Annotated in this window: 375 protein-coding genes, 5 tRNA genes and 1 pseudogene; 204 read left to right on the top strand and 177 right to left on the bottom strand. The window is 61.0% G+C overall.

The genetic code is table 11. The features are described from left to right. Positions 1-132: 132 nt before the first annotated feature. The 9 genes from HBN54_RS01915 to ispF all read right to left on the bottom strand — a co-directional run bounded on the left by HBN54_RS01915 (position 133) and on the right by ispF (position 8,848). Entirely contained in the window at positions 133-1,188 is a 1,056-nt protein-coding gene (locus HBN54_RS01915; RefSeq protein WP_168671450.1) for a hypothetical protein, read from the bottom strand. Between the two features lie 32 nt (positions 1,189-1,220). Then, complete coding sequence (locus HBN54_RS01910; protein WP_168671449.1) at positions 1,221-2,156, bottom strand: HipA domain-containing protein; 936 nt, start codon at positions 2,154-2,156, stop codon at positions 1,221-1,223. A gap of 89 nt (positions 2,157-2,245) precedes the next feature. Continuing rightward, entirely contained in the window at positions 2,246-2,581 is a 336-nt protein-coding gene (locus HBN54_RS01905; protein ID WP_168671448.1) for a HipA N-terminal domain-containing protein, read from the bottom strand. Then, positions 2,578-2,775 carry a helix-turn-helix domain-containing protein gene (locus HBN54_RS23775; RefSeq protein ID WP_317170163.1) on the bottom strand — a complete coding sequence of 66 codons (198 nt, stop codon included), beginning with the start codon at positions 2,773-2,775 and terminating at the stop codon, positions 2,578-2,580. Before HBN54_RS23775 ends, HBN54_RS01905 begins: the two co-directional genes overlap by 4 nt. A gap of 113 nt (positions 2,776-2,888) precedes the next feature. Beyond that, positions 2,889-4,259 (bottom strand): LutB/LldF family L-lactate oxidation iron-sulfur protein, encoded by a 1,371-nt coding sequence (locus HBN54_RS01895; RefSeq protein ID WP_168671447.1) that lies wholly within the window; start codon positions 4,257-4,259, stop codon positions 2,889-2,891. Between the two features lie 42 nt (positions 4,260-4,301). Beyond that, a complete protein-coding gene (locus HBN54_RS01890; RefSeq protein ID WP_168671446.1) occupies positions 4,302-4,673 on the bottom strand; it encodes a GxxExxY protein in 372 nt (123 codons plus the stop codon). A gap of 55 nt (positions 4,674-4,728) precedes the next feature. Beyond that, positions 4,729-6,405, bottom strand: coding sequence for a M28 family peptidase (locus tag HBN54_RS01885; protein ID WP_168671445.1), 1,677 nt, complete (start codon positions 6,403-6,405; stop codon positions 4,729-4,731). 159 nt (positions 6,406-6,564) lie between these two features. Then, complete coding sequence (locus HBN54_RS01880) at positions 6,565-8,229, bottom strand: M28 family peptidase (RefSeq protein WP_168671444.1); 1,665 nt, start codon at positions 8,227-8,229, stop codon at positions 6,565-6,567. Positions 8,230-8,368: 139 nt separating this feature from the next. Then, a complete protein-coding gene (gene ispF / locus HBN54_RS01875) occupies positions 8,369-8,848 on the bottom strand; it encodes a 2-C-methyl-D-erythritol 2,4-cyclodiphosphate synthase (protein WP_168671443.1) in 480 nt (159 codons plus the stop codon). Positions 8,849-9,176: 328 nt separating this feature from the next. On the opposite strand from ispF, the gene HBN54_RS01870 reads away from it, so the two are divergent. The 5 genes from HBN54_RS01870 to HBN54_RS01850 all read left to right on the top strand — a co-directional run bounded on the left by HBN54_RS01870 (position 9,177) and on the right by HBN54_RS01850 (position 16,841). Then, on the top strand, positions 9,177-9,791 hold the full coding sequence (locus HBN54_RS01870; protein ID WP_168671442.1) for a TetR/AcrR family transcriptional regulator: 615 nt from the start codon (positions 9,177-9,179) through the stop codon (positions 9,789-9,791). 40 nt (positions 9,792-9,831) lie between these two features. Next, positions 9,832-11,496, top strand: a complete 1,665-nt coding sequence (locus HBN54_RS01865) for a TolC family protein (protein WP_168671441.1) — start codon at positions 9,832-9,834, stop codon at positions 11,494-11,496. 113 nt (positions 11,497-11,609) lie between these two features. Further along, a complete protein-coding gene (locus tag HBN54_RS01860) occupies positions 11,610-12,743 on the top strand; it encodes an efflux RND transporter periplasmic adaptor subunit (protein ID WP_168671440.1) in 1,134 nt (377 codons plus the stop codon). Between the two features lie 249 nt (positions 12,744-12,992). Then, positions 12,993-16,430 (top strand): efflux RND transporter permease subunit, encoded by a 3,438-nt coding sequence (locus HBN54_RS01855; protein ID WP_168671439.1) that lies wholly within the window; start codon positions 12,993-12,995, stop codon positions 16,428-16,430. A 141-nt stretch (positions 16,431-16,571) separates the two neighbouring features. Beyond that, a complete protein-coding gene (locus HBN54_RS01850) occupies positions 16,572-16,841 on the top strand; it encodes an acyl carrier protein (RefSeq protein ID WP_168671438.1) in 270 nt (89 codons plus the stop codon). A 682-nt stretch (positions 16,842-17,523) separates the two neighbouring features. On the opposite strand, the pseudogene HBN54_RS23325 reads toward HBN54_RS01850, so the two are convergent. The 3 genes and pseudogenes from HBN54_RS23325 to HBN54_RS01835 form a co-directional block, all read right to left on the bottom strand. After that, a pseudogene (locus tag HBN54_RS23325) lies at positions 17,524-17,661 on the bottom strand (YkvA family protein); the annotation flags it as partial. 477 nt (positions 17,662-18,138) lie between these two features. Beyond that, positions 18,139-19,299, bottom strand: a complete 1,161-nt coding sequence (locus HBN54_RS01840) for a S1 family peptidase (RefSeq protein WP_168671437.1) — start codon at positions 19,297-19,299, stop codon at positions 18,139-18,141. A gap of 77 nt (positions 19,300-19,376) precedes the next feature. Further along, entirely contained in the window at positions 19,377-19,985 is a 609-nt protein-coding gene (locus HBN54_RS01835) for an RNA polymerase sigma factor (RefSeq protein ID WP_168671436.1), read from the bottom strand. Between the two features lie 136 nt (positions 19,986-20,121). On the opposite strand from HBN54_RS01835, the gene HBN54_RS01830 reads away from it, so the two are divergent. Further along, a complete protein-coding gene (locus HBN54_RS01830) occupies positions 20,122-20,352 on the top strand; it encodes a hypothetical protein (RefSeq protein ID WP_168671435.1) in 231 nt (76 codons plus the stop codon). Positions 20,353-20,457: 105 nt separating this feature from the next. Here HBN54_RS01830 and HBN54_RS01825 read toward each other — a convergent pair whose 3' ends face one another. The 4 genes from HBN54_RS01825 to HBN54_RS01805 all read right to left on the bottom strand — a co-directional run bounded on the left by HBN54_RS01825 (position 20,458) and on the right by HBN54_RS01805 (position 24,349). Beyond that, positions 20,458-21,498, bottom strand: coding sequence for a 5-methylcytosine restriction system specificity protein McrC (locus tag HBN54_RS01825; RefSeq protein ID WP_168671434.1), 1,041 nt, complete (start codon positions 21,496-21,498; stop codon positions 20,458-20,460). Positions 21,499-21,559: 61 nt separating this feature from the next. Then, positions 21,560-22,084 carry a hypothetical protein gene (locus HBN54_RS01820; RefSeq protein ID WP_168671433.1) on the bottom strand — a complete coding sequence of 175 codons (525 nt, stop codon included), beginning with the start codon at positions 22,082-22,084 and terminating at the stop codon, positions 21,560-21,562. A 23-nt stretch (positions 22,085-22,107) separates the two neighbouring features. Next, positions 22,108-23,388, bottom strand: coding sequence for an AAA family ATPase (locus tag HBN54_RS23770; RefSeq protein ID WP_262888240.1), 1,281 nt, complete (start codon positions 23,386-23,388; stop codon positions 22,108-22,110). Positions 23,389-23,500: 112 nt separating this feature from the next. Continuing rightward, positions 23,501-24,349, bottom strand: a complete 849-nt coding sequence (locus HBN54_RS01805; RefSeq protein WP_168671432.1) for a hypothetical protein — start codon at positions 24,347-24,349, stop codon at positions 23,501-23,503. A gap of 154 nt (positions 24,350-24,503) precedes the next feature. On the opposite strand from HBN54_RS01805, the gene HBN54_RS01800 reads away from it, so the two are divergent. Together HBN54_RS01800 and chrA are read left to right on the top strand one after the other, a co-directional pair. Further along, positions 24,504-25,478, top strand: a complete 975-nt coding sequence (locus tag HBN54_RS01800; RefSeq protein ID WP_168671431.1) for an isopenicillin N synthase family dioxygenase — start codon at positions 24,504-24,506, stop codon at positions 25,476-25,478. A 107-nt stretch (positions 25,479-25,585) separates the two neighbouring features. Then, a complete protein-coding gene (gene chrA / locus HBN54_RS01795; RefSeq protein WP_168671430.1) occupies positions 25,586-26,899 on the top strand; it encodes a chromate efflux transporter in 1,314 nt (437 codons plus the stop codon). A 1-nt stretch (position 26,900) separates the two neighbouring features. Here chrA and HBN54_RS01790 read toward each other — a convergent pair whose 3' ends face one another. Both HBN54_RS01790 and HBN54_RS01785 read right to left on the bottom strand, forming a co-directional pair. Beyond that, positions 26,901-28,265, bottom strand: a complete 1,365-nt coding sequence (locus HBN54_RS01790) for a lysophospholipid acyltransferase family protein (RefSeq protein ID WP_168671429.1) — start codon at positions 28,263-28,265, stop codon at positions 26,901-26,903. Positions 28,266-28,388: 123 nt separating this feature from the next. Beyond that, positions 28,389-28,892, bottom strand: a complete 504-nt coding sequence (locus tag HBN54_RS01785; protein WP_168671428.1) for a DUF6799 domain-containing protein — start codon at positions 28,890-28,892, stop codon at positions 28,389-28,391. 390 nt (positions 28,893-29,282) lie between these two features. On the opposite strand from HBN54_RS01785, the gene HBN54_RS01780 reads away from it, so the two are divergent. Both HBN54_RS01780 and HBN54_RS01775 read left to right on the top strand, forming a co-directional pair. Further along, on the top strand, positions 29,283-30,230 hold the full coding sequence (locus HBN54_RS01780; RefSeq protein WP_168671427.1) for a DnaJ C-terminal domain-containing protein: 948 nt from the start codon (positions 29,283-29,285) through the stop codon (positions 30,228-30,230). 33 nt (positions 30,231-30,263) lie between these two features. After that, positions 30,264-30,593, top strand: a complete 330-nt coding sequence (locus HBN54_RS01775; RefSeq protein ID WP_168671426.1) for a hypothetical protein — start codon at positions 30,264-30,266, stop codon at positions 30,591-30,593. A 604-nt stretch (positions 30,594-31,197) separates the two neighbouring features. On the opposite strand, the gene HBN54_RS01770 is transcribed toward HBN54_RS01775, so the two are convergent. From HBN54_RS01770 to HBN54_RS01750, 5 genes are all read right to left on the bottom strand, one after another. Continuing rightward, complete coding sequence (locus HBN54_RS01770) at positions 31,198-31,944, bottom strand: ZIP family metal transporter (protein WP_168671425.1); 747 nt, start codon at positions 31,942-31,944, stop codon at positions 31,198-31,200. A gap of 183 nt (positions 31,945-32,127) precedes the next feature. Next, a complete protein-coding gene (locus HBN54_RS01765) occupies positions 32,128-32,493 on the bottom strand; it encodes a hypothetical protein (RefSeq protein WP_168671424.1) in 366 nt (121 codons plus the stop codon). A 27-nt stretch (positions 32,494-32,520) separates the two neighbouring features. Beyond that, positions 32,521-33,153 (bottom strand): hypothetical protein, encoded by a 633-nt coding sequence (locus HBN54_RS01760; protein ID WP_168671423.1) that lies wholly within the window; start codon positions 33,151-33,153, stop codon positions 32,521-32,523. Between the two features lie 117 nt (positions 33,154-33,270). Continuing rightward, positions 33,271-34,143, bottom strand: a complete 873-nt coding sequence (gene nadC / locus HBN54_RS01755; RefSeq protein ID WP_382212737.1) for a carboxylating nicotinate-nucleotide diphosphorylase — start codon at positions 34,141-34,143, stop codon at positions 33,271-33,273. Positions 34,144-34,218: 75 nt separating this feature from the next. Next, complete coding sequence (locus tag HBN54_RS01750; protein WP_168671422.1) at positions 34,219-34,620, bottom strand: DUF4783 domain-containing protein; 402 nt, start codon at positions 34,618-34,620, stop codon at positions 34,219-34,221. A gap of 171 nt (positions 34,621-34,791) precedes the next feature. Here HBN54_RS01750 and gpmI point away from each other — a divergent pair, with 171 nt between their 5' ends. Together gpmI and HBN54_RS01740 are read left to right on the top strand one after the other, a co-directional pair. Continuing rightward, complete coding sequence (gene gpmI / locus HBN54_RS01745) at positions 34,792-36,336, top strand: 2,3-bisphosphoglycerate-independent phosphoglycerate mutase (RefSeq protein ID WP_168671421.1); 1,545 nt, start codon at positions 34,792-34,794, stop codon at positions 36,334-36,336. Beyond that, positions 36,329-36,910, top strand: coding sequence for a hypothetical protein (locus tag HBN54_RS01740; RefSeq protein ID WP_168671420.1), 582 nt, complete (start codon positions 36,329-36,331; stop codon positions 36,908-36,910). Before gpmI ends, HBN54_RS01740 begins: the two co-directional genes overlap by 8 nt. Before the next feature lie 275 nt (positions 36,911-37,185). On the opposite strand, the gene HBN54_RS01735 is transcribed toward HBN54_RS01740, so the two are convergent. Together HBN54_RS01735 and prfA are read right to left on the bottom strand one after the other, a co-directional pair. Beyond that, positions 37,186-38,742, bottom strand: coding sequence for a hypothetical protein (locus HBN54_RS01735; protein ID WP_168671419.1), 1,557 nt, complete (start codon positions 38,740-38,742; stop codon positions 37,186-37,188). A gap of 250 nt (positions 38,743-38,992) precedes the next feature. Continuing rightward, positions 38,993-40,066 (bottom strand): peptide chain release factor 1, encoded by a 1,074-nt coding sequence (gene prfA, locus HBN54_RS01730; RefSeq protein WP_168671418.1) that lies wholly within the window; start codon positions 40,064-40,066, stop codon positions 38,993-38,995. 346 nt (positions 40,067-40,412) lie between these two features. On the opposite strand from prfA, the gene thrA reads away from it, so the two are divergent. The 5 genes from thrA (at position 40,413) to HBN54_RS01705 (ending at position 47,741) form a co-directional block, all read left to right on the top strand. Next, complete coding sequence (gene thrA, locus HBN54_RS01725) at positions 40,413-42,854, top strand: bifunctional aspartate kinase/homoserine dehydrogenase I (protein WP_168671417.1); 2,442 nt, start codon at positions 40,413-40,415, stop codon at positions 42,852-42,854. Between the two features lie 94 nt (positions 42,855-42,948). Next, on the top strand, positions 42,949-43,881 hold the full coding sequence (locus HBN54_RS01720; protein ID WP_168671416.1) for a homoserine kinase: 933 nt from the start codon (positions 42,949-42,951) through the stop codon (positions 43,879-43,881). A 147-nt stretch (positions 43,882-44,028) separates the two neighbouring features. After that, complete coding sequence (thrC, locus tag HBN54_RS01715) at positions 44,029-45,324, top strand: threonine synthase (protein WP_168671415.1); 1,296 nt, start codon at positions 44,029-44,031, stop codon at positions 45,322-45,324. Between the two features lie 174 nt (positions 45,325-45,498). Then, a complete protein-coding gene (locus HBN54_RS01710) occupies positions 45,499-46,188 on the top strand; it encodes a c-type heme family protein (protein WP_168671414.1) in 690 nt (229 codons plus the stop codon). Between the two features lie 248 nt (positions 46,189-46,436). After that, positions 46,437-47,741, top strand: coding sequence for a protoporphyrinogen/coproporphyrinogen oxidase (locus HBN54_RS01705; protein WP_168671413.1), 1,305 nt, complete (start codon positions 46,437-46,439; stop codon positions 47,739-47,741). A 77-nt stretch (positions 47,742-47,818) separates the two neighbouring features. Here the strand turns inward: HBN54_RS01705 and HBN54_RS01700 are convergent, their stop codons facing one another. From HBN54_RS01700 to HBN54_RS01675, 6 genes are all read right to left on the bottom strand, one after another. After that, on the bottom strand, positions 47,819-49,234 hold the full coding sequence (locus tag HBN54_RS01700; protein WP_168671412.1) for an MFS transporter: 1,416 nt from the start codon (positions 49,232-49,234) through the stop codon (positions 47,819-47,821). A gap of 93 nt (positions 49,235-49,327) precedes the next feature. After that, complete coding sequence (locus HBN54_RS01695; RefSeq protein ID WP_168671411.1) at positions 49,328-51,151, bottom strand: alpha-amylase family protein; 1,824 nt, start codon at positions 51,149-51,151, stop codon at positions 49,328-49,330. A gap of 115 nt (positions 51,152-51,266) precedes the next feature. Then, positions 51,267-51,974 carry an SDR family oxidoreductase gene (locus HBN54_RS01690; protein ID WP_168671410.1) on the bottom strand — a complete coding sequence of 236 codons (708 nt, stop codon included), beginning with the start codon at positions 51,972-51,974 and terminating at the stop codon, positions 51,267-51,269. A 14-nt stretch (positions 51,975-51,988) separates the two neighbouring features. After that, a complete protein-coding gene (locus HBN54_RS01685; RefSeq protein ID WP_168671409.1) occupies positions 51,989-52,423 on the bottom strand; it encodes a GxxExxY protein in 435 nt (144 codons plus the stop codon). A gap of 47 nt (positions 52,424-52,470) precedes the next feature. After that, positions 52,471-54,360 carry an alpha-amylase family glycosyl hydrolase gene (locus HBN54_RS01680; protein WP_168671408.1) on the bottom strand — a complete coding sequence of 630 codons (1,890 nt, stop codon included), beginning with the start codon at positions 54,358-54,360 and terminating at the stop codon, positions 52,471-52,473. A gap of 177 nt (positions 54,361-54,537) precedes the next feature. Then, complete coding sequence (locus HBN54_RS01675; RefSeq protein ID WP_168671407.1) at positions 54,538-55,980, bottom strand: hydrolase; 1,443 nt, start codon at positions 55,978-55,980, stop codon at positions 54,538-54,540. A gap of 514 nt (positions 55,981-56,494) precedes the next feature. Between HBN54_RS01675 and glgP the strand changes: the two genes are divergently transcribed. From glgP to HBN54_RS01660, 3 genes are all read left to right on the top strand, one after another. Further along, a complete protein-coding gene (gene glgP / locus HBN54_RS01670) occupies positions 56,495-58,147 on the top strand; it encodes an alpha-glucan family phosphorylase (protein ID WP_168671406.1) in 1,653 nt (550 codons plus the stop codon). A 170-nt stretch (positions 58,148-58,317) separates the two neighbouring features. Next, the gene (locus HBN54_RS01665) at positions 58,318-58,980 is read left to right on the top strand and encodes an SOS response-associated peptidase (protein WP_168671405.1); all 663 of its coding nucleotides are present in this window, start codon (positions 58,318-58,320) and stop codon (positions 58,978-58,980) included. A 175-nt stretch (positions 58,981-59,155) separates the two neighbouring features. Next, positions 59,156-59,533 (top strand): hypothetical protein, encoded by a 378-nt coding sequence (locus HBN54_RS01660; RefSeq protein WP_168671404.1) that lies wholly within the window; start codon positions 59,156-59,158, stop codon positions 59,531-59,533. 13 nt (positions 59,534-59,546) lie between these two features. On the opposite strand, the gene HBN54_RS01655 is transcribed toward HBN54_RS01660, so the two are convergent. The 3 genes from HBN54_RS01655 to HBN54_RS01645 form a co-directional block, all read right to left on the bottom strand. Next, positions 59,547-60,773 carry a serine aminopeptidase domain-containing protein gene (locus tag HBN54_RS01655; protein WP_168671403.1) on the bottom strand — a complete coding sequence of 409 codons (1,227 nt, stop codon included), beginning with the start codon at positions 60,771-60,773 and terminating at the stop codon, positions 59,547-59,549. 276 nt (positions 60,774-61,049) lie between these two features. Continuing rightward, a complete protein-coding gene (locus HBN54_RS01650) occupies positions 61,050-61,247 on the bottom strand; it encodes a hypothetical protein (RefSeq protein ID WP_168671402.1) in 198 nt (65 codons plus the stop codon). A gap of 57 nt (positions 61,248-61,304) precedes the next feature. Then, positions 61,305-61,691 carry a septal ring lytic transglycosylase RlpA family protein gene (locus HBN54_RS01645; RefSeq protein WP_235955338.1) on the bottom strand — a complete coding sequence of 129 codons (387 nt, stop codon included), beginning with the start codon at positions 61,689-61,691 and terminating at the stop codon, positions 61,305-61,307. A gap of 120 nt (positions 61,692-61,811) precedes the next feature. On the opposite strand from HBN54_RS01645, the gene HBN54_RS01640 reads away from it, so the two are divergent. Beyond that, complete coding sequence (locus tag HBN54_RS01640; protein WP_168671400.1) at positions 61,812-62,042, top strand: hypothetical protein; 231 nt, start codon at positions 61,812-61,814, stop codon at positions 62,040-62,042. A 67-nt stretch (positions 62,043-62,109) separates the two neighbouring features. Here the strand turns inward: HBN54_RS01640 and HBN54_RS01635 are convergent, their stop codons facing one another. Further along, a complete protein-coding gene (locus tag HBN54_RS01635) occupies positions 62,110-62,967 on the bottom strand; it encodes a glycoside hydrolase family 25 protein (protein WP_168671399.1) in 858 nt (285 codons plus the stop codon). Between the two features lie 97 nt (positions 62,968-63,064). Here HBN54_RS01635 and HBN54_RS01630 point away from each other — a divergent pair, with 97 nt between their 5' ends. Both HBN54_RS01630 and HBN54_RS01625 read left to right on the top strand, forming a co-directional pair. Further along, on the top strand, positions 63,065-63,340 hold the full coding sequence (locus HBN54_RS01630) for a VF530 family protein (protein ID WP_168671398.1): 276 nt from the start codon (positions 63,065-63,067) through the stop codon (positions 63,338-63,340). Positions 63,341-63,345: 5 nt separating this feature from the next. Continuing rightward, on the top strand, positions 63,346-63,678 hold the full coding sequence (locus tag HBN54_RS01625; protein WP_168671397.1) for a hypothetical protein: 333 nt from the start codon (positions 63,346-63,348) through the stop codon (positions 63,676-63,678). A 352-nt stretch (positions 63,679-64,030) separates the two neighbouring features. Here HBN54_RS01625 and HBN54_RS01620 read toward each other — a convergent pair whose 3' ends face one another. Then, entirely contained in the window at positions 64,031-64,417 is a 387-nt protein-coding gene (locus tag HBN54_RS01620; RefSeq protein WP_168671396.1) for an Hsp20/alpha crystallin family protein, read from the bottom strand. 211 nt (positions 64,418-64,628) lie between these two features. Next, positions 64,629-66,485 (bottom strand): BamA/TamA family outer membrane protein, encoded by a 1,857-nt coding sequence (locus HBN54_RS01615; RefSeq protein ID WP_168671395.1) that lies wholly within the window; start codon positions 66,483-66,485, stop codon positions 64,629-64,631. 295 nt (positions 66,486-66,780) lie between these two features. Here HBN54_RS01615 and hemW point away from each other — a divergent pair, with 295 nt between their 5' ends. From hemW to HBN54_RS01590, 5 genes are all read left to right on the top strand, one after another. Further along, a complete protein-coding gene (gene hemW, locus HBN54_RS01610; protein WP_168671394.1) occupies positions 66,781-67,932 on the top strand; it encodes a radical SAM family heme chaperone HemW in 1,152 nt (383 codons plus the stop codon). Between the two features lie 132 nt (positions 67,933-68,064). After that, positions 68,065-68,499 (top strand): hypothetical protein, encoded by a 435-nt coding sequence (locus HBN54_RS01605; protein ID WP_168671393.1) that lies wholly within the window; start codon positions 68,065-68,067, stop codon positions 68,497-68,499. 8 nt (positions 68,500-68,507) lie between these two features. Beyond that, the gene (locus HBN54_RS01600; protein ID WP_168671392.1) at positions 68,508-69,170 is read left to right on the top strand and encodes an alpha/beta hydrolase; all 663 of its coding nucleotides are present in this window, start codon (positions 68,508-68,510) and stop codon (positions 69,168-69,170) included. A gap of 143 nt (positions 69,171-69,313) precedes the next feature. After that, a complete protein-coding gene (locus tag HBN54_RS01595) occupies positions 69,314-70,087 on the top strand; it encodes a cyclase family protein (protein ID WP_168671391.1) in 774 nt (257 codons plus the stop codon). A gap of 202 nt (positions 70,088-70,289) precedes the next feature. Further along, the gene (locus tag HBN54_RS01590) at positions 70,290-70,991 is read left to right on the top strand and encodes a hypothetical protein (protein WP_168671390.1); all 702 of its coding nucleotides are present in this window, start codon (positions 70,290-70,292) and stop codon (positions 70,989-70,991) included. Between the two features lie 228 nt (positions 70,992-71,219). Here the strand turns inward: HBN54_RS01590 and rpmA are convergent, their stop codons facing one another. The 3 genes from rpmA to HBN54_RS01575 all read right to left on the bottom strand — a co-directional run bounded on the left by rpmA (position 71,220) and on the right by HBN54_RS01575 (position 72,403). Further along, positions 71,220-71,495 (bottom strand): 50S ribosomal protein L27, encoded by a 276-nt coding sequence (rpmA, locus tag HBN54_RS01585; RefSeq protein ID WP_168671389.1) that lies wholly within the window; start codon positions 71,493-71,495, stop codon positions 71,220-71,222. A 110-nt stretch (positions 71,496-71,605) separates the two neighbouring features. Beyond that, positions 71,606-71,911: a 50S ribosomal protein L21 gene (rplU, locus tag HBN54_RS01580; RefSeq protein WP_168671388.1), complete on the bottom strand. Its 306-nt coding sequence runs from the start codon at positions 71,909-71,911 to the stop codon at positions 71,606-71,608. Between the two features lie 204 nt (positions 71,912-72,115). Further along, positions 72,116-72,403: a hypothetical protein gene (locus HBN54_RS01575; protein WP_210427901.1), complete on the bottom strand. Its 288-nt coding sequence runs from the start codon at positions 72,401-72,403 to the stop codon at positions 72,116-72,118. A 17-nt stretch (positions 72,404-72,420) separates the two neighbouring features. On the opposite strand from HBN54_RS01575, the gene HBN54_RS01570 reads away from it, so the two are divergent. The 7 genes from HBN54_RS01570 to HBN54_RS01540 all read left to right on the top strand — a co-directional run bounded on the left by HBN54_RS01570 (position 72,421) and on the right by HBN54_RS01540 (position 80,652). Continuing rightward, positions 72,421-73,380: a ribonucleoside-diphosphate reductase small subunit gene (locus tag HBN54_RS01570; RefSeq protein WP_168671386.1), complete on the top strand. Its 960-nt coding sequence runs from the start codon at positions 72,421-72,423 to the stop codon at positions 73,378-73,380. 259 nt (positions 73,381-73,639) lie between these two features. Continuing rightward, positions 73,640-73,924, top strand: a complete 285-nt coding sequence (locus HBN54_RS01565) for a GIY-YIG nuclease family protein (RefSeq protein WP_168671385.1) — start codon at positions 73,640-73,642, stop codon at positions 73,922-73,924. Positions 73,925-74,372: 448 nt separating this feature from the next. Next, positions 74,373-76,754: a ribonucleoside-diphosphate reductase subunit alpha gene (locus tag HBN54_RS01560; RefSeq protein WP_168671384.1), complete on the top strand. Its 2,382-nt coding sequence runs from the start codon at positions 74,373-74,375 to the stop codon at positions 76,752-76,754. 84 nt (positions 76,755-76,838) lie between these two features. Further along, the gene (locus tag HBN54_RS01555) at positions 76,839-78,698 is read left to right on the top strand and encodes an ATP-binding protein (protein WP_168671383.1); all 1,860 of its coding nucleotides are present in this window, start codon (positions 76,839-76,841) and stop codon (positions 78,696-78,698) included. A gap of 435 nt (positions 78,699-79,133) precedes the next feature. Then, the gene (locus HBN54_RS01550) at positions 79,134-79,379 is read left to right on the top strand and encodes a DUF433 domain-containing protein (protein ID WP_168671382.1); all 246 of its coding nucleotides are present in this window, start codon (positions 79,134-79,136) and stop codon (positions 79,377-79,379) included. Continuing rightward, positions 79,376-79,750: a DUF5615 family PIN-like protein gene (locus HBN54_RS01545; protein ID WP_210427900.1), complete on the top strand. Its 375-nt coding sequence runs from the start codon at positions 79,376-79,378 to the stop codon at positions 79,748-79,750. The genes HBN54_RS01550 and HBN54_RS01545 overlap by 4 nt, the downstream gene beginning before the upstream one ends. Before the next feature lie 371 nt (positions 79,751-80,121). Beyond that, a complete protein-coding gene (locus tag HBN54_RS01540) occupies positions 80,122-80,652 on the top strand; it encodes an REP-associated tyrosine transposase (RefSeq protein ID WP_168671381.1) in 531 nt (176 codons plus the stop codon). A 165-nt stretch (positions 80,653-80,817) separates the two neighbouring features. On the opposite strand, the gene HBN54_RS01535 is transcribed toward HBN54_RS01540, so the two are convergent. Then, complete coding sequence (locus HBN54_RS01535) at positions 80,818-81,726, bottom strand: helix-turn-helix domain-containing protein (protein ID WP_168671380.1); 909 nt, start codon at positions 81,724-81,726, stop codon at positions 80,818-80,820. Next, complete coding sequence (locus HBN54_RS01530) at positions 81,723-82,697, bottom strand: NADP-dependent oxidoreductase (protein ID WP_168671379.1); 975 nt, start codon at positions 82,695-82,697, stop codon at positions 81,723-81,725. The genes HBN54_RS01535 and HBN54_RS01530 overlap by 4 nt, the downstream gene beginning before the upstream one ends. 306 nt (positions 82,698-83,003) lie before the next feature. Here HBN54_RS01530 and HBN54_RS01525 point away from each other — a divergent pair, with 306 nt between their 5' ends. The 6 genes from HBN54_RS01525 (at position 83,004) to HBN54_RS01500 (ending at position 87,173) form a co-directional block, all read left to right on the top strand. Then, positions 83,004-83,354 (top strand): YbbC/YhhH family protein, encoded by a 351-nt coding sequence (locus HBN54_RS01525; RefSeq protein WP_168671378.1) that lies wholly within the window; start codon positions 83,004-83,006, stop codon positions 83,352-83,354. A gap of 263 nt (positions 83,355-83,617) precedes the next feature. Then, entirely contained in the window at positions 83,618-84,529 is a 912-nt protein-coding gene (locus HBN54_RS01520) for a DUF5694 domain-containing protein (protein WP_168671377.1), read from the top strand. 337 nt (positions 84,530-84,866) lie between these two features. Next, complete coding sequence (locus HBN54_RS01515) at positions 84,867-85,313, top strand: hypothetical protein (RefSeq protein WP_168671376.1); 447 nt, start codon at positions 84,867-84,869, stop codon at positions 85,311-85,313. 4 nt (positions 85,314-85,317) lie between these two features. Next, entirely contained in the window at positions 85,318-85,728 is a 411-nt protein-coding gene (locus HBN54_RS01510; protein WP_168671375.1) for an STAS/SEC14 domain-containing protein, read from the top strand. A 121-nt stretch (positions 85,729-85,849) separates the two neighbouring features. Beyond that, positions 85,850-86,152: a hypothetical protein gene (locus HBN54_RS01505; RefSeq protein WP_168671374.1), complete on the top strand. Its 303-nt coding sequence runs from the start codon at positions 85,850-85,852 to the stop codon at positions 86,150-86,152. Between the two features lie 100 nt (positions 86,153-86,252). Further along, positions 86,253-87,173, top strand: coding sequence for a bestrophin family protein (locus HBN54_RS01500; protein WP_168671373.1), 921 nt, complete (start codon positions 86,253-86,255; stop codon positions 87,171-87,173). On the opposite strand, the gene HBN54_RS01495 is transcribed toward HBN54_RS01500, so the two are convergent. Next, on the bottom strand, positions 87,158-87,304 hold the full coding sequence (locus HBN54_RS01495) for a hypothetical protein (RefSeq protein ID WP_168671372.1): 147 nt from the start codon (positions 87,302-87,304) through the stop codon (positions 87,158-87,160). The genes HBN54_RS01500 and HBN54_RS01495 overlap by 16 nt on opposite strands. Positions 87,305-87,362: 58 nt before the next feature. Then, the gene (locus tag HBN54_RS01490) at positions 87,363-89,426 is read right to left on the bottom strand and encodes an ExeM/NucH family extracellular endonuclease (protein ID WP_168671371.1); all 2,064 of its coding nucleotides are present in this window, start codon (positions 89,424-89,426) and stop codon (positions 87,363-87,365) included. A 178-nt stretch (positions 89,427-89,604) separates the two neighbouring features. On the opposite strand from HBN54_RS01490, the gene HBN54_RS01485 reads away from it, so the two are divergent. The 8 genes from HBN54_RS01485 to HBN54_RS01450 all read left to right on the top strand — a co-directional run bounded on the left by HBN54_RS01485 (position 89,605) and on the right by HBN54_RS01450 (position 95,213). Further along, positions 89,605-90,156, top strand: coding sequence for a GNAT family N-acetyltransferase (locus HBN54_RS01485; RefSeq protein ID WP_210427899.1), 552 nt, complete (start codon positions 89,605-89,607; stop codon positions 90,154-90,156). Positions 90,157-90,225: 69 nt separating this feature from the next. After that, on the top strand, positions 90,226-90,849 hold the full coding sequence (locus tag HBN54_RS01480) for a YhcH/YjgK/YiaL family protein (RefSeq protein WP_168671369.1): 624 nt from the start codon (positions 90,226-90,228) through the stop codon (positions 90,847-90,849). Between the two features lie 72 nt (positions 90,850-90,921). After that, a complete protein-coding gene (locus HBN54_RS01475; protein WP_168671368.1) occupies positions 90,922-92,157 on the top strand; it encodes a TPM domain-containing protein in 1,236 nt (411 codons plus the stop codon). Between the two features lie 76 nt (positions 92,158-92,233). Then, entirely contained in the window at positions 92,234-92,785 is a 552-nt protein-coding gene (locus tag HBN54_RS01470; RefSeq protein ID WP_168671367.1) for a GNAT family N-acetyltransferase, read from the top strand. A gap of 30 nt (positions 92,786-92,815) precedes the next feature. After that, complete coding sequence (locus HBN54_RS01465) at positions 92,816-93,583, top strand: creatininase family protein (RefSeq protein WP_168671366.1); 768 nt, start codon at positions 92,816-92,818, stop codon at positions 93,581-93,583. 53 nt (positions 93,584-93,636) lie between these two features. Then, complete coding sequence (locus tag HBN54_RS01460) at positions 93,637-94,275, top strand: HAD family hydrolase (protein ID WP_168671365.1); 639 nt, start codon at positions 93,637-93,639, stop codon at positions 94,273-94,275. A gap of 45 nt (positions 94,276-94,320) precedes the next feature. Beyond that, entirely contained in the window at positions 94,321-94,665 is a 345-nt protein-coding gene (locus tag HBN54_RS23910; protein WP_168671364.1) for a DUF433 domain-containing protein, read from the top strand. A gap of 116 nt (positions 94,666-94,781) precedes the next feature. Next, on the top strand, positions 94,782-95,213 hold the full coding sequence (locus HBN54_RS01450; RefSeq protein WP_168671363.1) for a hypothetical protein: 432 nt from the start codon (positions 94,782-94,784) through the stop codon (positions 95,211-95,213). Positions 95,214-95,236: 23 nt separating this feature from the next. On the opposite strand, the gene HBN54_RS01445 is transcribed toward HBN54_RS01450, so the two are convergent. From HBN54_RS01445 to HBN54_RS01430, 4 genes are all read right to left on the bottom strand, one after another. Next, the gene (locus HBN54_RS01445; protein ID WP_168671362.1) at positions 95,237-96,898 is read right to left on the bottom strand and encodes an MFS transporter; all 1,662 of its coding nucleotides are present in this window, start codon (positions 96,896-96,898) and stop codon (positions 95,237-95,239) included. A gap of 210 nt (positions 96,899-97,108) precedes the next feature. Then, a complete protein-coding gene (locus HBN54_RS01440; protein ID WP_168671361.1) occupies positions 97,109-98,146 on the bottom strand; it encodes a LacI family DNA-binding transcriptional regulator in 1,038 nt (345 codons plus the stop codon). 300 nt (positions 98,147-98,446) lie between these two features. After that, the gene (locus HBN54_RS01435) at positions 98,447-99,055 is read right to left on the bottom strand and encodes a pentapeptide repeat-containing protein (RefSeq protein ID WP_168671360.1); all 609 of its coding nucleotides are present in this window, start codon (positions 99,053-99,055) and stop codon (positions 98,447-98,449) included. Positions 99,056-99,219: 164 nt separating this feature from the next. Next, entirely contained in the window at positions 99,220-101,310 is a 2,091-nt protein-coding gene (locus tag HBN54_RS01430; RefSeq protein ID WP_168671359.1) for an ExeM/NucH family extracellular endonuclease, read from the bottom strand. A 190-nt stretch (positions 101,311-101,500) separates the two neighbouring features. On the opposite strand from HBN54_RS01430, the gene HBN54_RS01425 reads away from it, so the two are divergent. The 3 genes from HBN54_RS01425 (at position 101,501) to HBN54_RS01415 (ending at position 104,396) form a co-directional block, all read left to right on the top strand. After that, the gene (locus HBN54_RS01425) at positions 101,501-102,844 is read left to right on the top strand and encodes a Gfo/Idh/MocA family protein (protein WP_168671358.1); all 1,344 of its coding nucleotides are present in this window, start codon (positions 101,501-101,503) and stop codon (positions 102,842-102,844) included. Between the two features lie 158 nt (positions 102,845-103,002). Continuing rightward, a complete protein-coding gene (locus HBN54_RS01420) occupies positions 103,003-103,854 on the top strand; it encodes a pirin family protein (RefSeq protein ID WP_168671357.1) in 852 nt (283 codons plus the stop codon). Positions 103,855-103,979: 125 nt separating this feature from the next. Further along, a complete protein-coding gene (locus tag HBN54_RS01415) occupies positions 103,980-104,396 on the top strand; it encodes a hypothetical protein (RefSeq protein WP_168671356.1) in 417 nt (138 codons plus the stop codon). A gap of 287 nt (positions 104,397-104,683) precedes the next feature. Here HBN54_RS01415 and HBN54_RS01410 read toward each other — a convergent pair whose 3' ends face one another. Both HBN54_RS01410 and HBN54_RS01405 read right to left on the bottom strand, forming a co-directional pair. After that, positions 104,684-105,760 (bottom strand): acyltransferase family protein, encoded by a 1,077-nt coding sequence (locus tag HBN54_RS01410; RefSeq protein WP_168671355.1) that lies wholly within the window; start codon positions 105,758-105,760, stop codon positions 104,684-104,686. 170 nt (positions 105,761-105,930) lie between these two features. Beyond that, complete coding sequence (locus tag HBN54_RS01405; RefSeq protein ID WP_168671354.1) at positions 105,931-106,965, bottom strand: putative sugar O-methyltransferase; 1,035 nt, start codon at positions 106,963-106,965, stop codon at positions 105,931-105,933. Between the two features lie 305 nt (positions 106,966-107,270). Here HBN54_RS01405 and HBN54_RS01400 point away from each other — a divergent pair, with 305 nt between their 5' ends. Then, positions 107,271-110,009 carry an FG-GAP-like repeat-containing protein gene (locus tag HBN54_RS01400; RefSeq protein WP_168671353.1) on the top strand — a complete coding sequence of 913 codons (2,739 nt, stop codon included), beginning with the start codon at positions 107,271-107,273 and terminating at the stop codon, positions 110,007-110,009. Between the two features lie 103 nt (positions 110,010-110,112). Here the strand turns inward: HBN54_RS01400 and lysA are convergent, their stop codons facing one another. Further along, a complete protein-coding gene (gene lysA, locus HBN54_RS01395) occupies positions 110,113-111,351 on the bottom strand; it encodes a diaminopimelate decarboxylase (protein WP_168671352.1) in 1,239 nt (412 codons plus the stop codon). Between the two features lie 48 nt (positions 111,352-111,399). Here lysA and HBN54_RS01390 point away from each other — a divergent pair, with 48 nt between their 5' ends. Next, positions 111,400-111,939 carry a DinB family protein gene (locus HBN54_RS01390; protein WP_168671351.1) on the top strand — a complete coding sequence of 180 codons (540 nt, stop codon included), beginning with the start codon at positions 111,400-111,402 and terminating at the stop codon, positions 111,937-111,939. A gap of 26 nt (positions 111,940-111,965) precedes the next feature. Here the strand turns inward: HBN54_RS01390 and HBN54_RS01385 are convergent, their stop codons facing one another. Then, entirely contained in the window at positions 111,966-113,057 is a 1,092-nt protein-coding gene (locus tag HBN54_RS01385) for an NADH:flavin oxidoreductase/NADH oxidase (protein ID WP_168671350.1), read from the bottom strand. Positions 113,058-113,694: 637 nt separating this feature from the next. Here HBN54_RS01385 and HBN54_RS01380 point away from each other — a divergent pair. The 4 genes from HBN54_RS01380 to HBN54_RS01365 all read left to right on the top strand — a co-directional run bounded on the left by HBN54_RS01380 (position 113,695) and on the right by HBN54_RS01365 (position 118,187). Further along, complete coding sequence (locus HBN54_RS01380) at positions 113,695-114,606, top strand: prephenate dehydratase (protein WP_168671349.1); 912 nt, start codon at positions 113,695-113,697, stop codon at positions 114,604-114,606. Between the two features lie 150 nt (positions 114,607-114,756). Next, positions 114,757-115,965, top strand: coding sequence for a pyridoxal phosphate-dependent aminotransferase (locus tag HBN54_RS01375; protein ID WP_168671348.1), 1,209 nt, complete (start codon positions 114,757-114,759; stop codon positions 115,963-115,965). A gap of 99 nt (positions 115,966-116,064) precedes the next feature. Next, positions 116,065-116,910 (top strand): prephenate dehydrogenase, encoded by an 846-nt coding sequence (locus HBN54_RS01370; protein WP_168671347.1) that lies wholly within the window; start codon positions 116,065-116,067, stop codon positions 116,908-116,910. Positions 116,911-117,116: 206 nt separating this feature from the next. Then, entirely contained in the window at positions 117,117-118,187 is a 1,071-nt protein-coding gene (locus HBN54_RS01365) for a chorismate mutase (RefSeq protein ID WP_168671346.1), read from the top strand. Positions 118,188-118,341: 154 nt separating this feature from the next. On the opposite strand, the gene HBN54_RS01360 is transcribed toward HBN54_RS01365, so the two are convergent. The 7 genes from HBN54_RS01360 to HBN54_RS01330 form a co-directional block, all read right to left on the bottom strand. After that, positions 118,342-120,108 carry a T9SS type A sorting domain-containing protein gene (locus tag HBN54_RS01360; protein ID WP_168671345.1) on the bottom strand — a complete coding sequence of 589 codons (1,767 nt, stop codon included), beginning with the start codon at positions 120,106-120,108 and terminating at the stop codon, positions 118,342-118,344. Between the two features lie 225 nt (positions 120,109-120,333). Next, positions 120,334-122,067, bottom strand: a complete 1,734-nt coding sequence (locus HBN54_RS01355) for a T9SS type A sorting domain-containing protein (RefSeq protein WP_168671344.1) — start codon at positions 122,065-122,067, stop codon at positions 120,334-120,336. A gap of 252 nt (positions 122,068-122,319) precedes the next feature. Continuing rightward, positions 122,320-124,413 (bottom strand): M13 family metallopeptidase, encoded by a 2,094-nt coding sequence (locus tag HBN54_RS01350; protein WP_168671343.1) that lies wholly within the window; start codon positions 124,411-124,413, stop codon positions 122,320-122,322. Between the two features lie 134 nt (positions 124,414-124,547). Then, positions 124,548-125,906: a M56 family metallopeptidase gene (locus tag HBN54_RS01345; protein WP_168671342.1), complete on the bottom strand. Its 1,359-nt coding sequence runs from the start codon at positions 125,904-125,906 to the stop codon at positions 124,548-124,550. Positions 125,907-125,908: 2 nt separating this feature from the next. After that, complete coding sequence (locus HBN54_RS01340) at positions 125,909-126,289, bottom strand: BlaI/MecI/CopY family transcriptional regulator (RefSeq protein WP_168671341.1); 381 nt, start codon at positions 126,287-126,289, stop codon at positions 125,909-125,911. Positions 126,290-126,423: 134 nt separating this feature from the next. Further along, on the bottom strand, positions 126,424-126,849 hold the full coding sequence (locus tag HBN54_RS01335; RefSeq protein ID WP_168671340.1) for a hypothetical protein: 426 nt from the start codon (positions 126,847-126,849) through the stop codon (positions 126,424-126,426). 62 nt (positions 126,850-126,911) lie between these two features. Then, the gene (locus HBN54_RS01330; RefSeq protein WP_168671339.1) at positions 126,912-128,168 is read right to left on the bottom strand and encodes a TCR/Tet family MFS transporter; all 1,257 of its coding nucleotides are present in this window, start codon (positions 128,166-128,168) and stop codon (positions 126,912-126,914) included. A 448-nt stretch (positions 128,169-128,616) separates the two neighbouring features. On the opposite strand from HBN54_RS01330, the gene HBN54_RS01325 reads away from it, so the two are divergent. Next, positions 128,617-128,689: transfer RNA gene (locus HBN54_RS01325), tRNA-Met, on the top strand. 59 nt (positions 128,690-128,748) lie between these two features. Here HBN54_RS01325 and HBN54_RS01320 read toward each other — a convergent pair. From HBN54_RS01320 to uvrA (HBN54_RS01310), 3 genes are all read right to left on the bottom strand, one after another. After that, positions 128,749-129,396, bottom strand: a complete 648-nt coding sequence (locus HBN54_RS01320) for a class I SAM-dependent methyltransferase (protein ID WP_168671338.1) — start codon at positions 129,394-129,396, stop codon at positions 128,749-128,751. Positions 129,397-129,449: 53 nt separating this feature from the next. Beyond that, positions 129,450-130,184 carry a beta propeller repeat protein gene (locus HBN54_RS01315; protein ID WP_168671337.1) on the bottom strand — a complete coding sequence of 245 codons (735 nt, stop codon included), beginning with the start codon at positions 130,182-130,184 and terminating at the stop codon, positions 129,450-129,452. 81 nt (positions 130,185-130,265) lie between these two features. Then, positions 130,266-132,821 (bottom strand): excinuclease ABC subunit UvrA, encoded by a 2,556-nt coding sequence (uvrA, locus tag HBN54_RS01310; RefSeq protein ID WP_168671336.1) that lies wholly within the window; start codon positions 132,819-132,821, stop codon positions 130,266-130,268. A 166-nt stretch (positions 132,822-132,987) separates the two neighbouring features. On the opposite strand from uvrA (HBN54_RS01310), the gene HBN54_RS01305 reads away from it, so the two are divergent. Both HBN54_RS01305 and HBN54_RS01300 read left to right on the top strand, forming a co-directional pair. Further along, positions 132,988-133,899: a hypothetical protein gene (locus HBN54_RS01305; protein ID WP_168671335.1), complete on the top strand. Its 912-nt coding sequence runs from the start codon at positions 132,988-132,990 to the stop codon at positions 133,897-133,899. Between the two features lie 92 nt (positions 133,900-133,991). Beyond that, positions 133,992-135,413 carry a hypothetical protein gene (locus HBN54_RS01300; RefSeq protein WP_168671334.1) on the top strand — a complete coding sequence of 474 codons (1,422 nt, stop codon included), beginning with the start codon at positions 133,992-133,994 and terminating at the stop codon, positions 135,411-135,413. A gap of 10 nt (positions 135,414-135,423) precedes the next feature. Here the strand turns inward: HBN54_RS01300 and HBN54_RS01295 are convergent, their stop codons facing one another. From HBN54_RS01295 to pxpB, 7 genes are all read right to left on the bottom strand, one after another. Beyond that, the gene (locus HBN54_RS01295; protein WP_168671333.1) at positions 135,424-135,780 is read right to left on the bottom strand and encodes a hypothetical protein; all 357 of its coding nucleotides are present in this window, start codon (positions 135,778-135,780) and stop codon (positions 135,424-135,426) included. Positions 135,781-135,791: 11 nt separating this feature from the next. Beyond that, positions 135,792-137,309: an NCS1 family nucleobase:cation symporter-1 gene (locus HBN54_RS01290; protein WP_168671332.1), complete on the bottom strand. Its 1,518-nt coding sequence runs from the start codon at positions 137,307-137,309 to the stop codon at positions 135,792-135,794. 342 nt (positions 137,310-137,651) lie between these two features. After that, entirely contained in the window at positions 137,652-139,241 is a 1,590-nt protein-coding gene (locus HBN54_RS01285; RefSeq protein WP_235955337.1) for a glycerol-3-phosphate dehydrogenase/oxidase, read from the bottom strand. 185 nt (positions 139,242-139,426) lie between these two features. Then, complete coding sequence (locus tag HBN54_RS01280; protein WP_168671331.1) at positions 139,427-140,623, bottom strand: NRAMP family divalent metal transporter; 1,197 nt, start codon at positions 140,621-140,623, stop codon at positions 139,427-139,429. Beyond that, on the bottom strand, positions 140,620-141,402 hold the full coding sequence (locus tag HBN54_RS01275; protein WP_168671330.1) for a LamB/YcsF family protein: 783 nt from the start codon (positions 141,400-141,402) through the stop codon (positions 140,620-140,622). The genes HBN54_RS01280 and HBN54_RS01275 overlap by 4 nt, the downstream gene beginning before the upstream one ends. Positions 141,403-141,518: 116 nt before the next feature. Then, on the bottom strand, positions 141,519-142,523 hold the full coding sequence (locus HBN54_RS01270) for a 5-oxoprolinase subunit C family protein (RefSeq protein WP_168671329.1): 1,005 nt from the start codon (positions 142,521-142,523) through the stop codon (positions 141,519-141,521). Continuing rightward, positions 142,520-143,263: a 5-oxoprolinase subunit PxpB gene (gene pxpB, locus HBN54_RS01265; protein ID WP_317170078.1), complete on the bottom strand. Its 744-nt coding sequence runs from the start codon at positions 143,261-143,263 to the stop codon at positions 142,520-142,522. Before pxpB ends, HBN54_RS01270 begins: the two co-directional genes overlap by 4 nt. 140 nt (positions 143,264-143,403) lie before the next feature. On the opposite strand from pxpB, the gene HBN54_RS01260 reads away from it, so the two are divergent. From HBN54_RS01260 to HBN54_RS01245, 4 genes are all read left to right on the top strand, one after another. Next, on the top strand, positions 143,404-145,962 hold the full coding sequence (locus HBN54_RS01260) for a M1 family aminopeptidase (RefSeq protein WP_317170077.1): 2,559 nt from the start codon (positions 143,404-143,406) through the stop codon (positions 145,960-145,962). 119 nt (positions 145,963-146,081) lie between these two features. After that, positions 146,082-147,521: an amidohydrolase gene (locus HBN54_RS01255; protein WP_168671327.1), complete on the top strand. Its 1,440-nt coding sequence runs from the start codon at positions 146,082-146,084 to the stop codon at positions 147,519-147,521. A gap of 266 nt (positions 147,522-147,787) precedes the next feature. Continuing rightward, positions 147,788-149,854, top strand: a complete 2,067-nt coding sequence (locus HBN54_RS01250) for a S9 family peptidase (RefSeq protein ID WP_168671326.1) — start codon at positions 147,788-147,790, stop codon at positions 149,852-149,854. 190 nt (positions 149,855-150,044) lie between these two features. After that, on the top strand, positions 150,045-150,533 hold the full coding sequence (locus tag HBN54_RS01245) for a peptide deformylase (protein ID WP_168671325.1): 489 nt from the start codon (positions 150,045-150,047) through the stop codon (positions 150,531-150,533). 8 nt (positions 150,534-150,541) lie between these two features. Here HBN54_RS01245 and HBN54_RS01240 read toward each other — a convergent pair whose 3' ends face one another. From HBN54_RS01240 to HBN54_RS01230, 3 genes are all read right to left on the bottom strand, one after another. Then, positions 150,542-151,054, bottom strand: coding sequence for a GNAT family N-acetyltransferase (locus HBN54_RS01240; protein ID WP_168671324.1), 513 nt, complete (start codon positions 151,052-151,054; stop codon positions 150,542-150,544). Between the two features lie 101 nt (positions 151,055-151,155). Beyond that, positions 151,156-152,727, bottom strand: coding sequence for an ABC transporter permease/substrate-binding protein (locus tag HBN54_RS01235; protein WP_168671323.1), 1,572 nt, complete (start codon positions 152,725-152,727; stop codon positions 151,156-151,158). A gap of 49 nt (positions 152,728-152,776) precedes the next feature. Continuing rightward, entirely contained in the window at positions 152,777-153,733 is a 957-nt protein-coding gene (locus tag HBN54_RS01230) for an ABC transporter ATP-binding protein (protein WP_168671322.1), read from the bottom strand. Between the two features lie 90 nt (positions 153,734-153,823). Here HBN54_RS01230 and HBN54_RS01225 point away from each other — a divergent pair, with 90 nt between their 5' ends. Next, positions 153,824-154,951 carry an alpha/beta fold hydrolase gene (locus tag HBN54_RS01225; protein WP_168671321.1) on the top strand — a complete coding sequence of 376 codons (1,128 nt, stop codon included), beginning with the start codon at positions 153,824-153,826 and terminating at the stop codon, positions 154,949-154,951. Positions 154,952-155,097: 146 nt separating this feature from the next. On the opposite strand, the gene HBN54_RS01220 is transcribed toward HBN54_RS01225, so the two are convergent. Then, a complete protein-coding gene (locus HBN54_RS01220; RefSeq protein ID WP_210427896.1) occupies positions 155,098-155,454 on the bottom strand; it encodes an ASCH/PUA domain-containing protein in 357 nt (118 codons plus the stop codon). A 323-nt stretch (positions 155,455-155,777) separates the two neighbouring features. Between HBN54_RS01220 and HBN54_RS01215 the strand changes: the two genes are divergently transcribed. The 3 genes from HBN54_RS01215 (at position 155,778) to HBN54_RS01205 (ending at position 159,011) form a co-directional block, all read left to right on the top strand. Then, positions 155,778-156,773: a DUF1028 domain-containing protein gene (locus tag HBN54_RS01215; protein ID WP_168671320.1), complete on the top strand. Its 996-nt coding sequence runs from the start codon at positions 155,778-155,780 to the stop codon at positions 156,771-156,773. 69 nt (positions 156,774-156,842) lie between these two features. Next, positions 156,843-158,489, top strand: coding sequence for a M28 family peptidase (locus HBN54_RS01210; protein ID WP_168671319.1), 1,647 nt, complete (start codon positions 156,843-156,845; stop codon positions 158,487-158,489). A 99-nt stretch (positions 158,490-158,588) separates the two neighbouring features. Then, entirely contained in the window at positions 158,589-159,011 is a 423-nt protein-coding gene (locus HBN54_RS01205) for a BrxA/BrxB family bacilliredoxin (RefSeq protein WP_068189753.1), read from the top strand. 109 nt (positions 159,012-159,120) lie between these two features. Here the strand turns inward: HBN54_RS01205 and HBN54_RS01200 are convergent, their stop codons facing one another. Both HBN54_RS01200 and recQ read right to left on the bottom strand, forming a co-directional pair. Then, on the bottom strand, positions 159,121-159,549 hold the full coding sequence (locus tag HBN54_RS01200) for a GxxExxY protein (RefSeq protein ID WP_235955336.1): 429 nt from the start codon (positions 159,547-159,549) through the stop codon (positions 159,121-159,123). 76 nt (positions 159,550-159,625) lie between these two features. Further along, positions 159,626-161,830: a DNA helicase RecQ gene (recQ, locus tag HBN54_RS01195; protein ID WP_235955335.1), complete on the bottom strand. Its 2,205-nt coding sequence runs from the start codon at positions 161,828-161,830 to the stop codon at positions 159,626-159,628. Positions 161,831-162,180: 350 nt separating this feature from the next. Between recQ and HBN54_RS01190 the strand changes: the two genes are divergently transcribed. Both HBN54_RS01190 and HBN54_RS01185 read left to right on the top strand, forming a co-directional pair. Beyond that, positions 162,181-163,197, top strand: a complete 1,017-nt coding sequence (locus HBN54_RS01190; protein WP_168671318.1) for a KpsF/GutQ family sugar-phosphate isomerase — start codon at positions 162,181-162,183, stop codon at positions 163,195-163,197. 87 nt (positions 163,198-163,284) lie between these two features. Next, positions 163,285-164,367: a mannose-1-phosphate guanylyltransferase gene (locus HBN54_RS01185; RefSeq protein WP_168671317.1), complete on the top strand. Its 1,083-nt coding sequence runs from the start codon at positions 163,285-163,287 to the stop codon at positions 164,365-164,367. 202 nt (positions 164,368-164,569) lie between these two features. Here the strand turns inward: HBN54_RS01185 and rlmB are convergent, their stop codons facing one another. From rlmB to HBN54_RS01160, 5 genes are all read right to left on the bottom strand, one after another. Continuing rightward, positions 164,570-165,652: a 23S rRNA (guanosine(2251)-2'-O)-methyltransferase RlmB gene (gene rlmB, locus HBN54_RS01180; RefSeq protein WP_235955334.1), complete on the bottom strand. Its 1,083-nt coding sequence runs from the start codon at positions 165,650-165,652 to the stop codon at positions 164,570-164,572. Next, on the bottom strand, positions 165,589-166,860 hold the full coding sequence (locus HBN54_RS01175) for a GWxTD domain-containing protein (RefSeq protein ID WP_168671316.1): 1,272 nt from the start codon (positions 166,858-166,860) through the stop codon (positions 165,589-165,591). Before HBN54_RS01175 ends, rlmB begins: the two co-directional genes overlap by 64 nt. 193 nt (positions 166,861-167,053) lie before the next feature. Beyond that, positions 167,054-170,065, bottom strand: a complete 3,012-nt coding sequence (locus HBN54_RS01170) for a protein O-mannosyl-transferase family (protein WP_168671315.1) — start codon at positions 170,063-170,065, stop codon at positions 167,054-167,056. A 232-nt stretch (positions 170,066-170,297) separates the two neighbouring features. Next, positions 170,298-170,915, bottom strand: a complete 618-nt coding sequence (locus tag HBN54_RS01165; RefSeq protein ID WP_168671314.1) for a T9SS type A sorting domain-containing protein — start codon at positions 170,913-170,915, stop codon at positions 170,298-170,300. Between the two features lie 253 nt (positions 170,916-171,168). Then, a complete protein-coding gene (locus HBN54_RS01160) occupies positions 171,169-171,927 on the bottom strand; it encodes a biotin--[acetyl-CoA-carboxylase] ligase (protein ID WP_168671313.1) in 759 nt (252 codons plus the stop codon). A gap of 67 nt (positions 171,928-171,994) precedes the next feature. Between HBN54_RS01160 and rsfS the strand changes: the two genes are divergently transcribed. From rsfS to HBN54_RS01125, 7 genes are all read left to right on the top strand, one after another. Beyond that, positions 171,995-172,375: a ribosome silencing factor gene (gene rsfS / locus HBN54_RS01155; protein WP_168671312.1), complete on the top strand. Its 381-nt coding sequence runs from the start codon at positions 171,995-171,997 to the stop codon at positions 172,373-172,375. A gap of 238 nt (positions 172,376-172,613) precedes the next feature. Further along, on the top strand, positions 172,614-174,731 hold the full coding sequence (ftsH, locus tag HBN54_RS01150; RefSeq protein ID WP_168671311.1) for an ATP-dependent zinc metalloprotease FtsH: 2,118 nt from the start codon (positions 172,614-172,616) through the stop codon (positions 174,729-174,731). Between the two features lie 90 nt (positions 174,732-174,821). Further along, the gene (locus HBN54_RS01145; protein WP_168671310.1) at positions 174,822-175,475 is read left to right on the top strand and encodes a LutC/YkgG family protein; all 654 of its coding nucleotides are present in this window, start codon (positions 174,822-174,824) and stop codon (positions 175,473-175,475) included. Positions 175,476-175,612: 137 nt separating this feature from the next. After that, on the top strand, positions 175,613-176,395 hold the full coding sequence (locus tag HBN54_RS01140; RefSeq protein WP_168671309.1) for a UDP-2,3-diacylglucosamine diphosphatase: 783 nt from the start codon (positions 175,613-175,615) through the stop codon (positions 176,393-176,395). 160 nt (positions 176,396-176,555) lie between these two features. Next, a complete protein-coding gene (locus HBN54_RS01135) occupies positions 176,556-177,449 on the top strand; it encodes a hypothetical protein (RefSeq protein WP_168671308.1) in 894 nt (297 codons plus the stop codon). A gap of 115 nt (positions 177,450-177,564) precedes the next feature. Then, positions 177,565-178,731, top strand: coding sequence for a zinc-dependent alcohol dehydrogenase (locus tag HBN54_RS01130; RefSeq protein ID WP_168671307.1), 1,167 nt, complete (start codon positions 177,565-177,567; stop codon positions 178,729-178,731). A gap of 145 nt (positions 178,732-178,876) precedes the next feature. Then, positions 178,877-181,537, top strand: a complete 2,661-nt coding sequence (locus HBN54_RS01125; protein WP_210427895.1) for a S8 family peptidase — start codon at positions 178,877-178,879, stop codon at positions 181,535-181,537. Positions 181,538-181,666: 129 nt separating this feature from the next. On the opposite strand, the gene HBN54_RS01120 is transcribed toward HBN54_RS01125, so the two are convergent. Then, positions 181,667-182,482 (bottom strand): M57 family metalloprotease, encoded by an 816-nt coding sequence (locus HBN54_RS01120; protein WP_168671305.1) that lies wholly within the window; start codon positions 182,480-182,482, stop codon positions 181,667-181,669. 161 nt (positions 182,483-182,643) lie between these two features. Continuing rightward, positions 182,644-183,453 carry a M57 family metalloprotease gene (locus tag HBN54_RS01115; RefSeq protein ID WP_168671304.1) on the bottom strand — a complete coding sequence of 270 codons (810 nt, stop codon included), beginning with the start codon at positions 183,451-183,453 and terminating at the stop codon, positions 182,644-182,646. 478 nt (positions 183,454-183,931) lie between these two features. Here HBN54_RS01115 and ricT point away from each other — a divergent pair, with 478 nt between their 5' ends. Together ricT and HBN54_RS01105 are read left to right on the top strand one after the other, a co-directional pair. Next, complete coding sequence (gene ricT, locus HBN54_RS01110) at positions 183,932-185,608, top strand: regulatory iron-sulfur-containing complex subunit RicT (RefSeq protein ID WP_168671303.1); 1,677 nt, start codon at positions 183,932-183,934, stop codon at positions 185,606-185,608. A gap of 36 nt (positions 185,609-185,644) precedes the next feature. Beyond that, the gene (locus tag HBN54_RS01105) at positions 185,645-186,136 is read left to right on the top strand and encodes a gliding motility lipoprotein GldH (RefSeq protein ID WP_168671302.1); all 492 of its coding nucleotides are present in this window, start codon (positions 185,645-185,647) and stop codon (positions 186,134-186,136) included. 190 nt (positions 186,137-186,326) lie between these two features. Here the strand turns inward: HBN54_RS01105 and HBN54_RS01100 are convergent, their stop codons facing one another. Further along, positions 186,327-186,521 (bottom strand): cold-shock protein, encoded by a 195-nt coding sequence (locus HBN54_RS01100; protein WP_168671301.1) that lies wholly within the window; start codon positions 186,519-186,521, stop codon positions 186,327-186,329. A gap of 225 nt (positions 186,522-186,746) precedes the next feature. Between HBN54_RS01100 and HBN54_RS01095 the strand changes: the two genes are divergently transcribed. Then, positions 186,747-187,925: a hypothetical protein gene (locus HBN54_RS01095; RefSeq protein ID WP_168671300.1), complete on the top strand. Its 1,179-nt coding sequence runs from the start codon at positions 186,747-186,749 to the stop codon at positions 187,923-187,925. A gap of 83 nt (positions 187,926-188,008) precedes the next feature. Here the strand turns inward: HBN54_RS01095 and HBN54_RS01090 are convergent, their stop codons facing one another. Beyond that, complete coding sequence (locus HBN54_RS01090) at positions 188,009-188,986, bottom strand: hypothetical protein (RefSeq protein ID WP_168671299.1); 978 nt, start codon at positions 188,984-188,986, stop codon at positions 188,009-188,011. A 117-nt stretch (positions 188,987-189,103) separates the two neighbouring features. Between HBN54_RS01090 and HBN54_RS01085 the strand changes: the two genes are divergently transcribed. After that, entirely contained in the window at positions 189,104-189,700 is a 597-nt protein-coding gene (locus tag HBN54_RS01085) for a DinB family protein (protein WP_168671298.1), read from the top strand. A gap of 168 nt (positions 189,701-189,868) precedes the next feature. Here HBN54_RS01085 and HBN54_RS01080 read toward each other — a convergent pair whose 3' ends face one another. Continuing rightward, on the bottom strand, positions 189,869-190,642 hold the full coding sequence (locus tag HBN54_RS01080; RefSeq protein ID WP_168671297.1) for an outer membrane beta-barrel protein: 774 nt from the start codon (positions 190,640-190,642) through the stop codon (positions 189,869-189,871). Positions 190,643-190,794: 152 nt separating this feature from the next. Here HBN54_RS01080 and HBN54_RS01075 point away from each other — a divergent pair, with 152 nt between their 5' ends. Together HBN54_RS01075 and HBN54_RS01070 are read left to right on the top strand one after the other, a co-directional pair. Then, positions 190,795-196,992, top strand: coding sequence for an alpha-2-macroglobulin family protein (locus tag HBN54_RS01075; RefSeq protein WP_168671296.1), 6,198 nt, complete (start codon positions 190,795-190,797; stop codon positions 196,990-196,992). Between the two features lie 129 nt (positions 196,993-197,121). Continuing rightward, entirely contained in the window at positions 197,122-197,802 is a 681-nt protein-coding gene (locus HBN54_RS01070; protein WP_168671295.1) for a hypothetical protein, read from the top strand. A gap of 394 nt (positions 197,803-198,196) precedes the next feature. Here the strand turns inward: HBN54_RS01070 and HBN54_RS01065 are convergent, their stop codons facing one another. The 4 genes from HBN54_RS01065 to msrA form a co-directional block, all read right to left on the bottom strand. Further along, the gene (locus HBN54_RS01065; RefSeq protein ID WP_317170063.1) at positions 198,197-199,723 is read right to left on the bottom strand and encodes a family 43 glycosylhydrolase; all 1,527 of its coding nucleotides are present in this window, start codon (positions 199,721-199,723) and stop codon (positions 198,197-198,199) included. 678 nt (positions 199,724-200,401) lie between these two features. Beyond that, positions 200,402-201,556: a methionine aminotransferase gene (locus tag HBN54_RS01060; RefSeq protein WP_168671294.1), complete on the bottom strand. Its 1,155-nt coding sequence runs from the start codon at positions 201,554-201,556 to the stop codon at positions 200,402-200,404. Between the two features lie 169 nt (positions 201,557-201,725). Then, positions 201,726-205,979, bottom strand: coding sequence for a PAS domain-containing sensor histidine kinase (locus HBN54_RS01055; RefSeq protein ID WP_168671293.1), 4,254 nt, complete (start codon positions 205,977-205,979; stop codon positions 201,726-201,728). A 139-nt stretch (positions 205,980-206,118) separates the two neighbouring features. Beyond that, positions 206,119-206,793 (bottom strand): peptide-methionine (S)-S-oxide reductase MsrA, encoded by a 675-nt coding sequence (msrA, locus tag HBN54_RS01050; protein ID WP_168671292.1) that lies wholly within the window; start codon positions 206,791-206,793, stop codon positions 206,119-206,121. Positions 206,794-207,177: 384 nt separating this feature from the next. On the opposite strand from msrA, the gene HBN54_RS01045 reads away from it, so the two are divergent. From HBN54_RS01045 to HBN54_RS01035, 3 genes are all read left to right on the top strand, one after another. Then, the gene (locus HBN54_RS01045) at positions 207,178-207,576 is read left to right on the top strand and encodes a hypothetical protein (RefSeq protein ID WP_168671291.1); all 399 of its coding nucleotides are present in this window, start codon (positions 207,178-207,180) and stop codon (positions 207,574-207,576) included. An 87-nt stretch (positions 207,577-207,663) separates the two neighbouring features. Further along, positions 207,664-208,668, top strand: coding sequence for a fatty acid desaturase (locus HBN54_RS01040; protein WP_168671290.1), 1,005 nt, complete (start codon positions 207,664-207,666; stop codon positions 208,666-208,668). A gap of 139 nt (positions 208,669-208,807) precedes the next feature. Beyond that, entirely contained in the window at positions 208,808-211,312 is a 2,505-nt protein-coding gene (locus HBN54_RS01035) for a TonB-dependent receptor plug domain-containing protein (RefSeq protein WP_168671289.1), read from the top strand. Between the two features lie 227 nt (positions 211,313-211,539). Here HBN54_RS01035 and HBN54_RS01030 read toward each other — a convergent pair whose 3' ends face one another. Then, positions 211,540-212,088 carry a YceI family protein gene (locus HBN54_RS01030; RefSeq protein WP_168671288.1) on the bottom strand — a complete coding sequence of 183 codons (549 nt, stop codon included), beginning with the start codon at positions 212,086-212,088 and terminating at the stop codon, positions 211,540-211,542. A gap of 358 nt (positions 212,089-212,446) precedes the next feature. Here HBN54_RS01030 and HBN54_RS01025 point away from each other — a divergent pair, with 358 nt between their 5' ends. Then, entirely contained in the window at positions 212,447-215,317 is a 2,871-nt protein-coding gene (locus HBN54_RS01025; RefSeq protein WP_168671287.1) for a TolB family protein, read from the top strand. Here the strand turns inward: HBN54_RS01025 and HBN54_RS01020 are convergent. The 3 genes from HBN54_RS01020 to HBN54_RS01010 form a co-directional block, all read right to left on the bottom strand. Next, entirely contained in the window at positions 215,301-216,185 is an 885-nt protein-coding gene (locus tag HBN54_RS01020) for an alpha/beta fold hydrolase (protein ID WP_168671286.1), read from the bottom strand. The two genes, HBN54_RS01025 and HBN54_RS01020, sit on opposite strands and share 17 nt — an antisense overlap. Positions 216,186-216,639: 454 nt before the next feature. Further along, complete coding sequence (locus tag HBN54_RS01015) at positions 216,640-217,476, bottom strand: alpha/beta fold hydrolase (RefSeq protein WP_168671285.1); 837 nt, start codon at positions 217,474-217,476, stop codon at positions 216,640-216,642. Positions 217,477-217,936: 460 nt separating this feature from the next. Then, the gene (locus HBN54_RS01010) at positions 217,937-218,659 is read right to left on the bottom strand and encodes a GAF domain-containing protein (protein WP_168671284.1); all 723 of its coding nucleotides are present in this window, start codon (positions 218,657-218,659) and stop codon (positions 217,937-217,939) included. Positions 218,660-218,880: 221 nt separating this feature from the next. Between HBN54_RS01010 and HBN54_RS01005 the strand changes: the two genes are divergently transcribed. After that, positions 218,881-219,384 (top strand): HNH endonuclease signature motif containing protein, encoded by a 504-nt coding sequence (locus HBN54_RS01005; protein WP_168671283.1) that lies wholly within the window; start codon positions 218,881-218,883, stop codon positions 219,382-219,384. A 59-nt stretch (positions 219,385-219,443) separates the two neighbouring features. Here HBN54_RS01005 and HBN54_RS01000 read toward each other — a convergent pair. Both HBN54_RS01000 and HBN54_RS00995 read right to left on the bottom strand, forming a co-directional pair. Continuing rightward, positions 219,444-219,515 (bottom strand) — tRNA-Arg (locus HBN54_RS01000). Positions 219,516-219,557: 42 nt separating this feature from the next. Continuing rightward, entirely contained in the window at positions 219,558-220,913 is a 1,356-nt protein-coding gene (locus HBN54_RS00995) for a Pycsar system effector family protein (protein WP_235955331.1), read from the bottom strand. Positions 220,914-221,122: 209 nt separating this feature from the next. On the opposite strand from HBN54_RS00995, the gene HBN54_RS23315 reads away from it, so the two are divergent. From HBN54_RS23315 to ppk1, 5 genes are all read left to right on the top strand, one after another. Then, the gene (locus tag HBN54_RS23315; RefSeq protein WP_235955330.1) at positions 221,123-225,250 is read left to right on the top strand and encodes a metallophosphoesterase; all 4,128 of its coding nucleotides are present in this window, start codon (positions 221,123-221,125) and stop codon (positions 225,248-225,250) included. 270 nt (positions 225,251-225,520) lie between these two features. Continuing rightward, positions 225,521-226,819 (top strand): M43 family zinc metalloprotease, encoded by a 1,299-nt coding sequence (locus tag HBN54_RS00980; protein WP_168671282.1) that lies wholly within the window; start codon positions 225,521-225,523, stop codon positions 226,817-226,819. A gap of 289 nt (positions 226,820-227,108) precedes the next feature. Further along, a complete protein-coding gene (locus HBN54_RS00975; protein WP_168671281.1) occupies positions 227,109-228,875 on the top strand; it encodes a GEVED domain-containing protein in 1,767 nt (588 codons plus the stop codon). A gap of 201 nt (positions 228,876-229,076) precedes the next feature. Further along, complete coding sequence (locus HBN54_RS00970; RefSeq protein WP_168671280.1) at positions 229,077-229,571, top strand: SixA phosphatase family protein; 495 nt, start codon at positions 229,077-229,079, stop codon at positions 229,569-229,571. 156 nt (positions 229,572-229,727) lie between these two features. Continuing rightward, the gene (ppk1, locus tag HBN54_RS00965) at positions 229,728-231,803 is read left to right on the top strand and encodes a polyphosphate kinase 1 (protein ID WP_210427894.1); all 2,076 of its coding nucleotides are present in this window, start codon (positions 229,728-229,730) and stop codon (positions 231,801-231,803) included. A gap of 118 nt (positions 231,804-231,921) precedes the next feature. Here the strand turns inward: ppk1 and HBN54_RS00960 are convergent, their stop codons facing one another. After that, positions 231,922-232,359: a CHRD domain-containing protein gene (locus HBN54_RS00960; RefSeq protein WP_168671279.1), complete on the bottom strand. Its 438-nt coding sequence runs from the start codon at positions 232,357-232,359 to the stop codon at positions 231,922-231,924. A gap of 360 nt (positions 232,360-232,719) precedes the next feature. Here HBN54_RS00960 and HBN54_RS00955 point away from each other — a divergent pair, with 360 nt between their 5' ends. Then, entirely contained in the window at positions 232,720-235,575 is a 2,856-nt protein-coding gene (locus tag HBN54_RS00955) for a TonB-dependent receptor (RefSeq protein ID WP_168671278.1), read from the top strand. 114 nt (positions 235,576-235,689) lie between these two features. Here HBN54_RS00955 and HBN54_RS00950 read toward each other — a convergent pair whose 3' ends face one another. The 3 genes from HBN54_RS00950 to HBN54_RS00940 form a co-directional block, all read right to left on the bottom strand. Beyond that, positions 235,690-236,778, bottom strand: coding sequence for a hypothetical protein (locus HBN54_RS00950; protein WP_168671277.1), 1,089 nt, complete (start codon positions 236,776-236,778; stop codon positions 235,690-235,692). A gap of 124 nt (positions 236,779-236,902) precedes the next feature. After that, positions 236,903-238,234 (bottom strand): GTPase HflX, encoded by a 1,332-nt coding sequence (gene hflX, locus HBN54_RS00945; RefSeq protein WP_168671276.1) that lies wholly within the window; start codon positions 238,232-238,234, stop codon positions 236,903-236,905. A gap of 106 nt (positions 238,235-238,340) precedes the next feature. Continuing rightward, complete coding sequence (locus HBN54_RS00940) at positions 238,341-238,637, bottom strand: c-type cytochrome (RefSeq protein ID WP_168671275.1); 297 nt, start codon at positions 238,635-238,637, stop codon at positions 238,341-238,343. Positions 238,638-238,809: 172 nt separating this feature from the next. Between HBN54_RS00940 and HBN54_RS00935 the strand changes: the two genes are divergently transcribed. Both HBN54_RS00935 and rfbC read left to right on the top strand, forming a co-directional pair. Next, entirely contained in the window at positions 238,810-239,925 is a 1,116-nt protein-coding gene (locus tag HBN54_RS00935; protein WP_168671274.1) for a glycosyltransferase family 4 protein, read from the top strand. A gap of 180 nt (positions 239,926-240,105) precedes the next feature. Beyond that, positions 240,106-240,651, top strand: a complete 546-nt coding sequence (gene rfbC / locus HBN54_RS00930; RefSeq protein WP_168671273.1) for a dTDP-4-dehydrorhamnose 3,5-epimerase — start codon at positions 240,106-240,108, stop codon at positions 240,649-240,651. A gap of 101 nt (positions 240,652-240,752) precedes the next feature. Here rfbC and HBN54_RS00925 read toward each other — a convergent pair whose 3' ends face one another. Next, entirely contained in the window at positions 240,753-242,054 is a 1,302-nt protein-coding gene (locus HBN54_RS00925; protein WP_168671272.1) for a UDP-N-acetylmuramoyl-tripeptide--D-alanyl-D-alanine ligase, read from the bottom strand. Between the two features lie 96 nt (positions 242,055-242,150). Here HBN54_RS00925 and HBN54_RS00920 point away from each other — a divergent pair, with 96 nt between their 5' ends. Next, entirely contained in the window at positions 242,151-244,457 is a 2,307-nt protein-coding gene (locus HBN54_RS00920; RefSeq protein WP_168671271.1) for a T9SS type A sorting domain-containing protein, read from the top strand. Positions 244,458-244,562: 105 nt separating this feature from the next. Here the strand turns inward: HBN54_RS00920 and HBN54_RS00915 are convergent, their stop codons facing one another. Beyond that, the gene (locus HBN54_RS00915; protein ID WP_168671270.1) at positions 244,563-245,390 is read right to left on the bottom strand and encodes an amidohydrolase; all 828 of its coding nucleotides are present in this window, start codon (positions 245,388-245,390) and stop codon (positions 244,563-244,565) included. A 195-nt stretch (positions 245,391-245,585) separates the two neighbouring features. On the opposite strand from HBN54_RS00915, the gene HBN54_RS00910 reads away from it, so the two are divergent. Genes HBN54_RS00910 through HBN54_RS00900 form a run of 3 tightly spaced genes read left to right on the top strand, consistent with a single transcriptional unit; the run spans position 245,586 to position 248,162 of the window. Further along, on the top strand, positions 245,586-246,182 hold the full coding sequence (locus tag HBN54_RS00910; RefSeq protein ID WP_168671269.1) for a DUF4136 domain-containing protein: 597 nt from the start codon (positions 245,586-245,588) through the stop codon (positions 246,180-246,182). 4 nt (positions 246,183-246,186) lie between these two features. Next, complete coding sequence (locus HBN54_RS00905; RefSeq protein ID WP_317170062.1) at positions 246,187-247,548, top strand: AAA family ATPase; 1,362 nt, start codon at positions 246,187-246,189, stop codon at positions 247,546-247,548. Positions 247,549-247,553: 5 nt separating this feature from the next. Then, positions 247,554-248,162: a DUF4276 family protein gene (locus HBN54_RS00900; protein WP_168671267.1), complete on the top strand. Its 609-nt coding sequence runs from the start codon at positions 247,554-247,556 to the stop codon at positions 248,160-248,162. Between the two features lie 174 nt (positions 248,163-248,336). On the opposite strand, the gene HBN54_RS00895 is transcribed toward HBN54_RS00900, so the two are convergent. Both HBN54_RS00895 and HBN54_RS00890 read right to left on the bottom strand, forming a co-directional pair. Continuing rightward, complete coding sequence (locus tag HBN54_RS00895; RefSeq protein WP_168671266.1) at positions 248,337-249,668, bottom strand: NAD(P)/FAD-dependent oxidoreductase; 1,332 nt, start codon at positions 249,666-249,668, stop codon at positions 248,337-248,339. Positions 249,669-249,743: 75 nt separating this feature from the next. Next, a complete protein-coding gene (locus HBN54_RS00890) occupies positions 249,744-250,196 on the bottom strand; it encodes an META domain-containing protein (protein WP_168671265.1) in 453 nt (150 codons plus the stop codon). Between the two features lie 196 nt (positions 250,197-250,392). Here HBN54_RS00890 and HBN54_RS00885 point away from each other — a divergent pair, with 196 nt between their 5' ends. Next, on the top strand, positions 250,393-250,839 hold the full coding sequence (locus tag HBN54_RS00885; RefSeq protein ID WP_168671264.1) for a DUF2141 domain-containing protein: 447 nt from the start codon (positions 250,393-250,395) through the stop codon (positions 250,837-250,839). A gap of 222 nt (positions 250,840-251,061) precedes the next feature. Continuing rightward, entirely contained in the window at positions 251,062-252,906 is a 1,845-nt protein-coding gene (locus HBN54_RS00880) for a T9SS type A sorting domain-containing protein (RefSeq protein WP_168671263.1), read from the top strand. Positions 252,907-252,909: 3 nt separating this feature from the next. On the opposite strand, the gene HBN54_RS00875 is transcribed toward HBN54_RS00880, so the two are convergent. The 4 genes from HBN54_RS00875 to HBN54_RS00860 all read right to left on the bottom strand — a co-directional run bounded on the left by HBN54_RS00875 (position 252,910) and on the right by HBN54_RS00860 (position 257,176). Then, positions 252,910-253,395 (bottom strand): YdeI/OmpD-associated family protein, encoded by a 486-nt coding sequence (locus tag HBN54_RS00875; protein WP_168671262.1) that lies wholly within the window; start codon positions 253,393-253,395, stop codon positions 252,910-252,912. A 143-nt stretch (positions 253,396-253,538) separates the two neighbouring features. After that, positions 253,539-254,789 carry a glutamate-5-semialdehyde dehydrogenase gene (locus tag HBN54_RS00870; protein ID WP_168671261.1) on the bottom strand — a complete coding sequence of 417 codons (1,251 nt, stop codon included), beginning with the start codon at positions 254,787-254,789 and terminating at the stop codon, positions 253,539-253,541. A gap of 92 nt (positions 254,790-254,881) precedes the next feature. Further along, a complete protein-coding gene (gene proB, locus HBN54_RS00865) occupies positions 254,882-255,973 on the bottom strand; it encodes a glutamate 5-kinase (RefSeq protein ID WP_168671260.1) in 1,092 nt (363 codons plus the stop codon). 201 nt (positions 255,974-256,174) lie between these two features. Continuing rightward, the gene (locus HBN54_RS00860) at positions 256,175-257,176 is read right to left on the bottom strand and encodes an aldo/keto reductase (RefSeq protein WP_168671259.1); all 1,002 of its coding nucleotides are present in this window, start codon (positions 257,174-257,176) and stop codon (positions 256,175-256,177) included. A gap of 312 nt (positions 257,177-257,488) precedes the next feature. On the opposite strand from HBN54_RS00860, the gene HBN54_RS00855 reads away from it, so the two are divergent. Next, entirely contained in the window at positions 257,489-258,193 is a 705-nt protein-coding gene (locus HBN54_RS00855) for a DsbA family oxidoreductase (RefSeq protein ID WP_168671258.1), read from the top strand. A gap of 53 nt (positions 258,194-258,246) precedes the next feature. Here HBN54_RS00855 and HBN54_RS00850 read toward each other — a convergent pair whose 3' ends face one another. From HBN54_RS00850 to mfd, 3 genes are all read right to left on the bottom strand, one after another. Continuing rightward, the gene (locus HBN54_RS00850) at positions 258,247-258,660 is read right to left on the bottom strand and encodes a GNAT family N-acetyltransferase (RefSeq protein ID WP_235955329.1); all 414 of its coding nucleotides are present in this window, start codon (positions 258,658-258,660) and stop codon (positions 258,247-258,249) included. A 45-nt stretch (positions 258,661-258,705) separates the two neighbouring features. Then, positions 258,706-259,398 carry a DUF6624 domain-containing protein gene (locus tag HBN54_RS00845; RefSeq protein WP_168671256.1) on the bottom strand — a complete coding sequence of 231 codons (693 nt, stop codon included), beginning with the start codon at positions 259,396-259,398 and terminating at the stop codon, positions 258,706-258,708. Positions 259,399-259,550: 152 nt separating this feature from the next. Continuing rightward, positions 259,551-262,964: a transcription-repair coupling factor gene (mfd, locus tag HBN54_RS00840; protein ID WP_168671255.1), complete on the bottom strand. Its 3,414-nt coding sequence runs from the start codon at positions 262,962-262,964 to the stop codon at positions 259,551-259,553. A gap of 276 nt (positions 262,965-263,240) precedes the next feature. Here mfd and HBN54_RS00835 point away from each other — a divergent pair, with 276 nt between their 5' ends. Together HBN54_RS00835 and HBN54_RS00830 are read left to right on the top strand one after the other, a co-directional pair. Further along, the gene (locus tag HBN54_RS00835) at positions 263,241-263,981 is read left to right on the top strand and encodes a metal-dependent hydrolase (protein ID WP_168671254.1); all 741 of its coding nucleotides are present in this window, start codon (positions 263,241-263,243) and stop codon (positions 263,979-263,981) included. A gap of 383 nt (positions 263,982-264,364) precedes the next feature. Then, on the top strand, positions 264,365-265,372 hold the full coding sequence (locus tag HBN54_RS00830; RefSeq protein ID WP_168671253.1) for an NYN domain-containing protein: 1,008 nt from the start codon (positions 264,365-264,367) through the stop codon (positions 265,370-265,372). An 88-nt stretch (positions 265,373-265,460) separates the two neighbouring features. On the opposite strand, the gene HBN54_RS00825 is transcribed toward HBN54_RS00830, so the two are convergent. Next, entirely contained in the window at positions 265,461-265,940 is a 480-nt protein-coding gene (locus HBN54_RS00825) for a PaaI family thioesterase (protein ID WP_168671252.1), read from the bottom strand. 113 nt (positions 265,941-266,053) lie between these two features. Between HBN54_RS00825 and HBN54_RS00820 the strand changes: the two genes are divergently transcribed. After that, complete coding sequence (locus tag HBN54_RS00820) at positions 266,054-266,362, top strand: DUF962 domain-containing protein (RefSeq protein ID WP_168671251.1); 309 nt, start codon at positions 266,054-266,056, stop codon at positions 266,360-266,362. Between the two features lie 76 nt (positions 266,363-266,438). Here the strand turns inward: HBN54_RS00820 and HBN54_RS00815 are convergent, their stop codons facing one another. Beyond that, positions 266,439-266,897 carry a GNAT family N-acetyltransferase gene (locus tag HBN54_RS00815; RefSeq protein ID WP_168671250.1) on the bottom strand — a complete coding sequence of 153 codons (459 nt, stop codon included), beginning with the start codon at positions 266,895-266,897 and terminating at the stop codon, positions 266,439-266,441. Positions 266,898-267,001: 104 nt separating this feature from the next. Here HBN54_RS00815 and HBN54_RS00810 point away from each other — a divergent pair, with 104 nt between their 5' ends. Both HBN54_RS00810 and HBN54_RS00805 read left to right on the top strand, forming a co-directional pair. Further along, positions 267,002-267,493 carry a YajQ family cyclic di-GMP-binding protein gene (locus HBN54_RS00810; RefSeq protein WP_168671249.1) on the top strand — a complete coding sequence of 164 codons (492 nt, stop codon included), beginning with the start codon at positions 267,002-267,004 and terminating at the stop codon, positions 267,491-267,493. A 110-nt stretch (positions 267,494-267,603) separates the two neighbouring features. Continuing rightward, the gene (locus HBN54_RS00805) at positions 267,604-268,371 is read left to right on the top strand and encodes a TerC family protein (RefSeq protein WP_317170061.1); all 768 of its coding nucleotides are present in this window, start codon (positions 267,604-267,606) and stop codon (positions 268,369-268,371) included. An 80-nt stretch (positions 268,372-268,451) separates the two neighbouring features. Here the strand turns inward: HBN54_RS00805 and HBN54_RS00800 are convergent, their stop codons facing one another. Further along, positions 268,452-268,853 (bottom strand): hypothetical protein, encoded by a 402-nt coding sequence (locus HBN54_RS00800; RefSeq protein ID WP_168671248.1) that lies wholly within the window; start codon positions 268,851-268,853, stop codon positions 268,452-268,454. A gap of 46 nt (positions 268,854-268,899) precedes the next feature. After that, positions 268,900-269,433, bottom strand: coding sequence for an RNA methyltransferase (locus tag HBN54_RS00795; protein ID WP_168671247.1), 534 nt, complete (start codon positions 269,431-269,433; stop codon positions 268,900-268,902). 249 nt (positions 269,434-269,682) lie between these two features. Here HBN54_RS00795 and mutS point away from each other — a divergent pair, with 249 nt between their 5' ends. From mutS to HBN54_RS00775, 4 genes are all read left to right on the top strand, one after another. After that, a complete protein-coding gene (gene mutS / locus HBN54_RS00790; protein WP_168671743.1) occupies positions 269,683-272,367 on the top strand; it encodes a DNA mismatch repair protein MutS in 2,685 nt (894 codons plus the stop codon). A 131-nt stretch (positions 272,368-272,498) separates the two neighbouring features. Continuing rightward, positions 272,499-272,574: transfer RNA gene (locus HBN54_RS00785), tRNA-Gly, on the top strand. Positions 272,575-272,636: 62 nt separating this feature from the next. Next, positions 272,637-273,131 (top strand): HNH endonuclease, encoded by a 495-nt coding sequence (locus HBN54_RS00780; RefSeq protein ID WP_168671246.1) that lies wholly within the window; start codon positions 272,637-272,639, stop codon positions 273,129-273,131. 4 nt (positions 273,132-273,135) lie between these two features. Next, positions 273,136-273,218, top strand: a tRNA-Leu gene (locus tag HBN54_RS00775). Positions 273,219-273,293: 75 nt separating this feature from the next. On the opposite strand, the gene HBN54_RS00770 is transcribed toward HBN54_RS00775, so the two are convergent. From HBN54_RS00770 to HBN54_RS00760, 3 genes are all read right to left on the bottom strand, one after another. Further along, the gene (locus tag HBN54_RS00770; protein WP_168671245.1) at positions 273,294-275,522 is read right to left on the bottom strand and encodes a T9SS type A sorting domain-containing protein; all 2,229 of its coding nucleotides are present in this window, start codon (positions 275,520-275,522) and stop codon (positions 273,294-273,296) included. A 288-nt stretch (positions 275,523-275,810) separates the two neighbouring features. Beyond that, a complete protein-coding gene (locus tag HBN54_RS00765) occupies positions 275,811-275,975 on the bottom strand; it encodes a hypothetical protein (protein WP_168671244.1) in 165 nt (54 codons plus the stop codon). A gap of 6 nt (positions 275,976-275,981) precedes the next feature. Then, positions 275,982-276,197, bottom strand: a complete 216-nt coding sequence (locus HBN54_RS00760) for a hypothetical protein (protein WP_168671243.1) — start codon at positions 276,195-276,197, stop codon at positions 275,982-275,984. A 116-nt stretch (positions 276,198-276,313) separates the two neighbouring features. On the opposite strand from HBN54_RS00760, the gene HBN54_RS00755 reads away from it, so the two are divergent. Beyond that, complete coding sequence (locus HBN54_RS00755; protein ID WP_168671242.1) at positions 276,314-277,309, top strand: AAA family ATPase; 996 nt, start codon at positions 276,314-276,316, stop codon at positions 277,307-277,309. A gap of 73 nt (positions 277,310-277,382) precedes the next feature. Here HBN54_RS00755 and HBN54_RS00750 read toward each other — a convergent pair whose 3' ends face one another. The 3 genes from HBN54_RS00750 to HBN54_RS00740 all read right to left on the bottom strand — a co-directional run bounded on the left by HBN54_RS00750 (position 277,383) and on the right by HBN54_RS00740 (position 281,281). Then, the gene (locus HBN54_RS00750; protein WP_168671241.1) at positions 277,383-279,281 is read right to left on the bottom strand and encodes a T9SS type A sorting domain-containing protein; all 1,899 of its coding nucleotides are present in this window, start codon (positions 279,279-279,281) and stop codon (positions 277,383-277,385) included. Positions 279,282-279,458: 177 nt separating this feature from the next. Continuing rightward, positions 279,459-280,481, bottom strand: a complete 1,023-nt coding sequence (gene mnmH / locus HBN54_RS00745; RefSeq protein WP_168671240.1) for a tRNA 2-selenouridine(34) synthase MnmH — start codon at positions 280,479-280,481, stop codon at positions 279,459-279,461. A gap of 83 nt (positions 280,482-280,564) precedes the next feature. Beyond that, entirely contained in the window at positions 280,565-281,281 is a 717-nt protein-coding gene (locus tag HBN54_RS00740; RefSeq protein ID WP_168671239.1) for a pyridoxine 5'-phosphate synthase, read from the bottom strand. A 273-nt stretch (positions 281,282-281,554) separates the two neighbouring features. On the opposite strand from HBN54_RS00740, the gene HBN54_RS00735 reads away from it, so the two are divergent. The 15 genes from HBN54_RS00735 (at position 281,555) to HBN54_RS00665 (ending at position 296,267) form a co-directional block, all read left to right on the top strand. Further along, positions 281,555-282,583, top strand: coding sequence for a hypothetical protein (locus tag HBN54_RS00735; RefSeq protein ID WP_168671238.1), 1,029 nt, complete (start codon positions 281,555-281,557; stop codon positions 282,581-282,583). Positions 282,584-282,621: 38 nt separating this feature from the next. Next, positions 282,622-283,083, top strand: coding sequence for a GatB/YqeY domain-containing protein (locus tag HBN54_RS00730; RefSeq protein WP_168671237.1), 462 nt, complete (start codon positions 282,622-282,624; stop codon positions 283,081-283,083). A 121-nt stretch (positions 283,084-283,204) separates the two neighbouring features. Continuing rightward, complete coding sequence (locus HBN54_RS00725) at positions 283,205-283,735, top strand: CvpA family protein (protein WP_168671236.1); 531 nt, start codon at positions 283,205-283,207, stop codon at positions 283,733-283,735. An 87-nt stretch (positions 283,736-283,822) separates the two neighbouring features. Beyond that, the gene (locus tag HBN54_RS00720; protein WP_168671235.1) at positions 283,823-284,419 is read left to right on the top strand and encodes an anthranilate synthase component II; all 597 of its coding nucleotides are present in this window, start codon (positions 283,823-283,825) and stop codon (positions 284,417-284,419) included. Positions 284,420-284,430: 11 nt separating this feature from the next. After that, positions 284,431-285,213, top strand: a complete 783-nt coding sequence (locus HBN54_RS00715; protein WP_168671742.1) for an alpha/beta fold hydrolase — start codon at positions 284,431-284,433, stop codon at positions 285,211-285,213. Between the two features lie 160 nt (positions 285,214-285,373). Then, a complete protein-coding gene (locus HBN54_RS00710) occupies positions 285,374-286,051 on the top strand; it encodes a CBS domain-containing protein (RefSeq protein WP_168671234.1) in 678 nt (225 codons plus the stop codon). Between the two features lie 36 nt (positions 286,052-286,087). Beyond that, entirely contained in the window at positions 286,088-287,512 is a 1,425-nt protein-coding gene (locus tag HBN54_RS00705) for a BamA/TamA family outer membrane protein (RefSeq protein ID WP_235955358.1), read from the top strand. A gap of 80 nt (positions 287,513-287,592) precedes the next feature. After that, positions 287,593-288,486, top strand: a complete 894-nt coding sequence (locus HBN54_RS00700; protein ID WP_168671232.1) for an NAD kinase — start codon at positions 287,593-287,595, stop codon at positions 288,484-288,486. A gap of 138 nt (positions 288,487-288,624) precedes the next feature. After that, positions 288,625-289,518, top strand: a complete 894-nt coding sequence (locus HBN54_RS00695) for a DUF6089 family protein (RefSeq protein WP_168671231.1) — start codon at positions 288,625-288,627, stop codon at positions 289,516-289,518. Positions 289,519-289,566: 48 nt separating this feature from the next. Beyond that, entirely contained in the window at positions 289,567-290,322 is a 756-nt protein-coding gene (gene porG, locus HBN54_RS00690; RefSeq protein WP_168671230.1) for a type IX secretion system protein PorG, read from the top strand. A gap of 132 nt (positions 290,323-290,454) precedes the next feature. After that, complete coding sequence (locus tag HBN54_RS00685) at positions 290,455-291,201, top strand: isoprenyl transferase (RefSeq protein ID WP_168671228.1); 747 nt, start codon at positions 290,455-290,457, stop codon at positions 291,199-291,201. Between the two features lie 51 nt (positions 291,202-291,252). Continuing rightward, positions 291,253-293,742 carry an outer membrane protein assembly factor BamA gene (gene bamA / locus HBN54_RS00680; RefSeq protein ID WP_235955357.1) on the top strand — a complete coding sequence of 830 codons (2,490 nt, stop codon included), beginning with the start codon at positions 291,253-291,255 and terminating at the stop codon, positions 293,740-293,742. A 38-nt stretch (positions 293,743-293,780) separates the two neighbouring features. Next, positions 293,781-294,458 carry an OmpH family outer membrane protein gene (locus tag HBN54_RS00675; RefSeq protein WP_168671226.1) on the top strand — a complete coding sequence of 226 codons (678 nt, stop codon included), beginning with the start codon at positions 293,781-293,783 and terminating at the stop codon, positions 294,456-294,458. 41 nt (positions 294,459-294,499) lie between these two features. Continuing rightward, positions 294,500-295,138 carry an OmpH family outer membrane protein gene (locus tag HBN54_RS00670; RefSeq protein WP_168671225.1) on the top strand — a complete coding sequence of 213 codons (639 nt, stop codon included), beginning with the start codon at positions 294,500-294,502 and terminating at the stop codon, positions 295,136-295,138. 73 nt (positions 295,139-295,211) lie between these two features. After that, positions 295,212-296,267, top strand: coding sequence for an RluA family pseudouridine synthase (locus tag HBN54_RS00665; RefSeq protein ID WP_168671224.1), 1,056 nt, complete (start codon positions 295,212-295,214; stop codon positions 296,265-296,267). 79 nt (positions 296,268-296,346) lie between these two features. Here HBN54_RS00665 and HBN54_RS00660 read toward each other — a convergent pair whose 3' ends face one another. From HBN54_RS00660 to mazG, 7 genes are all read right to left on the bottom strand, one after another. Continuing rightward, on the bottom strand, positions 296,347-297,969 hold the full coding sequence (locus tag HBN54_RS00660; RefSeq protein ID WP_168671223.1) for a tetratricopeptide repeat protein: 1,623 nt from the start codon (positions 297,967-297,969) through the stop codon (positions 296,347-296,349). Between the two features lie 54 nt (positions 297,970-298,023). Further along, positions 298,024-299,082 carry a PstS family phosphate ABC transporter substrate-binding protein gene (locus HBN54_RS00655; RefSeq protein ID WP_235955328.1) on the bottom strand — a complete coding sequence of 353 codons (1,059 nt, stop codon included), beginning with the start codon at positions 299,080-299,082 and terminating at the stop codon, positions 298,024-298,026. A 557-nt stretch (positions 299,083-299,639) separates the two neighbouring features. Continuing rightward, the gene (locus tag HBN54_RS00650) at positions 299,640-300,467 is read right to left on the bottom strand and encodes an energy transducer TonB (protein ID WP_235955327.1); all 828 of its coding nucleotides are present in this window, start codon (positions 300,465-300,467) and stop codon (positions 299,640-299,642) included. Next, complete coding sequence (locus HBN54_RS00645) at positions 300,464-301,000, bottom strand: ExbD/TolR family protein (RefSeq protein ID WP_168671221.1); 537 nt, start codon at positions 300,998-301,000, stop codon at positions 300,464-300,466. Before HBN54_RS00645 ends, HBN54_RS00650 begins: the two co-directional genes overlap by 4 nt. A 55-nt stretch (positions 301,001-301,055) precedes the next feature. Beyond that, positions 301,056-301,688: an ExbD/TolR family protein gene (locus tag HBN54_RS00640; protein WP_168671220.1), complete on the bottom strand. Its 633-nt coding sequence runs from the start codon at positions 301,686-301,688 to the stop codon at positions 301,056-301,058. Between the two features lie 88 nt (positions 301,689-301,776). Next, positions 301,777-302,640: a MotA/TolQ/ExbB proton channel family protein gene (locus HBN54_RS00635; protein WP_168671219.1), complete on the bottom strand. Its 864-nt coding sequence runs from the start codon at positions 302,638-302,640 to the stop codon at positions 301,777-301,779. A gap of 287 nt (positions 302,641-302,927) precedes the next feature. Beyond that, positions 302,928-303,785 carry a nucleoside triphosphate pyrophosphohydrolase gene (gene mazG / locus HBN54_RS00630; RefSeq protein ID WP_168671217.1) on the bottom strand — a complete coding sequence of 286 codons (858 nt, stop codon included), beginning with the start codon at positions 303,783-303,785 and terminating at the stop codon, positions 302,928-302,930. 75 nt (positions 303,786-303,860) lie between these two features. Here mazG and glmM point away from each other — a divergent pair, with 75 nt between their 5' ends. Beyond that, positions 303,861-305,258, top strand: a complete 1,398-nt coding sequence (gene glmM, locus HBN54_RS00625; RefSeq protein ID WP_168671216.1) for a phosphoglucosamine mutase — start codon at positions 303,861-303,863, stop codon at positions 305,256-305,258. A 141-nt stretch (positions 305,259-305,399) separates the two neighbouring features. After that, positions 305,400-306,569 carry a cysteine desulfurase family protein gene (locus HBN54_RS00620; protein ID WP_168671215.1) on the top strand — a complete coding sequence of 390 codons (1,170 nt, stop codon included), beginning with the start codon at positions 305,400-305,402 and terminating at the stop codon, positions 306,567-306,569. 76 nt (positions 306,570-306,645) lie between these two features. Here the strand turns inward: HBN54_RS00620 and HBN54_RS00615 are convergent, their stop codons facing one another. After that, complete coding sequence (locus HBN54_RS00615) at positions 306,646-307,842, bottom strand: hypothetical protein (RefSeq protein WP_168671214.1); 1,197 nt, start codon at positions 307,840-307,842, stop codon at positions 306,646-306,648. After that, positions 307,839-308,885: a DUF2157 domain-containing protein gene (locus HBN54_RS00610; RefSeq protein ID WP_168671213.1), complete on the bottom strand. Its 1,047-nt coding sequence runs from the start codon at positions 308,883-308,885 to the stop codon at positions 307,839-307,841. The genes HBN54_RS00615 and HBN54_RS00610 overlap by 4 nt, the downstream gene beginning before the upstream one ends. A gap of 116 nt (positions 308,886-309,001) precedes the next feature. On the opposite strand from HBN54_RS00610, the gene HBN54_RS00605 reads away from it, so the two are divergent. After that, positions 309,002-309,694: a hypothetical protein gene (locus HBN54_RS00605; protein WP_168671212.1), complete on the top strand. Its 693-nt coding sequence runs from the start codon at positions 309,002-309,004 to the stop codon at positions 309,692-309,694. An 89-nt stretch (positions 309,695-309,783) separates the two neighbouring features. After that, positions 309,784-310,236 (top strand): PRC-barrel domain-containing protein, encoded by a 453-nt coding sequence (locus HBN54_RS00600; protein WP_168671211.1) that lies wholly within the window; start codon positions 309,784-309,786, stop codon positions 310,234-310,236. Positions 310,237-310,339: 103 nt separating this feature from the next. Here HBN54_RS00600 and hemH read toward each other — a convergent pair whose 3' ends face one another. Then, positions 310,340-311,383, bottom strand: coding sequence for a ferrochelatase (gene hemH / locus HBN54_RS00595; RefSeq protein WP_168671210.1), 1,044 nt, complete (start codon positions 311,381-311,383; stop codon positions 310,340-310,342). Between the two features lie 118 nt (positions 311,384-311,501). Here hemH and HBN54_RS00590 point away from each other — a divergent pair, with 118 nt between their 5' ends. Then, positions 311,502-312,521: an AraC family transcriptional regulator gene (locus HBN54_RS00590; RefSeq protein ID WP_168671209.1), complete on the top strand. Its 1,020-nt coding sequence runs from the start codon at positions 311,502-311,504 to the stop codon at positions 312,519-312,521. Here HBN54_RS00590 and HBN54_RS00585 read toward each other — a convergent pair. Continuing rightward, positions 312,478-313,164 carry a hypothetical protein gene (locus HBN54_RS00585; protein WP_168671208.1) on the bottom strand — a complete coding sequence of 229 codons (687 nt, stop codon included), beginning with the start codon at positions 313,162-313,164 and terminating at the stop codon, positions 312,478-312,480. The genes HBN54_RS00590 and HBN54_RS00585 overlap by 44 nt on opposite strands. Before the next feature lie 341 nt (positions 313,165-313,505). On the opposite strand from HBN54_RS00585, the gene era reads away from it, so the two are divergent. The 3 genes from era to HBN54_RS00570 all read left to right on the top strand — a co-directional run bounded on the left by era (position 313,506) and on the right by HBN54_RS00570 (position 316,304). Then, the gene (gene era, locus HBN54_RS00580) at positions 313,506-314,402 is read left to right on the top strand and encodes a GTPase Era (RefSeq protein WP_168671207.1); all 897 of its coding nucleotides are present in this window, start codon (positions 313,506-313,508) and stop codon (positions 314,400-314,402) included. 185 nt (positions 314,403-314,587) lie between these two features. Further along, a complete protein-coding gene (der, locus tag HBN54_RS00575) occupies positions 314,588-315,916 on the top strand; it encodes a ribosome biogenesis GTPase Der (RefSeq protein WP_168671206.1) in 1,329 nt (442 codons plus the stop codon). A 157-nt stretch (positions 315,917-316,073) separates the two neighbouring features. Next, on the top strand, positions 316,074-316,304 hold the full coding sequence (locus HBN54_RS00570; RefSeq protein ID WP_168671205.1) for a hypothetical protein: 231 nt from the start codon (positions 316,074-316,076) through the stop codon (positions 316,302-316,304). A 72-nt stretch (positions 316,305-316,376) separates the two neighbouring features. Here the strand turns inward: HBN54_RS00570 and HBN54_RS00565 are convergent, their stop codons facing one another. The 4 genes from HBN54_RS00565 to HBN54_RS00550 form a co-directional block, all read right to left on the bottom strand. Further along, positions 316,377-316,961, bottom strand: a complete 585-nt coding sequence (locus tag HBN54_RS00565) for a hypothetical protein (protein ID WP_168671204.1) — start codon at positions 316,959-316,961, stop codon at positions 316,377-316,379. A 106-nt stretch (positions 316,962-317,067) separates the two neighbouring features. Further along, positions 317,068-317,892 (bottom strand): N-acetylmuramic acid 6-phosphate etherase, encoded by an 825-nt coding sequence (murQ, locus tag HBN54_RS00560; RefSeq protein WP_262888244.1) that lies wholly within the window; start codon positions 317,890-317,892, stop codon positions 317,068-317,070. Positions 317,893-317,944: 52 nt separating this feature from the next. Next, a complete protein-coding gene (locus HBN54_RS00555; protein WP_168671202.1) occupies positions 317,945-318,202 on the bottom strand; it encodes a cytochrome b5 domain-containing protein in 258 nt (85 codons plus the stop codon). 110 nt (positions 318,203-318,312) lie between these two features. Continuing rightward, complete coding sequence (locus tag HBN54_RS00550) at positions 318,313-319,470, bottom strand: formimidoylglutamase (protein WP_168671201.1); 1,158 nt, start codon at positions 319,468-319,470, stop codon at positions 318,313-318,315. A 197-nt stretch (positions 319,471-319,667) separates the two neighbouring features. Between HBN54_RS00550 and HBN54_RS00545 the strand changes: the two genes are divergently transcribed. From HBN54_RS00545 to HBN54_RS00525, 5 genes are all read left to right on the top strand, one after another. Continuing rightward, positions 319,668-321,446 (top strand): AMP-dependent synthetase/ligase, encoded by a 1,779-nt coding sequence (locus HBN54_RS00545; protein WP_168671200.1) that lies wholly within the window; start codon positions 319,668-319,670, stop codon positions 321,444-321,446. A 201-nt stretch (positions 321,447-321,647) separates the two neighbouring features. Further along, positions 321,648-322,133, top strand: a complete 486-nt coding sequence (locus HBN54_RS00540; protein WP_168671199.1) for a MarR family winged helix-turn-helix transcriptional regulator — start codon at positions 321,648-321,650, stop codon at positions 322,131-322,133. Positions 322,134-322,253: 120 nt separating this feature from the next. Next, positions 322,254-324,662 (top strand): 3-hydroxyacyl-CoA dehydrogenase/enoyl-CoA hydratase family protein, encoded by a 2,409-nt coding sequence (locus HBN54_RS00535; protein WP_168671198.1) that lies wholly within the window; start codon positions 322,254-322,256, stop codon positions 324,660-324,662. A gap of 196 nt (positions 324,663-324,858) precedes the next feature. Beyond that, entirely contained in the window at positions 324,859-326,046 is a 1,188-nt protein-coding gene (locus HBN54_RS00530) for an acetyl-CoA C-acyltransferase (RefSeq protein WP_168671197.1), read from the top strand. 261 nt (positions 326,047-326,307) lie between these two features. Next, the gene (locus HBN54_RS00525; protein ID WP_168671196.1) at positions 326,308-328,098 is read left to right on the top strand and encodes an acyl-CoA dehydrogenase family protein; all 1,791 of its coding nucleotides are present in this window, start codon (positions 326,308-326,310) and stop codon (positions 328,096-328,098) included. A gap of 97 nt (positions 328,099-328,195) precedes the next feature. Here the strand turns inward: HBN54_RS00525 and HBN54_RS00520 are convergent, their stop codons facing one another. After that, entirely contained in the window at positions 328,196-332,737 is a 4,542-nt protein-coding gene (locus HBN54_RS00520) for a beta strand repeat-containing protein (RefSeq protein WP_168671195.1), read from the bottom strand. A 269-nt stretch (positions 332,738-333,006) separates the two neighbouring features. Further along, positions 333,007-334,461 (bottom strand): hypothetical protein, encoded by a 1,455-nt coding sequence (locus tag HBN54_RS00515; protein WP_168671194.1) that lies wholly within the window; start codon positions 334,459-334,461, stop codon positions 333,007-333,009. A 361-nt stretch (positions 334,462-334,822) separates the two neighbouring features. Between HBN54_RS00515 and HBN54_RS00510 the strand changes: the two genes are divergently transcribed. After that, positions 334,823-335,050, top strand: coding sequence for a hypothetical protein (locus tag HBN54_RS00510; protein WP_168671193.1), 228 nt, complete (start codon positions 334,823-334,825; stop codon positions 335,048-335,050). Between the two features lie 63 nt (positions 335,051-335,113). On the opposite strand, the gene recG is transcribed toward HBN54_RS00510, so the two are convergent. The 4 genes from recG to mutY form a co-directional block, all read right to left on the bottom strand. Further along, positions 335,114-337,210: an ATP-dependent DNA helicase RecG gene (gene recG / locus HBN54_RS00505; RefSeq protein WP_168671192.1), complete on the bottom strand. Its 2,097-nt coding sequence runs from the start codon at positions 337,208-337,210 to the stop codon at positions 335,114-335,116. A gap of 114 nt (positions 337,211-337,324) precedes the next feature. Next, positions 337,325-337,909 carry a gliding motility lipoprotein GldD gene (gene gldD, locus HBN54_RS00500; protein ID WP_168671191.1) on the bottom strand — a complete coding sequence of 195 codons (585 nt, stop codon included), beginning with the start codon at positions 337,907-337,909 and terminating at the stop codon, positions 337,325-337,327. Positions 337,910-338,066: 157 nt separating this feature from the next. Further along, positions 338,067-338,501, bottom strand: a complete 435-nt coding sequence (locus HBN54_RS00495; RefSeq protein ID WP_168671190.1) for a single-stranded DNA-binding protein — start codon at positions 338,499-338,501, stop codon at positions 338,067-338,069. Positions 338,502-338,641: 140 nt separating this feature from the next. After that, positions 338,642-339,724: an A/G-specific adenine glycosylase gene (gene mutY, locus HBN54_RS00490; protein ID WP_210427893.1), complete on the bottom strand. Its 1,083-nt coding sequence runs from the start codon at positions 339,722-339,724 to the stop codon at positions 338,642-338,644. Between the two features lie 157 nt (positions 339,725-339,881). On the opposite strand from mutY, the gene HBN54_RS00485 reads away from it, so the two are divergent. The 3 genes from HBN54_RS00485 (at position 339,882) to HBN54_RS00475 (ending at position 343,229) form a co-directional block, all read left to right on the top strand. Then, positions 339,882-340,223 (top strand): HU family DNA-binding protein, encoded by a 342-nt coding sequence (locus tag HBN54_RS00485; protein ID WP_317170162.1) that lies wholly within the window; start codon positions 339,882-339,884, stop codon positions 340,221-340,223. A 134-nt stretch (positions 340,224-340,357) separates the two neighbouring features. Further along, positions 340,358-341,278: a tetratricopeptide repeat protein gene (locus tag HBN54_RS00480; protein WP_168671189.1), complete on the top strand. Its 921-nt coding sequence runs from the start codon at positions 340,358-340,360 to the stop codon at positions 341,276-341,278. Positions 341,279-341,621: 343 nt separating this feature from the next. After that, the gene (locus tag HBN54_RS00475) at positions 341,622-343,229 is read left to right on the top strand and encodes an Rne/Rng family ribonuclease (RefSeq protein WP_168671188.1); all 1,608 of its coding nucleotides are present in this window, start codon (positions 341,622-341,624) and stop codon (positions 343,227-343,229) included. Between the two features lie 186 nt (positions 343,230-343,415). On the opposite strand, the gene HBN54_RS00470 is transcribed toward HBN54_RS00475, so the two are convergent. Then, on the bottom strand, positions 343,416-344,090 hold the full coding sequence (locus tag HBN54_RS00470) for a porin family protein (protein ID WP_168671187.1): 675 nt from the start codon (positions 344,088-344,090) through the stop codon (positions 343,416-343,418). A 79-nt stretch (positions 344,091-344,169) separates the two neighbouring features. Here HBN54_RS00470 and gldB point away from each other — a divergent pair, with 79 nt between their 5' ends. Both gldB and HBN54_RS00460 read left to right on the top strand, forming a co-directional pair. Then, positions 344,170-345,192, top strand: a complete 1,023-nt coding sequence (gene gldB, locus HBN54_RS00465; RefSeq protein WP_168671186.1) for a gliding motility lipoprotein GldB — start codon at positions 344,170-344,172, stop codon at positions 345,190-345,192. A 93-nt stretch (positions 345,193-345,285) separates the two neighbouring features. Then, positions 345,286-346,488, top strand: a complete 1,203-nt coding sequence (locus HBN54_RS00460; protein WP_168671185.1) for a glycosyltransferase family 4 protein — start codon at positions 345,286-345,288, stop codon at positions 346,486-346,488. Positions 346,489-346,587: 99 nt separating this feature from the next. On the opposite strand, the gene nth is transcribed toward HBN54_RS00460, so the two are convergent. The 3 genes from nth to HBN54_RS00445 all read right to left on the bottom strand — a co-directional run bounded on the left by nth (position 346,588) and on the right by HBN54_RS00445 (position 348,987). After that, positions 346,588-347,265 (bottom strand): endonuclease III, encoded by a 678-nt coding sequence (gene nth, locus HBN54_RS00455; RefSeq protein WP_168671184.1) that lies wholly within the window; start codon positions 347,263-347,265, stop codon positions 346,588-346,590. Positions 347,266-347,644: 379 nt separating this feature from the next. Continuing rightward, positions 347,645-348,283 (bottom strand): RNA polymerase sigma factor, encoded by a 639-nt coding sequence (locus tag HBN54_RS00450; RefSeq protein WP_168671183.1) that lies wholly within the window; start codon positions 348,281-348,283, stop codon positions 347,645-347,647. 299 nt (positions 348,284-348,582) lie between these two features. Continuing rightward, positions 348,583-348,987: a hypothetical protein gene (locus tag HBN54_RS00445; RefSeq protein ID WP_168671182.1), complete on the bottom strand. Its 405-nt coding sequence runs from the start codon at positions 348,985-348,987 to the stop codon at positions 348,583-348,585. A gap of 130 nt (positions 348,988-349,117) precedes the next feature. Here HBN54_RS00445 and HBN54_RS00440 point away from each other — a divergent pair, with 130 nt between their 5' ends. Continuing rightward, positions 349,118-350,392 (top strand): MFS transporter, encoded by a 1,275-nt coding sequence (locus HBN54_RS00440; protein WP_168671181.1) that lies wholly within the window; start codon positions 349,118-349,120, stop codon positions 350,390-350,392. 4 nt (positions 350,393-350,396) lie between these two features. Here HBN54_RS00440 and HBN54_RS00435 read toward each other — a convergent pair whose 3' ends face one another. The 8 genes from HBN54_RS00435 to HBN54_RS00400 all read right to left on the bottom strand — a co-directional run bounded on the left by HBN54_RS00435 (position 350,397) and on the right by HBN54_RS00400 (position 360,933). Then, entirely contained in the window at positions 350,397-351,038 is a 642-nt protein-coding gene (locus tag HBN54_RS00435) for a nucleotidyltransferase family protein (RefSeq protein ID WP_168671180.1), read from the bottom strand. A gap of 137 nt (positions 351,039-351,175) precedes the next feature. Further along, complete coding sequence (locus tag HBN54_RS00430) at positions 351,176-353,509, bottom strand: xanthine dehydrogenase family protein molybdopterin-binding subunit (protein WP_168671179.1); 2,334 nt, start codon at positions 353,507-353,509, stop codon at positions 351,176-351,178. Positions 353,510-353,625: 116 nt separating this feature from the next. Next, positions 353,626-354,609, bottom strand: coding sequence for an FAD binding domain-containing protein (locus HBN54_RS00425; RefSeq protein ID WP_168671178.1), 984 nt, complete (start codon positions 354,607-354,609; stop codon positions 353,626-353,628). A gap of 120 nt (positions 354,610-354,729) precedes the next feature. Then, positions 354,730-355,371, bottom strand: a complete 642-nt coding sequence (locus HBN54_RS00420; protein ID WP_168671177.1) for a (2Fe-2S)-binding protein — start codon at positions 355,369-355,371, stop codon at positions 354,730-354,732. 164 nt (positions 355,372-355,535) lie between these two features. Next, on the bottom strand, positions 355,536-356,588 hold the full coding sequence (locus HBN54_RS00415; protein WP_168671176.1) for a helix-hairpin-helix domain-containing protein: 1,053 nt from the start codon (positions 356,586-356,588) through the stop codon (positions 355,536-355,538). A 196-nt stretch (positions 356,589-356,784) separates the two neighbouring features. Then, positions 356,785-358,269: an alpha/beta hydrolase family protein gene (locus tag HBN54_RS00410; protein ID WP_168671175.1), complete on the bottom strand. Its 1,485-nt coding sequence runs from the start codon at positions 358,267-358,269 to the stop codon at positions 356,785-356,787. 180 nt (positions 358,270-358,449) lie between these two features. Further along, entirely contained in the window at positions 358,450-359,844 is a 1,395-nt protein-coding gene (locus tag HBN54_RS00405; RefSeq protein WP_168671174.1) for an alpha/beta hydrolase family protein, read from the bottom strand. A gap of 96 nt (positions 359,845-359,940) precedes the next feature. Next, a complete protein-coding gene (locus tag HBN54_RS00400) occupies positions 359,941-360,933 on the bottom strand; it encodes a hypothetical protein (RefSeq protein ID WP_168671173.1) in 993 nt (330 codons plus the stop codon). Positions 360,934-361,074: 141 nt separating this feature from the next. Here HBN54_RS00400 and uvrA (HBN54_RS00395) point away from each other — a divergent pair, with 141 nt between their 5' ends. From uvrA (HBN54_RS00395) to HBN54_RS00340, 12 genes are all read left to right on the top strand, one after another. Further along, complete coding sequence (gene uvrA, locus HBN54_RS00395; RefSeq protein WP_168671172.1) at positions 361,075-363,963, top strand: excinuclease ABC subunit UvrA; 2,889 nt, start codon at positions 361,075-361,077, stop codon at positions 363,961-363,963. Positions 363,964-363,974: 11 nt separating this feature from the next. Beyond that, complete coding sequence (locus HBN54_RS00390; RefSeq protein ID WP_168671171.1) at positions 363,975-364,373, top strand: DUF2251 domain-containing protein; 399 nt, start codon at positions 363,975-363,977, stop codon at positions 364,371-364,373. Between the two features lie 176 nt (positions 364,374-364,549). Then, positions 364,550-365,428 (top strand): tryptophan-rich sensory protein, encoded by an 879-nt coding sequence (locus tag HBN54_RS00385; RefSeq protein ID WP_168671170.1) that lies wholly within the window; start codon positions 364,550-364,552, stop codon positions 365,426-365,428. Positions 365,429-365,501: 73 nt separating this feature from the next. Further along, positions 365,502-366,266: a triose-phosphate isomerase gene (tpiA, locus tag HBN54_RS00380; protein WP_168671169.1), complete on the top strand. Its 765-nt coding sequence runs from the start codon at positions 365,502-365,504 to the stop codon at positions 366,264-366,266. Between the two features lie 103 nt (positions 366,267-366,369). Next, positions 366,370-366,720, top strand: coding sequence for a hypothetical protein (locus HBN54_RS00375; RefSeq protein ID WP_168671168.1), 351 nt, complete (start codon positions 366,370-366,372; stop codon positions 366,718-366,720). A 124-nt stretch (positions 366,721-366,844) separates the two neighbouring features. After that, positions 366,845-367,675 carry a 50S ribosomal protein L11 methyltransferase gene (prmA, locus tag HBN54_RS00370; protein WP_168671167.1) on the top strand — a complete coding sequence of 277 codons (831 nt, stop codon included), beginning with the start codon at positions 366,845-366,847 and terminating at the stop codon, positions 367,673-367,675. 257 nt (positions 367,676-367,932) lie between these two features. After that, positions 367,933-369,705: a T9SS type A sorting domain-containing protein gene (locus tag HBN54_RS00365; RefSeq protein ID WP_168671166.1), complete on the top strand. Its 1,773-nt coding sequence runs from the start codon at positions 367,933-367,935 to the stop codon at positions 369,703-369,705. Positions 369,706-369,999: 294 nt separating this feature from the next. Next, entirely contained in the window at positions 370,000-370,743 is a 744-nt protein-coding gene (fabG, locus tag HBN54_RS00360; RefSeq protein ID WP_168671165.1) for a 3-oxoacyl-ACP reductase FabG, read from the top strand. A 2-nt stretch (positions 370,744-370,745) separates the two neighbouring features. After that, complete coding sequence (locus HBN54_RS00355; RefSeq protein WP_168671164.1) at positions 370,746-371,750, top strand: 3-oxoacyl-ACP synthase III family protein; 1,005 nt, start codon at positions 370,746-370,748, stop codon at positions 371,748-371,750. Between the two features lie 145 nt (positions 371,751-371,895). Further along, the gene (locus tag HBN54_RS00350; protein WP_168671163.1) at positions 371,896-373,455 is read left to right on the top strand and encodes a sodium:solute symporter family transporter; all 1,560 of its coding nucleotides are present in this window, start codon (positions 371,896-371,898) and stop codon (positions 373,453-373,455) included. 248 nt (positions 373,456-373,703) lie between these two features. Further along, positions 373,704-375,203: an acyl-CoA synthetase gene (locus HBN54_RS00345; protein ID WP_168671162.1), complete on the top strand. Its 1,500-nt coding sequence runs from the start codon at positions 373,704-373,706 to the stop codon at positions 375,201-375,203. A gap of 264 nt (positions 375,204-375,467) precedes the next feature. Further along, positions 375,468-376,361 (top strand): alpha/beta fold hydrolase, encoded by an 894-nt coding sequence (locus tag HBN54_RS00340; protein WP_168671161.1) that lies wholly within the window; start codon positions 375,468-375,470, stop codon positions 376,359-376,361. Between the two features lie 223 nt (positions 376,362-376,584). Here the strand turns inward: HBN54_RS00340 and HBN54_RS00335 are convergent, their stop codons facing one another. The 3 genes from HBN54_RS00335 to HBN54_RS00325 all read right to left on the bottom strand — a co-directional run bounded on the left by HBN54_RS00335 (position 376,585) and on the right by HBN54_RS00325 (position 380,463). Further along, positions 376,585-377,862, bottom strand: coding sequence for a dihydroorotase (locus tag HBN54_RS00335; RefSeq protein ID WP_168671160.1), 1,278 nt, complete (start codon positions 377,860-377,862; stop codon positions 376,585-376,587). A gap of 95 nt (positions 377,863-377,957) precedes the next feature. Then, positions 377,958-378,938: an aspartate carbamoyltransferase catalytic subunit gene (locus tag HBN54_RS00330; protein WP_168671159.1), complete on the bottom strand. Its 981-nt coding sequence runs from the start codon at positions 378,936-378,938 to the stop codon at positions 377,958-377,960. Positions 378,939-379,428: 490 nt separating this feature from the next. After that, positions 379,429-380,463, bottom strand: coding sequence for a quinone-dependent dihydroorotate dehydrogenase (locus tag HBN54_RS00325; RefSeq protein WP_168671158.1), 1,035 nt, complete (start codon positions 380,461-380,463; stop codon positions 379,429-379,431). Between the two features lie 300 nt (positions 380,464-380,763). Here HBN54_RS00325 and HBN54_RS00320 point away from each other — a divergent pair, with 300 nt between their 5' ends. Continuing rightward, positions 380,764-380,976 carry an alpha/beta fold hydrolase gene (locus tag HBN54_RS00320; RefSeq protein ID WP_168671157.1) on the top strand — a complete coding sequence of 71 codons (213 nt, stop codon included), beginning with the start codon at positions 380,764-380,766 and terminating at the stop codon, positions 380,974-380,976. A gap of 11 nt (positions 380,977-380,987) precedes the next feature. On the opposite strand, the gene HBN54_RS00315 is transcribed toward HBN54_RS00320, so the two are convergent. Further along, a complete protein-coding gene (locus HBN54_RS00315) occupies positions 380,988-381,734 on the bottom strand; it encodes a hypothetical protein (RefSeq protein WP_168671156.1) in 747 nt (248 codons plus the stop codon). 135 nt (positions 381,735-381,869) lie between these two features. Here HBN54_RS00315 and HBN54_RS00310 point away from each other — a divergent pair, with 135 nt between their 5' ends. After that, the gene (locus HBN54_RS00310) at positions 381,870-383,306 is read left to right on the top strand and encodes a hypothetical protein (protein ID WP_168671155.1); all 1,437 of its coding nucleotides are present in this window, start codon (positions 381,870-381,872) and stop codon (positions 383,304-383,306) included. A 158-nt stretch (positions 383,307-383,464) separates the two neighbouring features. Beyond that, positions 383,465-385,984: a TonB-dependent receptor gene (locus HBN54_RS00305; protein WP_168671154.1), complete on the top strand. Its 2,520-nt coding sequence runs from the start codon at positions 383,465-383,467 to the stop codon at positions 385,982-385,984. 150 nt (positions 385,985-386,134) lie between these two features. Here the strand turns inward: HBN54_RS00305 and HBN54_RS00300 are convergent, their stop codons facing one another. Continuing rightward, positions 386,135-387,166, bottom strand: coding sequence for a LacI family DNA-binding transcriptional regulator (locus HBN54_RS00300; RefSeq protein ID WP_168671153.1), 1,032 nt, complete (start codon positions 387,164-387,166; stop codon positions 386,135-386,137). A 373-nt stretch (positions 387,167-387,539) separates the two neighbouring features. Here HBN54_RS00300 and HBN54_RS00295 point away from each other — a divergent pair, with 373 nt between their 5' ends. Next, complete coding sequence (locus HBN54_RS00295) at positions 387,540-390,056, top strand: MG2 domain-containing protein (protein WP_168671152.1); 2,517 nt, start codon at positions 387,540-387,542, stop codon at positions 390,054-390,056. A 335-nt stretch (positions 390,057-390,391) separates the two neighbouring features. On the opposite strand, the gene HBN54_RS00290 is transcribed toward HBN54_RS00295, so the two are convergent. Further along, positions 390,392-391,435, bottom strand: coding sequence for a T9SS type A sorting domain-containing protein (locus tag HBN54_RS00290; protein WP_168671151.1), 1,044 nt, complete (start codon positions 391,433-391,435; stop codon positions 390,392-390,394). A 445-nt stretch (positions 391,436-391,880) separates the two neighbouring features. On the opposite strand from HBN54_RS00290, the gene HBN54_RS00285 reads away from it, so the two are divergent. The 17 genes from HBN54_RS00285 (at position 391,881) to HBN54_RS00205 (ending at position 418,982) form a co-directional block, all read left to right on the top strand. Beyond that, positions 391,881-394,244 carry a glycosyl hydrolase family 28 protein gene (locus HBN54_RS00285; protein ID WP_168671150.1) on the top strand — a complete coding sequence of 788 codons (2,364 nt, stop codon included), beginning with the start codon at positions 391,881-391,883 and terminating at the stop codon, positions 394,242-394,244. A gap of 142 nt (positions 394,245-394,386) precedes the next feature. Further along, a complete protein-coding gene (locus HBN54_RS00280) occupies positions 394,387-396,315 on the top strand; it encodes a glycoside hydrolase family 88/105 protein (protein ID WP_168671149.1) in 1,929 nt (642 codons plus the stop codon). Between the two features lie 254 nt (positions 396,316-396,569). Next, positions 396,570-398,261, top strand: a complete 1,692-nt coding sequence (locus tag HBN54_RS00275) for a sodium/sugar symporter (RefSeq protein ID WP_168671148.1) — start codon at positions 396,570-396,572, stop codon at positions 398,259-398,261. 547 nt (positions 398,262-398,808) lie between these two features. Then, positions 398,809-399,579, top strand: coding sequence for an SDR family oxidoreductase (locus tag HBN54_RS00270; RefSeq protein WP_168671147.1), 771 nt, complete (start codon positions 398,809-398,811; stop codon positions 399,577-399,579). A 100-nt stretch (positions 399,580-399,679) separates the two neighbouring features. Further along, positions 399,680-400,510, top strand: a complete 831-nt coding sequence (kduI, locus tag HBN54_RS00265) for a 5-dehydro-4-deoxy-D-glucuronate isomerase (protein ID WP_168671146.1) — start codon at positions 399,680-399,682, stop codon at positions 400,508-400,510. A gap of 42 nt (positions 400,511-400,552) precedes the next feature. Next, positions 400,553-403,876: a SusC/RagA family TonB-linked outer membrane protein gene (locus HBN54_RS00260; RefSeq protein WP_168671145.1), complete on the top strand. Its 3,324-nt coding sequence runs from the start codon at positions 400,553-400,555 to the stop codon at positions 403,874-403,876. An 11-nt stretch (positions 403,877-403,887) separates the two neighbouring features. After that, positions 403,888-405,687 carry a RagB/SusD family nutrient uptake outer membrane protein gene (locus HBN54_RS00255; RefSeq protein ID WP_168671144.1) on the top strand — a complete coding sequence of 600 codons (1,800 nt, stop codon included), beginning with the start codon at positions 403,888-403,890 and terminating at the stop codon, positions 405,685-405,687. Between the two features lie 181 nt (positions 405,688-405,868). Beyond that, on the top strand, positions 405,869-406,984 hold the full coding sequence (gene pelA, locus HBN54_RS00250; protein ID WP_235955326.1) for a pectate lyase: 1,116 nt from the start codon (positions 405,869-405,871) through the stop codon (positions 406,982-406,984). 58 nt (positions 406,985-407,042) lie between these two features. Further along, on the top strand, positions 407,043-408,578 hold the full coding sequence (locus tag HBN54_RS00245) for a tagaturonate reductase (RefSeq protein ID WP_168671143.1): 1,536 nt from the start codon (positions 407,043-407,045) through the stop codon (positions 408,576-408,578). Between the two features lie 144 nt (positions 408,579-408,722). After that, on the top strand, positions 408,723-410,375 hold the full coding sequence (locus HBN54_RS00240) for a UxaA family hydrolase (RefSeq protein ID WP_168671142.1): 1,653 nt from the start codon (positions 408,723-408,725) through the stop codon (positions 410,373-410,375). Between the two features lie 147 nt (positions 410,376-410,522). Next, positions 410,523-411,956: a glucuronate isomerase gene (gene uxaC, locus HBN54_RS00235; protein WP_168671141.1), complete on the top strand. Its 1,434-nt coding sequence runs from the start codon at positions 410,523-410,525 to the stop codon at positions 411,954-411,956. 150 nt (positions 411,957-412,106) lie between these two features. Further along, a complete protein-coding gene (locus HBN54_RS00230) occupies positions 412,107-413,117 on the top strand; it encodes a sugar kinase (RefSeq protein ID WP_168671140.1) in 1,011 nt (336 codons plus the stop codon). 88 nt (positions 413,118-413,205) lie between these two features. Beyond that, positions 413,206-413,862, top strand: a complete 657-nt coding sequence (locus tag HBN54_RS00225; RefSeq protein WP_168671139.1) for a beta/alpha barrel domain-containing protein — start codon at positions 413,206-413,208, stop codon at positions 413,860-413,862. A 71-nt stretch (positions 413,863-413,933) separates the two neighbouring features. Further along, positions 413,934-415,298 carry an MFS transporter gene (locus tag HBN54_RS00220; RefSeq protein ID WP_317170058.1) on the top strand — a complete coding sequence of 455 codons (1,365 nt, stop codon included), beginning with the start codon at positions 413,934-413,936 and terminating at the stop codon, positions 415,296-415,298. Between the two features lie 173 nt (positions 415,299-415,471). Then, positions 415,472-415,855 carry a nuclear transport factor 2 family protein gene (locus HBN54_RS00215; RefSeq protein WP_235955325.1) on the top strand — a complete coding sequence of 128 codons (384 nt, stop codon included), beginning with the start codon at positions 415,472-415,474 and terminating at the stop codon, positions 415,853-415,855. 95 nt (positions 415,856-415,950) lie between these two features. Beyond that, entirely contained in the window at positions 415,951-416,961 is a 1,011-nt protein-coding gene (gene fbp / locus HBN54_RS00210; protein ID WP_168671137.1) for a class 1 fructose-bisphosphatase, read from the top strand. A gap of 5 nt (positions 416,962-416,966) precedes the next feature. Next, the gene (locus HBN54_RS00205; protein ID WP_168671136.1) at positions 416,967-418,982 is read left to right on the top strand and encodes an alpha/beta hydrolase family protein; all 2,016 of its coding nucleotides are present in this window, start codon (positions 416,967-416,969) and stop codon (positions 418,980-418,982) included. A 79-nt stretch (positions 418,983-419,061) separates the two neighbouring features. Here the strand turns inward: HBN54_RS00205 and HBN54_RS00200 are convergent, their stop codons facing one another. After that, positions 419,062-420,093, bottom strand: a complete 1,032-nt coding sequence (locus HBN54_RS00200) for a Gfo/Idh/MocA family protein (protein ID WP_168671135.1) — start codon at positions 420,091-420,093, stop codon at positions 419,062-419,064. A gap of 329 nt (positions 420,094-420,422) precedes the next feature. Here HBN54_RS00200 and HBN54_RS00195 point away from each other — a divergent pair, with 329 nt between their 5' ends. The 6 genes from HBN54_RS00195 to HBN54_RS00170 all read left to right on the top strand — a co-directional run bounded on the left by HBN54_RS00195 (position 420,423) and on the right by HBN54_RS00170 (position 430,001). Then, the gene (locus HBN54_RS00195; RefSeq protein ID WP_168671098.1) at positions 420,423-425,966 is read left to right on the top strand and encodes a hypothetical protein; all 5,544 of its coding nucleotides are present in this window, start codon (positions 420,423-420,425) and stop codon (positions 425,964-425,966) included. A 98-nt stretch (positions 425,967-426,064) separates the two neighbouring features. Continuing rightward, positions 426,065-426,709 carry a glycerol-3-phosphate 1-O-acyltransferase PlsY gene (plsY, locus tag HBN54_RS00190; RefSeq protein WP_168671134.1) on the top strand — a complete coding sequence of 215 codons (645 nt, stop codon included), beginning with the start codon at positions 426,065-426,067 and terminating at the stop codon, positions 426,707-426,709. 36 nt (positions 426,710-426,745) lie between these two features. Further along, the gene (locus tag HBN54_RS00185) at positions 426,746-427,231 is read left to right on the top strand and encodes a DUF2199 domain-containing protein (protein ID WP_168671133.1); all 486 of its coding nucleotides are present in this window, start codon (positions 426,746-426,748) and stop codon (positions 427,229-427,231) included. 96 nt (positions 427,232-427,327) lie between these two features. After that, entirely contained in the window at positions 427,328-427,921 is a 594-nt protein-coding gene (locus tag HBN54_RS00180) for a hypothetical protein (RefSeq protein ID WP_168671132.1), read from the top strand. A gap of 156 nt (positions 427,922-428,077) precedes the next feature. Next, positions 428,078-428,527 (top strand): QcrA and Rieske domain-containing protein, encoded by a 450-nt coding sequence (locus tag HBN54_RS00175; RefSeq protein WP_168671131.1) that lies wholly within the window; start codon positions 428,078-428,080, stop codon positions 428,525-428,527. Positions 428,528-428,636: 109 nt separating this feature from the next. After that, the gene (locus HBN54_RS00170) at positions 428,637-430,001 is read left to right on the top strand and encodes a dipeptidase (RefSeq protein WP_168671130.1); all 1,365 of its coding nucleotides are present in this window, start codon (positions 428,637-428,639) and stop codon (positions 429,999-430,001) included. A gap of 81 nt (positions 430,002-430,082) precedes the next feature. Here HBN54_RS00170 and HBN54_RS00165 read toward each other — a convergent pair whose 3' ends face one another. The 4 genes from HBN54_RS00165 to HBN54_RS00150 form a co-directional block, all read right to left on the bottom strand. Next, positions 430,083-430,676 (bottom strand): porin family protein, encoded by a 594-nt coding sequence (locus HBN54_RS00165; RefSeq protein WP_168671129.1) that lies wholly within the window; start codon positions 430,674-430,676, stop codon positions 430,083-430,085. Between the two features lie 150 nt (positions 430,677-430,826). Beyond that, entirely contained in the window at positions 430,827-431,429 is a 603-nt protein-coding gene (locus tag HBN54_RS00160; RefSeq protein ID WP_168671128.1) for a porin family protein, read from the bottom strand. Between the two features lie 168 nt (positions 431,430-431,597). Continuing rightward, positions 431,598-432,182 (bottom strand): porin family protein, encoded by a 585-nt coding sequence (locus tag HBN54_RS00155; protein WP_168671127.1) that lies wholly within the window; start codon positions 432,180-432,182, stop codon positions 431,598-431,600. Between the two features lie 154 nt (positions 432,183-432,336). Further along, complete coding sequence (locus HBN54_RS00150) at positions 432,337-433,011, bottom strand: porin family protein (RefSeq protein ID WP_168671126.1); 675 nt, start codon at positions 433,009-433,011, stop codon at positions 432,337-432,339. Between the two features lie 312 nt (positions 433,012-433,323). Here HBN54_RS00150 and HBN54_RS00145 point away from each other — a divergent pair, with 312 nt between their 5' ends. Beyond that, positions 433,324-434,328 carry an acyloxyacyl hydrolase gene (locus tag HBN54_RS00145; protein ID WP_168671125.1) on the top strand — a complete coding sequence of 335 codons (1,005 nt, stop codon included), beginning with the start codon at positions 433,324-433,326 and terminating at the stop codon, positions 434,326-434,328. 134 nt (positions 434,329-434,462) lie between these two features. Next, complete coding sequence (locus tag HBN54_RS00140; protein WP_168671124.1) at positions 434,463-435,149, top strand: DUF2306 domain-containing protein; 687 nt, start codon at positions 434,463-434,465, stop codon at positions 435,147-435,149. Here HBN54_RS00140 and HBN54_RS00135 read toward each other — a convergent pair. From HBN54_RS00135 to HBN54_RS00090, 10 genes are all read right to left on the bottom strand, one after another. After that, a complete protein-coding gene (locus tag HBN54_RS00135) occupies positions 435,091-436,125 on the bottom strand; it encodes a quinone-dependent dihydroorotate dehydrogenase (RefSeq protein WP_168671736.1) in 1,035 nt (344 codons plus the stop codon). The two genes, HBN54_RS00140 and HBN54_RS00135, sit on opposite strands and share 59 nt — an antisense overlap. Then, a complete protein-coding gene (locus HBN54_RS00130) occupies positions 436,118-436,453 on the bottom strand; it encodes a HepT-like ribonuclease domain-containing protein (protein WP_168671123.1) in 336 nt (111 codons plus the stop codon). The genes HBN54_RS00135 and HBN54_RS00130 overlap by 8 nt, the downstream gene beginning before the upstream one ends. Positions 436,454-436,472: 19 nt before the next feature. Next, on the bottom strand, positions 436,473-436,784 hold the full coding sequence (locus HBN54_RS00125) for a nucleotidyltransferase family protein (protein ID WP_168671122.1): 312 nt from the start codon (positions 436,782-436,784) through the stop codon (positions 436,473-436,475). A 48-nt stretch (positions 436,785-436,832) separates the two neighbouring features. Next, positions 436,833-438,368, bottom strand: coding sequence for a YifB family Mg chelatase-like AAA ATPase (locus HBN54_RS00120; protein WP_168671121.1), 1,536 nt, complete (start codon positions 438,366-438,368; stop codon positions 436,833-436,835). 15 nt (positions 438,369-438,383) lie between these two features. Beyond that, entirely contained in the window at positions 438,384-438,809 is a 426-nt protein-coding gene (locus tag HBN54_RS00115; RefSeq protein ID WP_168671120.1) for a hypothetical protein, read from the bottom strand. A gap of 29 nt (positions 438,810-438,838) precedes the next feature. Beyond that, positions 438,839-439,432, bottom strand: coding sequence for a D-sedoheptulose 7-phosphate isomerase (gene lpcA, locus HBN54_RS00110; RefSeq protein WP_168671119.1), 594 nt, complete (start codon positions 439,430-439,432; stop codon positions 438,839-438,841). 24 nt (positions 439,433-439,456) lie between these two features. Then, on the bottom strand, positions 439,457-439,930 hold the full coding sequence (locus HBN54_RS00105) for a hypothetical protein (RefSeq protein ID WP_168671118.1): 474 nt from the start codon (positions 439,928-439,930) through the stop codon (positions 439,457-439,459). 119 nt (positions 439,931-440,049) lie between these two features. Further along, the gene (locus HBN54_RS00100; protein ID WP_168671117.1) at positions 440,050-441,894 is read right to left on the bottom strand and encodes an ABC transporter ATP-binding protein; all 1,845 of its coding nucleotides are present in this window, start codon (positions 441,892-441,894) and stop codon (positions 440,050-440,052) included. A gap of 18 nt (positions 441,895-441,912) precedes the next feature. Next, entirely contained in the window at positions 441,913-442,263 is a 351-nt protein-coding gene (locus HBN54_RS00095; RefSeq protein WP_168671116.1) for a hypothetical protein, read from the bottom strand. A gap of 103 nt (positions 442,264-442,366) precedes the next feature. Continuing rightward, entirely contained in the window at positions 442,367-444,382 is a 2,016-nt protein-coding gene (locus HBN54_RS00090) for a capsule assembly Wzi family protein (RefSeq protein ID WP_168671115.1), read from the bottom strand. Positions 444,383-444,650: 268 nt separating this feature from the next. Between HBN54_RS00090 and upp the strand changes: the two genes are divergently transcribed. Beyond that, a complete protein-coding gene (gene upp, locus HBN54_RS00085) occupies positions 444,651-445,361 on the top strand; it encodes a uracil phosphoribosyltransferase (RefSeq protein ID WP_168671114.1) in 711 nt (236 codons plus the stop codon). 167 nt (positions 445,362-445,528) lie between these two features. Further along, complete coding sequence (locus HBN54_RS00080) at positions 445,529-445,951, top strand: hypothetical protein (RefSeq protein WP_168671113.1); 423 nt, start codon at positions 445,529-445,531, stop codon at positions 445,949-445,951. An 85-nt stretch (positions 445,952-446,036) separates the two neighbouring features. Here the strand turns inward: HBN54_RS00080 and HBN54_RS00075 are convergent, their stop codons facing one another. Beyond that, positions 446,037-447,446, bottom strand: coding sequence for a DEAD/DEAH box helicase (locus HBN54_RS00075; RefSeq protein WP_168671112.1), 1,410 nt, complete (start codon positions 447,444-447,446; stop codon positions 446,037-446,039). Positions 447,447-447,603: 157 nt separating this feature from the next. Here HBN54_RS00075 and HBN54_RS00070 point away from each other — a divergent pair. The 3 genes from HBN54_RS00070 (at position 447,604) to HBN54_RS00060 (ending at position 449,078) form a co-directional block, all read left to right on the top strand. Then, positions 447,604-447,679, top strand: a tRNA-His gene (locus tag HBN54_RS00070). 106 nt (positions 447,680-447,785) lie between these two features. After that, positions 447,786-448,724 carry a PfkB family carbohydrate kinase gene (locus HBN54_RS00065; RefSeq protein ID WP_168671111.1) on the top strand — a complete coding sequence of 313 codons (939 nt, stop codon included), beginning with the start codon at positions 447,786-447,788 and terminating at the stop codon, positions 448,722-448,724. A gap of 99 nt (positions 448,725-448,823) precedes the next feature. Then, a complete protein-coding gene (locus HBN54_RS00060) occupies positions 448,824-449,078 on the top strand; it encodes a hypothetical protein (RefSeq protein WP_168671110.1) in 255 nt (84 codons plus the stop codon). A gap of 110 nt (positions 449,079-449,188) precedes the next feature. Here the strand turns inward: HBN54_RS00060 and HBN54_RS00055 are convergent, their stop codons facing one another. Beyond that, positions 449,189-450,919: a M61 family metallopeptidase gene (locus tag HBN54_RS00055; protein ID WP_168671109.1), complete on the bottom strand. Its 1,731-nt coding sequence runs from the start codon at positions 450,917-450,919 to the stop codon at positions 449,189-449,191. Between the two features lie 101 nt (positions 450,920-451,020). Here HBN54_RS00055 and HBN54_RS00050 point away from each other — a divergent pair, with 101 nt between their 5' ends. The 4 genes from HBN54_RS00050 (at position 451,021) to HBN54_RS00035 (ending at position 454,278) form a co-directional block, all read left to right on the top strand. Beyond that, entirely contained in the window at positions 451,021-451,638 is a 618-nt protein-coding gene (locus HBN54_RS00050; protein WP_168671108.1) for a transposase, read from the top strand. Positions 451,639-451,786: 148 nt separating this feature from the next. Continuing rightward, the gene (gene rpmH / locus HBN54_RS00045; RefSeq protein ID WP_035563087.1) at positions 451,787-451,945 is read left to right on the top strand and encodes a 50S ribosomal protein L34; all 159 of its coding nucleotides are present in this window, start codon (positions 451,787-451,789) and stop codon (positions 451,943-451,945) included. A gap of 155 nt (positions 451,946-452,100) precedes the next feature. Continuing rightward, positions 452,101-452,553 carry a ribonuclease P protein component gene (locus HBN54_RS00040; RefSeq protein ID WP_168671107.1) on the top strand — a complete coding sequence of 151 codons (453 nt, stop codon included), beginning with the start codon at positions 452,101-452,103 and terminating at the stop codon, positions 452,551-452,553. 30 nt (positions 452,554-452,583) lie between these two features. Continuing rightward, positions 452,584-454,278: a S41 family peptidase gene (locus HBN54_RS00035; protein WP_168671106.1), complete on the top strand. Its 1,695-nt coding sequence runs from the start codon at positions 452,584-452,586 to the stop codon at positions 454,276-454,278. Positions 454,279-454,329: 51 nt separating this feature from the next. Here HBN54_RS00035 and HBN54_RS00030 read toward each other — a convergent pair whose 3' ends face one another. Next, positions 454,330-454,872 carry a suppressor of fused domain protein gene (locus tag HBN54_RS00030; protein WP_168671105.1) on the bottom strand — a complete coding sequence of 181 codons (543 nt, stop codon included), beginning with the start codon at positions 454,870-454,872 and terminating at the stop codon, positions 454,330-454,332. A gap of 45 nt (positions 454,873-454,917) precedes the next feature. Here HBN54_RS00030 and tsaB point away from each other — a divergent pair, with 45 nt between their 5' ends. The 5 genes from tsaB to HBN54_RS23765 all read left to right on the top strand — a co-directional run bounded on the left by tsaB (position 454,918) and on the right by HBN54_RS23765 (position 460,778). Then, entirely contained in the window at positions 454,918-455,637 is a 720-nt protein-coding gene (gene tsaB, locus HBN54_RS00025) for a tRNA (adenosine(37)-N6)-threonylcarbamoyltransferase complex dimerization subunit type 1 TsaB (protein WP_168671104.1), read from the top strand. Between the two features lie 243 nt (positions 455,638-455,880). Continuing rightward, a complete protein-coding gene (locus tag HBN54_RS00020) occupies positions 455,881-456,414 on the top strand; it encodes a DUF2480 family protein (RefSeq protein ID WP_168671103.1) in 534 nt (177 codons plus the stop codon). Between the two features lie 133 nt (positions 456,415-456,547). Next, positions 456,548-457,879, top strand: a complete 1,332-nt coding sequence (locus tag HBN54_RS00015) for an APC family permease (RefSeq protein WP_210427891.1) — start codon at positions 456,548-456,550, stop codon at positions 457,877-457,879. 143 nt (positions 457,880-458,022) lie between these two features. Next, a complete protein-coding gene (locus HBN54_RS00010) occupies positions 458,023-459,288 on the top strand; it encodes a hypothetical protein (protein WP_168671101.1) in 1,266 nt (421 codons plus the stop codon). Between the two features lie 287 nt (positions 459,289-459,575). Then, positions 459,576-460,778, top strand: a complete 1,203-nt coding sequence (locus HBN54_RS23765; RefSeq protein ID WP_168671100.1) for a serine hydrolase — start codon at positions 459,576-459,578, stop codon at positions 460,776-460,778. Positions 460,779-461,373: the final 595 nt, after the last annotated feature.

The following is a 461,373-nucleotide window of genomic DNA, read 5'->3' as shown; positions in this document are numbered from 1 at the left end:
CTACGGCTGCTTCAGGCGGGTTTATCTGCGCAAAATATATTCAAACCAAGCCGTTAGGAGGCATATGGTTGTCCTTGGCGCCCTGGCTGAGCGGGCACCGGGTTGCGACCCGAAATTGCCCTCCGGCGGGCGTCAGGTGCCGCTTCTGGCTCCCGGTGCCATGGTGAGCTTGGCCAGGAAACGAAGGGCCGTGGTATAGCGGCTGCGCAGCTCGCAGTAGCGCCGCCAGGCATCCGCCCGGTCTTCACAGATTTTCAGTCCGTGCCCGGTCAGCTCCGCGCAGGTCAGGTCGAAGTCGGCCCGGTTCGGCGCGTCTTCTTCGGCGGATAGGAGGCTGCTGGGCTCAGCCCCGGCCTTGTTGTCGAAAAAGCGGTACACCCGGTTTAGGGCCAGGCAGCCGGCCTTGAAGGTAATCTGGGCCTGCCGGGGCTGGGGGCCGTCCACGGCGGCAAAGAGCAGGGCGGCCGTGTCCAGAATCAGCCCGCCGGCCGTGACCCAGGAGCGGCCCGGCTGCGGCGAGCGGAAGAACGAGAGAACGGGCAGCGAGGTGTGGCTTTCCTCAATCTCCACAAACCAGCGCTCCCATTCGGCCCACTGCTGGTCGTCGTTCTGCACCGAGCCGTCGTGGTTGAGCCAGGTGAGCAGGCAGGCGGCCGTGGGTGGCGTACCGGCCCGCAACTCCAGCAGCGCCACCGTGGCCTCGCGCCGCGAAAACGCCTGGTAGATGGTGGGCAGGTAGGAGATGAGCAGCGTGAGCAGCAGCAGGCCCAGCGTAGCCTCGGAATAGCTGAGGGCCGAAATGAGCAGGTGGTGGCTATCGGTGGTGCCCAGCGTGAGCAGCGAGCTGCTGCTCAGCTCGTAGCACTGCTTCCAGGTGCCCTCGCCCAGCGCCCAGTACAGGCTGGTGTAGCCCAGGCTCACAAGGCCTTCCCAGAATACGGGCAGCGCCACCAGCGCCACCGGGGCGTAGTGAGCCATAATTTTGTCGCGCCGCTCGTACGAATTGGCCAGCCGGGCCGCCGCGTCAAAAATGGTGCGGATGCCCATGAAGGCCCACACGTTCATCCGCACCACTTCGTTGCGGGGCAGAATGAACGAGCGAATGGCCGCCGACAGCGTGGTAATGACCAATACCACGCCACCCATTCCGGTAATAATGCGCAGCGTGAGCAGGAGGTAATAGTGCATGATGCCCCTAAACGCATATTCGGGCAAAACGACTACGCCGCCCCGGCCAGCGAGTAGCGCAGGCGCTGCCGACGGCTGGCCAGGGCATCGGCGTAGCGGGCGCGCAGCTCTGGCGGGAGGAATGATTTTCCCAGCAGGGCCTGCGTGGCTGCTTCATGCCCTACGATGTCGGCCAGCAGGCGGCGCACCCGGCTGGGCGGCAGCCCAATGCGAATGCCGAGCTCCAGAAAATCATCGAACGCCAGAAAGCCGTTGGCCGCGAAGCTGGGCGTTTCGTCGTCGTTGGCCAGCAAGCCCAGAGCCAGGCCGTTGCCGTCCTGCACGTGCAGGCTGGTGTTCAGCAGGTCGTAAGCGGGCGTGAGGCGGTACTCCCCGGTTTCGGAGCGGCGATATAGTGAAAAGTTTTTGAGGTGTGCGTCGCCGTTTGAAACAAGGTAGTTGAAGAGGATGAGGCGGAAGAAAAGCGTTGCCTCGGGCAGGTAATGGGTAGGCAGGTATTTCTTCAGAAGCCGGCCAATTTCTTCGTAGCTGAAATCGTACTTGTAGTTGTGGCCGTGTTCCTGCTCGGTCCGCTGGCTTAGCTGGGCGAAGTCTTCCTGGGCCAGTCGCAATCCATCGGGCCGCACGTCGAACCGGCGGGTGAGGTAGGCAGGGCTGCCGTCGGCCATTTGCAGCAGGGCACACGCCGCCGTGGGCAGCTTAAATACCTGCCGCGCCAGCTGCATGGTAAAATGCTCGTTGGCAGGCACGCTTTGGACAGCCCCAAAATTGGCCGGTGGCACGGGTTTCAGTAGGTAGGTGCCACCGCGTACTACCAGTTCGAGGCGGCCGGGCTCGTCGGCGCTGAGGGCCAGCGAGAATTTTTCCTGCACGCCCGAAATGGAGATTTGCCGGGTGAGCCGTTGGAAGTTTTCAATTTCTGCCGCCGTTGCCTGGGCTGGCGAGGCAAAAGCCAGGCGGCTGCTCACGGGCGCACCGTCGAATAGCTCCGTCCGGCAAGGGAGACAAAAGTCCCCGTCAGACTTTCGCAGCCTGCGCAGGCAGCTGGCACAGTAGCTCATATCAGGTCTTCGGGAATGGCGCGCACCGTAACCGCGCCGATTGTTTCGGAATGGGCCGTCAGCAGAAGTCGGGTGAAATAGTCTTTTTCGTCCAGATGCAGGGTGCGGCATTGTAGGTCCTTGGCCGTGCCTTCGGCCAGCAAACCAGCAAAAAAAGCAAACAGCACCGGCGCTACGAAAGCCGCCGGTTGCTTCGGCAGCGTGAGGCTGATGGGCGGATGCGCCGACAGCAAGTAATCTGAATGGTAGCGAAAAACAAAGCCAGCACCGGTTTGACGCAGGTTTCCGGCCACAACACCGTTGTATAAGACTTCCCCAACGGTCCTTTTCATACGGTGGGCTTTATTTCGATTGTGAGGCCTAAAACCTGCGTCAGCTGGCTCAACGGCCGAATACCAATGTTGCCCCGGCCACTTTCCAGGTCGCGGATAGTCCGGACCGAAACCTGTCCTAATTCAGCCAACTCTTCCTGGGTAAGGCCCGCCCTTTCGCGACTGACACGAATTGTACTGCCGATTATTTGCACTGTTTTCAGGGAATTGATACGGCAATATATTGCCTGTATTAGACAAAAACAAGTCAAAACGTATAGCTTTTCAACCAAACCGGCAATATATTGCCGCTGATATTCTTTAAAGGCTATTGCCGTGCCCGCCACAGCGCCCGGAACGAGGGCCCGGCAATGTGCAGGCTTTCGCGGCGCTTGCTCCAGCCCACTTGGCCCAGCAGGCGGCCCAGGCTCCAGTCCTTCAGCTTCACGGGCAGCAGGTCGAGGGCCCAGCGGTGCTGCATGCTCCACTTCCACAGCCCGATGGCGAGCTTCTCCTCGGTGGGCGCGTAGCCTTCCGCCACGCTTTGCTGGCGGTTGAGCAATAGCAGACTGTGCAGCGGAATGCGAACCGGGCACACCGTGGTGCAGGCCCCGCACAGGCTGCTGGCGTAGCTCAGGTGCTTGTGCTCGGGCAGGCCGCTCAGGTGCGGGCTGATAACCGAGCCGATGGGGCCGGAGTACGTGGTTTCGTAGGTGTGGCCGCCGATGTTCTTGTACACCGGGCACACGTTCAGGCAGGCCCCGCAGCGAATGCAGCGCAGGGCGGCGCGCTTGTCTGGCTGGGCCAGCAGGTTGGTGCGGCCGTTGTCGAGCAGAATCACCACCATTTCCTCCGGGCCATCCACTTCGCCGGGCTGGCGCGGGCCGAAGTACACCGTGTTGTATACCGTGACCTGCTGGCCCGTGCCGCTAGTGCTCAGCAGCGGCCAGAACAGGTCCAAATCCGTGAGCTGCGGAATAATTTTCTCAATGCCCACCACCGCGATGTGCAGCTTGGGGAAGGTGGCCGAGAGGCGGGCGTTGCCCTCGTTCTCGGTCACGGCCACGGCGCCTTCTTTGGCAATGAGAAAGTTGCCACCGGTCACACCCACCTCGGCGCTGGTGTACTTGCCGCGCAGCAGGTGGCGGGCCGTGAGCACGAGCTCCTGGGCATCGTCGGTCGATTTCGTGCCCAGGTGCTTCACGAAAATGTCGTTGATGTCGGCCTTGCTCAGGTGCATGGCGGGCGTCACAATGTGGTAGGGGCGCTCGCCGTTTAGCTGCACGATGTACTCGCCCAGGTCCGTCTCCACCGACTCAATGCCCTGGGTGCCGAGGTAGTGGTTGAGGTGGATTTCCTCGGTGGTCATGCTCTTGGCCTTCACCACCGTTTTGGTGTTGCGGGCCTTGGTGAGCTTGCCGATTTTAGCCAGCGCCTCGGCCGCGTCGCGGGCCCAAATCACGCGGCCGCCACGCGCCGTGAAAGCGGCTTCGAACTGCAGCAGGTACTCGTCGAGCTTCTCCAGCACGGTGGCTTTGAGGTAGGCGCCGCGGTCGCGGGCCAGCTCGTGCTGGTCGTAGAGCTTGAGGCCGGTGCTCACGGCCGCATCGTACTTGCCGATGTTAAAGCGGATTTTGCGGCGATGCTCGCGGTCGAAGGCTTTGCGCTCGGCGTCGATTTGAAACTGTTCGGCTTTCATTTTCGCACAGAGTTAAAGGGAGGTAAAAGGAGTTTCACCGAGTCAGTTGGAGAGCCGAATGAGTTGGTCTTTGAGGGAGATGGTGTTGAAGTTAATCAGTAGGCCGGTTTTTAAGCCAGAAAGCCTCAGATAGTTTAACAGCTGCTTGGAATGAACAGGGGCCAGATATTCAACCGATTTCAACTCCAGAATAACCTTGCTCTCCACAATCATATCCGCCCGAAATGCCAGGTCCAGTCGAATACCATCGTACACTACTGGCATTTCAACCTGGGTAGCCACCAACAGGCCCGCTTTCCGCAACTCGTGGGCCAACGCAACCTCATACACGGATTCCAGCAGCCCCGGACCCAATACAGTGTGCACGCGGAAAGCAATGCCCAAAATTCGCCCTGTCAGTTCATCTCTCTCCATAACAAACCTCTGTGAAACTCCTTTTACCTCCCTTTAACTCTGTGCGAAAACTACATCAGGGCTTATTAGAATCCACCACAATCCGCCCCTCCCGGTTGGCCAGCTCCCAGGCCGTGTAGAAAACCAGCTGGGCCCGTTCCGCTAATTTATCGAATTCTATCTTCTCCACATCATCCGTGGCCCGATGATAGTTGGCGTGCTCGCCGGTCGTATAGAAGATGACCGGGATTTTGCGCCGCGCAAAGTTGTAGTGGTCTGAGCGGTAGTAGATGTGCTCCGGCTCGTCGGGCACGTTGAAATGGTAGTCCAGCTCCAGGTGCGTGTAGTCGCGGTTGGCCGCTTCGTTGATGGCGTGCAGCTCCGACGAGAGCTTATCCGAACCCACGATGCACACAAAATGCCGCTTCGCGCTGTGCTTGCGGTCGGTGCGGCCCACCATGTCAATGTTCAGGTCGGCGATGGTGCTGGCCAGCGGCAGCACCGGGTGCGCCGTGTAGTATTCCGAGCCAAACAGGCCCTCTTCCTCCGCCGTCATCAGCACAAACAGGATGCTGCGGCGCGGGCCGTACCCATCCTTTTTGGCCTGGGCAAACGCCTTGGCCAGCGCCAGCACCGCCACCGTGCCCGAGCCGTCATCGTCGGCCCCGTTATAAATCGTGTCGTGCTTCACGCCCAAATGGTCGTAGTGGGCCGAAACCACCAGCACCTCGTCTTTCTTATCCGAGCCTTCCAGAAAGCCCAGTACGTTCTCCGTGGTGAGCGGCAGCTGCGTCTGGGGTAGATATATTGCCGCCGCCGGAGCCTGAAAGCCCGCCGGTACCGGCCGGCCGGCCCGGCCCAGCGCCCGCACGTAGCTGAGCAGCCCGTTCAGGGTAGTGCCGGCCATGGCCAGTCCCAAATCCTGCGAGGTGAAGTACACGCCGATGCCCGGCGGGATGTTCTCGGCCACCGTGTCGATGATTTCCGGGCCGGGGTCGGGCAGCGAAAACGCGGGCTCGCGCAACGACTCGCCCAGCTCGGTTGTCTGCTTCCGGAAATCGGCCGTCGGGGCAAACGTCATCAGGAAAATGCTGCGGGCGCCGTGGGCCTTGGCCAGCGCCGCCTTGCGCAGGCCCGACTCCCAGTAGTCGGCCTTGCGGCCTATGGGTTTCAGTAGCTTGCGGCCGCGCTCGTCCTGCGGCTCGCCCATCATAACGACTACATCGCGGTCCTTCACATCCAGCCCCGCATAGTCCGAATACGCGCCCTGCTCCACCCCAAAGCCCGCAAATACCGGCTGCGAAGCTGTTTCGGTGAGGAAGGGCGACGGCATGGGCCCGTAGCTGAACCAGTCCTTCAGGTAGTCGTAGCGCTGCGCCCCGATTTTTATATACCCGCCCGGCGCATAGGTGCTGTGCGTGAGTTGGAAGTGCTGCAAATACGGGTTGTCGCTGTCCGAAACCGGCCCTTGCAGGCCAATTTCGGCCAACTGCTTCACCAGGTATTCTGCTGCCAGCTTCTGGCCCGGTTGGCCCGCCTCGCGCCCCTGAAACGCATCCGAAGCCACCACCGTGAGGTGCGCGCGCAGGTCGGCGGGCTGAATGAGGGCGGCGTAGGTCTGCGAAAGGGTGGGCGCGGCGGGGGTAGGGGCCGGGCCTTTGGTCTTCAGCTTGATTTTGGTGGGGGCAGGCTGGGCGGCGGCGGGTAGAGCGCCGGCCAGTAGGAGGGCTGCCAGCGCATAAGTTTTCAGCATGGAGGATAGCGAGAAAAGGAGAATAAAAAGAACGTCATGCCGAGCGTAGCCGAGGCATCTCGCTCGTGGTAGTAACTCAATTGAATGAATTACTGCGGCACGCGAGATGCCTCGGCTGCGCTCGGCATGACGTTCTACGACATGCGCAAAATCCTGGCGCTACGGCTTGTTCGAATCAACGACAATGCGGCCGTCGCGGTTGGCCAGCTCCCAGGCCGTGTGGAACACCAGGCGCGCGCGCTTCTCCATCTTCGCAAACTCGATTTTCTCGATTTCGTCGCTCTGCTGGTGGTAGTCGGCGTGCACGCCGTTGAAGAAAAACGCCACCGGTACCTTGTTCACCGCGAAGTTGTAGTGGTCGGAGCGGTAGTAAAAGCGGTTCGGGTCGTTGGGGTCGTCGAAGCGGTAGTCCAGGTCGATGGGGCCGTACTGCTTGTTCTGCGCCTCCAGAATCACCTTCAGTTCCGAGGCCAGCTTGTCGGAGCCGATGACGTACACGTAGTCGGGCTTGCCCTCGTGCTCCACGTCGGTGCGCCCAATCATGTCCACGTTCAGGTCGAGCTCGGTGCTGGCCAGCGGGAAAATGGGGTGCTTCGAGTAGTATTCCGAGCCAAAAAGACCCTTTTCCTCGCCCGTCACGCTCAGAAACAGCAGGCTGCGGCGGGGCCCATGGCCTTCCTGCTTGGCCTTGGCAAACGCCTCGGCCATCGTAATAATGGCCGTGGTGCCCGAGCCGTCATCATCGGCCCCGTTAAACACCTGCCCGTCGTGCTTGCCGAGGTGGTCGTGGTGGGCCGAAATCACGATGATGTCTTCCTTCTTATCCGTGCCCTCGATGAAGCCCAGCACGTTCTGCGTGTCCAGCTTTTCGCGCTTGCGCTCGGCTTTAATCTGCATCGGCACCACCTTAAACGTAGCGGCCACCGGCTGCTTGGTCGCGTTGATTTTGCCCAGGTAGGTCTGCATCGCCGCATCGGTCGTGCCCAGCACGGCCAGCCCCACGGCCGGCGAGATGAAGAACGAAGGCGTGCGGCTCGGCTTGTCATTGCCCACCATCACCATCGACGGCCGCGAAATGTACGGGGCCATGCGCGCCGTTAGCTTGGCGAAGTTGCTGGTGGGGTTGAAGCTCACGAAGAACACCGTGCGGGCCCCCTTCTGGGCGGCCAGCTGGGCCTTTCCCCGGTAGTCGGTGCCCCATTTCGTAGGCGAGCCGTCGGCGCTGAGCAGGGCTTTGCCACCGTCGCCGGTAGGCTCGCCCATCAGCACCAGAATGTCCTTGCCTTTCACGTCCACGTTGGCATAGTCGGAATAGCCGGCCTGCTCGATGCCGTAGCCCACAAAAACCGGCTTCACGCTGGTTTCCTGGCCGAAGGGCGAGTCGCCGAGGCCGTAGAAGTCCGTCAGCCAGGCGTAGCTGGTCTTGCCCACTTTCAGGGTCGCGCCGTCGGCCCAGGTCACCTGCTCCACATCGAAATGCTGCTGGTAGGGGTCGGTGCCGGTGGTCACGGGGCCGGTCAGGCCGGCGGCTTTAAACTGCGTGGCTACGTAGTCGGCGGCCATGTGCTGGCCCTTCTGGCCGGTTTCGCGGCCTTCGTACTCATCCGAGGCCAGCACGGCCAGGTGCGTGCGCAGGCGCTCGGCGGTTACCTGGTCGGCATACTGCACGCTCCAGTCTTTCTCGGCGGGTGCGCTGGTGGTCTTTATTTTCGTAGCGGGCGCATTGGTCGCCGGCTTAATCTTTACTTTAACCTTGCCCTGGGCGTGGGCCGGGGCGGCACTGGCCAGCGCGAGAAAGGCCAGCAGGAGAGGGGTTTGCTTCATTGATGTTGAGTAATGGGAATCAGGTTTTTATATGGTTCGTCATGCCGAGCGCAGCCGAGGCATCTCGCGTGCTGCAGTAATCAATACCATAGCAACGGAGCGAGCGAGATGCCTCGGCTGCGCTCGGCATGACGGGTAATCAAGCTTTCACAATCAGCACGCTGGCGTAGGCGGCCACGCCCTCGCCGGTGCCCACAAAACCCAGTTTTTCGGTGGTGGTTGCTTTGATGGAAATATCCTCTTCGGCAATGCCCATCACGGCGGCCAGCACGCGCTGCATTTCCGGAATGTGCGGGTTCACCTTGGGCTGCTCCAGGCAAATGGTCGAGTCGATGTTGCCCACCTCGTAGCCGCGTTCGCGCAGCAGGCGCATCACGCCGGAGAGCAGCTTTTTCGAGTCGATGCCCTTGTACTGCGGGTCGGTGTCGGGGAAGTGGAAGCCGATGTCGCGCAGGTTGGCCGCACCCAGCAGCGCATCGCAGATAACGTGGATGAGCACGTCGGCATCGGAGTGGCCCAGCGCGCCGTGGGTGTGCGGCACCTCAATGCCGCCGAGCCAGAAGGGCAGGCCTTCTTTCAATTGGTGAACGTCGTAGCCGAAGCCGGTCCGGATTTTCATAGGGTCAAAATAAGGGCTGGCCGATGCGGCCGCCGCAAAAGTACCCGGCAGCGAGTTCTTCAGCTGTGCCAGCTACCCAGAACTGTTTACAAATTAATAATATGATTATTGAATACAATACAACTAATTTTATTAGCTTTGTAATACTACTTAAATTAGTTAGCCGTGTGGCGGGCGACTTGCTGTTTTTCGGGCACTTGTAAAGTATTTCCGGCCGGTGTGCGTCAGGCAGGGACGAAAAGTGCCCGGAGTAGCGGGGAATGCCAAAAAAGAAAGTGGAAACTTTGAGCACGATAAAAGTTTCCATTGTATCTTTGCGGCGTTAGCTATGGAAATCAAAGACCGAATCCTGAACCACGCCCAGCAGCTTTTCATGCGTAATGGCATCAAAAGCGTGAGCATGGACGATATCGCCGCCGACCTGGCCATGTCGAAAAAGACCCTTTACAAATGGTTCGAAAACAAGGACCAGATTGTGGAAGCCTCCATGACCCGCCACCTCGCCGGCACCCAAAACGAGTGCACGGTGATGATAAACGCCGCCTCCTCGGCCATCGACGAGCTATTTCAGATGCTGGCCTGGATTAAGCAGGAGTTTGGCAACGTGCACCCCAGCATTTTCTACGACCTGCGCAAGTTTCACCCCGCCACCTGGCAGCTCTGGCAGGCCCACAAAAACGAGTTTATCCTCTCCCAAATCAAGGAAAACCTGCGCCGGGGCATTGCGGAAGGCTTGTTCCAGGCCGACCTCGACATGGAAGTGCTGTCGCGCCTGCGCCTGGCGCAGATTGAGCTGCAGTTCGACCCGGAACTCTACCCGACCCGCGATTTTGCCAAGGAGCGCGTGTCGGTTGCGCTGCTCGAGCACTTCATGCTGGGCGTGGCCACCATCAAGGGCCACAAGCTCATCAACCAGTACCGCAACGTCACCGACGAAGAATAACCCGCTTATCCCCGCTTACCCGTTTCTTTTTTGCTGTTTTATGAACACGCTGTTTCGAACCAGATTCCTGCTGCTAGCCGCCCTGAGCGCGGCCGCGCCGCAGGCGCTGCTTGCCCAAAGCCAGCCGGCCGCCCTGCCGCAGGCCCCGCCCACCACGGGCACCATGCCGCTGAGCCTGCAACAGGCCGTGAGCTACGCCGTGCAGAACAAGTCGAGCCTGCTGGCCACCCGCCTCGGCGAGGCCACGGCGGCCGCCAAAGTGGGCGAAATCAAGAGCCAGGGCCTGCCGCAGGTGAACGTGGCCAGCACCCTCTCCGACAACTTTAAGCTGCAAAAGAGCCTGGTGAGCTTCCCGCTCTCGCAAACCGTGCTCACGCAAAGCGACCTGGCCGCCGCCCAGGGCGGGCAGCAGCAGGTGCTGGGTACCCAGCAGCTGGCCCTGCCGCCGCAGCCGTTCGCGTTCGGCCTGCAATACGCCGGCAACGCCAGCGCCTCGGTGTCGCAGCTGCTGTTCGATGGCTCGTATCTCATTGGTCTGAAGGCGGCGAAGGTGTACACCGAGTTGGCCAAAAAGCAAACCCAGCAGGCCGAAATCGACGTGGTGGAGCAGGTGAGTAAGGCCTATTACAGCACGCTGGTGGCCCGCTCGCGCCTCAGCCTGCTGGCCCGCAACGTGCAGCGCCTCGATACGGTGCTCTACCAGACCCAGAAGATTTTCAAGGCTGGCTTCGCCGAAAAACTCGACGTGGACCGCCTGCGCGTGCAGCGCAACAATCTGGTAGTAGAGCAGCAGAAAGCCCAGCGCCTCACCGAGTTGAGCGTGGGCCTGCTCAAGTTTCAGATGGGCCTGCCCCAGTCGCAGAACGTGCAGCTCACCGACTCGCTCAGCGCGGCCGTGGTCGATGCCGGGGCCCTGCGCCAGCGCCTCGGCGTGGCCAGCATGGCCAACGGCGGCGGCGTCGATGGCTTGGGCGGCGTGCCCACCGCCCCCGTCACGCCCGGCGGCGACAACACCGCCGCCCAAAACCGCCTCGACCAGCAGAACGCGCTGTCGGGTGGTCAGTCCATGGCGGCCCGGGGCGCGCTCAACTACAACAACCGCATCGAATTCTCGACCCTGGAAACGCAGCAGGCCCTGGCCGGCCTCGACCTGCGCAACCGCCAGGCCGGCGCGTATCCGCGCCTCGTGCTCACGGGCGCTTACGGCTTCACGGGCTCGGCCAAAACGGCCGGCGAGCTGTTTGCCTTTCGCGGGCCGACTTCGACCAACTCGGCCGGCTTTGCCAACCAGAACTGGTTCGGCTTCGGCAACGTGGGCCTGAGCCTGCAGGTGCCGGTGTTCGATGGCTTCCGCCGCAAGTTCCTGGTGCAGCAAAGCCGCCTGCAGCAGCAGACCATTGAGAAAGGTTTCGAAACATTGAAGCAAAGCATTGACTTACAGGATGCCCAAAGCCGTACCACGCTCGTCAACGCCCTCGATGTGCTCGACAACCAGCAGGCCAACCTGACCCTGGCCACTGATGTGGCCCGCGTCACGCGCATCAAGTTCAACGCTGGCGTGGGCTCCAACCTGGAGGTCATTACGGCTGAGACGGACCTGCGCTCGGCCCAGACCAACTACTACGGCGCGATTTACGACGTGCTGGTAGCCAAGGTCGACCGCGACAAAGCCACTGGCGAGCTGTTCAATCAGGTTAAAAAATAACGAGTAGGGGCGGGGCTTGCCCCCGCCCGGCGTGCGCGCCGCCTCTAACGATTTCGTTCAACGCCGGGCGGGGGCAAGCCCCGCCCCTACGCTCAAAATATCCCCGCTTACCCATGCGTTTCAACTCAACTCAATCCGCCGCCGTTTTCCTGGCCGGCACCCTGCTGCTTGCCTCCTGCGGTGGCGAAAGCAAAGACCCCAAAGCCCAGCTCGAAAAGCTGAAGAGCGAGCAGGCCGCCACCCAGGCCAAAATCTCCGCCCTTGAAGCCAAAACCGGCGGCCCGGCCGAAGTGGCTGCCACGCCGGTTTCGGTGATGAACGCCAAGCCCGAGAGCTTCAAAAGCTACCTCGAAGTGCAGGGCCGCGTCGATTTCGACCAGAACGCCACCGTGGGTAGCCGCGCCGCCGGCTCGCTCACCAGCATCCGCGTGCAGCGCGGCGACCGCGTGCGCAAGGGCCAGGTGCTAGCCACCGTGGATGCCAGCATCCTCGATGCCAACGCTGCCGAGCTGCGCACCCGCATGGACTTGGCCCGCATCGTGTACGAGAAGCAGAAGGGCCTTTGGGACCAGCAGATTGGCACCGAAATCCAGTACCTGCAAGCCAAAAACAACTACCAGGCCCTGCAGCGTAACCTTGCCACGCTCAACCAGCAGCGCGCCCTCTACAACGTGGTGGCCCCGTTCGCGGGCAGCGTGGACGAAGTGCTGCCCAAGCTGGGCGAAATCACCGCGCCCGGTGCGCCGGTGGTGCGCCTGACCAGCGGCACAGGCGGCAAAATCCTGGCCGATGTGTCGGAAGCCTACGGTAATAGCATCAAGGCCGGCGACAACGCCGTGGTGACCATTCCAGACCTGGGCGGCGAGGAAATTCCCGCCACGGTGCGTGTGGTAAGCCGCAGCATCAACGCCACCAGCCGCACTTTCACGGTGGAGTTGCGCCTGAAGGAGCACACCACCGACCTGCGCCCCAACATGGTGGCCACGGTCCGCATCCAGAACTACGCCGCCGCCGCCGCCACCGTTATTCCGGTCGACATCGTGCAGCATGACGAGCAGAACAGCTACGTGTACGTGGTGGCTCAGGAGGCCGGCAAAGCCGTGGCCAAGAAGCGCATCATCAAAACCGGCAACACCTACAACGGCAAAGTAGAAGTAACCAGCGGCCTCACCGGCGAGGACAAAATCATCTCAGGCGGCTACCAAAACCTGAATGAAGGCCAGAAAGTAGCCGTGCAAGGGGCGTAGAGACGCAACATTTTGCGTCTTGTCGTTGAACAATGTCATTGAACGACAGCCCCAGCGGGGCGACATATCGGTAGTAATACCACCAAGCGAGAAAGAGAAAGCCCCAGCGGGGCGACACTCGCCGGACGAATGCCGCCCCGCTGGGGCTCAAACAACTAAAAGTAACTGCCACTACTACCGATATGTCGCCCCGCTGGGGCTTCGCAATCACCGGCAAATAAGTATCCCTCGGTATTTTTTCAAATAGCCATGCAGGACATCGAAAAAGAATTTGGCCCAACCAGTTGGTCCATCAACAACAAGACCAGCATTTACATCATCACGGTGCTGCTGTGCGTGGCGGGCATTTTTGCCTACATCAAGCTCGGCAAGGAGAAATTCCCCGACATCGTGATTCCGCGCATCATCGTGGCCACGGTGTACCCCGGCACCTCGCCCACGGACATCGAAAACCTGGTGACGCGCCAGCTCGAAAAGGAGATAAAATCCGTGAACGGGGTGAAGCACATCAACTCCACCTCCAACCAGGATTACTGCATCGTGGACGTGGAATTCACCTCCGGCGTAGACGTGCAGGCCGCCAAGCAGCTCATTAAGGATGCCGTGGACAAGGCCAGCACGGAGCTGCCCAACGACCTGCCGAGCGCTCCGCTGGTGAAGGAAATCAACATTTCCGAGCAGCCCATCATGTTCGTGAACCTGAGCGGCAACCTGCCCGCCGCCCAGCTCAAAAAGTACGCCGACGACTTCCAGGACAAGATTGAGGCGCTGTCCGAAATCACCCGCGTCGACATTGTGGGCGCCCTCGACCAGCAGGTGAACGTGGACGTGGACCTGAACAAGCTGCGCGCCTCGCGCCTGAGCTTTTCGGACATTTCCCGGGCCATTGGGGCCGAAAACGTGACCGTTTCGGGCGGCAGCATCGACGTGGGCGGCCAGAAGCGCGCCGTGCGCGTGGCCGGCCAGTACGTGCGGGCCGAAAACATTGCCGACATCCAGGTGAAGAACCTGAACGGCTCGCCCGTGCGCCTCGGCGACATTGCCACCGTGACGGACGGCTTTAAGGACCGCGAAAGCTACGCCCGCCTCGACGGCAAGCCCTCCATTGCCCTGAACGTGGTGAAGCGCCAGGGCGAAAACCTGATTGACGCTTCGGATAAAATCAAGGCCATCATCGCCGACTCGAAAGCCAGCCTGCCCAAGGAGCTCACCATCACCGTAACCGGTGATACCTCGAACGACACCCGCGTCACACTGCACGACCTCATCAACACCATCATCATCGGCTTCCTGCTGGTGACGCTGATTCTGATGTTCTTCATGGGCACCACCAACGCCCTCTTTGTGGGCCTGTCGGTGCCGATTTCGATGTTCCTGGCCTTCCTGGTTATCCCAGTGTTCGGCTTCACGCTGAACATGATTGTGCTCTTCGCCTTCCTGCTGGCGCTGGGCATTGTGGTCGACGACGCCATTGTGGTTATCGAAAACACCCATCGCTTGCTGCACGAGCACCCCAACCTGACCACGCCTAAGGCCGCCAAGTTTGCCGCCGGCGAGGTGTTCGTGCCGGTGCTGGCCGGCACGCTGACGACGGTCGCGCCGTTTGTGCCGCTGCTGTTCTGGCCCGGCATCGTGGGCTCGTTCATGTACTACCTGCCCGTCACGCTAATTATCACGCTTATGGCGTCGCTCATCGTGGCGTTTATCATGAACCCGGTATTTGCCGTGAGCTTCATGGAGCGCGAGGAGCATTTCGAAGAAGACCTGCACAGCAAGCCCAAACTCACGCGCAATTTTGTGATTGCCATGGGCGTGATGCTGCTCATTGCCATCATCGGCTACGTGGCGCGCTCGCCCTTCGTGGGCAACCTGTTCATCACGGTTATCCTGCTTTGCTTCCTCGATAAATTCGTGTTTGTGAAGATGATTGCCTGGTTCCAGACGCGCGCGCTGCCGCGCTTCCAGAACGGCTATGCCAACCTGGTGCGCTGGGCCCTGAGCCACCCGGCCCTGGTAATGGTGGGCGTTGTTATCCTGTTCGTCGGCTCGTTTGTGGCCGTGGGCATCCGCAAGCCGCACGTCGACTTCTTCCCCAAAGGCGACCCCAAGTTTATCTATACCTACCTGAACATGCCGGTGGGCACCCGCGTGGCCGTCACGGATTCGATTACCCACGTCCTCGAAAACCGCATCTATGGCGTTATCGGCAAGAACAACCCCGATGTGGAATCGGTGATTACCAACGTGGCCATCGGGGCCGGCGACCCTTCCGAAGCCACGGCTTCGGGCGTGTCGCAGTCGCACATGGGCAAGGTGGCCGTGGCCTTCAAGGAGCTCAGCGAGCGCAAGGGCCCGAAAACAAGCACCTACATGGATAAAATCCGCGAAGTGGTAAAGGGCATTCCCGGTGCTGAAATCTCGGTTGACCAGGAAGCCAGCGGCCCGCCGCAGCCCAAGCCCATTGCCATCGAAGTAGCCGGCGACGACTACAAAGTGCTGGCCGCGCTGAGCAAGAAAGTAACCCGCTACGTCGATTCGCTGCACATTGGCGGCGTGGAGGCCCTGCGCTCCAACCTCCAGGACCGTAACCCCGAAATCGCCGTCAATATCAACCGCACCCGCGCCAACCGCGAAGGCATCAGCACCGGCCAGATTGGCCTGGAAGTGCGCACGGCCATCTACGGCACCGAGGCCAGCAAATTCAAGACGGCCGACGATGAATACCCCATCCAGGTGCGCTACGCCGAGCCCTACCGCTCCGACGTGGACGCCGTGATTAACGCCCCGCTCACCTTCCGCGACGCCACCGGCGCCGTGCGCCAGGTACCCATCTCGTCGGTGGCCGATGTCACCTACGGCAGCACTTACGGCGGCATCAAGCGCAAAGACACCAAGCGCGTTATCACCATCTCGTCCAACGTGCTCAACGGCTACTCCGGCCCCGACGTGGCCAACGCCGTGCAAACCGCCCTCAAGTCGTTCCGCACGCCGCCTGGCTACACCATCGACATGGGCGGGGCTCAGGAAAGCCAGAAGGAAACCACCGACTTCCTGCCCATGGCCGGTATCGGCGCGCTGGGCCTCATCTTCCTGATTCTTGTCACGCAGTTCAACTCGTTCAGCAAGCCGGTCATCATCCTCTCCGAGGTGCTGTTTTCGATTGCGGGCGTGTTCTGGGGCCTGGCCATCACGGGCCAGAACGTCAGCATCGTGATGACGGGCGTGGGCATCATCGCCCTGGCCGGTATTGTAGTGAAAAACGGCATTCTGCTGGTCGAATTCATGGACATGCTGCGCTCGCAGGGCATGCCGCTGCGCGAAGCCATTGTGCTGGCTGGCCGTACCCGACTCAACCCGGTAATTCTCACGGCCACGGCCGCCACGCTGGGCCTCATCCCCTTGGCCATCGGCCTGAACATCGACTTCTATGAGTTGTTTAACTCTGGCAACGCCCACTTCTTCATCGGTGGCGAGTCGGTCACCTTCTGGGGCCCGCTGGCCTGGACCATCATCTTCGGTCTGGTGTTCGCCACGGGCATCACGCTGCTGGTAGTGCCGGTGATGTATTTGCTGAGCGAATCATTAAAAGGAAAAATAACCGGAAAAAATCCGGATGACATTGCAACCATTCAGCAGGAGGTGGACTCTGAGGAAATACAGGCGGCTACGCCGCCTGTACTAGCCTAACGTTTCAGGCGTTGAGTGCCCGCTGGCCGGTCGTTGTTGCAGCAGCGGCCGCCGGTGGGTGCTCTCCCCGCCCCGGCGGAACGCCACTGAAACGGCCGGTAAATACCTGCCTCGCTTACCATCTTTTTCCGCAACTTTATTATGTACGTATCCACCATTAGCTCCACCCACCACACGCCCACTATCGAGCAGCAGGTATTCCGCATTATCAGCAAGCGCAAGGCCATCCGGGCCAGCCGCGTGCGCAAAACCGCCAGCCTCGCCCGCGACCTGCGCTTCGAAACCCTCGACGTCGTTGATATTATTCTGGAACTGGAGCGCAACTTCAGCATCACCATTCCCGACGAAGTACCGCTCTACACCGTAGGCGATTTCGTGCGCTTCGTGCGCGACCACGCCGCCGCCGCGTAGCATTATTTACCCCACAAAAAAGCCCTCCGCAACCTGAGTTGCGGAGGGCTTTTTTCATTCCGGGCTTTTGCACCAGACTCAGGTATTCCAACCCCAACCCCAACACCTATTCAAAACTGTTTGACGGCTCCCAAATGGCGAGCCGCCGCTCCGGTCTGACCGCCCTAGGCGGTCTGACCGGTTGTCGTCAGGGCGGAATCGTGCTCACTTCAACCGGTCAGACCGCCTAGGGCGGTCAGACCGGAGCAACGATGCCATAGCTGAATACGGCCGCCGTGCCTTATATCTAAAGTTGTTGTGGCGCTTAGCGCACGTTCCCGCCGGTATTGGTGGCAGTCGTGCTGGGCTCGCGGCTGCTGTCGGTAGTATTGGCCGCAATGCTGTCGGTACCGGCGTGCTTAGCCGATTCTTCGGCAATCTGCGCGGTGGGCGCGGCGGGGTCGTTAGAGTGCGAGGGCTGCGCGGCGGGGGCCATGGCAGCTTGCTCATCGAGGGCATCGGCCGCGTGCTTGGCCTGGTTGCTGGCCGAAGCCGTAGCCGTAGCAGCGGCGCTGGCGGCCGAGGCAGGAGTTTCTTTGTCGGAAGCAGCATAAGCCCCAGCCGTGGCAACTTCGGTCGGGCGGGTCAGCTCCCACTCGTGGAACTTGTCCATCTCACCTTTCAGGGTGGTCGAGAACCAGGCTACCAGTGCCACGTCATCAAGCAAACCCAGCACCGGAATAAAGTCCGGAATCAGGTCAATCGGGCTGATGAAGTAGATGAGTACGGCCACGGCAGCCGCTACCGTGGTGCCGGGCACCCCCGTGTACTCGCCCGACATCGACGCCTTAATGAGCCGGAACATGGTCTGGAGGGTTTCCCAGGCCTCGTGGGCAAGCGTGCCCACGTCGTTTTTGTCGCTGGCCTTTTTGTAAGCATCGGTCAGCAGCGATTTCAGGCGCGTGGGCTGCTTGATGTAGCCCTCGGCGGTGCTGAGGAACTTCTTGAAGATGGCCGAGCCGGCAACGTCGTTACCGGAAGGCGGGGTTTGTTGATTTTTAGCCACGGAGTGCGGAGTTTAGGGAAGACAAGGGAATTGAGAGACAAGCACTGCTTGTCTAAGCCTGAATACTAGATTACGGGGCCTAAGGTTATGAAAAAGGCCCGCATCAGCTCCGCCAAACAGCGGAATAATCAGCGTATTCTGACGGACTGCGGATAATAATCGGCGCGCCCGAAAAGTCGTTACAACGCAACGGCCTGTTTCGGTAAAGAAACAGGCCGTTGTGCTACTTGCGCTTGAAAAGGGCGTTCCGGCCTATTCAAAAACCTTTACTACGAATACATAGTCCTGCAGCTTCTTGAGCTGCTGGGGCCGCCCGGTGCCGGCCAGCTGGCCAAACCGGGGCAAACGGTAGGGGTTAGCAGGCTTGGCCGCTTCCAGCGAATCAACCAGACGCACGAGGTACGACGACTTGGTGGCGAAGGCAGCGCTCTGCGCGTCGTTCTGCCGGCCGCTCACTACGCCAATCAGGTTGCCACGCTCGTCCATTAGCGGGCCGCCCGAGTTGCCGGGGTTCACCGGAATGCTCACCTGGTAGAAGGCCGTGTCGCCTTCGAAGCCCGAACGGGCGCTCAGCGAGCCTTCGCCGTACACCACGTCCTCACGCGGGTAGCCCAGCGTGAACACCCGCTCGCCCAAATCGGCCTGGCCCGATTTCACCGCGTAAGGCAGCCGGCCGAAACCGGTGAACTTCTTGTCGGTAATGCGCAGAATGGCCAGGTCGTGCTTGATGTCAGAATACACCGGCTCGGCGTGGTAGCGCTGGTGGTTGCGGCCTTCAATCAGCAGCGAATCTCCACCCTGGATAACGTGGTAGCTGGTCACGATATAGCCTTCCGAAGTCAGCGCAAAGCCTGTCCCGCTGAACTTTCTCACCGGCGCTAAGGGCGTAACACTCCCATCAATCCGCTGGATAGTGTTGTTCAGCACCTTCTGATTCTTTTTCAGACTGTTTATATCGCGGCGTAATGCCTGGTAGCTGGCCGGCACCGGCAAGTGCGAAGTCTTCCACAAATCCAGCCCCAGCAGCGTAGCAAACACGGCCATTATGGCCACCGAGGCGGCAACGCCCACGGTGGCGCGGTGCCCGTTCCAGAACTCGCGCAGTCGGCGCTCAGTGCGCGAAATGCGCAGCATGGGGTGCACCGTGTGGGTGAGGCCGGTGGCGGGCAGCGTAATTTCCTCGGGGGCATCGGCGGCCAGCATGGCGGCGTGGATGCCGCGCAGCTGCTGCCGGGCCTGCTGGCGCTGGCCGTAGCCGCGCAGCGTATCGGTCATCTCGCTGAAGTCGGCGTAGCGCAGGGCCAGGGCCGGGTCGGCCGCCAGGCGCGCTTCGAGGTTGGCGCGGGCGGGCCCGGCCAGCTCGCCGTGCGAGTAGGCTTCAAATAAGGCGTAATAGTCTGCTTCAGTCATCATGGGTAAATGCTGCCGGCCTGGGCCGGTGGCGGTAAGCGGATGGGAGTTCCACCGGCTACAACCGGCGGCTAACGATATTAGATAGGCTCTTCTTTATAATGGGCGAAGAATAATTTTTTCAGGCGCACGAGGCACTTGTATTTCTGGTTTTTGGCGTTGTCGGCGTTGGTATAGCCAAACTCTGCCGTGAGGTCCTGCATCGACTTATCGAGCAGGTAAAAGCCTTCCAAAAGTGAGCGGCACGGTTCGCCGAGGTGGTCCAGGGCCTCGCTCATGGTGGCGAAACGGCGGTCCTGCTCCTCAGCGGCCAGCACATCTTCCTCGGCTCCCGTGTTCAGGTACGGGCCGTGCTCCTCGTCATCCAGCAAGCGCACGCCGAAGCGGCTTTTGCTGGTCAGGCGCTTGAGCCACAGGCGGCGGCACACGGCGTAGAGGTAGGTTTTAATCTGGCAGCTGAGCTCGAGGGAGCCGTCGCGTACTTTTTCATAAAACACCATCACGCCTTCCTGGTACACGTCCTGGGCGTCGTCCTCGGTGCCGCTGTTTTGCAGCACGAAGTGCGACACCATGGGCCAGTGCAGCCGGTAGAGGTGGGCCAGGGCCCGCTCATCGCCGCCGCGAATGGCGGCAATCAGCGCGTCGTCGGTAGGAGTCAAAGAAGAGGAAGTTGGATTGCCCCTGCTCATTCACTTTGGGGGTTAATACAGGCAAAGGCTACAAGTAACCCGCCGAAATAATTTTTTTCCGGGCCGGGTTACCTTTCCAGAGACTGAGTATAAAGGGCGTTTTAAAGTTAACCCGTTTTCAAAATTACCTCCAAAGATGAAAAATCTGTTTAAAGCTGCTGCCCTGGGCTTCGCCCTCACCGCTGGTCTGACTTCGTGCGGCGAAAAGAAGACCGAGGAAACCACTACCGTTGAGACCCCTGCTACCGGCATGGAGACCACCACTACCACCACCGACAGCACCGCAATGGCTGCTCCCGCTGCTGATAGCACCGCTATGGCTCCTGCTGCTACCACTACCACGACTGTAACCGAAGAGAAGAAGTAATTTGCTGCCGGCCCCCGGGCCAGCGCAAATCTTCGTCATTCGACACTGGCAGCCCGGATTTTCCCAAGCGGAAAGTCCGGGCTGTTTTTTTATGCCCTGGGGTCATTATTCCACCAGCCGCAGCAAATAGGCGGCAATACCGGGCCAGGGCTGGTGCAGGTTGAGCGTGACGACGCGCACCGGGTGCCCGCCCAGGGTGTAGCGCACATCCACGTCCTGCGTGGCCGCCGGATACAGCAATATGCCTTCCAGGGCCTGGCCGGGGGCGGGGCGCTGGTTCTGGAGGTAGGCGTAGAGCTGGTAGAGGTGCGGGGCAATGAGGCGCTGCCGGTCGTAGCGCGGGCGCAGGGCGGCGGCGTAGTATTTGGTGTCGAGAATTATTTTGCGGTCGGGCGCCTCCAGCGTGGTATCGGTGAGCATGGTAGGCAGCAGGGCGAGGTCGGCGGGCAGCGGGGCTTCGGCCTGCCAGGCAATGGTTTCGGCAAAGACGCGGTAACGGCGCTGCTCGCGGCGAAAAAAATTGCGCGTGAACTGCTCAAAAATGCGCGCCATCAGCATTTCGTCGCGCCGGAAATCGGTGAAGCGCTTGCGGCCGGTGGCGGTAGGCTCGGGCAGGGCCGTGAGCCACACCAGCTCGCAAACGTGCACTAGAAACGCGGCCTGGCTATCCGGCCGCTGCCGCCGCAGTTCCCGAAACGTGGCGGCCGTGGGGGGAGGCAGCGTAGCATCGGGCAGCCCCGCCGGAAACCGCTGGCCGATTTGGTGCAGCTCGCGGCGCAACGCTGGGGGCAGGGCCGCCGCCCGCCCCAGCGCGCCCAGGGTTTGGGCAAGGAGGCGGTGCAGGGGGGAGGCCGTGCTCAACTCATCGAAGGTGCAGATGGCGCGGCCCTGCTCCAGCAGGCCCCGGCCCAGCGTGGGCGCCAGCTCCACGCGGCCCCGCAGGCTAGTGAGCTCGGCTTGCTGGGTTTCGAATGTGCGCGGCAGGCCATTTCGCAGCAGGCGGCGCGTGGCGTGTAGCAGCACCTGCGCCAGCAGTCCCAGCGGCCGCTCAAAGGGCATGGCCTCGCTGGCTTGGAGCACGGCGGGCTCGGGCAGCCGGTTCCAGGCGTAGCAGAGGAAGTAGTAGAGGGTGGGAAGGGGTATCACAAGTTAGAAAGTAAGAGCTAATGCGGGCACACGAAGCAACGGGCTCGCAGCGGTATCAGGCCTAGACGGTGCCCGGACTATCTGTTGCAGAAACCTGATGGTCGTAAAGCACCTGCGCGTCTTCCATATACAGACTCAGGAAAGTGGCCAGCGATGAGGTAATCACCTTAAAGGTTTTGATATCGCCAATAATACCAATCAGATAGCCGGCGCCGGTTGGGTTAGGAATAAACCCATACTCCCAGCTACAATGCATGTAGTCAACAAAAACCGTTACACTGGTTGAGCGTTTTTCTATCCCGCGCATCGAGTCGACAATCAAATCACGCGTTTCAGTGCGTAGTTCTTCGGCGGATAAAAAATAGAAATAATCCTTATCAAAATCTTGGTAGAGCTCAGCATTAAGTCTCATGCCGTTTGAGCAATTGTATAGGTGTACAAAGTCATCCGGAAGCGTTACCCCGTTTGCTCGCGCAACAGCTTGCAGATTCCACGATTTATCAGCAACGGCAATAATTCCTTGGTCGCGCCAATAATCCGCCAGCACTTCGAGCGTGGCGGAAAGAATTTTGATGGAATGCGGCATGGCTTAAATAAAAGGCTGGAGTGCTACATCAGCAGCTTCCGCAACTGCGTAGCAGCCGTAGCCGGCTGCTCACGCCAGTAATCAGTCAGCAGCGGCCCAATTTCCTGCTCAAAAATCAGGCGTAGCCACGCCGCCGCCTGCTCCGGCCGGGCCGGGGGCTGGCAGAAGTAGCTGTGGCCGATGGCAAAATCCGGTCCCAGCTCGGGGTCGTCGGCGATGGTTTGGTTGAGGGTAGCCATGCGGGTGCAGAGCTGCTCGATGAGGTCGGCGGGCACCTGGCGGGCTGCCAGCTGCTGCCGGAGCGGTGGGCCAAACTGCGGCCCCAGCGCCACAAAGGCGAAGCGGCGGCGCAGGGCATAGTCCAGCGGGCTGAGGGAACGGTCGGCCAGGTTGAGCGTGCCGATGACGTAGAGGTTATCGGGTACGAAGAATTTGGGCGCGTCGGGCGGGGCGTAGGGCAGGCGCAGGGCGTGGGCGGGGCCGCGCTTGTCGGCTTCGAGGAGCAGTAGCAGCTCCCCGAAAATGCGCGGCACGTTGCCCCGGTTCACCTCGTCAATCAGCAGGAAATACGGCCGGCCGGGGTCGGCGGCGGCGCGCTGGCACAGCAGCGGCAGCACGCCGGGCACCAGGTGGAACCGGCCCTTGGCATCGGGCCGGAAGCCCAGCATGAAATCCTCGTAGCCGTAGCTGGGATGAAACTGCACCAGCTCAATGCGGCTTTCGTCCTGCGCGCCCAGTAGGAGCCAGGCCAGGCGGCGCGCCAGAAAGGTTTTGCCGGTGCCGGGCGGGCCTTGCAGCAGCAGGTTGCGGCGGCGCGCCAGGCCGGCCAGGGCGGCATCCAGTTCGGTTTCCGTGATGAACAGCTCGGCCAGCGCCTCTGCGCGGGGGTAGGAGGGGGCGGCGTAGGGGCTGCCCGGCTCGGCGGCGTGGGCGGGCAGGGCATCGGTATTTTTGGCCAAGCCGGTGTACAAGTCCTCGGCTTGCTGGTGGGCCACTTCCTCGCCGTCGGGGCCGGAGCCGGAGGTGAGCACCGGCCGCTTGGTGCTGATGGTAAAATCCAGGCCTTCGAGCAGCGCGTTGGTGGGCGCGCCGGCCGGCCGGGGCCAGTGGGCGGCCGGGTTGGCGGTGGCCAAGCGGTAGGCCAGTTCGGCCACGGCGCGGGGCGGGTAGCGGCGGCCCCGGTACACCAGCTCATACACGGTGCTGGGCGGCAGCGGGCGGCCTTCGCGGGCTATCTGGCGCAGGGCGCGCAGCACCTGCTCGCGGGTGAGCAACGGGGCAGAATCGGAAGCAGCAACGGACATAGCGGGCAAGGTAGAACCGGAACAACAAACGGCTCAAACCCAAAAAAGTCCCCCGGCCGGGCCGGGAGACTTTTTGCGTTGAAATCGTAACGAAGAAATAATGCCTCAGCTACTACGGGGCCACTGTAAACGTGCGGGTTACCGAGTTGTACGGGCCGGCAATCATGTTGCCGCTGCCGTCTACCAGCTCCAGCTTCACGGTGTTTTCACCAGCGGGCAGGCCTTCCATCATGTAGGGCATCCAGCGGTCGAGCATGAACTCGGTGCCGTTGATGGTGGCACGCACGCGGTTTCCGCCGGGCTCCAGGGTGGTATTCACCAGGTAAAAGTCCAGCATGATGCGCTTGGCATCGGCCCCCGAATATGTGTCTTTCGGACGGCTGTAGAACATGTTGGGCGCCTTCACATCGATGATGGGCGTGGCCGGAGCCGGGGTGTTGCCCACGTTAATCACCGTCAGGTCGTAGGCACCACGGTGCTTCAGGCTCTCGTGGTAGGAGCGCGACAGGAACGACAGCACGACGTGCTGGCCATCGGGAATGGCCTTGGTGAATTTGGTGTCGTAGTGGGCCGTATAAGGCTCGTTATCTACAATGTTGTGGATGTGCTGGCCCTTCATCGAGTTGGCCATTTCGGCCATGTGAGGGCCGCCGCTCATTTTGGTGAGCTGGAAATTGGTGGTTTGGTAGTCAAAGGCCACCTCACCGCTGGGCAGCGTAGCGCCGGCAATGGGGGAGCGCATCTGCATCTGGGCTTCGGGGAACTTGGGCGAATCGCTGAAGGGCGTCAGGCGGATACCGTTCGATTCCATGCTCTCGCCGCTGGCGGCAGTGCTGGTGGCACCGGGGGTATTGCTGCCGGCAGTGGCGCTAACATCGGTAGCGGGCTTGCTCGTTTCGCAGCTAGCCAAAAGTGCCAGCGTAACGGTGGTGCTGCACAGCAGCCAAAGAGGACGTTTCATAGACTCAAACCTTGAAAAAAAAGTGGTAGTGATTTATTTAATAGTATCGATGAGCGAGGTCGCTTACGGTGAAGCACCGGTGCCGGGTTTTGCTTAACTTGCGCCGTTGCCCACCAAGAGGCTTACGCAGCCTCAAAGTAAACTCAATTTTATTATGCAAGACCAACTTCTTGACCATATTCCCTCGCTCGACCTCGCCGATTTCCGTTCCGGCGACTCCGAGCGGAAGGCTCGTTTCGTGCAGCAGCTCGGCGAAGCCTACCAGAACATCGGCTTTGTAGCCCTGAAAAACCACGGCCTCAACGACGAGCAAACCCGGCAGTTGTACGCCGATGTGCAGGCGTTTTTCCAGCTGCCCGACGAAGCCAAGCAGCGCTACGAAAATCCCGAGCTGGCCGGCCAGCGCGGCTACATCAGCAAAGGGAAGGAGCACGCCAAGGGCCGCAACACCGGCGACCTGAAGGAGTTCTACCACGTAGGCCAGGAGGTGGAGGAAGAGGACCCCATCAAAAACGAATACCCCGATAACATCTGGCCCCAGGAAATCCCGGGCTTCCAGAAGAGCACCTTCACGGCTTACCGCACGCTGGAAAGCGCCGGCCAGGACGTGCTGCGCGCCATTGCGCTGTACCTGCACCTGCCCGAAAACTACTTCGACGACAAGGTGAAGCACGGCAACAGCATTCTGCGCCCCATTCACTACTTCCCCATCGAAGACCCGGATGCGGTGCCCGCCGACGCCGTGCGCGCCGCCGAGCATGGCGACATCAACCTGATTACCCTGCTCATGGGCGCCAGCGCCGACGGCCTGCAGGTGAAGCGCCGCGACGGCAAATGGATTCCCATCACGGCCCTGCCCGACCAGATTGTGGTGAACGTGGGCGACATGCTCCAGCGCCTCACCAACGGCGTGCTGAAATCCACCATTCACCGCGTGGTGAACCCGGCCCGCGAAAAAATGAACACCTCGCGCTTCAGCATCCCGTTCTTCATGCACCCGCGCTCCGAAATGAGCCTGGCCGCCCTGGAGCACTGCGTCACGCCCGACAACCCCAAGAAAGAGGCCGACATCACGGCCGGCGAGTTTCTGAACGAGCGCCTGATTGAGCTGGGCCTGAAGAAGAAGTAAGCCTTTGGCAGTATTGTCATGCAGAGCGCAGCGAAGCATCTTTACCGCACAATGCAATCCAATCAATTGGTTTACTAATGAGGTAAAGATGCTTCGCTGCGCTCTGCATGACACCATTGCCCCCAACCAATAGCCCTGCCCCGCACCCCGCCGCTGCTGTTTCCCTCACGCCGCCCCCGCGGCGCTCGGGCAAGCGCACGCGGCGGGTGCGGGGCATTATTTTTCTGAAGGATGTGGCCGTGCTGGCCCTCACGGCCTTTGGCGGACCACAGGCGCATCTGGCCATGTTTTTCCGGCTGCTGGTGGATAAGCGGCGCTACATCAGCACGCCTGAGCTGCTGGAATTGCAGGCGTTGTGCGCGCTGCTGCCGGGGCCCACGTCCACCCAAACTATTACCGTTATCGGTTTTCGGCTGGGCGGGCCCAACCTGGCCTACCTCACGCTGCTGGTCTGGATGGCCCCGTCCGTGACGCTGATGACGCTGGCCGCCCTCGCCCTGAGCCACCTCGACCCGGCCCGGGTGGCGGCACTAGTGCAGTTTGTGCAGCCGGTGGCGGTGGGCTTTGTGGCGTTCTCGGCGTACAAGATTGCGGAGAAGGTCATTCATACCAAAACGGCCGTGGGGCTGATGGTGGCTGCCGCCATGATGGCCTACTTTTTCCAGCTGCCTTGGATGCTGCCGCTGCTGCTGCTGGCCGGCGGGGCCGTAACCACGGTGCGCTACCGCAAGCATGCCATCATTCAGGAGAAAAAGCCGCTGCGCGTGGAATGGGCCAATTTTGTGCTGTGGTTTGGCATTCTGGTGGGGGCAGCCGTGCTGGGGCACTACACGCAGCTGCTGCCGGTGCGGCTGTTCGAGAATTTCTACCGCAACGGCTCGCTGGTGTTCGGGGGCGGGCAGGTGCTGGCCCCGTTGCTGTATGCCGAGTTCGTGGAGTTCAAGCATTACCTCACGAGCACGGAGTTTTTGTCGGGCCTGGGGCTGGTGCAGGCCATGCCGGGGCCTAATTTTTCTATCGCGGCCTATATCGGGGCGCTGGCCATGCGGCCGGTGGGCGGCCCTGGCATGCAGGTGCTGGGGGCGCTGGTGGGCGCGGCGGGTATCTTCCTGCCGGGCACGTTTCTCATCTTCTTCGTGATTCGCTTCTGGGACCGGCTGCGGCAGTACCGGGTGGTGCAGGCGTCGCTGGAGGGCATCAACGCCGTGAGCGCGGGGCTGGTGTGCGCGGCCACCTTCCTGCTCTACCACCCGCTGCCCGACCGCCTGCTGGAGCTGCCGTTTCACCTCGGCCCCATCGATTCGCTGCCCCTGAACCCGCTGCTGGTGGGGGCCACGTTCCTGCTGCTGCTTTGGGAAAAGGTGCCCAGCGTGGTCATCATTGCCGTGGCGCTGCTGGCCGGCGCGCTGCTGCCGGCCTGATTCAGGCCTCCGCCCGGGCGGTTAGATACGCCATCCGGGCATCTTCCAGCTCGGTTAGTAATGCGGCGCGTTGCTGTAATAGCGCTGCGCCCACGGCTGGCGTACGCCGGAAAAAGCGGGCCGCCCGCAGCCGCCGCAGGCGGGCTTCCAGCGTATTCCAGTAGCTCAGGGCATAAAAACCGGTGAGGGGCAGGCTGAGAACATACAGCGCCGTCAGCCGCCAGTCATGGGTGAGGTAGTGCTGCACGGCCGCTGCCTGCAGCACGTAGGCCAGCGGGAAAGTCAGCATGCCCATCACCAGCATGATGGGGGCCACAAACTCCACGTCCTTGGTAGCCCGTTTAGCTACGGCCGAGGGCAGGATATAGGGCAAGTAGTTGTTAATCATGCCATACAGCCACACCGGCGCACCCAGCACCAGGTTGAGCAGGCTCACCACGGAGCCGCGCCGCTGGCTTTCCAGAGCGGCATCGCTGAGGTTGTGGCGGCGCAGGTCGGCCAGATAGGCGGCAAACTGCGCGCGGGCGGCGGTGAGGCGCTCGGGGAAGTGCTGCTCGGCCCAGGGCAGGGCTTGCAGCAGGGTGCGGCTCAGTAGGAAATTGTCGTAGAGGGTGTCGGGGTCGTCATCAGGGTTGAGGTGGTCGCCGAAGGTGCGCTCAATCTGTTGCACGAAGGTGTCCTCGGCCGCGTCGCGGGTGATGACTAGGCGGCGTTCCAGCGCCACCCGAATGGCCTCGGTGAGCTGGTCGGCGGCCACGTCGGGGTCGCGGGCGTAGGCAGCGGCATAGTCGGCTACGATGATGGGCGGGGCCACGTTCAGCAGCACGTCCGAGCGAAACTTGCTGGGGTCGAAGTAATTAGTGGCTACCGGCACCACTTTCAGGCCCAGCTTGAACCCGTGCCGGGCCTCGGCTCCCAGCGCAATGCGGGCCGCGCCGGTTTTGAGGGGCCGCAGGCGGCGCTCGCTCACGCTGGTGCCTTCGGGAAAAATCATGATGGTGCCGCCCTGGCCCAGATAGTCGTAGCAGCGGCCGAAGGTGGCCTCGTTCTGGGCCGCCCGCTGCTCGGGCGTGACGGGGCCGCCGGTGCCCGCGTCCTGCGCCCGGTAGATGGGAATGGAGTTGCCCGATTGCATGATGGCCCGCGCGATGGGATTGCTGAAAAACGTGCTTTTGGCCAGAAAGGCGATGGGCTGGCGGCGGTTCACGGCCGCCAGCAGCGGGTCCATGAGGGTGTTGGGGTGGTTGCCGGCCAGCAGCAGCGGGCCCGGCAGGTGCAGGCGTTCGGGGTGCCGCACCTCAATGCGGCGGAAAAAGACCCGCAGCGCAACCTGCACCAGCGGTTTCATCACAGTATAAAAGAGCATGGGCGGCAATACGGCATGTGGCCCCGAAAGATAGGTGGCCGGCGCTCCGAACCTTTCCAACAACGCAAAAGCGCCGCTTCCCATTCGAGGGCAGCGGCGCTTTGGCGTTGGGCAGCGCGGGGGCTACTTTTTCTTCTTCTTTTCGGCTTTGGCCTTGGCCTTGGCTTTTTCTTCTTCGCGCTTGGCTTTGTCTTTGGCTTTGCGCTCGGCTTCGGCCTCCATTTTCTTGCGCTTGCCGGGGTATTTGGCATCGAAGACCATGACTTTGGCAATGCTGTCGGCGTCGGCAATGGCCCGCCGGCTCGTTACCCGGCCGGTGAGCGAAACGTAGTCGCCCTCCGTAATTTGAGTGGTGGTGCCGTCGGGCGTCGTTACAATGCCGGCCGGGGTGATGATGGTGCCGTTAACCAGCTTTTTATCAGCCGTAAGCGGGTTGCTAATGCCGAGCTCGGTGAGCACGGTGCGGCCCTTTTGCATCGAAATGCCATCCTTGATTCCCTCGATGGCCGATGCGGCTACGCGCGGCTTGGGCTGCACACGGCCCGGGCGGGCCGTTTGAGCCTGCGCTGCGGCAATATTTAGAAAAGCCAACGCAAAAACACCGAAGGATAGATTCTTGATTTTCATGGAAAGGTTAAAAATAGAATAAGGAAAAGCGCAACGATAAATGCATTCAATATACAAATATAAGGCTTTTTCGGAAAATGCCAATTGTATTATGTTCCCGGGGAGTGCAAAATTGGCTCTGGGATGGAGGGGTTGGAAAGTCAACATTCTGTTGGCGCTTTCGTTCAGCTAGCATACCCAATTTTGATGCCGAAAACCAAGCGTCCCCGTTTCTTCGCTGCCCCACCTCACCATACGAGAGCCGATGGGCGGTAACGTAATGCGCCGCGTAAAATTGTCAGCGGCGGAAATTGGCTGGTAAATGATGAATTTGCAGTGCGGGCCGCCGCCGGCCGCTTTCGCAGCTGCCAATGAACGACGAATAATTCCATCGCATTTCCCCCTCTTCAAGTGGATTACAAAGACTATTACAAGGCGCTGGGAGTAGATAAAACCGCCACGCCCGAACAAATCAAGAAGGCGTACCGCAAGCTCGCCCGCCAGCACCACCCCGATGTGAACCCCAACGACCAGGGCGCGGAGCAGAAGTTCAAGGAAATCAACGAAGCCAACGAAGTCCTCAGCGACCCCGAGAAGCGGAAGAAATACGACCAGTTTGGGGCCGACTGGCAGCGCTACCAGCAGCAGCCCGGCGGCGGCGCGGGCCGCGGCGGCCAGCCCGGCGGTGGCTTCGACTGGAGCCAGTACACCCAGGGCCAGGGCGGCCAGGGTGGGGGCGGCAATCCGTTTGGCGAAGGCGAGGATTTCTCGGATTTCTTCGGTTCGCTCTTCGGCAACATGGGGGGCGGCGGCGGCCGGCGCGCCGGTGGCACCCGCCCCGGCGCGGGAGGCGACTACCAGGCCGAGCTGGAAATGAGCCTGGAGGAAGCCTACCACGGCGGCCCGCGCACCATCACGGTGAATGGCAAAAACCTGCGCCTGACCATTGCGCCCGGCGTGGCCGACGGCCAGACCATCCGCCTGCGCGACCAGGGCGGCCCCGGCCGCAACGGCGGCCCCAACGGCGCGCTGCTCATCACCTTCCGCATTCGGCCCGATGCCCGTTACGCCCGCACCGGCGACGACCTCACCCAGGACGTGCCCGTGAGCATGTACAAGGCCCTGCTGGGCGGCGAGCAAACGGTGGAAACCCTCAGCGGCTCCGTCAAAATCAAGCTCAAACCCGAAACGGCCAACGGCACCCGCCTGCGCCTGCGTGGCAAGGGCTTTCCGGTGTATAAAAAGGACGGCCAGTTCGGCGACCTCTACCTGCGCCTCACCATAGCCTTGCCCCAGAACCTCACCGAACCAGAAAAAGAGCTGATTCAACAGTTGGCCGACTTGCGCGCTGCCGAGTAGGAACCTGAAGCCCAACCCATCGTCTTATTCATCATGGAAGCAACCTTCATCACGCTCACTTTCCAGGAATGCTCGGTGCGCTACGGCCTGGCCCCGGCCGACTTGCGCGACTTCCTGCAAGCCGGTCTGCTCCGCGCCGCGCCCGCGCCCGAAACCGTCATCGTCGACGAGCCCGACGACCTGCCGCGCCTCGCCCGCCTGCACCACGAGCTGGGCCTGGCCCCCGAGGCGCTCGACATCATTCTGGCCATGCGCCAGCGGCTGGTGCACCTGCAAGCCAGCCTGGCCCGCGAAACTGCCCGGGCGCGGCAGCTAGAGGATTTCCTGCTGGGCGGTGGGGAGGTTTTGACTATTGAGGGCTAAAAGAAGCCTGCGTCAGTAAGAAAATGCAAAGGGCAAGGATGGCGCACTTGCTACTGATAGACAGCTTGACATAACATCTCTTACCGGACAAGTCTCGGGAAAGAGGTAGCTTTTTGCTGCCCTCCGGGGCGCGGCCGGCGCGGTACTTTTTCGTAACTTGGGCCGTCGCCGGCGCTTTTTCCTGCCAAAACTTGCCCAAAAGCCTCACTCCACTTTTTTCCTGCCGTCCCATGACTGGTTTTCCTTCCCTCCGCCGCGCACTGAGCTTGGTTGGCTGCGCGTTGTTACTGACCATTCGCGCGGTTAACTGGTGCTTTGTCAGTATTTTACCAGGCAATCACTTTTAATTGCCGGCGCCGTCACGCTGCGGGCCGATTTGCACCATGTGCTGGACACGTCCTTGCACGGGTAGAATAAGAAAAATCAAAGGCCATAAAGTAGTGCCGACAGGTTGAAAAAGAAGTCTACCGTTCTGTTCAGCAAAACAGTGCTTTAAATAAGGCAACCCTTTTACGTTCTGCAAACCACCATTCACAGCATGTAAAAGCGAAATGGCAATTGCATTTCGAATACGCCCTTACGCACCTTTAGCCTACAGCGTCGCTCATGCCACGGCCAGCGCCAGCAGCAGCCCCGCCAGCGTAGCGGCCAGCTTGGGCCAGTTGAGGCGATGCTCGGGGCTGGTTTCAAACAGGATGGTGGTCGAAACGTGCAGAAAATTGCCCGCCACCAGGCCCAGCAGCGCCGCGTACCAGCCACTGCTCAGCAGCTGCGCAAGCACCACGTAGTTGCTGAAAATGATGCCGATTGGCGAGGCCAGCGCGAAAATCAGCAGGCCCGGCCACACCCGCCGGAAGCTGCCCAGCCGCAGCCGCAGCAGGGTGGCCAGCGCAAAGGCCGCCGGCATGTGGTGTAGCGCCACGCCCACCACAATGGCGTAGAAATTCCGGCTGATATCGCCCACTTCCGGCGTGTGCACCAGAATGCTGCCTTCCAGAAACGAGTGCACCACCAGAGCCGCCAGCAGTAGAAAAGGCACCCGGCCCACGGCGTCGTGCCCGTGGCCGGTTTCGGCGTGCACGTGTCCGTGCTCCACGCCCTGCGAGAGCACCTCCAGTAGCAGCTGCCCAAAAAAGCCCGCCAATACCCAGTAGCCCACCCGTGTAGGGTGCTCGGGTAGCAGCTGCAGCGCCTCGGGCAGAATGTGCGTGACCGTGAGCGTGAACAGATACGCCCCGCTGAAGGCCAGCAGCGGCTTCAGCCACTGCCCGCCCCGCGCCACCGGCACCCAGGCGGCCGCCGCGCCCGCGCCCAACACCGTGAGCAACAGCAGAAAAATTGCAAACCCCATACAGAAAGAATGAGGAATGAAGAATGAGGAATGAAGAATGAGGAATTGTCAGCATGTGCGTCAATTCCTCATTCTTCATTCCTCATTCTTCATTCTGAAAAGACGCAAAGCGGCAGCCCTGCTACCGCCAGCCGGCGGGCAGAGCTGCCACCCAAACGATAATAATCTAATGAGCCGTGCGCCTTAGCGCTGGATTTGGTGGCCGTTTTCGGCCGTGTCGGCCTGGCCCGATTTGCCGGCGTCGTTCATTTTGCCGCGCTTGCGCATGCCTTCCTCAGCGTTGGCCGACATGGCCGCCTCGGCTGCCGGATGTGCTTCGGCATTCTCTGCGGTTTCGCCTTTAGCGGCCTTGATGAGCGGCGAGTCGGCGTTTTCGATGGAGGCATTCGGCACCGATTTGTCAAAGTTTTCGGTATCGCGGGTGCCGGGGGCTACCATGTCGACCGATACTTTTTCGTCGGGGCGCCAGTCGGAGGGCTCGCTGCTGCAGGAAGTAAGGGCCAAAGTAGCGGCGGAAACAGCCAGCAACAGGGTGGAGGTCAATTTCATCGAAGTAAAATTAGCAGGGGTTGAAATTTATACGGTAGCTGCGCCGGCCTCGGCTGGCAACAGGTTTTTGCGGCGCAGCATCGATTCAAACAATCGACGGTCGTTATCGGCGTTGAAAATTTTGAAAGGCAAATGTAAAAACACCGGCACATCGAACGTGCGCGCCAGCCACAGGCGCCAGGCAGCCATGCCCTCCGGCGGCGTGCCGGGCTTGAGGTACAGTACGTAGGCATCGACGTCGCGGCGAACGCGGCCAATCATGTCCCAGGTCAGCTGCATGGCTTTGCCCTCTTTTTCGGGGCCCACGCGCAGCAACAGCTGCTTGTTGTCCATCTCAAACGCCATGCGCTCAAACAGGGGCTTGCTCTGCTCCATCTGGGTCACGCCCGTTACCTGCGCCGAGCGGAACAGCACAAACAGGATGGTGAGCACCACGGCCAGCACAATCCACCACCAGGAGTGCACAAAAATGGCCGGCAGCAGCCCCAGCGCAAACGGAATGAGGGCGTACACCCAATCTTTCTTCCACACTTCGCCCATCACCATCTTGGTGTAGGTATCGGTGGTGAGCTGGGTTTTCTTGGTGCGAATGGCCAGCGACGGAGCCTGCTGGGACTGGCGGAAGCCGCCACCGCCGCCGCGTTGATTTGGTTGGTTCATGGGGTTGTTGGTGCTTTGTTGTTGGTGCTTGGTGCTTGGTTGTCGGAACTGGCCAGAAGGGGTAAAAAGCGTTGTTTTCTCTGGCCAAGCACTAGGCACCACTAACCAAGCACCGAATTAATATGCTTTCAGGCTCAAGTCCAGGCTTTTGACGGAGTGCGTGAGGGCACCCACCGAAATGTAGTCGACCCCGGTGCGGGCTACTTCGGCAATGGTTTTTTCGGTGATGCCGCCGCTGGCTTCCGTGGGAAAGCGGCCGGCGATGAGCTCCACGGCTTCGCGCAGCTGCTCGGGGGCCATGTTGTCGAGCATAATGCGGTCGATGCCGCCCGCGTCCAGTGCCTGCTGCACTTCATCGAGTGAGCGGGTTTCGATTTCGATGGGCAGTTGCCGGCCGGTCTGCGTGAGGTAGGCGTGCGTAGCCGCAATGGCCTGCGCAATGCCGCCCGCGTAATCGACGTGGTTATCCTTGAGAATAATCATGTCGAACAGGCCGTAGCGGTGGTTCACGCCGCCGCCAATCAGCACGGCCCACTTTTCGCAGAGGCGGAAATTGGGCGTGGTCTTGCGCGTGTCGAGCAGCCGGGCATGGGTGCCGGCCAGCAGCGTATTGAGGTGCGCCGTGTAGGTGGCAATGCCGCTCATGCGCTGCATGCAGTTGAGCACCAGGCGCTCGGCGGTGAGGATGCTGCGGGCCGGGCCTTCCACGGTGAAGGCGATGTCGCCGTGCTTCACCAGGTCGCCGTCGGCGAGCAGGGGCGTCATCGTCAGCGAGGTATCTACTTCCGCAAAAATGAGCGGGGCCAGGGCCATGCCGGCCAGCATGCCTTCGCCCTTCACCAGCAGGTGGGCGCGGTTGCGCGCGGCGGCCGGAATGGAAGCCAGGGCCGAATGGTCGCCGTCGCCCACATCCTCGGCCAAAGCCGTGCGGATGAAGGTGGTCAGCGCCTCGGGCGTGAGATAGGAATAGGGAGCAGAGATAGTTTGCACGGCGCAAAGGTACGGCCCTTGCGGCGGTGGCGAAAGCCCACAAAAAAGCCCCAACCTGTGGGGTTGGGGCTTAGCTTATTCTTTCGTGAAATCCAGCGTGTCAATCACCGGCGCGCCGCGCGAGGGCTTGAGCTTCACAAAGACGCGGTAGGTGCCATTGCGGCCCGCATAGCGGCCAATGGCGTACTGAATGTGCTCCTGGCTTTCGCCCTGATGAATAAACTCAAAGCTGCTGGGAGCATTTTTACCGAAAAAATCTTTGATGACGATTTCGGCCTGCGTAGCGTTATATCCCTGCTTATCGCCATCGAAACCAATCTCAACGGTAGCGGCAAAATATTGCGACAGCTCGCGGGAGGAGCCATTACGCAACGCCGACCGAACGGCCCCGAGGTTATCGGCCTGCGCGTGAGCCGCCACAGAGCCGAGCAGGAACAGCCATCCGATGAATAGAGTCCTAATTAAATAGCGTTTCATTATAAGGGTAATAAGTGCGTCATACGCGAAGAGAGTAAAGCGAAAATGGTGCCAGTAAGTGCTAAAAGGGGTGGAGCAGGCCGGCAAACGGCTGAAAAGAACCCGGATTTAAAGCGGGCACGAAGGTAGAAAATTTCAACCAGAGGCGCGGGTCCGCCGTATCTTTGCGGCATGAGTAAGCAGGTATTATTGGTAATTCTGGATGGATGGGGCATTGCCCCGAATACGGCAGTTTCGGCAGTAGATGCGGCTAGTACGCCGTTCTTTCACGAGCTGTTGCAGCGGTTTCCGCACAGCACGCTGCAAGCCTCGGGCGAGGCCGTGGGCCTGCCCGAGGGCCAGATGGGTAACTCCGAAGTGGGCCACATGAACATCGGGGCCGGCCGCGTGGTGAACCAGGAGCTGGTGCGCATCGGCAAGTCCATCCGGGAGCGCAAGCTGGGCCAGATGCCCGCGCTGGTGAAAGCCTTTGAGTATGCCATTGCCAATGATAAGCCCCTGCACCTTATTGGTTTGCTTTCCGATGGCGGCGTGCACTCGCACATCGACCATGTGAAGGCGCTCTGCACCGTTGCCCACGAGGCGGGCGTGCGGCGCGTGTTCGTGCACGCCTTCACCGATGGCCGCGACACCGACCCCAAGAGCGGCGTGCGCTTCGTGAACGAGCTGGAAGAGTCGATAGTGCGCAGCGGGGCCAAAATCGCCTCGGTGGTGGGCCGCTACTACGCCATGGACCGCGACCGCCGCTGGGAGCGCGTGAAGGTGGCCTACGACCTGCTGGTGAACGGTATCGGCACGCCCTCGCAAAACCTGATTCAAACCATTCAGGAGCAGTACAAGGACGGCGTGACGGATGAGTTCCTGAAGCCCATCGTGAAGACCGGGGCCGACGGCCAGCCGCTGGCCACTATTGAGGACGGCGACGTGGTGCTGTGCTTCAACTTCCGCACCGACCGGGGCCGCGAAATTACGGAAGTGCTAACGCAGGAGGACATGCACGCCTTCCAGATGCAGCGCCTCAACCTGCATTACCTCACCCTGACAAACTACGACGACACCTTCGTGGGCGTGACGCCCATTTTTGAGAAGGACAACCTGAATAACACCCTCGGCGAAGTGCTGGCGGCCCACGGCAAAACCCAGATTCGCATTGCCGAAACGGAGAAGTACCCGCACGTCACGTTCTTCTTCTCGGGCGGCCGGGAAACGGAGTTTGCCGGTGAAACGCGCATCCTGCGGGCCTCGCCCAAAGTAGCGACCTACGACCTGCAACCGGAAATGAGTGCCGCCGAGCTGCGCGATGCCCTGATACCGGAGCTGCAGGCCAAATCGGCTGATTTTATAGTGCTTAACTTCGCCAACCCTGATATGGTGGGCCACACCGGCGTGTTCGAGGCCGTGGTGAAAGCCGTGGAAACGACTGATGCCTGCGCCCGTGCCGTGGTAGAAGCCGCGTTGGCGGCTGGCTACGCCAGCATTATCATTGCCGACCACGGCAATGCCGAGTTCATGCGCAACGAGGATGGCTCGCCGAATACCGCGCACACCACCAACCTGGTGCCCTGCATTCTGGCCGACAACGACTACCCTGGCACCCTGGCCGATGGCAAGCTCGGCGACCTAGCCCCCACCATTCTGGAGCTGATGGGCGTGCCCAAGCCGGCCGAGATGACGGGCCTGAGCATGCTTCGGCCCAACACTCCTGCGAATGCGTAAGCGCGGCCTGGCAATAGGCGGGTGGGCTGTGGGCGTAGTGCTGCTGGCCGGCTGCGGCGATGCCGGTCCGGCCGCGCCCGCTGCCCGCCAGCCGCTGTATTTCGATGTGAAAGGCCTGCTCACGCAGCAGGTAGCGCAGCTGGAGCAGCGCCACGCGGCCGTGACCAAGCACGTCAGCCTGCGCGGCAACGCGCCCGAAACCGTGCGCGTGCCCGCCGTGAAATGGAACGATGAGCTCCAGATTTTCTTCCAGGCCGACATCAACAAAGCCGCCCTACGCGGGGCCTACGCCGTGGATTCGGTGGCGCTGCCCGATGGCCGCCTGCGCCGAACCTACACGCGCCGGCCGGGCCAGCCCAATGCGCCCGTGGCCAGCCTGACGGTGGTGCAGCAGGGCGCGGTACCGCAGGAAATCGCGGCTACTATTATCCAGAACAACCCGCTGTTTTCGGCGCAAAAGCAGCTGCGCGTGGAGCTGGAAAATGGCCAGCTGCGTACCTACAAAGTGGTGGGCACCCAGAAGCTGGTGCTGTTCGACACGCTGCACTATTCGGCGGCCGGGCGGGTGGAGTAGCTGTTTGAACGGTGTAGAAACGCTGCTCTGCGTTTCATCGGTGAATAAACCCCCGCCCGTATCGTTCAACGATAAGACGCAAAAATGCGTCCATACATCGTTAATTGTCAAGATATTAATTATTTGGGCAGAAGGAGGCGTATGCTCCGGTCTGACCGCCCTAGGCGGTCAGACCGGTTGAAGCACCAGCGATTTCGGTTTAACGACAACCGGTCAGACCGCCTAGAGCGGTCAGACCGGAGCGTACGCTTCCTTCTGCACCAGTACTTAACAATCTACTTGTGCTCGTAGGCCCCCAGGCTGGGGAATGTCAGGTTGCGCGGCAGGTTGATAAGGTCGCGGGGGGGCGTGGTAGAGCCAGTGGCTTTGGCGCGGCGCGGCGCGGTAGCCGGCGAGGTGGCTTGCAGGGTGTAGTCGGGCCGGCTGCTGCTGAGCGACGTGCGGACAAACAGCGGGTCGACGTTGACAATATTGAAGCGGGTGGGAAAGGCCAGGCCGGGGGTGCCGGTAGCGTCCGAAGCAGCGCCGTACTCCTTGGTGCGCAGCAGTGAATTCAGGATGCTGAACGTGAACGTGGGGTCGCCATTGTTCTGCAAATAAAGTTCGTCCTCGAAAGAGCCCCACACAATGGAATTGCGAATGGTGACGCTGGTGGGCAGTCTTGGCGGGGATTTCAGGGCGTCGTCTACGTTGGTGAACGTGAGGGAGGACGTTTCGCGCCGAAAGGCCGGCGTGTAGTTGGCAATGGTGCAGAAGTTCAAATCGTAGGTGCCGCCGATGCCCACCATCGCATATTCGCCGCAGTTGGTGAAAAGGCAGTTGGTGGCTACCACATCGCCGGAATAGCTGATGACGCCGCCGCCGGTGCCGGGGTTGGCATTGGCGAAGGAAACGTTGGAGCCCGAGATGTTGCGAAAAACGGTGTTATTCAGCGCCAGGGTAGGGCGGGGCATCAGGCCGTCGCGGTTGTAAAGCAGCGCGCCGAACGTGGCGTTCTTGATTTCGGTGTAGCGGATGCTGTTGTTGCGGCTGGTGCTGCTGAAAATGATGCCGCCCCACTGGCTGGGAATGTCGGCGTAAAACGGCTCCAGCCGGTCGCCCTGGAAGCGCACGATGTTGGCGTTGGTGGCCTTTACCGTATCGGTCGCGCCGGAATTCGGTGCGAAATCATCGTTCACCCGCAGCGTGCCATTCACCTGCAGGTAGGAGCCGGCGTGGGCGTAAATGCGGGCACCTTTGGAAATAGTCAGCGTGATTCCCTGGCCCACCAGCACCCCGAATGAAACGGGAGCTTGGCCTGCCGTCAGCACCCGGTTGGCATTGATGATGACGTGGGGCTTATCCGTGCGCCAAATAGTGCTGGCCGTGATGTAGTCGCCCCGGTGGAAATAAGCGTTTTGGCCGAAGGCTATCACCTTCACGTTCTGCTCGTTGCCGTTGGTGCGGAAATTCACCTGGTCTTCCAGCAGGAAAGGCTTGTCTTTGCCGTTATCGCCGAGCACGGCGCGCACCAGTACCAGCAGGCTGTCGTTGCCCCGGATGGTGATGCCGCTGATGGTAGCGCCGGCATCGCCATTGATAATCAGCGAGTACGTGGAACCCAGCTTGCCGGCCAGGCTCACGTCGGTTTTCACCGCGCCGCTGTTGCGGTTGTACACCCACAGCCGTTTCGTCACCGTCTGGATGGTGGTAAACACCGTGTCAAACTTCACCGTGTCGGTGGCAAATGCCAGGCTGCCGGAGGTTTGCACCAAATCTTCCTTCGGCTCGCAGCCGGGCAGGAGGGTGAGCAGGCAACTCAGGACCAGAAACAGCGGGAAGAAGTGGCGCATAGAGGGCGTTGGGCGGTCAACTCCCCTCCTTACCAAGGAGGGGACGCGGCCGCGAAGCGGGCGCTGGGGTGGTTGTGGGCGTTGAACGCTGGGCGTTGGGAAATGAGTATGTTTAGGGAAGTGCGGGTGTGAAGGGCGGTATTGTTCAACATCAGTCGTTCAACGCCCACAACCACCCCCGTTTTTGCTTCGCAAAAACTCCCCTCCTTGGTAAGGAGGGGAGTGTCCGCTCTTCGCATCTTACTTCTAATTACTTCGTCACGCCTTCCTGCAGGCGCTCGGCGCTTTCGGCGATGCGGAGCTGCTCCACGAAATCGTCGACGTTGCCTTCCATCACGCTGGCCAGGTTATACACCGTGTAGCCGATGCGGTGGTCGGTTACGCGGCCCTGGGGGTAGTTATAGGTGCGGATTTTATCGGAACGGTCACCGCCACCAATCATGCTTTTGCGCACGATGCCGTCGGCTTCGTTCTTCTTGGCCAGCTCCATATCGTACACGCGGGAGCGGAGCACGGCCAGGGCTTTGTCGAAGTTTTTGAGCTGCGATTTCTGGTCCTGGCACTGGGCCACGAGGCCGGAGGGCAAGTGGGTGAGGCGCACGGCCGAGTACGTCGTATTCACCGACTGGCCGCCGGGGCCGCTGGAGCAGAAATAGTCCTTGCGGATATCGCCCATGTTAAGCTCCACGTCGAATTCCTCTACTTCAGGAATCACCACGATGGAGGCCACGCTGGTGTGGATGCGGCCCTGGGTTTCGGTGGCCGGTACGCGCTGCACGCGGTGCACGCCACTTTCAAACTTCAGCTTGCCGTACACATCCTCGCCGCGCACGGCCACGATGATTTCCTTGTAGCCGCCGGCAGTGCCTTCCATGGCGTCAATGAGCTCCATTTTCCAGCCTTGCTTTTCAGCGAAGCGCATGTACATACGCTGCAGGTCGCCGGCAAAAATGGCGGCTTCGTCGCCGCCCGCGCCGGCCCGGATTTCCATAATAACGTCCTTGGAGTCGTTGGGGTCCTTGGGCAGCAGCAGGTCTTTGATGAGCACTTCGAGGCGCTCCTGCTCGGGCATCAGCTCATCGAGCTCAGCCTTGGCCATTTCGCGGAAGTCCTGGTCTTTTTCGGTGGCCACCACTTCGCGGGCATTTTCGATGTTGCTGAGCACCTGCTGGTAGTTGCGATACTGCACCACAATCTTGCCCAGGTCCTTGTATTCCTTGTTCAGGGATTTGTAGCGCTTCAGGTCCGACATCACGTCGGGCTGCATCAGCTCTTCGTTGACGTTTTCGTAGCGCTGGTTGATGGCTTCTAGTTTATCGAGCATCGGGTGTTCGGGAAATAATCAGATAGTGGGCAAAGATACGGATTCTAAACACCGCTATTCAGCACGTTGGTTCGCGGGATTTGACAGGCGAAGGCCATCGGCGGGCCGGCACCCCGAATAAACCGCTGAATGGATGCGGGAAATGGCCGCGCCGCGCCCTACATTGCGCCCGTCTGTTTGGGCGTGGCCGGGACCGGGCAATGGAGTAGCAAGGCTATTCCGGCGCGGTGCTCACCCTGCCAAACAGCGTTTTTGGCGCCTCCGGGCGTTCCCGTTCAGGCTTTCAAACTATTCTGGTTTCGCACCTCCCACCCAAGCGGTACCTCCTTACCAACCAGAAACTGCGATGCAAGTGTTGAAATTTGGAGGCACGTCGGTGGCCTCCGCCGAGAATATCCGCAAGTCGTTGGCCATTGTGGCCACGGCTGCTGAGCGCGGGCCAGTTGTAATGGTCGTGTCGGCGCTGGGTGGGACCACCGATGCGCTGATTGGCGCGGGCCGCGCCGCTGCCGCCGGCGACGCGGGCTACCGCGACACCCTGCTGCAGCTAGCCGCCCGCCACCGCACGGCCGTGCAGGAGCTGCTGCCCGCCACGCATAGCGGGCCGGAAGGCCAGCTGGTAAGCCAGTTTGGGGAGATAACCAGCCTGTGCAACGGCATTTTTGCCTTGGGCGAACTGTCAACCCGCACCCTGGATAAGCTCATGAGCTACGGCGAGCTGCTCTCGTCGCACCTCATTGCGGCCGTGGCTAAAGTGCAGGGCCAGGCCACCGTGTGGGCCGATGCCCGGCAGCTCATTCGCACCAATTCCCGCTTCGGCATGGCCGAAGTGGATATGGCAACGACTCAAAAACAAGTAGCTGACTTCAAGACCCAAAACCCTGCTAAAATTTGGGTTGTGCCCGGCTTCATTGCCGCCGATGCTCATGGCACCACCACCACGCTGGGCCGGGGCGGCTCCGACTACACGGCGGCGATTCTGGCCGCCGCGCTGGATGCGGAGAAGCTCGAAATCTGGACCGATGTGAGCGGCATGATGACCGCCGACCCGCGCCTCGTGCGCAGCGCCCGGCCCATTGCGCATATCTCGTATCAGGAGGCCATGGAGCTGTCGCACTTCGGGGCCAAGGTGCTCTATCCGCCTACGATTCAGCCCGTCATGCAGCGCGGGATTCCGCTCTGGATTAAAAATACCTTCGCCCCCGACGAATACGGCACGCTGGTGGAAGTGGAGCCGCCGCGCACGCCGGCCGTGGTGCAGGGCATCTCCAGTATCGGCAACCTCACGCTGCTGAATCTGGAAGGCAGCGGCATGGTGGGCATCCCCGGCTTCTCGAAGCGGCTGTTTGAGGCCCTGGCCCGCGAGCGCATCAACGTGATTCTCATTACCCAAAGCTCTTCCGAGCATTCCATTTGCGTGGGCGTAAATACGCCGGATGCCGCGCCCGCCCAAGTGGCCGTGGATGAGGAGTTTGCCACGGAAATCGCGGCCGGCCGCATCGAGCCGTTGCGGCCCGAAAAAGACCTCGCCATCGTGGCGCTGGTGGGCGAAAACATGAAGAACCACCCCGGCATCAGCGGCAAGCTATTTGGGGCGCTGGGGCAGAATGGGGTGAACATCCGGGCCATCGCGCAGGGCGCTTCGGAGAAGAACATTTCGACCGTGATTCGGGCAGCCGATGTGCGCAAGGCCATCAACGTGCTGCACGAGGCGTTTTTTGAAGCCACCAAGAAGCAGGTGAACCTGTTTATTCTCGGGCCCGGCAACGTGGGCAGCAAGCTGCTGGAACAGCTGGCGCGGCAGCAGGCCCACCTGCTCGAAAAGCTGGGCTTGCAGGTGCGCGTGGTGGCCATTGCCAACAGCCGCCACTGCCTGGTGGATGAAAACGGCCTCGACCTCACTGCCTGGCCCGAAGAGCTGGCGCAAGCCCCAGCCCAGACGCTGGAGGAGTTCACCCAACTCATCATTGCCCGCAACCTGCGTAATTCCATCTTCGTGGACGTGACGGCCAACCCGGCCGCCGCCGGCATCTACGCCAATTTGCTGGCGAAAAGCGTGGCCATCGTGGCCTGTAATAAGGTGGCCGCGTCGTCGGAATACGCGCACTACGCCCGCCTCAAAAGCCTGTCGAAGGAGTTCAACGCCAGCTACTTGTTTGAAACAAACGTGGGCGCGGCTCTCCCCATCATCGGTACGCTGAACGACCTCACGCGCAGCGGCGACGTGGTGCAGCGCATGGAAGCGGTGCTCTCGGGCACGCTCAATTTCGTGTTTAACAACTACGACGGCACCCGGCCCTATGCCGAGGTGGTGCGCCAGGCCCAGGCCGAAGGCTACACCGAGCCCGACCCGCGCCTCGACCTGAGCGGCTCCGACGTGGCCCGCAAAATCCTGATTCTGGCCCGGGAGGCCGGCCAGGTGATGGAAATGGCAGATATTGAAATTGAAACCTTCCTGCCGCCTGCCTGTCTCGAAGGCGATGTGGAAGCCTTTTACACCCAGATGGCCGCCCATGAAAGCCACTTTAAAGCGTTATACGATGCCGCCACAGCGGCCGGCAAGCGCCTGAAATTCGTGGCCCGCTACGCCGACGGCCACGCCGCCGTGGGCCTGCAAACCGTAGCGCCCGGCCACGACTTGTACGACCTGCGCGGCAAGGACAACGTGGTGCTGTTCTACACTGACCGCTACGCCGACCAGCCGCTGGTGGTGAAAGGCGCGGGAGCCGGCGCGGAGGTCACGGCCTCGGGGGTATTCGCAGATATTATCCGCGCCGCAAGGCTTTGATTTAATTAACAATTAACAATTGAGAATTAAGAATTGGGTGATGAAGGGTGCCGGGCATTCCTGATTCTTAATTGTTAATTCTTAATTCAACATAATGCCTGATTCCGTTCTCGTTCATTCCCCCGCCACGCTCTCCAACCTAGGCTGCGGCTTCGATGTATTTGGCCTGGCCCTGGCCGCGCCCTACGATACCATTCGCCTCACGCGCAGCGCCACGCCGGGCGTCCGCATCCAGCACCTCGACCCCTATAACCTGCCCACCGACCCTGCCCGCAACGTGGCCGGCGTGGCCCTGCTGGCGCTGCTGAAGCAGGTGCCGGAGGAAATGGGCTTCGAGCTGGAAATCACCAAAGGCATCAAGCCGGGCAGCGGCGTGGGCAGCAGCGCGGCCAGCGCGGCCGGCGCGGTGGTAGCAGCTAATGCCCTGCTGGGCAACTGCTTCAGCAAAATGCAGCTCGTGGATTTTGCAATGGAAGGGGAGGCCGTGGCCTCCGGCGCGCGCCACGCCGATAACATCGCGCCGGCCATTTTCGGCGGTTTCACGGTGGTGCGGGCGTTGGAGCCGGCCATTGATATCATTGCCCTGCCCGCGCCGCCGCTATGGGTGGCCGTGGTGCATCCGCAGATTGAGCTGAAAACCAGCGACTCGCGCAAGGTGCTGCCGGCCACGGTGCCGCTGGGCTTGGCCGTGCGCCAGTGGGCCAACGTGGCCGGGCTGGTAGCCGGGTTTATGATGGCCGATTACGACCTCATCGGCCGCTCGCTCGACGACTACATTGTGGAGCCGGCGCGGCTGCCGCTCATCCCCGGTCTGGCCGAGGCGCGGACGCGGGCGCTGGCGGCCGGTGCCATTGGCGGGGGTATCTCGGGCTCGGGACCGTCGATTTTTATGCTGAACCGGACGGAGGCCACGGCGCAGGCCGTGGGCGCGGCAATGGGTGGGGTATTTGCGGAGTTGGGCATTGCGTGCAACGTATACGTGGGGCCGGTGGGGACCACGGGGGCGCGGGTGGTTGAGGAGGACTAGGTTTTAGATAACAAAAAGGACGTCATGCCGAGCGTAGCCGAGGCATCTCGCGTGCCGCAGTAATCTAATCGCCGCAACGATGCGAGCGAGATGCCTCGGCTGCGCTCGGCATGACGTTCTTGCTTTCGCCATTGGACAATCAACAATATGAAATACTACAGCCTCCGCCACCAGTCGCCGCTGGTTGATTTCCGCACGGCCACCATCACCGGGCAGGCTCCGGATGGCGGCCTTTATTTCCCCGAAAGCATCCCGAAATTCTCTGCGGATTTCCGGCGCGAATTGCGTAGCCTGAGCAAGGCCACCGTGGCATTCAATGTGATGCGGCCTTACGTGGGCAGCACCATTGCCGAGGCCGACTTGCAGCGCATCTGCGCCGAGGCGGTGGACTTTGAGTTTCCGCTGGTGCCGGTGGTGGCGGGCGTGTCGGCGCTGGAGCTGTTTCATGGGCCTACTTTAGCGTTTAAGGACGTGGGGGCGCGGTTTATGAGCCGCTGCCTGGGCTACTTCGCCCAGCACGGCGACACGCCGCCCGTGACCGTACTGGTGGCCACCTCCGGCGATACCGGCGGGGCCGTGGCCAGCGGCTTTCTGGGCGTGCCGGGCGTGGAAGTGGTGATACTCTACCCCAAAGGCAAGGTGAGCCCCGTGCAGGAGCAGCAGCTCACCACCCTGGGCCAGAACATTACGGCGCTGGAAGTGAGCGGCACTTTCGACGACTGCCAGGCACTGGTGAAACAAGCTTTTCTGGACCCCGAACTGGCCCAGCGGCGCTTCCTCACGTCGGCTAACTCCATCAACGTGGCGCGGTGGCTGCCGCAGCAGCTGTACTACTGCTTTGCCATGCAGCAGTGGCCGGCGGGGGCACCCGCGCCGGTGGTGGCGGTGCCGAGCGGCAACTTCGGCAACCTGTGCGCGGGGCTGCTGGCCCAGGCCTCGGGGCTGGGATTGGGGCATTTCATCGCGGCCTGCAACGCCAACGAGCCGGTGCCCGCCTACCTGCGCACGGGTACCTACGAGCCCCGGCCGGCCGTGCCCACCTTCTCCAACGCCATGGACGTGGGCAACCCCAGCAACTTTGTGCGCATTCTGGAGCTATTTGATAATGACCTGAATAAGCTGCGCGCCGCCCTCGGTGCCGATACCGTGAGCGACGCCGATACGGTGGCCGCCATCCGGCAGGTGTGGGAGCACGACGATTATCTGCTCGACCCGCACGGGGCCGTGGCCTACACGGCACTGCGCCGCTATCAGGCCCAACACGCGGGCACAGCGGGCCTGATTCTGGCCACGGCGCACCCCGTGAAGTTCCCCGACGTGGTGGAGCCCATCCTGGGCCGGGCCATTGAGCTGCCGGCCGTGGTGCAGGCCTTGCAGGGGCGGGCTAAACGAAGTGTGCCGCTGGCGGTTAACTACGAAGAGTTGAAAGCCTACCTGATGTAAGGGTTTCAATGAAGACCGTCATGCCGAGCGCAGCCGAGGCATCTCGCGTGCCATAGTATCTTAATCGTGATAACAGCATTGATTAGTAGTGGCACGCGAGATGCCCCGGCTGCGCTCGGCATGACGGTATTTTGCGGTGCTTTTGCAGCGTTGTGTTCAAGAAATCTTTTACCCGTGAAAAATCTGCTGTATAAAATTGCACTGCCAGCGCTGGCCCTGGCTTTCACCGCCTGCCGCCCCGACCAGGTGGAGCACCTCAAAGACAGCAAGCGCATCGGTATTGAGGCCGAAAACTGGGAGGTGAAGCGCATTATGCCCAACGACCTGCTGCACGCCACCCGCTGGGCCGGCGATTCCCTCACGGCCACCGCCGACTCGCTGCTGCGCCGCACCCTGGCCCGCGAGCTGGCCGCCGGGGGCGTGGCCCGCGCCATAGCTTTTTGCCGGCCCGAAACCTACCGCTCCGTCGATTCCCTGGCCGGCGTGCTCAAGGCCACGGCCCACCGCGTGAGCGAGCGGCCCCGCAATCCCGCCAGCCAGGCCCCGCTGCTGGCCGAGGAAATGCGGCCCGATACGGTGCGCACCATCAAGCGGCTGTCGCAGGAAGTATTCTTTTACCAGCGGCCCATTGTGCTGAATAACCAGCTGTGCCTGCGCTGCCACGGCGAAGTGGGGAAGGATATTGCGGCGGCTGATTACGCCCTTATCAAGCAGAAATTCCCGCAGGACCAGGCCACCGGGTATAAGCTGGGCCAGCCCATGGCGGCCTGGCAGCTCAGCCTGCAACGCAACGGCGTGGCCGAGTTCTGGACGATGAAGACCCGCAAGAAATGGAAGGAGCACAAGATGCCCAAGCTGTTTTAAAAGCAGCTTTAGGGTCATTTGTGTTGGTTGTGAATTACTATCATCCTGAGCGCCGCGAAGGGCCTTATCACATTCACATCGTTGGAGATTACTGCGTACCGTTCAGGCGTGATAAGGTCCTTCGCAAGCGCTGGATGACAGACGCTTGAAAAACGTCACTCCGTTATAACCTCAATTAGCCCAACCTTTCGCGCCACGCGCCGTGAAATGCGGAGCAAGCTGCGCGAAATTCTGTTTGCTACTCAATTATGACTTCCTCTGATTCTAACCCCGTTATCATCATCGGGGCGGGCATGGCCGGGCTGGCCTGCGCCACCTGGCTACACCGCGCCGGCCACGCCGTGCTCGTGCTCGAAGCGGCCGATGCCGTGGGCGGCCGCGTGCGGACCGATATCACGCCCGAAGGCTTCCGGCTCGACCGGGGCTTTCAGGTGATGCTCACCAACTACCCCGAGGCCCGGCGCATTTTCGATTATAGCGCGCTCAACTTGAAAAGCTTCCGCTCCGGGGCCGTAATCCGGCTGGCCGATGGGCGTGAAACTACCTTGCAAAACCCCTTGCAAGCCCCGCTGGCGGCATTTTCGGCGCTTATTTCGCCAATTGGGACGCTGCCCGATAAGCTGCGCATCCTCAGTCTGGTGAGGCACTTGCTGAAATACACGCCCGAGGAATTGCTGGCCCGCCCGGCCACCGATACCCTCACCTTCCTGCAACGCTACGGCTGGAGCGAGCAGATGATAAACGCGTTTTTCAAACCGTTTTTCGGCGGCGTTTTCCTGGACAGGGAACTGACTACGGCCAGCAATTTCTTCGAGTTCGTATTCCAGCAGTTTGTGACCGGCGAGGCGGCCGTGCCCGCCCTGGGCATGCAGCAGCTGCCCGAGCAGCTGGTGGCCCGCCTGCCCGCCGGCACGGTGCGCCTTAACTCGCCGGTGGCGGGCGTGGTCGATGGCACGCAGGTGCGCCTCACCACGGGCCAGGTATTACATGGCTCGGCCGTGGTGCTGGCCACCGATGGCCTGAGCACCCTGCGCCTGCTGGCCGGCCGCAGCGGTAACCCCGACGACAGCCTCACGGCCCAGAACGCCACCTTTCCCACAGCGGCCCGCCTCACCACCTGCACCTACTTTGCCACGCCCGGCGGCCATTCGCCGGGCCGCAACGATAAGCTGCTGCGCCTGAACGCCGGCCCCAGTGCCCTGGCTCACAACGTGGCCTTCCCCGCCGATGTGAGCGGCGCGTACGCCCCCGCCGGCCGCTCGCTGATATCGGTGAGCACCCACGGCGAGCGCAGCCTCAGCGAAGAAGAGCTTACTGCCCGCCTGCGCGAGGAGCTGGCCGCCTGGTTTGGGCCAGCCGCCCGCCAGTGGGAGCACCTGCGCAGCTACCGCATCCCCACGGCGCTGCCGGTGTACCTGCCCGGCCAGCCCGTAGAACAGCCCCTGAAACTGGCCGAAACCCTCTACCGCTGCGGCGACTGGACATCCTATCCCTCACTGAACGCGGCCCTGGCCACCGGCCGTGAAGTGGCCGAGATGATTATCAAAAGCTGATTTGTCAGGTTTATAATCCAACGAAAAAGGCCCGTTTCTGCTGAAGAAACGGGCCTTTTGGCGTTCAGGAATAAAAGCTACACCTGCGGGTTGGCGGGAGCCAGGGCATCGTAGCTCAGGGTTTCGGCCGACTCGGCTTCGGCGGGCAGGCGGATGTCGTCGGCGTCGTGCACGCGCAGGGTCAGCAGGCCCGCCATTATCATGGAAATGCCGCCGAGCACCAGCGTGAAGATGGGCTGGTCGTGGAAAACATGCTTCGTCAGCGGCCCCAGAATCAGGCCGGCCACGCCCTGCGGAATCACGATGAAGAAGTTGAACACGCCCATGTAGTAGCCCATTTTGTTGGACGGCAGCGCGCCGGCCAGCATGGCGTAGGGCACGCTCAGGATGCTGGCCCAGGCAATGCCCACGCCCACCATCGAAATCAGAATGTAGTGGTAATCCTGAATGAAGTAAATCGAAATCAGTCCCACGCCGCCCATCACCAGGGCCAGCATGTGGGTGAAGCGCCGGCTGGTGGCGCGGGCCACCACGGGCAGCAGCAGCGCCACCACCGCCGACAAGCCGTTGTACACCGAGAAGCACACGCCCACCCAGTCGCCGCCCTTGTTGTAGAGGGCCGAAGCGGTATCGGTGGTGTGGAAAATATGGCTGGTAACGGCCTGCGTGGTGTAAATCCACATCGAGAACAGCGCGAACCACGAGAAGAACTGCACCACGGCCAGCTGGCGCATGGTTTTGGGCATGTGGAAAATGCCGTCGAACGATTCTTTCAGGCCGTTGGCGAAGCCGGCGGTGCGGGCCTTTTCGGCCTCGAACTCGGCCAGGTTTTCGGGCGGGTATTCCTTGGTGCGGATGATGGTCCAGAGCACGGCCAGGAAGAACACCAGGCCGCCCACGTAGAAGGCATATTTCAGTGAAAGCGAGATGTGGCCGGGCTCGGGCGTGTTGGAAACGCCGAACCAGTTGGCAAACATCCAGGGCAGCGACGAGCCCACGATGGCCCCTACACCGATGAAAAACGTTTGGGCCCCGAAGCCGGTGGTGCGCTGCTGCGAGGGCAGCAAATCGCCGACCAGCGCCCGGAAGGGCTCCATGGAAATATTGATGCTCGAATCGAGAATCCAGAGCATGCCGGCGGCCATCCACAGGGCCGTCACGTTGGGCATCACGATGAGCGCCAGCGAGGCCAGCAGGGCTCCCACGAAGAAGTACGGCCGGCGGCGGCCCCAGCGCGGGCTCCAGGTGCGGTCCGAGAGGTAGCCGATGACGGGCTGCACCAGCAGGCCCGTGATGGGCGCGGCCAGCCAGAGGAAGGCAATTTCGTCGGTCTTGGCCCCCATGGTTTCAAAAATCCGGCTCATGTTGCTGTTTTGCAGCGCAAAGCCGAACTGAATGCCGAGGAAGCCGAAGCTCATGTTCCAGATTTGCCAGAAGCTAAGCCGGGGTTTTTCGCGGGTACTGGAAGTGGCGACGGCGGTGGGAGCAGCCATGTGGAGTAGGAAGAGAGGTGTGGGATATGTGCCCTGGAAATGAGCGCAGTATGGACGTTAAATTTAATGATTTACCCGAATAAACGGGCGTTGTTACCGGGACTTTAGCTCAAAAATATGCGCCGATAGCGGGGCCAGCGTCACATTGAGGGCGTTGCGGGGCTCACCCTCACCGAGCAGGTCGGTGTAAGTATAGAATTTCTTGGTGCTCAAGCCCATGGCCGTCATGGCATCGGCCGGGATGGTGAGGACGGGCTTGTAGGTTTTATCGGCGCTGAAATTGACCACGATGAGCAGCCGCTGCTTGTCGGTGTAGCGCAGGTAGGTGTAGAGATGGCGCTGGTTGTACTCCTTGCCCAGGTTGTTGGCATCCTGCAGCTCGTAGAAGCGGCCTTTGCGGATGGCCTCGCTGGTGCTGGTGAGGGTGAGGAGGCGGCGGTAGTAGTCGCGCAGGCTTTTCTGCTCGGGGCTGAGCTTGCCGCCGTCGAACTTGCCCTGGTTCAGCCACTTCTGATGCTCGGGCACGCCCCAGTAGTCGAAGATGCTGGTGCGGCCGTCTTCGCTGCTGAAGCCTTCGACGCCGTTGGCGGGCTCGCCCACTTCCTGCCCGAAGTAGAGCATGACCGGGCCGCTGGCCAGCGTAGCCGTCACGGCCATGGCCGGAATGGCGCGGCGCGGGTCAGTGGCAAAATCCTTGCTGGCGATGCGCTGCTCGTCGTGGTTTTCCAGGAAGCGCAGCATGTGCGAGGAGAAGCCGTTGCTTTCCTCCTTCCATACTTTGGTAATGTCCTCGGTGGTGCCTTCCTGGCGCATCAGCTTGCGCAGGTCGTCGTACAGGCCCACTTTGTCATACAGAAAGTCGAAATGGCCCTTCTCCAGGTAGGTGCGGTATTCCCTGGGGTTGTAGGCTTCGCCGATGAACACGAGGTCGGGCTTCACCTTTTTCAGCTCCGGAATTACCCAGGCCCAGAACTCGACGGGCACCATCTCCACCATGTCGCAGCGGAAACCATCCACGTTCTTACCGGCCCAGAACACGAGGATGTCGCGCATCTTCGTCCAGGTATCGGGCACGGCCTCGAAGTGCGTTTGGCGGCCGTTCACATAGTCCACGCCGTAGTTCAGCTTCACGGTTTCGAACCAGTCGTTCACGCTCGGCGCATCCGTGAATACGTCGTTGCCGGTGGCCTTGGCGGGCATTTCGAAATACTTGCCGTCTTCGCGGGGGCCTTTCAGCGGGCCGAGCGGGTTGTAGTTGGCAGGCACCACGAAGGCCTTGCCGGGCAGGTAGTAGAAGTTGTTGTTGGGCACGAAGGCCTTGGTTTTGTCATCGGTCGCGCCCAGGTCAATCACCCCCAACGGCTTGGCATCCGACTTATAGGAACGCGCCACGTGGTTGGGGATGAAGTCCATCAGCACCTTCAGGCCGTGGTCGTGGGTGCGCTTGATGAGGGCTTCGTACTCCGACATGCGGTTTTTCACCGTCACGGCCAGGTCGGGGGCCACGTCGTAGTAGTCCTTGATGGCGTAGGGCGAGCCGGCGCGGCCCTTCACCACGTCGGCATCGTCGGCCGGGATGCCGGCGCTGGTGTAGTCCGTCATGGTGGCGTGCTCAATTACGCCGGTGTACCACACATGGCTCACCCCCAAGGCTTTAATTTCGTCGAGGGCCTTGTCGGTGATGTCGTTGAACTTGCCGCAGCCGTTCTCGCTGATGGTGCCGTAGGGCTTGTTCAGGGCCACCTTGTTGCCAAACAGGCGCGTCATCAATTGGTAGATGACGAGCTTATTATCCTTCGGGACTTCGGCGGTGGTGTTGGGGTCGGTGGCCTGGGGATGTTTCTTATTCACGGGCGGGTGAGGCAACGAGAAAGCAGCTAAAGAGAGGAGGCCGCCGGCCAGCAACAGTTTTTTCATGATGCGGCAAGATAAGGGAGTTTTGAATGTTGAGGGTTGAATGTTGAGTGGATGGTATGGTGTGAAACAATTGCTAACTCAACATTCAACCCTTAACACTCAACCCTTAAATCGGCTACCATTCCTGCGTGAGGGGGTGTAGCATGAGCTCATCTACCACTACATGGGCGGGGGCTTCGAGCACGTAGCACACGGCCTGAGCTACGTCGGCGGGGCGGAGGTGGGTTTGCACGGCCTCGGCACTGCCGGGCGTGGTGTCGTTGAAGAAGGTATCGACCAGCCCGGGGTAAATGGTGCTCACCTTGATGCCGTGCGGGCGCACTTCCTTGCGCAGGCTGGCCAGCACGGCATCCTGGGCAAATTTGCTGGCTCCGTAGGCCGTGCCGTGGGCGAAGGTGCGCTTGGCCACGTCGGAGGTGATGCCCACGATATGGCCTTTCTTCCGGGCTTTGAAGTGGGGCACGGCGGCCTTGCACAGCAGGAAGGTGCCCTTCACGTTGGTATCGAAAATCCGGTCCCACTCGGCGGCGCTGAAGTTTTCCAGCTCGGCAAACGAGCCCACGCCGGCATTGCAGATGAGGACGTCGAGCCGGCCGTAGTGGCGCAGGGTTTCCTCGATGATGCGCTGGGCGTCGGCTTCGTTCGAAACATCGGCGACGATGCCTAGGCCCTGGGTTTGCTGGGTGATTTCGCTCAGTTCCTGCTCGCTGCGGGCTACGGCTACTACGGTGGCTCCCTGCTGGGCGAGAAGTAGCGCGATGGCCTGGCCGATGCCGCGGCTTGCGCCGGTGACGATGGCAACTTGGTTGGTGAGGTTGGTCATTGTTCTTACTGTTTTTAGCCCGCAGAAGGCGCAGAGGTTAGCGCAGATGACGCAGATTGTTCTTCTAAGCCGTTCACTTTGCGGAAAATGCCGCTTTTAATGAGAGGCACGTTGAAATTGATGAGTAAGCCAAGCTTATGACCCGAGAGTTTCAGATAAGTAAGCAGTTGTATGTGATGCACCTCAAGCAGTGTTTCGACGGATTTCAGTTCAACTACTACTTTGTTTTCGACCAGCAGGTCGATGCGAAATCCATTTTCCAGTTTCAGCCCATCGTACACAACCGGTAATGCTACCTGAGTCTGAACTTCCAATCCAAATTTTCGCAATTCGTGCGCCAATAACATTTCGTATACCGATTCCAATAGCCCTGGCCCCAGCGCTTGGTGAATATTGAAAGCGCCCTTCCTAATCAAGAAGGAAATATCATTCTCGTGCTTCTGCGTCATCTGCGTAAACTTCAGCGCCCTCTGCGGGCTAAGAGTTAAAGAACGAATTACTTCCGTAATTCCACCACCCAGGCCGTGTGGGCCGGCACCCGCAAAGTATTCAAATCCGAAATCACCGCCCCGCTCACTACCTCCACGCCCGACGAAAACCCGGCAAACCGCTCCGCAAACCGCGTTCCGTCCACTTTCTTCTCGTCCTTGGTGTTGTTGGCAATAATCATGACGCATGCGCCATCGTCGTACCGGAAGTATGTGTACACCCCATCCTGCGGGATAAACTGCATCAGCTTGCCGGAGCTCAACACGGGGTGCGCCTTGCGATACAAAGCCAGCTTGCTCACGTAATCGAACGCCTCACCGGCCTGGCCCGGCCGTGCCGAAAAATAGTCGGTTTTATCCCCCGCAAACCCGCCGGGGAAGTCCTCGCGCACCTTGCCGTCGGGGTTCGAGAAGTTCTTCATCAGCACCTCGGTGCCGTAGTAGAGCTGGGGCGTGCCGCGCAGGGTGAGCAGCCAGGCAATACCGGTTTTGAACTTGCCAAAGTCCTCCCCAATCACCGAGTAGAAGCGGCTCATGTCGTGGTTGTCGAGGAAGGGCACGTTGCGGGTGGCATCCACGTACAGCCAGTCGCCCTGTAGGGCGTGGTAGAGCTTGCTCAGGTCGCCGTTTTCGGTTTTGAGCGCGTCCGAAATCGCGAAGCTGATTTGAAAATCCAACACGCCAGGCAGGTTCGATTTAAAGCCATTCACCGGCGGCAGAATGTTCTGGGCGAAGAAGGCCTGCTCGGCCTCGGTGCCCTCCCAGGCTTCGCCGAACTGCGCCAGCTTGGGGTATTCGTCGGCAATGGCCTTGCCCCAGGCCATCAGGAAATTTGGCTCGGAATAGGGGTAGGTGTCAATGCGATACCCATCGATACCCGTCGATTCCACCCACCACAGAAAGTTCTGGATGATGTAAGTGGCCACTAGTGGGTTGCCCTGGTTCACATCGGGCATGGTGGTATCAAACCAGCCATCATTAAACAAGGTGTAGTCGCGCTTCGAGCCGTAGGGGTCGTTCAGGGCGAAGGCGTTGTAGTTGCTGCGCGTGAAGGTGGGGAAGGCGTGGAACCAGTCGGCCGCCGGCTTATCCAGGAATAGGTGGTGGTAGCTGCCCCAGTGGTTGAGCACGATGTCCTGCACCACTTTCAGGCCGTCGGCGTGGGCCGCTTTCACAAATTGCTGGTACTCGGCGTTGGTGCCGTAGCGCGGGTCAATTTTGTAGCAGTCCGTCACCGCGTAGCCGTGGTAGCTGGCCTTGGGCATGTCGTTTTCGATGACCGGCGTGGGCCAGATGGCCGTGGCCCCCAGCTTCTTAAAGTAGTCAAAGTGGTTCTGAATGCCGCGCAGGTCGCCGCCGTGGCGGGCGTACATCGAGTCGCGGGCGATGTGGTTCACGCGGGTGCCCTTCACCACGTCGTTCTTCGGGTCGCCGTTCGAGAACCGGTCCGGCATCAGCATGTAGATAAAGTCGGCCTGCGTGAGGCCCTGCGTGCGCTGCGGGTCGGTGTTGCGGGCGCGCAGCTCGTAGGTGTAGGGGCGGTAGGTGTTGCCGCTTTTCAGCCCCAGCTTCAGCAGGCCGGGCTTGGTAGCGGGGGCAATAATCAGATTAATGATGAGGTAATTGGCACTCTCCAGCTTTTGCTGGCTCTCAATGGTCACGCCCGGATAGGCAGCCAGAATAGCCATTGTGTTCCCAATGCCGGGCGCGTTCACCAGCAGCTGCAGCTTTGGGTTCTTCATGCCCACCCACCAGTAAGTGGGGTCGATGCGGACGGCCGGGGCGGCTTTGGCAGTAGCGTTGGGCCCTGCTGCCGGGCTGGCCGGGCCAGTCGTGGCGGATGATGAAAAGGGCAGCAGCAGCACCGCCGCAGCCAGCAAAAAGGGTGGGAATTTCATAGTAAAAAGAGCGCAAAAACAACCGTAGGACCAAAAGTACGGCATTCCCGGAAGGGCGCTGATGCGCAACCGTTTCCACTTTTGGAATATATTTTTTGCCCATAGCAAGCCCACGAAAAAGCCCGCCCCCAAATCCGGGAGCGGGCTTTCACCATTCAAATGCAGCGATAAAGCTTACTACTGCTGGGCGAGCCAGAGCGAGGCGTTGAGGTGCAGCTTGGCGTGGCTGGCGATTTCAGTCCAGCCGGGGTACACGGTGTTGCCGGGGCTGCCGGTGCCATCGTCGGCCGGCGACGAGTCGGTGATGCACACCACGCGGCCCGTGCCGTAGGTGCTGCTCATCAGCATGATGTTGGTGTTGCCCTGGCTGGCGGTAGTCTGCCAAACCAGCGGCGTGGCCTGCGAGCCCGTGGTTTTGGTCATCGTGGCGCCGTTCGAGAACTTGAGTTGCGTCACGGCACCCTGCGAACCGTTCAGGATGGGGTTGGTGCTGCTGGCCAGCACATTGCTGGTGGTTTCCGAAATGTTGGTGAGGGCGATGCTGTAGCCGAAGGGGTTGGCCTGCACCGTGTTGTTGGTCATCAAATCGTTCCAGATGGCGGGCGAATCGTAGCCGTCGTTGTTGCGGTCCGAGATGGTGTGGTCGGAAATCATGAACAGGCCACCGCCGTTTTTCACGAAGTTGATGATGGCCGTTTTCTCAGTAGCCGTGAACAGCGTGTTGGGCTCATCTACCACAAATACGTTGTAGTTGGCCAAATCCTGGGGGTTCGAGGCATTGCCGTAGGTGATGGCCGTGCCCGTAGGCAGGTTCTCCACCGAGTTGCCCAGCTTCACCAGGGCCACGCCCCACGAGGAGAGGGCGGCCGTCCAGTAAGTTTCCGGCGTGCTGGCCGTGATGCCCGACGCGGCTGGCGTGGGGTAGCGCGGCACCACGCCGGCATCTACATCCAGCACCCAGTCGGCGTTGCCGGCCGTTTCGGCATGGCTGGCATCGAACAGGAATTTCTTGCTGCCGGTAGGAGGAGGTGTGCCGCCGCCGCCGCTGTAGCTTTCCACGGTAATGTTATCAAAGTTCAGTCGGTTGGTGCTGCCGTCGGTTTTGCGCACCTGCAGGCGCACGGTGCCGGCCAGGTTTACCGTGAAGGAAGCCGTGCTGAGCGCGGTGCTGCTGGTGGTGATGGTGCTGCCCACTTTGGCGTAGCTGCTGCCGCTGTTGCCGCTGGCCCACAGCTCCCAGGTGCCGCTGGCATCGGTGCCATAGAGGGCGTGGCCCACCGTGACCACGCCCGCGCCGCCGGTCAGGTCGAAGTTCATGCTCAGCATGCCGCTATTGCGCACGCGGGCCGACCAGGTGCCGGTGTGGGCATCGGATGTCGTATTGCCGATGAGGGCATCGTTCAGCGTCCACGAGCCCGAGCCCAGGGTGACGCTGCCCGCGGTGTAAGCCGTTTTGGTGCCCGTTTCAAATCCTTCGGGGAAGCCCGGTGCCGACACGTTTTGCAACGCGGTGGCCGCCGCCGGGGCCTCCGGGGTAAGCTCCGATTTTGAACAGCCGGCAAACAGGATAGCGCCCAGCAAGGGGGCCACCATGTAGCGAACAGAAAGTGTCAGACGCATGGGATGCAATGGGTTAAATGTTGGTAACAAAGCCCCAAAGCTAGAGTAGTCAGCAGGGGCAATTGCAATAATGTGTGTTAAAAGATTGTGGCATTTTTTGAAGTATCATCAATTAAACACCTTTTCCTGCGGTCGATTTTATTAATATCAGAAAAAATATTGTTATAATTTAAAAATTCATTATTTATTCATCTTTGAGTTTGGGTATGTGAATGGGCTGAGCTGTTGGCAAGACGAAAGCAGGGCTACGGAACTGAGAAACTGGCTCTTTGTGCCGGCCGCGAAGAAAATTTGGTAGTAAAGCGCTGGCTGATATTGCCTTGACAGTGTAGGCGTTGGGCCAAATGCTAACGTTTGCGTAAGTCGTGCCTCAATATCAGGGGGTTGCGATTTTTCCGGAATGCTTCGGACCTTGCGCTTTCAATGGAAGTGGCCTTTGGGGCTGCGCTCCTTTTTCTCAACCCGAAATTTCCATTTTGGCGTGGGCCCCGGCCCACGCCTTACCCTTCAATAAATGGCTTTCACTTTTAAACCCTACACGCCCGCCGCCAAGTACAAGACGGCTGCCGCGTATTTCTCGATGGAGTTCGCCGTCGACCAGGCCCTGAAAACCTACTCCGGCGGCCTGGGCTTCCTGGCTGGCTCGCACATGCGCTCGGGCTTCGAGCTGAAGCAGAACCTGGTGGGCATCAGCATCCTGTGGACGTTCGGTTACTACGACCAGGACCGCGACGCCGAGCAGAGCATGCGCGCCGAGTTCCGCCACAAGCACTACTCCTTTCTGGAGGACACGGGCATCATCTTCCCCATCACCATCCACGGGGCCGATGTGCAGGTGAAGGCGCTATACCTGGCCCCGGAGGTGTTCGGCACGGTGCCGATGTTCTTCCTGACCACCGATATTCCCGAAAACGACTACCTCTCGCGCACCATCTCGCACCACCTCTACGACCCGGACTCGGCGGCCCGCGTGGCCCAGAGCATCCTGCTGGGCGTGGGCGGTGGCAAGCTGCTCGATGAGCTCGGGCGCAAAACCGACGTGTACCACCTTAACGAGGGCCACGGCCTGCCGCTGGCGTTCTACCTCTACGAAAAGCACGGCCGCGACCTGGCCGAGGTGCAGAAGCGCCTCGTGTTCACGACGCACACCCCCGAGCTGGCCGGCAACGAGGAGCGCCCCATGAAGCTGCTCACCGACATGACCTTTTTCGGCAGCGTGCCCGAAGAGGAAGTGCGCCGCGTGGCCCGCATCGGCCACGGCGATACGCTCAACTACACCCTCACCGCGCTGCGCTTCGCCCGTAAGGCCAACGCCGTGAGCAAGGTGCACGGCACCGTTGCCAACGAAATGTGGGGCCACTACGAGGGCATCTGCCCCATCATCCCCATCACCAACAGCCAGAACGGCAGCTACTGGCGCGACCCGCAGCTGGCCGCCGCCCTCAAGGCCAAGGACGACGCCGCCCTGCTGGCCCGCAAGCAGGAGCTGAAAAAGGACCTGTTCAAGATTGTGGCCGACCAGACCGGCAACGTGTTCGACCCCAATGTTATCACCATTGTGTGGGCCCGCCGCTTTGCTGCCTACAAGCGCGCCGACCTCATTCTGCGCCACTTCGAGCGCTTCGTGGAGCTGGCCAGCAGCGCCAAGCACCCGATTCAGATGATTTGGGCCGGCAAGCCCTACCCGAAGGACTTCGGCGCGGTGGCGTTGTTTAATGAAATCATCAAGCGCACGGCTGGTCTGAAGAACTGCGCCGTACTGACGGGCTACGAGCTGGGCCTGTCGGCTGCTCTCAAAAAGGGTTCCGACATCTGGCTGAACACGCCCCGCTTCCCGCGCGAAGCCAGCGGCACCAGCGGCATGACCGCCGCCATGAACGCCAGCGTGAACCTGAGCATCGCCGACGGCTGGATTCCCGAATTCTGCCGCGACGGCGAAAACGGCTTCCTCATTCCGATTGTGGACGTGACCCTGCCTGACAACGTGAAGGACGATTCCGAAGCCACCGCCCTGCTCGACGTGCTCGAAAACAGCGTATTGCCGCTCTACTACGACCAGCCCAAAAACTTCCTGAAAGTGGTGAAAACCGCCATGAAGGACGTGGAGCCCGAGTTTGAGTCCGGCCGTATGGCCCGCGAGTACTACGAGCTGCTGTACAAGGCATAAGGACGGGGGATAGGGGCGGAAATTTTTTGGCTGTCATCCTGAACGCAGTGAAGGACCTTATCACGCTTGAACGATTGTCGTATAAACGACTCGTCCGAGCGTGATAAGGTCCTTCACTGCGTTCAGGATGACAGCCGGTTTTCATCAACCCATCAACCCACTACCCCGCCATGTGTGGTCGCTATACCTTCATCGCCCCCGCGCCCGCTGCTGAAAAGCGCTTCGACGCCAAGTTCACCGAGCCCGCGCCTACTACCTACAATGCCGCGCCCTCGCAGCGGCTGCCCATCATCACCAATGCCGCCCCCGGCCAGATTCAGCTGCTGAGCTGGGGCTTGGTGCCCAGTTGGAGCAAAGACCCAGGCGCCGGCCCCAAGCCCATCAATGCCCGGGCCGAAACGCTGGCCGAAAAGCCCAGTTTCCGGCAACTGCTGGGGCGGCGGCGCTGCCTGGTGCTGGCCGACAGCTTTTTTGAATGGCAGGCCACGCCCGCCGGCAAGGTGCCGCACCGCATTCTACTGCGCGACGAGCAGCCCTTCGCCTTCGCCGGCCTCTGGGACGAGTGGCTGGACCGCGCCACCGGCGAGCTGCACCCCACCTTTACCATCATCACCACCGAGCCCAACGCGCTGATGGCCAATATCCACAACCGCATGCCCGTCATCCTGCCCACCCGCGCCGCCGAGCACGCCTGGCTCGATGATGGTCTGGGGCTGGCAGCTCACCAGCAGCTCCTGCTGCCCTACGACGCGGCCGTCATGCGGGAATACGTCATCAGCAAACGGGTAAACTCGCCGGCGAATAATGACCCGGAGGTGTTGGCAGCAGCTTGAGCGAGCAGCTTGAGGCATAAGAGGACGTCATGCCGAGCGCAGCCGAGGCATCTTGCGGGTGGTAGTAATCCAACCGATTGAGTTACTGCCACACGCGAGATGCCTCAGCTGCGCTCGGCATGACGGTCCTTTTATAGATGTTCTTTTATTGCCGCCACTGCGTTACTTTGCCTATATGAACTGGCGCAACCCCTGGCTTTTACCGATTCTCATTCTCGTGCTGGCCTCGGCCGTGCAGCTGGACCTGCCGTGGTGGAGCCTGGCCGTGGTGGCGTTTGTGGTAGGGCTGGCCATTGCGCCCACGGGCCGGGTGGCCTTTTGGGCGGGCTTTAGCGGGGGCGGCCTGAGCTGGGTGTTGCCGGCCGCTTGGCTGGCCTACCAGAACGACGGCTTGCTGGCGCACCGCGTGGCGCAGCTGCTGCCGCTGGGTGGCTCCCCGGTGGTGCTGGTGCTGGTGGCGGGTATCGTAGCGGGGCTGGTAGGTGGGCTGGCGGCTTTGGCCGGATGCTGGCTGCGCGAGGCTATGCGCGCATTCCCAACGGCTCAGCAATAGCAGATGGTGCCGGTTATTTCACCTGCTGCATCACCCACTCGCCCACGGTTTCGAGCGCGTCGGTAGCGGCCGTGGGGCGCACGGTGGTGCCGGCTGCCAATGCCTGCTCGCTGAGGGGAGCCTGAAACTCGTGGTTCAGGCCGTCCAGCTTCTGCACATTCACGCGCTTATTGGTTTTGAGCCCTTTTTCCAGGGCCGGCAGGTTAGCGGCCAGGGGCACCTGCGTGTCGGCGGTGCCGTGCAGGAGCAGGGTGGGGCAGGCCACCTTGGCCAGCTCCGCCTGCGGGTTGAACGTGAGGAAGGTACGGTACCACGGGCTGGTGAGCTGGCCGGCGCGGGCCTGCGCCGCCGCCGGGCTCAGCGCCGGATAAATCTGTTTCAGCATGTTGGCCACGATGGCCTGCGCCTGGGCATTGTCGGCCGTCTGACGGATGATTTCGAGCAGCGCGTACTGGCGCTTATACAGCGCGTCGTTGCGCTTGCGGGCTTCGGTGGTGAGGCGCAACTGCTCCTGGGCAATTCGGAGCTGAGTTTGGGCGGGGTTGGCCCCGGTGGCCAGCAGCTTTTTGGCTTCGTGCCGGGCCGCGTTCATTGCCCGCGCTACTTGGGCAGCCCAGGCAATTTGGGCCGTATCGGGCTCGCCGGGCTGGTTCACCAGTGAGGTTTGCCGGGCCAGCAGCTCCTGCCCATTCACACCGGCTGCCCCTAATGCTACCAGGAAAGCTGGCGCGGCGGCTTGTGCCCCGGCCAGCAAAGCCACGTTGGCCCCTTCGCCGTGGCCCAGCAGGCCCACGCGCAACGGGTCGATGCCCGGCCGGGCCCGCAGGTAGGCCATGGCCGATTGGGCATCGGCCACCAATTGGGTGCCCGAGGTAGCGGCGGCCACTCCCACTGAGTGGCCGGTGCCCCGGTCATCGAGGCGCAACACGGCCACGCCCTGCCGGGTAAGGTAGTCGGCCAGGGCATTCAGCAGGCTATAGTCATCCGCAGCCGGGGCGGGAGAATGCACATCGGGGAGCAGCACAATGGCCGGAAAAGGACCCGCGCCCCAGGGAGTGCGAAGAGTGCCGCCCAGGCCTATTTCGGGCGCGGGACTGCTGGGGCTGCTCACATGTATCTGCTCGGTTTTGTAGGCGGGTGCCTCGCGGGTTTCAACCGGAGCTGCCTGAACCGGGGCTGGATTCAGCAGGCATACCATTAACAGGACAATGAACGACGGCAGTAAGTGCTTGTTGGTCATTGTATTGATTGAATATGTTTTGCAGAATCAGGCAGCGTAACAGCACTTTTATGAATGCTTACAAGTCAAAAATACAATTAAATATTATTTAATAAACTATTTAAAAATTGATTTATAAATAAAAAATAGTTGCAAAGTTTTATTGGCAGGTATCGCCTATCTCCGGGTATTACCCTGCTTTGCACCAATGGACGTAAAAAAGCCGCCCTCCAGGCTTGCTTCAATAGCAAGTGGAAGGCGGTGTAGTGTCCTGATAAATAGCCGGATTGATTGCCGCTACACGATTTTGCTGTACCAAGCCAGGATTTCGAGGCCGGCGGCATCGGTTTCGGCTTCCACTACTTCGGTGATGACGTACTGGATTTCATCATCGGACCAGTCTTCGTCTTCGGCGGCGGGCACCCATAGGTCGAGGGCGGCGTAGCGGTTGGTGGCGGGCGGGAGCGTCCAGGTTACTTTTTTGCGGATGTTCATGGCAGGGAGGCCGGTGGGGTGGGGTGAACGATTGAGAAGTGAAAAAGGGCCAGCGGCCTAATGATTGTCGGCGGCTTCGCGGATGACAGTGACCTGCACCGGCACTACCCCGGCCTGGATGATATCGAGCTGCACGGCGGCGCGGCGCGACACATCCACGATGTAGCCTTTGGTGTGCGGGCCGCGGTCGGTCACGGTCACGTCGACGGAGCGGCCGTTGCGGGTATTGGTGACGCGGATGAGCGTGCCGAAGGGCAACGTGTTGTGGGCGGCGGTCATCTGGCCGGGGCGGTAGGTGCTGCCGCTGGCGGTGGGCCGGCCGTTGAACTTGTCGGCGTAGTAAGAGCCCAGGCCCGACTGGGTAGTGCCCCGTGCGCCCTTTGTGCCCTTGCTCACGCTGTGGCTGCTGCCGCAGGAAGCCAGCACCAGGACCAGCAGAAACAAAAGGGGTAACACCCCGAGGTGCAGAATTTTGGCTTGTCTATTCAACTTCATCCAACCTTTATTTTCGGTGATAACCTTTCGGCCGTAATTCTCTCATAACCAATTTTTTCAAACAAACCCATGAACAAGTCCCTCAAAATCGTAGCCGCCCTCGCTTTTGCTACCTGCTGCTTCAATGCCAGTGCTCAAGGTACTAAGCCGATGGCCAAGGATGGCAAAATGGAATCCAAATCGGAAGAGAAAATGGAGACCAAGAAGATGGAGATGAAAGAGAACAAGATGGAAGCCAAAGGTGGCAAAATGCACAGCGGCAAAATGAACAGCGGCAAGATGACCAAGGGCAAAATGTAGTTTTTGCAACTTGCGGGCCAGCCGCCCGGTCCACCTTCCTTGCGGAGTGATGGGCCGGGCGGCTTTTTTATTTGGCCTTGCCAGCGCGGGCCGGCTGCGACGGCCCGGTGGCCGGAATGCGCAAAGCCTGCAAAGACTCAAAATTGCCCTTGAAAACGTTGAAATCGACCACGCCGCGAATGCCAGGCACGTAGGCCTCGTCGGAGTGCTGCCAGATTATCCACTTGCTGGGGGGCAGGGTGGGGCGCTCCACTTCGTAGTGGGCCAGCCAAAGCGGGTAGTCGTCGAAGTGCCCGGCGAGGTGGCGCTTGTAGAAGCTGTGGTTGGAATAGAGGATGGGTCGCACGCCGTAGTGCGCCTCGATGAGGCGCAGCCAGCGGGCCACCTCGCGCCGCAACACAGCCACGTCGTGGAAATTGGCGGCTTCCACGTCGAGCACGGGCGGCAGGTCGCCGGGGGCGAGGGGGACTATTTTAGCAAATAAATCGGCCTGCAGCTTGCCGTCGCGGCTGGGTAGGAAGTAGTGGTAGGCCCCACAGAGCACCCCAGCTTTGCGGGCCTCGCGCCAATTGCGGGCAAAGCGCGGGTCGCGCAGCGTAGCGCCCTCGCTGGCTTTGATGAAGGCAAACCGTACCCGGTTGCGGGCCACCTCGGGCCAGTCGATACGGCCCTGGTACGACGAAACGTCGATGCCGTGCACGGAGTAGCCGGCCAGCAACGGGGTTTTCTCGCGGCCGGTGAGGCCATTCTTAGTAAATGTGGCCCAGGCCCGGCGGGCGTAGCGATTCAGCTGCACCTGGTGGCGCAGGTAGTAGGTGCCGCCCAGCAGCAGGGCCAGCAAAACGGCAGCCAGCAGGCCGCGCCGCCACGGCCGCCGTCGGGCGGCGGGTGGGGCAACAGAAGCGGTGCTGGACAGTGGCGGCATAGGCAATGGCTCCAAAAATAACGCCGCGCCGGGCGCCATCGTGCGCCGGGCCCCGGCTTTTCGCGAACTTTGTGCTTTCAGCCCCCCAAATTCGCCTATGTCTTTCCTCCGCGCCGCCGATGCCCGCGACGAAACCGGCCACCTCATCAGCGAACTGCACGGCGTGAAGCTGGCGCAGATTCTGGAGTACCTCGTGGCCGCCTACGGGTGGCCCGAGCTCGATGAGCGCCTGCGCATGAACTGCTTCGCCGACAACCCCAGCATCAAGTCCAGCCTCACGTTTTTGCGCCGCACGCCCTGGGCCCGTACAAAGGTCGAGGAGCTGTACATCAAGGCCCGCAGCGCGGAAGTGCAGGGCCGCCCCCGCCCGTAAGCATCATGGCCGACGTCTCCGAAAAATCGTCCGGGCCGGCGCTGCTGGCGGGCCTGGGGCTCTTCATTGCCTTCGAAACCGTGGCCTTCTACGGCCTGCAGTTCCTCACCTCGGGCCTGGGCGAAGCCAACCAGAACCAACCCGAAAACACCATTGTGAGCAATTGGGTGAAGACGATGGTGTTTTTTGTGGCGCACCTCACCCTGGTCATCGCGGCCATGCTGGTGCTCAGCAACCGCCTGCCGCGCCGCTACCGCAGCCAGATGATGGGCTGGTTTTACCTGGCCGTGCTGATGAGCTTCGTGCTGATTATCCCTTTATTCGAGACCACTGATTAGCACGGATTTTAGCTGATTTCACGGATTTTGTAGTCGGCCATCAATCCATTAAATACGAAAAAGGCTCGCCATTTGGCGAGCCTTTTTGATTGGTCCCTGGGACTGCAATCGACTACAAAATCCGTGAAATCCGCTAAAATCCGTGCTAATCAGTGGTCCAGAGAAAAACCACCGCTGTGGGCGGTGGCTCAAGAGTTAAAACCCGGAAATTTGGTTGTTTTCGGCCGGTCGGTCCCGGCAATATCAGTGGACTGCGGTGCCGGTCGGTCCCGGCGTTATAAAAAGCGGTGGTGAGGAGCAGCCACGGAGGCGGCGGCCGATGATTGGCCGCCGGCTCTCGTGACGGTTGGCTCTACTCGTTGCGCTTGATGTCGATTTCACGCTGCCGGCCATCTGGGTTCAGGAACGGAATGCGGACCCGCAGCTCCTGGCCTTCGTGAATGGCATCGATGCGGCCCACGTCGAGGTTGGCGGGCAGGTCCAGGGTCTGCACGAACAGCGGGGCGGCCAACTCGTCGTCGGGCTCGTGGCGGTACTCACCGAAGACGGTGAGCTTCTGCTGGTTGAGCACTACGCGAAAGCTGTCGGCGGTTACAGTGGGCATGGCCACGCGTACAATCACGCCTTTTGGGTGCTGGTCTACGCGGAGCTGCGGCTGGGCCACCCCACCACCAATGGTGTTGAGTAGGTCGAGCTGAGGGGCAATGCTATGGATGAATTTCGAGCTGATAAGTTTCATGGCAAGGGGCCGGCTTTAGAGCGGCTTCGGACTTGCTATTACAAATGATGTACCAATCTGAATCGGGGCTTATCTGCGCTGAATGTCAGTCACATTGGCGGTGTTTTTGGGGAACTTTTTTAATTCCCGCCAAGCTGGCCGGGAGTGGGGATTTCGCCTGAATTTCCAGACGGAATGGCGCAATTATGCGACCTGCCCGATAGTTGTTGGCTTAAAACCGGCTGGTCAGACCAAAGTGAATTTTGGAGGATTTTAGCTCAAATACCTGATTATTAGCCCGGCCTACCGAGTACACGAACTGAAACAACCCCGCCGCCGTGCGGAAGCTCAGGCCTGCGCCCACGCCGGTGGGCTGGTCATTGAACCGGTCATTGTCGATATCGTGGCGCAGGTAGGCCTGGTCGGCAAACAGAAACGCGTAGGAATCGGGCCCGATGAACTGCCGGAACTCGGCCGTAGCCACGGCGTAGGAACTGGTATAGAACTGGTTTTCATTGAAGCCGCGCAACGAATTGAGGCCGCCCAGCCGGAACAGGTCGTTGACAAAAAGGCGCGAATTGAGCAGGCCCTCGCCCCGCAGGCGCAGCAGCAGCACGCCCGCCCGCTTCACCGGGAAGTAGCGCTCGGCGCGCAGCCCGAACGAGTACTGCGTGGAGCTGAGCGGGATGCCCGCGTACAGCTCGGGCCGCAGCTGGGCATTTTTGGTGATGGTTTTGGTGCCCAGCGCCGACTGCACATTCAGCAGGCTGCCCCGGTGCGGAAAAAACAGGTCATCCAGGTTGGCCCAGGCGTAGGACAAGCCGTAGGAATTGTACTGCGAATCGAGGTTGGCGGGCAGTACTGTGGTGTCTTTCAGCGCATCAACAAACGAGGCCCGCTGCTCGGCAAAGAAGCTGATGCGGCCCGCCCGCGCCGTGGGGTAGGTAACCTGCAAGCGGGGCCGGGTGGTGGTGAACGCCTCGTTTTGCTTGTAGAGGTTGAACGTGGCCGACACTTCCAGCGGCGTGCCGAAGAAATTGGGGTGCACGTACTGCGCATCGAGCAGCTGCGAGATGGCGTCGGTTTTGCGCCATTGCAGGCCCAGCTGCTTGCCGCCGCCCTTGATGTTGCGCAGGTTGATGGTGACGTCGCCGGTGAACTGCACACCGGTCTGGCTGGCGTTGGCGTTCGGCAGGATGCCCACAATGGCGTCGAACTGGTTGCTCGGCCGGTCGTCGAGCAGCAGGTACACCCGCGCCCGGCCCAGGGCGAAGCGCACTTCGGGCTCGGCGCGCAGCTTCAGGTAGGGCAGCTGGCGCAGCAGCTGGGCGGCGGCGGCCACGCGCTGCTGGCTGAAGGGCTGGCCGGGAAAAATCTGGAGGTATTTGGTCAGGAAACGCTTCTTGGTCTTGCTGTTGCCCAAAATCTGGAGCGAGTCGAACACCACCACGCGGCCACGCTTTAGCACCACGCGGCCCGAAATGTCGTGTCCGTTCAGGTGAATGGAATCGAGGCCGACCGTGGCAAAGGGGAAGCCCTGGTTTTCGGCTTCGGTCAGGATGCGCTCCTGCAGCTTCACCCAGTCTTCGGGCACAAAAGGCGTGCCCCGGAAGAACTTTTCGCGGTAGCCGGCGCGGGTCAGCAGGCCATCGCCGAGGTTGCCGTTGTGCAGGTAGGCCCAGCGGAACTGCTCGCCCACGTACAGGCGCACCCGCACGGTATCGCGGCTCCAGTGCAGCTCATCGGCCGAGGCCGTGAGGTAGGCATCGCCTTGCAGGCCCAGCACCAGCTCCCGCACCGCGCGCAGCGCACTGAGGGAGTCGGGCACGCTGGCCCGCACCTTGTAGCGGCGCAGCACCGGCCGGTCGGCGGCTTCGGTTTCCAGCACTAGCAGGCGCGGGTGGGCCTGCACCCGGCGCGTGGCGGCAGCCGAGGCCGGCGTGGCGCGGGGCGGCAGGGTAGGGGTGGCCAGGCCGGGCTGGTTGGGCACGTTGGGGTCGAGGCTGGGCGTTTGGGCGTGGGCGGCCGGGCTGCTCAGGCCAGCCAGCAGCAGCGTCAGTACCCAAAAGCGCAGTAGAAACCTCATCATTCGGAAGCACAACGCGAAAGCCAGCGTTTAATTTCCCGAAGGTAGCCCCCCGGATAAAGTTGCGCCCTGTCGTGTAGTCAGGCGGTATCTTTGTGGTCTGAGCGGGCACCTCTGTATACAAATCGGGTTCACTGTTATACTCGTCACGAAGTAGCTTGCGAAAAGCGAAGTAGGGTGCGGGGCCTGCCCCCGCCCGTCGTTCGCACTGTTTTAACGATACCGTTCAACGACGGGCGGGGGCAGGCCCCGCACCCTACTTCGAGACGAGTATAACTGCTCATTGTTAACTGAAAACATGGCCGGTCTTTATCTCCACATCCCTTTCTGCAAGCAGGCCTGCCACTACTGCGATTTCCACTTCAGCACTTCGCTTGGGTTGAAAAGCCGCCTGGTCGAGGCCATCTTCCGGGAAATTGAGCTGCGGCGCGATTACCTCGGCGCGGGCGTGGCGCTGGAAACCATCTACTTCGGCGGCGGCACGCCTTCCCTGCTCACGGCCGATGAGCTGGCGCAGATTTTTGCGGCCATTCACCACCACTTCGCGGTTTCGCCGCAGGCCGAAATCACCCTCGAAGCCAACCCCGACGACCTTAGCGCCGCCAAGCTGCGCGAGCTGGCCGGGGCCGGTATCAACCGCCTCAGCATCGGCCTGCAAAGCTTCTACGAGCCGCACCTGCGGATGATGAACCGCGCCCATACCGCTGAAGAATCGACAACCGCCGTGCGCCGGGCGCAGGATGCGGGCTTCGAGAACATTTCCATCGACCTGATATACGGGGTGCCCGCGCCCGGCCACCACATCTGGGAGGCCGACCTAGCCAATGCCTTTGCGCTGGGGGTGCCGCACGTTTCGGCCTATGCGCTCACCATTGAGCCGGGCACGGCCTTCGGGCACCGGTTACAGAAGGGCACCTTCAAGCCCGCGCCCGATGAGTTTGTGGCCACGCAGTTTGAAATGCTGCTGGCGGCCATGCGCGTCCACGGCTACACGCAATACGAAATCAGCAATTTCTGCCAGCCCGGCCGCGAGAGCCGCCACAATGCCAACTACTGGCGTGGGGTGCCCTACCTCGGCCTCGGGCCCAGCGCCCACAGCTACGACGGCCAGAACCGCCAGTTCACCCTCGCCAACAACCCGCAGTACGTGGCCGCCGTGCTCGAGCGCGGCGAAGTGCCCGTGACCCTCGACCAGCTCAGCGCCACCGACCGCGCCAACGAGTACCTGCTCACCACCCTGCGCACCGCCCGGGGCTGCGACCTGGCCCACCTGCGCACCCACCACGGCCTCGACCTGCCCGCCACCCGCGCCGCCTACCTCGCCGAGCTGCAAGCCAGCGGCTGGGCCACTATCCAAAACGAAGTGCTTACCTTGACCGACGCGGGCAAGCTCCTGGCCGACCACATCACGCTGGAGCTGTTCCAGACCACGGATTTGAATACGGATTAAGCTGGTTTCAACGGATGAAACGGCTTTTTGTGGTTTCAACTGACCGGACTTAATGCCTTCGCTTTACATTTGTGCCGAACCACAAAAAATCCGTTTCATCCGTTGAAATCCGTTAAATCTGTGGTCTAATCTGTGGTCAAACTACTGAGCGACAGCATTGCCGACGACGCCGACTTCTTCGTGGAGCAGATTCATGTCGTGGCTATCGTCTTCGATAATACCGACGACGTGACCGTGTGGGCCACCACGTTTTTCGACAACGATACCCATTTCTTCCACCTCGCGCTGCCCTTCAAGGCCCTCGATACCCTCCTCAACCTCGCGCACACCCGTGCCGAAGCCCTCCAAGAAGAAGTAGCCGACGCCCTGGCCGCCGCCAACTGGCCCGCACTGCTCGAATTCAATTCCGACGACCAGCCGCCCGTGCCCCTGCCCAGCGTGGCCCTGAAACTGTCCGTGACCTATCCCGCCACCGAGGACGGCGAGCTGGACGACGACGACCCCGACGACCCGCAGCCGCACAACATCTTCTACCTCGAAGGCGTGTTCGTGCGCCTCGATACCTAGCCCCCGCCGTGGCCGCGCCCGTCTTCTACCTCATTCCCGGTCTGGGGGCCGATGAGCGGGTGTTTCAGTTTTTGCGTTTGCAAGGCGAAGTACACGTCTTGCGCTGGCTGCCGCCGCAAGGCCCGGCCGAATTGCTCCCGGCCTACGCGGCCCGCCTGGCGGCTGCGGTACCCGAGGGGCAGGCCTGCTGGCTGGTCGGCGTTTCCTTCGGCGGCGTGCTGGCCCTGGAAGTAGCGCAGCTACGGCCGTTGGCGCGGGTTGTATTGGTTTCCAGCTTCACGGGGCCCGCAGAGCTGCCCTGGCTGGGGTGGCTGGCCCGCGCCACTGGCCTGTACCATCTGGTGCCGCCACAACTCCTGCCCCGGCTGCCTCGCGTGGCCCAATGGTTTTTTGGGGTGAAAAATGGCCGCGACTACGAGTTGCTGCGCCAGATTCTGCGCGATACCGACCTTCCTTTCACGCGGTGGGCCATTGCGCGGCTGTTGCAATGGCCGGGGCGGGCCACCCCGCCCGCCATCCGCATCCACGGCACCACCGACCGGCTACTGCCCAACGGAGCCACGCACAGCCAGTACCCGCTGCCGGGCGGCCACCTCATCATCATCAGCCGCGCTGCCGAAATCAGCCAGATTCTGAATAAGCTGGCCGCTGCTACCGAAGCATCATGCTGAGCAAACATAATCCTGTACAACAATTGATTACAAAGTGCCTGAACTGACTTTTGATTAAAATTCAGGCAGTTAGCGCTCTGCGTACCTCCGCGTTTTCCTCTGCGTACCTCTGCGAGAATTTCCCGCGCAATCCATCCTGCCTCATGCAACCCACCTTCCCCTTTGCCGGCCGCCAGTACTCCTACGACCCCGCCGCGCCCATCGACATTTCGCTACCCTTAAAACCCGGCGACGACCAGGTAAACTGCTTCTGGGCCGAGCCCGTGCAGTTCGATACCATTCGGGTGGGCAGCTTTGTGGGGAGCGTGGCGCTGGGCGGCAGCACCAACTACCAGCGCATCCACGTCACGCCGCACGGCAACGGCACGCACACCGAGTGCTACGGCCACATCTCGCCCGACCCGGCCATTACGCTCAACCAGTGCCTGCGCCGCTTCCTGTTCGTGGCCCGGCTGGTGAGCGTAGCCCCGGCACCCCAGCCCAACGGCGACCTCGTGGTAATGCTCGCCGACGTGCAGGCCGCCCTCATGGCCCAGCCCGACCGCGCCATTGCCGAGGCCCTCGTCCTCCGCACCCTGCCCAACGACGCGGCCAAGCGCCAGCGCCACTACTCCGGCACCAACCCCACCTACACCGAGCCCGCCCTGGCCGAGTGGCTGGCCGAAAACAACGTCCAACACTTCCTGCTCGACCTCCCCAGCGTAGACCGCGAAGAAGACGCCGGCCAGCTCCTGGCCCACCACGCCTTCTGGCAGTATCCCGCCCAGCCCCGCCGCGAAGCCACCATCACCGAGCTCATCTTCGTGCCCGATGAAGTCGAAGACGGCCTCTACCTGCTCAACATCCAAATCACCAGCCTGGAGCTGGATGCCAGCCCCAGCAAGCCGGTGCTCTACCCGCTGGTGCCGGTGCAGTAAGCTGCCACAGCGGCACCCGTAGCTGCCGGCCCACTTTCAGATGGAATTTATGCGCTTCGGCCTGCCGATTCGCGCTGCTCAGCCAGCGGTAGTTGGACAATCACCGATTAAGCCCGATATTGCTTAACCGCTGAAAATTAAGGTTAAAGCCATTGCGGTTAAACTGCTTTCTGCGCCTTTCAGGTAAATTCTCCGCATATCCATGTTGGCAGCCCGTATTTTAAGGACGTTGGTATTGAGCGCCAGCCTGCCCGCCGGTTTCACCGGCGTGGCCCATGCCCAAACGGCCCTCGCTCAGTCGGTGCCGGCACTGCCGGCCGCGCCTACGCAGCCCAAGCTGACCCTCAAAGCCGGAATGCGGCTCACGCATCTATTTTGCCTGCCCGGTACCAGCGGCACCTGGCAGGTGGTGCTGCCCTCATCCTTTGGCATCGAATACCGGTTGAAGCCCCATTTCAGCCTCTACGCGCTGGCCGAAGCCGACATATCGGCCGGCCGCGCCCCATGGGGCCGCCGTGGGGCTGCCGCCCTGCCCACGCCTACCACCGATGTGAGCGTGGGTACCCGCTACTACTTCAACGAAGCCAGCAGCGCCCACCCCTGGGGCAATTACCTGGCTCTGGAAGGCACCGCCGAACTCTCCCAGCTGGCCGTGCGCGGGCGCGGCCGCAAAGCCCGGCCCTCGGCCCGCTTCACGCCCGGCGTGTTTGTGCTCTGCGGTACGCAACACCGGGGGCCGGGCCGCCGCCTGCTCTACGATTTGAACGCCGGCCTGGGCATTCAGGCTCCGCCGGCTTACACCACCGATGCCGCCGTGCGCCCGCCGTGGGACGTGGCCGCCCAACTCAACCTGCGCGTGTACCTCGTGAACCAGCCGCATAGCTCCCGCCAAAGCCGGCGCTAAGAACCATTCAAAGAGCACGTCATGCAGAGCGGGGCGAAGCATCTTTACCGCGCAAGTAATCAGATTTACCGTTGCAGTAAAGATGCTTCGCTCCGCTCTGCATGACGTGCTCTTTAGCGCCTATTGGGATAGGCTATAAGTATAGCCGCTCCCACTCCTGCGACTACCCCAACGCAGAAAAGGCTGCCTCTTTCGGGGCAGCCTTTTCTAGTATGAAGGGACAGGCAATTAAGCCGGAACCGATACTACTTCGCGGGGAATAACTGTTACGAACGAACGGTCTTTGCGGCCCTTGCGGAACTGCACTTCGCCGTCAACGAGCGCGAACAGCGTGTGGTCCTTGCCCATGCCAACGTTGGCACCGGGGTGGTGGGCCGTGCCGCGCTGACGCACGATGATGTTGCCAGCTACGAGAGCCTGACCACCGAAAATTTTCACGCCGAGACGTTTGGAATGCGATTCGCGGCCGTTGTTGGACGAGCCGACACCTTTCTTGTGAGCCATGTTTTTGGGGAATTATAAATTATAAATTATAAATTTTGAATTAATTCATCAACTGAAATTATCAGTTAATTTATAATTTATAACTCAAAATTTATAATTCAACTTCGGCCTTAGCCGATGCTGTTAATCATTACTTTCGTGAACGACTGGCGGTGGCCGTTCATCTTCTGGTAGCCTTTACGGCGCTTCTTTTTGAATACCAGGACTTTGTCGCCTTTTACATGGGCGAGGATAGTGCCGGTTACGGCTACGCTCAGCTCGGGAGCACCAACGGTAATGGTGCCGTTGTCATCGGTCAGCAGGGCGTTGCCCAGCGTTACGACGTCGCCAACGTTGCCGGCCAGTTTGTGAGCGTAAACGAATTTGTTGGCCTCAACCTTGGTCTGCTGGCCAGCTATGTTAACAATTGCGTACATCAGCTTTCGCGGGTTTTTCTGAAATGGGAAGGCAAAAGTACGACTTTGATTCGGGAAATGCAAACCCTAAGTTCTTAATCATCATTGGCTGGCTGGGGTCAGCCGTCCCAAAAGGGCCTCCGCGTGAACGGAGCGCAGATTAAGCTAAGATTAAAAAATGGGGTAAATCGACCCGTAAATTGGCCGGTTTGGGGACAAGTAGGTTTATCCACAGTGATAATGTGGATAAGTGGCAGTGAAATGACTGATTTTGAAGAAGATTTCTCCTTTCAGTTCAGCTAATAAATAAGGCAAAAGTTGCTGCAAAGGACCTGAAAAAAATGTGGGCTTAGCTAAAAAAGAGTGAATAAAAAAGCTAATCGGGTGGGCAATTGGCCTGGCTTGCGGGCTTATATTTGGTGTCGGAAGGCTGGCTGCATTTCTGGCGTTTGAGCCAAACATCTGCCCGAACATGCGGGTTAGCCTGCCGTCTTCCACGCTGAAAACCGCCAACAATACCCCGAAATATTATGGAGCCGCTCCTCGCCGAAAACCCCAACCGCTTCGTGCTTTTCCCCATCCAGAACGATGAGGTGTGGCAGTATTATAAGAAGTCGCAGGCTTCTTTCTGGACGGCCGAAGAAATCGACCTGAGCCAGGACCAGAAAGACTGGAACAACCTGAACGACAACGAGCGCCACTTCATCAAGCACGTGCTGGCCTTCTTCGCGGCCTCCGATGGCATTGTGAATGAGAACTTGGCCGTGAACTTCATGCAGGAGGTGCAGATGCCCGAGGCGCGCTGCTTCTACGGCTTCCAGATTATGATGGAAAATATTCACAGCGAGACCTATTCGCTGCTGATTGACACCTACATCAAAGACCCCAAGGAGAAAGACTACCTCTTCAACGCCCTCGAAACCGTGCCTGCCGTGCAGAAAAAAGGCGAGTGGGCGCTAAAGTGGATTAATTCCGAAAACTTTGCCGAGCGCCTTATCGCCTTTGCGGCTGTGGAGGGCATCTTCTTCTCGGGCTCGTTCTGCTCCATTTTCTGGCTGAAGAAGCGCGGCCTGATGCCCGGCCTCACGTTCTCGAACGAGCTGATTTCGCGCGATGAGGGGCTGCACTGCGATTTCGCCTGCCTGCTCTACAGCTACCTGCAAAACAAGCTGCCCGAGGCGCGGGTGCAAAGCATCATCGCCGACGCCGTGCGCATCGAGCAGGAGTTCGTGACCGACGCGCTGCCCGTAAGCCTGATTGGCATGAACGCCAAGACGATGGCCCAGTACATCGAGTTTGTGGCCGACCGCCTGCTGGTGTCCCTCGGCTGCGCCAAGATTTACAACGCTACGAATCCCTTCGACTTCATGGAAATGATTTCGGTGCAGGGCAAAACCAACTTCTTCGAGAAGCGCGTAGCCGAGTACCAGAAGGCTGGCGTGATGAGCGAGCGCAACGACAACGTGTTTTCGCTCGACGAAGACTTCTAGGGAATACCATTCAGCGTTTGTCTAACGTCTGTCATGCTGAGCCTGCGAAGCATCCTCTCACCGCCGCACGACCAATTCCTGTCATGCTGAGCCTGCGAAGCATCCTCTCACCGCCGCACGATTCGTTGGGGCGTGAGAGGATGCTTCGCAAGCTCAGCATGACAGGTGAGAATGTTCACCGGTGAGAGGATGCTTCCTTCGTCAGCATGACAGGGGGCGGGGATAGGATGTTTCGCTGCGCTCAACATGACAGACAGGTATGGCTTACTTCGTTTGCATCACGACCAATCCGGCTAAAACTGTGCTGTACATCGGGGTGACGGGTAGCCTAAACTGCCGGCTGGCGCAGCACTACGACAACCGGGGAGATGCTAAGACCTTTGCCGGCCGCTACTTCTGCTACCACTTGCTGTATGCTGACCAGTTTGGGGATATTGCTTACGCCATTGCGCGGGAGAAAGAACTGAAGGGCTGGACGAGGGCGAAGAAAGATGCGCTGATTGAATCAGTTAACCCAGAACGGGAGATTCTGACGTCCTATTGATGGCGTGCCTCCCTGTCATGCTGACGAAGGAAGCATCCTCTCCCCGCTGAACGACCGGTTCCTGTCATGCTGAGCCTGCGAAGCATCCTATCACGCCCCAACGAACCGTTCGTCGGGGAGAGGATGCTTCCTTCGTCAGCATGACAGGGAGGCATTGGTTCAGCGGAGAGGATGCTTCCTTCGTCAGCATGACAGACGTGGGTACGAAGCTGGTGTTTTGTGAAAAGCGGCCGGGCGGGCCCGTTTGGCGGTATGTGGAAAACTTCCCCATTTTTTCCTTGCCCTTCGAAAACCCAGGCGGTAATTTCCGGGATTGAATACTCCCGGGCCGCCACAGCCCGCTGCCCTCCGCTCTACCCTTTCACTACTGAATGAACGACTTGCCGCCGGCCCCGTGCCGCGCCGGCTACTTTCTATAAGCAAAAACCCACACCAAAACACTACTGGTATGCTAGTAATTAAACGCGACGGCCGCCGCGAATCCGTCAAGTTCGACAAGGTAACCGCCCGCATTGAGAAGCTCTGCTACGGGCTGAACATGGATTTCGTGTCGCCTATTGCGGTGGCCATGAAGGTGATTGACGGCATCTACGACGGCGTGACCACCGTGGAGCTCGACAACCTGGCCGCCGAAACGGCCGCCTCGCTCACCACCAAGCACCCGGACTACGCCATTCTGGCGGCCCGCATTGCGGTGAGCAACCTGCACAAGGTGACGTCGAAGTCCTTCTCTTCAACCATGAAGCGGCTGTACACCTACGAAGACCCCAAGAACGGCGACAACGCTTCGCTGCTCGCCACCGATGTGTGGGAGGTGATTCATAAGAATGCCCACACCCTGGACTCGGCTATTATTTATGACCGGGACTACAACTACGACTTCTTCGGCTTCAAGACGCTGGAGCGCTCGTACCTGCTGCGCCTGGAGGGCAAGGTGGTGGAGCGGCCCCAGCACATGCTGATGCGCGTGTCGGTGGGCATCCACAAGGATGATATCGACTCGGTTATCAAAACCTACAACCTGCTGAGCGAGCGGTGGTTTACCCACGCTACGCCCACGCTGTTCAACGCGGGCACGCCGAAGCCGCAGATGTCGAGCTGCTTCCTGCTGACGATGAAGGACGACTCCATCGATGGCATTTATGACACGCTGAAGAACTGCGCGCTGATTTCGCAGTCGGCCGGCGGCATCGGGCTGTCGGTGAGCAATGTGCGGGCCACGGGCTCCTACATCAAAGGCACGAACGGCAACTCGAACGGGCTGGTGCCCATGCTGAAGGTGTTCAACGACACGGCCCGCTACGTGGACCAGGGCGGCGGGAAGCGCAAGGGTGCGTTCGCCATCTACCTGGAGCCCTGGCACGCCGATATTTTCGAATTCCTGGACCTGAAAAAGAACCACGGCAAGGAGGAAATGCGCGCCCGCGACTTGTTTTACGCCCTCTGGACGCCCGACTTGTTCATGAAGCGCGTGGAGGAAAACGGCGACTGGACGCTGATGTGCCCCCACGAGTGCCCGGGCATGGACACGGCCTGGGGCCCGGAGTTCGAGAAGCTGTACCTGAAGTACGAGCGCGAAGGCCGGGGCCGCAAGACCATCAAGGCGCAGGAATTGTGGTTTGCCATTCTGGAAAGCCAGACGGAGACGGGTACGCCCTACATGCTGTTTAAGGACGCGGCCAACGGCAAATCGAACCAGCAAAACCTGGGCACGATTAAGAGCTCGAACCTGTGCACCGAGATTATTGAGTACACCGACAAGGACGAAATCGCGGTGTGCAACCTGGCCTCGCTGGCACTGCCCCGCTACCTCGTGACGGACGCCAAGGGCAACACCACCTTCGACCACGACAAGCTGTACGAGGTGACCTACCAGGCCACGCTGAACCTGAACAAGGTGATTGACGTGAACTACTACCCGGTGCCCGAAACGCAGAAGTCGAACTTCCGCCACCGGCCCATCGGGCTGGGCGTGCAGGGCCTGGCCGACACGTTTATTGCCCTGCGCATGCCCTTCGAGAGCGACGAGGCCTGCGGCCTGAACAAGGACATTTTCGAAACCATCTACTTCGCGGCCATGACGGCCTCGAAGGACCTCGCCATCAAAGACGGGCACTACGAAACCTTCCCCGGCTCGCCCCTGAGCCAGGGCAAGTTCCAGTTCGACCTCTGGAACGTGACGCCCGACTCGGGCCGCTGGGACTGGGAAAGCCTGCGCGCCGAGGTGGTGAAGCACGGGGCCCGCAACTCGCTGCTGGTGGCGCCCATGCCCACGGCCAGCACCGCCCAGATTCTGGGCAACAACGAGTCGTTTGAGCCCTACACGAGCAACATTTACGTGCGCCGCGTGCTCAGCGGCGAGTTTATGGTGGTGAACAAGCACCTGCTGAAGGACCTGGTGGCCCTGGGCCTGTGGAACGACGCGATGAAGCAGGAAATCATCGCGGCCAACGGCTCGGTGCAGGGCATTGCCCGCATTCCGCAGCACATCAAGGACCTGTACAAGACGGTGTGGGAGATTTCGCAGCGCCGCATCATCGACCAGGCCGCCGACCGCGGGGCCTACATCTGCCAGAGCCAGAGCCTGAACCTGCACGTGCAAAACGTGAACTTCGGCAAGCTCACCAGCATGCACTTCCACAGCTGGAAGCGCGGCCTGAAAACCGGCATGTACTACCTGCGCACCAAAGCCGCCGCCGACGCCATCAAGTTCACGGTGGAAAAGCAAGCCGCCGAAACCCTGGAGCCCATGGCCCTAGTGGAGCAAAACCAAAGCGACATGAGTTGCTCCCTGGATAACCCGGACGCCTGCGAGGCGTGTGGGTCGTAAGGGTTTGTTGAAAGATAAATTGACAACAAGAATAATCCCTGCCGCTTCTCGCTATGCGGCAGGGATTTTTGCTACAAGCTTGATATGGACATTGCAGCCCTAATCCAACAACTAAACACAACTGATGAAAACAGTCGCCTTGAAGCCAAGCAAGGAAGTGGGATTGATAAGTCGTTTATGGAATCGGTATGTGCGTTTGCCAACGAACCAAACTTGGGTGGTGGAATAATCCTGTTGGGCTTGGTCCGGGATGAAAACAACCTTTTCCCATCATATCAGCCGGTTGGTGTACCCGACCCTGATAAGCTGGGGCAGGAGATTGCCACAAAATGCGCTACAATGTTTAATGTCCCTGTTCGCCCGCAAATCAATTCGGCAGTGTTCAGAGGAAAAGTTGTAATTGGTGTAAGCGTGCCGGAAGCATCTGCATCAGAAAAACCAGTTTTCTTCCCGAATCTGGGGTTGCCTCGAGGCGCATATCGAAGAATCGGGCCTACTGACCATCATTGCACAGAGGATGATATGGCAGTGTTCTTTGGAGAACGGCGCGCAGAGTCGTTTGATAAAACAGTCATTTCGGGTGCAGTCTTAGAAGACATTGATGCAGATTCTGTCGCGGCTTACCGGAGAGCGAGAGAAAAAGTAAATGCATCAGCTGAAGAGTTGCAATGGAATGATGAAGAGCTACTCGCTAGCCTTTCCGCAACCGTACTGGTAGGAGGTGAGCGTTTCCCAACAATCACGGGCTTGCTGCTTTTTGGAACACGTCAGGCAATACGTCGCCTGCTTCCGATGACACGAGTTGATTATATCAGGGTGCCTGGCAAGGAGTGGGTAGAAAATCCGGATGAGCGGTTTTCGCATGTTGTTGACATGCGTGGCCCATTGTTACAATTGGTACAGCGCGTACAGGACACCATTATTGATGATTTGCCTCGTGGATTCGTTTTAAGAGAAGGAGAAGTACAGGCTGAGACACCAAGATTATCTACTCGTGTTTTGCGTGAGGCAATCGTTAATGCCGTGATGCACCGTTCGTATAAGAAGCATAGCCCGGTGCAAGTTATCAGATACAATAATCGCCTTGAGATTATTAATCCAGGCTATTCGCTTAAAGCAGAAGAGCAGTTGGGAGAGCCCGGTTCTGAAAACAGAAATCCCCATTTGGCGGCTGTATTTCATGAGACCAATACTGCCGAGACCAAGGGTAGCGGCATTCGCACCATGCGCCGCCTAATGCAAGAGGCAGGATTTGCCCCGCCAACTTTTGAATCTGACCGACGCGGGGACCGTTTTGTGACACGTTTACTGCTTCAGCATTTTTTGAGTCCAAGCGACCTGCAGTGGCTTTCTCTTTTCGCATCTTACAACTTGAATGAAGCTCAAAAAAATGTTCTAATCTACTTGCGTGAAACAGGTGCTGTTGACAATGCTGGTTATCGGCAGTTAAGCGGTGTAGACACGTTGACTGCCAGCCGCGACTTACGCGCTATGCGAACCTCTGGCCTACTGGAGATGAAGGGACAAGGAGCAGCAACATATTATATGCCGGGAGCTTCATTCATCAATGAGCAACTACCCACGGAGATGCATGAGCTATCCATACAAGCGGGTAAGCTACCCATACAAGGGGGGCAGCTACCTATACAAGGCCGCGAGCTACCCATACAAGTACAAAACCTAATGCTAGAATTAGGAGAAGAACTCAAAGCGAAGGTTAATAGAATTGGAAGGAGAGCTAAGTCTACAATTATTCAGGAGGTCATTCTAGACCTGTGCAGAGTTAGACCATATACTGCTGGCGAGCTTGCTATACTCTTTCATCGAAGCCGTGAGGCTCTGCAAGCAACTCATCTTGCAAGTATGGTGGTTGCAGGTAAGCTAGCATATACCAAAGCAGATAATCCAACGCACCCGCATCAGGCATATACTGCTACGAGTTGAAACTCCAGCCGCTGCCGCCCCCGATAGCCGCTGGTTTGTTTTTAAGGAAGCTCACGCGGAATTGTAAGAAACGCTCAGCTTCTCTCAGCCGCTGGCGCGCCGGGGGCGGCGGGGGTGGGGGCCGGTGGGAGCGGGCTTGTCATGCTGAGCGCAGCGAAGCATCCTATCACGTTACAACGAGTCGTTCTGCGGCGAGAGGATACTTCGCTGCGCTCAGCATGACAGGTTTCGTTCAGCCGCTTCGCGCCTGGGGCGGCTGGGGTGGTGTTGGGGCTGTCATGCTGAGCCGGCGAAGCATCCTTTCACGGTGCCACGATTCGTTCTGCGGCGAGAGGATGCTTCGCCGGCTCAGCATGACAGGCGTCCTTAGCCGCTTCGCCCCGGGCGCGGCTGGGGTGGGGTTGGAGGCCGTGGGGCCGGGCGTATCTTAGCTGCATGGAAACGCCTCGCTCCACCGCCCACCCGCGCATTACCATCGACCCGAACATCTGCCACGGGCAGCCCACGGTGCGCGGCTTGCGCTACCCCGTGCAAAACGTGCTCGAATACCTGGCCTCCGGCATGACGGAAGCCGAAATCCTGGCCGACTACCCCGATTTGGAGGCCGAGGACCTGCGCGCCTGCCAGGCCTACGCGGCCGATATGCTGCAAGTGCGGTCCATCTTCCGGCTGGCGTCGTGAGCCCCGCCGAGCCGCTGCGGTTTCTGGTCGATGCGCAGCTGCCGAAACGGTTGGCCGATTTTCTGGCCTTTCACACCGGCTGCGACTGCCTGCACACCCTCGACCTGCCGGCGGCCAACCAGACGCAGGACGGCAGCATCACCCGGCTCTCGATGGCGGAGCAACGCATCGTCATCACCAAAGACGCCGACTTCGTGAACAGCTTCCTGCTCCACGGCCAGCCCTACAAGCTGCTGCTCGTGTCGACGGGCAACATCAGTACGAACGATTTATTGGCGCTTTTCCAGGAGTTTCTGCCGCAGCTAATGAAGCTGTTCGCGCGTCACTCGTACCTGGAATTGTCGCGCACGCTGCTGGTGACGCACCGCTAGGCAGAACCTGACGCATCGTTCAGCCGCCTTCGCGCCGGGGCAGCGGGGGGTGGGGTTGGGGGGGCGGGGCTGTCATGCTGAGCTTGCGAAGCATCCTCTCACGTTGCAACGAGTCGTTCTTCAGAGAGAAGATGCTTCGCTGCGCTCAGCATGACAGGTATCGTTCAGCCGCTGTTGCGCTGGGAGCTTGCAGTAGGCGCCGATGGCGCGGGCCTGCGGCCCGTGCCGACTATTAGCGGGCCTCCAGGCCCGCAGTCGTTGGCGCCGGTAGGGGAAATACGGCTACTATTGTTCAACGATTGCAGGCCGGAGGCCTGCGAATAGTGGGCAAGGGCCGCAGGCCCGCGCCATCATCTGCTACCACGCTACCGATGTCAGAGAAATACAAAACGTATGAGGGTGGGCTGTTCTTTGTGACGCTGACGGTGGTGGGTTGGATTGACGTGTTTACCCGGCCCGACTACGCGGACGTGTTTCTGGATAGCCTGCGGTATTGCATCCGGCACAAAGGGTTGCGGGTGTATGCCTTCTGCATCATGCCCAGCCACGTTCACCTCATTGCCGATGTAGCCGATGGCCTGCTGCTGGCCCATGTGCTGCGCGATTTGAAGAGCTTCACCGCCAAACGGATTTACGAGCTTATCGAAACTCACCCGCAGGAAAGCCGCCGCGACTGGCTGTTGCGCTTGCTGCAATTTTATGGCCGGCCCCACGGCCAGGCGTTCAAGCTCTGGCAGGACGGCAACCACCCCATCGACCTGAAGTCAACGGCCTGGATGCGCCAAAAACAGGACTACATCCACCAGAACCCCGTGCAAAGCCGGTTGGTGGATGAGGCCCACCATTACCCGTTCAGCAGCGCCTTTCCGGATTGCGGGGTGCCGCTAAGCGACTTTCTGTAGCGGTAGACTGCCCGATGGCGCGGGCCTGTGGCCCGTGCCAACTATTGGCGGGCCTCCAGGCCCGCAGGCGTTCGCGCCGGTAGAGTATCGTTCAACGAATGCAGGCCGGAGGCCTGCGAATAGTGGGCACGGGCCGCAGGCCCGCGCCATCCGGCCATCTGGTTTTCAATTAAACGACGCCCTGAACTCTAGCGGCGAGAGGCTGGTCTTGGTTTTGAACAGCTTGCTGAACGACTGCAAATGCTCGAACCCCAGCCCGTAGGCAATCTCGCTGACGGTGAGGCTAGTGGTTGAGAGCTTTTCCTTGGCTTTGGCTATCAGCATGGCGTGAATGTGCTGCTGGGTGTTTTGGCCGGTGAGGACGCGCAGCAGGTTGCTAAGGTACTTGGGCGAGAGGTGCAGGCAGTCGGCCACGTACTGGACGGTGGGCAGGCCGTGTTCGGGCAGGTTCGGGCTGTTGAAATGCGTTTGCAGCAGGGTTTCCAGGCGTTCGAGCACCTCGTGGTTGGCCTTTTCGCGGGTCAGGAACTGGCGGTTATAGAACCGGTCGGCGTAGTGCAGCAGGCTTTCGAGGTGCGACACGATAATCTGCTTGCTGAACCGGTCGATGGTGGACGCGTACTCCTGTTCGATGGCAAAGACGAGGCTCAGAATGGCCGCCTCCTCCTTGGCCGACAGAAACAGGGCTTCCTTGAGTGAATAGTCCCAGAAATCGTACTGCTGGATGGTTTTGGCCAGCGGCGTGTTCCACAGAAAATCGGGGTGGAGGTACACCACCCACCCCGATTTTTCCACGGCCTCGGCATCATCGGCCACCGCCATGCTGAACACCTGGTTGGGCGCCATAAACGAGAGCACACCTTCGTTGAAATCGAACGAATGCTGCCCGTATTTCACGTTCACATTGTGCATGCGCTTCACGGAGATGGAGTAGAAATCGAAGACCATTGTCGTCGGCTCTTCGCCGTACCGGTGCGGCACGGTGCCCACATCCACCACGCTCAGGAGCGGATGCTGGGGCTTGGGCAGCTGCACAAACTCGTGAAACTCGCTGATGGTGCGGAAGCGTCTCATGCCGGCTCGTCGTCGGGGCGGATTTGCAGCACCAACTTGCCTTGTACGTGCCATGTCTGGCTTTCGCGGTGGGCCTCGGCCACCTGCGCCAATGGGTACACTTTGCTGATAAACACCTTCACCTGGCCCGCGTCAATCAGCCCGGCTATTTCCTGCAGCCACTCCTGCCGGGGCTGGTTGGCCGCCAGCGCGCCCGTGGCCTGCTGCCGGGCCAGGGCCGCCTGCACCGCGTCGTCGAAGGGGAAATCGGTGTTGACGGTGACGAAGGTGCCGCCTTTTTTCAGCACCGAGATGGCTTTCACGCGCTCGGCGTTGTCGCGCAGCGGCGAGGCTTCCAGCACCAGGTCCAGGTCGCGCACCAGCTCTTCAAACTGCTGGCTGCGGTAGTCAATCACCTCGTCGGCCCCCAGTTGCCGGAGGTAGTCCAGGTTGCCCGCCGAGGCGGTGCCGATGACATAGGCGCCTTTGGCCTTGGCAAACTGCACGGCGAAACCGCCCACGCCACCCGAGGCCCCCTGAATCAGGACGCGTTGGCCCGCCTGCAACTTGCCGTGCTCGAAGAGGGCCGTCCAGGCCGTGAGGCCGGCCAGCGGCACCCCAGCCGCCTCGGTAAAGCTAAGGCTCTTTGGCTTCAGGGCAAACTGGCTGGCTTTGGCGGCGCAGTACTCGGCGTAGCTGCCATCGCCGGGGAAGTTGGGCTCGCCGTACACGGCATCGCCTTTCCGGAAGCCGGTGACGGCGCTGCCCAGCTCCTCTACCACGCCGGCCGCATCCCAGCCCAGCGTCATGGGTAGGGTCAGGTAGGCCCGCAGCGCGTCGTTGCCGCCTTCCCGCACCACCCAGTCGACCGGGTTTACGCCGCTGGCATACAGCTTAATGAGAATTTCGTCGGCCGCTGGCACCGGCCGCGCTGTTTCTTCCACTTGCAGGACTTCCGGCCCGCCAAATGCGTGAATTCTTACTGCTTTCATCAGGAAATAGGTTCGGTTGGTTGATGATAACAAAGGTCCTGACTGCCAAAGCTGTGGGTTTAATCGAAATGCCTTTTATTTCAATCGAAATGCCGGGCGGGAGAAACTATTCGGGAGTCGGTTCGAAATAATGGAGCTTTTCCGGCAGTTGCTGCCGTAGCTCACGAAGCTGTTCGCGCAGCACTCGTATCTGGAACTATCGCCCACGCTGCTGGTGACGCACTGCTAAGCGACAGCCCCAAGCTTCGCCAGCCGCTGGCGCGCCGGGGGCGGCTGGGGGTGGGGCTGGGGACAGTAGCTTGCGGTATGAAGCAGCAAGTCTTTCTCTCGCTCATTGTGGGGTTGCTAACAGTGGCAAGCAGCGCCAATGCTCAAACGGCAATGGCGGAGCCGCAAGAGCCCACCGCATCGCCGAGTTTCATGCCGAGTGGCGGGTTTGTACCTGATGCGGCTACGGCAAAGCGCATCGCCGAAGCCGTTTGGCTGCCCATCTACGGTAAGAGAGTCCTGAGCGAAAAGCCGTATCATGCTACGCTGAACAGCAAAGGCGTGTGGGTAGTGGAAGGCTTCTTACCAAAGGGTATGGACGGCGGCGTGGCTTACATCGAGATAAGCAAACGCGACGGCCGCATCCTAGAGGTTACTCATGGGAAGTAACTGACGCATCGTTCAGCCGCTTCGCGCCGGGGGCGGCGGGGGTGGGGGTGGGGGCGTGTGTCATGCTGAACGCAGTGAAGCATCCTCTCACGTTACAACGATTCGTTCAGCGGTGAGAGGATGCTTCGCTGCGCTCAGCATGACAAGCTTCCCCAGCCGCCTTTGCCCCCGGGGGCAGCGGGAGGATAGTTGGGCAGCTGATGGCAGCTGGGGCATTTGGCCCTGTAGGCTACCTTTGGCCAGCTTATACCTGCTTCTATCGAATGAATCTGCCTGGCCGCAACTACCAACGTTGCTTTACCAGCCTGCTTGGGCTGCTGCTGGGCCTGACGGCCTGCACCGCTACCAAAACCCGGCCGGTGGCCGGCCCGGCAGCCAGTCCGGCCCCGACGTCGATACTGCTGCTTGGCTGCAACCATCTGGCGCAGCTATACAAGGCCGATAACCCGAACTCGGACGTGCTCACGCCCAGGCGCCAGGCCGAGCTTGCCACCACCCTCGACCGGCTGCAGCGCTACCGGCCCGATGGTATTCTGGTAGAAGAGCTGCCCGAGCGCCAAGGCCAGGTCGACAGTCTGTACCAGCTCTACCGCCAGGACAAGCTGGACCTGAACACCCTGCCCGGGGGCCGCTCCGAAGTGTACCAGCTGGGCTTTGCGCTGGGCAAGCGCCTGGGGCTGGCGCGCATTCAGTGCGTGAACGCGCCGGGCGGCACCTCCCAAAGCATCCTGCATCAGGGCCAGAACATCGAGCTGTACGAGCAGGCCACCGCCCGCTGGCGCGCCTTTGCGGCCCCCATCGACCAGCAGCTGCTGGCCGGTGCGTCCACGGTGCCGCAGTACCTGCACACGCTTAATAGTCCAGCCGTGGTTCAGGGGTTGCACACGCTGGTGTACCGCACGGCCGCCCGCGTCACCAACGGTACCCTGAAGCCCGACCCGATGGTGGACGCGGCCTTCATCAACCCCCAATACGTGGGCGCTGAGTTTGTCTCGGTGCTGTACAACCGCGACCTGAAAGTGTATTCCAACATTGTGGCCGCGCAGCTGGCCACCCGCCAAAGCCGCCAGCTGCTGATAATTGGGGTGCGGCATCTGGGGTCGCTCCAGGGCATTTTCAGTACCGACCCGGCCTACCGGCTCGTGGATGTGGCGGCTTATCTGGGGCCTCAGTAGGGCCGCCGTGCGTGGTTATTACCGCAGGTAGACTTCGGGGTTGGGCAGCTGCTGCCCGGCGCTGGGGCTGGCGGTGTGGCGGGTGCCGGGTGCCGGGTGAGGGAGCCGCTGGCTAACGCTGCTAAAGCGCACCGGGCTGCTGCCGTTTCCGGTAGCGCCTGATTGGCAGGCAGAGCCGTAAAATAAGGCTGAGCTTCGGCCGCGCCGCTGGTAATTGTGGTAGCCCGCGCCCGGCGGCGGCAGGGGCCATAGGGCCGGATTGAACGGCTTTTGATGGACTACGGGAGCCGGAAAGGTGGCTGTATCTTTTTAGGAATAGCGCCGTAGAGGGAGCCTTATGAGCGATACCACCTTACTCTCCGAATCGTACGGGGCCATTCAGCTGGCTTCTGAAGTGCCGAGTACGATTATTCAGTGGACGGGCTTCGCCAACAGCGAGCAGCTCCGCTACCTCATGAATGAAACCCTGCGCCAGTACATCAGCGAAACCAGGCGGCAGGATGGCCCCGTGGGCTGGATAGCCGATATGCACGGCCTGGGCGCCGTGAAATCGGCCGACCAGGAATGGCTGCACACCGACTGGAACCCCCGCGCCTACGCGGCCGGCGTGCGCTACATGGCTTTTGTGGAAGCCGAATCGGTGTTTGGCAAGATTTCGGTGAACCAGTACGTCACCAACGTGACGCAGAGTGAGCAATACACCTTTCACATCCGCTACCTGCCCACGCTGGCCGCCGCCAAAGCCTGGCTGGCCGAAGTGCTACCCATTACCCCCACCACCTAGTGCTATGCGCCAAGAACTAAGAAGCTCCCTCGGACGAACGTACATCACCATAGAGCCGATACCCACCGACCGCTGGATTGACGTGAACTGGATGGGCTACCTCACCAGCGACAACATCCGAACCGGGGCGGCGGCCTACACGGCTGCATTGGCCGGGTCGGGCTACCACGCCGTGCTCAACGATACCCGCTCGGTGCTGGGCTCCTGGGAGCATTCCCTCGATTGGGTGATAAACACCTGGGCCCCCCAGGCCGCCGCGGCGGGCCTCACCCATTTTGCCATGGTCACCACGCGCGAGTCGATGGCCGATGCCACCGCCGTGGCCTTCTACCATCAGCTGACGGCCTTCAAAGCCGAGATGTTTGCGAACATGGAGGACGCGAAGCAATGGCTGCGGCAGTTTTCGCTGGCCTGATGGGGCCGGCGATGGGAGCGCCCGGCCAGCAGCTGCCCGGCAATTAACATTTGGGCGCGGTGCCCCGTACACGCGCTACCTGCTCACTTTCATGCCGCGCCACAAGCGCTGCCTTATCACCATGACTAGCCGCTTTACTTACTTGCTCGCCGCCGGCCTTCTGCTGGGCGGATGCAGCCAGGAACAAGAAAAACAACGCCAGGCCGACAGCGCCCGCCAGGATGCCGTGGAGGCCCAGGCCAAAGCCGACGCCGAGCGCGCCCGCGCCGATGCCAAGCAAGTGCGGGCCGATGCCGAAGCCAAGGCCCACGACCTCGAAAAGCAAGCCGATGCCGTAGAGAAAGGGGCCGGCGAACGTCCTACCGTGGTAACCGAGGAAAAGAAAACCATTCGCTACGAAACCGCGCCGGCGCGCCGGCGCTAGTAGTGCCTGCGCTCACAACGCAATCAGCCGCTCCCGCTGCCGGGGGCGGCTGATTGCGTTGTGGGGGTGGCCACCGGGTAGCGCCACCCGTACACCGGGCATGATTATTCGTGAGAAAGACAATTGGTTTCGCCTGCTTTTGGCCTGGCACGGCTCGGTGCTGCCCCAGATACTGCCGCGCCTGCTGGTGCTGCTGGGGCTTTCTGTGGCGGTAGTGGCCGCCCACGTAGAGCTGCCCTACTACAAAGTGCCGCTAAGTGCTGCGCCCTTCACGCTGTTCGGTTTCACGCTGGCCATCTTTCTGGGCTTTTATAACAATGCCAGCTACGACCGTTTCTGGGAGGGCCGCAAGCAGTGGGGGGCGCTGCTGAACACCACCCGCTCGCTGGCCCGGCAGGCCCTCACGCTGAGCGGGCAGCCGGCGGGCGCGGCAGGGCCCCGGGCGTTCGTGCGGCTGCTCATCGCCTTCACCTATGCGCTCAAGCACCAGCTCCGGCGCACCGAGGCCGGCCCCGACCTAGCCCGCCTGCTGCCCGCGCCCCTGGCCGAGGCCACGCGGGCGGCCACCTTCCAGCCCGTGCAGCTACTGCTGGCCATGAGCCGCTGGGTGCAGCAGGGCCGCGAAGCCGGCCAGCTCGATACCACCATCCAGCTGGCCTTCGACCACCATTTCAACCAGCTCGCCGATATTCTGGGGGCCTGCGAGCGGCTGGCCAGCACGCCCATTCCGTACACCTACAGCGTGCTGCTGCACCGCACGGTGTACCTCTACTGCTTCCTGCTGCCATTCGGGCTGGTGGACAGCACTGGCTGGATTACGCCGCTCATCGTGGCCTTCGTGGGCTATACGTTTATGGCGCTGGATGCCATTATGCGCGAAATTGAGGAGCCTTTTGGGTTGGAAGACAATGATTTGGCCCTGAATACCATGAGCCACACCATTGAGGCCTCCCTGCTGGAAATGGTGGGCGAGCCCGTGCCGCCGGCCCCGGCGCGCTCCCACCGCTACGTGTTCGATTGAGCCGCTGCCGGCCCGCGCACGGCCGCCGCTTCATCATCAAAAGAGCGATATGTGCGCAGAACGCCGGCGGGGGCCGTCAGCACCTCGCCCGCATTGTGCTCAAAGTACAGGCTGGGCAAAGGGGAAATCATGGCGCCAAAGGTTACGGGCATTACCGTCGGGCTGCGGCCATTGGCCGGGCCGGGGCTGCTACTCCTTCATCACCCGCTGGATTTTTTGGTAGCCCTGGCCGCGTAGCGTCACTACATAAATGCCCGGGGCGAGGTGGGCCGTGTAGCCGTTGAGCTGGCCGCCCAGCATGGCCGGTGTGCCGTGCAGCGAGAGTAGGCGAATGCCGCCCTGGGGCAGGGCAAAATCCAGGGTGAGGGCACCGGCGCTGGCCGGCACGCCGTCCAGGCTGAACGGCTGCGGCCCGGCGGCCGGCCCGGGGTACAAAAACAGGCGGTTGGCCGCGCGGCCGGCCGTCGCGTTGCGAATGCCCGCAAAGTTCACCCCAATCAGCACCGGGTCGTGGTCGGAGGAACGGAAGGGCGAGGTGAGGTCGGTGGCTTCGCCGGCCTGGTCGTATTCTAGCACGCTGGGCTCGGCCGAGTTGATGTGCCACTTCTGCACATCCACGAAGCCCACCAGGTTAGGCGTCACCACGGCATGGTCGAGCGAGCCGGTGAGGCCCTTGAACACATACGATGCGCTGGTGGGCGGCGTGGCCGGCACCAGCCCGGCGGCCCGCATAATGTCGATGGGGTCTTCCTCGTAGTTGGCGTTGTAGTCGCCGGCGCTCACGATGCGCGTGGCCCCGGCCGGCATCACAGTTTTGTTGATGAACTCGACCAGGGCCACGGCCTGGTCCTTGCGGCGGGCATTGGAGCCGCCCTGGCCGTCGTGCTGGTCGGCATTGGCCCCGCTGCCGCTGCTCTTGCTCTTGAAGTGGTTCACGATAAAGCCCAGGGTATCGGGCCGCTCCTTGCGCCGGGTGATGAACACCTGCGCCAGCGGCGGCCGCTCGAACACGCCCGCCACGGTGGCCACCATGGGCGGCCCCAGCGGCCTCACCACGGCCGGCTTGTAGATGATGGCGCAGTGAATGAGGTCGGTATTGTTGGTCTGGCGCTCGGCGTTGCCGTCGTTCACGAAGATGTAAGTGCCCGCGCCCACGGCCTTGTTCAGGCCATCTACCAAGTCCTGAATGGCGGCCGTGGAGCCGTTGCCGTCGTTCTCAATCTCGGTGAGGCCCACGATGTCGGCGTTCATCTGGGCAAGGGCGAGGATGATTTTGGCGCGCTGGCGCTGGAAGTCGGCGGCCGTTTTGGCCCCGCGCGGTGTGGGGAAGCCCCCGCCCGCCCCGTCGCCGTTGAAGTAGTTGAGCACGTTGAAGCTGGCCAGCTTCAAATCGAGCGGGCCGAAGGCGGGCGGCGTCAGCGGCCGGACTACGCTAATCACGGGGGCCTCGGCCCCGGCCAGCGGCTGCAGGCGCCAGTGCCCGTAGCCATAGCCCAGAATGCCGCCCATGTCGCTCAGCGTGCTGCCTATCCGCACGGTGCGGAAGCGGGCATCGAGGTAGGGCGTGGGGGAGGGGTTGGTGGCCGAGCTGCCATCATCGAGCACCAGGCTGCGGCGGTCGTTGGCGGCCTGGTAGGCATTCACGGCGGCCAGGTTGCTGGTGCCGCTGTTGCTGGTGCCGGTGGCGGGGTTGTCGTTGGGGTCGATGAACTGCGTGGCCTGGTAGGTCAGGCCTTCGGCCGATACCGTAAGCTCGCCGCGCTGCTTCAGGCTGTAGTTGTCGGTGACGGTGAGGGGGGCAGTGAATTTCACCCGCATGCCTTCGTAGCGCTCCGCCTTATCGGCCGCAAACTCGCTGTTGACGAGGCGCACAAAATCCGGCAGCGCATTGCCCGAAGAAATAACCGTGAAGGCTGCCTCCAGCATCACGGCCTGGCCGAAGGAGGGAGCAGCATCGTCTTCGCGCACCGTGCCGGTCACGCGCACTTTGTCGCCCACCTTCACGTTGGGGTCGGCCTGCACCACGAAAATGGCATCGGAAGTGGCGGGGTTGCCATCGGCGGTGGCCTTATCGTCCTGAATGTAGAAGCCGGCCGGTTTCAGGCTGGCGTAAATGCCCGTCACAATTGCCTCCACGGTGTAGGTACCGGCCCTGGCCGCCGCGCCCGTGCCCTGAATGGAGCCAATGGAAGTAGCGCTAGCCGTGCGGGTTGCCAGCAGGATAGCCGTGTAGAGGAAGATTTTGAGGTACATAGCGCGGGATGAAAAGTGCGGGGGCGGGGGTGGTAAAGATATTCGGAAGGGCGGAACTTTGTTAATTATTCAATTTGGGCTTAATAAAATACCGTTCCGGCCTTTTCCTGGCCCGCCCATGCCTAAAAATGCTGCCCCCGGGCCGCCCACCGGCCATTCGCGCCGTATAATGCAGCCTATGATTCCGCTCATCACCCACACCCCGCACCTCCAGATTCTGGCCGCCAGCCGCGCGCTGCTCACGGCCGAGCTCCACAAGCCCCAGTATTTCCCCATGCTCCTGGGCGCGGCCCTGCCCACCGACTGGCCCCCCGCCCAACACGACCGCCCCACGCAGGAGCATGTGCTGGAGCAGCTCACGGCCGGCGGGCGCGATGCCGCCGGCTGGTACGGCTGGTACGCCCTGCGCAAAGCCGACGACACCGCGCCCCGCACCCTGGTGGGCGCGGGCGGCTTCCTGGGCCGGCCCACAGCCGATGGCACGGCCGAAATCACCTATTCCATCGCGGCCGACTGGCGTGGGCAGGGCCTCGGCACCGAGCTGGTGGCCGGCCTGGTGCAGCAGGCCGCCGATACGGGCCTGGTGCGCCAGCTCATTTCCCACCCGCCCGCCGACAGCCCCGCCGCCCAGCAGGTGCTGCTGCGCAACGGCTTCGTGGCCGCCGGTGCCGATGCCGAAGGCCGCCCGCGCTTCGAGCGCGCCGTGGAAGCCGTGACCCAGGCGGCGTAGCTGGCACGGAAGCTGCCAGTGGGCGGCTAACTTGCCGCTCCGTAATCTCCGCCTGCTTTCCTTCTGATAATGAAAAACCCCCTTCTGAAAACTGCCCTGCTCATGCTGGGCGTGGCTGCCCTGGGCTTTGGTGCCCGCGCCCAAACCGCACCCGCCGCCGATACCTGGACCAAAAAAAAAGCCGAAAAGTGGTTTAAAAAGCGTGAATGGGCCAAGGGCCTGAAGCTGAATGTGGCCGAGTCCGTCGATAAGCTCGAATTCGCGAAGCAGTACACCGCCAACCAGGCGACCTGGGACAAGGCCTTCGCCTACTTCCGCGATACCAACCTCGACCAGCTCACGCCCGGCAAGTACCCGGTAGACGGCGAAAATATATTCGCCGCCGTGACCGACAACCCCACCAAGGACTTCGATAAAACCAATTGGGAGTCGCACCGCAAGTACATCGACATGCAGTACGTGGTGCAGGGAGCCGAAAAAATCGGGGTAGTGCCCATGGCCAAGGCCACCGTCATCAAGCCCTACGAAGAGGCCCGCGATGTAGCCAACTACAGCGCCGAGGGCAAGCTATACGAAGCCCGGCCGGGCACTATCTACATCTTTTTCCCGCAGGATGTGCATCGGCCCAACATTAAAGTCGACGGCATTGAGAAGGATAAAAAGCTAGTGCTGAAAGTGCGGGTGGCCTCGTAGGCAGCTAATTGGCGGCAGAAGTCGTAGAAGGTTCGCAAAAGCAATTTCCTTCTTCACTTCAACCGCCGAGCTATGTCCCGTTTCCTGATTCTCGCCTTCTTATTCGTTTCGGCTGGGCTGGCGCAACCCGCCCTGGCCCAGACCGATGGCCTGCCGCCCCGGCCCACGCCCTTCCGCTTCGTGAACGACGAGGCCCAGCTCATGCAGCCGGCCGATGCCAAAAAGCTGGAAAGCGGCCTGCGCCGCTACGCCGACAACACTGGCACCCAGGTGGTAGTGGTGACCGTGCCCACGCTGGGCGGCCGCGACGTGGCCGACTACGGCCGCGCCATTGGCACCGCCTGGGGCGTGGGCCAGCGCGACAAAAACAACGGCATTGTGGTGCTGCTGAGTGGCAAGGAGCACAAAGTGACCATTCAGCCCGGCAGTGGCCTGCAAAGCGTCATCACGCCGGAAGTCACCAGCCGCATTATCAATGAGATGACGCCCGGCTTCAAGCAGGGCAACTATTTCGCCGGCCTGCGCACGGGTTTGAATACGCTGATGGTGACGGCCAACCCCAGCTCGGCTCCCAAAAAAGACCAGTCGGCCGCCACCTCGGGAGCTGCGGGCAGCAGCATGGCCACCGATAATTCCTCCACCAACCTGTCGCAGGACAACCAGTACCCCACCACCACCACCGAGCCGCTGAACCCGGTGCCGGCTGCCGAGCCCGTTTCATCGGGCCCGGGCATGGGCACGCTGCTCATCGGCGCGCTGATAATTGGCGGCATTCTGTGGTTTGTGGTGCGGATGTTTAAAGGCCGGAGCGCAGCGGCCAGCAACCCGAATACTACCCCCGATTTCCTGCCCAACCGGGCTGGCGGCCCCACGGGCGGCGGCTACAGCCAGGCCCCCGGCTCCGGCAACGCGCCAAACCAGAGCAGCGGCCCGGGCATCGGCGGGATGCTGGCCACCGGCGCGGCGGCGGCGGCCGGCGCTTACCTTGGCAACCGCATGGCCTCGGGCCACGATACCTCGGGCCAAAACCTGTCGAACTACGACAACAATAACAGCAACTCCAACCTCGGTGCTGCTGCGGCCGGAGCCGCCGGCACGGGCGCGGCCAGCGACTACTTCTCCGGCCGCGATGGTGGTACGGCAGATAATTCGGCCCCCGACTATTTCTCCGACGCCAATACCGCCCCCGATAACTCAAACGACTTCTTCTCCTCCGACGACAATAATTCGTCCTACGACGATACTTCCTCCAACGACACCGGCGGTGGCGGCTTCGACAGTGGCAACGATAATAGTGGCTCGTGGTAGGGTAGTGCGTTTTGGTGCGGGAGCTTCTGGTTTCAGGAAAGCCGAACATTTGCCCGGCCGGCCGTAAGTTGCCCCCATGTCTTTACCCCACACACCTCCCTCGATAGTGCCGGTGCTGGAAACCAGCCGTCTGCGTTTGCGCGGCTTCCGCGCCGATGATTTTGATGCTTGGTTTGCCATGAGCCGGCAGCTGGCCTACCACCGTTATTTTACTCCCGAGCCCATGCCCGCCGAGGAAGTATGGAAGCTGGTGCTGCGCAGTGCCGGCCATTGGCTGCTAACGGGTTACGGCTTCTGGGCAGTGGAGGAAAAGGCCAGTGGCCAGTTCGTGGGGGCCGTAGGATTTCTGCACCTGAAGCGCGACCTTGAGCCGCCGCTGGGCGATGCCCCGGAAATCGGCTGGGTGCTGGACCCGGCCATTCACGGCCAGGGCTACGCCTCGGAGGCGGTAGAAGCCGTACTGGCCTGGGGCGAAAGCCACTTTGGGCCGGTGCGTACCGTGTGCATCATTCACCCCGAAAACGAGCCCTCGCTGCGTCTGGCGGCCAAATTTGGCTACCGCGAATACACCCGCGCCACCTACCACAACCAGCCCATCGTGCTGTTGGAGCGGCTCGGAGCGGCATAAGTACCCTTCTCTCATTTCCCCATTCCCGCCATGGCGCCCCGTCCCTATATTCTCGCCGAAACCACCTGGAAAACCGTTCAGGAGGCCAACTATGAAGTGGTCATATTGCCCTGGGGTGCTACCGAGGCCCACAACTACCACCTACCCTACGCCACCGACAACATTCAGGCGGACTACGTGGCCGCCGAGGCCGCCCGCAAGGCCTGGGACCAGGGCGCGAAGGTGGTGGTGCTGCCCTGCATCCCGTTTGGGGTGAATACCGGCCAGCTCGACATTACCCTCGATATGAACCTGAATCCCAGTACCCAACTGGCCATTTTAGGCGACATCGTGCACACGCTGGCCCGGCAGGGCATCCCGAAGCTGGTGATTCTGAACGGCCACGGCGGCAACGACTTCCGCCAGATTCTGCGCGAGCTCCAGGCCGATTTCCCCAACGTATTCCTCAGTACTCTCAACTGGTTCAAGGCCGCCGACCGCAACCAGTACTTCTCGGCCCCCGGCGACCATGCCGACGAGCTGGAAACCAGTGTAATGCTCCACCTCACGCCTGATTTGGTGAGCCCCCTGCGCGAAGCCGGCAACGGCGCGGCCCGGCAGTTCCGCATTGCGGCGCTGCGCCAGGGCTGGGCCTGGGCCCAGCGCGAGTGGAGCCAGGTTTCGGCCGATACCGGCGTGGGCAACCCCGCCGCCGCCACCGCCGAAAAAGGCGCGGCCTTCCTCGAAATGGTGACTACCAACATTGCCCAATTCCTGGTGGAGCTGGCTGCCGCCGACCCGCAGGATTTGTATGAATAAATGCCCGCGTTCCGCCGGCCCCCATTGCCTTTGCCGGCGCTCAATCTGTTCCCATGCCCGACCATTTCGACAGCGTAATATTTGACCTCGACGGCACCCTGTGGGATGCCTCGGTGGCCATCACCCGGGCCTTCCAGGCTGCTAAAAACAGCGTCGACTACATTGACAATGATGTGACCCTGGCCCAGGTGCAGGCCGTGACCGGCCAGCCCTATACCGTGGTATACGAGCGCCTGTTTCCCAACCTGCCCGCCGATAAGCTCGAAGAATACCGCGCCCTCTGCGCCCGGCAGGAGCTGGCCGCCGCCGTGGAGCACGGCGGCACGCTCTATGCCGGCCTCGAAACGGCCCTGCGCTACCTGCTGAATCAGGGCTACCGGCTGTTCATCGTGAGCAACTGCCAACTAGGCTACGTGGAGGGCTTTTTCAAGCACAGTGGGCTGGCCCGCTACTTTGAAGGCCACCAGTGCTTCGGCACCAAGCTGCTGCCGAAATCGGAGAACATCCGCGACATTATTGCCGAGTACGACCTGCAGGCGCCTGTGTACGTGGGCGACACGCCCGGCGACCTGGCCGCCAGCGCGGTAGCGGGCGTGCCGTTCATATTTGCGACCTACGGCTTTGGCCAGCTCAGCGAGGCCGAAGCGCCGCTGCGCATCAACCAGCCCGGCGATTTGGAACGGCTGCTGTAGCGTGCCCGGGGTTGCGCATTTCGGCGCGCTGCGGTACTTTGGGGCATGAATTCCCTAGCCATTCCCCGCATCACCATTCACCCGGCTATTTGTGATGGGCAGCCCACCGTGCGCGGGCTGCGCTACCCCGTGTGGCAAGTGCTTGAGTGGCTGGCTTCCGGGTTGAGTGCTGACGAAATTCTGGCCGCTCATCCCGCGCTGGAGCCGGAGGATTTCCGGGCCTGCCTGGCGTTTGCCGCCGGCCGCCTCAAGCCGCTGGGGCACGTTGCTGAAGCGCCGCAGGACGAAAAATCGGAACAGTGGCTGCTGGGGCGGCAGGGCCAGTGGCTGGCCGAGCAGGAGTTTCTCAAGCAGCTCTGGGAGCGCAGCCCGGCCATTAATCCGGCGTAGCGCAACGGTCGGAAGGACAAGTACGTGGTCTGTTCCGGTAAATGCCCAGGCATGACGAGCCCCCGCAAATGCCCCGCTATTTTGTGTAGCTTTGGCCCTCACACCTGCCGCCGGTTATGTATCAGGAACTTGCTTCGACTGCCTTTCTGCACGTTGCCTACCGGTCCGATTCCTGCCTGCTGATTGGCCGCTGGCTGTGCTCCATTACCGATGCCCAGCTGCACGAGGGCTACGAAACCATGCGCTTGGCCGCGCTGGAGCACAACTGCCCGGACTGGCTGATGGACGCCCGTCGGCGCGTCGACCGCCGCCGCAACGGCCCGGAATGGGTCGTGACAACTTTCCCGCCTACGGTGCAACGCGAAATGGCCAGCCGGCTGTGCGTGGCTTTTCTGGTGCTGCCCAACCACCTGCGCGAGCTGACAGAGGAGGCCGACCTGCCCCTGCGCTCAGCCAGTGATACTGACCCGTTTCAGTATGCCCGCTTCATCGACGAAGGCGCGGCCAATGCCTGGCTCGACGAGCACCGGCGGCAAGGACGGCAGTAGCTGGCGGTACTTTCAGCCATCAATCAGCGCTGGCTTTCCAGGGTGGCAATGGGCGTGGCTACTTCCACGTTGGAGGTGGTGGGGAAGGCCAGCAGGTGCGTCACGCGGGGTGCGTCGGGGCCGGAGTGCAGGCGGCGCACGGCGGCTTCCACCACTTGGTCTTCGCGGGTGAAGCGGTGGTACTGGCGCTGGTGCTCGCCCCAGGTGGCCACGTAAAAGAACTCGGAAATGCGCGTGGGGTGGGCCACATCGGCAAATACGCCGGCGCGCAAGGCCCCGTCGCGCAGGCGAAGACGCTTGAGCTGGGCGGCCGCCGCGTGAAAGGCGCCCCAGTTGGCCGGCTCGACGTGGTACTCGATGGTAACCATCACGGGGCCACTGTCGGGGTCGATGGCGTCCTCGCCCACGGTGTGCGGCCGGTCATCGGCGGGGTCCAGGTTCAGGCCCTCGGCCGAGCGCATGGGGAAGGGCACGGCCAGCAGGGTGCTGGCCAGCATCCAGCCGGCGGCGGCCAGCAGCGAGGTGCGGAGCGAAAGATGGTCGGCCAGCTCGCCCCAAACCAGGCTGCCCACCGATAAGCCGGCCTGAAACACCAGCATGTACACGCTGATAACCCGGGCCTGCACCCAGCGCGGCACGCTCAGCTGCACGGTGGTGCTGAAGCTGGTCATCACCAGCAGCCAGGCAATGCCCGAAACGAACATCACCGCGTACAGAATAAAAATCTGATTCACCAGCGCCAGCGCCACGTTGGTGCCCACGAAAGCCAGCACGCCCAGCAGCACCCGCTGGTTGAAATTGAGCCGCGAGCCGGCTCGGCCCATCAGCAAAGCCCCCGTCACGGCTCCCGCGCCCAGCCACGAGAGCATCACGCCGTAGTGCCCTGAGCTGAGGTGCAGCCGCCGCGCCACCACCACCGACACCAGCCCCCACATGGCCGCCGCCCCAAACGAAAACGCGAACGTGCGCGCCAGAACCCCATAAATGGCCGGCGAATACTGCACGTAGCGCATGCCGGCCCGCAGCGCCCCGATAAAGTTCTCGGCCGGCCCGCTGGTCACGGTGGGCTGGCGCTTCCAGAAATACACCACCGCCCAGGTACCCAGAAATGACACCCCGTTCAGCAAAAACACCCAGCCCGACGAATAATACGCGATGATGGCCCCGCCAATGGCCGGCCCAATGGCCCGCGCAATGTTGTTGCTCACCCCGTTGAGCGTAATAGCCGACCCCAGCGCCGGGCGCGGCACCAGCTCCGTGGCAATGGCCTGCCAGATGGGCGCATTGAGCGCCGCGCCCATGCCCAGCAAAAACGTGAAGCCCAGCACCCCGTAGGCCGAAATACCGTTGTTCAACGTGAGCACGCCCAACCCCGTGGCCACCGCCGCCATAAAGCCCTGCGTGAGGAGCAGCAGCCGGCGGCGGTCCACCAAATCGGCCATCACGCCGGCCGGCATGCTTAGCAAAAAGGCCGGCAGCGAGGTGGCCGTCTGCATCAGGGCCACCAGCAGGGCCGAGGTGGTGAGGGTGGTCACGAGCCACACGCCGGCTACGTTCTGCATCCAGGTGCCTACGTTGCTCACCAGCCCCGCAATCCAGATGGCCCGGAACAGGGCGTACATAAACGGCGTCCAGAGCGTGACTTTGGCGGGGGGAGCAGGGGGCGTAGCGACGGAATCAGACATCTGGCGGCAAGGGTATTTCGCCATTGATAACAGCGAAGCAGCGCAAATAGCTTCCTACGGCTTTTGGGCTGAGAAGGTGTAGCGTGGACTCTGCGAGTCCGCGTCTCGCCGCGTAGCGGCGAATAACCGTCGGGATATCGTTGGAACGTCAGGCGTGCGTTCATTCGCCGCTGCGCGGCGAGACGCGGACTCGCAGAGTCCACGCTACAGCTACCGCCGTTTCTGCGACGACTCGCGCACCAGCAGCTTGGGCTTGAGCACGATGGGCTTGGGCGGGCCCACACGGTTGGGGCCGCTTTTCAGCATTTTTTGCAGCAGCTGCACCGCCGTTTTGCCCATCTGCTCGCAGCGCTGGTCCACGCTGCTGAGCATGGGCTCGGTGAGAGAGGTAAACATCTCGTTGCTGAAGCCCACGATGGCCACGTCCTCGGGCACGCGCAGGCGCTGGGCCTTCACCACTTGCAGGGCGCCCACTGCGGCCAGGTCGTTGCTCGAAAACACGCCGTCCGGGCGCTGGGGCAGCTTCAGAAATTGGCGCATGGCCTGGGCCCCATTCTTCTGGTTCATGTCGAAGCAGGCAATCAGGTCCTCGTCCACGGGCAGGCCGTGGGCCGTGAGGGCGTCGCGGTAGCCCTGGTGGCGGTTTTTGTGGATGCTCAGGTGCAGCGGGCCGGTGAAGTGCGCGATGCGCGTGCAGCCCTGCTCGATGAGATGCGTAACAACCTGATAAGCACCCTGATAGTCGTCAACCACCACGGCGCTCACGTTGCTACCCTGGAAATCCTCCACCATGCGGTCGAAAAACACCAGCGGGATGTTCTGCTGGCGCACCGCCTCGAAGTGGCCGAAGCTCTGCGTCGTGTTGGCCAGCGAAACCAGGATGCCTTCGACCTGCGAGTTCATCAGCAGGTCGATGTTCTTCTGTTCCTGTTGGGCGTCCTCGTTCGACTGGCAAATCATCACATTGAAGCCCAGCTTGGCGGCCTCGGTGGCGATGCCGTGCACCACCTGCGGAAAAAAGTGCCCCGTGATGTGCGGTACCAGCACGCCCAGCGTGTTGCTGCGGCCCCGGCGCAGGGCGGCGGCCAGCTGGTTGGGCTGGTAGTGCAGCTCCTCGGCCAGCTGGCGCACGCGGGCCTTGGTGGCCTCGCTCACGTCGTCGTGGTCGGAGAGGGCGCGGGAAATGGTGGAAGGCGAGAGGCCCAGCGTTTTAGCCAGGTCGGTAATGGATGCGCGGCGATTGGCCATCTGGTCGTTGTAGCGAAGTGAGAAAATGCCCGTGCTGGCAAGTGCGGCCAGCGGCGACGGGTTCTGGCCCGGCCGAAAACGAGGGCCGGAGGGCCCAACCGTATCGCGGCGCGGGGTGCTGACAATTAGCCGAAAGTAGGGCGCCGCTCGTTTGTCAAGTGGCCGCTTTCGGGCAGAGATGGGAATTCTAACGCAATCTACTAGTCGAAATCGAAACCGGAAGTTTGGCCAACGGGGAAAGCCGGTTTTTGGGCTAAAAAGGGGGCTTTTGCGAATTCTCCGACGGTGTCTGACCCGGGCTTACTCCACCACCAGATTGTACTTGGCCACCACGCCCAGCAGACCGCTCAGCGTGAAATGCGCTCCGGTGATGACGTTGCGCTCGGGGTCGATAACGAAGCCGGTGGCACTGCGAAAATCCGCTTCGGCCAGCCGCGTGTTCTGGAACGTGGCCCCGGCCAGCGCGCAGCCCTGGAACACGGCCGCCGAAAGGTCGGCATCGGCAAAATCGGCTTCTTCCAGGGTGCAGCCCACGAAGCGCGTGCCCGGCATCACGCGCCCCGCAAACGAGGCGTAGCGCAGCTGGCACTGGTCGAAATGCACCCCAAACAGCATGTCGCGGCAGGCCGTGAACTGCAGGCCCAGCAGCTTGCAATCGGCAAAAGCCACGTTCTGCAGGGCCGTGCCCGCCAGCTTGGCCGAACTCAGGTTGCAGTGCTCAAAGAGGCAGTCGGTGAAGCGCAGCCGGCTGAAATCGGCCCCGCTGAAATCGCAGCTCACGAAGCGGTATTCATCAAATTCAGTGTGGCCCAGCAGGTGGCGGGCATCCCAGCGTTCGGCCACGTTCTCGGCGGGGAAATGGGTGGGCTTGCGGAGGACAGTGGGCTTGCGGCGGGGCTTAATGGCCATCGGAATAGGTTTTTATAGATAAAACAGAACGTCATGCTGAGCGCAGCCGAAGCATCTCTACTGCGTAAGTAATCTATTTACTGTTGCGGTAGAGATGCTTCGGCTGCGCTCAGCATGACGTTCTGTTTTAGTGCATTCGAGCGAGTGGTTTCGCTCCGGCAAAGCTACAGCTTCACCACCCGCTGCACCTGGCTGAAACCGGTGCCGCTCAGGCGTAGCACGTAGGTGCCGGCCGCCAGCCGCGCCGTGCGCGTTCCGATTTCGGCCTGCAGCTCCTCGGCCGTGCCGTGCAGCGCAAGCAGCTGCTGGCCCAGTACCGATACCACTTCCAGCGTCAGGGGCTGCGCCGCGAAGCCGCTGATGCGGAGGTTGAACGCGCCGGGGGCGGGGTTGGGGAAAATGTCGATTTGCCCACCCGTGGCGGCCCGGCCGGTGGCCGTGACGGTGGTGCGGAAATTGAGTCCGATGAGCACCGGGTCGTGGTCGGAAGAGCGGAAGGGGCTGGTGATGTCGGTGGCCGCGCCGGCTATGCTATACTCCAGAAACTCGGGCTCGCTGGCATTGATGTGCCACTTTTCCACGGCCGCGTGGCTCACCAGGTTGTCGCTGAGCACGGCGTGGTCGAGGCTGCCGCTCAGGCCGTTGAACAGGTAGGAGGCGCTGCTGGCGGGGCTGGGCAGCACGAAGCCGGCGGCCCGCATAATGTCCATCGGGTCTTCCTCGTAGTTGGCGTTGTAGTCGCCCACGCTCACCACGTAGCGCGTGCCGGCGGGCTTCACCACGGTGTTGATGAACTGAACCAGGCCCGTGGCCTGGCTCTTGCGGCGCGGGTTAGAGGCGCCCTGGCCATCGCCCTGGTCGGCGTTGGTCCCGGTGCCGCTGGCCTTCGACTTCAGGTGATTGACGATGAGCGCAAATGTGTCGCGGGCGGGCGTGGCGCGGTTGGTAATGAACAACTGCGCCAGCGGCGGGCGCTCAAAAATGCCGGTTGCCGTTACCAGCAGGGCCGGGCCGTAGAGCGTCACCGCCGCCGGCTTGTAGAGGATAACGCAGTGAATGAGGTCGGTATCGTTGGGCTGGGCGTTGGCACCGCCATCGTTTACGAAGGCGTAGGTGCCCGCGCCCATGAGCTGGTTGAGGCCGTTCACCAGGTCCTGCACGGCCGAGTTGGCCCCGGTACCGTCGTTCTCCACTTCCATCAGGCCCAGCACGTCGGCGTTCATCTGGGACAGGGCCACGAGAATTTTGCTGCGCTGGCGCTGGAAGTCGGCCAGCGTTTTGGCCCCGCGCGAGGTGGGGAAGCCCGCGCCCAGCCCGTCGCCGTTGAAGAAATTGAGCACGTTCATGCTGGCGATTTTTACGTCAATTGGCCCGAAGGTGGGCACCGGGGGGCGCACCGAAACCACTGTCGGCGCGTCGGCCCCGGCCAGGGGCTGGATGCGCCACTTGCTGCTGCCGTAGCCCATGATGCCGCGCAGGCTGGCCACGGTGCTGCCTACCCGCAGGGTCTGGGTGGCAGCGTCGAGGTAGGGGATGGGGGTGGGGTTGCTGGTGGCGCGGCCGTCGTCCAGCAGCAGGCTTTTGTTCACGTTGTCGGCCTGGTAGGCGTTCACGGCGGGCACGTTGCTGGTGCCGCTGCTGCTGGTGCCGCTGGCGGGGTTGTCGTTGGGGTCCACGAACTGCGTGGGCTGGTACACGAGGCCGCGCAGGGAAATATTCAGCTCGCCGCGCGATTTCAGCGCCGCCACGTCCGATACCGTAATGGGGGCCGCAAACTGCACCCGCATGCCTTCCAGCGGCTCGGCGTCGGCCATCGAGAACGTGGCATTATCGATAACACTGAAAGCCGGCTGGGCGCTGCTGGCCGCCAGCACCGTGATGGCGGGCGAGGTGAGCACCGCTTGGTTGAACGACGGGGAGGCGGGGCCTTCCTGCACCGCGCCGGTAATGCGCAGGCGGCTGCCCACGGCCACCGTGGGGCTGGTTTGCGCCACAAATAGGGCATCGGAAGTGGCGGGGTTGCCGTCGGCGCTGGCCGCGTCGTTCTGGATGTAGAAGCCGGCCGGGCTCAGGTCGGCGTACACGCCCGTCACCACGCCCTCAATGGTATAGGTGCCCGCCGTGGCCACCGCCCCGGTGCCCTGAATAGTGCCAATGGGCGTGACGGCCGTTTGGGCCTGCGCCCGGGCCGGGACCAGACTACCGGCGGCCAAGGCAACAATAAGGGGGAAAAACGAGCGAGTAAAGTCCTTCATCAGCAAGTTAAAGAGTGAGCAAACCCAATGCGGGGCTATAAATATACTAGGGTTTTATTGGTTGGAAATAATTGTGTAAAACCGGGACAATAAGCCCAACCGCACGGTGGCACGGGGCAACTTTAGTCCCGGCCGGGCACGTAAGCAACCCTGCTGATACCCAATCCCCGCCTTTCCCCGTCCCAACCCCATGTTCCAGGAAAACACTGCCTTTAATACCGCCTTCAGTGCCGAAGCCGAAAACGGCTACGATGAGTCGCGCCGTCATTTTATCAACCACGCCGGGCGGGGCCTGCTGGCCGTGGGCGTGGCCAGCGCCCTGCCCATCGCCGCCGCCGAAGCCCACCAAGCCGCCGAAGCTGCCGCCGCGCCCACCACCGGCCCGCTCGACATCAAGCTGCCGCCCCTCGAAGCACCCACCGACCCCAAAGGCGCTGAGCCCTTCAACCCCGATGCGCCCGACCGCCGCGTGGGCTACGCGCTGGTGGGCCTGGGTCACCTCACGCTCAATGAGATACTGCCCGCTTTTGCCAAGAGCAAGCACGCCAAACCGGTGGCGCTGGTGAGCGGCGACGCCGATAAGATGGCCAAGGTGGCCAAGCAGTACGGCATCAAGCTCGGTAGCTGCTACTCGTACCAGACCTACGATAAGCTCAAGGACAACCCCGAAGTGGAGGTGATTTACATTGTGCTGCCCAATTCCATGCACCACGAATTCACGCTACGCGGGGCCAAGGCCGGCAAGCACATTCTCTGCGAAAAGCCGATGGCCAACTCCGTGAAAGAGTGCGAGGAAATGATTGAGGCCTGCAAAAAGGCCAGCAAAAAGCTCATGATTGCCTACCGCATTCAGTACGAGCCCCTGAACCGGGCGGCCATGAAACTGGTGCGCGACAAAACCTACGGCGCCACCAAGATGCTGCAGATGATGAACACCCAGAACCAGGCCCACGACCAGCAGTGGCGGCACAAAAAGGCCCTGGCCGGCGGCGGCTCGCTCCCCGACGTGGGCCTGTACTGCCTCAACACCACGCGCTTCCTGCTGGGCGAGGAGCCCACCGAGGTTTCGGCCCAGATTTACAGCACGCCGGGCGACGACCGGTTCCGGGAAATTGAAGAGAACGTGAGCTTCACGCTGCGCTTCCCCAGCGGCGCCATTTCGCAGTGTATGACGGGCTACGGCTCTTTCAACAACAAGAGCTACACGGTGTATGCCGAAACCGGTAGCATCAAAATGGACCCCGCTTTCCCCTACCACGGCCTGCACCAGGAGCGCATTCACGCCCCCGGCGGCCAGCAGGTGAAGGAGACGCCCAACGACCCGCAGAAAGACCAGTTTGCCCTCGAAATGGACCACATGGCCGAGTGCGTGCGCCAGAACAAAACGCCCTACACCCCCGGCGAAGAAGGCCTGCAGGACCAGCGCATCATGGAAGCCATCTATTTGTCGGCCAAAGAGAACCGGCCCGTGAAGCTGCCTGCCGTGGCTAAAATGGACGCTTTTCGGGGCGAAGCCCCGAAGGAGGAGGCGTAAACCTTAAGCCGGTTGATGGCTTTAGCAGACCGCGTCATGCAGCGCGCAGCGAAGCATCTTTACTGCTCAACTAATCATGTTTAGCACTGCGGTAAAGATGCTTCGCTGCGCGCTGCATGACGGCCATATTTCTCCATTCCCTATTCACTTTCCGCTCCATGCGTACCATCAAGCAGCAGCACCGCGCCGTGAACGCGCCCATCGCCGACCTCACCACCTACCGCGCCCTGCCCACGAATTCGGTTGAATACATCGACCCGTTTCTATTCCTTAACCACCACGGCCCGCAGGTGTACCGGCCCCACAACCGGGGCCTGCCCTTTGGCCCGCACCCACACCGGGGCTTCGAAACGGTGACGTTTATTCTCGAAGGCGACATTCTGCACAAAGACAGCAGCGGGCACGAGAGCGTGATTGAAGCCGGGGGCATTCAGTGGATGACGGCCGGCAGCGGCCTTATTCACGCCGAAGTTTCCTCCGATAATTTCAAAGCCAACGGCGGGCCGCTCGAAATACTGCAGCTGTGGGTAAACCTGCCGGCGAAGGATAAGATGACGGCCCCGCGCTACATCGGCCTGCAGAAAGACGAAATACCGGCCGTGACGCTGGCCGGCGGCGTGGTCATTCACGCTGTGTCGGGCGAGTGGGCGGGCACCGCCGGGGCCGTGCAGCCCCTGGCCGATGTGGCACTGGCCTGGCTGGAGTTGCCGGCCGGCAGCCAGGTTACGCTGCCAATCGCGGCGGCGCGCAGCATCTTCTTTTACACTGTGCGCGGCTCGCTGCGCGTAAACGGTGCCGAAACCCAAGCCCTGCAGCTGGTCGAATTCAACTACGACGGTGATGAGCTGACCCTCGCCGCGCACGAGGCGAGCGTGGTGCTGCTGGGCCACGCCCGGCCCTTTGGCGAGCCCGTGGTGTCGGCGGGGCCATTTGTGATGAATACCGACGCCGAAATTCAGCAGGCCTACCGCGACTACCAGCAGGGCGCGTTTGGGAGCTGGAAGGGCTGATTGAAAAAAAGTGCCGAGTTTATAACCTATGTCGGGGGCTAGCGGTTGAAGCATGCGCCCGCAGACGCTTCACGGCGACGGCAGCTGCCTAAGCGTAAGGTGATTATCTTGTTTGTAAGTAGTTGATGATTAAGGCTAATCGTTCCCTTTATTTCGAAAACAGCATTGGGCGCATTTGGGAAGAGCCCGAAGGCTTCCTACGGCTGGAATACCGTGCTGGCCCGCGCGAGCAGGTGCAGTTCCGGGCTTTGCTCACGCATACGGCCCAGGCCTTGTCCCGGCGGCAGTGGAGCAAAATGCTGGTTGACCAGCGCGAAATGTCCCCCTACAACCCCAGCGAGCAGGACTGGATGACCAACGAATGGCTGCCCCGCGCCGTAAAGGAAAACGGTTATCGGTGCGGTGCTATTCTGCTGGCGCACAATGTGTTTGCCCGCCTAGTTACCAACCAGTTTGTAATGGCTTCACGTAGCCTGTCGCATACCTACCGCACCTTCGAAACGGAAGATGAGGCCATGGTCTGGCTATTGGAGCAGAAGTAAAAACGATGGTGAATCGAAAATAGGTTGTTGAGCCTAAACCGCGACCATCACATTGTAAAAGGGCCAAAGAGAAGGCCACTATACTGAGTATGGTGGCCTTCTCTTTGGTCCTTTTATAACATATGTTCGGCCTACGCTGGTACTCCGGCCGCCACGCCAATCTACCCGGCCAGCAGGTCATCAAACGTCTGGCGCTGGCGAATCAGGCGGAGCTCGCGGCTGGCGTCCAGCCGTGCTTCGGCGGGGCGGGTGCGCGAGTTGAAGCTGCTGCTCAACTCGGTGTTGTGTTATTCCTTTGATAAATAGCTTTTCGCGCCAATTCGTATAAATCTTACTTCAAAATACTTATGAACAAAGTAACTTGTGAAAAGGGTTGCGATAATTGAAACAGCTAACAATAGCCCTTCTGGTAATACAAAGGAATGTTTGGACAAGATTTTAAAAAAGGCTTTTGCTACTGCGTACACAATAGGATGTAAAAGATAAATAGAATAACTAGCTCTGCCCAGAAATGCTAACCAGGTATCCAATAGCTGTGGTAATAAATACTGTGATTTGTAAAAGCTCAGACAAATTAGACAGCAACTAAGAGTGAAAAATACTCTGTTTATCCCAGTTACCAAATCTACGTTGATAGTGCTGCTAGGGTAGAATAACAAGATGCAGAGCCCCGTTAGACCAATGCCAATGCCTGTGTATTTCTTTAGAATAGTATTGCTAAATAACTTATATAGCAAAATTCCAGCATAAAAAAAGAATATTTGATTAAATGGGTTGGTATATAAGTGCCATTGCTTTGCTAATAGCTCATTTGGGTTGATAATGCGGAAAGTGAAAAGGATGTGGCAGGATAAAATGAAAAAGGTGATTATACCTTGTAAATATCGGTTTTTATTCATCCCAATGAGTAGAATAGGGAATAGTGAATAAAAAACTAACTCATTACCTATTGACCATGCTCCTGTTGCGAAGTATGTATTCCATTTAAAAAAACCAAAAAGGCCTGATAAATTCAATAGTATATCAGCAATTGCGGGTATTTTCTTAGATAGAGCAATTGATAATAACGTTGCTAGCCAAAGCAAGGGAAGGATTCTGAAAAGTCTTTTCTTAAAGAAGTCGCCTAAACTTGTCTTGGAGAAAGAGAGGCGATTATTATAAGCATATGCCAGAGTCAGTCCACTTAATATGTAAAAAATGGCTACTCCATAAATGCCGATGCGCCCTAAAAAACTTTGCGCACTTAATTCGCCTGTTGACCAAGTGGTATAATGATAAATCATTATACTTGTGGCAGATAGGCCGCGCAGATAATCAAGGTTGCCAAGCCTCGGACGGTTTGCAGGAAGTGAGAGGGGTACCATTTACTGGAACTTCGTTGACCTTATTGCATATGAGGGTAGTGGAAATCAGGATTTCACGGCATGCATTTCGCTGAAACGAGACAAAACAGTCTGTCTTGAATTAGTAATCCCGCGTAGTACTAAGGCCACATAGCGGGAGTGTCGCTGTAGTATATCTTAGTGCCTATAAATTATATATGCTTCCATACTGCTTGGAAATATCCTCCGGTTTTGGACATCCTTCTATTTGCCTCATAAACATCTTCCTCTCGTATTAAATCATGCGATTTAGCAAGCATGGCTTGATAATCTTCAAATCGGATTGGTTGCGCTACTCCCGTTGATTTAGTGCTTTCCTTGCCCTTTCGGGCTTGTAAGAGATAGACCCAAGCTGCGTCATCCTTTATATAGCTTAAATAGTTTGTTACAATCTCAGGCTCCATTTCACCAAAACTGGCAGCATTCCAAAATACATCGAATACAAACCCTTTGAGTAAGGGCATTTGCCAGTTGCCTAAGAAATTGATTTTCCCTTTTTTGATACCGGATAAAGAAGTCAATTCTAAGTTCTTTTCGGAGCTTTCAATCATGTCACTTCCAAAAACGCCAGACAGATACTGCTCGCACAAATAAAGCTGAGCTGGCAGGTCGAAACATAGAATAGTTAATCCGGGGTATAGCTTTTTCAGAATTTCAGTCTGATAGCCAGACCCTGAGCCCAGCTCAACAATGGTTTCATCACCTTTAAGGTCAATGAATTGCTGAGCGAAGCAGTATCGCAGATAGAAATTCAAAAAACTCATTGTGTATTTCTTGCCTTGAAACTGAAATACATCTTGCGGGTTGCCGAATTCACTAGCTTCTATCGACGTAATAGGCCGTGCTCCGATTAACTGCCCCTGAATGAGGCAATGCCTATAGGCCATTTCCTGTATGTCCTCTATTCTCAACGAGTAAGGCAGCGAAGCGCGGTTGTCAATAAATAGTTTTCGTACTAATTTACGGGCCGTCTTAACGTAGCTTGGCATCGTTGGATGATAATGATAAACTAAATCATTAAAACCAAAAGTGGAAAATAGAGGATACTTGCCGCTGCGTAATTCATTAATATCGGCTGTTTTTACCTCCTCAATAATTTTCTGTTCATAAGCACGCCAGTACCTGCCAACGTGAAAGATTTCCGGGGCTTTTTGATATGCAGCGTACAGTTTATCGAGATGTGTCATAGGGAGCAAAACTGAGCAGGCAAGTGTTCCTAAAAAGGTGAATCGGGTATGTTGTCAGAGTATTGTATACACCAAGTTGAAGTGCAAGAATAATCCTATAAATGAAATGATTCGCGCAAAGGTAACTGATTAACCAGTAACGAATCTTTGTCATGAGGCTACGGTTGGAGTGGCTTCTGCTTATTGTCTCTAGTTCAACAACCTGTTTTTCGTGCTAATTGTATATAATCAGGTACGCTTCGTGTGAGTTGTATAGGAGTTGTATTCCCTGTTATAGTACTATCTTTGGGGTCTGACTACTATTTATGAAAAGACCTTTTCTCTCCAGCTATCTACCGTTGATTGGGATTTTTCTGTGTTTGCTGGCAACCTCAGCAACGGCACAGCCTGTAATTACCAGCACAACGCCAACTGCCAACCAGCGAAATGTAGCCCGAATCAGTAATGTCACAGTTGGTTTCAGCCAGCCTTTGACAGCGGGTTCTGGGTCGTCTCTTCGGGTTTTTAGCAACCAGCGCGGCGGGTCGCGCAGTGGCAATAGTGGCACTACTGTGCTAACTGGCAATCAACTCACTTTTACCCCAACCTACAGTTTCCAGCCTGGCGAAACCGTGCAGACTACTGTCACCCAAGGTGCGCAAAGTAGTAGTGGTGTCTTGGCGCGACCACGTGTCTATCAGTTTACGGCGGCCACAACGGGTGGGAGCGGCATTTTCATAAATCGGAACAGTGTCTCGGTTGGAGACCACCCTTACATCGTTGTGACTGCCGATGTGGATGGCGATGGAGATTTAGACTTGCTCACGCCTAATTTTTACGGCAATTCAGTTAGTATTCGGCTAAACAATGGTAATGCTGTTTTCTCTGGTAATGTTGATGTTCCGGTAGGCAGCCAGCCGCGTGGCCTGGTAATGGCTGATTTGGATGGCGACGGTGACCTAGACTTTGCCACTTCGAACTATAGTGCCAATACGATGACGGTACGACTAAATAATGGGGCCGGAGGATTTTCAGGGGGAGGCGATTTTGGGGTTGGTGGCCGGCCACAAAGTATAATTGCAACTGATATTGACGGTGATGGTGACCAAGACCTGCTGGTTTCAAATGAATCCAGCAGCAACATCAGCATTCGCACCAATAACGGTAATGCAACATTCAGCAATGCCCCTGATGTGGCTGTAACCAGTTTCCCATTCAGTTTAACTGTAGGGGACATTGATAATGATGGCGATATTGACTTGCTAGCGGGTAATTATGGCTCTAATACGGTAAGTGTCAGGCTCAACAATGGTAATGGCATCTTTGGTGGTAGCACCGATGTTATTGTGGGGGCCTCGCCGCGAGGGGTAACAGTTGCTGACATTGATGGCGACGGCGATTTAGACTTGTTGGCTGCCAATGCAAGCAGCAATAATGTTAGTGTGCGCCTAAATAACGGTGCTGGCATTTTTACCGGGACATACAATGTGGCGGTTGGCAGCTTTCCGGGCAGTGTTATCGCGGCCGATGTGGACAGCGATGGTGACCTAGACCTATTAACCACAAATATTGTGTCGAACACCGTCAGTATCAGGGTTAATGATGGGACAGGGATTTTTAGTGGAAATTCTAATATACCGGTTGGTAGCGAACCTTACCGAGTGGCCGCCGCTGATTTGGATGGTGACGGCGACTTAGACTTATTAGCGTCTAACTTTTCGGGCTATACGGTCAGCGTATTAATTAACCAGCCCCCGCCACCGCAGGTACGCATCGTGGGCGATTCGGTGCTGTGCAACGGCGGACAAACACAGCTCACTGCCCGCGGGCCGGTGCCCATTGTGGCCTACCGCTGGAGCACGGGTGCCACCACGGCCAGCATCACGGTTTCGCAGCCGGGCACATATGGCGTGTCGGTTACCTTCAACGAAGGAACCATCAGCACCGCCCAGCATGTGGTGACGGCCATTACGCCCACCGCGCGCATTACCGGCGATACGGTGCTTTGTGGCGGTCAGGCGCTGCCGCTACTGGCGGTTAGCCCCGGGGCCCGCTCGTACGCCTGGAGTACCGGAGCCACTACTGCTGGAATTTCGGTGACGCAGCCGGGTACCTATACCGTAACGGCCTTGTTTGGCACGGGCTGCGCCGCAACGGCCCGTATCACGGTGCGGGCCCCCACAGTGCTTATCACTGGAAACCCGGTGCTGTGTTCCGGCGCTGGCGCCTCTACGGTACTGACGGCTACAGCCGCGCCGGGAGCCACCATCCGGTGGAGTACCGGCGCCACTACGACGGCGCTGACGGTAAGCCAGCCGGGTACTTACACCGCTACGGCCACTTTCCCCGGTGGTTGTACCCTCACGGCATCGCAGGCTGTGACCCGCCCGGTAGCTACCATCAGCGGCGATACGGTGGTGTGCGCCGGCCGGCCGGTGCAATTGACGGCAGCCCTGCCCGGTGTAGCCAATGCCACCTATAGCTGGAGCACCGGCGCCACTACGCCAGGTATTTCCGTAGCGCAGGCCGGCACCTATTTTGTGGCCGTGGGATATGGCGCAGGATGTGTGAGCACCTTGCAGCTGCGCGTGCGGGCCGGGTTGGTGGTGCCCACCTTCAGTCTGGGTGCCGATACTACCTTGTGTGAGGGCGAAGCCTTGGTGCTGCGAGCACCGGCCAGGCAGCCCGGGGTGGCCTACCGGTGGTCCGATGGTTCTACCGGCAGCACTTTGCGCGTCACGCAGGCCGGAAGCTATTCGCTGCAACTAACCGGTGGTTGCGACGTGCGCACCGCCAGCCGCCGTATTGACTACAAGGCGTGCCTGAACATTCCCAATGTGGTGACGGCCAACAACGACGGCCAGAATGACCAGTTCAAAATTCAGGGTCTGACCGGCGGCAACTGGACCCTTGAGGTATTTGACCGTTGGGGCCGCAAAGTATACACCACCACCGCCTACCAAAACAACTGGGGCGACCAGGCAGCCGCCGGCGTGTATTTCTATCTGCTCCGCCGCCCCGATACGGCCGCCAGCTACAAAGGCTGGGTGGAGGTGCTGCGATGATTTAAGTAGTCACGGGTCCCGCACAGTACAAGTAGCCATATAGCAAGAAGGCCGTCATGCTGAATAATCTCAGTATGACGGCCTTCTTGCTTGTGCGAGAGCTTTAGCCCGCTGCCTCGGCTGGTGCCTCAGCCACTACATCAATCTGCCCGGCCAGCAGGTCCTCAAACGTCTGGCGCTTGCGAATCAGGCGGAGCTCGCCGCTGGCGTCCAGCAGTACTTCGGCAGGGCGGGTGCGCGAGTTGAAGCTGCTGCTCATCTCGAAGCCGTAGGCCCCGGCGTTGTGGAAGGCCAGCAGGTCGTTTTCCCGGATTTCGGGCAGCAGTCGGTCCCAGGCGAAGGTGTCGGTTTCGCAGATGTTGCCCACCACCGTGTACAGCCGTTCCGAACCCTTGGGATTGGTGAGGTTGCTGATGTGGTGGTAGCTGTCGTAGAACATGGGCCGGATGAGGTGGTTGAAGCCCGAATTCACGCCCGCGAATACCGTGGCGGTGGTTTGCTTCACCACGGCCACGCTCACCAGCAGGTAGCCCGATTCGCTCACCAGGTACTTGCCGGGCTCGAACCAGCACTCCAGCGGGCGGCCGTATTCTTTCTCGAAGGTTTTAAACGCATCGGCCACCTGCACGCCCAGCGAGCTCACATCGGTTTCGGGGTCGCCGGGCTTGTAGGGCACTTTGAAGCCCGAGCCGAGGTCCAGAAAATCCAGGTCGGGGAAGCGGCCGGCGGCATCGAACAGGATTTCGAGCGAGCGTAGGAACACGCCCACGTCCTTAATTTCGGAGCCCGTGTGCATGTGCAGGCCGCGTACGTGCAGGCCGGTGCCCTTCACCACGCGCTCCAGGTGGCGCAGCTGGTGAATGCTGATGCCAAACTTGGAGTCGATGTGGCCGGTTTGAATCTTGTAGTTGCCGCCCGCCTCAATGTGCGGGTTCAGGCGCACGCACACCGGGTACGAGCCGCCAAACGTGGCTCCGAACCGCTCCAGCAGAGAGATATTGTCGATGTTCAGATTCACGCCCAGGTCCTTAGCTTCCACCAGTTCCTCAAATGTCACGCTGTTGGGCGTAAACAGAATATTCTCCGGTGCGAAGCCCACATGCAGGCCCAGGCGTACCTCGTTGATGCTCACACAGTCGAGCCCCGAGCCCAGGCTGTGGATGTGCCGCAGAATGGCCACGTTGCTCAGCGCCTTGCAAGCGTAGAAAAACCGGGTTTTATGACCCGAGAAGGCTTTCACCAGTTTTTTATACTGCCCCGTGATGGTGGCCGCATTGTAGACGTAAAGAGGGGTGCCGAACTGGTCGGCCGCAGCGCGCAGCGCATCGTTAATACCTGACATAATCACAAAAGTACGGCCTAAGCAGCCGCTCCGAATACGGTACAACCAATGAGTAGCCCAACGTTCCCCACTGCCCCACTGCCCGAAACCCGCGAAGCCTGGCTGCGCGGCCCGCTACCCGCTGTGCCGCCGCTGCTTCAGCCCGTGGCCCACGCCCTGCTGCAAGCCCGCGAAGAGCTGACGGCGGCAATGCGCGCCTTCCCACCCGCGCTGCTCAACGAGCGGCCCGGCGGCGTAGCCTCCGTGGGTTTTCACCTCCAGCACCTGGCCGGCGTGCTCGACCGCACCTTCACCTACGCCCGCGCCGAAGCACTTTCGGAAAGCCAGCTGGCCGCTTTGGCCGCCGAGAATCCGCCGTTGGCTATTGAAGCCGAGACGGTGCAGCAACTGGTGCAGCGTTTCGGAGCGCAGGTTGATAGCGCCCTGGCGCAGCTGCGCACCACCGATGAGGCGACGCTGCCGCAGGTGCGCGGCGTGGGCCGGGCGCAGCTGCCGTCCACCGTCATAGGCCTGCTGGTGCACGCCGCCGAGCACACCACGCGCCACCTGGGGCAGCTGCTGGTAACGGCGAAATGGGTAAAAATGTAGGGTGCGGGGGAGAGCCCCGCACCCTGCTACCTCTGCCCGGCTGCCGAAACCATCCGCGGCTTGGCGCGCTCGTACTGCGCTGGCCACGCCACCTCCACGCCCAAATCCTGGGCCGCGAAGAGCGGGAAATAGGGCTCGCGCAGGAACTCCCGCGCCAGCAGCACAAGGTCGGCCTGGCCGCTGGCCACAATGGTTTCGGCCTCGGCCGGTGTGGTGATGAGGCCTACCGCGCCGGTCAGCATTCCGGTTTCTTCCTTGATGCGCTCGGCAAACTGCACCTGGTAGCCGGGGCCCACGGGAATGGGGGCTTTGGGCACGTTGCCGCCCGTGGAGCAGTCAATCAGGTCCACGCCGCGCGTTTTGAGTAGGGCCGACAGCTGCACCGATTCGTCGGCGTTCCAGCCGCCTTCGGTCCAGTCCGTCACAGAGAGGCGCACGATTAGGGGCAGGTCTTCGGGCCATACCTCGCGGGTGGCGGCCACTACTTCCAACAGCAGGCGCACGCGGTTTTCGAAGCTGCCGCCGTAGGCATCGGTGCGCTGATTGCTCAGCGGCGACAGAAACTCGTGCAGCAGGTAGCCATGGGCCGCGTGCAGCTCAATTAATTTGAAACCCGCCGTGAGGGCCCGTTGGGCAGCGGCGCGGAAATCGGCAATCACCTTCTGAATACCGGCCGCGTCGAGGGCCGTGGGCACCGGGTAATTGTCGTTGAACGCGGTGTCGCTGGGGCCTACTACCGGCCAGCCGCCGTCGCTTTCGGGCACCATGCCCTCGCCCGACCACGGCCGGTAGGTGCTGGCCTTGCGGCCGGCGTGGGCCAGCTGCACGCCGGGCACGCTGCCTTGTGCCGCGATGAAGGCGTTGATGCGCTGGAGCATGGGCACGTGCTCATCTTTCCAGATGCCAAGGTCTTCGGGGCTGATGCGGCCCTCGGGCGATACGGCGGTGGCTTCCTGAATAATGAGGCTGGCTCCGCCCACGGCGCGGCTGCCCAGGTGCACGAGGTGCCAGTCGTTGGCAAATCCGTCTTCGGCGCTGTATTGGCACATGGGCGATACCACGATGCGGTTTTTTAGGACGACGCCGCGCAGGGCGAGGGGTTCAAATAGCTTAACCATGGAATAAATACTAGGGGAGATGCGAAGCTGGGTAAACCGGATTTTGGGCGTTTGGGTTATGGAGGGGCGTGGGTGGGCGCTGGAAAAAGGCCGTCATGCCGAGCGCAGCGAAGCATCTTTACCGCACAATGCAATCCAATCGAAGGGATTAGTGACTGCGGGCAAGATGCTTCGCTGCGCTCGGCATGACGTTCCAGTTATTCTGCTCCGAGCCCCGCAGTAAATTTGCTTTTCCCAAATCCGGCCTTACCTTGCAGCTGCAAACGCACCCAACCATGTTCCAGACGCGCTACTTTTTTGGCTATTATACTTTCTACGCCACCGCGTAGAACGAGCCGCCGTTTGTAGCTAACTCCCACAAACTTCTCCAGCGCCGCTCGTTCTTCGGGAGGCGCTTTTTTAATGCCCGGTTTTCCGATGACCACCCTGCACCACGTCTTCTTTACCTATTGCTATTACTACTTCTATCTGAAGAAGCCGGCCCTTTGTTGCCAGTGTTAACCACCACACTGCCTGCCAACAAAAAAGGGCCATCGCACAGCGAAGGCCCTTTTTTGTTGGGTTTAGGCGGGTATAAGAGAACAGGTAAGTGAGAATAATCGCCGCAAACGCAGAAACCAGCCAAGCACCAAGCACCATGCACCGAGCACCAAAAAACATATCTATTCAGGGTTTTCAGGGAAGCTTTCACGAAGTGGCGGCCCGGCAGTATTTCGGCGTGCAGCCGGCGCTACTGCCGTGCGCCACCTTCGGCGCGGTGGTGGCGCACGTCGTCAGCGGTACCGCCGATGCCGGCCTGATGGCCATGGAAAACTCGCTGGCCGGCAGCATTCTGCCCAACTACCTGCTGCTGGAGCGCCACGCCGTGCGCGTGACCGGCGAGGTGTACCTGCCCATTCATCAGCACCTGCTAGCGCTGCCCGGCATCACGCTGGCCGACGTGCGGGCCGTGCACTCGCACCCCATGGCCCTGCGCCAGTGCGGCGAGTTCCTGGACCAATACCCGCACTGGAAACTAGTGGAAACCGACGATACCGGCCACAGCGCCCAGCTTCTGGCCGAGCAGCGCACGCCCGGCGTAGCCGTGGTGGCCGGCGCCCCGGCCGCCGAGCAGTTCGGCCTGCAAATCCTGGCCCCCGCCATCCACGACGACCCGCACAACTACACCCGCTTCCTGGTGCTGGAGCGAGCGGCGGCAGTGCAGCCCGACCGGATGGCCGATAAGGCGTCGCTCTATTTCTGCGCGCCGCACGCGCCCGGCAGCCTGGCCGCCGTGCTGGCCCGCGTGGCCGCGCAGGGCCTGAACCTGAGCAAGCTGCAGTCGTGCCCCCGGCCCGGGCAACCCTGGCACTATGGCTTCCATGCCGATGTGGAGTTTGACGAAACAAGCCAGCTGGAGGCCCTGCTGCAGGATTTAGCCCCCGTGACGGAGGAACTGCGGGTGCTGGGAGCCTACCGGCGCGGCAGCATGGCCGAGGCAATGGGCGAGGACACTCCCCTCCTTACCAAGGAGGGGACGCCGGCGCGAAGCGCCGGCTGGGGTGGTTAGGGCGTTGAACGGTACCCGAACGAATTCTGCGCTACTGTCCGACAACCGCAAACGACATTCAACGCCCACAACCACCCCCGTTTTCGCTGGCGCGAAAACATCCCCTCCTTGGTAAGGAGGGGAGTTTGCCTAACTACTTAGCAGAGCCCCATGAATACCCCCATTGCCAGCCGCCTTGCCCACACCGGCGAATACTACTTCTCACGCAAGCTCCGCGAGCTGGCTGCCCTGAACGCGGCCGGGGCCAACATCATCAGCCTGGGCATTGGCAGTCCCGATTTGCCACCGCATCCCAGCGTGATTGCGGCCTTGGCGCAGGCGGCCGCGCAGCCCACCGCGCACGGCTACCAAGGCTACCAGGGCACGCCGGCCCTGCGCGGGGCGATGGCCGAATTCTACCAGCGGCAGTATGGCGTGGCGCTCGACCCGGCCACGGAAATCCTGCCGCTGTTGGGCTCGAAAGAGGGCCTGATGCACATCGGCATGACGTTTCTGGAAGCGGGCGATGCCGTGCTCATCCCCAACCCCGGCTACCCCACGTACCGGGCCGTGGCCGAAATATGCGGGGCCGAGGTGCGCGAGTACAACCTGACCGAGGCCACCGGCTGGCTGCCCGACCTCGATGCGCTGGCCGCCACCGACCTCTCGCGGGTGAAGCTGATGCTGGTGAACTACCCGCACATGCCCACCGGCACGGCTGCCAATATGCCCTTCCTGACGCGCCTGGTGGCCTTTGCCACGGTCCACAACATCCTGCTCGTTCACGACAATCCCTACGGCTTTATCCTGAACGAAACGCCGCCCGTGAGCCTGCTGGCCGTGCCCGGTGCCCGCGAAGTAGCCATCGAGCTGAATTCGCTCAGCAAGAGCCACAATATGGCGGGCTGGCGCGTGGGCCTGCTGGCCGGCCGCGCCGATGTCATCGCCAACGTCCTCCGCTTCAAGAGCAACATGGATTCGGGCATGTTTCTGCCGGTGCAGCAGGCGGCGGTGGCCGCCCTGGCGCTGGGCGATGACTGGTTTCGGGAACTCAATGCCACCTACCGCGCCCGCCGCAAGCTGGTAGTTGAGCTGCTGCAAGCCCTGGGCTGCCAGCCCGCGCCGGGCCAGACGGGCCTGTTCATCTGGGCGGCGGTGCCGGCTGGTTTCGCCGATGGCTATGCCCTGAGCGACGCCGTGCTGGCCGAAGCGCGGGTGTTCCTCACGCCGGGCGGCATTTTCGGGAGCAACGGTAACGGCTACATCCGGGCCAGCCTGTGCCAGCCGGTGGGGCTGCTGCGCGAGGCGCTTGAGCGGATTCAGAACATTAAAAAAGACCGTCATGCAGAGCGCAGCGAAGCATCTTTACCGCGAGAGTAAATCCTCATATACAACGAAGCGGTAGAGATGCTTCGGCAAGCTCAGCATGACGACGTGCTGATAACTCAACCCTAAACCCTCAAAATTCAACCCTTCTAAATGACCGTTACCATCATCGGCCTAGGCCTTATCGGCGGCTCGCTGGCGCTTAGCCTGCGGCAGCACGGGCTGGCGCAGCACCTCATCGGAGTAGAAAATAGCCTGGCCCACGCCCGGCGTGCTTTGGAATTAGGTCTGGTCGATGAAATCGAAACCGACCTGACGGCTGCCGTGCGCCGCGCCGACTTCGTGGTGGTGGCCGTGCCGGTGGATGCGATGGTGACGGTGCTGCCGCCGGTGCTCGACCTCATCAGCCCAAACCAGGTGGTTATCGACGTGGGCTCGACCAAGCAGGCGCTGCTGGCGGCCGTGGCCGGACACCCGAAGCGGGGCCGTTTCGTGGCCGCGCACCCCATGGCGGGTACCGAGCACTCGGGGCCGGAAGCGGCCATTTCGGGGCTGTTTGAGGGCAAAACGGTGGTGCTGTGCGACGTGGCTGCCAGTGATGCCGACGCCGTGCAGCTGGTCGAAAAGCTGTTCCAGGCACTGCCCATGCGGCTGCTGTATCTCGATGGGGCGGCACACGACCTGCACACAGCCTATGTGTCGCACATCTCGCACATTACCTCGTTTGCGCTGGCCCTCACGGTGCTGGAAAAGGAGAAGGAGGAACAGCGCATCTTCGACCTGGCCAGCGGCGGATTTGAGTCGACGGTGCGGCTGGCGAAGAGTGCGCCGGCGACCTGGGTGCCGATTTTCCGGCAAAACCGGCTCAACGTGCTTGATGTGCTCGATGAGCATCTGCACCAGCTTCAGCACCTGCGCGAGCTGCTGGCGCGGGAGGACTACGACGGGCTGACCGAGCAGATTCGGCAGGCCAACCACATTCGGAAGATTTTGCCGTGAAGGACCCGCTCTGTCATCCTGAGCATTCTGCGATTTAAGCAGAGACGAAGGGCCTTATCACCGATAAACGGTTTGCAGTAAACCAATTGGAGCAAACGTGATAAGGTCCTTCGTCTCTGCTTAAATCGCAGAATGCTCAGGATGACAGAAGAAATCAAGAATTAGAATTCAATCAACACTAAAAAAGCAATACCATGAACCCAACCATGAAATCCGCCCTCTTCAACCGGCAGCCCGACGACAAGCCTTACCTCATTTCCGGCCCATGCTCGGCCGAAACTGAGGAGCAGGTGCTCGAAACCTGTCAGCGGCTGGCCGCTACCGGCAAAGTGCAGGCCCTGCGCGCCGGCATCTGGAAGCCCCGCACCAAGCCCGGCGGCTTCGAGGGTGTGGGTACCAAGGGGCTGCCCTGGCTCAAGAAGGCCAGTGAGCTCACCGGCCTGCCCATTGCGGTGGAAGTGGCCACGGCCAAGCACGTAGAAGACTGCCTGGCCTTTGGCGTGGACATTCTGTGGGTGGGCGCGCGCACCACGGGCAACCCGTTTTCGGTGCAGGAAATTGCCAACGTGCTGCGCGGCGTGGACGTGCCGGTGCTGGTGAAAAACCCCATTCACCCGGAGTTGGAGCTGTGGGTGGGCGCCGTGGAGCGCCTGCAAAAGGCCGGCCTCACGCACGTCGGCCTCATTCACCGGGGCTTTTCGAGCTACGGCAACACCGATTTTCGCAACGCGCCAATGTGGCACCTGCCCATCGAGATGAAGCGCCGGATGCCCGGAATGCCGCTGCTCTGCGACCCCAGCCACATCTGCGGCCGGCGCGATACGCTGGCGGCCGTGGCCCAGCAGGCCCTCAACCTGGGCTTCGATGGCAACATGATTGAAAGCCACATCGACCCCGACAATGCCTGGAGCGACGCCAAGCAGCAAATCACGCCGGAAGTGCTGCGCGACCTGATTCAGAACCTGGTGTGGCGGCACGAAACCACCAACGAGCAGGAATTCCTTTCGGCCCTCACCGGCCTGCGCGAGCAAATCAATCAGCTCGACGCCGAGGTGATGCAGCTGCTGGGCCGCCGCATGGCCGTGGCCGAAAAAATTGGTCTGTACAAGAAGGAAAACGACATCACCATCCTCCAGACCAGCCGCTGGAACGAGGTGCTGGAACGCGCCCAGCGCCAGGGCGCCTCAGTGGGCCTTACCACTGATTTCGTGGAGCAGTACCTCGCCGCCGTGCACCTGGAATCCATCAGCCGTCAGAATAAAGTGATGGAAGGGTAGGCACCTGTCGTTGCGAGCGGGACGCAGTGAAGCGCGGCAATCCGTCCTGTGAACACCAGACGGTCTTTTACGCGACAAGCCCCGGCACTGCACAGTGTCGGGGCTTGTCGTTTAAAAAAGGACATATTGCGTCGCTGCGCATGCAATGACAGCGCTACTCCACCACCAGGCGGCGGGCAGCCATGGCCTTGCCGGCCTGCACCTGCACGGCATAGATGCCGGCGGGCAGCCCGGTAAGGCTCAGCTCGTGGCGCAGGCCGGCGGTGGGCAGCGTGACGGTGATAGTGCGCACAGCCCGGCCTAGGGCATCGCGCAGGGTGAGGATGGCCGTGGCCGTGCCGGGCAGGGCCGGCAACGTGAGCATAGCGGCCGCGTGGGCCGGGTTGGGGTAGAGCGCAAAATCCGGGCTGCTCAGGGCTGAGGTAGTGGCCGTGGTGGTGAGGGCGGCGGGGTCGATAAGGTGAGCCAGGTAGTTGGTCGACTGCCCGGCCGTGGAACTGGCCAGGGTCTGGCTGCCAAAAGTAGCCGTGTTCTGGAAATTACCGGTCAGGTACATTCGAGTGCCGCTCATGGTGAGGCACGAGGCAGTGGTGCTGGTAGTGCTGCCGCCGCGTTGCGACCAGTCTACCGTGGCACCAGGGCCATCGTCGTTCAGCCGTGCTACCAGCGCGCCGCCGCTTCCCGCCGCCAGCGCCGTGCTGCCAATGGTGACCGCGCTGCTGGCAAAGCTGCCCGCCAGATATACACCGCTGGTACCGTAGAGGGCCAGACCGGTGCCTTTGTCGTCGTCGGAGCCGCCGGCTTGCCGGCCCCAGTTCCAGGTGGCGGTGCTGCCGGCATCCGTCAGCGCGGCCACAAAGGCGTCGGTGGTGCCGCTGGTGCCGGCATTGGTAATCGTGTTGCTGCCCAGTGCCAGGGTCGGGCTCGAAAAAGTACCGGCCATGTAGAGGATTGGGCCATTCACAACCAGTGCGTTGCCTTGGTCGGCACCTCCGCCGCTGGCCCGCAGGGCCCACTGCCAGCTGCCGGAGGGGTCTGTGTCATTCAGCTTGGCAATGTAGGCATTGGAGGCTCCGCCGTTGGCTACGGCGATAGTGCCGAAAGTGGCGCTCTGGCCCCCTACCGAGCCGGTAGCGTATACGCTGGCTCCGTTCAGGGCCAGGGCATTCACATACTTGCTGCCCGAGCCGGTGATGGTTTGCACCCAGCTGGTGCTGGCGCTGGTGCTGCCATCTATCAGCTTGGCTACGAAGCCGTCGTAGGCAAGCCCAGCGTTGGAGCTGGCCCGCGAAATACTGCCGAACTGCGCCGTGGCACTGGCAAACTGCCCGCCCAAAAACACTTTGGTGCCAGCCACGGCCAGCGCGTTGACCGCATCCTGGCCCGTACCGCCGAATTGCTGCGCCCAGTCGACGGTGGCCGTGGTACCGACATCGGTGAGGCGGGCCACGAAGGCGTCGGTGGTCACCGAGTTGGCGCTGCCGTAGTTGGTCAGGTTAAAGTTGCCGAAGGCGGCGGTGGGGCTGATGAAGGTGCCGGCCACGTACACGCGGGTGCCGCTCAGGGCCACGGCCGTTACCTGGTCGAGGTCGGTGCCGCCGAAGCGGTAGGCCCATACAAAGGTGCTGGTGGCCTGGCTCCACTTGGCCACAAAGCCATCGGTGCCGCCAGCGCTAATCATGGTAGTACCGCCAATGGTGACGATACCGGAAAAAGACCCCGCCACATACAGGTCGCCGCTGAGGTTAGAAGTTGTGGTCTTGGTGGTCAGGTTAGAGTTGCCGCCGCCCACTACCAAGGCCGACTGCCAGTCGGGGGCCGGGGTTTGCGCCCGGACTGCCGTCCCCAGCAGCAGCCACACGGCCAGTAGCAGCACGCCCGCCCGCCGGCTGCCTGATATAAAATTAATAACGTATTTCATTTTAAGTAGGGATACGCACGGCAGTACGTAGTGCATCCGGGGAAAGTTTGCCGCCCAAAATACTTCCGATGCCGGGCATAAGGAGTGGTCGATGGTAAGTGGTTGGATAATGCTAACGACCATCGAATCAGGGCCCTATTTGCCTGGTCTGACGGGTTTGCTGCTTTCCAGTAAAGGTCAGAATATTTAATCGAAACGCTCGTTTAATGAGCTGTTAACGCTGTGTTATTCCACCACCAGGCGGCGGGTGGCGGTAGCCTTGCCGGCCTGCACCTGCACGGCGTAGATGCCGGCAGGCAGGCCGCTCAAATCCAACTCGTGGCGCAGGCCGGCGAGCGGCAGGGCTACGGTTTCAGTCCGCACGGCCCGGCCCAGGGCATCGCGCAGGGTGAGGGTGGCCGTGGCGGTGCCGGGCAGGGCGGGCAGCGTGAGGGTGGCGGCGGTGCGGGCCGGGTTGGGGGCCAGGGCGAAACTCAAGCTGCTTTGGGCGGCGGTGGTAGCGGTGAGGGTGGGGTCGGTGAGGGAGGCTAGGAAGCTGGTGCTCTCCGGGGAACCGCTAGGGCCGGGAATGGCGAAGCTGCCGAAGCTGGCTAGGGGCCTGGCCGAACCGCCTACCAGCAGCTGCTGGCCGCTTACCCACAGCGCAGTCGCATTATCGCCGCTGGTGCCGCCGGCTTGTTGGGCCCAGGCAAAGGTGCTGGTGGGGCCGGCATCGGTGAGGCGGGCCACAAAGACATCGGAGGCTACCACGCCGGCATTGGTCAAGGTGTTGGGACCAAACGTGGCCGTGGGGCTATAGAAGCCGCCGGCTATGTACACGGCAGTGCCTGCCACCACCAGGGCTTGGGCTTGGTCATCGCCGGTGCCGCCGGCCCGCTGGGCCCATGCGTAGCCGCCGGTAGGGCCAGCATCGGTGAGCTTGGCCACGAAGGTATCGTAGCCCCCGGCGCTGGTGAGCGTGGTGCTGCCGAAGCTGGCTGCTCCCGCAAAGTAGCCAGCCACGTACACATTTGCCCCGTTCACGGCCACGGCCCTGGCCTCGTCGCGCCCGGTGCCGCCGGCCGCCTGCGCCCACACAAAGCTGCCCGTTGCGCCCTGGTCCATGAGCTTAGCCACGAAGCCATCGTAGTTGTTCCCGCCCGGGCTGCCAATGCTGAGCTGCGTGCTGCCAAAGCTGGCTGAGGCGCTGTTGAAATAGCCCGCGAGGTACACATTGGTACCGCTGGCAGCCACGGCCCATGCGCCGTCGACGCCCGTGCCCCCGGCCCGTTGCGCCCAGACAAACGTACTGGCGGTGCCCAGGTCCGTGAGCTTGGCCACAAAAGCATCGGCACCCCCGCTGTTCAGCAGGGTTCGAGTGCCAAAGCTGGCGTCGGTGCCCGAAAACGACCCCACCACGTACAGGTCGGCCCCGGTGCGGGCTAGGTCGGTGGCGCGGTCGTCGGAGAAGCCGCCGGCGCGTTGCGCCCAGACAAACGTGCCGGTGGCACCCAGGTCCGTGAGCTTGGCCACATACGCATCGGTACCGCCCGCGCTGGTCAGGGCCTGTCCGCCGAAGCTGGCCGTACTCGAAAAATCCCCGGCCACGTACACACTGGTACCGGCCACGGCCACGGCCCCGGCCCCGTCCAAGTTGGGCCCGCCTATGCGCTGGGCCCACACGAAGGTGGATGTGGTCGGGCTCCACTTGGCTACAAAGGCATCGCTGCCCCCGGCGCTAGTGAGGGTGGTGGTACCAAAGCTGACCGTGCCGGTAAAGCTGCCCACCACAAATACATTGCCGCTGGCATCGGTCGCCGTGGCGCTTGTTCCAGAACCATTATAGCCTGCCGCTTGGCTCGGGGTTATGAGTGACTGCCAGGCCGGCACCTGCGCCCGCGCCGCCGGCCCCGCCAGCCACATCAGTATCAAAAGCGCCGCCGGGAGCCCGCCGCGCAGCAGAGAGGAAAGGTGTTTCATGAAAAGGAATGGTGTGCCATTGGTAGAATGCCGTTGTAAATATAGCAGCATAAAGAAGCCCCGATGCGTGGGCACCGGGGCTTCTTTGCGAATGATAATCAGGCATCCCCGCTGGCGCGCGTCTGCGACGCGCTGCCCACTGGTTCCGAGCCTGTGGCTCGGGTAAAGGGTCCGTTTGGTAATGGCTTCAATGCCCGAGTAACAGACTCGAAGCCAGGCGGCAGCGCGCTGTAGACGCGCGCCAGCGGTTGATTACCAAATCACGGCGCGGTCGGCGGCGCTGCGGGTCATCTTGCTCCCTTCGGGGCAGCCGAAGGCCTGCTGAAACTGCGGCATATTCATCAGCGGCCCGATGGTGCGGTACTGGCCGGGCGAGTGTGGGTCGGTGGCAATTTGCTGGCGCAGGGCCTCGGGGCGAATGTTCTGGCGGCGCAGCTGGGCCCAGCTCAGGAAGTAGCGCTGCTCGGGCGTGAAGCCATCGTAGCTGGGGCGCGGGCCGTTACCGTAGCGCTGCTGCAATTGCTTCTCCAGGGCCCCGTACACCACGGTGAGGCCGGCGAAATCGGCCAGGTTTTCGCCCATTGTGAGCTGGCCGTTCACGTGCACCGAATCGAGGGGGGAGAAGGCGCTGTACTGCTTGCCCACGATGGCGGCGCGCTGCGTGAACTCGGCCGCGTCGGCCGGCGTCCACCAGTCGCGCAGGTTGCCTTCGGAGTCGTACTGCCGGCCCTGGTCGTCGAAGCCGTGGGTCATTTCGTGGCCCATCACCCCGCCAATGGCCCCGTAGTTGATGGCATCATCGGCCTTGGGGTCGAAGAACGGGGGCTGGAGGTAGCCGGCCGGAAACACGATTTCGTTCATCGGCGGGTTGTAGTAGGCGTTGATGGTGGGCGGCGTCATGCCCCACTCGTTGCGGTCGATGGGCCCGCCAAACTTGGCCGCCTCGCGCCGGTTTTCCCACCGCCGGGCCGCCAGTAGATTTGTCAGGTAGCTCTCGCGGGCAATGGGCAGGGCCGAATAGTCCTTCCACACGTCGGGGTAGCCGATTTTTACCCGCAGCGCGTTCAACTTTTTCAGGGCTTCGGCCTTGGTGGGCGCGCTCATCCAGGTGTTGGTCTGGATGTGCTCGGCCATGCTGGCCTTGATGTTGGCCACCATTTCCAGTGCCTTGGCCTTGGCCTCGGGCGAAAAAGCCTGGTCCACGTACAACTGCCCGAAGGCCTCGCCCAGGCTCTGGTCCGTGGCGGCTTGCATGCGTTTCCAGCGCGGGGCCTGCTGCTTGGCCCCGGTCAGGGCCTGGCTGTAGCGAAAGGCCGCCTCGGCATACGGCGTAGGCATTGCCGACGCCACCGAGCGCACCAGGTGCCAGCGTAGGTAGGTTTTGAGGTCGGGCAGCGTTTCGGTATTCAGCACCGCGTTCACCTCATCGAAGAAAGCCGGCTGGCCGATGATAATATCCTGCGCCTTACCCAGCTGCATGCCGGCCAGCAGGCTCTTGGGGTCGAGCGCGGGGTAGCGCTGCTGGGCGGCGGCCACGGTCAGCTTGTTGTAGTTGGCCTGCGGGTCGCGCAGCTCCACGGGCGTGCGCGAGGCCTTAGCCAGGCGCGTTTCGATGCGCTCCACGGTGGCCGCGTCGCGCCGGGCCACGGCGGGGGCCGCGCCCAGCAGCTCAAATGCCTGCGTCATGTAGGCGCGGTAGGCGGCTTTCACCTTCTCGGTGCGGGCATCGGTTTTGAAGTAGAAGTCGCGGTTGGGCAGCGTGAGGCCGCCCTGGTTCATTTGTACGGCGTACTGGGTGGTCTTTTTCTCATCCACATCCACCCCGGCCCGGAAAAACGGACCGGCCCCCAGTTCCTGCAAACGCACGATTTCGGCGCGCAGGCCGGCCGTGTTGCGCACGGCGGCCACGCGGTCCAGCTCCGGTTTCAGCGGCGCGAGGCCGGCCCGGTCGATGGCCACGGTGTCCATGGCGCTGGCGTAGAAGTCGCCCACTTTCTGGGCGTTGCTGCCGGGGGCGGCACTGCGGTTGGCCGCCGCGTCCTCCAGAATCTTGCGCAGCAAATCCTGCGTGCGGTTGCCCAGCAGGTTGCGCGGCCCCCAGCTGCTGGCGTAGCTCGGAATGGGGTTGCTGCGCAGCCAGTTGCCACCCGAAAACTGAAAGAAGTCCTCGCACGGATTCACCGAGCGGTCAATGTCGGCCATGTCGAGGCCCACGCCTTTGGGGGCTGGGGCGGCCGTCGCTACCGGCGCGGCGGCGGCCGTAGTCACGGCGGCGGGCTTGGTACTGGTGCAGCCGGCCAGGGCCAGCAGGGCCGCCGTTCCGGCCGAGAGGTATCGGTTGTTCATAAAAGCAAAGCGTTACGTTACTGCAAAAGAGCAACAAAGAGCCCAAGTAACAGCGCTAGCTGCATTGGTAGACATGAAAAAGCCGCTCCCAGTTACGGAAGCGGCTCTTGCGGTCTGCGGTTTCTAAAGGGCCATTACGGCTTCACCACGTTGCCTTTTTCATCAAAGTAGGCGTAGTGCGGCCGGGTGCCTTCGGCCAGCTGCACTTTGTAGCGCACTTCTCCCGTGCTGGGGTAGCTCAGCTTTGTAACGCCGATGATGCGCGAGTTGGGGTGGGTTTTGGTGATGTAAGCCAGGGCAGTTGGCGTGAGCACATTTACCTCGGCCTTCGTTTCGGTGCCAGGCACCAGCGGGGCTACTTTGGCAATTTTGTCGTTCAGCGTCCGCACCTCCGCCGAGTTTTCGTAGGCCTTGGTAACCACGACAATCACGCCGCCCGTCGCCGAGCCAAATACCTTACGGGCCGTTTCGGCCTTCAGCACGTTCATGAAAACAATGCTTTGGGGGTCGAGGGCATCTACCGCTGCCTTGTCGCTCAGCTTGCCATCGAGGTAGTACACGGCCGGGCCGGGCGCAATGGTTTGGGCGGCCGGCGCGGCGGCAGCGGGCGATAGTGCCGCGTCCACGCCCACGGCCAGGCCCAACGCCAGCGGCAGGGCCAGCAAATAGCGCCCGGTCTGGGCCAATGCGGAAGCCGGAGAATTCATCATAAGTACACGGTTTTTGAGGGTTGGAAATGTGAAAGAGGAAACAAGGGAAGGCACTGCCGCCGCGTGGCTGAGGCGCAGCAGGCTGTATTGGTAAGCGCGGCGGTCAACTAGGCCGGTTTTAAGCACGGCCTCATCGGCCAGGTATTCGAGGTTGTCGAGCAGTGCGCGGCGCAGCAGCCACGCCGCCGGGTTGCACCAGGCCATTGCCTGGGCTAAGTGGGCCAGCAGCACATCCAGGGTGTGCCACTGGCGCACGTGCACCTGCTCGTGGCGCAGCACGGCAGCCAGCTCGGGGGCGGGGTGCTGGTCGGGGTTCAGGTAAATGGTTTGCCAGAAGGAAAACGGGCTGACGGCCTCCGCCAGCGCCCGCACCGGCAGGCCGTGGGCTACCGCCGGCCGCGTCCGTGCCCGCAGCCGCCATAGTGCCAGCAGCTGCCCCAGCAGCCGGGCCAGCAGCACGGCCGTGCCCGCCGCATACAAGGCCACTCCCACGGCGGCCCAATCTACCGCTGGGGCCACGGGCACCACCGGAGCGGCACCGGGGGCGGCCCCCGTAGTCCCCACCAACGCAAAGACTCCGGTGGGAGTGGCCTCGGCCGGCAGCAGCGCCGGCAGGGGCAGGGCCGGGTATCCGGCCGCAAACAGCAGCGCGAACACCAGATAAGCCCGGTTTAAATTGAAAAACGTGAGCCGCCGCAGCAGCCCGAAATACGCCGCCGCAAAGAGCAGCAGCGCCACGTTAGCCTTCAGCAAATACAGCAGAATGGGTGTCGACGGCGACATGGCTAGTCCTCCTTTTTGCTTTCGATGAGCTTGATAATCTCCTGCAAATCGGCGGCGCTCACCTTGTTTTCCTGCGCGAAAAACGACACCAAGTCTTTGTAGGAGTTTTGGAAATGCTGCTTTACCAGCGTGCCCAGCGAACGGCGCTGGTAGTCGTCGGCCGTCACCAGGGGTACGAAGCGGTAGGAGTTGCCCAGCTTTTCGCTGCGCACGTAGCCCTTGCGCTCCAGATTGCGCAGGGTGCTGGCCAGCGTGGTGTAGGGCGGCGGCGGCGCGGGCAGGCCGTCGAGCACGTCTTTCACAAAGCCGCCGGCGGGCAGCGGCCAGAGCACGCGCAGGGCGTCTTCTTCGGGTTGGGTGAGGCGTTCGAGGGGCGTGGCCATAAGGAGTAATACGATTGTGTCGTAAATCTACGAAAATTTCGTAATTATGAAATGACTGGTACTGAAAAAAGATTTCCGGTAAAGCAAAAACCCCTTTTTCGAGCTGAAAAAGGGGTTTTGTAAGCTGAAAAAAATTAGCGGAGTCCGCTCTGCTGCGTTTGCAGCCAGCGAATGGCTTCGCCCTCATCGCCAAAAAACGAGATGGCGAAGGGCTTGCCGTCATAGGCCTCGGCCGATATGTAGCCGGGCTGCTGCAGGATGGCCTCGTGCAAAGTAGGTCCCACCAGGTAGGCTACAAACAGCCGGCCGCCCAGCCGCCGGGCCATGCCGGGAAAAAAGTCGTTGAGCAGCCAGGCCGTCGTCTGCGGGTCGTTGAGGGTGCGGCGGCGGATATCCTGGAGCCAGAACCGGCAGTTTTCTGCCAGCGCCACGGTCTCAACGTGCTGATACACCGCCGGAAGTTCGGGCTGCACTGGCTGATACGCCCAGCGGCCCACCAGAATGCCCAAATCGGGGCGGTGACCAAGCTGAAGCAGCGACTGCGGAGGTTCGGGTATCATGGGCGAAGAGATTGAGCCGTAAAGTAAGGCCCTCCGGCGGTTGCGGCAGGGCAGTTGGGCGGCTAGTGCGCCGGTATCGCCTCCGCCACAGTTGTGCCAGTGGCCACCGGTGGATGCTTTTTGAGCGAATACACGGCCAGCGCCACGCTGCCCAGCGCCAGCACTGCCCCCAGCATGAAGGGTGCCCCCGGAAAATAAACCGGGGCCCCTTTGCGGGTAAATTCGCCAAACAAGTAGCTCATCATCAAGGGCCCCACCACGCCCGTTACGCTAATCAGGCTGGTGAGGGCGCCCTGCAGCTCGCCCTGTTCAGTGGCCGGCACCTGACCCGAAATAGTGCTTTGCAGCGCCGGCCCCGCAATGCCGCCCAGGCAATAGGGGGCAATGAAAACGAGCATCAGCCAGCCCTGGGAGGCGAAGGCAAACAGCACGAAGCCCACCGTGTAGCACAGCAGCCCGATAACGATGGCCCGGGCCGCGCCCAGCTTCGGAATGGCCACCCGCACCAGGCCACCCTGCACCAGCCCTGTGCACAGCCCCACCACGGCCAGCGAAATGCCCACCAGCCGCTCGGTCCAGCCAAACTTAAGCATGGTGTAAAACGTCCATACCGACTGGGTGGCCGAGCCCGCCAGGTACAGCAGCACCAGCGCGGCCACCAGGCCCAGCGTGGCGGGGTACTTGCCCAGCCGCAGCAGCGAGGCCACAGGATTGGCCCGCCGCCACTGAAACGGCCGGCGCTTGTCGGGAGCCAGCGACTCGGGCAGCACAAAAAAGCCGTACAGGAAATTGCACAGGCTCAGCCCTGCCGCCACCATAAACGGCACCCGCGCCCCGTAGCCGGCCAGCAGCCCGCCAATGGCCGGCCCAATGATGAAACCAATGCCAAATGCCGCGCCCACCATCCCAAAGTTCTGGGCCCGCTTTTCGGGCGTGCTGATGTCGGCAATGTAGGCCGTGGCCGTGGTAAAGCTGGCCCCCGTGATGCCCGCCACCACGCGCCCCACAAACAGCCAAGCCAGCGTGGGCGCAAAACTCAGGAATACGTAGTCGAGCCCCAGGCCCAGCAGCGCGGCCAGCAGCACCGGCCGCCGCCCCAGCTTATCGCTGAGCCCGCCCACCACCGGCGCGAAGCAAAACTGCGCCGCCGCGTAGGCAAACGTCAGCCAGCCCGAGTATATCGCCGCCCGGCTCAGCCCCTCGCCCGTGAGCTGCTGAATGAGCTTGGGCACCACCGGAATGATGATGCCCAGCCCGATAACATCAATCAGGATGGTGATGAAAATGAAGCCCAGGGCGGGCGAGCGTTTATCAGACATAAGCAAACAGGCAAATAAGCCGCCGGGCGGCGGGGTGGGAGGGCAAAGGTCCGCACAAAGCCGGCTCCCCGGTTCCGGCCGGCCAACTGCCGCGCAATTTCGCGGGCTTTTCGTTCGATATATGTACTGCGCCGCCGGGTGTGTCTCCTGCATGGGCCGCTGCCCACGCTGCTGGTGCCATATAGCTGCCGCCTCCTGGTATTTTGTGGAAGCACCATTGGACCGGCTCAAAAAACGCTTCCGGTACCGCAAGGCTTCTCAGGCGGTGGTTGCCGCCCATTAGCCAGCCGCAAAGACTGTAGTTGAATTTTTTTGTGAGGGCTTAACCTTCGGATAACCAGACTGCCACCCATGTATTGGTCGGGTAAATGCCCCCGGCATAGCAGAAATGCAGCTGGCCGGCTTGTATCGGCCAAAAACTTGTGCTACCTTTGCAGCACCAAAACAGTGCGGGGTGGAGCAGTTGGTAGCTCGTTGGGCTCATAACCCAAAGGTCACTGGTTCGAGTCCAGTCCCCGCTACCTAAGAAAAGGCCGTTTTCCACATGGAAAACGGCCTTTTTCTTTTTCCTGCCATTATATCACGGCATGAGCCCGGCGTTGGTCCGGGCCACCACGGCAAACAACGGGTCGGAATGGCCGGGCGGCTGCGGGCTGCGGTCGAGTAGCTCAATGGCGTGCCAACCGCCCGCGGCCAGTAAATACTGACGCACCAGGGCCAGGTGGCCGCGGTCGTCGAGGGCGTGCCAGGCGGCCACGGCTTTGCTGGGAAAGCAGCGGTTGGAGAAGGTGATGACCAACGGGGCCCCGGGGCGCAGCACGCGGGCCAGCTCGCGCAACACAGCTACTGGCTGGGTCAGGTAGTCGATGGATACGCAGATAGCGGCACCGTCGAATTGCTGGTCGGCGAAAGGCAGGGTGGGTTGCGCGTTCAGGTCCTGCACCACGAGGTCGTTGAGGCGCGGGTTGGCGCTAAGCTCGGCGGCGTTCATGCCCAGGCCCACCACGCGGCGGTAGGCAACATCGGCCGGCAGGTGGCTCACCCAGCTGCTCATCAAATCGAGCAGCGTGCTGTCGGGTACGAAGTACTCGCGGTAGAGCTGGGTGACGGCGGCAATGGCCGCGTCGTCGATGTGCGTGACGAAGCGTGGGTGGTGGTAAAATTCCGCGTCGGGGGTTTCGTCCTGGCGTTGGAAGGCGCTGGCGGGTAAGGAGTTATTTGGGTCCATGAGACTTGATTACGCAGGCATTTCTCGTTGGTGGGAGCTTCTGCGCAGAGAACCTACGGGCGTGGCCGGCGCGAGATGTAGACCACCGCCGGGCGGCCCATCGTGGGGTCGATGGCCTTGCCGGTGGTCGTATCGAAGCGGAGGCCGGAGGCGGCTACGTATAGCCGCTGTTGCGCATCGAGGTACAGGCCTTTCAGGTAGTGGCCGGCCGGAAGGCGCATTTTGGTTTGGCCGGTTGCGTCGGTCCGCAGTAGGTCGGAGGCCACTACCAGACGGCTCGTGGAGTTAGCTATGGGCTCGGTATTTTCCCGGGTGCGGTACGTAATGCCGGCGGCTTCTACCCGGCCAAAGGGCTGGCTGAGGTTATGGTATTTCTCATAGCCGCGGGGGAGGATGTTAATATACGCCCACGTTTTGCCAAGGTCAGTAGTGAAATAGTCGACGTAGGAGGCCGTTTTTTCGCCCTGGGCATCGGTACGGTAGTTACTGAGGGCGAAAAGGGTATCGTTGCGCGACACAAAGCCATAGGTGGTACTGTAAAAATTCTTTCGCTCCTGCCAGGTTTTGCCTTGGTCAGAAGTTGAGAAAATGTGTGCTTTCGTCGAAACCAGCAAGGTTTTATCAATGTCACCCCAAATGGAATACGCTTCATCGCCAGAAAAAACGGTCTTGATTTCCAGTTTTATCCAGTCTGGGTCTTCGGTTTCGCGGGGCGTTATCTCGGGGTCTTTTTTCTGGCAGGCCACCGCGAGTAGCCCGGCGGCGAGAAGGAGAAAAGGGCGTTTCATCGCGTTAGGGCTTGGGGCGAATTGGTTGGAAAGGGGCGGCACTGCCGTGTGGACCGGCAACCGCCGGCAAGATAGCCGCAATCACCGGAGAATGCCAGCCAATTGCGGTGCTAAAAACGCCCGCAGATACGGTGCCGTGCGGCTACCCTTGGCCAGGGCCACCGTGCGCGGCGGGCCGGCGGCTACCACGCGGCCGCCGTCTTCGCCCGCGCCGGGGCCGATGTCGATAACCCAGTCGGAGCCGGCTACTACGCGCATGTCGTGCTCCACCACGATGACCGTGTTGCCGGCTTCAACCAGCCCTTCGAGCTGTAGCATCAGCTTCTCAACATCCGAAGGGTGCAGGCCGGTGGTGGGCTCATCGAGCACGTAGAGCGTGTTGCCGCGCCCAATGCGCTGCAGCTCGGTGGCGAGCTTGATGCGCTGGGCCTCGCCGCCGCTGAGCTCGGTGGCGGGCTGGCCGAGGCGCAGGTAGCCCAGGCCCACTTCGCGCAGCACCGTGAGGGCGCGGAAAATGGCGGGCTCGTCGGCGAAGAACTCCCAGGCATCGTCCACGGTCAGGCCCAGCACCTCGGCGATGTTGCGGCCGTGGTACTGCACTTCGAGGGTTTTGGCGTTGTAGCGCGCGCCGTGGCAGACGGGACAGGGCGCGTACACGCTGGGTAAGAACAGCAGCTCAACCATCACGAAGCCTTCGCCGGCGCAGTTTTCGCAGCGGCCCTTGGCCACGTTGAAGGAGAAGCGGCCGGCATCGTAGCGGCGCTTTTTGGCCTCGGGCGTGGCGGCGAAGAGCTTGCGAACGTGGTCGAACAGGCCGGTGTAGGTGGCCATGTTGGAGCGCGGCGTGCGGCCAATGGGCTTTTGGTCGACGCGCACCAGGCGCTTGATGTTTTCCAGGCCAGCGGTGATGTGGCCGCCCAGCGTGACGGGTGCGGGCTGCGCCAGGGCGTCGGCTTCTTCTTCCTCGGGCGCGATTTCCTGGCCCAGGCTTTCGGCCACCAATTCTACCAACACCTGGCTCACGAGGCTGGATTTGCCCGAGCCCGATACGCCCGTAACGGTGGTGAACACGCCCAGCGGGAAGTCCACGGCCAGGTTTTCGAGGTTGTTGCGGGTCACGCCGGCCAGTTTCAGCCAGCCGGTGGGGGTGCGGGGCGGCGCTTCGGGCAGCGCGGGGGCATCGAAGAGAAACTGCCGCGTCTGCGATTCCCGCACGGATTTCAGGCCTTCGGGCGGGCCGCTGTAGAGTATTTGGCCGCCCTTCTCGCCGGCGGCCGGGCCCACGTCTACAAGCCAGTCGGCCTGGCGGATAACGTCCAAATCGTGCTCGACTACGAACAACGAGTTGCCAGCGCGTTGCAGGCCGGCCAGGGCCTGCAGAAGGGCCTCGGTATCGGCCGGGTGCAGGCCGGCGCTGGGCTCATCGAGCACGTACACCACGCCGAAGAGGTTGGAATAGAGCTGCGTAGCCAAGCGCAGGCGCTGCAATTCGCCGGGCGACAGCGTGGGCGTGCCGCGCTCCAGCGACAAATATCCCAAACCCAAATCGAGCAATACCGTGAGCCGCGCCGCTAAATCCTCGGCAATGCGCCGGGCCACGATGGCCTGCTCCGGATGCTCGGTATCGTGCTTTTGCCGGCTGGCCGTGCCCTCGGCAAAGGGCTGCAACAGCGCCGCCAGCCGCTTCAGGGGCAGGCGCGACATTTCGGCAATATCCAGCCCGGCAAACTTCACCGACAGCGACTCCACGCGCAGGCGCTTGCCGTGGCAGGTGGGGCAGTCGGAACCCAGCATGTACTGGGCCACCCGCTTCTTCATCAAGGCGCTTTGGGTGGTGGCGAAGGTGTGCAGCACATGCCGTTTCACGCCCGTGAACGTGCCCATGTAGTTGGGCTGCTCGCGGCGCTTGATGGCCCGCTGGGTCTGCTCGGGCGAGTAGCCGGGGTACACGGGCAGCACCGGCTGCTCATCGGTGAAGAGAATCCAGTCGCGGTCCTTTTGCGGCAAATCCTGCCAGGGCGTGTCCACATCATAGCCCATGCTCACCAGAATGTCGCGCTGGTTCTGGCCGCCCCAGGCCTGCGGCCAGGCCGCAATGGCCCGCTCCCGAATGGTAAGCGTGGGGTCGGGCACCATCGTCTGCTCCGTCACTTCATACACGCGGCCCAGGCCGTGGCAGGTGGGGCAGGCCCCCTCGGCGGTATTGGGCGAAAAGGCTTCGGCGTAGATGATGCCCTGGCCGGCCGGGTAGTCGCCGGCCCGCGAGTACAGCATTCGCAGCAAATTGGACAGCGTGGTGACCGAGCCCACCGACGAGCGGGTACTGGGCGCGCCGCGCTGCTGCTGCAGGGCCACGGCCGGCGGCAACCCCTCAATACTCGTCACTTCGGGCACTGCCATTTGGTGAAAAAGCCGGCGGGCGTAGGGCGACACCGACTCCAGGTAGCGGCGCTGGGCCTCGGCGTAGAGCGTGCCGAACGCCAGGCTGCTCTTGCCGGAGCCCGACACGCCGGTGAACACGACGAGGGCATCGCGGGGAATGTCGACATCGACGTTTTTGAGGTTGTGCTCGCGGGCCCCGCGCACGCGCACGAAACCGGCGAGATTAGTGGGGGAGGGGGAAGGAGTTGTTGGCATAATGGGAAAAAGCATCGCCGGAATCAGGCCGGCAACGCTGCTATACGCGGGCTGCGGCCTGGCAGGCCAACTATTGCCGCTTACGGAGTGGCTGGTGCCGCATTTGTTGCCCGGGGCGAAATCTCCGTAGCTTTAGCCGCACCTTTTCATAGCTATTTCCAATTCAATGCGTCTATTCTACTTCTGCCTGTGCTGCTGCCTGTTGCTGAGTGCGCCGGTTTTTGCCCAGTTTTCCCGCTCTATCGCCGAATTCAAGCGCGACCGCGCCCAGGAAACCCAGCTGCTGCGGACCCAACTGCTGCTGGTCGTGGTGAAGCAGGAGGACGAGAAGCAGTTGAAAAAGCTGGCCAAAAAGCCCGACGGCCTGCGGGCTTATCAACAATCTATTGCCTTGGGCAACGCGCTGCTAAAAGAGGTGGCCGGCCCGGGCTGGACGTTTTCCCCGAAGGTGGAATATAAGTCAGAAGCTGAGCTGGCGGCCTTGGTAGCGGCCAATACCGGCCAGCTCAACGTGCTTGATTTTGATGCGGTCGACTACCTCGATGCCCCGCCTCCCATGCGCCGCTATGGCGAGCCTGGCCCGGTACTAGCGGGGCACCGCGACGAATTGCTGAGCTTCCGCCTGCGCATATTCCTGAAGCAGATTGATTTTACAGTGCACAATGAGCCCCTACTCAATAACACGCCGAACCCGAGCGATGCACTGTACTGCGTGAAAATACTGGAGCAGTACGCCGCCGGGACTGGCCCGCAACGCGTGAAGTCGGGCAGCACGCCCCCTCTGTTGCTGTTGTGTCAGGACGACCGTGCGCCCGGCCTGACCGACGCGCAGATAAAGCAAGTCTATCCCTATTCGTATCAGTTCGTAGCGCGGCCTGAATATGAAAAAGCCGTGCACGAAGTCTCTCCGGGGGTCGCCTTCGTGCGGATGGCGTGGCAGGCTTACGGCACCATCTCGCCAATGGCTTATGCCTTGCCCGGCTTCGGCATCGTGAGCGGGGGCGACTTACACCGGCTAAAAGGCCCGCTGATTACGCTGCAGGATTTCAAAAGCTTTAAGAAAACGTTGTTGCGCTAGCGGCTGCCGCGCCGCCCGGCCCCTCGGTGGCTGCCGGGTCGGTAGTCCGGGAAATCGTGCCTAATCTTGAGGCTGCAATCGCCTTTCTTTCCGTGAAAACATTTCTACTCGCGGCACTGCTGGCCAGCACCAGCCTGGCCGCCCGCGCCCAAACCTACTATCTCGACCTGACCAACCAGGCCCTGACCCTGTCCGACAACACGCTGGGCGTGGAGAAGGTGGTGGACGGCCGCGCCGGACAGCCGCCCATCGGCATCGTGTATCGGGGGCTGAATGGAAAATCGGCCGCCGTGGCCTTCCGGCAGGGGCTGGAAACGGAGCTCACCAGCTTTCTGCAAATCCAGCTGCCGGTGCGGGCGGCGGGCGGGCATACCGTGGTGCTGTGCGTGCGCAGCCTGCACATTGGCGAAATCATGGGCGGCAAAAAGCAGCAGGCCATCGCGGAGCTGACGGCCGATGTGTACGAGCACCTTGCTGATGGCTACCACTTTGTGCGGGGCGTTGGGGCGCATGCCAGCGCCTACGGCTACGAAACCACCGGCCGCCACGCTGGCCACCTGACCCAGCTGCTGAGCCAGTGCCTGGGCCAGACCACCGATGCCGACTGGGCTACCGTGGCCCGGCAGCCGGCCCGCACCATGGCCCAGCTGCCGGCCGACGCTCCCGCTGCCCTGGGCACGGCCGGCCGGGGCGCGGCCATTCTGCGCGAAGCGCCGCGCCGGGGGCTATACTACCGGTTCGAGCATTTTCTGACCAACCGACCCGATACCGTTTCGCCTTTTCTTGTCGATACCATCCGTCGGCGCTACAAGAGCGCGCTGGCCGCAGCCCAGTGGCTGCGCGTGGCGCGGGTGCGGCCGCTGGCGGGCTCGGCCGCGCACCACGGCGGTGTGCCGCCCGACCTATGGGGTTTCTCGGATGGCCAGCAGGTATATGTGCTCCACGACAAGCAGTTTTTCCCGCTGATGCGTCAGGGGAGCTTTTTTACGTTCGTCGGCGAGGCGCTTGATGACCAATTGTACGCCGCCGCCCAAGCCCAGAGCCAGTCGAAGGGAATGATGATTGCCGGGGCGGTAGGGGCGGCCCTGGCCCAAACCTACATCCCCGACCACAGCGCCGAGCCCACAGCCTACGGGTTGGATATGCGCACCGGGGCCATTGCGCCCTACCCCGGCGCGCATACCTCGGTGCAGGCCGATACGGCCTACATCTACGTGTACCGCCCGGCCCAGGTCGCCGGCGCGCCCCCGCTCAAAGTTTATGTTGATGGCCACGAAATGGGTACCCTCGGCGCGGGGCAATATCTGGAGCTGCCCTGGGCGCGCTTCGGTAAACCTCTGCAGCTGTGCCTCGGCAGCTGGCCCGTGGCCAAGCCCTGCCAGTTTGTGGTGCCCAATGCTGTGCGCCTCAACTACCTGAAAGTGAATGAGCCCGCCGCCCCTCAACCCTGGCAGTGGATGACGCCGGCCCAGGGCTCGGCTGACCTCGACGAGCTGGACAAGCGCGCCAGATAGGTGGCTGGTTTTAGGTGGCTGTTGGGGTTGGGTTCAGCAGGGCCAGCACGGCCGCCGGGTCTGCTACTTCGATGATGAGCTGATGGTAGTCCTCATCGTGCAGGTCGATGATGACGGCGTGGTCGATGTTGGCCACGTCCCAGAAAATCTGCCGGCCTTCGAAGTAGAATGTGCCGGCCGTGAGCAGGCCCGGTACGTGGGTGCCCACGCGCCAGCCTTTCCAACAGCGGCCCACGGCTTCGGCGTCCTGCCGGGCCCCGCGAATGTGGGAGCGCGGGATGGTGAGCTGGCTTTTCAGGGCCCAGAGCTTGTGCATGCCCTGCACATTGAACACGACGACATCGCCCTGCGGCTTTACTTCTACCATGATGCGTGTTATTAAGTAATGGAAGAAAACTCCCCGGCCCGTACGCTGGCCGGAACCGTTGTTTCGGTGGGCTGCCTGCGCATCAGCAGCAAATAAACCGCCCCCGACACCCCAAAACCCACAAACCAGGCGTAGTTGTACACCGCTGCCAGCGCCGGCCACACCGCCCCCTTTTCCAGCACGCCAATGGCCGTGAGGAAGCCCGGCACATTGGGTAGCACCCCGATGACGAGGGCGATGATGGCGGCCGGGTTGAAGCCGCCCCGGTAGGCGTAGCGGCCGTGGTACTGGTACAAGTCGGGCAGGTCGAGCTGCTGCCGGCGGATGAGGTAGTAATCGACAATCATGATGCCGCCAATGGGCCCCAGCAGCCCGGAGTAGCCTACCAGCCAGGTGAAAATGTAGCCCGACGGGTCGGCAATGAGCTTCCAGGGAAATATCAGCATGCCCAGCACGCCGGTGATGTAGCCGCCGGTTTTGAAGCTGATGCGCTCGGGCGAGAAGTTGGCGAAGTCGTTGGCGGGGCTCACGATGTTGGCCGCGATGTTGGTGGCCAGCGTGCTCAGGGCCACGGCAATCATGGCGAAGCTCACCAACAGCTTGCTGTCGAAGCGGCCGGCCAGCACCACCGGGTCCCAGATGGTTTTGCCGTAGATGATGAACGTGGCCGACGTCACGACCACGCCCACGAACGAGAACAGGGTCATGGACGCGGGCAGAGCCAGCGCCTGCCCCAGCTGCTGCGCCCGCTGGCTGACGGCGTAGCGCGTGAAATCCGGAATATTGAGCGAGAGCGTGGCCCAAAAGCCCACCATGCCCGTGAGCGAGGGGAAAAAGAACGCCCAGAACTGCGCGCTTGTCGTGAATTTGCTCGGCTGCGCCAAAATCGGCCCCAGCCCATGCCCGGCCGAAATAGCCCACCACAGCAGCGCCAACGCCGCCAGCGGCAGGAAAAACGCCTTGAACACCAGCAGCTTACGAATGCTATCGACCCCGAGGTACACCACGTACATATTCAAGGCCCAGAACATGAGAAACACCAGCGCCGGCCCGGTAGCCAGGCCCCAGCTGGCCGGGAAAATGGCTGGCAGCGTGCCCAGCGCCGGCACCCACAGCACCGCCATCTGGTAGAGCGCGTAGCCGCCAATCCAGGTTTGAATGCCGAACCAGCCGCAGGCGATAATGGCCCGGAGCAGCGCCGGCACGTTGGCCCCGCGCACCCCAAAGCTGGCGCGGGCCAGCACCGGAAACGGGATGCCGTACTGCGCCCCCGCCCGGCCATTGAGCAGCATGGGGGCCAGCACAATGGTATTGCCGAGGAAGATGGTGAGCAGCGCCTGCCACCAGTTCATGCCGCCCTCGATGAGCGAGCTGGCCAGCATGTAGGTCGGAATGCACAGGCTCATGCTAATCCAGAGCGCGGCGTAGTGGCCCGTACCCCAGGTGCGCTCGGCAAAAGGCACCGGGGCCAAATCGAGGCTGGTAAGTCCGGGGGCGGGCGGGGAGGCGGTTTCCAGTGAAGGGCTCATGCGATTATCCGTAAAAAGGCCGGGCTAATGTAATCACCTAACCCATAAGAACATCATGTTGAGCGAGAACGTCATGTCGAGCGCCGCCGATACATCTCGCGTGCCGTCACAGCCAAGTAGAAATACCCGTATGCGATTCGGGCCTGCCGGTCCGACCGCCCTAGGCGGTCCGACCGGCTGAAGCACCCCCGATTTTGTCCTCACGACAACCGGTCAGACCGCCTAGGGCGGTCAGACCGGAGCTTACGGGTGCTTCTGCACAAGTGCCTGATTATTGGGTTGCTACTCCGAGCGAGATGTCTCAGCTGCGCTCGATATGACGTTCTATATTTTTCTGATTCATTAACTGGCCAACTGGTATCCCCGCGCCAGCTCCCCGAACGTCGCCACCTGCCCAGCCTGCCAGGCGGCATCGTGGCCCAGCTCCTGGGCCAGCAGCGCGGCCACGGTGGGGGCGGCGCGCAGGGCCGCAGCGGCGTCCAGAAACAGCAGGCGCACACGCCGGGCCAGCACGTCTTCCACGGTGCGGGCCAGCTCGTGGCGGGCGGCCCACACCACTTCGGCCAGTAAAAATTCAAATGCTGAATCCAGTTTCGCGCCCAGCGCCAGATTGTCGGCAATGAGTTGCAGGAGAGCCGGCTGGTCGCTGCCGTAGGCGGCTAAGTGGGCGGGGCCGGGAGTGTTTTCGGTTGATGAGGCCGCGCCGTGAATGGCCAGGTGCGCCGTGCGGCTGGCGGCGGCCGGCAGCTGGCGCAGTTTAATGGCCCGGTCGATGGTATCCTGGCCCATGCGGCGGTAGGTGGTCCACTTGCCGCCCGTGATGGTGACGAGGCCGCTGGCCGAAGCCACAATTTTGTGACTACGCGAAATTTCCTTGGTTTTGGTGGAGCCCGCAGTTGAGGCCGCCAGCGGGCGCAGGCCCACGAAGATGCTGCGCACGTCGGCGCGGGTAGGCGCACGGGTGAGGTACTGCGCGGCGGTGCGCAGCAGAAAGTCGATTTCGGCTTCCTGGGCGCGGGGCTCCAGGGTGGCGGTGGGCACGGGCGTATCGGTGGTGCCCAGCACAATGCGGCCCAGCCACGGCACGGCGAATAGCACGCGGCCATCGTCGGTGTGCGGAATCATGAGGGCCGCCGCGCCGGGCAGAAACGCCTGGTCCAGCACGAGGTGCACGCCCTGGCTGGGCTGCACCAGCGGCCGGGCTCTCGGCTCGTCAAGCTGCCGGATTTCATCCACGAAAATGCCGGTGGCATTTACCACGGTTTTCGCTTTTAACTCGTATTCGAGGCCGGTTTCGAGGTCGGTGGCGCGCACGCCGGTTACGCGGCCGGCGGCATCTTTCAGCAGGCCACGCACCGGGCAGTAGTTGAGGGCCGTGCCGCCGTGGTCGATGCATGTTTGGGCCAGGTTCACGGCCAGGCGGGCGTCGTCGAACTGGCCGTCGTGGTACAGCACGCCGCCGCGCAGGCCGGCCGGGTGCAGCGTGGGCAGCTGCCGCAGGGTTTCGGCCCGGTTCAGGTGCGTGGATTTGCCCAGGCTGAGGCGGCCGGCCAGCAGGTCGTACAGCTTCAGGCCGATGGTGTAGAACGGGCCGCCCCACCAGGTATAGTTCGGGATGATAAACGCCTGATTGTGGCACAGGTGCGGCGCATTCTGCAGCAGCAGTCCGCGCTCGTACAGCGCCTCGCGCACCAGCCCGATATCGCCCTGCGCGAGGTAGCGCACGCCGCCGTGCACCAGCTTGGTGCTGCGGCTGCTGGTGCCCTTGGCAAAATCGACCTGCTCCAGCAGCAGCGTTTTGTAGCCCCGGCTGAGGCCATCGAGCGCCACGCCCAGCCCCGTAGCGCCCCCGCCGATGACGATGAGGTCCCAGGTTGGAGTGGCTGTGAGCTGCTGGAGCAGGGTTTCGCGGCGGTAGGGGCTGGGCATCATGTAAGTTTATACGGCGCAGACGCGGGTCACCTCACCCCCGGCCCCTCTCCCGCGGAGAGGGGAGCCACGGCGGCGCGATGATATTGGCTAAAACAGGCCTCTGATATTAATTCAAGTATGTTTTAAGCAGAATTTCGTCAGGCTCCCCTCTCCGCGGGAGAGGGGTTGGGGGTGAGGTGACCCGCTCACCGCAGCATTCCGCTCACCTGCTCCACCAGCACGGGCACGCTCAGGCCGCCCATCACCAGCACGACTACCCAGCCGGCGGCCAGCATCCAGCGGGGGTGGTGGTAGGAGCCCATCAGGCGGCGGCTCGTGGCCGCTACCAGCACAATGCCCAGGGCGATGGGCAGAATCAGCCCGTTGATGGCCCCGGCGAAAATGAGCAGCTGTGTGGGCTTGCCGATGAATACGAAAATGCCCGTCGAAAGCACGATGAACACCGAGATGCAGGCCCGCTCGTACCGCGCAAAAACCGGGTGAAACGTCTTGAAAAACGATACTGACGTGTAGGCCGCGCCTACCACTGAGGAGATGGCCGCGCTCCACAAAATCACCCCGAACACCCGAAAGCCCACCTCACCCGCCGCCGCGCGGAATACGCCCGCCGCCGGGTTGTCGGCCTCCAGCACGGCCCCGTGGCTGAGCACGCCCACAATGGCCAGAAACAGCACAAACCGCATCACCGTGGAAATAACGATGCCACTCACGGCACTGCGCGTCACTTCCGCCTGGTTTTCAATGCCCTTGATGCCCGCATCGAGCAGTCGGTGCGCGCCCGAAAACGTGATGTAGCCGCCCACCGTGCCGCCCACAATCGTCACAATAGCGGCCGCGCTGATTTTCACCGGCAGCAGCGTGTGGTGCAGTGCCTGCAACAGGGGCGGGTGCGCGCTGAAGGCAATGCCCAGCGTGAGTAGAATCTTGACGGTGCCGAGAATCTTGGTGAAGCCGTCGAGCATCTTCCCGATTTCGCGCACCCAGAACAGTAGCAGCGCCACCCCGCAGCTAATGAGCGCCCCTTGCTCGTACGACATGCCCGTGAGCACATTCAGCCCTAGCCCGCAGCCCGCAATGTTGCCGATATTGAAGGCGAAGCCGCCCAGAATAACCAGCGCCGCCAGCAGGTAGCCCAGCCCCGGCAGCAGCCGGTTGGCCAGGTCCTGCGCCCGCAGCTCGCTCACCGTGAGGATGCGCCAGGTATTGAGCTGCGCGCCTACATCGAGCACCACCGAAATCAGAATGACAAACCCGAAGCTGGTGAGCAGCTGCTGGGTGAACACCGTGGTTTGGGTAAGAAAGCCCGGGCCGATGGACGAATTAGCCATCAGAAATGCCGCCCCCAGGCTGGCCCCGCCGAATGCGCGAAACTTCGGCTTCATCGGGCGCTTTTTGCGTTGGTGGCTTGCAGCTGCACGCCGGCGGCGCGTAGCTCCGTGTTCAGGCGCTGGGCAAATTCGAGGGCGTGGCCCCCGTCGCCGTGCAGGCACACGGTATCGGCCCGGATGGCCACGTCGGTGCCCTGCTGGGTGCGTACGCCGCCGCCCTGCACCATGCGCAGCACCTGCGCAATGGCAACGTTGGCATCGGTGATAAGGGCGTCGGGCTGGCGGCGCGGAGTGAGGGTGCCGTTGGCCTGGTACGTGCGGTCGGCAAAGACTTCGTGGGCGGTGTGCAGGCCCAGTTTCTCGCTGGCTTTGGTGAGCTCGGAGCCGGCCAGGCCGTAGAGCACCAACTCGGGCTGCACCTTGTACACGGCTTCGGCAATGGCGGTGGCCAGGGCGGCGTTGGTGGCGGCCATGTTGTAGAGCGCGCCGTGGGGCTTGAGGTGGTGGAGGCGGCCGCCCTCGGCCTTCGCCACGGCCTGAATGGCCCCCAACTGGTACACCGTCATATCAAAGGCTTCTTCGGGCGAAATGGCCATGTCGCGCCGGCCGAAGCCCACCAAATCGGGCAGGCCGGGGTGGGCCCCAATGGCCACGTTGTGCTGCAGCGCGGCCCGTACGGTGGCGCGCATCACGGCCGGGTCGCCGGCGTGGTAGCCGCAGGCAATGTTGGCCGAGGTGATGAAGGGCATGAGCGCAGCATCGTGGCCCAGGGTCCAGGCCCCGAAGCTTTCGCCCATGTCGCAGTTCAGGTCAACGGAGTGGGTTGGGGGCATAAGCAAGGGGAAGAGTTGAGCGGTGTAGAGACGCATCCTTGCGTCTCGTCGTTGAACGACTTGCGCCAGGACTTTTAACGCGTTACCGTTCAACGACGAGACGCAAGGATGCGTCTCTACGCCGTTCTGCAAATCGCGTCAATGCCCCGCCGCAGCGCCAGCAGCTGCCGTTCCTGCGCAAGGTACAGCGCCTGGGCCTCGTCCAACGCTACTTCCTCAAACCGCAGCTGCTGCCCCGGCCGTGCCTGCGCCAGCGCCGAAAAATCGGCACTGATAACCTGCGCCAGGCGCGGGTAGCCGCCGGTGGTCTGGTGGTCGGCCAGCAGCACAATGGGCTGCCCGCCGGCCGGTACCTGCACCGTGCCGAGCGTAACGGCGCTCGACAGCAGCTCCGTCGCGGCGGGCCGCTCGAGTTTCGGCCCCTGCAGGCGGTAGCCCATACGGTCGGCCGCAGGCGTGATGGCGAACGGCTCCCGCCAGAAAGCCCGCTGGCTTGCGGCCGAAAATTGCGCGTACTCCGGCCCGGGCACGGCGCGGATAATGGGCGCTGGCCGGGGCGTCGGGCACAGGGTCGGGTCGGGCGTGAAGCGGGCCTGTACCCAGGCCCTGCCGGGGCTAGCTAGGGACTGTGTGAGCCGTGTGCCGAGCGGCAAGGGCTCGCCCACTGGCAGCACATCGCCCGCCCGCAGTGCCCTGCCATCCAGCCCGCCGAAGCCGGCCCGCAAATACGTGGCGCGGCTGCCCAGCACCAGCGGCACGGCCACGCCACCCGCCACCGCCAGGTACACCCGGCACCCCGCCACGGCCGGCCCGAAAGCCAGCTCCGCGCCCGCCGCTACCCACACGGCGCGGTTTCGGCCCACCGGCTGCCCGTTGAGGGTGGGGGAGAGGTGCGCGCCGGTGAGGGCGATGAGGTGGTCGGTTTCGAAGAAGATTCTGGGGCCGAGCAGGGTGATTTCGAGTCCGGCGGCGGTTTCGGCATTGCCCACCAGCAGGTTGGCCACGCGCAGGGCCAGGGCATCCATCGCGCCGCTCACGATGATGCCATGCTGCTGGTAGCCGTAGCGGCCGAGGTCCTGCACGGTGGTGAGCAGGCCGGGACGGAGGATATGCAGACTCATGGCTGCGGCGGCTGAATTTCCGTAAACTCCGCCTCCGAAATAGCCACAAATCGCAGTTTTTGCCCCGCCCGCAGCCGGCTGGGCTGCTTCCATCCGGCATCGAACAGCGCCAGGGGCGTGCGGCCAATAAGCTGCCAGCCGCCCGGCGTGGGCAGCGAGTAAATCCCCGTTTGCGGCCCCGCGATGCCTACCGTGCCGGCTGGTACTAGTGGGCGCGGCTGCGGCCGGCGGGGCGTGGCCAGCCGCGCATCGAGCCCACCCAGGTAAGGGAAGCCGGGCGCGAAGCCAATCATATGCACCAGATATTCGGGGGCCGTGTGCAGGGCGATAACGGCCGCCGGACTCAGGCCGGTGTGTTGGGCTACGAAGGCCAAATCCGGCCCGAACGCGCCGCCGTAGCACACCGGGATTTCCACTATTTCGGTTTCTTCGGCGGCTTCAGCTTTTTCAGAAACCTGCAGTAGTTCGCGCAGCTGGGCCGCCACCCGCTCATAGGGCAGGTGCTGGCCGTTGCCGCTGGCCAGCCACGGGTCATAATACACGGTGAGCGTAGTGAAGGCGGGCACCACCTCGCGCAGGCCCGCAAACGGCTGCCGCAGCAGCCGGGCGCTGAAAGCCGCGATGGCCCGGTGCGTGGCCGCACTGATATCGTTGCCGAATTCCAGCACCACGGCCGCATCGCCCAGCGGGTACAGCCGCACGGGCAATGATATGGCAGACGGCGGCAGCACGGTACTCACGAAGCAGCGGTTACTTTTGAAGCTCTCAGCACTGGCCCATTCCAATGACATTTCGCTTTTGTAAATATGGCAGGGCCGGGGCGGTTCTGCTCGCACTGCTTGCCACCGGCTGCCACCGTGCGCCGATATTCAGCACGTCCGTGACCACCACGAAACCTGTGCTGCCCGCTGAGCCCACCGAGCCCGACCCGCCCGTGACCACTGGCGTTTCCGAAACGCTGGCCGTGGCACGCAAGTCCACCATCAGCGGCGTAGCCTACAACCTCAGCCTGAATGTTCCGGCGCTGAAAACGGAGCCCATCGAAGCCATTGAGCAGGTATCCTTCAATCTGAAGGACAATCGCCACCCGGTGCAGCTTGACTTTAAAGCGCCCACCGGCCACCTGCACAGCCTCGCCGTCAACGGCCAGCCCGTGGCCCTCGACCACCGCAACGAGCACCTCGTACTGCCCGCCGCCGCCCTGCGCCTGGGCCACAACGTGGCCGAAATCCATCTGCGGGCGGGCGAGCTGTCACTCAATCGCAACGATGAGTACCTCTACACGCTGCTCGTGCCTGACCGCGCCCGAACCGTCGTGCCCGTGTTCGACCAGCCCGACTTGAAGGCCACGTTCACGCTGGCTCTCACGGTGCCGAGGCTGTGGCAGGCGGTAGCCAATGCACCGCTGAATGACTCGACTGAGGCCACTCTCGATGGCAGAGTGCCAGGGTTTAAAACTTTTAATTTCGCCACTTCCGACAGCATCAGTACTTATCTGTTTTCCTTCGCGGCAGGCAAGTTCACGCGCATAAACCGCACGCTGAATGGCCGGGCCATGAGCTTCCTGCACCGCGAAACCGACCCCGCCAAGCTGCGGCTAAGCCTCGGCCCCATTTTCCAGCTGCACGCCGATGCGCTGACCTTTATGGAGCAGTATACCGGCCTGCCGTATCCGTTTCAAAAATTTGATTTCGTGGCTATTCCCGATTTTCAATACGGGGGCATGGAGCACGTCGGGGCCATTGATTACAAGGCCTCGACGCTGTTTCTGGACGAGGGCGCGACCCAGGACCAGGTGCTGGCCCGCTCGAACCTGACTTCGCACGAAACGGCGCACATGTGGTTCGGCGATTTGGTAACCATGCAGTGGTTCAACGACGTGTGGATGAAGGAGGTGTTTGCCAATTTCATGGCCGATAAAATCACGCAGGTGGCCGTCAAAAACTCGAACTACGACCTTAAGTTCGTCATCGACCACTACCCCGCCGCCTACGGCATCGACCGCACGGCCGGGGCCAACCCCATCCGCCAGCCGCTGGCCAATTTGCAGGACGCGGGTTCGCTCTACGGCAACATCATCTACCACAAAGCCCCCATCATGATGCGCCAGCTGGAGCGCCTGATGGGGCCCGAACCCTTCCGCGACGGCCTGCGCGAGTACCTTAAAACCTACGCCCACGGCAACGCCACCTGGCCCGACCTCATCAAAATCCTTGACGCCCGCACCCCCGCCGACCTGCAGGCCTGGAACCAGGTGTGGGTGAACCAGCCCGGCCGCCCCGTGTTCACCGCCGACCTGCAAACCCGCGCCGGCAAAATCACGCAGCTCGCCCTCACCCAGCGTGCCGAAGATGGCTCCGACCGCCTCTGGCCCCAGCTCTTTGAAGTGCTGCTGATGTACCCCGACGGCCACACCAAAGAACTGACCGTAAATATGAACGCGCGTACCGTGCCCATAGCCCAGGCCGTGGGCGAGTCCGCCCCGCGCCTCGTGCTCTACAACTCGTCGGGCCTGGGCTACGGCGTGTTTCCGGCCGCCCCGGCGCTGCCCGCGCAGCTTCCGAAGCTGAAAAACCCGGTGGCCCGCGCCGCCGCCTACGTCAACCTCTACGAGAACATGCTCAACGGCCAGGTTATCCGGCCGCTGGCGCTGCTCAGCGTGTACCGGCAAGCCCTCACCCTGGAGCCCGAGGAGTTGAATCTGAAGCTGCTCACGGGGCAGGCCAGCGCCATTTTCTGGCAGTTTCTCACGCCCGCCCAGCGGCAGGCCGTGGGGCCGGGGTTGGAGAAGGACCTGTGGGCGGCATTGCAGAAAAACCCCTCGGTCAATTCCCAGAAGCTGCTTTTCAAAACCTACCAGTCCGTGGCGCTCAGCCAGCCGGCGCAGGCCCGCCTCTACCACATCTGGCAAACCGAAAAAGCACCCGCCCGCGTGAAACTGACCGAGGACGACTACACCGCCCTGGCCTTGGCGCTGGCCGTGCGCGACTATCCGGCCCCCGCGCCTATTCTGCCCCAGCAGCTGGCCCGCATCAAAAACCCCGACCGCCGCCAACGCCTCGAATTCCTGATGCCTGCCCTTTCGCCCGACGGGGCTACCCGCGACGCTTTTTTTGCCTCGCTGAAAGACAAAGCCGGCCGCGCCAAAGAGGCCTGGGTCACGGCCGCGCTCGGCTACCTGCACCACCCGCTGCGCCAGGCCACTTCGGAGAAATACCTGCCCGCCAGCCTGGATTTGCTCCAGGAAATCCAGCTCACCGGCGATATTTTCTTTCCCTACGGCTGGCTGCAGGCTTCGCTGGGCAGCTACCAATCGGCCACGGCCGCCGCCACGGTGCGGGCCTTTCTGGCCGCGCATCCGGACTACAACCCGCAGCTGCGCGCCAAGCTGCTGCAAGCGAGCGACGACCTGCTGCGGGCCGAGAAGCTGGCGCGGTAAAGCCGGCCGGCGCGGATGCCTCCGACCCAATTAATTGCGCTGGCTGGGGCCAGCTACTGCCGGAAAGCTCAGAATTGGATAACCAGTTAAAAGTTAGCGTACTTCGCCCCATGCATTCGATGAAAAAATACACGACCCTGACCCTGTTGAGCGTCGGGCTGCTGGTGGCCTTCCGCCCGGCCCTGCCGCCCACCGAAGCCCTCAAAACCGAGGCCCTGCAGGACCTGCAGGCCCACTACGCCGAGTACCAGCAAGTGGCGCAGCGCATCTGGGGCTTTGCCGAGATGGGCTACAAGGAAACCAAAAGCTCGGCGCTGCTGCAGGAAACCTTGCGCAAAAACGGCTTTACGGTGCAGGCCGGCGTGGCCGACATCCCCACGGCGTTTGTGGCCACCTACGGCAGCGGCCAGCCGGTTATCGGCATCCTGGCCGAATACGATGCGCTGCCGGGGCTGGCCCAAAATGCCGTGGCCGATAAGTCGCCCATTGCCGGGCAGAACGCGGGCCACGGCTGCGGCCACAACCTTTTCGGTACGGCCAGCGTGGCGGCCGGCATCGAAATCAAAAAGCTGCTGAAGGAAGGCAAGCTGCACGGCACCGTGAAGGTGTATGGCTGCCCGGCCGAGGAAGGTGGCAGCGGCAAAGTGTACCTGGTGCGGGCCGGCCTGTTCAACGACGTGGATGCCGTGCTGCACTGGCACCCCGGCAGCGAAAACGCCACCATGGTGGGCAAGTACATCGCCAATTCATCAGCCAAATTCCGGTTTCACGGCGTGGCCGCGCACGCCGCCGCCGCGCCCGAGCGGGGCCGCAGTGCCCTCGACGGCGTAGAAGCCATGGACAACATGGTAAACATGATGCGCGAGCATGTGCCCCAGGAAACCCGCATTCACTACGTCATCACCAACGGCGGCAAGGCCCCCAACGTGGTGCCCGACTTCGCCGAGGTGTATTACTACGTGCGCCACCCCAACCGCGCCGAGGTAGAGGCCGTGTTTGCCCGCGTGGTGAAAGCCGCCGAGGGCGCCGCCCTGGGCACCGGCACCACCATGGACTACGAAATCATTGGCGGCACGCACGATTTGCTTATCAACGAAACCCTGGCCCACACCCTGCAGCGCAATCTGGAGCAGGTGGGCGGCGTGAGCTACACCGCCGAGGAAGCCGCTTTCGGCCAGAAAATTCAGGCGTCGTTGGGGGCACCCGCGCCGCCCGTGGCCCAGGCCGCCGAAGTATCGCCCTACCTGCTGCGCGACCTCGGCGGCAGCTCCGACGTGGGCGACGTGAGCTACGTGGTGCCCACCGTAGGCCTGCTGGCCGCCACCTGGATTCCCGGCACGCCCGCCCACAGCTGGCAGGCCGTGGCGTGCAGCGGCAAGGAAATCGGCAGCAAAGGCATGATGGTAGCCGCCAAAACCATGGCCCTCACGGCCATCGACCTGTTCAGCGATGCCGAATTGGTGGCCAAGGCGAAAGCCGAGCTGAAGCAGAAGGTGGGCAGCTACGTGTACAAGCCGTTGCTGGGCGACCGCAAGCCAGCGCTGAACTACCGCGACTGATAACTGAATCAAAAAGGACGTTCTGCTGAACGCAGTGAAGCATCTCTACCGCTTCGTTCACCCATCAACCTCACCCCCGGCCCCTCTCCTGCGGAGAGGGGAGCCAGACGATTCTAAAATTGAGCATTTCCGGTGCCCCCTCTCCACAGGAGAGGGGGTCAGGGGGTGAGGTGAACGTCAGGCGAAGCGGTAGAGATGCTTCGACAAGCTCAGCATGACGTTCTTTTTGTAATTTGTTTCAGTACGTTCCAATCAAATTTCATCCCATGAAAAACCTCTCCTCCTGGCACCTGGCCCTGCTGTGGCTGCTGCTGCTGCCCACGGCCGCCCTGCAGGCCCAGCAGCGGCCATTTGAGTTGGGCGACCTGGCCAAAATGACCGGCCTCGCCGACCCGCAGTTCTCGCCCGATGGCAAGAGCATTGCCCTGGTCGTGACCACGCCCGACTACGCCGAAGACCGGTTCCTGACCAGCCTGCTGCTGGTGAACACCGCCACCGGCGAGCAGCGCACCCTGCAAACCGGCCGTTCCGGCCTCACGCAGCCGCGCTGGTCGCCCAACGGGCAGGAGCTGGCCTTTCTGGTGAAGACCGGGATGGGGAAAGATTCGGTGCCGCAGCTCTTTGTGCAGGACTTGCGCGGGGGCGAGCCGCGTCGCATCACCAATGCCCGCAAGGGCGTGCAGCACTACGCCTGGCGGCCCGACGGCGGCGCGCTGGCCTACGTGACCGCCGACAAGCCCAGCAACGTGGCTGGTCCGCCCGATAAGGGCTACGACGCTTTCGAAGTAGGCAACAACGACCTGTTTCTGGGCGCGGCTCCCACGGTTTCGCACATCTGGCTGGTGCCAGCCGGCGGCGGCGCGGCCACGCGCCTCACCTCCGGCACCTGGAGCCTGCCGGTGACCATTCCGCCCGGCGCGCCCTCGTCGCCGCTCTCGTGGAGCGCCGATGGCAAGTTGCTGACCTTCGTGCAGGTGCCTGGCGCGTATTCCGGCGACGGCAACCGGCGCACCGTGCAGGTGCTGAACGTGGCCGATGGCACGGTGCGCCCCCTCACCGGCCGCCCGATGCTGGAGGGCTACCCCACCTTCTCGCCCGATGGCAGCCAGCTTTCCTACTGGTACCCGCGCCAGGGCAACACCAACAACATCAACGAGATTTGGGTGACTCCCACGGCTGGCGGCGAAGGTCGTAACCTGACCCCGGCCCTCGACCGCGACGTGTTTCGCACCATCTGGATGCCCGATGGCAAGAACCTGCTGCTGGGCGGGCTCGATGGCAACCATACCGCTTTGTGGCTGCAGCCGTTGAAGGGCGGCGCGGCCCGCAAGCTCAACCTGGGCTCCATCAGCCCGAACTGGTCGTTTTGGGTCGACGTGGCCGTGAGCCGCACCGGGGCGCTGGCCTTTATCGGCACCGACCCCGGCCACCCGGCCGAGCTCTACTACATGGCCTCGCCCACAGCGAAGCCCAGGGCGCTTACTGATTTTCATAAGGAAGTGCGCGGCCTGCAGCTTGGCAAAGCCCAGACCCTCACTTGGCAGTCGGATGGCGTGATGAATGACGGGGAACTGACCTACCCCGCCAACTACACGCCCGGCAAAACCTACCCGCTGGTACTCGTCATCCACGGCGGGCCCACGGCAGCATCCACGGCCACGTTTTCAGCCCAGGCCCAGCTGTTTGCAGGGCGCGGCTACTTCGTGTTCGAGCCCAACTACCGGGGCAGCGACAACCTCGGCAACGCCTACAAAGCCGCGATTTCCCAGGACGCGGGTGCTGGCCCCGGCCGCGACGTGATGGCCGGGCTGGCCCAGCTCAAGCGCGGCGGCATGATTGATACCAACCGCATTGGCGTAAGCGGCTGGAGCTACGGCGGCTATATGACGGTGTGGCTGTTGGGCCACTACCCCACGCAGTGGAAAGCTGCCGTGGCCGGCGCGGCCGTCACCGACTGGCTCGACCAGTACAACCTGGGCGACTCCAACGTGCAGCGCGCTGCCGCCATCGGCCCCTCGCCCTGGCTGAGCGAAGCCAACTACCAGAACTACCGCGAACAGTCGCCCATCACACTGGCTGGCCGCATCCGCACGCCCACCCTCATCCTGGCCAACACCGCCGACCCGCGCGTGCCCGTTACGCAGTCGTACAAGCTGTTTCATGCCCTGAAAGACAACGGCGTGGTCACGAAGTTCATTGCCTGGCCCGTGCCCGCCCACAACGCCAGCGACCCCGTGCGCCAGCGCGAGCGCAACCGCTTCTGGCTGGAATGGATGGACACTTACCTGCAGCCCGGCAAGATGGCGGAGGCCGGGAAATCGGGTTCGAACTGATGGGGTGAGCCCATTGATTTGTTGAACGACACTGCCCGTTGTCATGCCGAGCGCAGCCGAGGCATCTTGCGGGTGGTAGTAATCCAACCGATTGAGTTACTGCCACACGCGAGATGCCTCGGTTGCGCTCGGCATGACGTGCTGTTTTCGGTGTTCTTTAAGTTCGGTTTCAAATCCCATCTCAACCCCCATGAAAACCCTCGCCGACATGGTGCTGCTGGGCGACCCGCGCCTCTACGAAGTGTGTGAACCCGTAGCCGAAGCCGACCTGCCCCAGGTAGCCGGCTGGGTGGCCGACCTACACAACGTGATGCAGGAAGTGCGGGCCAAATACCACTTCGGCCGGGGCATCGCCGCCCCGCAGCTCGGTATCATGAAGCGGCTGGTGTATCTGCACCTCGACGGCCAGCCCATCGTGCTGCTCAATCCGGAGCTCAGCGATTTGAGCCCCGAGCTATTCGAAATGTGGGACGACTGCATGTGCTTCCCCAACCTGCTGGTGCGGGTGCAGCGGCACGCGGCCCTCACCGTGACGTACCGCGACGCGCACTGGCAGCCGCAAAGCTGGGCCGTGCAGGGCGCGGTCTCGGAGCTGCTCCAGCACGAATGTGACCACCTCGACGGCGTGCTCTGCACCATGCGGGCGCTGGATGCGCAGGCGTTCCGCTGGCGGCCCTGAGTGGGGAGCTATGCCAGTGACTTTTCCAGCACCAGCAGCACCAGCGGCTGCTTCGGAATGCCGTAGCGCGGGTCCGTGGGGAAGGGCTCGGTAGCGCCGGTGAGGTGGTAGCCGCGCCGCTCGTAGTAGGCAATGAGCTCGGCGCGAACCGAAATTACGGTCATTTTGCTGGTAGTGCAGCCGTGTTGGCGGCCGTAGTCCTCGGCGGCTTCAAGCAGAAAGCGGCCCACACCCTGGGTTTGCAGCGCGGGGGTTACGGCTAGCATGCCGAGGTACACCACGGGGCCTTTCACCTGGGCGTGGAAGCTGCCCAGCAGTTCGCCGGCCTCGTTGCGGGCCAGCAGCATGGCGGCCCCGGGCAGGGCCAGCATCTCGGCCACGCCGGCTTCGTCGATGCGCTGCCCGTCGAGCAAGTCGGCTTCGGTGGTCCAGCCCTGGCGGGCGGTTTCGCCCCGGTAGGCCGCGTTGACGTGGCGGGCGAGGCGGGGGGCATCGGCGGGGGTAGCGGTGGCGAGTTTCATGGGGCGAAAGTACCAGCCCGTCTGTCATCCCCTGGGACTATACAGCTACGCCGACCTTCGGTTCGCCAGCTCAGGATGACAGACGTTCCAATTACCCCGCGCTACTTCTGCAGATACCCGCTCAAATCCGACACGCTCATGATGCCCAGTTCCTGCGCCTGCTGCCCGCGCATCAGCAAAGCATAGGTATTGTTGAAGCCCAGCGGGGCCAGCCACTCCAGCCCGAAGCGGCGGCGGAACTCGGCGCGCACGTAGCTCAGCACCGCCGCCGGCCGCCCGCCCAGCGAGTCGACCACCGCCGGCCGGGGCTGCAGCAGCACCAGCAGGCCCGTGCCGGTGTATTCCGGGTACATATCAATGGCCCCGCTGCGCAGGGCCTCGAAGCAGATGGTGGTGCCGCCCAGGCCGGTTTTGGTTTCCACGGCCAGGTCGGTATTGCCCCTGATTAGGCTGGCGTAGAGCTCGGCCAGAATGTACTGCTCGGCAAAAATCTTCGAGCCCAGCTTTACTACGGATGCGCCCGCCACGGTTGGGCGCGGGGCCGTCCACATCCCGCGCCGGCGCAGAAAGGCTTCGGCAATGGCTTTGGGGTCCTGGTGCAGGTAGTCGGCTCGGTAGTTCAGGTCGGTCATTACCGAGTCCGAAATCTGGTTGTCCAGCTTCGCCAAAACGGCTCCCAGCTCGGGGTGCTCGCGCAGCAGGGCGGGGCGGACGACCGGCACGGCGTAGTAGGGCGGAAACACGCGGCGGTTGTCGCGCAGCACGCGCAGGCCGTAGGCCCGAATGCGGCCGTCGGTGCTGTAACCGTCAATCACATCCACGTTGGCGTTGCGGGCGGCCTCGTACACCAGCGCGGGGGCCAGCACCACGCTGGGCAGGTGCGTGAGGCCGTAGCTTTTGGTGAGGCCGGGGAGGCCATCGGCCCGGCCCACAAACTCGGGGCTGAAGCCGGCCAGCAGCTTGCCCGTGGCGCGGGGCAGCAGGTACAGCCCGCCCAGCAGCGGCAGCGCCACCAGCAGCGCGGCCCCCACCTGGCCCAGGCGGGCGGTGCTCAGCTTTTGCACGCCGCCCAGCAGCGCATCGAAGGCCAGGGCCAGCGCGGCGGCGGGCAATGCGCCGGCCAGTATCATCACCGGATTATTGAGGGCGATGCCGCCGAAGATGAACTCGCCCAGCCCGCCGGCCGCCACGTAGGCCGCCAGCGTGGCCACACCTACGTTGATAACGGTGGCCGTGCGAATACCGGCCATGAGCACCGGCAGCGCCAGTGGCAGTTCCACCCGGCGCAGCACCTGCCCATCCGTCAGGCCCAGGCCCCGGGCGGCTTCCACCACGGCCGGCGGCACCCCCCGGATGCCCGCCAGCGTGTTGCGAATAATGGGTAGCAGCGAATACAGAAACAGCGCAAAAATGGCGGGCTTCGGCCCAATGCCCAGCACCGGAATCAGAAAGCCGAGCAGGGCGATGCTAGGCACCGTTTGGAGCACGCCGGCCACGCCCAGTACGGCCGGGGCCCAGCGCGGCCGGCGCGACAAAAACAGCCCCAGCGGCACGCCCAGCAGCACACCGAGCAGCAGCGAGCCCGCCGTGAGGCCGATGTGCTGCACCGTTTGCTCGCCGAGCTTGCCGGCCTGCTCGTGCCAGAAAGTGAAGAGGGCCGTTAGCGTTTCCATGGGCAAAAGGGGAGCGGGGAGTGGGAAGCAGGGAGTGGGCGCGGGGGGCTTAGCGTTTCCATGCGTCCTCCTCCCGTTGTAAAGCTTCGCCAAAACCCGCCATGAGCTGGGCCACCGTGAAAGGCGCTGCCGCTGCTGCTGGGCCAGTCAGGGCTTCCAGCGCTTCGTGCACGGTGGTTCCGGCGCGGAAAGCGGCTTTTGGCCCTTCGGCTTCATTAGCCTCAAAAACATCGCCCAACGTGAGCGTGCGTAGCTGCAAAGCCAGCCGCTCGGCCGCGAAAAATCGGCGTACGAAGTCGTTGGCGGGCCGAAACAGCAGCTCGCGCGGCGTGCCCAGCTGCTGAATCTGGCCGGCATCGAGCAGCATAATGCGGTCGGCCAGCTCGAAAGCTTCGGTCACGTCGTGGGTCACGAGCACCATCGTTTTGCTGCGCAACTCCTCCAGCTCCCGAAACTCGTGCCGAATGCTGGCCCGCGTCACCGGGTCGAGGGCCCCAAAGGGCTCATCGAGCAGGATGATGGGCGGGTCGGCGGCTAGGGCGCGGGCCAGTCCCACGCGCTGCTGCTGCCCGCCCGAGAGCTGGTGCGGGTACTGCCCGGCGTAGCGCGCGGCCGGCAAATGCAGCCGCGTGAGCAGCGCCTTGGTGCGCGCCACAATGGCCGCCGGGGCGTGGCCCAGCAGGCGCGGCACCACGGCCACGTTCTCGGCCACGGTGTAGTGCGGCAGCAGCCCCACCTGCTGAATAACGTAGCCAATGCCGCGCCGCAGCACTTCGGGCCGCTGGCTGAGCACATCCTGGCCGTTGATTTCGATGCGGCCGCCATCGGGCTCAATCAGGCGGTTGAGCATTTTGAGCAGCGTGGTTTTGCCGCAGCCGCTGGGGCCCAGCAGTACCAGCGTTTCGCCGGCGGCTACCGCAAACGACACGTCCTGCACCACCGCGTGCGCCCCAAACGCCTTGCGCAAATGCGATACTTGAATGACGGGCGGCGGGATTTGGGGCATAAAGTAGCGGCGGCGAAGGAGCAAGGTAAACCCGCGGCGCTCCATTGGGTTACAGCTACCGGCGACTGTTCGCCGCTTTTTTGCTGCTCTATGCGCAACTCGTTCCGGTCTTTGCTATTGCTTGCTGCCCTGCTGGGGGCGGCCCCCGCCGCGCTTCGCGCCCAGGATGAGCCCGCCGCGCCGCGCCCCGACCGCACGCCGCCCCACGTCTTCACCATCCCAAATTTCCGGACCGAAAGCGGGACCACGCTGCCCCAGGCCCGCGTGGTGTACGGCACCTACGGCCACCTCAACGCCGCCCACGACAACGCCATCCTGCTGCCCTCGCACTACATGGCCGACCGCCACGGCTACGAGTGGCTAATGGGCCCGGGCAAGGCCCTCGATACTACTAAAGTATTCCTGGTCACCAGTGAGCTGTTCGGCAACGGCCATTCCTCGTCGCCCAGCAACACGCCGGAGCCCTTCCACGGCCCGCGCTTCCCCGTTATGACCATCCGCGACAACGTGGCGGCTGTGCATCAGCTGCTGGTCAATGAATTGAAAATAAACCACCTGCGGGCCATCATCGGCTTTTCGATGGGCGCTCAGCAGGCCTTTCAGTGGGCCGTGAACTACCCCACCTTCGCCGACCGCCTCGTGGCCACCTCGGGCACCGCCAAAACTTATCCCCACGGCATCGTGCGCCTCGAAGGCCAGATTGCCGCCCTCACCGCCGATGCCGCTTTCCAGAATGGCGACTACACCGCGCCGCCCACCAAGGGCATTGAAGCCTTCGCCGTGGTCTGGACGGCCTGGCTCTACTCGCAGGAATGGTGGCGGCTGGAGCTCTGGAAAGCCGACAACAAGCCCGGCACCACCTTCGAGCAGGTGCTGCACGAGTACCGCACGCACTTCATCCCCGGCGCCGACGCCAACGACCTCATTTTGCAGATGCGGACCTGGGAATCGAACAACGTGGGGGCCACGCCCGGCTTCGGCGGCGACGTGGAAAAGGCCCTCCGCAGCATCAAAGCGCCCATACTCTACATGCCTTCGGCCACGGATATGTACTTCCCGCTCACCGATGCCCGCTACGAAGCCGCCTTCATCCCGGGCGTGGTGCTCAAGCCCATTCCGTCGCTGTGGGGGCACACCGCCGGGGCCGCTCCCAACCCCGCCGACTCGAAATTCCTCAACGATAATATCAAGCAGTTCCTGTCCGCGCCGCGCCGCTAGGGGCGCAGCTGGAAAAGAGCCCGAACGGTCATGCTGAGCCTGTCGAAGCATCTCTACCGCTTCGTTTGAACCGTTGCAACGAAGCAGTAGAGATGCTTCGACAGGCTCAGCATGACGTTTTTTCTTTGTTCTTACTCAGGCCAGCCCTACCAGAGCCGAATATCCGTCATGCCCGCCGGAATGGGCGGCTGGTTGCTGAAACCCAGCACACACCAGTCGGCCTCCACGCCGAAGTTGCCGCCTTGCAGCACGTAGCTCACCCAGCGGGTAATGGTGCGGCCGGTGTGGTCGTTGGCTTCGGGGTCGAACTCGCGCAGCAGCAGCACATCGCCCACCTGAAAATCCTCGTGGTTGCGGCGCACGTCGAAGGGCTTGGAGCCCGCTCGCACCGCCGCGAAGCAGTCGGGCCACAGCGGCAGCTCGTGGGTATGCATGTGGGTAGGGTCGGAGGCGTGAAACTGGGGGGCGAAAGCCTCGGAAATCAGGTTTGGGGACGTAGTCATATAATTGTGATGCTAAATAAGGTAAGCTGCTCCCGGCCGGAGGGCCAGCAGCTGGCCCGCTGCGGTGAGGGGCGGAATTTTATCAAGATAATGAATAATGGCGGGCCAGGGGGCAGTAACAACAAGAAAATCAGTGCAGTTCCAACGCTTCGCGCGCTGTTTTTCCCAAGCCGGTGTGGCTCGGCCCAGTCGGTGCGGAATGCAAAAACCCACTATCTGACTATTTAAATCGTTTGGGGTCGGAGCCTGGTGCGCGAATTCCTGCCACCTTTCGCCAGCCGAGTTGTCCTTTTGTGAATTCAATCATTTTCTCTTCCCTGCTCATGCGCTTTCAGTACCTGCTATCCTCGTTGCTGCTTCTGTTGCTGGTCGGCCGGCCCGCCGCCGCCCAGATGTATTCCCGCACCGACCCCTTTGCGCACACCTTCAGCATCGTGGCCCGCGACCCGGCCACCGGCGAAATGGCCGTGGCCGTGCAAAGCCACTGGTTTTCGGTGGGCACCTCGGTGAGCTGGGCCGAGGCCGGCGTGGGCGCGGTGGCCACGCAGTCCTTCACCAATAAGTCCTTCGGCCTACGCGGCCTGGCCCTCCTCAAAAGCGGCAAAACGGCCCAGCAGGCGCTCGATGAGCTATTGAGCAACGACGACGGCCGCGACGTGCGCCAGGTGGCCATTCTCGACAACCAGGGCCGCGTGGCCACCCACACCGGCAAAAAATGCGTTGATATGGCCGGCCATCAGCAAGGCAACCAGTTTTCGGTGCAGGCCAACATGATGCTTTCGGATAAGGTGTGGCCCGCCATGGCCGCCGCCTACGAAGCCAATGCCAAGCTGCCCCTGGCCGAGCGTGTGCTGGCCGCCCTCGATGCCGCCCAGGCCGCTGGCGGCGACGTACGCGGCCGGCAGTCGGCCGCCCTATTGGTGGTGCGCGGCACCGCCACCGAAGGCCCCTGGGCCGACCGCCTCATCGACCTGCGCGTGGACGACAGTGCCGCCCCGCTGCCCGAGCTGCACCGCCTGCTCAGCCTCAACCGCGCCTACGACCACATGAACGCCGGCGACCTGGCCGTGGAAAAAAACGACATGCCGAAAGCCATTCAGGAGTATCAGGCCGCCGAAAAAATGTTCCCCCAGAACTTGGAAATGAAGTACTGGCACGCCATAACGCTGGCCAACAAGCAGCAGGTGCCCGCCGCGCTGGCCCTGCTCCGCCCCATTTTCAAGCAGGAGCCCAACTGGCGCACCCTCACCCAGCGCCTGCCCAAAGTGGGCCTGCTCACGGTAACCGATGCCGAGCTGAAGCAGATTCTGGCGCTGTAGACTAACACGTCATGTCTCGGCTGCGCTCGACATGACGTTCTTTGTGTTGGCTGTATTCTCACGAAATCTATGCGAACATCTCTCTATCTTCTTGCCGCTCTGCTCCTCAGCACCTCCGCCCAGGCGCAAGCCCCGCTCATCGTGCCCAAGCCCGTAGCCGCCGCCCTGGAGCAAGTGCAGCCCGCCGCCATCAAAGCCCACATCGCCTACCTGGCCGATGACCGCCTGCTGGGCCGCAAGGCCGGCACCCCTGGCTACCAAATGGCCGTCGACTACGTGACGCAGCAGCTGAAAACGCTGGGTGTGCAACCGGCCGGCGAGGGTGGTACTTTCATCCAGAAAGTGCGGCTGCGGCGGGCCTTCCTCCAACCCGGCGCTACTTTCGCGGCCCGCGATGCGCAGGGGGCTACAATGCCGCTCACGGCCGGGTCAGATTACGCGGTGTACCCCAGCCCCGAGCTGCCCGCCACCAGCGTAAAGGATGCCCCACTGGCCTTCGCCGGCTTCGGCATCAACGCGCCCGAGCTGGGCTACGACGACTACGCCGGCCTCGACGTGAAGGGCAAGGTGGTGATGATTGTGCGCGGGGCACCCCGCACGTTTGCGTCCACCGTGGCCTCGGCCAGCCAGGATTTGGCGGGGCTGCTGAAGGCGGCCGTCAACCACGGGGCCGTGGGGCTGATACTGGCCTCGGCCCATGCCGGCGCGCTGCCCGACCTCAAAAACGGCACGTACAGCGTGCTCGGGGCCGATGGCAAGGTGGCCGTATCGCGCACCTTTGCGCCGGGCAGCCGGCAGCAATTCTACGGGGCCGTGAGCGCGGCCACGCTCCAGCGCCTGCTGCAGGCCTCGGGCCTCGATACCGCACAGGCTTTCGCGGCCATGCGGAGTGGCAAACCAGCCTCGGCGAGCTTGAAAACCACGATTAGCGCCAGCGCACAGTCCGCTTACCAGGATATTGAGAGCTACAATGTGGTGGGCAAATTGGTGGGCTCCGATGCGAAGCTGCGCGACGAGTACGTGGTGCATTCGGCCCACCTCGACCACCTGGGCGTGGCCGCGCCGGTGCGGGGCGACTCGATTTACAACGGCGCGCACGACAACGCCTCGGGCGTGGCCTGCGTGCTCGAAATCGCCAAAGTCTATTCCCGCCTCAAAGACCGGCCGAAGCGCAGCATGCTCTTCGTGTTCATGACCGGCGAGGAGCTGGGCCTGCTGGGCTCGTCGGCCTTCGCGGCCAACCCTACCGTGCCCAAGGCTAAAATAGTGGCCGATATTAACATGGACATGCCCACGCTCATTGCCCCGCTGCTGAGCGTGGTGGCGCTGGGAGCCCCGCATTCCACGCTTATCGAGCCCGTGAAAAAAGCCTGCGCCTACATGGCCCTCGACCTGGAGCCAGACCCCGAGCCCGAGCAGAATCGCTTTATCCGCAGCGACCAGTACAGCTTCGTGACGGCCGGCATTCCGGCCCTGCACCTCAAATACGGCAACAAAACCGCCGACGGCCGCAACAACCTCAGCGAGGACGTGCAGAAGTGGCGGGCCGCAACCTACCACAAGCCACAGGACGACATCAACGGCCGCTTCGACTTCGAGGCCGGCCGCAAGTACGTGCAGCTCTGCTTCTTGGTGGGCTACCAGGTGGCGCAGGCCCCGGCCCGGCCGGTGTGGAACAAGGGCGACTTTTTCGGCCGGCGCTACGGCCAGCGGTAGCGGCCGCCCCGGAAACCTTCTGGCCGGCTTAATGGGTTAGGCCTTCGTACTTTTGTACCCGTACGCGGCCCCGCCGCTTTTCAACTAATTATTACGACAATGGCAGTTTATCCCGAATACATGGTGGCCCCCATCCGCCAGGACCTCACCGAAGTTGGTTTCGAGCAGCTGATGACCCCCGAGGAGGTTGATTCCGCTCTCGCCTCGAACGAAGGCACCGTGCTGGTGGCCGTGAACTCGGTGTGTGGCTGCGCCGCCGCCAAAGCCCGCCCCGCCCTGAAAATGGCCCTCGCCAGCGCCGACAAAAAGCCCGGCAAGCTGGTGACCGTTTTTGCCGGTATGGAAACCGAAGCCGTAGCCAAAATGCGCGAACACCTGCTCCCGTACCCTCCCTCGTCGCCCTGCATCGCCCTGTTCAAAGACGGCGAGCTGGTGCACATGATTGAGCGCTACCACATCGAAGGCTCCGATGCCATGCGCATCGTGAACAACCTGCAAGGCGCGTTCGAAGAGTACTGCTAAATCACTGATTTTTCGGATTTAAGCGGATTTCACGGATTTTGTGGACGATTAGCGAAAGGGCCCCAGCTGCGTGCGCAGCTGGGGCCCTTTTTGTGTTGTTGAGGCGTAATTAATGGGAAAGCGGGCGGGCGGGATTGTGGAGGAAGCGCTTGAACCGAAGGCTGGATTCGCCAAAATTGATTAGAAGAGCAACTTCCAGGCGGTAAGCTTTGAGGTAATTGATTACCTGCGCGTAGTTGAGGGAGGTCAATTCACTGGTTGCTTTCAACTCGACCAACACTTGGTTATCGACCAGAAAGTCGGCCCGCCGCGACCCAATGGACGTTTCCTTGTAAAAGACGGGCAAATGTATTTCTGCCTGGAAAGCAAGGTTAGCCGCAGCAAACTCCACGCCCAGCCCCCGCTGGTAAATCACCTCTGGAAACCCACTGCCCAACTCACTATGCACGCTCATGGCGCAGCCAATGATGGTTTCCGTAAGCTTATTTAACCGAGTGTCAACCAACATGAAACCAATCCATAAAAACAAATCGGACATTCAACATCACAACGTCGCCCCAAAATACCCGTCCATAAAATCCGTGAAATCCGCTTAAATCCGAAAAATCAGTGATTTAGTTAGCTACCTCGCTCAGGAATTTCACGCGCACCAGGCGCAGCTCTTCCTCGCTGAAGTCATTGCCCAGCGCCTTCATCGCCATGGCAATGTTGTCCGTGCTGGCCGACATGAAGTAGTCGTAAATCTCGTCGCGCACTTCTTCTTCCACCATCTCCTCCAGGTAATAGTCGATGTTGAGGCGGGTGCCGGAATAGCAGATGTGCTCGATTTCCTCCATCAATTCGCCCATCGAAATGCCTTTCGAGGAAGCAATGTCCTCCAGCATCATCTTCTTGTCAATCTGCTGAATGACGTAGATTTTGATTTTGGAGCGGTTCACGGCCGACTTCACCACCACGTCCTCGGCGGTTTCAATGTCGTTGTCCTCCACGTACTTCTTGATGGCGGCCACGAAGGGCGCGCCAAATTTCTGAGCCTTGCCCTGGCCCACACCCGATACGTGCGTGAGGTCGTGCAACGAAGTGGGGTAGGTGGTGGCCATCTCCTTCAGGCTCGGGTCCTGGAAGAGGACGTAGGGCGGCAGGTTTTTCTGCTTGGCTACCTGCTTGCGCAGCTCTTTTAACTGCGCAAACAGGGCCTCGTCGTGGCCAGCGGCGTGCTGCACTTCCTCCTTTTCCTCGTCGGCCTTCTGCTCCTCATCAAAGTTGTGGTCCTTGGTGAGGGTGATGGCGCGCGGGTTTTCGATGAAATTGATGCCCTTATCGGTAATGCGGACCAGGCCCAGGCTGTCGATGTCCTTCTCCAGAAAGCCGTTCAGCAGGCACTGGCGCAGCACCGAGTGCCAGAACTGGGCGTCGCCCAGCTCCTTGCCCTGGCCGTACACCGGCAGCGCGTTGTGCGCATAGCTGGCAATGTGCGGGTTGTTGAGGCCCAGCAATACCTGGCCCACATGGTTGAGGTTGAAGCGGGCTTCCGTCTGCACCACGGCGCGTAGGGCCAGGCCCACGGCCGCTTCGCCCTCAAACCGCTCCTTGGGGTGGCGGCAGTTGTCGCAGAAGCCACAGTCGGTGTCCAGCTGCTCGCCGAAGTAGTGCAGCAGCTGGCGGCGGCGGCACACGGCGCTTTCGGCGTAGTTGGTCATCTCGGCCAGCAGCTGGTGGGCGTTGTCGCGCTCGGTCACCGGCTTGTCCTTGCTGAATTTTTCCAGCTTGAGAATATCGTCGTAGCTGTAGAACATCAGGCAGTTGCCCTCCAGGCCGTCGCGACCGCCGCGGCCGGTTTCCTGGTAGTAGCCCTCAATGGATTTGGGGGCGTCGTAGTGAATCACGAAGCGCACATCAGGCTTGTCGATGCCCATGCCGAAGGCGATGGTGGCCACAATCACGTCGCATTCCTCATTCAGGAAAGCATCCTGATTATCAATGCGCACCTGCTGGTCGAGGCCAGCGTGGTAGGGGCGGGCGCGCACGTCGTTCACGCGCAGCAGCTCGGCAATTTCCTCCACCTTCTTGCGGCTCAGGCAGTAAATGATGCCGGCCTTGCCTTTGTGCAGCTTCACGTACTGAATCAGCTGCTTTTTGGTGTTGTGCTTGGCGCGCACCTCGTAGTAGAGATTGGTGCGGTTGAAGCTGGTTTTGAAGACGCTGGCATCGTCCATGTGCAGGTTTTTCTGGATGTCCAGCTGCACTTTGGGCGTGGCCGTGGCCGTGAGGGCGATGATGGGCACGTTGCCCCCGAGATTGTCAATAATACCGCGAATCTTGCGGTATTCTGGCCGGAAGTCGTGGCCCCATTCCGAGATGCAGTGGGCCTCGTCGATGGCCACGAAGCTAATGGTGGACTTCAGCAGAAACTCGATGGTATCATCTTTGGTCAGGCTTTCGGGGGCCACGTAGAGCAGGCGCACCTCGCCGCTCATCACGTCGCGCTGCACCCGCTTCATCTCGGTTTTGGTCAGGGTCGAATTGTACACCTGCGCGTTCACGCCGAAAGCCCCGAGCTGGTCGACCTGGTTTTTCATCAGGGCGATGAGGGGCGAGATGACGATGGCCGTGCCCGGCACCACCAGGGCCGGCAGCTGATAGCACAGGCTTTTGCCCGCGCCGGTAGGCATTATCACAAACGTGTTGTGACCGGCCAGCACGTTTTGAATGACAGCCTCTTGCGTACCCCGAAACTGGCCGTAGCCAAATACTTCTTTAAGCGTATGTTTCAAATCGGCCATGAGGACCGGGGCTTCTTGGAGGGCAACTGAGGACATGGGACAAAAGCACTGATGAAAGGCGTACCGACTCGCGGTTCATAACGAAGATAAGCAATAACCCCTATTTTCAGCGTGAAAAATGGTGTTTTTCGTGAATTGTGGAAAACAATTTATTCATATTGCTGCCGCTTGCGAAATGCGAAGAGGCTATTTGGAAACTTCGGGCTCTCAACCCCGTCCATCTGTGGCAAGGAGCGGTTTCTGAAGTAGCGAGCCACTCAACTTGACATAAGTTAGCGGTTGGCCTGCTATAAATTATCCATTAACCGGCACTGGCCGGTTTTGGCCGGCGGAGGCGGGCTTAGCTTCTTTCCCCCAATTTTGCAATATCATTTCGCGCTCTGCTCATGCCTGCTACTATTCATTCTGATAATGCCACCGCCGGGGCGGCCCCGGTTGCCGCCGATGTGCTGGCCATTGCCCGCCAGGTGCTGCACGAGGAGGCCGACGCCGTGCGTGCCGTGGCCGACGCCCTGGCCGCCACGCCCGATTTCGTGGCCTGCGTGCAGGCCATTCTGCAGCTGGAGGGCCGGGTGGTGGTCACGGGTATTGGCAAAAGCGCCCATATCGCGGGCAAAATCGTGGCCACGCTCAACAGCACCGGCACGCCGGCCCTGTTCATGCACGCCGCCGACGCCATTCACGGCGACCTGGGCATGATTCAGCCGCAGGATTTCGTCATTGCCATCAGCAAGAGCGGCGACACGCCCGAGATTAAGGTGCTGGTGCCGCTACTGCGCCGCAAAGGCGTGCCGCTGGCAGCGCTCGTGAGCAACGCCGATTCCTACCTGGCCCAGCAGGCCACCTACGTGCTGCACGCCCCCGTTACCAAGGAGGCCTGCCCCAACAACCTCGCGCCCACCACCAGCACCACCGCCGCCCTGGCCCTGGGCGATGCCCTGGCCGTGTGCCTGCTCGAAAGCCGCCAGTTCACCGCCGCCGATTTTGCCCGCCTGCACCCCGGTGGCACCCTCGGCAAGCGCCTCTACCTGAAAGTGGGCGACCTGAGCCGCCAGAACCAGCGCCCCCAGGTGCCGGCCGATGCCCCGCTGCGGGAGGTGCTGCTCGAAATATCGGGCAAGCGCCTCGGGGCTACGGCCGTGCTCGATGCCGCCGGCCAGCTCGCGGGCATTATCACCGATGGCGACTTGCGCCGCATGCTGGGCAGCTTTTCGGACCTGGAAAAGCTCAAAGCCCGTGACATTCTGACGCCCCAGCCCGCTACGATTGATGTGGAAGACTTTGCCGCCGAAGCCCTGGCCCGCATGCAGAGCCGCAACATCACGCAGCTGGTGGTGACGGAGGACGGGCAGTTTGCCGGGTTCATTCACCTGCACGACCTGCTGCGCGAAGGCTTGGTTTGATTACGTTGGCTTTCTAAATTATATAGTGTTTATTGAGTAAATAGCAGACCTGCACGCCCCACCTCGTTCTCCTTTACATTTGCCTCAATGAATTCCACTTACATCGTTGTCATGGCTGGCGGTATTGGCAGCCGGTTCTGGCCGTTCAGCCGCACCAACCACCCCAAGCAGTTTCACGACGTGCTGGGCACGGGCCGCTCCATGCTCCAGCTCACCGTGGACCGCTTCCAGGGTATCTGCCCGCCCGAAAACGTGTTTGTGGTGACCAACCGCGACTACGTGGACCTGGTGCAGGAACACCTGCCGCACCTGCCGGCCGACCAGATTCTGGGCGAGCCCATTGGCCGCAATACCGCGCCGTGCATTGCCTACGCCAGCTACCGCATTGCGCAGCGCGACCCGCACGCCACCATCATCGTGACGCCCGCCGACCACGCCGTGCAGCGCGAAGACGAGTTTCGCCGCCTCATCGACATCGCCGTGGCGGCCGCCCGGGCCAGCGATGTGCTCATCACCCTCGGTATCCAGCCTTCCCGGCCCGATACCGGCTACGGCTACATCCAGTATATGGACGACCAGAGCCTGCCCGGCGGCCAGCTGCACAAGGTGAAAACCTTCACCGAAAAGCCCAATCTGGAGCTGGCCCGCATGTTCGTGGACAGCGGCGACTTTCTCTGGAACTCGGGGCTGTTTGTGTGGCGCGCCGAGGTCATCATCGATGCCTTTCACCACTATCTGGGCGACATTGCCGAAGTGTTCGACGAAGGAGCCGAACAGCTGGGTACGACCGAGGAGGAGGAGTTCATCAGCCGGGCCTATTCGCGCTGCCGCAACATCAGCATCGACTACGGCGTGATGGAAAAAGCCGATAACGTATATGTCCTGCCCGCCGACTTTGGCTGGAGCGACGTGGGCACCTGGGATTCGCTGCACCGCATTGGCAACCACGACGAGAACAACAACATGGTGAGCGGCGACGTGCTGCTCTACGACACAACAGGATGCGTCATCAAAACCCCCGCCGACCGCCTCGTGGTAGTGCAGGGCCTGGAAGACTACATCGTGGCCGAATACGACAACGTGCTGCTCATCTGCAAGCGCAGTGAGGAGCAGCGCGTGAAGGACTTTGTGGCCGATGTGAAGGCCAAGAAGGGCGGAGGGTATAATTAAGAACGAAAAACTCCCCTCCTTACCAAGGAGGGGAGTTTTTGCGTAGCAAAAACGGGGGTGGTTGCGCCGTTGCACGACACCCGAGCGATGCCCGATACAATCCGGGCGTTTTCGTTCGGGTGTCGTGCAACGGCACAACCACCCCCGTTCGCGCCTCTTCGGCGCTCACATCCCCTCCTCAACTGAGGAGGGGAGGGGCGTTCTACTCCGCTTGGTTCACGCGCTGCCGGGCCACTTCAAACATCATAATACCAGCGGCCACGCCCACGTTCAGCGACTGAATCTGGCCGCTCATGGGTACTTTCAGCTTCACGTCGGCCAGGTTCAGGAGGTCGGGCGAAATGCCGTCTTCTTCTGAGCCCATGAGGATGGCTACGGGGCCGGTGAAGTCGATTTCGGTGGCACCTACGGCTTCGTCGGCTTTCTCGGTACAGGCCACGACGGTGATGCCGGACTGCTGGAGGAAGCGGATGGTTTCGTGCAGGTTATTTTCGCGGCACACGGGCAGAATGTTCAGCGCGCCGGCGCTGGTTTTCAGCGCGTCGCCGTTGATTTGGGCCGCGCCCCGGCTGGGCACCACGATGGCCTGCACGCCCAGACACTCGGCCGTACGGGCAATGGCGCCGAAGTTCCGCACGTCGGTAATGCGGTCGAGCAGCAGCAGGAAGGGTACTTTTCCTTCCTCAAACAAGCCGGTCACGATGGTGTCGAGCGGCGCGTAGTCGATGGGCGACACGAAGGCGACTGCACCCTGGTGGTTTTTGCGGGTCAGGTTGTCGAGCTTCTCCACCGGCACCAGCTGCACCTGGATGCCAGCCGCCCGGGCGGCCGCCGAGATGTCCGTTACGAGGCTGTTTTTGGTGCCGCGCAGCAGGAAAATCTTCTCCAACGTACGGCCCGCGTTCAGGGCTTCCTGAATGGGGCGCAGGCCAAACAGCATGTCGATGCTCGCTGCCTGGGCCGGGCGGTTTTCGTAGCGGGGACGCTCGCCGCCGGCGTTGCTGCCGCGCTCGCCGCCTTCGCTGCGCTCGCGGTAAGGCGGGCGCGACTCGCCCCGGTCGGAGCGGCCGGTGCGGTCACCAGCGGCTTCGTCGCGGTTGTCGGAGCCGCCACGGCCTTTGGGGCGGGCGGGCAGGTCGTCAAATTCAGCGCCGCCACGGTCGGGGCGGAACTGTTTCGGGGTGACGGGGCGGTTGGCGCCATCGTAAAAGCGGCGGCCGGCTACCGGGCGGGCAGGTCGGTTGGGGCGTTCGGGCCGGTCAGGGCGGTCAGTGGGGTTCTCCATTTTTCAACGGCGGCATACCAGAGCAGTTCGTACTCGGGCCGGCGCACCAATTCGTAGTAATCAGGGGCAAAGGTACTCGGCCGGGGCCGGAAGGTGTAGGTGATGGGCCCGCCGTTCAGCCCGCCCTCGGAATAAAACCACCGTTCCTCGCCGTTGAACAGCCGGCGCACGCTCGGCGGCGGCCCCAGCACCACGTACAGTAAGCCCCTATCGGTGAGCCAGCCGGCCTTGTGGGCGGCAAAAAGGCGGTTGGCCGCCGTCACGCGGCCGTAGAACTGCCGAATCAATTCCTTGCCCTGTCGCTGGTTACCCTGGGCAATGTCGAGCCAGAATTTATCCACCGCCCGCTTGGGGTCGGGCGCATCGGTGAGGCGCTGGCGCTCCTGGCTGGTGGTGAGGTAGCGCAGCGGCTCAATCAGCTCCGACGCCGTGGTGAGGGCGGGGTAGTTGTTGGCTCCTACCAGCACGGCCAGCGTGCGCGTAGGCATGCCGCCCGCGCCGCCCACCTTCAGCGCATACAGGCCGGGCTCGCGGAAGCGCAGCGGCTCGCCGGGCCGGGCCTCGGCCGAGTCGAGCACGGGCAGCAGGCGCGGGCCGGCGGGCATGGCGGCGGGGCTGGTCATGGGCGGCAGGGCGGGGGCGGGCGTCACGGCGTAGCGCTTCCAGCGCACGGGCTGCATCAGGCCGTAGCTGTCCACGCCGAAGGTGTCGCCGGCCCGCACGTAGCGGCGGGCCAGCGGCTGACCCACCGAATCGGTGAGCACGAAGGACCGCGCCAGCACGGCTTCTGTCAGGCGCAGCCAAGCGGTGGTGCTGGGCTCCTGGTAGTCTTCTTTGGCATCGGCGGGGGAGGTGCTGAGCTGCAGGATGGCCCCGGCGGGTACGCGGGCGGCGGCAATGCAGAAGCTGAGGCGCAGGCTGCCGTCGGCCTCTGTATGCTGGTGCTGCCGGCGGCGCACGATGCTGTCCTGCCACAGCGGCAGCTTGGCTTCGTAGCTGGGCCAGGCGGCCAGGCGCAGCGGGTGTCCCGGCCCCAGGCGGCCGGGGGCGGGCAGGCGCAGGTAAAGGCGCAGGCTGTCGCCCTCGCGGCGGGTGTCCACGGCCAGGTGCGGGGCGTCGCGGTAGAGGCCGGCGTAGTCGGGGCGCGGGGCTAAGGGCGCGAAGGCCGTGAGTAGGAATGAGAACAGCAAAAGCAAACGAACCAGCATACTCTAAAGCTACGGGAAAACGGACGGGAAGGCCAACGAAGAATTTGTCGGAGTGAGTTATTTGGTAACAACATTTCCGGTGGCTCTCATCGGCCTGTTCCGTCACGTTCCCAGGGCAGTTGAGAAATCGCCAAAATAAAAAGGCCGGCCCGCACATTGCGGACCGGCCTTTACTCATTCACCATATTGCCACCTAGCGCGGGTAGTACTGGTTCATCAGGCCCAGGGCTTTTTCGCTGCGGGGCTTGTCGCCGGCCATCTCGGCGGCGCGGTACACGCTTTGCAGGCCCAGGAGGTAGCCGCGCTGGTCGTCCTCAAATAGGCTGCCGTCGGCCTTGGTGGCGTAGTATGCCAGCATCTGCTCCGAGCGCTGGGTCATGGTGTCGAGAATCTGGTCGGCTTTGGTTTTCTCGCCACCTGCTACCAGGGCGGGCACCAGCTGGGGCGAGTAGTAGTCGTAGGGAATGGCGGCGTCGGGCATCAGCTCCAGGGCTTTATCGGCCACTTCCTTGGCCTTGGCCACGTTGTTGGACGCGAGGTAGGCGTTGGCCAGGCGGGCAAACTTATCGCGGTAGTTGGCCGGGAAGCGCAGGTTGTTTTCGTCGTAGAAAATCTTCGGATTTTGCAGGCCGCGGTAGCTGAAATCCTTCAGCAGGCGCTGGTAGGTGAGGTCTTTTTCCACGTAGCCTTCGTCACCGCTGCGCGGGTCGTAGTTCGGGTCCTTCAAGGGTAGCAGGCGGTAGGCCATGCCTTCGAGTTGGAAGTAGGGCTGCAGGTTCATGTAGTCGCTTGGGGCCACGGTGCTGCTGAAGTAGATGGGCCGCTTCCAGTTGTTGGTGGCAATCATGTCCAGAATCACCAGGTTTTTCTTCTCAATGGCGCGCTTGCCCATGCTCCACTCCATCTTGCTCACAAGCTGGCCTTCGCGGCCTTTGGGGATGATGCCGAGCTTCTTCACGGCCATGGTATCAATGGGTAGGAAGAAGTTGGGCGTGGGGAAGCTCATCATCATCGGGCCGTTTTCCTGGTACTGCACCTGCAGCAGCGGGTTGTTGCTCTTCACCAGCTCGATGAATTCCTTGAGGTTCACGCTGGGCACGGCCGGGTTGGCGGCGAAGGGCAGCATGTCGTTGGTGCCCTGGGCATAGGACTGGGCGGGCATCGAGATGGGGAAGCCCTCCGAGAGGTAGGAGCGGCGCTTCATCTGGGCGATGTACCAGTCAGTATTAAGGTACGAGAGTACGGCCACGCGCACGTCGGTCCGCACGCCTTCCACTTCCTGGGCGTACCAGAGCGGGAAGGTGTCGTTGTCGCCGTTGGTGAACAGGATGGCGTTCGGGGCGCAGCTATTCAGCAGGTTCTTGGCCGAGTCCACCGAGTTGTAGCGGTCGGAGCGGTCGTGGTCGTCCCAGCCCTGCGCGGCCATGATGCCTGGAATCAGCAGGCCCACGGCCAGGGCCAGGCCGGCCCGCAGGCCGTCGGCCTTCACCACTTTGCCGAATAGTTCGGCCAGCCCCAGCACGCCCAGCCCTATCCAGATGGCAAAGGCGAAGGTGGCCCCGGTGAAGGTGTAGTCGCGCTCACGCGGCTCGCGCGGCGGCTGGTTGAGGTAAATCACAATGGCCAGGCCGGTCATCAGAAACAGCAGGCCAGTCACCCAGGCATCCTTACTGTCGCGCCGGCTCTGGAACCACAGGCCGATGAGGCCGAGGATGAGCGGCAGGGCCAGGAAGTTGTTGTGCGCCGGGCTCTCGCCGATGCGCGGCGGCAGCGCCTTCGCGCTGGGGCTAAAGGGTGTGACTACGCCCGCCTGCTGCACGTCGGACTCGCGCCCCACGAAGTTCCACATGAAGTAGCGCCAGAACATGTGGCCCATCTGGTAGCGCATCAAAAAGCCCAGGTTCTGGCCCATAGTGGGCTTCACGCCGTCCTGAATGTCTACCCACTTCTTGTAGTTGGCAATCTGGTCGGGCTCGTAGCTGTAGATGCGGGGCAGCAGCATCTTGTCCTCGTCGCGGTACACCGGCTCCTGCTGGCGCGGCATAATTTCCTTGTAGGTGTTGGTCTTGGGGTCGCGGGCGTAGCGGGGGGCACCTTCGGCGTAATCAACAGGCTGGGCGTTGAACTGCGGGCCGTAGAGCAACGGCCGCGAGCCGTACTGCTCCCGCTTGAGGTAGCTCACGAAGCTCAGCACGTCCTCGGGGTCGTTTTCGTTGATGGTGGGCTGGAAGGAGCTGCGAATCGGTACAATCAGGTAGCTCGAATAGCCAATCAGGATGAACGTGAAGCACAGCATGGCCGTGTTCAGCAGCTGGCTGCGGCGCTGGAAGGAGAGGCGGAAGCCAAACCAAATCAGCCCGATAAACACAATCAGGAAAATGAACAGGCCCGAGTTGAAGGGCAAACCCACGGTGTTGATGAAGAACACCTCGAAGTTGCCGGCCAGCGTGGGCAGGCCCGGAATGATGCCTACCAGAATGGACCCCACGATAATCATGCTCACCACCATCACGATGATGCCGCCCTTGAGCGACGGATTGGCCGTGCGGCGGTAGTAGTAGATGAAGCCCAGGGCCGGCAGTGTGAGTAGGTTCAGCAAGTGCACCCCGATGCTGAGGCCGATAACGTAGGCAATCAGAATGAGCCACTTGTCCGAATCGGCTTCGTTGGCGTGCGCTTCCCACTTCAGCATAATCCAGACCACGGCCGCCGTGCACAGCGCCGACATGGCGTAAACTTCCCCTTCGACTGCGTTAAACCAGAAGGAATCGGAGAAGGCAAAGGCCAGCGACCCCACCACGCCCGCGCTCAGAATGAGGAAGGACTGGTAGCCGCTGGGCTCGATGGATTCGGCCGCCAGGCTGCTGTTGCTCACGGCATCGCGCAGCACCATTTTGCGGGCCATGCGGGTGATAATCCAGAACAGAAACAGGACGGTGAAGGCGCTGCTCAGGCCCGATAAGGCGTTGATGAGCACCGCCACCTTGGTCACATCGCCAAACGAGAACAGCGAGAACAGGCGGCCCAGCAGCAGGAACGTGGGGGCCCCCGGAGGGTGCGGCACCAGCAGCTTGTAGGAACAGGCAATGAACTCGCCGCAGTCCCAGAACGAAGCGGTAGGCTCCAGGGTGAGCAGGTAGGTAGCGAAGGCAATGGCAAACACGAGCCAGCCGACGAGGTTGTTCAGGCTTTTAAAAGAGCGCATAGAAACGAATGTGGCACAAGACACCGGTAAATGCGCGGGCGGCACACTACCGGAAGAAGCAACGAGCAAATCGGTGAAAAGGCAAAAGTAGGCAATGCACCGTTGCACTGATGCTTGCACGAAACCAATTCGGGCTAGAAACACAAAAAGCAGCGCGAGGCTGCTTTTGTGTTTCGGGTTTCTGACGGCTCTTTGCTGGTTCCTAGCGGCCGGTTGCAAACCAGCAGCCTGGTCAGTTCTGCAGCACGAGGCGCTTGGTGCTGGCCACTTTGCCATCCACCAACAGGCTGTAGAAGTACACGCCGGTGCGCAGCTCGCTCAGGTCAAGCGCCATGCCGCTGGCAGTCAGCTCGGGCTTGAGGGCTACGGTGCGTACTTCCTGGCCGATGATGTTGCTCAGGCGCAGCTGGTAGCTCTGGCCGGCTTTCTGGCTGAGCTGTACCGTTACCTGGCCCCGGCTGGGGTTGGGGTACACGCTCAGCGCAGCGGCCAGATTGGCGTCGGCAGTGGCCGTGACAGTGCTCACGATGAGGGTGCCCACCATGCCGGAATGAACGGTACAAAAAAACGGATAGGTGCCGGCCGTGAAGGTTGCCGCCGGAAAGGTTTTGGTGGGCGTGGTTGGGTTGATGGTGAACGTGGTCCACTGAGCCGCCGCCGTTGGGTGGGTGTTCGAGCCAATATTTTGAAAAACCAGCACATCGGTGGGCGCCATGCGGATGGTGGTGCTACCATCCGGCCCCCGGTAAAAGTTGTCGCCCACCTGCACCGTAATGGTGGCTGCGAAAGCAGAAGCGACCGAAAGCAGCAGCGCAATCATGGGCACTGCCAAACGAGTAAAGAGTTTCATCACAAATGCAAAAATAAGGAGAGGAGAAAAAATAAGGACTCTGCCACAAGGACAAGCACCGTGCCGGGTTGCCCTGCTGGCCACCCAATCAACGCCAGCCGAAGCGTTTCGGTTTGATAGACAGACAAAACACCCAAAAGTTGAATGCCGGCCGCCAGCAGAAGGTAGCCGATTTGCGACGGCCATTCCCTGTCAGAATTATTATCCTGGAATAAATTACAAACCCTGGATGCCCAAAAGGCCGCCAGGGTTGCTAGGCATGCCGAATTTCCTGCAGCCCAAACCGCCGCAGCTCGTTGCCGATGGCCACGGCCAGCCGGCCATCCTCTTCCACCCCGACAATCTGGCCGCTCACCGTTTGCCCGTCGATAATAAACGGATGGATTTCCTGGTAGCGGTACAGGGCCTGCAGGTAGTCGCGCCGCAGGGTGCCCACCTGCCCGGCCCGCAGCTGCAGGTAGCGGCGCTCCAGGCACTCCAGCAGGCGGGCGGCCAGCGCCTCGCGCGGGTAGGCCCGGCCGGTGAGCAGAGAAAAGGAAGTGGCCGTGGGTAGCTCAAAAGCTTGCTGATTGATATTCAATCCAATACCAATGATGCTATATTGAATTTTTGAGCCGCTCAGGCTGTTCTCAATCAGAATGCCGCCCAGTTTTTGGTGGCCATAGTAAAGGTCGTTGGGCCACTTCAGCTTCAGTTTGGGGTCGGGGCCGAGCAGGGCCACGGCCCAGTCGTGCACGCCCAGCGCCACGGCTTGGCTGAGGCGGAATTGCTCGGTGGCGGCCAGAAATGTAGGCTGCCATACCACCGACAGCATCAGGTTTTCGGCGGGGGCGGCCACCCACTGGTTGCCGCGCTGGCCCCGGCCGGCGGTCTGAAAGTCCGTTATGACGGTACAGCCCTCACTGGCCCGATTTTGGACTATCAATGTTTGAGCCTCCGAATTAGTCGAGGGGCAGGTCGGCAGCCAAACTAATTGCTGGCCCGTGAACAGGGTTTTTGGGGTGACAACCACGGCCTTCTTTCGCGTATCGTTAACTTCGTAGACTTTCGGCTGTAAAGCTCACACCTAACAAGACAATATGAAAAGCACGTTGGTCCGTCAGGATTCAGACACATTGGCAGATTTGGTCGTTCGCGGCATGCAGGATAAGAAGGCCGCCGACATCGTGGTGCTGAATCTGAAGGAATTAAAAAATGCCGTTGCCGATTATTTCATCATCTGCTCGGCCAACTCCGATACGCAGCTCGAAGCCGTGGCCCGCTCGGTGGAAGAAGAAATCGAAAAAGTAACCGGCGAAAGCCCCTGGCAAACCGAAGGCCGCACCAACCGCGAGTGGGTGCTGCTCGACTATGTTGATGTGGTGGTGCACGTTTTCCTGCGCGACCGCCGCAAGTTCTACGCGCTGGAAGAGCTGTGGGGCGACGCCAACATCAGCTACATCGAATCGGAGCCGGCGTAAGGCGGTTGGCCTGAACCTGTCATCCTGAGCGCAGCGAAGGACCTTATCACGCTCGAACGGTTTGCAGTAATGCCAAACGGCACAGGCGCGATAAGGTCCTTCGCTGCGCTCAGGATGACAGAAAAGCCTTGCCAGAATAAAATAAAACCGCTCCCACTCCGTCTTTCTTTCTGTCGAACATTTATTTTCGACACGGTGTTTTGCTTCTACCTATAATCGGTTTTAAGTAGCTATTTTCATGTCGGATAAAAATCTGAATAACAATAAGAAGAAGAAGCCCACCGCCCCGGTGCCCAACCCGCGTCCGGGCTTGCAGCTGTGGGTACTGGCGGGCCTGCTGGTGTTTTTGTTCGGGGTGATGTGGGTGAACAACCTCAACTCGCCCGCCAAAATCAACCAGCAGCGCTTCGAGAGCATGCTGGCGTCCGGCGATGTGCAGGCCGTTACCATCATCAGCAACCAGAAAATGGTAGAGGTGACGCTGAAGGAAGCGGCCCGCGCCAAATACAAGCAGGAGCTCACGCGCCGCTCGCCTTTCGGGGGCGAGGGGGTGGGCTCGCAGTTCTACTTCCCGGTAGTGGATGCCAAGCTGTTCCAGGAAAACCTGGATGCGCTGCAGAAAGATGTGCCTTCGGCCCAGCGCCTGCCCCTCAACATTGAGGAGCGGTCGAGCCCCGGCGACTACATCGGCACCTACGGCTTCATCGTCCTGATGATTGTCGGCTTCTGGTTCCTGATGCGCCGCATGGGCAGCGCCGGCGGCCCCGGCGGCCAGATTTTCAGCATCGGCAAAAGCAAAGCCGCGCTGTTTGAAGGCGGTGATAAGGTGAAAATTACCTTTAAGGACGTGGCAGGCCTCGAAGAAGCCAAGGAGGAAGTGCAGGAAATTGTGGAGTTCCTCAAGAACCCCAGCAAGTTCACCATCCTCGGCGGTAAAATTCCGAAGGGCGCGCTGCTGGTAGGTCCTCCCGGAACCGGCAAAACGCTGCTGGCCAAAGCCGTAGCCGGCGAGGCCGACGTGCCGTTCTTCTCACTCTCGGGTTCCGACTTTGTGGAGATGTTTGTGGGCGTGGGCGCGGCCCGGGTTCGTGACTTGTTCAAGCAGGCCAAAGCCAAAGCGCCCTGCATCATCTTTATTGACGAGATTGACGCCGTGGGCCGTTCGCGCAGCAAGGGCAGCATGCCCGGCGGTAACGACGAGCGCGAAAACACCCTGAACTCGCTGCTGGTGGAAATGGACGGTTTCGGTACCGACTCCGGCGTTATCATCCTAGCCGCCACCAACCGCCCCGATACCCTGGACTCGGCCCTACTGCGTCCCGGCCGTTTCGACCGTCAAATCAGTATCGACAAGCCCGATATCAACGGCCGCACCCAGATTTTCCAGGTGCACCTCAAGCCCCTCACGCTGGGCCCCGACGTGGATGCCCGCCGCCTTTCGGCACAAACCCCGGGCTTTGCCGGTGCTGAAATTGCCAACGTCTGCAACGAGGCCGCCCTTATTGCAGCCCGCCGCGACAAGAAATTCATCACAGACCAGGACTTCACCGATGCCATTGACCGCGTGATTGGGGGCCTGGAGAAGAAGAACAAAATCATCTCGCCCGGCGAGAAGCGTATTGTGGCGTACCACGAGGCCGGCCACGCCATCGCGGGCTGGTTCCTGGAGCACGTCGACCCGCTGGTGAAAGTGAGCATTGTGCCCCGTGGGGTAGCGGCGCTGGGCTACGCTCAGTACCTGCCCAAGGAGCAGTTTCTTTACAATACCGAGCAGCTGATTGATGAAATGTGCATGGCCCTGGGTGGCCGCGCCGCCGAGCAGCTGGTATTTGGTAAAATCTCGACCGGCGCATTGAGCGACCTGGAGCGCATCACCAAGATGGCTTACTCCATCGTGACGATGTACGGCATGAACGCCAAGCTCGGCAACGTGTCGTTCTACGACTCGAAGGGACAGAGCGAGTACGGCTTCTCGAAGCCTTATTCGGAAGCCACTTCGCAGATGATTGACGAGGAAGTGCGGACCATCATCGAAACTGCTTACGTTCGCACCAAAGAGCTCCTCACCGAGCGCCGCCACGAGCTGGAAGTAGTAGCCAAGGAGCTGCTGGAGAAAGAAGTACTGCAACAGGAAGACCTGACCCGTCTGGTGGGCCCGCGCCCCTTCGATACCCAGACCAACTACCAGGCCCACATGGCCGGCACCGACCGCAGCGAAACGGCCAGCGAAGTGCGCGGCGAGCTGGCTGCCGGTGGCACCATCAGCAGCGACCTGCCCGACCTAAACCTGCCCGGCCTCGATGGCAACACCAGCAACGAAGCCCCCGCCGCCAGTGGCAGCGCCGTAGCCGGCTAGTTACACCGTGCCGCAAGCTGAAGCTTGCGGTACAATTGGAAAGCCAGCCTCTTATGGGGCTGGCTTTTTTTATGTTATTACTTTTGCATCATGTCCGAATCTTCCCGCGATGCTGTTTTGGCCCGAATCCGCCAGGGGCTGGCGGCTGGCCCCGCGCCACTGCCGCCCCGGCCCGATTTTGCTGCCCCCGTGCACCCACCCCTCAGCAACGCCGACGTGGTGGTAGCCTTCGCGGAGCGATTCCAGCAGGTTGGCGGTGAATTTTACTATTGCGAAGACCTGGCCGCGCTGGCTACGCAACTGGCTGCTTACCGGGAGCGGCAGCAGGTGAGCGCGCCTTACGTGTGGGAACCCGATTTGCAGGCAGTGCTGCAGGTCGCCGGCGTGGAATTTCGCGCCGGTGAGGCTGATTTCGTGGCTAATGCCGACCTGAGCCTGACTTCGTGCGAGGCGCTGGTGGCCCGTACCGGCAGCGTGCTGGTATCGGCCGCCACGGCCAGCGGACGGCGGCTGAGCATCTACCCCGACCAGCACCTGGTGCTGGCCCGCCCCAGCCAAGTAGTAGCCGAAATCGGCGATGCGCTGCGCGTGATACAGGAGCGCTACGGCGCGGCTCCGCCCTCCATGGTGTCGCTCACTAGTGGCCCCAGCCGCACGGCCGATATTGAAAAAACGCTGGTGCTGGGCGCGCATGGCCCGCGCCGCATCGCGCTGTTTTTGCTGGAAGACGAGGGTGAGATATAGAAGTAGAACGTCATGTCGAGCGCAGCCGAGACATCTCGCTCGCATCGTTGAGCAGTTTTGATTACTTAAGCCACGCCAGATGTCTCGGCTGCGCTCGACATGACGTTTAATGAAGGTTTAGATTACTTGTTTCCTGAATGAAGTCACCCCATTTACTTTCTGATATTATCCTGCCGCCCGGCAAGCGGGTGTACTTCGCTTCCGATTTTCACCTGGGCGCGCCCAACGCGGCGGCTTCGCTGGCGCGGGAGAAGCGCATCGTGCGCTGGCTGGATGAGGTGGCGAAGGATGCGGCGGCCATTTACCTGCTGGGCGACCTGTTTGACTTCTGGTTTGAGTACAAGCACGCCATCCCGCGTGGGTTCAGCCGCTTGCAGGGCAAACTGGCCGAGCTCACGGATGGCGGCCTGCCCATTACCATCTTCACCGGCAACCATGATATGTGGATGTTTGGCTACTTCACCCAGGAAATGGGCATTCCGGTGCTGCGCCAGGAAGTTTCGCAACGGATTGGTGACAAGCTCTTTCACATTGGCCACGGCGACGGGCTGGGGCCAAAGGACTACAGCTACAAAGCGCTGAAACAGGTATTCACTTCAGGCGTGGCGCAGTGGCTGTTTGCCCGGCTGCACCCCAATTTCGGCATCGGCATGGCCAATAAGTGGAGCCGCCGCAGCCGGATGCAGGCCGGCAAGGACGATACCGTGTATTTCGGCGACGAGGAATGGCTGCTGCAATACTGCCGCGAGCTGGAAGCGCGCATGCACCACGACTATTACATCTTCGGCCACCGCCACCTGCCGCTGGATGTGGAAGTAGCCCCCGGCAGCCGCTACGTGAACCTGGGCGAATGGGTCAATTATTGCAGCTATGGCGTGTACGATGGCAACGAGCTGGCCTTGCGGCATTTTGAGCAGTAGCGCCGGGCGCTGGCTGGCGCGCGTCTGTGACGCGCTGCCGGTTGGGTTCGAGCCTGCGGCTCGGGCATTGAATGCGTTTGCAGACGCAACTACGGCCCGAGCCGCAGGCTCGAACCCAACCGGCACGCGTCGCAGACGCGCGCCAGCAGTAGCGTTTCTCATGCTGTTCCTGCTCACCACCACCGCCCACGCCCAAACCACCGTGCCCTCCGCCGCCTCGACTGCGCCGGCCGCCACGCAAACCGTGGCGCCCGTGCAGCCCGCCCCGCAGCCGCCGGTAGATGCGACGGCCGCGCCCACCGTGGCCACCTGGAAACTGCTGCGCCTTATCCGGCTGCCCAATCCGGGCGCGGCTTCGCTCGACCGGCGCGGCGCACTCTACGTGGCCGATGCCGACAATAACCTGCGCCAGTACGGCCCCGAGGGCCTGCCCCTGAATACCTACGCGCCCGCCCAGCCCGGCCACGTAGCCCAGGTCGAAGCCTGGAATGTGACCAGTACGCTCGTGTTCAACGACGACCGGCAGCAGTTGGTGCTGCTCGACCGGTTCCTGTCCCTCATCAGCGAGGTGCGGCTGGGCGATGTGCTCGATGGCACGGTGCGCGTGGCCACACTGGCCCCCGACAACTTCATCTGGCTGCTTGATGAAAGCACGCTCACGCTGCGCGAATTCGACCCCAACACCCTGCGCGCGGTGCAAAGCACCCCGCTGGACCTTATTATTGGCCGCTCGCGGCCCGATTTCCGCTTCATTCGTCAGTACCAGAACAATACCTACCTCGTGGACCGCAGCACGGGCGTGTATGTATTCGACAACCTTGGCAACTATAAGAAAAAGCTGCCTTTTCCGGGGCTGAGCACGGTGGGCTTCCGGGGCGATGAGCTGTACTTTCTCGAAGCCGGGGCCATCCACTTCTTTCACCTTTATAACCTCACGGAACGGCGCGTGGCCCTGCCCGCTGGCACCGACCCCGGCGCGGTGCGGCAGGTGCTGGTGGGCGAAACGTACGCGTATATTTTCACGGCGGCGGGAGTAGCGGTGTATCAGATGTAAGGGGCCGCCATACGGTTGAGGCTACCAGGCTGCCGAGCCGAACCGTAGTAACCCGCCGGAAAAAGCGGCCGTTTAGGATAGCAGGCTTGCCTGATTCATCCCTAACTCCCGCTCTATGAAAGCTCTCCGCATCCACGGTGCCAAAGATGTTCGCGTTGATAACGTGGACGACCCCGAAATCAAAGAATCCCGCGACATCATCCTGCGCGTGACCAGCACGGCCATTTGCGGCTCCGACCTGCACATTTACAACGGCAGTATTCCCCAGCCCAAACCGATGACCCTCGGCCACGAGTTTATGGGCATTGTGGAGGAAGTGGGCAAAGGTGTAAAAAACCTCAAGCGCGGCGACCGCGTGGTGGTGCCCTTCCCAGTGGCCTGTGGCCATTGCCTGTTCTGCAACCACGACCTGCCCGGCCACTGTGAAAACTCCAACCCCGACCATTATGGCCCCGAAGGCGGCCTGATGACCGAAAAAGGTGGGGCCCTGTTTGGCTATACCGACCTGTATGGCGGCTACGATGGCGGCCAGGCCGAATTCGTGCGCGTACCCTACGCCGACCACGGCCCCCGCAAAGTGCCAGACAACCTCACCGACGAGCAGGTGCTCTTCCTCACCGACATCTTCCCCACCGGCTACACCGGCATCGACTGGGCCAATGTGAAAGGCGGCGAAGTAGTGGCCATTTTTGGGGCCGGCCCGGTGGGCATCATGGCGGCAAAGTCGGCCTGGCTGCGCGGGGCCAGCCGCGTTATCATCGTCGATACCCAGCAGTACCGCCTCGATTTGGCCAAAAAATCGGCCAATGCCGAAGGCATCCTCTGGGACAGCCACCAGCAGGTAGTAGACGAAATTCGTAGCAAAAGCAAAGGCTATGGGGCCGATGTGATAGTAGAGGCCGTGGGTTTTGAGCCCGACCGCAACCTCCTGGACCGCGCCAAAGCCGTGGCTAATCTCGAAAAAGGCTCCGATAAAGTGCTGCTGGCCTGCATGAGCGCCGTGCGCCGGGGCGGGTTCGTATCGGTTCTCGGCGTATATTCTTCGCCGTTCGACAACTTCCCCATTCACCAGTTCTTTGATAAAGGCATCACGCTGAAAGGCGGCCAGGCCCCGGCCCACAAGCACATCGACAAGCTGCTTCAGCACGTTTCCAACGGCGATGTGCGCCTGGACGACATCATTTCGCACCGCCTGCCGCTCTCGCAGGCCCCGCATGCCTACGACATCTTCCGCAACAAGAAGGACAACTGCACCAAAGTAGTGTTGAAGCCCGGCGAGTAGAAAGCTGATTAGTAATTTATTGCCAAAGAAAGGAATCTGCGCAAGCGGGTTCCTTTCTTGGTTAATAGCCAATGGAAATAGATGATTGTTTTACCTTTGGCAACGCCCAGGTGGGCGAATGATTTAAACTGAAAAGCCTGACTGAATGGGGTATTCCCGGCGCAAAGCGGTATCTGGTTCGGGAAAAACGCGTGGCGGCTGGTGGGCTTTGCTGCCGGGGCTGTTGCTGCCCCTGCTGCTACAGGCCCAAACGCCCGGCACACGCGCCACGTTGGGCAAGCTGGCTCCCGGCCTGCAAGCCGCCACCGCTGCGCAACAGTCGCGCCCGTTGCGCGTTCGCGTGGCCGACGGCGCGGCCTTCCGGCAGTGGGCGCGGCAGCACCTTCCGGCCGCGCAGGTAGCGCAGATGGGGAACGACGCCCGTACACTCACCGTCACTGGCCTCACGCCAACCCAGCTGGCGGCCGCGCCGGGCGTAGAATTCGTGGACGTGGCCGACCGCCGCGCACACGAAGAACGGCGCCTCAACAACTCTAATTTATCAGTGAATACCATTTCGGTAGTGCACGCCCGCTTCCCCGACCTGACCGGGCAGGGCCTGACGGCCTCGGTGAAGGAGCTGCCCTTCGACCCCGACGATATCGACTTGAAGGGCCGCGTGGTAAATCCGGGCACGTTTGCTAAGCCGTATTCTGACCACGCCACGGCCATGGCTACGCTGCTGGGCGGGGCCGGCAACTCCGACCCACTGGGCCGGGGCGCGGCCCGTGCCGTGCGGCTGGCCACTTCCGACTTTGCCCGTCTGCTGCCTGACGATGCAACTCAGCTCACCCAGGCCGGCGCATCGGTGCAAAACCACTCCTACGGCGTGGGCATCGAGAATTACTACGGGCTCGAAGCCCAGGCATACGACCAACAGGCGCAGCAGCTGCCGCAGCTGCTGCACGTATTCTCGTCGGGCAATGTGGGCTCGTCGGCCAGTCCCAGCGGAACCTACCAGAGCATTGCCAAATTCGCTAACATCAGCGGGCAGTTCAAGATGTCGAAAAATACGCTGACCGTGGGCGCTACCGACTTCAGCGGGCAGGTGGCCGCGCTTAGCTCGCGTGGCCCTGCCTATGATGGGCGCATCAAGCCGGAGCTGGTGGCCTACGGCGAGGGCGGCTCGTCCGAGGCGGCGGCGCTGGTGTCGGGCATCAGCATTCTGCTGCAGCAGCAGTACCGCGACCAGCACGCCGGTACCCTGCCGCCTGCCGCCCTCGTCAAAGCCGTGCTTCTCAACAGCGCCGACGACCTGGACACGCCCGAAATCGACTACCTCAGCGGTTTCGGCCAGCTCGATGCGCTTGGCGCCGTGAGCACCATGCGCGCTGGCCAGTTTTTCGGTGGCAGCGCCACGCAAGGTGCCGACCAGGTTTTCCGCATCATCGTGCCCGCTGGCCAGCAGCAGCTGAAGGCCACGCTGGTGTGGAGCGACCCTGCCGCCACCGCCAACGCCGCCACGGCTCTCGTCAACGACCTCGACCTGGAGCTGGTGGCCCTGAGCACCGGCCAGCGCTGGCTGCCCTGGGCCTTGAGCGCCTACCCCCACGCCGACTCGCTGGCCCGCCCCGCCCGCCGCCGCGCCGACCATCTCAACAACGCTGAGCAGATTAGCCTGGCGCTGCCCGCTGCCGGCACCTACGAGCTGCATGTGCGCGGCTTTGCCGTGCCGCAAAGTGCGCAGGCGTTTAGCCTGGCCTACGAAATAAATCCCCCCGGCCTCATCTGGACCTACCCCGCACGTCCCGACAATCTGCGCCCCAACACCACCGCAACCCTGCGCTGGCAGTGGAGCGGCCCGGCCGCCGCCACCGCCCGCCTCGAGTACCGCCCCGTGGGCCGCTCGGGCTGGCGCGTATTGAATGCGTCCGTGCCACTGGGGGGCACCCGTACCACCTGGGCCGTACCCGATACGGCTACGCTGGCCCAGTTGCGGCTGGTGAGCGGTAGCAGCGAGTTCGTGTCCGATACGTTTACGGTTGTGCGGGCCTCGGCGGTGCAGGTCGGCTACGCCTGTCCCGAAGAGGCCCTGCTGCAATGGGCGCGCATCCCGGGCGTGGCCCGCTACCAGGTATACCAGCTGGGCGCTACCTACCTCGAACCGCTGGTGCAAACGGCTGATACAGCGCTGGTGCTTGGTCGTACCCAAGTGCCGGTGCTCTACTACGCCGTGGCTCCGGTTGTGGGCGGGCGGGTGGGCCAGCCGGGCACCACCATCAACTACACCACGCAGGGCACCGCGTGCTATTTTCGCTCCTTTCTGCCCCGTCAGCTGGTCGACGAAACCATTCACTTTAATGTCATACTCGGTACGGTGTATCGTCTGAAATCGGCCACCCTGGAGCGACAACGGCCCGATGGTACCTTCGAGGCCGTGCAGACCATCAGCCCGGTTTCCCGCACCACGTTCACGTTTGCCGACCAACCCGCTGCCGCCGGCCGCTACCTCTACCGCGTGCGGCTCGACAACGTGGCCGGCCAGCAATTCTATAGCGGCACGGAAGAAGCCTTCCTGCTGCGGGCCGGCCTGACTCAGGCCTACCCCAACCCGGTAACCGCCGGCCAGCCCCTGCAGCTAGCGGCCAACACGACCGGCAAAGTTACTGCCCAACTCTATGATATGCTGGGCCGCTTCCAGCGGGAAACCACAGTGGATGGTGTAATCAATGTGCTTGATACCAGTGGCCTACGCCCCGGCGTATACCTGCTGCGAGTGCAAACGAAAGAGCAGGCTGCCCAGGTAATTCGGGTGGTGATACAGTAGATAGCCCCAACCGATTAGCCGGTTCTGGTGCCGGGCCTATTGCTCATGTAGCTGTATCAAGGGTATTTCCAAACAAAATGCCCCGACTCATACGAGCCGGGGCATTTTGTTTGAACATCCTAACCGGAGTTAGTAAATGTAGTTCAGCGCCGTCAGGTCGTTGCTGGTGAAGGGACGGTTCACGCCGTTGCCCACGCAGGCCAGCATCCAGGAGTTCGGCTCGGCCGTCGAAGGCGTGCCGGGGATGAGGATGGCCCCCACTGTGCTTGCGCCTTCGTTGGATTTACGACCACCGCAGCTGTACTGACGGTTGTAGTAGTCGGTGTGGCGCATGCCGATGCAGTGGCCCATCTCGTGGGCCATGATGGTGGCGATGTAATTGGTAATGGTGCTGTTAATCACGCTGGGAACCAGCGTGAAACCCGGGGCGGGGTTGCCGCCGCTGGGGAAGCCGCCCGACTGACCCAATACGCCCGGGCCCAAGTCAGCTGAATACTTAACCGGCAGGTCAGCAGCGGCGTCATTGGCGACGCGGGTGAAGTGCAACTGCAGGTTGGCGGCATTGTACCGGAGGATGGCTTCATCAATAGCCGCTCCATACGCAGCTGGGAACTGTGCCGACAGGCTCACGGTAAGCGTGCGCGGCAGGCTGCCTACCAGGTTGGTGGTGCGGTACTGCTCCTCGTCACCCACGCGCAGTGTGGAGTAGCCAGGGGCGCTGGCCAACATCGCGTTCGTCAGCAGCATGTCGCCTTCTACTACGAAGCCGCCAGCTACGGGGCGGACGCCTTCCGTTCCAAAGCCCAGGGCTTTGATTTGGCCTAAAACTTCTTGTGTAGCAACCGTTGGGGCAGCAGCAACCTCCTCTTTTTTGCTGCACGAGGATAGTGCTAGTACCGAAGCAGCACAGAAAGCGGTAGCGGCAAACAGGTTTTTAATTTTCATATACCCAGGTTGATATGTGATGCGAAATGGTGAAAAAACGAACAGCTATTGTTTTACGAGGGAAAAATTTAAGCCGTGATACCGGCAGCACCGGCTAAAGAGCAAGGGGCCGCGGTTTAAGCGGAAGCCCCTTACTCTTTAGCCGGTGCTGCCGGATTACACTAGTAGATGTAGTTCAGCGCCGTCAGGTCGTTGCTGGTGAAGGGACGGTTCACGCCGTTGCCCACGCAGGCCAGCATCCAGGAGTTCGGCTCGGCCGTCGAAGGCGTACCGGGGATGAGGATGGCTCCCACCGTGCTGGCGCCTTCGTTGGAGGCACTGCCGCCACAGCTGTAGGCGCGGTTGTAGTAGTCGGTGTGGCGCATGCCGATGCAGTGGCCCATCTCGTGCGCCATGATGGTCGCAATGTAATTAGTGTTCGAGCTGTTGATTACGTTGGGTACCAAGGTGAAGCCCGGCGCGGGGTTGCCACCGCTGGGGAAGCCGCCCGACTGGCCCAGTACGCCCGCGCCCAGGTTCGACGAATACTTAACGGGCAGGTCGGCCCCAGTCGTGCTGATGCGACGGAACGTTACCCGCAGGCCCGCCGCGTTGTAGCGCCGGATAGCCTCATCAATGGCCGTCACGTAGGCCGAGTTAAATGAGCTGCTGATGCTCACGGTGAGCACGCGTGGCAGGCTGCCCACCAGGTTGGTGGTGCGGTACTGCTCGTCCTGGCCCACGCGGAGGGTGGAGTAGCCGGGGGCGCTGGCCAGCAGCTCCGGGGTCAGCAGCATGTCGCCTTCCACAACGTAGCCGCCGTCAACTTTTTTTACATCCTGTGTGCTGAATCCCAAAGCTTTAATCTGAGCCATGGCATCTTGCGAAACAGCCGAAGGAGCTGCGGCGACTTCTTCTTTTTTGCTGCACGACGAGAGGGATAGAGTCGCGCCAGCCAGCGCCAGCAGTGGTAGAAGTTTGAACCTTTTCATAGTGGTTTTTGGGGTGATGATTTGGTGAAGAATGAGCGAATATATAGGGCTGTAATTACGAATCACACCACTCATTCATTCGTATTTTAAAAATAGTTTAATCAAAACGCCGTTTTTTGGAATCTGAATGAGTTTTTGCTAATTTACATTGCGGAAAATGACAAAATCTTGTAAGTGCCAGTATAATAAACTATTGTAATAATTATACGCCCGAATTGGGGCACTGCGGCCGGTATCTGTGCTGGCCGCTGGGGGATAGGGGTGGCCCAAACCCCGCCGCGAGCCCATCGGAAGCGCCCTGTGCTATTTGTGTATCTTTGCTAGGAACCGAATTTTCGCGAAAACCAGCTTTTCGCCCAACTATATAATTGTCTGACTCGTGGCTTGTGCATCATGTTCAACCGGTGGGGGCTGCGGCACCACCAAAGTAGGGGGCTGCGGCTCGAAGGGGGGCTGTAGCTCCGGCGGCTGCACGCGGATGAACGTCTTCGACTGGCTGCAGGACGTGGAAATCCCCGATTCATTCGCCGGCTTCGACCTGGTGGAAGTGCGCTTCAAGGGCGGCCGTAAGGAGTTTATGCGCAACGACTTGCGCCTACCCCTTGTGACCGGCGACGCCGTGGTGGTAGATGCCGCCGGCTCGGGCTGGCACCTCGGCCACGTCTCGCTCAAGGGCGAGCTGGTGCGCCTGCAAATGCGCAAGAAGAAGGTACCCACCGACTCCAAGGAAATCCGCAACATCCTGCGCGTTGCCACCCCCGACGACGAGGAGCGGTGGCAGGCCGTGCGCGACCTCGAAACCGGTACCATGTTCCGGGCCCGCGCCATGGTGAGCGAATTGCGTCTGCGCATGAAGCTGAGCGACGTAGAATACCAGGCCGACCGCACCCGCGCCCTCTTCTATTATTCGGCCGAGGACCGGGTCGATTTCCGCGAGCTCATTCGCCGCCTGGCCGACGAGTTCCGGGTACGCGTCGAGATGCGCCAGATATCCCTGCGGCAGGAAGCCGGCCGCATCGGCGGCCTTGGTATTTGTGGGCGCGAGCTGTGCTGCTCCACCTGGCTCACCGACTTTAAAACCGTGAGCACCACCGCTGCCCGCTACCAGAACCTGAGCCTGAACCCCCAGAAGCTGGCCGGCCAGTGCGGCCGCCTCAAGTGCTGCCTCAACTATGAGCTGGATGCCTACCTCGATGCCCTGAAGGACATTCCGCAGGTGCAGCGCCCCCTCAAAACCAACAAGGGCGAGGCCTTTTTGCAGAAAACCGATATCTTCCGCCGCCGCATGTGGTTTGCCTTTAAGGGCGACAACAACTGGGTGATGCTGGACACGGCCCGGGTGAAAGAGCTGCTGGAAATGAACAAGCGCGGCGAGGTTATCGAAAGCCTGCTGCCCCCCCGCGAAGAAGCCCCCGAGCCCGAAGTATCGGCCATTGTGGAAGGCTCTCTCGACCGCCTCGACGACAAAATTAAATCGAGCGCCAAGCGCACCAAGCGCAAGAAAGGCAAAGGCGAGAAAGAAGGCGAAACCGCCGAAGCCCGCCTTCCCCGCGAAGGCCGGGAACTGCGCGAGCCCCGTGCGCCCCGCCCCGAGCGGGAGCCCCGCGCCGCCCAGGAACCCGGCACCGAGCCCCGCGAACCCCGCGAAGGCCGCCCGGCCCGCGAGCCCCGCGAAGGCCGGCCCCCCCGCGACGGCCGCCGCCCCGCCGGTGCCGCCCCCGGCGGCCCCCGCCCGCCCGAGCAAATGACCAGCCCCGGCCCCGGCGATGCCGACAACCCGGTGCCCGCCCTGGGCGATACGGCTGAGCAGCGCGGCCGCCGCGGGGCCGCCGCCCGCCCCAGCAACCGCCGCGGCGGCCGCAACCGGACCGACGCGCCCCGCCCCGAGGGCGAAGCCGGCGAGCCGCGCCCCGAAGGCCCCCGCAACCGTCGCCCCGACAGCCCCCGCCGCGCCGATTCTACCGCCGGTGCCCCGCCCCGCCCCGCCGCCGAAGGCCCGGGCGAGCCGCGCCCGCGCCGCGAGGGTGGCGAGCGCCGTGCCGAAGGTGGCGAGCGCCGCGAAGGCCGGGGCGGCCGCAACCGCCGCAGCGGCCGTGGCCCGGCCGGCGAAGGCGGAGCCGCGTCCGACTCGGCCCCGGCTCCGGCCGGCTCGTAATCAATGCCGTTTTGTTTTCGAATACCAGTTACTAGTATGAATCAGCGTTTTGCATGGAGGTTGGTGGTGGTAGGCGGGCTCCTGAGTCTGCTCACGGCCTGCGACCCCAACCGGGTTTTTGAGCAGAATACGGACTTCCCGAAATACTCGTGGGACGTGCAGCAGAAGCCCGCCTTCACCTTCACGATTGAGGACACGACGGCGCGCTACGACGTGTTTTTCAACGTACGCTATGCTTCAGCCTATGGGTTTTACAACCTGTATATGAAGCATACGCTCACCGGCCCCGCCGGTCCGGCGGGCCCGCCGCTGCTGCACCAAATCCTGCTGATGGACCCCAAAACCGGCGAGCCCAAAGGCAGCGGCACCGGCGATATCTACGACCTGCAGGCCCTGGCGCTGCCCAATCAGCACTTCGCCAAGCCCGGCAGCTACACCCTCACCCTGGAGCAGTACATGCGCCAGGACCAGCTGCCCGGCCTCATGGCCGTGGGCGTGCGGGTGGCCAAGCACGTGGCAAAGAAATAGGTAGATTTATTCGTTTTAGCCCCAGCGGGGCGGCATGTCGTTAGGAAGTGCTGACGAAAAATGGTTAAAGCCCCAGCGGGGCGACACTTGTTTGACGAGTGTCGCCCCGCTGGGGCTTTAACGCTTAATAGCATAGCCGAACTACCAACATGCCGCCCCGCTGGGGCTTATCGCAGGCTGTTATCGGAAATTATTGTACCCGGGTTACGTCCACGGCGTTGGGGCCTTTCTTGCCGGCTTTGATGTTGAACTGTACCCGGTCGCCTTCCTGGATTTCGTGGATGAGGCCGGTTTGGTGGACGAAGATTTCTTCCTCATTATCGTCGGCAATGATGAAGCCGAAGCCTTTGGTGTCGTCGTAAAACTTAACGGTGCCGGTAAGCATAAGCGTGGGGTAAGGGTAAAATGAATCGGGTTTTGATGCGCTGCACTCGGCCGGCCCAAGGCCGAAAAGCCGAAGCGCGGCGGGCCGCTCCCGGACAAAGGTAAAATGGCACCGCCGAAAATCGTGCCGATGCCCGCGCCCGACCCGCGCCGAAAACAACGGGTTCGGCCGTGCGTATAGGGAAGCAGCCTTTGGCTAATGCTCTCCACTTATCATCCCACCGCCATGACCAACGCCGAAGAAAACCTGAACACCGAGCCCAACGACATTGCCGGCAACCGCATCGACGGACCGGTGGGCAACACGGCCACCAAGCACACCCGGCCCGGCGAAGGCGTGGGCCAGCCCGGCGGCCCGCCCACCAGCCCCGCCGCTGCCACGCCGGTATCGAGCGAAGCGCTGGCCGCCGCCGAAACCAGCATGGCCGCCGGAGCCGTGGACGCCGATACCAAGCCCCAGGAAAACAAAGAAGCCAACCCCGCCGACCTGGTGCCCGAAGGCTCCTACGGCGGCAATTTTGGCAACGGCACCCAAGACAGCTACCAAGACCAGGACCGCCGCGAAAACCAGGACAGCGACCCCAACCGGGGCGAGTTTGGCGCGCAGGACCTGGGCGGCACCACCCACGGCGGCTTCGGCAACCAGAACCGGCTGGCTGACTACGAGCCCAACAACACCGCCGAGGACAACTACTACGGCGGCCCCGGCCGCACCGGCGAGCAGGACAATTCCTACCGCAGCTACGACGGCCGCGACGAGCGCCCCGACAGCCGCACCGAATATGGCTTCGAGGCCGGTACCGCCACCGGCCAAACGCCCACCAGCGCCAATCCCCACGAAAACGACAACGGCTCGTCCAAAGGCCCCGGCAGCGGCTACTCGGCCGACTACGGCCATACCTCGCTCAACCCAGGCAGCGCTACTGACCAGCGCGATGGTGCCACGCCCGAAGTAGACCACCGCAACCAGACCGAGGACTACATGCCCGCCCAAAGTGGCACCGACAGCCAGGGCCGCCACGATACGGAAACCTACTCCACTAACCAACCCGAAATGGCCAACCAGCGCGGCCAGGGCTACGCCGACCGGGGCCGCGACCAGCCCAACAGCGTGCCCGACAACGACACCGGCGACGAGCGCAACGGCTACACGGCGGCCGGCGCTAACAAGGGCGATGTAGGACAGGGCATTGGCTCACGCGGCGGCTCTTATAACGATGCCTACGACGACAGCAAAGCCGGCAGTACCGCCGGCTCGCCCGCCCAGGGCGACCAACGCGCCGAAGACAAGGCCCAAAACTATGGCTCGGCCGCCCGCCAGGAAAACCGCACCGACGAAGCGAACAGCGCCGACCACGGCGCGCCCCAGCGCAACGCCGGCCGCGACGGCGAAGGCGACGAATAAAGCGCGTAAGCGCTTAAAGCAGAACGTCCTGCTGAGCGCAGCCGAAGCAGGACGTTCTGCTTTCTAACAAGTAGCCCCGGGAATTACCGGTGCACTTTCACGTTGATATCGTACTGGTAGCGCGGCGGGCCACCCAGCGGAATGGCGAAAAACGGCATGGCCGTTTCGTACTGGTCGGTCACGTAAAACACCAGGTCGTTGGGTGCGGCCTTGGTGGAGGTGAGGCGGAAATCGAGGCTGAGGCCGTGCTCTTTGGGCGATACCGGAAACACGCTGCTGGTCCACTCGCCGTCACCGCTCATGGTGCCGGGCTGGCCATTTTTGGCAATGCTGAACACATTGAGCGTGGCTGCGTTATCGGCGTCGAAGTTGCTTTGCTTGATGCTCACCACCTTATCGTTCACGAAAGGATAGAGGTGCACGGTGGTTTTGGTGGCCGTGGCCGGCAGCCGGAAGCAGTACTCGTAGGTGAAGGCGTTGCCGCCCTCCACCGATACATTGGCCGTAGGACTGGTGCTGAAAAAATAGCGGTACAGGTTGCCGTCGTTGCCGGTGAGGCCCCGGGCTACTAGCTTGAAAACGCGGCCTTTAAACTCATCCACCTGCTCGCCTTCCAGCGGGTTCAGCGGGCCGAAGGTGTACCATTTGCCATCGTACTGCGGCTCGTTGCCAAAGGTCTGGCTCTTGAGCAGGCGGCCGGTGGGCACGGGGTTGGTGGGGCGCGGGTCGCGGGCCTGGGGGCCGCTGAAAGTGCCCGGGCCGCCGTAGAGGCTGAACGACGTGGTGGTATTGGCAGCGCCTTTCAGGTCGTCGTTTTTGCCGCCGCAATCGGGGTCGAATACGCGGATGTAGACCGGGGCGCGCTGTTTTTCGGGAATTAGGAAGAAGAAGGTTTGGGTGAAATCATCGTCGCCCCACATCTTGTCCGACTGCGCACCGAAGGTGACCAGACTCTCTACCCGCTCGCCGGCGTTGGGCACGGCCTGGGCCCGGGCCTCCGGGGTTAATGCAAATGCCAGCGCTACCAGCGCACTACAATACCAAAAACATTGTTTTACCATGCAGCCAAGATACCAGCCCGAAACCAAATGCGGAGCTTGGCGAAGCGGAAATCCGACGTAAATTATTCGGAATCCGCTGCTAAATTGTATGTTTACGACTCGTTAGCCTCTGCTTTTATGCCCGTTGCCGTTCGTGCCACCTCCGATTTCTTTGACCAGCTAACCAACGACCTGCTGGTGCTGCGGGTGAAGGCGCAGCAGCGTTTTCGGCCCCTGAGCGCCGAAAAGCTGAACCGCCGCCCCGGCCCCAGCCGCTGGAGCGCCGGCCAGTGCCTGGAACACCTCAACATTGTGGGCGGCTACTACTTACCCAGCATTGCGGCCCGCATCAAGCGCGCCCAGGAGCGGGGCTCGAAGCCGGCTGCCGTGGCCAAACAGGGCTATCTGGGCAAGAAGTTTATCGGCGCCATGCGCACGCCACCGAGCGTCAAAACCTACACTTCGCCCCAGCGCTATGCGCCCACGGGCACCCGCCTGCCGCGCACCGTGACGGAGGTTTTCAGCCGGCAGGTCGATGAGCTGCTGCGCCTCACGCTACTGGCCCGGCAGGTTAATGCCAATACCATCCGCATTCCCAACGCCTTATTTCCGTTGATTTTACTGCGCCTCACCGACCAGCTCGAATTCCTGGTCGTGCATATGCAGCGCCATATTGCCCAGGCCGAAGCCGTGCTGGCCGGCAATGCCGTAGGCGCCAAAGCGTCGGCCGCCTGAGCCTGAAGCACCAGCAGCAAGCCCATCTAAAAAGCGCGCCATAAGCTCCGGTCTGACCGCCCTAGGCGGTCTGACCGGTTGTCGTAAGGACGAAATCGAGGGTGCTTCAACCGGTCGGACCGCCACAGGCGGTCGGACCGGAGCTTACGGGGGCTTCCGCGCAGGTACTTACTTGCTGCCAAAAAAGTAGTTGGCGGCCAGCTGGAAGCTGCGGTTGTAGCCCTTGCTGCCAGTGTCCTGGCCGTTATTATCGTTGGGCACAAAGTTGACGAGGCCCAGGCCGTAGCCCAGCTGCGCCTGGAACGGCCCCACCCGATAGCCAATGCCGCCATTCAGGCCCGCGTCGAGGCGGCGAAAGGTGAGAACTAGCTGAGGGGCCGAAGTGGCATTGGGGTTGTTCTGCGCTGCGGAATTGTCGTTTTGTTGGGTGCCGTATTCCACTTTCAGCGAGCCGGGATAATTGCCGTTGAACAGCGCTAGGTCGGGGTCGGTGCTGGTGAAGGCCACGTTGTAGCTGCCGCCACCGCCCACGCCGAGGGCCACGTAAGGCCCAGCAAACAGCTGGAAGCCGTGGTCGCCGCCGGTGGTGTACACAAAATTGAGTGGCAGCTCGAGGTAGTTCAGCTTCGGCGATACCGTGATGGCATACGTGAACGGGGCGCCGTTGCTCACGGCGCGGCCCGCGCTTTTGAGCTCCGCACCTTTCTGCGTGAAAATCAGGGAGGGCTGAAAGGCGAGATTGCCGAAGCTGATGTTGGCCGTAGCGCCTACCTGCACGCCCGCCATGCTCTTCACATCGTCGAACTGCTGGGGCGTGCCGCTGTATGAAAACCGGGAAAGATTAACCCCCAGGCGGGGGCCGAAGGTGATGGTGCTTTGGGCCTGCACGGCCGATGTTGCAAGGGCCAGCAGGGCCAGGGTTGGAAGGAAAACGTGCTTCACTGTGAGAAAATTGAATGGGTAAAATTTCAAGCTCAAATGTAAAGGGCTTTGTTGCGTCAGAAGCAGGTACATTCAGGGGGTGGGGTGAAAAAATGCGCTGCCGTGTGCAATAAAGCCCGACCGGGCATCTTTATGGCTCCAACCCTCTGCTTGTGCCCACCCCGCCTATGCGCCTGTTCCTGTTTATCTGCCTGCTCCTGACCATGATTGTTCGTGCCGACTCGGCCGCGCCCGGGCCACCGCCTGGCCCCTATGCTGCCCGCTGGAAGAAGATTGACGCGCTGCTGAAGAAGGACCAGACCGCCACAGCCGCGCCGCTGGTGGAAGCCATCTATCGACAGGCCAAAAAGGAGGGCAACAGCCCGGCCTACGTGCGGGCGCTGCTCTATAAAATCCGCCTGCTGCAGGCCAAACAGGAGGATGCCGACGAAAAGGCCATTGCCCTGCTGGAAAATGACGTGAAAACCGCCGCCTTTCCGGCCCGGCCCATCCTGCACTCGCTGCTGGCCGAGCAGTACACCACCTACCTCAACCAGAACCGCTACCGCTTCTACCAGCGCACGGCCGGCGCTAACCCTACCACTGACGACCAAAAAACGGCCGACGGCGGCACTGGTCTCGCCACCTGGGACATGGGCCGGCTGGGCGCGGCCATCGTGCGGCACTACTACCAGTCGGTAGAGGACGAGCCGCAGAAGCAACTGAAAACCACCCTGGTCGACCTCGGCGACCTGGCCACTGGCGGCGATGCCGAAGGCCGCGCCCTGCGCCCCACGCTGTATGATTTGTTGGCTCAGCGCGCCATTGAGGGCCTGAAAAACCAGGAATTGTACGTGACCCGGCCCGAGCAGCAGTTCCAGTTGACGGAGCCGAATCTGTTTGGCACCGCCCAGGAGTTTGCCGCGCTACGCCTGCTGGCCTCCGATGCCGACTCGCTGAACGGCCAGCTGCACGCGCTGCACCTGCTGCAGCGCCTCACGGCCTCGCGCCAGCAGCTGGCCCTGCCGGGTACGACCCCGCAGAACGTGGCCGCCCTTGCCGATGTGGATTTGAGCCGCGTGGATTACCTGCATTCCCTCACCCAGAATACGGACCTGGCTGCGCAGTACGAGCCGGCTTTGGTGCGAATGGCCGAAACGTATAAGGCGCAGCCCATCAGTACCGAGTTTATGGCCCGCCGGGCCGAAGTCCTGCGCGAAGCCGGCAACAACGTGGCCGCCGTGCGCCTGGCGCGGGAGGCCGAGGCGCGGTTTCCGAAGTCGCGCGGCGCGGCGCGGGCCCGGCAGCTGCGCGAGCAGCTGGAGCAGCCGGAAATCAGCTTTACCGCCTCGAATATCGTCATTCCCAGTCAGCCCTGGCGGCTGGACCTGACGGCCCGCAACGTGACCGAATTACACGCCTGGGCCTACCGCATTTCGCTGAAGGAATGGGAAAAATCGGGCCAGTATGATGCCCTGCAACGCACCGTGGCCCAGCGCTATGCCCGTGCTCTGCGCGCCGCGCCGGCCGCCGCCTGGGCGGTGCCGGTGCCCGCGCATCCGCAGGATTATAAAGAGCAGAAGCTGGCGGCGGCGGGTGCGGCACTACCCGTGGGGTATTACCTGATAGTCATCAGCAACCAGGCGGCGAAGGCTACTGAGCAGCGGCCGGGTGTGGTAACGAGCTACGGATTTGTGGGGGCGAGTGAGCTGAGTGCGGTGAACCAGCAGGGAGTTACCGATTGGGGGCTGAAACTGCTGTTGCTGCATCGGCAGCAGGGCGCGCCGCTGGCCGGTGTGCAGGCGCAGGCCACCTACAGCCGCTACGACCAGAAGGCGCGGAAACAGATAACCCGAACGGGGGACGTGTACAAAACTGCCGCTTCGGGCGAGGTGGAAATTCAGGCTTCCAACCCAAACGAGTCGGATGGTGAGCGAGTCACGGCCGTGCGCGTTTGGCGCGGCAACGACACCTTGAGGCTGGACGGTATCGGGCGCTATTACCGGCCGAACCCGATGAGCGAGCAGGCCCAACGCCGCACCTTCCTCTTCACCGACCGCGCTATTTACCGGCCCGGCCAGACGGTGTATTTCAAAGGCATTCTCACCGAAACACTGCGCGGCAAAAGCAGCCTCGTAACCAAGCAGCCGGTAGTAGTCGGGCTGATGGACGTGAACGGCCAGCCCGTGCAAACGCTGCCCTTCACCACTTCGGAGTTTGGCTCGTTCAATGGCTCACTGGTGCTGCCCACCGGCTTGCTTAATGGCGAAATGACTCTGCAAACCGACCACGGCAACCTCCGTTTCGCAGTGGAGGACTATAAGCGGCCCACTTTTCTGGTCAGCATCGACTCAGTGCCCGGCCGGCCACAGCTGGGCCAGCCGCTCACCATCAACGGCCGCGCCCGCGCCTACGCCGGGCAGGCCACCGACGGCGCTACGGTAAGCTACCGCGTCACGCGGCGCGAGCTGTTTGCGCTGTTCGATTATGGCTACGGCGGGCGCGGGATGTATGCGCCGGGTCGGGGGCAGGGCAGCCAGGAAATTGCCCACGGTACCACCACCACCGATGCCGAGGGTCGCTTTACGCTCACCTTCACGCCGCCGCTGGTGCCCAAAGCCACCGGCCGCCGCTGGGAGCCAGGCTATTTATTTGAAATCACTGCCGACGTGACCGATGCGGCCGGCGAAACCCGCACCGGCACCCGCAACTTCCCCATTGGCCGCAATCCGCTCAGTCTGCGCCTCGCCGGCCCCGTTATGGCCGACAAAGCCAAATTGCCCATCTACACGCTGCTCAGCACCAACGCCACCGGCGAGGCGCTGCCCGCCACCGGTACGTTGCGCCTGCTGGCCCGCCGCTACCGGCCCAACCCGCCCAGTGTGCCCGGCCCGGCTCCCGAAACGGAGGAAAACGAAGCCAAGCCGGAGCTGATGAAAACCCTCGCTTTCGACACCAAAGCCAGCTCCGTCCTCGACCTGCAAGCGGCGCTGATGGCCCTGCCCACCGGCCGCTACCGCCTTGAAGCCTTCGCGGCCGAAACCGACACGGCCCGCCTCGATTTCACGCTCTACGACTCGCGGGCTGCCACCGTGCCTTTCGCCACGCCCGACTGGTTTGTGGCGCTGGCCGATACCGTGGCCCCCGGCCAGTCCACGGAAATCCTGCTGGGCAGCAGCGAAGCCGGCGCCCGCATCCTGCTGGAAGTGGAGCGCGAAGGCCAGCTGCTGCGCCAGGAATGGCTGACGCTGAATGCCAACGAGCAGCGCCGCCTGCGCATCGAAAGCGGCCCACCTACGGCCCTGGGCCCGCTCTATATCCACACCATGCAGGTGCGCGACAACCGCCTCTATCGCCACGATGCCACCGTGCAGGTAGCCGAGCAGCCGCAGCCGCTCCAGCTATCCATCGCCACTTTCCGCGACAAACTCCAGCCCGGCCAGCGGGAAACCTGGCGCGTCACTATTCATCAAGCCAATGGCAAAGCCGCCGATGCCGAGCTACTGGCCACACTGTATGACCAGAGCTTGGATATTTTCCGGCTGCACCGCTTGATGGGCCTGGAACTGGGCGCGGGGTATTACCCGGCGCGGTTTGGGTGGCAGGGGGAGTTTGGAGAGGTGAGGTCTAACTCTTTTTACCAGTCAGGTGGTTCAACAACGCTATTCGATGTGGACTATCCAGAATTAAATGGGTGGGAATTAACCAGCCATGATTTTTACCGCAAAATGAGAATTGAGGCCTCAAAAGGGCCAATGGTTAAAAACCAGAAGTTCAGGATGCAGGAAGCCGCTCCCGCCCCAATGGCCTCAGCCGCAATGGCTACTGATGACAAGCAACTTAATGAAGTAGTGGTTACGGGTGCTGGTATTCCAAAGCCCCAAGCCGCCGCCCCCGACCTGTCCACCGTGCCCACCCGCACCGATTTCCGCGAAACGGCCTTCTGGCAGCCGGCCCTGCGCACCGACAAAAACGGCGACATCGTGCTCGAATTTCAGATGCCCGAGGCCGTGACGTGCTGGCAGCTGCTGGCCCTGGCCCACGATAAAAGCCTGCACACCGGCCAGCTCGCCCGGCAACTTGTGACGCAGAAAGAAATCCAGATTACGCCCAATGCGCCGCGCTTCCTGCGGCAGGGCGACACCTTCACCTTCCCCGCTAAGTTCTCGAACCTGACCGACCACGCCACCAGCGGCACCGCGCAACTGTTTTTGCTCGACGCCGCCACCGGCCAGGATATCACGAGCCAATTACTGAAAGGTTCGGCACAGCAATCCGTATTGGCTGCCGCGCACCAGAGCGCCGCCCTGGGCTGGGAAATTGCGCTGCCGAGTGATTTTGCGCCGGTGGCCGTGACGTATCGGGTGGTGGTTAGTGCACAGCGCTTGGTGCCTGGCGCTGGGTCTGCTAAGGATAAGAAGCCCAGGCGCAAGAATCAAAAGTCAGGCACCAACAACCAAGCACCAAGCACCAGTTTCTCCGACGGCGAGGAAAACACCCTCCCCGTGCTCCCCAACAGAATCTTAATCACCGAAAGCCTGCCGCTGCCCATCGTGGGCCCCGGCACGCGGGCGTTCGAGCTGAAGAAGCTGACCAGCACCAGCAGCCCCACGCGGCGCAACTACAGCCTCACGCTGGAGATGACGGCCAACCCCGCCTGGTACGCCGTGCAAAGCCTGCCCTACCTCATGGAGTACCCCTACGAGTGCTCCGAGCAGGTATTCAACCGCCTCTACGCCAACCTCATCGCGGCGCAGATTCTCAAATCCAACCCGCGCTTCAAAACCGTTCTGGCCGAGTGGACGCGCCAGGCCCAAAACGGCACAGCAGCGCAGAAAAATGCCCTCGAAAGCAAGCTGGCCCAGAATCAGGAGCTGAAAAATTTGCTGCTTCAGGAAACGCCCTGGGTGCGCGACGCGCAGGGCGAAACCGCCCGCCTGGCCCGTCTCACCGAGCTGTTCGACGAAACCCGGCTGCGGGGCGAAACCAGCCGCACCCTGCTCAAGCTCCAGCGCATGCAGCTCGATAACGGCGCGTTCTCGTGGTTTGAGCAGATGCCCCCTGACCGCTACATCACCCAACTCATCGTGGCCGGTTTTGGCAAGCTGAAAAAGCTGGGGGCGTTTGATGCCGAGAAAGATGCCGTGGGCCGCGTTGTCTTGCGCAACGCCTTGAATTACCTCGATGATGCGCTGGTGCAGGATTATAGCCAGCTGCGCCGGCAAAAAGGCGTGAAGCTGAGTGAGCAGCACCCGAACGACCTGCAAATTCAGGCACTGTATGCCCGTAGCTTCTGGCTGCAATCGGAAACGGGCGACGACCCCAAGCCTGCCGCTGCCGCCAGCAGCTACTACCGCACGCAGGCCGCCAAATTCTGGCCTGCCCAGACCCGCTACCTGCAAGCGCAAATAGCGCTGGCCCTGTTTCGGCGCGATGCCAAAGCCCCCGCCGCCGCTGAGATTCTCCGCGCCCTCGCCGAAAACGCCCTGCACTCGCCCGAACTGGGCATGTACTGGAAGGAAGTGCGCGGCGGCTACTACTGGCGCGAAGCCCCCACCGAAACCCAGGCCACCCTCATCGAAGCCTTCGACGAAGTGCGCAACGACCAGAAATCAGTGGATGAGATGAAGCTCTGGCTGCTGAAGCAAAAGCAGACCCACAGCTGGGAAAGCACCCGCGCCACCGCCGATGCCTGCTACGCCCTACTGCTGCGCGGCTCCGACTGGCTGGCCCCCACCCAGCCCCTGCAAATTACCGTCGGCAGCCAGGCGGTGAAGCCCGAGGCTGCGCAGGCCGGCACCGGCTACTTCAAAACCAGCTGGTCTGCCGCTGAAATCCAGCCCGCCCAGGGCAACGTGACCATCACCAAGCCCGACGCGGGCGTAGCCTGGGGGGCGCTCTACTGGCAGTATTTCGAGGACATCGATAAGATAACGCCCGCCGCTACGCCACTCAGCCTGGAGCGCCAGTTCTACCGCGAAACCCGCACTGCCGGCGGCCCGGTGCTGGAGAAGCTCACGCCCACCTCGCCCCTGAAAATCGGCGATGCGCTGGTGGTGCGCCTCGTACTGCGCACCGACCGCGCCCTCGAATACGTGCACCTCAAGGACCAGCGCGCCGCCGGCTTAGAGCCCATCAGCCAAACCAGCGGCTACCGCTACCAGAACGGCCTGGGCTACTATGAGTCGCCCCGCGACGCGGCCACCAACTTTTTTCTGGGCGAAGTGCCGCGTGGTACCCACGTTTTCGAGTACCGCTTGCGGGCCAGCCAGGCCGGCGATTTTTCGGGTGGCCTGAGTCAGGTACAGTGTTTGTATGCGCCTGAATTCGGCGCGCAATCGGCCGGCGTGCGGCTGCGGGTAGCGCCGTAGCGGCCAGATGGGAAAAATAGGCCCATAGGCAGCTGAAACGGCTCCGATAGCGTTCAAAACCACTTTACCCTTGCATTTAACCGGGGTGCGGTGTAGCTTTGTCTACTGTTGATATTTCTTTATTCGTCTATGAAGCACCTATTTGCCTTCCTTTTGCTACTGCTCACCTGGAGCAGTGCCCAAGCCCAAAACGAGAAGCAAACCCCCGTAACGAAGCTGCCAGGCGAGGAAAACCTCAGCCTCCGCGAGCGCGCCGAGCGTGATTTCCTGATGCCGGTGCGCCGCAAGAAAATCGTGGCCGACGCCGCCAAAGCCAGCAACGAAGACAACACCGCATCGCCTGAGTCGGATGCCACGGCCCACTACGCCGAGGCCACCGATGAAGCCGCCACCATGCCGGCCCGCACCGCCCGCAGCTATGAGGCGCGCCACTCCGAAGCCCTGGCCGCCCGCCGTACCGCCGCCCGCCGCGAAGAAGCCCGCGCCGAGGCCAGAGCCGAAGCCCGCGCCGAGGCTCGGGCCGAAGCCCGCCGCGCCGCCCGTCACAGCAGTCACAGCAGCAAATCAAAAGCGCACAAATCGACGGCGCACAGCAGTAGCAAGAGCAAAAGCAAGTCGGCTTCGTCGAAATCGAAAACCAAATCGACCGCGCATTCCAGCAAAAGCACCTCGAAGAGCAAAAGCAGCAAAGCCACCCACAGCAGCGCTTCGAAAGCCAAGAAGACCAGCGCCAAAAAGAGCCCGGTCCACAAAGCCACCACGAAATCCACCCCTTCGAAAACGAAGAGCAAGACCAAGCACCGCCGCTAGGACAATAGCTTAAAACCGTAAGAACAGCAACGCCCGGCACTGATGTGCCGGGCGTTGCTGTTTTGGGTGTGACTCTGCTCTTTCGGAGTTGCACTCCGAAAGCCGCCTGCCAGGGAGTTTTACTCCCAATTGTTGAACTAGAGCAGTTTTTGGGATTTTGTACAGCTTATAAGGCCAGCAGGCAGTAGCGCGAACTTTGTAGTTCGCGTCCCCGCGCCGTTAGTGAATCGTTGATACGGCGCGGGGACGCGAACTACAAAGTTCGCGCTACGTGTACACGAACCTGAAAACTGCTCTAAAATGGTCTGACGGTGGGGGCTGCAAGCCCCCGGCAGGAGGCTTTCGGAGTATAACTCCGAAAGAGCAGTGCTCCGAAAGAGCAAAGGCAGACTTCCTACCGCTGGTTGCAGATGATGAAATTGTTGAACGTGGCCGTGTTGTCGGCATCGCCCTGGGCTACCAGCGCCACGCGCACGCCCCGGTCCCAGGGCGGAAGGTAGGTGCCGTTCAGGGTGAAGTTTTCGGTGGGCAGGGGCTGCCAGGTGGCGCCGTTGGTGCTGTAGGCGAAGCGGTAGCGCTGGCCACCCCATACTTCGAGGCGCAGCGATAGAGTAGGGCAGGCATCGATGAAAATAGTGGCCAGGCACTGCTGCTTGCCGCTTTTCAGGTGCCATATTTGGAGCTGGCCGTTGCCGGCCATTATTGCCAGGGCATTGTAGGGGTCGCCCACGGCGGCCAGGCCAGCGAAGGTGTCGGCGGGCAGGCTGGCGAAGTCGATGGTAGTGGCGGCCTTGTAGGTGGCGGCGTGCGTGCGGCGCGCCACCAGCGCCCCGAGGCGCGAGTCTTGCGCGGCGAGGTGCAGCTGGCCGTGGCGCACGGCCGTGGTGGGCTGTTGGCCAATGGGCCACTGCCACGCCAGGCCCAGGCGGTCGCCCGCGAACTCATCGGCCACGTTGAAGCGGGCCATGTTGGTGAGGGCCGGGGCCTGGGGGCTGCGGTGCACGAACTCGGGCCATTCCTGCTCGTTCCAGGTAAACTCGCTGAGGAGGCCCTGGCGGCCTACAAACTCGTGGCTTTCGGCCGCGTAGGCGTGGTGCAGCAGGAACCAGCGGCCGTCCAGCTCGGTCACGGTGCCGTGGCCGGGGCATTTCCAGGTGGTGTTGCGGTCGAGGATGGGGTTTTGCTCGTGCTTCTCCCAGGGGCCCAGCAGGTGGCGGGAGCGGGCCACGCCGGTGGCGTAGTTGCAGCTCTTGCCGCAGCAGCTGTTGCCGGCATAAAACATGTAAAACCAGCCGTTGTGCCGCACCAGGGCCGAGCCTTCCACCAGCGGGCCTTCCCACTTCGCATCGTTGCCAAACAGCTCGGTGGCTTCGCCGATGAGGGCGGTGCGCTCCGGGTTCAGGCGCTGGGCCCAGATGGGAGTGTCCTGGTGGCAGGAGTTGCCGTCTTCCTTCCAGATGAGGTAGAGGTTGCCGTGCTCGTCGGGCATCGCAAAGCCGTCGATGGAGCCGGCTTCCTGGCCCACCAGCGGGCCGTGGTCGGTATAGGGGCCGGCAGGGTGGTCGGCGCTGGCCACGGCTACGCACAGCATGCCGCCCTTTTTGCGGGCGGTGTAGTACACGTAGGTGCGGCCGTTTTCGTAGTAAAACTCGGGGGCCCAGAAGTTGGAGCCGGCCCAGTCGGGCAGCTTCTCGGGGAAAACGTGGCCCACTAATTCCCAATCCAGCAAATTCTTCGAGGTGAAGAGCGGGAACACCGCGCCCCACTCGGCCGAAGTGGCGCTGGCCCAGTACGTATCGCCGATTTTGGTGACGGTGGGGTCGGGGAAGTCGCCGGGCAGTACCACGTGGTCGTAGGAAACACGGGCGGGGGCGGGCGTAGCGGCGGAGAGGCCGGCCGCCATTTCTAGTTCAAATGACACGGGTGGGAAGTGTTAGGCGAATAGAAAAAAGCCGAATGGGTTTATTGTTCAGCTTTCAATATTTCGAAAGGTATGAATTTGTAATAAATAGCGAATGGCAATGGGGTGTTGACGAGTTTAACAGTGTTAAATACTCGGCGAACGCCCCCTGGTGCTGGATGGGCTAAGCGGCTGAAAGGTTGTTTTTGGGAATGATAGAAGGGGCGAGACCATTAGTGCATACTTCAGGCCAATGTAATGCACGGGCGGTTTCATCCATATTTAAAAGTGGTTTTTTCCAAGAATTGGGAATTTATAAAAAGAACCTAAAGCACTCCCTCGTTGAAGGGGGGCAACCGGTAATAGCTGAGCTTGTCTTCGTGTGCCGGCCCTTTTGGAAAGGGGGTGACGACCATAACACCGGTTTTGCAGGCCACAGGCCTTTTCCCACAGTTGAAAGCGGGCAACGCCAGCCCCGGCAATCGTGCTGCTTGCCCGGTGTTGCAGGCTGGTATCGGCCACTTGAACCCTACTTTCCACCCAGCAGGCCTCCAGAATATGGATGGCTACTGCGAGAAATGGAGCCACTTACCGGGCCCGGGCCGCAGCATGCTGAGCGTCGGAAATAGAACTGCCCGCTTCTTTGGAAAAAAGCGGGCAATTGAAAATCAGCAGCCTGCGAGCGAGGCGGGCCGGCGGCTACTGACGGAGCCGCGCCGCCGCCGCCTGCAGCGTGGTCGATTCCTTGGCGAAGCAGAACCGGATGAGGCCATCGTCGAACCCATCGTGGTAGAAGGCCGAAACGGGCACCACGGCCACGCCCTTGTCGCGGGCCAGAAACTGGGCAAAGGCCAGGTCGCTGGCGGGCGAGAAAGCATCGTAGCGGGCCAATTGGAAATAGCCGCCGGGCACGGGCAGCAGGTCCCAGCCCGCGCCGTCGAGCAGGGCCCGAAATTCGTCGCGCTTCTGCTGGTAGAAGCCGGCCAGGCCCCGGGCGTGGGCATCGGTGGCATCAGCGGTGAGGGCGTCGGCGAGGGCGTGCTGGGTGGGCGTGCTCACGGCGAAGGTGAGGAACTGGTGCACGCGGCGCACCTCGGCCGTGAGGGCGGGCGGGGCAATGCAGTAGCCCACCTTCCAGCCGGTGGCGTGGTAGGTTTTGCCAAAGGATGAGAGCACGAAGCTGCGCTCGCGCAGGGCCGGGTGCTGGCGGGCACTCATGCGCGGGGCGCCGTCGAACACGAGGTGCTCGTACACTTCGTCGCTGAGCACCAGTGCATCGGTGCCATCGAGGAGGCGGGCCAGCTCGTGCCAGTCGTCGGCCGTGAACAGGGCCCCGCTGGGGTTGTGGGGCGTGTTCACCAGTACGAGGCGGGTGCGGGGCGACACCACCCGGCGCACGGCGTCCCAGTCGGGGCGGAAGTGGGGGGCGGGCAGGCGCACATAGCGCGGCACGCCGCCCTGCAGCCGAATGGCCGGCCCGTACAAATCATAAGCCGGCTCAAACACCACCACCTCATCGCCGGGGCGCACCACGGCGGCCAGCACGGCATAGAGCGCCTCGGTGGCCCCGGCCGTGACGGTGATTTCGGTGGCCGGGTCGGGGGCGGGGGCGTCGGCGTGGAGGCGGGCTACCTGGGCCGCAATGGCTTCGCGCAGCCGGGGCAGGCCGGGCATGGGCGCATACTGGTGGTGGCCGGGGGTGCGGGCGTGGCGGGCCAGGGCTTCCAGCAGCTCCTGCGGCGGGTCATAATCGGGAAAGCCCTGCGCCAGGTTGATGGCCCCGGTTTCCTGGGCCAGCAGGGTCATTTGGGTGAAGATGCTGACGCCAACGTCGGGGAGCTTGGACTGGAGCACGGTGGGAGGGGGATGGGGGGTGAGGAGCTAAGGGCCAAAAGTCGTTTGTCATCCTGAGCGCAGCGAAGGACCTTATCACGCCTGCGCCAATTGAGATTACTGCAAATCGTTCGGGCGTGATAAGGTCCTTCGCTGCGCTCAGGATGACAAATAAATTCAATTTTCCTGCTCACAAATAAATCTGAAACGTGGTGCCCTCGTCCACCTTGCTGCTCACTTCGAGCCGGCCGCCGTGGTTTTGCACAATGCGGTTGACGAGGTAGAGGCCCATGCCGGTGCCGTCGACCTGCGGATGGAAGCGGCGGAAGAGCTGGAAGAGCTGCGGGCCAAAGCGGTCGAGGTCGATGCCCAAGCCGTTGTCCTGCACTGTGAGGGTGGGGCGGCCGGTGAGGGCATCGGGGGTGCTGCTGAGGCGGATGCGCGGCGGCCGGCCGGGGGCGGCATACTTCAGCGAGTTGCTGATGAGGTTGAACAGGACGCTTTGCAGGTTGAGGCGCACAAAGGTGACCACCGGATACGTGGCAAAATCCAGCGCAAACGTGGCCCCGGTCTGGGCAATCTGGTCGTGCAGGCTGGCTAGTATTTCGTCCGTCAGCTGGCTGAGGCTCACGGCTTCGGGTGGCATTTCCTGCTGCTGGCGCTGCACCTGCACAATGGCGCTAAGGTCGTCGATGGTGGCATAAATCCGGGCCAGGGCGCGCTCAAAGTAGCCGATGAGCTTGATGGCGTCGGGGTCGCGGAAATAGGCCGTGCGGGTGAGCTCCTCAAAAATGCCCGCCATGTTGTTGATGGGCTGCTTGAGGTCGTGCGAGGCCGTGTAGATGAAATTGTCCAGGTCCTCGTTGGTGCGTCGCAGGCGGGCATTCTGGCCTTCGAGCTGGTGCTGGGCCTGCTTCAAATCGTGCACGTCGGTGTTGGTGCCCACCCACAGCACCACTGCCCCGTGGGCATCCCGGATGGCTTCGCCGCGGGCCATAAACCAGCGGTAGTGGCCCTGCTGGTTGCGCCAGCGGTGCTCGTTGGTGAAGGTTTCGCCGGTGCGCAGGCTATGGCGCCAGTGCTGCAGAATGCCGGCAAGGTCATCAGGATGAATAAAATGCTCCCAGCCCCACTCCTGCAGTTCGGCAAACGTGGCTCCCGTCAGGTCGTACCAGCGCTGGTTGTAGTAGTTCACGCCCCCATCGGGCCGGGCCGTCCAGGCCATCTGGGGCAGGGTTTCGAGCAGCTGCTTGAAGCGGGCCTGGCTGGCCAGCACCTGCTCCTGCAGCACGCGCTGCTGGTGCACGTCGGTGTTGGTGCCGTACCATTTCAGAATGTGGCCACCGGGAGCGCGGCGGGCCTGGGCCTGGCCCAGAAACCAGCGGTACTGGCCGTCGTAGCGGCGCAGGCGGAATTCGGCCTCGTAGTAGCGCTGGCTGGCAATGGCGGCCTGCCAGCGCTCCTGCATGGGGGCGCGGTCGTCGGGGTGCACGAAGCTGAGCCACTCCGCCGCGCCGTTTTTCTCCATGGCCTCGCCCAGGTAAGCGGCCGTGCGGTGGTTGTAGAAATCCACGGTGCCATCGGGCCGGGCCGTCCACACCTGTTGCGGAATGCTCTCGGCCTGAATGCGTTGCTCTTCCTCGCTGGCGGCCAGCTGGGTTTGCAGGTGGCGTAGCTCGGTCACGTCGGTATTGGTGCCAAACCAGCGCACCACCGCGCCGGTGGCTTCGTCGCGGATGGGCCGGGCGCGGCTCAGGAACCAGCGGTACTCGCCGTCGTGGCGGCGCAGTGGGAAAGTGTCTTCCCACGGCTGCCCGGCCTGAATGGCCGCCAGATAACGGGCATTGATGTCTGCCAGCAGGGTGGGGTCGTGCACGGCCTGCCAGCCTGTGCCCTGCATGGTGGCCAGGGTGGCCCCCGTGTAATCGTACCAGCGCTGGTTATACCAGAAAATATAGCCCGTGGCATCGGCCATCCAAGCCAGCTGGGCCATGTTGTCGGCCAGCGCGGCAAAGTCGGTGCGGCTGCGGGTCAGCTCCTCAGTGCGCTCGTGCAGGTCGTGGATTTCCACGGTGGCCGCGCTGAAGCCGGCCAGCTGCCCGGTGGCATTGGTGTAGGGCTGCACTTTGGTCTGAAACCAGCGCAGCTCGCCATCGTGCCGGCGGCAGCGGAAGGTGGCCTGCCAGGCTTCGCCGGCCGCCATGGCCGCCTGGGCCACGGTGCTCACGGCGGCGCGGTCGTCGGGCGGCAGGAAGTCCCAGGCCGCGTTGGGCGCGGCGGCCGGGCTCAGGCCGGTGTATTCGTAAAAGTACGGGTTGGTGTAGGTGATGTAGCCGCTGGGGTCGAAGTTGAAAATGAACACCGGCACCGAAGCGGTGATGGCGTTCACCTGCTCGTTGCGGCGGTTCATTTCGGCCGCCAGGGCCTCGGCGTGCTGGCGGGCGTGCACGCGCTCGGTCACTTCCAGGGCAAAGCTCAGTACCCCATACACCCGGTCCTGGTTGTCGCGCAGGGGCACCAGGTTCAGGTCGAAGTAGTGCTCCGTCAGGGATTCGGCGGGGTGGTGGCCGGGCAGCCGAATGAGCGTTTCGTGCCCCACAAAAGGCTTGCCGGTCTGGTACACGCGGTCGAGCAGCTTCAGAAAGCCCTGCCTGGCCACTTCGGGCTGCACCTCGGCCACGGGCTGGCCCAGGTGGGGGCGGGGCCTCATCAGCTGGTAGTAGCCAGCGTTGAAGAACGAATAGCGGTGGTCGGGGCCCTCAAACGTGGCAATAAACGCTGGGGCCTGGGCCAGAATCTGGCTGAGCTGCCGGTCTTTCACTTCGAGGCGATACCGGGCCTCGTGCAGCTCGTGAATGTCGAGGTCGGAGCCGAACCACTGCCGGGGGCGGCCCACGGCATCGGCCAGCGGCTCGGGCACGCCCTGGCTCATAAACCAGCGGTACGCGCCATCGTGGCGGCGCAGGCGCAGCTCGTAGTGCCAGGGCGTGCCGGCGGCCAGCGCGGCGGCGTATTCGGTGGCCACGCGGGCGCTGTCGTCGGGGTGCAGGCAGGCAGTCCAGGCATCGGCCAGGTCGTCGCCCAGCTGGGTGCCGGTGTAAGCATACCACTGCGGGCTGAGGTAGAGCACCTGCCCGGTCTGGTCGCTGATGAAGGTGATGGACGGCAGGCTTTCCGTCACGTGGCGCAGGCGCTGGTCGGCGGCGCGGGCCTCGGCGAGCAGGTCTTCGCTGCGCTGGCGGGCCTGCACCTGCTCGGTCACGTCGAGGCTGTAGGCCAGCACGCCGGGGGCGGCCCCGGGCTCGCCGGCCAGGGGCAGGTAGCCGAAGTTGTTGTAATGCTCGCGGAGCTCGCCGGTGGCAGGGTCGGTGAGGATGGAGCGCTCCTCATGGCCCAGCACCGGCTGGCCGGTGGCCACTACCTGCTGCAGGAGCTTGAGGTAGCCCTGGTCGGCAATTTCGGGCAGGCTCTCGGCTACGGAAGTACCAATGCTAACGCGCGGCCCCATCTGCTCGCGGGCGCGGGCCGAGAGAAACGTAAACCGAAAATCGGGCGCTTCCATCGCGGTGATGGTGAGCGGCAGCTGGTCGAGAATGCGCTGCATGTGGCGCTGCTGGTCATCCACGAGCACCTGGGCGCGGTAGCGGGCGTCTATATCGGTGCACAGGCCAAACCAGCGCTGCACCTGCCCATCGGCCCCGCGCTGGGCCACTACCTGCGAAAGAAACCAGCGGTACTCGCCCGCCACGCCGCGCATCCGGAACTCCAGCTCGAAGGGCTGCGTGCTGTGCAGCGCCTCGCCCCAGCGGGCATACATGCCGGCCAGGTCATCGGGATGAATAATCTGCTGCCACAAAACGGCTTTTTCCGCTTCGCTCATTTGCAGCACGTCGTGGCCGGTGTAGGCCATGAAGCGCTGATTGGTATAATCAGGCTCGCCCTGCGCGTTGGTGGCCCACACGAGCTGCGGCAGGCTTTCGGCCAGAAACCGGAACCGCTCCTGTTCCTGCTCGGCCACCAGCTGGCTGTGCAGCTGCGGCGTCACATCGAGCAGGCGCAGCAGCACATAGCGCGCCTGCGGCGGCGGAATGGGCTGCAGCGTGGCCTGCCAGTAGCCGTGCGGCGCGCCCAGGCCGGCGGGCACCGGGGCCGGCATCAGGACCTGGGCCGTGCCGGCGAGCGCGGCAGCCATGGCCGGAGCCCAGGCGGTGCTGGCCGCCAGCACGGCCCCACCCGCCTCAGCGGCGGCGCGCAGGGTGGCCAGCGGCTGGCCGATGAGGGCATCGGGCGCGGTGCCGGCGGGCAGCAGGGCTACCATGGCCGCGTTCAGGTGCAGCACCGTGCCATCGGGTGCTAATACGCCGTGGGGCGCGGGCAGCAGCGAGAACAGCAGCTCAAAATCCAGCGCTGGTGGGGTAGCAAACGACATATCAAGAGCGGACATTCAATTGAAAACAGCCACCAGCCGGCCACTTCCGCTTTCAAAGATAGGCTGCTGGAAGCGGGTGCACGACGGCCATCAAAAAGCCCCGGTCGTTGCGGACCAGGGCATTTTGGTAGGACGTCAACTAAACAGCCAACGCCTACAGCGGGTTTTTGAGGTCTTTGGGAAATAGCTTCTGCACGTGCTCTACTTTGTGCGCCGATACGTGGACAATGTAGGAGCTTTCGGGGTGCAGGCGGTAGTAGCCCTGGTGGTAATCCTCGGCGGGCCAGAATTTCTGAAACGGCACTACCTGGGTCACAATCTTGCTGTCGTACTCCTTCGCGGCGTTGACTTTGGCAATGGTCGCTTCCAGGATTTTCTTTTCCTCCGGGGTGCGGTAGAACGCGGCCGAGCGGTACTCCGGCCCGGCATCGGGCCCCTGGCGGTTGAGCTGGGTCGGGTCGTGCGAGGCGGTGAAGAAAATGTCGGCCAGCTTCTGGTAGCTGATGATTTTGGGGTCGTAGTATATCTGCACCGTTTCGGTGTGGCCGGTGGTTTTGTCGGCCACTTCCTCGTAGGTGGGGTTGGCCTTGGTGCCGCCAGCGTAGCCGCTCACTACCTGCTTCACACCCTTTAGCTGCTCAAAGGCCTCTTCCTGCGCCCAAAAGCAGCCGCCGGCAAAGGTGGCCTGGGCCAGCCCGGTCAGGTTGGTGGGTGCGAAGCCGGCCGTGGAGCGCGGCGGGTTCTGAGCATCGGCGGGTTGCTGCGAGCCGCAGGCAAACGTGAAGGCCAGCAGGCCAATGCCAAACAGGGATTTCAATTGACTTTTCATGAAAATGAGACGAAGAGAGGAATGCCGAAAGGAAATGGCTGCGACGATAGACGCTGACGCCTGGCCGGCCTTACAGCCCGCGCCAATCTCCTTGATTCTTAATGTACGGCCTTGGGAGCCGTCCGGGTTGGTGGGGGTGGCCGTGCTGGTGGCCGGCTCCGCAATGGCAACCGCAACAGTGCCGTCGTGGTTGCGAAATCAATTGTCCAATGCGCAGATTCAGGAGGATGAGAAATGAAGCAGTATCCGTATTTATACTGGTGCAGCGATTGGCCTATGCCTTTGTAGGGAGGTGGGCCGAATAAAGATGAGCAAAAAATTCATGTTTGCATCCTTTACTACGTACTTCCCGTAGCAGGCGCTATTGCTATCCAATTTGAAGCTATGTCCCTGCAAACGTTATTTGAAGCACCTCACATCACGCTCTCCTACGACCATTTGAATGAGTGGCTTCTGGCCGACTGGCACGGCAACCAGGACCTGGCCAGTGTGCAGCAGGGCGGCCAGGAAATGCTGCGGCTAATGAAACTGCAGCGCTGCCACAAGGTGCTGAACGACAATACCCGCGTAACCAGCATGTGGAGCGATGCCGCCGAGTGGGCCGGCAAAGACTGGTTTCCGGCCATGACGGCCGCCGGCCTGCAGTACTTCGCCTGGGTTTATTCGCCCAATCTCTACAGCCGTCTTTCCACCGACCTCACCCTGCAGTTCACGGCCGGTAGCCCGGTGGTGGCCACCTTCGACGACGTTGACACCGCGAAGGGCTGGCTAAAGCAGATGTAGCCAGCAGCCGGGCTGAACCTATTTGCCGTATTTTTGTCTGCAAGGCCGGGCGCGTCCTCATTTACCACGCCCGTCTTCTGCTTTTTTATGGCTTCAGCACCTACTGCTTTCACCGTGGCCACGGCCCCCGAGCCGCACCGCGTGCGCACCCGCCAAATTATCAAGGCCCACCCCGAGGTGAAGCAGCTGATGACGCGCAACCCCACCACCTTCCTCATCGGGCTGGGCTGCGTGGTGGCGCAGGTGGCCATTGCGTACTTCCTGCGTGGCCAGGCCTGGTACTGGACCATTCCGGCGGCGTACCTGGTGGGCGCGTTTTTTTCGCACACGCTGTTTGTGGTCATTCACGAAGCGGCGCACAACCTGGTGTTTCGCAAGCTGTGGCAGAACGTGGCCACTGGCATTCTGGCCAATTTCCCGTCGATTTTCCCCACGGCCATCAGCTTCAAGAATTTTCACATCAAGCACCACGTTTTTCAGGGCGTGCACGAGCTCGATGCCGACCTGCCCGACTGGTACGAGGCCAAGCTGATTAACAACTACAGCATTGGCAAAGCCATCTGGCTGTTTTTCTTTCCGGTATTTCAGCTTATTCGCACCATCCGCTGCCGCGAAATTGCCACCGTCGACAAGTACGTTTTTGCCAACATCGCTGCCCAAATTGCCTTCGACGTGGCCATTGTGTACTTCTTCGGCTGGACGGCCCTGCTGTATCTGTTCCTCAGCTTCTGGTTTTCGGTGGGCCTGCACCCGCTTGGGGCCCGCTGGATTCAGGAGCACTACCTCACCCTGAGCGACTCGCAGGAAACCTATTCCTACTACGGCCGCCTCAACGGCATCAACCTCAACGTGGGCTTCCACAACGAGCACCACGACATGCCCAGCATTCCGTGGAACAACCTGCCCAAGCTCAAAACCGTGGCCCCCGAGTTCTACGAGCCCCTGCTGGCCCACACCAGCTACACCAAGCTTTTCTTCATGTTCCTGTTCGACCAGGAAATCAGTCTCTACTCGCGCATCACGCGCAAGGAGCGCGGCACCGCCACCCTCAAGGACCAGAGCGTGCCGGATAAGGAACTGCTCTCGGCCTAAGGCCTTGTCCGTCTTACTGGAATGCCCGGCGCGCCCGACCAATTTGGCCGGGCGCTCTTATATTGAGCCGGTTTCGGAGCAGCGGTATTTGGTGTCGCTTGCCGAAAGCCCTTTCCGTTGTGTTTCTTTCCACCGTTCCATGTCGTTTTCTACCCGTTTACGCCTGCGCCGGGCGTGGCCGTCGGCTGCCCTGCTGGCCATTGTAGCGCTGAGTGCCGCCGCCTTTCGCTCGCCCACCGACGATGAGGTGGTGCGCCGCATTGTGCTGAGCGTGCAGCGGTTTTATGCCGCTGCCCTGCCCGAAAAAGCCTACCTGCACCTCGATAAGCCCTGGTACACGGCCGGCGAAACCATCTGGCTGAAAGCCTATGTGGTAGACGCCGACCGCCACCAGCCCGACACCCTGAGCAAGGTGCTGCACGTGGAGCTGCTGAACGCCAACAGCCAGCTGGTGGCCCGCCGCAACCTGCGCCTGGAAGCCGGCCTGGCCCCCGGCGACGTGGCCCTGCCTGATACCCTCAGCCCCGGCAATTACACCCTGCGGGCCTATACCAGCTGGATGCGCAACGCCGGCCCCACCTTTTTCTATAGCCGCCAGGTGGCCATCTGGCCCGCTGCTCCGGTCGAAAACCCCGATTCGAAGCCGGCGGCCGTGCGGGCCCGTGCCACCGCCGCCCGCCAGCTGGCCCAGTCCGTGGCCACGCCGCCCGACGTGCAGTTTTTCCCCGAAGGCGGCAACCTGGTGGCCGGGCTCGAAAACACCGTGGCATTCAAAGTCACCGACTTTGCCGCCCATGGTATTGACGTGGAAGGCAAGGTGTTTGATGGGGATAATAAACTCGTTGCCGCGTTTGGCAGCAGTCATTTGGGCATGGGCACATTCGTGCTCACCCCGGTAGCGGGGCAGCGCTACCACGCGGTACTGGCCCCGGCGGCCGTGCCCCTCACGGTGCCGCTGCCGGCGGTGCAGGCCAGTGGCTACACGCTGCACGTCATCACCCTCACCAACGACTACCTGGTGGCCATCCGGCAGCAGGGGGGCAGCGGCGGCCCGGTGCTGCTGCTGGGCCAGGTGCGCGGCACGGCGGCCTACGTGGGTCGGGGCCAGGTAACGGGAGCCGAGGTGTTCACGGCCCGCATTCCGAAAAGCAAGTTCCCGGCCGGCATCGTGCATTTCACGCTGTTTGATGGGCAGGGTGCGCCGCTGGCCGAGCGGCTGGCCTTTGCCCAAACCGACCCGGGCCTGCACGTTACCCTCACGCCCGACCGGCCCAGCTACGGCAGCCGCCAGCCGGTGCGCGTGCGCGTGGCCGTAGCCAATGCCGCCGGCGAACCGGTGGCCGCCAACCTCTCCCTGGCCGTGACCGATGCCGGCGTGGCCGAGGCCAACGCCGAAACCATTGCCTCCAACCTGTTGCTGACCTCCGACCTGGCGGGCTACGTCGAAACCCCCGGCTACTACTTCCAGAACCCCACCCCCGAAACCGCTCAGCACCTCGATGCCCTGTTGCTCACGCAGGGCTGGCGGCGCTTTGCCTGGACCAATGTGTTGAGCAACAAGGCTCCGGTGCAGGATTTTGGCGTGGAGCGCTCGGTGAGCGTGCTGGGCCAGATATTGCAGCGCAACGGCAAGCCAGTGCCGGGCGGCAAACTCAACTTCCTGCAAACCGCGCCCACCAAGCTGTTTATGGCCACCACGGCCGACGAGGAAGGCCGCTTCCTGTTCAACGGCATTGGCGGCTGCGACACCATCCGTGTGACGCTGCAGGCCCGCACCGGCAAAGACGGCCGCAATGCCGAGCTGCACCTCGACCCCGGCCCGCCCGTGCCCCGCCGCCCCAAGGCCCCGCTACCCCTACAGGTCCCGGCCGCGCTGGCCGATGCCCTGGCCCGTAGCCAGCAGCAGCGCACCGCCGAACGCAAGTTCCGGCTCGATACCACCAAAACCATCCTCCTCGGCGGTGTTACGGTGAAGGGGGCCAAGGCTGTGGTCAGCGACCCGCGCCGGATTTATCCTTCTACCGGCGCTACCGTGCTGAAAATGGACGATTATCCTGGCAGCGGAAGCAACACGGTGCTCCAGATGCTGCAGGGCCGGGTAGCGGGCGTCACCGTCACTGGCACCGGCGAAAACACCAACGTGTTGATTCGGGGCGTCACCAGCTTTGCTGGCAGCTCCTCTCCGTTGTTTCTGCTCGACGGCGTGCCCGTGGACGTGAGCGCCCTGGCTTACTTCCCGGCTACTGATGCCGAAAGCATTGAAGTTCTGAAAGGCGGCCAAGCCGCGATTTATGGCAGCCGGGGTTCCAATGGCGTTATTGCCGTGTATTCGCGGCGCGGCAGCCCCACCTTCAAGCCCTCGTCAGTGCCCGCGCCGGGCGTGGCCGTGCTGCATTTGCCGGCCTACTACTGCGGCCGCGAATTCTACGTGCCGCGCTATGATGCGCCCAAAACCAACCGGGAGTTTCCCGATGCCCGCCGCTCTACGCTCTACTGGAACCCCACCGTGCAGACTGATGCCGCCGGCCAGGCCGAAGTACGCTTCTTCACCTCCGATGCCAAAGGCGCATTTCAGCTTCGCACCGAAGGCCTGTCCCGCAGCGGGCAGACCGCCCAGGGCCAGGGCACACTTCGCGTGGAGTAGCTGATAATCCGACCATAAAAAAAGCGGCTGCTCCCGAAGGAACAGCCGCTTTTTAGCGTTTAGCCGGGCCGCTTAGCGCAGTTTCCAGGTTTGTGTACAGCTTAGGAGGCCAGCAAGCAGTAGCGCGAACTTTGTAGTTCGCGTCCCCGCGCCGTCAGAGCAGTTCTAACGGCGCGGGGACGCGAACTACAAAGTTCGCGCTACGTGTACACGAACCTGAAAACCGCTTAGGCCTGCTTGGCAAACTGCACGTTGGCAATCAGCTTCACGTCGTCGCCGAGCACGATGGCGCCGGCTTCGGTGATGCCGCCCCAGGTGAGACCGAACTCTTTGCGGTTGATTTTGCCGGTTACCTCGAAACCCGCCTTGGTGTTGCCGTAGAAATCGACGGCCGTGCCGCCGTACTCGGCTTCCAGGGTTACGGGCTTGGTCACGTCGCGCATCGTGAGGTTGCCGGCGAGGGTATAGGTATCGTCGCTTTTCTTGGTGAAGGAAGTCGACTCAAATTTGATGGTCGGGAACTTGGCGGCGTCGAAAAACTCCTCGCCTTTCAGGTGGCCGTCGCGCATTTCCTGGTTGGTGTCGATGCTGTCCACGGCGAGTTCGAACTCTACCTGGGCATTCTCAAACGTGTCGCCCTCGCTCTGCATCGTGCCCTGGAAGGACTTGAACGAGCCGGTAACGGTGGAAATGACTAAGTGCTTGATTTTGAACTGCACTTCGGAGTGGGTAGGGTCGATGGCCCACTTGGTGGCGGTGGCGGTGGTTTCAGACATGGCGTTGGGGTTGAAAAGGTGAATTGAGATTACAAAGATAATCAATGTTGCTACATTTGATGTCGATACATGAATTATATTTTCAGCCACATTGCCCGGCATCTGAATTAGTTCGGATGCCGGGCGTGGCTGAGGCCTGCAACAAGGTCATACTACTGATTTTCAAAATTTAGTGCCTTATATCGTGTGTTGCGTAGGCGGCCGGGCCGCCGCATATTTAGCTTGTGCGGCGTTGCGCGGCTACGGTACAAGCCAAAGCAGGTGCTGCTGCCCACCAGGAACTTGCCCGGCCTCGGCTGCGCTCGGCATGACGTTCTTTACCATTCATTCCCTACGTCCAATTCCCTCCCGTCATTCTATGCGTCGTTTGCTGCTGCCGGGGCTGCTGAGCCTGTTTGCCATTGCCCCGGCCCGTGCCCAAAGCCTGCCCATTCTTTCCCAGAACCCGCCCGAGCTGCGCTGGCGCGAGGTGCGGACGCCGCATTTCCGGGTGCTGTACGCGGGCGGAATTGACTCGGCGGCGCAGCGCACGGCGGCGCGGCTGGAGCAGCTGCACGGCCCCGGCGTGGCCACGCTGGGCGTGCGCCCGCGTCCCATTGCGGTGGTGCTGCAGAACCAGACCACGGTCAGCAACGGCTTCGTGACGTTTCTGCCCCGGCACGCCGAGTTTTTTACCACGCCGCAGCAGGGGTTTGGGCTGGGCACCGTGGACTGGCTCGATGGCCTGGCGGTGCACGAGTTCCGGCACGTAGGGCAGTTCGAGAAGGCCCGGCAGGGCGTGGGCCGGGTGCTGGGGCCGCTCTTTGGCGATGGGGCGCTGGGCATTGCGGCGGTAGGGGTGCCGCAGTGGTTTTTTGAGGGCGACGCCGTAGGTACCGAAACGGCCCTCACGCGCAGCGGGCGCGGGCGCATCCCCAGCTTCAACGTGGGCCTGCGGGCCAACCTGCTGGCTGGTCGCCGCTACTCCTATCAGAAGGCCGTGAACGGCTCCCTGCGCGACAACGTGCCCGATTGGTACGTGCTGGGCTACTTCATGACCTCATACCTGAAAACCCACCACGGCCCCGATGTGTGGGGCAAAGTGCTGGATGAATACTATCGGTTTCCGTTTTATCCGTTCTCGTTTTCCCACGGCATCCGGCGCACCACCGGCCTCACCGTCGAGCAGCTCTACGGCCGCACCATGACGGAAATTGACTCGACCTGGCGGGAGCAGGTCGCGCTGGCAGCCACCACCACGCCGGTGCGCGAACTACCGGTAGCGGCGTCGCAAAACGTGTTTGCCCAGTACCAATACCCGCAGTACCTAACCGACAGCACGGTGCTGGCCCTGAAAACCGGCCTCGACTACATTCCGCAATTCGTGCTGCTGAGCCGGCACGGAGCCGAGCAAAAGGTGTTCACGCCGGGCCAGCTCAACCTGCCCGAAATGCTGTCGGTGAACGGCGGCCGGGCCGTGTGGCCCGAGTACCAGCAGCACGCCCGCTGGGGCCAGCGCATTGCCTCGGAGCTGAAGGTGCTGGATTTGAAAACCGGGCGGCTCACGCGCATCGGGCGCGGGCAGCGCTACACGGCCGCCGCCCTCTCGCCCGACGGCCGCCGGCTGGTAGCGGCCCGCACCGATGCCGCCTACCACCACGCCCTGGTCATTCTGGATGCGGAAAGCGGGGCCGAAATCCAGACCCTGCCCAACCCCGCCAACGACTTCTACCAGCAGCCCCGCTGGCACCCCGACGGCCGCCGCCTGGTGGCCGTGGCCCTGAGCGCCGCCGGCAAAACCATTGTCGTGCTCGACCCTAATACTGGCACTTCAACAGCGCTGCTGCCCGTGGCCAACCTCAACCTAGCCAACCCGCAGCCCTGGCGCGATTTCGTGCTCTACAATTCCTCCCAATCGGGCATCGACAACCTCTACGCCGTGAGTGCCCGCACGGGCCAGACCTACCGCGTGACTTCGCGGCCCTTGGGCGCCTACCAGGTGGCCGTGGCGCCGGATGGCCGCACCCTGGCCTTTCACGACTACCGGGCCACCGGGGCGCGGGTAGTCGAAATGCTGCTCGATACCACCGCCTGGGTGCCCCTGCCCACCGCCACCGCCGATATCGCCGGGCCGTACGCGGCCGCCCTCACAGCGCAGGAACCCGCCGGGCAGGCTGTGCCGCGCCTGCTGGCCCGCCCCGATTCGGCCCTGCCGCGCTACGGGGTGCGGCGGTATTCGCCGTTGGCGCACGCCTTCAACCTGTTCAGCTACGGCGTGGTGCAAAGCCCCAGCGGCAACGCCGTGAGCGTGGGCCTGCGCTCCCAGGATTTGCTGAACACCACGCAAGTGTTTGCCGGCGTGGGCTACGACCAAACGGAGCGCACCTTCAGCGCTACCGGGGCGCTCAGCTACCAGGGCCGCTTTCCGGTGCTGGATGCCGACGTGACCTATGGCGGGCGCGATGCGGCCATCATCTACCGGGGCGTTACTTACCGCGACCAGTGGCAGTACGCCCGCCTCACAGCCGGCCTGCGGCTGCCGCTCAACCTCACGCATTCCAAGTATTTGCAGGCGCTCTCGCTCGGCACCTATTTCCTGCACGAGCAGGTGTACGGCTACGACCTGCCCGCCCGCCGGCTCTCCGAAACCGGCCCCAACTCGCCACTAAACGCCGTGCAAACCACCCTGAGCTACGTCACACAGCTCAAGCGCAGCGCCCGCAGCGTGGCCCCCAGGTGGGGCGGCGCCTTTCTGAGCACCTGGCGCACCACGCCCTTCGGCACCGGGCTGGAGGCCCGGCAGTGGGCGGCGCAGGGCAGCCTTTACCTGCCGGGCCTGACGCGCAACCATGCCATTCGGCTGCGGGCCGGCTACCAGTGGCAGGACCAGCTGCAGTATCAGTTTGCACCCGCCGTATCCATTCCGCGCGGGGAGGGCTACACCAGTTTCGACCGGCTGGCCGTGGCCAGCTTCGACTATAACCTGCCGCTGGCTTTCACGCACTGGGAACTGGGCCGCCTGCTCTACGTGCAGCGCCTGCGGGCCACCGTGTTCGGCGACGTGGCCCAGGGCAACGACTACCGTGGTACCGCCGCCCGCCTCAACTACCGCAACGCGGGGGCCGATTTGCTGGTGCTCTTCAACGTGCTGCGGCTGCGCACGCCCGTGGAGGCGGGGGTGCGGGTGGTGTACCGGGGCGCGGTGGGGGCCTGGGTTGTCGAGCCGCTGGCGTTTAGCCTGCGGCTCTGAGGTAGTGGGCGTCGGGGGGAGGCATGGCCTTCGCCACGGTGCGCGCGCGCAGGAACTGGTAGCCCAGAAATTTATCGATGGCCGCCATGGTTTGCGCGGGAGCCGTGAGGTGGGGGCAGTGGCCGCTGGTATCAATCAGGGCAATGCAGCTGTCGATAAGGTTTTCGTTGAGGTAATAGCCCACGGCCAGCGGCGCCATTACGTCGCGGGCCGATTGCACGATGAGCGTGGGGATGGTAAGGCGGGATAAGTCCTCGCGCACATCGGCCATGAAGGCTACGCGGGCAAAATGGCGCACGATGGTGGGGTTGGTCCGGGCAAAGCTGTTGGTGAATGTCAGGAGCAGTTCGGGGCGGGTAGTGCCGCCTACCACTATTGGCGCAAATGCCCGCGTCCAGCCCTGATAGTCCGTTTCCATGGCGCCGAGCAGCGCCTCAATATCGGCGCGCTCGTAGCCGCCCTGGTAGTCGTGGCCGTTGATGAAGCGGGGCGAGGGCGAAATCATTACCAGGCTGGCAAAGCGGCCGGGCTCTTCAATGGCCGCCAGCACCCCAATGATGCCCCCAACGGAATGCCCCATAAACAGCACGTTGTGCAGGCCAAGGGCCCGCAATACATCGAGCAGGTCGGCGGCGTGGCCGGCCAGTGTGCTGTGCCGCTCGGTGCTGTAGGCCGCCGCGTCCGAATCGCCGCAGCCCACCAAATCGAGCACCACCACGCGGTAGCGCTTTTCCAGGGCCGGCAGCAGCGGCTGCCACATGCCCTGGTTGCCGCCCAGGCAGTGCAGCAGCACCATTGTCTGAGCTCCTTCACCACTTTGGTGAACGTTGCTGCGTGAGAGTACATCGGAGGCAGGGGTAATCTTCATAAATCGGGGGTGGGTAGGGAGGAGGAATGCAATAGAAGAAGCGGCGGTGGCCTGATGCCGGGTGGCGCGACGAATTGGTGGAGGGCTTCGTTGCACCACCCGACATCAGGCCACCGCCAAAAAAGAATAGGCGAGAAGCAAAGCGGCCGCGTAGCTCGGGAGGAAAACAACAGCCTACCCTCCCCCCGATAGAAACTGTTCCCATTATGGGACTAAAGGGGAAGGTGGAGCAATTTTCCCAAAACGCTTGGCAGCCCGGTAAAATCAGTTTTTTAACATGCCGGGCAGCTTTTGGGGTAAACGGAGAAGGCTTAGGCGCTTGGTTGGGTGATGAAAACTCAAAAACTCAACCAAAGCCATTTTACCTCGCTTGCAGTCAAGCCCCAGCCACAAAAAAGCCCCCCGCAAACCGGCTGGTTTGCGAGGGGCGGGGAGCCCGGAGCGGTGGGCGGGCTTAGTTCTGCACGGTTTCGTGGTGCAGGAAGTGGTCCATGGCCGAAAGGGTTTGCTGCGGGGCGCTGAGGTGGGGGAGGTGGCCGTTGGTTTCGATGACCACTATGCGGCTGTCGGCCAGCTGCTCGTTGATGTAGTGGCCCACGGCCAGCGGCGCGATAACGTCGTGCGCCGACTGCACGATGAGCGTGGGGATGGTGAGGAAGCCCAGCTCGGCGCGGGTGTCGGAGAAGAAGGTGACGCGGGCGAAATGCCGGGCGATTTCGGGGTTGGTGCGCACGAAGCTGTTGGTGAGGGCCATTGCCAGCTCGGGCGAGTCCTGCTGGCCCACCATCACGGGCGAAAAGCCGTGTGCCCAGCCGTTGTAGTCGGCCTCCATGGCAGCCAGCAGCTCGTTGATATCCTTTTGTTCGAAGCCACCCGCGTAGCCCTTCTCGTTGATGAAGCGCGGGGAGGGCGAAACCAACACCATTTTGGCAAAGCGCTGGGGCTCGCGCACGGCGGCAATCACGCCAATCATGGCGGCCACCGAGTGGCCCACAAACGTGACATCGTGCAGGGCCAGGGCACTGAGCACGCCGAGCAAATCGGTGGCGTGGCCATCGAGCGTGGCGTGGGTGGTGGCGGGCTGGTAGGTGCTGTGGTCGGACTGGCCGGCCCCAATCAGGTCGAGGAGCACCACCTGGTACCTGTCTTCATAGGTCGGGGCGATGAAGCGCCAGTCGTGCTGGTCGCCGCCGAGGCCGTGCAGAAATACGATGGTCTGCGTGCCAGGGCCGGTAGCGCCGGAAATAGTAACGTTGCTGCGGTCGAGAATAGATGTAGCGGATGAACTCATTGGGTGGCTAAGCTAAAGGGTCCGGTAATTGGGTTGGGCTAACATACTACAAATCTTGGTTTGTTGGATTGACAGCATGATTAATGTCACTGCAAAAGCTATTAGAACTACTGCTTTCCTTTTTTCTTACAGCAGTGAGCCCGCTATACCAATCACGAAGTGGTTTGCGAAAACGCAGCAGGGTATGACCCCGCACCCTACTGCGTGATGGGTATAACGGTAAGAAGTATCAGCCGGGCTTCGGATGCAGGAAGCGCAGGCATGCGCAGTAAGCGAATGGCATCACCGCAATAGTAGATTCACCGGCTGGCTTGCTGTTCAGCATGGCGTCGCTTCTGATTTCTGACCCCAATCAATAGCAAGCGCCGACCCCGACGACGCGTCCACCGCCTGAGCAGTAGCAGTGAGTAGCAGCAGGAACTACGCCCCGGGCCGCCTCGGAAGATTAATGCCCGCGCAGCTACTGCAGCTGCGCCGAAATCTGTTCGTGCAACGCATCCAGCACCCGTCCTATTTCTTCCTGCGTGGATTGCCGGTAGGCCACGGCCGCGTCGGTATTGGCGCTTTCTTCCCACTTGGCCAATTCGGCCAGCGTGCCGAGGCGGTTTACCGACGCTTCAATCTGGTCGTAGAGGCCGGCCCACAGGGTAGTGCCGGGAGACAGCGTTCCGTCTTTCTCAGATTTGATGCGCAAATCCAGCAGGCGAATCACGATTTCAGAAAGCCGCCCCAGCTGCTGCTGTTCTTCGGCCCCGAAAAGACGGGGCAGGCGGTCAATTACGCAGAGCACGCCTACCGGAAAGCCGTCGGCGGTGCGCAGGGGGCTGCCGGCGTAGAATTGCAGGTTCATGCGTTGCACGAAGCCGGGCTCGGCCAGCTCGCAGGGGTCGGTTTCTAGATTTTCGAACACCGTGGGGTCATCCTGCAAAATCGCGACTGAGCACAGGCTTTCGTCGCGGGGTTCCTGGGCGGTGCCGTCGGGCAGGCCCACGTTCAGGCGGAACTGCACGGTGCTTTCTTCCACCAGGGCCACAATGGCAATAGGCACATCGAAAAGCGTGGCCGTGAGCCGAATAAGGTCATCGAACAGGGCGTCCGGAATGGAGGTGATGAGCTGATACGGACGCAGGGCCTGCAGTCGGTGCGCCTCGTCGGCGGGGCGGCGGGGGTAAGGGGTGGCCATAGAGGGGAGAACGAAGAATAAGTGCCGCCGTGAGCCGCTACCGGCCCATTTTATAGATAATACCAGTACAAAGGTATTGTGATAACTGAAAGATTCCCTGAAATATTTTGTCTTTTACGGCTCAGGCTTGCCACTGGAAGCACCGAAATAGCAGCCGAAGCAGCTGCTTCGTTTTCCGTCCGCCGCCCCGGCTTGTCCGGCGGTGCATAGTACATTCAGCCATGAATAATTGCCTGCACTGCGGCATCCAAACTGCCAATGCGAAGTACTGCTCCCGCTCCTGTGCCAACCGGATAAACGGGCGGCTATTTCCCAGCCGTCAGCGGATTGCGCGGCATTGCAAGCACTGCGGCGTAGCGCTGCTAACCCGGCGCACCACCTGCGACGGCTGCAATCCGAGCGTAGTTGACTGGCGACTGGTACCGATACAGCAGCTCCGGTCGAAAGCCCGCCAGCAGTATGCCGCGCAAATCCGCAGCCTGGCGCGCATGGCGTACCGCAAATCGACCCGGCCCAAAGTATGTGCGGTGTGCGGCTACGACGCCCATTATGAGGTGTGTCATATCAAGCCAATCAACGACTTCCTGCCTACCGATTCCGTCGCCGAGGTAAACGAATTAAGCAATCTGGTGGCACTGTGCCCCAACCATCATTGGGAGTTCGACCACGGGCGGTTGTCCATCACCTTAATTACGGCTGCAATGGCGAACAATGCCAGGGCATAAGAATAAAAAAATGCCCCTTCATTGCAGAAGCGGCATTTTTTAACTGTCTGATAATCAAGTAGCCACGACGAGAATCGAACTCATATCAAGCGTTTAGGAAACGCCTATTCTATCCTTTGAACTACGCAGCCATGGCGCAAAGATAAGTACAGACCCCGCCGCTGCCGAACGCCCTACGACTTATACAGCAGCGCGATGCCGAACGAGAGCGCCGTGAGAATAATGCCCACCAGAAAAATGGTGTAGCTGGTGCGCAGCAGGCGGTATTTTCGGGTGAGCACCTCGCCGAGGTAGTAAATGTCCGTCACCATGTTGGTGTAGAGCATGTCTTTCTGCCGCATAATCTCGCGCATGCCGCTCTGGAAATTGTCGAGATTGAGCTTGGTGAACTGCCCGAAGAACAGCAGGTTGACGCGGCGGTTGGTAGCGATTTCGGGGCTTTTCTTGAGCCAGTCGAAACTTGTGACATCGGGCTGGGCCGAGAGAATGGCCGTCGTGACCGAGCCCAGGGCCGTTATCAGCAGAATACTCACCGGAATGGCCAGCACGGGGTTGTTGCCCATCAGCGGGGCCAGGCTGCCGGCCTTGCCCATCTTGGCCCCCAGGTAGGTGATGATGACCGAGATGAGCACCGCGTTGAGCTGAATCATCATGCTGGCTTTTTTGTCGGCCATGTCGCTCAGCTTCATGTGGTTCGAGTACATGGTGCGGAACATGGTTTCGATGCCACGCTTGGGCTCGGCAAAGGTTTCGCTCTTTTCCCGGGTCTTCTTCTTGCTTTTTTTCTCCTTCTTCTTGAGGTGGTCGCGCTGGTCGTCGATGTGCTTTTTGAGGGCCTTCTTGTACCGGTCCTTGCCCGCTTCGGACAGGTACTTGTGGGCCAGCATGAAGTTAAGCTGCAGCTCGGTCCACTCCGGCGTGGAGTAGGTTTTGTCGAGCACCAGCTCCCACTCGGTGCGCAGCAGTTCGGCGCGGGAGCGATAGTCGTCGCGCGCCAGGTTGCTCATGTCGGCATCGACCAGGATTTTTTGCAGCTCGGTTTCGGGCGGCGAGTCGCGGTGCGTGGCCTTAATCAGGCCCTGAATCAGCTCGATGCGGGCTTTGGGCAGGTCGTTTTTAGCCAGCCAGGCCCCGGCCCGCTCCATGCTGCGAAACTCGTGGCCGTCGTACACATCGAGGTAGCCCGAGTCGTGAAACCAGGCAGCCAGCAACAGGTTCTCGGTGTCGTCGGCGCTGAGGTTGGCGGCGGGGGCCAGGGCGCGGCATTCCTTCACCACGGCCTCGGTGTGGCCCAGGGTGTGGTAGGTGAGCTTGGGCGATAATTCTTTGGCAAACAGGTCGGTGATGTAGGCCTGCGCCGCTTTTGCCAGGGCCGAGGCTTTGGCCTTGGGGGCTTTGTCGGCCTCCGCCTCAAGCGGCTTCTCGGAGGCGGGGGCCGCCGGGGGCGCGGCCGGAGCCGGGGTTTCCACCGATGCAGCCGGTGCGGACGCCGCAGAAGTTTCGACGGATTCGGGGATAATTTCTTTCATGATATGCGAAGCTACGGCGGCGCATTTGGCCGGTCCGCCGGCTTTCAACGCGAAGCGCCCGCCGGAAGTTGAAAACCCCGGCCAAACCGCACTGCCGTGCTTTGCGTAACGGGCGCTATAGCGCCGGCCCTTTGCCGGCCGTGCGCGTTATTTTTGTATTTGCCCGGGCCCTGCGGCGTGGCCTGTTCTTCGCCTTGTAATTTTATTTCATGTACCTACTTCGCCGCTTCACTTTTTTGCTTGCCTGCTGCCTGCCGCTGGTTGCCACGGCTCAGCAAGCTGCTCTCAAAACCCCCAAAGCGCCCAAAGAGCCCCGAGGAACCCAGCGGGAGCTTCCCGAGCCCGGCGAGTCGGACCAGAACCCGCACACCAGCCGCCCCAACTACCGCAAGGCGGGGGTAAACTGGGAGCGCAATATGCCTCCGGACTCGACCCGCATTCGCTACCGCGTGTTCCTGATTGGCGACGTGGGCAACCCCATTCCGGTGGCCAAGGGCGGCGAGCCGAGCCTGAATTTCCTGCGTCAGCAGATAATGAAGGCCGGTAAAAACAGCACCACCATCTTCCTGGGCGACAACGTGTACAACTACGGCATGCCCGAGGAAGGGGCCTACGACCGTAAAAATGCCGAGGAGCGCCTCACCGCCCAGCTCGACATTTTCCGGGGCTACCCCGGCGAGAAGTACATGACGCCCGGCAACCACGACTGGATTCAGGGTACGGCCGGCGGCCTGGAGCAGGTCAACCGCGAGCAGGCCTTTGTGGAGCAGTACATGCGCAAGGACTCGACGGCCTTCTCCTACACCGGCGACTTTTTCCTGCCCCGCGACGGCTGCCCCGGCCCGTTTGAGGTGCGCGTGCAGGACGACCTGGTGCTCATCGCCCTGAACTCGCAGTGGTTTCTGACGCCGCCCACCAACCGGCCTTTCGGCCTGAACGGGGCCTGCGGGGCCGATAACAACGACGACGTATTTGCGGCGCTGGAGGAGATTATTGCCCGCAACAAGGACAAGCACATCATGGTGTTTGCCCACCATCCGCTGTTCAGCGACGGCATTCACGGCGGCTATTTCACGCTGGCCGACCACATTTTCCCGCTCAGCATTGTGCTGAAGTACGCGTTTATTCCGCTGCCCGTCATCGGCTCGATTTACCCGTTTGCGCGCAAGTACGGTGGCATTAGCCAGGATATTCCGCACCCCATGTACCAGGCCTACCGCAAGGGCCTGCTCGACATTTTTGCCAAATACCCCAACGTGGTGTACGCCGCCGGGCACGAGCACAACCTGCAGTATTACACCGAAGGCAACACGCACTTCATCACCAGCGGCTCGGGCTGCAAAACCCAGCACGTGAAGCCCGGCGACGGCGGCGGGGCCATTTTCTCGGATAAGGAGAAGGGCTTTGCCGTGGTGAACTACTACGACGACGGCCAGGTGTGGAGCGAATACTTCATTCCGCAGGGCAATGGCCAAACGGCCCGCCGCGTGTTCCGCACGCCGATGTATGCCAAAACCACGGGCACCATTGCCACCACGCCCGCCGAGCCCCTTTCCGAAACGGTGCTGACCACCACCAACGGTCAGGCCGGCGGCCAGAAGCTGCCCCAGACCGAAGCGGCCATTGAGGAAAAGAAAAAGGAGAAGAAAAAGAAACAGCAAAAGGCCGAAGCGGCCATTGCCAAGGCCCCGATTCCGACCACGCGCCCCGACTACCGCGACAGCTCCGTAACGGTGGCCATCAACGCGAACTACGACCGCCACGGCGGTTTTCACAACTGGCTGCTGGGCGAGCACTACCGCAAGGAGTGGGCCACGCCCGTGAAATTCCGCACCCTGGACCTGGCCAACGACAAAGGCGGCCTGATGCCCTACAAAACCGGCGGCGGCAAGCAAACCGCCTCGCTGAAAGTGCGCAACGAGGCGGGCTACAACTTCACCCTGCGCGGCATCGACAAAGACCCCGCCGCCGTGCTGCCCGAGCAGCTGCGCACCGGCCTGGCCAAGGCCGTGCTGCAGGACCAGATTTCGGCCCAGCACCCGTATGCGTCGTTTGTGCTGCCGCCGCTGGGCACGGCGGCCGGCATTCTGCACACCAACCCGGTGCCGGTCTACATTCCGCAGGACCCCTTGCTGGGGCAGTACTACGCGCAGTTTGCCAACCTGCCCGCCGCCCTGGAAGAAGATGCCAAGGACAGCCAGGACAATGTGGCCAGCCTGGGCTTCGCCAAAAACCTGGTGGGCACCGAGAAGATGCTGACCCGCCTGCTCGACGACAACGACAACCAGGTGAACCAGAAAGCCTTCGCCCGCTCGCGCCTCTTCGATATGTGGATTGGCGACTGGGACCGCCACGAGGACCAGTGGCGCTGGAGCGAAACGAAGGATAAGGGCGGCGACCGCACCTTTACGGCCGTGCCCGAAGACCGCGACATTGCCTTCTTTAAGGGCGATGGCGTGCTGCCCTATATCATTTCGCGCCGGTTTGCCATCCGCAACTTTCAGAACTTCGGGTATGACTACGCCGACTATAAGGGCCTGAACCAGACCGGTATGAGCAACGACCGGGTGTTTATGAGCGCCGTGACCCGCCAGGACTGGATAAAGGAGGCCGATTACATGAAAGCCCACCTCACCGATGAGATAATTGAGAAGGCCTTCCGCGATAAATGGCCCAAGGAAATTTACGACCTGCACGCCAAGGAAATCATCGCCAAGCTGAAAAGCCGCCGCGACCTGCTGCCCGACGTGGCCGGTAAGTACGCCGACTTGTTGGCCGAAATAGTGGAAGTGCGCGGCTCCAAAAAGAACGAGAAGTTTACCGTGGAGCGCCTTACCAACCGCAAAACCCGCGTGGTGATGCAGAAGATTAACAAGGATGGCAAGCTGACCAAAATCCTCTACGACCGCACCTTCGACGATGCCGTGACCGACGAGGTGCGCCTCTACGGCATTGCCGGCAAGGACGTGTACGACGTGAAGGGCGACGTGAAGCGCGGTGTGAAGCTGCGCATCATCGCCGGCACGGGCCGCGACTCCATCACCACCCGCGACCACGTGGGCGGCCTGCTCCACAAAACGCAGATTTACGACGCCGATTCCGGCAATGTTATCAACACCAGCTCCGAAGCCCGCCAGCGCCTGGAGCCCGGCTACGAGGTGAGCCGCTACGACTACCCGCACCGCTTCGACCTGAAGGACTACCGCCTCGACTACGTGGGCCCGGCCCTGTACTTCGGCTACAACATTGACGATGGCGTGCTGCTGGGCGGCGGCGTGACCTACCGGCACTACGGCTTCCGCCGCGAGCCGTATTCGTGGGAGCAGAGCATCACGGCCAACTTCGCGCCGGCCCGCGCGGCCTACAACATCCGCTACACGGGCCAGTTTACCCGCATTTTCAGGAATACCGACCTGCACATTGCCGCCCAGTACTACGGCCCGCAGCTGCTGTACAACTTCTTCGGCATTGGCAACAACACGGTGAATCTGGCTACCAAGGATGAGAACCGGGGCGTGGTTACCAACCGCAGCGTGAACAGCGCCTACCGCGTGCGTTTCAACAGGCTCACCATCGCGCCCACCTTCGAGCGCAAGCTGTTCGAATTCCTCAAGTTCGGCATCGGGCCGCAGTACGACCAGTTTCGCATCGAGCAAGACCCCATCGGCTCGGTCATTAAGGACAGCCTGACCAACAAAAGCGGGGTGACCACCTACGAGAACCGCCGCTTCGGCGTGCGCGCCTCCGATTTTCAGACCAACCAGTACCTCGGCGGCCTGATGTACCTGAACCTCGATGCCAGCTCGTCGGCCAAAAACCCCCGCATCGGCCTGCGCTGGTACAACGAGTACCAGTACAACTGGCAGCTCAACAGCGAAAGCCTGAGCTTTGGGCGCTTCAGCACCGAGGTGCGGGCCTACCTTACGCCCAACTTCCCCTTCCATCTCACCTACGCTGGCCGCATTGGCTACCAGCACAACTTCGGCGACTACCGCTTCTACCAGGCCAACACCCTGGGCGGCACCACCAACCTGCGGGGCTACCGCCGCACCCGCTACGCGGGCCGCACGGCTGTGTATGCCAACTTTGAGCCGCGCCTGGAGCTGTTTTCCTTCAATGCCTACCTCTTCCCCGGCAAGTTTGGCGTGATGGGCCTGGCCGATATCGGCCGCGTGTATTCCGACAACGACACCGGCACTTATACCGGCCTCAATGCTTTCCACAGCGGTTTCGGCGGCGGCATCTACGTCGATATCCTTAAGGCGGCCATCATCAATGCCACCTACTCGGTAGGGGAGGAGAAGCTGGTGTTCGTCGGGTTCGACTTCCTGTTCTAAGCACCCATCATCCCGATTGGGGCGTGGAACAGTGGAATGACCGGTTCACAGTCGGCTTGAGTGCCCTTTGAGCAGAAGCCGCGCCGTGTAAATTTAGTTGGCTACTTAACTGGCAATAGAAGCAGGTTTTCCTGGCGTCTATTGCCAGTTTTTGGTTTTATGGGACTGTATGTTTGATTATTTGGCAACGAAAATGAAGAAAAGCAACCTTTTTTTCTTAGATTGGTATTCTCAATCAACCATTTTTTAACCTTATCGACCAACTACTACATGAACAAACTTTACTTCTCCGCACTGGCCTTGCTGGGCAGCGCTGCTCCCGTCCTGGCGCAGGATGCCCGGCGCCTCGCGCCGAATTTCGAGCCGGAAGCCATCAACACCATCACGCGCCGCGCCTGCGGTACCATGGAAGTGCTGGCCGCCCAGCTCGCCGCCGACCCCGCGCAGGCCCAGCGCATGGCCACCATCGAAGCCCAGACCCGGCAGCTGCTGGCCAACCCGGCGCTGCAACGTAGCACGGCCGGCACGGTCATCATCCCGGTGGTGGTGCACGTGCTCTACAACACGGCCGCCCAGAACATCTCCGATGCCCAAGTGCAGTCGCAGATTGATGTACTGAACGAAGACTACCAGAAGCTCAACGCCGACGCCAACAAAACCCCCGGCATCTACGCTGGGCTGGCCGCAAATACAAATGTGCAGTTTGTGCTGGCCAAGCGCGACCCCAGCGGGCTTGCTACTACCGGCATCATTCATAAATCAACCAAAACATCGTCGTGGCGCACCGATGACGCCGTGAAGAAGTCTAAGCGCGGCGGCGATGACCCGTGGGATGCCACCAAGTACCTCAACATGTGGGCCTGCAACCTGGGCCAGGGCCTGCTGGGCTACGCTCAGTTCCCCGGCGGCTCGGCCGCTACCGATGGCGTTGTGATTTTGTACTCGGCCTTTGGCAGCCGTGCCAAAAACGCGGCCGGCACCTACATCAGCAGCTACGACCTGGGCCGCACCGCCACCCACGAAGTAGGCCACTGGCTGAACCTGCGCCACATCTGGGGCGATGACAACGGTGCCTGCACCGGCTCCGACCTAGTGGCCGACACACCCAACCAAGGGGCCGAAAACTACGGCTGCCCGGCCTTCCCGCACGTGTCGTGCTCCAACTCGGGCGATATGAGCATGAACTATATGGACTACGTGGACGATGCCTGCATGTACATGTTCTCCTCGGGCCAGAGCCAGCGCATGAACGCGTTGTTTGCGGCTGGCGGGGCCCGCGCGGGCCTGCTCACCTCGCAGGGCGGCATCGCTCCGCGGGCGCTGGCCACGTCTTCGCCGGCTTCCTTTTACCCCAACCCCGCCTCCGATGTGCTGACGCTGGACCTGCCGCGCGGGGCCGACGCCGCCCGATATGCCGTGCGCGTGTACGACCTCAGTGGCCACGAAATGACCCAGGCGCACTACGACGGCCGGGGCGCGGTGCGCGTGAGCGACCTGCCCAAGGGCCTGTACTACGTCACCATCGGTACCGGTACTGAGATGAGCCGCCAGCGTTTCCAGAAGGAGTAGTTGTTTCCAGTTTCTGCCTGTTCGACGCCTTGCCCTTTGGGCAGGGCGTCGTTGTTTTTAGGGGTGGCCAAAGCGGGTGATTAGGCGACTGTGCCCGTGGTAGTTAGAATAATTTTTTTCTGAAGATGAATTGTTGGTGATTTTTCTAGCCAAATTATCAAATTAATATAAAAATAGTTTTACAATTTGATAAAAACGCAAGTAAGGCCGGAATTTTATTAATAATGTTGCCATATTTTCAATAGCTTGCCAATCCATAAACCATTTTTGCCACCAAATTCCTGTTTGAATGAAAGCAAATGTTTACGCCGCTGCGCTGAGCCTTTTGGGTCTTGCGCTCACCACTAATTCGGCCAGTGCCCAGGCACCCGCCCCCCACCGCACCTGTGCTTCGGTTGAAGTGCTCCAGCAGCAGCTCGCCGCCGACCCCGGCCTGGCCCAGCGCATGGCCGCCATCAACAGCCAGGCTGTGCAGTTTGCTAAAAGCAACCCGGCCACCAATGCTACTTCCGCCGTCACGCTCACCATTCCGGTGGTGGTGCACGTGCTGTACAGCACCACGGGCGAGAACATTTCCGATGCCCAGATTCAGTCGCAGATTGACGTGCTGAACGAGGACTACCACAAGCTGAATCCCGACTACACCAAAACTCCCAGCGCCTTCGCCGGCCAGGTGGCCGACGTGGGCATCCAGTTTGTGCTGGCCAAGCGCACGCCCGCCGGCCTCGCCACCACGGGCATCGAGCGCAAGAGCAGCACCACCACCAGCTGGGGCACTGCCGATAAAATCAAGAAAGCCAGCACCGGCGGCCTCGACGCCTGGAACGCCAGCCAGTACCTCAACCTGTGGGTGGGCACCATCGGCGGCGGCATTCTGGGCTACGCGCAGTTTCCCGGCGGTGCCTCCGCTACCGACGGCGTGGTGATTTCGCCCGTATACTTCGGCCGCACCGGCACCGTGACCTCGCCCTACAACCTGGGCCGCACCGCCAGTCACGAAGTGGGCCACTGGCTGAACCTGAACCACATTTGGGGCGATGATAACGGCGCCTGCACCGGCACCGACAACGTGGCTGACACCCCCAATCAGGGCGCCGAAAACTACGGCAAGCCCGTGTTCCCGCACGTATCGTGCTCGAACGGCCCCAACGGCGACATGTTCATGAACTACATGGACTACGTGGACGACAACGCCATGTTCATGTTCTCGACCGGCCAGAGCTCGCGCATGAACGCGCTGTTTGGCACCGGCGGGGCCCGCGTGGGCCTGCTCACCTCGCAGGGCGGCGTAGCTCCCAGCGGTGGCGGCGGCACCACGCCTCCCCCCACCGTTACCTACTGCACCAGCAAGGGTGCCAGCGTAGCCTATGAGTACCTCGACTACGTGAAGCTGGGCACCATTGCCCGCACCTCGGGCGCCGATGGCGGCTACTATGACGGCACCGCGCTGAGCACCAGCGTAGCCGCCGGCTCGGCCCAGACCATCAGCTTCTCGGCCGGCTTCGTGGGCACTGCTTACTCGGAGTACGTGAAAGTATACATCGACTACAACCAGAACGGCGTATTCACCGATGCCGGTGAGCTGGTCGTATCGGCCGCCGCCAGCACCAGCGCCGCTACCCGCACGGGCTCCTTCACGGTGCCCACCACGGCCAAGAGCGGCAACACCCGCATGCGCGTAGTGCTAAGCGATGCCAGCGCCACTACCAGCTGCGGCAGCTACAGCTACGGCGAAACCGAGGACTACACCATCACCGTCACCGGTGGGGCCCGCCTCGATGCCACCACGGCCCGCACCACCGGCACCACCGGCCTGGTCGACCAATACACGCTGTACCCCAACCCCGCCAGCAGCGTGCTTCGCATTGCCCGCCCCCTGAGCATGGACCCCGAGCAGGCCTTCTCGGTGCGCGTGTACGACGTGCGCGGCAGCGAAATCAAGGGCCTTTCCTTCGAGGATGGCCAGCTGAACGTGGCTTCGCTGCGCGCCGGCATCTACACCCTGAGCGTGAGCGACGGCAGCAAAACCTCGCACCAGCGCTTCGTGAAAGAGTAGTCTTTCTGACCTACTGAAAACAAAAGAGCCCCGGCCGGTTGGTCGGGGTTTTTTTGTGATGGGCAGACCAATAGTCCTCGCGCCATACTCTCCAGGCTTCACGGGCAGGGAAGGTGCCGCGGCACAGCTCCGCCGAACCCAGACCCGCCATAACCTTTTCCTAACCTCCCCGGTAAGCAAAAGCCCGTTAGCTTCGTCCCCATGAAAACCCTCTATCTCCTTCGCCACGCCAAATCCAGCTGGAGCTTCGATGAGCTCAGCGACCAGGAGCGCCCCCTCAACGACCGGGGCCGCGACGATGCCCCCCTCATGGGCCAGGCCTTGGCCAAGCGCCGCATTTGCCCCGATATCGTGGTGAGCTCGCCCGCCGTGCGCGCCATGAGCACCGCCGTGCTGGTGGCCCGCGAAATGCAGTACCCGCACGATAAAATCAAGGTCGAGCCCGGCATTTACGGGGCCGATGTAGACGATTTTCTCGCCATTATCAAAGACTTGCCCGATTCGGCTGCCTCGGCCCTGGTGGTGGGCCACAACCCCACCATCACCGAAACGGCCAACGAGCTTTCACCCTCCAGCCTCAACGAAATGCCCACCGCCGCCGTGGTCTGCCTGCGCTTTACCTGCGAGCACTGGGCCGAAGTGAGCAAGGTGAACGCCGAATTTTATTTCTACGACTACCCGCGGAATGAGAATTAACAATTAAGAATTAACAATTAAGAATAGTCCCTTTGGCCCGATGCTGGCGTAGAAGGCTTATTGCACTGAATAGTTAGTCGTAGCTCACTAGGCATCACAATGCCAACAGGGCTTGCTCGGCCATTCTTAATTGCTAATTCTTAATTATTAATTAAATTGAAGACCCTTTCCCGTGACCTGAGCTGGCTGCGTTTCAACGCCCGCGTATTGCAGGAAGCCCAGTGCCCCACCGTGCCGCTGCTGGAGCGCCTCAAGTTCCTGGCCATTTTCAGCAGCAACCTCGACGAGTTTTTTAAGGTGCGCGTGGCCACGCTGCGGCGGCTGACGAAGCTCAAGAAGAAAACCCGCGCCAAGCTCGGCGAAAGCCCCAAGCGGCAGCTGAAAGAGGTGCTGGCCGAAGTGGCGCGGCAGCAGCAGGAATTCGGGGCCACGTTCCGCGAGCAGCTGCTGCCCGAGCTCAACCGCCGCCGCATTCACCTGCTCACCGAGGCCACCCTCACCGACCAGCAGCGCGAGTGGACGGCCCGTTACTTTGCCGAAAACGTGCGCGACCTGCTCTCGCCCGTGGTGCTCGATGACACCCTGCACCACCTTTTTCTCAAGGACCAAGCCGTTTACCTCACCTTCTTCCTCAGCCAGCCCCACGCCGCCGCCGGCAAAGCCAAAAGACGGCCCGACGATGAGCGGGTGCTGATAATGGAGCTGCCCACCAAGCGCCACGGCAGCCGCTTCGTGCGCCTGCCCGACGAAGGCGAGGAGCGCTACGTACTGTTTCTGGACGACGTGATTCGGGTGGGCGCGGCCAGTCTGTTTCCGGCCTATCAGCAGGTCGAAGTGAATGCCATCAAGCTCTCGCGCGATGCCGAGCTGGACATTGAGGAAGAGGTTTCGGGCGATTTGATGGAGAAAATCCGCAGCAGCCTGGCCAAGCGCGCCACCGGCTTCCCCGCCCGTCTGCTATTCGACCCCGAAATGCCCCAGGAAGTGCTGCGCGCCATCAGGCAGAAAACCGGCATCACCGACGAGGAGCTGGTGGAGGGCAGCCGCTACCACAACTTCCGCGATTTCTTCGGCTTTCCCGATTTCGGCGAGGCCGATTTTCACTACCCGGCCCGGCCTGCGCTGCCGCACCCCACGCTGCCGCGCACGGGCAGTCTGCTGGCGGCCATCGGCGCGCGCGACCACCTGCTGCACCCGCCCTATCAGTCGTTCGACTACGTGACGCGCCTGCTGCGCGAAGCTGCCGCCGACCCGCGCGTGGCCGTCATCAACATCACGCTCTACCGCGTGGCCAGCAAAAGCGCCGTGGTGAAAGCCCTGCTCAAAGCCGCCAAAAACGGCAAGCAGGTGACGGTGGTAATGGAGCTGAAAGCGCGATTTGATGAAGAGTCCAACCTCTTTTGGGCCGATAAGCTGAAGCGGGCCGGGGCGCACGTCATCTTCACCCCGCCCGAGCTCAAGGTGCACAGCAAGCTCCTGCTCATCGTGCGCCGCGAGGCCGACGAAACCACGCGCCGCTACGGCTACTTCAGCACCGGCAACTTCAACGAAAGCACCAGCGAGCTCTACACCGACCACGGCCTGTTTACGGCCGATGAGCGCCTGACTGAAGAGGTTGCAGCCGTGTTTGAGTACCTGCGCGACCAAAGCGTGGTGCCCGAGCTGCAGCAGCTGCTGGTGGCTCCCTTCGGCCTGCGCCCCGGCCTGAACGCGCTCATCGACTACGAAATCAAGCAGGCCAAAAAGGGCCGTGAGGCCTACATCATCCTCAAAGTGAATGCCGTGGAGGACGAAGGCATGATTGCCAAGCTCTACGAAGCCAGCCACGCCGGTGTGCGCGTCGAGCTCATTGTGCGCGGCATTGGCCGGCTGGTGCCTAATCAAGCCGGCTTCAGCGAAAATATCAGCCAGCGCGGCCTCGTCGACCGCTTTCTGGAGCACAGCCGGGTCTACGTCTTTGGCCACGGCGGCGAGGAAAAAGTCTACGTCTCGTCCGCCGACTGGATGACCCGCAACCTCGACCGCCGCGTGGAAGTAGCCTTCCCCATCCTCGACGAAAGCCTGCGGGCTGAAGTGCGCCACCTGCTCGATTTCCAGCGCAACGACAACGTGAAGGCCCGCGATTTTGAGAACGACTATATCACCGCGTTGGAAGGGGAGAAGCCTGTGCAGGCGCAGGAGGCCACCTACGCGTGGCTGAAGGGCCTGAAGCGCCGCCAGCGGAAACCGTAGCGCAGTTCCGGATAGTTCAGTATGCAAAAAGGCCCGCTATTCATCGTAGCGGGCCTTTTTTGCGAAATCAACTTAGGTGTTATCCCGGCAGTCTTGCGCCGGTAATTACCCTGGCAGATTACTTCTTCTTGATGTCGCCGCGAATCTCGCCGTCGCTAAAAGCCGACGAGTGTATGTTGACATACATGCCGTTATTGAGAATGTTATCTGCTTGCTCGGGCGCAAGTGTGACCGTACCCGTAATAGGCGAAGTCAAATTGGCAAATGGAATGGCCACTGAGCCCTTAATACCGGGAGCACCCGTGTGAATATGGGCAATAGTTGGGGTCATGCCCTGATACGTAACCACATACGTGAGCTGCTTGGTGCCGCTGTTGTAGCTGCCCGTGAAGGTGCCGGTAGCCGTGGAATTGTTGGACGGCACCTGCTGAGCACCATTGATGGTGGCCGTCAGCTCGGTATTGGTATTGGTCGTTGGAGTGGTATCGTCCTTTTTGCTGCAGGCCGTGAAGAGGCTTACTGCGGATGCTAAAAGGAAAATGTAGGATTTTTTCATGTTAACTAAATGAATGTCAATTAAAATGGACGTGAGGAGATGTTTAAGTTATCAAGACCATAACTTTAACAAAAGAAGAATGTTTACGGTAATATTCCAAAATGGAGACTTATATTTCCATTATTCGGAACAATATGTAGCTTTTTCCCAATTTGGTACACCATGCCGAGCCGCCCACCCAACCGACTAAATGAGATTTTACCTGGGCAGTAAGAGCCGCGCAACTTCTTGTTTTTAAAAAGGAAATAAGATTATTCCGTCTTGCGGCTATATAAAAATATGCCTAGTTGATTTGCTCACTCTCTGCGTTTTTCTCAAAATTTAAATTTTTTATAATTTTCTTCCTCCTCAGGTTTTTGCATGAATAATTTTACCCTGCGTTGTTTTTTATTGGGTGCTTCGTTGAGTCCGGCACTGCTACCGACCACCGCCCAGGCGCAAACCTCCACCACCCCGGCCGAGAGCGCCGGGACTATTACCGGTAGCTCATCGAGCCTAACCGGGCAAGTTACTTCCGCCCAGGGACTGGTTCAGCCCAATACGTTGGTGTCCATTATCTCGCTGGCTACCAGCCAGCGCCGCACAGTGCAGGCCGGCTCGACGGGTACATTCACCATTGCCGGGCTGGTGCCCGGCGGGCCCTACGTGGTGCAGGTGCAGCAGCCCGGCTTCCGGGTGCAGAACATTACCAACGTGTTTCTGAAGGCCGGCGAGGCCACCGTACTCACCGTGACGCTGAACCCCGAAACGGTGGCCGTAGGTACTCGCCGTAGCGACCGGACCGCCCTGGAATCGGCGGTGCCGGTTGACGTGGTGGAAATGAGCGAGCTGGTGCGCACCGTACCCCAAACCGACATCACCCAACTGCTGCAATACACCGTAGCCGCCTTCAACTCGACGCGCCAGACGGGCGCCGGCGGCTCCGACCACGTGGACCCGGCCAGCCTGCGCGGCCTGGGCACCGACCAAATGCTGGTGCTAGTGAACGGCAAGCGCCGCCACACCACCGCCCTGGTCAACCTGCTGAGCAACCGCGGCCTGGGCAGCGTGGGCACCGACCTCAACACACTGTCCAGCCTGGGCGTGGAGCGCGTGGAAGTGCTGCGCGACGGGGCAGCGGCCCAGTACGGCTCCGACGCCATTGCCGGCGTAATGAACATCAACCTGAAGAGCGACAACCACGGTGGCAGCGTGCTGTTGAACTCGGGCATCACCTCGGAGGGCGATGGCCTGGCTACGCTGCTGGGCATCAACAAAGGCTTCCGCCTGGGCCAGAAGGGCTTCCTGAACGTGACCGCCGATGCCGACTACCGCGGCCGTACCACTCGCGGCTATGCCCGCGACCCGCTGGTGAGCCCCGTATTTGTGGCCAACAATGCGGCGGCCGAGCGGGCCGCGCTGGCCGCCGCCGGCAAAACGTACAACGATTTTGTGCAGCACAACGGTGATGCCCGCGTGCGCAACGTGCGGGGCCTGTTCAATGCCCGGGTGGAGGTATCGGAAGCGCTGGCGTTCTACGGATTTGGCAGCTATAACTTCCGCCGGGGGCAGGCCAACACGCCGTGGGTGCTGCCCGCCACGCAGCCCAACGAAGTAGTGAAGGAGCTGTTCCCGTATGGCTACCAGCCCGAGGTGAACACCCGCATTCACGATGGCGCGGGCACAGTGGGCGTGGTGCTGGGCCGCAGCGGCCCCAACCACTGGACGCTGGACCTGAGCAACACCACCGGCTACAACCGGATGAACTACGACCTGGCCAACACGGTGAATGCATCGCTGGGCGCGGAGTCGCCCACGGTGTTTGCCAATGCCGGGGGCTTCCAGTTCCTGCAAAACGTGACTAACGCCACGGCCAACCGCTTTTTTGATAAAGTCCTGGCCGGTACCAACGTGGCTTTCGGGGGCGAGTTCCGGGCCGACCGCTACGAAATCATGCGCGGCGACGAGCGCGCCGAGGCGGAGTACGACAACAACTCGCTGGCCCAACAGGGCGCGCAGGGTTTCAGCGGCTTCGGCCGGGCGTCGGCGGTCGTGGGCAGCCGCACCAACGTGGGCGCTTTCCTCGACGTGGAAGCCGACGTAACCAAGCGCTGGAGCGTGAGCGGCGCGTTGCGCTACGAGAACTATTCCACTTTCGGCTCGGCCTTTATCTACAAGGCGACTACGCGAGTGAAAGTGACGGATTTTCTGGCCGTGCGCGGAGCCTTCAACACGGGCTTCCGGGCGCCGTCGCTCCAGCAGGTGCTGTACCGCCAGATTACGCAGCGCCCGGGCGTGACCGGCGTGGTGTATTCCGGTATTTTCAACAACCAGGACGAGCTGACCCAAAAAGCGCAGGTGCCGACCCTGACGCCCGAAAAATCGCGCAGCTACAGCGTTGGCCTGGTGCTGACGCCCATGCCGTCGTTCTCGCTCACGGCCGATGCGTATTTGATTGACATCGACAACCGCATCACGCTCTCGGGCTTGCTGCGGCCGGGTTCGGGCATCAGCCCGGAGTTTACGCAGTTGCTGGCCAACAACCGCGTGAGTCAGGCCCAATTCTTCACCAATGACCTTGACACCCGCACGCAGGGCATCGACGTGGTGGGTAGCTACCGTCACGCCCTGGGCCGGGGGCAGCTCACGGTGACGGCGGCCGGCAACTTCAACCAGACCCGTACCCGCGCTCAGAACATCCCGGCCAACTTCAGCAGCCTGCAAACCGACGACAACCCGACCACCAACTACATCGACCCGCGCCAGCTTTCGCTCATCGAAACCGGCAACCCGGCCAGCAAAATCCTGCTCGGCGTGAACTATAGCGTTGGCAAATTCGGCATCGGCCTGCGTAATACCTACTTCGGTGAAGTGAAATACTACGACGTGGCCCCCGACCCAACCGTGTACGATTTTGGCGGCTACCTGCTGGTGTTTAAGCCCCGCACCGTCACCGATTTGCTCATCAGCTACCAGCCCGCCAAAGCCCTGACCCTGACCGTGGGCGCGCAAAACCTGCTCAACGTGAAGCCCAATACCCTCAACGAGGCGGCTTCCAACGGTGTACCCCCCGGCGGATTCGCCAGCCGGGGCGACTTCGAGCGGTATTTCCAGAACCGCTTCGGTGCTCCGTCGCCCTTTCCCACCAACCACGACGTGTACCCTTACGCTCCGGTGCAAATGGGTTTCAACGGGGCCTTTCTATACCTGAAAGCCGTGTATAATTTCGGGATTTAGCGTTTGATAAAGCAGTAGGGTGCGGGGCTGGCCTCCGCCCGTCGTTGAACAGTTCTTTATTGAATCGTTCAACGACGGGCGGAGGCCAGCCCCGCACCCTACTGCTTTTGGGGGCTACTTCCGGCGGCGCTCGGCCTTTTGAAGCAGCTTTTTGGGTGGCACGATGAACAGGTCCAGGCTGGCGTAGGGCGTGCCGCCGAGCTGGCTGTCGATAAGTCGGTCGCGGGTACTGTTGGTGCGGTCGAAGGCGTTGAGCTGGTAGTTGTAGCGGTAGCCGGCCTCGATGCCCGTCCAGAGGAAGGAGAGGAGCTCACGCTCGTAGCGCAGGCGGAATTTCAGGTCAATCTGGCGCAGCTCCAGCGAGGTGACTCTGGGGTTGTTGGGCGAGGCAAAGGCGTTGCGCAGCTTGATATTGTAGTTGTTGCTGGCCACCTCGTAGCCGGCAAACAGCAGCGCGTTGGACGACAGGTTGCGCCGCACCAGCACCCGGGCCGGAAACAGCGCCTCCACGCCCCAGCGCGGGTTGAAGGAGCGGTTGTACACGATGACCGGGTAGAGGCTCTGGCGGCCCAGGTTGTAGCCCAGCTGCATCCCGATGCCCCAGGCAAACGTGGAGCTGCGCTTCCAGCCATAGATGAACTCGGACGTGACTTTGAGGTAGTCGCCCACATTTAGCTCGCCGGAATTGTAGTCGCCGTTGAGCTCGGTTTTGGCGCGGAACAGGTACCAATGCACCGCGTCGACGGGCCGAATCACGGCCAGCTGCGCGCCAATCACGCTCAGGCCCTTGTTCTCGATGTTGCTATACAGGCCGTACTGGTCGGTGGTGGCGGGGGTGCTGAACTGAAACTCCTGCCGGTCGTAGTTCAGGCCCAGAATGAGCTTGAGGTGCGGGTGGTTGAGCAGCGGCGCATAGGCTTTGATAACGAGGTTAGCGTTTTTGCTGATGGTGGTGTTGTAGTCGCCCACGCTGCTGCCCACGGCCGTACTGCGCAGGCTGAAATTGCCCGGAATCCGTTCGTACTTCACAATCAGGCCCTTGCTCGGGCCCATGCCCACCACCTGCGAGTTGGCAAACGTCTGGGCATCGGTGCGGCCCAGCCCCGCCGTGTCGAGCGGCGCGGGCGGCGGATACACCGGAATATCCTGCGCGGCGGCCCGGCCCAAACCCAGCAGCAGACCACTCAAATGGAGAAAGCGCACCTTAAGCATAAAAGAAAAGGCCGGGCCTGATAAAGCCCGGCCTTCGCCCTTACGATAATATTCATGTAACGTTCATGCTTGGTTGGGCCGGCAATAATTTCATAATGCTGCCGCGCCGGCCGCGCTACTCGTTGGCCCAGGTGTTGGTCTGGTAGGGGTAGCGCTGCTGGTGCAGGGCCGCTACGCGCTTGCCCAGCAGCTCGCGCAGCTCTTCCATATTGGTGCGGTCCTGGGCCGAGATGAACACCACCGGGTCGTGCAGCTTGGCCATGTAGGTGGCTTGCAGCTGCGCCAGCGGCGGGCGCGGCGCAGTGCCGTCGTCCTCGGCATCCAGCACTTCGCCAAAGGGGTCGTGCTCCACGTCGTCGTGCTTATACTGGTCTATTTTATTGAACACCAGCAGCGTAGGCTTGTCGGCCGCGCCAATATCGACCAGCGTATCATTCACTACCTGAATCTGCTCCTCAAAATTGGGGTGCGAGATGTCCACGACGTGCAGCAGCAAATCGGCTTCCCGGATTTCGTCGAGCGTGCTCTTGAAGCTCTCGATGAGCTTGGTGGGCAGCTTGCGGATAAACCCAACCGTATCAGAAAGCAAAAACGGCGTGTTGTCGAGCACCACTTTGCGCGTGGTCGCGTCCACGGTAGCGAACAGCTTGTTTTCGGCAAACACATCGGCCTTGCCCAGCACGTTCATCAGGGTGCTTTTGCCCACGTTGGTGTAGCCCACCAGCGCCACCCGAATGTTGCCGCCGCGCGATTTGCGCTGGGTGTGGCTCTGCTTGTCGAGGTCTTCGAGCTTCTCTTTGAGGAAGGCAATCCGGTCGCGCACAATCCGGCGGTCGGTTTCGATTTCCGTTTCGCCCGGGCCCTTCATGCCCACGCCGCCGCGCTGCTTGTCCAAGTGAGTCCAGAGGCCGGTGAGGCGGGGCAATAAGTATTGATACTGCGCCAACTCGACCTGCGTGCGCGATGTGGCCGACTTGGCCCGCAGCGCGAAAATATCGAGAATAAGCAGCGAGCGGTCAACAATTTTCACCAGCAGCTCAGCCTCCAGGTTGCGCAGCTGCGACGGCGACAGGTCGTCGTCGAACACGACCATGCTGGTGCCTTCGTGCTGCACGTAGGCTTTTATTTCGGCCAGCTTGCCCTCGCCCACGTAGGTCCGGATATCGGGTTTTTCCAGGCGCTGCACGAAGCGTTTGGTTGCGGTGGCACCGGCCGTTTCAATCAGAAACGCCAGTTCGTCAAGGTATTCGGTGGTCTGGGCTTCGGACTGCCGGCGCGGGGGCACGGAAATGAGCACGGCGGTTTCGTGCTCCTTGGCGGTTTCGTAGGTGCCGTTATCGGTCGCTTTCAGGAGGATGCGGCCCGCCCGGCCTTTCACGCCGTCGACGGCGCCGACGTGGCGGGTGCTGTTGCCGGGCTTGCGGCCGCCAGATTGGGTATTTGCCATGGTTTGGTGCTTGGTTGTTGGTGCCTGGTGCTTAGTCGTTTGTTCCTTTAACGGTGTTTGGGGATTATGGTCAGCCAAGCACCAGGCACTAACAACCAGGCACCGGTTATTTTAAAGTAAGTGAATAGGCTACCACCTGCTGCACCTGCTCGGGCGTGAGGGATTTGCCGAAGGCCGGCATTTTGCCCATGCCGTTGGTAACAAGATAGGTACGACCAAATTCATTGAGGTTGCTCTTAGTGAGGTCGTGCGCGCCATTGAGGCCGCGCTTACCGTTGGCTCCGTGGCAGCGCACGCAGTTTTTCTGGAAGATAAGCTGGCCCGGCAGCACCGGCGGCGCAGCCGAAGCCACCTGCGGCAGCAGCGCCAGTAGAAACAGAAAGGCCGAAAGTTGAAGGTTCATAGCAGGTACAACACGCAAAGCGCCCACAAAGTACCGGAACAATAGGGGAATGAGGGTAGGAGGGTATGAAGGTAGGAGGGATATAGTCCCACAATCTGGCAGATATAACGTTTCAGACCCGACCTTTGCCAACTCTTACCCGCCTGCCCCCATACCCTCATACCCTAAAAAATTGCGCGTCGCCATCGTCATCAATACCAGCTGGAATATTTGGAATTTCCGCGCCAGCCTCGTGCGGGCCTTGCAGGCCGCCGGCCATGAAGTGCTGGCCATTGCCCCGCCCGATGACTACTCGGCGCGCCTCGAAACCGAGCTCGGCTGCCGCTTCGTGCCCATCCTGATGGAGAACAAGGGCACCAACCCCGTGAAGGATGCCGCCCTCACGCGCCGCTTCTACCAGATTTATAAGCGTGAAAAGCCCGATGTGGTGCTGCACTACACCATCAAGCCCAACATCTACGGCAGTATCGCGGCCCGCATCGCGGGCATCCCCAGCATCAACAACGTGAGCGGGCTGGGCACGGTGTTCATCATCAAGAACTTCGTGAGCAAGGTGGCGCTGGGGCTCTACCGCTTCGCATTCCGCTTCCCGGCCAAGGTGTTTTTCCAGAACGGCGACGACCGGCAGCTATTTCTGGATAACGGCCTGATAAAAAGTGAAATAACCGACCTGCTGCCCGGCTCGGGCGTCGATACTACCAAATTCCGGCCCGCCGCCGGGTTCGTGCGCCAAACCCCGTTCGTGTTTCTGATGGTGGCGCGGGTGCTCTACGAAAAGGGCGTGGTTGAATACTTTGAGGCGGCCAAAATCATCCGTGAGGCCGTGCCTGGCACCCGCATCCAACTGCTGGGCGGGCTGGACGAGGCCGGCGGCGTGGGCGTACCCCGCGCCACGTTTGAAGAATGGCTGCTGAGCGGCGACATCGAATACCTGGGCCGCTCCGACGACGTGGCTGCCCACCTGCACCGCGCCGACTGCGTGGTGCTGCCCAGCTACCGCGAGGGCACCCCAAAAACCCTGCTCGAAGCGGCCGCCGTGGGCAAACCCGTCGTGACCACCGACGTGCCTGGCTGCCGCGAAACCGTAGTGGATGGCCGCAACGGCTACCTCTGCCAGGTGCGCGACGGCGAAGACCTGGCCGCCAAAATGCTGCAAGTGCTGCGCCTGAGTGATGCCGACCTGCAGGGCATGGGCCAGAATAGCCGCTACCTGGCCGAAACCAAGTTTGACGAGCGGCTGGTGCTCGATAAGTACATTGCCGCCGTGGCAGCGGTAGGGCGGAAGTAGCTAAAAAAGAACGTTATGCAGAGCGCAGCGAAGCATCTTGCCCGCAGTAACTAACTTGCCTCCTTGGATTAGTGGTGGCGGGCAAGATGCTTCGCTGCGCTCTGCATGACGTTCTCGTTTTTTGCCCAATTCTTCCTCCCCGGACCAAACCATCCTCCCCAATCTTCTACCTTTGCCCCGATGGAAGTAAAGAAATTCCCCCTAGCCGGCCTGATTGAGTTCACCCCCCGCGTTTTCGCCGACGACCGGGGCGTGTTCTTCGAAACCTTCTGCGAGCGCCTCATGGCCGAGGCCGGGGCCGATGCCCAGTGGGTGCAGGACAACCAGTCCAACTCCAAAAAAGGCGTGTTGCGCGGCCTGCACTTCCAGCGCCCGCCCCACGCGCAGGCCAAGTTGGTGCGCGTAGGCCAGGGCCGTGCCTTCGACGTGGCCGTGGATTTGCGCCGGGATTCGCCCACCTATGGCCAGCACCAAATGGTGGAGCTGTCGGCCAGCAAGGCCAATATGCTCTACATTCCGGCCGGCTTCGCCCACGGCTTCATGGCCCTCGAAGACAATACCATCTTCATCTATAAGTGCTCCGACTACTACGCTCCCGCCACCGAAGGCGGCCTGCGCTGGGACGATGCCGACCTGGCCATCAACTGGGGCACCGAAGTGCACCCCCTCGTATCGGGCAAGGACAATGAGCTGCCCGCGTTCAAAGACTTCGTGAGCCCGTTTTAGTCATTTAACAGTTATCAGTTAACATTTAACAGCCGTTCCATCTGCCCTAATTGAGCAGATGGAACGGCTGTTAAATGTTAACTGATAACTGTTAAATGAAATCACAGCAGTTCCACCAGCGTCTCCAGGGCCATGCCGCGGCTGCCTTTCACCAGCACTTGGTGGTTGCGCACGGGGTGGGCGCGGAGCCAGTCGGCCGCTTCGGCTTTGGTGGCGAAGTGCTGGGCGGTAGGAGCCAGGGCGGCTGCCCGCGCCATTTCCGGGCCGATGAGTAGCACCTGCGGCAACTGCAGCTCCACCAGCAGCTGGCCCAGGGCCGTGTGTTCGCGGGCACTCTCGTCGCCCAGTTCAAACATGTCGCCGAGCAGCACCAGTTTGGTTTGGCCGGCTGCTCCCACCGGCCGGGCCGCGAAGCTGCGCAGGGCCGCGCCCATGCTGCTGGGGTTGGCGTTGTAGGCATCCAGCACCAACTCGTTGCCGGCGGGGGTGCGCAGTAGCTGCGAGCGGTTGTTTTGCGGGTTGTAGCGGGCCAGGGCGGCAGCTATTTTATTGGTCGGAATGCCGAAAAACTGGCCCACGGCGGCGGCGGCGGCCAGGTTGGGGAAGTTGTAGTCGCCGGTGAGCTGGGCCACTATTTCGGTATTGTCGCCGAGGCGCAGGGCTACGGCTGGCGCGGCTGAAAGAAGGGTGGCGGGGTAATTATCCATCACGCGGGGGTAGGTGAGGATGGTGGGCACCTGCGCCGCCAGCGACGGCAGGCGCGCATCCAGCGTGTTCACGAAGGCCGTGCCGCCGGTGCGGGTGAGGTAGTCGAACAGCTCGCCCTTGCCCAGGGCCACGCCCTCGGCCCCGCCAAAACCTTCGAGGTGGGCCTTGCCGATGTTGGTGATGAGGCCGTGGGTGGGCTCGGCCCACTCGCAGTAGGCCGCGATTTCGCCCCGGTGGTTGGCCCCCATCTCAATCACGGCGAAGTCGTGCTCGCCGGTGCGCAGGCGCAGCAGCGTGAGCGGCACCCCGATGTGGTTATTCAGGTTGCCAATGGTGGCCAGCACTTTGAACTGCTGCGCCAGCACGGCCGTGAGCAGCTCCTTGGTGGTGGTTTTGCCGTTGGAGCCCGTGATGGCCAGCACCGGGATGCGGAACTGCCGACGGTGGTGCCGGGCCAGCTGCTGCAGGGCCACCAGCGGGTCGGGGGCGTAGGTGTAACGGATGGGGTCCGAAGCGGCGAGCACCACGTCGTCGACCACGGCGTGGCTGGCCCCGGCGGCCAGGGCCTGCGGCGCGAAGGCTGCCCCGCGAAAGCTGGGGCCGTTCAGGGCGAAAAACAGGGTGCCGGGCTGGGGCTGGCGCGAATCGGTGCTGACGAGGCCGCCGGCGGCCAAATAACGGGAATAGAGCAACATGCTGCGGAACTGGAAAATCAAACCGGGTGTAACTTGCTGCAAAGGTGGGCGTGATTTTTGTTCCGCGCACGGCACCTCTTCCCCAATTTCTTTTCTATGGTTCGTTCTTACGCTTTGGTGCTGGCGCTGCTGGCTTTTTCCGGGGTGGCCCGGGCCCAGTCGGGCAGTGCTGCCTTTGGGTTCGAGAGCCGGGCCACGGCCCAGGTGGTGCAGGGCACCGATACCCTGCGCAATGCCTGGGCCGGCGGCTTCAACACGCCCCAGTTCAGCACCATCGACCTGAACAACGACGGCCAGGCGGACCTGTTCGCCTTCGACCACGAAAGCAGCCGCTGCTACACCTTTCTGAGCGTGGCCGCGCCCACGGCCCCCAACGGCCGCCGCTGGCAGTACGCCCCGCAGTATGAAAGCCTGTTCCCCAGCGACCTGCGCGGCTGGGCCCTGCTGCGCGACTACGACTGCGACGGCCGCCCCGACCTGTTCACCTACATCAATGGCGGCGAAATCCGGGTTTTCCGCAATGCCCTGGTGAATGGCCGGCCCAGCTTCACCCTGGCCACCAACCAGATTCGCTTCACTGGCAATTTCACGGGCTCGGCCAACCTCACCATCGGCGGCTACAACCTGCCTGCCATTCAGGACGTGAACGGCGACGGCAAGCTCGATATCATGACCTATGATTTCGTCAGCGCGTCGTTCATCGAGCAGTACATCAACAACAGTCCCGGCACCTGCGGCAGCGCCCTCACCTTCACCCTCACCACCGATAACTGGGGCGGCATCCAGTCCTGCGGCGGCTGTGCCGAGTTCAAGCTCAATGGCCAGCAGTGCTTCACGGCCACCCGGCCCACCCACACCGGCGGCCACAGCCTGCTGCTGGTGGACCTCGACGGCGACGGCGACCAGGACCTGCTCGATGGCCGCGACAACTGCCCCGAGCTGGCCCGCCTGCTCAACTCGGGTACCACGGCCGTGCCTGTGGTTACGCAGGTGGGCATCAGCGCCAGCTTTCCATCGGCGGCCACGCCGGCGCGGGTGCCGGTGTTTCCAGCCGGCTATTCCTTCGATGCCAACTTCGACGGTAAGCCCGATTTGGTGGTGGCCTCCAACATGGTCAACAACGTGTCGGACCTGGTGAGCATGCGCAACAACGTGCAGCTCTTCACCAATTCGGCCGCCAGCGGTGCGCCCGTTTACACCAGCCAGCCGGCCGGCTTCCTGCAAAACGACATGATTGACGTGAGCGAAGGCGCCGCGCCCACCTTCGGCGACCTCGACGGCGACGGCCTGCCGGATATGCTCATCGGCAACCGCGCCGACCGCGTGAACAACGTGTACCGCGCCAACCTCACCTACTACCGCAACGTGGGCACCCGCGCCCGGCCGGTGTATCAGTTCGTGACCAGCGACTACCTGGGCCTGGCCGCCCTGGGCCTGCAGGGCCTCAAACCCGTGCTCGTCGACCTGAACCGCGACGGCGCCCTCGACCTGGCCTACGCCGCCTGGGACCGGGGCACCAACATCATCTACTACATTCTGAACACGGCCGCCGCCGGCCGGCCCGTGGCCTTCAGCGCGGCCAACGCCATCAACTTCAAGCCACAGGGCGCAACCACCGGCACCGGCCTGCTGCCCTACACGAAGGACGATATGCCCTGCTTTACCGATGTAGACAACGATGGCTACGTCGACCTGCTCATCGGAACCAATGAGGTGCGCGAGCCGGGCATGGCCCTGCGCTACTTCCGCAACCGGGGCCGGGGGCCGCTGGACAGCGCCTTCGTGCTGGTGAATAACGACTACGGCCACATCCGCACCGCGACCGGTGACCGACCTGCCAACCTGAGCCCCACGGTGGCCGACTTCGACGGCGACGGCCGCCCCGACCTGCTCACGGCCGATGCCACTGGCTACCTGCGCCTCTATTCCGACTACCGCGCCCAGTCATCGGCCCTGTTCGCGGAGCGCACCGACCTACAGTACAACCCCCTCACCGCGCTCTACGAGCCCACCCGCCTGGGCCTGGGCGACTACGCGCACTACGGCCTGGCCGCCGCCGACATCAACGGCGACGGCGCGCCCGAGCTCTTCGTGGGCACCCAGGCCGGCGGCGTGCTGAGCTACGGCACCCGCAACCGCACCGTCACGGCCACCCGCACCGAGGCCGCCCGCGCCCTGGCCCTGAGCATCTACCCCAACCCCGCCACCGCCACGGCTACCGTCGAAACCGCGCTGCCCACCCGCGTCACCGTGCTCGACCTCACCGGCCGTGTAGTGCAGGCCGCTGACGCGGCCCAGCGCCGCCACACGCTCAGCATCAGCGGCCTGGCTGCCGGCGTGTACCTGGTGCGCGCCGACGGAACTGATGGAGCCGCCGCCGTGCAGCGCCTGCTGGTGCGGTAGGGGGGGGGGGCGGAGTCAAAGTGACGTCTGAACGATGTAGGGGCGGGGTCGTACCCGGTAGGGCTTGTCCCCGCCCGTCGTTGAACAGAATCGTTGCTACGGAACCTAACGACGGGCGGGGGCAAGCCCTACCGGGTACGACCCCGCCCCTACATCGATTAACTCAAACCCATCCCCGTCATTAAGCGCTGTGAACTTGCTGCGGAAATCGTCCAGCTCGGCCCGTTTTAGGGTGTGGGTGAAGATGCCGTTCTGGTCGTGGGCTTCCGCTAGGTAGCTGCCTTTGGCGTCAATCAGGGCTGAGTCGCCGGAGTAGGCGTGGCCTTTGCCGTCCTCGCCGGTGCGGTTCACACCCAGGGCGCAGGCCACGTTCTCGATGGCGCGGGCGCGGAGCAGCGTGCGCCAGGCGGTGCGGCGCACGGCGGGCCAGTTGGCCACGTACAGTAGCAGGTCGTAGGGCGCGGTGGGCTGGTTGCGGCTCCACACGGGAAAGCGCAGGTCGTAGCACACCAGCGGGCAGATGCGCCAGCCGCGCCAGTCCTCCACCAGGCGCTCCTGGCCGGGGGTGTAAGTGTGCTGCTCGTCGGCCAGCGTGAAGAGGTGGCGCTTGTCGTAGCAGCTCAGGCTGCCATCGGGGCGCACCCAGAGCAGGCGGTTGTAGAAGTGGCCGTCTTCTTCGATGATGACGCTGCCCGTGACCACGGCGTCGTGGTCGGCGGCGCGCTGGCGCATCCAGGCCACGGTGTCGCCCTGCATGGTTTCGGCCTGGGTGGCGGCCTCCATGCTGAAGCCGGTGGTGAACATCTCGGGCAGCACGATGATGTCGGCGGGGATGGTTTGCTGAGCCAGGTACTGGTCGAAGGCGGCGCGGTTGGCGGCGGCATCGTGCCAGTGCAGCGCGGTCTGGATAAAGGAAACGGTGAGGTCGGACATGGGAAGGAATGGGTTTGCGGCCCTTAAGCTACGTGCTGGCGCGTTGGCAGCATACCGGGAAGGGGTGGCAGGGCCATGCGGCAGGAGCTGTTTAAAGCGGCCTCGCCGGATAAGCCCGGCAAGCTGAGCCATAACCTTTGCCCGGCCCGCCGGGTAAACCCTTTATTATCATTCGTTTTCACACATCCTCTTTCTATGAAACATTCCTTCGTTTGGGCACTGCTGCTGCTCGGGTGGCTCAGTGCCTGTACCTCCGCCGTTAATGTCGAGCAACGGCCCGGCGTCAATTTCGACAAGTACCACTCCTTTGCCTGGGCCGATACCGAGGTGAAAACCCCCGGCGACCAGAACCCGCTTTTGCGCAGCCCCATTGCGCAGGACCGTATCCACCAGGCCATTGCCGGCGAACTGGCCAAGCGCGGCATCCGCGAGGTGGAGAGCAACCCCGACTTTTACCTCACCACCCACATTTTCGTGGAGCAGGCCGAGCGCACCGTCACCAACCCGCAGCCTGCCGGCTTCGCTTACCCTTACTCCGTGCGTTTCCGGGGTGCCTATCTGCCCGTGAACTACGGCTACTGGTACTCGCCGGCTTACTACCAGACCACGCATACCGAGGAGTACCGCGAAGGCACGCTGGTCCTCGATTTCATCGACGCGAAAACCAACAACCTCGTCTGGCGCGGCTCCATGGTCGACCCCGTGGACGACCCCGCCCGCCTGGGCCGGCAGTTTTCGGAATCAGCCAAGGACATTCTCGACAAATTTCCAAAGGAGAAAACGGGTTCCTGAGCCCATGTTCCCGCTATGCATAACGCCCGACCGTACTGGCCGGGCGTTGTTGTTTCCGGCCCACCTGCGCCGGACCATAACGCGCCCAACTGTGTTACTTTGTGGAAAACCCTGCTCCCTTATGCCCACCCGCGCCCAGGCTCCGGCCGTGCCCCGCCTCACATATCTGCGCATCAAAAACTACCGCGCCCTGCGCGATGTGGAGTTTCGCGACCTCACGCCGCTCACGGTGCTGATTGGGCCGAATGGGAGTGGGAAATCCACGGTGCTGGATGCACTGGATTTTCTGGCGGAAGCGGTTGGGGGGAATTTAAAAGATGCTTGCGATAAGCGGAACCGGTTCGCGGGAATGCGAACGCGAGGAAGTGAAGGCAGCATTTCGTTTGAAATAGTAATAAGCGGTTTCCCTTATCTAGGTCAGTTGAAATACATCTTAGAATTAGAAGAAGGTGATAAGGAAAAAATACTGGTGAAGGAATGGTTGGCAGTGAAGGATGATAGCACAGAAGAGTTGCTATTGACCACTGAGCCTGCTAGAAAAGAAGGATGGACCGACTTCATTTCATCACTAAATACTGAGCAGTCTGACGATGACAAAATTGAAAAGCCAGTTAAAATTTCGATTAGCAGTTCGTCGCAAGTGATGCTGGGATATGCTTTCGCAGTGAATTCAAAATTGAGCATATATGCACATGCCGTAATTGATACGCTAAAATCCTACCGCTACATCCACCTCACCGACGACCACCTGAAAGGCTATTCCGACGCCGGCCCGCGCGAAAAGCTTTCGCCCAACGGCGACAACCTGCCCAACGTGCTCTATTACCTGCACACCAAGCACCCGGAAACCCTCGCCAAAATCACGGCACAAATGCGGCGCTGGGTGCCGAGTCTGGCCGACATCGTACCGGAAATAACCTCGGATGAGCGAATCCTGCTCCGCTTCAAGGATGCCGAATTTGAGAAGCCGCTGCCGGCGCAGTACATGTCGGACGGCACCATGCGGCTGGCGGCGCTGCTCACGCTGCTTTATGAGCCCGACGCGGCCGGGCTGCTGGGCATTGAGGAGCCGGAAAATGAGCTGCACCCGCAGCTACTGGCCGGGCTGGCTGAGGAGTTGATTGACGCGGCGGAGCGGCGGCAGCTGCTGGTGGCCACGCATTCGCCGGCCCTGCTCAATGCCCTGGCCCCCGAGCAGGTCTGGATACTGCATCGCGGGGCCGATGGCTACACCCAGGCCACGCGGGTAGCCGACTTGCCGGGTATCCCCGCAATGGTGGAGGAAGGCTCGCCGCTGGGCTACTTGTGGTCGCGCAATTTCTTCGACGTGGGCAACCCGCTGGACCTGCCAGTTCCGATTAAATAGCGGCCATGCAGATTGAATTTCTGGTCGAGGAAATTTCGGCCAAAGCGGCATTGGACCAGCTGTTGCCGCGCCTGTTGCCGGGCCATTCGTATCGCGTGCGGGTATTCGAGGGCTGGCAGGACTTGTTGGGCCAGCTGAAAGCCTTGCTGCAAGGCTACCACAAGCGGATATTTCGGGAAGGACAAACGGATTTGCGGATAGTGGTGCTGCTGGATGGCGACGGCATCTGCGAGCGGCGCAAAGCGGCACTGGAAGCGAAAGCACAGGAGGCGGGCTTACGCACCAAAGCCACCGCCGGCCCCGGCGAGGTGTTCCACGTCCTCAACCGGATAGCCGTGCAGGAGCTGGAGGCGTGGTGGCTCGGCGACCGGGAAGCCATTATGGCTGCCTATCCCGGCGTGAAGCCGCACCATTTCAAAGGCATTGACCGCGAGCCCGATGCTCCGCTTAAACCAAATGAGATACTGTGGGGCGTGTTGAAGCAGGGCCGCTACTTCCCCACGGGCAAGCGCAAAACGCAATGGGCGACGGATATCGGCCAGCACGTCGACCCGGCCCGCAATACGTCCGCCAGCTTCCGGTATTTCTGCGAGGGACTGGCGGCGTTGCGCTAACGGCCACAGCTCACAGCGTACTTTCTCAGTGGTTAGTGGGCTCATCTGTCATCCTGAGCATTCTGCGATTGAAGCAGAGACGAAGGACCTTCTCCCGTTGGCGACGTTTGAGATTACTGCAAGTAATTCTTCGGTGATAAGGTCCTTCGCTGCGCTCAGGATGACAGACGAGTACTACACAATCGCCTTCTCCTCCATGTCCTTTTCCACCAGCGGGGCTTTGGTTTTGCCGATGATGTAGCGCAGGCCCTTGTCCTGGGTGAAGTAATTCCAGGCCCAGGAGAAAAACACGGCGACGCGGTTGCGGAAGCTGACCAGCGAAATAACGTGGATAAAGCTCCAGGCCAGCCAGGCGATGAAGCCGTCGAGGTGGAATTCGCGGCCGAAGAACTTCACGTCGGCCACGGCGTGGTTGCGGCCGATGGTGGCCATCGCGCCCTTGTCGTGGTACACAAAGTGCTCCATGAGCTGGCCGTTGAGCTGGCGTTTCAGGTTGCGACCCAGCCAGTCGCCCTGTTGCAGGGCGGGTTGAGCCACCATAGGGTGGCCGTCGGGGGTAGCGTCGGTTTTCATGAGGGCGATATCGCCGATGGCGAATACGTTCTCGTAGCCGTGCACGCGGCTGTAGCCGTCCACCAGGTAGCGGTTGCCGGCCAGCAGGCAGTCGGCGTTGAGGCCCGCGATGGGCGCGCCCGTTACGCCCGCCGCCCAAATCAGGGTGCGCGCAATGAGCTGCTGGCCGTTGTTCAGCGTCACGGTGTAGCCGTCGTACGACTTCACCCGGGTATCGAGCCACACCTGCACACCCAGCTTCTTCAGGTACTGCAGCGACTTAGCCGAGGCGTTGGCCGACATGCCCTTCAGCAGCACCGGCCCGCTCTGCACCACGTGGATGTCCATTTCCTTGAAGTCGATTTCGCGGTAGTCCTTCGGGAAAACGTGGGTGCGCAGCTCGCTCAGCGCGCCCGCAATTTCCACGCCCGTGGGCCCGCCGCCCACAATCACGAAGTCCAGCATGCTGTTCAGCTGCTCATAATCGCCGAGCTGCAGCGCCTGCTCGAAGTTCGAGAGCACGGTGTTGCGCAGTTCAATGGCATCTTCCACGCTCTTGATGGCGATGGCGTTTCTGGCCATCTCGGCATCGCCGAAGTAGTTGGACGTTGCGCCGGTAGCCAGCACCAGGAAGTCGTAGCGGATGAGGCCGATGCTGGTTTCCACTACCTGCTTCTCGGGGTCGATGCTGGTGACTTCGGCCAGCCGGAAGTAGAAATTCTCCTGCTGATTCAGAATCTTACGGAACGGCGACACGATGTCGCCCTCGTCCAGCCCGGCCGTGGCCACCTGGTACAGCAGCGGTTGAAAGGCGTGGTAGTTCTGCTTATCAATGAGCACCACTTGCACCGGCGCATCGGCCAGGGCCTTGGCCAGCTCCAGACCGCCGAAGCCGCCGCCCACAATCACCACGCGCGGCTTGCCGAGGTCGTCAATTTTCGTTAACCCTTCCATGCGGTAAAGATGCGGGCCAGACGCTGGCCCACCAATGGGCTGCTTACCGGCTTTGCCGGCCGGAGGTTGCCCGGATTACTGCGCCGTGCGCCGAAACAGCAGGCGCGGGGCTGGTGCGGTGGCATCGTACAGCCGCAGCTCGTTGCCGCTGATTTCGTAGCGGGCCGTCAGGGCCAGGTTGTCAAGGTAGCGCGTTTCCAAATCCTGCACGGGGCAGGTGGCGCGGGTCGCAATCTGGGGCGTAATGTGCAGCTGCTGCCCGCCGCCGGTGAGGCTGTAGCGGCCGCTAAAGTTATTGCACGGCCCCAGGCCCACGGTGCAGGTGCCCAGCGCCACAAATTCGAGGTAAGCCTTGCTGGTTTCGGAGTAGCTGGAAGCAGCTACCGGCGAATTGTCAATCTGCGTTAGCTGCCAGCGGCTTTGCAGCAGCGCGGTGGGCTGAGCAGGTAGCGTGGCGTCGTCTTTTTCGCAGCTGCCCAGCGCGAAAGTCATCAGCAATGCCAGGGGGAAAAGGCGGCGGGTGGTCATCAGATTGATAAGCAGGTGTGGCAATGCAATAGTAGCAGGAAAACAAATAAGTTGGGAGGTAGGGCCGCGTAGGGCGGCAGAACCTCGGCGAACGGACGATTTAGCCGGGTGAAATCAGTTGTTATCGAACTCTTTACGTAAAGTCGGGCGTTGGCATCGTACTTCCCGCCACCGCTCACCAGCCAATTATTCGCTTATGAACGTGTTACCGCTTTGCTCATTGTTGATTGGCAGCAGCTTCCTACCCGCCGCCGTGCCCGCCCCGCCGCCCGCCGAAACCACCTCGGTTACGGTAGTCGTTTCGTCGCTGGTGTCCACCACGGCTTCCGTGCGGCTATACTTTTACAACACCCGCGAAGGCTTCCTGAAAAGCGGGAAATGGGCCTTTTCCAAATCCGTAAAGCCCCAGGGCAAGAGCGAGTTCAGCCTGCCCGTCGAGCTGCCCAAGGGCGAGTGGGCCGTTGCCATCACCCAGGACCTGAACAACAACGATAAAATCGACAAAAACTTCCTCGGCATCCCTACCGAGCCCTACGCTTTCTCCAACAACGTGCGGCCCACCATCGCCGCGCCCGGTTTCGACGAGTGCAAGTTCATGGTTGATGAGCCGGGGAAAGTGGTGAGCATCGTGCTCAAGGATTAGAAGCCGGGCCGCTTATGCGGCCATCCCCAAGGCCTGACCGCCGCTGCATTTGCAGCGGCGGTTTTTTTATGTCCCAATACAACCTCCTGCCTAGAGGTGGGAGTTTCCAGTAAATGAGGATGTCAGGAAATGATTAAATAAAATCCAAATCTTGTTATATCGAGTGAAAATGCTTTAGATTTGCTGCATCATTTTTATTTTCTAGTTTTTCTTTTTTGCGTTATGGAAAAATTCTATGCTGCTGTATCCGGCACCAACGGTTGCGTTGCTCGTAAGATGGCGGTGCTGGCTGGCACCCTGTTGTTTATGGCAATTGGGGCTAGTAATTCCTTGGCGCAGTGCACCAGCTGCACCATTTCCATCAACAGCACGAATGCCAATGCTGACTTTGTGCTGGTCGGGGGCGAAACCGTCACCATCGGCAGCGGGGTAAGCTACACGGGTGGGCTGAGCGTGCGAGGCAATAATGTGACGATTATCAACAACGGCACCATTGCCGGCAATGCCGAGCTAACCGTAAACAACGGCCTTACCGGCACGCTGATACACAACCTGGGCGCGGTACCCTCGCAGAACATCGAGTTGAATTCGCCCGTCACCATCAACAATGGGAGCCGCGATGGCGGCATCACGGTGGTACCCGGGGCCACCTGGTCGGGCTACGTGGGCAAGGACTTCAAAGCGCCCATCACCGTTACCAACTACGCGTCGTGGACGGCCCAGATTCAGGCCCTGCCCGGGGGCACCATCACCAACAAGCAAAACGCGACCTGGACGCCCGACCTCACCAACGCCGGCAACCTGACCGTAATGAACGAAGGCCGCTGGAACGGCCACCTGCAAACCAGTGGTAATGCGGCCGCCTTCACCATCACCAACACCAGCACCGGCAACTGGATGCAGGAGCCCACCTTCAACAGCGCCGCCCCCATTACCGTGAATAACCAGGGCCAATGGCCCGCGCAGATAAACTACAACGGCCCCCTCACCGTGAACCACACCAGCGGGACCTGGACGGCTATTCTCGCCGGCACGGGCTCGCTGGTAGTAAACAACGGTGCCACCTGGACCAAGGGCATTATCTTCCCCACGGCCGGCCCCAACGCGTTCAACAACCCGGCCGGCTCCACGGCCACCCTCGACAGCTACCTGCGGATGGACGAGACCATCACCATCACCAACGGCGGGGTAATGTTTATGACCCAGGGCATGAGCGACCTGAGCGCTAACTCGCTGCTTACCAACAGCCGCGGGGCCACGTTTCGGGTCACGGGCCAGTTCATCAGCAACGGGCGCGTAGACAACAGCGGCACCATCGCCGTGTCGGGCAACTTCACGAACGAAAACAGCGGGGTGTTCTCGGGGCCAGCAGCACCGCTGCGCGGCAGTATCACGGCCGGCGGCTACACCCGCAACTACGGCATCTTTGGCGTAACGGGCCGCCTCGATTTCTGCGATACCGATACGCAGCCCCGGCTGGGGTTTGATGTGCCGTCCGGCACGGTGGGCCCCAACACCACCTTCTGCTCGCTGCGCCCACTGCCAGTAGAGCTCACCAGCTTCACGGCTGAAGCCGTGAATGGTAAAGTAGAGCTGCGCTGGAATACGGCCACGGAGCGCAGCAGCGCCCGGTTTGTGGTAGAGCGCAGCGCTACCGGCGAGGCATTCAGCGCCGTGCGCGATGTAGCGGCCCAGGGCAATGCCACCACCGCCACGGCATACGCCGCCACCGATGCCGCCCCCCTGGCCGGCCTGAGCTACTACCGCCTGCGGCAGGTTGATTTGGATGGTAGCACCGAATACTCCCAGGTCGTAACCGTGAGCCGGAAGGCCGGCTACGAGTCCATCGGCCTATACCCCAACCCCGCCACCGACCGCCTCACCCTCGACCTGACCACCCTGGCGGCCGCCTCCTGCGAAGTGCGCCTGCTAAGCCTCACGGGCCAGCTGCTGCGGCACGAAACCCTGGTGGGCGGACAGCTTCAGGAGGTTTCGCTGATGGGCATCCCCGCCGGGCTCTACGTGCTGAAAGTGGGCAGCACGGTGCACCGCATCGAGAAGCGCTAGAGGCTAATCGCCCCGAAACGGGTGCAGGCCACGGCCCAGGTTTTCGGTTAGCTTGAGGGCGCGGCGGATGCGGGTTTCGGGCTGCTTAGCCTCGGCCACCAGCCGGGCCATTGCCCGGCGGTGTGCCCCGCTGTATTTGCTGAAGGCCGTTTCGGCCTCGGGCCAGGCGGCGAGGGCTTCGGCCAACTCGTCGGGCAGGTCGACGTGGTCGGGGTTCGGGTCGGGTTCGATACTGATTTCCAGCTCATCGCCCAGCCTGATGCCCACGGCGGCGCACACGTCCTTGTTCAGCATGAGGTAGCGCCCGCCGCCCTCCAGCGGCAGCAGTCCCAGCCGCAGCGCCTGCCCGCGAATGATGACTATAACGCGCTTCGCGGCCTTGCCACCGAGGGCTGCCAGCACTTCGGCCGGCACCACAATGGTCTGGGTGGGCATGAAGCTGGGGCCGCCCGGCTCCAGCACGGCGCGGAAAGTGAGGGGAATAGGCATAAGGAATTTTGGACGATTCTGAAGGAAAAAGACCGTCATGCAGAGCGCAGCGAAGCATCTTTACCGCAATAGTAATCTAATTACTGGTGGCGGTAAAGATGCTTCGCTGCGCTCTGCATGACGGTTGCCGGGCTATTATTCTGCTACGAATTCCGGACCTGCCCGGTGCCGCGCACCAGCCACTTATAGCTCGTCAGCTCCTCCAGGCCCATGGGGCCGCGGGCGTGCAGCTTCTGCGTGCTGATGCCAATTTCGGCCCCCAGCCCAAACTGCGCGCCATCGGTGAAGGCGGTGGAGGCGTTGGCGTACACGGCGGCCGCATCCACGGCATTCAGAAACGTTTCGATGTTGGCTGCGTCTTCCGAAATAATGGCTTCGCTGTGTTTTGAGCCGTAGCGGGCAATGTGGTCGAGGGCTTCGGGGAGGGAGGCCACGGTTTTCACGGCCATTTTCAGGGCCAGAAACTCGGTGCCGAAATGCGCGTCGGTGGCCGGGGCCAGCAGCGCGGCCGGGTAGTGCCCGTCCAGCATGGCGTAGGCCGGCGCATCGGCAAAAAGCTGCACTTTGGTGGCCGCCAGCGGGGCCAGCAGCGCGGGCAAATCGGCCAGCCGGCGCTGGTGCAGCAGCAGGCAGTCGAGGGCGTTGCACACGCTCACGCGGCGGGTTTTGGCGTTGGCAATAATGGCCGCGCCGCTGGTAAAATCGCCGGTTTCATCGAAAAAAACATGCACCACGCCCGCTCCGGTTTCGATAACCGGCACCCGCGCATTTTCCCGCACGTAGCTGATAAGCGACTGGCTGCCGCGCGGAATCAGCACGTCCACGTAGCCTACGGCGGCCAGCAGGGCCGCCGTGGCGGCGCGGTCGGGCGGCAGCAGGGTGGCCACGGCCGGGTCCAGGCCGTGGCGGGCCAGCACGGGCGCGGCCACGGCCAGCAGCGCGGCGTTGGAGAAAGCGGCATCGGAACCGCCTTTCAGCAGGCAGGCGTTGCCGGTTTTCAGGCACAGCGCCAGGCTGTCGAAGGTCACATTGGGCCGGGCCTCGTAGATGATGCCGATGACGCCCAGCGGCACGCGCACTTTGCTTAGGTGCAGGCCGTTGGGCAGGTCTTTTTGGGTCAGCACTTCGCCCAGGGGCGAGGGCAGGCCGGCCACGGTGCGCAGGTCGGCCGCGATGCCGGCCAGGCGCTCCGGGGTGAGGCGCAGGCGGTCATGGCGCGGGTCGGCTTCGGGCATCAGGGCCAAATCGCGGGCATTTTCGGCCAGCAGGAAATCGGTTTCGGCCACCATGGTACCGGCCAGGTCGCGCAGCAGGGCATCGATGGTGGTGGCGGGCACCGTGGCCAGCGTGCGGCTGGCGTGCCGGGCGGCGGCGAAGAGGGGCGTTAGGTCCACGGCGGAGAAGTTAAGAGTTAAAAGTTAAAGGTTAGGAGTTAAAAATTGAGGATGAGCTTCAACTCTTAATTCCCAACCTTTAACGCTTAACGCTACCCCAGGTCGGGGTTCAGGAACAGGTAATCGTAGTGCACCAGCGGGCGCTGGTGCTGCTGGCCCAGGCGCTCCAGGGCTTTTTCGGCCCCGTATTCGGCAATGCCTAGGCCCAGCAGGTGCCCGGTTTCGTCGGCCAGCTGCACGATATCGCCTTTCTGAAATTGGCCTTCGATGCTGATAATGCCCACCGGCAGCAGGCTCACGGCTTTGCCGGGCGTGCTTAGGGCGGCCCGGGCTCCGGCATTCACGCGCACCACGGCCTTGGCGGCGCTCTGGGCGTGGGCCAGCCACTTCTTTTTGCCCGAGGCCGTTTTGCTGGGCCGAAACCAGGTGCTGAGCGCCGTGCCGGCCAGCACGCCGGGCAGAATATCGGCCGTCTTGCCGTTGGCAATGTGCACGCTGATGCCCAATTTGGCCACCTTGTGCGCCATGTGGCACTTGGTGAGCATGCCGCCGCGCCCAAACTGCGAGCGCTGTGCTGTAATAAACTGGTCAAAGCCCTTGTCGGCCGGCGCTATTTCACTGATTATTTCCGACTCTGGCAGGCGCGGGTCGCCGGTGAAAATACCGTCTACGTTGCTAAGAATAATGAGCGCATCGGCATCGAGCTGCGCGGCAATGAGGCTGGCCAGCTCGTCGTTGTCCGTAAACATAAGCTCCGTGACGGAAATCACATCGTTCTCATTCACAATGGGAATAACATCCTGCTGGAGCAATTCCTGAAAACAGTTTTTCATGTTCAGGTAGTGCTGGCGGTCGCGGAAGTCTTCCTTGGTCACCAGCACCTGGGCGCAGAGCAATTGGTGCTTCGCTAGCAGCTCGGCGTAGGTGCTCAGCAGCTTCACCTGGCCCACGGCGGCCAGCAGCTGGCGGCTGCGCACGGCATCGGCCTGGGCAGGCAGCGTAATGAGGCTGCGCCCCGCCGCCACCGCGCCGGACGATACCACGATGACTTCCCGGCCCTGGGCCTTGAGCTGCACAATCTGGGCCATAAGGTGCTCCATGCGGGCGAGGTCGGGCAGGCCGTTATCCTGGGTGAGGACATTGGAACCGATTTTGACAACGAGGCGGCGATAGGGGAGGAGCATGGCGGGCGGGCGCAAAAAAGGCGCGGCCAAAGCTAGCCGCGCCAATCGGGATTTTCTGTCGTTCTGAGCTCCGCCTGTCATCCTGAGCGCAGCGAAGGACCTTACCACGGCTGAACGATGAGCAGTAACCAAATCTATTTACTGCAAACTGGGCAGCCGTGATAAGGTCCTTCGCTGCGCTCAGGATGACAGATTTTAGGTTTACACCGTTGCTGCCGTCTCCAGCGACTTCAGCTGCTTATTGATGAAATCCACCTCTTCAAACGTCAGCTTGAAATCCATGGCGCGGGCGTTCTGCACGGCTTGCTCGGGGTTGCGGGCGCCCACCAGCGCCACCGTGATGCCGGGCTGCGCCAGCGTCCAGCGCAGCACGAGCTGGCTGAGGGTGGCGTTTTTGGTTTCGGCCAGCGGGCGGATTTTATTCAGCACGTCGTTCACGCGCTTCACGCTTTCGGGCGTGAAGAAGCGGTTGCTTTTGCGCAGGTCGCCCTCGCCGAACTCCTGGCCGGGCTTCATCTTGCCCGTTAGCAGGCCCAGCTGCAGCGGGCTGTATACCAGAATGGCCTTGTTGTATTCGAGGCAATGCGGCACCACGTCGGCTTCAATATCGCGGCGCAGCATGCTGTAGGGCACCTGGTTGGAAGCCAGGTGGAGGGTTTTTTCGGCTTCCTGCATCTGGGCCACCGAGTAATTGCTCACGCCCCCAGCGCGCACCTTGCCCTGTTCGATGAGGCGGCTCAGGGCCTCCATCGTTTCGTCGATGCTTGTGGTTGTGTCGGGCCAGTGCTGCTGGTAGAGGTCGATGTAGTCGGTGCCGAGGCGCTTGAGGCTGTCCTCGCATTCCTTGATGATGCTGTCGCGGCCGGCGAACTTGTACACGTCGACGTCCTGGCCGTTGTTGTCCTTGGTTTTCATGGCGAAGTCGCCCTTGGCCAAATCCCAGCGCATGCCGAATTTGGTGAGAATCTGCACTTTATCGCGCGGCAGGCTTTTAATGGCCTCGCCCACAATCTGCTCGCTCAGGCCCATGCCGTATATCGGCGCGGTGTCGATGCTGGTCACGCCCAGCTCGTAGCTGGCGTGGATGGCACCCACGGCGTCGTTCTGCTCGGTGCCGCCCCACATCCAGCCACCGGCCGCCCAACTGCCAAAGGTGATGCGCGAAACGGAAACGCCGGAAGAGCCTAATTTTTGATATTCCATGAGTAATTGAAGTTTGTTGAAAGGGAAAAAGCCGCGTTGGGGCCGGGGTTGTTAACCGGGGTTTTGGGCGGAAGGTTGTGGCGGTAGCGTAGTGGCGGCCGGTTGTGGCGTACTATGTTCGGCCGTCATGCAGCGCGCAGCGCAGCATCTTTACTGCTCAATGCAATTCAATCGATTGGTTTACTACTGCGGTAAAGATGCTGCGTTGCACTCTGCATGACCGTCCTTTCCCTGCATTCTTCTCTTCCCGAAACTTTTCGCCGCTCCCGTTTCTTGTAGCTTCTTCCATTGCAATTAGAAAAATCTCAAGATATGAAAGTTGAAATCTGGTCCGACGTCGTTTGTCCGTTCTGCTACATCGGCAAGCGCAAGTTTGAGAATGCCCTGAAAGACTTCGCGCACCGCGACGAAGTGGAAGTGGTGTGGCACAGCTTCCAGCTCACGCCCGATTTTCAGCCCATCCCCGGCGAAAGCATCCACGCGTCATTAGCCAAGAAAAAGGGCGTTTCGGTGGAGGAAGGCCGTAAAATGAACGACTACATGACCGCGGCCGCCAAGGAAGTTGGCTTGGCTTACGACTTCGACAACACCATTCCGGCCAATACTTTCCTGGCCCACCAGCTCATCCACTTCGGCGCGCACCACGGCCGGCAGGATGCCACCAAGGAGCGCCTCATGGCCGCTTATTACCTTGAAGGCCAAAACATCGGCGACCTCGACAACCTGGTGAAGCTGGGCACCGAAGTGGGCCTCGATGCCGCCGAAAGCCGTGCCGCCCTCACCGCCGGCACCTATGCCGAAGCCGTGCGCCTCGACGAGTACCACGCCCAGCAAATCAACGTGCGCGGAGTGCCGTTTTTCGTATTTGAAGACAAATACGCCGTATCAGGAGCCCAGCCCTCGGAGCTATTTGCCGAAGTACTGGAAAAGGTGTGGGACGAATCGAAGCCCGCCAAACCCGCCCTCACCATGGTGGCCGACGGCGACGCCTGCGGCCCCGAGGGCTGCGAGATTTAAGCCCATCGCTGAAGATTGCAAAAAGGCGCTTCCACCAGCTGGAAGCGCCTTTTTTATGCCCGCCGCATGGGGATGTGCGGAATGCCGTCCTCCACGTACATCGGCCCGCACTGCTCGTAGCCAAACTCGTTGTAAAACCGCTCCAGATGCTGCTGCGCGCCAATTTTATTGGCTTGCGGCCCAAAAAGCGCATCGGAATGCGCCAGGGCCTGCCGCATCAGCTCGCGGCCCAGACTGTAGCGCCGGAACGGCTGCGCCACAATCACGCGCCCAATGCTGGCTTCCTCGTAGCACTTGCCGGCATCGAAGAGGCGGGCATAGGCGGCCAGCTCGCCGGCTTCGTTGTAGCCTAGCAAGTGGTGGGCATCCATGTCCTGGCGGTCAATATCCTGAAAAACACAGTTTTGCTCTACCACAAACACCTCCGAGCGCAGGCGCAGCAGGTCGTATAGGATGAGAGAGGGCAAGGATTCGAAGGGTAGGCAATGCCAGCGAATGGTCATAAGGCAACGTTAGTTTTTGGGCATTTTCTCCACGTCCGGCAACGTCAGCACCCGGTACGGAATGCCCAAATTAGCGGCATTCTGCTCCACGGTGGTTGGGAAGCCGGCCTTTTTTCGGCGTTCGTTCACGCCCGCCGCATCCCGGATGGGCCACACGAAGGGCCGTTGGGCCTCGCGCCGGCCGGTGGCGGGGTTCAGCACGGTGTAGCCCATCGCCTGGGTGCCGTACTGCTGCTCCTTGCCGGCGCGCATGAGCTGGCGGTCCAGCATTTGGGCGTATAGATAGAAGGGCAGTTCGCCTTTGTCAGCGGCTTTTCTGATGAGCGGCAGGTAGCGGTCGATGTCGGGCGAGTGCTGGATGACGTACCACGCGGCCTCGTTGGCGGGCGTGCCCACCAGCGACTTGCCGGGGTAGCCGTACTGTTTCAGAATGGCGCGCATTCGCACCGTATTCGAGGAATCGGTGCGTAGCATCTGGCCCGGAATGTAGGTCGGCAGGCTTTCGCGCGTCACGCCCAGGGCGCGGGCCAGCGAGTCCGGCCGGCGGTTGAAGCGCGGGTTGAACAGCATGCTCCGCCAGCGCTGGTCCACAGTGTAGATGCTGTCGAGCTCGTGCTTCAGGCGCGGGTTCTGCGGCGTGGTCTGGGCGGCAGTAAGCTGCGGGAGTAGCCCGAGGAGTAATAAGGCGAGGAAAGATTTCATGAAATGGTTTTTATGGATGGGCACTACGCCCTCCGCGTTCACCTCACCCCCTGACCCCCTCTCCCGCGGAGAGGGGGAACCGGTTATGCTCCTGACGGGAGTCCGTTTGCAAATCGTCTGGCTCCCCTCTCCTCGGGAGAGTGGGGGTGGGGTTACGCCGCCACCGCCTCCTCGCTGCCCAGCTCGCTCAGCACGCGCTTGGCCTGCTGAATAGAGCGCACCTCCTCAAACGTCACAATCAGCTGCGCCTTGTGCTCCTTCAGCTTGGCGGTGCGCGGGTGCGTCTGCACGTAGTTGAGAATGGTGCCGAACTGCTCGCCCTGGAAATAGGCTTTGTGGTCGTCGTCGGCGGGCAGGTAGCCTTTCAGCGTGTCGCGCTTGAGGGTGATTTTGGCGAAGCCCACTTTGCAGGCCTGCCAACGCAGCCGCACGATGTCGGCCAACTGCTCCACCTCGGGTGGTAGCGGGCCGAAGCGGTCCACCATGCTGGCCAGCAGCTTGCGCAGTTCCTCCGGCTTCTGGGCGCGGTCGAGCTTGGCGTAAAGCTGCAGGCGCTCCGATACGTTACTCACGTATTTCTCCGGGATGAGCACCTGCTGGTCGGTTTCCACGTTGCATTCCTGGTTTCGGCCCGCGCCGGCTGCCATTTGCAAGCGCTGGTTCGAATCGCCCAGGAACAGGTCGCGGAATTCAGTTTCCTTCAATTCCTGCACGGCCTCGTCCAGAATCTGGTGGTAGGTTTCGTAGCCCAGGTCGTTGATAAAGCCCGATTGCTCGCCGCCCAGCAAATTGCCCGCGCCGCGAATATCTAGGTCGCGCATGGCCACGTTAAAGCCCGCGCCGAGGTCCGAAAACTCCTCCAAGGTGCTCAGGCGCTTGCGGGCGTCGGCCGGCAGCTGGGCCACCGGCGGCGTGAGTAAGTAGCAGTACGCCTTGCGGTTGGAGCGGCCCACGCGGCCGCGCATCTGGTGCAGGTCGCTCAGGCCGGCCAAGTGGGCGCGGTTGATGATGATGGTATTAGCGTTGGGAATGTCGAGGCCCGATTCGATTATGTTGGTTGAAACCAGCACATCGTACTCGCCCTCCACAAATTTCATCATGCGCTTTTCCAGCATCTCGCCGTCCATCTGCCCGTGGGCGAATGTGATTTTCGCATCCGGCACCAACCGCAGAATCGTAGCGGCCATCTCCTCGATATCCTTCACGCGGTTGTGCACAAAAAACACCTGACCACCGCGCTTCAATTCCCGCGCCACCGCGTCCCGAATCAGAATCTCGTCATATACGTGCAACTCCGTGTTCACCGGCTGCCGGTTGGGCGGCGGCGTGGCAATCACGCTCAAATCGCGCGCCCCCATCAGCGAGAAGTGCAGCGTGCGCGGAATGGGCGTGGCCGAAAGCGTGAGCGTGTCCACGTTCACCTTCAATTCCTTGAGCTTGTCCTTGGTCTTGACACCAAATTTCTGCTCCTCGTCAATGATTAAAATCCCGAGGTCTTTAAATTTAATGTCCTTATTCGTAAGCCGATGCGTGCCGATGAGAATATCGGTTTTTCCCTCGGCCACGCGCCCCAGGGTTTCCTTAATCTGCTTCGTCGACTTAAACCGGTTGATGTATTCCACCGTCACCGGCAGCGTGGCCAGCCGGTCGCGAAAGGTCTTGTAGTGCTGCATGGCCAGGATGGTGGTGGGCACCAGCACGGCCGCCTGCTTGCCATCGGCCACGGCCTTGAAGGCCGCCCGAATGGCAATTTCCGTTTTGCCAAAGCCCACGTCGCCACAAATGAGGCGGTCCATGGGGTGGGGCTGCTGCATGTCGTTTTTCACGTCCTCGGTGGCCTTGGCCTGGTCGGGCGTGTCTTCGTAAATGAAGCTCGATTCCAGCTCGGCCTGCAAAAATCCGTCGATGGAAAAGGCGAAGCCCGGCGCGGTCTTGCGCTTGGCGTACAGCCGAATAAGGTCGGCCGCAATGTCCTTCACCTTTTTCTTTACCGACTTCTTTTTGTTCTCCCACTCCGGCGAGCCCAGCTTGCTCATGGTAGGCGGCGAGCCCTCCGCGCCGCTGTATTTCGCAATCTTGTGCAGCGAGTGAATGCTCACCGTCAGCAAGTCATCATCCCGATACACCAGCCGAATAGCCTCCTGAATCTGCCCGTTTATCTCCACCTGCGTCAGGCCCGCGAAACGTGCGATTCCATAATCCTGGTGCGTCACGTAATCGCCGGGTTGCAGGGTTTTTAATTCGCGCAGCGTCAACGCTTTTTTCTTCGAGAATTTTCGCGCTTCCTGCGCCCGGTAATACCGCTCAAATAATTGGTGGTCGGTATAAACGGCCAGCTCAAGCTGCTCATCGATAAAGCCTTCGCGCAGCGCCAGCAGCAAGTGCTGAAATTGCACATTATTATCTAATTCATCAAAAATGGTACGCAGCCGGTCGGCCTGGCGCACGGTATCGGCGGTAATTATCGTAGTAAAATTCCGGTGCTGGTTCTCCTTGATATTCTTTACCATACGCTCGAATTCCTTGTTGAAACTCGGCTGCGGCTTGGCAGTAAATTGAAACGTATCGGCGTTTTTGAAATGAAAGCGCTTGCCGAATTCCACCACCGCGAATTCATCAAACAGTTTCTTAAAGCTCTTGCCCGATTCAAATAAATCGCCGGGCTTGCTCACAATCTGCATCCCGCCGCTCTCACTCAGCATCTGCTGAAAATTAGCTTCGGCTTTTTCAAATAATTCCGTCACCACGTCCAGCGTTTGGCGCACATCCTTGGCCCAGATACAGGCCGTGCGGGGCAGAAATTCAAGGAAAGCCTCCCGCGTTTCGGTCAGCATCTTGGTCTGCACATTCGGGATAATGCTGATGGTGGCCTTCGCGTCAACCGACAGCTGCGTTTCCGGATTAAACGTGCGGATGCTCTCTATTTCATCGCCAAATAATTCGAGGCGAAACGGCAATTCATTCGCGTAGCTGAACACGTCCACAATGCCGCCGCGCACCGCGTACTGCCCTGCTTCGTACACGAAATCCGTTTTCTCGAAGTCGTATTCACCCAGCAGCTCGCCCAGGAAATTCACGTCCAGCTTGTCGCCCACCTTGGCGTTGAAGGTGTTCTTTACCAGGCTTTGCCGGTTTATCACCTTCTCCGTCAGCGCCTCCGGGTAGGTCACGATGAATACACTATTCCCGGTGCCGGCCGCCCGCGTCGTGTTGATGCGGTTCAGGGCCTCGGCGCGCATCAGCACGTTGGCATTCTCCGTTTCGTCGAACTGATACGGCCGCTTGTAGGAGCTAGGAAACAGCAGCACTTCCGGCCCCTCGGGCAGCAGGTGCTGCAGGTCGGCCAGGAAATATGCCGCCTCGTCCTTGTCGTGCAGAATGAATACGTGCGGATGCTGCGGCTGGGCCACGGCAGCCACCACCACGGCATCCTGGCTGCCCACCAGCCCGCGCAGGTGCAGGCGCGGCCGGTCGGCGTCGGGCTTCACGGCATCGCGCAGGCGCGCGGCCAGCACCTGCAATTCGGGGGATAAACGGTATAGGCGAAGAAAATCAGCTACTTGCACAAATAGTCAGGCTAGGGCGGGGCAAATGAAGTAGCCCGGCCGGAGATTTCTCCGGTCGGGCAGCGGGGTAAATACACGGCAAAGGCAGCGAAGGTTTCCGGGGCTGCCCGTAGCTTCGTTGCCGATTTTGGTCGTCTGTCATCCTGAGCACAGCGAAGGACCTTATCACGTTTGGATAACAATAGGAAATACAGTTGGCGCTAACTTGATAAGGTCCTTCGCTGTGCTCAGGATGACAGGTGCTCACTAGGAACAAATAACCAGAAACAACAATTAATGCGCGGCTCTTCCCACCTGGCCATTGGCCTTATTACCGGCGTGGCCGTGGCCGGGCTGGTGCCGGGCATTCCGTTTTCACTGGCCGGCATTGCCCTGGCCGGCTTTTCCAGCCTCGCCCCCGACCTCGACCATCCCGAAAGCCGCCTCAGTAAGCGGCTCGGCTTCACCCAAAACTATGTACGCTGGGCCTTTGCCGCCGGGGCGCTGGCGCTGGCCGCCTATGCCTACTTTCAGCGGGCCCCCGGGGCCGAGCAGCGGCTGTACTACACGGCGGCGCTGGCTTTCGGGCTCATTGGCGTGGGCATGCAGGGCGGCTCGGCCCGGCGGCTGGCGCTGCTGTTCACGGGCCTGGGCACGGTGGTGGCCGGCCTCTACACCGAGCAGCTTTGGCTAAGCCTGCTGGGCACCTTTGTGGCGCTGGCCCCCTTCACCACCCACCGCTCCTGGACGCACACCATCTGGGCCACCGCGCTCTGGACTTACATTGGCTACCTCGCCGACCAGCACCTGGGCTGGCGCGGCGTGGCCCTGTACGCGGGCAGCGGCTACGCCTCCCACTTGCTGGCCGATACGCTCACCAAATCGGGCGTGCGGTGGTTTTTGCCCATTTCAGAGTTCTCGTTCAAGGTGCCGCTTATCAGCACCGGCTCGGCCAGCGGCAACGCCTTGGAAGTGGGCATTTGCGTGGGCTACGCGCTGCTGGTGCTTGGGCTGGTGGTGGGGCACATGGGCTTTTAGCCGGGCCGCCTCCCGCCGATTGGCGTGGCGGCACTAGAAGCTCCATCCGCTTGATTGTGGGCACTATTGCATAAGTCAGCTAAGACCGTTAGCTTCGCAGCAGATATGCTGGTAAATTAGGGTCGATTTGGCATTGAATCGTGTTATTATTCTGCGTTTTCAATCGTTTTCGCCAGCCGGTATTCTTAAAAATCAATTAAGCTACATTTTAATCCCGCCAGCTACCGCTTTTTAGCGAGCTGTCGCGCCGGAGTTTTCCTGCTAATTATACTGAGAGCCGGAACGGGTGACGAGTATTTTGTCGCGTGTTGTTCCGGCATTTCTACTTGATTCACCCTCCTAGCCCACTCAAAACACTTCTCTAACTTTACTTAACGCATCCCATGAACCAGATGAACAGCCCCTTGATTCGGGTTGGTGTCTTTTATGACGGCAACTATTTCTTAAAAATTAGCGACTATTATTATTTCCAGCACGACCGCAAGGCCCGTATCAGCCTTGAAGGCCTGCACGAGTACATTCGCCACCAGGTGGCCGAAGAAGAGGACGTAGACGTGCGCCTGGCGCAGATTACCGACGCGCACTTTTTCCGGGGCCGCCTCTCGGCCACCGAAGCCCGCGACAAAGACCGCCTGTTTCACGACCGCCTGCTCGACGATATTCTGATGAACCTGGGCGTGCAAACCCACTACATGGCCCTGAAAACCCGCGACGGCCGCCTCCAGGAAAAAGGCATCGACGTGTGGCTGAGCCTTGAAGCCCTTGAGCTCGCCCTGCACAAAACCCTCGATGTGGTGGTGCTCATCGCCGGCGACAGTGATTACGTGCCCCTCATCCGCAAGCTCAACACCGTGGGCACCCGCGTGATGCTGCTGAACTGGGATTTCAAATACGAAGATTTCAAGGGCGAAACCCGGGTTACGCGCGCCTCGCAGCAGCTGCTGGAGCAGGTAACCTACCCGGTGGCCATGCACGACGTGATTGACCGTGGCCTCGCCCAGCAGGATGAGGTGGTGGAAGCCATGTTCGTGAGCCAGTCGGAGCCCGCTGCTTTTGCGCCCAACACGGCGGCCGCGCCCAAGCTGGCCCGGCCCACCGGCCCCACTGCCGCCGGCCCCGTGGGCACGCTCGGCATGAGCACCATCAAGAACCTGAAAAACGGTTTTGGCTTCGTGGTAATGCCCCCCAACAACCTGTTCTTCAGCTACGCCGACCTCACCGAAGGCGACTTCAACGACCTGCGCGAAGGCGACTGGGTGGAGTTCACCGTGGGCCGCAACCACCGCGACGAGGACTGCGCCCGCAACGTGCGCAAAGTGACCGCCCCGCAAATGACCGACGGCGAAGACGAGTACGAGCCCGTAGGCGTGCACGCCACGGCCGAACTCTAGCCGCAGGTAAGCGTTAAAAGTTAAAAAGGCCCGTCTGGATTGTCAGACGGGCCTTTTTAACTTTTAACTCTCAACTCTTAACTCAATCTCACCCCATCAACAGCTGGGCGAAATCACGCTTGGAGGCCGGGTAGCGGTTGAACGTGCCTAGGCCGCGTGCCACGGCCACATCGTCGTGGCCGTCCTTTAGGCGGTAGACCACGCAGCTGCTCACCACCAGCGAGTTGCCGCTGTGGTCGACTACGCCACGCGCCACCAGCTCATCGTGCAGGTGCACGGCGTGCAGGTAGTTCATCTTGAATTCGACGGTGGAGACTAATTCGAGCTTGGTGAAGGCCAGGGAGAGGGCGGCCGCGCCCAGGGCCGCATCCATCAGGCCGGCAATTACGCCGCCGTGGCAGGTGTTGGGCGAGGAAAGATGCTCTTCGCGGATGTGCATGCGGTATTCGATTTGGCCGGGGGTGCTCACTGTCAGCTCCATGCCGTTGGTGCGGCCGTAGTGGTTCATCTGGTTGTAGGCAGTCACCATGGTGGCTAGGTCGGGGAGGAACGGATTTTGGTCGGACATGGGAGAAGGGAGGGAATTGCCCCGGCAAGGTTGCCGGAAAATTTGCTTCATTTGCTGAGAGCGGCGCTTTTGGGTCTGAAAAGCCGTGGTTTTACCTTTTGTTCCTTCCCGTCATGTCCGCACAGCCGCTCACGTTCGCCGAGTTTTATCCATGCTACTTGCGCGAACACAGCCAGCGGGGCACGCGGGTGCTGCATTTTGTGGGCACCACGCTGTTCATTATCTGCTTGGGTATGCTGTTGCGCACCGGCAACTGGAACTGGCTGGCAGCCGGCGTGGTAGCGGCCTACGGCTTTGCCTGGGTGGGCCATTTCTTCGTCGAGCACAACCGGCCGGCCACGTTTCAGCACCCGTGGTACTCGCTGCTGGGCGATTTCCGGATGTATTTCGACCTCTGGCGCGGCCGCGAGAAGTTTGGCTGATGTACCATGGACGCTGCGAATCCGCGCGTTCGGAAAGCGGAATGACCAGTGCATTCGCGGACTCGCAAAGTCCGCGCTACAAATCCTTCCGCATCAAAAAGTGCTGAATTTCACCAAACAGCAGGTGCGAAGGTTCTATTACCGCGTAGCCCAGCTTCTCATAAAAACCGACGGCGGCCTGCCGCGAGTGCAGCACGATTTCGCCCAGGCCCGCCGCTCGCGCCTGCTCTTCCAGATACGCTACCACGCGCTGGCCCAGGCCCCGCCCGGCGGCTTCGGGCGCTACGGCCATGAAGCGAATCTGGCCCTGTCCGGCCCCGGTGGGCTGCAGCATGCCCACGGCCAGGGCCTCGGGCGACGCTGAGGCAACAGCCAGTAGCAGGGCGTGGATGGTACCGGCCTCATCGTCGGCCGGTACGCGCTCCGAGCCGGGGGGCTGCTGCCAGGGCTGGCGCAGCACGGCGTAGCGCAGCTGGTAGTAGGCGGCCCACTCGGCGGGCGTGCGAGGCGGCTGGATGGCGGCGGCTGAATTCATGAGCGAAACGTGAAGCGGGGGCGTAACCCGGGCCGGTGCGGCTTGTTACCTTTACGGCCCGGCCAGCGCCGGTTTAAATCTCTCAAAACTACGCCCCACCCGCTATGGCATCCTTCGACATCGTGAGCAAAGTTGACCCGCAAACCCTCGAAAACGCGGTAAATACAGCCCAAAAAGAACTTCAGACCCGCTACGACCTGCGCGACACCAAGGGCGGCATCGAGCTCAACAAAAAGGACAATACCATCCTCCTGTCGTCGGAAAACTCGATGCGCGTGAAGGCGCTGGAGGACATCCTGCTCGGCCGCGTGGTGAAGCAGGGCATCGACGGCACCAGCCTCGACTTTTCGGCCGACGAGCAGCCCAGCGGCCAGCTCATCAAGAAAACCATCAAGGTGCGTGCCGGGGTGGACAAGGAGTTCGGCCGCAAAATCATCAAGGCCATCAAGGATGCCAAGGTGAAGGTGGAAGCCCAGATGCAGGACGACCAGGTGCGCGTGACGGCCAAGAAAATCGACGATTTGCAGGCCGCCATTGCCGTACTGCGCCGGACTGATATCGGCCTGCCGCTGCAGTTTGTGAATATGAAGTCATAATTCAGGAGATTATAAATTATAAATTTTGAATTATAAATCAGCGTATTAATCGACTGGGATTGATTCAGGTAATTTATAATTTATAATTCAAAATTTATAATTCCCCTCTCGTGTACGATTTTTCGGCCTTCGCCCACCCCGCTACCTGGGTTAGCCTGCTCACCCTCACGTTCATGGAAATCGTGCTGGGGATTGACAACATCATCTTCATTTCCATTGTGGTGAACCGGCTGCCCCGGGAGCAGCAGGCGCGCGGCCGTACCATCGGCCTGCTGCTGGCGCTGCTGTTCCGCATTGGCCTGCTGCTGAGCATTTCCTGGATTGTGGGCCTGCGCACGCCGCTGTTCGACCTGCCGTTTCCGTGGCTGGCGCAGCCGTTTGGCGTAACCGGGCGCGACCTGATTCTGCTGGCCGGCGGCCTGTTCCTGATGTACAAGAGCACCACCGAAATTCATACCAAGTTGCAGGGCGAAGAAGAAGAGGAAACAGTAGGCGGCAAGGGCGTTTCGATGATGAGCATCATCCTGCAAATCGTGGTTATCGACATCGTATTCAGCTTCGACTCCATCCTCACCGCCGTGGGCCTTGTGGATAACGTGCTGGTGATGATTGCGGCCGTGATTTGCGCCATGGGTATCATGCTGGCCTTCAGCGGGGTGGTGGCCAATTTCGTGAACGACAACCCCACCATCAAGATGCTGGCCCTCTCGTTTCTCATCATGATTGGCTTCATGCTGGTGATGGAAGCGGGCCATAAAGAAATCGAAAAAGGCTACCTCTACTTTGCCATGGCCTTCTCGCTCACGGTAGAAGTGCTGAACCTGCGCCTGCGCAAGAAAACCAAGCCCGTGCAGCTGCGCGACTCGCAGTACGACTAAATTTTAGCCCGCAGAGGGCGCAGAGGAAAGGCGCAGAGGCCGCAGAACGTTCTGCGACTTCTGCGCCTTTCCTCTGCGGGCTAACCTATTAGCGCCACCTGGTCGAGCACGCGGTGCAGGGCCATTTCCAGTAGGCGGCGGTTCAGTTCGGCGCGCTGCGGGCGGTAAAAGGCGTATTCGGCGGCGGTAAACTGGCCGGTTATCAGCCCCACGATGGTATAGCGCAGCTTGGTATTGCGGGTCAGCAGCTCGGTGAGTTGGTGGTGCTGGTCGGTGGGGCGCAGGGTAATGTGATGGTCGTGCACGAAATCGGCTACCACGGCCAGCAGCAGGTCATTTTGTAGCTTGAGGACCGGGCGCAGGGTGGCGTGCAGAAAGTATCCCACGGTGCCTTCGGCATCGGTCGCTTCCGCGTTGATGGTAGGGCGCAGGGCCAGTAGGGCGGCATCGGGCCGGGTGGCGGCGGTAGGGGAGGGGAGCATGAGAACTCAACCGCCGGCCGGGCCAATGGTTGCCGGATTCCGACACTTACACCACGCCCAGCTTCACCAGCGCATCCCAGAGCACCACGCCGGCCGCCACGCCCACGTTCAGTGAATGCTTGGTGCCGAACTGCGGGATTTCCACCGCCAGGTCGCACAGCGCCAGCACGGCATCCTCAACGCCAAAAACTTCGTTGCCTAGCACCAGGGCCAGCGGCCGGCCTGTCTCGGGCCGAAACTGCGGCAGCGCGACGCTGCCCGTGGTTTGCTCCACGGCGGCAATCTGGTAGCCGGCGGCCTTGAGGGCGGCCACGGCGGTCACGGTTTCGGCCGCGTATTCCCAGGCCATCGACTCCTCGCTACCCAGCGCCGTTTTCGTGATTTCGCGGTGCGGCGGGCGTGGCGTGATACCGCAGAGGTATATTTTTTCGAGCGCGAAAGCGTCGGCCGTGCGGAAGATGGCACCCACGTTGTGCATGCTGCGCACGTTGTCGAGCACCAAAACCACGGGGCTTTTGGGCGTACTTTTGAAGTCGTCAACCGAGGCCCGGTTCAGCTCGGCCATTGTGAGTTTTCGCATGGTGCTTGTGCGGTAAGCTTTAGCTTGCCGTGAAGGAAAAGGGGAGGGCCAACGCCACCGGACAGCCCCGGAACGCTTGACTTGCGCCGGTTGTTTTTCGATTATTGAATTGTTTGCTGCCGGCTGATTATCCGGCAAGCTAAAGCTTACCGCACGATTTTGCCTGCACCCAAAAAAGAATTCGTCATCAAGTCCGTCGGCCCCGACCATTTCACCGTGCCCATCCCGGCCGTGTCGGAAACGCCGCTGATGAAGCAGTACTACCAGCTCAAGCAGCAGCATCCGGGCGCGGTGCTGCTGTTTCGGGTGGGCGATTTTTACGAAACCTTCGGCGAGGACGCCGTCACGGCCAGCCGCATTCTCGACATTACGCTCACCAAGCGCGGCGCGGGCAGCAGCAGCGAAGTGGCCCTGGCCGGCTTCCCCCACCACTCCCTCGACAACTACCTGCCCAAGCTGGTGCGCGCCGGCCAGCGTGTGGCCATCTGCGACCAGCTCGAAAACCCCAAGGAAGCCCAGGGCCTGGTAAAGCGTGGCATCACCGAGCTCGTGACGCCCGGCGTGAGCATGCACGACAACGTGCTGGAGCGGCGCAGTAATAATTACCTCTGCGCCATCCATTTCGGCAAAACCGAGGCCGGCATTTCCTTCCTCGATATCAGCACCGGCGAGTTCCTGGCCGCTCAGGGCACCCTCGATTACCTGGGCAAGCTGATGCAGAATTTCAGCCCCGCCGAGGTGCTTTTCTGCAAGAAAAGCCGGGGCGAGTTCGAGCAGAACTTCGGCCCTGATTACTGCACTTACGCGCTCGACGATTGGGTTTTTGGGGCCGACTATGCCCACGACACCCTCACCCGCCACTTCCGCACCACCTCGCTGAAAGGCTTCGGCGTGGATAACCTCAAAGAGGGCGTCATCGCCGCCGGCTGCATCCTGCACTACCTGGCCGAAACCAAGCACAATGACGTCCAGCACATCGCCAGCTTGGGCCGTCTGGAGGAGGATAAATACGTGTGGCTCGACCGCTTCACGGTGCGTAACCTGGAGCTGGTGCACGCCCAGCACCCCGGCGGCGTGCCCCTCATCGACGTGCTCGACCAGACCCTCACGCCCATGGGTGCCCGCCTGCTGCGCAAATGGATAGTGCTGCCCCTCAAAGAAGTAAGCCAGATTCAGCGCCGCCTCGACACCGTGGCCGCGTTGGTTGCCGACCAGGAATTGCTGGCCGACCTCACCCAGCACCTGCGCCAGATAAACGACCTGGAGCGCTTGATTTCCAAAGTGGCCGTGCGCCGCGTGAATCCCCGCGAGCTGCTGCAGCTGGCCCGCGCCCTCGAAGCCATCGCGCCCATGCGCGAGCGGCTGGCCGCCTCGGGCGTGAAGGCGCTGGTGAAACTGGCCGAGCAGCTGAACCCCTGCGCCAATCTGCGCCAGGAAATCCTCACCAAAATCAAGCCCGACGCGCCCATCCTCACCAACCAGGGCGGTGTGCTGAACATGGGCGTGGATGCCGAGCTGGACGAGCTGCGGGCTCTGGCCTTCTCGGGCAAGGACTATTTGCTGCAGCTTCAGCAGCGCGAGCAGCGCAATACTGGTATTTCGTCGCTGAAAGTGGCTTACAACCGGGTATTCGGCTATTACCTCGAAGTCACCAATGCCCACAAGGACAAGGTGCCGAACGAATGGATTCGCAAGCAGACGCTGGTGAACGCCGAGCGCTACGTAACCGAGGAGCTGAAAACCTACGAGGAGAAAATCCTCAATGCCGAGGAAAAGCTGTTCGTGATTGAGCAGCGCATCTACAACGACCTGGTGCTGGCCGCGCTCGATTTCGTGCCCCAGATTCAGCAGAACGCCCGCGCCATTGGCGTGATGGACTGCCTGGCCAGCTTCGCCCTCACGGCCCGGCAGCAGCGCTACGTGCAGCCCGTGGTGAACGACGGCACCGTGCTCGACATCAAAGCCGGCCGCCACCCCGTGATTGAGCGGCAGCTGCCGCCCGGCGAAAGCTACATCCCCAACGACATCTGCCTCGACCAGGACGACCAGCAGATTGTGGTGATAACCGGCCCCAACATGGCCGGTAAATCGGCCCTGCTGCGCCAGACGGCCCTCATCGTGCTGCTGGCCCAAATCGGCAGCTTCGTGCCCGCCGACGCCGCTACCGTGGGCATCATCGACAAGATTTTCACCCGCGTCGGCGCCTCCGACAACCTGAGCAAGGGCGAAAGCACCTTTATGGTGGAGATGACTGAAACCGCCTCCATCCTGAACAACCTCTCCGACCGCAGCCTGGTGCTGATGGACGAAATCGGGCGCGGCACCAGCACCTACGACGGCATCAGCATCGCCTGGGCCATCGTGGAGCACCTGCACAATAACCCGAAAGCGAAGGCCAAAACCCTGTTCGCCACCCACTACCACGAGCTCAACCAACTGGCCGACGACTGCCCCCGTGTGCGCAACTACAACGTGGCCGTGAAGGAGGCCGACGGCCGCATCCTCTTCCTGCGCAAGCTGCAGCCCGGCGGCTCCGAGCACAGCTTCGGCATCCACGTGGCGCGGCTAGCCGGCATGCCCACCAGCGTGGTGCTGCGGGCCAACGAAATCATGCACCACCTCGAAGTGGAACGCACCGGCACCGGAGCCGAGAGTGATATACCCACCGAGTTCGACGATGTGCTGGCTGGCATCGAGCCCACCAGCCGCGCCGGCATTGCCGTGCCGCCGGCCCAACTGCCCGCCCAGCCCAAGCCCCGCGCCACTTCGGCCGTGGCCACCGCGCCGCGTGCCCAGCTCAGCATCTTCGAGCCTAGCGACCCTGCCCTCGAACGTATCCGCGAGCTGCTCCAGCACCTCGATGTGAACACCCTCACGCCCATCGAAGCGCTGATGAAACTGAACGAATTGAAGCTCACATTAGGGAAAGGTTAATTTTTTCAGCCTGAAAATGAAGGAGAAAGGCCTCTGGGATGATAATTTCCACACCTGGTACTTGCTTCCTCAAAAAAGCCCCTTACCTTTGTCGCACCATTCAGCACAACGAAACTTGTTCTGAACCTCCTGCGAGAGTAGCTCAGTTGGTAGAGCGCGACCTTGCCAAGGTCGAGGTCGCGAGTTCGAACCTCGTCTCCCGCTCCATAGTTCGAAAAAAGACGTTGCTTTACAGCAACGTCTTTTTTGTTTTAACCCATCTCATCCGCATGGCTGCTACCCGCAAATGCCTCAGTACAGATGATGAATTCCGGCAGGCGGTTAGCGAAAGCCTATCGGTGGCGCAGGTATTGGGGCGCATCGGGCTGGTGCCGGCCGGGGGCAACTACAAAACCGTGTATGCCCGCATCGCGAAGCTAGGCTTGGATACCAGCCACTGGACGGGCGCGGCCTGGAACCAGGGGGCACGCTACAAGAGTTTCGGACGCAAAGCCACCCTTGAAGAAATTCTGGTAGAAAATTCGCCGTATAATTTCACCCATGGTTTACGGAAAAGGCTGCTGGAAGAAAGCGTGAAGGCCAGACATTGTGAGGATTGTGGACTAGTAGAATGGAAGCACCAGCCTATTCCGCTGGAATTACATCATCGGAATGGGATAAATAATGACCACCGTTTGGAAAACTTGCAGTTACTTTGTCCAAACTGCCATGCCCTGACGGAAAACTATCGGGGCAAAAACAGAATTACTATCATAGCTAAGTAGCTGAGCCAGAGTGGTGTAATGGTAGCCACGAGGGACTTAAAATCCCTTGTCTTCGCGGACGTACGGGTTCGAGTCCCGTCTCTGGTACTATTTGCAAAGCAAAAAAAGCCCGCTTACCTTCTCAGGTAGTGGGCTTTTTTTGTGCTTCAGTGGCTGCCTCGGTTATTCGTGTACCACGCGTCGCGTTTCCAGGCTGGCGGCGGTGCGTACTTGCAGCACATACACGCCGGCCCCCACGCTGGTGAGGTCCAGCGGCTGGGTGGTGCCCTGGGGGTTGGGCGCTGCTACCGTTTTGTGCGCTACGATGCGGCCCAGGGCATCAAACACCGTTAGCTCGACGGGCTGGCTGTAGCCGGTGAGGAGGACGCTGAGGCGGCCGTTGGGGGTGGGGTTGGGTACCACGCTCAGGCTGGTGCCGGCCAGCGCCCGCTGCGCCGACAGCACCGTTTGAGCCGAGGAAAACGGCGACAGGCAGCTGCCGAGGCTGCTGGATGCTACCAGGGTCTGGACCGAGTAGGCCCCATTAGCCGTGACAGTGAGCGTGCGGGCAGTAGCACCGGCAATGGGCAGGCCATCGCGGTACCATTGGTTGCCGGTGGCGTAGCTGCTGGTGAGGACAAGGCCGCTGCGGGTAACCACCGGGGCAGCGGCGGCCGGTAGCACCCGCACGAGCACCGACGTGGTATCGCCGCAACTGGTGCCGAAGCCGGTGAGGGGTGATACCGCCAGGCTGTAGCGGCTGGTGCGCGTGGGAGCCACGCTGATGGTGGGGCTGGTGGCCTGGGCCTGGGTGAGGCCATCGCCGCGCACCGTCCACAGGTAGGCGTAGGTTTGGGGGACGGTGGTGGCGTTGGCGAGGCGGCGCACCGAGTCGGGGCGCATGGCGCTGGCTTGCAGTACCAGTGTGCCACCGGCGCAGAGGTCGGCCGAGCCACCGCCGGCCACCCCGGCTGTTGCCAGCGAGGCCGCGTTGTTGCGCACAACCCGCACGATGACTACGCGGGTTTGCACGCCCTTCACGGGCGCCGCATTGTCTTCAACCCGAAAGTTGAGGCGAATGAGCCGGCCCACCATGCTGGGCGAAGGCTGGAGATACAGCGTGCCGACCGGGCTTTCGCCGCCATTGCCGGCAAGCGAGAACGTGCCGATGTCGCCCGACGCCAGCAGCAGGGGGTTGGTATTGATATCGGCCGGCAGCGTGACGGTGAGCAGCTGGTGGGCGCTGGGCGTACGCTGGTTGTCGGGGTCGGTGAAATTGAGCGTGACGCGGGAGTAGCTGCACGAGGCAATATTAATTTGCGTAGAATCAACGGTATTGTAGGTGCTGGTGCCGGAGTTGATGGTGCGGGCCACGGCCACCACCGGCCCGGGCACGCTGTTCGCCCCGCAGTCGATAACGATAATCACGGCCTCGCGGCGCACGCGGCCTACCACGCGGCGCACGCCGTTGATGCGGCGGTACTCGGTTACTTCCACTACCACCTGGTACTTGTTGCGGCCATCGGCGGCCGACGTGGCCGGGCTGTACACGTTTGGCGTGAACGTAATGGTGCGGGCCGTCTGGTTTAGCTTGAAGCGTGGGCTACCGGTTAGCAGGGGGCAGCTGCCGGTTGTGTCCATTGCGACCGGGAGAGGCAACGTGGGGGAGAAGTTATTGCTGCCTGATGCTAATGGGCTATATAAGCAGACCGGGTTCGTGTTAATCAGCACCGGGGCGGGCTGGTTGAGGTAGGGCCCATACGAAATGGGCATGCCGCAGGCCGCCAAGGGAGCCGCTAGGGCATACACCAGCGAGTCGCCATCGGGCTCGATGGAAGAGAAACCGAGGGAGTTGCGCTGATTCACGCACGAATACTGAATCGGAATATCCTGCGGGTCGAACTGGGGCGAGCTGTTGGCCACCGAGGTGCTGCTGCTGTTGCGGTTATCGAGGTAAGCCTCGGCGTAGAGGTCGGGCGAGCCCAGGATGTTGGCGATAGTGGGGCGTGCGCCCTGGTTCGTGCTCATCGTCCACTGGCCGGGGGGTAGCGTCACGGTGGCTTCGTAGGTGGTGAAGTCGTAGAGCGGATAGAGCGCCGACGGGTTGGCGCAGGTGCCGGGCGTGTTCGGCCCCAGGGGATTGGCCGAAATAGTAGGGCCCTGCTGCACGAACGGGGCCGATACCGTGGCCGTCGCGTTGCAGCCCCCGTTGCGGCACGACAGCGTGAAGGGCGAAGGCTGAATGCCGGAACAGTCGCGGTAGAGGCGGAATTTCACCCGGTATTGGTTGTTGCCCAGCGCGGTGTAGGTCATGTCGCAACCCAGCAGGTGGGAAGCCTTCGCTGATGGCAGCCCAACAAGCAGGCCGCCCACAAACAGGAAGAAGAAGGCAAAGAGTAGCTTTTTTTTCATGCTGAATGGAAAGGAAAAATGGTGTAAAACAGTACCGGGTGCTTCCCACAAACATGATGGAACAGACCCGCTTAAATTCTGGTAATGCGCCTGTTTTAAGGGCTTTAAGCCTGGTGCGATTTTAGTTCCAAGATATTGGAATTAATTCCGAAGTTTCTGTCCCATTCAAAACACATAGACTCAATACTTCCGTAAAGCGACTCTGTGGCCAAAAATCAGGAAATACAATAACTGATTTTATTGTTAGAGCAGCATCAGGACCTTCGGCTCCTCAAGGCTCGCTAGCTATTACGCCTGCATAGGTTTTGGGCCCAAGCCCACCCGAAACACTACATACAGGCCCGCCACTGGCAGCGGGCTCACCACAAAGTCCAGAATCTGGCGGCTGAGCCGGTAGGCCCACACCGCATTGCCGGCCAGCTTATTGGCCAGCACAATGCCCACGTCCAGCATACATCTTCACCGCCATGCGCCACTGGGCCGGGGCAAGCACCAGCCGCAGCAGGCGCTTGGTATCGCCGCCGCTAAGTGGTGCAGGCCACTGGCAGCCAGCAGCCGCTGCCACAGCACCGCGAGAAACGAGAGCGTTTGCTCATCGTAGACGCCATTGAGCAACTGGGCCAGCAGCAGCAGCGCCAGCAAGGCCCATCGCCCCATTTGCCTGGAGCGTGCCACGGGCCGGGCCATTAGGCAAGGCCCGTGGCAGGGCCGGAGGAATATAATGCCCCGGTATCGGCCGGCACCGGCCTTGTGCCTACCTTGCAACTGCTGTTTTGCCCACGCTCCCACGTATGAACCCTGTTTCTGATACTCCTGTGCCGGCGGCACCCATCGACTATCATCCGCTTATCCGCCAGGTATTCGCGGAGATGGGCAAGGTGGTGGTGGGGCAGCAGCCGCTGCTCACCCGCCTGCTGATTGGCCTGTTCACCGGTGGGCACATCCTGCTGGAAGGAGTGCCCGGCCTGGCCAAAACCCTCACCATCTCGACGCTGGCCAAGGTGCTGCACCTGCACTTTCAACGGGTGCAGTTCACGCCCGATTTGCTGCCGTCGGACCTGGTGGGCACCATGATTTACAACCAGAACCAGTCGGTTTTTGAAGTAAAGAAGGGGCCGATTTTCGCCAACCTCGTGCTGGCCGACGAAATCAACCGCTCGCCGGCCAAGGTGCAGAGCGCCCTGCTTGAAGCCATGCAGGAAAAGCAGGTCACCATCGGCGATACCACGTATCCGCTCGACCTGCCGTTTCTGGTGCTGGCCACCCAAAACCCCGTGGAGCAGGAAGGCACCTACCCGCTGCCTGAGGCCCAGGTTGACCGCTTTATGCTGAAGGTGCACGTCGACTACCTCAAGAAAGCCGACGAGCTGGAGGTGATGCGCCGTATGGCCAACCTCAGCTTCGTGGAAGACGTGCAGCCGATTCTGACCAAAGAAGATATTTTCGGTATTCGCCAGCAAATAAATCAGGTGCAGATTTCTGATACCCTGGAAAATTACCTTATTGAGCTGGTATTCGCCACCCGCCGGCCGGCCGACTACGACCTGCCCGAATTTGCCCAGGCCGTGCAGTTTGGGGCCAGCCCCCGGGCCAGCATTGCCCTGCACCGGGCCTCCAAAGCCGTAGCCTACCTCGAAGGCCGCGACTACGTGCTGCCCGAGGACATTAAGGAAGTGGCGGCCGATGTGCTCAACCACCGCATCCTGCTCACCTACGAGGCCGAAGCCGACGGCATCCGCACCCAGGATTTGATTGAGGCCATTCTGCGCAAGGTGCCCATCAGCTAAGCCTGATGCCGTGCATAAAAAAAGGGCTGACCATGCGGTCAGCCCTTTTTTTATGGGTGCGAAGCGGGAATGATTATTCCACCACCACGCGCTTCACCACGAGGTCAGCCCCCGATTTCAACGTCAGCGTGTACACGCCGGGAGCAAGGCTGCTCACGTTGAAGTCGGCGGTGCCGCCGGCGGCGGGCAGGTTCAGCTGGCGCGACTGCACCACCTGGCCCAAGGTGTTGCTCAGCGTGGCCGAAGCAGCCCGCAGGCCAGTAGGCACCGTGAGCTGGAAGCTCTGGTGCGCGGGGTTGGGGTACAGATTCACCGTAGCAGCCAGGGCCTCGTTGCGAACGGCCGTGAAAGTGGACAGGCCAACATTGACAGCCAAGCGCGAATTGAGCGTGGAAGTGTTGATGTCTATCCAGGTGGTGCCATTGGTGGTGGTATAGAAGAACGTGCCGCTGCGCAGTGGTACTTCGGTCTGGTAAGCGACACTCAGGTTGTCGGCGGCAACGGTTTTGAGGCCGACAAAAAAGCCGCCATTTACGGCGATATTCGGAATAGCTACCGTTTCTGTGGTAACCACGTTAGCAGCACCGGCGGGCCGGGGGCGCGCAGGCGAGGTATAGAGCACGGTGCCGGGCTGACCATTGGCGGCGGCGCTGTATACCAATACTTGATAAGTAGCTGTAGCCGTGGTCGTGCCGGCAAAAGAAGGGCTTACCGACGTTACGGCGGCGGCACCCACAGTGCGGTACCCAACGGCCAGGACGCTGCCAGCCGCACCCACACCAGCGCCACCGTTAATGGTAGTGCCCGAAACGTAGCTCAGGGTGCCAGTCGAAATGGTTTGGGTGAAGGTTTGGGTGTTGTTGCTAGCTAAGCCATCCGCAGGAATGGTCACGGTCAGGGTATTGGTGCCGGTGGTGCCCGCCACGGGGTAGGTGAAGGTAACCATAGTGGAAGCACCTGGGGCCAGGGTTGCTACCGTTTGCGTGTTCGTGTAGGTAGTGGCACCACTTACCGCGAGGGTCACGGCAAGGTTGGTTTGAGCAGCAGAGCCAGTATTAGTTACCAGGGCCTGGGCCGTTACTGGCGAACCGTAGGCGCTCGATACTGTACCCAAGGTATAGATAGCCGTAACAGCGGCATCGTTGCTCAGCTGCACGGTGGGTACAAAGCGGTAGGTACGGCCAGCATCCGGCAAACCTGCCTTGTTTATGTTGTGAGCCGAAGTGCCGTAGTTCTGGCTAATGAAAGTAGTCGCGCTCCAAGGGTCGCTGGGTACTCCTTTGAGCGCCAGCGCTACCTGGTTGGTTGCGGTACTGCTTCCTTTCAGGCCCACGTTTGGAAAACGAGTGGCCGTGGCATTCGCCGAGGCAAGTGCAGTATTGTAAACAAATTCAATGTTACCGCTTTCGTACAGCTTCGCCTGGAAGCTGAAGTTGCTGTACTGGGCAGGAGCACCAGCGCCGGGCTCTGACTTGTCTTTAACGTTTTTCCACTGAATTGTGCAGACGCGGTTAGGCGCTGTGCCGGTGGTTTGCACCCGGAAATCAGCCGTACCGCTAATGCCTTCCTCCAGGTCGAAGTTGAAGGGCATAATCAGGTTTGTTTCGGCTGCTGCGGCCGACGAAAGCGGGTCGATACCAACGCCACCGGCGAAATTCTCATAGTACAGGGCTGCGGTCGAAGGCGCAACCGAGCCAAGCTTGATGAGGCCGTTGGTGTTTAAGATAAACTGTGTAAACGCCGTGCCGTTGTAATTGAATGTGAAGCCAATAGGCTGTGCCGCAGAGTTGGCATCGTCAGGGTTGGTGGTAGCAATAGCCGTTCCACCCGTACCTAAATCGGTATACGTACCGGCAACGGTTACGGCATTTGCAGCACCATAATTGAACTGTGCGTGCGCCGCGAATGGCAGCAAAGCTACCGGCAGCAAACGACTGGCTTTTTTCAGCCGGGTTTGTAGGTTTGTTAACATGGAAAAAAGAGGAAAAGTGGGGAATAGAAAATACTTAAGTGAGCGAAGACAGAGAAAGGAAAAGGAGGGGGATAAGTGAAAAGCTGAATTGCTATTTCAGCCGACAAATTACAACATACCACCGATACCCAGCCGAATTATCGACTGGCGGCACTTTTGTCATGATGTTCAAGCCGTTTAGATGGTCGCAATAGCCTGCAACAGCTGCGCCGCATTTGCGGCGGCATCGCAGTCGGCCACCGGCACCAGGGTGCGGGGCGGTTCCTCGGGGCGGGGGGCCAGGCCGTAGGTGTAAGTCTTGTCATAGTAATCGAGCACCAGCTCCACCATCAGCGGGAAGTCGCCGGCGGCCACGGCGGCCAGCGCTTGCTGGGTGGCCAGGCCGCCCAGGCGCTTTTGCAGGCGCCCGATGGATTCGGCCAGCAGGGTTGGGTCTTCGGCTCCGTACTCGGCGGCCAGCTTGGCCACGCGGGCGGGGCGGGGTACTTCCAGCACGAAGCGCGGGGAGGCCTGGAGCTGGGCAAACAGCCCGGGCGGAATGGTGAGTCGGCCAATCTGCCGGCTCTCGTCCTCTACCCAAATCGGGGCATCGGTGGGCAGCACGGCCATTGCTGCCGCCAGGTTGTTCTCGAACTGCTCCTGGGTGGGCTGCACCGGCTGCCCAATGGCCCCAAAGGCCGAACCCTTGTGACTGGCCAGGCCCTCCAGGTCGAGCACCAGCTGGCCAGGCATGAGGGTTAGCTGGTGCAGCACATCGGTTTTGCCGCTGCCGGTGAGGCCGCCCAGCACGCGCCACTGCCGGGGCTGCGCAAACGAGGCCAGCACATCGCGGCGGTAGTCCTTGTACCCATGGTCGAGCAGGTGCACTTTGAAGCCAGCCAACTCCAACAGCCACATCACGGCCCCGCTGCGCATGCCGCCGCGCCAGCAGTGCAGGCGCACTTCCTTGCCGGGCACCAGCTTTTTGGCCTGCTTCACCATGGCCGACATCTTCGGCCCGAAAAACTCCAGGCCCAGGTGCACGGCCCGCTCCTGGCTCACCTGCTTATAGGTAGTGCCAATGCTGGCCCGCTCCTCATCCGTAAACAAAGGCAGGTTGAGCGCGCCCGGCACGTGGCCCTGCGCAAACTCGATGGGAGCCCGCACATCGAGCACGGGGTAGGGGACTGCTTCGAATTCGGCGAGGGAGTGACGGGGCATGCGGGGCAATAATTGTAAATTAAAAAAATGAACGGCATGCTGAGCGAAGTCGAAGCATGACGCTCTCTAAAAAAAGCATCTGACTACGACTTCAACTGCCGCAGGTAAAGCTGCACCGTGTTTTCGAGGCCCAGGTACAACGCGTCGCACACCAGGGCGTGGCCGATGCTCACCTCGGCCAGCTCGGGCAGCTGCTGGTGCAGCCAGGCCAGGTTGTCGAGGTCGAGGTCGTGGCCGGCGTTCACGCCCAGGCCCAGCTGGCCGGCGCGGGCCGCCGTAGCGCGGTAGGGAGCCACGGCGGCTTCGCGGTCGGCGAGGTAATGCACGGCATAGGCCTCGGTGTAGAGCTCAATGCGGTCGGTACCGGTGCTGGCGGCCGCTTCCACCAGACGCACATCGGGGTCGAGAAAAATGCTCACGCGGGCTCCAAACGACTTCAGCTCGGCCACCACTTCGCGCAGAAACTGCTGGTGCGCCACCACGTCCCAGCCCGCGTTGGAGGTAATGGCGTCGGGCGCATCGGGCACCAATGTCACCTGCTCGGGGCGCACCTCGCGGCACAGGGCCAGGAAATCGGGCGTGGGGTTGCCCTCCACGTTCAGCTCGGTGGTGACGATGTGCTTGAGGTCGCGTACGTCCTGGTAGCGGATGTGGCGCTCGTCGGGCCGCGGGTGCACCGTAATGCCCTCAGCCCCGAAGCGCTCGATGTCGCGCGCCGCCAGCAGGATGTCGGGGCGGTTGTGGCCCCGGGCATTGCGCAGGGTAGCCAGTTTGTTGATATTGACGCTGAGCTTGGTCATCTTTGGATTAGGGTAGGAGGGTGAGAAGTTTGTCATCCTGAGTGTTGAAGGACTTTCTCACGTTTGCACCGCCTGAAGCACGGCAAACAGTTAAGTGGCTGAAAAGTCCTTCGCAGGCTCAGGACGACAACCGGCGCAAGCGGGATAAGGTCTTCCAACTTTGCTTTAATCGCAGACTAATCATAATGAGCAGCGAATATCTTGCCGGTCGGCGGCCGTAGCTTCGGGGCGAAATTACATCACACACGGCCCCGCCCGGGGCCGGGGCCTGCCATGACCACTACTACCTCCCTGCCTGTTCGGCTACGGCCGGCACTGGCATTTGCCGCGCTGGCTTTTCTGGTTGTGGGCATCGAGCATACCGTTGTGCGTCTGCCCTCGTTTTCGCAGCATCCGGCCCTTTCGTGGGCCGTGCTGTTCGATGTGGTGGTGGGGCTGCCGCTACTATTTTACGTGCTGCTGCTGCGCCGCTACCGGCTTTCGCCCCTGGTGCTGGGTACCGTGGTCAGTGCCTGCCTGGCGCTGGCGTGCTGGCTGCTGCCCGTACCAAGATGGCCCTCGCAGGTGCTGCTGCGGCTGCTGCCCGTTGGGCTCGAAGCCGTGACGCTGCTGGCCCTGGCCATCCGGGGGCGGGCGCTGCTGCGCGCCTACCGGGCCGCCGGGGCGCACGAAACCCGACCACTCCTTCGCCTGCGGCTGGCCGCCGCGCAGGAGCTGGGCATGGCCGGTGGGGTTCTGGTAGCCGAGCTCGATATGCTGCGCTACGCCCTGTTGGGCTGGTGGGAACCCCTACCAGCCACGCGGCCGGGCGTGGCCGCCTTCGCCAGCCACCGCGAGTCGGCCCTGGGAGCATTGCTGGGAATCGTGTGTTTCGGCCTTTTAATTGAAAGTGCCGCTTTGCACCTGCTGGTGCGGATGTGGAGCCCGGTGGCCGCCGGCTGGCTGCTCGTGGCCGATGCCTATGCGCTGCTGCTGTTCATTGCCCACGGCCACGCCGTCCGGTTGCAACCCACCTTGCTCACCACCGATGAGCTGCTGGTGCGGGTTGGGTTTTTCTGGCAGGTTGCGGTGCCGCGCGGCGGCTGGCCCACCGCCGAGCTGCTGCGGGGAGACTTCACGGCCGACGCCGAAACCCTGAACCTGGCGCGCCCCCTGCTGACGGCTCCGAATGTAATGCTGACCTTTGCGGCCCCGATATCCGTAACCGGGCCGTATGGCATCCGCCGCCCGGCCCGCCGGCTGGCCCTGTACCTCGACAAGCCCACGGCCCTGCTGGACGCCCTCGTTGCCCCTCGTCACTGAAACTTTTACCCGCGCCAACGCGCCCATCCATTCTCTCCATGCTCAAAACCACCATCGACGCCGCCATCAAGCAGGCCATGCTCGCCAAAGACAAGGTACGCCTCACCGCCCTGCGCAGCATCAAATCGCAAATCATGCTGGCCGAAACCGCCGACGGTGCCAGCGCCGATGGCCTCACGCCCGAAGCCGAGCTCAAGCTTCTCAACAAATCGGCCAAGCAGCGCCGCGACGCCGCCGCCATCTACAAGGAGCAGTTCCGCTCCGACCTCGAAGAAACCGAGCTCGCCGAGCTGGCCATAATCGAAGAGTTCCTGCCCGCCCAGCTCTCCGAGGCTGCCTTGGTCGAGCGGCTTGTGCACATCATTCAGCGCGTGGGCGCTACCGGTCCCTCCGACCTGGGCAAGGTGATGGGCGTAGCCGCCCGCGAGCTCTCCGGCCAGGCCGACGGTAAGCGCATCTCCGACGTACTCAGCCACCTGCTGAACAACACGAATCTGTAGTTGAATTATAATTTTTGAATTATAAATTATAAATGGGCAGTCTGCACAGCTATGATTGACTATTCATCAGCCGTATGCCCATTTATAATTTATAATTCAAAAATTATAATTTGAAACCCCCATGACTGCCCTCGACATCCTCCTACTCCTCCCGCTCGGCATTGGGGCCGTGAAGGGCTACCGGCGCGGACTGGTGCTGGAAGTGGTGTCGCTGCTGGCCTTCGTGCTGGGCGTGGTGGGCGGGCTGCTGCTGCTTTCGGCCGCTGTGCCGCTGGTGCGGCAGTACGTGGGCGATGCCTTCGGGATGCTGCCGTTGCTGTCCTTCGCGCTGGTGTTCGTGGCCATTATGTGGGGCGTGCACCTGCTGGGCGGCCTGCTCAAAACGGCCGTACACCTCACCCCGCTGGGCGTGCTGGATAATTTGCTGGGCGGGGCCGCCGGTGTCATCAAGTGGCTGCTGGGGCTGAGCCTGCTGCTCTATGGCACCCGCCTTTCGGGCCTGATGCTCCTTTCGCCCAACCTCGTGGCCGGCTCGCAAATCCTGCCCATCGTGAAGCAAGCCACGCCGCTGGCGCTGCAAGTCACGGGCTACGTGCTGCCCTTCGCCCAAGATTTACTAGGCCGAATGCGGTCAGCTTTTGTGAAGGGTTAAATTTTGAGGGTTGAAGGTTGAGTTTTCTCAAATATTCCTCTTTTAACTCAACCCTCAACCCTCAGCCCTCAAAACCCGACCCTTCAAATGCGCCTCCTGCTCCTCGATAACTTCGACTCCTTCACCTTTACGCTGGCGGATTATCTGCGCCAGCTGGGAGCCGAGGTGGTGGTGCGGCGCAACGATGTGCCGCTGGCCGAGCTAAACGTGCCCGCGTTCGATGGCCTCGTGCTGTCGCCCGGCCCCGGCACGCCGGCCGAAGCCGGGGTGATGCCCGCCGTTATCCGCACGTTTCATCAGCACATCCCCATGCTGGGCGTGTGCCTGGGTCACCAGGCGTTGGGCGAGTTTTTTGGGGGCGAGGTGGTGCGGGCCGCCCGGCCCATGCACGGCAAAGTCACCGACATGCGCTGCGATACCGCCGCGCCGCTCTTCGCCGGCCTACCGGCCGTGCAGCCCATCACGCGCTACCACTCGCTCATTCTCAGCGAGCCGCTGCCGGCCGTGCTCCAGCCCCTGGCCCACACCACCGGCCCCGCCCCCGAGCTGATGGCCTTGCGCCACCGCACGTTGCCCCTCTACGGCGTCCAGTTTCATCCCGAAGCCCTGCTGACCCCGCACGGGCTGGCAATTTTGGGCAATTGGCTCCGCTGTTGTATCATTGCCAAAACCGCCGGTAATTGACGAAAAACGAGATGGAATTGCGCCGCCAGCACCAGCATGGGTACGAATTTGTGGACGAAGGCCAGGGCCCGGTGCTGCTGCTGCTGCACGGCCTGTTCGGTGCCCTCAGCAACTGGCACGACGTGGTGCGGGAGTTCGTGCCCACCCACCGCGTCATCATCCCCCTGCTGCCCATCTACGACATGCCTCTCTCCCAGGCTGGCGTGCCGGGCCTGGTTGCCTACGTCGAGGGCTTCGTGAAAGCAATGGATTTGCCGGCCAGTTTCACCGTGCTCGGCAACTCCCTCGGCGGCCACATTGCCCTGGTCTACACCCTGAAAAACCCGGCCCGTGTCAACCGCTTGGTGCTCACCGGCAGTAGCGGCCTGTTCGAGGACAGCATGGGCGGCTCGTTCCCCAAGCGCGGCAACTACGCCTACGTGCAGGAGCGGGTGGGCTACACCTTCTACGACCCCAACGTAGCCACCCAGGAGCTGGTCGATGAGGTGTTCAACGTCACCAACTCCAATGCCAAGTGCCTGCGCATCATTGCTATTGCGCGCTCGGCCCAGCGCCACAACCTGAGCAAGGAGCTGGCCCGCATCACCGTGCCCACGCTGCTGGTGTGGGGCCTGAACGATACCATTACCCCGCCGCCCGTGGCCCACGAGTTCGAGCGCCTGCTGCCGCGCGCCGAGCTGCGCTTCCTCGACCATTGCGGCCACGCCCCCATGATGGAGCGCTCCGCCGGCTTCAACGCCTACCTGCGCCGGTTTTTGCGTACTACCGAAACCACGCCCGCGCTGGCTGCCTAAAAGACATTTATCTTTCTGCCGGCTCGATTGTTGTTAGCTGCTATGCAACCACAATTCCCGCACGGCTTCGGAGCCAGCTGCACTACTTTTCCATTTTCTTCTATCTTTCGACTACACCTAATTAATAATTTATAATTCAAAATCCATAATTACCAAGAATATGCCCGCCCTGCTTGCCGAAGACCTCCTCAACGAAATGATTCCGCCTCTGAAGGGCACCGATTCGGTGGGCAAGGCAGCGCGCTGGCTCGATGAGTTCCACGTGGCCCAGCTGCCCGTCCTCGACAACCGCCACTACCGGGGCCTCGTCACCGAAGCCGACCTCGCCGATTTCGACGACCCCGAAACTCCCCTCTCCGCAATGCCCCTGGGCTACGCCGATGCCTACGTGCGGCCCGACCAGCATTTCTACCGCGTGATGGAGCTGGCCATTGAAAATAAAATTCAGCTCGTGCCCGTCGTCGATGAGCGCCACGAGTACGCCGGCGTCGTCACCATTGCCGATGCGCTGGCGGCCTTCGGGCAGCAGCCGGTCGGCGGCGGCCAGGGCGGCATCATCGTCCTCACCATGGAGGAGCGCGACTATTCGCTCACCCAAATCAGCCGCTACGTCGAGGAGAATAACGCCAAAATCATCAGTGCCCTGGTCGCCCAGGACGAAGTCGACCCCTACCGCATCCGCCTCACCCTGAAGCTGAACACGGACAATCTGGCCCGCATCACGGCTACGCTGGAGCGGTTCGGCTACGTCGTTACGGCACAGTTCAGCGGCACCGCCGTGGTCGACGACGACGAGCAGGAGCGCTACGATGCCCTCCTGCGCTACCTGAGCGTGTAGAGGCGGGTGCTGTTCGGAATCCTTTTCTCGTTGCAGATGCTGCTGGCCGGCTTAGGGCCGGCTCAGGCCGATACGCTGCCGCACCCGCTGCGCCCCGTGGTGGCCCCCACCGATACCCTCGTGCGGGTGCTGCCCTGCCCCGGCGTAGTGCGGGCAGCGGTCGGCACCATTCTTTTTACGGGCAATGCCGTCACCAAAGACCGTATTCTGCGGGCCGAGCTCGACTTTCACGAAGGCGATACGCTTACCCTGGCCGACCTGCCGGCCTGTCTCGAAGCCAACCGCCGCCGGCTCTTCAACCTCCAGCTGTTTCACGCCGTGGTGGTGCAGTCCAGCTGCGCCGGTAGCCGGCTGCTCATCGTGTTCGGGGTGCAGGAGCGGTGGTACACTTTTCCGGTGCCCATTCTTTCGTTGGCCGACCGCAACCTGCGTTCTTGGCTCGACCGCGCCGACCGCTGGCGACGCGTCGACTACGGCGTGCACCTCGTGCGCAGCAACTTTCGCGGCCGCAACGAGCAACTCATCGCCAACCTGCAGCTGGGCTTCAACCGCAAATACGAGCTGTTCTACGAAGCCCCCGGCCTGGGCCACTACCGGCGACTGGGCCTCGGCGTAGGCGCGTCCTACTACCAAAGCCATTCCCTCGACTACATCACGCTGGCCGACCGCCTCACCCCATTTCGGGCCGATGATGGCTTTCCCATCCAGCGCTTCTACGTCACGGGCGGGCTGCGCTTCCGGCACACCGTCCAGTTTCTCACGGCCCTCAACCTTTCCTACCACCGCGAGCAAATCAGCGACTCGGTCAATCATTATAACCCCACCTATTATCTCGGCCGCACCCAGCGCGAATACCTCGACCTGAACCTCACCAGCACCCGCAACCAGCGCAACACCTTCGCCTACCCGCTCACCGGTCGCTATGCCCAGGTCGCGCTCACGCACCGCGTTTTTCTCGATGGTACCACCCCCAGCATCACCACCCTGCACCTGAACTATACCCGTTACCTGGCCCTGGGCCGCGAATTTTACTACAGTGTCGGCCTCAGCGGGCAGACCCGCCTAACCCGGCAGCTTGCCTACGCCGACAGCCGCGCCCTCGGCTACGAAGACCTGGTGCGCGGCTACGACCAGTACGTTGTCGACGGCCGCCACTATGCCCTGGTGCAGCAGGGGCTGTCGTACCCGCTGCTGCGGCCCCAGCCTATTCGGCTGCAGTCCATCGACAATCCCAAAATCAATACCATCCCGCTCGCCCTCTACCTCAATATCTTTGCCGATGCCGGCTACGTTGTCGCCCCGCATTCACTGTCCCAAAATCGCCTGCCCAATCAGCTATTAAGTGCCGTTGGCCTCGGTCTGCACCTCGTCACGTACTACGACCGGGTATTCACCGCCGAATACACCCTCAATGGCTTAGGGCAAACCGGCTACTTTTTCCGGGCCGAATTCCCGATTTAGCCGGTTCATTCCCGCCACCCATATTATTTATTTGTTACGTAAGCACCCGCTATTATTACGTAATCCGCTTTTCCCTCCGCATGAAAATCGCCATTTTTGGTAAGCCTTTCGACGACGAAGCCGCCCCCGCCATTCAGGCCCTGCTCGACGATTTGGCCGCCCGCCGGGCCGAAGTCCGCATTGGCGAAGCCTTCCGCACCTTCCTCGACAACCGCCTGCGCCTGCCCGAAGGCACCACCGAGTTCCACCGCGGCGACTCGCTACGCGGCGTCCAGTTCGTGCTCAGCATCGGCGGCGATGGCACCCTGCTCGATACCGTCACCTACGTCGGCAGCCTCCAGATTCCGATTCTCGGCATCCACACCGGCCGCCTGGGCTTCCTGGCCACCATCACCCCCGACCGCATTGCCCAGGCCATTGATGCCCTTTTCAAAGGTCATTTTACCATCGAAGAGCGCAGCCTGATTCGCGTCGACACTGACCCCGACGTATTTGGCAGCCTTAATTTCGGCCTCAATGAGTTCAGCGTCCTCAAGCGCGACACATCGTCTATGATTGTCGTGCACACCTACATCGACGGCGAATACCTCAATTCCTACTGGGCCGATGGCCTCGTCGTGGCCACACCCACCGGCTCAACTGGCTATTCCCTGAGCTGCGGCGGCCCGGTAATGCTGCCGCAGACAAACAATTTTATCATTGCTCCCGTATGCCCCCACAATCTGAATGTGCGCCCCTTGGTGGTGTCCGACCAGAGCGTGATTTCCTTCGAAATTGAAGGCCGCAGCTCCAGCTACATGCTGGCGCTCGATTCCCGCTCCCTGCCCGTCGAAGCGTCCGTTCAGATAGCCGTTCGCCGAGAAGCCTTCAATGCTCGGCTAGTAAAACTTAATTACGTCAACTTCCTCAGTACCTTGCGCAGCAAACTGAATTGGGGCCTCGACCGGCGCAACCCCGCTGGTATTCAGGTCTGAAAACAGAGTTTTTTGCTGAAAAAATTGTCGAAACTTTTTTAAGTTCCCGATTAGCCCTACTTTTGTCACCGTCTGAAACTGTGCACTCTCTGCATTGCATTTGCTCGCCGAACTTAGTATCATCATTTTAGTTGCCTTATGAAAAATATTTTCACGTATTCTACGGCCGTAGTGCTCGGGCTGGCTTTGGTGGCAACACCAGAGGCGGATGCCCAGCAATTCAGCAAGCGGAAGCAATACAACTCCATCGGCTTCAGCCTGAATGCGATGAACTACTTCGGGGATTTAACACCCGTAACTAGCTTCACTAGCTTGCGCCTCGGTGCTACTCGTGTTGGTGCAGGTATTTCTATTACCCGTCGTTTCTATCCGCGTGTGTCGGGCCGCCTTGGCTTGTCGTATGGCCGCATCTCGGGCGATGACTCCTTCGCCAGCGACCAAGACCCGGATGCTCGCTTCCGTAACAACCGCAATATGAATTTCCGGAATGATATTCTGGAAGCTTCAGCCGTTGCCATCGTTGACCTTATCGAAAACCGCAACAACTACCTCAAGCGTCCGGACTTTGTGCCCTACGTTTTCGCTGGTGTAGCTGGTTTCTACCACAACCCCCAGGGCCTCGATAAGAACGGCAACTACGTTGACCTGCAGCCCCTGAAAACAGAAGGTCAGGCTACTGCCTATGGCAAGACGCAGTTTTCGATTCCTTTCGGTGGCGGTATCCGCTACCGCATTAACCGCAACTTCGATGCGAGCCTGGAAATCGGCTGGCGCAAAACCTTCACCGACTATCTGGATGACACCGGCGGAAAATACGCCCAACTATCAAGTTTGACTACCCCTGCAGCACTGTATTTTGGCAACGGTATTACCAAAAGCCAGGCGGGAGACTACAGCAACTTCACTGGTCAGAATGTGGTGGGTGGTACTCCTCGTGGTGACTCGGGCAATAAAACCGACTGGTACATCGTAACAGGTGTAACATTGAACTACATCTTGACGCCCCGCATCAAGAACCCCAAATTCCGCTAGCCAGCGACTGTTGGCTTAGGTTTCTTTTTCCGAGTCAGCAATTACTAAATGACGAATTCAGGTTTCAAAAACGTACTCTTCGCTTGCTTTGTGCAGGCGGGGAGTACGTTTTTTTGTGTTTCAGCCAACGCGCAGAACACTAGCGAAGTAGGTATTGGTATTGGAGCCACCAATTATCGGGGCGAAATATCGCCCGATTTTCAGCTGCAAAATAGCCGTCCTGCCTTCACCGCCTTCTATCGCAAGGATGTATCGGTACCCATTACCTTGCGGGGCGGCTTCACCGCTGGTTTCCTACGCGGTGCCGATGACAATGTGAAGGGTGTGAATGGGGGAGTGCCCCCGCTGCAGAGCTACCGGCAGGCCAATACCAAAGGCAGCGTGCTGGAAGCATCGGCGGTGGTGGAGTACAACTTCATGGATTACCATTACCGGACAGATAAGGTGCATTTTACGCCCTACCTGTTTGCTGGCTTGGCAGCATTCTACGCCAATACCACTACGGTATCCAATAACCCTCTTCTACAGCCAACCTTCAACCAGAAGGGCAGCATGTTGGGGCTGGCCATCCCGGCTGGTGCGGGTATTAAATACGCACTTTCGGAACACCTCAATTTGGGACTGGAAGTAGGTGTCCGCAAAACATTTACTGACCAGCTCGACCATTTGAGCACCCAAGACCCCCTGCTGGTAAATGTTCATGACCAGGATTGGTATTATTATAGTGGGGTCAGCTTATCGTATACGTTCTATAAAATCCGCTGCCCCGACCAGTATAAAAAGAATAAAGGGTTGTTAAAGTAGTAGTTAGCTGATGGCTGACGAATGCTTTCGATATAATTGTGAATGCCATATAGCCAAAAGCCAGTATTGGCGTTCGGCTGCTAAATGCAACCATTTCCGTAACTTGCGGGCTCTTTTAGCGAAACCGCAAAGATGACCGGCAAGGCCGAAATAGATACTCAAAATATTCCCGCTCATGTAGCCGTCATCATGGATGGCAATGGGCGCTGGGCCAAGCAGCGTGGAGGCTTGCGCGTATTTGGTCACCAAAGCGCCATCACGGCTGTGCGTGAAACTGTGGAGGAAGCCGCCGAATTGGGCGTGCGCTTCCTAACCCTGTACGCATTCTCAACGGAAAACTGGAATCGTCCGGCGTTGGAGGTAATGGCCCTGATGCAACTGCTGGTGCATACCATCCGCAAGGAGACGGCTACGCTGCTCAAAAACAGCATTCGCCTGGAAGCCATTGGTGACCTAGCTACTTTGCCCAAAAGCTGCCAGCGGGAACTGGCCGAGGCAATGGAGCTAACCAAGCATGGCACGCGCATGACGCTGGTGCTGGCCCTGAGCTACAGCGGCCGTTGGGACCTTACCCAAGCGGCCAAACGAATGGCCGATGACGTGGCTACTGGCCGGCTCCAGCCCAGCCAGGTGACCGAAGCTACGGTGGCGAGCTATCTGGTGACGGCCAAAATGCCTGACCCTGAACTTCTTATCCGAACCAGTGGCGAGCAGCGAATTAGTAACTTTTTACTGTGGCAGCTGGCCTATACGGAGTTGTACATCACCGATTTGCTGTGGCCGGACTTTCGGAAGCAGCACTTTCAGGAGGCCATCCGGGCTTATCAGCGCCGGGAGCGGCGATTTGGTAAAACCAGTGAGCAAATCACTGTATCTTAAATCTTTGTAATGTTTATTGTGCGTAATTTTTTTATTAAGTGTGCGCTTTTGATGGTGGTATTGGCCGGCTTGATAGCGCAGCCAATACACGTACAGGCGCAGCAGCAGGGAGCCGCCGGACTCGACGAGCCCAAGAAATATGAGCTAGGGGGCATTACCATTAGCGGTGCCCGCTACCTTGACCCCAATACCCTGATTGGCCTGACTGGTTTGCGCGTGGGCGACCCCATCAGTATCCCGGGCGAGGAGATTGGTAAATCCATCCGGAAGCTGTGGGCCCAGGGCATCCTCGGCGACGTGAGCGTTACGGTGGCTCGATTTGAGGGCAACAAGATTTTCCTCGACTATAACCTGAAGGAGCGGCCGCGCTTGTCGAAATTTACTTTTACGGGCATCAAAAAAGGGCAAACTGAAGACCTCACCAAGAAAATTACCCTGATTCGGGGCAAGGTGGTGACGGATGCTCTGATGAACAATGCGCGGACGCAAGTGCGCAAATTCTTCGTAAATAAAGGCTACCTCGATACCAAGGTGGGCATTGTGCAGGTTGCCGATTCGAGCTTGTCGAATAGCGTGGCCCTGCGTATTGACGTGGATGAAGGCTCGAAAGTGCGCATCCATGAAATTGCCTTTGAAGGCAACAAAGCCTTTACGGACCGTAAGCTGAAGGGCAAGCTCAAGAAGACCAAAGAGCGTAAACCGTATAAATTCCTGACCCCCGGCAAATTCCAGCGTAGCGATTACGAGGAGGACAAGAAGAAGCTGCTGGAATTCTATAATTCCGAGGGCTACCGCGACGCAACCATTGTGAGCGATACGCTCATGCGCGACGATAAAGGCCTGGCCTTGCGCATCACCGTAGACGAGGGCCCTAAATACTATTTCCGCCACATTACCTGGAACGGCAACTACCTGTACGACGACAAGACCTTGGCCAATGTGCTGGGCATCAAGTCTGGTAGTACTTACAGCAAGGAGATTCTGGATAAGCGCCTGAACTACAATCCGACCGGGCAGGACATTTCTTCGCTGTATCTCAACGATGGCTACTTGTTCTTCACCATCGACCCGGTGGAAACCAAGGTTGAAGGCGACTCGATTGACATTGAAATGCGCTTGAACGAAGGGGTACAGGCCCACATCAAAGACATCAACATCTCGGGCAATACCAAAACGAGCGACCACGTGTTGCGCCGGACGTTGCGCACGCTGCCCGGCGATAAATTTAACCGGGAACTGCTCATTCGCTCGCAGCGGGAAATTGCCACCCTGGGCTATTTCGACCCGGAAAAAATTGGAATCAACCCCATCCCAAACCAAGCCGATGGCACGGTTGATATCAACTACACGGTGGTAGAAAAGCCTTCGGACCAGGTAACGCTGTCGGGGGGCTGGGGCGGTTATGCCGGCTTTATTGGTACGGTAGGCCTTGTTTTCAACAACTTCTCGCTGCGCAAAGCCGGTACGCTGCGCAACTGGACGCCTGTGCCTTCCGGCGATGGCCAGCGCCTGTCGCTCAACGTGCAGGCCAATGGATTGCAGTACCAAGCTTACTCCCTGTCATTTACCGAGCCCTGGCTGGGTGGCCGCCGGCCGAACTCCTTCTCGTTCAGCCTGAACCACAGCGTGCAGCGGACTGGTGCGGCGTTGGACGCGGCTTCAGACCAGTTCATCAAGGTGAACAGTGCCACTGTGGGCCTGGGCCGCCAGCTGCGCGTGCCAGATGACTACTTCACGCTCAGTAACTCGCTGTCGTACAGCCAGTATCAGACGCAGAACTATGCGGTGATAGCCGGGGCTGCTTCGGGTACGTTCAACAACATTACCCTGAATACCACGCTGGCCCGCAACAGCATCGACAACCCCACTTATACGCGCCGGGGCTCATCGCTGAGCCTGAGCGTGAACCTGACGCCGCCTTATTCGCTGCTGAATCCCGACCATCCGAGCAACAACCAGTGGATTGAATTCCACAAATGGATGTTTGATGCTTCGTGGTTTACCCCGATTGTGGGCAAGCTGGTGCTGAACACTCGTGCTCACTTTGGCTACCTGGGAACCTACAATTCCAAGCGCGACGTAGGGCCGTTTGAGCGATTTAAAATGGGTGGCGCGGGCCTGGGCTACAACGGCGGCGGCAACTACCTGGTAGGTACCGACTACGTGGGCCTGCGCGGCTACGACGACCCCAACGCGACCTTCGCCATTCCGACGGCGCAGTCGGGCCAGGCCGGCGGCATCGCATTCAACAAGTATGTGCTGGAAATGCGCTACCCCGTCAGCCTCAATCCGGCCGCTACGGTGTACGTGCTGGGCTTTGCCGAAGCGGGCAATGCCTTCGACTCCTACCAGAACTACAACCCCTACAAGCTGTACCGCTCGGCTGGCGTAGGTGCCCGTATCTTCATGTCGGCGTTTGGCCTGCTGGGCTTCGACTTCGGCCACGGCTTCGACTCCGTGATACCGCCGATTGGTACTCCGGCCGGCACCAAGCAGGACCCCAACCACTTCCACTTCATCATTGGCCAGCAAATTCGCTAGTAAGGCACTAGCGAGCAAAGTTTCACGTTTCCTCCCGTATGAAGAACTTTGGCGGCCTGATATTGGCCTTGTTGTTGCTAGTCGTTGCACCGGAAGCCCAGGCCCAAAAGTTTGGCTGGGTCGATTCGGAGTTTATCATGGCCAAAATGCCGGAGTACGCCAAGGCCCAGCAGGAGCTGAACCTGCTGTCGGATACCTGGCAGAAGGAGATTGAATCCCTGCAAAAAGACCTTGATAAGCTGCATCGGAACTATCAGAACGAAGAAGTTGTGCTGACGGAGGCCATGAAGAAAAAGCGGCAGGACGAAATTCTGCTCAAGGAGCAGGAGTTGAAAGCTTACCGCAACAAGCAGTTTGGCTACGAAGGGCAGCTATTCAAGAAGCGCCAGGAATTGAATAAACCCGTGCAGGACAAGGTATTCGAAGCCGTCGAAAAGGTCGCCAAGAAGAAAACGCTGGCGGTGGTTTTTGATAAATCCGGCGACCTGACCATGCTCTACACCAATCCTGCGCACGATTACACCGAATTTGTACTCGAAGAGTTGGGTCTGGGTGCTGAAGACCGCAACCAGCCCGGCCCCAAAGGCACGGTGAAGACGGTGGCCCCACCCAAAACACCGGTTGACCCTAACTTTGAATCGGACTCGGGCACGCCCGAGGCTGCGCCGGCTACCAAGCCACAAACCAAGCCAGCGCGGCCGACCAAAAAGAAGTAATTACCTTTGCCCCAATATTTTTCTGACCCTTTTTCTTTTTGATGAATCTCGTGAAAATCTTTCGTCTGACGCTCGCCGCCGCTCTGCTGACCGCCGGAACCCTGGCTGCCACTTCCGCGCAGGCCCAGGCCCCCCTGAAAATTGGTTACACCGATGTTCAGTACGTGTTATCCCAGATGACCGAAAGCAAACAGATTGAGTCGGAGCTCAAAACCTACAACGACCAGCTTGGTGCCCAGCTGAAAAGCAAAAGCACCGAGTTTGAAACCAAAGTGAAGGATTATCAGCAGAAATCCGGCACCATGACGGACGTAGTGAAAGCGGATACCGAGAAGGAGCTGCAGCGTTTGCAGCAGTCCATTCAGGAGTTCCAGCGCACTGCCGAGCAGTCGCTCCAGCAGAAGCAGCAGACGCTGCTGAAGCCCGCTTTGGACAAACTGCAGAAGAACATCGACCTCGTTGCTGACGAGAACGGTTTCACCTACGTGTTTAACTCCGATGGTGGCGGCAGCCCGCTGCTGTTGCACGCTCCCAAGGATGGCGACATTTCGGACCTCGTATTGAAGAAAATGGGCATTACGCCCGGTGCAGGCGCTCCCATCAAGTCGGGCCCGGCCTCGCCTGTTAGCGCGCCGGTTACGCCCGGTGTGAACAAGACCAAGACCAAAACCAAGAAGTAAGCGGCAACCGCCGCCTGCCTAAAAAAGCCGGAGCATTTGCTCCGGCTTTTTTCATATACTACCACTTTGGGAAATGATAGACGACGAATTTGAGGCGGATGAGCTGCTCGACAGCGAGGCCGATGAGGAACATGGTGATGAGCTTTACGAGCATCACCGCATTGTAGTAGACCGTGGCCAGGAGATGCTGCGGATTGATAAGTTCCTGCATAGCCGGCTGCGCAATACTTCGCGCAACAAGGTGCAGGACGCCATCCGGGCGTTAGCTGTGGAGGTGAACGGGGTGGCCGTGAAGCCCAATTACCGGGTCAAGCCGCAGGATGTTATCACCGTCACGCTACCCGAGCCGCCGCGTGAAGGCCGGGTGGTGCCGGAGGAGATGCCCCTCGACATTCGCTATGAGGATGCCGAGCTGCTTATCGTAAATAAGCCCGCCGGCTTAGTGGTGCACCCCGCGTACGGCCACTGGCAGGGCACGTTGGTAAATGGCCTGGCACATCACCTGGCCAACCTGCCCACGGGCCGCAACGGGGAAATCCGGCCCGGTCTGGTGCACCGCATCGACAAGGATACGTCGGGTCTGCTGGTTATCGGCAAAACCGAGTTTGCCATGACGCACCTGTCGCTGCAGTTTTTCCACCACACCATTCAGCGCAGCTACCTGGCATTGGTGTGGGGCACCCCGCCCGGGCCCACTGGCACAATAACCGGCCACCTGGGCCGCAGCATGCGCGACCGCAAGGTGCAGGCCGTTTATCCCGGCGGCGAGCAGGGCAAGCCTGCTGTGACGCATTATGAGGTATTGGAGAACTTCGGGCCGGTAACGCTGGTCCGCTGCGTGCTCGAAACCGGCCGGACTCACCAGATTCGCGCCCACATGCAGTACCTCGGCCACCCCTTGTTCTCCGATGCGACCTACGGGGGCGACCGTATTCGCGTGGGCCAGAACAATGGAACGTACCGGGCATTTGTCGAAAACGCGTTTCAACTAATGCCGCGCCAAGCGCTGCATGCCCGCTCACTCGGCTTTGTGCACCCAACTTCCGGCGAGCAGTTGCTGTTCGAAGCCGAACTGCCAGAGGATTTCGCGGCAGTCCTGGAAAAATGGCGCAACTGGGCCGCTACCTGAAGCTGAGCCCACCCTATAAAAACGAAAAAGGTCCCAACGCATTGCGTTGGGACCTTTTTGCATTAGTGCCAGATAGGAATTACTTCTTCTTCGGCGCAGGCTTCCTCACTACAGCTTTGGGCTTGGCAGTGATGATGTCCAGGTTGCTCTTGGCACCCTTGTTCTCAGGGTCCAAAGCCAATACTTGCTCGAAGTACGACTTGGCTGCGGTTTTATCACCTTGCTGGAAGGAGTATACCCCGAGGTAGCCATAGGCCTGCACCAGTCCTTCGCGGAATTTAGCTGGCTCGGCATCAGCTGCTTTCGAGAGTTCGATGTACTTCTCGTAGTTCGGCTTGGCCAGGCCTTGCTTGCCTTCCGGGTCGCGCTGCGCGTTCACCGAAGCCCGGTACAGGTAGGCCGGAGCATAGGTAGGCTTAGCGATGTTGATGATGTTGTACACGCTGTCAGCCTCAACGTACTGTTTGTCGCTGCTGAAAGCCGTAGCCAAACGGAACTGGTCAGTAAGGTCGCCGCTGCATTTGTTCAGCTTGTACTTATACACGCTTATAGCACCTTTGTAGTTCTTCTGGTTGGCATAAATGCTGGCCAGGTCGTTCTGAAAATCGCAGGCCTTAGACGGGTCCTTAGCGATAATCTGGCCAATGAGTGCCACCGCTTCGGGTCCCTTACCTGTTTTGCTCAGGATTTTGGCCTTGTAGATGTAATCTTCGGAAATAATCTTATCGGCTGGAACTACCGACATATATGTGTCGATGGCGGTAGAAGCTCCTGCAAAATCACCGGTTTCATACAGCAAATAAGGCTTCAGGCGGTTCATGGTAAGGTTCTGCGGGTCGTTTTGCAGCACCTTATTTACCTCCGTCAACGCCTCTGGGTACTTCTTGGTCAGATACAGGAACGAGGCGTACTGAGCATTCGTCGAAGACGAATTTTCCGCCAGGTCGGTGTATTTCTTGAATGTGCTCAAGGCCAGGTCATACTGACCGGCGTAGTAGTACATATCGGCCAACTCCCGGTAGGCCGGTGCGTAGCTGGGGTCAAGCTCTATGGCCTTGCTCAGGCTCTCACGGGCCGCGTTGAAGTTGCGCGAGCGCACGCTCAGCACACCTTTCTTGTAGTAAGCCTGGGCGAAGCTGGGGTTGGCCGCAATGGCACGGTCGAAGCTGGTCATGGCCTCGCCGCCACCCTGGTCAGAGTGCAGGAACACATCACCACGAGCAACCATCAGGGCCGGGTCATCCTTTTTATAGGCGGCCTGAGCGGCATCCATGTACGTCTGGGCTTTGCCGGTGTTCTTACCGTCAACCTCGCCATACGCCTGGGCTATCATGGTGAGCAGCTTGGCATCTTTGTTCTTGGTCGCCTTCGCAGCGGCATCAAACTGGGTTTCAGCCTGAGCAATCTGGCCCTTAGCCAGCAGCGCACGGCCGGCAGCTACCTGACCGAAAGGAGTGGAGCCCGCTGCCTTGTTGAAAAAGTAAGCAGCCGAATCGGCCATGTCACGCATCTGATAAAGGCGGCCCAGCTCGAAAGCAGTTTCGGGCGTGGAGCCGGGCCGCAAAATGGCGCGGGCTTCGTTGTACCGACCCAACTCAATATCGCGTTGGGCGGTTTGCACGTTTTGGGCGGTGGCCGCCGTAGTACCTGCTACCATTGCAACGGCAGCGAGCAGCGGCTGTTTCCAGGGCTTGAAACTCATAGGAGAAGAAAAAGGATGAAAAAGCAATGAAAAATTGTTACGCGAAAAGCGTAATTACAGTTTAGGCGTGGTAATAATTCGGGCCTGCATCTGAGCCGGTAGTAATCCCGACTTCTGAAAAATCAGCTGTCCGTTCTTGCCTGCCACGAAAGATGCAAACCCTGTGCCTAATCCTGCGCGCGCTTCCCGGCTGATGACGTAAAGGTTGCGCCGGAGCGGGTAATTCTGCAAATCCGGGTCCTGGGCGAGCTGCTCAGGCGTCTTTTCAGCCAGGTAGGCCTGGTAGGGCTGAATGTAGTCGTTCGGCTTTGGGTTGGGGCGGGAGGTAATGCTGGCCACCCTTACCTTGTTGGCAAACGTCATGGCGGTTGGGTCGTCCCGGTCCGAAATCCAGTTTACCCCAACCACCCCAATGGCGCTGGGATGCGTTGCAACATAATCAAGCAGGGCCGGGTTCGAAGTCGCCGCAAATACCCGGCTGGTGAGCGGAGTACCATGCGTCACCGAATCGAGCACGAAGCGCGTCGTGCTGCTCCGGTTTGCATCGAATACTACATTGATGGCCGACAGGCCCTTCTTGCCGCTAATCTGGTTCCAGCTACTGGTTTTGCCCGTGAAAATATCGGCCAATTGCGCCACCGTCAGCAACGAATCCGGATTGCTGCGGTTGAGGACAATAGCCAGGCCATCGATGCCAATACGGATGGTGCGTGGCACAATGGTTTGCTTGGCAAAATCAGCCTGTTCTTCCGCGTTCAGCTCCCGCGAAACCACCGCCAGTTTCACCTTATCGTTGATAAGGTCCAGCATCACCTTTTCCTCTGGCTGAAAGCTCATCTTGACATGAGCATTCGGATAAAGCTTGGAAAACGTATCTATCTGCGCCTGCAGAATGGGCGCAAATGTTTCATCCACGCTCACCGCGACATTGCCGCTGGTGGTGGTGTCCTGAGCTCCTGGCGACCCTGGACCATTGCAGGAGGCAATGGCAAGTGCTCCGGCTAATACCGTAGCTCCGGCAGTCAAAAAGTGGGCACGTTTAATCATTATCGTCAGAAATGGTTTTTTTGCGAAAATGAGCCTGGTAGCCCCGGCCAAAACGGACCAGCCCATAGAGAATGAATACAGAACCCAAAATCCGCCGGGTTATTGGGCCAAGCTGAATGATTCCCCCAACCGAAGGGCTGTTGGCCGACCACCACAGCCATACCCCAAGGCCCACGTAAACGGAGGCCATCAGGAGCACAAAGTAACGCACTAGCCGCTGGGGCGACTTACCAAGCCGCTCCTCAGTAGTAGGTAAGTTGAGCATAAAAAAGAAAATGCAGAAATGGAGATATTATAAACCCGAAAAAAGCGGGTAAAGGTTCGGCGCATCAGCTTGGAGCTCCCATACCAGCCTGCAAAAAAGCCAAAAAATAGCTGCTTTTCATAACAGACAACTTGCTGAGTTCGCATTGCCATGTGCTCATAAATGAGTTTGGTTGTCAGTCGGCAGAATACTTTCTAATTGAAGTCAGCGGCCTACAACGGACTAATGCTACTTAATGGTACCTGTGAAAGTAGTTTTTTTCCATGCCCTGAGGTGGTGTGTAATAAAAAACCCTGGACCGAGCCATGAAGCTCAATCCAGGGTTTCCGCCACTTCTGAAAAAACCAGAAGTAAGAAACTATTGAATTTTGAAGGTAATCGGTACCGTAAACGAAACGCTTACTGCACGGCCGTTCTGCTTACCGGGGATAAACTTAGGCAGGGTTTTCACCGCCCGAATCGTCTCCTCGTCAAGACCCGAACCCAGGCCTTTTACCACCTTCACATCCGAAACGTCGCCCTGCGGGTTCACCGTAAAGCTAACGAAGATGCGACCTTCAACTTGGTTTCGAAGTGCCAGCGGGGGGTATTTCACCGCCTTCTGGATGGCGTTTACGATAGCACCGTTTCCACCACCACCGGGCAGCTGAGGCATTTGCTCTACGTAGGTGTAGACTTTGTTCTCAACTACTTCTTCAACCACTTTGTCGCCGGTACCCGAAAGTTCGGACAGGTCAGGAGCATCCGTGTTGCCTTTTACGGTTACGGTGGCTACCGTCTTATCCTTCAACTCCTCCTGGTCCGGAACCTCTTCCTTCTTCACTTCCTCATCCTTCTTCACCACCGGAGGGGTGAATTTGATGGTGGTGAGCTTGGGGGGAGGGGGTGGCGGCGCCTCGGGGGGAGGCGGGGGGGGCGGGGGCTTGGTTTCGTCCAGGGGAGGAGCGTCCATCAGCACGTTCTCCTTCAGATTCTTTGCAGGCTCCTTCGGCATCTTTTCTTTCAGATACTGAGCGATGAGCGGGAAAGCAATCAGAAGGACAAACAGCGCCGTAGCAATAATCAGCGCCCGGGTTACGTGGCGCTGATACAGGCGTCGGAGCACATAAGCGCCGTAGGCCTTGTTGCGGCCCTCAAAAACGATATCGTTTAAGCTGGCTTTCGCAATTTGCGCATTGTCCATCATAGGGCTGAGTCTTTAATAAGGTCCAGGTCGTCTTTGGGTACCTTCACCAGCGCGTATTTTTTCTGGTTCGTGATGTTCATCTCGTCCAGAATATCCACCATGTTTTTATACTTGGCGTCTTCACTTGCTTTGATGAGGATGATGGGGTCCGGCTTCTGGCGCTGGCGGTCCAGCAGAACCTGCCGAATACCGGAAGCGGAGAAGTTCGTCACCTTCAGCTCGGGCTTGGGTACCGTTTTATCGTTGGGCGTATTCAAACCGAAGTAGTAATACGCCTTGTTGTCTTTGCCAAGGATGATGGTCATGGCCTGCGAGGCCTTGATTTTCGTGTCCTCAACATCGTCGGTCTTCTTCACCGGCATCGTGAGCTGCATCACGTTGGGCTTGGCGAAGGTGGTGGTCAGCATGAAGAAGGTGAGCAGGAGGAAGGCCAAGTCCACCATTGGGGTCATGTCGATTTTGGTCGACATTTTCTTGGCCCGCTTCTTCCCACCTTTTCCACCGGAGTCGGCTTTGCCTTGAATTTCTGCCATGGAATTTACTTAAGTGAAAGGATTAGGAATCAAGCAGTAGTAGTAACAACCAAAGTTATTTGGCGGCGGCTACCGGCTTGTTTTCCATGTCCGTGATGAGGTTGAAGCGGTTGATGTCTCTCTCCTGCAACACTTTGATGACCTGTTCTACCGTAGGTATGTCAGCATTGCCGTCGCCTTTGATAGCGATGTAAGTAGGCTTGTGGAAAATGGCCTGGTTAGCCGTACGAGCTGCCAGTACCCAGTCAATCAACTGGTTGTTGAGCGAGTCGAGCGGAACACCGGGCTGCTGGGCATTTACCTGCTTGCGGTCTTCCTTTTCCATGTTCAGGTAAGAGCCTAACTGGCTGATAGGCAGGCCAAAGTTGGGCAGGTTGCTGAACTCCTTGGCCTGGGCTGCGGTGAAGTTAACGCCATATTTGGCGCCTACTTTCTGCAAGGCCTGAATCTTGGTTTGCGGCGCATCGACACCAAAGAAGACGCGCTTCTTGTTGTCGATGGTGAGCGTGATTACGTTGTTCTCGGGCAATTTAAGCTCCGAAGTCGACGAGGGCGTGTCCACCACCACAGTCTCTTCGGGGGCAAACTTGGTGGTGAGCATGAAGAATGTCACCAGCAAGAAAGCCAGGTCCACCATCGGCGTCATATCGAGCGACGGCGAGGTACGGTGCGGTTTTACTTTGGGCATTGCGAGGTGGGGGTAAAAGGGGGCGATTCATTCCGGAGAACGAACCGCCCCGCGTTTTAGTGCATCAGCAGTTTGCTAACAAACGGAATTAAACCGTTTGGGCGTTCTGCTTATTGCCGTGTTGAGCGGCAAAGGTTTGGATGATGCTGAAACCGGCCTCGTCGATGCTGTAAGTCAGCTCGTCAATTTTGCTGGTGAAGTAGTTGTAGGCTACGATGGCCAGGGCCGAAGTACCGATACCCAGTGCCGTGTTAATGAGGGCTTCCGAGATACCGTTTGCCAGAGCTACTGCATCGGGAGTACCGGCCTGCGCCAGAGCGGCGAAGGCACGAATCATACCGAATACCGTGCCCAGCAGACCCGTCAGCGTGGCAATAGAAGCCAGCGTCGAGATGATAACCAGGTTTTTCTCCAGCATGGGCAGCTCCAAAGCGGTGCTTTCTTCGATTTCCTTCTGGATAGCGAGGATTTGCTGGTCAGTGGCCATCGAGCGGTCACGGCCCATCTCGTTGTATTTCATCAGGCCGGCTTTTACCACGTTGGCTACCGAGCCTTTCTGCTGGTCGCAGGCAGCGAGGGCGCCGTTGATGTCATTGCTGTTCAGCTTCTGACGCACGGTGCGCACAAAGCTCTCGATGCTCTTGGAGCCTTTGGCCTTGCTGATAGTCAGCATCCGCTCAATCGAGAAGGTGATAACCATGAGCAGCATCGACATCAGAATCGGCACTACAAAACCACCCTTGAAAACTACCCCGAGGTAGTCGCCGGGGTTGGGGTTATTCTCATTGTTGCCGCCTTGAAAGTGGCTTGAGTCGCCTAGCACGAACTTATAAACGAGCAGGCTGACAACGTAAGCAAGGATGATAACCAGGACGGAGAACAGCGAGGCACCACCGCTGCTTTGGGCTTCGGCTTTGGCGGCCGTTGCGGCGGGCCGGGGGCTCGTATTCATGGCATTTTTCTGTTCCATTGTTCCGGAGTGTTTGGGGGTTGTTGTGTGAAGTAGTTGAATTGAGTGGGTAAAGAAAATGCAAAAAGTTGGTTAGGAGTGCAGGCGCTAGCAAAAAAGACAATCGATAATCCCGTTTCGAGAGAAGTGGAATAGCACTTATCAAAGCCTAAATTACCCGCCGAGCCCACTTAGTTGAGCAAACCTAACCAAAAAGCGCGGCCTGACCAAAGAAAAGTTGCCAGCGCTCATTAGAATTACCATGAAAGTTGGATGAAGCTTCCCCAACGCTAAACCGTGCCTTTGGGTTGAGCAGGGCGTCGTTTGGCTTCTTCCCAGTACACATCCATCTGGGCCAGCGAGAGGTCGGCGAGGTGCTTATTATTGGCGGCAGCGGCCGTTTCCAGATACTGAAAGCGGCTGATAAACTTACGGTTGGTGCGCTCTAGTGCTTCTTCGGGATTGATGCCGGCGAAGCGGGCAAAATTAACCAGCGAAAAGAGTAAATCGCCAAATTCATCGGCCGCTTTTTCGGCGTCCATCCGGTCGGGATTGCCGTGGCTGTACTCGGCACCAAACTCGTTTAATTCTTCCTGCACTTTGTCCCATACCTGCTCGGGTTGCTCCCAGTCGAAGCCCGCGCCCCGGGCTTTTTCCTGAATACGCATGGCCTTTACCAGCGCGGGCAGTGAGGTAGGCACCCCGCCGAGCACTCCGTTGGTATTGCCTTTTTCTTTGAGCTTGAGCTGCTCCCAATTGCGCTTGACCGTCTCTTCGTCGTGGGCCTGTACATCGCCGTAGATGTGCGGGTGGCGGTAAATAAGCTTCTCGCACTGGGCATTTAGCACGTCGGCAATGTCGAAGGCCCCTTTTTCGGCGGCGATGCGGGCGTAAAAAATCAGGTGAAGCATGACATCGCCCAGTTCCTTTTTGAGGTCGGGCAGGTCGTCGCGCAGAATGGCGTCGCTGATTTCGTAGGTTTCCTCGATGGTGAGGTGCCGCAGGGTTTGCAGGGTTTGTTTTTTATCCCAGGGACACTCGGTGCGGAGGCGGTCGAGCACGTCGAGCAGGCGGCCGAATGCTGCGAGCTGCGCGGGCCGGCGGGCACTGGTAAGCAGAACAGTAGGCCAAGTTGTAGGGTTTTCCATTGTTCCAAAGATAAAACTCCGTGCCGCCAACCGGTTGCTAATGCCTAATTTTGGTCTTTCAAATTAACTACCTCCGTGACTTTAATCAAATCTATTTCCGGTATCCGTGGCACTATTGGCGGGCCGGTGGGCCAGGGCCTCACGCCGCTCGACGTGGTGAAGTATGCCGCCGCGTACGGTACCTGGGTTAAAACCCAAAATACTGATAGCAAGCTGATTATTATCGGCCGCGATGCCCGCATTTCGGGCGATATGGTGAGCCGCCTGGTGGCCGCCACGCTGCAGGGCCTGGGCCTCGATGTGTGCGACCTCGGCCTGAGCACCACGCCCACTGTGGAAATGGCGGTGCCCGCCATGAAGGCGGCCGGCGGCATTATCCTCACGGCTTCGCACAACCCTAAGCAGTGGAACGCACTGAAGCTGCTGAACGCGACCGGCGAATTTATCTCGGAAGCCGATGGACAGCAGGTGCTGGCCTCGGCCGAGAACGAGGACTTTGACTTTGCGCCCGTGACCAAGCTGGGCCAGTACACTACGGATACTACTTTCCTGGAAAAGCACATTGAGGCTATTCTGGCGCTGCCACTGGTGGACGTGGAAGCCATTAAGGCCCGCAACTTCCGGGTGGTGGTGGATGCCGTGAACTCGTCGGGGGGCTTTGTAGTGCCGCAGCTGCTGGAAGCGCTGGGCGTGACTACCATCGAAAAGCTGCACTGTGAGCCCACTGGCGACTTTGCCCACAACCCCGAGCCACTGCCCGAGCACCTGCGCGACATTGCCAAGGTGCTGGAAAAAGGCGGCTTCGACCTCGGCATCGTGGTGGACCCCGACGTGGACCGCCTAGCCCTGGTGAGCGAAAACGGCGAGATGTTCGGCGAAGAATACACGCTGGTAGCCGTGGCCGACTACGTGCTGCAAAGCTTGGGCGGCGGCAACACCGTGAGCAACCTGAGCAGCACCCGTGCCCTGCGCGACGTGACCGAGAAGGCCGGCGGCAACTACTCGGCCGCTGCCGTGGGCGAGGTGAATGTGGTGACGAAAATGAAGGAAACCAATGCCGTAATCGGTGGCGAAGGCAACGGGGGCATCATTTACCCCGAGCTGCACTACGGCCGCGACGCCCTGGTGGGCATTGCCCTGTTTCTGACGCACCTGGCCAAAACCGGCCTTACGGTGAGCCGCCTGCGCAACTCGTACCCGAGCTATTTCATCTCGAAAAACAAGATTGAGCTGACGGCGGACATCAATACCGATGACGTGCTGGCCAAGATGGAGCAGCGCTACGCCAAGCAGCCCGTGAATACGATTGACGGCGTGAAGATTGAGTTCGATAAGGAGTGGGTGCACCTGCGCAAGTCCAACACCGAGCCCATTATCCGCATCTACGCCGAGTCGGATTCGAACTCCACGGCTGATTATCTGGCCCAGAAAATCATTGGCGATATCAAGGAAATTATCGCCGCCAAGGCATAGTTAATCGGGGTGTTGCGCATTTAGCGCGGCTGCTGTGGGGTAGTTCCAATTCGAAAGCCCAAATTTGTATTTGTGTATAGCTTGAAAGAAGCCGGGTGCACCCACACCCGGCTTCTGCCTTTTTCTGCTGAAACGATTCCTATGAGCACAATTTCCCCCACAGCGCCCGCCTTCGTTTATTTCGACAACGCCGCCACCACGCCCCTCGACCCCGAGGTGCTGGAGGCCATGCTGCCCTTTCTGAGCCAGCACTACGGTAACCCAAGCAGCCTGCACGGCCCGGGCCGGCAGGTGCGCGCCGCCATTGAAAACGCCCGCAAAACGGTGGCTCATTTACTAAATGCTGCACCGGCCGAAATCATTTTCACGAGCGGCGGCACCGAAGCCGACAATTATGCCGCCTTTGGCAGTGTGCGTACGCTGGGGCTGAAGCACGCCATTACCTCACCGATGGAGCACCATGCCGTGCTGCACCCGTTGCAGGAATTGGCCAAAAGCGGCGAGATTAAGCTGCACTACGTGAAACACGACGCGCAGGGAACCCTGGATTTGGGCCACCTGGAGGAGCTGCTGGCCGCGCAGTCGCGCACGTTTGTGAGCCTGATGCACGCCAACAATGAAATCGGCAACCTGAACGATATTGCGGCCATCGGCGACATTTGTGCCCGCTACGACGCCGTGTTTCATACCGATACGGTGCAGACGATGGGCCACTACCGGCACGACGTGCAGCAGCTGAAAAACCATTTTCTGGTAGGTTCGGCCCACAAGTTTCATGGACCGAAGGGGGTGGGGTTCATCTACACCCGCAGCGGCTTGCGGGTGAGCCCGCTCATTCACGGCGGCTCGCAGGAGCGCAACGTGCGCTCGGGTACGGAGAATGTGTACGGCATTGTGGGCCTGGCCAAGGCGCTGGAAATTGCGGTGCGCGACCTGGCCGCCCACCATGCGCAGGTGCAGGCGTTGAAGACCCGCTTCATTGAGAAGCTCCGCGCCGAAGTGGAGGATGTGCAGTTCAACGGCCTGTCGGAGCACGCCGACAAGAGCCTTTACACGGTGCTAAGCGTGAGCCTGCCGCCGTCGGCCATCAGCGAAATGCTGTTATTCAACCTCGATATCAGCAAGGTGGCGGCTTCGGGGGGCTCGGCCTGCACCAGTGGGGCCCAGGCGGGCTCGCACGTGCTCGAAGCCCTGGGCTGCGACCCCGGCCGTGCCACCGTCCGCTTTTCGATGAGCAAGATGAATACTGAAGCGGAAGTGGACTATGCCGTGGCCGTGCTGGCCAAGCTGTACAGGCCGGTGGCGGTGTAAAGAAGGGTTGAGTTTTGAATGTTGAGGGTTAAGTGGAAATTCCATTCAACCCTCAACATTCAAAAATCACCCTTTCTTAAAACTGTCCGGTGGCCCCCCCACCACCCGATTGCCCACCGCCGAACTCGAAGCCACCCGTGGCGGGAGCGTCTGGCGCGTGGGCGGTTTGGGCCTGAATCAGGTTTTCGAGGTTGAAGTGGCGCGGCTCATCGTCAGGCAGCGAGGTCAGGCCGAAGCGGGTAGGGCGCAGGGCGCGGAGCAATGCGCCGGCCAGCACCGTGAGCAGCGCGCCGGCCGCTACGGCGGCTATCTCGGGCGGCAGCAGCGAGCGGTAATGCCGCAGGGTGAAGATTGAGAATGCCAGTGTCAGCAACCCCAGCAGGAGCAGGGGGCGGTCGGCCCGGCGCAGGCCCAGCGTGATATATAGGAACGGGATGCCCGCCGTGAACAGGTAGAATAGCGGCGCAAAGGGTACTTGCTCAGACACGCTGAGGCTGTGCAGTTCGGCATTTCCTTCGCGCACTACCAGGTAGTTGCCGCCAAGGTAAAACACGGCCAGGGCCAGTACCTTCAGCATGAGCAGGCAGCTGGCGTAGTAGTCGGCCAAGGGCGTGCCGGCCACGCGCCGGGCCAGCCTGCGGTAGAGGAATAGCCCGCCGGCCGCCGTGACCATTATAAGAAAAGGCAATAGGGCCTGCCCCCACGGAATTTGCAGGGCCGTAATGCTCACCAAAAGCAGCAGAGCAGCAAAGGCGGTGGCTGTGACCAGCGCATCGGCATAGCGGAGGACCGCCGCAGCCAGTAGCGCCAGTATCAGGGTGAGCGGAACCAGCAAATGGCCATCGGTGACGCGAAACGATGCGTAGTAACCGCTCCAAAAATAGGTGCCGAAAATGTAGAGAATCAGGCTGCCAGCCGCAGCCAGGCCCACGTATAGCAAGGCATTGTCGGCGCCGCAGTGGTAGAAGCGGCGGTCTTTTATCAGTAGTTCCAGCATGGCAAAGCATGCCGCGCAGCTGATGATACCGCTCGCGATTGGCAGTTCGTGGCCAATCAGAAAAATGAAGCCGGATGCCATGCTTATTCCCAATATTGCAAACAGGAAAAGGCCCACCCGCAGGGGCCACGCCGGGCGGTAATATTCCAGCGGATAGGCCGCTTCAATGGCCTTTAGCTGGGCCGCATCGAGCAGCTGCTGGCGCTGCCAGCGTGCCGCCCGAGCGCGTAGGGCAGTATGGAATGCCCAGTTGGGGTTGTAGGCTTGCCTGTTCATGGCTGAGGTGCAGTAGGGGGGAGGGGAGCAACAGGCGCCGCCGGGCCGTGCAGGATTTTCTTCACATTGAGGAAGAACAACACGACCAGTAGGGCCGACAGCGGGAATAGCAGGAAAGCCATCAGGACGATAATGTCATCGGGGAACAGCAGCACCAGCTGCACTAGTAGGTAGCAGGCGGCGAAATAAGCGTAGCCCGCCGCTAGCACCAGAAACCAATACGACTGCGTGCGCCGGGCGTACCAGTACAGGCCCGCGCACAGCCCCATCATGAGTGCCACCGTGCCCAGGCCCACCAAAGGCTGCTCGTGAAAAGCCGCCCGTACCAGTGAAGTGGCCAGCGCGGCCAGCGCCAGGTTGCTGCCCAGCAGCAGGTACGTGAAAGCGAAATGCGCTTTGCGCTCCCGGTACTCCGAGTAAAAACCCGTCAGCATCAGCAGCCCGCCTAGGCCGATGGCGGCCCCGCGAATGTGGTCGCTCCAGAACGCGTTTTCGGTGAACACGGCCAGCGGCGCTACCGTGAGGCCCACCCACGACGCCAGCGCGGTAAGGCCCATGGCCAACACCCCCCGGTGGTCGAACCAATAGGCTAGCGGCACGAAAACCAATGCCGGCAGCGCCGTGGCCAGCCCATAGCGGTTGCCGAAAAACTGGTATTGGTACTGTACGTAACCCTCCAGCACCACCAGCAGCAGGCAGCCGAGTAGCAGCAGGTAGTCGGCCCCCACCGAGGTTTTGGGAGCCACCCCCCAAATGAAGGGAGCGCGGTGCCGCGCCGCGTAGGTGAAGCACGCGGCCATGAGGGTAGCAATGACGGCGATGATAACGCCGTGCCCGATGGTGTTGATATGCTGGTACACCAGCACGCCCAGGCCGCCGGCCAGCAGCGTAGTGCCCAGGTAAAGCAGCGCCCGCAGCTCGTAGTGCAGCGAAAAGGGCTGGGTGCGCTCGCTGGCGGCAATGCGGGTGGCCTGGTCCGGCGGCAGCAGCCCCCGCGACTGTAAGTCAGCCAGGTAGCGGGTCGATGGTGGTGGTGAAGGCATTGGGCGAGGGCGCCGACCCTGGGTGGTGGGCGTGGCCGCAAGTACGCCATTGGCCGCGCAAATCGGCTGTTTTTCGCCGCACCTCGTAAATTCAAGCCATTCTCCCAACTCCCGATATGGCTGACATCAATATTCAACGTAAAAAATCGGCGCCCAGCCCGTGGCTGCTGGTGCTGCTAGCGGCCGTAGTAGTGGCGGTAGCGGCTTATTTCTTCCTGCGTCCCGACCCGGCCGATGAGCCCGCGCCACCGGTTGCTATCCCGGAAGCGGCAGCCCCCGCAACCGCTCCGGATACGCTGGCTGCCGCCGCTGCCGTGGACCGCGCAACGCGCCGCGCTGCCGTTGATGGTATCCCACAGGGCGACACCACCCAGGATGCCGCTACCTCGGCCGGCAGTTTCGAAACCGCCGCCTCGCTGGCTACGCAAGCCGCCTCCGACCCGGCCGCGCCCGACTACGCCCGCAACGGCCTGCAAAAACTGACCGGAGTGCTGGTCTCCCTCACCGACCGCGACGACCTGCGCACCCCCACCACCACCGAGCAGCGCGACAACCTGACCAGTGCCACCGCCCGCCTCGGCGAGCCCAATACCAGCCTGCGCCCCGGTTTTGTGGCGGCAGCCGGGCTTATCCGGGCCATGCAGCAAAAGGCCTACCCCGAGCTTGAAAAACAGGCCAATACGTTGATGAATCTCGCGGGCCAGCTATCCGGCCGCAGCGCCACGCCTGCCGAGCAGCAGCAGAACCAACAGTTCCTTACCCAGGCTGCCGCCGCTGTGCGCGTACTTAGCGAGCCCGCTCAGCGCTAGGTTTCTGGTTTCTCGCAGCCGGTTTTTGCGGCCGGCGATGTGAACCCGCAACCAGAAGCCAGCAACAACAAACCAGAAACGTATTTGCTATGGAAACGCCCGTTCTGCGCCGCTTGCGCGACCTCACCGATTTTGAAGTGGCCGACGACAACCCCGACGTGCGCGGCTGGACCGTACGGGGCAGCGATGGCCAGGCCCTGGGCACGGTGTTCGAGTTGATTGTGGAGCCCGAAGCCATGAAAGTGCGCTACCTGGACGTAGCGCTGGATGCCCGTTTCCAAACCAACGAACACGAAAACCACATTTTGCTGCCCATTGGGGCTGCTTCGCTGGATGAGGATGGCGACAATGTGTTTGTGCCCGCGCTCAATGAAGCGTCGGTCCTGAATTACCCGCCCTACGTTGAGGTGCAGATTACCCGCGAGTACGAAGAGGCCATGTTGCGGGCGCTGGGAAAAGAGGCTGTCCCGGCCAACTCGCGCTTCTACGAGCAGGATTCGTTCGATACGGGCAGCTTCTATAACCGCCGCCGGGTTTCGTAACTGCGTAAAACAGGTGATAACAGAAAAGGCCCGGCATGCTTCCGAATGTGGAGCATGCCGGGCCTTGGCACAAATGCCGGCCATAGTGCGCCGGGCTGTTGCGCTAATTCCGCCGAAGCATATCGGCCACGGCCTCCACCCACTGCGGCTCCGAGTTCAGCGAGGGCACCAGCTGCCAGTGCACGCCGCCGGCTTCCTCGAACAGCTCCTTGAACTCCTCGCCCACCTCGATGGTCGTTTCGAGGCAGTCGGCCACGAAGGCGGGGCTGAAAGCCAGCACATGCTTGATGCCCTTAGCGGGCATCGGCTTCAGTGCCTCATCGGTGTAGGGCTGCAGCCAGGGGTCGCGCAGGCGGCTTTGCAGGCGGCTTTGGAAGGCTACCGTGTACTGCTCGGGCGCGAGGCCCAGGCCGGCCGCCACCAGGCGCGAGGTGGCAAAGCACTGAGCGCGGTAGCAATATTGGTTAGCGGGTGTGAGCGTATCGCAGCAGCTGCCGAAGCGGCAGTAGTTGGTGGGGTCGCCCTTTTTCACGTGGCGCTCCGGAATGCCGTGGTAGCTGAACACCACGTGGTCGTAATGCTGCTTGTCCATCTCGGCCCGGCCGCGCGCCACGATGGTGGCAATAAAGCCCGGGTCGGTAGCAAACTGGCTGATGAAGCTGATGCTGGGCACCACCCACCAGTCTTTCACGATGTCCATCACCTTCTCCTGCACCGAGCCCGTGCTGGCCGACGCATACTGCGGAAACAGCGGCAGCACGATGATGCGCTCCACGTTGGCCGCGCGTAGCTCTTCCAGCGCCTTTTCCACGCTGGGCTTCTGGTAGCGCATGCCGAAGGCTACTACGTAGTGCTCGCCCAGGGCGGCCTGCACTTTCTCCTGCAAATCGAGCCCGTGGAAGAGCAGGGGCGAGCCGCGCTCCGTCCACAGCTCCTTGTAAATCTTGGCCGATTTAGGGGCCCGCAGCGGCACCACCAAGCCCTGAAACAGTGGGTAGCGAATAGCAGCCGGCATGTCCACCACGCGGCCGTCGGTCAGGAATTCGTTGAGGTAGCGGCGCACGTCGGGCGTGTTGGGCGAGTCAGGCGTACCGAGGTTGACGAGCAGCACGCCGATGCGGGCGTTGGGCGAAGTAGTGGAATTCATTGGGGCAAAGGTCGGGTGTGTAGCGGGGATTCTGCGAGTCCACACTACAGGCCTAACCGCCGAGTAGCGGCATAGTTCGGCTCCTGGTCCGTAATTAGCAGCCAGATTCTTCCGTAGCATGACTCCGCCTGATACCCTCGCTGCCTCGTCGTTGAATATGCTGCTCTGGGTAGCTGGCCAGCACGGTGCCGATGCGTCTGCCCTTTGCCAGGAAATCGACTTCGACCCCGCCACGACAGCCAGCCCCGATGCCCGCGTGCCCATTGCTACTATCCAGCGCCTGTGGCCGCTGGTAGTAGCGGCCACCCACGACCCTTATTTTGACCTTCATATAGGGCGCGCCATTAATTTTACCGCCGCTGGCACCTTGGCATACGTGCTGATGCACACTCCTACGCTCGGCGCGGCCATTGCCCAGCTGTGCCGCTACCAAGACGTGGCCTGCCAGGGCGTCCGCACTTTCCAGACGTCCGCGCCCGAATGGCCCGATTCCATCTGGCTGAATCTGGAGTTGACCAGTGCCGCTATCGTGCATCCGCAGTACGTATTGAACTCGGAGCTGTCAATCTACCTCGCGGCCTTCGCTACGCTCACAGGGTCGCCCGTGGCCCCGCTGGCCGTGCGCTTGGCCTACCCGCGTCCTGCTGATACGCGGGAGCACGAACTGGCTTTCGGCACGAAGAACCTGGAATTTGAAGCGCCCTGTACGCAGGTGGCGTTCGATGCGGCCACGCTGGCCCGGCCCATCCTGCACGCCAACCCGGCGCTTTTTCCCATCTTCGAGCAACACGCTACTGCCTTATTAGCCCAGTTGCCCACCAGCCAGCCAGCCACCCTGGCCGAACGGGTGCGGGGCGAAATAGTGCGGCAGCTGAAAGGCGAATTGCCTACCCTCACCACTGTGGCTGTCCAGCTGTGCCTAGGTGTTCGCACGCTCCAGCTCAAGCTCAAGGAAGCCGGCCACACCTACCAGCAGCTGCTCGATGCAGTCCGGAACGACCTCGCCCAACGCCACCTGCGCGAGGCCCACCTTAGCATCACCGACGTAGCCTTTCTACTCGGCTACTCCGAGCCCAGCGTATTCGTACGCTCCTTTAAGAAATGGACGGGGCAAACGCCGGGCGCGTTTCGCCGCTAGCCTCCCGGTTGCGGTCTACCCAATAGGCTAGCAGCACCGGCAGCCAAAGCAGCTGCCCACCCCAGCCAATGAAGTCCATCGAAGCCGGCGGCGGGCTGAAAATGCTGGCCAGATGCGACACCACCAGAAAGGCTACCAACCCCAGCAGGCCGTAGCGCCCCACGCCGTTGCGGGCACGGGTGCGCCGCATGTACATCCATAGCCCTAGGCCAAGCAGCGCAAATTCCACCACCTGCGTAACGGCCAGATGGTTCCAGAGTCCAAGGCCAAATAAGGGCGAATGGCCTGGAAACAATGGTAAATCAGGTTGATGCACCACCAAGTCGAGCAGCCAGTGGCTGGGCACCAGTAGGCCTACCAGCAGCGCACCCTGCGCATTGCGCCGCACCAGCCAGTAAACCAGGCCCAGCAACAGACCGCCCACTACTTCAGTCAAGAGGCTATGTGTGAAGGGGTAATGTACGAATTCCAGCGCATTAGCCGCCGTGGCGTGAGACACTATATCCACGCGCTCCACGCCTAACAGAAGCAGGGTGGGCCATACCAAATCTGCCAGTTGCGCGGCCAGAAACAAGGTGCCCAGCGATACGGAAGGCGGTTGCGTCTTGGCACCAAAAGCGACGCCGAAATGTCCGAGAAACATAAGAGTTGTGGGTTAAAAGGTGAGTTGGTTAGAGAACAGGACAAAGGTCCGGTCCCACCCCAGCGCCCTCGCTGACGTTTTCCGTAATTCGAATTGACCAAAAGCGAAATTCTGCGCCGTCAGAACCACTAGGCAGCCCGTCATGCCGAGCGTCGCCAAGACCTCTTGCGTGCGGCCGTAATCCAAGCGCCAGAAAGATAATTAGTAGCAGCACACGAGATGCTTCGCCCCGCTCGGCATGACGGGCTAGCGACGCCTCCAAAAGCTAAAAGCCAATGGCTATTAGCTAAAAGCTTTGAAAAGCCGTACCTTTGCGGCCCTGATTATCAAACCCATCCATCGTGAACCCCGAAACTAAACCCCATCGCGCCGGCTTTGTGAGCATCATTGGCAAGCCCAATGTGGGCAAGTCCACGCTCATGAATGCGCTGGTGGGCGAGCGGCTCAGCATCGTCACGAGCAAGGCCCAGACCACGCGCCACCGCATCCTGGGCATCCTCAACGGCGATGATTTTCAGCTGATTTATTCCGACACGCCCGGCATCATCCAGCCCAAATACGAGCTGCACAATGCCATGATGTCGTTCGTGTACTCGTCGCTCGAAGACGCCGACGTGGTGCTCTTCGTAACCGATATCTACGAGAAGCACGACGAAGAGCCCGTAGTGGAGCGTCTGCGCAAAATGACGGACACGCCCATCATCCTGCTCGTCAACAAAATTGACCAGGCCAACCAGGAGGAAGTGGAATCCAAGCTGGCCTACTGGAAAGAGCAGCTGCCCAACGCCGCCGAAGTGCTGCCTATTTCTGCCCTCAACCACTTCGGCACCGACGGCGTGCTGCAGCTGGTGATGGAGCGCCTGCCCGTGCACCCGCCCTACTACCCCAAGGATGAGCTAACCGACAAGCCGGAGCGTTTTTTTGCCGCCGAAATGGTGCGCGAAAAAATCTTTAAGCTTTATAAAAAGGAGATTCCTTACAGCTGCGAAGTTGTTATCGAAGAGTTTAAAGAAGAGCAAGATATCATTCGCATTCGTGGCATTATCTACGTCGAGCGCAACTCCCAGAAAGGCATCGTCATCGGCCAGGGCGGCGTGGCGCTGAAGAAAGTAGGCACCTGGGCCCGCGAGGAAATGGAGAAATTCTTTCAGAAGAAAGTCTTCCTGGAAATGTATGTAAAAGTGAACGAGAACTGGCGCACCGACGCGAAAGCGCTGAGCCGGTTTGGCTATCAGTAAGTCATTTAACATTTATCAATTAACATTTAACAGTCGTTCCATCGGCGCATTACTGCGCCTTGTGAAGGCTGTCAGGGTGTTAAATGATAAATGTTAATTGTTAAATGAAAAATCCGACCATCTATAACTAACACACCCCGGGCACTGCCGAATCTAGGTCGGGTCGGCGGCTGGGGCCACATATCATGTCAAAGCAAAACACGGTCGCCATTGTAGGGCGGCCCAACGTGGGCAAATCCACGCTATTTAACCGCCTTGTAGGTCAGCGCAAGGCTATTATGGACAACGAGAGCGGCGTGACCCGCGACCGTCACTACGGCTACGGCGACTGGATTGGTAAGAACTTCACCGTGATTGACACGGGTGGCTACGTGCACAATTCGGAAGATATTTTCGAAGGCGAAATCAACAAGCAGGTGAAACTGGCCATCGAAGAGGCCGACGTTATCCTGTTTATGGTGGATGCCGAAGCCGGCGTGCACGGCCTCGATGAGGAGTTTGCGCACGTGCTGCGCCGCTACATAAGCAAAAAGCCCATCTACATGGTGGCCAACAAGGCCGATACCAACCTGCGCGCCAACGGCGTGGGCGAGTTCTACTCGCTGGGCCTGGGCGACGGCGAAATCTATGCCATCAGCAGCGCCAACGGCCACGGCACCGGCGAATTGCTGGATGCCGTGGTGGCCAACTTCGACGAGCCCGGCGAGGAAGAGCCGGAGTCGGAAATCCCGCGCATTGCCGTGGTGGGCCGCCCCAACGTGGGCAAATCCAGCCTCGTGAACCTGCTGCTCGGCGAAGACCGCAGCATCGTAACCGAAATTGCGGGTACCACCCGCGACTCTATTTCGGCTCGCTACAACGCCTTTGGCAAGGAGTTTATTCTGGTCGATACGGCTGGTTTGCGCCGCAAGGCCAAGGTGAGCGAGGACGTGGAATTCTACGCCAACATGCGCAGCCTGCGCGCTTTGGAAGAGTGCGACGTCTGCATCGTGATGCTCGACGCCAGCCGGGGCATCGAAGCCCAGGACGTGAACATCATCACCCTGGCTGATAAAAACCGCAAGGGCATCGTGATTCTGGTGAACAAGTGGGACCTTGTGGAGAACAAGGAAACCAACACTTCTAAGGAGTTCGAGGCAAAAATCCTTGAAAAGATTGCGCCCATTGCCTACATCCCCGTGGTGTTTATCTCGGTGCTGAACAAGCAGCGCGTGCACAAGGCCATCGAAACGGCTATCGAAGTGTACGGCAACAAGCGCCGCAAAATTCCGACCTCGCAACTGAACGACGTGATGTTGAAGGAGATTGAGAAGTACGGCCCGCCCGCGCTCAAAGGCAAGATGATTCGCATCAAGTACGTGACGCAGCTGCCCACGCACAACCCCGTATTTGCTTTCTTCGCCAACCTGCCGCAGTACGTGCAGACCAACTACGTGCGCTACCTCGAAAACCGGATGCGCGAGCATTTCGATTTCACGGGCGTGCCCATCGGCATCCTGTTCCGCAAGAAATAAAGAGACAGGAATGTCCTCATAAATTCTTCACAATTTTTTTTCGACAGTGGGTTACCTTCTTTGAGAGGAGGTATAAAGCCCCGAATTTGAAGCTAAGCTTTGGCTGGTGCTTCGGAAGTTGCTTGAAAATCAACCACATTTTAAAACAAACCCCAAGATGAAAAAAGTATTGTTCCTCGCCCTGGCCCTCGGTTCGTTCACCTTCACTTCGTGCGACAGCAAGAAAGAAGATGCTCAGGAGCAGGTTGGCGAAAACGTGAAAGACGCTGGCGAAGCCAAAGCTGACGCTATGGAAGACAAGGCTGACATGGTGCGTGACTCGGCTGATGCCAAAGGCGAAGCCATCCAGGACAACGCTGACAAAATGGATGCTCCGGCTACCAAGTAATTGTCGCTTAACTGCAACTGAAAGGGCCTCTCCGCAAGGAGAGGCCCTTTTTTGTGCCTTAGTTTCGCAAAACTACAGCTCCGTTTCGGGCAGGCCCAGCCGCCTGCTCAGCAGGTTATCCACTACTTCAAACAGGCGGCGCGGCTCGTAGGTGCGCCAAGGCAGGTCGTCGAGTTGCCCGCCGAAGTTGATGTAGTTGTCCACGTTGTACTGCTTCATTTCGCGCAGCACATGCTCCTGGAAGTTGATGCCCGCAATCCAGCCATCTTCCACATCCTCATACCATTCCTCGTAATAATCATCGTCGGAACCGTGGAAGTTGAACACGTTCTCGCCGATGAGAATGAACTTGCGGATGCCCTCATGCACCAGAATATCGATGATATTCCGCTTGAGCTCCATGATGTCGTTTTCGATAGCATCGTTCCACTCGCCGATAAATTCGAGCACGGCAATGCCATCGTCATAATCGGCAAAAAGGATTTTGAAGAACAGGGTGTCGGACCCCAAGCTGTCCCACTGCGGATGAATGTAGTAGCCGTAAATCGTGTTGGTATAGGTCTCCAGACTGTTCTCGGCCTCGAAAAGTGGCGAGCGAGGGTCTTCAGACGCCGAGTATTGCTCAATCCAGTTGTAGTGCGGCTCGATGGTATGCATAGGGCGATGGAGCACATACGTTAGCTTGTGCCCCCCTAGAAACGCCAGAAATCCCGAATCGTTCGGATGAAAAAGTAAGGCTGTGAGGCACAAGCTGAAGCATGTGCTATGGCTGGATAGCTTCCAGCGCCGCGCGCACGCTGCCGTGCTGTTTCAGGAGGGCTGCCGCCTTGGCCTGTACAATGCCGAGCTCGTCCATCAGCATGCGCTCGCCCCGGTCCACCAGCTTCACGTTGGAGAGCTTCATATCCACCATCTTGTTGCCCCGCACGTAGCCCAGGCGGATGAACGTGGCCGTGGTGAGCATATTGAGCGCCATTTTCTGGGCCGAGCCGGCCTTGAGGCGCGTGCTGCCGGTAATGAATTCCGGCCCCGTCACTACTTCCACCGGAAACTGGGCCGCCGCCGCTACCGCCGAGCCGGCGTTGCACACCACGCAACCCGTGGCCAGGCCCGCCGCCCGCGCCCGCTGCAGCCCACCAATAACGTAGGGCGTGCGACCCGAGGCCGCAATGCCCACCAGCACATCTTTGGGGCCGATGTTGTGGGCCTGCAGGTCTTTCCAGGCCTGTTCGGCGTCATCCTCCGCGCCTTCCACGGCCACCCGAATGGCGCCATCGCCGCCCGCCATGATGCCCACCACCATCTCGGCCGGCACGCCAAACGTGGGCGGGCATTCGGAGGCATCTACCACGCCCAACCGCCCGCTGGTGCCCGCCCCAATGTAGAACAGCCGGCCGCCCTCGCGCAACCGGGCCACGGTAGCTTCTACCAGTTGCTCAATCTGCGGTAAGGCTTTGGCTACGGTTTGGGGCACGGTTTGGTCGAGCTGGTTCATGCCGGCCAGCAGCTCGGCGGTGGGCAGGGTTTCGAGGTGATTGAATTCGGAGGGCGCTTCGGTGGTCATCATAGCTTGTAGAACATGCTTCAGCTTGTTCAGAAATAAGGAATCGGTTCAGGTGACGAACAAGCTAAAGCCTGTTCTACTGCAGTTGTCCCACAACGGGGAAATTGTCGAATACGTTGGCTGTATGCGGCGCGTCTTTGTCCAGTTCGGCAGTGAGGTCCTGGCCGGCCCAGTGCTCGTAGTGGTTGCCGCGCCGCCAGAGGCGCGAGCGGCTCACGTCATAAATCCGGCCTTGGTAAGCCACCCAGATTTCGTCGCGGTCCTGGCCATTGCGCAGGGCGAGTTGGTTTTTGGTGTAGGTGGGCAAGTCAATTTGTTTTTCTTGAACGGTCATGCTGAGCTTGTCGAAGTATCTCTACCGCTTCGTTGAATTAGCGTTGGTTGCTTACGAGGTAGAGATGCTTCGGCTGCGCTCAGCATGACGTTCTGCTGCATGACAAGTTACTAGCTCAGCAGCGCCTGCAGCCGAATCCAGCGCTGGGGCAGGTCGCCCTGCGAGGCGTTCAGGTAGTCCTCATACGTGCAGGGCACTACGCGCTTGGTGGCATTATCGCCGAGGCGTTCCACTTCCATCCACCACTTTTCGGCGCGGCGCGATTTGTAGAACACCAGCTTGTCGGGGTTGCCGGGCAGCACCACGGTGTAGGTGAGGAAGCGGAACGTGCCGAAGCCGGTTTCGGGCCGGCGGTGGTAGAACCCCTCCACGAAATACCAGAGCATGCTGGCGATGGTGGCGGCGGCCAGGCCGTTGGCGTCTACGTCGGCGCGGTAGCCGTAGAGGCCGAAGGAGCTGAGCTGCTCGTTGTGGCCGGCATACCAGCACAATTGCGTGGCTTCCTCATTGCCCAGGCCGAAGGGGTTGGCCGGGTAGTAGCCCGGCGAGTCCTGCCAGCGAATGGCGGCAATGTCCACGCTCATAAAATCGGCCTGGCGCACCAGCGGCTCGGCCAGGCGGCGGTCGGCGCGCACCTCGCCCACGCTCATGGTATCGAAATGCAGCTTTTCGAGGGCCACCATCACCTCGGGCGGCGTGAGGTATTGCTGGTGGCCGAGGTGGGCCAGGCTGAATACGATGTTGGGCTCGTGCACCAGCAGGCGGCGCAGGTGGCTTTCTTCGGCCGGGGTGCCGGGGCCGGGCTCGGCCATGTCGGGCCGCGAGTCCACTATCGTTACGTTAATGGTGCGGTCCTGCGCTTCGTAGGCCAGAAACTGGCCGTAGTCCAAATCGTGGCTGCCGCCGAGCAGGATGGGTACCGTGTTTTCTTCGAGCAGCGCCCCGATAATTTCGCGCAGGCGCTGGTAAGTATCCTCCAGCGTGAGGCCGGGCCGCAGGTTGCCGAGGTCGACGAGGCGCAGCATGCCCGTGCCTTTTTGCAGCTGGTAGAAGCGCTGGCGCACTTCGTTGGGGCCGTGGCGGCGGGGACTGGGCGGGCCGGCCGCACTGCCGCGCCATTCGTCCAGCCCGATGATGGCCAGATCGGCGGTGCGCCAGTCGGGGAAGGTTTCGGTGAAGCGGGTGGCGTAGGCGGCCAGCGTGGTAGGCGCTGGCGCGGCCTCGGTCAGCGTTTCCGGCAGCGGGTCAAAAAACAGGGCCAGATTCATTGGGAGCGGGAATGCTAGGGCTCAAAATTACACCGAAAAAAGCCGGATTTTGGGGCTTTTTGAGCGTTTTTGCGGCTCATTTGGTTTTAACTCCCAGCCGCAGCGCTGCAGAAGTGCGTGGTGCGGGGGGACGCAGCCCCGAAAAAAGCGCTTTATTTAAGCTGAATTTCACGCAATACGCTTTATCCGCCCCACACATGGACGTTCGTCGCGCCTTTGATATCCTAGCCCACCAAATTGCCGAGTCGCCCAAATCCGATGCGCTGGCCTCTAAAATCGACGGAAACTGGGTGCCCATCAGCAGCCAGCAAATTCAGGACCAGGCCAACCTGGTTTCGCTCGGCCTCGTATCGCTCGGCCTCAAGCGCGGCGACAAAGTAGCCATCATCAGCATGAACCGCCCGGAGTGGATGCTGGCTGATTTCGGTATCTCGCAAATCGGTGCCACCAGCGTGCCCATGTACCCGAGCATCACCGTTGAGGACTACAAGTACATCTTCACCGATGCCGGCGTGCGGGCCGTGTTCGTGGCCGACCAGAAGCTGTTCGACAAGGTGAAAGAAGCCACCGAGGGCCTCGACATTCCCGCTGAAAACGTCTTCACCTTCGATAAAATCAGCGGTGCGCGTCACTTCGGCGAATTGCTGGAAATCGGCAAAAAAGGCAACGTCGCTGCCTTGGAGCCGCTGAAAGCCGCCGTCGAGCCCGACGACCTCCTCACGCTCATCTACACCAGCGGCACCACCGGCAAGCCCAAGGGTGTGATGCTCACGCACGATAACATCCTGAGCAACTGCCGTAACTCGCAACGCTTCGTGCCCGTCACGAAGGACGATAAAGCGCTGAGTTTCCTGCCGCTCTGCCACATTTTCGAGCGCATGGTCACCTATCTGTACATGATAAACGGGGTGAGTATTTACTACGCCGAAAGCATGGACGTCATCGCCGACAACCTGCGCGAAGTGAAGCCTGATATTTTCACCACCGTGCCGCGCCTGCTCGAAAAGGTGTATGATAAAATCGTGCAAAAGGGCCATGAACTGGAAGGCGTGAAGAAGAGCCTCTTCTTCTGGGCCCTGGAGCTGGGCCTGAAGTACGATACCCAGAAAGACCAGGGCTTCCTCTATAATACGCAGTTGGCTTTGGCCAATAAGCTCATTTTCAATAAATGGCGCGAGGCGCTGGGCGGCAACCTGCGCTGCATCGTGAGTGGCGGCGGGGCCTTGCAGCCGCGCCTGGCCCGCGTGTTCTGGGCGGCTGGCATCCGGGTGATGGAGGGCTACGGCCTCACCGAGACGTCGCCCGTAATCGCCGTGGGCGGCTTCGAGCCCGAGAATAACATGATTGGCACGGTGGGGCCGCTCATCGACAACATGGAGGTGAAAATTGCGGCCGATGGCGAAATCCTCACCAAATCGGCCTCCGTGATGAAGGGCTACTATAACAAGCCCGACCTTACGGCCGAGGTGTTCGACAGCGAGGGCTGGTTCCACACCGGCGACATTGGCGAGCTGGTGAATGGCAAGTTCTTGAAAATCACCGACCGCAAGAAGGAGATGTTCAAGACTTCGGGTGGTAAGTATATTGCTCCGCAGGTGCTCGAAGGCAAGTTCAAGGAAGACCCGCTCATCGAGCAGGCCATGGTGGTGGGAGCCGACCAGAAATTCGCGTCGGCGCTCGTCATTCCGTCCTTCTCCGACCTCAAGGGCTGGTGCAAGCGCAACGGCGTGCCCGATGCCTCGAACGAGGAGCTGGTGAAAAACCCAAAAATTGTGGACCTCTACGAGGGGCTGGTGAAGAAATACAACCAGAGCTTTGCCCAGTGGGAGCAGGTGAAAAAAATTGCCCTGCTGCCCGAGCTCTGGACCGTGGAAAGTGGCGAAATGACCCCTACCATGAAGGTGAAGCGCAAGGTTATCACGGAGAACAATAAGGACATCATCGAAGGCCTGTATAACTCGGCCGGGGAGCGGTAGGGCAGGGGCAGGCAGGTCCGAAGAACGTCATGCTGAACGCAGCGAAGCACCTCTGCCGGGCAGATATCCATTCAACCGGATTTCCTGCAACGGGGGAGAAGCGGCAAGCCGTTCAGCGTGACGTTCTTTTTTTATCACATCGGGATATAGTATGCAAGCCTAACAAATTTTTCGTAAGTTTACCGCACTATCAGCCCGCCCATGAAAGCCGAAGAAACCGTCGATTACAACATTAAAGTGGCTTGGCACGCGATTTCGCGCATGTACAATACCCAGGCTGCCCAGAATGATATCACCACGAGCATCGGCTTCGTGCTGCTGAACATCGACCAGGAGCGTGGCACACCCGCCACCAAAATCGCGCCGCTGCTGGGCCTCGAAACCCGCAGCCTGACCCGCATTCTGCGGAGCATGGAGGAAAAAGGCCTTATTTATAAGCAGGCTGACTCCGTGGACAAACGCTCGGTCCGCATTTTCCTGACGGAGCTGGGGCTGGAGAAAAAAGAGGTTTCGCGCCAGACGGTGCGGCACTTTAACCTGAAAATCCGGGAAAAAATCTCGCAGAGCCAGCTGGATGTGTTCTTCAAAGTAGCAGCTCAGATTACGGGTATGATTGAGGGTAAAACCCTTTTTGAAGACTTTACGCTGAAAGCACTGCGGGCCGAAACGCCCACCTCGTATAGCTAAACCGTTGTCATGCCGACGAAGGAAGCATCTTATCACGGCTGCTTTCGTCGGCGCTAGTAATCACAGCAGTGCGGACGTGACAAGATTCTTCGCTGCGCTCAGAATGACAGTCAAAACACTATGAATCGAACCATCAAGAAAGTTGCCGTGCTCGGCTCCGGCGTTATGGGCTCGCGCATTGCCTGCCACTTCGCCAACATCGGCGTGCAGGTGCTGCTGCTCGACATCGCGCCCAAAGAGCTGACGCCCGACGAGGAGAAAAAGGGCCTGAAGCTGGAGGCCGCGGCCGTGCGCAACCGCATTGTGAATGCCGCGTTGCAGGCCGCAATCGTTGCCAATCCCTCGCCGCTCTACCGCAAGGCTGATGCCAGCCGCATCAAAACCGGCAACTTTGATGACAACCTCAAGGAAATTGCCGGCTGCGACTGGACGATTGAAGTCGTAATCGAGCGTCTTGATATCAAAAAAGGCCTTTATGAGAAGGTGGAGCAGTTCCGCAAGCCCGGCACGCTCATCACCAGCAACACCAGCGGCATCCCGATTCACCTGTTGGCCGAGGGCCGCTCCGAGGATTTCAAGCAGCACTTCGCCGGCACGCACTTTTTCAACCCGCCGCGCTATTTGAAGCTGCTGGAAATCATCCCGACGCCGGACACCAAGCCGGAGGTGCTGGATTTCCTGCAGCACTATGGCGATTTGTACCTGGGCAAAACGGTGGTGTTGGCCAAGGACACGCCCGGCTTCATCGCCAACCGCGTGGGCGTTTTCGCCCTGCTCGACGCCATGCAGACCATGCAGAAGCTGGGCCTGACCGTGGAAGAAACCGACAAGCTGACCGGCCCGGTGATTGGCCATGCGAAGTCGGCCACGCTGCGCACTTCCGATGTGGTGGGCCTCGATACGACCATCAACGTGGCCAACGGCCTGGCCCAGGGCCTGCCGAACGACGAGGCCAAGGACGTATTCGTGCTGCCTGATTTCGTGAAGAAAATGGGCGAGAGTAAGTGGCTGGGCGACAAAACCGGCCAGGGCTTCTACAAAAAAGTGAAGGGCGAAGGCGGCAAGTCGGAAATCCACGCGCTCGACTTGAGCACGATGGAGTACAAGCCGAGCCAGAAGGTGAAGTTCGCCACCCTGGAAATGACCAAAACCATCGAGAAGCTGGCCGACCGCTTCAAGGTGCTGGTGGCGGGCAAGGACAAGGCGGGCGAATTCTACCGCCTGAGCTTCGGCAGCCTCTTCTCTTATGTGAGCAACCGCATTCCCGAGATTTCCGACGGGCTGTTCAAGCTGGACGACGCGCTACGTGCCGGTTTCGGCTGGGAAATGGGCCCGTTTGAAACATGGGACGCGCTGGGCGTGCAGGCCGGCCTGGATTTGGCCAAGGCTGCTGGCCGCACCCCCGCCCCGTGGGTTGAGGAAATGCTGGCCGCCGGTAATACTACATTTTATAAGGTGACCGAAGCTGGCGTGCGCCAGTTCTACGACATCGCCTCGAAAAGCTACCAGTCGGTGCCAGGTGTAGAGAATTTCATTATTCTCGACAACCTACGCGCCAGCGGCAAGGTGCTGTGGAAAAACTCGGGCGCCTCAGTTATCGACCTCGGCGACGGCATTCTGAACGTGGAGTTCCACTCGAAGATGAACGCGCTAGGCACCGACGTCATCCAGGGCCTGCTGAAGGGTGTAGAGATGGCCGAAGCCGGCTACCGCGGCCTCGTGGTGGGCAACGACGCGCCGAATTTCTCGGCCGGCGCCAACCTGGGCCTCGTGTATATGCAGGCCCTCGACCAGGATTTCGACGAGCTGAACATGATGATTCAGCAGTTCCAGCAGGCCATGATGCGGATGCGCTACAGCAGCATCCCGGTGGTGGGCACCCCGCACGGCCTCACGCTGGGCGGCGGCTGCGAGCTGAACCTGCACTGCGACCGGGTGGTAGCGGCCGCCGAATCCTACATCGGCCTCGTGGAATTCGGCGTGGGCCTGATTCCCGGCGGCGGCGGCACCAAGGAAATGACCCTGCGCACCGCCCTCAAGTACGAAGATGGCGAGCCCGAATTCAACCTGCTGCGCAACACCTACATGACCATCAGCACGGCCAAGGTTTCGACCTCCGCCGCCGAAGCCTTCGACCTGGGCTACCTGCGCCGGGGCGACGAAGTGGTTCTGAACAGCAACCGCGTAATCGCCCAGGCCAAAGCCGCCGCCATCGATATGGCCGATGCCGGCTACACCCAGCCGCTACAGAAAACCAACATCAAGGTACACGGCAAGGGCGCGCTGGCCATGTTCAAAACCGGCGTGTACGCCATGCAGCAAGGCAACTATATCTCGACCCACGACCAGCTCATTGCCGATAAGCTGGCTTACGTGATGTGCGGCGGCGATTTGTCGTCGCCCACGGAAGTGAGCGAGCAGTACCTGCTGGATTTGGAGCGCGAGGCGTTTCTGAGCCTCTGCGGCGAGCGCAAGACGCTGGAGCGGATTCAGTCGATTCTCACGACCGGCAAGCCGCTGCGGAATTAACCTCACGAGTCACCTCACCCCCTAGCCCCCTCTCCCGCGGAGAGGGGGGACTAGTTTCTAATTCTAGTCTTAAACTTTTGGGTGAGCATCAAAATTTAGTCTTTAACTTTTTAAAAGTTAGTTAACTAGAACTAGAAACTAGTTCCCCCTCTCCACGGGAGAGGGGGCTAGGGGGTGAGGTTAACGCCAGAACAACATGTCGAACAACACCGCATATATCGTAGCCGGCTACCGCACGGCCGTGGGCAAAGCCCCCCGCGGCGGTTTCCGCTTCACCCGGCCCGACGACCTCGCTGCCGCCGTCATCAAGCACCTCGTGGCCGAAGTGCCCGCCCTCGACCCCACGCGCATCGACGACGTTATTGTCGGCAATGCCGTACCCGAGGCCGAGCAGGGCCTGCAAATGGGCCGCCTGATTTCGCTGCTGGCCCTGCCCATCAACGTGCCCGGCCTCATCGTGAACCGCTACTGCGGCTCTGGCGTCGAAACTATCGCCATGGCGGTGGGCAAAATCACGGCCGGCATGGCCGACTGCATCATCGCGGGCGGCACCGAGAGCATGAGCATGGTGCCCACCGTGGGCTGGAAAACCGTGCCCAACTACAAGTTGGCGATGACTCATCCCGACTACTACATGGGCATGGGCCTGACGGCCGAAGCCGTGGCCAACGACTACAAAATCACCCGCCAGGACCAGGACGAATTCTCCTACAACTCGCACCAGAAGGCTATCAAGGCCATTCAGGCCGGCAAGTTTGCCAAGAGCATCGTGCCCGTCACGGTAGAGGAAACCTACGTGGACGCCGCCACCGGCAAGAAGAAAAGCCGCTCCTACGTGGTGGATACCGACGAAGGCCCCCGCGCCGATACCTCGGTGGAAGCCCTGGCCCGCCTGCGCCCCGTGTTCGCCGCCAACGGCACCGTAACGGCCGGCAACTCGTCCCAGACCTCCGACGGCGCGGCCTTCGTGCTCGTGATGTCGGAGCGCATGGTGAAGGAGCTGAACCTGGAGCCCATCGCCCGCATGGTGAACTACGCCACCGAAGGCGTGGACCCGCGCATCATGGGCATGGGCCCCATCAAAGCCGTGCCGAAAGTCCTCAAGCAAGCTGGCTTAAAACTCGAAGACATCGACCTGTTTGAGCTGAACGAAGCCTTCGCCTCGCAGTCGCTGGCCGTGGTGCGCGAGCTGGGCATCGACCCCGAGAAGCTGAACGTGAACGGCGGCGCTATTGCCCTGGGCCACCCGCTGGGCTGCTCCGGCGCCAAACTCAGCATCCAGCTCTTCGATGAGCTGCGTGAGCGCGGCAAGAAGTACGGCATGGTCACGGCCTGCGTGGGCGGCGGCCAGGGCGTCGCCGGCATCTACGAGTTGCTGAAGTAATGCCACCTGTCATGCTGAGCCTGCGAAGCATCTTGTCACCGCCGAACGACTCGTTGGAACGTGATAGGATGCTTCGCAGGCTCAGCATGACAGAGGCCGAATAAAAAGAAAACCCCGCTCAGCCGGGGTTTTCTTTTTGCAAAGTAGTAGGCACGCCTAACATATTTTTTGTATCTTGCAACACCAAACCGCTGGCCTCGTTGTTTCTTCAACTAGTAGGCACGCCTAACACTTTTCAACTCTACACCCACCCCAAACGTCATGGAAACCACGCAGCAAGCCAGCCTGAAGGGCGGCGAATTCATCATCAAGCCGACCGATGCCCAGAGCGTCTTCACCCCGGCTGACTTTACCGAAGAGCAGGTCATGATGCACCAGACCTGCATCGACTTTGTAGCTGCCGAGGTAACCCCGCTACTGGAGCGCCTCGACAACCACGAAGAGGGCCTCATGCGCGGCCTGATGCAGAAGGCAGGCGAGCTTGGGCTGTTCGGCGTGAGCATTCCGGAGCAGTTCGGCGGGCTGGACATGGACTTCACTACGGCCCTGCGCGTGACGGAGGGTGTGGGCGGCGGCCACTCGTTCCCGGTGGCGTTTGCGGCGCACACGGGCATCGCCATGCTGCCCATCCTGTACTTCGGCAACGATGAGCAGAAGGCCAAATACCTGCCCGGCCTCACCGATGGCAGCCTGATGGGTGCCTACTGCCTCACCGAGCCCGGCTCCGGTTCCGATGCCCTGGGTGCTAAAACCAAAGCTGTTCTCAATGCCGAAGGCACGCACTACGTGCTGAACGGCCAGAAAATGTGGATTACGAACGCCGGCTTCGCCGATGTGTTCATCGTATTTGCCCAGATTGACGGCGACAAGTTCACCGGCTTCATCGTAGACAAAGACACGCCCGGCCTGAGCCTCGGCAACGAGGAGCACAAGATGGGCATCAAAGGCAGCAGCACCCGTCAGGTGTTCCTGTCTGATGCGCAGGTGCCCAAGGAGAACGTGCTGGGTGAGATTGGCAAAGGCCACCTCATCGCCTTCAACGTGCTGAACATCGGCCGCATCAAGCTGGCTGCCGCCTGCCTGGGTGCCGCCAAAGGAGCCGCTACCCAGAGCGTGAAATACGCCAACGAGCGGGTGCAGTTCAAAATGCCGATTTCGAAGTTCGGCGCGATTCGCTACAAGCTGGCGCAGCAGGCCATCCGCCTCTACGCCGTGGAATCGGCTATTTACCGCGCCGGTGCCGACATCTACCGCATGGAGCAGCAACTGCTGGCCGAAGGCAAAGGCACCAACGAGGCCCTGTTGGGCGCGGCCCGCGAATTTGCCGTGGAGTGCGCCATTCTGAAAGTAGAAGGTTCGGAAGTGCTTGATTACGTGGTGGATGAAGGTGTGCAGATTTATGGTGGCTACGGCTTCTCGGCCGACTACCCCATGGACCGCGCCTACCGGGACTCGCGCATCAACCGCATTTTCGAAGGCACCAACGAAATCAACCGCCTGCTGGCCGTTGATATGATTCTGAAGAAGGGCCTGAAAGGCGAAATTGACCTGATGGGCCCCGCCCAGGCCGTGCAGCAGGAGCTGCTGAGCATCCCGAGCATGAGCCAGGACGAGGAAACCGGCCTGTTCAGCAAGGAAATGAAGACCATCGCCAACCTGAAAAAGGCCATCCTGATGGTAGCCGGCTCGGCCGTGCAGAAGTTCACTGCCACCCTCGCCAAAGAGCAGGAGCTGCTGATGAACATCGCCGATATGGCCATCAAGGTGTACATCGCCGAGAGCACCCTGCTCCGCGTGGAGAAGGAGGCCGCTGCCAAAGGCGAAGAAGCCCTGTCGGTGGAAGCCGACATCGCCCGCGTGTACCTGGCCGATGCCGTGGACATTGTGGAGAAGGCCGCCAAGGATGCCATCGGCAGCATGGCCGAGGGCGACGAGCAGCGCCTGCTGCTCATGGGCCTCAAGCGCTTCACCAAAACGGAGCTCATCAACGTGAAGGAGTCACGCCGCCGCATTGCCGCCAAGCTGATTACGGCCAACGAGTACGCCGTCTAGACCACGGATTTGCTCGGATTTTAACGGATTTTGTGGATAACGCAAAAGGCCGCTCCTGGATTCAGGAGCGGCCTTTTTGGTTTAAATTTAAGCGTGGCTACTCCTTCACTACTTTAAGGTAGTGAATCTGATTATCAAGCGTGAAGCGCAGGACGTAGAGGCCTTTGGGCAGCTGGCCCAGGCCACTGAGCGTGAGCTGTGCTGCGCCCGCCGGCACCTCAAGTGCCTGCTTGAGGACCGTGCGACCCACGCCATCGGTGAAGACGGCGGTGGTGCGGCTGGCTTCGGTGGCGTAGGTATTCAGATACAGCACGTCGGTGAAGGGGTTGGGGTTGGCTGCTACCACGGCGGCGTTGGCAAACGTGAGTGCGCGAACGGCGGTGTAGGTGACGCTGCCATCCAAATCAACCTGCTGCAGGCGGTAGTAGCGCGTGCCCATAGGGTTGGCCGGGGCGTCTACGAAGCGGTAGGACTGCGCCTGGATACTATTGGCACTGGTGCTGGGCACGAAACCGGCGGTGCGGAACTCGCGGCCGTCGGTCGAAACCTGCACGGCGAAACCCTTGCTGTTGTGCTCGGTAGCCGTGGCCCAGGTGAGCACGGCTTGCTGGCCCTGGCGCTCGGCCGCGAAGCGGGTGAGGGTGACGGGCAGCGGCGCGGCCTTGTTGCCCAGCGTCCAGTCCGAAAGGTGGTCGAGACCGGTCAGGGTCACGGTATTGGCGCTGCTGGCGCCGCCTTCGGGCCGCCACAGGCTCCCGCCAATGGGCCGGCTGAAGAGCTGCAGGTTGGCTGGGGAAATGCCGTTTAGCTCCGCCGCGCTGGAGGAGTAGCCAAATACCAGGTCCAGGTTGAGGCCGGTATCGGTGGTGGGTACCACGCGGTATTGGCGGCGGATGCTGCGGCTGGTGATGCCGGCATTGGTGCCAGTGGTGGGCGTGACGCCGTAGACCGGGGTGCCGGTGGTGCGCACCACGTAGGTGCTGCCGGGCAGCGCCGCGCCGTTGGCGGTATGGGCGGTGAGGGTGAGGCCGAGGCCGCCGAAACCAGTAGAATTGCCTTCGGCCACAAAGCTGAGCGTAGCCGACCGTACCTGGCCCAGCACAAAGCTAGTAGCAGTTTCGCTGATGGTAGCGTTCTGCCCCAGCGTGAGCAGGTGAGCGGCCGACCCGTCGGGCAGGTAGCCCTTGAGTACGCCCCGGCTCAGCACGAGGCTGGTGTTGGTGGTCACGTCGCTGTTGAGCTGCAGCGAGTCGGCGGCGCTGGCCAGGTTGATTTTCAGGGTACGCACCGTGGCGGGCAGGCCGGTGCCCGACTGCTGGTTCACGCCGTTGGCGAAGGCCCCGGTGTAGGTATAGATGCCATCGGGGCTAAACGAGCGGGTGCCCGTCACCTGCACCGCGCCGGTGCTGCCGCTGGCCGTAATGCCGGCTGGGTCGCAGATTTGCAGCTCGCCACCGGCCGCCAGCGTGAAGTTGGAACCGGTAATGGTCTGGCAGGAGGTGTTGAGCACCCCCCCGCTTTGTACGGTTATAACACCCTGGGCCGCGAGTGGGCCACTCAGCGTGGCTGCGCCGCCGCTCATAATGGTCACATTGCCGTAAGTGGTGCCGGTGGGCACGGTTTGCGTATTGGTAATGGTCAGGTTTGGCAAGCCATTTACAAAGCCTTCGCCAGTCATTATTACGTCTTTCAACAGGGCGTAGCGCGCACTGCTGCTGCTGCCAGCGGCATAGTATACCCGTACGGTCAGGGTCTCGCCCGCATTGAGCAATACCCCCGTTGTATTCAGGGCAAAGTGGTAATTCTGGTTGGTGCCGGTGTTCTGATTGAGCAGGGCCACGGGGGTAGAGAAGGCACCATTGGCAGCGCCCGGCAGGATGCCTTGGGGGCCTTTGCCGCCGCTAACAGATACAGAATCCAAGGTGAATCCGGACTTCGAATACACAACGGCCAGCTTACCGGTCGTGTTGTAGATGGCCGACCAGAGTAAAATGGAGTCAACCCGCACCGAGTTGCCAGTGGCTGCCATCAGGGTAAACTGCTGATAGTATTTGGCGTTTATGGTATTGCCGGGGCCGCCCGTAGCCGTAGTCCAGGAACCATTGGCAGTGGGTGCGAAGGCTTTGCCGTAGCGGGCGGCCCGGGGAGCATAAGCGGTATTGGCATCATTGACGGCGGTACCATTCGAGAGCGCAAGGCGGCGCATGGTTGCGGTGCTGCCGGTTGCAGCGTATGAGCGTACTTCGGCGCTGTCGGCATCGCTCACCTTCAGCGACCACTGCTGGAGGATGGCAGAGTTGGCGGCTGCCGTCGTGAATGCTTGCGATAGTACAGCACCTTGGTCACCGCTGGTGCAAGTGCTTTGCAGCGTGACGGTATAGGGCGTGCCCGCGCTCAGGCCCGTGAGGGCAACCGGCGATGCGGTGGGTGCAGGCATAATGGTTACCGCTGAGCCCGGCGAGCTGGTCGGGTAGTAGGTAATGGTGAAGCTGGTGTTGCTGGTACTGGCCGTGAAGCTGAGGCTGGCCGAGGTAGCCGTGATGCTGCCCACCGCCAGGTTCGTGGGGTCAGGGCAAGCGGGAGGAGCCGTTGTGAAGGTGGTGGTAAGCAGTGTGCCGGTACCGCCAGTGCTACACGAGCTGCGCAGGCTAACGGTGTAAGCCGTGCCAGCGGTGAGACCAGTCAGCGCGACGGGCGATGCCGTGGGCGCCGGCGCAACGGTTACCGCTGAGCCCGGCGAGCTGGTTGGGTAGTAGGCAACGGTGAAGCTGGTGTTGCCCGGGTCGGGCGTGAAGCTGAAGCTGGACGAGTTGGCCGTAACACTGCCCACAGCCAGGTTCGTGGGGTCGGCGCAGGTAACCGTAAGCGTGGTAAAGGTTCGGTTTATGCCCGAGCTGATGCCGGTATTAACACAGGTACTCCTAATGTTCACGGTATAGGCCGTGCCAAGGGTAAGTCCTGTCAGCGATACTGTTGTGGACGAAGAGGTTACCGTTGTGGTTGAGGTAGGCGAGCTTGTGGGATAATAAACGAGGGTATAGCTGACGTTATTCGTACCGCTCGAGATGTTTACTGTCGCAGAGTTGTTCGTAATGCCGCTCACCGTGGCTGCCGTTGGGTTGGAGCAGCTAAGAGCCGTAGTAGTGAAGGTTTTCGTTATCACTGTTCCAAGTGCTCCATTGCTGCACACGCTTTGCAGCGTCACGGTATAGGCGGTGCCCGAGGCAAGGCCCGTCAGGTTCACCGGCGACGCCGTCGGATTCGGGGTGATGGCTACGGTCGAGGCCGGCGTAGCAGTGGGGTAATAGCTAACGACATAGCTGGCATTTCCCGCGCCGGGCGTAAAAGTCAGCGCAGCCGATGTGCCGGTAATGCTGCCCACCGTCACCGCCGTAGGGTCGGCGCAGGTGGTCGGGTTGGCAACCGTGGTGAAGGAAGTGGTGAGCACCGAGCCTGAGCCCGCTGCGCAACTGCTTTGCAGCGTCACCGTGTAATCGGTGCCGTCGGTCAGCCCAGTGAGGTTGTCAGAAGTTGCCGCTGCCCCAAGCGTGTGCGTCACGATAGGCGTACCGGCCGCAGTAGGGTAGTAGGTGAGGGTGTAGCCCGTGCTGCCCGTAGCCGCCGCGAAGCTGACAGCCGCCGACGTCTGGGCGATACTGCCCACGGTGGGGGAGCCGGGAGAGGCACAGGAGCCGGCATTGGTCGTAAAAGCAGGGGAGGTGATGGTAGTGGCCAGTGTGCCGGTGCCAACCACCGTAGCCGTGTAGGCAGTGCCCGTCGTCAGGCCCGAAATCGTGTAAGTAGCCACATAATTATTGCCAGCCGAAGGGGCTGTGGTCTGGATGGCGGTGCCTCCTGTCGGGCTCGTATTGATGGTGTACGTGTAGCCACCTGCCGCCGGGGTGCCAAAAGAAAGCTGGGCGGTGGTGCTACTCACGGTCCCCACGTTCACGGCTTGTCCTTTCACCGCAACATTTTTGAGCATAGCATAATTGCTGGAACCACTTCCGGTAGCGTAGTAAAGTCGAATGCTCAGCGTCTGGCCGGGGGTTAAGGTTACGCCCGTACTGCCATTTAATGCCAGCCGGTAGTTGTCGATGGTGTTAGTAGGGCCAGCGCTATTCTTCAGTATCGAAAAGCTTTTGGTGAAGGTGCCAATGCTCGCAGTGGGGTAGGTAAGAGTTGCACCGTTGTTGGTAGTGCCTCCACTTATCTCAGTCGAGTCGCTGGTAGTGAAGCCCGTTTTTGAGTACACCACAGCTATTTTGGCGTTGCTGTTGCTGGCATAGAACGCCGACGTGAGCACCAGCGAATCGAGCCGGGCCACGGCCGTACCAATGCTGGCTTTCACCGTAAACTGCTGGTAAAACTTACGGTTCGGCGTGCCGCCCGGCCCCGACCCGTTCCATAAGCCCGTGGGGTCCGGAGCAAAGGCCTGGCCATACGTAGCCGAATTAGCGGCTGGGGTGGTGGCAGTAGAAGCCACCAGTCGCTTCAGTGTGGGCGTCCCGGCTGTTATCCCCGCCGCAGTGGTTACGTAGGTCGGTGCATTGCTACTCGTCAGCGCCCACTGGGCTAGCGTTTGCGACTGTGCCAGCACGCGGGAAGGCATCAGCCCAAAACCCGCCAGCAAGAGCATAACAATATATGAGCTAAGGCGACGCTTCCAGACGGTTGCGCTGCCCGCAGCAAGTAAAAATTCAAGCATGAAAAGAAGAACAGAGGGTGGGGTAAAGCGTCTTTTGCAAAAAAGACTTCCCGGCAAGGTTCGTTTAACACGACCGTAGCGCTATACTCTTGTTCAACTTTATTCTCGCAATCGATGCCGGGAACGTTGCCGCTCCAACAATCTGGCTCACTACCAAATTAGTAGTCTGGACATGCTTGTAAAGCAGCCCGGAACGCGTCTTACTTTATCACAATTTTATCCAGCTGCAAAGCGGCGGATTTCTTACTCGGCCGGCTCACGCCAATGATGGTTTTCTCATTGAGCCAGGCCGTGAAATCCTTCACGTAGGCCAGTTGCTGGTCGTCGGCCACATTTAGTTTCAGGCGCTCGGGCGCGCTCACTACGCCGGTCTGGGCATTCACGCGGCGCAGGTACAGGTCCGATTTCTTGTTGATGTTTTCCAGCGTGAGCAGCTGCACCGTGCCGCCAAATACGGCGGCCCGGAAGCCAATGCCGGTATACGAATCCACGGCCGGGGCCACCTGGTCCTTCGCCACGATGCTGTGCCAGGTAGGCGCGCCAAACTCATTGTAGCCAAACAGGTGCAGCTCGCGGGCGTGCACCGGGGCCTCGCTACCGCCTTCCTCGTAGTGCTTTTCGGCCACTACTATCAGCTGCTGTTCCGGCGTCAGCAGCAGCTCGCCTAAGTAGATGTCGTCCAGGCGTTTCACATCGAGCCCGCTGGCCTTGCTCACTTCCGTGAGGTAGGCGGGCGTGAAGCGGAACTCCGGCGAAAATTTCATGTCGCCGTTGCCGCTGAAATCGTACTTCACCACTTTGAGGCTGTAATATTCGCCGGTCTGGTAGTCGGCGCACAGCGCGGCGGCATACAGGCTACCATCGTTCAGCACCGTGAACCGGGCGTCGCGCACCGTCACGGCCCGGCCGCCAAACACACCGCCCACCGGCACGCCCAGCACCTTAATCTCGGTAGAAGGCCCGGCCGGATAGCGGCGCACCGTCAGCTTCTTCATGCCCTCGCTGATGAGCGTCACATACTGCGTGCCATCGTTAGCAACGTGCACGGCCGGCGAGAAAAAGTCGCTCAATGTTCGGAAATCATACGTTTTTTCCTCCAGCTGCGCCAGGTTCTGGTCGAATAGCGTGGCCGCAATGCTTTTCACCTGCTGGTTGCTGGTGAGGTAGCGAAAAGCCAGCAGCCGGCCGCCATCGGGCGAGATGTTCACGCCGGGGCGGCGGTCGCGGGCGGGGGCGCTCATCACCATTTTGGCCGCGCCTTTCTGGCCACTTTGCAGGCTCACGGGCACCACGGTCAGGTTCTGGCTGTCGTCGTCCTTATGGTGTAGCACCACCAAGGCCTGTTGCGAGCCACGCCCAAAGGCCTCCAGCGTTTCGCCCGGTCCCACCGGAATCGTGGTGCTCCACTGCTTTTTAAGGTCGATATCGTAGCGCTCCACCGCGTAGCCGCCCGCACTCTGGTGGGCCAGAATAATAAAACCCGAGCCATCGGCTAGGGCCAACGTCTTGTGCGGTACGCGCATGTCGTAGCGGTCGGTACCCTGCTCGGGCAGGTAGCTGAAGGGAGCCGACTTTGTCTTCTGAGCCACGGCCGATACCGCATTGCCCAGCAGAGCTCCGCTCATCAAACCGATTATTACTGCGCGCTGCAACATAAAATTTTGGCGTTTTGGAAACATAAGGAAAGTGGATTTCAACGGTCTGGTGTGCCCAAAAGTACCTGCTTTTGAGCTTTGACTTTGCTTTTTAGCAGTTAAGTCGTTTGCCAATAGGGGGAGCGGCTAACAAAAACGTATTCCAAGCATAACACTCCCGCAGTCACTTTCGTACAGGGACACCGTTTACTTCGTGTCAGCTTTCAAGGTTCAATCGGGACCAATTGGCGGCCTTCGATACCCAACTGGGCTTCAACTTGTAACCGCTCAACTTGGTCGAGCTATTTGACCTTTTAAACGTATTTTTTGAACTAAGTTCAGTTTTACTGTACCTTTGCACCCGCAATTATCTACTATCCTTATGAAGTCATTACTCAAGTTCACCCTGTTATCGGCCCTCATTATCGGCGGCAGGCTTGTTAAAGAGTCAGCTCCGGCCACTGCAGCCCAAACAGTTGAACCCACTGCCAAATCCAGTTCCTCGGTTGTTTTGGTCCACCAGGTGCTCACTTCCGAGCCCGTCCGGCCTACCCGACAGCAAGCCCAGCCGCAGCAGAGCGGTAGCGGACTCATTGCTGAGATGTTCTAGGCAGAATAATCAAACGACTTTTTTTAAAGTCGTTTTTTTTTGCCCTGCCGCCAGCCCAAACCGCTAGCTAATCCGGCTCCAGTTCACGGCCGTGGCCGGCAGGCTTTCGATGTGGTGGCGGATGTTGGCATTTTCCGGATTGGCCAGGTTGGGGTCTTCGCTTAGCAGCGCCTGGGCCGCCGCCCGGCTCTCGCTCAGGATGCGGCCATCCTTGGCCAGGTCGGCAATCAATAAGTCCAGCACGCCGCTTTGCTGGGTGCCCATCAGGTCGCCGGGGCCGCGCAGCTTCAGGTCGATATCGGCAATCTCGAAGCCGTTGCTGGTCCGCACCATCGTTTCGAGGCGGGTGCGGGCATCCTTGCTCAGCTTGAAGCCGCTCATCAGAATGCAGTAGCTTTGGTCGGCCCCGCGGCCCACGCGGCCCCGCAGCTGGTGCAGCTGCGAAAGCCCAAACCGTTCGGCGCTCTCAATCACCATCACCGAGGCGTTGGGTACGTTCACGCCTACCTCAATCACGGTGGTGGCCACCATTATCTGGGTTTCCTTCTTGATGAAGCGCTGCATCTCGTAGTCCTTCTCCTCGGCCTTCATGCGCCCGTGCACGATGCTGATTTGCATCTCCGGAAAGGCCCGGCTCACGCTCTCGTAGCCGTCGGTCAGGTCCTTATAGTCCATCGTTTCCGACTCCTCAATCAGCGGATAGACGATGTACACCTGCCGCCCGATTTTCACCTGGTCCCGAATAAATTCAAACACCTTCAGGCGGTTGGCATCGAACCGGTGCACCGTCACAATGGGTTTGCGGCCGGCCGGCAGCTCGTCAATTACGCTCACATCCAGGTCGCCATACAGCGTCATGGCCAGCGTGCGCGGGATGGGCGTGGCCGTCATCACCAGCACGTGCGGGATGATGTGCGGGTTTTTCTGCCACAGCTTCGAGCGCTGCGCCACGCCAAAGCGGTGCTGCTCGTCCATTATCGTCAGGCCCAGGTTGCGGAACTGCACCACGTCCTCCAGCAGGGCGTGGGTGCCCACCAGCATGTGCATGGAGCCATCGCGCAGGGCCTCGTGCAGCACACGGCGCTCGGCCGTGCGGGTGCTGCCCGTGAGCTTGCCAATGCGGATGCCCAGCGCGTCAGCGTACACTTTCAGGCCCACGTAGTGCTGGTCGGCCAGAATCTCGGTGGGGGCCATAATGCAGCTTTGTGCGCCGTTGTCGGCCGCCATCAGCATGGCGATGAAGGCTACGATAGTTTTGCCCGAGCCCACGTCGCCCTGCAACAGCCGGTTCATCTGCTGGCCGGTGCAGAAGTCCTTATAAATGTCGTGGATAACGCGCTTCTGCGCCCCTGTCAAATCAAACGTCAGGTGGTTTTTATAGAAGTCCACCAGCGTTGGCACCTGGTTGAAAATCTGGCCCGCCAGCGTCACCTTGCGCTGGTCGCGCTGCCGCAGCAGCTTGAGCTGCACATAAAACAGCTCCTCAAACTTAAGCCGGAACTGCGCCGCCGCCAGCAGCTCCGCGCTCTGCGGGAAGTGAATCTGCTGCATGGCCTGCGCCTTAGGCATCAGCCCATAACGCTCAATAAGGGCCGGCGACAACGACTCCGTGATGTGGGGCTGTGCCAGCCGCAGCAGCTCGGCCACCATCCGCATAATGGCTTTGCTATCAACGCGGTGGTAGTTCTTAAGCTTTTCCGAAGTATTGTACACCGGCTGCAGAAAGCTCTGGCCCGGCTTGGCTTCGGTCACTTCTTCCAGCTCCGGGTGCGCCATCTGCGGCCGCCCGTTGAACATCGTCGGCTTGCCGAAAACGATGTATTCCTGGTTGTTGCGGGTGTATTGCTGCACCCATTTCACGCCCTTAAACCACACCAGCTCCAGCTCGCCGGTGCCGTCGCCCACCTTGGCCGTGAGGCGCTGCTTGGGCCCTTCGCCCACCAGCTCCTTGCCGCGCAGCATGCCGCGCACCTGCACGTAGGGCAGGTCGTCGTTAAGGTCGGCCACCTTGTACACCTGCGTCCGGTCGAGGTACCGGAACGGGTAGCGCTGAATCAGGTCGCCGTAGGTGAACAGGCCCAATTCTTTGCCCAGCAGCTGGGCCCGCTGCAGGCTGCCCACCGAACGCAGAAATTCGAGCCGGGTATTGAAAAAACTCATTTAACAATTAACATTTATCATCCAACATTCTCTATCAATCAACGCCCTGCTTCAGCTACATCCTAGCTGACTGCCAGAACTGTTAAATGTTAATTGATAAATGTTAAATGAAAGTTATTTATAACGTAATGTATTCAGCATCCGCACCATGTCTGTCTTCACGTACTCAATCACCGGGGCCAGTGAGTCATTGGCCGTAGCCGTGCGGAAGTACAGCGCGCCCCGGAAAAAGTGCTTGGTACTGTCGGTGGTGTAAAACTGAAACTGGCTCGGCACTTCACCCTGCAATTCAAACACCGAGGCTCGCATCCCACTCGGCGTCTTCAAAATCCGCTCATCAATGGCCGTGGCCTTGATTTCGTGCTTGCCCGTGAGCTTGCGCGCATCCTCCATCATCTTGTTGTAGAGGCGGCGGTCGCGCTGCACGTCCATGTAAGTAATCTGCACGTTGGCGTGCAGCTTGGGATAATACACGTTCAGCCAGTGCGGCTGCGCCATGTACGACGAATCCCGCTTAATGACGGCCTGCGTCGAGTATTCAAACTCGTATGGGTGGCCCGCCGGCAACATCCGGTAACGGTGCGCCGGCAAGTCAATACGGTTGTATCCCTTGGGCTTGGGCGTAAAATCCGGCGCCGACGAGCAGCCCGCTAGTAGTACCAGCCCAGTAAGCACCGGCAAGATTGAAAGATATTTCATGCAAGAAGCGGCCCCGGCCCTAAAATAGCCCAGCCTTCATAATTTCAAAGGTAGCTGCCATCGCAACGAAAAAAGCCCCGGCGCAGTGCCAGGGCTTCATCTCAATCACTGCGCGGGACAGTTGCAGCCACAGGCCGGTCAATCCTCCATCGGACAGTCAGAAGGGCAGCTGGTCCAGCTCCGGCTCCTGCCGGAAGCTGTGTTGCGGTTCTGCCACGCCCGCGCCGTTGGCCTCACTAGCCACCGGAGCAGCGCCTTGTGGCCGGCCACCCAGCATCGAAATCTCATCGGCGATGATTTCGGTGATGTAGCGCGTCTGCTGGTCCTTGTCTTGGTACTGGCGGGTGCGCAGCTTGCCTTCGATGTACACTTGCTGACCCTTTTTGAGGAATTTGTCAGCCATATCGGCCAGGCCGCGCCACGCCGAAATGTTATGCCACTCGGTCCGCTCCACGCGGTTGCCTTGCTTGTCCTTGTAATAGTCGTTGGTGGCGAGGGTGAAGTGAGCCACGCTCACACCGCCTTCCAAATGGCGCACTTCGGGGTCTTTGCCCAGGTTGCCTACCAAAATTACCTTGTTCACTCCGGCCATATTATTGCACGTTAGGAAATACAGAATTGAAAAAGCCACCCGGCCTTTTCTGTCTCAAAGATAAGAAATTAAATTTGCCACGCAATACTTTTTACTAAAAATAAAGGCTGAAAAATCTAATTAAATTAGGCAAGGCTTAATCAAATGTTCTGGTCACAATAGTTCGCAATCAGCTTCGGCTTAGGCAGCGCCTCAATCTCCGCCGGCGAGTAAGCCCGCAAGCCCAAATCGCGCAACGCGGCTTCCGGCAGCGGCTCGGCCAGTGCCATTGGGTAGAAGCGGACCTCCAGCTTCTGGTGGCTCAATACGTGGCGATACGTCGCGCTGGGCTCGGCCGCCTGGCTGGTATCCAGGGTGGCCCCCAGCGCCTCCAGGTGGCGCTGGAGCTCGGCGGTGGGCAGCTCCGGCACGGCGGTTTCGGCCAGCGCAAAGTCATACAAGCCCTGCCAGATGTCTTTCTCACGGCGCTCGCGCAGGTACGTTTGCTCGCCATGGCGCAGCACGAAGTAGTGGAAGTAGCGCGTGCGCGAGGCCTTCGCCTTGCTTTTCACCGGCAGCAGCGCCACCTGCCCATGCTGAAACGCCCAGCAGCTGAGCTGCATCGGGCAAAACAGGCAGTCGGGCTTGGCCGGCGTGCACTGAATGGCCCCAAACTCCATAATGGCCTGGTTGAAGTCGGCCGGCGTGCTGGCGGGGATGTGCTGGTCGGCCACGGCCTGGAATTCTTTGCGCGAGCTGGGCGCGGCAATATCGGAGTGAAGTCCAAAAACGCGGGCCAGCACCCGGTACACATTTCCATCGAGCACGGCCACGGCTTCATCGAAGGCAAACGACGCGATAGCGGCCGCCGTATAGGGCCCCACGCCGCGTAGTTTCAGCAATTCGGCGTAGGTGCCGGGAAACTTTCCGGCGTATTCGGCCACCACCTGCTGGGCCGTGCGGTGCATGTTGCGGGCCCGGGAATAGTAGCCCAAACCCTGCCAGTAGCGCAGTACTTCGGCCTCGGGCGCGGCGGCCATGGCCTGCACCGTGGGGTAGGCCGCCAGGAAGGTTTGGTAGTAGGGAAGGCCTTGCGCCACACGGGTTTGCTGTAGAATAACCTCCGATAGCCAGATGGCGTACGGGTCGCGGGTGTGGCGCCAGGGTAGGTCGCGCTGGTGACGCGGGTACCAGGCCAGTAGAGCAGAGGCCAGGAAGGAAGGGTGAGAGGTTTTTGCGGTCAAAATTTTGAAAGCGAATAATTTGGGCCAACACCTAGTTTAGAAGGGTTGATTGGTAAAACGAAAAAATGGGGTTACCTTTGTGGCCCCAATTCAAGGGCGAACCGCTTACCGGGCAAGGGCTTACGCTGGAATTTGGGACTATTTTGCCTAAAACTGTATTTTTTTCAACCACTCTAAGTACCATACCAACGTGACTAAAGCTGAGGTAATCGCCGAAATCTCCACGAAGACCGGCATCGAGAAAGCTGATGTATTGATGACTGTTGAAGCCTTCTTCAAAGTCGTGAAAGATTCGATGACCGAGGGCAACAACATTTATGTACGCGGCTTCGGCTCGTTCGTAAACAAGAAGCGCGCTCGTAAAGTAGCCCGCAACATCTCGAAAAACACGTCCCTCATCATCGAGGAGCACTACATCCCGAGCTTTAAGCCTTCGAAAACCTTCGTGGCTAAGATTAAGAACAGCAAGAAGGTGAAAGCCGTTGCGGCCAAAGCCTAATTATGTTTGTTATTGTTTAGGAAGCAGGCAGGGGGATTAACTCCCTGCTGGTTTTCTAACAACGATGAATTACCGGCCGCGCCGCCGGTGTCTTTTCCGCAAGGGAAAGCCCGGCGGCCGGCTTTTTTCAGCTAATGGCTACTACTCGCACCGCTCCGCATCAATTGGTCCTCGTCGCCGCCGCGCTCGCGCTGGTTGGCGGCTTATACGTGTTGCCCAAAGGCATCATGAAGCCCAAGGAGAGCAAATCGGAGCTGAGCAAGGACGCGGCTGCCACGGCCAACCGTGACGGCGGCGGCATGGCCACCAACGGCTCCAAAACCGAAGCCTCGTCTGGCCCGGTACCTGCTACCGCTACCGAGAACAAAGGCCCCGATGCCGCCCCGCACACCACTACCAGCACTGCCCAACGGCAGGAGCTGGCGCGGTTGCTGGGCGAGTACCAGGCTGCTGCCACCCCCGATGCCAAAGCCACGGTGGCTACCACCCTGGCCCGCCGCTACAACGACGTGGAGCGTTTCGACAGCGCTGGCTACTACCTGGAGCAGGTGGCCCTGGCCAAACCCAGTGGCCAGCACTGGCAGCAGGCCGCCGATGCCTACTTCCAGGCGTTTAGCTTTGCGGCTACCGACGAGCGGGTGAAACTGCTCGGCGGCAAGGCGCGGGAACTCTACACCAAGGTGTTGAAGGACCAACCCGGTAACCTCGATGCCAAAACCAACCTCGGCATGGCCTACATGGCCTCCGAAAACCCCGTGCAGGGCGTAACGTTGCTGCGCGAAGTGCTGGAAGCCGACCCCCGCAACGAGAAAGCCCTGTATAACATGGGGATACTCGCGGTGCAAAGCAACCAGTACGACAAAGCCGTGAAGCGTTTTCAGGATTTGGTGAAAGTCAATCCAAAAAATGTGAACGGACAATTCTACCTCGGCGTAACTTTGGCCCGTACCGGCGCTAAGGAAGAAGCCAAACAGGCCTTCCTTGTCGCCAAAAGCCTCAGCAACGACCCCGCGCTGGCCGCTTCGGTAGAAGAGGAAATTGCCAAATTGAAATAGCTACGACACAACCAATCACCAACTTAACCCCCAAGCATCATGCCCTGCGGTAAAAAAAGAAAGCGTCATAAGATTGCCACTCACAAGCGCAAGAAGCGCCTGCGCAAGAACCGCCACAAGAAGAAGTAAGCCTCACGGGGCGTAGCGGCGGCCGGCAGATTTCCTAACGGGAAGGGAGCCAGCAGCCTATCTCTCACGTAGCCTCCCGAGTGGGGCCGCGCCAGATGCTTTTCCCGTGGCTCGCGAGGGAAGCCAGAACCGTCAGGTTCTGGCTTCCCTTTGCCGGTTTCGGGGTAGGCGGTTGGTGGCATTACCGGCAGGTTACTTTAACTAAATCAAGGCTTTGAGTAATGAATTAGTCATTAATTCTACTCAGGAAGGCGAGCGAATAGCGTTGTTGCAGGACAAGCGGCTGATTGAATACCACTTCGACCGCAACGACACCAACTACTCAGTAGGCGACATCTTCCTGGGCACCGTGAAAAAGGTGATGCCCGGCCTGAACGCAGCTTTCGTAGACATTGGCTACGAAAAAGACGCGTTTTTGCACTACGGCGACCTCGGCGAGCAATTCCCTTCGTTCACGAAGTGGGCCCGCACGGTACAGAGCGGCCGGGCGCCCAGCGCCGGGCTGGAAAAATTCACGTTTGAACCCGTCCTCGAAAAAGTGGGGAAGGCGGAAAGCGTGTTCAAGAAAGGGCAGCAAATCGTTGTTCAAATCATCAAGGAGCCGATTTCGACCAAAGGCCCCCGCGTGAGCACCGACATTTCGATGGCCGGGCGCTACCTCGTGCTGATGCCGTTTTCGAACACCATCAGCGTCAGCAAGAAAATCGTGAGCAAGGGCGAGCGTGACCGCCTCAAGCGGCTCATCGCCAGCATCAAGCCTGAAAACTTTGGCGTCATCATCCGCACCGTGGCGGAGGGACGTGAAGTGGCCGAGCTTGACAAGGATATGCAGGACATGGTGGCGAAGTGGGAGCAGCTCTACAGCACGCTGCGCACCGCCAAGCCCAACGACAAGGTGCTCGGCGAGCTGGGCCGTACGTCGTCGATGGTGCGGGATATGCTGAACGAGTCGTTCGATAGCATTACCGTGGATGCTCCGGCGATGTACGATGAGATGCGGGACTACCTGCAAAAAATCGCGCCGGACCGGCTGGGCCTGCTGAAGCTGCACAACTCAAAAATCAAGATTTTCGAGCAAACCGGCATTGAGAAGCAGCTGAAAACGCTGTTTGGCAAGACTGTAACTGTGCCCGGTGGCGGCTACCTCGTCATCGAGCACACCGAAGCCCTGCACGTTATCGACGTGAATTCGGGTAGCAAGAGCAACCAGGAGAACGACCAGGAAGCTACCGCGCTGATGATTAATATGCTGGCTGCCAAAGAGGTGGCTCGTCAGTTGCGTCTGCGTGACATGGGCGGCATCATCGTGGTCGATTTCATTGACATGCGCTCGGGCGAAAGCCGCAAGAAGGTGGAAGACGCCGTGCGCGACGTGATGAAGCTCGACAAGGCGAAGTACACCGTGTTGCCCATCACCAAGTTCGGCCTGCTGCAAATCACCCGCCAGCGGGTGCGGCCGGCCGAGAACATTGTGACCGGCGAGGTGTGCCCCACCTGCGGCGGCACGGGCAAGATTTCGGCCTCCATCCAGGTGACGGACGATATCGACAACAGCATCGACGACCTGCTGGTGAACCAGAACCAGTCGGGCATCACGCTGTCGGTGCACCCGTTCCTGTATGCCTACTACACCAAAGGCCTGATTTCGCGCCAGATGAAGTGGTACCTCAAGTACTACAAATGGGTGAAAGTGGTGAATGACAGCAGCCTGGGCCTCACCGACTACCGCATCGAAGACGAGCGGGGCGAGGAAATCCAGCTGCGCTCGTCGGCCGCCGCCATGAGCCGTTTGCAGGACCGTGAGGTGGAAATAGTGGACTGACCTCAACGTGAGCGGATTGCAGCGGATTGAACGGGTTTTTGTGGTTCATATCCAATGCCGTCATCAGTTCATAGGACAAATAAAAAGCGGCTGCTCAATCGAGCAGCCGCTTTTTATTTGGAGAAATGGAACAGGGCAGCACCACAAAAAAATAGTTTCATCCACTGCAATCCACTCACGCTGAGGTTAGAATTTAATGCCTAAATCCAGCGCAACGCCGCTGTTTTTGATGGTTACGTCTTTGAATTTACGGTTGCTCTCGTAGTAATGGTCGATATCGACCAGGCCACGATTGTAGCGGATACCGGCAAAAACCTTGGTGCTTTTGCCCAATTGATACTCGGCTCCTATGGCGGCCAGGGCATCGGCATCGATGAAGTAGACGTAGTCGCTGGCCTTATTTTCGTTGCCGGTGGCGGGGTCTTTGTAGAATTTATTGCCGTCGATGCGCGTGCCGATGGGTACATTCACCGAGCCGCCAACCTGGAAGTACAAGCGCGTAGCGGGCGCAATCTCGTTGGTGAAGAGCTTGACGGTGAGGGGCAACTCCAGGTATTGCATGGTGATTTTTTGCTGGACCGCCAATGTGCTGGGCGATGCTTCGTTGTAGCGGATGGTGCCACCTTTGCCCGTAAGCAGCAAGCCGGTGCTGAAAGCGTAATTTTCGCCAAAAAAGTAATCAACCACCAAGCCGCCGCCGAAGCTTACTTTACTGCCATCGCTGGCAAAATTGTTTTCGGAGGTAGATTCGGCCCGCAGGCTGGTGATGGAGGGCGAAACTTTCAGGCCAATTTCGACCTGGGCCGAGGCGCTGCCAATGGTAGCGGCGAGGGTGAAAAGCGCGAGCAGTAATTTTTTCATAGGGGTTTATCGTTCTATTGCCGCTGGCAACAGCCGGCAGCCAACAGGTTTTGGCTAATTTTACCTCAAAGTAACGTGCGTGAATACGAATAATTTTGCCTGGCGGCGCTGGCTGCCCATCTTTTTAGGAGCCGGCCTAAGCCTTGGTGGCTGCAAAAGCGGCCCGGCCGAAGGCTGCCGTCCCGATGCTGCCGAGGATGCGGCGGCCGTATCTGTGCAGGTACAACGGCTGGAGCCGGCTTTTTTCCAGCTGAAGACGCCCGCGCAGGCGCAGCAGTTTATGGATGCCCACCCAGCCTTTGCGCGCTACTACTTGCAGCGGCAGCCGGCCACCGAAAAAGAGCTGGAAGGCAGTCTGGTACAGCTCGCTACCAACCCGGCCTTGCAGAAGGTGGGCCGCGAAACGGCCGCCGCCTTCCCCGATAGCGCCGCCTTGCGCCACGACCTGGGCGAGATGTTCCGGCGGGTGCATTATTACTTTCCCGATTTCCGGGTGCCGCCCACGGTGACGTACGTCAGCGGCTTTCTGGCGAAGGATATCTACGTGAATGACAGCCTGCTGGTGATGAGCCTGGACTGGTTTATCGGCCCCAAGGCCAGCAAGCGACCCGACCTGCCGCAGTACATGCTGCGCCGCTACACGCCCGCTGGCCTCATGCCGCTGCTGGCCCAGGACGTGGCCAGCAAGTACAATAAGCACGAGCTAACTGCCAATAGCATGCTCGACGCGATGGTGCATGCCGGCAAGTCGCTCTACTTTGCCAGTCTGGTACTGCCCTGCACCCCCGACTCGGTGCTGATGGGCTATACCCGGCGCGAGATGCTGGGCCTCGATGCGAACGAAGGCCGGGTGTGGGCTCACTTTCTGGAAAAGAATCTGCTGTACACCACCACGCCATTTCTGCTTCAGAAATACGTGGGTGAGCGGCCCAACGTGCCCGAAATTGACAAAACCTGCCCTGGCCGCGTGGGCCAGTGGGTGGGCCTGCAAATCATCAGAAAGTACGTAGCCGAGCATCCCGACGTGACGCTGGGCCGCCTGATGGCCGAGAAGAATGCCCAGCGTATCCTCAACGACTCGCACTACCGGCCCAAACGGTGAAGTGGTGAAATGGTGAGGTGGTGATTTTGAAGCGCTGGACGCCCAGATAAAACATCAAAATCACCACCTCACCATTTCACTACCTCACCGCCTATGCACATCGCCGTTTTCAGTCAGTACCACACCAACCCCGACTGCCCGGCCACCAGCCGGCACTATGCGCTGCTGGCCCACATTGCCAAAACGCACCGGGTAACGCTGCTGACCACGCCCGCCTGGAAAAGCCAGCGGCTGACGCAGGAATTTCCCTGGGTGCCGGAAGGGGTGGAGATTCGTGAAGCTGAAGTGCGGTATGATAATAAAATGGGCCCGGCCCGGCGGGTGCTGGCCTTTGGGCACTATGCGGCGTGGGCCGTGCGCGAGGGGCTGCGGATTGACAAGCCGGACGTGATTTGGGGAATTAGCACGCCGCTGACTGCGGCCTGGGCGGCGGCGCAGGTGGCGCGCTGGCGGCGGGTGCCGTGGGTGTTCGAGGTGCAGGATTTGTGGCCGGCGTTCCCCATTGCGATGGGGGCGGTGCCCACGGCACTGGCCCGGCAGCAGCTTTATCAGCTGGAAAAGCGGCTGTATAAAAGTGCCCGGCACATCCTGCCGCTCTCGCCCGACATGGCGCGCTACGTAACCGATTTGGGTATTCCGGCCGCGAAAGTGACCACCGTGCTCAATGGTACCGACCTGGAATTGGCCGCCCGCGCTACGCCCGCCGCCGTGCAACTGCTGCGGCAGGAGCAGGGCCTGGCCGGCAAGCGCGTGGTGCTGTACGCGGGCACCTTTGGGCGGGCCAATGACATCCCAACGCTGGTAGCGGCGGCCGAAACGATGGTGGCGGCCAGTGATGAAGTGGTGTGGCTGTTTCTGGGGCACGGGTTTTTCGAGCCGTTGATTGCGGCGGCGGCGGCGCGCTGGCCGGGGCGCATCCGGCTGGTGCGGGGGCAGGCCCGCCACGAGGTATTCCGCTGGTTTGCGCTGGCCGATGTTTCGGTGGTTTCGTTCTTGGGTTTGCCGGTGCTGGATTCCAATTCGCCGGCGAAACTGTACGACTCATTGGCCGTGGGCACACCGGTAGTGGTGACCAACGCAGGTTGGACCAAAGCGCTGGTGGAGCAGCATGCCTGCGGTTGGTACGTGCCGGCCGGTGATGCCCCGGCGCTGGCCGAGCAGCTCCAAACCCTGCTGCACCAGCCGGAAGCACTGGCCCATGCCGGTGCAAATGGCTACGCCCTCGCCAGGCAGCAATTTGACCGCCAACGGATGGCCGCGCAGGTGCAACAGCTGCTGGAAGCGGCCGCAAGCTGATTTTATACTGCAGTGAAAGCTCTTTGTGCTTTCTAGAACTGGTAATTGAACTTTGTGTGCTAAACTGCCTGCTAAAAGTGCACGTATAGCAGCTGAGCGCTATTTTTTGGAGATTGGCACGTAAGCGAGTTCTTTGCTGAAATGCTTTTCAAAGTAGGCGCAGCTGGCCGAAAGCGGGCATATTTCGCATTTCGGCGAGCGGGCTACGCAGATGTAGCGGCCGTGCAGAATAAGCCAGTGATGGGCTTTAGCAATGAGCTCCTCGGGGATGTAGCGCACCAGCGCCTTCTCCACGGCCAGGGGCGTGGTGGCGGTTTTGGGCACGAGGCCCAGGCGGTGCGACACCCGGAAAACGTGGGTGTCAACGGCCATTGCCGGCTGGTTGTAGATGACGGAGACCACCACGTTGGCCGTTTTGCGGCCCACCCCGGGCAGGCGTTGAAGCTCCTCGATTACGCTGGGTACTTCGCCGCCGAAATCTTCGGTGAGCATGCGGCCCAGGCCGGCTAGGTGCTTGGCCTTGTTGTTCGGATAGGAAACACTGCGGATGAAGGGGAAAATATCATCGGCGGTGGCCGCGCCGAGGTGCGCGGCGGTGGGGAATTCGGCCAGCAGCGCGGGCATCACCAGGTTCACGCGCTTGTCAGTGCATTGCGCGCTCAGCACCACGGCCACGATTAACTCATACGGATTGCCGTAGGCCAGCTCGGTTTTGGGTTCCGGGAAGTTGGTGGTGAAGTAGTCGAGGAAGTAGCGGAACCGGTTGGCGCGAGTCATGCGGTGGGAGAGTAGGGGAGGCACAAAAGTAGGGTGGTTGCAATTACCTCCTCCCGCCTGTCCTGCTGAACGCAGTGAAGCACCTCATCACGCCAGAACAAGTCGTCCTTGCGCGATGAGGTGCTTCACTGCGTTCAGCAGGACAGCCGCAAAATGCCTAACTCCGCCAGCGCGGAGTATGCAGCGGCCGCCACAAAAAATTAAAGGGGCTCAGGACTTGCTCAAGAAAGTGCGCGAGTAGCGCAAAATGGCCTCGGAGGTTTCGGGCCGGGGTTCGCGACGGACACCGTCGAGCGCCCGCTGGGCCAAAAGGAGGTCGGCGCAGCTCGCGGCCAAGTCCGGGTCGTGCTGCAATGCCTCCTCTACCTCGCGCTGCCTTTCAACCGGCAATTCGTTGTACACATACTGGAGCAGTGTCGAATGGGGTAAGGTTTGAATCATAGTGATGCAGAGAATTTGCGGTCATCTTTTTCCGCAGGTTTATCAGCGCATAGCGCATCCGCCCCAGCGCCGTGTTGATGCTCACGCCGGTGGCGTCGGCAATCTCCTGGAAGCTCATATCGCCGTAATGGCGCATGAGCAACACCTCCTTCTGGGCGGCGGGCAGCTCCTGGATTAACGCCCGGAGGCGGCTGTGGGTTTCTTCGCGGGCGAGAATATCGTCCGGGCCGTCGTCGGCAATGGTGAGGGTGTTGTTTAACCGTTCGTTATCGGTGAGGCTGATGTGGGGCACGCGCTTACCACGCCGGAACGAGTCGATGGCCAGGTTGTGCGCGATGCGGCAAATCCAGGGCGCAAACTTGCCCTCCTCGTTGTAGCGGCCACTTTTCATGGTATGGATGGCCTTGATGAATGTGTCCTGCAACAGGTCCTCGGCCATGTCCTCGTCGCGCACGATGAGGAGGATGGTCGTGAACACACGACTGCGATGCCGCTCCAGGAGGATAGCGAAGGCGGATTCCTGGCCGGCCAGGTAGAGCGAGATGAGCGCGGAGTCGCTCGGTTGCATGAGGTCCATAAAGGGCTACGGAATAGGAGAACGTAGAGCTTTATGCCATAGTATGCAGTTACCGAGAAAAAAACTGGGAGCGACGGGCGGTGGTAGGTTTTACCCCGCTAGAATCAGACCAAATGTAGAGAAATAGAATCCACTTACGCAATAGCCTTTGGTGGAAAAATGCCACAATCTTTTTGGGAATCTGGCGCAACCTTCCTCAAAACTTCATCTAAGCCGTTTTTGAGGGGAATTGCCCAGGCGATTTTCTGAAAAAAAGTTTCCGAAGCAGGTATAATAATTTGGGTTGCCTGTAAAGCAGCTCATTGGGCAAGCCAACGGTAGGCGGTGGCTTCGTCGGTGAACAGGGCCGTTTGGTAGTCCTGCCCGGGGTGCGAGGCGGAGCTGAGGGCGGCGGCGGAGCTGGCCGTTTGCTCGATGGCGGCGCGCAGGGGCGAAATGAGAAAGGCAATGCGAACGGGCGCGGGGTAGCGCTGCCGCAGCCGCGGGAAGAACTCGGTGTTAATCCAGCTGGTGAGGGCGGGGCTGGCCAGCTCTTCGCGGCGGCGCAGGTCGAGCAGCCAGCGCCAGCAGCCGAGGGCATCGCCGGCGGCGAGAATGCCGAGGTAGCCGTGCTGCAGCTCAGATTCGGTGATTTCGCGCTGCCAGCGGGCCACAATGGCGGGCAAGTCGGGGCGGGGTGTTATTTCCAGGCCAAAATCTTGCATAAGTGGGGCAGGAAGGTGGGTGAGTGTTGGGTTGCAAGGTAGGCGAAATGGGGTGGCAAAACCAACCGGCGACGGCCGGGGCAGGGCTACCTTTGCGGCTGGCCGCTGCACAGGCGGTTTTTGTGCCCTTATGCTGCCATCTGCTGATTCTTCGCCGGCCCACGACCCGTACGCGGCCCTGCGCGTCCCCGATTTTCGCCGCCTGGTATCGGCCCGCACTTTGCTCACGGTGGCCACGCGCATCCAGGGCCTGGTGGTGAGCTGGCAGATATTTAAGCTCACCAATAACCCGCTGGCGCTGGGGCTGATTGGCCTGTCGGAGGCCATTCCGAGCATCGTGGTTTCATTGTATGCCGGGTACGTGGCCGACTCGATGCGCCGCAAAAACATTGTGGTGGTGGCGCTGGCGGTACTGGTGCTGTGTGCGGCGGCGCTGGCCGGCTTTGCCAGTCCCTACGGCATTCACTGGCTGGCGAAGGACTCACTGTACACGCTGCCGCTGTACGGGGTGATTTTCGTGAGCGGGCTGGCGCGGGGCTTCATGGGGCCGGCGCTGTTTTCCTTCATGCCGCAGCTGCTGCCCGACCGGGCGCTGCTGCCCAACGCCATTACCTGGAACAGTACTACCTACCAGGGCTCGGCGGTGCTGGGGCCGGCCATTGGCGGCTACCTGATTGCGGCCGTGGGCGTGACCAATTCCTACGTGGTGAGCACCGCGCTGCTGGCGCTGGCGCTGTTCCAGTTTGCGCGCATTGCCAACCGGCCGCTGCCGCCCATGGAAGGCGAGCGGCTGAACCTAAAGGACAGCGTGCTGAGCGGGCTGCGCTTTATTTTCGGCAACCAGTTGGTGCTGGCGGCGCTGTCGCTGGATATGTTTGCGGTGCTGTTTGGGGGGGCGGTGGCGCTGCTGCCGGTGTTCGCGTCGGATATCCTGAATGTGGGCGCGAAGGGCTTCGGGCAGCTGGAAGCGGCTCCGGCCATTGGCTCGGTGCTGATGGCGGTTGCGTTGACCTATTTCCCTTTGAAGCGGCGGGCCGGGCGCAAGCTGCTGTGGGCCGTGGCGGGCTTCGGGCTGGCCACCATCGGTTTCGCGTTGTCGAAAAATTTCTACCTGTCGCTGTTTCTGCTGTTCCTGACCGGCGTGTTCGATTCCGTGTCGGTGATTGTGCGCTCCACGCTCATCCACATCTACACCCCGGAGTACATGAAAGGGCGGGTATCAGCGGTGAATAACATCTTCATCGGTTCCAGCAACGAGATTGGAGCCTTCGAGAGCGGCACGGCGGCCAAGTTGCTGGGCACGGTGCGCTCGGTGGTTTTTGGGGGACTGATGACGCTTTTGGTAGTGGCCATCACGACCTGGAAGGCCGACAAGCTGCGCAAGCTGGAATCGGGCACGAAGTAAGGAATTACGGCTTATAAGGCGGGTTTTTCAACAAAGCCGCGTACTGCTCCGGCGTGTCCACATCGAGCAACCCGGCTGGAAACGATACCCGCTCCACGGCCGCGCCCCGGCTGGCAATGAGCCGTCCGGCGCCCTGCTGGCCCTGCAACTGAAGCAAGGCCGGCAGCAGGGCCTGGGCGAAAATGGCGGGCACGCCCAGCGTATCGCCATAGGCAGCGGCCACGATGGGGGCTTGCGTTTGCTGTTGCCGGGCCATCAATTCCCGCAGCAGCTCCGGCGTCACCAAAGGCTGGTCGCTGAGCATGATGAGCACGGCGGTGGGCCGGGTACCGGCAATGGCAGCCAGGCCGGCGCGGATGGACGAAGCCATGCCGGTTTCCCAATCAGGGTTGTGAATGGCCTGGATGGGCAGGTCCGAAATTTCGGCTACCAGGGCTTCGTGCAGCGCCCCGGTCACCAGCACAAGGGGCGCACAACCGCTGGCCACGGCCGTTTCGGCCGCGTGGCGCAGGAGGGTGTGGCCGTGGTATGGCAGGAGCTGCTTGGGCTGCCCCATGCGGGTGGAAGCCCCGGCAGCCAAAAGCAGCAACGCCACCGGCCCGGCGGGAGCCGGAGCGGTGGCGTTGGAAATGGAGTGGCTTAGCATTGGAGCTTGTGAGAGATTAAAGCGAATCTGTCATCCTGTGCTTGCGAAGGACCTTATTACGTTTGCACCGTTTTGGTTACTGCAAACTGTTCAGCGGTGATAAGGTCCTTCGCTGCGCTCAGGATGACAGACGTGGCTTAAACGGCCTTGGTGCCCAAGATTTTATCGGGCGTGATGGGCAGGTCGCGCACACGCTTGCCGGTGGCGTGGAACACGGCGTTGGCCACGGCAGCCGATACGCCCACCATCGAAATCTCGCCGATGCCCTTCACGCCCATGGCGTTGATGAAGGGGTCGTGCTCGTCGATGAACTCCACGGTCATTTCCGGAATGTCGGCATTCACGGGGATGTGGTATTCGGCCAGGTCGGCGTTGGTGTAGCGGGCGTAGTGTGGGTCGCGGGCGGTGGCCTCCATCAGCGCCGCGCCGATGCCGAAGATGCTGCCGCCAATAATCTGGCTGCGGGCCGTTTTGGCATTCAGGATGCGGCCGGCGGCGTGCACGCTTACCCAGCGCTTCACGCGCACGGTGCCCAGGTCGGGGTCAACGTGCACTTCGCAGAAATGCGCCCCGAAGGAGTGCATGGAGTGCTTCGCGGCTTCGTCCTTGTGGGCATCGCCGGCCGCGGCGGTGCTTTGGCCGGCTTCGTAGCCCGCACCGTACTTGCCCTGGCCGCTGCCTTCGATATCGTCCATGCCGGCCCGCTTCATCAGGGCTTTAAAGTCCTCGCCTTTTGAGGCATTCTTTTTCAGCTGAAGGCGGCCTTTTTCCATCACCACTTCTTCCGGTTTGGCCTTGAAAAGCGGGGATTTGGGGTCCTTAATGGCCATTTTGGTCAGTCGCTCCCACACGTCCTGCGCCGCCATGTACACGGATGACGACACGGTGCCCGCCGCCACCGAGCCGCCCGAGTTGGGCGCGGTGGGCAGCTTGGTGTCGCCGAGCTCGAAGCGGATTTTTTCGGGCGGCAGGCCCAATGAGTCGGCCGCTACCTGCGTCATTACGGTGTAGGTGCCGGTGCCGAGGTCGGTGGCTCCGCTTTGCACCACGGCGTGGCCGTCAGCGTAGAGGCGCACGCGGGCGGTGCCCTGCGAGTTGTGCACCGGGTAGCTGGCTGTGGCCATGCCCCAGCCCACGAGGGTGCGGCCGTCGCGCGTCTGGCCGGCTTTGGGGTTGCGCTTGCTCCAGCCGAAGAGCTCGGCCCCGCGGGCGTAGCATTCACGCAGGCCCTTGCTGCTCCAGGCCTGGCCGGTGCTGGGGTCTTTTTCGGCGTAGTTCCGCAGGCGAATTTCAATAGGGTCGATGCCCAGCTTATAGGCCAGGTCGTCCATCAGGCACTCGATGGCGAAGGAGCCAGGCGCCTCGCCGGGGGCCCGGGTGAAGGTGGAAGTCATCACATTGGCCCGGCCCAGCTCATAGTGCGATTCAAAGGTGGGGCATTCATACAGCATGTTGATGATTTTGCTGTTCGACTCGGTATAGTTGTCCCAGGGCGAGGTGGTGGCTGTTTTCTCGTGAATCAAGGCCAGCAGCTTGCCATCCTGGGTGGCTCCGGCGCTCAGGGTCTGGGTCTGGTCTTCGCGGTGGCCCATGCTCGTGAACTGCTGCTGGCGGGTGAGCACTAGCTTCACGGGGCGTCCCAGGGCTTTGGCGGCCTGCACCGTGAGCACGGTGTGGGGCCAGCAAGAGCCTTTGCAGCCAAAGCCCCCGCCCAGGTATTTGGTGATAACCCGTACCTGGTCTTGCGGCAAACCCAGCATGGTGGACAGTGCCTTTTGGGTGCGCGTCACGCCCTGCGTCGACTCGTACACCGTGAGACGGTCGGGACCTTCCCAGATGGCGGTGGTCGCGCCCGGCTCCATGGGGTTGTGGTGGTTGATGGCGTGGGTGTACACGGCTGTCATTTTCACCGGAGCGCTGGCCATGGCGGCGCGGGCATCGCCGCGCCGGGTGTAGCCGTCGGCCTTGCCATCCTGAATTTTCTCGGGGTTGAAAAGCTGGGCTTTGGGGTCGGTATAGGCGGCAATGGGCTGCTCGGCGGCATAGGTTACCTGCACCAGGCGGGCGGCGTGGGTAGCGCGCTCGAAGGTGTCGGCCACCACCAGCGCCACCGGCTGGCCGGCGTAGTGCACCACATCCGAGGTCATCGGCAGGAAGCCCATGGGCGCGCCGATGGCTTTTTTGCCGTCGGGGTCGTTGGGTGTTTTAGCCAGCTTGGGCAGGTTCTCGTGGGTGTAAATAGCCAGCACGCCCGGTTCTTTCTGTGCCGCGCTGGTGTCGATGCGCTGGATGCGGCCCTTGGCGATGTCGCTGGTTTTGAGCACGCCGTAGGTGAGGCCGGGCAGCGGGTATTCGGCCGAATACTTGGCCCGGCCCATCACCTTGTCGCGCCCGTCCACGCGGTCGAGCGGCTTGCCCACCACGCCGGGCTTGGGGGAGGTTTCGAAGAAAGCGGGTTCGTTCTCGTACATGGCGGGATTGGGAATTAAAAATTATGAATTATGAATTAAAAATTATAAATGAGCCAGGGGAGTGAAAATCAGTGAGCAACATTTCTAATTTCTAATTCTCAATTTTTAATTGGATTTTATGCAGTAGTCAGTTCGGTGAGGGCGCGCACCAGCGTATTCTGGGCCAATTCTACTTTGAAGCGATTTTGCTCGCGGGGCTGGGCATCGCGCACGGCGGCGGCGGCGGCGGCCCGGAACGTGGCTTCCGTGGCCGGCGCGCCGGTCAGGATTTTCTCGGCGGCCAGCGAGCGCCAGGGCTTGGTGCCCACGCCACCCAGCGCCACCCGTGCCGAGCGAATGGTGCCAGATTGTACATCCAGTCCCACGGCAGCTGAGGCCAGCGCGTAGGCGTAGGAAGTGCGGTCACGCACTTTCAGGTAAGTGGATTTGCGGGCGTGCGCGGCGGCCGGAATGGTCACCGAAACAATCAGCTCGCCGGGCTCCAGCACGGTTTCTTTCTGGGGCGTAGTGCCGGGCAGCAGGTGGAAATCGACCAGCGGCACGCGGCGCTGCTTGCCCTTGGCGTTTTCGAGCAGCAGCACGGCATCCAGGGCCACGAGGGCCACAGCAAGGTCGCCGGGGAAGGTGGCGATGCACGACTTGCTGGTGCCCAGAATGGCGAGGCCCCGGTTTTCTCCGTCCTGGGCCGGGCAGCCGGAGCCGGGCTGGCGCTTGTTGCACGGAAAGGCGGTGTCGCGGAAGTAGCCACAGCGCGTGCGTTGCAACAGGTTGCCGCCGATGCTGGCCATGTTGCGCAGCTGTGGCGAGGCCGCCAGGAGCAGCGACTGCGACACCGCCGGGTAGTTCTGCAGCACCAGCGGGTTCTCGCCCACGTCGCTCATGCGCTCCAGCGCGCCAATGCGCAGGCCGTCGCTGGTTTGCTCAATGCCTTTGAAGGCAAGCATGTTGATATCCACCAGCTGGCCGTGGTTTTCCACGTTCAGCTTCATCAAATCGAGCAGCGTGGTGCCGCCCGCGATGAAGGCCGCGTCCTTGCTGTCGCGCACGGCGGCGGTGGCTTCTTTCGCCTGCGTGGCCTGGAGGTAGGTGAAGTTGTTCATGGATTGGAAGTTTGGAGGAACGTCATGCTGAGCGGAGCCGAAGCATCTTGCTCGCATCGTTCAACGATTGGTTTACTGCGGCACGCGAGATGCTTCGGCTCCGCTCAGCATGACGCTCGATTACCCTTTAAAGCCGCTTTGTTCTACCTGCCGGATGGCGGCCACGATGTTGGGGTAGGCCCCGCAGCGACAGAGGTTGCCGCTCATCCATTCGCGCACATCGCCGTCGGTTTTGGCGTGGCCTTCTTTCAGGCAGGCCACGCCCGACATGAGCTGGCCCGGCGTGCAGTACCCGCACTGAAAGCCGTCGTGCTCGATGAACGCGGCTTGCAGCGGGTGCAGCTCTTCGCCTTTGGCGAGGCCTTCCACGGTGGTGATTTCCTTGCCTTGGGCCATCACGGCCAGCGTGAGGCAGCTATTTACGCGGCGGCCGTCTACCAGCACGGTACAGGCACCGCACTGGCCGTGGTCGCAGCCTTTTTTGGAGCCGGTGAGGTCGAGGCGCTCGCGCAGGGCGTCGAGCAGCGTCACGCGCGGCTCGGCCTGAATGGTGCGCAGGGTGCCGTTCACCTTGAGGCGCATCTCGCTGATGCCCTCCACTTTGCGGGACATGGCGGTGAGGCGCTCGGCCTGGCTGACGAGGGGCGGGGCCAGGGCCAGGCCCAGCAGGCCGGTGGCTTGCTTGATGAACGAGCGGCGGCCGTCCTGCGGGGCCGGGCCATCGGGCAGCGCGGCCGAATCGGGCGTGAAGTTATCCGTCATGATAAAAGAATAGGCAGTGGCTAGGAGTAACAGCGCTGGCCCCGATAGGTTGAGCCGGCTCGGTCATAAAGGTCCGCTAAGTTCAACCACTTACTACGATACTACCATTACGAATGGTTGCTTATTCTTTCTGAATTTTTGATGAATTTTAGGGAAGCCCGTCGCTACTGGCAGCGCACGTAGGGCCGCATCTTCTCCCAGTCGGCCGGTTTCAGGATGGGAATCTGTTTCAAATCCTCCACCGTTTTGAAGGGGCCGTGCTGCTGCCGATAGGCCACGATGATGCGCGCCCGGGGCTTGCCGATGTAGGGCTGCAGGTACATTTCATCGAAACTCGCGGTGTTCACGTTCACCGTTTTGGGGGCGTAGCCGGGCGCCACGAAGGTGTATTTCCGGAGGCTGTCGCGCAAGTCCGGGGCGTCCTTCAGCACGAATATTTCGTCGAGCTGGTCCTCGCGCAGGTAGCCACCGAGCTGGTTGCGGTACTTCACCACCCACTTGGCCCGGCCCGCGCCGATGCCGCGAATCTGCATCAGCTGCGTGGTATCGGCGGTGTTGAGGTCGAAGGGCTGGAGGTTGCGCGGCTTGCGGGGGAATTTGGAGGGTGCGCCGTCGGGGCTGGCAAAGGGCGGGAACTTGCCATCGGGGCCGGGCCGGTTGGCGGCGTAGTCGCGTTTGGGGGCTTCCTCGGGTAGCTGTATGAAGGGGGCCAGGCGCTGGTACACGGAATCCTCCAGCCCGTACATTTTCTTTATTTGGGCCTTGGCTTTGAAGCCACCCGCCGCTGCACGGTATTTCTCCAGGCGGGCCGCCACGAAGTGCGGTACACCCCGCGCCTCCCAGCCTTCGGCAGCAAGGGCGTTGGGGTCGAAGGGTGCGAGTTTAACCTGGGCCACCTGTGGGTAGCGTGAGCCGCCGCGCTCAAACTTTTTAAACTCCCGTTTGGGGTAGCGGCTGGCAAAGCTTTGGTCGGTGGCGCGGTGCTCTTTGAGCTGCGTGGCCAACTCATCGAGGGCTTTTTGGTCGGTCGCGGGCAGGTACTCCGGCAGCTCCGGACGCAGGAGCATGGGCGCGATAATGAAGCCCAGCATGAGCAGCAGAATGCCCATCATGCCCCGCGCTTCGCCCCGCGAATACCCAAAATAGTGGCGAACCCAGCGAACGGGACGGGAATTGAGCCAGGACCAGCCTGAGCGCGGCGGGGGTGGAGCAGCCATTGGGTAGAAGCGCGTAGGGAAGTAGCAGCAAACCGCCGGAGCTGAAAGGGCCGTCCGGTTTGTGGGGCAAGTATAGGTGAAATGGCCGTAACGCCAATTTCAAAGGGCTTTCCTGAATGAGTGTACCGTCGGGCTGTGCGCGTTCGCGCGTGACCCGGCCAATGCGGGACCGCGCCCCGGCCACGGTATAAGCTCCTTAGTTTCGGGTCTTGCTGATGCTGGGGGTGCGGGTGGCCTTGCGCTGGGTAGCGGGGCGCTTTACGGTCACGGGCAGCGGGTCGCCGGGGGGGCGGGTTTCCTGGGCTACCCAGGAATGGATGATTTTCAGCCCTTCGGGCGAGAAAACGGCTTGCTGCACGCCGTTTATCATCGGCCACTGGGCCGGGGCCGGTTGGAACAGGTGGTTGATGCCGTCGAGCTTGTAATCGGCGGCCGTGCGCTTGGCATGGCGCAGGGCCTTGTAGAGCGGCATCATGTTGCGCCGGGCCGAAACCTGCAAATCGGAAGTGCCATTGAGCAGCAGTACTGCGCATTGCACGCCGGGCAGTTTGGCCTGGGGGTCGAAATCGAAGAAATAGCGCGACCACGGCGAGGTGAGCTGCACGGCGCGGGCGCGGGCCATCGGCGCGTCGATGCCCATATTGGCCCCAAGCAGCAGCGAGGCCACTTTGGACCGGGCCACGGTGTTGTCGGGCGTCTGGCGGATGACGTCCACCGTGCGCTGGTACACGTCCTGGGCCGCTTTCACCTGCGAAGGGTCGGCCCCAATCAGGCGCATGATTTCGCCCTGCTGGCGGCGCAGCACCTCATTGCCCAGCTGCCCGTAGCCAGCCAGCGACACCACAAAAGCCGGTGCCCGGCCCGGCATGGCGGCGGCCAGCAGGGCCACGTTGGCCCCTTCGCCGTGGCCCAGCAGGCCCACGCGGTGCGCGGCCACCAGCTTCTCGGCGCGCAGAAAGGTCATGGCGGCCTGGGCATCGGTCACGAAATCGGCGGTGGTGGCGCTGGAGTAGCTGCCGGTCGATTTGCCCACGCCCCGGTCATCGAACCGGAGCACGGCAATGCCGTGGCGGGTGAGGTAGTCGGCCAGCTGGCCAAACATGCGGTAGCCGTTCACGTCCACGTCCCGGGTTTGCGGGCCGGAATCGGACAGCAGCACCACGCCCGCAAACGGCCCTTCGCCGGCCGGAATGGTGAGCGTGCCGCCCAGCCGGTTTTTGGTGACGGGGTTGGTAAACGTGACGTCGGACTCGCGGTAAGGCGGCGTGGCCTTGAACTTGGTGATGGCCTGCGTGGAGGCCGCGGCCCGCGTGAGCACCATGGGCGCCGTCAGGCCGGGCTGCTTCCAGGTGCCGCTGAGGGTGGTGCCCTCATCCAGCACCTTGCCCACGAAGCTGCTGCCAGCCTGCTCGATGGTCAGCGTCAGGTTGTCGCCTTTCAGCTCCACTTCCACCGGCATGCGGCTGATGCGCTGCTGGGGCGCATCGAGGGCGGCGTAGTAAGCACCGTTGGTAAGCGGTACAATGGTGATGATGATGGAAATCTCTCCGCCGAGCAGCTTCAATGGGCCTTTCCACTGGCCGTTGAGCGGCGCGGGCGTGGGCGGCGCGGCCATTGCCCGCGCCGGAGGCTGAATAACTAATCCCAGAAAAATCAGAAAGGAGAGTAGTAATCTTATCATGGAATCAGGATATAAAAAGGGTAGATAAAGTAGTTTCAAGACAAATCAAGGCTGAAAAGTACAACAAATGTTTTTTATCACAATTGCTGTTTTTTGTTTAATGGCCCGGCGGATAATGCCAACGGCCGCTCTTGTGAAGCGGCCGTTGGGTAAGCAAGGCAGTAGGAATAGATAAGGAGGCTATTTCCTGGTATGCTGCGCAATCCAGTCGCCAATCAGGGCCAACGCGGCCGGTGCAAACGTCTCTTCGATGGTAGCGTACTCAGCCGGGGAACCGGTTGCAGCGGTTTGAAACAGGTGGTTGAGGCCCGGCAATTCTTTGGTGGTTACGTCGCGGTTGCCGGCGGCTTTCAGGCCGGCGGCGGTGGCGGCCAGGTTCAGGGCGGCGGGCACCTGCCGGTCCTTGCTCCCGCCGAGGGCCAGCACCGGGCAATGCACTTTGGCCAGGGTCTGGGCGGGGCGGTCGGCCAGCAGGTGGCGGTAGAAGGGCGATACCATCACGGCGTATTGCGCCTCCATGGCCGCCGCCGTATTGGGGTCGTTGGTGGGGTTGTACAGCGCCATGAGCTGGGTGTGGGCCTGGGCATCGTCGGGGGTTTTCTGGATAATCCGGGTCATGCTGCGCTGCTGCTTTTCGATGGCCGCCAGCTGGGCCGGGTCCGAGGTATTCAGGCCGACCAGGGCCAGCGACTGCTGTACAATCAGCTCATCGCCGGCCACGCCCGGCGCGGCCAGCAGCACCAGGAAATCGGGGCCGGCCGGCTGCCCGGCCGCCCCAATGGCCGCCGTGCCGCCCTCGCTGTGCCCCAGCAGCCCCACCTGGTTTTTGCGGATGCCCGGCTGGGCCCGCAGCCAGGCCAGGGCGGCCTGAGCATCGGTGGTGTAGTCGGCACTGGTCATGCCTTTCTGGGTGCCGCCGCTCTGGCCCACGCCCCGGTCATCGAAGCGCAGCACGGCGATGCCGTGGCGGGTGAGGTAGTCGGCCAGCACGGCGAAGGGCTGGTGGCCGAGGATGGTTTCGTTGCGGTCTTCCGGCCCCGAACCGGTGAGCAGCACCACCGCCGGAAACGGGCCCATGTCGGCGGGCACGGTGTAGGTGCCGGCCAGGGTAATGCCGGCCTTTTCATTCTTAAACGTCACCTCGGCCGATTGGTAGGGAAAGGGCGGCTGCGGCGTCTGGGGCCGGTTGGGGCCGGCGGCTTTGGTGCCGCCCGCCCGGCTGAACGTGAGCGGAAATGAGCGCAGACCCTGCTGCCACTCGCCGGTTAGCTGCTGCCCATCGGCCGAGCGGCGGCCGGCAAACTGCGCGGCCACGGGCTGGCGCAGGCGCAGGTACACGCTGTCGGTGGGCGCCGTGAACTGCATCACCAGGCCGTTGGCACTCTGGGCCGGAATATCCAGCGTGGCCGTGCGCGGCCCCCCGGCCGGGTCGGCGAGGTGCGCGGTGAATTCGAGCGGCCCGAGCGTGCCCGACCAGTCGCCGGTGAGGCTGGGTAGAGCCGTTTGGGCGTGGGCGCTAGCGAAACTCAGCAGCGCGGCGGCGGTGGTTAAGAGGGCGCGATTCAGCAGGTTCATTGGCGTGGAGGTGAATGATGCTGCAATTGTACGAAGATAATTAGACAAACTTCTAAATGATGCAAACAAAAAATTTGGGTGTGCTACTTATCGTGGTTAGAAACTCACGGCGAGCGTAGTCGTGTTTTGGTCGGAAGGCAGCTGTTGCAAGGCGTAAAGCGCATTGGCAATGCAAGCGGCCGCGCTGTAATTGGTATAGATGAATACCGGCTGATTCTGATAAGTAACCAAGGTGCTTGAACCTGAAGCAGGTTTTTTGGCGGAGAAAAGGAACGACTTCTTTCCTGCCTTATCGGGAAAAGGTATTGATAAATTCGGATTGGTTTTCAGTACAAGCCCGCAGACTTCCAGTAAAATAGCTTTCCAGGTAGTAATGGGCTTGACGTTGCCATTCGGCAGCCGCAACAGCCTGGGCTTCTGGCCAGCAGGTAAATCCAGCGACTTCAACCGGCTCACTTCTATAAAATCAGCCGCTTCAGATTTTAGCTTCTTCGGTTTCTGAAGCGGCTTGGCTGCTGGCTTGGCAATCTTACTTGGAGTGGTGACTGGTGCATGGCTGGTCAGCGCCGCAGCTTTCGCAGGCTGCGGTATTGAAATCTCGTGGCCACTTTGAGCGGCATCGAGCCAGCGAATAAGCTCATTAGCTGCCGGCAGCAAGTCATCTTCTGATAGTGAGAATACGACGGGTTCAGACTTGCCCTGTTGCAAATGCGTGTGCAGATGCCAAGTAATGCCATCGGTAATGCAAACGGTTTGAACATTCAGCGTCAGGGCATATCCCAGGATTTTGCCTACATAGCCGTATTTGTCGAGGCTGCTATCGAGGCATTTGGCTTCGACAACTACCCAGGGCTTTCCGGTAGGGTCGCTCAGTAAGTAGTCGATTCGCAACTCGTTACTGAGGGTTTTCTCGGGCTCTACCATCTGCACATTGGCTGTGTCCCAACCCAATGCCCGCAGTACGGGGTCGATGAGCGCGGCTCGGGTAGCAGCTTCGTTTTTGCGAAAGATGCTGGCGTTGGTTTGCGCAGTGGCTTGTACGTGCTGCAAAACCTGGTAGATGGCAGCAATCGGACTGTAGGGAGACATTAATAGTCGGGTCGAAATGGATTGCAATGTTAGGCACGCACAAGCTAAAGCTTATGCCACTCCGCCCCGGCCGTACCTTCGCACCCGCAGCAAATGCCCATGGCCGAAACCTTCCGGCCCCCCTCCGCTGTTAGTTTGTTTATGCCCAAAAAAGACGCTTTGCAGGTGTCGGCCCCCGCCGACAACGCCATTGATAATCTCGACCCCCGCGAATTTATCCTCATCAAAAACGCCCGGGTTCACAACCTCAAAAACCTCAGCGTGGCCCTGCCGCGCAACCAGTTCATCGTTGTCACGGGCCTCTCGGGCTCGGGCAAATCCAGCCTCGCCTTCGATACGCTGTATGCTGAAGGCCAACGCATGTACGTGGAGAGCCTGAGCAGCTACGCCCGCCAGTTTCTGGGCCGCATGGACAAGCCCGATGTGGACTACATCCGGGGCATTTCGCCGGCCATTGCCATCGAGCAGAAGGTCAGCATCAAGAACAACCGCTCGACGGTGGGCACCAGTACTGAGATTTACGACTACCTCAAGCTGCTGTTTGCGCGGGTGGGCCGCACGTTTTCGCCGGTGAGCGGCGAGCAGGTGCGCAAGGATAATGTGGCCGATGTGGTGGACTTTCTGGCTACGCAGCCAGAGGGCACCCGGGCCATGATTCTGGCCCCGCTGCACCGCCCCGACAAAACCCGCCCCATGAGCAAGGAGCTGGATTTGCTGCTGCAAAAAGGCTACAGCCGCGTGGTGGTGGACGGCGTGACTTCGCAAATCGAGGACCTGGTGGGGGAGGACCAGCCCGAGGTGAAGGGCGACGTCTATATCATGGTGGACCGCGCCGTGCTGCGCCCCGATGACGAGGACCTGCTCTTCCGTCTGTCGGATTCGGTGCAAACTGCGTTTTTCGAGGGCCACGGTACCTGCGTTGTTCAATTAGTAATTGCCTCGGAAAGCCAGCCACCAAGCACCAAGCACCAGGCACCAGGCGCCGAAACCCGCACCTTCTCCGACAAATTCGAGCTCGACGGCGTCACCTTCGAGGAGCCCAGCGTCAACTTCTTCTCCTTCAACAACCCCTACGGCGCGTGCCAGACCTGCGAGGGCTTCGGCTCGGTGCTGGGGATTGACGAGGATTTGGTGATTCCGGACAAGAGCCTGACCGTGTACGAAGGCGCGATTGCCCCCTGGCGCACCGAAAAGCAGGGCGAGTGGCTGAAGCCGCTGCTTAAAAACGGCATCCGCTTCGATTTTCCCATTCACCGGCCTTATAACGACCTCAGCCAGGCCGAGCAGCGCCTGCTCTGGACCGGCAATAAGCACTTCGACGGCCTGGACAAGTACTTTAAGTGGGTGAGCGAGCAGACCCACAAAATCCAGTACCGCGTGCTGCAAAGCCGCTACCGGGGCCGCACCACCTGCCCCGACTGCCGCGGCACCCGTCTGCGCAAGGATGCGCAGTACGTGCGCATCGACGGCCGCAGCATTGCCGATATCGTGCTGCTGCCCATCTCCGACGCGCTGACGTTCTTCCAGAACATGAGCCTGAGCGAGCACGACGCCAAAGTGGCCGAACGCCTCGTAACGGAAATCACCAACCGCCTCGGCTACCTCAACCGCGTGGGCCTGGGGTATCTGACTTTGAACCGTTTGAGCAATACGCTCAGCGGCGGCGAGAGCCAGCGCATTTCGCTGGCTACGTCGCTGGGCTCGGCGCTGGTGGGCTCCATGTACGTGTTGGATGAGCCCAGTATCGGCCTGCACCCAAAGGATGCCGAGCAGCTGATTGGCGTGCTGCGCTCGCTGCAGCAGCTGGGCAACACCGTGGTGGTGGTGGAGCACGAGGAGAAGATGATGGAGGCCGCCGACCAGATTATTGACATCGGCCCCGAGGCCGGCAGCGGCGGTGGCAACCTGATGTTTCAGGGCACCATGGCCGAGCTGCTGCAGGACACTGAAACCTACACCGGCCTTTACCTGAGCGGTAAAATGGAGGTGGCTGTGCCCAAAAGCCGCCGCCCCTGGCGCAACGCCCTGGAGCTGACCGGCGCCCGCGAAAACAACCTCAAGAACGTGAGCGTGAAGCTGCCGCTGGGCGTGATGACGGTGGTAACCGGTGTATCGGGCTCGGGCAAATCCACGCTCATCAAGCGCATTCTGGCCCCGGCCTTGATGAAGATGCTGGGCGGCGGCGCGGGCGAAAGCACCGGCAAGTTCGACCGCCTTACCGGCGTGAACGGGCAGGTGTCGCACGTCGAGTTCGTGGACCAGAACCCCATCGGCAAGTCGTCGCGCTCGAACCCGGTGACGTATGTGAAGGCCTATGACGCCATCCGGACGCTGTTTTCGGAGCAGCCGCTGGCCAAGGCACGGGGGCTGAAGCCATCGCACTTCTCGTTTAACGTGGACGGCGGGCGCTGCGAAGTATGCCAGGGCGAAGGCCAGGTGAAAATCGAGATGCAGTTTATGGCCGACATCTACCTGACCTGCGAGGGCTGCGGTGGCCACAAGTTCAAGCAGGACATTCTGGAAATCAAATTCCAGGACAAGAACATCTACGAGGTGCTGGAAATGACGGTGACCGATGCCGTGCAGTTCTTCCAGCCCCAGCCCAAAGTGGCCGACCGCCTTCGGCCGCTCGAAGATGTGGGCCTGGGCTACATCCGCCTCGGGCAGTCGGCCAACACGCTGAGCGGCGGCGAGGCCCAGCGCGTGAAGCTGGCCAGCTTCCTCACCAAAGGCGCTACGCTGCAGCAGGATAAAATTCTGTTCATCTTCGACGAGCCCAGCACCGGCCTGCACTTCCACGACATTGCCAAGCTGCTGGGCGCGCTGAATGCGCTCATCGAGCAGGGCAATTCCGTGCTCATCATCGAGCACAACGTCGACATCATCAAGTGCGCCGACTGGATTATCGACCTCGGCCCCGAAGGTGGCCTCAACGGCGGCCACCTGCTGTTCGAAGGCACGCCGGAGGACATGGTGAAGCTGAAAGACTCCAACCACACGGCCCGCTTCCTGGCCGAGAAGGTTTCCTAAGCTCAGCCATTATGCAGCTCGGTGTCGAAGCAAAAATTACGGTTGGGACGCCCGATACTATTATCGAGAGCACGTCGGCGGCCGGCACGATAGGCGTGGTGTTTGAGGACGATGGCACGACGGGGTACCTGTATGCCGTACGCCCGGGCACCACCATGGAGCTGCTTGATGCCCTGCATATTTATGATGTGGCCAACGTGGCCGACCGGCAGGTGCCGGTGACGGTACAGGTATTTTGGGACGTAGCCGGCACGGCCGCGGCACTGCTCATCAATGGTTACTGCCATGCGCTGTATGACTTTCAACGCATGGCGGGCTTTTGCCGGAATGCATTCCCGCCAGCCCGCAACGGGCAAACGCTGAAACGGGAATTGACCGATGATTTAATTGAACAATACTTTGCGGCCTGATACAGCCAAGGTCCGCCAGGGCAGTTTGGTGAGCCTAATACCGGCCAAGGCGTTGGCCTGTAGAGCAGTGGATGCGGAACGCGAAGCCTAAATCAGGACGGGCTAAAAAACGCAGAACCATCCATAAAGATTAATACGTAAGTTCGCCGCCCCCCCTCACACCCACACCCGTGACTATGCCCACCGCTACAACGCCTCCGGACCACTACGCTGCCGCTAATCGGTCGGGCACGGGCCGGCTCTGGCGGTGGCTGGCGGCGCTGGCCATCATCGGCAATATTGCCCTCAACTATTATTCTAATACCCGCCCCTTCGCCGGGCAAACGATGGGCGCGGTTTCGGCCAAGTACCCCACGCTGCTCACGCCGGCGGGCTATGCGTTCAGCATCTGGGGCCTGATTTTTCTGGCCCTGACCATTTATGCGGTTTGGCAGCTGCTGCCGGCGCAACGGCGCATATCGCTGCCCGATGCCTTGGCTAAGCCGCTCACGCTGGCCAGTATTGCCACCGGGGCTTGGGTGGTCCTGTTTGCCTATGAGCTGATTTTACCCAGTGTGGGCGTGATGCTGCTCATTCTTGGTTGCTTGGTGGTGGCCTACGGACGGGCCCGGCGGCGCATTTTTGCCGATGCGGCCCCGGTGCTGGCGGGCGTACCGCTGTCGCTGTACCTGGGCTGGATTTCGGTGGCGTCGGTTATCAACATCACCATCGGGCTGCAGCAGTTGGGCTGGCAAACAGCCGAAGGCGCATCGATAACCCTCACGCTGGGGCTTATTTTTGTAGTAGTTGCGCTGGGGCTCATTATGAGCCGGGTATTCCGCGACATGGTGTTTCCGCTGGTGGTGGCCTGGGCGCTGGTGGCCGTGTGGGTGGTGCGGCTGCGCGAAGTGCCCGAGCTGGGCTGGGCCGCCCTGATTGGCGCTACCCTGGTGGCCATTGCGGGTGTGGTGCTCTCGCGGCTGGGCGGCCGCAAAACGCCCTGGCAGCTGCGCGACGAAGCCGCCGCCGCCGCCGAAGCCGAGATTGCCGCCCGCAACATGCGCGCCTCCGAGTAGCCGCGAGGTGCGGCGCGGGTACGCAGCGTAGCTTTGCAGGTAGTCCCAACCTTCTTACCTGACCCGCTCGATTATGCGCCAAAAACTTGTTGCCGGCAACTGGAAAATGAACCTGACCTACCCCGAGGCCCTGGCCCTGGTAGGCGAAATCACCAGCCTGGCTGGCGAAGCGGGCGCGGCTTCCGCGCCCACCGTCGTGATTTGCCCGCCGTTCCCGTTCCTACACGCCGTGGGCCAGCAGCTACCGCCGGCCTCCAATTTCCACCTCGGGGCCCAGAACTGCCACCAGAAAGAAAGCGGCGCCTTCACCGGCGAAGTTTCGGCCAAAATGCTGGCCTCGGTGGGCTGCGAATACGTGATTCTGGGCCACTCGGAGCGCCGCCAGTACTTCCGCGAGGATGACGAGCTGCTGGGCCAGAAGCTGAAAGCGGCCCTGGCCGCCGGCCTCAAGCCCATCTTCTGCGTGGGCGAGTCGCTGGACACCCGCGAGGCCGACGAAACGTTTAAATACATCGGCAAGCAGCTTACCGACGGCCTATTCCACCTCAGCAACGAGGAGTTTGCGCAGGTGGTGATTGCCTACGAGCCCATCTGGGCCATTGGCACGGGCCGCACCGCTACCAGCGCCCAGGCGCAGGAAGTACACGCCTTCATCCGCGAGCAGATTGCCCGCGCCTACGATGCCCAGGCCGCCCTTGATACTACCATTCTCTACGGTGGCTCGGCCAATGCCCAGAACGCCAAGGAGCTGTTCTCGCAGCCCGACGTGGACGGTGGCCTCATCGGCGGCGCGGCCCTGAAAGCGGCCGACTTCACCACGATTATCCAGTCGTTTTAATTGTGAGGTAAGCTTTAGCTTGTCGTGGCCTGATAATTGGTGAACGAACTGCTCGCGCAACAGCTTCCGGTAAACGGCAAGCTAAAGCTTACCTCACAACGATATGCTCTCCTTCATCCTTACGCTTCTGCTGGCCCTGCTGCCCGCCAAAACCCCGGCCGCCGGCCCGCTGGAGCCGTGCAAAATCTTCGGCTCGGTGTACCTCGAAACCGACCCCGGCCGGCGCAGCTACTGCTACGGCACGGTGTACGTAGAGCCCGAAGAAGCCTTTGCCGATGTGCTGATTTTCAAGGAGAACAACAAGCTGTTTGCCGATAAGCCCGGCCTGTGGGCCGAAGCCCCCGCCCGCGACTTTGCCGACTATGTGCTGCTGGTGGTCACGGACCGCAGCCGCGCCGATTTCAGCATTCACTACACCACCGTGCGCTCCTTCGCCGGCTGCAAGACCAATTAGGTGAATTATGAATTAAGAATTATGAGTTATGAATTGATGAAATTGTGCTTAACTGCATGTTTGTCAATTATTAGTCAATATTTTTAATTCATAATTCATAATTTTTAATTCATAATTACACGAAGTGGATTTTATTGAACTGACCGTCGAAGCCCCGCGCGAGCTGGCCGACATTCTGGTGGCCGAGCTGGCCGAAGTGGGTTTCGACACCTTTGAGGATACCGATGCAGGCTTCCAGGCCTACACCACCGAAGATGTTTTCAACCCCGACGCGGTGGCCGAAATCATGAGCCGCTACGAGGGCCAGGGCGAACTCAGCCATTCGCACCGCGTCATCACCCGCCAGAACTGGAATGCTGAGTGGGAGAAGAACTTCCAACCCCTCATCATTGCCGAGCGGGTGTCAGTGCGCGCGCCGTTCCACCCCGAGCCGGCCGGTGTCGACTACGACATTGTGATAATGCCGCGCATGTCGTTTGGTACGGGCCACCACGAGACTACGGCTCTGATGATTGAAAATCAGCTTGATGTGAGCCACAAAGGGTTGCGTGTGCTGGACATGGGCACCGGCACCGGCATCCTGGCCATTATGGCCGAGATGCTGGGGGCCCGCCAGGTGCTGGCCGTGGACACGGAACCCTGGACCGTGGAAAACGCCCGCGACAACGCCGCCGAAAACCAGTGCCACGGCATCGAGTGCCGCCTGGGCGGCGTGGAAACCCTCGCCAACGAGGAGCCCTTCGACCTGATTCTGGCCAACATCAACCGCAACGTGCTGCTGGAGGATATGCACGAGTATGCCCGCCTGCTGCCCAGCGGCCGGCCCATCCTGTTTAGCGGCTTCTACGAGGAAGACCTGCCCAAAATTCAGGCCGAAGCCAGCAAGCATGGCCTGCGCTACCAGCGCCACCGTACGCTGCGTAGCTGGGTATCGGCGGTGTTCGAGAAGGAATAAATATCAGCGCCAATAGTGAAGAGCGTCCTGCTTCGGTATCGAGGCAGGACGTTTTGCGTTGTGGCCGGCTGGGTGAGGCGTTGGTTGCGCCGGGTGGCATCGTTCCCGGCAACGATTGCGCGAATAAAAAGGGGCCTGACGGCATATTGCGGGCCATTGGGGCCGTAATATTAGCATACAGAATTACCGGTCTGCTGCGGCTGCTTTGGCACGGCGGGCCTGAGTCATTCTTTTATCAGCACCCCAGATTTCCCGCAATGAATTTATTCTCCGCTCCGTTTTCTTCGCTTCGTGTTGCAGCCGGCCGGCCAGCGGCGCGGGTTGGCTTGAGCCTCGTGGCACTGGTGGCCGGCCTGGCCGCCAGTGCGCCGGTGCAGGCCCAGCAGCTGTCCTTTCCCGGCGTGGAAGGGGCGGGGCGATTTACGAGCGGCGGCCGGGGCCGGACGGCCACGCCCACCACGGTGTATGAGGTGACGAGCCTGGCCGATACCAACACGCCGGGCACGCTGCGCTATGCCGTGAGCCAGCCGGCTACTGCGGCTCTGTACCGCACCATTGTGTTTCGGGTGTGCGGCACCATTCACCTCACGGCGCGCCTGAGTATTCCGCGCAATACCACCATCGCGGGTCAGACGGCCCCCGGCGACGGCATTTGCCTGGCCGACCGCCAGGTGCAGGTGACCGGCGACAACGTCATCGTGCGTTTTGTGCGCTTCCGCCTCGGCGACCGGTACCCGCAACAAACCGGCATCGGGCAAACCAATGGCAATGGCGATGAGGATGCCTTCGACGGCATCGACCGCAAGAATATGGTGGTGGACCACTGCACCATGAGCTGGAGCGAGGACGAAGCCTTCACGTTCTACGGTGCGGCCACCGACTCGATGACCCTGCAATGGAACCTCATTTCGGAGCCCCTGAACTACTCTTACCACTTCGAAACCGGCGATGCCGACTACGAGCGCCACGGCTACGGCGGCATCTGGGGCGGCCGGCGGGCGTCGTTTCACCACAATTTGTTTGCTCACGTCAACAGCCGGGCCCCGCGCTGGAACGGCACCCGCTACGGCGCGGCCATTGGCTCGGAAAATTGCGACTTTCGCAACAACGTCATCTACGACTGGGGCTCGAACAACGCGTACGGCGGCGAAGGGGGCAACTACAACATGGTGAATAACTACTATAAGTGGGGGCCTTCGACCAGCGGCCGCTCCAAAACGGTGAACCCGTATAAGCAAACCACTGCACCATTGCTACCCTACGCCCAGATTTATCTGGCTGGTAACTATGTAGATGGAAGCGCCATAGTGACGAATGCCAACTGGAAAGGCGCTACCATGCAGGGCGGCACCCTGGCCGACACCGTGCAGTCGAAAGCCCTCACGCCGTTCAACATTGCCCCGCTCAATACCCAAACGGCGGTGGCGGCTTATTCCTCGGTGCTGCAGGGCGTGGGCTGCATCCTGCCCGTGCGCGATGCCATCGACCAGCGCATTATCACGGAAGTGCAGAACCGCACCGGCGGCCTGATTGATGTGCAGGGCGGCTTCCCGGCCCACACGCCCATCGCTACCTCGCAGGTGGCCTGGCCCGTGCTCAGCTGCGGCCCCGCGCCTGCCGACTCGGACCACGACGGCATGACCGATGCCTACGAGCTGGCCAACGGCCTGAACCCCAACAACGCGGCCGACCGCCAGGGCATCGCCGCCAACGGCTACACCAACCTCGAAAATTACCTCAATGGCATTGTGGCCGTGGCCACGGCCACCCGGCCCACCGGTGCTGTAGTGGAGCCCCTGCACCTGTTCCCCAACCCCGCCGCTGAGCTATTGACCGTAGAACACCCAAAGTCTACTGCCGAAGCCCGCCTTACGGTCTACAACTTTGTGGGTCAGCGCGTGGCCATGCTAACGCCCGCCGTGGGCGGCGTTTCAACGTCGGTTAGCCTCGGCAATCTGGCCAAGGGCAACTACCTGCTGGTGTACACCGATGCCAACGTGAGCCTGACCGCCAAGTGCGCGCACGAGTAAGCGCGTAAGCGGCTAAGCAGCCGAAAACAACGACGTAGAAAGCCCCGGTCTGTCGGTCCCACCACTTAGTTGGTGGGGGCTGCTGGACCGGGGTTTTTGTTGTGTACCTGAAGCTGGCCGGGCTGCGGGAGGTCGCCAGTCCGGTAATCGAATGGCTTGCTCAACTTATTGAAAATTATTGTTTTGTGGATGAGCGAGGGAAATAAAAGGGCTTAAGTCCACCGTGGTTTTCTTCGCTGCTCTGGATGCCCCGCTAACCGCTCCCGCTACTTTCATGCTGCATTAAGAATCAGCATGAAACGAGCACAGGATAAAGTCATCATCATCACCGGCGGAGCCAGCGGCATTGGCCGGGTTTCAGCCCTACGCTTTGCCGCCGAGGGCGCGAAAGTGGTTATCTGGGACATTGACAAGGCCAAAGCCGAAGCCACGCTTAGCGAGATTGAAGCGGCCGGCGGCGTGGCCGTTATGGCCATCGTAAATACCACCCAGCCCGAGCAGGTGGCCGCCGCCGCCCAGGCCGCGCACGCCCAGTTCGGCCGCCTCGACGTGCTGATAAACAACGCCGGCATCACCCGCGACGCCACGCTGCGCAAGATGACGCTGGCCCAGTGGCAGCAGGTGCTCGACGTGAATTTGACCGGCGTGTTCGTCTGCACGCAGGCCGTGGCTCCGTTCATGGAAGCGCAGCAGAGCGGGCGCATCATCAACACGTCTTCGGTGGTGGGGCTGTACGGCAACTTTGGGCAGGCCAACTACGCGGCCACCAAAGCCGGCCTCATCGGCCTCACCAAAACGCTGGCCCGCGAGCTGGGCAAATACAACATCACGGTGAACGCCGTGGCCCCCGGCTTCATCGCCACAGAGATGATTGAAACCATCCCCGAAAAGGTGGTGGAGATGCTGAAAGGCCGCACCCCGCTGCGTCGCCTGGGCACGCCCGAGGACATCGCCAACGCCTACCTTTTCCTGGCTTCCGACGAAGCCGGTTTCATCTCGGGCACGGTGCTGAGCGTGGACGGGGCCGTAACGATTTAGCCATGCAGACTGCTACCGGCCGCCGCGCACTTATCACCGCCACCGGCTCTTACGCCCCTACACGAGAGCTTCCCAACAGCTACTTCAACGAGCTGCTGGGCGAGGACGTGGATACGTGGCTCTGCCAGAACGTGAACATCCACGCCCGCCGTTGGTGCGCCGACGACGAGTCGGTGGCCGACCTGTGCGAGCATGCCGCCCGGCAGGCGCTGGACCGCGCCGGCGTGCGGCCCGACGAATTGGACCTGCTCATCGTGGCCACCGACACACCGGAATACGTGTCGCCCTCCACCGCCGCCGTGCTGCAACACCGGCTGGGGGCCACGGGAGCAGGGACTTTCGACCTCAACGCCGCCTGCGCCGGCTTTGTGACAGCGCTGGACGTGGCCGCCAAATACATCACCTCCGACACGCGCTATAACCGGGTGCTGGTCATTGGCGGCTACGCCATGAGCAAGTACCTGGACATGAGCGATAAAAAAACCGTGACGCTTTTCGCCGACGGGGCTGGCGCCGTGCTCCTCACCTCGGCTGAGCATACGAACCGGGGTTTCCTCACCAGCCGCCTGCACACCGAGGGCCAGTACACCGGCTGGATGGGTATATATGCCGGGGCCACCCATCAGCCCCTGACCGCCGACGTGCTGGCCCGCAACGACCACAAGCTGAAGTTTATCCACCGCTTCCCCAAGGAAATCAACCCCGATATCTGGACGCGCCTGGCGAAGGAAATGGGGGCCGATATCAACGTGTGCCCCTGTGAGGTGGACCACTACGTGATGACGCAGCTCAACATCCACGCCATTCACGAAACGCTGGACCGGCTGGGCGTGCCTCGCGAGCGGGCCCCGCTCATCATGCGCGAGTTTGGCTACACCGGCTCGGCCGCCATCCCCATGGCGCTGGATAAGGCCGTGACGGCCGGTGACATTAAGGAAAACGACCTGATATTTCTGATTGGCTCCGGCGGCGGGCTGGCGTTTGCCGGGGCGGCTTTTCGGATGTAGCGCAAAGTAGGGGCGGGGCTTGTCCCCGCCCGTCGTTGAACGATTGCGCTGTTGGTCGTTCAGGCACCGGGCGGGAGCAAGCCCCGCCCCTACATTCAACCATTGTTCACCCGCGGACTACAAAGTCCGCGCTACATTCCCACCCATGAACGGCATCGCTACTCCCCAACAAGTAACCGCCACGGCCGTCCTGCTGGCCTGCTACGCGGCGGTTATCCTCTTCTTCGTGGTGCGCGGGGCGCTGAAAATCAAGAGCATGTCGGACTACGCGGTGGGTTCGGTAAAATTCTCCCCGGTGGCCGTGGGCCTCTCGCTGGCGGCTTCCATGACCAGTGCGGCCACCTTTATCATCAATCCCGGCTTCGTGGCCATCAATGGGCTGAGCGCTATGCTCTCGTTTGGCGTGGTGATGCCGCTGGCCTCCATGGTGTCGCTGGTGGTTTTTACCAAGGGCTTCCGTAAGCACGGGCAAACGGTGAAGGCCCACACCCTGGCCCAGTGGATTGGCTCGCGGTTCCAGAGCCCGGGGCTCACGCGGTACTTCGGGTGGCTGTCGCTGCTGCTCATCACCTTCATCGTGCTCATTTGCGTGGGGCTGACTCAGGTGCTCAGTAACGCCCTGAACGCGCCGCCGCTGCCGGTGCTGGTATCTGTGGTGGTGTTCATTTTCGGCTACATGATGTTTGGCGGGGCCAATTCGATGGTGTACACCAACACCATTCAGGCCTCGCTGAAACTGCTGGTAGCCATCGTGCTGCTCACCTCGGGCTACGAGCATTTCAGCCAGGGCGTGCACGGCTTTATTGCCAAGCTGGCCGCCATCGACCCGGCCCTGACGCACGCCACCAATCCCGGCAGCTACCTGTTTCGCGACTACTTCGAAATCATCGTCTGCCAAATCGTTATCGGCGTGGCCATCGTGTGCCAACCCCACCTTATCACCAAGTCGCTGCTGCTCGACAGCGAGAAGGACGTGAACCGCTACCTTACCACGGCAGTGCTGGTGCTCACGGTGTTTTTCTCGGTGGTGTTTGTGGGCCTGTATGCGCGGCTGTCTTTCCCGAACCTGCTGCTGAACGGGCAGGAGCTGCGCATGGACAAGATTATGTCGGCCTACGTGGTGCGCGAGTTTCCCGTATACCTCGGCCTGCTGGTTATTCTGGGGCTGATTTCGGCCGGCATTTCTACGCTGGAGAGCCTGATTCAGTCGCTTTCCAGCACCATCACGGCCGACATTATCAAGCCCCTACTGCCGGCCACGGCCTTTGCGGGCACCGGCGGTTTCGGCCGCGAAATTCTGCTGAACCGGGTCGTGATTGCGGCCCTGGGCGGCGTGGCCATCTGGCTTTCCTACGACCAGTTCGTGAATGCCAAGCTGAGCGTGGCCATCTTCGCCCAAACCGGCGTGTACGCCTACTTCGCGGCGGCTTTCGTGCCGGTGAGCTTCGGGATTTTCCTGCGCGATGCCCCGCGCTCGGCCGTGACGGTAGCCTCCGTAACGGCGCTGCTGGTGCATTTTGTGGTGTATTTCGGGCGGCTCACGCCCTACATGCAGGCCCCGGTGCGCAACCCCGGCGTGTCGGCCGCGCTGGGCATTCTGGCCTCGGTAGCCGTGGGCGGGGCCTGGTATCTGGCGCGGCGGCGGGTTGGGGAGGCTGAGGCAGCTTCAGTGGCTGAGGTAGCTATGGCAGCGGAAGTGGTTTAGCTGGCCCTCCGCGGGTCACCTCACCCCCCGACCCCCTCTCCCGCGGAGAGGGGGAGCCTGACGACTGCAGCGCAAGACACTACTTTATTTGGATTTTATAGCTCACATCTTTCCATCCCACATTCTCCATCCTTATTCACCTTGCATCCGGCACATGCTGAAGCAATTGCTGCCAGTGCCGCCGTGGCTCCCCCTCTCCGCGGGAGAGGGGGCCGGGGGGGTGAGGTGACCACAATTCCCACCGCACTATGTACACCAAAGACTGGGTCGCCAAGTGGGCCCTCTACTCCCCGCACCAAACGGCCCTCAAAGAGCTCGACACCGGCCGCGCCTATACATACGCCGAGCTCAACCAGGCCGCCAACTACCTTGCCACCGAGCTCACCCAAACCCACCACCTGCAAAAGGGCGACCGGGTGATGGTGCTGGCCGAGCACTGCCTGGAGTACGTGGCCCTGTTCGTGGCGGCCCAAAAAACGGGCCTCGTGCTGGTGCCCATCAACTACCGGCTGGCCTGCGGCGAAATAGACTACCTGGTGCGCAACTGCGAGCCCGCGCTGCTGATTTACGAGGAGCAGTTTCAGGACAAGGCCCTGGTGCTGCCCGGCCTGGCCGCGGTGCCCCGTGTGTGGCCGCTGCAGGCGTTGGCCGACCTCTGCCAGCGCGGCCTGGCCACTCCCCAGCCCGCCTGGGCTGGCCCCGAGCCGGAGGAGGACGACCCCGTGTTCATCCTCTACACTTCCGGCACCACGGGCTTTCCCAAGGGTGCCCTCTACACCCACCGGATGCTGCTCTGGAATAGCCTCAACACCAGCCTGAGCCTCGAAATCACGCCCACCGACGTCACCATCAACTGCATGCCGCCCTTCCACACGGGCGGTTGGAACGTGCTGCTCACGCCGTTTCTGCACCGCGGGGCCACGGTAGGGCTGATGAAGAAGTTCCAGCCCGAGCGCCTGCTCACCCTGCTCGACCAGGAGCAGGCCGACATTTTCATGGGCGTGCCCACCATGCTCAAAATGATGATGGAAAGCCCCGCCTTCGCCACCGCCGACCTGGGCAGCCTGCGCTACTTCATCGTGGGCGGCGAGGCGTTGCCGCTGGAAGTTATCCGGGCCTGGGACCGGAAGGGCATCAAAATCCGCCAGGGCTTCGGCCTTACCGAAGTCGGCCCCAACCTGTTTTCGCTGCACCAGGACGATGCCGTGCGCAAAATCGGCTCCATAGGGCGGGCCAATTTCTACGTCGAAACCCGCCTGCTCGACGAGCAGGGCCGCGAAGTAGGCCCCAACAAAGTGGGCGAGCTCTGCCTGCGCGGCCCCATAACCACGCCCGGCTACTGGCGCGACCCCGAAGCCACCGCCAAAGCCCTGCCCGACGGCTGGTTCCGCACCGGCGACCTGCTGCGGCGCGACGAGGAGGGCTACTTCTTCGTGATGGACCGCATCAAAAACATGTATATCTCGGGCGGCGAAAACGTGTACCCGGCCGAGATTGAGCGCTTCCTGCTCACCTTCCCCGGCGTGTCGGAAGTGGCGGTAATCGGCGTGCCCGACGCCCGTTGGGGCGAAGTCGGCAAGGCCTTCGTCGTGACTAAGGGGCTGGATATTTCCTGCGAGGCGCTGCTGGCGTACTGCGCCGGCAACCTGGCCCGCTTCAAGGTGCCCAAGTACCTGGAGCTGGTGGCCGAGCTGCCGAAGAATGACACCGGGAAAATTAATAAGAAAGCCCTGCAGGCGACGGTTTGAATGTTCTGTCGCTTCGCCAGCCGCCGTCACCTCACCCCCGGCCCCTCTCCCGCGGAGAGGGGAGCCTGACGATTATCGCCTGGAGCAAAACCGGTGTCCCCTCTCCGCGGGAGAGGGGGTCAGGGGGTGAGGTTGACCCGCTCAAACGAAGCGGTGGAAATGCCCCGCTCAGCATGACGTTCTTTTTCCCTCCCAATGAAACATCCGACCCTCCGCCTCCTGCCCGCCCTATTCCTCCTTCTTCTCACCGCAAGCTTCCCGGCGATGTCTCTCCCAACGCAAACCGAGCCTATCCGCCAGGTCATTGGCCCCTACGGCTTTCCTGAGCACCGCGTGGCGCTGGCCGATTCGCTGGAAATCGCCTACGTTGATGCCGGCAAGGGCAGCAGCACCCTCATTTTCATCCACGGCCTGAGCAGCTACGTGCGGGCCTGGGAGCGCACCCTGCCGGAGCTCAGCCGCACCAGCCGCTGCCTGGCCCTCGACCTGCCGGGCTACGGCAAATCGTCGAAGGGCCACTACCCTGGCACCATGGATTTCTACGCCGAGGTCATCCACCTGTTTATCCAGCGGCTGCACCTGCGCAACGTAACGCTGGTGGGCCACAGCATGGGCGGCCAGATAGCCGTGACCCTGGCCTTGAAATACCCCACCGATGCCCAAAAGCTGGTCCTCACCTCGCCAGCCGGCTTCGAAACCTTCACCGCGCCCGAGCGGGAGCAGCTGCGCGCCTTCTACACGGTGGCCTCCATTCGGCACACGCCCGAGGCCCAGGTGCGCGCCAACCACAAGTACAACTTCTACCAAATGCCCCCGGCCGTGGACCTCTGGATAACCGAGCGCCTGCGCATGATGCAGTGTGACGACTTCGGCCTCTACGCCCTCACGGTGGTCAACAGCATGGCCGGTATGCTCGACGGCCCCATTTTCGAGCGCCTGCCGCAGGTGCAGCAGCCCACGCTGGTGGTGTTCGGGGCCGAGGATTTCCTGATTCCCAACCGGGCGCTGCACCCGCAGCTCAGCACGGCCCAGGTGGCGGCGGCCGGCGTGGCCCGCCTGCCCCACGCCCAACAAGTGCTGCTGCCCGAAGCCGGCCACTTCGCCCATTACGAGCAGGCGGCCGAGTTCAATAAGCTGGTGGCGGCGTTTGTGCGGTAGGATGGGCAAATTGACTCAAAGCCTCTTTTAAAGCTTGTTTCCCTTTGAGGCGGTCCAGAAAAGGTGGATAGATGAAAGACTTCTGCTTCTTTCGAAACCAGCTACCACGTGGCCTGCTACAACGCCGGGCAGCGCCCCCGGTCCTCGGTTACCAATCGCCCAGCCACTTCGAAACCACGTCCCAATTGTCTCCAGCTTAGCCAGGCCACCTCACACCTACCTGTCAGCGCTCAAGCAGGATTTCCGTGCCTAAAATCACCAGGTCCACCCGGCCTTTCAGCGTCTGGTCGATAAAGGGGGTGTTCTGGGATTTGGATTTCATGAATTCCCGCGTGAAGGTCGTTTCCGCTGCGGTGTCGAAGAGGACGCAGTTGGCTGGTTGGCCAACTTCGATGGCGGCTACCGGCAGGCCCATCAGGCGGCGGGGCTCCGCCGAATAGCGCTTCACCACCAAGTCCCACCCGAATTTGCCGGGCCCGACGAAGAAGTGATGGAGCGACACCAGGGCCGTGTCCAGGCCGGTGATGCCGTTGGGCGCGCTGATGAAATCCTGGGCTTTTTCGAACGGCGTGTGCGGCGCATGGTCCGTAGCAATGATGTCGAATACGCCTTCAATGAGCCCTTCCAGCAGCGCATCACAATCGGCCTGCGTCCGCAGTGGGGGGTTCATTTTGTAGTTCGTGTCGTAGTCGCCGATGTGCTCGTCGGTGAACAGCAGGTGGTGCGGCATCACTTCCGCCGTCACCTTCACATCGCCGCGCGATTTCCACCAGCGGATGGTTTCCATGCCGAGCTTGCTGGATACGTGCTGGATGTGCACATGCGCGCCCGCCGCATGGGCCAGGCGAATGTCGCGGTCGATGATGATTTCCTCCGCGCAGGCCGGCGAGCCCTTGATGCCGAGCCGGTAGCTCATCACTCCCTCGTTCAGGGCGCGCGGCCCGGCCAGTTCCGACACCTCGCAGTGGCTGGCGAAAAACATCCCGAACTCCGTGGCGTACTGCATCGCCCGGAGCAGCACCGCCGGGTCGGCAGTGGTATCCCCGTCGTCGGTGAGCATTTTCACTCCCAGCTCGCGCATGCCCTCGATTTCCGCCAGCTCCTTGCCCTCGCGGTTTTTGGTGACGCAGCCAGAGGTGTACACCGGAATGCGCGACCGGTCCCTGGCATTGTCCAGCACGGTGGCTATTGCGGTGGCCGAGTCGAGGGCCGGGCGGGTATTGGGCATCATCACCACGCCGGTAATGCCGCCGTTAATGGCCGCTTCGCTGCCCGTGGTGATGGTTTCCTTGTTTTCAAACCCGGGAGCGCGGAAATGGACGTGGGCATCGAACATGCCCGGCATCAGCACCCGGCCGCGCGCGTCGATGACGCGGGCACCCTCGGGAATGGCCAGGCCGGGGCCGATGTCCTGAATCTTTCCTTCGACAATCAGGACGTCGCCTTCGAGAAGTACGGGTGAATTTTCGGTGGCAATGCGGGCGTTTTGAAGGAGGAGCATGAAGGGAGGAGTAGGATAAACCGGCAAGGGAAGTAGGGGTATTCTGGCTATTGAAGATGAAAGGACACGGGCGAACCAGCCGCCGCGTCCGGCAATTAGGGTATGATTGCCGATGAGCTGGCTCGGTGCGGGGCGGTATACGATTCCTGCTTCGGAAATTCCCCGCCCGGCGTGAGCCAGTCGAGCACGGCCATGCGGATGGAAATACCGTTTTCGACCTGGTTGGTGATAAGGCTGCGCTCGTAGTCCATGACGGCGTCGCAGAGCTCGACACCCCGGTTTACGGGGCCGGGGTGCATGATGTAGAGGCCGCGGTCGCTGATTTCCGCCAGCCGGGTATTGGTGATGCCGTAGACCCGGTGGTACTCGCGGAGGCTGGGGAAAAACTGCACGTCCTGGCGCTCCATCTGCACGCGGAGCAGGTACACCACATCGGGCGCCCAGGCCATGGCCGCCTCGTAGTCGGTAAAGCGGCGGATGGTGGCCGGCACATACTTGGGCACCAGCGAGCCCGGGCCGAGGTACGCGACCTCGACGCCCAGCTTTTGCAGCAGGGTGCTGGTGGAACGCGCCACGCGGGAATGGAGAATATCGCCGATGATGAGGACTTTTTTGCCCCTGGGGTCGGGAAATTTCTCCTTGATGGTGAAGGCGTCCAGCAGGGCCTGGGTGGGGTGCTCGTGGGCCCCGTCGCCGGCATTGATGACCGAGGCCGTGGTTTGGCGGGCAATCATGCCGGGCAGGCCGGGGTGGCTATGGCGAACGACAATATAGTCGGTGCGCATGGCCTGGAGCGTTTCAATCGTCTCGCGCACCGACTCGCCCTTGGAGATGGAGGAGTGGGCAACGTCGAAATTCGTGACCTCCGCCGAGAGGCGTTTGGCCGCGACCTCGAACGAGGAGTGCGTGCGGGTGCTGGCCTCGTAGAACAGCATGAGCACGGACTTGCCCTCGAGGGCGGGGATTTTTTTCACCGAGCGGGTGAACAGTTTCTTAAAAGACGTGGATTGGTCGAGCAGGAACTCGATTTCTTCACGGTGAAGGGAGGCGATGTCGAGCAGGTCTTTACGTGCCATACCGAAATTGGGAAAAAGAAGTACGTAGTCAGCACTTGCGAGTGGGCGGTTTTACCCTAGTTGTTTAACAACACCCTACTCACTGGACATAAAAAAACCGTTTCGGAATCCGAAACGGTAGCGGGGCAATACGCAGAAAAAACAACGGAAATACCAAAGGCAAAATCGGGAAAACCGACGGTGGCGAAGACCTTCCGGTCTACTCGCGGGTCCCAGCCGGGCAGGGTCCCGCGCTTCATCAACAAGTTTTTTGGTTGAAGCATGATGCAAAAATACGGCATTGTTACGCCCGGCAATTCATCGGTAATGTTAACTTTAAATTCGCACCGCTTTTCTCAACCTTTATTTTTGACCCTACAGGCTAAACGACGCACTTTCCGTCCTTCTTTTCGCCAGTAAAAAAAAGATGGCCCGCGTAACCGATTGCTTGGCAAGCATCGAGCATCTTAACTTTAGCTCTTTATTCCGCGGCCTCAGCTGGCGAAGCGCCTTAGCCGCGCACCAAGCTCCGGTTTATGCGGCTCACCAGCGCCGGCCCTTCATAAATAAAGCCGGTATACAGCTGAATCAGTGCCGCGCCGGCTTCCAGTTTCTCCCGCGCATCGGCCGCCGAGTGAATGCCGCCCGCGCCGATAATCGGCAGGCCGCCGTCGGACTTCCGGTGCAGGTAGCGGATGACTTCGGTGGCCCGCGCCCGCAGCGGCTTGCCGCTCAGCCCGCCCGCGCCCAGCGAGGCTACGTAGCCCGGCTCGGAGCTCAGGTTGTCGCGGCTGATGGTGGTATTGGTGGCCACCAAGCCGCTGAGCTGCGTTTCGCGGGCTATTTCCAGAATGTCGTCGAGCTGCGAATCCGTCAGGTCGGGCGCTATTTTCAGGAGCAGGGGGCGCGGCCTGGCGCGGGCCTGGTTGCGCTGCTGCACCTGCTGCAGTAGCTGAATCAGCGGTTTTTTCTCCTGCAGCTCGCGTAGGCCGGGCGTGTTGGGCGAGCTCACGTTCACCACGAAGTAGTCGACCACCTCGGCCAGGGCCTCGAAGCCGGCCACGTAGTCCTCGGCGGCGCGCTCGTTGGGCGTGTCCTTGTTCTTGCCGATGTTGCCGCCGATGATGAGCTGCCGGTTCGCCCGCCGGGCCAGCCGCGCGGCCACCACGGCCGCCCCGTCGTTGTTGAAGCCCATGCGGTTCACCAGCGCCTCGTCCTGCGGCAGCCGGAACAGGCGCGGCTGCGGGTTGCCGGGCTGCGGCAGGGGCGTCACCGTCCCGATTTCCACGAAGCCGAAGCCCAGCGTGGCCAGTTCATCGGTCAGCACGGCATTCTTGTCGAACCCCGCCGCCAGCCCCACCGGGTTCGGAAATTTCAATCCAAACACCTCGCGCGCCAGGCTGGGGTGCTGGAAATCATACAGGGCCCGCAGCAGCGTCGGCGTGCCGGGCACCCGCGCCGCCCGGCGCAGGTTGTCGAAAACGAGGTGGTGGGCGCGTTCAGCGTCGAGGGTGAAGAGGATGGGTTTGACGAGGGGCTTGTACACGGGCAGCGGAGTCAGACTGACAGTTAAAGGTCGGTGAATGTGTCCTGCAAAACCGGTCGCAGGCCCGGAATCATGTGTTGGAAATTTGCCATAGCTGGCCCGAGCACCGCGGGAGCCAGGCCTGACATCAGCGGAGCAGGAAGCCCAACAGGCAGGGCGGGCAGTGAAACACGCAAACGCAGCAGGCCAGCAAGCCGGCGTAGCGCAATCCGCCACCCGGGAGCAAAGATGGCATAGTCGTATCGTATTGCTTCCCTCGGGGCGCCTGGTTTCGGGCTTGCACTACTCTGCCTGCCGCAGGTGCAGCAGCCCACGCTGGTGGTGTTCGGGGCCGAAGATTTCCTGATTCCCAACCGGGCGCTGCACCCGCAGCTCACCACCGCCCAGGTGGCAGTGGCCGGCGTGGCCCGCCTGCCTCACGCCCAACAAGTGCTGCTGCCCGAAGCCGGCCACTTCGCGCACTACGAGCAGGCGGCCGAGTTTAATAAGCTGGTGGCGGCGTTTGTGCGGTAGCGGGGTTCTTATTAATTCCTTTGGCTAGCATTATCATGCGGAAGCTTTTCTAAAAGCTTTGCCCACGCCCACTGTTTCCGACGCCACTGATAATCCAAGAATAGTGGTGTGCCAAGTGAGTCATAACCTCCTCCCCAAACTTGAACATTTAGCCGAGTGTTGGCAGTCCGCAAACTCATGTTGCTCACATTTAAGTCGTGAATTGGGCCACTTGGTAAGAAGTGTGGATTATCAGGGTGCGCTTGATTATACTTTTGAAAATCGCGGTAGAATTTGCTACCCTCTTCAAAAGTCTTCTGGTATTGATAATAAAAGTTGAATGCAGCAGCAGAAGTCGATACAACTGGGTGGCTACGACAACAGTCCAATTTTTTGACAAAAGTGTGTCCACGGTGTTGCCAGTATAGGTAAGACCTTATTTCGGTTGTGTTGCAGGAGCAGTCAGATACGCCTTTTTCTACAAGGACATCACATCCTGAACAACCACTACGATAATATAAGAAGGTATCAACCCCTTGGATTTGCAATGCATGAGTGAGCTGACTAACCAGCGTATCACTCCACGTTTCTGCCGAATCATGAGCATGCACCAGAAAGACTCTGTTTAAAGAATCCAGCGGGCGAGTATTAATTGCGGCTGATATAAATGACTCATGATTAGATGAGGCACCTTGGCAACTTATTAGGCAACAATTGAGCAGCAGATAAACCAGCGAATATTTCGCACAAGAGTAAATGGATAGATTTTTTCTGCTCATTCGGCTAATATATAGGAACCGTCAACATCTAAAGCGCGCTAACCCCGCGCTTTTTTTATGCCCGCGCCGCACCACTCATCAACCCCTCAGAATTTCCAGTAAATTGGACGCCCCGCCCACTCACGTCGCTATTCTGTGAAAAAGAAACTAGAGAAGTTCGCCGAGTTTGCCGCCGATGTACTGCCCCACGAAGTGGCCTGGCTGCAGCAGGTGCAGCAGTTTCAGGATGCCGACAACCGCGAGATTCTCGAAACGCTGGCCTACAACTGCCACCACCCGCGCACGCCGGTGGCCTTCCGGCCCGGCATCGACAAGCGCAAGTACTCCAACCTGATGCAGTGGGTGCAGCAGCGCCTGGCCAGCATCGACGTGGACAAGCACCTGGTGCATATCAACGCCCTCGACCAGCAGATTATGACCGATTCCATCGGCCCGGCCGAGGAAAAGGCGCTGCTCCAGGCCATTGTGCGCTACGACAAGCCGGCCTTCTACTTCGTGAAATTCTACGAGCTCACGCTCAGCTACCAGCAGTTTCTGCTGGTGCGCATGCGCTTTAAGGAGCACCAGCTGGTGGCCCAGTTCGTGGAGCAGCAGCGGGCGGCCTACGAACAGAGCAAGGCCACGTTTGCCCAATTGCACCAGGCCACGCTCGACATCACGAGCCAGTACACCCGCAACGCCACCGAGAGCCGGCAGTGGGAGCCCTGGCTGCTGGCTACTTTCTACGACGACACGCTGGATGGCCTGAACCGCTATTTCGCAGTGGTGCGGCTCACGTTTCTCTACTTCAACTACTCGGAGTTCGACAAGCTGAAGGCCGTGTACGAGGCCCTCGATGGGCTGCTGCGCCAGGGCATGTTCTACTCGCGCCGCATCCTGTTCAACTACTACGCCAACAGCGTGCTGCTGCACTCCAAATTCGACGTGCTGCAGCAGGCCGAGGAGTTCGGCTACCTCAGCATTAAGCAGAAGAACACCGACCACCTGCACTACCTTAACAACTACAGCGCGATTCTGCTGCGCCAGGGCAAAATCCACGAGGCGCTGGCCCTCATGAAGCAGTCGTTTCCGTCGGTGCGGCACACCAACAACGTGCGCAACAAAATCGGCTTCATGGCCTTCTACATCAAGTGCCTGAACCTGAACGGCCAGCCCGCCGACGGCGAAAAGCTGGCCGACAGCTTCCTGCGCGACAACGCCAAGGAAATTCTGGCCCATCGCTGGCACATTTTCTTCGTGGCCTACTTCCAGGCCCTGGTGCTGCAGGAGAAGTACGACAAGCTGCTGCGCGCCTGCCACCGCCACCACCTGCTGGCCAAGGAGGCCGACTACCGCACCCGCCCCAACTACGTGCCCACCCTGGAGTGGTACTACCACCTGAGCCGCTACGTGGAGAATGAGATTGACGACGACCAGCTGGTGGAGCTGATTGGCCGCACCGGCCAGCCGCATTTCGGCAATCCGCACAAGCGCCGGCTGCTCGAAGACCAATTAAACGAGGTAAAATCCTGCATTCCACACTTGTGCGGGCGCATTCGGTCCATGCTGTTGCAGTCGGGCGAAACGGTTTGATTAACAATTGTTTGCGAGAGGGTAGCGCGGCCGGTGGCGGTTAAGTCCACCGCGCTTATTTGCGGCGTGGGAAAGCGTTGGGTAGGGGAGGCCGGTAGATTCGTCCCACTCCTACACTCCGACGCAAAATCCCACCAACCCTTTCAATCCCAACGACTATGGCCTCTCGATTTTTACTCTTTTTTCTGCTCTTGGTTCAGGCATTGGGAGCTGCGGCCCAGGGCGGCGGCGTGCGCGGCCGCGTTACGGATGCTGCCACCAAAGAAGGCCTGCCGGGCGTGAGCGTGCTCATTGCCGGCACCACCACGGGCGCGTCGTCGGGCAACGGCGGCGAGTTCACCATCACCGGCCTCCAGCCGGGCACCTACAAAGTGGTGCTGTCCTCCATCGGCTACGAAGCCCTGCCGGCCCGCACCGTGGAAGTCGGCTCCAGCATCGTGGATTTGGGCACCATCGGCCTGGCCGCTGCCTCCGTGATGGCCGGTGAAGTCGTGGTATCGGCCTCGCGCCGCCCCGAGAAGCTCACCGAGGCCCCCGCTACCATCGACCTGATTACCGCCAAGCAGATTGACGAGCTGCCGTCCTTCAACGTGGGCGAGCTGCTGGCCCGCCAGAAAGGCGTCGACTACATCCGGACCGGCGTGCTGGGCACGGGCATCAACGTGCGCGGCTTTAATAGCGCCTTCAACCCCAAAAACCTGCAGATGAACGATGCGCGCCTGTCCACGCTCATTGCCACCGGCCTGCCGCTGGGCCCCCTCACCAGCGTGGTGAAGGAGGATATTGAACGCATTGAAGTCGTGCTCGGACCGTCGGCCGCGCTCTACGGCCCCAATGCCCACAACGGCCTGGTGAACACCATCAGCAAGGACCCGCGCCGCTCGGCCGGCACCACCGTGGCGCTGGGTTTGGGCAACCAGAGTGTGTTTTCGGGCCGCTTCCGCCACGCGCAGGTGCTCAACTCCAAGCTGGCCTTTAAGGTGACAGGCGAGTACACGCGGGGCGAGGATTTTGCCTACACCGATACCGTGTACTACACCAATACGGCCTTCAAAACCACGTCGCCAGCCAGCCCGGGCATCTTCCACGCCGAAAAGGAAATTGACCTCGACCGCACCTTCAAGAGCCTGCACGGCGAGGCGGCCGTGTACTACAGCCTCACCGACAAGGCCGACATCATCGTGTCGTACGGCGGCAACCAGTCGAGCTTCCTGGCCCAGACCAACGCCGGCCGCAACCAGATTAAGGACTGGAGCGTGCAGTACCTGCATGCCCGCTACGTGTCGCCGCGCTGGTTTGCGCAGGTGTACAACACCTGGAGCAAAACGGCTGACACCTACGCCATCAACCAGCGCACCCAAAACTACCTGAGCTTCAAGGATGCCGGCTTTTCGGAGGACGAAGCCCGCAGCCGCTCTTACACCGAGCAGTGGTTTGGCAAAACCCCCACCGCCGGCGTGGCCCTGCAGCGCGGGGCGGTGTTCAAGGATGCCTCGCGCCGCCTCAACGGCGAACTGCAGTACAATAACACGTTCGGCATCTTCAACCTCGTGGTGGGCACGCAGTACCAGCGCGACATGGCCTTCAGCGAGCACACGTATTTGTTTGACCGCGACGGCGATATCGTCATCAACCAAATCGGCCTCTACACCCAGGGCGAGCTCACGTTGCCGGGCCACTTCAAGCTCATCGCCGCCGCCCGCGCCGACCAGCACGACCGGTACGGCTTCAACTTCATCCCAAAAGCCGGCCTGGTCTGGTCCCTCAACGACCAGAACCTGCGCCTCACCTACGGCCAGGGCATTGCCGCCCCCACCATCCTCAACCTCGACGGCTACCTGTTTGGGGGCCTGCTGCTGGGCAACGGCCAGGGTTTCACCCTGAGCGACGGCACCGTGATTGACAAGCTGAAAGTGGAAACCATCAAAACCGTGGAAGTGGGCTACAAGGGTAAGGTTACGCCCAAGTTTTTCATCGACGCCAACGCCTACTACAACCGTTCGCAGAACTTCCTGAGCCCGGCCATCAACATCGCCACCAACGGCCGCAAAGTGGTGACGCGCGGCACCACGCCCATGTCGCAGGTGGTGCCCGGCACGCCCGAGGCCGGCGCGGCCACCGTGCTCACCTACGTTAACTTCGGCCAGGTCGACACCTACGGGGCCGATTTTGGCTTCAGCTACTTCCTCACTTCCTCGCTGAGCCTGGCCCTGAACTACTCCTGGTTCGATTTCAAGCTCGACTACTCCGACCTGAAAAACGACGGCAACAAGGACGGCAAGGTGCAGAAAGAAGTCGACCTGCCCATCAACACGCCCAACCACAAAGGCAGCCTGGCCCTGAACTACAGCGGCAAGAAATTCTTTGGCTCCATCTTCACTCGCTACGTGCAGGCCTACGACTTCTACTCCGGTATCAACGTGGCCGCTTCCGCTAACAGCACCCTCGGCGTGAAGGAAAACGCCCGCTACGGCCGCACCTGGAACTACGGCCCCCTCGGCGGCTTCACCACCGTGGATGTGAGCGCCGGCTACCGCCTCAACTCCTACCTCACCGCCTCGGCCCAGGTCGTGAACCTGTTCGACACCAAGATGCGCGAGTTCGTGGCTTCGCCCTTCATTGGTCGCCTCTACTCGGCCGAGCTGAAGGTGATGCTGCCCGCGCTGGGCGCGAAATGAGTTAAAGTAGGCTTATTAGCGCGTCATGCTGAGCGAAGTCGAAGCATCTCGCGTGTGGTAGTAACTCAATCGTTGGACGAAAGAATTACCATTGCACGCGAGATGCTTCGACAAGCTCAGCATGACGTTCTGTTTCTGATGGTTTTGTTGTTACTCCACCAGCCTCGGCACCGGGGCCGATGACTCGCGCACCACCAGCGTGGTGGGCAGCTTCATCACGCTGGGGCCGGTGCTCTTGTGCTTGCGCTCGATGAGCTCGATGAGGCGCTCGGCGGCGAGCTGGCCGATTTCCTGGGCCGGCTGGGTCACGGTGCTCAGCGGCGGGTTCAGCAGGTGAGCTGATTGTGAGTTGGTGAAGCTGAGCAGGGCTACTTCGCCGGGCACGTCGATGCCGCGCTGGCGCAGGGCCCCCAGCGTGCCCAGGGCCAGCCGGTCGCTGGCCGTGAAAAACGCATCGGGGGGCGGGGAGAGGGCCAGGAGCTCGTCCACGAGCGGGCCGGCCTCGTCGGGGCCGAAGGTGCCGTAGCGCACCAGGTTTTCATCGAAAGGCACGCCGTATTGCTCCAAAGCGGCACGGTAGCCGGCCAGCCGCTCCTGCGTGATGCTGAGGTAGGGCGGAATGGTGAGGTGGGCAATGCGCCGCCGGCCGGTTTGCAGCAGGTGCGAGGTGGCGGCGTAGGCCCCGCCAAAGTTGTCGGCCACCACCTGCGTCACATCGAGGCCGGCCGCCACGCGGTCGAACAGCACCAGCGGCATGCCCTGGTCGACCAGCGCCTTGAGGTGGGCCACGTCCGACGTTTCGCTGGAAAGCGAGAGAAGCAACCCATCGACGCGGCGCGACACGGCTTGCTGCACGTTGGCTATTTCGCGCTCGTAGCTCTCGTGGGTCTGGAAGATGATGACGTGGTAGCCCCGGTTGTAGGCAATGGCCTCGATGCCGTTGATGGCCTGCGAAAAGAAGTTATTCGCAATCTGGGGCACGATAACGCCGATGGCCTTGCTGCTGCTGCCCTTCAGGCTCAGGGCAATGGGGTTGGGGCGGTAGTTCAGGCGCTCGGCATATTCCATCACCAGCCGCTTGGTTTCGGGGCTGATTTCGTAGCTGTCGCGCAGGGCCCGCGACACCGTCGAAGTCGACAGATTGAGGGCGTGCGCGATATCCTTGATAGTGACGGGGTCCAAGCGCGTAGGGAAAGGAAGTAATAAGTATCGGCCGCAGCCTTCGGAGCCATTGGCTCCCGGCTAACTACCGGATTATCGGGCCGAATGGTTCCCCGGCGCGGCTGCCCGTTGGTCCGCCAGGCAGCGCGGGGGCGCTACTGCCGTGGCCGCCGGAGCGTGCGGGGAATCTTCAGCAGGCCAAATCTATTACAAGAGTACCGATTTTTTGCCCAAGCGGCCCCTAAAATCCCGGCAGTAGTGCGCTGGCGAGTAGCTTGCTGTCGCTAAATAAGGTGCCCGGGTGGGCCGGTGCTTCATGCCGTCGCCATCTTTGTGCGGTAATCTAGGGGCCGGCCCGTGTGTGTGGGCCGGCTGTTTTCGACCGAATGCAACCATGAAAGTAGTGCGCGTGCAAAAAGGAATGCTGGCCGCCGGGCTGGCCGTTGCCATTGGCCTCACCGCGTTTCGGCTGCGCCCGCCCGAGGATGGGCTGCTGCCGCGCATTGCCCGGCAGGTGGCCGAGTACTACGCAGCCGCCCGGCAGGAAAAGGTGTACCTGCACCTCGACCGCCCGGTGTACGGCACCGGCGAAACCATCTGGTTCAGTGCCTACGTGGTCGATGCTTCGGTGCACCGGCTCGACTCGCTCAGCCAGGTGCTGCACGTCGATTTGGTTTCGCCCGAGCACCGGGTGGTGGCCCGCCGCACCCTGCGCCTGCAGGGCGGCCGCGCCAGCGGCGACCTCGCCATTACCGATACCCTGGCCGCCGGCACCTACGTGCTGCGCGCCTACACCAACTGGATGCGCAACGCCGGCGACGAGTTCGTGTACAGCCGCCGGCTGAGCGTGTGGCCGGCCTCGCCCATTGGCCCGCAGGAGCCCCGCCCGGTGGCCGCGCCCACCACGGCCTTTGCCCGTGCCCGCGCCGCCGCCGCCGCCCGCCCCGATGTGCAGTTTCTGCCCGAAGGCGGCTACCTCGTGGAGGGGCTGCCCGCCGTGGTGGCCTGCAAAGCCACCGACCCCAACGGCCGGGGCCTCGACGTGCGCGGCCAGATTCTGAATGATAAAAACGTGGTAGTGGTGCCCAGCTTCAGCAGCCGGCACGCGGGCATGGGGCGCTTTGCCTTTGTGCCCGGCAGCGGCCAGCGCTACCACGCGCACTTCACCATGCCCGACGGCAGCACCGCCGACTATCCGCTGCCCGCCGTGCAGCCCAGCGGCTACACCCTGCACGTAGTGGATGGCGGCGAAAACTTTATCGTGGAGGCCCGCTACCGGGGCGTGCCCGGCGCGCCCGCTCCCGGCCCCGTGCAGCTCATGACCCAGGTGCGCGGCGTGGCGGCCTACCCCGGTCCCCGCACCCTCACTGGCGATGCCCCCGCCGCGTGGCGCATGCCCAAAAAGAACTACCCCAGCGGCATCGTGCACTTCACGCTGTTCGATGCGGAGGGCACGCCGCGGTGCGAGCGGCTGGCTTTTGTGCAGAATGGGCCGGCCGGGCTGCGCATCAGCATCACCCCGGACCAGCCCAGCTACGGGCCGCACGCGCCGGTGCAGCTGGCCGTGCGCGTGACCGACGCCGCCGGCCAGCCGGTGGCCACCAATTTTTCGCTCGGCGTGAGCGATGCCGGCCTCAGTGCCCTCGACCCCACCGCCGAAACCATTGCCTCGAACCTGCTGCTGACCTCTGACCTGGTGGGCTACGTGGAAAACCCGGGCTACTACTTCCGCAGCCCCTCGGCCGGCCCCAATCTGGCCCTCGACGACCTGCTGCTCACCCAGGGCTGGCGGCGCTTTGTGTGGAAGCAGGTGCTGGCCGGCCAGGCCCCGCTCCAGCCCTTCAGCGCCGAGCACGACCTGAGCCTGGTGGGTCAGGTGGTGAGCGAGCACGGCAGCCGCCCCATTGCCAACAGCCAGCTCACTTTCCTGCAAACGCGCCCTTCCAAAAACGTGACTACCGGCACCACCAACGCCAACGGCCGCTTCAGCTTCGTGGGCATTCCGGTGGTCGATACGGCCGTTATCACGCTTCAGGCGCGGCGGTCGCAGGGCGGCAGCAACGTGCTCATTTTGCCCGATGAAGGTCCCGCGATACCCACCCAGGCGTTGCCGCCGCTGCCCTCGCTGGCAGCCGCTCCGGCGGGGGTGGCGGCCTTTGTGCGCCGCAGCCGCCAGGCCCAGGCCGCCGACCTCGACCTGCACCCCGAGAAAGCCATTCGCAACATCACCCTGAGCAACGTGGCCGTGACGGCCAAGCGCGTGAAAATCCCCTCCGATGACCCGCGCCGCCTCTATGGCGCCACCGGCGGCACGGTGGTCGACTTCACCGAAATGCCGGCTTCGCAGTCGGGTATGAACGTGTTGCAGCTGCTCCAGGGCCGCGTGGCGGGCCTCGTAATTACGGGTCAGGCTCCCAACCTGTCGGTTCAAATCCGAAATTCGGGCACGCCGCTGTTTATTCTGGATGGGCAGCGGGTCGACCTTGATTTCATTGCCAACATGTCGTCCAATGATGTCGAGTCGGTTGAGATATTCAAGGGGGCCGAGGCGGCTATTTTTGGCGGCACCGGTGGGGCCATTGCTGTCTACACCAAGCGCGCCGACCCCAACTACAAGGGCGCCGACAAAGGCCCTTCGCCGGGCATTGCCATTGTGAAGATGGCCGGCTTCGCCGAGGTGCGCGAGTTTTACCAGCCCCGCTACAACGCCCTGCTCACCAACCCGCCCGCCGACCCGCGCACCAGCACCCTCTACTGGAACCCCATTGTGCGGACCAACGCCAAGGGCGAGGCCGAGCTGCATTTCTTCACCGCCGATGGCAGCGGCACCTTCCAGGCCGTGGCCGAGGGCCTGAGCCTGGATGGCATGCCCGCTCTGGGCAGTAGCACGCTCACCGTGAAGGGGAAGTAAGCCGGTGGGCGGTGCCGTTTGCAATGGTGCCGTGCCATCCGGACTCGTCGCGCCGGTCTGACCGCCCTAGGCGGTCTGACCGGTTGTCGTTGAACCGAAATCGTTGGTACTTCAACCGGTCAGACCGCTTAGGGCGGTCAGACCGGCGCAACGGCTCCAGATTGGGGTATGAACAAGCCGGAATCCCCAACATGCCGCTTTCCTGACAGAAATCACGGCTGTTTCGCTCGCGCACCGGGCGACGGCGTGCCAGCCTACTGCGGCACCCACCCAAAACAAAACGCGCCCCCGGCAGAGCCGGGGGCGCGTTGCAAACGGGCGAAAGCCGGAATGGGCTATTCCTTGATGATGCGGGCGCTGCTGCGCTGGCCACCGTCGGCGTACTCTACCAGGTAGAGGCCACGGCTCAGGTTGCTCAGGTCTACGGCCGTTTCGGTGGTGCCGGGCTGGGCGCTGAAGCTGGCAACCCGGGCCCCGGTGGTGCTGAATACCGTCACGCGGGCATCGCGGCTGGCGGCGGTGTGGGGCACGTTCAGGCGGTTCTGCGTAGGGTTGGGGTACACGCCCAGGTTGGTAGCCACCAGCGAGCGGGTAGCCAGGAACATGGGAACGTAAGCCTGGCGGCTCTTGAAGGTCACGTTGCGAAGCAGCACGTAGCGGCCGGCGGTGTTGCTGCCCAGGGCCGTGTAAAGGCGTACTGTCAGCGTCTGGCCGGCGGCCAGGGTCAGGCCCGTGGCGCTGTTGTTGAACGCAAAGTGGAAATCATCCTTGGGGTTCAGGGAGTTGTCCTGGGGCAGGTAGGCATAGGCCGTTGCGGCGCTGGGACCCGTAATGCCGGTGCCAAACGTGCCGTTGTGGGCCGCCGGCAGGGTGCCGCCGGGGGTGGCCGGCACGCTCGTGCTGGTACCCGGGTTGGTGGCGGGGCCTTTGGCGTAGCTGAATTCCGTCGAGTCGGTGGTGAACCCATTCAACGACCACAGCAACGACAGCCGGCCGTTGGTGCTCTGGGTCGTGCGAATGTTGAAGTCGAGCGAATCGACGCGCAAAGCGGCCGTAGCCGTGATGGAAAACTGCTCGTACGCAATGCCTTTTGGCGAACTGGCTAGGGTGCTGAAGCCAGTGCCATCGGCAACCGCGCCGGTAGCCTGTCCTTTGATGGAATAAGCGGGAACCAGGCCGCCGGCCGTGCCGCCATCGGAAAGCACAAGGCGGTGCAGCACCGGCGCATTGGCCGTAACGCCGGTGGAGCGTACGGCGGCGTTGTCACTGCCGTTGATGGTGAGGGGGTATTGCACGAAGGCCGCCGTTTGGGCGCTGGCTTTTTCGGCAAAGCCGAGGCCACCTAAGAGCAGGAATGCCGGAAGTAGATTTTTTTTCATTGGGAGTGTTGGAAACAGGGTGGGTTAAAGGATGAATCGGTGGAAAATGAATGGATAAAAAAGCAGGGTGCGTGCCGCCGAGCATAGCTCAGCCAGACATTACCTTCACAATGTCTGGCTTTGGTGGGCCAATGCAAAAGCTTTGCGGGACTATAGTTGCGCAATCGTTGCCGGGAACGTTCCCACCCGTGCCCGGCCGGGGCCCGGGCTTTGGTGGGCATAGAATAAATCTCAGAATGGATTGCGGCGGCTGAAACAGGATTGTTGGGCAAGACGGGCCGACGTGGCAACGTTCCCGGCAACGATTGCGCAATTAAAGGTGCCCAATCTGGCAAAAACAGGCTGTTTTCGGCGCGCGTTTGGTCTAATATTGTTAGGGCAACCCTGCCTTTACACTCCCCTGATGGCTCCGGCCAGCGCGAGTCCCACCCTTGATTTTCCTTCAATGAAATCAACCTTCGTAACGATACTGGCCGGCTTGGCTGCCTTCCTAACCATGGCCTGGCGCCCGGCCGAAACCTCCAAAACGCAGATTTTCCTGGTCGGCGATTCCACCATGGCCGACAAGCCTGACCTCACCAAGCCCGAGCGGGGCTGGGGCATGGCGTTCGGCCAGTATTTCGACGGCGGCGTGGTGATTCGCAACACCGCCGTGAACGGGCGCAGCACCAAAAGCTTCCTGCGTGAAGGCCGTTGGGCCAAGGTGCTCGAAGCCATGAAGCCCGGCGACTGGGTGTTCATCCAGTTTGGCCACAACGATTCCAAAGCCGAAGACAGCACCCGCTCGGCCCCGGCCCAGACGCTGTACCGCCAGCTGCTCACCAAGTTTGTGCAGGAAGCCAAAGCCAAAGGGGCGAATCCTGTGCTGCTCACGCCGGTAGGCCGCCGGTATTTCGACGACAACGGCAAGCGCAAGGACGACCACGGCGAGTATCCCGGCGTGGTGCGTGAGGTGGCCAAAGCCCAAAAAGTGCCCCTAATTGACCTGCACGAAAAAAGCTGGGCCATGTACTCGGCGATGGGCGAAGTGGGCACCCGGCCCCTGTTCTGGAGCTACCAGAACGGCTACTACCAGCCCAACCCCGTAGCGCCCGCCAAAAACGACAACACCCACTTTTCGGAATACGGTGCTACCCGCGTGGCCCAGCTGGTGGCCCAGGATGTAGCAGCCCAAAAGCTGGCATTGGCCAGCCACCTTAGCCGCACCGTATTCGAGGGCAAGCTCACCGCCGACCTACCCGTGGTGCTACAAACCGCCTTTAAGAAGGACACCTTCAACCTGACCAAATACGGCGCGGTGGCCGACGGCCAGACCCTGAACACCGAGGCCTTCCGCAAAGCCATTGAGGCTTGCGCCGTGACTGGCGGCACCGTGCTGGTGCCGCGCGGCCTGTGGCTGACGGGCCCCATCAGCCTGAAAAGCAACGTGAACCTGCACCTGGCCGATGGCGCGCTCGTGCAGTTCACGGCCGACCGCAGCCAGTACCCGCTCATCAAAACCACCTGGGAAGGGGAGGAGGCCATCCGCAGCCAGGCCCCGCTTTCGGGCACCGACCTCACCAACATTGCCATCACCGGCCACGGCACCTTCGACGGCGCCGGCGACGCCTGGCGGCCCGTGAAAAAGAGCAAGCTTAACGAAACGCAGTGGCGGAATCTGGTGGAGTCGGGCGGTGTGCTCAACGATAAAAAGGACTACTGGTACCCCTCGGCCGCCTCCATGAAGGGCAATATGCTGGCCGCTGCCGGCACCCCGCGCAAGAGCCTCAATCCCGACGACCTGGCCGACATCCGCGACTTTCTGCGGCCCAACATGCTCAGCCTCACGCGCTGCAAGCAGGTGCTGCTGGAAAGCTTCGTGATTCAGAACTCGCCGGCCTGGACCATTCACCCGCTGCTGTGCGAAGACATTACCCTGCGCAACGTGACGGCCCGCAACCCCTGGTACGGCCAGAACACCGACGCGCTGGACCTCGAATCGTGCCGCAACGGCCTGGTGGAAGGCTGCACCTTCGACGTGGGCGACGATGGCCTGTGCATCAAATCGGGCCGCGACGAGGAAGGCCGCAAGCGCGGCGTGCCCACCGAGAACTTCATCATCCGCAACTGCCGGGTGTACCACGCCCACGGCGGCTTCGTGATTGGCTCCGAGATGTCGGGCGGCGTGCGCAACCTGTACGTGAGCAACTGCACCTTTATGGGGACCGATGTGGGCCTGCGCTTCAAAACCGCGCGAGGCCGGGGCGGGGTGGTCGAGAACATCTTCGTGGATGGTATCGACATGACCGACATTGCCGGCGAGGCCGTGCTGTTCGACATGTACTACGCCGCCAAAGACCCCGTGCCGATGGCCGGCGAAAGCACCGCGCCGCCCGTCATCGCCGCCCAGCCGTTGAACGAGGGCACGCCGCAGTTTAAAGGCTTCCGCATCAGCAACATTACCTGCAAGGGCGCTACCACCGGCATTCTGGTACGGGGCCTGCCCGAGATGAGCATCAAGGACATCAGCATCGAAAACGCGGTGCTGGCGAGCAAAAAGGGCCTGGTGTGCCAGGAAGCCGAGAACATTCGCCTGAAAAACGTGGCCTTGCTCACCATCGATACCACGCCGGTAATGGAAGTCCAGAACAGCCGCAACATCGTGCTCGACGGCATCCATTACCCCACCGGGGCCGACCTGCTGCTGCGCGTAACCGGCGACCGTAGCAAAGACATTAAGCTCACCAACACCAATACCAAAAACGCCAAAAAAGACGTGCAGCTCGGCGATAAGCTGGGCCGCAAAACCGTCAACGTGGCTGCGCGGTAATTGATTTGGAACCAGGAAAGTCAAGACCGTCATGCTGAGCTTGCCGAAGCATCTCTACCGCAGTGGTAAATAATTACTTACACGGTAGATATGCTTCGGCAAGCTCAGCATGACGGTCTGTATTGTATCGAAAACAACCCCCATGAAACAACTCACCCGCCTCTTGCTGCCCCTGCTGTCGCTCACGCTGCTGGCGGAAACCGGCTCGGCCCAAACGGCCCCTCCGCGACCGTATTCGCAGCGCATGGCCGATGCCTTTATTTCCTGGAGCCCCGACTCCATCGTTATCGGTAACCGGAAATCGGCCCGCTGGGATTATGAGCAAGGGCTAATGCTGAAGGCCCTGGAACGCGTGTGGCAGCGCACCGGCGACGGCCGCTACTTCACTTACATTCAGAAAGATGTCGACCAGTTTGTGCAGAAGGATGGCAGCATCCGCACCTACAAGGCCGAGGAGTACCAGCTCGATAACATCACCACCGGCCACGCGCTGCTGCTGCTGAGCCAGCTGTCGGTGCCCGGTAACGATAAGTATGTAAAGGCCGCACAGCTGCTGCACAAGCAGCTCGAAACCCAGCCGCGCACCAAGGAAGGCGGCTTCTGGCACAAGAAAACCTACCCCAACCAGATGTGGCTCGACGGCTTGTACATGGCCGAGCCGTTCTACGCCGAGTACAGCCGGATTTTCAACCAGCCGGCCGGGCTCGATGACGTAGCCAGGCAGTTTGCCCTGATTGAAAAGCACCTCGTGGACCCCAAAACCGGCCTGCTCTACCACGGCTACGACGAAAGCCGGGAACAGCCATGGGCCAACAAAGCCACCGGCCAGAGCCCCAGCTTCTGGGACCGCGCCATGGGCTGGTACGCCATGGGCCTGGTCGATGTGCTCGACTACTTCCCCGCCAACCACCCGCAGCGGCCCATGCTCATCAAGGCCCTACAACGGCTGGCCCCCGCCGTGGCCAAATACCAGGACCCCAAAACTGGCACCTGGAGCCTCGTGATGGGCCAGGAAACCCGCAAGGGCAACTACGCCGAAGCCTCCGGCAGCAGCATGTTTGTATATGCGCTGGCCAAGGGCGTGCGGATGGGCTACCTCGACAAAAAGTACGCCGCCGTGGCCCGCAAAGGCTACGACGGCATCCTGAAAACCTTCGTGGAAACGGGTGCCGACGGCGCCCTGGCCTTCAACGGCACCGTGAGCGTGGGCGGCCTGGGCGGCAAGCCCTACCGCGACGGCTCCTTCGACTACTACCTTACTGAGCCGCTGCGCAAGAACGATTTGAAGGGCGTGGGTCCCTTTATTCTGGCCAGCACCGAGATGGAGATTGCTGCCGAAAATGCCATCGGCCAGGGCAAAACCGTGGGCCTCGACTATTTCTTCAACCACGAAACGCGCAAGAGCCCCCTCACCGGCGAGCAGGAGCAGTGGCACTACACCTGGGAGGAGCGTACCCACGGTGGCTTCTGGCTGTGGGGCAACCAGTTTCGCGAACTGGGTGCTAAAACTGTGGCCGTGCCCGCCGCGCCCACGGCCGCCAGCCTCAAGCCATTGAGCGTATACATCATCGTCGACCCGGATTCGCGCAAGGAGTCGCCCAAGCCCAACTACATCCAACCCTCCGACAGCAAGGTTATTACCGAATGGGTAAAAGGCGGCGGCACTCTCGTGCTCCTCGCCAACGACACGGCCAACTGCGAAACCAGGCACTTCAACGAACTGGCCAAAAACTTCGGCGTGCAGTTCACCAACCAGAGCGTGAACATGGTGCAGGGCTCCCAGTTCGAGCAGGGCAAAGTGGATTTGACCTCCGGCAGCGTGGTTTTCAAAAATGCCAAAACGGCTTATGTGAAAGAGCTGGCGGTGCTGTCGGCCATGCCACCGGCCCGGCCGCTGGTCGTCAACAGCGATAAAATTATCATGGCCACGGCCCGGCTGGGCAAAGGCAAAGTTTTCATCCTCGGCGACCCTTGGCTGTACAACGAGTACACCGACGGCCGCAAAATCCCGGCTTCCTTCGAGAATTTCCAGGCCGGCAAGGATTTGGCCACCTGGCTGCTGGGCAAGTAAATCGAAGAAGTAATGCGATGACAAAGGCCGGCCGGGAATTTCCCGGCCGGCTTTGTTTTGGGCGGTGATGGCTGGTGAGCACTCACTAGCCGGGTAACTATCGGCAACGGTTCCGGAAACGATTGCGCAATTAAAGCAAAGATTTTCCTTTCAGAAGCGGGTTTTTTGCCGGAACATTACTTTACCATAGCCTCGCCACACTGCACCCGTTGGTACGGGCAGTCGCGTCGCTCTAAATTCCCATTCTTCGTTCAATGAACCAGCTCGCTACGATTGATTACATCGTTTTCTTCGTCTACTTCATCATCGTGTCCAGCTACGGCATCTGGATTTACCGGCGCAAAACCGGCCACGACGGCACCATCGAAGGCGATTCCAAAGACTATTTCCTTGCCGAAGGCTCCCTGACGTGGTGGGCCATCGGCTCCTCGCTCATCGCCTCCAACATCTCGGCCGAGCAGTTTGTGGGCATGTCGGGCTCGGGCTTTAAGATGGGCCTGGCCATTGCCACCTACGAGTGGATGGCCGCCATCACGCTGGTGGTCGTGGCCGTGTTCTTCATCCCGGTGTACCTGAAGAACAACATTGCCACCATGCCGCAGTTCCTGAGCCAGCGCTACAACGGCACGGTGGCCATGATTATGGCCCTGTTCTGGCTGGCGCTCTACATCGTGGTCAACCTGACCTCCATTCTCTACCTCGGGGCCATTGCCATCAGCAGCATCGCGGGCCTGAACCTGACGTTCTGCATGTACATGCTGGCCGGTTTCGCGGTCATCATCACCCTCGGCGGCATGAAGGTGATTGGCTTCACCGACGTTATCCAGGTGTTCTTCCTGATTCTCGGCGGTCTGGCCACTACCTACCTGGCCCTGAACCTGGTAGCTGAGCACTACGGTTCCTCGGGCGTCCTCAACGGCTTTAGCCTGATGACGGAGCACGCCAGCGACCACTTCCAGATGATTTTCAAGCGCGACAACGAAAACTACATGGACCTGCCGGGCCTCACGGTGCTGCTCGGCGGCATGTGGATTGTGAACCTGAACTACTGGGGCTGCAACCAATACATCACCCAGCGCGCCCTGGGAGCCGATTTGCCCACGGCCCGCGCCGGTATCCTGTTTGCTGCCTTCCTCAAGCTGCTGATGCCCGTAATTGTGGTGCTGCCCGGCATCGCGGCCTACGTGCTGTATAAGCAGGACATCTTTGGTGAGTTCGGCAAGGCCATGGTTTCGGGCGGCGAGCTAAACCCTGACCGCGCTTACCCGGTGCTGCTCAACATCCTGCCGGTGGGCCTCAAGGGCCTGTCCTTTGCCGCCCTCACGGCCGCCGTGGTGGCCTCGCTGGCCGGCAAAGCCAACTCCATCGCCACCATCTTCACCCTCGACGTTTACAAGAAAGTCATCAACCCCGCTGCTTCCGAAAAGACGCTGGTAAGCACCGGCAAAATTGCCGTAGTCGTGGCCATGATTCTGGGCGTGCTCATCGCGCCGCACCTGGGCATCGACAAAAAAGGCGGTTTTCAGTACATTCAGGAGTACACGGGCTTTGTGTCGCCGGGCATTTTTGCCATGTTCATCCTGGGCTTTTTCTGGAAGAAAACGACGTCGAGCGCGGCGCTGTTTGCTACCATCGGCGGCTTTCTGCTCTCGATTCTGCTCAAATTCCTGCCCGGGGTAGTAAACCTGTCGTTCCTCTCGCCCTTCGGCTTCTCCATTAAAAATGCCGCCGGTGTCTACGAAATCCCTTTCCTTGACCGGATGGGCTTCGTGTTCATCTTCTGCGTGATTGGGATGATTATTATCAGCCTGTATGAGAAGAGCCGTGGCGTGAAAACCAACGGTCTGGAAATCGACAGCAGCATGTTCAAGCCGCAGCCCAGCTTTGCCATTGGCACGGCCGTTATCCTGGTCATCATCACCGCCTTGTACACCATTTACTGGTAGGGCCGGGCTCGCGCGAACCAGCGCATGAAATAAGCACCCCGTTTGAATAGCGGGTGCCGCTGCTGAGCTTGGCCCTGCAGCCCGCTGCCCCGTCAACCCTGTTGCGGGAGTGGGGGCCGAACGTGGCGCAGTAGGCCCATTTGCGCAATTGCCAACCGGAAGCCCCGGGAACTGGTCGTTTTGGAACGACTGGCTCCCGGGGCTTTTTGCGGGCCTTTGGTGGAGTAAATCTGCGAAATCCGGGGGGCGTGTCGGTGATGGGTTGGGAACCGGCTATATTGGAAAAATTCAATAATTGGTCTTGTTGCAGTAGGCTGGGCAAGCCGGGTGGGCTTTGTGGAAATTTTAGTGCCTGAGGCATATTTGGTGCCGGGTTTGGGTAGGGGAGGCGCACATGGCATCGTTCCCGGCAACGATTGCGCAAAAAAATATTGTCCAACTCTTGCTTTTGGCTGAGGCTTCACCAAACCTTTAAGAAGCAGGAACGGCCCCAACTACTTTTTTGGGCCTGTCGGCTCTTCTTCATCGTCCCAACATCGTCCCTTTTATGACTGCATTTTCTTCTGCCTTTAGCTTAGCCGGCAAGCGTGCCCTGGTCACGGGTTGCGACCGGGGTATCGGACAAGCCATTGCCCTCGGCCTGGCCGAGGCGGGTGCCGACATCATCGGTGTATCCATGCACATGCCCGCCGGCGGCGAAACCGAAGTAGCGGTGCAGGCGCTGGGCCGCGAATACCGGGGCTACGAGGCCGATTTCGGCAAGCTCGACGAGTTGCAGGGCTTCATTAAGGAAGTGCAGGCCGACTTTCCGGTCATCGACATTCTGTTTAACAACGCCGGCATTATCCGCCGCGCCCCGGCTGCCGAGCATTCCGATGAGGACTGGGACGCCGTGCTCAGCATCAACCTCGACGCGCCGTTCCGCCTGGCCCGCGCCATTGGCGGCCAGATGCTGAAAAACGGCAGCGGCAAAATCATCTTCACCGCCTCGCTGCTCACTTTTCAGGGCGGCATCAACGTGCCCAGCTACGCGGCCAGCAAAGGCGGCGTGGGCAGCCTGGTGAAAGCCCTCGCCAACGAGTGGGCCGGCCAGGGCGTGAACGTGAACGCCATCGCGCCCGGCTACGTGGCCACCGACAACACCGCCGCCCTGCGCCAGGATGAAGAGCGCAGCGCCGCCATCCTCTCGCGCATTCCGGCCGGCCGCTGGGCCCTGCCCACCGACTACCAGGGCCCGGCCGTGTTCTTGGCCTCGGCCGCCAGCGACTACGTGCACGGCACCATCCTCACCGTCGACGGCGGCTGGATGGGACGGTAGATGAAATGTTGAGTTTTGAGGGTTGAATTTTGAATTGAAATCTCACCCGGCTCTCGCAAAATCAAAACTCAACCTTCAACCCTTAAAACTCAACCCTTCCATGACTCAGCGCTTTGCCATTGGCCCCCGCGAAACGGCCACGCTCAACACGAGCGGCCTCCGGGAGCACTTCCTGATTGAAAACATCTTCGCCGCCGGCGAAATCGAGCTGACCTACACGCACTACGACCGCATGATTGTGGGCGGTGCGCAGCCCGCCGAAACGGCGCTGACGCTGCCCTGCCCGGAGTCGCTGAAGGCCAGCTTCTTCCTGGAGCGCCGCGAATTGGGCGCGCTCAATGTGGGCGGCGCCGGCACCATCACCGTGGATGGCACGGTGTACGAGCTGGGCAACCAGGATTGCCTGTACGTGGGCATGGGCAGCAAGGAAGTAACCTTCGCCAGCGCCGACGCGGCCAATCCGGCGAAGTATTATCTGCTTTCGGCTCCGGCCCACGCCGGGCACCCCACCACCCGCCGCACCCAGGCCGAAGCCACGCCCGTGGAAATGGGCGCTATGGAAACCGCCAACGAGCGCACCATCTACAAATACATCTACGCCGAAGGCATCCAGAGCTGCCAGCTGGTGATGGGCCTCACCCAGCTCAAGCCGGGCAACGTGTGGAACACTATGCCCAGCCACACCCACGACCGGCGCATGGAGGCTTACCTCTATTTCAACCTGCCCCAGGACCAGCGCGTGCTGCACCTGCTGGGCGAGCCCACCGAAACCCGCCCCCTGTGGGTGAGCAACGAGCAGGCCATTCTCTCGCCGCCGTGGTCCATCCACACCGGCTGCGGTTCCAGCAACTATGCCTTCATCTGGGGCATGGCCGGCGAAAACCGCGAGTACACCGATATGGACGCCGTGCCCCTCGACATGCTGCGCTAATCGATTGATTGACAAAAAACTCCCACCCAAATTCTTTATCTGATGAAAAAACATCTTCTCCTGCTCTGCCTGCTGCTCCTGGGGAGCATCGGGCTGGCGGTGGCGCAAAGCCGCCAGGTCCAGGGCGTTGTGAAGGCGGCCGACGGCGAAACCCTGCCGGGCGTGACCGTCCTCGTTGAAGGCACCACCAACGGCGCTTCGACCGGGCCCAATGGCGACTTCTCCATCACGCTGCCCGCCAATAGCTCGAATGTCAGCCTGCGTTTCAGCTACGTGGGCTATGTATCGCAGGCCGTGAAGGTGGGCGACAAGGCGACCATCAACGTCACGCTGGTCGCCGACAGCAAGCAGCTGGATGATGTAGTAGTTATCGGTTTTCAGGAGGTGCAGCGGCGCGATGTGACCGGTTCGGTGGCGTCGGTTAATGCCCAGCAAATCAAGGATGTGCCGGTAAACTCGGCGGCCGAAGCGCTGGCTGGCCGTCTGGCCGGGGTGCAGGTTACTTCCTCGGAAGGCCAGCCCGGCTCGTCGGTGCAGGTGCGGGTGCGGGGCGGTGGCTCCATCACGCAGGACAACTCGCCGCTGTACGTGGTGGACGGCGTGCAGGTAGAAAATGCCCTGGCGGTGCTCTCGCCGCAGGATATTGCCTCCGTCGACGTGCTGAAGGATGCTTCGGCCACGGCCATCTACGGCGCCCGGGGTGCCAACGGCGTGGTTATCATCACCACCAAAGGCGGCAAGGAAGGCCGTACTACCGTGACGTACAACGGGTTTGCCGGCTTCCGCCGCATCGTGAAAACGCTGCCTGTACTGCAATCGGCCGACTATGTGGACTACGCCTATGAGAAGTCGCGCATTTCGGGCGGCTCGTCTCTGTCGGCTTTTAAGAACCGTTTCGGCAGCACTACGTTCCGCGACCAGCGGCCGTATAGCAGCACGGTGCCCGGCTACGACACGCTGGGCGTATCGCGCAACGCCGACTTCATCAACTGGCAGGACCGGGTGTTTGGCGGCGACGCCTTCCAGCAAACCCACAACATATCGGTGGCGGGCGGAGCCAAAGGCACTACCTACTCGCTGAGCCTGACGCGCAACGACGAAAACGGCATCCAACTCAACACTGGCTTTGTCCGGAACCTGGTGAACTTTCGCCTCGACCACAAAGCCAACGATAAATTCCGGGTGGGCTTTTCCAGCCGCCTCACCGACCAGGTAATCACGGGGGGCGGTACCACCGGCTCCACTACGGCCTCGACTACCAGCACGCGCCTGCGCAACTCGCTGGTGTATCTGCCCATCGTGACCTCGCAACAGCTGAACGCGGGGATACCGGTGGATGATTATCCGGACGATGAATTCTTCTCGGCATCGAACTCGCTCTCGAATCCGATTCTGACCATCAACAACGAGACGCGCAAAAACCGCAGCCGGGTGTTCAACCTGAGCGGCAACGCCAGCTACAACTTCACCAAGAACCTGTCGTTCCGCTCCACGCTGGGCTTCGACTACACCACGGCGCGCCTAGAAGACTTTTACGGCCAGTATTCACCGGCGGTGCGCACCCAGAGTGGCCTGCCCTACATCAGCATCAACACCGGCCAGGCCGTGACGCTCAACAACTCCAACGTGCTGAGCTACACGCTCAAGTTTGGCAAGAACACGTTCGATGGGGTGGTGGGTGAGGAAACCTACCAGCGCCGCAACCCCTTCCTGAACGTAACGAGCTACTACCTGCCCAAAGCCATTGGCTTTGACCGGGCCGTGGATAACATTGGCCAGCGCGACCCCAGCGCCCCCACCACGCCCCAGCTCGGCCCGCAAACCGGCGTGACCGAAGACTCGCACCTGCTCTCCGGCTTTGGCCGTTTGAATTACAACTACGACGGCAAGTACCTGTTCACGGCCACGTTCCGGGCCGACGGCTCGTCGAAGTTCAAGGGCAGCAACAAGGTGGGCTACTTCCCGGCGGCTTCGGCGGCCTGGCGCTTCTCGCAGGAGAAGTTCATGGAGCCCTTCGCGGCCACCATCACCGATGCCAAGCTGCGCCTGAGCTACGGCCTGTCGGGCAACAACCGCATCAACGACTTCCTCTACGACCCGCTCTTCGGCACCAGCGGCCCGTTGAACCCGATTCCGAACACCTACTACGCCCTCAACGACAACCTGACGCCGGGCATCGCCGCCACCTCGTTGGCCAACCCCAACCTGAAGTGGGAAACCACGGCCTCCACCAACGTGGGCCTCGATTTGGGCTTGTTCAACAACCGCGTGCAGTTCACGGCCGATGCCTACTACAACCGCACTTCCGACCTGCTGCTCAACCTGAGCATTAACCCCAGCAGCGGCTACACCACGCAGCTCATCAACATCGGCTCCACCTCGAACCGTGGTCTGGAGCTGCAGCTTACCGGCACCGTGATTAAGACGCCGGACTTCAGCTGGTCGGCCAACACCAACTTCTCCTTCAACCGCAACCGCGTGGAGGACCTGGGCGGCTCGGCGGCCCTGCCCATCCAGTACTCGGGCTGGGCCAGCACGGCCATCACCGGCGACTACTACGTGGCCGTGGGCCAGCCCGTGGGCCTGATGTATGGCTACGTAACGGACTTCGATAACGGTAGCAAAGGCTTCTATACCGCCGACGACTTTAAGGGCTACAACACCGCTACCAACCAGTGGATACTGAAAGACGGCGTTAAGAGCGATAAAGGCATCACCGGCTTTAGCAGCGGCGAAGTGACGCCCGGTACCATCAAGCTCAAGGATATCAACGGCGACGGGGTGATAGACACCAACGACCGCCAGGTTATCGGCAATGCCAACCCCAAGTTCACGGGCGGCCTCAACCAGCAGTTTTCCTACAAGGGGTTCGATGCCAGCATCTTCCTGAACTGGGTGGTGGGCAACGACATCTACAACGCCAATAAGATTGAGCTGACCTCGTACTTGGCCAACGGCAACCTGGCCAACGGCTTGGCCATTATGAAGGACCGGTACCGCCAGATTGACGAGAACGGGGCCATCATCACCGATGTGGCCACTTCGGCCCGCGTGAACCAGAACGCCAGCATCTGGAGCCCCACGCGCCAGCTGTTCCTGCACTCCTGGGCCATCGAGGACGGTTCGTTCCTGCGCATCAATAACGTGACCATGGGCTACACACTGCCCCGGTCCATTTCGCAGTACGCCCGGCTTCAGTCGGCCCGTTTCTACGTGACGCTCAACAATATATATACGTTCACCAAATACACCGGCTTCGACCCCGAAGTCAATACCCGCCGCTCCACCTCGCTCACGCCGGGTGTCGATTACGCCGCGTATCCGCGCAGCCGCGCCTTCCTGTTTGGCATGAACCTGACTTTCTAATTGTTCCTATCATGATAACGATAAAACCATTTTTTCGCCCGGCCCTGCTGGCCCTTGGGCTGGCCGGTTTCACCAGCCTGGTATCGTGCAAAGACTACCTGGAAGTGCAGCCCACGGCGGTTGATACCTCCACGGCCGTGTTCAGCAGCGTGAGCGGAGCCTACAATGCCGTTATCGGGGCCTACGCGCCCATGGCCGGCGATGTGGCGTACGGCAGCCGCATCAGCACGTACTTTCCCTACGATTCGGAGGATTTCCTGAACTCGCCCACCGGCACCGACGCCGGCGACGGCCGCCGCGGCATTGCCCGCTACGTAGCCAACACCACCAACGCCGACGTGCGCAACGCCTGGAATGCGCTGTACCGGGGCATTGAGCGGGCCAACATCTGCATCAAGTACATCCCGGGCATGACGCAGTATGCCGGCGGCACCGACCAGGCCGCCGTGCAGCGCCTCTACGGCGAAGCCCTCACCCTGCGGGCCCAGTACTACTTCGAGCTGGTGCGCAACTGGGGCGATGTGCCCTCGCCCTACGAGCCCACCGTGACCGGCCAGGATTTGAACACCCCGCGCACCAAGCGCAACGCCATTCTGGACCGCATGATTGCCGACCTGGCCCTGGCCACGCCGCTGGTGCCCTGGCGCTCGGCCGCCGGTTCCGATGAGCGCATCAGCAAAGGGGCCGTGAAGGCGCTGCGCGCCCGCCTGGCCCTGTACCGCGCCAGCTTCTACTACGACCCGGAAGCCAAGAGCATGCTGCAGGCCGCCGACCGGAATACGTACTATGAAATCGTGCGCACCGAGTGCAACGACCTCATGAGCAACCGCGCCGAGCACGACCTCAACGCCAGCTTCGAGGAGCCCTTCCGGGCCATCTGCGAGTACCGCCGCGACCTGAAGCACGAAACGATTTTTGAGGTTGCCATGGGCGGCACCACCAGCCCCTCCACCACCGACAGCAAGCTGGGCTACGCCACCGGCCCGCGCGTCACGGCCATTTCGGCGGCCTACGGGTCCACTACCCAGGGCTCCATTGTGGCCACGCCCACGTACTTCTACGCTTTCGACTCGACCGATACGCGCCGCGATGTCACGCTGGCCCCGTACAGCATCGATGCCGGCCCCAAGCGCCTGCATACCAACGCCGTGACGGTGTACGACGGCAAGTTCCGCCGCGAGTGGAGCAGCAATGCCACCCTGCGCTCCAGCGCCGCGCAGGGCCTGGGCTTCAACTGGCCCCTCATCCGCTTTTCTGATGTGCTGCTGATGTACGCCGAGGCCGACAACGAGCTGGGCAACGGCCCCAGCACGAAAGCGGTGAGCGCCCTGAACGAGGTGCGGGTACGGGGCTACGGCGCGGCCACGCCCCCGGCCATTGGCGCGGGCTACGCGGCTTTCCGCACGGCCATCATGCGCGAGCGTTTGCTGGAGTTTGGCGGCGAAGGCATCCGCAAGTATGACCTGATTCGCTGGAACCGCCTGGGTGCTACTTTCCAGGAAATCAAGGCCCGGCTGAACACCCTGACCGCTGCCGTGAACAGCGAGCTGCCGCAGTACATCTACTACACCACGCCCACCACCTACGGGCCGCTGCGCATTCTGAACTCGTACTACAAGCCTTCGTCAATCGTGCCCGCGCCCGCCGGCACCACCCGGGTCGAGTGGATTAACGTGACGGCCACGTCGGGCATCACCGTTACGCGCATCAACGACATCGCCTCGGGCTTCACCGAAGCGCACCAGCTGCTGCCCATTCCGGCCGAGTCCATCAACCTCAATACCAAGCTGACGCAGAACCCCGGCTACTGATTTGAGTAGGAGCCGTTGCGCCGGTCTGACCGCCCCAGGCGGTCTGACCGGTTGAAGCAAGCACGGTTTCGCCCACACGACAACCGGTCGGACCGCCCAGGGCGGTCGGACCGGAGCCGGCCCTGCCGCTGATTTAAGTAAACCAGTTTTTTATCGGGGCTGCGGCCCCACATCTCAACGCATGATGACGCTGCAAATACTGCTCCTGCTGGCGGGGCTGGGCAAGGTGGGACTTGGAACTACGCCGACCCGGCAGGAAGTAGTAGCCACGGGTGGTTCGGAGCATTTCCGAGCCACCCAGGCCGCGCCGTCGCAAGCAGTGATGCAGGACACCACCGCCGAAAAGATGCTGGTGTTTCAGCGGGCCGTGGGCGGCTGGCCCAAGGCCGTAGGTACCAAAAAGGTGGACTACAGCCACCCGCTGAGTGCCGATGAGCGGGCTAGTACCCTCAAGGACAAAAACCGCAACGACGCCACCATCGATAACAACGCCACGAGCCGCGAAATCAACTACCTGGCCGCCGCGTACCAAAAAACCAACAACCCCGCCTACCGCCAGGCTGCCGAAAACGGCATTCGCTACCTGCTGAAAATGCAGTATGCCAATGGCGGCTTCCCGCAGTACTACCCCGACGTGGCCATTTACCGCCACCAGATTACCTACAACGACAACGCCATGGTGCAGGCGCTGGGGGTGCTGCGCAAAGTAGCCCGCCAGCAGCCGCCCTTCGCCGGCCTCGATGCGGCGCTGGTGCCCCAGGCCCAGGCGGCCGAAGAGCGCGGCATCGGCTGCATTCTGAAAACGCAATATGTGCGCCAGGGCCAGCCCACGGCCTGGTGCGCCCAGTATGATGAGAAAACCCTGCAACCGGCCAAGGCCCGCGCCTTCGAGCTGGCCTCGCTGAGCGGGGATGAGTCGGTGGACATCGTGCGGTTTCTGATGGGGGTAGAAAACCCCTCGGCATCCGTGCGCAAGTCCATTGAAAGTGCCATGGCCTGGTTTGAGAAAGTGAAAATGACGGGCTACGCCGTGCAGGAAGTCACGCTGCCATCTTCCAAAAAAGTACTCGACCGCGTCATCGTGCCCACGCCCGGGGCCAACCTCTGGGCGCGCTTTTATGAGTTGGATACTGACCGGCCCATCTACGTGGGGCGCGACAGCCAGGTGCACTACCAGCTTACCGAGATTGAGAACGAGCGCCGCGCCGGCTACCTCTACGCCGGTGTCTGGCCCGAAAAATTACTAACCAAAGAATTCCCCGCCTGGCAAAAACGGGTGAGTACGGGAGGGCACTAGCTGCCCCCGAATTCCCGCTTCGTTCAGCCACCAATACCATTTCCAGCCCCATTACGACATGGACACGCTCACCCACCAACTGGCCCTGGCCACTCCCCATACTTCGGCCGCCGTGTCCTGGCCCGCATCGGCGCTGTTTGCGCTGCCCGAAAAAGTGCTCCAGTTCGGGACCGGCGTGCTGCTGCGCGGCCTGCCCGATTTCATGATTGACGAGGCCAATCGGAAAGGCATATTCAACGGCCGCATTGTGGTGGTGAAAAGCACCGACGGCGGCGATGCCACGGCCTTCGAGCGCCAGGATAACCTGTACACCGTGTGCGTGCGCGGCGTGGATGACGGCCACCCGGTGGAGGAAAACGTGGTGTGCGCCAGCATCAGCCGCGTGCTCTCGGCCAAAAGCCAGTGGGCTGAGGTGCTGAAATTTGCCGCCAGCCCCGACCTGCAGGTGGTGATTTCGAACACCACCGAAGTCGGTATTCAGCTGGTGAACGAGGACATTCACCTCACGCCGCCGACCTCGTTTCCGGGCAAGCTGCTGGCCGTGCTCTACGCCCGTTTTGAGGCATTTGAGGGCGATATGAACCGTGGACTGGTCATCGTGCCCACCGAATTGATTCCGGACAACGGGCGCAAGCTCGAAGCCATTGTGCTGGAGCTGGCCCACCGCAACGACCTCGGCAGCGCCTTCATCGACTGGCTCGAAGCGGCTAACGATTTCTGTAATACGCTGGTCGACCGCATTGTACCCGGCCGGCCCGAGCCCACCGCCTACGAAGCCCTGCAAGCCGAGTTGGGCTACCAGGACGACCTGCTGACCGTGGCCGAAGCCTACTCACTGTGGGCCATTGAAGGTAGCGAGCGGGTGCGCGAGGTGTTGTCCTTCTACACGGCGGCGACTGGCGTAGTTATTCGGCCCGATATCACGCTGTTCCGCGAGCTGAAGCTGCGTTTGCTGAATGGCACGCACACGCTCAGCTACGGGCTGGCCCACCTGGCGGGCTGCACCACGGTGCGCGAATCCCTGGAAAACGAAGATTTGGCGCGGTTCATTCACAACCTGATGCTGGCCGATTTGCTGCCCGGCATTCCCTTCGCGGTGGATGAGAAAGTGGGCCAGCGCTTCGGCATGCAGGTCCTCGACCGCTTCCGCAACCCCTACCTGGAGCACCGCTGGCTGGCCATTGCCATGCAGGGCACTGCCAAGATGCAGATGCGCAACGTGCCTACGCTGCTGCACTACTACCAGCAGCACAGCGCCGTGCCGCACTACATGGCGCTGGGCTTCGCGGCCTACCTGCTGTTTATGCGCAACACCACTACCGGGGCCAGCACTGGCCATGGCGAAGCCAACGGCCAACCCTATACCATCCAGGACGACCGCGCCGGCTACTTTGCCGACCTCTGGGCCCGGCTCTCGCCCGAGGAGCTGACCACCGCCGCCCTGCACAATAACGCCCTCTGGGGCCACGACCTGACCCGCCTGCCCGGCTTTGCCGACAAGGTGAGCCACTACCTGGCGCAGCTATTGGCCGAAGGCGTACCGGCCACGCTGGCCGCGTTTTTCGCCCGCAAAGCTGCGGCCGTTGCTTCGTAGCTGCGTAGTATAAATAAGCAAGACCGTCATGCTGAGCGAAGTCGAAGCATCTCTGCCAATAGAGTAATTCCCTTCGCTGCAACGAAGCAGTAGAGGTGCTTCGGCTACGCTCAGCATGACGGCCTGATTTAATCGATATCTGATATGAAACACCAAGTTGCCCGCATTCACCCCGCCGATAACGTGCTGGTCGCCCTCGCCGACCTGCCCATCGGCACCGAAGTGCCGTGGGAAAATGGCTTTATTACCACCGCCGAAGCCATTCCGGCCAAGCACAAGCTCGCGCCCCTGGGCCTGACCGCCGGCCAGCCTGTGACCATGTACGGCGTGCTTGTGGGCACTGCCCGCGAAGCCATCCGCCCCGGCGGCCGCCTCACCACTGCTAACATCCAGCATGCCACCAATAGTTACGACGAAAATGCCCACCAGCGCGCCGCCTGGACCGCGCCCGATGTAAGTGCCTGGCAGGACCGCACCTTTCAGGGCTACCACCGCGCCGATGGCCGCGTGGGTACCGCCAACTACTGGCTGGTTATCCCGCTGGTATTCTGCGAAAACCGCAACATTCAGGTGCTCCAGGATGCGCTGATTACTGACCTCGGCTACGCCCGCCGCAAAACCTACCAGCCCGAAACCCGCAAGCTGGTGGAGCTGATGCAGGCTGGCAAGACGGTGGAGGAAATCCTCAGCGCCGACCTCGAAGCCAGTTCCGATTCAACTCAAAAAAGCCGCCCGTTCCCGAACGTGGACGGCATTCGGTTTCTCTCGCACGAGGGTGGCTGCGGCGGCATCCGCCAGGATGCCCAGACGCTGTGCGGCCTGCTGGCCGGCTACATCACGCACCCCAACGTGGCCGGTGCCACCGTGCTCAGCCTGGGCTGCCAGAACGCGCAGGCCAGCATGCTGCAGGACGAAATCGCGAAGCGTGACCCCAATTTCAGTAAGCCGCTCTACATCCTCGACCAGCAGAAGCTCGGCACCGAGGAAACACTCATCAGCACTGCCCTGCGCCAGACGTTTGCCGGCCTGATGCTGGCCAACCAGGCCCGCCGCGAGCCCGCCCCGCTACGCGCCCTGAACATCGGGCTGGAGTGCGGTGGCTCCGACGGCTTCTCCGGTATCTCGGCCAACCCGGCCCTGGGTCACGTTTCCGATATGCTGGTGGCCCTGGGCGGCTCGGTCATCCTGGCCGAATTCCCGGAACTGTGCGGCGTGGAGCAGGAACTGGTGGACCGCAGCGTGAACCAGGAAACCGCCGAGCGCTTCAGCAGCCTGATGAAGGCTTATGGCGACAGCGCCATCGCTGTGGGTTCGGGCTTCGATATGAACCCCTCGCCCGGCAACATCCGCGACGGTCTGATTACCGACGCCATGAAATCGGCGGGGGCGGCCCGCAAAGGCGGCTCCTCGCCCGTGGTGGCGGTGCTCGACTACCCCGAGCTGGTGACCAAGCCGGGGTTGAACCTGCTCTGCACCCCCGGCAACGACGTGGAATCCACGACGGCTGAGGTGGGCTCGGGGGCCAACATCGTGCTCTTCACTACTGGCCTGGGCACGCCTACCGGCAACCCCATCGCGCCGGTTATCAAAGTATCCAGCAACACGGCCCTGGCCCGCCGTATGCCCGACATCATCGACGTAAATACAGGCACCGTAATTGACGGCGAGGAAACCATTGAGCAGGCCGGCGAGCGCATTCTCGACTACGTTATCCGCGTGGCCAGCGGGGAGGAAGTGGCCGCCGTGCGCCACGACCAAACCGATTTCATTCCGTGGAAACGCGGCGTGTCGTTGTAGCCCACCAATTATTTACGCAACCGTTTTCGCTAATAAATACCGGAATCAGGATGGCCAATGAGGGTTACGCGCCCTGCCCCGGGCTACCTTCGACTCCTGAAATCATTCGAATTTATCAGAACCCAGGTTCTGCCTTCCTGATTGATTATGAAGCCTTTTCTCAACGACGATTTCCTGCTCCAGACCGCTACGGCCAGCACGCTCTACCACGAGTATGCCAAGCAGATGCCCATCATCGACTATCATAACCACCTGCTGCCCGACCAGATTGCCGAGGACAAGCAGTTCGAGAACATCACCCAAATCTGGCTCTACGGCGACCACTACAAGTGGCGCGCCATGCGAGCCAACGGCGTGCCCGAACGTTACATCACCGGTGATGCATCGGACTGGGAGAAGTTTGAGAAATGGGCCGAAACCGTGCCCTATACGCTGCGCAACCCGCTGTATCACTGGACACACCTGGAACTGCAGCGCTACTTCGGCATCACCGAATTGCTGAACAAGGAAAGCGCCCGCCGCATCTACGACGAGTGCAGCGCCAAGCTCCAGACCCCCGAATATTCGGTGCAAAGCCTGCTGAAAAAGATGCAGGTGGAAACCCTCTGCACCACCGATGACCCCGCCGATTCGCTGGAGCACCACCAGGCCATTGCTGCCGCCGGCTTGGGCGTGAACGTGCTGCCCACCTTCCGCGCCGATAAGGCGATGGCCGTGGATGATGCCCGCAGCTACAACGCCTACCTCGACAAGCTGGGCGCGGCCGCCGAAGTAGAAATCAGCACCTTCGCCGACCTTGAAACGGCCCTGCGCCGCCGCCACGATTTCTTCGCCAGCGTAGGCTGCCGCCTGTCGGACCACGGCCTGGAGCACATTTACGCCGCCGAATACACGGCGGACGAAGCCGCTGCCATCTTCCTGAAAATCCGGAGTGGCAGTGACTTGACGCACACCGAAAACCACCAGTTCAAGGCGGCCATGCTGGTTTTGCTGGCCGAAATGGACTGGGAAAAAGGCTGGACGCAGCAGTACCACATCGGCGCGCTGCGCAACAACAACTCCCGCATGCTCCGTAAGCTCGGCCCCGATACCGGCTGGGATTCCATCGGCGACTTCCCGCAGGGCCGCGCCCTGTCCACTTTCCTCGACCGGCTCGACGGTCAGGACAAGCTGGCGAAAACCATCATCTATAACCTCAACCCGGCCGACAACGACCTGATGGCTACGATGATTGGTAACTTCAATGATGGCTCGGTGGCCGGTAAGATGCAGTTCGGCTCCGGCTGGTGGTTCCTCGACCAGAAGGACGGGATGGAAAAACAGCTCAACGCCCTGAGCAACATGGGCCTGCTACCGCGCTTCGTGGGCATGCTCACGGATTCGCGCAGCTTCCTCTCGTACCCGCGCCACGAGTATTTCCGCCGCGTGCTCTGCAACCTGCTCGGCAACGATGTGGAAAACGGCGAGCTGCCGGCTGACATGGATTTGCTGGGCCGCACCGTGCAGAATATTTGCTACGGCAATGCCAAGGAGTATTTCGGCTTTGGCAAAGTGGCGGAAGCCGCTGCCGTAACGGCTTAGCAGTTGTTTCCGCTTGTCATCCTGAGCGCAGCGAAGGACCTTGTCACGTTAGAATAGCTTGTGATAATGCGAACGGTGCGAACGTGACAAGGTCCTTCGCTGCGCTCAGGATGACAGCTGATTAATCAAGTCCCCAACCACCCCCACCCAATGAAGCAAGTTGTCACGTTCGGCGAAATCATGATGCGGCTGTCGCCGCCGCTGAACTACCGGTTCGCGCAAACCCAACACCTCGAAATCACCTACGGCGGCGGCGACGCTAATGTGGGTGCTTCGCTGGCCGGGCTGGGCGTGCCCGCCACCCACGTCACCTGCTTCCCGGCCAACGATTTCGGCCACGCGGCCGCCCAGCAGTTCCGCGCCCTGGGCGTGAACATGGACGCCACCGTGTACGAAGGCGACCGCCTCGGCCTGTACTTCCTGGAAGTGGGGGCGGGGATGCGCCCCAGCAAGGTGGTGTACGACCGCGCCAACTCGGCCTTCGCCCACCTTGACCCGGCCAAATTCAGCTGGGATGAAATCCTGAAAGATGCCGGCTGGCTGCACTGGACGGGCATCACGCCCGCCATTTCGGCCACTACGGCCGAGGCCACGCGCCAGGCCATTGCCGCCGCGCGCCGCCTGGGCATCACCGTATCGGCCGACGTGAACTACCGCCGCAACCTGTGGCAGTACGGCCAGACGGCCCAGAGCGTGATGGCGGAGCTGGTGGCGGGCTGCGATATCGTGGTCTGCTCTGAGAACGACGCCGAGGACTTGTTCAGCATCGTGCCCGAGCCCGGCACCGATAACAAGTTTGTATCGGTGGCCCGGCAGGTGATGGCGCGGTTCCCGCAAATCAAGCAAGTCATCACCACCCGCCGCAAAACCCACAGCGCCTCGCACAACGGCCTGAAAGGCATTTTCTACGACGGCCAGCAGTTCCTCGAAACCGTCACCTACGACATCAACCCCATTGTGGACCGCATTGGCGGCGGCGATGCCTTCATGGCCGGCTTCATCTACGGCTCGCTGGCTTACGACAACCCGCAGCAGGCCCTCACTTTCGGGGTGGCCGCATCGGCCCTCAAGCACACCATCCACGGCGACATCAACCTGGTGACCGTGGCCGAGGTGGAAGAAATCATGAAGGGCAACACCAGCGGCCGTTTATTAAGGTAAGCTTCTAGCTAACAGCTCTTAGCTGTTAGCTTTTTAAATTATTAAAACAAGCTAATGGCTATCAGCTAAAAGCTAACAGCTCAGACAAATGCCTCGCCATACCCCTGCCGAAACCCTTGCCACGCTGCTCCGCTACCCGGTGGTGCCGGTGTTTTACCACGCCGATGCGGCCTACACGCAGCGCATTTTGCAGGCCTGCTACACGGGCGGCATTCGCGTGTTCGAGTTCGTGAACCGGGGCGAGAAAGCGCTGTCCGTGTTCACCGAGTTGCAGGATTTCGTAGCCCGGCAGTGCCCGGACATGGTTCTGGGTATCGGCACCATATACAAAGCCGCCGAGGCCGAGCAGTTCATTGCCGCCGGGGCCGAGTTTGTGGTGCAGCCGTTGGCCACCGCCGAGGTAGCCGAGGTGTGCCGCGCCCATGACATTCCGTGGCTGCCCGGCGCCATGACGCCCACCGAGATTTACAACGCCAGCGAGCTGGGCGCGGCCGTGGTGAAAATCTTCCCCGGCAATCTCGTCGGCCCCGACTACGTGAAGGCCCTGCGCGGCCCCATGCCCCACACCAAACTGATGGTGACCGGCGGCGTGGAGCCCACCGAGGCCAGCCTTTCGGCCTGGTTTGGCGCGGGCGTGAATGCGGTGGGCATGGGCTCGCAGCTGTTCAAAAATGCCGATGATACCGACGCCTTGGCTGCCAGTATCAACAAGATGATGCAGGTAGTTGAATCCCTGAAAAAGTAGTGTCTAATGGTGCGCGACGCGTGCCGTTGGTTGAATCCGAGTAATGCCCTGGTTTCAAATTCCCGAACTCGATGATGACATCTTCCGCTCAGGCGCCGCCTGATTCTCCGCTGGCCTCGGCCAATGCCGTGATGGGCAAATTCCGCTGGACCATCTGCGCCCTGGTGTTCTTCGCCACCACGATTAACTACCTCGACCGGGCGGTTATCTCGCTGCTGAAGCCCTACCTTGAAACCGAGTTTCACTGGAATTCGGGCGACTATGCCAACATCGAAATTGCCTTTAAGCTGGCCTACGCGGTGGGTATGGTGGGCGCGGGCCGCATCATTGATAAGCTGGGTACGAAGCTGGGCTACGCCCTCTCCACGGCCCTTTGGAGCGTGGCGGCCATGGGCCACGCGCTGGTGAGCAGCACGTTTGGCTTCGGCATTGCGCGCAGCTTTTTGGGCATCACGGAAGCCGGCAACTTCCCGGCCGCCATCAAAACCACGGCCGAGTGGTTTCCGCAGCGGGAGCGGGCACTGGCCACGGGCATCTTCAACTCGGGTTCCAACGTGGGAGCCATTGTGGCCCCGCTCACGGTGCCGCTCATCGCCGAAAGTATTGGCTGGCAGTGGGCTTTCATTATCACGGGTGCGCTGGGCTTTGTCTGGCTGGTGCTCTGGATGGTGTATTACGAAACGCCCGCCAAGCACGCCCGCCTGAGCAAGGCTGAGTTTGATTACATCAATGCCGATATTCCCGCCGGTCTGCCCAGCGAGGGCGTAACGGAGGAAAAGCCCAAGGCCTCGTGGGCCATCCTGCTGAGCTTCCGCCAGACCTGGGCCTTCGTGATTGGCAAGTTCCTCACCGACCCTATCTGGTGGTTCTACCTGTTTTGGTTGCCCGATTTTCTGGGCAAGCAGTACCACCTCAAGGGCACGGCCATTGCCCTGCCGGTAGCGGCGGTGTATGTGCTGTCGAGCATCGGCAGCGTGGGTGGCGGCTACCTGCCGCTGGGCTTCATGAAGCGCGGCATGCCCGCCTTCAAAGCCCGCAAAACGGCCATGCTGCTCATTGCCTGCTGCGTATTCCCCATTGTGTTTGCGCAGTGGCTGGGGGGCATCAATATGTGGCTGGCGGTGCTGGTTATTGGCATCGCGGCAGCCGCCCACCAGGCCTGGAGCGCCAATATCTTTACCACAGTGTCGGATATGTTCCCGAAGCGGGCGGTGGGCTCGGTCACGGGCATTGGCGGCATGGCGGGCGGTTTGGGCGGCATTGCCCTCACGGCGCTGGTGCAGAAACGCATGTTTGTGCACTTCGAAAGCATCGGCCAAATCGATAAGGCCTACTACATCATGTTCTTCATCTGCGGCGCGGCTTATCTGCTGGCCTGGGTGCTGATGTTCACACTGGTGCCGAAGATGGAGCCTATCAAGCTCGACGACGAATAACCATTTCCTCATAACGGCGCGGTACTTCCTTGGGGCCAGTGGCCCCGAGTGCCGCGCCGTTTGGGCTTCTCTCCAACCGTTTGTTTAAGAACATGAAAACGCGGCCTTTACTGCTGGCGCTATTGCTTGCGCTGCCCTTATTTCTCCTTGCCCAAGCCCCTGGCTCCAAGAAAATGACTGCTGAAAAAGAAGTGGAAGCTCTGGAGCGTCAGCGCTTCGAGGCGCAGGTGAAAAGGGACTACGCAGTGCTCGAAAAAGTGTTGGGCGATGACCTGGTATACACCCACGGCGACGGCCACGAAAACACCAAAGCCGAATACATTCAGAGCATCCGCGACGGCAAAAGCCAGTACGGCAGCATCGAAATTGACGCCCTGAACGTGCGCGCCTACAACGACGACAAAACGGCTGTCGTGAACGGCACCATCCGCATCACCTCGCCGCCCAAGCCCGATGGCAGCACTATCGTAGCCCGCATCAAGTATGTGGTGGTGCAAATTAAGGACAGGAAAAAAGGCTGGCAGGTAGTGCTGTGGCAGGCCCAGAAACAAGCCTAGTAGAAATGTAGCGTGGATGCTGCGAATCCGTGCGCTGCCCAATTAAAACCTACCCATCCGCAGACTCACAGAGTCTGCGGTACATTCCCCACCCGATGTCCCAGACTACTACCGAAAATGCCCTCGCCACGCCCGTTGGCATTACCCTGGAGCGCTACATCATGCGCAAGCAGGCCGAGTTTCCCTACGCCACCGGCGAGCTGAGTCAGCTGCTGCGCGATATTGCCCTGGCCGGTAAAATCGTGAACCGCGAGGTGAACCGCGCCGGTCTTTCGCGCATTACCGGGGCCATGGGCGAGCAGAACGTGCAGGGCGAAGCCCAGCAGAAGCTCGACGTGGAAGCCAATATCCGCTTCATTAGGGCCCTTACCAACGGGGGCGAGGCCTGCGCGGTACTCTCCGAGGAAAACGAGGAAATCATCCAGACCGGCAACGACAACGGTAAGTACGTGGTGGCCATCGACCCGCTCGACGGCTCGTCCAACATTGACGTGAACGTGAGCATCGGCACCATTTTCGGCATTTATCGCCGGGTGTCGCGCATTGGCGGGCCGGCCCGCAAGGAGGACTTTCTGCAGGGCGGGCGGGCGCAGATTGCGGCCGGCTACATCCTGTACGGCTCCAGCACCATGCTGGTGTACACCACCGGGCACGGCGTGACGGGCTTCACCTACGAAAACTCGCTGGGCGAATTCTTCCTCTCGCACCCCGATATCAAGATTCCGCAGCACGGGCCGGTGTTCAGCTGCAACGAGGGCAACTGGTTCGACTACCCCGAGTTCGTGCGGACCTACCTCACCACCTGCAAAGAGCGCCGCCTCACGGCCCGCTACGTGGGCTCGCTGGTGGCCGACTACCACCGCAACCTCTTCACGGGCGGCATTTACCTCTACCCGCCCACGGCCGACAAGCCCGGCGGCAAGCTGCGCCTGCTCTACGAATGCTACCCGTTGGCCTTCCTCATCGAGCAGGCCGGCGGCATGGCCGTGACCGGGGCCGATGTGGTCCTCGACGTGCCGCCCACCGCCGACCTGCACCAGCGCGCCCCACTCTTCGTAGGCTCCGCCGATTTGGTGAAGGAGCTCCAGGCCGTGGCCGCGTCCTGATAAGCATGGGCACGCGGGCAAAAATCGGACTGTTCCTCGGGCTGATGGTACTGGCCGGGCGGGCGGCGCAGGCCCAGCAGCCCGGCCCCAACGTGCTCGACTGGAAAGCCCCGACCACCCTCACCACCTACCTGCTGCAACAGCTGCACGCCCAGTATGCGCCCCGCGCCGCCGAGCTGGACCGCGCCGCGCAATCGGCCGCCGGAGCGCTGGCCTACCGCGACAGCGTGCGGGCGCGCTTTCGGCGGGTGCTGGGGCCGCTGCCGGCCCGCACGCCGCTACGGGCGCAGGTAACGGGCAAGCTGCAACGAATGGGCTTTCAGATTGAGAAAATCATCTACGAAAGCACGCCGCACCATCACGTCACGGCCAATCTGTACGTGCCGGCCGGCAAAGGCAGAAAGCCCGGCGTACTGCTCTTCTGCGGACACGAGCAGGAGTCAAAAGCTACGGTATCGTACCAGAAAACGGCGATTCTGCTTGCGCAGCACGGCTTTGTGGTGCTTGTGGTTGACCCCATCTCGCAGGGCGAGCGCATGCAGCTGACCGATGCGGCCGGCCAGCCCCTGGCCCGGGGCGGCACTACTGAGCATACCCTACTTAACGCCGACGCCACCCTGCTGGGCCATACCACGCCCGGCGAAGAGTTCTGGGACAACGCCCGCAGCCTCGACTACCTGCTCACGCGCCCCGAAGTGGACACCGCCCGACTCGGCTGCCTCGGCAACTCCGGCGGCGCTACCCAAACGGCTTATTTCATGGCCCTGGAGCCGCGCATGAAGGTGGCCGCGCTGTGCAGCTACGTGGCCAGCGGCGAGAAAAACCTGGAGCTGACCGGCCCCGCCGATGGCTGCGTGCAGCTGCCCGGGGCCGGCCGCGCCCGCCTCGACATTGCCGACTGGCCCATCATGTTCGCGCCCAAGCCGCTGCTGATTTTGGCCGGCCGCTACGATTTCGTGGACTACACGCAAATCGAAGCCGCCACGGCTGAAACCCGGCGGATTTACACGGCGTTGGGCAAGCCCGGGCAGCTCGACTTATTCACGTATGACGACGGCCACGGCATTTCGCAGCCCAAGCGGGAGGCGGCCGTGGCCTGGTTTCGGCGCTGGTTTTACGGCGATGCCGCGCCAGTGCGGGAAGGGAATGTAGCGGTTTCAACCACCAAAGAGCTGCAATGCACGGCTACGGGCCAGGTCAATACTGCTTTTAAGGACGAAGCTTCACTTGCTAGCCAGCATTTAGCCGAAGCCCAACGGCTGGCCGCCCGCCGCCCGGCCACTGCCGCCGAAATACTGGCGACGGTGCAACAGCAGCAACGCAGTTATGCCCCGGCAATAATCAGCGACAGCCGACCCACGCAGGTAGAAATCCAGCGCCTGGACACCCTGTGCCGCGCCGGCCTAACTCTGCAAAAGTTCGTGTTGCGTCGGCCGGGCGAGCCACCGCTGCCCGTGCTGTTGGCCCTGCCTGCTGGCTCGGCGCGGCCCACCAAAGTCATCATCTGGCTGGCCGATGGGGGCAAGGCAGCCGTGCTCGACAGCAGCGCGGCCCAGGTGCAGGCATACCTCCAACAAGGCACAGCAGTGCTTCTGGCCGACCTGCGCGGCCTGGGTGAAACCGCCGACCCCACCGCCGCCATCGACCCCAAATACTACAACCGCGAATACCGCAACGCCCTGCTGGCCCTGCACGAAGGCCGCCCGCTGCCCATCCAGCGCCTGGCCGATATCGACATCCTGCGCGTATTCGTGCACAACGCCGACCCGCTGGCGGGCGCGCCTGTGGAGCTGCGCGCCAGTGGCCGGGCCGTGGTGCCGGCCATGCACGCGGCCGTACTTTGGGCGGATATTATGAAACTAACGCTGGATAAAATGCCGCCCTCGTATCAGCAGCTACTGGCGCAGCCAACTACTAAAAACGTGTATTCGGAAGTGCTGCCCGGCGTGCTGCGGCACTACGATTTGCCGGATTTGCAGCAGGCGCTGGGCAGTAGGCTGGTGGTAGGAAAAACCCCGTAGCGACGCGACACTTCGCGTCTCCTCGCTGAACGGCAACCGTTGAAATGGCGCGCACGCTGAGACGCGAAGTATCGCGTTTCTACAGCACCGCCGGCTGCTCCAGCAGCTCATTCTGCCACAGCAGTTGCTCGTCGCGGATGGGGTAGGGCTCGTCGTGGCGGATGGTTTGGAATACGGCTTCGAACAGGCCCATGTAGTCGCCGGGGGCGGCCGGGTCGGGCGTGGTGCTCAGGGTGCCGTCGGGCGCGGCTAGGGTGAGGCGGCCTTCCTGGCCGGGCTTCTCGTGGCCGTATTCGGGGGCTTGGGGCGACATTCCGGCCAATAATTGGGCTTCCTGGCCATCGGTGCGGCCTTTTTGGTAGCTGCCTTGGGTGCCGTGCAGCACGTAGGCCGGCCCGGGGTCGGCGATGAGCAGGCCCGAGCTCACCCACACGTTCAGACCGGCCGGGTAGCGCAGGTGCAGCGAGAAAAAGTCGTCGACCTGCGTGCCGGGGCGGTAGCTGCCCAAGGTTTTTGTTGCGCTGATGGGCTGGCCAAACAGGCTCAGGGCCTGGTCGATGATGTGCGGGCCGAGGTCGTAGAGCAGGCCCGCGCCGGGGCCGGGCTCCTCCTTGAATTTCTTGAAATGCAGCGCCGGCTTGTACCGGTCGTAGCGAATGTGCACTTCGAAAAGCTGACCCAGCTGGCCGCTTTCCACTACGCGCCGTACGGCCCCAAAGTCGCTGTCCCAGCGGCGGTTCTGGTAGGCCAGCAGGTGGCGGTCCTGCTGTTGGGCCAAGGCCAATAACTCCTGGAGCTGCGCTACGGACGTGGCCACGGGCTTTTCGAGCAGGACGTGCTTGCCGGCGCGCAGGGCCTGGCTGGCCAGGTCGAAGTGGGTGTTGCTGGGCGTGTTCACCACTACCAGCTCAATACTGGGGTCGGCCAGCACGTCGGCTACGCTGGGGTAGCTGCGGATGTCGGGATAGTCCAGGTGCATGCGCTGCTCGGTGCGCTCGGCCACGCCGTACAGCTCGAAGCCGGGATGAGCGGCCAGAAAGGGAGCCTGAAAAAGCTTGCCCGACATGCCATAGGCCAGCAAAGCGGTACGAATAGGGGGGGAGGGTGTCATGCGTCAAATGTAAAGCCCGGCCGGGTTTGTGGTTGGCAGCAAGGAAAAGGATGCTGCTGAGAAAAAAAGTAATAATCAAAAGGCAAAGCACTTTAAGCCCGACTGTTGGCGAATTGCTTTTTTGATTGTGCCTAACTTGTACCGGGTTTTTATGCGCCGCGCCGGGCACTATCCTTCGGGTCCGGCGTTTGCGTTGGAAAAACCACTCGTTGGGTTGAGCGGGCGGCTGGGCGGGCCACCGCAGGCTGGGGCGACGCCGGGCGATACTGCTCGCTCGCCACCGCCCAAAGCCGGACCAACGAATGAGTGTTCCTGAACTAACAGACTTTATGAAGCAAGCAATTGGTGTTTTTATCGTGTGGCTGGGGCTATGGCTTGGTTTTGCCGCGCCTGCGCTGGCACAAACCAAGCCGGCCGCGCCGGCTGGCACGGCCCCGGCGGCCGCCCCGCGCTACCAGGTAGGCAAGCTTTCGACCGACCCCGCCCAGTACATCAACGACGTGCAGGGCATGATGGCCAGTACCAACAACGCCGTGGCCCGCGTGACGGCCGCCCGCCTGAAAGAGCTGTGGGCTTCCAACAGCCTCACCAGCTCGCAGCAGGCGCGCATCGTGGCGCTGTCGCAAACCATGCTGGCCAAGAAATTTAAGCCCCGGCCGCACTTCGAAATGCTGTTTGGCAACATCGTAACCGGTAAAATTCTGGCCAAGCTCACCGACCAGCAGATGGACCAGTACCTCGACGTGCTGAACCAGACCCTGGAGAAGGAAGCGCCGCAGGAAACCGAGAAATTTCTCGTCAGCACCAACCGGTTTTTCAACGGCGGCTACCTCTACCGCTCGGGCTACAATACGCTGCGCGCCGTGGGCGGCACGGTTTCATTTGCCTACTCGCCCATCGCCGCCCCGGAGTCGAACCTGGAATTTGGGGCACCCACACCCGCTCCGAAGGAAGCGCCGCTGCCCGCCGCCAAACCCGTGGCCAAAAAGCCGGCCGCTAAGCCCGTGGCCAAAGCTGCCGTCAAACCCGCGCCCAAGAAAAAGTCCAGCAGCGGCTGGGACTCGGCCGATATGTGGTCGTCGCCCTCGGGCGGGGGCTGGGGCGATGACGATGGCTGGGGCGCGCCCGTGAAAAAAGCGCCCGCCAAAAAAGCCACCGCCGCTGCCAAACCGGCCACCAAAGCCACGGCCGCCAAACCGGCCGCCGCCACGCCGGCTTCTTCCGATTTTGATGCGCCGGCCCCTTCGTTCACGCCCTCGGCCGTGTACGATGCCTACGCGCCACCGCCCACCCGGGGCGCGGTGATTGTGGTGAAGGATGCCGACCTGTTTATGGCCACCGGCGGCGATTCGGTGTTTGTGAAGAAGGTGAGCGGCACGGCCGTGCCCTGCACCAACCGGTTTGTTGCCACGAGTGGGCAGCTGGTGTGGTCCATCAAAACCAACCTGGTGACGGCCGAGCTGGCGGGCTTCGACTTCGACATGACCAAGCCCGAGTTCACGGCCCAGCCCGTGACGCTGAGCTACCCGGCCGTGCTGGAAGCGCCCGTGAAAGGCGCCCTCAGCTACAAGAGCGTACGGCGCAAGCCCGGCGCGCCCGATACCGGCTACCCGCGCTTTATCTCGCTCACCAACGATGCCCGCATTAAGAATCTGGGCGACAACATTCAGTACCGGGGCGGTATCTCGATGGCCGGCGGCCGGATTCTCAGCGCGGCCCTCGATGGGTCGCTGGCCAACCTCATGGTGAGCCTCGACGGCAAGCCCAAGTTTAAGGCGACCTCGCGCGCTTACGTGCTCGGCGACTCGGTGATTACGGCCAGCCGGGCCGCCGTTACCATTTACGAAGGCACCAAAGATTCGCTGACGCACCCCGGTACGCAGCTCAAATACTCGAAAAACAAGCAGCAGCTGAAGCTCTCGCGCGAGGAAGGCCTGTATAAGAACACGCCCTACAGCGACTCCTACCACCAGATGGACATCCGCACGGAGGCCCTGACCTGGAACCTGCGCCAGCCCCTCATCGACTTCGCCGTGCTGTCGTCGAAAAACCAGAGCTCGGCCGATTTTGAGAGCAAGGAATTCTTCACCAACAACCGCTACCAGCAGCTCAAAAGCATCAACCGGCTGCACCCGCTGCAAATGCTGGTGGGCTACAGCCAGGCCCACGGCGACGCGAAAACCATTAATGTGAGCGAGCTGGCCGAGAACCTGAAAACCTCGGTGCCCAACATGCGCTCCGACATGGCCGGCCTGGCCCGCGACGGCTACGTGGCCTGGAACCCCCAGACCGGCGACGTCACCATTCTGCCCAAGGGCGCGCACTACGTGGCCTCGGCCCGCGATAAAAAGGACTACGACCACATCGCCATTAAGTCCTTGTCGGGCTCGGGCCGCAATGCTACGCTCAACCTGAACACCAACGAGCTGCTGGTGCGCGGCGTGGACCGCTTCAACTTTTCCGACGATTCGGCCACGGTGTACGTGAAGCCGGACAGCGCCATTATCCGCATTGGCAAGAACCGGAACATCAATTTCCGGGGCGCGGTGGTGGCTTCGGCCATGCGCTTTAAGGGGCGCGATTTCAATTTCGACTACGACGGCTTTTACATCGACATGGCTAAGATTGACTCCATCGTCATTCGTAGCGAAACCAAGAACGCCAAGGGCAAGTCCACCGGCAAGCACGCCGACTTTGCCCTCACAAACAAGGGCAGCGTATCCACCGGCCGCCTGTTTCTCAACGACCCTACCAATAAATCGGGGCGCAAGAAAAAGGGCCAGTACCCGGCTTTCGACTCCAAGAGCGGGGCCAACGTGTACTTCGGCAAGCAGGACGTACTGGGCGGCGTGTACGATTCCACGCTGGTGTTCGACATTCCGCCCTTCCGGCTCGACTCGCTCAACGGCATTGGCAAATCGAGCGCGGGCTTTGCGGGCACGTTCCGCAGCGGCGGCATTCTGCCCGACCTCAAAACCAAGCTCACGGTGCAGGAAGACGGCTCGCTGGGCTTTGTTTATGATGTGCCGAAGGACGGATTTCCGCTCTACAAGGGCAAGGGCCGGGTGTTCAATAAGGTGAAGATGAACGGCCGGGGCCTGCAGGCCGATGGCAGCATCACGTACCAGTCGGGCACCTTCACTTCCGATGCCTTCGTGTTGTACCGCGACTCGGTGGTATCCGTGGGCCGCACGGGCGTTATCGCGGCCCGCACCGAGGGCGCCGTCGATATCCCGCGCATCAGCATGCCGCCCAACTACCTCATGCACTGGAATGTGAAGCAGGACTCGATGTTCCTGGCCACGCCGGCCGGCGGCGGTACGGCCCGCCTCTACGCCAACGCCGACCGCAAGGCCAAGACCGTGGCCAGCTACAACTTCACGGGCACGGCGCTGCTCACGCCCAAAGGCACCGGCGGCGACGGCCGCCTCGACGGCCCACAGTCGCTCATCAAGTCGCACGATTTTACTTTTAACTCCGACCACTACTCCGGTAATCATGCCACGCTGAGCGTGAAATCGGCCGAATCCAACAAGCCCGCCCTCACCGCCAACGACGTGGCCTTCGAGTACAACCTGAAGAAAGGCACGGCCGACTTTACCCGCGAGAAGGATAGCAAGGCCAGCGTCGAGCTGCCGTACTCCACGTTCGGCACCACGCTCAGCAAAGGGCACTGGGACTTTAAGAAAAAGCAGGTGCAGCTGCGCATGGCCCAGGGAGCTGATTCCACCAAGTCGTTCTTCTACTCGACCAATCCCACGCAGTACGGCCTGAAGTTTAAGGCCACCAGCGGCCTCTACGACCTGGCCAAGTACCAGATGCAGGTGAGTGGCGTGCCCCACATTGCCGCCGCCGATGCCTGGATTATCCCCGACTCGGGCCGCGTGAACGTGGGGGTGAATGGCAAAATTCAACGCCTCAAAAACTCCGTGGTGCTGCTCGATTCGCTGGCCAAGCTCCACCGTCTCACCAAGGGCAGCATCGAAGTGGTGTCGAAGGCCGCCTTCACCGGCAGCGCCGACTACGTGGTAAAAACTGCCAACGACTCGGTGTCGCTGCGCTTCAACAACTTCGAGCCCGACCCGGCCTTCCTGATGGCCAGCACCGACGTGAGCGGCGGCGGCATCAACCCCTTCCGCCGCACCAAAACGGCCAACGGGGCTTTCGATGGCGCATCGCAGGGCCCCGCCACCGTGGCCACGGCCGCCGTGAACGTGAGCAACAAGGTGCAGCTGCTGCACCGCATCGGCTACCGGGGCAACGTGCAGCTGAACTCCCGGCGGCGCGGCTTCGCCTTCACCGGGGAAGCGCAGCTGCAGTTCGGCAACGACCACTCCAACTCCTCCTGGGTGGCGCTGAAGGACTCCATCGACCCGAAAAACGTCCGCATCAACCTCCGCGACCTCAAAGCCCCCGACAATACCCCGCTCGTTATCGGCCTGTTCCGGGCCGACCAGAGCGGCAAGCTCTATCCGCTCTACGGGGCCCTCGCGCCCCCGCCCGAAGACCTGACCATGCTGAAGGTGGACGGCGAACTGCGCTACGACGCCAAAAAGGCCACTTACACCATCTCGCGCAGCGACCCCAGCGACATAAACGCCTACGAGGGCGCGGCCCTCACCTACATCGATTCCACCAACCGCATCACCTTTCGCGGGCCGCTGTCCTTCATCTCCCCCAGCAAAGACTACAAGATGATTGCCAGCGGCGTGGGCACGGCCAACCCCGACAGCGCCCGCTACGCCGTGGATGCCTTGCTGGGCATCGACTTTACCATGCCCCCCAAGTCCATCGATGTGATGGGGAGCGAGATGGCTAAAATCACCAAAAACGGCCCCGAGGCCCAGACCGGCTCCACCAACGAGCTTTACAAGCTGGCCCAGTTCATCGGCGACAAGGCCACGCAGAGCTACGCCGCGCGCAGCGGGGCCGCCGGGTCAATCGCGCAGCTTTCGCCCAAGCTCACGGGCCACACCCTGCTGCTGAGCCAGGTAAACCTGCGCTGGAACGAGAAGCGGCACGCCTGGTACTCGGTGGGCCCGATTGGCGTGGCCGGCGTGGGCAAGCAGCCGCTCAACGCCCTGGTGACGGGCAGCATCGAGATTCGCCGCGAAGAAGGGAATGAGATGGTGGAGATTTACCTCGAAGCCGAGCCGCAGAGCTGGTACTACTTCAAGTATGCCAACAACCTGATGCTCACGACTTCGTCCAGCGACAACTTCAACTACGAAATCAGCAGCAAGGCCAAGTACGACTACGAAACGGCCACCAGCTATGGGGTATTTCTGGGGGCGCTGACCGACGTGGATGCCTTCCGCACGCACTTCCAGAAAGACTACCTAGGCAAAACCGGCAAGCAGATTACCCGGACCGTGGCCCCCACGGGCATGGCTGACCCCGCCGAGGCCCCCGATGGTAAAAAGAAGAAAAAGGGCAAGGCCGATGACGCCTTCGGCACCGACCCCAACGCCAACCCCGGCACCGCTGATGCCGCCCCCGAGCCTGTTTCCAAAAAGAAGAAAAAGGCCAAAGCCAACGACCCCTTCGGCGATGGCGTGCTGGACGACCCCGCCCCGGCCCCGGCTCCGGCCAAAAAGGAAAAGGCGAAGGACAAAGCGGCCGATGCGCCCGCTACTGCCACCCCGGCCGTGGCCACTCCCGCTGTCGCTGCTCCGGCCGCTACTACGCCTGCTGCTGCCACCCCCGCCGCTCCCGACCCCGCCGATGCCAAGAAGGAAGCCGACCGCCAGGCCAAAGAAGCCGAAAAGCTGAAAAAGGAAGAGGAGAAGGCGAAAAAAGACGAGGAAAAAAAGAAGAAGGAGGAAGAGAAGCAGAAAAAGAAAAAAGGGGATGACCCCTTCGGCGACAGCTAGGCATGTAGTGCGAAGCGGTGCTTCGTGCCCCCGCACGGGCAGCAATGCTGCCTCGTGGCGCGGGGGCACGAAGCACCGCTTCGCACTACTTTTATGCCATGCCCCTCCTCTACATCGCTCTGGCCCTCCTGGCCGCTTATCTGCTCGGTTCCATTCCCACGGCCCTGTGGGTGGGCCGCCGCTTCTTCCACTTGGCCGATATCCGCGAGCACGGCTCCGGCAATGCCGGGGCTACCAACACCTTCCGCGTGCTGGGTCCCAAAGCCGGTACGGCCGTGCTGCTCATCGATGCCCTGAAGGGTTTTGTGGCCGCCTATTACCTGCCGCAGTGGCTGGTGGCGCAGGGTGCCATCGCCCCCGAGCATGAGCTGTACTACCGGCTGGCCTGCGGCGCGCTGGCCGTGGTGGGGCACATCTACCCGGTGTTTGCGCAGTTCCGGGGCGGCAAGGGCGTGGCCACCATCTTGGGCATGATGCTGGGCGTGGCCCCGGCCACGGTGGGCGTGTGCATGCTCGTCTTTATCGTAATGCTGCTGCTGTTCCGCTACGTGAGCTTGGCCAGCATGACGGCTGGCGTCACTTTCGCGCTGCTGCAGTTGCTGCCGCAGTTCCGGCCGGCGCAGCCGTTTCTAGTGTATGTAGGCTTCCTGCTGGCGGCACTACTTATTTACACGCACCGGGCCAATATCGGCCGGCTGCGCAGCGGGACGGAGAGTAGGGTGCCGCTACCGTGGGCGAAGTAGGAATTATCGTATCAAACAATTGAGCCCCCTGTTTCGATGAGTTTCTTGTGCCACTGCTGCGGTCATGTTCATGATGGCCTGCCCGATATTGGAATCGATAAGCCCGCGCTTGCGCAGGAAATTCCGCAACAAGAATGGGCCAGTCGGGTAGTGCTGACTGATGATACCTGTATAATTGATGGCGAAGATTTTTTTATTCGCGGGGTGTTGGTTATCCCTGTGCATGGCGATGAAAACGGCCTTGGGTTTGGCGTGTGGGTGAGCCAGAAAGAAGAAAATTTTCAAGCATATGTGGACCATCCCGATAGTGATGATATAGGCCCGTACTTTGGGTGGTTTGCTTCTGAAATTGGACCTTACGCTCCAACCCTTAACCTAAAAGCAATGGCACATTTTCAAGGGAATAATCAACGTCCGTTAATCGAATTGGAACCAACCGAGCACCCGCTTGCTGTCGATTATCAAGACGGTATAAGCCTTGAGCGTGCTTGGGAAATTGTTCATGAGTACATGTCAATTTAAGAGAAAGCGGAAAGAACCATCTTGAATAAGGGACAGTCCAACTCCCTAATAGCTGTCCACTGCCCAGGCGGAGTATTCGGACGCTACTTTTAGGCGATGTTCCACCTGTCGCCTGCCTTATTGCTGACCCTCGGGCTGGCCTTACTCCTCGCCACTCCCGCCGCCCACGCCCAACGCTACAACGTGCCACTGGCCACGCCGCCCGCCGGCTTTGCCTGGCAGGCGCTGCCCGACGGCAAAGCCGCCGCACTGCTTCCCGCCGGCTGGTACTACCGGGCCGAGGGCAAGAAAGGCGCGCCCACCTACTACCTCACTCAGGAGCAAATGGGTGAAAGCGGCGAGTTTCAAACGGGGCTTTCGCTGCAAATGGTGCGCAAGGCTACCGCTAAAACCAAACACCCCGCTGCCGAGTATGTCGAGCTGCTAATGATGCGTACCGGCTTCGGCCCGGGCCAAGAGCAGCTGGAAAAAGCTGCTTCCGAGGCCGGAATCTGGCACAGGCAAACGGTGCGCTACCGCGACGCCCCACCCGATGCCGACGCCCGCATCGTGTACCAAATGGCCCTGGCCAATACTAAAACTGATACCCTCTACCTGCTCACCTTCGAAAGCCCCGAGAAAGACTGGCCCGCCGCCTGGCAGCTGGGTGAAACGATGGTGCGCGAGTTGGTGCTGGATGCGCGGCAGTAAGCCGCAGCCCTCGCTGGCCAACGCCTGCCGGGCAACAATTGGCCCGGGGCGGGGTTTCGTCGGTTAGCCGGCCCGCGCCGAAATAAATTTCGGGCATTCAAGCGTTTATCCGGCATATTCAGCCGTTACTCATCCTGTTTTATTTTCTTTTGTGCCATGGCAAATTCCTCAGAAATAAACCGCAAAGACTTCCTGCAGCTTTTCGGCCTGGGCGCTACGGCGCTGGTCGCCTCGGCCTGCCTCGGCGGTTGTGGCAGCAGCAAGAGCAGCGACCCCGTGCCCGGCGCTTCCGGCGTCGATTTCACCGTGGACCTCACCGCCGCCAGCAGCGCCCCCCTCAACGATGCGGCCAAGGGCTACCTCTACAGCCCCACGCGCGACGTAATTGTGGCCAAAACCACGGCCGGCACCTACGTGGCCCTGCAAGCGCCCTGCACCCACGATGGTACCAGCGTGTACTTCACCCAGAGCCAGAGCCGCTTCGTGTGCCCTAATCACAATGCCATTTTCGACGTGGCCGGCACCGTGCTCAGTGGCCCCGCGCCCCGCGCCCTCAAGCAATACACCGTGACGCAAACCGGTACCTCGCTGCGCATTATGGGGTAGGTGCGGGGCCGGGTGGGCTGGCAGGGAGGGAATGCCGGCCGTTGGCGCGCTTATCAGCCGCCGCCCGCTACTTTTACTTCCGCATTCCCAACCCCAAATCCCGCTCCGCATGGCCAATTACCTCGCCGACAACCAAACCCGCTTTCTCGATGAGCTGATGGACTGGCTCCGCATCCCGTCCGTGTCGGCCGACCCCAAGTTCCACGCCGACGTGCTGAAGGCCGCCGACTTCCTCAAAACCCGCCTCGAGGAAGCCGGCGTGCAAAACGTCGAAATCTGCCCCACGGCCGGTAATCCCATCGTGTACGGCGACTACATCGTGAGCCCCGAGGCCAAAACCGTCCTCGTGTACGGCCACTACGACGTGCAGCCCGCCGACCCCTACGAGCTCTGGAACTCGCCGCCCTTTGAGCCGGTGATTAAGGACGAAAAAATATACGCCCGCGGCGCCTGCGACGACAAAGGCCAGGTGTACATGCACGTCAAAGCCTTCGAGATGATGATGCGCGACGGCCAGGGCGGCGTGCCCTGCAACATCAAATTCATGTTCGAAGGCGAAGAGGAAATCGGCTCCAACAACCTCGAAATCTTCGTGCGGGCCAACAAGGAGAAGCTGAAAGCCGACGTCATCCTCGTCTCCGATACCGGCATTCTGGCCAACGATGTGCCCAGCATCGAGGTGGGCCTGCGCGGCCTGAGCTACCACGAAGTAACCGTGACCGGCCCCAACCGCGACCTGCACTCGGGCCTCTACGGCGGCGCGGTGCAAAACCCCATCAACGCCCTGTGTGAGATGATTGCCAGCCTGCACGATGCCAACGGCCACATCACCATCCCCGGTTTCTACGACAACGTGGACGAGTTGAGCGCCGACGAGCGCGCCGAAATGGCCAAAGCCCCGTTCTCCGAAGACGAGTTCCAAAAGAGCATCGGCCTGCCCGATAGCTACGGCGAAAAAGGCTACAGCAGCATGGAGCGCACCAGCATTCGCCCCACGCTCGACGTGAACGGCATTTGGGGCGGCTACACCGGCGAGGGCGCCAAAACTGTCATCGCCTCGCAGGCCCACGCCAAAATTTCGATGCGCCTGGTACCCCACCAGACTTCGGCCGAAATCACGGCCCTGTTCCAGCAGCACTTCGCCAGCATCGCGCCGGCCGGCGTCACCGTCGAAGTGCGCCCCCACCACGGCGGCGAGCCCGTGGTAACGCCCACCGACTCGGTAGCCTACAAAGCGGCAGCTGATGCCATGGAAACCACTTTCGGCAAGCGCCCGGTGCCCACGCGCGGCGGCGGCTCCATCCCCATCGTGGCCATGTTCAAGTCGGAGCTCGGCCTCGATACCGTCCTGCTCGGCTTCGGGCTCGACAGCGACGCCATCCACTCGCCTAATGAGCATTTCGGAGTGTTCAACTTCCTGAAAGGCATCGAAACCATCCCGCACTTCTACCGCAACTACGCGGCGGCCGAGTAGCGGCTGGCTGGTTCAATAACCACCAAAAAGCCCGGCTTCCATTGCGGAAGCCGGGCTTTTTGGTGGTAAGGAATTGGGGGATTATCCGCCGAAGGAGTACGTGAGATACAGTTGAAACGCGCTGTTTCGGATGTTGTTCTGCACCGTCACGTTGCCCGAGGTGTAAGCTTTGGGAATGTTGGTAAAGCCGCCGTTGTAGCGCAGGCCAATTCCCAGGCCGGTTTTGCGCTGGTAGCCCAGGCCCACCAAATAACCGAAATCGACGGCATTGGCGGCATCTTTAACATCAACCGACGTATTACCGGCTTCGTCCTTGGCCGATAGCAAGAAGCCTACCTGCGGCCCGGCCTCGAAAAACAGCCCGTCGGCATTGACGTGAAAAGCCAGCGGTACATCCAGGTAATTCAGGCGCGTGCTATAGTCAGTTATGTCCTTGTACTTGGTGCCCTTCTGAGAATAGATTATTTCGGGTTGGAAGGCGAACATCCGGCTCAGGCCAATATTGGCGAAACCGCCAGCCTGGAAGCCAAAACGGCCCTCCTCGTTATTGGCCTGCTTGCCCACAAATGAAGAGTACGTGGCTCCGGCCTTCAGGCCCAGCGAAACGTTGCGTTGCGCCTGCGCCGCACCCGTGAGCCCGGCTAGTAGCGCGAGGGTGTAAAAAGTCTTTTTCATAAGCGAAGTAGATAGGTGATACCGCAAAGCTACGGTTGGGCTGGGCGTGAACCCATCCGCCGTCCCATCCGTCGGTGACACCATCCGCAACGCAAAAGCCCGGCTTCCATTGTGGAAACCGAGCTCTTAGTAGTGTGCAGCAGTGGGTTACTAACGCCCCGTGCCCCCGAAAGCGTAGCCCAGGTTGAACCAGAACGTGCTGGAACGCAGGTTGCCGGTGCCCAGGTTGTTGCCCGCCGTGTCCTTGTAGGTGTGGCTGATGCCGCCATCGTAGCGCACGCCCAGCGAGAGGCCAACCGGGAGCTGGTAGCCCAGGCCCACCACGTAGTCTAGGGCCACCGGCGTCACATCGCGGCTTTTGATGTCCGCACCACCTTCGTCTTTGCCCGATAAGGCGAAGTTGACCTCCGGGCCGGCTTCAAAAAACAGGCCGTCGGCGTGGTAGCGGGCTAGCAGCGGCAAGTTGATGTAGTCCACGTCGCGGCTCAGGTTAACCAGGTCGGTAGCGTCGAAATACTGCTTGGTATACAGGGCTTCGGGGTGGAAGGAAATAACCTCCCCAAAATACACGTCGGCCATCAGGCCGGCCTGGTAGGCCGAGTGGCTCTTGGACGTATAGCCGCTGCTGGTGTTGCCCGTGAGGCTGGTGATGCCGTAGCCGGCCTTGATGCCAATGCTGTTGGCGGGCGTCTGGGCCTGGGCGGCCCCGGCGGCCGCCGCTACCAGCGCCAGCGAAAGGAAGGTCTTTTTCATGATGAAGATTTAATGAAGATATTGATAATCAGTGGTAAGAGCAGTGGCTTGCAGGGCCGGGGCATATACTCTGGCCTTCCTCATTAAGTTGCTAAACATAGCGTTTGGGCACAAAAAAGCCTGGCTTCGGTGCAAGAAGCCAGGCTTTTAAAAATGCGGTCGGAAAGCTTATTTGCCGCCGAACAGGTATCCCACCTGAAACTGGAATACCGAGTTGCGCTGCTTGTCGCCAGTCACCGACGGGTCGTTGATATCAGAGATGCCACCGTTGTAGCGCACCCCGAACTCCAGGCCCGACGACAGCTGGTAGCCGACGCCAGCAATGTAGCCCACATCTACTTTGCGCAGACCATCGGTGCTGGTGCTGAGCGTGGTGCCCGCCACTTCCGTCTTCTGCGAAGTCAGGAAGCCAACCTGCGGGCCGGCCTCAAAGAACAGCCCGTCGGCGTTCACACGCAGCAACAGCGGCAAATCGATGTAAGAAAGGCGGGCCTGACCGGAAACGCCGCCGCTTTCTGCTTTAAACCCTTTCTGGGAGTACAGCAATTCGGGGTGGAACGAGAGCAGGTCGCTAAAGCCGAAGTCTGCCATCACACCGGCCGACAAGCCCACCAGGTTCTTGTAGTTGCTTGAATTATCGCCCGAGAAGCTGGCCAGGTTAGCCCCGGCCTTCACGCCGAAACGAGTGCTTTGCGCTTGAGCAGCACTGGTCACGCCAGCCAGAATGGCCAGGGATAGAATTACTTTTTTCATGGTTGTAAATGAAGAAGGGTTAAATGCGGCGCAAAGCTACTACTAAATGCAGGCCTGGTGAAAATTAATATATGTAAAATTGAATTACGTTATTCGAACGCAAAAAAGGCCCGCTTTCCTACGAAAGCGGGCCTTTTTGAATTTGCCGTGTGGCTTATTTGCCGCCGAACAGGTAGTGCGCCTGCAACTGAAATACCGAGTTGTGCACGTTGGGGTTGGTAACCGTGGTGGTCACGCCACCCACCGTGGTCGCAACGGCAGTGCCACCGTCCTTGTACACCTGCGAGAGGTCCCCAGTATAGCGCAGGCCAATGCCCAGTCCGCTGGTAAGCTGGTAGCCGATGCCAGCCACGTAGCCGATAACCACCTTATTCAGCGCGTCGGTGGAGGTATAGGACGGACCAACCTGCTTGCCGCCGCTATCCTCTGTGAACGAGCGTTGGTGCAGGACGAAGCTGCCCTGCGGACCCAGTTCGAAGAAAGGGCCTTTGCCACCGTCGCCAGCGGTTACTTTCAACAGGATGGGCACATCAATGTAGCCAAGGGTTGTCTTGTCGGTATACGTTTTGCCGGCCCCGTTGTCATAATCCCGCGAGCCACCTTTCTGCGAATAAAGTAACTCGCCCTGCACCGAAATCAGGTCTGAAAAGCCGTAGTTCAGCAGGCCACCGGCCGCGAAGCCCGCTTTGTACTGCGAGCCTTTCGAGTCTGTGCCCGAGAACGTAGCGCCGTTGAAGCCGCCTTTGAGGCCGAGTTTGAGGCCCGTCTGGGCCTGAGCAGCACTGGTGAGGCCCGCAAGCAGGGCCAGGGATAGGATGGTCTTTTTCATGACAGATAAGAAAAAAGGATAAAGCGAATTCTGAAGAAATTCTGGGGATATAGCCAGAATCGGGGCTTATAGCGGTGTCAGGGGCATTGGGGTTGCGCATACTGGCCGGTTTTTTTGCTTGCAACAGAGCCGCCTGGGGGTTGTATTTTTGGGGTTGGGCCGGCACGTACAGTCGCTCAGCGGGTTATTATGAATGTTTATTCAGGTTTGGGGATATTAGGGGCGGTAATCTTTTTTTTCTCGGGAGGAGAAGTTCGGGGGCAGGCGGCCGACAGTGCCAGCGTCACGCTTGCGCCGCCTGCGCCGTTCATTGTGGGCGCCTATGCCCAGGGCAGCATCATTATGGCGCACACCTATGCCATCCGGCACCTGGTGGCCTCGCACCCCACGGGCTTCGAAATCAACCTGCAGCGGCAGACGACCGGGGCCGCGCCCTGGCACGCGTGGTACAAGTTCCCAAAGGTGGGGCTGGCCCTCACGTACTACGACTTTCACAACCCGGTGCTGGGCTACGTTTTCTCGGCCAGTCCCTACATCAGCAAAACGTTTTCGCGCGGGCCGAAGCACGATTTCAGCTTCCGGCTGGGCGCGGGCCTGGCCTACCTCACCAACCCCTACAACCAGGAAACCAACCACAAAAACACCATCGCCAGCTCGGCCCTGAATGCCACGCTGCAATTCCGCTTCGAGTACGACTACGCCCTCACGCCGCACCTGGGCCTGCTGGTAGGGGCGGGGCTCAACCACTACTCCAACGGCGCCACCACCAAGCCCAACTTCGGCGTGAACCTGCCCTCGGTGGTGCTGGGGCTGAACTACCACCAGCAGCGCCCGGCCCCCACGCTTGCTTCGGGCGCGCCGCTGCCGCCCGAAATCGGGACCAATTTCTTCAATGTGAGCACCAGCCTGGGCTTCAAACAGCGCACCGAGGGCGACAAGCAGAAGTACCTGGTAAACTCCGTGACGCTGGCCGTGGGCCGGCGCGTCAACCGCAAATCCAACCTGCTGCTGGGCGTGGAGGGCTTCAACGACCGCAGCCTGAAAGCCACCCTGGAAGACACCACCCGCGCCGGCGGCCCGCAGCCCGACGTGAAGAAAGCCGGCGCATTTGTGGGCCATGAGCTGCTATTCGGCCGGCTGGCCTTCGTGTCGCACCTGGGTTTCTACGTGTATTCACCCTACAAATCGAGCACGGCCTACTACGAGCGCCTGGGCCTGAAATACCATTTCACCGACGTGGTATTCGGGGCCGTTGATTTGAAAATCCACCGGGGCGCGGCCGACGTAATCGAGTTTAAAGTAGGGGCGAAGCTGTAGCCGCGCGCCCCAACTCTTCGGCCGCTGATGACGCTTCGGCTGCCCCGGCCAACGTTTCGGTAGCGCCGGTTTGGCGCGGGCCGAATCGGTTTCCATCTTTCGGCCGTGGTTCAACAATAGCCGCGCCCGCCGTCATGGAAACCTTCTTCGCCCTCAACCGCTACTTGCACATCGCGGCCGGCTTCACCGGGTTTTTTGTGGCTCCCGTAGCGCTGGCCGTGCGCAAGGGCGGGGCAACGCACCGGCGCTGGGGGCTGGTGTTTTTCTGGTCGATGGTGGTGGCCGGTACTACCGCCCTGGCGGGCTCGCAGCACATTCACAGTACGTTTCTGCTGCTCACTGCCGTGTTCAGCCTGTACATGGCCGGCTTCGGCTACCGCTCGCTTTTCCTGAAAAGCCTGGCCTGGGATGCCCGCGTGGAAGCGTTCGACTGGGCTGTGGCGGGCGTGGGGCTGCTCGTATTCCTGGGCACGGTTGGGTATGCGGTGCTATCCGGCAACATTCCCGTAGGCGTGTTCGGCAGCATTGGTGCGGCCACGGCTTTCCGCCAGCTGCGCGGCTACGCCAATGCCGGCCACTGGACCAAAAACCAGTGGCTGCTCAACCACATTTCAGGCTTTATGGCCTCCTACATTGCGGCCGTAACGGCGTTTTCGGCCACCAGCCTGCACTTTATTCCATTTCCATACAGCTTCCTGTGGCCCACGGCCATCGGGGTGCCCATCATCATCTGGTGGCACCGGCGGGTGCGCGGGCAACAGGTTACGCTGGCACCAGGCTCCGGTTTATCCGGCTCACCAGCGCCGGCCCTTCATAAATAAAGCCGGTATACAGCTGAATCAGTGCCGCGCCGGCTTCCAGTTTCTCCCGCGCATCGGCCGCCGAATGAATGCCGCCCGCGCCGATAATGGGCAAGCCCCCGTCAGATTTCCGGTGCAGGTAGCGGATAACTTCGGTGGCCCGGGCCCGGAGCGGCTTGCCGCTCAGCCCGCCCGCCCCCAGGCTGGCCACGTAGCCCGGCTCGGAGCTCAGGTTGTCGCGGCTGATGGTGGTATTGGTGGCCACCAGGCCGCTGAGCTGCGTTTCACGGGCTATTTCCAGAATGTCGTCGAGCTGCGAATCCGTCAGGTCGGGCGCGATTTTTAGCAGCAGCGGGCGCGGAATGGCGCGGGCCAGGTTACGGGCCTGCACCTGCTGCAACAGGTCAATCAGCGGTTTTTTCTCCTGCAGCTCGCGTAGGCCGGGCGTGTTGGGCGAGCTCACGTTCACCACGAAATAGTCCACCACCTCGGCCAGGGCCTCGAAGCCGGCCACGTAGTCCTCGGCGGCGCGCGCGTTGGGCGTGTCCTTGTTCTTGCCAATGTTGCCGCCGATGATGAGCTTCTGGTTCGCCCGCCGGGCCAGCCGCGCGGCCACCACGGCCGCCCCGTCGTTGTTGAAGCCCATGCGGTTTACCAAGGCCTCGTCCTGCGGCAGCCGAAACAGGCGCGGCTGCGGGTTGCCGGGCTGCGGCCGGGGCGTCACCGTCCCGATTTCCACAAAGCCGAAGCCCAGCGTGGCCAGCTCATCGGTCAGCACGGCATTCTTGTCAAACCCCGCCGCCAGCCCCACCGGGTTCGGGAACTTCAGCCCGAAAACCTCCCGCGCCAGGCTGGGGTGCTGGAAATCGTAGAGTGCCCGCAGCAGGGCCGGGGTGCCCGGCACCCGCGCTGCCCGGCGCAGATTATCGAAAACAAGGTGGTGGGCGCGCTCGGCGTCGAGGTTGAAAAGGAGGGGCTTGACGAGGGCTTTATACACTGGCATCAGGGCCAAACTGGCTGTCTAGGTCAGCGAAAAGTGCTTCCAGCGTGGGCAGCAAGGGCGGCAACAGGTTACGGGCAATATTCCACACCTCGGCGTAGTTGGTGCGGAAGTATTCATGAGCCAGCAGATTCCGAAAGTTTTTAATCTGTTTCCACTCAATGGTAGGCCACAAGGCTTGGGTACCGGCGGAGATATGCGAGCTGGCTTCCCCAAGAATTTCAAATTGCCGCTCCACTGCCGACCGAAGCAGGGCATCGGTGAGCAATTCCTGGAAGGTGCGGGACTGCGTAAAGTCAACAATTAATTTTGCTGCTTCCAGCATGTGGCGGGCCCGGTCGGGGTCACGCGGCCTGTTTTTCTTTGGGCTCATATAGCGTTTTCAGGTCCTTGGCGATATATCGGTAGATGTAGTCGGACACGCCACTGCCCAAATCGACTTTAATCCCCAATTTTTCCTGCAAATCATCGGCATAACTGAAATACGCCCAGCCCGCCGGGGCCGCCATCTCCACAATTAAATCTAAATCCGAATCTGCCGTGGCCTCGCCCCGGGCATACGAACCAAATACCTGCACCCGGCGCACAGGTTTATCAGCGAAATAGGCAGTTAATACCTGCTGAATATGCTCAAGCGAATGTGGTAATTGCGCCATATCACAAATTACGCACTTGCTGAATTAGTAATTGAATAATCCGGAAGTTTACCCCGCCCAACCCTCTCTATCGAGGCTGCGGTACTGAATGGCTTCGGCCAGGTGGTTAATCTGAATATCGTCGGTGCCGGCCAGGTCGGCAATGGTGCGGGCCACTTTCAGAATGCGGTCGTAGGCGCGGGCGCTGAGGCCGAGGCGCTCCATGGCCGTTTTCAGCAGCTGCCGGCCGTCTTCGCTGATTTGGCAGATGTCCTTCACCATCTGGGGCGGCATCATGGCGTTGGAGTGAATGTCGACGTAGTCGGTAAAGCGGGTTTCCTGCACCTGGCGGGCCTGGTCTACCCGCACCTGGATTTCGGCGCTGGTTTCCGATTTGCGCGATTCCGTCATCTGGTCGAAGGTCACGGGCGTCACTTCCACATGTAAGTCAATGCGGTCAAGCAGCGGGCCGCTCACTTTGTTCAGATATTTTTGCACCACGCCGGGGCCGCACACACATTCCTTCTCCGGATGGTTGTAATAGCCACACGGACAGGGGTTCATGCTGGCGATGAGCATGAAGTTGGCCGGAAACTCAATGCTGAGCTTGGCCCGCGCAATGGTCACACGGCGCTCCTCCAGCGGCTGGCGCATCACCTCCAGCACCGTGCGCTTGAATTCGGGTAATTCGTCCAAAAAAAGCACGCCGTTGTGCGAGAGCGAGATTTCACCCGGCTGCGGGTTGCTGCCGCCCCCCACCAGCGCCACGTCCGAAATAGTGTGGTGCGGGCTGCGAAACGGCCGGGTGCTCAGCAAGCCTCCGCCGCCCAGCTTGCCGGCCACCGAGTGGATTTTGGTGGTTTCCAGGGCCTCCTGCATGCTTAGCGGTGGCAGAATGCTGGGCAAACGCTTGGCTAGCATGGTTTTGCCCGCGCCGGGTGGGCCAATCATAATCACGTTGTGGCCGCCGGCCGCCGCAATTTCCAAGGCCCGCTTGATGTTTTCCTGGCCCTGCACGTCGGCAAAGTCAGCCGTGTATTTATTCACCGCGTGCTGGAACAGGTCGCGGGTGTCCACTTTGGTGGGCACGATTTCAGTGCGGCCCTCGAAGAAGTCGATGGCTTCCTGCATGCTGCCCACAGCAATCACGTCGAGGTTGTTCACGATGGCCGCTTCCTCCGCGTTTTCCCTGGGCAGGATAATGCCCTTGAAGCCTTCCTTCCGCGCCTGAATGGCAATGGGCAGAACGCCTTTTATCGGCCGCAGCTCGCCATCGAGCGACATTTCGCCCATTATGATGTAGTCGCCCAGCCGCTCGGTGTTCAGCTGTTGCGAGGCGTGCAGGATGCCCAGCGCAATGGGCAAATCATAGGCCGCGCCCTCCTTGCGGATGTCGGCCGGAGCCATGTTCACCACTACTTTGGTGCGCGGCATGCGGTACCCCCGAAACTTCAGCGCCGCCTCAATCCGCTGCTGGCTCTCTTTAATGGCGTTATCGGGCAAGCCCACCACAAAGAAATTCGTCCCGGCTCCCACCACCACTTCAATCGTGATGGTGTAGGCATTAACGCCCTGCACGGCCGAGCCGAAGGTTTTGGTAAGCATGAGGTTGGGTAGAGTTTAGGGTTGCTTGACGAAGGTGAGCGAGTAAAGAAGGTCTATTGATTCCTGCGGCGGCTTAGGCATTGGATAAGGTGCCAGCCAAAGCTTGTTTTTGGTAATGGTTAAGGTTTCCCGTACCGGCTTCTCGCCTTGTGAATAACGACGCTCAATTAGATTCGAATTTATAATCCGGTAGGTGAAAGGCCGGATTTTACTGGACTCTGCGTCCTTAATTGTCAGCGACGCATGATTATCGGATTTGAAATCAAGCGTGATTGTGATAGCAGGACGACCCTTGAAGCGTAATGGCTGGCCGTCTTTATTGATAAACGTGTCTTCTTCGGCTGGGTCAATTGCTAGCCAGTGACCAACCAATTGGGGGCGCGCAATTCTTTGGCCCTGAATTGAGTTGCTGTCGGTTAATCCAACCAATAACATCAGCACAAAAAGCCAACAATTGCCGCGCATAGCTTCTACCCAATCACCAATTTCTCAATCAGCAAAATCATGATGTGAATCGCCTTGATGTGGATTTCCTGAATCCTATCGGCATAGCCTGAATGTGGCACGCGAATCTCCACGTCGCTCAGCCCCGCCAGCTCGCCGCCATCCTTGCCAGTAAGAGAAACTACTTTCATTCCCAGTTCCTTAGCGGCTTCGGCGGCGCGAAGGATGTTGGGCGAGTTGCCGCTGGTGCTGATGGCCAGCAGCACATCGCCGGGGCGGCCCAGGGCTTCTACGTAGCGGCTGAACACGAATTCGAAGCCGAAATCATTGGCTACGCAGGTCATGTGCGAAGCTTCGGTGAGGGCAATGGCGGCCAGGGCGCGGCGGTTCTGGCGGTAGCGCCCACTGAGTTCCTCGGCAAAGTGCTGGGCGTCGCAGAGGCTGCCGCCGTTGCCGCAGGTGAGGACTTTGCCGCCGCTTTGCAGGCTGGCGGCGATGAGCTCGGCGGCGGCGGCAATGCTGGCGACGTGGGCCGGGTCGGCCAGAAAGCGGTCGAGCACGGCGCGGGCTTCGGTCAGCTCAGCGCGAATCAGGTCGGGAAGGGAAGTCGTATCGGGCACGGAAAAAGGAATCAGGAGGCAGAGCTAGGCCAGGGGTGGCCGGTCGGCCGGTGGGATGTTCGACAGGCTGGGGTCGTTTTGGGGGAACGTGGGCTGGGGCAACGGGTCAACCGGGCGGTTTTCCAGGGGGCGCGTGGCGGGGATAGCCGGCTCGGTAATGCGGCCGTCGATGGTGCGGCTGCCCGGTACTGCGGGCGTGGTGCCCCGCTGCTGGTGGTCGTAGAGCTTGGCCTTCAACTCGTTGATTTTGCCTTCGTTCTGGTTCACGGCGCGGCGCAGCAGGGTGCTGTCCAGGTTTTCGGTAATGAGCTGCAGGGCCATCACCACGGCCCCAATCACAAACATGACGTAGAAAAACTGCCGTTCCTGCTCCAGTACCGACAGGCCCGAACCCATGCCCATTACCGACGAGCGCACGGCCGGGGCCAGAATGAACAGCAGCGCCAGCAGCAGGTAAACCATGACGGCGACGGTGACAATGCGTTTGAGAGCGAGCATAAGCGGGAGAAGTTGATTTGAGACGAAAGATAGGGATTATAGTCAGTGGTGAATGATTCGTGGTGGATGGTCAGGGCTGCTCAATGCCTTATTAGCCGTTAACCACGAATCATTCGCGGCTACACCAGTGCCGCGTTGGTTTGCATCGAGCTCAGGCGCTGGTACACGCCGCCCTCGCGCCGCAGCAGCTCATCATGCGTGCCGCGCTCCACAATGCGGCCGTGCTGGAGCACCACAATCTCGTCGGCGTGCTGCACGGTGCTCAGGCGGTGAGCAATAACGAGCGAGGTGCGGTTCTGCATCAGGCGCTGCAAGGCCTCCTGCACCAGCTTTTCACTTTCGGTATCGAGGGCCGAAGTGGCTTCGTCGAGAATAAGGATGGGCGGGTTGCGCAGGATGGCGCGGGCAATGCTCAGGCGCTGGCGCTGCCCGCCCGAGAGGCGCGAGCCCCGGTCGCCAATCACCGTCTGGTAGCCCTCGGGGCTGGCGATGATGAACTCGTGGGCGTTGGCAATGCGGGCGGCTTCCATCACCTCGGCCTCGGTGGCCTGGGTGTTGAAGCGGATATTATTGAAAATGCTGTCGTTGAACAGGATGCTTTCCTGGGTGACGATGCCCATCTGGTCGCGCACCGAGTGCAGCGAGCAGGCGCGCAGGTCGTGGCCATCGATGAAAATCTGGCCGGCGCTGGGGTCGTAGAAGCGGGGCAGCAGGTCGGCCAGGGTGCTTTTGCCGCCGCCGCTGCCGCCCACCAGCGCCACCGTCTGGCCTTTTTTAATGGTCAGGTTGATGTCATAGAGCACGGGCGTTTCGCCGTAGCTGAAATTCAGGTTGTGAAACTCGATTTCGCGCTCGAAGGGGGGCAGCACCGTCGCATCGGGCCGGTCGCGGATAGCGGGCTCGGTGTCGATGATGCTCAGCACCCGCTCGCCGGCTACCAGTCCGCGCTGGATATTGCCGAAGGAGCTGGACAATGCTTTGGCCGGCGTGAGTACCTGCGAAAACAGTACGATGTAGGTGATAAACGAAGCGCCTTCGAGGTCCGAGTTTCCGCTCAGAATCAGCGAGCCGCCGAAATACAGCAGCCCGGCCACCACTGATACGCCAGCAAACTCCGAAAACGGCGAGGCCAAATCGCGGGTGTTGTCGATGCGCCGCGAGGTGCGGGCATACAGGTCGTTCTGCTCCTCAAATTTGCCCTTGATGTACTCCTGCGCATTAAACGCCTTAATTACCCGGATGCCGCCCAGCGTCTCGTCAATCACCGACAGCATGGAGCCCAGCGTGCTCTGGCTGAGCTTGGCCTGCCGCCGCAGCCGCTTGGCCAGCGTAGCGATGATACCCCCCGAAATAGGGAGCAGCAGCAGCGTAAACAGCGTCAGCTTTACCGACATATAGAACAGCACCACGAAATAGCCCACGATGGTGAGCGGGTCGCGGATAACCGCCTGCAGCGTGTTCACCACCGACGCTTCCACCTCCTGAATGTCGTTGGTGAAGCGCGACATCAGGTCGCCCTTGCGCTTACTTGAAAAGAATCCCAGCTGCAGCCCGATAATGCGGTGGTACAGCTCGCGGCGCATGCTGCGAATCACCCGCGCCCGAATGCGGGCCACCAGCCGCAGGCTCAGGTACCGGAATAGGTTGCTAAACAGCACCGAAGCCACCAGCACCAAGCACACGAACGAAAGCGCCCCCAGCTTGCCGTAAGCAGCAATTACCTGCGAAAAATAGAAATTGAAGGTATGCGTGACGTAGTCGAGCGACAGCGCAAAATGCGGCGCTGCCGCGGGCGCTTCCACCTGCACTTTGCCCGTTTTGTCGAACAATACATTCAGCAGCGGAATGATGAGCGCGAAGTTGGCAAGGCTGAAAAAGATGCCCAGCACCGTGTATAGCAGGTACAGGGGCAAAAAGTCGGCGTAGGGCCGGGCATACTGGAGAATCCGGAGGTACGTTTTCATAGATAATAAGGAGGACTATTAAGAACGCCGGAACTCGGCAATTACTTCAATTAGCCCATCAATATGCTGGTTGAATTCGGCCAGCCGTTCGGCCGGTACCCAAAGCTCATTGTGCATTGGGTCGCCCACATTCTCCACGGCAAATTGCGCGAGATAGACGTTATCAACCGCAAACCGCACCACGTAGCCCACACCATAATATGGCACGTTCCAATCACGACTTATTTGCACCGCGTACTCCTCGTTCAGCACCGGGTAAAAAATTGGTTGTTCGGGCAGGCGCGGCGGGAAGCTGCGCCAGTTGCTGGCGGCAATCAAATCCAACTCCTGTTGGTTAACGGGGCGGTATAGAAGGGTGGTGGCGGGCATGCAATGTGCGGTAAGCTTTAGCTTGCCGTGTAGAATATGGGGTTCTCCATTAAGGAGTTATCGGGGGTAATGCAAAACGGCAAGCTAAAGCTTATCGCACATCTTAAAATTCGTGCAGGCGCTGGGCGATGTTCCAGCGCACGGCCAGCGAGGCGTATACCTCGTTGCCATTGAGCGCCGGGGTGAGGGAGTAGGTCTGGTGCCGGGCAATGAGCTTGGCATCCAGAAACAGGTTCAGGCGCGGCTGGTAGGTGGCTGTGAAATCGGTGTGCAGCAGGCGGCTCTTGTTGCCCTGGCCGGTGCGATTGTTGAAGTCCATCGGGTGCGAGTTGTAGGGCACGAGCGGGTTGCCGCCGTAGTTGGCAAGGGTGCCGGTGGCGATGGGCGTGCCCGGCGCATCAGTGCTGAGCGGGCCAGTCGTGATAATATTGCCGGCGGCATTGTAACCGTAATCCAGCCCTTGCTCGGTGTAAATGGCCTTCGCTACCAGGTTCAGGCGGGGCAGCGGCTGGTAGCTGAGCACGCCCAGCACCTCGGTCAGGTTGGCACCCATGGGGTGGGCGAGGGGCTGCTGATAGTTGGTGTACGCCGTGTAGTACGACACATGCTGGTAAGTATAAGGCCGGATGTAATTCACTTCCGCCTGCAAATCCAAGTTGCGAATACCAGCCACATCGATGTATTTGGCGCCCACCTGCACGGCCTGCTTGTTCGACCACCAACCGTTGCCGGAGCGGATTTCGCTCAGCTTGAACTCATCCAGCACCACCTGCCCGTAGAGCTGCGCGGTGTGCAGAATGTTCCACTTAAAGTCGAGCCCCAGCATGGCGTTGTCGGGCGAACCCACGTTCTGCTCGATGGCCCGGTAGAAGATAACCGGGTTCAGGTATTGTAGCTCGAAGCGGTTGCTGGCCGAGCCGGCCACCACCGACTCAAACACGCCAATGTTGAAGTTATTGGTGACATCGAGGCTGAGGTGGTGCAGCGCCAGATACTTCTTGGGATATACCTGGTCGGCGTTGCGCTTCTGGGCCGCCAGTTCCGCAAATAGGTTCTGGTAATTAAATTTCCAGATGCGGGTGTTCAGCTTGAGGAAAAAATAAGGTGCGCTGTAATCCGACAAAATCAGCGAGCGGTAGCCGTTGCCGATGAAGTTGCGGTCATGGCCCAGCTGCACATTGATGTGCTTGGTGGCCGCGTACGTCACGTAGCCCCGCGCTGAGAAGAAGTCATACTGGTTATTCTGACCTAGCACAGCCGCTTTATATGGCTTGAAGTAGCCCTCGTGCGGCACAATGGTGTCGCGCTCCACGCGGTTGCGCACGTACTGCGGTACGCCCTGCTGGTTATCGGCCAGAAAGGCATAAAAGCCCAGGCGCTGGTCAATAGTGCCTTCCACCTGCACGCCGCGGGTGTTCACGTAGGTTGCTCCGTCGGTGTTCTTGTTGTCTTTGCCGATGGCCAGCAGCGCCACCGGGTTCACGCGCAACGTAAAATCGGGGTTGTCGACGTGGTAAAAGTCGGTCTGGTCGCGGTAGAAGTAGTTAAGGAACGGTCGGGCGCTTTGGTTCAAATCGGCACCCTGGGCCGAGTTGGCCCAGTTGTCTTTCAGCAGGTATTGGGCGTTGAAGCGGTCGGAGCGGGAGAGGTTAGCGCCGACCTGTACCGTCGTATCACTGTCGCCGCTTAACATTCGCTCGCCCAGATGGGCTACGCCGGCGCGGGTGTAGGGCCGCACGCTGGTGTGCGGGTCATGCAGCGAGTCGGAGCCGAACTTAATGGCATAGCGGTCAATCAGCCGATAGATATCCTGGTCGAGCGGCACGTAAGTCGCGCCCTGCGTGGCCTCAAAGCCGTTGCGCGAAACCCGGGCCGAATGCGGTGTAGCGGTACGGGCTGCACGGGGCGCCGCGGCGCTGCGCCCGGCTTTCTGCCGGGGCTGGCGCTTGGCGCGCGAGGCTGCTACTGTATCCAGCGGCTGGTCAAAAATTAGCCAGGGCGATTTTTCGGTAGCGGTGGCAGGGGCCGAGGTACCAGCCGGGGCAGTTGCCGGCGTTTGGGCCGCTGCCACGCCGGTGAGCAGCGCCGTAATAGCCGTTAGTAGCAGAGATTTATACATAGAAACAGATAATTCGAATAAAACCGACGCCTTTCCTCCGTAAAAAAAGCCAGGCATTACCATTTTTTAACAAACCTACGCAGCAAGCCGTTGGCGGGGATAATAGGGCTGCCGCTGTCCCGCATCGGCATCCACCCAAATCTGCCGCAGAACCACGCGGGCGCAGACGAATTCCGGCCTGCTTTCTTGCCTACTGCCCGTTTTTGTGCCAACTTCGGGGTGCCGGCCGGGCCGTTGGCCCGGCATCCTTCACCAAAATTCTGTTTGTATGGCCACGCCGCTTTCCTCCTCCGCCGCTTCGGCCCCCACCGCCGCCGATGCCCCCGAGGCCCTGGCCAATATCCACGTCGTGTGCGCCGAGCCCAGCATTGCCAACCATTTCCTGGCCGAGCTGCGCGACAAAGACGTGCAAAAAGACAGCCTCCGCTTTCGCCGCAACCTCCAGCGCCTGGGCGAAATCATCGCCTACCGCATCAGCGCCCACCTCAGCTACACCGACAAAACCATCCAGACGCCCCTGGCCGAAACCACCGGCAAGCTGCTCCACGACTTCCCCATTCTGGCCACCGTGCTGCGCGCCGGGTTACCCTTTCATCAAGGTTTCCTGAACTATTTCGACCAGTCGCCCAGCGCTTTCGTGGCCGCCTACCGCATCGAAGGCACGGCCCAGGTGCAGGTGCAGGTCGACTACCTGTCGGCCCCCAGCCTCGATGAGCGCGTGCTCATCCTCGCCGACCCCATGCTGGCCACCGGCAAAAGCCTGGTGCAAACCTACCGCGCCATGCTGCGCTTCGGCACGCCTCGCCAGGTGCACATCGCCGCCGTCATCGCCTCGCCTGAAGGCCTGGCCTACGTGGCCCGCGAAATCCCCGAAGCCACGCTCTGGGTTGCAGCCATCGATGAGAAGCTGAACGAGCAAGCCTACATCATCCCCGGCCTGGGCGACGCCGGCGACCTCTCCTTCGGCAGTAAGCTGTAGTAGCGCGAAGCGGTGCTTCGCAGTCAACAGCACGCCACCCCCATGGAACCCTGCCCCGCCAAACGGGGTATCTTTGCCACGCGCCCACCCCGCGTTGCCGTTTCCCACTCACCCGTTGCCTGCCCTTTCGTTTCGTCGTGCTCCATCCCGCCATTAAGTGCGCGTCTGTGTTCCTCTTGAGCACGGTCAAGTTTTTGGGCGGCCCACTGGCCGGCACTTCCATGGGCCTGCACTTCTGGCCCACGCTGGGCCTCACCGTGGCCGGCATGATGACCAGCGTGTTTATCTTCTCGGGCGTGGGCGGCGTCTGGATGCGGCACCGCCAGATGCAGCGCCGCCTGCGCCGTGAGCCCATTTTCACCAAACGCTCGCGCAACATCATCAAGGTGTTCCGCAAGTTCGGGATGGGCGGCATTGCCTTTCTTACACCCATTCTGCTCTCGCCCATTGGCGGCACGGTCATCGCCACGTTGCTGGGCGTGCCCCGCCAGCGCATCATGCTTCACATGTTTCTGAGCGCATTGTTCTGGGGCGCGGCGCTCACTTTCGCCAGCATCCGCTTCGGCCATCTCATCCACCACGGACATTAAGAAAAGGGTTGAGTTTTGAGGGTTGAACGTTGAGTTTAGAAGACAATAACTCAACATTCAACCCTCAAAACTCAACCCTTCTATCTTACCGTCCGCGCCGCTTCAGCGCCTTCACGCCGGGGTTCGAGCCGCCTTTCTTGCCCACAAAAGCCTTCGAGCCCTTGGTGCTCTTTTTCTGGCCTTCGGCGAAGGGCTTACCGGTGCGCTTGTCAATCGTCACGCCGGGTTTAATCCACTCCTTCTTCTCGTGGAAGGCCCCTTTGAAGGTGGGGTCCAGCTTCTTGCGGCGCTCGTCGAGCTCGCGGCCCATCTTCTGCTGCTCCTCGAAGGGCGTTTCCTCCACCACCACTTCTTCGGGCAGCGGCAGCAGCTCAATCTTCTGGTTGATGAGCAGCTCAATCTCGGCCACATGCACCATTTCCGCCTCATTGGCGAAGGTGATGGCCGCGCCGGTGTGCAGCGCCCGGCCCGTGCGGCCAATGCGGTGCACGTAGTCGTCGTGCACAATTGGCACGTCGAAGTTGATAACGTGCGTCACCTGCGGCACGTCGATGCCACGGGCGGCTACGTCCGTCGCCACCATGTAGCGCACCTCCCCGGCCTTGAAGGAGTCCATGCTGTTCATCCGCGCGTTCTGGCCCTTGTTGCCGTGAATCACGCGCACCTCGCCAGCGGGGGCCTTGCGCTCCAGGAAGTGAGCCACCTGGTCGGCGTGCTGCTTGGTGCGGCAGAAAAGCAGCACCCGCGTCATGGTATCGATGTCGCGGTGCAGCAGGAAGTGCAGCAGGTTGATTTTGGTGAGCAGGTTGGGTGCTTCGTACATCACCTGCGACACGGTAGAGGCTGTTTTGGCCGGCGGGGTCACTTCCACGCGCACCGGGAATTCCAGGAATTCCTCGCTCAACGTGGTCACGCGCTCCGGCATGGTGGCCGAAAACAAGGCATTCTGACGCTTGCGCGGGATAATTTCCAGGATGCGCCGAATCTGGGGCATAAAGCCCATGTCCATCATCTTGTCGGCCTCGTCCATCACCAGCGTCTTCAGGTCGGTGAGCCGTACCGCGCCTTTCAGGTAAATTTCGAGCAGCCGGCCCGGCGTGGCCACCAGAATATCAAGGCCTTCAGAGATGGTTTCAATCTGGGTTTTGGGGCCCAGGCCGCCGTAAATGGCGAAAATGCGCAGGTCGGTATTCACCGCCAGCGCCTTCAAATGCTTCTCAATCTGCATGGCCAGCTCGCGCGTGGGAGCCAGCACCAGGGCCCGGGGATTGTTGCCCTGGGCATATTTCACCTTCATGAGCAGGGGCAGGCCGAAGGCAGCCGTCTTGCCGGTGCCGGTTTGGGCAATGCCTAATACGTCGTGCCCGGCCAGCAGCAGCGGGATAGTCTGAACCTGCACCGGCGTGGGGTCGGTGAAGCCGGCAGCGGCCACAGCGGTGAGGAGTTGTTTGTTGAGCTTGAAATCGTTGAACGATGGGGCAATGTTGGGTTCCATTCCGCAAAGGTCGGGGTTTTTGTGCGGTAAGCTTTAGCTTGCCGTACTGATAATGCGTGCTTTCCCCACCATGGCAAGCTAAAGCTTACCGCACAACCCGAATTTATTTTGCCTTTTCCCACTTCTTTTTCTATCTTTGCACCACCAAAACAAACCTGGTAGATATAGCTCAGCTGGTTAGAGCGTCGGATTGTGATTCCGAAGGTCGTGGGTTCGAGCCCCATTATTTACCCACCAGAAAAAGTCCCCGGAATTATCCGGGGACTTTTTTGTTGCTTGCACTGAATCCGTTTTAATACGGCTTTAATTTCGATTCTTTATTCACCACAATTTACCTGCATGAGCCTGCTCGTCATCGGCAGCGTCGCGTTCGACGCCCTGGAAACGCCCTTCGGCAAAACCGATAAAATCATCGGCGGTGCCGCCACCTACATCAGCCTCTCGGCCTCGTATTCGCTGAAGCCCGTGAAGCTGGTGGCCGTGGTGGGCGACGACTTTCCGCAGTCCGATATCCTGTTGCTCGAAGAGCACGGCGTGGACGTGGAAGGCCTGCAAGTGAAGCAGGGCGAGAAGTCCTTCTTCTGGTCGGGCATCTACTCCAAAGACTTGAACTCGCGCGAAACCCTCGTAACCGAGCTCAACGTGCTGGCTGATTTCGACCCCATCATCCCCGATGCTTACCAGGACTGCAAGTACCTGATGCTGGGCAATCTGGCCCCGCAGGTGCAGCGCCTCGTCATTCAGCGCCTCGTGAACCGGCCCAAGCTGATTGTGATGGACACGATGAACTTCTGGATGGACATTGCCCTCGAAGAGCTCATCGCCACCATCGAGATGGTCGACGTGCTGAGCATCAACGACGAGGAAGCCCGCCAGCTTTCCGGCGAATACTCGCTGGTGAAGGCCGCCAAAAAAATCATGGGCATGGGGCCGAAATTCCTCATCATCAAGAAGGGCGAGCACGGTGCCCTGCTCTTCCACAAGAACAAGGTGTTCTACGCCCCGGCGCTGCCCCTGGAAGAAGTATTCGACCCAACCGGTGCCGGCGATACGTTCGCGGGCGGCTTCATCGGCCACCTCGCCGCGACGGACGACATCAGCTTTGAGAACATGAAGCGCGCCGTCATTCACGGCTCGGCCATGGCTTCGTTCTGCGTCGAGAAGTTCGGCACCGAGCGCCTGCTCAACCTCACCTCCGAGGAACTGGAAGCCCGCGAAGCCCAGTTTGCCGAGCTGGTGAAGGTGGTGCCCGCCATAGCCGTTGCCAACGTGGCGTAGCACCCCGCAGGCACTGGCGTGAGGGGCAACCTTTTAGGTGAAAAGCAGGTATACTAATAGACTACCTTCCTTTATCTCCCATCCTAAAACCCACCCGCTATGAGCTTGCATCAAGAAGAGGCTAACCTCGAAAACAAAAAAACCTCCGTGGACCCCATGGCCCGAACCGGCCGTAAGAGCACGCAGGTTCAGAACCCGAACGACAACCAGGTATCGCACCAAGGCAATACCACTGATGGCCTCACGGCCGGCGAGGGTGTGCACAACATCCGCAGCAACCCCCAGAACAACAAGCCGATGTCGGTGAACAAAGGCCCGATGAAAAAGGGCGCCGACAACAGCAAAGACCACTAGTAGCTAGCGCTGCTTTAGCACAAAAGGCCCCGCCGGATTCGTCCGGCGGGGCCTTTTGTGTTTGCGATAAAGACACGAATTTTTGATTCTTTATGGGGGATACTATCCAATTAAAATGCCCACCCCAGCCACTGCTCAAACCCGCGCTGCTGCGCCGCGTCGGCCGTTTCCAGCTTTTCAATCGCATAGCGCTGGCCGAAGCTTATGCCCGGTGTAGCGGCCAGCGTCACCGTCAGCAGTCGGTTTTGGCGAAACACGCTTACCTCGTAGGCCGGCGCGCCGGTGCTGAGCAGGCTTTGCAGGTTCATGTCGACGCGGCGGCCATTCACGGCTACTATTTCATCGTCCACCGTCAGGGTGGCGGCGGCTGGCGAATTGGGCCAGATGGTCGCTACCTCCGTCCGCTCATTCTTCACCACCGTGCGGAAACCAAACGTGCCTTCCGAAGCTGAGGTGTTTTCGCCCACCAGCAACTGGCAGCCCACCGTGTGCAGCACCCGGTCCAGCGGCTCCAGCAGCGGCGCAGTGCCGTAAATGAACTTGTCGAAATAGGCGTGCATATCGCGCCCGGCCACTTCGTTCACAATGCGCGCATAGTCGTCCTCCGTGTAGCCAATGCCGGTTTTGCCGAAATCCTCGTACAGCCGCCGCATCACATCATCGAGGCTGCGCGCGTGATTAGAAAGCTGCCGGATGGTCAAATCAAGTAGCATAGCCACCAGCGCGCCCTTGTGGTACACGCTCACCTTGCGGTCGGGCACGCCGGGCTTGTATCCGTCCAGCCAGAGGTCCATGCTGGCATCGGCCAGCGAGAGATTGTCGCCGCCGGCATCGTCGTAGTGCTTGCGCAGCACGATGTTCAGTTCCTCAAAATACTGCGCCGGGGTACGAACGTGGCTGCGGGCCAGCAGGTACTCGCCGTAGTAGGTCGTAATGCCCTCGGCAATGAAACAGGTACGGAAGTAGTTCTCACGGCTGTAGTCGTAGGGCTGCATCTCGGCCGGCCGGATGCTCTTGATGTTCCAGGTATGAAACAGCTCGTGGCAGCTCACGCCCAGCAATTCCTTGTACAAGCCCTCGCTCATAATCAGCTCGGCCGGCCCTAGCGTAATCACCGTGGAGTTGTGATGCTCCACGCCGTGGTAGTGTTTGTAGGGCAGAAACTGGTTCATAAAGTGGTAATCCGCCACCGGAAAACCTCCGAACATAGTCAGCTGCTCCTCCGAAAACGCCTTGAAATCGGCCAGAATGCGCGGCCAATTCAGCTCCGCCTCGCCCTGCACCCAGACGTGGAAAGGCAGCCCGCCCGCTTCGTATTCCTGGTGCACCAGCGTGGGGCTGGCAATCAGCGGCGCATCGGCCAGCTGGTCGAAATCCTTTGCCAACAGCACATGGGGCGCGGTTTGTGGTAGCCCACAGGCCACCTGCCAGCCCTCGGGCAGCGCCAGCGTCAACTCGCAGGGCTCCCACTGCCGCCCTTCGGCATACATCAGCGCCTGCACCGGGTTTAGGTACAGCTGCGTCTCATCGAGCCAGGAGCCGCCGGCGTCCATCTGGTGGGCGTAGAAGTTGTAGCGCACCCGCACGGTGCGGCCGGCTGCATTGGGCACTGCCCACCGGTCTTTCGTCAGCTTGCGGTAGGGGAGGGGCTGGCCGGTTGCGGCATCTTCGATAACGACTTTTTGAATCTTCTGGGCGAAGTTTTGCAGCTCGTAGCGGCCGGGCCGCCACGCGGGCAGCTGCAGTTCCAGCGGGGCAGTAGCGTCGGCCGCTACGTCCAGCGTAAGCTCGATTTGCAGGTAAAACGTGAGGGGATTCTCGTAGGAAACGCGGTAGTTCATAGTGAGGTAAGCTTTAGCTTGCCGTCAAAAGTAGGCGCAATGTGGAAAAACATCTATTCCAAGCCAACGGCCCTGCGGTGCCAGCTAAAGCTTACCTCACTATGAAGTCCAGCTACCAGCGCAATTTGCCGCACATTCTCCCGCCCGGCGGCACTATTTTCATCACTTTTCGCCTGGCCGGCTCAATCGCTGCCACTGTTCTGCAGCAGCTCGCCGATGAGCGGGAGCGTGCCATTGCCGAAGCCCTGCAGCAACTGAGCGTGCCGCAAGCCCGGAGCAAAGCAGTTTATGATATCAGAAAAGCACATTTCGCCAAGTATGATACCGTGCTGGACCAGGCGGCCACCGGCCCAACATGGCTCCGCGATGACCGGATTGCCAGGTTGGTAACGCAGGAAATCATGCGATTGGAAGAGCTTGACGTAATCGTGTTGGCGTACTGCATTATGTCAAACCATGTGCACATTGTATTGCAGTTACCCGATTCCCCTGAGTTCTCGCCGGCCAAGATGATGCAGCGGCTGAAAGGCCGCACGGCGCTGGAAGCTAATAAGCTGCTGCACCGGCAAGGCGAACCCTTCTGGCGGCACGAGAGCTACGACCATCTGGTGCGCGACGGCAAGGAGGGCGAGCGCGTTATTGCCTACGTGCTGAACAATCCCGTAAAAGCCGGACTGGTAGAGGATTGGACGCAATGGCCCCATTCCTTTGTGCGGTAAGCTTTAGCTTGCCGTTTCAGGAAAGTACAGGGCTTTTTCGAGTAAAAGTGAATCCTTCCACGGCAAGCTAAAGCTTACCGCACAAAGCACTTGTCTTTTCCAAACAAAGCCCGTACCTTTGCCGGCCCAACTTGAAACTACACATAAGATGAAACGTACCTATCAGCCCTCGAAGCGCAAGCGCGTTAACAAGCACGGCTTCCGTCTCCGCATGGAGTCCGCCAATGGCCGCAACGTGCTGGCCCGTCGTCGTGCCAAAGGCCGCAAGCGCCTCACCGTATCCGACGAAGGCAAGCACAAGCGCTAGTCGCAATAGCCGTTAGTCAAACGCTTCGCGCGGCTGGCTAGCAGATTGCCGCATTGCTGAGACAGTCTTACTACTGTCGCTGCAATGCGGCTTCGCTATTTCTGGCCCTTCCAAAGTGGCTTTTGCTGCCAAGTAATAGCCAATAAATAAGCATCGTGACCGAGCTAACAGCTAATGGCTCTCAGCTAACAGCTAAGAGAAAATACACCTTTCCGAAGGAGGAACACCTGTGCCGCAAAAAGCTCATCGAAGAGCTTTTCAGCAAGCAGAGTGCCTCTTTTGGCGTTTACCCGCTGCGCATCGTCTGGATAAAGGCGGCCGCGCCCACCACGGCTCCGCCGCAGGTGCTCATCAGCGTGAGCAAGCGCACCTTCAAGCGGGCCGTCGACCGCAACCGGCTCAAGCGGCTCATCCGCGAGGCCTACCGGCTCAATAAATATCGGCTTACGGAGCAACCTAATGGGCACGAAATCGCTCTGCTGGGTATTATCTTCACGGGGAAGGAAAAAAGTCCATTGGCTTTGGTGGAAAGAAAATTAATTTCCGCTTTCCATCGTTTGCTGGGCACGACGCCTGAAGCAGCATCTGCTTCGCCGCCGGCCCCGTAGATTCGTGATGACCTGCTACCCGTATTCTCTATGACTATCCGCAAAAAGCTACTCGCTACGCTGGCCCTGAGCACGCTGGGCTTGGCATCGTTCCGCGCCGCTTCCGACAACGAGCGGTACTTCGAAATTGCCAAGAACCTCGACATTTTCGCCACGCTCTTCAAGGAGGTCAACACGTATTATGTCGACGAGATAACGCCCGCCAAGCTGGTGAAAACCGGCATCGACGCCATGCTGCGCTCGCTCGACCCCTACACCAATTACATTCCGGAGGACGATATCGAGGACTTCCGCACCATGACCACCGGGCAGTACGGCGGCATTGGGGCCTCGGTGGTGAAGCGCAATGGCAAAACCGTGGTGCAAAGCGCCTACGAAGGCTACCCGGCCCAGAAAGCCGGCCTGCTCCCCGGCGATGAAATCCTCGACATCAACGGTGTGGTGGTGGATAAAAAGTCGAATGCCGATATCAGCAAGCTCCTCAAGGGCCAGGCCAACTCGATGGTGAAGCTCATGGTGACGCGCTACGGCCAGGACAAGCCAGTCCAAATTGACATTACCCGCGATAAAATCCAGGTCGATAACGTGCCCTATACGGGCATGATTTCCGGCGACGTGGGTTACTTCCAGCTCGGCGGTTTTACCGTGGATGCGGGCAAGGAAGTGCGCGCCGCCGTGAACAAGCTGAAGGAGCAGGGCGCGAAAAAAATCGTGTTCGATATCCGCGACAACCCCGGTGGCCTGCTGAACGAGGCCGTGAATATATCCAACCTCTTCATCGACAAGGGCCTCGACGTGGTGAGCACCAAAGGCAAGGTGACGGAGTGGAACAAAACCTACAAGGCCCTCGACGTGCCGCTCGATACCCAGATACCGGTGGCCATCATCACGAGCAGCCGCTCGGCCTCGGCCTCTGAAATTGTGTCGGGCGTGCTGCAGGACTACGACCGCGCCGTGGTAGTGGGCGAACGCACCTTCGGTAAAGGCCTAGTGCAAGCCACCCGCCCCCTCAGTTACAACTCGCAGCTGAAGGTGACTACCGCCAAATACTACATCCCGAGCGGCCGCTGCATCCAGGAAATCGATTACGCCCACCGTGGCGACGATGGCACGCTCGGCAAATTCCCCGATTCGCTGCGCACGGCCTTCAAAACCACCGCCGGCCGCACCGTGTACGACGGCGGCGGCGTAGCCCCCGACGTGGAGGTGAACGACCGTGAAATCGCCGACATCACCCGCATCCTCCTTCAAAAAAGCTACCTCTTCGACTACGCTACCCGCTACCGCGCCGAGCACTCCACCATCGTGCCCGCCCGCGCCTTCAAGCTCTCGGACGTGGACTATCAAAAGTTCGTGGCCTACCTGCAAGGCAAAAACATCAGCTACAGCACCGACACCGAAAAAGCCCTCGCCGACCTCAGCAAGAAGGTAAAAGAGGAAAAGCACTACGACGACGTGAAGCTGGAGCTCGAAGCCGTCCGCAAAAAAATCACCGTCAACAAAGCCAACGACCTGCAACGTTTCAAGCCCGAAATTAAGGAGCTGCTGGAGCAGGAAATCGTGTCGCGCTACTACTTCGAGAAAGGCCGCACCGAAGCCGGCTTCGACGACGACCCCAACATCATCGCCGCCGTAGCCGTCCTGAACGACCCGAACCGCTACGCCGCGCTGTTGAAACCTACGGGGCAAGCCGCCAGCGCCCACAAGTCAGCCGGGACGAAGTAATTTTGAGCTGCGTTAATTAGAAAAGCAGGCGCTGAAAGGTGCCTGCTTTTTTCATGCACAAGAAGCACGTTGTGGATTCAGATAATCCAGACCACAATCTTCAAAGCGTTGCTCCAACGCATTCCATCCGTTCTTAATCTTGTAATCTCTTTCACTTTCTGTAATTGGCATCAGCCAGAGATTATACAGGTGTCCACCCTCGAGATTGAAAATCTCTAAAGCCTCGCCATCCATATAAGGAAGCGAAATGAAGCCGAAGCTGCACACAGAATCATTTTGCCAAGGCCGTCCGAAATTGACGGTATGGTTTAACCCAAGAGGAGTGTCGTTTCGGTGGAAGGAAGCAGTAGTAGTAAGCAACTCAATCAGTGTCGAATCTTGCTTGTGAGAAAAGATATGCAACTCAATTAAGTTGGCTGGATTATCGGCTGACATTCCAAGCGTGGAGTAAATCCAGAAGTCATGTTTTTCCGATGGAGGAAACTCCAATACAGAAAAGTCCTCCGACATTTTCTTGAGCGGGTCTGGAATCTGGCCTTTCTTATCGGTACCCTTGCCCCAATTCGTTTCTAAGTGCTGCTTGAGTAGCTCCAAGTTATACATCGTCAATAATTTTGCTCCGGAAATTTCAAATCTACATTGAGTAAATCCCTTCTCCTCTCCCTCGAAACCTCGTCCCCCGTCTGCTCGGTGGCCCTGCACCGCATGGCCGACGGCTCCCTGGTCGGCCAATCCGAACTGCGGCTTGATAAGTCGCATTCCACCCACCTCACCATCCTCATCGAGCAGCTGCTCGAAAACACCAGCCACCAGCTGGCCGACCTCGCCGCCGTAGCCGTGAGCGACGGGCCCGGTTCCTACACCGGCCTGCGCATCGGGGCCGCCGCCGCCAAAGGCCTGTGTTTCGCGCTCGATATTCCCTTGGTAGCCGTAAGCACGCTCAAAGCGCTGGCGGCACAGGTGGCAAATGGCACCGCCCGCCCCGAAAACCACTTGTTTTGCCCCATGCTCGATGCCCGGCGGCAGGAAGTATACGCCGCCATCTATACCCACGATGGCCAGGAAATGCTGGCCCCCACGCCCCTCATCCTCGACCCCGATACGCTGACCGAACAATTGGCCCGGCATCCCATATTGTTCTTCGGCAATGGTGCAGCGAAGTTTCAGGCAGTACTGGGTGAGCATTCCAACGCCGGTTTCCTGGCCGGGATTGAGCCCTCGGCCATTGCGGTGGGGCATTTGGGTGTCGCAGCCTTCCATCGGCAGGAATTACAGGATGTAGCGTACTACGAGCCGTTTTACCTGAAAGAAGTATACACGACCACGCCGAAAAACAGCCGTATCGCGCCGTTAGGTTAATGACGGTATCCTTGCCAGGTGCCGCCGTAGCGGTAGCCCGGTAGTCGCTTTGCTTCGATGCAGCAGCTTTCGCAAACGAAAAACCAGCCTTTGCCGCCGGCCGTTGTTTGTATCCGGTACAGCGTGGTAGCTTCCCGCTGGCAATGCGCGCAAAGTTTAGTTTTCATGAGTATCGCCTATTTGTTGGCTATTGTAACTGTTCCCTGCGAAGCACTGTTCTAACTCACTCTGCTAATAATTTTTATGGATACGGAACCCCTCTTCGTCAACCGCGTCGCCAATTCCGGCCTCGTCACCCTCAACCTAGAAGAACTCATCCACCCTGGCGAGCGGATGCTGTACGACATTAAGGACAACCTCTTCCACGGCCTCATGCTACGTGAAAAGGACTTCCGCGAGTTCGTAAAAACCAACGACTGGACGCAGTACGACGGCAAAAACGTCGCTATCATCTGCTCGGCCGATGCCATTGTGCCCACCTGGGCCTACATGCTACTCGCCACCAAGCTCCAGCACCACGCCCACCGCTACGTATTCGGCAACCTCGGCGCTTTAGAACAGTCCCTCTTCGAAGAAGCCATCGCTGCGATTGATATCGAAGAATACCGCGACGGCAAAGTAGTGGTAAAAGGCTGCGGCACCGTGCCCGTGCCCACTTTCGCCTACGTGGCCATCATGCAAAAGCTGCTGCCCGTCACGAGCAGCATCATGTACGGCGAGCCGTGCAGCACTGTGCCCCTCTATAAAAAGCCGAAAGCCACCAGCCCTGTAGAGTAGCAATTATTCCACCTGTCATGCTGAACGCAGTGAAGCACCTTATCACGTCCGAACTACTTGTTCAGACGTGATAAGGTGCTTCACTGCGTTCAGCATGACAAACGAGCGCACCAAAGCTTCGCATCTTTGCACCATGCCCGAGCTTACCCGCACTCCTTATAAAATAACCTTCCTCACCGGCGCGGCCATCGTCATTGCCAACATGGTCGGCACAGGCGTTTTCACCAGCCTCGGCTTTCAGGTAATGGGCATCCAAAGCGGTTTCGCGCTGCTGATGCTGTGGCTGGTGGGCGGCCTTATTGCCCTCTGCGGCGCCGTGAGCTACGCCGAGCTGGCCGCCGCCATGCCCCGCTCCGGCGGTGAATACCACTACCTGAGCCAGATTTATCACCCCGCACTGGGCTTCCTCTCGGGCTGGGTATCGGCCACGGTGGGCTTCGCGGCCCCCACCGCACTGGCCGCACTGGCCCTGGGCCAATATGCCAAAAGCGTCTGGCCCGGTCTGCATCCGCAGTGGCTTTCGGTGGCCGTGGTGCTGGCCCTCACGCTGGTGCATGGCAGCAGCACCCGCATCGGCAGCCGCCTCCAAATCATCATTACTGCCCTTAAAGTGGTAGTGCTGGTCGTGTTCATCGGTGCGGGCATGGTGGTAGGGGAGGGGCAGCCCCTAAGTTTCGCTCCCGATGCTGCCGGCTGGCAAGCTCTGCTCAGCCCCGCTTTCGCCGTGAGCCTCGTGTATGTGAGCTACGCCTACTCCGGCTGGAACGCCGCCGTGTACGTGACCGGCGAAATCGAAAATCCCCGGCGCAACCTTTCGCGCATCTTGCTGGCCGGCACTGCCATCGTCCTCCTATTATATGTAGGGCTGAATTACGTATTCCTCCGCTCCACCTCAATTGCTGGTTTGAAAGGCCAGGTCGAAGTTGGCTTCGTGGCCGCCACCTCCCTTTTCGGCCCCCTCGGCGGCCGGCTCATGGGCGGCGTCATCGCCGGGCTGCTCGTCTCCACCATCAGCTCAATGGTTTTCGCCGGCCCCCGCATCGTCCAAACGATGGGGGAGGATATCCCCGCCCTCCATTTCCTGGCCCCCAAAAGCCGCGCCGGCATCCCCGTTCGCGCCCTCCTGCTGCAAACCGTCATCACCCTGGCCTTCATCCTGAAGCCCAGTTTCCAAGGCGTCCTCGTCTACGCCGGCTTCGTGCTGAACCTGTTCACCTTCCTCACCGTGCTGGGCCTGTTCGTCCTCCGCATCCGCCGCCCCGACCTCCCGCGCCCCTACAAAGCTTGGGGCTACCCCATCACCCCCCTCATTTTTCTCGGCCTAAGCGGCTGGACCCTAGCTTTCATCCTGCGCGACAAACCCATCGAATCCCTCTACGGCCTCGCCACGCTGGCCATCGGCGCCCTAGTCTACTTTCTTACTACCCGCCTTTCCGTTTCCCCAACCATCAACCAAGGTGAATAAATAGGATTAAGGTGGGGAATACGCAATTTCCCCATAGTACTCCGATGTCTGGCTCCCCCTCTCTGCGGGAGAGGGGGCCGGGGGGTGAGGTGACCCACCAGAACGACACCCGTAACTTGCACCCCAAATCACTCCTATATATAATGTCCCTCCGCACCGCCGCGCTTCGGCTCCTGCCCGCCGCCTTGCTCTTGCTTTCCGCTTGCTCCGAGTCGAATACCAAAACCGAAATCGCCACTTCCGCCAGGGAAGAAACCATGGCCACTACGGCCGATGCCCTCGATTCCACCAAATCAGCATCCCCAGTCGCCTCCGCTACCAAAGCCACCCCGCGCCCCATCCGCCTCACCGTCCCCGATACCGCCTACGCCCAGGACGTAGCCCTGTTCCTCGGCGGCCAGCAGCCTAGCCAGCACAGCGACCTCACCAAACTCGCCGCCACCCCCGCCTGGCAGGCCTTCGCCCAGGACCAGGACAAAAGCTGGGATAAATACCGCGCCACCCACACCACCCGCATGACCCAGTGGGCCAACACCGAGCTCGATTCCGTGCACGCCAACAGCCCCACCATCTTCTACCCCTTCAGCGGCCCCGATTTCCTGAACGTCTTCACGATGTTCCCCACCAGCCAAACCTACGTGCTCATGGGCCTCGAACCCGTCGGCAGTATCCCCGCCCGCACCACCCTCGAAAACCCCAAGCTGCTGCCCGCCGTCAAAACCTCGCTTTGGTCGGTGCTGAATTTCAGCTTCTTCCGCACCAACGACATGGCCGTCGACCTCAAATCCGTCGAGCTCGACGGTGCCCTGCCGCTCATGATGCTCTTCGCCACCCGCACCGGCAACCAAATCACCGTCATCCGCCCCGTGCAACTCGACGCCACCGGCCAGCTCCAGGACGCCCCCACCGACACCACCCAAACCCCCAACCCGAAATCCATCCCCGGTGTCGAAATGAAGCTCCTCGGCCCCAACGGCCAGCCCAAAACCGTTTACTACTTCTCCGCCGACCTCAGCGACTGGAAGCTCACCTCCAAAAGCGCCCCCCTCGAATTTGTGCGCCACCTCGGCCCCCTCACCACCTACGTGAAGTCGGCCACCTACCTCATGCACAAAAGCTACTTCAACAAAATCCGCCGCGTCATCCTGCGCCGCAGCCGTTACATCCTGCAGGACGATTCCGGCATCGCCATGAAGTACTTCCAAAAAGGCGCCTGGCAGTTCGACTACTACGGCACCTACCGCCGCCCCATCAACCTCTTCGCCAAGCAATACCAGCCCGAACTCACCACCGCCTACCGCGACACCCTCCACCGCCCCAAAGCCCTGCCCTTCGGCACCGGTTACAACTGGCGTCAAACCGACTCCAACCTCCTCCTCGCCAAGCGCCTGGTCCCCCTAGCCGACTAACCCCCCCCCCCCCTATAAAATCAGCCCCACAGGGCCGTGGTGGCAACATCACGGCCCTTTTTATTTGCAACGCTATGAAAATCATCCCTCTCAAAATCTACACCTATATAATAGGAGTCGCCAGCCTGTGCGCAACAACAGCCGTCACAACCCTAGCTACTCAAGCTACAATTACCCCTAACCCAGTTTCGTCAGGCTCCCCCTCTCCGCGGGAGAGGGGGCCGGGGGGTGAGGTGACCCGCCCTCACGAACCGGTGCCCCCTCTCTGCAGGAGAGGGGGGCAGGGGGTGAGGTTAACGCAAGGAGATTCCCCACTACTAGATTCTCTACTCCACACAAACCCTTTATTAATAAGAATCGCCACCAACCCCCAATACGAGCTCCAAATCATCTACACCCAAATCAACCGCGACGCCCAGAACCGTCCCACCTTCACCCCCCACACCTACCACCTCAATCCCCGGCAATACTTCAACCCCGCCAGCCTGGTCAAACTACCCGTTGTCGCCCTCTCCCTCGAAAAGCTCAACGACCTCCACAACCCCCGCGTCACCCGCCGCACCATCATGGCTACTGGCACCGCGTACCGCTGCCAAACCCCCGTCCCCTTCGCTGCCCCCGCCGATTCCGACCGCACCGCCACCATCGGCAACTACATCAAGCGGATGCTCCTCGTCAGCGACAACATCGCCTACAATCGCCTCTACGAATTCCTCGGCCAGCGCCCCCTAAACCAGCGCCTACAGGAATTAGGCTACTCCGATGTCCGCATCACCCGCCGCTTCGCCCTCTGCGACACCGCCGCCAACCGCCACACCAACCCCATCAGCTTCCACACCCCCCAAGGCGATACCTTATATAAACAGCCTGCCCAATACAATCCCATCACCTACACCAGCCCCCTCGGCCGCGTCCTCAAAGGCCGCGCCCACCAGGCCGGCGGCCGCATCATCCCCACCCCCTACGATTTCACCACCGCCAACCACCTCCCGCTCCCCGCCATCACCACCCTCCTCCAAAGCATCCTCTTCCCCGAATCTGTCCCCGCCACCCAACGCCTCCGCCTCACCCCAACCGATTACGCCTTCCTCCGCCGCTACCTCCACGCCACCCCCCACGAGTCCGCCTTCCGCCTCTACACCCCCGGCCGCTACTTCGACGCCTACAAAAAGTACCTCTACTACGGCCGCAACCCCGACCTTCCTCACAAATCGGCCCTCCGCATCTACAACATCGTAGGCATGTCCCACGGCCACCTCGCCGATGTCGCCTACTTCGCCGACTCCCTCCACCAGTCCGAATTCCTCCTCAGCGCCGTCCTCTACGTCAACCAAAACGGCATCATCAACGACGGCACCTACGAATACGAAAGCATCGGCCAGCCCTTCCTGGCCCAACTAGGCCGCCAAATCCAGCAATACGAAGCCCAGCGCCCCCGCCAATTCCATCCAGACCTCTCCATATTCTTCGCTCCCGAACCAATCCGCTAAATATTATCGAAAATTCAAAACGGGTTAAGTGACTGATTGTTAAAAGCCCATTCTCCCCAGTCACCTAATGGCAGCCCTCCGGAAGCCGAATGATTCTTGCTACCCATTGCAAACCCAGAAAATCCCACTACTTTTGCAGTCCCAAATCGTCAAACGGACTACGGGTTCTGCCAAAGCAACTGCTCCAACAGAAATTCACTGGTAAGGAACTTCACGGCAACAATACCTGTATTGCTCGCCCATCAACTCAACAAAGTCCTAGAAAATTAATTTTCGAAAGTCCTTGTAATTGCTGAGAAAACCTTCTTACCTTTGCACCCCGCTTCGATAGGAGGCGGAAACGAATTGAAAAGCGAAACGAAGAAAAATAAAAATCTTCCTCTTTTCCTTGTCAATTCAAAACTTCTTCTTACCTTTGCACTCCCAATCGCAGGAAAGGGAATTGAAAAGAAGAAAAACAGGTTGCTTCGGCCGCCACACTATCACGCCAACTGGGCTGGTACACGTTCTTTGAATGTTTGGAAAAGACAAATAGTAAGGGCATCGGGTAGCAATACCGGATGCAGCAATTACAAGCGTAACACGAATACATGAA

This window comes from Hymenobacter artigasi, assembly GCF_012275535.1.
GTDB lineage: Bacteria > Bacteroidota > Bacteroidia > Cytophagales > Hymenobacteraceae > Hymenobacter > Hymenobacter artigasi.
This window is presented reverse-complemented; position numbering and strand designations above follow the sequence as displayed.

What these genes read in the sequence shown, in the direction of transcription:
- HBN54_RS01735 (WP_168671419.1), bottom strand. Translation starts at nt 38,742, where the DNA reads ATGCGCCACTTCTTCCCGCTGTTTCTGGTCCTGAGTTGCCTGCTCACC.
- HBN54_RS01785 (WP_168671428.1), bottom strand. Translation starts at nt 28,892, where the DNA reads ATGAAAATCAAGAATCTATCCTTCGGTGTTTTTGCGTTGGCTTTTCTA.
- HBN54_RS00290 (WP_168671151.1), bottom strand. Translation starts at nt 391,435, where the DNA reads ATGAAAAAAAATCTACTTCCGGCATTCCTGCTCTTAGGTGGCCTCGGC.
- porG (WP_168671230.1), top strand. Translation starts at nt 289,567, where the DNA reads ATGACGAATTCAGGTTTCAAAAACGTACTCTTCGCTTGCTTTGTGCAG.
- HBN54_RS01530 (WP_168671379.1), bottom strand. Translation starts at nt 82,697, where the DNA reads ATGAAAGCAGTAAGAATTCACGCATTTGGCGGGCCGGAAGTCCTGCAA.
- HBN54_RS01830 (WP_168671435.1), top strand. Translation starts at nt 20,122, where the DNA reads ATGAAAAATCTGTTTAAAGCTGCTGCCCTGGGCTTCGCCCTCACCGCT.
- HBN54_RS01445 (WP_168671362.1), bottom strand. Translation starts at nt 96,898, where the DNA reads ATGTCTGATTCCGTCGCTACGCCCCCTGCTCCCCCCGCCAAAGTCACG.
- HBN54_RS01870 (WP_168671442.1), top strand. Translation starts at nt 9,177, where the DNA reads ATGGAAATCAAAGACCGAATCCTGAACCACGCCCAGCAGCTTTTCATG.
- HBN54_RS00240 (WP_168671142.1), top strand. Translation starts at nt 408,723, where the DNA reads ATGAAACACCAAGTTGCCCGCATTCACCCCGCCGATAACGTGCTGGTC.
- HBN54_RS00715 (WP_168671742.1), top strand. Translation starts at nt 284,431, where the DNA reads ATGGAATTGCGCCGCCAGCACCAGCATGGGTACGAATTTGTGGACGAA.
- HBN54_RS01440 (WP_168671361.1), bottom strand. Translation starts at nt 98,146, where the DNA reads ATGGCCAATCGCCGCGCATCCATTACCGACCTGGCTAAAACGCTGGGC.
- HBN54_RS01805 (WP_168671432.1), bottom strand. Translation starts at nt 24,349, where the DNA reads ATGAAACGTCCTCTTTGGCTGCTGTGCAGCACCACCGTTACGCTGGCA.
- HBN54_RS01420 (WP_168671357.1), top strand. Translation starts at nt 103,003, where the DNA reads ATGCGTACCATCAAGCAGCAGCACCGCGCCGTGAACGCGCCCATCGCC.
- HBN54_RS00140 (WP_168671124.1), top strand. Translation starts at nt 434,463, where the DNA reads ATGGAAACCTTCTTCGCCCTCAACCGCTACTTGCACATCGCGGCCGGC.
- HBN54_RS00095 (WP_168671116.1), bottom strand. Translation starts at nt 442,263, where the DNA reads ATGCCCGCCACCACCCTTCTATACCGCCCCGTTAACCAACAGGAGTTG.
- HBN54_RS01070 (WP_168671295.1), top strand. Translation starts at nt 197,122, where the DNA reads ATGAAGCACCTATTTGCCTTCCTTTTGCTACTGCTCACCTGGAGCAGT.
- HBN54_RS00170 (WP_168671130.1), top strand. Translation starts at nt 428,637, where the DNA reads ATGGCCAATTACCTCGCCGACAACCAAACCCGCTTTCTCGATGAGCTG.
- HBN54_RS01890 (WP_168671446.1), bottom strand. Translation starts at nt 4,673, where the DNA reads ATGGAGAGAGATGAACTGACAGGGCGAATTTTGGGCATTGCTTTCCGC.
- HBN54_RS00885 (WP_168671264.1), top strand. Translation starts at nt 250,393, where the DNA reads ATGAACGTGTTACCGCTTTGCTCATTGTTGATTGGCAGCAGCTTCCTA.
- thrA (WP_168671417.1), top strand. Translation starts at nt 40,413, where the DNA reads ATGCAAGTGTTGAAATTTGGAGGCACGTCGGTGGCCTCCGCCGAGAAT.
- HBN54_RS01595 (WP_168671391.1), top strand. Translation starts at nt 69,314, where the DNA reads ATGCAACCCACCTTCCCCTTTGCCGGCCGCCAGTACTCCTACGACCCC.
- HBN54_RS00650 (WP_235955327.1), bottom strand. Translation starts at nt 300,467, where the DNA reads ATGATGGACAATGCGCAAATTGCGAAAGCCAGCTTAAACGATATCGTT.
- HBN54_RS00970 (WP_168671280.1), top strand. Translation starts at nt 229,077, where the DNA reads ATGAAAACCCTCTATCTCCTTCGCCACGCCAAATCCAGCTGGAGCTTC.
- HBN54_RS01220 (WP_210427896.1), bottom strand. Translation starts at nt 155,454, where the DNA reads ATGACTACGTCCCCAAACCTGATTTCCGAGGCTTTCGCCCCCCAGTTT.
- HBN54_RS01655 (WP_168671403.1), bottom strand. Translation starts at nt 60,773, where the DNA reads ATGACCAACAAGCACTTACTGCCGTCGTTCATTGTCCTGTTAATGGTA.
- HBN54_RS00090 (WP_168671115.1), bottom strand. Translation starts at nt 444,382, where the DNA reads ATGTATAAATCTCTGCTACTAACGGCTATTACGGCGCTGCTCACCGGC.
- upp (WP_168671114.1), top strand. Translation starts at nt 444,651, where the DNA reads ATGGCCACGCCGCTTTCCTCCTCCGCCGCTTCGGCCCCCACCGCCGCC.
- HBN54_RS01320 (WP_168671338.1), bottom strand. Translation starts at nt 129,396, where the DNA reads ATGGACCCAAATAACTCCTTACCCGCCAGCGCCTTCCAACGCCAGGAC.
- HBN54_RS00895 (WP_168671266.1), bottom strand. Translation starts at nt 249,668, where the DNA reads ATGGAAGGGTTAACGAAAATTGACGACCTCGGCAAGCCGCGCGTGGTG.
- HBN54_RS00010 (WP_168671101.1), top strand. Translation starts at nt 458,023, where the DNA reads ATGTCCCTCCGCACCGCCGCGCTTCGGCTCCTGCCCGCCGCCTTGCTC.
- rsfS (WP_168671312.1), top strand. Translation starts at nt 171,995, where the DNA reads ATGAAAAGCACGTTGGTCCGTCAGGATTCAGACACATTGGCAGATTTG.
- HBN54_RS01010 (WP_168671284.1), bottom strand. Translation starts at nt 218,659, where the DNA reads ATGGCCACCCCTTACCCCCGCCGCCCCGCCGACGAGGCGCACCGACTG.
- HBN54_RS00635 (WP_168671219.1), bottom strand. Translation starts at nt 302,640, where the DNA reads ATGAATACGAGCCCCCGGCCCGCCGCAACGGCCGCCAAAGCCGAAGCC.
- HBN54_RS01230 (WP_168671322.1), bottom strand. Translation starts at nt 153,733, where the DNA reads ATGCCCCAAATCCCGCCGCCCGTCATTCAAGTATCGCATTTGCGCAAG.
- HBN54_RS01225 (WP_168671321.1), top strand. Translation starts at nt 153,824, where the DNA reads ATGCGCAACTCGTTCCGGTCTTTGCTATTGCTTGCTGCCCTGCTGGGG.
- HBN54_RS01500 (WP_168671373.1), top strand. Translation starts at nt 86,253, where the DNA reads ATGATTATTCGTGAGAAAGACAATTGGTTTCGCCTGCTTTTGGCCTGG.
- HBN54_RS01855 (WP_168671439.1), top strand. Translation starts at nt 12,993, where the DNA reads ATGCAGGACATCGAAAAAGAATTTGGCCCAACCAGTTGGTCCATCAAC.
- HBN54_RS00440 (WP_168671181.1), top strand. Translation starts at nt 349,118, where the DNA reads ATGCTGCCATCTGCTGATTCTTCGCCGGCCCACGACCCGTACGCGGCC.
- plsY (WP_168671134.1), top strand. Translation starts at nt 426,065, where the DNA reads ATGCCCCTCCTCTACATCGCTCTGGCCCTCCTGGCCGCTTATCTGCTC.
- HBN54_RS00345 (WP_168671162.1), top strand. Translation starts at nt 373,704, where the DNA reads ATGTACACCAAAGACTGGGTCGCCAAGTGGGCCCTCTACTCCCCGCAC.
- gpmI (WP_168671421.1), top strand. Translation starts at nt 34,792, where the DNA reads ATGAGTAAGCAGGTATTATTGGTAATTCTGGATGGATGGGGCATTGCC.
- HBN54_RS00425 (WP_168671178.1), bottom strand. Translation starts at nt 354,609, where the DNA reads ATGAACAACTTCACCTACCTCCAGGCCACGCAGGCGAAAGAAGCCACC.
- HBN54_RS01720 (WP_168671416.1), top strand. Translation starts at nt 42,949, where the DNA reads ATGCCTGATTCCGTTCTCGTTCATTCCCCCGCCACGCTCTCCAACCTA.
- HBN54_RS00295 (WP_168671152.1), top strand. Translation starts at nt 387,540, where the DNA reads ATGAAAGTAGTGCGCGTGCAAAAAGGAATGCTGGCCGCCGGGCTGGCC.
- HBN54_RS01915 (WP_168671450.1), bottom strand. Translation starts at nt 1,188, where the DNA reads ATGCACTATTACCTCCTGCTCACGCTGCGCATTATTACCGGAATGGGT.
- HBN54_RS01350 (WP_168671343.1), bottom strand. Translation starts at nt 124,413, where the DNA reads ATGAACAACCGATACCTCTCGGCCGGAACGGCGGCCCTGCTGGCCCTG.
- uvrA (WP_168671336.1), bottom strand. Translation starts at nt 132,821, where the DNA reads ATGCCAACAACTCCTTCCCCCTCCCCCACTAATCTCGCCGGTTTCGTG.
- HBN54_RS01510 (WP_168671375.1), top strand. Translation starts at nt 85,318, where the DNA reads ATGCGCCAAGAACTAAGAAGCTCCCTCGGACGAACGTACATCACCATA.
- HBN54_RS00120 (WP_168671121.1), bottom strand. Translation starts at nt 438,368, where the DNA reads ATGCTTACCAAAACCTTCGGCTCGGCCGTGCAGGGCGTTAATGCCTAC.
- HBN54_RS00460 (WP_168671185.1), top strand. Translation starts at nt 345,286, where the DNA reads ATGCACATCGCCGTTTTCAGTCAGTACCACACCAACCCCGACTGCCCG.
- HBN54_RS01740 (WP_168671420.1), top strand. Translation starts at nt 36,329, where the DNA reads ATGCGTAAGCGCGGCCTGGCAATAGGCGGGTGGGCTGTGGGCGTAGTG.
- HBN54_RS01800 (WP_168671431.1), top strand. Translation starts at nt 24,504, where the DNA reads ATGCAAGACCAACTTCTTGACCATATTCCCTCGCTCGACCTCGCCGAT.
- HBN54_RS01355 (WP_168671344.1), bottom strand. Translation starts at nt 122,067, where the DNA reads ATGAAACACCTTTCCTCTCTGCTGCGCGGCGGGCTCCCGGCGGCGCTT.
- HBN54_RS01765 (WP_168671424.1), bottom strand. Translation starts at nt 32,493, where the DNA reads ATGAAATTGACCTCCACCCTGTTGCTGGCTGTTTCCGCCGCTACTTTG.
- HBN54_RS00280 (WP_168671149.1), top strand. Translation starts at nt 394,387, where the DNA reads ATGAAACAACTCACCCGCCTCTTGCTGCCCCTGCTGTCGCTCACGCTG.
- HBN54_RS01550 (WP_168671382.1), top strand. Translation starts at nt 79,134, where the DNA reads ATGGAAACGCCTCGCTCCACCGCCCACCCGCGCATTACCATCGACCCG.
- HBN54_RS01650 (WP_168671402.1), bottom strand. Translation starts at nt 61,247, where the DNA reads ATGAACATCCGCAAAAAAGTAACCTGGACGCTCCCGCCCGCCACCAAC.
- HBN54_RS00230 (WP_168671140.1), top strand. Translation starts at nt 412,107, where the DNA reads ATGAAGCAAGTTGTCACGTTCGGCGAAATCATGATGCGGCTGTCGCCG.
- hflX (WP_168671276.1), bottom strand. Translation starts at nt 238,234, where the DNA reads ATGGCAAATACCCAATCTGGCGGCCGCAAGCCCGGCAACAGCACCCGC.
- lysA (WP_168671352.1), bottom strand. Translation starts at nt 111,351, where the DNA reads ATGTCAGGTATTAACGATGCGCTGCGCGCTGCGGCCGACCAGTTCGGC.
- HBN54_RS00800 (WP_168671248.1), bottom strand. Translation starts at nt 268,853, where the DNA reads ATGCTCCCCTCCCCTACCGCCGCCACCCGGCCCGATGCCGCCCTACTG.
- HBN54_RS01700 (WP_168671412.1), bottom strand. Translation starts at nt 49,234, where the DNA reads ATGGCTGCTCCCACCGCCGTCGCCACTTCCAGTACCCGCGAAAAACCC.
- mazG (WP_168671217.1), bottom strand. Translation starts at nt 303,785, where the DNA reads ATGGAAAACCCTACAACTTGGCCTACTGTTCTGCTTACCAGTGCCCGC.
- HBN54_RS01835 (WP_168671436.1), bottom strand. Translation starts at nt 19,985, where the DNA reads ATGAGCAGGGGCAATCCAACTTCCTCTTCTTTGACTCCTACCGACGAC.
- uxaC (WP_168671141.1), top strand. Translation starts at nt 410,523, where the DNA reads ATGAAGCCTTTTCTCAACGACGATTTCCTGCTCCAGACCGCTACGGCC.
- HBN54_RS01250 (WP_168671326.1), top strand. Translation starts at nt 147,788, where the DNA reads ATGAAAAACCTCTCCTCCTGGCACCTGGCCCTGCTGTGGCTGCTGCTG.
- HBN54_RS01240 (WP_168671324.1), bottom strand. Translation starts at nt 151,054, where the DNA reads ATGAAACTCGCCACCGCTACCCCCGCCGATGCCCCCCGCCTCGCCCGC.
- chrA (WP_168671430.1), top strand. Translation starts at nt 25,586, where the DNA reads ATGACACCATTGCCCCCAACCAATAGCCCTGCCCCGCACCCCGCCGCT.
- HBN54_RS00275 (WP_168671148.1), top strand. Translation starts at nt 396,570, where the DNA reads ATGAACCAGCTCGCTACGATTGATTACATCGTTTTCTTCGTCTACTTC.
- HBN54_RS01850 (WP_168671438.1), top strand. Translation starts at nt 16,572, where the DNA reads ATGTACGTATCCACCATTAGCTCCACCCACCACACGCCCACTATCGAG.
- HBN54_RS01565 (WP_168671385.1), top strand. Translation starts at nt 73,640, where the DNA reads ATGGCTTACTTCGTTTGCATCACGACCAATCCGGCTAAAACTGTGCTG.
- HBN54_RS01520 (WP_168671377.1), top strand. Translation starts at nt 83,618, where the DNA reads ATGAATCTGCCTGGCCGCAACTACCAACGTTGCTTTACCAGCCTGCTT.
- HBN54_RS01185 (WP_168671317.1), top strand. Translation starts at nt 163,285, where the DNA reads ATGAATTCCACTTACATCGTTGTCATGGCTGGCGGTATTGGCAGCCGG.
- HBN54_RS00335 (WP_168671160.1), bottom strand. Translation starts at nt 377,862, where the DNA reads ATGCTCCTCCTTCAAAACGCCCGCATTGCCACCGAAAATTCACCCGTA.
- HBN54_RS00675 (WP_168671226.1), top strand. Translation starts at nt 293,781, where the DNA reads ATGAAGAACTTTGGCGGCCTGATATTGGCCTTGTTGTTGCTAGTCGTT.
- HBN54_RS00955 (WP_168671278.1), top strand. Translation starts at nt 232,720, where the DNA reads ATGAATAATTTTACCCTGCGTTGTTTTTTATTGGGTGCTTCGTTGAGT.
- HBN54_RS00375 (WP_168671168.1), top strand. Translation starts at nt 366,370, where the DNA reads ATGCTCTCCTTCATCCTTACGCTTCTGCTGGCCCTGCTGCCCGCCAAA.
- HBN54_RS01685 (WP_168671409.1), bottom strand. Translation starts at nt 52,423, where the DNA reads ATGACGCAGAAGCACGAGAATGATATTTCCTTCTTGATTAGGAAGGGC.
- HBN54_RS01345 (WP_168671342.1), bottom strand. Translation starts at nt 125,906, where the DNA reads ATGTCGCCGTCGACACCCATTCTGCTGTATTTGCTGAAGGCTAACGTG.
- rpmA (WP_168671389.1), bottom strand. Translation starts at nt 71,495, where the DNA reads ATGGCTCACAAGAAAGGTGTCGGCTCGTCCAACAACGGCCGCGAATCG.
- HBN54_RS00415 (WP_168671176.1), bottom strand. Translation starts at nt 356,588, where the DNA reads ATGGCTGCTCCACCCCCGCCGCGCTCAGGCTGGTCCTGGCTCAATTCC.
- HBN54_RS23315 (WP_235955330.1), top strand. Translation starts at nt 221,123, where the DNA reads ATGTACCTACTTCGCCGCTTCACTTTTTTGCTTGCCTGCTGCCTGCCG.
- HBN54_RS00720 (WP_168671235.1), top strand. Translation starts at nt 283,823, where the DNA reads ATGCGCCTCCTGCTCCTCGATAACTTCGACTCCTTCACCTTTACGCTG.
- HBN54_RS00605 (WP_168671212.1), top strand. Translation starts at nt 309,002, where the DNA reads ATGGCTGACATCAATATTCAACGTAAAAAATCGGCGCCCAGCCCGTGG.
- HBN54_RS00260 (WP_168671145.1), top strand. Translation starts at nt 400,553, where the DNA reads ATGAAAAAACATCTTCTCCTGCTCTGCCTGCTGCTCCTGGGGAGCATC.
- HBN54_RS01365 (WP_168671346.1), top strand. Translation starts at nt 117,117, where the DNA reads ATGAAATCCGCCCTCTTCAACCGGCAGCCCGACGACAAGCCTTACCTC.
- HBN54_RS01330 (WP_168671339.1), bottom strand. Translation starts at nt 128,168, where the DNA reads ATGTCTGATAAACGCTCGCCCGCCCTGGGCTTCATTTTCATCACCATC.
- HBN54_RS01295 (WP_168671333.1), bottom strand. Translation starts at nt 135,780, where the DNA reads ATGGTAGAAGTAAAGCCGCAGGGCGATGTCGTCGTGTTCAATGTGCAG.
- HBN54_RS00610 (WP_168671213.1), bottom strand. Translation starts at nt 308,885, where the DNA reads ATGCCTTCACCACCACCATCGACCCGCTACCTGGCTGACTTACAGTCG.
- HBN54_RS00255 (WP_168671144.1), top strand. Translation starts at nt 403,888, where the DNA reads ATGATAACGATAAAACCATTTTTTCGCCCGGCCCTGCTGGCCCTTGGG.
- recG (WP_168671192.1), bottom strand. Translation starts at nt 337,210, where the DNA reads ATGAGTTTTTTCAATACCCGGCTCGAATTTCTGCGTTCGGTGGGCAGC.
- HBN54_RS01615 (WP_168671395.1), bottom strand. Translation starts at nt 66,485, where the DNA reads ATGATGAGGTTTCTACTGCGCTTTTGGGTACTGACGCTGCTGCTGGCT.
- HBN54_RS01790 (WP_168671429.1), bottom strand. Translation starts at nt 28,265, where the DNA reads ATGCTCTTTTATACTGTGATGAAACCGCTGGTGCAGGTTGCGCTGCGG.
- HBN54_RS01210 (WP_168671319.1), top strand. Translation starts at nt 156,843, where the DNA reads ATGCGAACATCTCTCTATCTTCTTGCCGCTCTGCTCCTCAGCACCTCC.
- HBN54_RS01820 (WP_168671433.1), bottom strand. Translation starts at nt 22,084, where the DNA reads ATGCCGCATTCCATCAAAATTCTTTCCGCCACGCTCGAAGTGCTGGCG.
- HBN54_RS00980 (WP_168671282.1), top strand. Translation starts at nt 225,521, where the DNA reads ATGAACAAACTTTACTTCTCCGCACTGGCCTTGCTGGGCAGCGCTGCT.
- HBN54_RS01045 (WP_168671291.1), top strand. Translation starts at nt 207,178, where the DNA reads ATGTCCCTGCAAACGTTATTTGAAGCACCTCACATCACGCTCTCCTAC.
- HBN54_RS01425 (WP_168671358.1), top strand. Translation starts at nt 101,501, where the DNA reads ATGTTCCAGGAAAACACTGCCTTTAATACCGCCTTCAGTGCCGAAGCC.
- HBN54_RS00900 (WP_168671267.1), top strand. Translation starts at nt 247,554, where the DNA reads ATGCAGATTGAATTTCTGGTCGAGGAAATTTCGGCCAAAGCGGCATTG.
- HBN54_RS23770 (WP_262888240.1), bottom strand. Translation starts at nt 23,388, where the DNA reads ATGTCCGTTGCTGCTTCCGATTCTGCCCCGTTGCTCACCCGCGAGCAG.
- HBN54_RS00825 (WP_168671252.1), bottom strand. Translation starts at nt 265,940, where the DNA reads ATGTCCGACCAAAATCCGTTCCTCCCCGACCTAGCCACCATGGTGACT.
- HBN54_RS01200 (WP_235955336.1), bottom strand. Translation starts at nt 159,549, where the DNA reads ATGTCCGATTTGTTTTTATGGATTGGTTTCATGTTGGTTGACACTCGG.
- HBN54_RS00615 (WP_168671214.1), bottom strand. Translation starts at nt 307,842, where the DNA reads ATGAACAGGCAAGCCTACAACCCCAACTGGGCATTCCATACTGCCCTA.
- HBN54_RS00450 (WP_168671183.1), bottom strand. Translation starts at nt 348,283, where the DNA reads ATGGACCTCATGCAACCGAGCGACTCCGCGCTCATCTCGCTCTACCTG.
- HBN54_RS01760 (WP_168671423.1), bottom strand. Translation starts at nt 33,153, where the DNA reads ATGAACCAACCAAATCAACGCGGCGGCGGTGGCGGCTTCCGCCAGTCC.
- HBN54_RS01680 (WP_168671408.1), bottom strand. Translation starts at nt 54,360, where the DNA reads ATGAAATTCCCACCCTTTTTGCTGGCTGCGGCGGTGCTGCTGCTGCCC.
- HBN54_RS01175 (WP_168671316.1), bottom strand. Translation starts at nt 166,860, where the DNA reads ATGCTGGTTCGTTTGCTTTTGCTGTTCTCATTCCTACTCACGGCCTTC.
- HBN54_RS00735 (WP_168671238.1), top strand. Translation starts at nt 281,555, where the DNA reads ATGACCACTACTACCTCCCTGCCTGTTCGGCTACGGCCGGCACTGGCA.
- HBN54_RS01705 (WP_168671413.1), top strand. Translation starts at nt 46,437, where the DNA reads ATGACTTCCTCTGATTCTAACCCCGTTATCATCATCGGGGCGGGCATG.
- glgP (WP_168671406.1), top strand. Translation starts at nt 56,495, where the DNA reads ATGGCTTTCACTTTTAAACCCTACACGCCCGCCGCCAAGTACAAGACG.
- HBN54_RS00815 (WP_168671250.1), bottom strand. Translation starts at nt 266,897, where the DNA reads ATGAATTCAGCCGCCGCCATCCAGCCGCCTCGCACGCCCGCCGAGTGG.
- HBN54_RS00920 (WP_168671271.1), top strand. Translation starts at nt 242,151, where the DNA reads ATGGTTCGTTCTTACGCTTTGGTGCTGGCGCTGCTGGCTTTTTCCGGG.
- HBN54_RS01270 (WP_168671329.1), bottom strand. Translation starts at nt 142,523, where the DNA reads ATGAGTCTGCATATCCTCCGTCCCGGCCTGCTCACCACCGTGCAGGAC.
- HBN54_RS01280 (WP_168671331.1), bottom strand. Translation starts at nt 140,623, where the DNA reads ATGAAGCCGAAGTTTCGCGCATTCGGCGGGGCCAGCCTGGGGGCGGCA.
- HBN54_RS00390 (WP_168671171.1), top strand. Translation starts at nt 363,975, where the DNA reads ATGCAGCTCGGTGTCGAAGCAAAAATTACGGTTGGGACGCCCGATACT.
- HBN54_RS00130 (WP_168671123.1), bottom strand. Translation starts at nt 436,453, where the DNA reads ATGCTGGAAGCAGCAAAATTAATTGTTGACTTTACGCAGTCCCGCACC.
- HBN54_RS01540 (WP_168671381.1), top strand. Translation starts at nt 80,122, where the DNA reads ATGTCAGAGAAATACAAAACGTATGAGGGTGGGCTGTTCTTTGTGACG.
- HBN54_RS01290 (WP_168671332.1), bottom strand. Translation starts at nt 137,309, where the DNA reads ATGAGCCCTTCACTGGAAACCGCCTCCCCGCCCGCCCCCGGACTTACC.
- HBN54_RS01475 (WP_168671368.1), top strand. Translation starts at nt 90,922, where the DNA reads ATGTCCCGTTTCCTGATTCTCGCCTTCTTATTCGTTTCGGCTGGGCTG.
- ricT (WP_168671303.1), top strand. Translation starts at nt 183,932, where the DNA reads ATGAACGTCTTCGACTGGCTGCAGGACGTGGAAATCCCCGATTCATTC.
- hemH (WP_168671210.1), bottom strand. Translation starts at nt 311,383, where the DNA reads ATGAATTCCACTACTTCGCCCAACGCCCGCATCGGCGTGCTGCTCGTC.
- HBN54_RS01480 (WP_168671369.1), top strand. Translation starts at nt 90,226, where the DNA reads ATGAAAAACCCCCTTCTGAAAACTGCCCTGCTCATGCTGGGCGTGGCT.
- HBN54_RS00670 (WP_168671225.1), top strand. Translation starts at nt 294,500, where the DNA reads ATGAATCTCGTGAAAATCTTTCGTCTGACGCTCGCCGCCGCTCTGCTG.
- fbp (WP_168671137.1), top strand. Translation starts at nt 415,951, where the DNA reads ATGTCCCAGACTACTACCGAAAATGCCCTCGCCACGCCCGTTGGCATT.
- HBN54_RS00510 (WP_168671193.1), top strand. Translation starts at nt 334,823, where the DNA reads ATGAAGTCATTACTCAAGTTCACCCTGTTATCGGCCCTCATTATCGGC.
- HBN54_RS01115 (WP_168671304.1), bottom strand. Translation starts at nt 183,453, where the DNA reads ATGAAAAGGTTCAAACTTCTACCACTGCTGGCGCTGGCTGGCGCGACT.
- HBN54_RS00550 (WP_168671201.1), bottom strand. Translation starts at nt 319,470, where the DNA reads ATGAATCTGGCCCTGTTTTTTGACCCGCTGCCGGAAACGCTGACCGAG.
- HBN54_RS01490 (WP_168671371.1), bottom strand. Translation starts at nt 89,426, where the DNA reads ATGTACCTCAAAATCTTCCTCTACACGGCTATCCTGCTGGCAACCCGC.
- HBN54_RS00020 (WP_168671103.1), top strand. Translation starts at nt 455,881, where the DNA reads ATGGATACGGAACCCCTCTTCGTCAACCGCGTCGCCAATTCCGGCCTC.
- HBN54_RS00545 (WP_168671200.1), top strand. Translation starts at nt 319,668, where the DNA reads ATGGACGTTCGTCGCGCCTTTGATATCCTAGCCCACCAAATTGCCGAG.
- HBN54_RS00585 (WP_168671208.1), bottom strand. Translation starts at nt 313,164, where the DNA reads ATGTTTCTCGGACATTTCGGCGTCGCTTTTGGTGCCAAGACGCAACCG.
- HBN54_RS00640 (WP_168671220.1), bottom strand. Translation starts at nt 301,688, where the DNA reads ATGCCCAAAGTAAAACCGCACCGTACCTCGCCGTCGCTCGATATGACG.
- HBN54_RS00645 (WP_168671221.1), bottom strand. Translation starts at nt 301,000, where the DNA reads ATGGCAGAAATTCAAGGCAAAGCCGACTCCGGTGGAAAAGGTGGGAAG.
- HBN54_RS00810 (WP_168671249.1), top strand. Translation starts at nt 267,002, where the DNA reads ATGGCATCCTTCGACATCGTGAGCAAAGTTGACCCGCAAACCCTCGAA.
- HBN54_RS00975 (WP_168671281.1), top strand. Translation starts at nt 227,109, where the DNA reads ATGAAAGCAAATGTTTACGCCGCTGCGCTGAGCCTTTTGGGTCTTGCG.
- HBN54_RS00910 (WP_168671269.1), top strand. Translation starts at nt 245,586, where the DNA reads ATGAAACATTCCTTCGTTTGGGCACTGCTGCTGCTCGGGTGGCTCAGT.
- HBN54_RS00105 (WP_168671118.1), bottom strand. Translation starts at nt 439,930, where the DNA reads ATGCTCGCTCTCAAACGCATTGTCACCGTCGCCGTCATGGTTTACCTG.
- HBN54_RS00565 (WP_168671204.1), bottom strand. Translation starts at nt 316,961, where the DNA reads ATGCATACCATCGAGCCGCACTACAACTGGATTGAGCAATACTCGGCG.
- HBN54_RS01840 (WP_168671437.1), bottom strand. Translation starts at nt 19,299, where the DNA reads ATGATGACTGAAGCAGACTATTACGCCTTATTTGAAGCCTACTCGCAC.
- HBN54_RS00215 (WP_235955325.1), top strand. Translation starts at nt 415,472, where the DNA reads ATGACTGCTGAAAAAGAAGTGGAAGCTCTGGAGCGTCAGCGCTTCGAG.
- HBN54_RS00525 (WP_168671196.1), top strand. Translation starts at nt 326,308, where the DNA reads ATGGAAACCACGCAGCAAGCCAGCCTGAAGGGCGGCGAATTCATCATC.
- pelA (WP_235955326.1), top strand. Translation starts at nt 405,869, where the DNA reads ATGATGACGCTGCAAATACTGCTCCTGCTGGCGGGGCTGGGCAAGGTG.
- prfA (WP_168671418.1), bottom strand. Translation starts at nt 40,066, where the DNA reads ATGCTCGATAAACTAGAAGCCATCAACCAGCGCTACGAAAACGTCAAC.
- HBN54_RS00730 (WP_168671237.1), top strand. Translation starts at nt 282,622, where the DNA reads ATGCTCAAAACCACCATCGACGCCGCCATCAAGCAGGCCATGCTCGCC.
- HBN54_RS01665 (WP_168671405.1), top strand. Translation starts at nt 58,318, where the DNA reads ATGTGTGGTCGCTATACCTTCATCGCCCCCGCGCCCGCTGCTGAAAAG.
- tpiA (WP_168671169.1), top strand. Translation starts at nt 365,502, where the DNA reads ATGCGCCAAAAACTTGTTGCCGGCAACTGGAAAATGAACCTGACCTAC.
- gldD (WP_168671191.1), bottom strand. Translation starts at nt 337,909, where the DNA reads ATGAAATATCTTTCAATCTTGCCGGTGCTTACTGGGCTGGTACTACTA.
- msrA (WP_168671292.1), bottom strand. Translation starts at nt 206,793, where the DNA reads ATGAAAAGTCAATTGAAATCCCTGTTTGGCATTGGCCTGCTGGCCTTC.
- HBN54_RS01775 (WP_168671426.1), top strand. Translation starts at nt 30,264, where the DNA reads ATGGAAGCAACCTTCATCACGCTCACTTTCCAGGAATGCTCGGTGCGC.
- HBN54_RS01090 (WP_168671299.1), bottom strand. Translation starts at nt 188,986, where the DNA reads ATGGTAAAACAATGTTTTTGGTATTGTAGTGCGCTGGTAGCGCTGGCA.
- HBN54_RS00620 (WP_168671215.1), top strand. Translation starts at nt 305,400, where the DNA reads ATGAGCACAATTTCCCCCACAGCGCCCGCCTTCGTTTATTTCGACAAC.
- HBN54_RS00180 (WP_168671132.1), top strand. Translation starts at nt 427,328, where the DNA reads ATGTTCCACCTGTCGCCTGCCTTATTGCTGACCCTCGGGCTGGCCTTA.
- HBN54_RS01190 (WP_168671318.1), top strand. Translation starts at nt 162,181, where the DNA reads ATGCCTGCTACTATTCATTCTGATAATGCCACCGCCGGGGCGGCCCCG.
- HBN54_RS00520 (WP_168671195.1), bottom strand. Translation starts at nt 332,737, where the DNA reads ATGCTCTTGCTGGCGGGTTTTGGGCTGATGCCTTCCCGCGTGCTGGCA.
- ftsH (WP_168671311.1), top strand. Translation starts at nt 172,614, where the DNA reads ATGTCGGATAAAAATCTGAATAACAATAAGAAGAAGAAGCCCACCGCC.
- HBN54_RS00410 (WP_168671175.1), bottom strand. Translation starts at nt 358,269, where the DNA reads ATGATAAGATTACTACTCTCCTTTCTGATTTTTCTGGGATTAGTTATT.
- HBN54_RS01340 (WP_168671341.1), bottom strand. Translation starts at nt 126,289, where the DNA reads ATGGCCACGCCCCTCGAACGCCTCACCCAACCCGAAGAAGACGCCCTG.
- HBN54_RS00845 (WP_168671256.1), bottom strand. Translation starts at nt 259,398, where the DNA reads ATGAAATCTTTCCTCGCCTTATTACTCCTCGGGCTACTCCCGCAGCTT.
- HBN54_RS00065 (WP_168671111.1), top strand. Translation starts at nt 447,786, where the DNA reads ATGAGCCTGCTCGTCATCGGCAGCGTCGCGTTCGACGCCCTGGAAACG.
- HBN54_RS01460 (WP_168671365.1), top strand. Translation starts at nt 93,637, where the DNA reads ATGCCCGACCATTTCGACAGCGTAATATTTGACCTCGACGGCACCCTG.
- HBN54_RS01215 (WP_168671320.1), top strand. Translation starts at nt 155,778, where the DNA reads ATGCGCTTTCAGTACCTGCTATCCTCGTTGCTGCTTCTGTTGCTGGTC.
- HBN54_RS00700 (WP_168671232.1), top strand. Translation starts at nt 287,593, where the DNA reads ATGAAAATCGCCATTTTTGGTAAGCCTTTCGACGACGAAGCCGCCCCC.
- HBN54_RS00780 (WP_168671246.1), top strand. Translation starts at nt 272,637, where the DNA reads ATGGCTGCTACCCGCAAATGCCTCAGTACAGATGATGAATTCCGGCAG.
- HBN54_RS00515 (WP_168671194.1), bottom strand. Translation starts at nt 334,461, where the DNA reads ATGTTGCAGCGCGCAGTAATAATCGGTTTGATGAGCGGAGCTCTGCTG.
- HBN54_RS00685 (WP_168671228.1), top strand. Translation starts at nt 290,455, where the DNA reads ATGACCGGCAAGGCCGAAATAGATACTCAAAATATTCCCGCTCATGTA.
- HBN54_RS01430 (WP_168671359.1), bottom strand. Translation starts at nt 101,310, where the DNA reads ATGAAGGACTTTACTCGCTCGTTTTTCCCCCTTATTGTTGCCTTGGCC.
- thrC (WP_168671415.1), top strand. Translation starts at nt 44,029, where the DNA reads ATGAAATACTACAGCCTCCGCCACCAGTCGCCGCTGGTTGATTTCCGC.
- HBN54_RS00855 (WP_168671258.1), top strand. Translation starts at nt 257,489, where the DNA reads ATGAAAGTTGAAATCTGGTCCGACGTCGTTTGTCCGTTCTGCTACATC.
- HBN54_RS01125 (WP_210427895.1), top strand. Translation starts at nt 178,877, where the DNA reads ATGGGGTATTCCCGGCGCAAAGCGGTATCTGGTTCGGGAAAAACGCGT.
- HBN54_RS01255 (WP_168671327.1), top strand. Translation starts at nt 146,082, where the DNA reads ATGAAAAAATACACGACCCTGACCCTGTTGAGCGTCGGGCTGCTGGTG.
- HBN54_RS00925 (WP_168671272.1), bottom strand. Translation starts at nt 242,054, where the DNA reads ATGTTGCTCTATTCCCGTTATTTGGCCGCCGGCGGCCTCGTCAGCACC.
- HBN54_RS00710 (WP_168671234.1), top strand. Translation starts at nt 285,374, where the DNA reads ATGCCCGCCCTGCTTGCCGAAGACCTCCTCAACGAAATGATTCCGCCT.
- HBN54_RS00160 (WP_168671128.1), bottom strand. Translation starts at nt 431,429, where the DNA reads ATGAAAAAGACCTTCCTTTCGCTGGCGCTGGTAGCGGCGGCCGCCGGG.
- HBN54_RS00960 (WP_168671279.1), bottom strand. Translation starts at nt 232,359, where the DNA reads ATGAAAAAATCCTACATTTTCCTTTTAGCATCCGCAGTAAGCCTCTTC.
- HBN54_RS01130 (WP_168671307.1), top strand. Translation starts at nt 177,565, where the DNA reads ATGAAAGCTCTCCGCATCCACGGTGCCAAAGATGTTCGCGTTGATAAC.
- HBN54_RS00125 (WP_168671122.1), bottom strand. Translation starts at nt 436,784, where the DNA reads ATGGCGCAATTACCACATTCGCTTGAGCATATTCAGCAGGTATTAACT.
- HBN54_RS01885 (WP_168671445.1), bottom strand. Translation starts at nt 6,405, where the DNA reads ATGCTGAAAACTTATGCGCTGGCAGCCCTCCTACTGGCCGGCGCTCTA.
- HBN54_RS00330 (WP_168671159.1), bottom strand. Translation starts at nt 378,938, where the DNA reads ATGGCACGTAAAGACCTGCTCGACATCGCCTCCCTTCACCGTGAAGAA.
- HBN54_RS01465 (WP_168671366.1), top strand. Translation starts at nt 92,816, where the DNA reads ATGGCGCCCCGTCCCTATATTCTCGCCGAAACCACCTGGAAAACCGTT.
- HBN54_RS01865 (WP_168671441.1), top strand. Translation starts at nt 9,832, where the DNA reads ATGAACACGCTGTTTCGAACCAGATTCCTGCTGCTAGCCGCCCTGAGC.
- HBN54_RS00995 (WP_235955331.1), bottom strand. Translation starts at nt 220,913, where the DNA reads ATGAAAGAAATTATCCCCGAATCCGTCGAAACTTCTGCGGCGTCCGCA.
- HBN54_RS00705 (WP_235955358.1), top strand. Translation starts at nt 286,088, where the DNA reads ATGCTGCTGGCCGGCTTAGGGCCGGCTCAGGCCGATACGCTGCCGCAC.
- HBN54_RS00880 (WP_168671263.1), top strand. Translation starts at nt 251,062, where the DNA reads ATGGAAAAATTCTATGCTGCTGTATCCGGCACCAACGGTTGCGTTGCT.
- HBN54_RS01415 (WP_168671356.1), top strand. Translation starts at nt 103,980, where the DNA reads ATGATTAAGGCTAATCGTTCCCTTTATTTCGAAAACAGCATTGGGCGC.
- HBN54_RS01205 (WP_068189753.1), top strand. Translation starts at nt 158,589, where the DNA reads ATGGCAGTTTATCCCGAATACATGGTGGCCCCCATCCGCCAGGACCTC.
- kduI (WP_168671146.1), top strand. Translation starts at nt 399,680, where the DNA reads ATGACTCAGCGCTTTGCCATTGGCCCCCGCGAAACGGCCACGCTCAAC.
- HBN54_RS01400 (WP_168671353.1), top strand. Translation starts at nt 107,271, where the DNA reads ATGAAAAGACCTTTTCTCTCCAGCTATCTACCGTTGATTGGGATTTTT.
- rfbC (WP_168671273.1), top strand. Translation starts at nt 240,106, where the DNA reads ATGGAAGTAAAGAAATTCCCCCTAGCCGGCCTGATTGAGTTCACCCCC.
- HBN54_RS00165 (WP_168671129.1), bottom strand. Translation starts at nt 430,676, where the DNA reads ATGAAAAAGACTTTTTACACCCTCGCGCTACTAGCCGGGCTCACGGGT.
- HBN54_RS01660 (WP_168671404.1), top strand. Translation starts at nt 59,156, where the DNA reads ATGAACTGGCGCAACCCCTGGCTTTTACCGATTCTCATTCTCGTGCTG.
- HBN54_RS00365 (WP_168671166.1), top strand. Translation starts at nt 367,933, where the DNA reads ATGAATTTATTCTCCGCTCCGTTTTCTTCGCTTCGTGTTGCAGCCGGC.
- HBN54_RS00940 (WP_168671275.1), bottom strand. Translation starts at nt 238,637, where the DNA reads ATGAACCTTCAACTTTCGGCCTTTCTGTTTCTACTGGCGCTGCTGCCG.
- HBN54_RS01450 (WP_168671363.1), top strand. Translation starts at nt 94,782, where the DNA reads ATGTATCAGGAACTTGCTTCGACTGCCTTTCTGCACGTTGCCTACCGG.
- uvrA (WP_168671172.1), top strand. Translation starts at nt 361,075, where the DNA reads ATGCCCAAAAAAGACGCTTTGCAGGTGTCGGCCCCCGCCGACAACGCC.
- HBN54_RS00820 (WP_168671251.1), top strand. Translation starts at nt 266,054, where the DNA reads ATGTCCGCACAGCCGCTCACGTTCGCCGAGTTTTATCCATGCTACTTG.
- HBN54_RS00495 (WP_168671190.1), bottom strand. Translation starts at nt 338,501, where the DNA reads ATGGCCGGAGTGAACAAGGTAATTTTGGTAGGCAACCTGGGCAAAGAC.
- HBN54_RS00795 (WP_168671247.1), bottom strand. Translation starts at nt 269,433, where the DNA reads ATGCGAAAACTCACAATGGCCGAGCTGAACCGGGCCTCGGTTGACGAC.
- nth (WP_168671184.1), bottom strand. Translation starts at nt 347,265, where the DNA reads ATGACTCGCGCCAACCGGTTCCGCTACTTCCTCGACTACTTCACCACC.
- HBN54_RS01040 (WP_168671290.1), top strand. Translation starts at nt 207,664, where the DNA reads ATGGCTTCAGCACCTACTGCTTTCACCGTGGCCACGGCCCCCGAGCCG.
- HBN54_RS00655 (WP_235955328.1), bottom strand. Translation starts at nt 299,082, where the DNA reads ATGGGCTGGTCCGTTTTGGCCGGGGCTACCAGGCTCATTTTCGCAAAA.
- HBN54_RS01590 (WP_168671390.1), top strand. Translation starts at nt 70,290, where the DNA reads ATGTTGGCAGCCCGTATTTTAAGGACGTTGGTATTGAGCGCCAGCCTG.
- HBN54_RS01905 (WP_168671448.1), bottom strand. Translation starts at nt 2,581, where the DNA reads ATGAAAAGGACCGTTGGGGAAGTCTTATACAACGGTGTTGTGGCCGGA.
- HBN54_RS01675 (WP_168671407.1), bottom strand. Translation starts at nt 55,980, where the DNA reads ATGCGTCTGACACTTTCTGTTCGCTACATGGTGGCCCCCTTGCTGGGC.
- HBN54_RS01170 (WP_168671315.1), bottom strand. Translation starts at nt 170,065, where the DNA reads ATGCGCTCTTTTAAAAGCCTGAACAACCTCGTCGGCTGGCTCGTGTTT.
- HBN54_RS01035 (WP_168671289.1), top strand. Translation starts at nt 208,808, where the DNA reads ATGTCGTTTTCTACCCGTTTACGCCTGCGCCGGGCGTGGCCGTCGGCT.
- HBN54_RS00770 (WP_168671245.1), bottom strand. Translation starts at nt 275,522, where the DNA reads ATGAAAAAAAAGCTACTCTTTGCCTTCTTCTTCCTGTTTGTGGGCGGC.
- HBN54_RS00590 (WP_168671209.1), top strand. Translation starts at nt 311,502, where the DNA reads ATGACTCCGCCTGATACCCTCGCTGCCTCGTCGTTGAATATGCTGCTC.
- HBN54_RS01750 (WP_168671422.1), bottom strand. Translation starts at nt 34,620, where the DNA reads ATGAAACGCTATTTAATTAGGACTCTATTCATCGGATGGCTGTTCCTG.
- HBN54_RS00890 (WP_168671265.1), bottom strand. Translation starts at nt 250,196, where the DNA reads ATGACCACCCGCCGCCTTTTCCCCCTGGCATTGCTGATGACTTTCGCG.
- HBN54_RS00155 (WP_168671127.1), bottom strand. Translation starts at nt 432,182, where the DNA reads ATGAAAAAAGTAATTCTATCCCTGGCCATTCTGGCTGGCGTGACCAGT.
- HBN54_RS00305 (WP_168671154.1), top strand. Translation starts at nt 383,465, where the DNA reads ATGGCCTCTCGATTTTTACTCTTTTTTCTGCTCTTGGTTCAGGCATTG.
- der (WP_168671206.1), top strand. Translation starts at nt 314,588, where the DNA reads ATGTCAAAGCAAAACACGGTCGCCATTGTAGGGCGGCCCAACGTGGGC.
- HBN54_RS00420 (WP_168671177.1), bottom strand. Translation starts at nt 355,371, where the DNA reads ATGACGGATAACTTCACGCCCGATTCGGCCGCGCTGCCCGATGGCCCG.
- HBN54_RS01285 (WP_235955337.1), bottom strand. Translation starts at nt 139,241, where the DNA reads ATGATGCCCAGCCCCTACCGCCGCGAAACCCTGCTCCAGCAGCTCACA.
- mnmH (WP_168671240.1), bottom strand. Translation starts at nt 280,481, where the DNA reads ATGCCCCGTCACTCCCTCGCCGAATTCGAAGCAGTCCCCTACCCCGTG.
- HBN54_RS00205 (WP_168671136.1), top strand. Translation starts at nt 416,967, where the DNA reads ATGGGCACGCGGGCAAAAATCGGACTGTTCCTCGGGCTGATGGTACTG.
- HBN54_RS23910 (WP_168671364.1), top strand. Translation starts at nt 94,321, where the DNA reads ATGAATTCCCTAGCCATTCCCCGCATCACCATTCACCCGGCTATTTGT.
- HBN54_RS00835 (WP_168671254.1), top strand. Translation starts at nt 263,241, where the DNA reads ATGCGCGGCTCTTCCCACCTGGCCATTGGCCTTATTACCGGCGTGGCC.
- HBN54_RS00430 (WP_168671179.1), bottom strand. Translation starts at nt 353,509, where the DNA reads ATGTACGAGAACGAACCCGCTTTCTTCGAAACCTCCCCCAAGCCCGGC.
- HBN54_RS01470 (WP_168671367.1), top strand. Translation starts at nt 92,234, where the DNA reads ATGTCTTTACCCCACACACCTCCCTCGATAGTGCCGGTGCTGGAAACC.
- rplU (WP_168671388.1), bottom strand. Translation starts at nt 71,911, where the DNA reads ATGTACGCAATTGTTAACATAGCTGGCCAGCAGACCAAGGTTGAGGCC.
- HBN54_RS00665 (WP_168671224.1), top strand. Translation starts at nt 295,212, where the DNA reads ATGATAGACGACGAATTTGAGGCGGATGAGCTGCTCGACAGCGAGGCC.
- HBN54_RS01860 (WP_168671440.1), top strand. Translation starts at nt 11,610, where the DNA reads ATGCGTTTCAACTCAACTCAATCCGCCGCCGTTTTCCTGGCCGGCACC.
- HBN54_RS00600 (WP_168671211.1), top strand. Translation starts at nt 309,784, where the DNA reads ATGGAAACGCCCGTTCTGCGCCGCTTGCGCGACCTCACCGATTTTGAA.
- HBN54_RS01235 (WP_168671323.1), bottom strand. Translation starts at nt 152,727, where the DNA reads ATGGAAACGCTAACGGCCCTCTTCACTTTCTGGCACGAGCAGGCCGGC.
- HBN54_RS00245 (WP_168671143.1), top strand. Translation starts at nt 407,043, where the DNA reads ATGGACACGCTCACCCACCAACTGGCCCTGGCCACTCCCCATACTTCG.
- HBN54_RS00860 (WP_168671259.1), bottom strand. Translation starts at nt 257,176, where the DNA reads ATGGAATATCAAAAATTAGGCTCTTCCGGCGTTTCCGTTTCGCGCATC.
- HBN54_RS01695 (WP_168671411.1), bottom strand. Translation starts at nt 51,151, where the DNA reads ATGAAAAAACTGTTGCTGGCCGGCGGCCTCCTCTCTTTAGCTGCTTTC.
- HBN54_RS00340 (WP_168671161.1), top strand. Translation starts at nt 375,468, where the DNA reads ATGTCTCTCCCAACGCAAACCGAGCCTATCCGCCAGGTCATTGGCCCC.
- HBN54_RS01135 (WP_168671308.1), top strand. Translation starts at nt 176,556, where the DNA reads ATGCTGTTCCTGCTCACCACCACCGCCCACGCCCAAACCACCGTGCCC.
- HBN54_RS01570 (WP_168671386.1), top strand. Translation starts at nt 72,421, where the DNA reads ATGGAGCCGCTCCTCGCCGAAAACCCCAACCGCTTCGTGCTTTTCCCC.
- HBN54_RS01410 (WP_168671355.1), bottom strand. Translation starts at nt 105,760, where the DNA reads ATGGTACCCCTCTCACTTCCTGCAAACCGTCCGAGGCTTGGCAACCTT.
- HBN54_RS00875 (WP_168671262.1), bottom strand. Translation starts at nt 253,395, where the DNA reads ATGCCTATTCCCCTCACTTTCCGCGCCGTGCTGGAGCCGGGCGGCCCC.
- HBN54_RS01305 (WP_168671335.1), top strand. Translation starts at nt 132,988, where the DNA reads ATGCGTCTATTCTACTTCTGCCTGTGCTGCTGCCTGTTGCTGAGTGCG.
- rlmB (WP_235955334.1), bottom strand. Translation starts at nt 165,652, where the DNA reads ATGGAGAACCCCACTGACCGCCCTGACCGGCCCGAACGCCCCAACCGA.
- HBN54_RS01515 (WP_168671376.1), top strand. Translation starts at nt 84,867, where the DNA reads ATGAGCGATACCACCTTACTCTCCGAATCGTACGGGGCCATTCAGCTG.
- HBN54_RS01275 (WP_168671330.1), bottom strand. Translation starts at nt 141,402, where the DNA reads ATGCCCCCAACCCACTCCGTTGACCTGAACTGCGACATGGGCGAAAGC.
- HBN54_RS01435 (WP_168671360.1), bottom strand. Translation starts at nt 99,055, where the DNA reads ATGGCCATTAAGCCCCGCCGCAAGCCCACTGTCCTCCGCAAGCCCACC.
- HBN54_RS01055 (WP_168671293.1), bottom strand. Translation starts at nt 205,979, where the DNA reads ATGTCCGCTCTTGATATGTCGTTTGCTACCCCACCAGCGCTGGATTTT.
- HBN54_RS01385 (WP_168671350.1), bottom strand. Translation starts at nt 113,057, where the DNA reads ATGGTTAAGCTATTTGAACCCCTCGCCCTGCGCGGCGTCGTCCTAAAA.
- HBN54_RS00200 (WP_168671135.1), bottom strand. Translation starts at nt 420,093, where the DNA reads ATGACACCCTCCCCCCCTATTCGTACCGCTTTGCTGGCCTATGGCATG.
- HBN54_RS00480 (WP_168671189.1), top strand. Translation starts at nt 340,358, where the DNA reads ATGGCTACTACTCGCACCGCTCCGCATCAATTGGTCCTCGTCGCCGCC.
- HBN54_RS00445 (WP_168671182.1), bottom strand. Translation starts at nt 348,987, where the DNA reads ATGCAAGATTTTGGCCTGGAAATAACACCCCGCCCCGACTTGCCCGCC.
- HBN54_RS00470 (WP_168671187.1), bottom strand. Translation starts at nt 344,090, where the DNA reads ATGAAAAAATTACTGCTCGCGCTTTTCACCCTCGCCGCTACCATTGGC.
- HBN54_RS00570 (WP_168671205.1), top strand. Translation starts at nt 316,074, where the DNA reads ATGAAAAAAGTATTGTTCCTCGCCCTGGCCCTCGGTTCGTTCACCTTC.
- HBN54_RS01625 (WP_168671397.1), top strand. Translation starts at nt 63,346, where the DNA reads ATGGCCGACGTCTCCGAAAAATCGTCCGGGCCGGCGCTGCTGGCGGGC.
- HBN54_RS01245 (WP_168671325.1), top strand. Translation starts at nt 150,045, where the DNA reads ATGAAAACCCTCGCCGACATGGTGCTGCTGGGCGACCCGCGCCTCTAC.
- HBN54_RS01100 (WP_168671301.1), bottom strand. Translation starts at nt 186,521, where the DNA reads ATGCTTACCGGCACCGTTAAGTTTTACGACGACACCAAAGGCTTCGGC.
- HBN54_RS01370 (WP_168671347.1), top strand. Translation starts at nt 116,065, where the DNA reads ATGACCGTTACCATCATCGGCCTAGGCCTTATCGGCGGCTCGCTGGCG.
- HBN54_RS01165 (WP_168671314.1), bottom strand. Translation starts at nt 170,915, where the DNA reads ATGAAACTCTTTACTCGTTTGGCAGTGCCCATGATTGCGCTGCTGCTT.
- HBN54_RS00915 (WP_168671270.1), bottom strand. Translation starts at nt 245,390, where the DNA reads ATGTCCGACCTCACCGTTTCCTTTATCCAGACCGCGCTGCACTGGCAC.
- HBN54_RS01495 (WP_168671372.1), bottom strand. Translation starts at nt 87,304, where the DNA reads ATGATTTCCCCTTTGCCCAGCCTGTACTTTGAGCACAATGCGGGCGAG.
- HBN54_RS00035 (WP_168671106.1), top strand. Translation starts at nt 452,584, where the DNA reads ATGACTATCCGCAAAAAGCTACTCGCTACGCTGGCCCTGAGCACGCTG.
- HBN54_RS00285 (WP_168671150.1), top strand. Translation starts at nt 391,881, where the DNA reads ATGAAATCAACCTTCGTAACGATACTGGCCGGCTTGGCTGCCTTCCTA.
- HBN54_RS01020 (WP_168671286.1), bottom strand. Translation starts at nt 216,185, where the DNA reads ATGAAGATTACCCCTGCCTCCGATGTACTCTCACGCAGCAACGTTCAC.
- HBN54_RS01335 (WP_168671340.1), bottom strand. Translation starts at nt 126,849, where the DNA reads ATGATACCCGAACCTCCGCAGTCGCTGCTTCAGCTTGGTCACCGCCCC.
- HBN54_RS01405 (WP_168671354.1), bottom strand. Translation starts at nt 106,965, where the DNA reads ATGACACATCTCGATAAACTGTACGCTGCATATCAAAAAGCCCCGGAA.
- HBN54_RS01030 (WP_168671288.1), bottom strand. Translation starts at nt 212,088, where the DNA reads ATGTCTGAAACCACCGCCACCGCCACCAAGTGGGCCATCGACCCTACC.
- HBN54_RS01635 (WP_168671399.1), bottom strand. Translation starts at nt 62,967, where the DNA reads ATGCCGCCACTGTCCAGCACCGCTTCTGTTGCCCCACCCGCCGCCCGA.
- HBN54_RS00765 (WP_168671244.1), bottom strand. Translation starts at nt 275,975, where the DNA reads ATGCTGGACGTGGGCATTGTGCTGGCCAATAAGCTGGCCGGCAATGCG.
- HBN54_RS00355 (WP_168671164.1), top strand. Translation starts at nt 370,746, where the DNA reads ATGCAGACTGCTACCGGCCGCCGCGCACTTATCACCGCCACCGGCTCT.
- HBN54_RS00535 (WP_168671198.1), top strand. Translation starts at nt 322,254, where the DNA reads ATGAATCGAACCATCAAGAAAGTTGCCGTGCTCGGCTCCGGCGTTATG.
- HBN54_RS01485 (WP_210427899.1), top strand. Translation starts at nt 89,605, where the DNA reads ATGATTCCGCTCATCACCCACACCCCGCACCTCCAGATTCTGGCCGCC.
- HBN54_RS01095 (WP_168671300.1), top strand. Translation starts at nt 186,747, where the DNA reads ATGACCAACGCCGAAGAAAACCTGAACACCGAGCCCAACGACATTGCC.
- HBN54_RS01505 (WP_168671374.1), top strand. Translation starts at nt 85,850, where the DNA reads ATGACTAGCCGCTTTACTTACTTGCTCGCCGCCGGCCTTCTGCTGGGC.
- HBN54_RS00530 (WP_168671197.1), top strand. Translation starts at nt 324,859, where the DNA reads ATGTCGAACAACACCGCATATATCGTAGCCGGCTACCGCACGGCCGTG.
- HBN54_RS00405 (WP_168671174.1), bottom strand. Translation starts at nt 359,844, where the DNA reads ATGAACCTGCTGAATCGCGCCCTCTTAACCACCGCCGCCGCGCTGCTG.
- HBN54_RS00435 (WP_168671180.1), bottom strand. Translation starts at nt 351,038, where the DNA reads ATGCTAAGCCACTCCATTTCCAACGCCACCGCTCCGGCTCCCGCCGGG.
- HBN54_RS01390 (WP_168671351.1), top strand. Translation starts at nt 111,400, where the DNA reads ATGAGTAGCCCAACGTTCCCCACTGCCCCACTGCCCGAAACCCGCGAA.
- HBN54_RS00385 (WP_168671170.1), top strand. Translation starts at nt 364,550, where the DNA reads ATGCCCACCGCTACAACGCCTCCGGACCACTACGCTGCCGCTAATCGG.
- HBN54_RS00225 (WP_168671139.1), top strand. Translation starts at nt 413,206, where the DNA reads ATGCCTCGCCATACCCCTGCCGAAACCCTTGCCACGCTGCTCCGCTAC.
- HBN54_RS01360 (WP_168671345.1), bottom strand. Translation starts at nt 120,108, where the DNA reads ATGAAATACGTTATTAATTTTATATCAGGCAGCCGGCGGGCGGGCGTG.
- HBN54_RS01380 (WP_168671349.1), top strand. Translation starts at nt 113,695, where the DNA reads ATGCACCGAGCACCAAAAAACATATCTATTCAGGGTTTTCAGGGAAGC.
- HBN54_RS00830 (WP_168671253.1), top strand. Translation starts at nt 264,365, where the DNA reads ATGAACCAGATGAACAGCCCCTTGATTCGGGTTGGTGTCTTTTATGAC.
- HBN54_RS00015 (WP_210427891.1), top strand. Translation starts at nt 456,548, where the DNA reads ATGCCCGAGCTTACCCGCACTCCTTATAAAATAACCTTCCTCACCGGC.
- HBN54_RS01895 (WP_168671447.1), bottom strand. Translation starts at nt 4,259, where the DNA reads ATGAAAGCCGAACAGTTTCAAATCGACGCCGAGCGCAAAGCCTTCGAC.
- HBN54_RS01620 (WP_168671396.1), bottom strand. Translation starts at nt 64,417, where the DNA reads ATGAAACTTATCAGCTCGAAATTCATCCATAGCATTGCCCCTCAGCTC.
- proB (WP_168671260.1), bottom strand. Translation starts at nt 255,973, where the DNA reads ATGCTCCTCCCCTATCGCCGCCTCGTTGTCAAAATCGGTTCCAATGTC.
- HBN54_RS00100 (WP_168671117.1), bottom strand. Translation starts at nt 441,894, where the DNA reads ATGAAAACGTACCTCCGGATTCTCCAGTATGCCCGGCCCTACGCCGAC.
- ispF (WP_168671443.1), bottom strand. Translation starts at nt 8,848, where the DNA reads ATGAAAATCCGGACCGGCTTCGGCTACGACGTTCACCAATTGAAAGAA.
- HBN54_RS01690 (WP_168671410.1), bottom strand. Translation starts at nt 51,974, where the DNA reads ATGACCAACCTCACCAACCAAGTTGCCATCGTCACCGGCGCAAGCCGC.
- HBN54_RS00400 (WP_168671173.1), bottom strand. Translation starts at nt 360,933, where the DNA reads ATGTCTCCCTACAGTCCGATTGCTGCCATCTACCAGGTTTTGCAGCAC.
- HBN54_RS00315 (WP_168671156.1), bottom strand. Translation starts at nt 381,734, where the DNA reads ATGAGCAGAAAAAATCTATCCATTTACTCTTGTGCGAAATATTCGCTG.
- mutS (WP_168671743.1), top strand. Translation starts at nt 269,683, where the DNA reads ATGAAGCAGTACTACCAGCTCAAGCAGCAGCATCCGGGCGCGGTGCTG.
- HBN54_RS00755 (WP_168671242.1), top strand. Translation starts at nt 276,314, where the DNA reads ATGAACCCTGTTTCTGATACTCCTGTGCCGGCGGCACCCATCGACTAT.
- HBN54_RS01015 (WP_168671285.1), bottom strand. Translation starts at nt 217,476, where the DNA reads ATGAGTTCATCCGCTACATCTATTCTCGACCGCAGCAACGTTACTATT.
- HBN54_RS00055 (WP_168671109.1), bottom strand. Translation starts at nt 450,919, where the DNA reads ATGAACTACCGCGTTTCCTACGAGAATCCCCTCACGTTTTACCTGCAA.
- HBN54_RS00220 (WP_317170058.1), top strand. Translation starts at nt 413,934, where the DNA reads ATGATGACATCTTCCGCTCAGGCGCCGCCTGATTCTCCGCTGGCCTCG.
- bamA (WP_235955357.1), top strand. Translation starts at nt 291,253, where the DNA reads ATGGTGGTATTGGCCGGCTTGATAGCGCAGCCAATACACGTACAGGCG.
- HBN54_RS01375 (WP_168671348.1), top strand. Translation starts at nt 114,757, where the DNA reads ATGAATACCCCCATTGCCAGCCGCCTTGCCCACACCGGCGAATACTAC.
- HBN54_RS00725 (WP_168671236.1), top strand. Translation starts at nt 283,205, where the DNA reads ATGACTGCCCTCGACATCCTCCTACTCCTCCCGCTCGGCATTGGGGCC.
- recQ (WP_235955335.1), bottom strand. Translation starts at nt 161,830, where the DNA reads ATGTCCTCAGTTGCCCTCCAAGAAGCCCCGGTCCTCATGGCCGATTTG.
- HBN54_RS01140 (WP_168671309.1), top strand. Translation starts at nt 175,613, where the DNA reads ATGAAGTCACCCCATTTACTTTCTGATATTATCCTGCCGCCCGGCAAG.
- HBN54_RS00740 (WP_168671239.1), bottom strand. Translation starts at nt 281,281, where the DNA reads ATGACCAAGCTCAGCGTCAATATCAACAAACTGGCTACCCTGCGCAAT.
- HBN54_RS00555 (WP_168671202.1), bottom strand. Translation starts at nt 318,202, where the DNA reads ATGACCGTTCAAGAAAAACAAATTGACTTGCCCACCTACACCAAAAAC.
- HBN54_RS00350 (WP_168671163.1), top strand. Translation starts at nt 371,896, where the DNA reads ATGAACGGCATCGCTACTCCCCAACAAGTAACCGCCACGGCCGTCCTG.
- rpmH (WP_035563087.1), top strand. Translation starts at nt 451,787, where the DNA reads ATGAAACGTACCTATCAGCCCTCGAAGCGCAAGCGCGTTAACAAGCAC.
- HBN54_RS01105 (WP_168671302.1), top strand. Translation starts at nt 185,645, where the DNA reads ATGAATCAGCGTTTTGCATGGAGGTTGGTGGTGGTAGGCGGGCTCCTG.
- HBN54_RS01005 (WP_168671283.1), top strand. Translation starts at nt 218,881, where the DNA reads ATGAATAATTGCCTGCACTGCGGCATCCAAACTGCCAATGCGAAGTAC.
- HBN54_RS01085 (WP_168671298.1), top strand. Translation starts at nt 189,104, where the DNA reads ATGCCCGTTGCCGTTCGTGCCACCTCCGATTTCTTTGACCAGCTAACC.
- hemW (WP_168671394.1), top strand. Translation starts at nt 66,781, where the DNA reads ATGGCCGGTCTTTATCTCCACATCCCTTTCTGCAAGCAGGCCTGCCAC.
- HBN54_RS00540 (WP_168671199.1), top strand. Translation starts at nt 321,648, where the DNA reads ATGAAAGCCGAAGAAACCGTCGATTACAACATTAAAGTGGCTTGGCAC.
- HBN54_RS01770 (WP_168671425.1), bottom strand. Translation starts at nt 31,944, where the DNA reads ATGGGGTTTGCAATTTTTCTGCTGTTGCTCACGGTGTTGGGCGCGGGC.
- HBN54_RS00750 (WP_168671241.1), bottom strand. Translation starts at nt 279,281, where the DNA reads ATGTTAACAAACCTACAAACCCGGCTGAAAAAAGCCAGTCGTTTGCTG.
- HBN54_RS00075 (WP_168671112.1), bottom strand. Translation starts at nt 447,446, where the DNA reads ATGGAACCCAACATTGCCCCATCGTTCAACGATTTCAAGCTCAACAAA.
- HBN54_RS01640 (WP_168671400.1), top strand. Translation starts at nt 61,812, where the DNA reads ATGAACAAGTCCCTCAAAATCGTAGCCGCCCTCGCTTTTGCTACCTGC.
- HBN54_RS00175 (WP_168671131.1), top strand. Translation starts at nt 428,078, where the DNA reads ATGGCAAATTCCTCAGAAATAAACCGCAAAGACTTCCTGCAGCTTTTC.
- HBN54_RS01525 (WP_168671378.1), top strand. Translation starts at nt 83,004, where the DNA reads ATGAAGCAGCAAGTCTTTCTCTCGCTCATTGTGGGGTTGCTAACAGTG.
- HBN54_RS01535 (WP_168671380.1), bottom strand. Translation starts at nt 81,726, where the DNA reads ATGAGACGCTTCCGCACCATCAGCGAGTTTCACGAGTTTGTGCAGCTG.
- HBN54_RS00195 (WP_168671098.1), top strand. Translation starts at nt 420,423, where the DNA reads ATGAAGCAAGCAATTGGTGTTTTTATCGTGTGGCTGGGGCTATGGCTT.
- HBN54_RS01880 (WP_168671444.1), bottom strand. Translation starts at nt 8,229, where the DNA reads ATGAAGCAAACCCCTCTCCTGCTGGCCTTTCTCGCGCTGGCCAGTGCC.
- HBN54_RS01315 (WP_168671337.1), bottom strand. Translation starts at nt 130,184, where the DNA reads ATGAAACGCCCTTTTCTCCTTCTCGCCGCCGGGCTACTCGCGGTGGCC.
- HBN54_RS01560 (WP_168671384.1), top strand. Translation starts at nt 74,373, where the DNA reads ATGCTAGTAATTAAACGCGACGGCCGCCGCGAATCCGTCAAGTTCGAC.
- HBN54_RS01145 (WP_168671310.1), top strand. Translation starts at nt 174,822, where the DNA reads ATGTCCGAATCTTCCCGCGATGCTGTTTTGGCCCGAATCCGCCAGGGG.
- HBN54_RS00050 (WP_168671108.1), top strand. Translation starts at nt 451,021, where the DNA reads ATGAAGTCCAGCTACCAGCGCAATTTGCCGCACATTCTCCCGCCCGGC.
- HBN54_RS01555 (WP_168671383.1), top strand. Translation starts at nt 76,839, where the DNA reads ATGGACATTGCAGCCCTAATCCAACAACTAAACACAACTGATGAAAAC.
- HBN54_RS00660 (WP_168671223.1), bottom strand. Translation starts at nt 297,969, where the DNA reads ATGAGTTTCAAGCCCTGGAAACAGCCGCTGCTCGCTGCCGTTGCAATG.
- HBN54_RS00185 (WP_168671133.1), top strand. Translation starts at nt 426,746, where the DNA reads ATGAGTTTCTTGTGCCACTGCTGCGGTCATGTTCATGATGGCCTGCCC.
- HBN54_RS01120 (WP_168671305.1), bottom strand. Translation starts at nt 182,482, where the DNA reads ATGAAAATTAAAAACCTGTTTGCCGCTACCGCTTTCTGTGCTGCTTCG.
- HBN54_RS01025 (WP_168671287.1), top strand. Translation starts at nt 212,447, where the DNA reads ATGCGTCGTTTGCTGCTGCCGGGGCTGCTGAGCCTGTTTGCCATTGCC.
- fabG (WP_168671165.1), top strand. Translation starts at nt 370,000, where the DNA reads ATGAAACGAGCACAGGATAAAGTCATCATCATCACCGGCGGAGCCAGC.
- HBN54_RS00150 (WP_168671126.1), bottom strand. Translation starts at nt 433,011, where the DNA reads ATGAAAAAGACCATCCTATCCCTGGCCCTGCTTGCGGGCCTCACCAGT.
- HBN54_RS00270 (WP_168671147.1), top strand. Translation starts at nt 398,809, where the DNA reads ATGACTGCATTTTCTTCTGCCTTTAGCTTAGCCGGCAAGCGTGCCCTG.
- HBN54_RS00695 (WP_168671231.1), top strand. Translation starts at nt 288,625, where the DNA reads ATGAAAAATATTTTCACGTATTCTACGGCCGTAGTGCTCGGGCTGGCT.
- HBN54_RS00905 (WP_317170062.1), top strand. Translation starts at nt 246,187, where the DNA reads ATGTTCCCGCTATGCATAACGCCCGACCGTACTGGCCGGGCGTTGTTG.
- HBN54_RS01630 (WP_168671398.1), top strand. Translation starts at nt 63,065, where the DNA reads ATGTCTTTCCTCCGCGCCGCCGATGCCCGCGACGAAACCGGCCACCTC.
- HBN54_RS00060 (WP_168671110.1), top strand. Translation starts at nt 448,824, where the DNA reads ATGAGCTTGCATCAAGAAGAGGCTAACCTCGAAAACAAAAAAACCTCC.